We start from the raw sequence: 461,373 nt of genomic DNA, 5'->3' as shown, positions 1-461,373 counted from the left end.
GTCATGCAGGCCAACCGGGTTGTCTCGACGGACCTGCTGGTGGACACGGTCTGGGGCGACGCGCCGCCGCCCACCGCACGAAACCAGGTGCATGCCGCGATCTCCATGGTGCGCAGGACGCTCGCCCGCCACGACCAGCGGACGATCCTGCGCACCCAGTCGCCCGGATACCTGCTCGACCTCACCGCCGATCACATCGACGCGGTGCGCTTCGCCCGCCTCGCGGCCGAGGGACGCGCCCTCGCCGTCGCGGGCCGCCACGCCCAGGCAGCCGGGCAGTTGCGCGCCGCCCTGGCCCTTTGGCGAGGCCCCGCGCTGGCCGGCCTGGCCGGCGGGGCGCTGACCGAGGCGGCGGCCCGACTCGATGAGCAGCGGCTGACCGTGCTCGCCGAACGGATCCGGCTCGACCGGCACCTCGGCCGGCACCACGAACTGGTGGGCGAGTTGCAGGAGCTGACCCGCCGCTACCCGTTGCGGGAGAACCTCCATGGTGAATTGATGCTCGCGCTGTCCCGGTCCGGGCGGCAGGCCGAGGCGCTGGAGGCGTACCGCCGGGCCCGGTCCGTCCTGGTCGAGGAACTGGGCCTGGAGCCGGGGGCGGAGCTGCGGCGGATCGAGCAGAACATCCTGCGCGTGCAGCACGCGTTGCCGCCGCGCCAGCTCCCGGCCGATCTGCCGGACTTCGCCGGTCGCGCCACCGACATCGCGCAGGGCACGCGGCTGCTCACCGCCGAGACCGACGGGGTGCCGATCCTCGCGCTGACCGGGCTTCCCGGGGCCGGCAAGACCGCGCTCGCGGTCCGGGTCGCGCACCGGGTCAGCGCCAACTTTCCCGACGGCCAGTTGTACGCGAGCCTGCGCGGCGAACAGGGTCAGGCGGTGACCGCCGAGGTCTCGGAGCACTTCCTGCGGGCGCTGGGCGTGCCGCCCGGCGCCATCCCCGACGATCCGCAGCGGCGCACCGCCGTCTACCGGTCCCGACTGGCCGGCCGCCGGATCCTGGTGCTGCTCGACGACGTGACGCAGGAGTCGCAACTCACCGACCTGTTGCCTGGATCCGCCGGCTGCGCGGTCGTCGTCACGAGCCGGGCACGGCTGGGACTCCTACCCGCCCGGCACGTGGAGGTCGGGCCGCTCACGGCCGACGAGGCGCTCGCAATGCTGAGCCGGATCATCGGCGCCGAACGGGTACGCAGCCAGCCCACCGCCGCGCACAGCCTCGTCGCCCTCTCCGGGCAGATGCCGTTGGCGGTGCGGATCATCGGCGCGCGGCTCGCCATCCACCGGCACTGGCCGTTGTCTCGGATGGTGCGCCGGCTCAGCGAGGAGGGTCGGCGTCTCGACGAGCTGGAACACGGCGGAGTAAGCATCCGGGCCGGGCTCGCGCTCAGCTACCGGCGGCTGCCGGTCATCGCCCGCCGGCTCCTGCGCCGGCTGGCCCTGGTCGAGCTGCCGGACGTGACCGTGCCGCTGTGTGCCGCATTGCTCGACGTCGGACCCGACGAGGCCGAGGAGGCGGCGGAGCGGCTGACCGAGGCGGGACTGATCGAGGCTTACCTTGCCCCGGACGGGTTGGCGCGGTATCTGCTGCACGACCTGACCCGGGTTTTCGCCGGTGAGCGGCTGAGGGCCGAGGAGGAGCCGGGCGAGCGCGACGCCGCCCTGCGACGCGCGGTCGACATCACCGTCGCGCGGCGAGGGTGACCACCTGAGCCCGGTGGTCGGACAGCCCGTCGGGGGACCGCAGGTCATAGCCGCGCACCCGCAGGGGCGCGCTGGTGAACGCCCAGTCCAGCCGCCACAGCGGCAGCCGGGCCGGCCAGGAGGCCGGATACAGCTCGTCGTTGGCGTCCCGCAGTCGCCGCGGTGCGCCGTCGAGGTCGGCCATGGCCGGACTGGTGTTGAAGTCTCCGGCCAGCACCACCGGCCGGGGGTTGGCGGAGATGTCGGCCCACAACCCGGTCAACTGCCGCCGCCGCTGCGCGTCGGCCGTCCGCGGCATACGCCAGAAGTCCGCCGACAGCGGGTCGACCAACTTGAGCTGCACCGCGATGTGGACGTTGTAGAACGACACCACCGAGCCGTCCACGTGCAGATCCGTACGCAGGGTCTTCGCCTCGCCGAAAATCGTGTCGAAGTCGGTGGTGGCATCGCCGGCCGCCGCCGGATCGGGTGCCACCGGCGGTTGGGCGACCACCGGTAGGCGGGACAGCGTCACCAGTTCGCCGCGCCGCACGACGGTGTAGTTCGGGAACTCCGCGTGCAGCCGGTCCAGATCATCGATCGGCCGCTGACCGTCGAACGGCCGCGCCAGATCCCAGCCGAGATACTCCTGCAGCAGGTAGACGTCCGCGTCCTGCTCGTGCAGGTACCGGTAGAACCGGTCCGGATCCTTGTCCTGGCTCCAGAACTCGGTGTTCCACGACAGGATCCGGACGCCCCCGTGCCCGTGCTCGGCGGCGAGCACGGGACGGAGCCCGGCGTACGGGAGCCCGAGCAGCAGGCCGAGCACGGCTAGAGCGGCGGTGGAGCGCCGCCGGGGCCGGACCGCCGCCGCCGCGACGACCAGCGTCAGCGGCACCACGACGAACAGCAGCGGCGGTAACGCGGCGGGCACCAGCCACAGCCACCAGCGACCGTTCAACGCCCAGTGCGCCAGCACGAACACCACCCAGAGCGCTGCCGCGGCCCGCCACACCCGCCACCCGCGACCCGCCCGTGTCGGTGTCGGTGTCGGTGTCGGTGCTGACGCGAACGTCTCCATGCCCACCCCCGTGCCCGTCGTGCCGGCCCGCACCCGTGCGGGCCCACCGCTCACGCCACGCCGGGCCGAGGCGCCAGCGGACCATGCGAGGCTATCGGAACGGCACCGCCGCTATCGCCGGTCGGACCCGGCCGACAGCGCCTCGACATCCGCGGTCGGTCAACTTGTCGTCATGAGCCCCACCGTCTCGGTGATCATCCCGAACCACAACTACGCCCGGACCCTGCGGAGGTGCCTGGAGTCGGTCTATGCGCAGACCCACCCCCCGGACGAGGTGATCGTGGTCGACGACCGCAGCACTGACGACTCGCGCGACATCGCCCGCGGCTTTCCGTGCCGCCTGATCGAGAACCCCGTCAACGGCGGGGTCTCGGTGTCACGCAACGCCGGTGCCGCCGCCGCCACCGGCGAGGTGCTCTTCTTCCTCGACTCCGACGAGGCGCTGGCCCCGGACGCGCTCGCCAACGCGGTCGACATCCTCGATCGGCACCCCGAGATCGGCTGCGTGCACGGCCTGATCGCCCCCGAGCCGCTGATCGACGACGGGCCGGTCGAGTGGTACCGGACGCTGCACTCGTACTGGTGGCGGCGGCGGGCCGTCGGGCTCGGGCAGACCGCGTTCTTCGCCCAGGCCGCGATCCGGCGTTCCGTCTTCGAGGCTGCCGGCCCGTTCGACGAGTCGCTGCGCGACTCCGAGGACCTGGAGTACAGCGAGCGGTTGGCGCCGATCACCCGGATCCTGCTGACCGAGCGCATCGTCGCCGCGCACGACGAGGTGTCCCGGCTGGGTCCGTTGCTCACCGAGCAGTTCCGCCGATCCCAGCTTCTGGCCCGGACCGTCTTCGGCGCGCGGCGCAAGGGCCGGGCGAGTCTCACCGCGAACCGGCCGCTGGGCATCCTCGCCGTCGCCGGGGCAATCGCGTCGACGCCGTTCGCGGTGCTCCGGCCGCCGGTCGCCGCGCTGACCGCCCTGCTGCTGGCCGTCTTCGCGCTCGCCGACCCGGGGCAGCTACGCCTTGTGGCCCGCTACAAGGGCGCGCACTTCGTGCCGTTCTTCCTCGGGGTCAGCCTGCTCGTCCACCTCGCGCTGCTGGCGGGCGCCGCGGTCGGTGTGCTGCGCACCGTGCTGCGCCGGCGATGGCTCACCCCACTGGTCGTCCTCGCCGCGCTGGCCGGGCTCGGCTTCGCGCTCCGCCGGGACGGGCCGGCTGCCCTGGCCGTTCTGGCCCGGCCGGACGCGCTGCCGCTGTGCCTGGCCGCCGTCGCGGCGAACCTGGCCGGCCTGCTGATCGGCATGTTGGCGTGGCGGGCGCTGGTGCCCATCGGTGGGCTCACGGCCGGCCGCATCTTCTTCCTCGGTCAGCTCGGCAAGTATCTGCCCGGGCGGGTGTGGGGAGTGGTCACCCACGTCGACCTGGGCCGCCGGTCGGGGGTGCCGGCCGAGCAGATGGTCACCGCGTACCTGGTCAGCATCGCCCTGACGATCTTCTCCGGCGCGCTGGTGGGGCTGCTCGCCGCGCCGGGCTGGTGGATCGCCGTACCCGTCGCCGGTCTCGCCGTCTGCCTGGTCCGACCGCAGATCCTCAACCGGGTGATCGCCCGCGTCGCCCGGCTGGCGAAGCGCTCGGTCACCCCCGTGCCGCCCGGCCGGATGCGGCTCGCGGTCAGTCTCGCCCTGCTGTCCTGGCTGGTCTCCGGCCTGCACCTGTGGGCCGTGGCGGTGCTCCTCGGCGCCGATGCCCGCTCCTCGGCGACCGTGTCGATCGGGGCGTTCGCCCTGGCGACCGTCGCCGGCAGCCTCTCGATCATCGCCCCTGACGGCTGGGGCGTTCGCGAGGTCGCCATCAGTACCGCCCTCGCCACCGTGCTGCCGTGGTCGGCCGCCGGGATGGCGGCGGTGGCCAGCCGGCTGATCTGCGTACTGGTCGAGGTCACCGTCTCGCTGCTCGTCCTCACCTTGTCCCGCACCGTCCGTTCAGGAGATCCCCATGTCCAGGCTGTACACCCTTGACGAGGCCGAAGGCCTCGACACCGGCCAGGTCCACGACCTGTACCGCCGGCACGTCAACAAGAGTCAGGTCGCGCTGATGACCTCCTTCGGGTTCGGTCGCGAACTCGTCGAACGCGCCGAGGGGGCCTATCTCTGGCAGCGCGACGGCCGAAAGATCCTCGACCTGACCGGCGGGGTGGGCGTGCTCAACCACGGGCACAACCATCCGCGCATCCTCGACGTACGTCGCCGCTTCGCCGAGCGGCGCAGCATGGAGGTGCACAAGACGTACTTCTCGCCCTACCTCGCGGCGTTGTCCCACAACCTCGCCGAAGTGCTCCCCGGCGACCTGAACATGTCCTTCCTGCCCAACTCGGGCGCCGAGGCGGTCGAGGGCGCGGTGAAGCTCGCCTACAAGTACCACCGGGGCCGGCGCGGCACGGTGCTGCGGGCCGACAGCAGCTTTCACGGCAAGCTGCTCGGCTCCGGCGGCCTGACCGGGCAGAGCCACTTTCCGTTCCCCACCATCCCCGGCATCGACACCTTCCGGTACGGCGACCTCGACTCGGTGCGCGCCGCGGTGCGGCGACACCCCGACGACGTGTACGCGATCCTCATCGAGCCGTTCAGCGCCTCCACGCTGCGGAGCTGTTCCGAGGAGTTCCTGCGCGGCCTGCGCGAGCTGTGCACCCGGCACCAGATCGTGCTCATCTTCGACGAGATCTACACCGGCTGGGGCAAGACCGGCACACTCTTCCACTTCATGCGCTACCCGGACCTGATCCCCGACGTCCTCACCACGTCCAAGTCGTTCGGCGGCGGCAAGTCGTCCATCTCCGCGTTCGTGGCGCGTGAGCCCATCTACCGCCGGGCCTACGACAACCTGAACGACGCGCTGCTCCAGAGCACCAGCACCACCTACTACGGCTTCGGCGAGGAGTGCGCCACCGCCCTGGAAGCGATCAACATCGCCGTCGAGGACGACTACCCGGCGCGGGCCCGCCACCTGGAGGCGGTCCTCGCCCCCGGGCTGCGGCGGCTCGCCAAGCAACATCCGGACGCGATCAGCGAGGTGACCGGCGCCGGCGCGCTGTGGGGCGTCTTCCTCGACGGGGGCCCTCGACTGCTGGACCTGCTCGCCAAGGTGGCCCCGGTCGGCATGGCCCGCGACCCGCAGTTCAAGACCAAGGTCGTTACCTGCGCCGTCGTCAATGCGCTCTACCAGGACCACGACATCTACTCGTACTACACGCTCAACGGTCGCAACCCGCTCGTGCTCGCCCCGAGCCTGGTGACCGACCCGGCGGACGTCGAACGCGCGATCGACGCCCTCGACCAGACCCTGCACCAGGGACTCGGCCGGCTGACCGTCCGCTTCGTCAAGGAAAAGGTGAGTTCCCTGTGGTGACCCGAACCGTCGTGGTCACCGGAGCCGCCGGCATGCTCGGCTCGCATCTGGCCCGCCGGCTGCGCGCCGACGGCGACCTGGTACGTGCCGTGGACCTACGCCCGGGTCCCGACATCGCCTTCGTCGGTGACGTGCGCGACACGACCCTGATGCGTCGGGCACTGGCGGGGGCGGACGCCCTCGTGCACTGCGCCTCGGCACTGCCGAGCTATCCGGCGGCGCAGATCAGGTCCATCGTGGTGGACGGCACGAGCACGGTGCTCGGCACCGCGGTGCGGGCGGGTGTGCCGCGCGTCGTGCACATCTCCTCGACGGCCGTCTACGGACTGCCGCGGATCGTGCCGACCACCGAGGAACATCCCCGCGAGCCGGTCGACACGTACAGCGCGGCGAAGGCGGCGGCTGAGGAGATCGCCGACGAGCTGCGCGCCGCCGGGGCATGCCTGCCGATCCTGCGGCCCAAGACGTTCCTCGGTCCGGGCCGGATGGGCCTGTTCGCCATGCTGTTCGAGTGGGCCGAGGAGGGCCGGCACTTCCCGGTGCTGGGCCGTGGTGACGTACGCATCCAGATGCTCGCCCTGGCTGACCTGGTCGCGGCGGTCCGAGCGGTGCTCGACGCGCCGTCCGAGGTCGCCAACGACACCTACAACATCGCCGCCGCCGAGTTCGGCACGCTGCGGGAGGACTTTCAGGCGGTGCTCGACGCGGCCGGTCACGGCCGGCGCGTCGTCCCGCTGCCCGGACGTCCCGCGCTCGCCGCGCTGCGCACGCTGGAACGCGTGCGCCTGTCTCCGGTCTACGGCCGGCTGCTGAGCAAGCTCACCGCCGACTCGTACGTGAGCATCGACAAGGCGCGCGACCGGCTCGGCTTCCAACCCCGGCAGTCCAACCAGGACGCCATCCTCGACACGTACGCCTGGTGGCGCGAGCAGCGCCGCCTCGGCGACCGGCCGGAGCGCAAGGAGTCGCACGATGCTGCCCACCAGAACGGACCCACCACCGGACGCACCAGCCGCGATCCCTGGAAGCAGGGCGTCCTCGCCGCCGCCAAGATCTTCTTCTAGGCCGCTCGGCGGTTTCGTCCAGCTCCTGCGGCCCGGCCAGTGGCCCAAGAACCTCGTGGCGGTGCTCCCCCTGCTCGACGCCGACCTGTGGAGCTGGCCACACCTGCGCACGGTCGCCGCGGCGGTGCTCGGCTTCACGCTCGCGTCGGCCCTGGTGTACGTCCTCAACGACATCGCCGACCGCGAACGCGACCGGGCCCACGACCGCAAGCGGCTGCGCCCGATCGCCTCCGGGCGGGTTACGCCCTGGCAGGCGGGCGCGCTCGCCGCGCTCCTGCTCGCCGGGCTGGTCCTGCTGGTCGCGACGGACGTCCGGTCGTGGTGGCCGCTGCTGACCTACCTGGTCGTCAACGTCGCCTACAGCTTCTTTCTCAAGCACGTGCCGCTGCTGGACCTGTTCGCGGTCGCGGTCGGGTTCGTGCTGCGCCTCGTGCAGGGCTACACCGCGGTCGACGCGCCGCCGTCGGGCTGGCTCACGCTCTGCGTGCTGTCGGTCTGCCTGCTACTGATCTTGGGTAAACGGCGTCACGAACTGCGGGTCGCCGGCGCCGTCCACCGACCGGCCCTGGTCGGCTACACCGAACACCTGCTCGACCAGTTGCTCGGGCTCACCGCGGCCAGCGCGCTCATCACCTACCAGCTCCACGCGTCGGCGGTCAGCCGCACCGCGCTGCTCACCGCTCCGTTCGCGCTGTTCGCGCTGTTCCGCTACCTCCAGATCGTCCTGGTGCACGCCGGCGGCGGCAGCCCCGTCCGGGTGCTGCTGCGTGACGGCGTGATGCTCGCCAACGCCGGGCTCTGGCTGCTCGTCCTCGAAGGGGGAAGCCTGTATGGCTGAGACGCTTGCCGACGACCGCGTCACGGTGTCGGTCGTCGTCCCGATGTACAACGACAGCCGCACCATCGAACTCTGCCTGGCCTCGGTGCACGCCCAGTCGATGCCGGCACACGAGGTCATCGTGGTCGACGACGCCAGCACCGACGCCAGCGCCGCCCTCGCCGCCCGGCAGCCGTGCCTGCTGGTCAGCGCGGACGCCAACGGCGGTCCCGGCGCGTCCCGCAACCTCGGCGTACGGCACGCCACGGGTGAGATCATCTTCTTTCTCGACGCGGACGTGACCATGCATCCGGATGCCATCCGCAACGCGGTCCGACTGCTGCGCGGCGAGGAGGGCTACGGCGCGGTCTTCGGCGTGCCCGACAAGGAGCCGCTGTTCGCCGAAGGGCTCGTCGGGCAGTACCGCATCCTCCAGTACCACTACTGGCGAAAGAGCGCGGAAGGGCTGGTCAGCGGCGGGTTCTACGCCCTCGGCGCGGTCACCCGCGAGGCGTTCGACCGAGCCGGCTGGTTCAACCCCGCGCTGCGGCAGACCGAGGAGATCGACCACGCGGAGCGGCTGTCGCGGTCGTACCCGATGCTGTTGACCTCGAAGGTCCGCGGCCGGTTGTCCGACGAGAGTCGGATGGCGCCCATCCTGCGCAAGGCGTTCCGGCGCAGCCGGTTGCGGGTGCCGTTCTACCTGCGGCGCGGCCGTGCCATGCAGGGCATGGAGACGGGCGGCCGGGCCGCCGCGGCGGTCCTGGCGGCGGCGACGTTGCTGAGCGTGCCGGCCGCGGTCCTGTTTCCCCCGCTCGCCCTGCTGACGGTCGTCCTCCTCGGCGGCTTCGTCGGAAGCGATCTGGGCCAGTACGTCTTCGTGCGACGCGAGCGCGGCTGGGGCTTCGTCGTGTTCTTCACGGCCGCGCATCTGCTGATGAACACCGCAGTCGTCGCCGGTCTCGCCACCGGGTTGATCGAATGGCTGCTACGCCCTCGCTTCCGCAGCCTCTACCAGGAGGTCGCCCCATGACCACCACACGCGAAGCCGAGGTTGTCGGGGCGCCCCCGGCACCGGCGTCACGCGGTCGACGGGTCGCCCGCGCGCTGCGCCTCGGCTACGGCTGGGGCGTCGTCGGCGTCGGCGCGCTCTTCCTGGCCTTCACGGTGACCCGTCGGGTGGCGACCGGGCGGTGGCACTGGTCGATCCTGCTGGACTCGGCCCCGCCGGTGCTGCTGGTGCTGGCACCACTGCTGCTGGCTGCCGCTGCGGCGGCGGCCTGCGGTCGTCGCCGGCACTGGGCCGTGGCGCTCGCCGTGGCGGGCCTGCTCCCCGGTGTCGACCAGCTCGGCGTCTATCCGGCCGCGCTGCTGCGCGACGCGCGACCGGTGCCGGTTGGCGCGGTCCACCTCTTCACCTGGAACACGAACTACTGGGGGATGAGCAACCGCGACCCCGAGGCGCAGTTCGCCTTCCTCCGTCGACAGAACGCCGACGTCTACCTGCTACAGGAGCATGTGGTCTGGCTGCCGGGCAGCGCCGAGGCCGGCTACCTCCCGGTGGACGACGACGAGAAGCTACGCGCCGAATTCCCCGGCTACCACATCGCGCGCAGCAGCGAGTTGGTCACGATCTCCCGGTTTCCGATCGTGGCGAAGCCGCTGTTCGGACCGGCCGCCCGGCTGCCCGCCGGCACCCCCTTCGCCGAGGTCTTCGCGCGGGACAAGGTGCTCCGGACCGACCTGCGTGTCGGCGAGCGGACGGTCTCGGTCTACAACGTGCACGTCACCGTGCCGACCGCGATCGACCTCGACTTCCTGCACCCGCAGGTCGACCTCGACGGGTACTACCGGCGCAAGTTCACCTGGCGGCAGGAGGAGGTCGCGGCCGTCACCGAGGATGTGCGGCGCAACCCGAACCCGTCGATAGTCTCCGGCGACTTCAACGCCACCTCGGCGATGGGCACACTCGACGGGCTGCGTGCCGTCACCCGCGACGCGTCCGACGAGGGCACCCAGGTGCTGCCCCTGAGTTGGCGCTTCGACGCGCCGATGAACTTCAGTTGGGACAGCCCGCTCGCCGGCCTGCCCCTGCCGTTCTGGCGGATCGACTGGACGTTCACCCGAGGTGCGGTCGACGTGCACCGCTACCGACTGGTCTCCGCCGAGCGGCTCTCCGACCACCGCCCGCAGGACCTGTGGTTCTCGGTGCGTTGACGGCTCGTCCGGCCCGGCAGGCGCACGCCGGGCCGGACGATCGTCGTTCCGACCCGGGGAGCGGCGCGGAGCGGGTCGGCATCGCGGGTGCTGTTCAGGATCGCGTATGTCATGCGAAGGGTCATGGGCACGGGCGTCGTCGTGCTGGACACGATGCTGTCGCTGGCGTTCCTGTGCTGGCCCGTGCTCAGCCCCAACTACTTCGTCGCCGGACACCGTGGCAGCCACGCCCTGGTCGCCGTCCTCGCACTGGCGCTCGGGCAGACCGCCGGGAAGCTACTCCTGTTCGACGCCGCGCGTCGCGGAACGGGACGGCTCGCCCAGAAACCCGCACACCGGATCGCGCGGCGGCCAGGAGCGCCCGTTGGGCCGGGCGGATCCAGCGCTGGCTCTCCCGACAGATGTCGTCGAGGTGCGCGGCTGTCTCGCTGACGGCGCTTCTGCGGGTCAAGGCGGCGGCAGCAGCCCACGCGGTGGAACGCCCGCGTACTCTGACCGGTCAGGCAGCCCCGCGTGGGCGGAGGCGAAGGTCGTGGGCATGGGCGAGCGGGACGCGCTGGGAGACTTGCTGCGGCAGGCGCACCACGCCCGGTCCGAGGACCTGCCGGGGATGGCACGGCGGGCCGCCCAACAGCTCGGCGCCGACGACATGATCCTCTACGTGGTCGACCACGAGCAGCGTCAACTGCTTCCCCTGCCCGGCCCGGACGCACCGCACCGGGACGCTCTGACAGTCGAGGGCAGCCTGGCCGGCCGGGCGTTCAGCATGCTGCAGTCCTTCGGCGGACCCGTCGACGGCGGCGCACGGTTGTGGCTGCCGCTGCTCAACGGTCTGGAGCGCGTGGGCGTCGCGGAGGTGACCGCCGCAGCCGTCGTGCCTGACTCCGCCGTGGTCGCGTTCGAAGCGGTCGCTTCCCTGCTCGCCGAGCTGGTGATCACACGGTCGCACTACAGCGACACGATCGAGCAGGTCCGCCGCCAGGCGCCGATGCGCCTGCCAGCCGAAATGCTGCGCGCCCAGCTGCCACCGCTCACCTTTTCCACCGGCAACCTGATCATCAGCGGGATTCTGGAGCCCTGCTACGACGTGGGTGGCGACGCCTTCGACTACGCGGTCAACGGCGACACCGCCCACCTCGCCCTGTTCGACGCCGTCGGGCACGGCTCCAGTGGTGGGATGCGCGCCGTGATGCTCGCCAGCCTGGCCCTGGCCGCGTACCGCAACGCACGTCGGGGCGGTCTCGACCTGGTCAAGACCTACCACCACATCGACACCGCGGTACGTGACCACGACCGGCGCGGGCTGATCACCGGGGTACTGGCCGAGCTCGACCAGCGCACCGGCCGGCTGCGGGTCATCTCCGCCGGACACCCGGGCGGGCTGGTGCTCCGACGCGGCCGGGTCGCCACCGTCCTACCCACGCCCACCGCCCTGCCCGTGGCCCTCGGCGACCGGCACCCCCCGTTGGTGGTCGAGGAAGCCCTCGAACCCGGCGACGACGTGCTCTTCTACACCGACGGCATCACCGAGGCCCGTTCCGCCGACGGGGAACGGTTCGGCACCGAGCGGCTGGTCGACTTCGCCGTCCGCGCCCTGGCTGACGGGCTGCCGCTGCCAGAGACCGCCCGGCGTCTCGTCCACGCGATCCTCGCCTACCAGGATGACCGGCTCCAGGACGACGCCACCGTGCTCATGGTCCGCTTCTGTGCGCCCACGACAGGTCGCGGCTGACTATTCCCCGGCTCCCGTGTCGCGCCGGCAGCCTCGCGGGTGACACCTCAGCCCTCGCGTTCAGATCGCGGTGGACGGCAGGTCTGCCGCCCGGCCGAACAGCTTCATGATGCCGGTCATGTCGAGGACCCGGCGGACCTGCCCAGCCGCGTTGACCAGAGCGAGATCCACTCCCCGATCGGCGGCGTGGTGGTGCGCGCCGATCAGGATGCTGAGCACGGTCGAGTCGATGAAGGTCAACCCCGCCACATCCACCATCACCATCCCGGCCTGGTCGATGGTCTCGTGCAGCAGCTCGTCGAGCCGGTCGGCGCCCGAGATGTCGATCTCACCGGTCAGCGTCAGGACGCGACGATCGGCGCCGACGTCGACCCGCCAGTGCCAGGGATGCTCCGCGGCCACTGTCACCCTTCCTCGTGCCCGGTCAATCGGGGACGTAGCTGCGCTGTCACCGAGGCAATCGTTCCCTGACCGGAGTTGTCGATCATCAGCCCCTCGGTGAGCTGCTGTGCCAGCCACAGTCCCCGGTGGCCGACCTCCCCCGGTGACGGCAGGGCCACGGTCATCTCACCCAACCCCGGCCCGTCGTCGCTGACCTCGCAGGTCAGGAGGTCGTGGCGCTGCCACAGACGCACCTCGCCACTGCCCCCGCCATGGCGCACCACGTTGGTGACCAACTCGTGTACCGCCAACACGAAGTCCTCCAGCCCGTCGCCCACCAGACCCGCCGAACGGGCTGCCGCGGCGACCGCGTGACGCAGCACCGTCACCCGGGCGGCGGTGATCTCTTCCGACAACAACGTCACGTCACCGGCGCCGTGAGCGGTGTTCAACCCGGCACCCACGTCGTCCGTACCGCCGATGCCCATGATCGGAAGCTACACGTCGCCGATGCGGTACGCCCAGGCACACCTGCCGGCGTCCGGCGGCAGCGCCTGGGCCGCCGGTCACGCACAACATCCGGTCGTCGTCCGGAGAGCGGAGGAGGTACGACGAGCGGGCCCAGCGTGAGCGTGTCGGTCTTCAACTGTCGAGCGGTTCTCGGGTGAGACAGAGCAGGGCGACGTCATCACGCCGCGGCCGGGGTCCCACGTCGCTGCGGAGGATGTGATCGAGGATGTCGGCCGGGTCGAGGCGGGGTGCGCCGCGTACTGCCGCGCACAGTTCCTCCAGGCCGCGGTCAAGTGGATGGCTGCGGTCCTCCACCAGCCCGTCGGTGTACAGCACCATCGTCGCCGCCGGCGGGAAGTCGAAGCTGCTCTCGCGGTAGACGACCGAGTCCGAGACACCCAGCGGAGCCTGCGTGCGGAGGCCGAGCAGGGTGGTGGTGTGCGCGTCACGCAGGATGGGGGGCGGGTGCCCGGCGAGGACGCCGGTGGCAGTGCCCCGGGCGACGTCCAGCCGCAGGTAACAACACGTCGCCATGGCGTCCAGCCGCACGGCGCGGATGAGATGGTTGGTGTTGGTCATGACGGTGGATGGTCGCTGTCCGGCCATCGCGTACGCGCGTAGGGCGTCTCGGACCTGTCCCATCGCCGCGGCGGCGGCGGTGTTGTGTCCGGCGACGTCGCCGATCACGACCCCGACGATCCCGTCACTGATGGGAATGATGTCGTACCAGTCGCCGCCCACCTCGGCGCCCCGTGTCCACGGCAGGTACCGGGCGGCGTGCCGCAGTCCCGCGGTGGTCGGCAGCGTCGCCGGCAGCAGGGCGTGCTGGAGCTCGGAGGCGATCGACATGCTGGTCTCGAACAGCATCGCCCGCTGCAACGCCTGGGCTCCCAGCGCCGCCAGCGCCGTGAGCGTCGATCTGGTGTCCGGGTCGAAATCCCGCGGCTCCCGATAGCCGACGACGAGCGTACCCAGCACCTCACCGGCGACGGTCAGGGGGAGAAACGCCCACGCCTGCCGGTTGCCGGGCGGGACGGCCGAGTCCGCGTCGGGCTGGGCGGCGTCGAACTGCGCCGGTGAGGTCAGGTAACACGGCTGCCCGGTACGGGCGACGGTGGCCGCCGGGTAGGGATGCTCGACCGGCAGCTCACGCAGCCGAGCGACGACCTCCGGTTCGTAGCCGGCGTGATAGGCGAGGTGGAGGGACTGTTCCTGGCGCAGGAGCAACGCCAGGCCCTGCCCGCCGGCCGAGGGGCGCAGCACCGAGCCGATGGCGGCGTAGACCTGCGCTGTCGTGTTCGCCGCGACCAACGCCCCGGTCACGCACTCCAGGCTGCGGGCGCGAGCTGCCGCCTGCTCGGCGCGGGCCGCGATCTCGACCAACTGTCGCTGCCGGTCGACCTGCTCGGTGATCTCCCGGAACGACACCGCCACATGACCGCCGCCCGTGCGCCCGACCTTGATCTCCCATACCTGGCCGATCTCGGGATAGCTCAGCTCCTGCCGCCACGGCTTCCCCGTGTCGGCCGCCGCACGGTAACGGTCGAACAGGCCGCTCTCCCAGCTGTGGGCGGCGATCTCGCTGAGCGGATGGCCGATCGCGTCCTCCACGGTGCGGCCGGTCATCTTGGCCCCTTGCTGGTTGACGTACTCACAGACGAAGTCGAGGACCTCTCCGTCGGCCGCCCGTACGGGACGAAGCACCGTGAACCCGTCAAACGCGGTGTCGAGCATGTCGTACAACCGCACCGCACCGGCCGACTCCGGCGACACCCGCACCTGCCGCAAGTCGACGCAGCGCACCATGATCCCGTCGCGGTACGGGCCTACGCGGAACTCGAAGTGCCCGGCGATGGATGCCCGCTCGTAGTACACCATCCGCACAGCCGGGCTCCCGGTCTGCACCACCGACCGGTAGAACGGCAGTGTTCCGTCGTGCACGGTCTCCGGCCACAACTGCCGGTAGCGGCGGCCCACCAACTCGGCGCGATGTCGACCGACCATCCGGCAACCGGCGTCGTTGATGAAGACCAGCTCGAAATCAGCGATCACGTCACCATCGCGCACGGCCCGAGCCAGCATCCAGCCCTGCGGTTCCAGGTCCAGCATGGCGAGCACCTGAGCGTCGGGCAGCCAGTCGTCCACCTCACCACCCCCTCACGTACGCCACAGGCAATCATCGCCCGCCGTGCTGACCATCACCTAATGCCGTCATGCCCGCGAGGCAGAAGAGCCGGCGTCCCAACGACTGAAATCCCTATTCAATCTGTAGGGATTGAGGATTAATGTACAGACCGTGATCAGCCAACGGGCCCCGCTCGACGCCACCGCGGTCGCGGTGTCGCGGGGATGTTGCCGTGGCTGGACCGCCGCGTGCGGCTGCTGCCGCTGAGCGCGCACCCCCGACCTCCCTCCACCGTCGCGCCGCCCGGCGCGACGACGTCCGCCCGCGTCTCCGGGGATCGATCGACGGCCGACTCGTTGCCGCGTCGCACCCACACCTGCCCGGGCCCAGCACGCCCGGTAGCGCAATCGACAGGAAGAGCGTCATGACTGTCATCGCCGAACCGCCCACGCCGTCCGCGATCGTGGAGGGCCAGTGGATCGCCCAGCGGCGCGGCCGGGGGCGCGTCGTGAGTGAGCAGCCGCCGTACTCGATCCTCGCCCGCGAGGTCGAGCGGGAGTTGCTGCCGCTGGCCCAGCGGTACGGGTTGGCCGTGACCCCGTGGAACCCGCTCGCCGGCGGATGGCTGTCCGGGCGCTACCACGGCGGGCTCGACGCCCCGATCTCCCGCCGGGCCGACCGGTTCCCGGCCCGGTTCGACCCGAACCCGGCCGCCAAGGTGACGCTCTCCCCCGACGTGCTCGACCGCATCGACGCCATCGTCCCGCCCGGCTCCGCCCTGAACCCCGCCGACGCCGGCTACCAGCCGCTGTCGCTGGCCGACCCGCCGCGCCGCCGGCGCGGCGGGACCACGCCACCCGCCGCCGGACCGCCCCGGTGAGCGGCCGAGGCGCGCCGCCTTCCCTCCGGTTCCCTTTCTTCCCACGCAAGGAGTCACGCATCATGACCCTGTCGAGCCCCCGCGGCTGGCGCCGCGCTGTGACGGTGATCGTCGCCGCCGTCCTGGTGGCCGGCCTGCCCGCCGCGCCGGCCGCCGCCACCACGACCGACACCGTTCTGGAGTGGTACGACGCCACCGCGACCGCCGTCGCCACCGGCACCCGGCCGCAGGTCACCAACAGCCGCGCGTGGGCGATCAGCTGGCTCGCCGCCGCCCGCGCCACCCGCACCGCGCCCACCGGAAACCCCGGCCACTACCGGGACGCCGCGCTCGCGTCCGCCGTCCACACCGCGCTGAGCACCCTGATACCCGAGGGCGCCGCCGCGCTCGACACGGCGCTGCGGACCACGCTGGACCGGATCCCCGACGGGCGGGCCAAGGACCGCGGCACGGCCACCGGCCGCGCCGAGGCACGCTCGCTGCTGGCCCAGCGGACGGGCGACGGGCTCGACCCCGCCTCCGTCAATCCGGCGTATCCGAACCCCGAACCGGGGCCGGGCACCTGGCAGCCCACCCCACCGAGCTTCTCCCCCGCCCAGCAGGCCGGAACCCGCTTCGCCCGGCCGTTCCTGCTCGACCGCCCGGACCGGTACCGGCCCGGTCCACCGCCCGCGCTGGACTCGGAGCGCTACCGGGCGGACCTCGCCGAGGTCCGGGCGTACGGGGCGATGGACAGCGCGGTACGCACACCGCAGCAGACCGACACGGCGACCTTCTGGCTCGGCGCCTCACTGACCCTCTACACCGGGATCCTGCGCGCCGCGCTCGCGCAGTCCACCGGGCCGGTCGCCGGGCGGGCGAGCCTCGTGGCCATCTTCCACGTCGCGCTCGTCGACACCCAGATCGCGACCTCCGACGCCAAGTACGCCCACCTCCGCTGGCGACCGGTCACCGCCATCCGGGCCGGCGCAGACGGTGATGCGGCCTGGACGCCGCTGCACACCACGCCCGCGCACCCGGACTACCCGAGCGGGCACAACACCTACGCCGGCGCCGCCGAGCAGGTGCTCACCGCCCTGCTGGGTCCGCAGGCCCGCGAGCCGTACACCATCACCAGCCCGAGCCAACCCGGCACCACCCGGACCTACCGCGACTGGCAGCAACCCACCAGGGAGAACGTCGACGCCCGGGTGTGGTCGGGCATCCACACCCGGGCCGCGGACGAGGCCGGCGTCCGGCTCGGCCGCGATGTGGCCGCGCACACGCTGCGCAACGCGCCACGGCTGTTCCGCTGACCGGACCCACCGGGGCGGGGCGGCCACCGCCGCTCCGCCCCCCGAGCGGGGAAACCCACCGATGAGCATCGAGTTCCTCTGGTACATCCCGAACCAGGTTCAGCGCCAGACGTCGAGTTCCCGGCACGCGTCGAGGTGACGCTCGGCGTCCACCTCCACGACCTGGATCCTGTCGAGCTGGCGTCCGACGTCCGCCAGCAGCCGGCGGGTAGTCCGGCAGGGGGCGCAGAGGGCGGTGGAGAACTGCAGCAGAGTGACCACGGCGGTGTCCGCCCCGATGTCGGCGAGCAGCCGGGAGGCCGAGGCATCCCGACCGAGTTGGGTGGCGTCGTCATCCTGGGTGACCGTACGCAGCCGGCCCTCTCGCCGCCACCACCAGCCGAGCACGGTGGCGGCGGCCGGGTCCACCGCCGGGCGCCCGTCCCGGGTGCGTCCCGCCGGGATCCAGCCGCCGCCGACACGTTCCGGAACAATTGCCGTACGGCGTGAGCGAGTCTCTTCACGCGGGGCTCCTTCGAGCCGTGCCGTCACTTTCTGTCCGCAGTCGGGATGTTGGGGCATCCTTGCCCTCGCCACCCCCGGGAACGCCGCGCCTGCTCTGCTCTCCGACGCCCAGATGACCAGGATGATCGCCGAGACCGCCGCCGCCCTGCCCGCCCCGAACAGCGCCGCGCGCGGTGGGCGCACCGTAGGCGCGACCGGTTTCCCGCTCACGAAGCCGTCCCGCACCCAAGCATGGGCGCCCAGGCGCCGGGTATCCACCCGGCATGGGTAGCCAACAGCGAAACAAGCATGACAGCGGCGGCGAGTCAGCGCGGGGCCGCCGGCACCCAGGCAGCGGAGCACGGGGCCGACAGGGGGCCACGGTGGAGCACTCGCCGGATCAGCGGCACGAGCGCACCGCGACCGGATCAGCCGGCACCGAGCGCGACCACAGCCGGTCAAAGACGGCCCGGGAGGGGCGGATCAACCGCCAGGGTACGGCCTGACCCTCGGACACCGCTCCTCACGTGCTCCTCGGTCAGTTCCGCGCGACACACGGGCCAATAACCGTGCCGTGCCGATGCGGACCGTAGATCCACCGCGCCCCGCCTTTGCCGACGCGCCACAACCCGGAGGCGGTCGTCCGCGTCGGCATCCCGCTCGCCACACCAGACCACAGTGGATCCTGCCCCACGGCGGCCCGGTCTCCGTCGACGGCAGGGCCTGTCGGGTCTCCGCCGACTACCGGTAGACCCCAGGCGGGCCGGGCGGCGGCCGGCCCGCCGGCGCCATCGCCCGATTCCGGCGTACGGAATCCTGGTACGGCCGCTGGGGAACGTGCCAGGTGTGCGGGTGCGTCCTACTGCCGGACACCGCCGGCGACCGGTGTCACGAGCACTCGGCCGCCGGCTGAGCCTCCGTTACGCCAGGAACCGCGCGGATCGCGGCATTGAGCGCATCTTGTCGTGGCCCGCATAAACGCTTTGCTGGAATTAATGAGCACCCCCGTGTGCACTTTCCTTGATGCCCTACGCGCATGCCATGCAGAAGCGGGCGAACGGCCGCGCGGCGAGCCGTTCATCGCCGATCGGCTGCCCACATCGTTCGCAGACGCCGTAGGTCGCCGCGTCCACCCGACGCAGCGCGTCGTCAACGTCGACAATCCGCGCTCGCGCCCCGGCCAGCAGCGCGGTCAACTGGGCGCGTTCGAAGCCGATGGTGGCGCCCTCCGGGTCGTGCTCGTCGTCAGCATTTGAATCCCGCGATGCCAGGAACAGCACCTCCAGATCCTGGGCCAGCGTCGCCGCCTCAGCCTCCGCCCTCGCCCGTAGCCGCAACAGTTCATCCCGGACCATACGTGCAGCCTAACGGCCCTCAGCCCATGCAGGCAGGCCATGAAGGCGACGCGCACGGGTGGCGGCAGATGCGTGCACGAGGGCTGGCCCCAACACAGCGTGGGGGCGTCCGTTCCTGAGATGGCGCCTTCTACGCCGGAATGCCGGATGATCCCTGCGTGGAAATCACCCAACTGCTCCAGGCGCGAGTGACCAAACCGCACCCCGATCAGGCGGCCAGTGCCACCTGGCTGGCCATGGTGTACGCCAGCACCAGGGCAGTCGGCGGTGTGGTCACAACCTCGGTCGAGGAGCCGACGACCGGCCGAAACCACTACCGGCTCGGTGTGCGACTTCGTGATGGCAGGCCCTTGAGCATCCTCTTCAACGCTGCGGCGTTCCTGGTCGCTGGAGCTGAACGACAAGATCCCCACATGGTCAACGCGATGTTCGTTGACGTCCCCGGCGGGGAGATCTACCGCCGCGCAGCGCTGCGGCTGGCCACCACGGCGGAGCTGAATCAGCCGCTTGAAGACCGACACCTGTATCTACTTACCGAAGAGGAACGCCAGGATGTCGCCTACCACCAACCGAGCCGGCTCGGTGACCTGCTCTTCAACTGGTTCGACTGAGCTGCCCTCCGCGCTCGCCGAGCGGCATGAGCGCGTACCCACCGTCGGGCTTGGTGGCCGTTCCCCTCAGGGCAGATCGCGGCGCAGGACGTAGTTGAAGCCAAAGTCTGTCTCAGTGGAGCGGACGTCTATGTAGCCAAGCCGGCGGTAGAAGTCGTGCGCTGTGATACTCGCGCCGGTTTCCATTGTGGTCGTAGCCGTCGATCAGGGCCAGCGCCTCGATGTGGCGCATGAGGAGCCGTCCTATGCCGTGACCGGCGGCCCGGGGGTGCACGAACATGGTGTAGACCTTGTTGCCGTCACGGGAGACGGTGCCGATGATCCCACTTTCGTCGGCGACGAACATCTGCCGTTGTGTGGCGAGTTCCTTGATGCGATGTTCGGTGAAGTGTTCGCACATCCGCTCGATCACCTCGCTCGGATAGTCATGACTGTTGACCTCACGTAGGCAGCGTTCGATGAGGCCCGCCACGGCAAGGGCATCGGCGTTGTCGAACCGTCTTACGATCACCATCGGTCAATCTTGCCTGCGTCAGGTGCCAGACGGAGCACCGGCGTGACCGGACGACGTGATGGATGCCCTGCATTCGGCACGTCCGGATGCCTCACCCGGGCGTCAACTGGCTACGTTCCGTGACGCGCGGGGCGCGGCAGATCCGCGCAGCTGACCAACCGGTCGCTCCACGCTTTTCGAGCCACCTACGCACCGCGGCAAGGTCGGCGTCGGCCAGTCCGAGGCAACGTGTCACGGTACGCCTGGATGGACGGCGATCTCGTGATCGTCTTCGCGTTCTGGCGGCCGACCCATCCCTTCCCGGAAGACCTCGGGAGGGTCTTCGTCGCCAGGATCCCGCCAGACGCATTCGCAACCACACTCGAGGAAGCGGCCGACCCACTCGACGCCAAAGTCACCTGACAAGCGTGGTCGCCGAACCCAGGTTGCGCCCCATCCGCCGCTACCGTCCACGCCGGTCATCAGGCAACACACTGCCCTTCCCGACAACAAGACCAGGTGCGCTTCCATCGGCACGTGCGGACGTCGCCGGCCTGTGAAGCGGAGCCGCGACACTGACCGCTTTCGGGCGCGCCGAAGTGGTCACCGAGCAGAAGTCCTTGGTCAGGCCGTTGCCAGTGGGATCGATCTTCCGGAACTCAGGACGACGCCAGACCGACAGACAGCCGAATACATAGATGGCAATAGATCATCTCGCTCGGTCGCCGGCCGACTCCAGCCGTCGACCCCGAATCCCCAGCCGCCCATAGCCGTCGCTTCAGCAGCGCTGACCACTTCGGTCTGCTCTGGGAGGTCACACCGAACCGCCCGACCACATCACCGCTCAGATCCTTTGGACCTTGCCCGGCGCCGGCGAGCACTTCGTGCGCAGAGACCACTTCGCCGACTTCCACCCAACCTGCTCCACTTGTAAGGCCAGGCCATCCAGCGGCTTCTTACGGCCCTGACCTGCACACACTCCCCCACCAGGCGGCATAGATTACTGTCTACTGTTGTGCACAACTGCTGAGCGCTCAGGTGTGAAACAGGACGCCGCACCCACTCTGACCTGCAAAATCGCGAAGCCGCAGACAGGGGTGGGTGCAGTTGCGCGCCAGTGGGTGCCGTTCGATGCGGTTGAGTGCCGTTCAGTGCACCCCGTTGCTCCCAACCTGCTCCCCCGATGCCGGGCTCGTCACAGGGCTGCTGCCGTCGAACCGGGACAGCCGGGTCCTGCAGGTTGTCGGCAACCGATCGACAGGCTGCCGGCCCGAGCGCCCTTGGAGCTATGGCCGACGCCCGGTCAGCGACCGACGAGCTCCGGTGTTCCCGATGTGCTACCGCGACCCGGTTGTCCTCCGGGCCAACTCACAAATGCCACGCTGTGTCAGCGGCAGAAGAGGATGCGGCGCCTCTCGTGGCGGGGCTGCGCCGGCGCGGCCGGGTCATAGTCTCAGTCCATGTCTCGAGACAACGTGCGGAAGGCGGGGCGGTTCGCCGTGGCCGCCGCCGCACTCAGCCTGACCGCCCTCCTGCCCGCCACGCCGGCCGCCGCCGCGGGCACCCAGACCATCTACATGAACGCGTCCGGATCGGACTCGGCCGCGGGTGACACCCCGGCCGCCGCGGTGAGAACGCTCGAGCGCGTCGAGCAGCTCGTCGCGGCCGGCCCCTCCGACCAGGACGTCGAGGTTCGCATCCACGCCGGCACCTACGTGGCCCAGCAGACGATCTGGCAGACGTACCGGCCGGGGCACACGATCTCGTTCATGCCGGACGACTACGAGATCGGCGAGGGCGCCGACTCGATCGCCGCGCGGCCGGTGTTCCAGAACGCGCGGGCCAGCGGCTCCAATCGGTACATCGACGGCTACTGGTTCTACGCCTGCGCTGGCGGGGCGCTCAACGCCGGTGGCACCTCCGGCCTGCGGTTCTACTACCTGCAGGCGCAGTACTACTCGAGCGGCGGCATCTCGCTGGACGGATCGGCCGGGTCCTGTGGCGGCGGATACCACCCGTCCTCCGGGCCGGGCCTGCCGTCGGCGCGCGGCCTGGACGGCAACACCGTGTTCGGCATGGTCCTCACCTCGCTGGGCAATGCGTACACCGGTGGCATCTGCGGTGACGCGGACTGGCCGCGGTGCGGGTACGGCGGGATCGTGCTCACCGAGTCGTCGGGCAACCGGATAGCCAACAACCACTTCGTGAACCTGCGCAACAGTGAGAACAGCTACATCCACGCCATCTACATCACGCACAAGAGCTCGCACAACACGTTCACCGGCAACAACGTGACCGGGGTCAGCAGCGATCCAGTCAAGCTACGGGACGGCAGCGACTTCAACACCTTCGACGCCAACGTGTTCGGGGCGAACGGCTTCCCGCGCTCGTCGACGCCGCCGTCCGCGCACTACCTGGAGGAGGTCAACGTGGACGCGGGCGAATGCTCGTCGTACCACAACCGGTTCACCAACAACGACCTCGGCACGTACCTGATCGGCAGCAGCGCCAACCTGCCGACCTGGTACCTCTACCCGGCGGGCGCGACCTGGGCCGGCGCCGCGGGCTGCCCGGCGCTGCCGGCTGGCGAGACCCGGCTGACCACGGCGAACAACACCTACTGACGCTCGGGTCACAGGCCCACGGCACGGCTGGCGAGGACCTGCCTGCCGTGGGCCTCCCAGCGGCCGTGGGCTCCGAGTGGTCGTGGGCCTCCCAGCGGTCGTGGGCCTCGGCGTACTCCCGCTCCCACTCCTCGCGCTCCCGCTCGAAGCCAGCCCGCCACTCGCCGCTCTCCTGGCCGAACCCCTCGGGTCCCCTTGTTGGGCAGGTCCAGGTCGGGCACGTCGAGAGGCGATGATCCCTCCAGGCCGCACGAACCGCCAGCCGCGACTTGACAGCAATGCTCAACCGCGTCCAACGTCCGCCTTCGTTGCCACATCGATAACAGTGAGCGCCGACGCACGTGGACGATACGGCCAGGAACAGGTCGAGGTCGATGGTGTACCTACCGGCCATCGTCGCTGTCGACCTGCCCTCACGCGACCAGCGCTGCCATGATTGGCTGCGGGCCGGGTGTTGGGGCTGTCTGCTACCGTCGCCGCCATGGCTGCCGTACGGCGGATCGCGAACTATCACCAAGCCAAGGCGCCGGTGACCGAGCCGGTCACCAAGTTCGGCGGTCAGCCCGTCTGGCTCACCGGATCGCAGTGGCCGGTGAGCCAAGGCTGGGGCACCCCGATGCGGTTCGTCTGCCAGATCGCGTTGGAGCCCGAGTTCGCCGGTGCCGGCCCGGGGCGGCTGGCCTACGTGTTCGTCACCCATGGCGACCACGGCAGCGACGTGGAGGACTTCGACCCGGACGTCATCTTGCCCGACGGTGGCGAGAACGCCGTCATCATCCAGCCCGGCGGCGTCTTCGACGGGCCGACCAGCCCACTGACCAGCGGCCCAACGCTCTACCACCGCGATGGGTCGCCAGCGGAGTACACCGTCGAGCTGATCCGCGGTGAGGACCCCGAGCACCTGCCGTACGACGCCTACATGGCGCTGCCGCCAGACGAACGGGACCGCTACTTCCAGGCACTGGACCAGGACAAGATCGGCGGGACGGCGCTGATGCTCAACGAGCACGACTGGCCCACGAGCGGGCCGTGGCGACCCCTACTGCGCCTCGAGACGAACTGGAAGCCGTTTTACCTCAACCTCGGCGCCGCACCGGTGGCGTTCGCGTTCATCTCCACCGACGGCCGGCACGGGTGTTTCCTCGTTCAGGACTCGTAGCCAATCCTGCCCATAACTCGTCCTGTCAGCGCGCGCCTCGCGGCAGATCCGGACGCCGCACGGCTTGTTGCTCTAGGAGTCGCTATAGCAGGTCCAGCAGCGTCTCTATCCGTGTGGCCAGCAGCAGATCCATGGCGCCCTCGACGCGGACACTGGCCACTGCGCTACCCGGTGACTGCGCCAGCCGGATTACCAGCGTGGGCCTGCCTGCCAGCGGGTACTCGAACCAGCCGTCGCCTCCTTCGTCGTTCGTGTCACCGAACGCGCCGGTCAGTGCTGCCTCGTCCAGATCGTCATACGCGTAGCCGATGTAGGCGCTGATTCGCCGAAGCAACTGCACGACGTGTTCCTCGGTCACCCATCCCTCGACCCTCGCCACGTCGTCGCGAACTCCCCTTTTCTGTGGCAGCGACCCGGGCGACGCCAGCTTCTCCAACTGCGGGTCGTACGAGTCGAGCCCATACGCAACGGCCAGTACAGGGAGTGCGCTGGTGTCTTCCCAGCGGTAGGGCAGGGTCACTCCGACGAATCGATCGGCGAGGTCGGTGCGGCCCCATGGCTGCCGCCAACTCAGATCGTGATGCCACGGAGCGATCATGTCGGCAAGGTCCGGCCAGCGGCGTAGCAGCTCGGCGCGGAAAGCCAGGACGCGCTTATCCGGCACAAGACCGTCGGCCTTCCCGTCCGCGAGCCGATCAGCCAACCTCCGGGAATTCTCTGCTGCCCCGGACGGCCAGAAGTACAGGTCGTAGCTCACATGCAGCAGCGTAGCGACGTCCAGGTCGGCGCACTCTCCTCGACACGACCGGACGGCTCGACGCTGCGGTCCTTACCCATTGTGACGTCTGATCAGCGGCATGAGCGGATGCGGCGTCGGCTACCTCGGGATGCGTTCGACCGCAGCCGCAGGCACAGTCGCGACTATGTAATCCTCGGTCAGATCCGACTGCACGTCGACCATCAGGCCTCGGCCGGCGTAGCGCACGGTGAAGCTGATCTGCCGGAGCCACGTCTCGTCGTATTTGGAGAGAGCTTCCGGCAGTGCGCCCAGGAGTCGGACCTCGTCGCCCGGCTTGAACGGAGCGTCTGCCGGGGTCTCGGTGCGGAGGACGGCCGAGATCGCGTGTATGAGGGACTCCAGCGGTTCAGTGTCTGCGCCGTAGTGGACGAGATGGCCGGCTTGGCCGAAAATGTGCTCGGCCTCGGCTCTGCTCAGATCGGCGAGCGCCTCGGCCGCGCCGCCGGACAGAGCCTGCCCCTCCGACAGGGCAAGTTGCGCAGCCAGCGCTGAAAGCAGCCGATCGATGACACCATCTGTAACGTCGGCCTCTGCCACCTGGTGAGGATACGGCGAACAGCGGCATGTGATCAGACTGAGTCAGCCAGAAAGGGCAGGCGTTGGCCCGCCCTGGTGGCTCCAGAGGCGAGCGAGGTGATCACTTGGACGGGTTATGGTCTCAAGGTTTCGAGGCACAGGATCAGCACTTGGCCGTCCTCGAAAGTCTTCCAGAGGACGTCGTCGGCTGCCGGAGAGCCGGAGCACGTCTCATTGAGGACTTCCTCTGTCACCGGGCTCGGCCTTATCTCGCGGTACACCACTCGCCTGCGCGCAGTCGGATCGTCACAGGCGACGATGCGCGTGTCCTCTACCGCCGCCCCGGCTACGCAGTCCCCAATCTCGGCGGAGAACCGCTCTACATCCCGCAAGCTGTGAACGAAGCCGAGGATGCAGCTGATCACGCCAACGACGGCAAGAATCGCGGCCACGAACGCCCGTAGGCCCGACGCCCGAGATCCCTGTCCAGCGGGCAACGACATCAGCACTCCAGCGGAAGTATTGGGAGAGTCGATGGCATCCAAGGTAGAGCTCGCCGTCAACCGCTAACACACGACGCCTGTCAATCCGGGCGCCGACCGAGACACATTCTGGGGCGATCAATGCACATCCGGCCGCGGCGGTCGCCAAACCACAATCAGGCGAGCGGGCCGACCGAAACCCGAACGGCGCCTGGAGCCGCCGATGAAGATTGAGCCCCGCCAGCGGCCTCCTCGACCTGCCGAACGCGCCCGCACTTGCAGATCAACAACTCTCGACCAAGCATGATCAGATGCACGTATCTCGGCAAAGCCGCTAGCGCTGGCCACGTCCCGGAGGCCATGTAGGCGGCGAGGATGTAGTTGGGGTGCCGGTCGAGGTTCTTGCGGGCTCGGTCGTAGCGCATGGTGGTACGCGGGTCGGCGTGACGAGCGGCGATCTGCACGTCGAGCAGGCTGACGCCGGCGTCGAGCATGGTGGTCACCAACGTGTGGCGCAGCATGTGGGGGTGCATCCTCGGCATCCGGATCCCCGCGATGTGGGCCAGGTGCTTGAGCCGACGAGTGGCGGCGTGTCGGTCCATCCGCCCACCATGGATATTGCGCAGGAGCGGCCCGCTGGTGCGCTCATCGACGGCCCGGTCGATGGCTCGGGCGACCGCGGGTGGCAGCGGGACGAGCACGACCTTGCCGCCCTTGCCGCGCACCCGTAGGACCCGGTGGCCGTGCTCCTCGCCCAAGTCGGCGATGTTCCGGCTGCGAGTAGTGGGCGGCAACCCAAGGCCGATCGGCGTCCGTGATCTCATCATCGAGCCAGACGAACGCACGTCCGGCCGCCCACCGCGCCAGGTGCACAGTCTTCCAATGCACATCGCGCCCCAGCTCCTCGTCGTCGTCAGACCAGTCCACGACCGCAAGCACCGGAAGGCCAAGCCGCGGCGCGACGACCTCGTTCGCCTCCGCCATCCACGTGCTCGCCCAGACCAACTCGCCCGGCAGAGCGAGCAGACGCCCGCCGTCAACTGGATCAAGCCGATCCAGCAGCGGATTGCCAAAGCCATCAACAGCGTCACCTACCCCGCTGCCGAAACGGCGTGCGCCCGGCGACCGAGCCCGGAACGGAATGAGCACACCGTCAACATCGACAAAAATCAACGGTCGCGCAGCACCGACAAGCACCCTGAAACCGTACCCGTAGGCCACCGACTGGCCCGGACGCGCTCCGCCCACGGCCGACTCATGTCTCGTAGGCGAGCGCCTTCTGGAGGTGGAAGTCCGCAACGTCGAGCATCCACTCCCGGTTCGGGAAGTCGCCCTCGGCGATACGGAACGGGCCGCCGACCAGGTCTAGATGGCTGACGTACTGGTAGTACTTGACACGCTGCGGGTCGAGGTCCGGGTTGCGGAGCGCCTCGTAGTGCGGGCCGAAGCGCATCCGCATCCAGCAGTGGTCTACTTCGATGTCGGTGTACATCAGGCCCTCGATGTCGATGATGACGGGCTCCCCGTCCAGCCCGACGAGCGTGTGTTCCGCGCAGAGTTCACCGTGGACCACGCCGTGTTCTGCGCGCGGGCCGAGTGCGGCGTGCAGAGTGCGGAGCTTCCCCTCCAGCATTGCCTCACCTTCGGCCGCGCGGGCATCGCGGGGCACGGCGGTGGCAATGTTCACCAGCGCGCGTTCCAGGTAGGCCTGCTCGCAGGTCCTGTCCGGCGGTGCTCCTCCGCTGTCGATCCACGCGACCCGCCCGAACGCCGGCGCGCGGTAGGCATGCATACGCCGAAGCATGTCCGAGAGCTGCGCGAGCGTATGCCGGCCTGCGTCCGGGTCGCGTTCCAGCAGCGCCTCCAGCGTTCCGCCGCGGACGTCCTCAGCGACGGCGATGTCGGCCGGGTAGAAGTCCTTGCTTCGGTCGGCGAGCAACAGCCGCGGCGAACGAACTCCGACCGATTCCAGTCGACGGGTGGCACCCTCGAAGAAGTCGATACCCGAGGTGTGAGCGAACGGGTTCGACGGGTCGTCGTGGCCATCCGGGAGAAGCCCGTCCCAGTAGTCCTCATCGGCATTCCAGGCGTAGACGATCACGCTCGTGGCGTCGTCCAGCATGATGCGGTAGACACCCTTCTTGGTGCCATTGAGTAGGCGGTCGACGGCGGCGATGCGGCGGTCAGTGCCGAAGACCTCCCGCATCACTGGGGTCAAGGTTTTGGCGTCAGCGAATTTTCGTTCAGCAGTCATTTCCGGTCCCCGTCTGGAACGCCTGTATCGATCCTCCGCCAGTGGCCCTAGCCTCCGCAGAGTCACCCGCCGGTCGAGCCAAGCCCCGTAGCTGACGATCACCAAATCGCGCAGCCTAAAGCATCGCGCGCGTGGATGCCTCTCACGGGTCTGATGACGCGCACTGATCTCTCGGCATGAGCGGACGCCGTCGGCCCGTAAGGCGGAGTCAGGACCTCACCGCGAGTGGCTGCTGCACGGTAGGCCGCCTTCACTGCCGCCGACAGCTTATGATCCCAGCAGCGCTGCCTGACCACATCATCGGCGAGTGACTGCCAGCCCGAGTACGTATTCGACAACGCCGGCACACCCTCAGCAACGGGCAGGGGTGGAGGAGGAACCGGCTCGTTTGGCCCATTCTCGGATCGCCTTGTTCTGCTCGCGGTTGGCTGTCGTGCCGCTGCTGCCACGGCGTGGACCGAGCGGAGCGGCAGAATGCCGGCCAGCTCGTGCGCCCGCGGCGACACCACTGCAGTGGGTGTTCTGGCAGACCAGCGCCGCCATGCTGCTGCCCCGGCTACTCGCCGGCCGCGCTCGCGGACCGGTGTTCCTCGCCGACCGCAAGCCGACCCGGCCCGTGGCCACCGTCGACCGACGCGGAGCAAGTCGCACTCGGCCGGCTGGCCGGACGACTGCCGCTCGCGCTGGGCTGACCCGCCCGGCCCTGAGCCGGGTCGGCGACCACGACGCCGGTCCCGGTCACGACCGCGGGCTCGTCGGGACACCGCCCCCGGGGATCACGGCGCGATGCTGAAGGTGGCGACCACCCCGTTGTGGTCGGAATTGGTGCCGCCCACGATGGCATAGTCGGTCATCCACATCTCGCGGTATTCCTCGACACGCTTCCAGAAGTAGATGTAGTCGATGTGCCGGTTGCCGTGCGTCCCGGTCCCCTTCTCTCCGTAGAGGTTGTAGCAGGACCGCAGGTTGGGCAGTTCGTTGGCTTCGAAGACCTGCCACGGGAACTTCGCGTACCCGTAGGCGCGGTCGGCGCTGAAGTCGACGTTGAGGTCACCGCTGACGATGACCTGGCCGGCGTCCTTCTTGCTGGCCGCCAGGTCCTTGAGAGCCTGGAACTGCTGCTCGGCGCAGCGGGTACGCGGCAGGTCCTCGGGCCGCCCGCCGCTCTCGATGCTGGCGTTGGCGTGCGCGTTGAGGTGGAAGACGCTGCGCCCGGTCAGCTTGTGCCGGTAGCGGACCCAGTTGTTGTACCGGGCCGGTGGCACCTCGCCCGGTCCGTTGGTGTCGCACACGAAGTTCGACCCCTTGTCGAGCAGGTCGAACATGCTCTTGCGGGCCAGCAGCGCCTCGTTGGCCGCCTGGGTCGGCTCGGGCGCGTACAGCCACCAGCCGTTCGCGGCGGCCCAGTCCTGCAGGAACGCCCGGCGGTTGCCCACCTCGTTGAGGCCGACCAGGTCCGCCCGGGACGTGATCAGTTGCAGGTCCTGGGTGAACTGGGCCTGGTTGAGCTCGTAGAGGATGTTCAGCGTCGCCGCCCTGAAGGTGGCGTTCGCGGCGGCGGCGGGAGCCGCCGGCACCAGGCTCACCAGCAGCACGGCCGTGCCGACGAGGGCGCCCGCGCGGCGTGCCGACCACCGTCTTCTGTGTTGCATGGGGCAATCCCTTCCCGAGGGGTGCGGACCGGCGCGTCGCGGCTCGGATGGGGGGATCGCCCGGATCGCCGCCGGCCGGGCAGCTCGGCTACCGCAGCTGCACATTAGCACCACATTGGCCGAACTGAATGGCAATTGTTGACAGACGGCGGTGCTACCGGCACGCTCGGCCGTGCCCACCGACACCACCCGCCGCACCGCTGTCGCGCCGAGGAGACCCATGCGTCCACGAGGGACCCGACGCCCGTTCCTGGCCGCCGTCCTGGCGGCGATGGTCGCGGTAGGCGTCGCCGCCGCACCCGCCGCGGCCGCCACCCCGCAACCGGTGTACGCGCCGGCCGGCGGGATCGCCGATCCCGGAGTGGTCAGACAGGGCGACGCCTTCGTCGTGTTCGCCACCGGTGGCCGTGCCCCGGCGTACCGGGCTGACACCGCGTCGGGGCCGTGGAGCGACCTGGGCGCGGTGCTCGGTTCGGTGCCCGACTGGGCCGAGAGCGGCGCGGTGTGGGCGCCGGACGCGGTCCATACCGCCACCGGGTGGGTGCTCTACTACTCGGCGCCGGCCAAGGGCAAGGACGGGCAGCGGTGCATCGGCGCCGCCACCGCCGACACCGCCACCGGGTCGTACACCCCGGTCGGCGCCGCGCCCCTGATCTGCCCGGGTGGCGCGCACGACGCCGACGACGCGGTGCCCGGACGGCCGGTCGCCGCCGCCGGCGTGATCGACCCGTCGCCCTTCGAGGACGCCGACGGCCACCGGTTCGTGCTCTACAAGACGCAGCAGACACCCTCGTCGATCCGGATGCTGCGGGTCGACGACACCGGCACCCGCGGGGTCGGCACCATCAGCCGCGAACTGGTCCGCAGCGACGGGATCATCGAGAACCCGGTGCTGCGCCAACGCGGCTCCACATTCGTGCTGTTCGCCTCCCGGTACGGCTACCAGAACTGCAGCTACGCCACCGTCTATCTCACCTCCACCGACCGGTGGGACTTCCACGGCAGGACGGAGCGCCCGCTGCTCACCACCGGCGGCACCGGGATCTGCGGCCCGGGCGGCGCCGACCTCGTCCCCGCGTTGGTCGACGACGAGCAGCGGATCTTCCTGCACGGATGGATCTGCGCCGGCACCGCGCCGTGCCGACAGCAGGCAGACGGTTCGCTGCCCAGCACCGCCCGCCGCGCGCTGTACGCCGCGATCTTCCGCTGGGACGGCGCGACGCCGCGCGTCGGCGCGTTCCTGTGACAGCCCGGCTCGACACCGCGCGGGGCACGGCCTGAGTCGCCAGCCTCGCCCTCGAAGACACGTCGTTCCCGCTGATGCAGCCTGCCCGGCTGCCGGCTGCTGTCCCGGCCGGCACCGCCGCCGGCCGGCAGACTTCTCCGGTTCGGTCGAGGCCGCCGCCAGCGTCAGACTGGGCTACCGGTAACACCTCGTCGCCCATACCGCCGTTACTCCCGTTACCGACGGGGATGCGTTCGTCTACCACATCACCGACGAGGAGCTACTCGCCTCACTACCAGCGTTAATACTGCAACGGCAGTAGGCGAATCGCCTTCGGCTCGTGTTCGTTGGTCTGGCTGTGACGGACATTGATGTCGATCAGTGGCATGGCGAGTTGGACCGGTTGCATGCGCGGATCGGGCCTCGGTTTCGCCGTTCTGAGCCGCGGCGGCGTGCGCGTCAGTACCTGTGCGGGCTGGTCTCGGGTCTGGGCCGTAAGAACGGCTGGGCTCTGCTGAGCAGGCCGGTGATGGGTCGCTGGACGGGATGCAGAGGCTGTTGCGGTGGGCGGGCTGGGACGTCGATGCGGTGCGTGACGACGTGCGGGGCTACGTGGTCGAGCACCTTGGCGACCCGACTGGTGTGTTGATCGTTGACGACACCGGGTTCCTGAAGAAGGGCACCCGGTCGGCCGGGGTGCAGCGGCAGTATTCCGGCACCGCTGGCCGGACGGAGAACTGCCAGGTCGGGACGTTCCTGGCTTACCGCTCGTCGAAGTGTCACGCGCTGGTCGATCGGCAGCTCTACCTTCCGGCGTCGTGGACCGATGACCGGGACCGGTGCCGAGCCGCCGGGATCCCGGACGACGTCGAGTTCGCCACGAAGGTGCAGATGGCCCAGGCGATGCTGGCCCGAGCCTTCGACGCCGGGGTGCCGGTGGGGTGGGTGACCATGGACGAGGCCTACGGCCAGTCGAAGTCGCTGCGGCTGTGGCTGGAACACCGGGATGTGGGTTATGTGCCGGCACCAGGCGTCGTACCGACGCACCTGGTAATGATCCGGTCCGACCTCGGTCTTGGCGGTCTGGACGCACTCCTCGATCGCCCACCGGGTCCCGGCGATGCGGATCAGGTCCTCGTCGGGCGTCCCGGCCGGGCCGAAGCACAGGTAGTAGGCCAGGTCCGTGGGATCGGTGATGCTGCGTCGGTGAGCGAGTCGGGTCGCTTCCGCGGCCGGCCGACGCCGCCGGGTCGGGACACGGATCTGGTCCTGGCATCCATCGTCAACATCCCGGCATCCGTCGTCAACGTCATTGCATTGACGATATCGCTTTCTTACTGAACTGTAGATGGAGGGCGTTCACCCCAACACGGGAGGCATCACATGCTCGAACATTCCCGCACAATAGGCCGAACTGCGGCAGTTGGCGCCGGCGTGACCCTTTGACTCGGCCTGCTTGCTGTACCAGCGAGTGCGGAGCCAAACCCTTGCTCGGGGCGGAGTGACGGAGGAACAGGAGGATCGTACGGTGCTCCCGATCCAAAAACCATCTATGGCACCTGGTATAACTGCTCCGGCGGTACTGGAACTGACAGGGTCAAGATCGATGTCGCGAATGCCGGGGACGGCTCCTGCATCTCGGTTCCCTATGGCCGGGAGGGTAACGACTCATTTGTGCGGTACGCCTTCGTTACTCCCCCCGCTTGGCCCCTCGGCAGCCTTCCGCGCCTGGGTTCGCTGCTAAATTTATTATTAGCTAGTGGCGCCCGGCGCAAATTACTATAGGTGAGCGATGCGGCCACAACTAATTGGCATTGTCAACTCGTGACCGCAGATCATTCCATTGCGGACGGATCTGCCATTCCGCAACACTCGGAATGGCCGTGACCGCGGCCAGTAAATCTCCATGAGGAAATCCATACGGGGAAAGGATCTATTGCGATGAAGATCAAGATGAGGGCGGCCCTGCAGGCCGTCGTAGTTGGCGGCGCCCTGGCTCTGGCCGTCGCTACGCCCGCCCAAGCCAAGCCCTCGAACTGCCAGGGCTCGTACGACATCAACGGGTTCAACACCTGGTCGGTCGTCTGCTTCCAGGGCACTGGGCAGTATCGCGCCAAGGCGCGCTGCTACTCGGGTGACACCAACTACCGGACGACCTACGGCACGTGGAAGGACGCCAACACTGGGTTCTCCATCGCGTACTGCAGCGGAAGCGAAGACATCGCCAGCGGAACCTGGGAACTCAGGTAACACAAGACGCCGCGAAATGGCGGGGCCCCTCATAGAGCCCCGCCGTTTCGCTCACACGGCCACCGCGCTCAACCCGGCGGCGGTCCCGCGTGGCGAAGTCTCCGAAAAGTCAGAGGATGCCTTGCGGTTTGGAGCTAACCACCACGACCTTCCGGGCCTCAGACCCGGGGGTCGTGGACTTAAGTAGTTCGTGACCGTGGTGGATTCAGTCGAAGATGCGCTCGACGAGGGCGGCCTGTTCGGCGGCGCCGGCGCGGAAGTAGCGGGCGGTGGCGTCGAGGGAGGCGTGGCCGAGCAGGGCTTGAGCCTGGGGCGGGTCGGCGCCACCTTGCCGGAGACGGGTGGCGTAGGTGTGGCGCAGCCGGTGCAGGCGCAGGCTGGGCAGTCCGGCGTGGGCGCCGACGGCAAGGACGACCTGGGTGATGCCGAAGGCGGTGAGTCGGCCGCGTCAGGCCGCGTGACTACATCTGTCACCTGCTGGTGCAGCAGACCCATGGACTCCATGGACGGGTTCGCTGGTTCCTTGCCACGCCTGCTGGACGCCCACCCGCACAGCGACGACAGTCCCGGGCCGCCGCCGGCGCGGATCGTACGCCCTAGATGGCGGGAATGAGGGGGGAGTCGAGCAGGGTGCGGTCCCCGTCGACGCCGTTGTTCAGTGCGGCGGTGACGTCCTCGTGCGGGGTTCCGGGCCGAATCGCACTGACCTCGTCCAGGTGTCGGTAGTGCTGTTCGCCGAGGTCGAGATCGAGAGACGTCAGGTATTCCTCCAGCTGGGTCAGGGTGCGCGGGCCGACGATCGGGATCAGGGCGGTGGTGGCCAGTGCGGCCCGGTGACGCAACCAGGCCAGGGAGACCTGGACCGCACTGGCGTCGAGTTCCTCGGCGACCGCCAGTACGGCATCGACGATGGCGGTGCGCTGCGCGGTGCCCTCGATCGCGTCGCCTCGGGCGGTCAGCCGGCCTCGTTGGCCCTGCCGGTACTTGCCGGTGAGCAGGCCTCCGGCCAGCGGGGAGTAGAGGACCATGCCCAGACCGTGAGCCTGCGCCATCGGCAACAGCTCCCGCTCGGCGGATCGTTCGGCCAGGCTGTATTCCGTTTGGATGCCGACCAGGGGGGCCAGGCCGCGCAGGTCGGCGCGGACCGCGGCGCCGGCGACCCGCCAGGCCGGGAAGTTGGACAGGGCGCGACGGCAGCGAGCGGCAGACCGGCCGTGCTGCTCTGTTCGGGCGTGACATAGCGGCGTACCGTGAGGTCCGGTGCGCCGGGAAGCCTGGTCGGCAGTGGTGACACGTCGTCGACCGGAAGCAGCCGTGGCCGCACCCGCCATCCGCACCCAGCACCCAGCACCTGACCAAACGCTAAGGGCGGCTGCTGGACCTCGACGGGCTGGACCTCGCAGTGTCGGCCGGTGAGGTGTTCGGTTCCTCGGCCCCAACGGCGCCGGGAAGTCCACCACGATCCGGCTGCTGCTCGGCCTGGCCCGGCCCACCGCCGGGAGGGCCTGGATCTTCGACGCCGACGCGGCGGACGTCGCCGCGGCGCACCGGCTGCTGGCGTACGTGCCGGCCGACGTGGCCTTGTGGCCGCAGCTCACCGGCGCGGAAACCCTGGAACTGCTCGCCGCCACCGGGCCGGGAGTCGACCGCGCCTACCGCGACGAGCTGGTGCAACGCTTCGCCCTCGACCTGTCCACCCCGGCCCGCGCCTACTCCACCGGCAACCGGCAGAAGGTCGCCCTGGTCGCGGCGTTCGCCACCCGCGCCCCGCTGCTGGTTCTCGACGAGCCGATCAGCGGCCTGGATCCCCTGATGGAAGTCCAGTTCCGGCGCGCTGTCGCGGTCGCTCGCGACAACGGGCAGACGGTCTTCCTCTGCTCCCACCAACTCGCCGAGGTCGCCGGTCGGCGCGTTCACCGCGGTCCGTCTCGCCGCGTTCGCCTCAGCGGAGACCAGTGGACGCCTGACCCTGCTGTACGCCGGGCCGGCGACCCGCACCCGACTGCTCGGCGCCGAGCTCCTCACAACCGCGGCGGGCGCGGCGGTCCTCGTCGCCGTCGCCGGGGCGGCGGCGTGGCTGGGCACGACTCTGGTTGGCGCGGCCCTGCCGCTGCCGGTGGCGCTCGCCGGCACCTGGAACGTCCTGCCGGTCGCGCTGCTCAGTCTCGCCGCCGCGGTCCTCGCTGTCGGTCACGCGCCGCAGGGTGTGGTGGCGTGGGGCGTGGTGCCGACCGTCGGCGGGTTCCTGCTCACGGTCGTCGCCGACAGCGTCGACGCGCCGGGCTGGGTGGGCGGGCTGTCGCCGTACACCCATCTCGCGGCCGTGCCCTCGGCGGTGCCGGCCTGGCCCGCGATGGCCGCCATGATCCGCGACAGCGGCCCTTGCCGTGGTGACCGGCCTGCGCCGATACCGGCGACGCGATCTACGGCTGTAGCTCGGGCACGCGCCGGTCTAGGTGGCGGCCGGCCCCGCGGGGCCGGCGATCGGGTCGTGAGAGCATGCGGTTCATGACCCGGACCGGCCAGACGACCACGGCGAGAGCGCGCACTGCGGATGGCCGCCGTCACGGTGCGAGGGCCGCATCCTGGTACTCCAGCCGCATCTGGTGAAGTTGGTGTCTTCGCTGGTAGTGGGCTGTTCTGGCGCGGTATTGGTGTCGGCGTCGCCATCGTGACCATCGATGGATGTGGTCGAAGGGTCGGGTGGTGCCTGCGCGGCGGTGACGGCGAGGTAGGCATGGGCACACAGAACGAGAGTTACGGGCCCGACATCTCACCGACACTGCCCGGCTCGGCGACGACCCCCGGTCAGCCGTACGGCGGGGACGCGTCATACCGAGCCGGGCGGTGAAGGCGTCTCGGCCGGAGACATCTGGAGGTAACGGGCTATCGCCAGTTGCTGCACCGGTCGGTGCCAGGCCCGGCGCAGGTCCTGATCTGATAGTTGCGGACATTGAGCAGGTCGCTGTTGCCGCTAAAGTACCGCACGGCACCCTGGCCGCCGGACGTGGTGGCGAGCAGGACCGGCGCGTGCCAACGCCAGCCTTCGATGGGGTTGTTCCAGTATTGGTACTGCAGCCAGGCCCGGCCCGCCCGACCGTCCGGTGCGGTGTCATACACCGCGCCGTCGACTACGGCATGGTTACCGCTCCAACAGATGTTGAACGTGATCCTGGAACCGGACGAGCTGGCGTCACCGCTCCAGCTGCCGTCGAATCCGTCGTACCAGCATTCGCTGTAGGGCGAGGACGAGTTGCTGACCCTGATGTCGCCCTCCGCGGCGGATGCCGGGGCAGCGCCGAGCAGCAGGGTGGCGACGATCCCGGTGGCGACGAGCGCGAGCCGGGCGGCAAGACGATGTTGGTAGCGCATAGGGGTGCTCCTCCGGATGGGCTACGCGGTGAGGCTAATCCACTGGCTGCAGGTCGAACTGAGAATCTGCAGACTGCCGCCTTCGCCGGCACACACCTTGAAGCGCACCGGCGTGCCCTCGGCGAGGTAGTCGACGTATTCCACCGTGCTGTTCCCGACGCCGTCGACGTGCCACACGTTGCTGTACGCACCGGTCGACTGGTTCTGCCAGACGGCGACAACGCTGTGACCGTCCCTGTTCTGGTCCATGACCGTTATCTTCTCGATGTTGCCGGGGTCGTCGAATGTCGCGATCCCACACTGGTGCCAGCCTTTATCAGGGCCATAGGTGTCGCCGCAGTATGCCGTCCGCTGTTCCGCCGCGGCCGGCGCTGCAGCCGTGGCCACGGCTGCAGCAGCCAAAGAGAGCACCGTCGCGACGCGCGCCGTCAGACGCATGATGAGGTGACCTTCCTTCCGTACGGGGGAACGTTGCTCACGGCACGATGTAGCAGGCGTAGTTGTCGTCGCCGGACGTGGGCGACTGGAAGTCGGCCCGCAGGCACAGCTTGGACCGCGACTTGAACGTCGTGTTGACGACGAAGGTCTTGTACTCCGCCTCCGCCGCGCGGGCGTATGTGCCGTTGACGTCGCAGGCACCCGAGCCGCTCATGGCAAAGCTGGAACCGTTGCTCCGGGTCCCCCAGAGCGTAAAGTGCATGTCGGTGTCGTACCGGTCCGTCCCGTACGTGCCGCCGCATTGCCAGGAGTGGAACCTCAGGATGGCCTTGGCCCTGGACACGGTGGCACCGGAGTTGGTCGTTTGCAGGCACAGGTTGCCGCTCCAGTTGTCCACGCAGCGTTCCGCGTCGGCGTGCGCCGGTTGGACGAGTACGACCGGGCTGAGCAGGACGACCAAAGCGGTCACGAATACGCGCCGCAGCCCTGTGGTGATTCGCACGTGATCACGTTCCTCTCGAAGAGGGCGGTTCGGAGATGTGTGGTCATCGCATCAGCTGACGAGAAGCGTCACAACGGATTCTGCGTTCGGCTGTGTTCGGAACACCACCGAACGCGGCTGACCGCGCGCCCTCCGACAGTTGGCCCGCTGCTGGGCGACCACTCCCTACGCCAGATTCGCTCTCCGGTCGGGGCTCAGTCCGCGTCCGGCGGGGGCAGCAGAGTCGGTGGTGAGGCATGCTCGGCGGTGACGAGGCGGGCGGAGATCGCGCGGGCCTCGTCGAACGCCTGCTGGGCGGCTGGCGAACCAGTGCGCGCGTAGGCGTGGCCGAGGCGTTCGAGTGCCGTGGCGTGCAGCGAATGCCAGCCACGTGTCCTCCAGAGCGCGACGGACTCCTCCAGGCGGTCGATCGCCTCCGCGGGGTGGTCCTCGGTCAACTCGATCTCGCCCAGAAGGAGCAGCGCCTCGGCCAGGTGGTGGGTCATGTGGTATGCGCGGCTGAGCCTCACCGCCGCCTCGGCCGTCTCCCGTGCTGTCGACGCTCCCCGCCGCAGGTAGAGGCGGGCCAAGCCGACAAGCGTGAACACCTCGGTGTAGGTGTCGCCGTGGCGTTGGGCGATGCTCAGCGACTCGTGCAGCATCTGGTGACTGCGTACGAAGTGACCGAGATCGGCAAGCGCGGTGCCGGCGAACTGCAGTACGGTCGCGACCCAGCGCGGATTGTTCAACGCACGTGCCTCGTCGAGCATCTCGGTGAGCAACGCGGCGTCGGCGAATCGTCCCTGCTCGTAGCTGATGAGGGACAGCGCGAGGCGAGCTCGGATCCGGCCGCCTCGATGATCCGACCGTTCGGCGAGTTGCAGAGCCTCTCTGGCACGGGCAGCGGCTGCGGAATGGTCGCCGGCGGCCACGAGTGCCCACGCACACATCACCGCGGCGTCGGACATGCCCGGCTCGTGCCGCAGCTGGGTGAACATCTCCAGCAGTCGCGCCGCTTCGTCATGCTGGCGGGACATGGCGTCGCCGGACGGCCGGTCGTCGATCCACGTGGTGAGGTCGATGAGTCCGCGTAGCATGACCGCCTCACCCAGGCGGTTGCCCGCGGCCTGGCACACGGACATGACCTCGGCGTTGACGTCGGCCCAGTCGCGGTACATGCCGCGCACGTCGAAGTACTTCTCCATGCATCCGGCCAGGTCGAACGCGACGTCGTCATAACCGAGCACGCATGCTTGCCGGATGGTGGAGAGCAGCGTCGCCCGTTCGGCGTCGAACCACAGTCCTGGATCGGGAGCCGACAGGTCCGGGTGGGACCAGTCCATCAGCGGGCGCCGGGCCGGACCACTGATCGCCGCGTAGCAGGGCCCCGGCATGTGCCTGGCCATCCGCTCGGCGACGGCGAGCCACCCACCGAAACCACGACGCAGGGCCTCCACCACGGCCTCGCCGGTCTCCTCCTCAGTGGCGCGTTCCCTCGCGAACAGCCGGACCAGATCATGAATCCGGTACCGCTGCTGGCCGCAGACATCGGTGCCGATGGCATTGAGCAGTTGGGCGTCCACCAGCGCCTCGGCATGTGCGGTACCGCTCGCCAGCGTTTCCTCGAGCACGACCGCGACAAACCACGCTGGGAAGTCCGGCAGGTCGAAGACGCTCAGAAGACGCAACAGCCCACGTGCCCGCTCATCGAGCGCTTGGTAACTCAACGTCAACGAGGCGCGAACGGCCAGGTCGCCGGTTGCCAGCCAGTCCAGGCGTCGTCGCTCGTCGTCGAGCATCGTCGCCAGATGTCCGAGACGCCAGGCGGGTCGGCCGGCGAGCCGGGCCCCAGCCACGCGGATCGCGAGCGGTAGCCCGCCGCACAGGGTGACGATCTGCATCGCATCGAGGTGCTCTGCGGTGACTCGGTCGCCCCCGGCGACAGCGGCCAGCAGCCGCAGCGCGGCGGCCGGTGGAAACACATCCACGTCGACTCGCCGCGCGCCCTCGATGCCCGCCAGCCGCGATCGGCTGGTAATCAACACCGCGCATGTCGCGGTCCCTGGGATGACGGGTCGGACCTGCTCCTCGCTGGCGGCGTTGTCCAGCAACAGCAGCACCCGCCGGCCGGCGAGGTGGGTACGGAACAGTTCGGCGCGCTCAGCCTCGTCGGCGGGAATCATCCGGCTGTCCACGCCCAGCGCGCGGAGGAACTTCGCCAGTACGTCGCCGGACCGCAGCGGTGACGTCTCGACTCCACGCAGGTTCACATAGAGCTGGCCATCCGGATACGCCGCGGTCAGCCGATGCCCGACGTGCACTGCGAGAGTTGTCTTGCCCACGCCGCCCATACCGCTGATGGTCGCGACGGGCGTGGCATGGTGACGACGGGTGTCCTGATCCAGGCCCAGCAAATGCTGACACAACGCCGTGACGTGCTCTTCGCGTCCGGTGAAATCGGCGATGTCCGTGGGCAGCATGGCCGGAACGACGTCGCGTTCGGGAGCGCGCCACCGGCCTTCGTGTGGAATCGGCGGTGTGCCCCCGCCGGAGGTGGAGTTGGACGCGAGGGCACCACGGACGGCTACCCAACGAGCGGCAGCGGCTTCGTCGAGCCCGCAAGCCCGGACGAACGCCGAGACCAACTCTTCTCGGGGAAGGCTGGGGCGGCTCAGCATGGTCACCGTCGTGCTCGGGGGCAGGATGTCGCCGGCAGTCTGCGCGCGACGCGTGAGTTGCCGATAGGTCTGCCCCGACCAGTCTCTCAATCGGCGTAGGGCCGCGACGAACTCCGCGGTGCTGCTGACCTCATCGGGACTCGGCGGTGGAGTAGTCGGCACAACCAGCCGTCCTTTCACGACAGTCCTGACTCATACCTGGAGAATGCGTTGACCAGCGGGTTCAGATACCGCGTCCGAGGCTGTTCGGCACGGTTCCGCACGCATCGACGCATTGAGTTCCTTCCGCCTCCGGTGCTGCGATGAGCAGACCATCATCATCATCCACCCCTCGGAGGTCAGACTTGCTGAAGAAAATGTTGGCGCTCGTCGCGACAGCGGCACTGGCTACGGTCGTGGGAGTGGTGGGCGCCGGCGCTGCCGCGCACGCGGCGCCCGCTCGCGACGACAGCTTCAACGAACCTGTCTACTTCGTGCCCGGGTTCACCTTCGACCTGCTCGGGCGCGATCCCGGCCACCACTGCTGGGAGGGTTACTGGAAGCCGACGGCGGATGCCATGCGCTCGTGGGGCTGGAAGGGCTCGTACCACACGGTGAGCTTCTACAAGGGCGACAACGGCTGCAACACGGTCATCCGGGAGAACGGAGATCGTGATGTCTCCATCTACGAGCTGGGTCGCCTCCTGGCCTGGAACATCTACACCTCCTTCTCGAAGAACAACATCTCGGTCGACGTCATAGCTCACTCCATGGGCGGACTCATCGTCCGCTCGGCGCTGACCGGTGTGGCCGCCAAGGGCAGCGGGTGGCCCCCGTACCTTTACATCGAGGACGTCGTGACCATCGGCACGCCACACCGGGGCACGAACCGGGCGAGCGCCTGCGCGGCCACCTACGGATACCGGCAGTGCGTCGAGATGTCCCCCGGCTCCGCGTTGCTCAACGCGCTCTACCAGAGTCCGCAGTCAGCACAGGGCACCGACTGGACCCTGATCGGCTCGGACGACGACGACACCATCTCAACCGAGTCCGCGCTCGGCATGACCGCCGGCCACTATCTTCGCTACGACGCGAACCAGGGACTCGAACACAGCAACGTCCACCAGGTGGTGAGCGGCAGCTACTACCAGCGTTACAAGAACTACTACGAAACCAACTGGTCGCAGGGCTGGGGCGCCCCGCCGGCACGCTCGGCCAACAACTCCCTCTACTACTGGTGGCGCTGGTAGGGGAGGACCCGACCGGCCCGACCGACCGCGATGCTGAGGCAGCACCGGCCGGACTGTCGCACACCAACCCGCCCGAGGCGGGTGGCCGTCACCGAACGACGGCCACCCGCCTCGGGCGTACGAGCGCCAGTTGCGAGTGTGAGGGCGTGGCTCGGCCCATCCGGCCGGCTCGGCCTCCCCGCGAAGATCGATTGAAGCCCGCGATGCCTTGGTTTGAGCATCACGGCCCGGTGCCGATCGTCCAGTTCGGGCGCCATCTCCAGGGCCGCGGCGCGCAGCGCGAGCAGGCTGAGCTCGTGCCCGAGCGTGTCGTGCATGTCGTGGGCGATGCGCGCGCTCTTGAAGCCGGGCCTGCTCGGCGCTGAGCACCACGAGCTGGTTCTGCTGGCGCAGGATGCGCCCGAGCGCCCACGGCAGGGCGACGACCAGGGCGAGCATGAGCAGACCGGCCCCCCACCCGCCGCCAGGCCGTAGGCAACGTCCAGCAGTGCGGCGACGCCGAGCACGGCCAGCGCGGGCATCGGACGCGGGGCGCGGTGCCCGGCCAGCAGGCTGATCACGAACAGCGCCGCGCCGAGCGCGGCGCTCCACACCGGTACCGACTCGCGGATCGCCAGGCCCGCGGCCAGGCTGGTGGCCGCGCAGATCACCACCGACATCATCGGGTACGCCCCAAGCAGCGCCGTGGCGGCCAGCGGGCTGATCACCGCACCAGCGGTTGCCCACCATGGCAGCGTCCCGCGGCCGAGGACGACGGCCGCGAGGAGCAGTGCCAGCGCGGCCAACGCCCACGACGCGCCGCGGCCTGCGCGAACTCGGCGGGAACGTCCGGGTGACGGGCCTTGGCAAGGGCCGAGACCGGGATCAGCCGGGGTATCACCCCCGCGTGCGCGGGGAGCAGATCGCCCTCGGCATCGCCGGCGCCGCGGCGACGGGATCACCCCCCCGGTGCGCGGGGAGCAGGTCCAGCGGGCCCACTCCTTGCTGCTCCCCGCGCACGCGGGGGGTGATCCTCTAAGCCAAGATCTTTCCGGACTGTACCCGAGCTACTCCCCGCGCCGCGGGGGTGATCCGTCCATCAGGTTGTCGAACACGATGACCTCGGGCTGCTCCCCGCGGCACGTAGGGTGATCCGTCCGACAGCCGGACAAACCTGGTCCGACCACCGGACCGGATTCAAACACCAAACATCGCCCCACCGCCCGAGGATTCACCGCGCCGAGTTGTCCCGCGCTTATCGCGCCGCGCTCGACCGTCCCGTCCTCGATGGTGAGGCGGGCGAACTGCTCCTGCCGGCGCTCAGTGCCGCTTAGGAGCTCATCGCCGAGCTGACAGCCTGGGACGACGTCCTGCCCACGATCTGCTGACGTAGACAGTACTGACTTCCCAGCAACAAATTCCTGCCAAGCGCTGATGCTGACGCCGATCGTGCGATCACAGGCCCACTACATCGCAGTCGCGCAACGCGACCCGCCTACCGTAGGGACGAGGGTTCGTGTCGGTGGGGTGATCGATACCGTAACCCCACGCGAAACGACGCCGATTACGCAGATCGTCATCGCGCCATGATGGACAGAATCCGGCTTCAAGAATTGCTATGTTCAGCCCCCGAGAGCGTCTCATGCCCGACCACACGTCGGCCTCTGCGTTCTCGGGCGCGGCCGTCATTTGACGGCTCTGCCATGGGCCAGCCAGTACTCCATCGACTCGCGGATGAAGTCGAGGCTGGCGGTCAACGCCCTGCACAACGCTGTAGCCCGTCGTGGTGACGTGGCCGGCTGCGTGCTGCACACCGACCGCGGGTCGCAATTTCGCAGCCGGAAGTTCGTCCGTGCCCTCAACCAGCACCACATGATCGGGTCGATGGGCAGAGTCGGCGCCGCCGGCGACAACGCCGCCATGGAGTCGTTCTTCGGCCTGCTGCAGAACAACGTCCTCGACCGCCGGACCTGGACGACCCGGCAGCAACTGAGGGCCGCGATCGTGACCTGGATCGAACGGACCTACCACCGCCGCCGACGCCAACGATCCCTGTCCCGGTTGACCCCTATCGAGTACGAGACCATCATGACCCGACCGGCCAGTCAGGCCGCCTGACTGAAACTGTCGCCTATCGGTGCAGCAGACCCACGCGCTTCTACCGTCACGGGGCTTAGAGGGCATCTGATCCGTGTAGCGGTTATTTCACGTTCGGTCGTGGCGTGGGCCGCTGTGGGTCGTTGATTGCGGCGTGGGTGTGCAGCGGCGTGGGTATCGGTCGGACTTGTCGGATGAGCGGTGGGCGTTGATCGAGCCAGTCCTGACCGCGTGGCGGGCAGCGCGGGTGGGGTTGGGGATCAGCAGGCCGGCGCATGACCTGCGGGAGATCGTCAACGCGATCCTCTACGTGGCCAGGACGGGGATCGCGTGGGAGTACCTGCCGCATGACCTTCCGCCGGCGAAAACGGTGTACGACTACTACGCCAAGTGGGAGGCGGACGGGACCACCCAGCGCATCCACGACCTGCTGCGGGAACGCGTCCGAGTCGCGCGAGGACGTCGAGGGAGCCCGACGGCGGTGGTCCTGGACTCGCAGAGCGTGAAGACCTCCAGCAACATCGCTGAGTCCAGCCAAGGCATTGACGCCGCGAAGAAGATCAAGGGACGCAAGCGGCACATCGCCACCGACACCCTCGGTCTGCTTCTGGCGGTGATCGTCACCGCCGCGTCGGTCCAGGACTCCGCCGGCGGCCGGCATCTGCTCGACACCGTTTCGGCCGACCATCCGACCGTGGTCAAGGCGTGGGTCGACGGCGGCTCCAACACCGCGGTCCGGGCGCACGGCGCCCGGCTGGGCATCGACGTCGAGGTGGTACCCCGCCCGGCAGGCAAGGGCTTCCACGTCCAGCCACGCCGGTGGGTCGTGGAACGAACCTTCGGCTGGCTCATGCAGCATCGACGACTCGTCCGCGACTACGAGACCCTCCCGCACCGCACCCGGACGATGATCCACTGGGCCATGGCTAACACAATGAGCCGCTACCTCACCGGAGAATCCACCCCAACCTGGCGAAACGAAACCACCTAATCGGACCAACCTCGCCAACCGAGATCAGATGCCCTCTTAGGTGCCGGATGACACCAGAGCTTCCACGACAGCGCGTGGCGACGGGAGGGCGTACGCATGGCAGAGCGATGGGCAATAGAACGCGCAGTTCGAGATGCTGAGTGTCCCCTCGGCCCTTCCGGACGCCACCTCATCCTCACACTCTTGACATGGTCGGATCACTCAACCGCAGTAATCCCTGCGCAGTTCTCCCTCAGCCTGACAGACCTGGAACGGGCAACAGGCATGGCCCGCTCCACCATCGCCGTCTGGCTCAACGAACTCGAAGAGCTGGGCTGGGTCGTGCGCCACAGACCAAAAGTGGACGAAGCCCGAAGCAAGAAAGCCAAGGCCAACCTATCGACTGCGAATTCCATCACAGCCGCCGACTGGTCCGACCACAGAACCAGCGCTAGTCCGACAGCCGAACAAGCTTGGTCCGACCACCGGACTGAATTCAAACACTAAACACCGCCCCACCGCGCGAGCATCAACGAAAACCGGCCAGCGACACCCCTACACACAGGGCGCCAACGGCTATTGCGCCTTTCCTGGCTGCAGCAAGTCCGCGCCACTTCATTGACCGCCCAACCTCAACACTGCCCTTGCCCGGAAAGACGCTTAAGAAAACGAAGACGGCGAATCCCCGTCCCCGTCGAACGGGTTAAAGATCAAGTTAGTCTCCACCTGCGGATCCGGCTCGAATCCCCTGGTCACTCAGCAGCTTGGCCATCCGGCGGGCACGACCTGGCCGGGCCGGTCGACCTCAGCCTGGCTGCCTCCTCACTTGGAACGGGGAGCTCGTCCAATGGGCTAAACTCAGACGGCCCCTGCATCGTTTCGACGCAGGGGCCGCTGATCTACTCAAGCGCTGGCCCGGAATTATTATTCTGTCGGCGAAATATCAAGCCCGGAGAACAGCATCGCCACCAGTGCTTCCAACTCGCGCCGATCCATCCGCTGAAGCGTATCCAGCAGATCCGCGGAGACGTCGACTAGAGCACACATCCGTTCATTAGAGCGGGGAAGCAAGTACCACAGGTAGCATCGAAAAGAATCCGGTTTGCCTCCATTTTTTAGGAGCGGCACGATAACGTGCCTGGCAGACTGATCAATCGCATTCATCAGCCTGGCTTCGTCGCTCCACCGGGCACCCCATCCGTATTTGAATGACTCCGCATTGATGCGTCGAAGCTCCTCAGCGTCGACCAAATATGCGCCTACGCGCGGGTCGTCAAGATCGAGAATCACAGCTACTCCTCTGGGAATAGGCTACCGATCGACTGCCGCCGCTCGAAGGGGAAGCGGCGTAAGTCGCGCTCAAATACGTCAACACGCACACGAGTATCCCATGTAATTGTACTATCCGGAGCACCAGCCCGGCGCACCAACTCCGCGACGCGGTGATGCCCATCCATCAGCAGGTCTCTGGATTTAGTGATCAGTACGGCAGTCCCATCACTGGGGGTGTTGACAGCCCTCAACAGGGCAGAGTCGTCCAGTGCCTCTATCTGGATCAGCTTGTCATCACGCAGCGGGTGGGACATGTCACTTTTGGCTAAATCGCGCACCGGCATCACGTCACAGTTGTGCACAAGAACAGGCGCGCGTCCGGCCATCACATAGTACGTGTGGACGCGACGGACAGTGAGGTCGTGCATCGTTCGCTGCCCGTTGAAGTTGTCGACCTTCGCCACCGTGACGGCGACCCCGTCCGGCGACAACAACTCCTCCGTCGGTTGGAGATCGGCCGCCTCGACCCACCGGTCGCGGCTCTCGCTCCAGAAGGGGTGGTGTTGCGTGGTGTGCAGGGTGACGAACTTGCCCTCACCGTCTCGGACCGAGAGATCGGTCAGCGCCTCGTCCTCGTTGATGTGGACGGCGTCGACGGGTTCCGCGCTGGTGGTACCCGTCGCCGGATCATAGGCGAGGACCTCCTCGCCTTCGGCGACCTCGGCGATTGGTTTGCTCTCCCCGTCGGCCATGAGAACGGGGGTGTCGGGGGCGAAGCTGTGCTTGCACGACTTCTCCGGCGGCGCGTCGGTGTTCTTGGTTGCGGGCTTGCCCTTCGTGCCCGGGTCCGGTTTCTTCGCGGGAGCGGGTGGTGCCTTCGGCTTGACCTTTGCGAGATCCTTGGCCCGCGCCTCGGCCTTGAGCATGGCCATCTCGGCCATCTCCTGACGCGGGTTGATCTTGGGGGTGAGGCGTTCCAACGCCTCCTTGCTCAAGATTTTGGCGGCCTTCTTCTCCGCCTTCCTGCCGAGCTGTTCACTGACCCACTTGCAGGCCCGTTTCACGAACTTGCAGACCGGCGGTCCTGGAGCCATCGTGACGACGGCCGACTTCGTGTCGCCTTCGTGGAGATAGAGGGCGGCATCGGCAGCGTCGGCTCCCGAGCCGAGGACCGGCACCCAGGACACCACCCCCGCCGCATCGTGCAACACCTTGTTGTTGAACAGCCCGGGGTCACGACGGGTCGACTGTGGCTTGTACTTCTCGACAACGTCCTGGCAGGCGTATCCGTCGATAGTGCGCGGGCAGAGGCCCTTGGGTGTGTCGATCCCCGCGTACTCGGGGATGATCTCGCCGCTGGGGTCGGCGTAGGTGGTGGGATTGTTGGAGGCGTAGGCGTACGCCTGCATCTGCTGCGGGTTGCCGATGTCGTTGATCGGGTCGGCGGAGATGAACCGCCCGATGGACGGGTCGTACTCCCGGGCGCCCAGGTGCGTCAGACCTGTGGGGTCCTGGTAGCCGCTGAGGAATCCCTGTTGGTTCGGCCAGGTGACCGCGGCGCCGCGCGGGGCGCCGTAGGGCGTCTGGCGGCGTTGGGTGATGGTCTGGTTGGTGTCGTTGGCGATGCTGACCTGGGAGGTTCCCTGGTGGTCGCTGGCCAACCAGGTGATGCCCGTGACGGTGCGCTGGGCGATGACCTCGCCGTTGAAACCGTAGTACCGGGTGGCGCTCACCTGGCCGTTGGTGCCGTTCTTGCGCACCTCCTGGTCGCCGAGGAACAGCGTGCTGCCGGTGGGGTCGGTGGCGATGAGCCGGTTGCCGCCGGCGTCGTAGATGTAGGAGTTGGTTCCGGCGCTGTCCGTCACCGAGGCCAGGCGTCCCTCGACGTCCCAGCTCATGGTCTGTTGCCCCGATTTTCCGGGGCGGGTCTTCATGTTGCCGACTTCGTCATAGGTGTATGAGCCGGTGGTCGTGCCGGTGTTGTCGGTCCTGCTCCAACCGTCGAGTCGGTGCGGCTGCGCCGCTTTGGCCGCCGGGTAGGAGTAGGAGGTGGTGACCGTGCCGGTCGGCGTGCCGCGCTCGATCTGGGTCAGGCGGTTGCCGACGCGCCCCTGCGGGTCGTCCGGAGCGCCGAACGACCACTGCTGCCAGTACGGTGCCGGGCCACCCAACTCCGACTCGTTCTGCGGCTTCGCGCCGCAGTCGTAGGAGGCCGGGGTCCAAGCCTCGGTCAGTCGGCGTTGGTGGTCGTAGGCGAAGCACTGGGTGTCGCGGGGGCGGGCACCGGAGTTGTCGTCGACCTTCAGGACATTGCCGCTGGCGTCGTATTCGTATGAGGTGTTCGACACGGGCACCGGAGCGGTCGAACGCTGGACGGTGCCGCTGCTGACACGGCCGGTAGCCGCGTCGAAGGTGTTCTTCGTCTGGACAGACTTGGTGCCCGTCAACTGGGTGGACCGGGTGATGAGGCTGAGTTCGTGCAGGTTCGTGTACTTGGACTCGATCGCGTAGTAGCTGGCGTCACCGTAGTTGGTGGCGAGCTTGTCCAGCAGCGCGTACGTGCTGTCGTACTGGTAGTTGAGGACCTCCTCGCTGAGCCCGCCGGCCGCCGGAATGGTGAGGGTGTTGGGTGACCCGTCGGCGAGGAAGCTGGCCTTCGAGGTGAAGGTGCAGGTGACCGCGCCGATGCCACAGAAGCCGGCCTGCGAGGAGGGCAGTGTCAGCTTGGTCTGGGTGGGTCGGTCCATCTTGTCCACCGACACCAGTTCGCTGCGGTACTCCTCGATGCCGATCCAGCGCGAAGCGGACTTCGTCGCGCCCTTGATCGGCGAGTCGTAGGTGAACTCCGTCCGCTTCGGGCCGGTCAGGCTGCCCTCGCGCGTGGTCGCCAGCCGCCCCATCCGGTCGTAGGTGTACCAGACGTCCGGGGTGTCCGGGCGGGCGTCGGTGGTCCGCTCCAGCTCGCCCAGGTCGTTGTACTTGCTGGTCGACGTGCCGGTGTCCGGGTCGGTGGTGGAAGTGGGCCGGCCCTGGATGTCGTAGGAGTAGGACCAGGTGTTGCCGGACGGGTCCTTGACGGTCGCCAGCTGCCCCACCGGGTGGTACGTGTAGCTGGTTTCGTCGTAGGTCCCGGTCGCGGTGGGACCGTGGTACTGCCAGAGCTTCTCGGTCCGGCCGTACAGGTCCGTCCACACCGTGGTGGCCGCGTCACCCGTCGGCGGCGTCACGGTGGTGTGATCGCCGTGGTAGGTCGTGGAGGTCCGGGCCTTCTCCACCTGCACGCCGGCGTTGGTGCCGAGCAGGAGTGAGTGGATCGGGCGGCCGGCCGTGTCGTAGAGGGTCTTGGTCTGGCTGGGCACGTCCTTGTCGTCGCGGAACTTGATGATGGTGGTGTCGATGGCGCCGGCGTCGAAGTAGGCCGCGTTCTCCTTGTAGATACGACCGGCGGCGTCGTAGAAGGTGTCGGACAGGATCCGGCCGCTGCCGTACGCCGACTCCTGTGCCTGCCGGGGGCGGCCCAGACCGTCGAGAAGAAGGTAGGAGGTGTCGGTGCCGCCGCCGGCGTTCAACGCCTTGGTGGTGATGAACGAGGGCTGCGACTTGGACAGGGTGTAGCTGTAGCTGTTCGAGGGTGCCGACCCGTAGATGGCGCGGTCACGGTTGGGCAGCCAGACCGCGGTGGTGCGACCCATGGCATCGTAGGTGATCTCAGTCACCCGGTTGTTGGGGTCGGTGGTCTTCACCGGCACACCGAAGGCGGGGTCGAGATTGACGGTGCTCTTCCACAACAGCGGGTTCGTGGTGATGACCTGCGTGACCGGCCCGCCGGATGCCGGCACGTAGTCCGTGTCGGTCTTCTCCCCGGCGATGTCGAAGCTCGCGTCGACCCGCCCGTAGGCGTCGTAGGTGGCCGATGACACCTTCTTGTACGTCCGGGTTCCGCCGCTGAAGCCCGTGATCGTCTCCACCGCGGTCGCCAGACCGCTGGTCGGCGCCGCACCGTAAGCCTGCGAGTCGAAGCTGAAGCGGGTGTCCGCGGTGATTTGGTTCTCCGCGGTGGGAGTGGTGCCGCACCCGCCCACCCAGCCGTGCGTCCGCCGCACCGGGTCGAGCAACCACTTCGTGGCGTTACGGCCGTACTCGGTCTTCACGCATGCTTCGTCGCCGGTCTTGCTGTCGTCTCCGCCGTCCTCGACGTCGGTCGGCATGCCGAATTCGTCATAGCTGGTGGTGGTCGTGGTCCGCCGGACACCGCCGTCGGTTGCCCCGCGGGCGTGCGTTGCGCCGATCCGGGCGTACCGGGCCTCCGCGACCGGTGTGCCGGAACGCGTGGCGGTCGGTGGGTCGGAGCGCCACATGTCGTTGACAGTGGCGGCGAGGACCGTGGATCCGAGCCAGGTGATGGTCTCCCGAGGGCTGCCCGCGAAGTGCTCGTAGTCGTTGGCCGGACCACCCTCCCTGCCCTGCACCTTGGTGGTGCGGGTGCCGCCCGAGGCGAGCTTGTCGCCGTACATGCCGCGGAAGTACAGGGTCTCGGTCTTGGTGCGGTCGACGCCCTCACCGAGGTAGGTGACGACCGTCGGGTATCCCCGCCACTGCGACCAGGTACGGGTGTCGTCCGGGGTGATGCCGGTGTCGTCCTCGTAGTGCCACAGCGGTTCGTCGTTGTCGTTGAGATAGTCGTAGGCGGTGCGCACCGGCCTTGCTCCGCCGACCTCGTCGATCTGTTGCACCTCCTTCACCACGTACTTGTGGAAGAAGTCGGTGACCTTGTCGGTGTAACCGGGTGGCGTCCACTTGACCGGATAGCAGAGCAGCGTGTTGCTGTCCAGCGCGCTCTTCGAGGGCATCTTGCTGTCCTTGACGCACTCCGGGTCGCTGTAGGTGACGAAGATCTTGCCGCCGGTCTCCAGGTTGATCTGCTTGACCCGGTGCCAGTTCATGGCGAGCGCCCAGTCGCTGCCCGCCGCGTCGACCCGGTTCTGCATTTGGACTCGTTCGAAGGTCACCTCCGGCGCGGTGACCGTGCCGCCGTTAAGGCCCTTGTGCGTGATGCCCTCCAGCCACAGGCCGGCGCGGGTTCCGTCACCCGGGTCCGGGAAGGACTGCCGGAACGTCCAGGAGTCGACGTTCTGGTACGCGTTGCTCTTCCACACCTTGGTCAGGACCTCGGTGGTCCGCTTGGCCGACCAGAACGTGGGCGACCCGTTGAGGCAGGGCTTGGTGGAGGAGAGACACTCCTGGTCCCAAGGGGTGTCCGGCCAGGTGGTGTCGTTCTTCGTGGTGCAGTTGGCCAGGCAGCGGTCGATGTTCGTCAGGTCGATGCGGACCGGGACGTTCTCGACGTACGGCGAGGAGGCGGCGTACTCATTGTTGTCCCGGTTGTCGCTGCCGTAGTCGATGCGGGTCAGGTAGCCAGCCCGGTCGTAGACGACCGGAGTCGAGGTGACCTTGTTCTTGGCGTAGTAGTTGGTCTCCTTGGCCCACCAGTAGGACATGGTGTTGCCGTGGATGTCCTGGACGTAGTCCAGGTTCCAGCGCCAGGCCTGCCGCTTGCCGTTGCAGTCGGAGGCGGCGAACGTGTCGGCGTTGCAGGGCTCACCCGGGTTGTTGCCGTACACGGGGACGGTGAGCACCGAGTTCGTCGTGGGCTTCCCGGACGACCATCCCGGCAACTGGTGGCGGCCGAACCAGTACTGCGTGCCGTCGGTGGTCGTGACCTTCCAGTACTCGTTGTTGTCGTCGCCGTTGCTGTAGGCGGGCGTGGTGGCCAACTCGATCTTCGAGCCGTCCTCGTTGCGCGGATGCCAATTGCCGTCACTGCCCTTGAGCAGTTCGACCGAACTGCCGTTGAGCGACATCACGGCGTTGTCCGGCCCCCAACACAGGTCACCGGTCTTGACCGTGTTGTTGGCGTTGCCGCCCATGTCGTCGGAGCATGCCTTGTAACGGCGTTCGATGAAGCCGGGAGAATAGTCGAAGCCCTCACCGAAAGCGCCCGGCTGGTTGTTGGACGCAGCATGCCGGCCATCCACGGACTGGGACGAGTAGCCGACGGTGAGGGAGGGCGACGGCCCACCCGGCCCAGGCGGCGTGCGCATCGGGTAGGACCACTGGAAACTACCCGTGGCACCGCTGTGGCCCCACGAAGAGGACGGGCTGAGGCTGGACGCGGTGAAACTACCCGCCCCGCCGGACGGACCGCTGGTCAGGGCGACAAGTGTCCCCGCACTGGCGGCGGCTGGAGCGACGCCGAGCCGCTTGGCCTCCGCCGGTGACAATGCCCGGCTCACCGGGGCCGCCGAAATGGTCGCCGAGACCGTCCGGGTACGGACGTTGTTGCGCGAGCCCAACGCGACCGGCCCGCAGTCCCTGGTCGAGGGGGCGGTCAGCGCGCACTCGGGCAGCCGCTCAAGCCGCAGCCGCGACGACCAGTCCGCACCGTACGCGGTGGCGAAGGCGGCGTAGTCGACGCCGATCTCGACCTGCCCGGCGGAGCGGGTTCCGTCCGAGCGACCCACCCGCAGAAGCAACCCGTTCACCCCGGCCGCAGCGGTCTCCGTGCGCGACAGCACCTCCACCCGCACCTTGCCGGGAGTGGATGCGGCCGAACGAGCCGTCGACGGACCGGTGGCGGGCCGGACCGTCACCGGAAGGGTGCCGGCCCGGGCGGCGACCTTCGTCGATCGTTCGCCAGCGGCGGTCGCCGGCAACGCCACCTCGGCGGCAGACGCGCTCGGCCACACCGGCGCGGGCCGCTTCACCTGCGCGGCGCCGGCGTCCGTGGTCGGCTTGGTCCGCTTGACTTCATGCAGCGGGGCGGACGGATACCGCTGCGGCTCAAGGTGGGGAGCCCCGGCCGGGCGCTGCGCCTGGGCGGGAATCTGCCCGCCGACCGCGGCGGCGAGCAGCGCGACCAGACCGACGGTGAGGGCGCGTCGGGCAACGCTCCCCATGGTGTTGACGGCCGGCGTTCGCCCGCGATTGCGGTGCGGCCGACCAGCTCTGGCAGTTCTCATCAGGTCCCTTCGGAGGTCACGGATGTCCGACCCGCGCCGGCTCGCGCGGGAGGTTGCTGGATGGTCCGGGCGCCACGCTCATCCCTGCATGGCGCCCGGACCGTTCACGAGATCGACGATGGCCGTTCGGTGTCAGAATCCGGCGAACACGGCTTGGACCTCGGCGGCGCTAAGCGCCCCCTGCCACACCTTGACGCTGTCGATCTGCCCACCGAAGTAGTCGGCGGGAGTGCGCCACAGTCCTCGGCCGATCGCCAGCGCGCCATCGCCATGCCATGGGTCATAGGTCTGGGCACTCTGCTTAACCAAGACTCCGTTGACGTAGAGGCTCAGCGTCCTGCTCGTGACGTCTTGGACAGCAACTAGGTGGGTCCACTGGTTGGGTATGCAGTCACTTCCGATGACGTAAAACGCCGAGCTCGAGGTTGAGTCGGCAGAGCGGGTCATCACTGACCATTTCGTTCCCGTCGCGTCGCTGCGACAACTCAGGAATGAACTGGACACGTTCTTTCCGTCCTGAGCGATGACGGTTCGGGCGCCTGCTCCACCCGTGTAGCGGGCCCACGCGGACACGGTGTAGGACTGGTCGGTGCGCAGTACTGGTCCGTCGGTCTGGCTGGCCCCGGAGACACCGTCGAGGGTCAGCCCCATCGAGTCGTAGCCGTCCGCGGTCCAAGCGGCAGACGGTGACGCGGCCAAAGTCAGCGGGCGTTGATAGCCCGACGAGTCGCCAGCTTGCCGCGGTTCCTCCTGATCATCGTCCTCCATGTCCCATTGGCCCACCCGGACGGGACGAACGAGTTCCACCAGATCGATCGCCGGGTCGATGGCTCGATCCCAGACGCGGACCTCGCTGATCGCACCCCTGAACCAACCAACCGGTGATCCGTTACGCCCGGCACCGATAAGCAGGGGGGCACTAGCTGTCCAGGCAGGGGCACTGGTCGTACCCACGCCCCTGCGAACGCCATTGACGTATAGCGACAGCTGGCTGCTGGCGCCCGCATCATAGATACCGGCCAGGTGCACCCACGCCCCGACCTGGACCGGGTCAGGAGTGCACGCTGGCGAGGGAGTGACCGAGGCGTTCGCGATATCGGAGGTATAGCTGGTGAAGCACCACCGTTGCTTGGTGGGGAAGTACTGAAGTTCGAAGGGGCTCTTGTTGGCGCCAGCTTGCGCCACAACCACTCCGCCGACGGCATCGGCGCGAACCCATGCAGCGAAAGTGAAGCTGCGGGCGGTGTCAACGACTGGGCCTGCGGTGACCGCCTGGTCGTCGACGCCGTCAAGTTCGACCGCCCAGTCTTTGCCGGACTGCTTGTGGACACCCAGTACGCGGGAGTCCGCCCACTTCGGCGAAGGGGCCAGCGTCGCCGCGGCCCCACCGTCGATCTTGTTAGCGAGGGTGGTGCCGGAGCCCTCGTCCATCGCCCAGTGGGCGACCGGGGCCGAGGGGTCACCGGCGTAGAAGACGTAGTCGTAGGAGGCGGAGGGGTTGCCGGCCTGGTCGCGGCTGCGCACTGTTACCACGTTCTCCAGCCGCACGGTCGGCGTGACCCAGACCGTCGCCGGGCCGCCCAGCTGGCTTGCCCGTACCGTCATCTCCGGGCCGCCGTTGACCTGGTAGACGTAGTCGTAGACGTCCGCCGCGCCGTTGGCCGAGAACGTGAACCGCCCCGAATAGCCGGGCGATCCATGCGAATCCAGATCGGTGCCACGCGGCGGTGCCTCCGGGTACAACCCGTCCGCAGCCGTGACGGCCGGGGTCGAGGCGGGCGCCGAGTAGTCGACCGAGAACTCGCACCACGGTGACGCGGTCGACGACCCGCCGAGGGTGTCCTTGGTCAGCACCTGCCAGCGGTAGAGCTCGCCGTTGACCGTCTTTGTGGTCAACTGCAGCTCGGCCTTGGTGCCGGGTGCGACCCCGGAGTCGGTCTTCGGCCAGCCGGACACGTTCGTCCAGGTGCTGCCCACCAACTTCTGGAGCGTGAAGACGCCGGAGAGACTCCCGCCGCCACTGCCGTCCGGGTCGCTCACCGTCGCCTTGAGCCACGGGAAGTCCGAGCGCACCGCAGGGCGCGACGTGCCCGTCAGGCAGGCCTGCGCCGGTGCGGTGTAGCCGGCGTGGGTCGACAGTTGCGCCGCGGTCGGGGTGTTGGGGTTGGTGTTGTACTCGATCGTCAGCTTGGTCTGTACCGGGTCGAACTTCTTCCACCAGTTGCTCGTCGACTCGGACGATCCGTCGGACTGCCGGGTCGACAGGGCCAGCGTGTAGATGTCCTGGCCGCGGTTGGCGCTGATGTCGTCGATGACGTTCTGGCTGGAGAACTCCATCGGCTTGTCCGGCTGCGGGTCGTCGTCGCAGCCCGTGCCGCCCGAGGGCTTGTGCGCGTGCGCCGAACGTTCCTCCAGCCACTTCGAGAAGCTCGGCCCGGACCAGGCCTGCTTGCCGGTGGTCGCCATGTCGGCCGTACGCCACAGGTTCACCGGCGTGCTGTCGCAGTCCCACGAGTGCGTCATCTCGGTCAGGAACTTCGCGTCGCGGATCGTCTTGCCGGACAGCGAGGTGAGCTTGAACGAGAAGTAGGACCGGTACGTGCCGGACCCCTCAGGGTCCTTGCCGACCCGGGCCACACCGTCGTTGCGGGTCGCGTCGTTGGTGCTCGAGTAACCCCACCGGGTCTTCTCGATCGTGCTCCACGGGTCGATGACGACCGGGTACACCGTGCCCTTTCCACGCAGCAGCAACCGGTCCGGCCGGATCACCAGATCCTCTCCCTGGACCCCGGTCGGGATCTCCGCCTTACGCGCCCGGTCCGGCACCACCCGCAGCGCCTCACGACGGCCCTGCGCCGCGAACCCGTTCGCCGCCCGACCCGTGGCGCCCTGGGCGGCCGAGGCCACCCCGGCCGAGTCCCACATCAGCGCGCCCCCGGCGGACAGCACGGAACGCCCGTTGCGGTCGGCGACCTCGAACCCGCCGCCGGACCGGGACCGCTTGGTGAGAGTGCCCGTGGTGTGCAGCGCGAACCGCAACTCGTCCAACGCCGGGTTCGCCGCCGCCTGCGCCGACTTGACCACCAGAGCCCAGGTGAACCCGTCGCGCAGCGCCCGCAGCCGCAGGTCCACCTCCGGCAGCACCGATTCGTACACGGCGGTGTCACCATCGATCGTCGGCGCCGGCAGGTTTCCCGGCCAAGACAGCGACACCTGCCCCTCGGCCAGGGGCATACGGATCATCGGACCGCTCCCACCGGAGGTAAACGTCACGTCCGTCAACGTCGCCACCGGCGCCACCGACCCGTCGGCCCGCCGCTCCAGCCGGGTATCGATCTTCCGCCACGGGCCGCCGTCGCGGCCCCTGGTCCACTGCGGCTCCGCGTAGGACTCCAACATTAGGGTGCCCCGCGGGGTCGCCAGCACGCGTGAATCCTCGGTCTTGAGGCTGGTCACCTCGACCGGCGCATTGAGCTTTCCGGCCTGCGCCAGGGCGTCGACCTCGCTGAGCGCGGGTGCCTCCGGGACAGCCGCCGGCTGGGGGACCGTCGGCTCCGCCCCAGCCGGCGACGGTATCGCGGTCGGACCGGCGACGGCCACCAGGGCCAGCGCGACAGCCGACGCGGCGAAGCCGCGACGGCGCCGCTCGGGGACGATTCCAGGTCTTGTCACCAAAGCACTCCTTGCTGCGTGTGTGGGCACACCGAAGAACCCCGGCCGTGCGCGGGGAAAAGTGAGTGAGGATCAATCAGGTACAGCAGGAGCGGAGACGCTCGACACCGAGCCGACGATCAGGTCTTGTCAACGTGCATGGATCACCACAGCGGAGAGGAGGTCAGCAGCCGCACCGCGGGTTCGTCGATGAGGGCGCGGCCGTCGTTGCGGCATCGCACCAATACGTCGCTAACGCCCTGCGCAGGTTCACCCGAGCCCCCGTTCAGTACCTGTCGGCGACGTGACAGTAAGGAAAGTCAACTTCCGCTGTAAAGAGGCGTCACAACTGGTAGCCACAAACCGCCCATGTGGTACCGAGAGCGGCGGTGCCATCACCGTCCGCCACCGTGTCGACCTAGCCTCGATCGTTCACAGCTGATGTCGGGGGTTCCGGCCCCGCGCTTGTGATCGTTCATTGTCGATGCGGTTGGGTTCGGGGCGTGGTGGCGGGCCGTCTGTGGACCCCGCAGCAACGTCGCCACATCTCCCACCACGACCGCGGCCAGCGGCCGCAGACTCCGCACCGCTTGGGCATAAACCTTCAGCTTCTCGTGGTCGAGCAGTCGAAGCAGCAGCAGGGCGTCCGCCAAAGCTGGGGTCGGTCAGCGGTGGCGATCGCCCCATCGACTCGACGGCCTGGGGAAGCCTGCACGGTAACGATCCCGCGCGTCCATGCCTAGGTGGCGGACCCGGCCAGAGCCAACGGCGCGTCGTCATCCAGGTATCTGGCGACGGCAGCATCCTGGCCGGCGCGAACCAACCCGGTCAACGCCACCACCTGCACCTCGGCCCGGGCCGAGCGAGCCAGCCGGCGCAGGACGTCATGCCGGCGGGCCCAGACCGCGTCGCGGCACGAGGCCTCCGCCGCCGAGTCAGGTCGGGTCGTGGGCGACCTTGGTTGGCAGTTCATCCCGGGTCTGTTGGGAAGGTATCGAAGAGCCGCCTGGCTGCGTCGTTTCCCCTGCGTGCGTGTCGGCGGGCGGCCCGGTCCACACCTGGCAGATGTGGTCCGTCAGTTCCGCTGCCCGCGCCTCGATATCGGCATCACGCCACGCGTCGGGATGGTCCTTGATCAGGTCCTTCGACAACACCAGCAGGCTGTACTTCTCCAGGAGACTGCGCTTGCCCAAGCCGGCCTCGCCTCCGGAGATCATGCCCGCAGCCTCCGTGTCGGTCCACGGCCGATTCGACAGGGCGCCGTTGAGGCTCTTCGCCACCAGGGTGAGGTTGCCAAGGGTCTGAATGCGTCGGTCACGGTCCGCTGCTTGCTCGGGCGTGAGCCGCGGCTCAGGGTTCCAGTGGGTCTGCCACGACCGGGGCATCACGTGTTCGATCTCAAGCTTGGCCGGGAGCGCGATGTTCTCGTGAAACTTGGTGCGAAGCTTCTTCTCGATCGCCTCCAGTACGACGCGCAAACGCGATTGGCGCAGGTATCCATAGAGCTTGAGCGAGGGAAGCTCGGCCTTCATGGTGGCGTCAGTAGGCCACAGACGCGCATCCGCCCGCTGGTCCGCGAGGAAGTTCCGGACCGTGTCGCCCGCCGTGTCGATCGGTGACCGGTCGAGGAGCTTGAGGATGGAGACCATGGTCTTGTTGACGTCCTTCATCGTCATCCGGAGCAACGTCCGGCGCATGACCCAGCTCTCCAGTGCCTTGAGGGCGATCTCCAGCTGCTTCTCGGGCACCTTATGGTTGTCCGACAGCAGCCACAGCAGCAGCGGGCTTGTCGCGGCGAGTCCCATCGTCTCGATGACCCGCGAGTAGAACGACCCCTGGGCCGTGTCCTCGGGGAGATTCGCCAAGGCGCGGTAGGTGTCGGCATCCTTGCGAAATTCGCTCAGGAGCTTGTCGGCGCCGCCAGGGCTGGACATGTAAGGCGCGGCGTACTCGGTGAACACCCGGAAGACCTGCTCGGTCTTCACCTCGTCGCGCAACCGCATGGTGAGCCAGTACTGCACGAAGATGTCGATGCGGGAGCGCTGGTGGCGGCCCTGCACGATCTCGGCCCGCCACCAGTCATCGTCGAAGTCGACCCAGTGCGTCTCCGACCAGTCCTCGACGTCAGCGCCGGCCTTCACACCCCGCTGGAATACCCAGTTCTTGATCAGGTCGGCCTTGAGCAGCGGCGTCCCGCGGTCGTTCAAGGTCTCGAAGATCAGCTGGGAGTCGTCGTGGCCCGTCAGATTGATCGCGACGATGTACAGCCCATCGCGCAGCGTTGCCGACAGCGCCTCCGCACGGGCCTGCTCGGAGCCCGGCGGCGTGTTGCCATCGTCGTCAGGCGTCCCGGTCAGCCAGGCGTGAGCCTCCTTGGAGAAGAACTCGTGGGCAGAGACGATCCGGTGCTCCCCCTCCCAGCCGGGCTTGGGATCCATCGCCTGCTCGAACGCAGGTCGGTCATGCTTGGACGGCCACAGCTTGAAGCGCTCGGGCTTGCCCCTGAGGGCCGACGAGCGGTTGAGAATCAGCTCTTCGAGGTCCTCAGCGAGGAGGTCGTGCCCACGCTCGGCAACTGCCGCCTGGACAGCATCAATCATGAGCTGGATCGTGGTCATGCGCTGCTGCCCGTCGATCACCATGTGCCGAGTGACATCCCCAACCACCGGAGGCTTCGACTCGTAGACAACCGCGCCCAAGAAGTGGTGTGGCACAGTCGGCTCGGCACCGGCGGCGACGACACGGCTCTCGGCGACCCGAACCACGTCAGCCCACAGCGGCGCCCACTGATCTTCCTCGTTCCAGACATACGGCCGCTGGAACGGCGGGATCTCGTAGTGCATCTTGCCGTCGAACAACTGACGAGGACTCAGCGCGTCTGCCTTCACTGGTGCCACTCCCACTCAACCACGACGGGGACCTATGCCATCCTGCCAAAGGGCTCCGACAGCCTGACCACTGACGGACGCTCCGAAGTGTGAGCCGAGGGAGCAGCATGGCTGCGGGTCACTGAGCCATTCCCGGTAACCTGCCGCGACTGTCCGTAGGTCGGTCGGTGGGGGCGTAGATGCGTGAGGTTCCCCGGCAGCTCGGAAGGTTTCAGCGACGCCGGACAGGCCGGCGAGGCGCCCAGGCTCCTACTTCACTCCTCCTGCACGTATCGGCTACCGTGACTGTAAGATCGTTGCCTAACTCCCGCCCCACTCGTTTCCGGGCTGGGACCCAGTTCGATGCAGCAAGCTGTGGACATCCGCTGCGGTCACCGCCGCCATGAGTAGGGACTTCATTCCCTACCGGTCCACTCCAATTCGACGCTAGACCGGGTGAGCGATACCTTCACCAGCGTTAACGCTCGAGCGGCAGCGGCCCCACTCAGAGGAGGTCGTGGTTGGACTGCTGAGCCGTCCTCGGTATTTGGATGGGCAAGCCGTTCGGGAACTTGGCGGCGTTCAACCGCACGTTCTGAGGAGGGACGGGATGGACGAGGCCCGCGCGCAACTGTGGCGGGACCTGGCCTCCGCGTTCGAGGCCGTCGTCGGCTCACCCGAGTCGGCCGTCCGGCACGAGGTCCTTGCCTGGTTTGAGCGGGCGTGGCCCGACCTGCGGGAGGACCTCGAGACGATGTCTGGGGCGGAGGCGGTGGCGGCGATACACGCGATGACGCCTTTCCTAGGCGAGGGTGGAGATTGGGCGGCACTGGCGGAAGTTAGCCGTCGAGGGCGAGATCTGACCCCCAGGCTTGATCAGCTCGGGGACCACCTCGCCTTCACTCACCACCTCGGCATCGCCCTGCAGCATCTGGGTGACGCGGCGGGCGCGGAGCAGGCGTTCGAGGAAGTCGCCCGTCGCGCGGAGGCAGCGGGAAACCCCGGTCTGCGCCCGAAGGCGCTGGCCCACCATGCACAACTACGCCGCGATGAGGGCGAACCCGGCGAAGCCGTGGTCTTGTTCCACCGGGCCGCGGAGGCGTACAGCGCGGTCGGTGATCTGCTCGGCGAGGCCAGGACTCTTAGTGATCTGGCCCCGGCGGTAGCCGCTCTCGGTGACCGGGTCGGGGCAGTAAGGTACACCGAGCGTGCGCAGAGCCTGTTCCGTGATCTCGGCGCCCACCGGGCCGAGGCGAGGGCCACCCGGACGCTGGCGAGCATTAGAGCGAACGACGGAGACGCCAACGGTGCCCTGACCCTGTACGACGGCGCGATACGCCTCTTTCTCGCCAGCGGTGCGCCGGCCGACGCCGCCGGATCCGCCTACGACGCGGCCCACCTTCTCGCCAAGCGGGACGACTTGCCGGGATGTGTTCGTTACGCAGAACTGGCGGAGAAACTCGCGGATGAGCACGACGACGAACTACGCCGCTCGGTAGCCGAGATCATCGAATACGCTCGCACCAAAGCCGCTGTCCGGCAGCTCGCCGAGGCAGATTCGGACGACGCCGCTGACCGCCTCATCGAAAGCCATCCCGAGCTTCGCACCCTCATGGGGCTGGTCCTTGCAACGCGAGATCAGCCAGCCCGCATCTACCGACTCGCCGACCATCCGGAATCAGCCGCGCGGCGGGCCGTCGAGGACGAGTGGCAGACGGTGTTGGAGCTGGCTGGGGAGTCCATCCTGCCGGACGGATTGGAAACCCTGGTCCGGCGATACGTACTGGCCGGGCCAGATGGAGATGACGGCTTCCTGGAACGCATCATCGAGCTGGTTCCTGCCGCGACGTTGCCGCGCGTCCGCGGGCGATACCTGCTGTTCCTGATCCGATGCACCACCGACAATCAAATGGCGATCCGGCTGGCCACGGAGGCGGCGGCCCTGCTCGATGCGCCCGGCACCGAGAGGCTCGCAGCCGAAGCCCTCGCCGAGGCCGGTATGGCATGGCGGCGCCTGCGAACCGGTGACTCCCGGCGCAATAAGGAGGAGGCGCTGTCCTGCCTGCGCCGCGCTCTCCGGTCGTATCGCCGCCGGACCGACCCCGACGACTGGGGCCGGGTTATGATCGCCCTCGCGAACGTCTATGCCGAGTACCCGGTGGCCCGCCGCCGCAACCTGCGTCGTGCCATCCGCCGATTCACCGCCGCGCTTACGGTCCTCACCCCGGAAAGGTCACCTGTGGGGCATGCCACGGCGCTCGCCGGTCTCGGCCTGGTGCTGTCTGATCCCGATCTGGCCGACGATCCGCAGAATCTGGAGGCGGCGCGCAGGCACCTCGAACGCTCCCTGAACCTGCTGGACGACCCGGTGACCGCCGCGATCGTGCTACTTAACCTCTGCCGCTGCTATGGCAGGCGCGTGCTGGGGGACCCCGACGCCAACCACGACCTGGCGCTGTTCTATGCGAGGCAGTCCTACGAACTGTGCCGTGCCACGGATCGGCCGATCGACGCGGCGGAGGCAGCGACTGCCGTAGCCGACCTGCTGGCCATGAGCGCCCGGCACTCCGACCGGGAAACATGGCAGGAGGTGCTCGACCTGTACCGGCAGGCGCTCGAGGCGCTTCCGATCGAGGAAGCACCCGCGGCCCACGCGGCGGCCGTCGACAACCTCGCCAACGCGATATCGGCGATGCCCGGCGCGCTTGAAGCGAACTTTGACGAAATCGTCGCGGCACGGCTCACGGCGGCTGAGATCTATCACGACCTCGGCGATATGCGGGAGTGGAGCCGCGCCCTCTACAACCTCGCCGAGACGCTCTCACAGCAACAGCCGCCGGATCATGACAAGGTCATCCAGCTGCACGAGGAGAGCCTGACGGGACGGCCGATCGACGACACACCGACGGAGTGGGCAGAGTCGGCCACCGGCCTGGCACGGGCCTTGAGCCGCCGGGATCGGAACGGCGACGGAGAACGCGCCGAGGGGCTGCTCCGCCGGGTACTCGCCGTGGACATGCCCGGGAAGGCACACGAGGCTGGGGCCCTGCTAGGTCGGCTGCTAGGGAGGCGCGGTGATTGGGCCGCCGCCGCCGAGGCACTGAGCACCGCTGTTGCGGATGCCGACACCCGATACTTCGCCACGATGCTATCCGGCGGCCGGGAAGCCGTACTGACCCGGATCGCTGGCCTACCGCGCGAGGCGGCATACACCCTCGCCCGGGCCGGACGGGCTACCGAAGCCGTGGCGCTTATCGAGGGCGCGCGGGCACGAGAGCTTGGCCGGCTCCTTGAACGCGATCGCGCCGACCTGTCCACGCCCGAGGCCGTCGCGCCCTCGGCGGCTACCGCCTTCCGCAACGCCGTGGCCCGGCTAGTGGTGGCCGAGGCGAGACAGCGCGGCGCCTCCTGGCAAGACGTGGACGAACGCCGCCAGCTGAGAGGTCTCCTGGCTGACGCCCAGGCGCAACTGCATGCCGCAGTCGAGGCGATCCGGGCCGTGCCCGGGTTCGCCGGCTTCGCGAATAAGCCCGACGATGCCCCCCGCCGGGCGGCGGGGGCAGGCGTACCGATCGTCTACCTGATCACTGCCGAGTTCGGCAGCGTCGCCCTGCTGGTCGAGGGCAACAGCCCAGTGGAAGCCGTGTTCGGTCCGCTCACCGAGGACGAGCTGGTCGATCTCTTGTCCGGTGCGAAGTCGCTGATCCACGACCACGACCTGCTGCCTCGCCTCATCGGTCGGCTCGGCGAGCGGTTCCTGGGCGAGGTGGCGCGGCACCTCACCGCCGCCGGGATCGCCGAGGTGGTCATGGTGGCCACCGGGCTGCTCGGCGTGCTTCCGGTCCACGCGGCGCGGTACCGGCGAGACGGCGAGACCAGGTATCTGCTGGACGACGTAGTGATGTCGTTCGCTCCCTCGGCCCGATCGCTGCTCGCGGCCCGGCCCGCCGACCGGCCGGGAGACGCCCGGCTAGTCGGCGTCGCAGAGCCGCAGCCGAGCGGGCTCGAGAAGCTGCCCTTCGCGGTGGCTGAGGCAACTGCCGTGCGGCAACTGTTTCCCGGCACCAGCAGCGTGCTCACCGGACCGGAAGCCACCAAGCCGGCGCTTGTCCGGGAGCTGGCCGGGGCTACCCACGTCCATCTGGCCTGTCACGGCAGTTTCGACATCGACCAGCCGCTGCGGTCGGGCCTTTTCCTGGCCAACGATGACATGCTGACCTTGGGGGAACTCTTTGACGTCCGACCGCTGGCCGGTGTGCGCCTCGTTGTCGCGTCGGCCTGTCAGAGCGCCGTCAGCGACGTCGCACATGCCCCCGACGAGGCCACCGGCCTGCCGACGGGCCTGGTGTACGCCGGCGCGGACACCGTAGCCGGCACGTTGTGGAACTTGAGCGACCAGGTCGCCTCGCTGCTGGTCGGCCGCTTCTACATCTACCACTTCCAGGGTGATTCGGATGCTGGCCGAGGACCGATGTCGGCGGCGCAGGCCATGGCCAGGGCGCAGGCCTGGCTGCGCGACTCGACTATCGAGGAGATCAATCGTTTCGCCGACGAAGCCGACCTGCCTCGCCTTCAGCTTCGGTGGGTGAGAGTCCCGTTTGCGAACGAGCCGGCGCACTGGGCACCGTTCGTGGTTATCGGTCCCGGCGCCCACGACGTGTCGGACGGGCATTCCAGCTCCCGCGATGGGTGAAGGGTGCCCGGTGGCTCGGGTCGGCCAGGCAGCACTGGGCAGTGCTGCCAACGTCCTATAGCTCTTGCGGCAGCTTGGAGTCCGGATCGAGCATCCAAAGCTGGCGGCCCGTAGGGCGTCGGCGCCGCCGAGCCGCTGATCGAGGCGAGGTGGTGACAGAAACAGGCCGGGGGTCGCCTCGTCCCGTTTCCCCGGCGGGGAGCCGACCACGCCGGCCGCGTCGGCCGGCCACGTACGCGGTGCGGGGGTGAGAGCTCGTAGGCCATCGCCGAGGCCTTCAGATGGGTCACGTGCCACCCGCCTATGCTCGATGTGATGAACGAGTCACGCGTTTTGGTCGACGCCGTCGGTGCGGTGTGGCCAGAGGAGCCGGGGCCCGAGGCCGCCGCGATCGAGCCCGCTCTGATCGACGCCTTGCGGGAGTTGGACGCCGCCAGCCCGGACCAGGTCGAGAGCGCGCAGAATCGCATCCTCGCCGTGCTGAGCGAGGCGCCCGATCTGCACCGCCGCGTCGAGTCGGCGATCCTGGCGGCGATGCTCGGCCCAGGGCGCGGCGTGGAAACTCCACAGTCGCTGGCCCTGACGGAGCGGCGCAGCGAGGTCGAGATCGCATACGCCACCGACCGCGTACCCACCGACGAGCCGGCGGAGGTCTATGGCGCGGGCCGCGACCGCACGCTGCGATATGGCAGGGCGTGGGTCGCGCTTCCCGATGACCATCGGACGGGCAAGCTGCCCCGGCCGAAGCGGCGATGGCGCCTCAAGTTCCGCAAGCCGGAAGACACGGGCTTACGCATGGAGGAGTCGAAGAGCCTCACCGCCACCGTTGCCCGGATGCGTGACCGGGCACCAGGCCGTGACGTGCTGATCTTCGTGCACGGCTACAACGTATCGTTCGTCAATGCCGTCCGGCGTACCGCGCAGCTCGCCTACGACCTGGACTTCGGCGGCGTACCGGTCCTCTACAGCTGGCCATCCGCGGGCTCGCCCGCAGCCTACGTCGCCGACGGCGCGGCCGCCGATGGCACGCAGCGCCGTTTCCGCGCGTTCCTCACCTCTCTCATGGAGTCCACCGAGGGTGGTCGGGTGCACGTCATCGCGCACAGTATGGGCAACCGCATCCTCACCGAGGCGCTCAGCAGACTGGCCGGCTACAAACTGGGGCATGTGGTGTTCGCCGCACCGGACCTCGACGCGGAGCAGTTCCGGGACCGGGTCGCCGACTTCTCGGGCACTGCCGAGCGGTTCACCCTGTACGTCAACGACAGTGACCTGGCCATGGCCGCCTCCGGATCGCGCGCGCTCGCGAACGCTCCTCGGGCGGGCCGCGGCGGTATCGGCCTCGTTGTGCTCGACGGAATTGACACCATCGACGCGAGCCGGGTCGAGACCGGTCTCATGGGTCACTCTTATGCGATGGAGCGTCGCACGATCGTCGGCGACATCCACCTCATGATCCATCATGATCACCCGCCCCACGAGCGGCCCGGCCTGAGCCCAATGATGTCGACGGACGGGCCGTTCTGGGCGATCCGGCCGTGAGTAACGCGCGGCAGGAGCTGAACGAGGCCACCGACTTGCTCCGCGCGTACCGGCGGGACACGAGCCTGAGGCCCTACCTGGATGAGTCGATCCGGCGGCTCGGGAACTCGTAAACCGTCTACCGGCCGGTGACAAGGTGCTTCCGGCCACGTTGACCGATCTCACTCGTGGCGCTGCGGGAACGCTCGCCGGGCGACCTCGACGCCGGTGCCTTTCGCCCGGCGTGCCGGCGAGCGGGACCGGCTCGCCGTGATACGCCAGCGGGCGAGGATCGCGACGCGCCTCTCGCGGCCGGATCTGGCCGGGTGCCGCGCGGTGATCACGCTTGAGGATGAGGCCTCGCGCTCACCGCTCTTACTTCCGTCCACCGGTGCGGCGGCGAGGACCAGAAGCGGGTATCGCGTATCGCGGCCCGCGATACGTCGTGGGGTGTGGTCCGGTCACGCGGCGGGCTGGGTCTCCTGACGTGCGGCGCTTTACCGATGGCGAGGGCGTGCAGCGGCACAGTCGCTACGCCATTGACGGCGGCTAGCGTGAGCAGCACGCCGCGCCAGCCGAGCTGCGCGACGAGCAGGCCAGTGAGGGGCATGCGGAGGTGCTGGCGAACTCTGCGACGACGGTGACCGCGAGCAGCGCGGTGGGGCGCCGGTCGGGGGTCATTAGGCCACGTGTGCTCTCTAGGGAGATGAGTTGGTCGTCGGTGAGGGAGACCATCAGTTCTTCTGCCGCTGCGTAGGCCCGGAGGGTCACAACCTGGGGCTCCAATCCGGCCAACCAGCGCAGGGACAGCTGCTCAGCCCAGACGGTACCGGTGAGGAGCGCCTGGGCATTGCTCTGCGGGTCCTTGGCGTCCAGCCAGGTGCCGGTGACCTGCACCGGCAGAACCAAACGGTGGTTAGCGACACCGGGCGTCAGGTAGACATCGCGAAGGTGAGTTGGATCTGCCCGAGCGGCATGTGATGGAGGGAGTGCCCTTCCCCTCGTAGCGTGGAGGCCAGAGCTTGAGGGATAGAGGTTCATGGCTGAGACGAGACGCCAGTTCGATCCGGAGTTCCGGGCGGGCGCGGTGCGCATCGTGCGTGAGACGGGCAAGTCGATCGCTCAGGTCGCCCGCGACCTGGGGATCAACAGCGGGACCCTGGCCAACTGGGTGAAGAGGGACCGCGAGACTCGCGGTGAGGCCGCTGCTGGGCAGCTGGCCGAGGACGAGCGGGCGGAGCTGGCACGGTTGCGGCGGGAGAACGCGGAGCTGGCGATGGAGCGTGATGTCCTCAAGCGATCCGTGGTCCTGTGGGTCAAGGAAGCGACGGGCCGGTGAGCGTGGCCGCCTTCATCGCTTCCCAGAGGACCGAGCATGACGTGCCGCACGCGCTGGCCTGCCGGGCGTTGGGGGTGTCCGAGTCCTGGTTCTACAAGTGGCGTGACCGGCCGCCAACGCCCCGCGATGACCGGCGTGCCCGGCTGGCGGACGCCGTTCAGAAGGTGTTCGACGACTCGGGCGGCACCTACGGCAGCCCTCGCATCGGCATCGAGCTGCGCGAGTCCGGCTGGCAGGTCTCCGACAACACGATCGCGCAGCTCATGGCCGAGCTGGGCTTGGCCGCCCGGGTCAAGCGCCGCCGGCGGGGCCTGACCCGCCAAGGTAAGCGTCCGGCCGCACCGGACCTCATCAAGCGGGTGTTCACCGCGCCCGCGCCGGATGTCGCCTGGTGCGGCGACATGACCGAGATCCGCACCCACGAGGGCAAGCTCTACCTCGCCACGGTCATCGACCTGTACTCGCGTCGGATCCTCGGCTACGCGATGGGCGCCCACCACGACGCCGGGCTGGTCGTCGCGGCGCTGAACATGGCCGCCGTGACCCGCGGCGGCAGCGTCGAAGGGGTGATCTTCCACAGCGACAGAGGCAGCGAATACACCTCGGCAGACTTCACCCGAGCCTGCGCCCGCTGGAAGGTACGCCAGTCAATGGGGCGGGTCGGGTCGTGCTTCGACAACGCCGTCGCCGAGGCCACCTTCTCCACCATCAAGGTCGAGTACGTCCACCGCCGTCACTTCCGCACCCGCACAGAAGCCCGCTTGAAGATCGCGACCTGGATCACCGACTTCTACAACCGGCGCCGCCGGCACTCCGTCTGCGACTGGCGCTCGCCCATCGACTACGAACGATCAGAGACCCGCGCCCTGGAGGCCCGGGCCGCATAACGGAGCCCTCCACGATTCCAGGGGATTGACAGAGGGTGTCGGCGGTGCGGTCGGGCAGAACGTCAATCGGCCGGCGGGTGTGCATGTCGAGCAGCACCGTCGCATATCGGTGCCCTCGGCGGCGGGCGAAGTCATCGACGCCCAGCACCGACGGGGTCACCGGCGCAGGATCGGGCATACGGCGGATCATCCGGATCAACGTCGAACGGGACACCGACGCCGCCCAACCGATGCGCCAACCGGCTGCCCGGTCGACCGCCCAACGCCACCGCGACGGCCTCCAGGTCACCAGCCGCCATGACGGCGTGACGGGCATGCCTTCGGGTCAACCCCGGCACCTGCTCGACGAACGTTCGCCGCCCGCATCCGGCGTTCACGCAGGCGAATCGGCGGACCGTCAACGCGACCAACACCTCATGGCCACCCAACCTGACATCGGCCAACCGCCGCACATGGCGACCATGCACCATGGTCGACCACGCACCGCAGACCCCGCACGACGCCCGCGCCGTCTCCGTCGCTGCGTCGATCCTGACCGTCACGCCCCGAACCACCACCGCTTCCAACCGCAGGCCCGTCAGGTGCGGCAGCAACGCCGGAATGATCTCCACCTGGCACCCAACCCGAACTACCGGCGAGCGCGACTCACAAAATGTGTGCCAGAGCCCCGTTTGAAGCGGCGTTGACACAGGCACGAAGCTTTATGCCTTGCCTGGGTGGCTGCTCACATGCTGGTCGAAGCCCCACTGCCCGCATGGGCGTGCGGTCGTGAGGTTGTCGCCGTCGGCGGTCCTCCTGCACGTATCGATTACCGTGACTGTAGGGCCGTTGCCCAGGCAACCGTTGTGGGAAAGAGGAGACTTGAACCCAGAAGAACCTCTTGTCGAGCCCTTTCAGGACTTGTCATTGGTTGTCAAAACCCTTGCTACCCTCCGTGGCCGAATCTGGCTTGTCATTGACTGTCAGAAGTAGGCGCTGAGATGCGCAGACATGACCAAGCGATGATCGCTACTTGTCAATGGTTGTCAACCCACGCGCGGGGGTTTTCGGGGTAAACGGGGGCCGACAGGGCGCCGCCAGTCCACCGCTTCCGCTCCCCCATCAGCAGGACACCCGTCACCAAGGGAACGGCGCGCGCCCCCTACCCATCGCTGCCCGCTGGCCGCAGGCATGGGGGTTCGTGTCGGTTGATCGACACGAACCGACACCCACCTCGGGTTGCGCGTTGTTGGTGCCATCCCGATCGGTCGACGGTCACCCTACCCGGACTGCACGAGGGCTCCCGGGCGAAGTTGCAGGCTCTGCTCCCGTACCACGACGAGGCGGGTGCCCCTCGGAGCCGGACTCGCTGCCGAGCTCGTGGTTCCCGCCTACTGCGGCGGGAATGGGGCACGCGCACGACGCATCCTGCCGTCAGTCAGGGCAAGCCGAGCGTTGCCCGCCACCGTCAGCGGTGAAGGCGCTTGATTGAGAGTCGGGCGCATTCTGATCGAGTGGCTGTCGGGCATGCGGGATAGCAGGATGCTGCACCAGATGGAACACATGAACGCCCATGTCGCCTACCACGCAGAGCCTCCGGTCGGGGCCACACCAGGCGACATCCATGATGGGACCGGCCACCTGCATGGAAGCAATATTCACGAAATCGCCCCAAGTCCACACCCGCACGGAGCCGTCATCGCTACCCGTCAGCAAGTATTGGCCATCGCTACTGAGCGCACAGGCTCGAATAGTGTTGGCATGGGCGCGAACCGTGATTGTTGGAACTCCGGTGGGCAATAACCACACTTGAAGCTGGCCGTCGGCGCCCCCGGTGATCAACTCTCTTCCCGACGGCGTTATCGCGCAGCAATGGATCGCGCCACTGTGGCGCCTCGGCAGCTTGAAGGGGTATTGCGTGCCTGTCACAAGGCCCACCTGCACCTCGGAGTCCCAGCCGACTGAAGCGAGCCAGACACCGTCGGGACTGAAGGCGCAGTCTGCCACCCAGTTGTCGTGGCCGCCGAAGACCCTGGTAACAGTGCGCTCGGGCATGGCCCATACGGTCACTGTGCCATTTTGAGTGCCGGCCGCGATGTGACGCCCGTCAGGGGAGAACCGGCAGCACTCAATCCTGCTCTCGGCCTGCGGCAACAGCACGTGCTGCGCCCCGGTACTCACGTCCCACACGGTCAGGCCTCCGACCGAGTCGGCTGCGACCGCGTAGGCACCGTCAGGGCTCAGGTCTGCCGCCACAATCGCGGCGCCTCGCCCGAGAGTACGGTGGGTGCACTGCTCGACTGTCCATAGTTGTAGTTCGCCGTCGCGAGCGCCGGTCAGCAGCAGGTCCCCGCTCGATGTCGATGCGCAGGAGCTGGTGCGCGCGCGGGCGGCCGGTTCCGGTAGATCGGCGGCCGGGAGGCTTGTGTCCCAGAGTCGCGTTGACCGGTCCCACCCAGCCGAGAGCAGCCATCGTCCATCGTTACTGAATGCGCAATCCGTGACATACCAGCTATGACCGTAGAGCACAGTCCGTATCGCCCGCCGACTGGCCTCCCAGACTCGAACTGTGCGGTCATCTCCGCCACTGACGATGAACTCGCCGGACGGTGAAACAGCGACGGCATTGACCCGGCCCCGGTGGCCAGGCAATTCGACGAATGCGTGGGGCGTGGAGACCTTCCACACCCGAACCATCTCATCCTCCCCTGAAGTGACGAACCAGGAGCCGTCAGGAGCGATCGCACAGGAGGTCGCCATACCGACATGTCCGGTCCAGGCCCCGATCTCCGTACCGGCTTCCGTGGCCCAGCGCCGGAGTTGACCGTCCGCGCTGGTGGTCAGCACCCATTGCCCGTCAGGGGAAAAGGAACCGGAGAGCACTCTGTCCGAGTGCCCACCGTACGTCAGCAGTTCCGAATTCGTGCCGGTGTCCCAGATTCGGGCAGTTCGATCATCGCCGAAGGTCAACAGCTTTGAGCCGTCAGCCGAGAGGGCGCAGCCGTTCAATTTCGCCGTGTGCCCGTTCAAGACCGTGCGATTCCGGCGGGACAATAGGTCCCAGACCCTTACCGTCCCGTCTGAGCTGGTGGTGTACAAGGTGAGTTGGTCGGGCGAGTAGGCACAGTCGGTGACTGCATCGAGATGCCCCGACAGAATGTAAATCCGCTGTCCGGTGTCCCGACTCCAGACCGTCACATCTGGCCCCGCACCAACGGTGGCAACGTATTTCGCGTCTGGCGACAGCTCTGAACCGCTGATCTGCGTTACACCGTCAGTGACGACACGCACCAGGGCGGCGTTCTGGTCGGGTAATGGCCAAAAGTTTTCGATGGCGACCAAACCAGGAATCACGGACGCCTGATAACGGGTGATCACCTCGGAAAGTTCCGGTACACCGGCGAGCCGACTGATGATGACAGCGGGGTACGATCGGTCTTTGGTGATGGGCTGAAGGACGTGGGCGTCCCGCCCGAGGGCCGCCTTCAGACCGGCGGCCAGCGGCGTGTCTACCCGAGCTAGATCGGCCTCGACCGCAGCCACGTCATATCGGCGGCTCTTCTCGACCAGCCACCGAAGGTCGGTCAGCAGCGTGTCAAGATCCTCGGTGTCATCACTCTCGGCTAGGTGGTAGGCGAGGTGCTGCCACAGGTAGTCACAACTATCGGGCAGCGCCCACCACGGCACGGGGCCTTTCTCTTTCGTCAGGCCTGCCTCGGTCTGATAGGAGCGGAGGAAGACTGAGTTGAGCGCACGGATGCTGTCGTCTCCGGACAGATGCCGTAGGTACTGCCGAAGTACATCATGGAGACGAACCGCACGTTCGGTGAATCGATACGCGGCGAACAGCGACAACTCCACCATTTCCTCGACTGCCTTGACTACGGCGCGCTCGTCGTAGTCGGCAGTGGCGCTCCACAGCGTGGACATCTCGTGGAACGGAATGTCGACGTCTTCGGCAAAGATGGCCAACTCCCTGTAGCGTTTCCGGCTGCCGTCGCTGAGTAGATCCATACTGGCCCGGACGGTGGCGTCGACTGCTCGGCTCCTGGCTGCAGATCGGGTGACGTCGAGAGTGGCGGGTCCGTGTTCGGAGAGCCGCCGCACCGCCTCGGCGGCGGCAGCGGGCAGGTTGTCTCCGCGTTGCACGGCATGCCGCAGCTGAGCGTTGACGAGACCGAGCAGTAAGGGCCACCGTCCGGTCAGTTCAAGGAGCCGCCTTCGTTCGTGCGAAGGCATGCCAGGCAAGCCGGCGGTTAGAACCGCAACTGACTCTCGTTGCTCCATCTGATCAACGCGCACGAAGTGTGCACCGTCAGGGATGACAGTCGGGATGCGTGTGGTGATGAGCCGAGTGCAGCTCCGACCACCGATCATGAACGGTCCGAGCGCTGCTTCTTCCCACACATCGTCGAGTACCAGCAGGGTCGGTGGATGCTGATCAAGCAGATAGCCCAGACGACTGCCGGCCTGTTCAAGGGTGCCAAGCGCGCCACCGCCGAGACGATTGCAAAGGTCGTTAACGAGAGAAAGCAACTCGGCGCCACTCTTGTCCTGACCAACCGTCACCCACAACAACCCACCGGGGAATCTCTCGCGAAGCGCCTGGCCGGAGCAGACATACGTAGCGAGGGTCGTCTTGCCGAACCCGCCTGCACCATGCAGTGCTGTGGTTACCCCAACCGCTGTTCCCGAGCCCTCCATCAGGTAGCCGATCAGCTCGGCGGTCAGGTCCGGGCGGTCGACCGGGCGACGGCCCCCGAGTCCTGGGACCTCCCAGCCGACGTACCCGGACCCAGCGGCGGTCGGGCTCGGTGACTGGTTGTAGACGACCACGGAGCCACCAGGCGCGTTGTACTGGGTGGATCCGTCCCGGGTCTCGTAGGAGCCGCCCGCCGTGGTCAATGCGCCCGCCCGCCGCCCGGCTGGTACTGGTGGACGACCACGTTTCCGCCCGGCGCGTTGTATTGGGATGAGCTATCTCGGGCAATGAACGTGTTGGCGAAAGACTGCTGGGCAGTTGGAAGGTCCGCACGCACCCGCTCGGCCCACTCACGTAGGTCCTCGGCGGCTTCGGGGAACTCTTCAAGGAGGTCGGCTAGACGTTGCTGCCAGGTCTGTGCCTCTCGCTCGATGGCTGCTAGTCGGTCATCGGCTCCCTCAATCGTCAGCGCACTCTCGTCAGCCCAGCGCTGGGCTAGTGCGGCACGGCGGTCACCGCCTCGCCCGAACAGCTTCGCCAGCCCGTCGCGCGCGACGCCCCACACATCGGTCGCAACCGCTCCTACCAGCGCAGACCCGCCGGCGCCGGCAACCCCCATCAACCACTCCGCTACCATCGTCGCTCCCCATGGTCACCCTCGCCCCTAGAACAACCGTCTACAGTAGCGACGACGTGAAATGTCTGCATGAGCCAAGCAGCGATCCGTTGGTTGCTGCGCCCCGCTAGTGTGCTGCCGGATTACACCGCAGGTATCCCTCGGTCTACCGACTTGTCGGCTCCGCCTGATTCTCAATGCTGTTTGTCAAGTGGCGAGGGCGGTCAGGGGTTGCTCTTCTTCGTAGGGTCGGTCGTCGCGCAGCATCGCCCAGAGCACGTTCACGCGGCGCCGGGCGAGGGCGAGAACGGCTTGACCGTGACGTTTGCCCTGAGCTCGTTTGCGCTCGTAGAAGGACTTGGGTCTGCTGCACCGATAGGTGACATCTGAGATGGCTTGCCCTGGTGGCGGGCTGGAAGGATGTCGCTGTGCCCAAGCCCTACCCTCGTGAGTTCCGTGATGACGTCGTGCGGGTGGCCCGTGACCGGGACCCGGGCGTGACGGTCGAGCAGATCGCCAAGGACTTCGGAGTCCACCCGATGACGTTGTTCAAGTGGATGCGCCAGGCTGACGTTGACGCCGGAACCAGACCAGGTGTCAGCGGCGGCGAGTCGGCCGAGCTGCGGGAGGCACGCAAGCGGATCAAGCTGCTGGAGCAGGAGAACGAGGTCCTGCGGCGGGCCGCGGCATATCTGTCGCAGGCGCATCTGCCGGGAAAAGGCTCTACCCGCTCGTGAGCGAGCTGGCCGCCGACGGGATCCCCGTGGCGGTGACGTGCCGGGTATTGAGCATCGCTCGTCAGCCCTACTACCGGTGGCGTGCCCGCCGGGTCACCGACGCTGAACTCGCTGCGCGTACCGGGCCAACGCTCTGTTCGACGCCCACCGTGATGACCCGGAGTTCGGCTACCGGTTCCTGGCCGATGGGGCCAGCGCTGCTGGCAAGCCGATGGTCGAGCGCACCGCCTGGAGAATCTGCTCCGGCATTGGCTGGTTCAGCGTGTTCAGCAAGCGCAAGGTTGCGCAGGTAGTGGGTGCGGCACCGCTGCCAGCTCGCGCCAGGAAGGGCGGCGCCGATCGCGGCGATGAGGCCGCGGTGGGCGTCGGAGATGACCAGCTGGACGCCGGACAGCCCGCGGGCCGTCAGTGACCGCAGGAACGCTACCAGCCGGCCCCGTCCTCGTCCGAGGCGACGTCGACGCCGAGGACTTCACGTTGGCCGTCGGCGTTGACCCCGACCGCGACCAAGGCGTGGACGTTGACCGTGCGGCCGGCCTCGCGGACCTTCATCGTCAACGCGTCCATCCACACGAACGTGTAGTGGGCGGCGTCCAAGGGCCGGTTACGGAACGCCTCGATCTGTGCGTCGAGGTGGGTGGCCATCTCCGAGACCTGGGACTTCGACAGCTGCCGGATGCCGAGCTGTTCGACGAGCTTCTCCACCCGCCGGGTCGACACCCCCAGCAGATACGAGGTGGCCACCACCGACACCAGGGCCTGCTCGGCCCGCCGCCGATGGTCAGCAACCAGTCCGGGAAGTACGAGCCCTGCCGCAGTTTCGGGATCGCCAGGTCGATCGTCCCGGCGCAGGTGTCTCATTCTCGGGTCCGGTAGCCGTTGCGGGAGTTGACCCGCTCGTAGCTGCGTTGCCCGTAGCCTGCGCCGCAGATCGCGTCGGCCTCGGCGGACATCATCGCCTGCGCGAACGTTTTGATCATCGCCTGCAATACGTCCGGCGACGTGCCCTCGATCTGCTCGCGCAGCAGGTCAGCAGGGTTCACACTCTCTGAAGCGGCCATCGCGTTCTCTCTTCCTTCTCTGACTTGGTCGTCTTTGAGGATCGACGCGATGGCCGTCTCTCATCTACGCAACACGCCCATCAGGGGCAAGCCGTACACCACTCCAGTGGACGCAACCTGGGACCGGAGACCTCCTGCCTTGGCATTCCGGAAAGTAGCAGGGGCCCGCTGCGGCTCGGAGCCGCCCGAGGCTGACACCACAAACGACACGAGCAGCAACGTCAGCCTGCGTCGATGCAGCTAGGAAGCACGTCGGCTCAGTCCGCTACCCGACAGGCGCAGGAACATGTGCCGTCCTCGTGTCCACTAAGGTCGCCACATGGCCCCCTCGACCACCAAGCCAGCCCTGCCACCAGCAGCCGACATTCGTCCAGTTCCTCAGCTTGGACAGGTCGTCGAGGTGCGTGGCTCCACGTGGGCGGTAGCCCGCATACAGCAGCAGGGCCTGCCGCGTAGCCCGGCGGATGAAGCGGTGGCCTCGCTGAACCACGCGGTGACGCTTCAGGCGCTCGATGAAGACCGGCTGGGTGAGGATCTGACGGTTGTCTGGGAGCTGGAGGTCGGCCATACCGTCACGCCCGCTCAGGGACTGCCGAGGCAGATCAACCCGGACGCCTTCGATGACCCGAACACGCTCGCCGGGTTCGTCGACGCGATGCGCTGGGGCGCGGTGACCTCGGCGGACGACCGTAGCGTGCAGGCGCCGTTCCACAGCGGTGTCGCGGTGGAGGCTTACCAACTGGAGCCCCTGCGGCGGGCGCTGTCCTCGCCCCGGACGAACCTCCTGCTAGCCGACGATGTCGGCTTGGGCAAGACCATTGAGGCCGGCTTGGTGGTGCAGGAGTTGCTGCTGCGGCACCGGGCGCGTACCGCGATCGTGGTGTGCCCGCCAAGCTTGTCCCTGAAGTGGCAGGACGAGATGCGGGACAAGTTCGGTCTGGACTTCACGATCATCAACAGCGAGATGATGCGGGAGGTACGGCGCCGCTACGGCCTGCACGCGAACCCGTTTCAGCTGTATCCACGGGTGATCGTGAGTATGGCGTGGCTGCCGCAGGTGCGCGCCCAGCGGATGCTGCGTGACGTCTATGCGCAGGCGGCGAGCACGAAGACCGCCCGGCGGTACGCGTTCGACATCTTGATCGTGGACGAGGCGCACCATGTGGCGCCGGCCAGCCCGTCGGCGATCGGTGGTGGGCGCGGCTACGCCGTGGACACGCAGCGCACGATCGCGGTCCGGGATCTGGCGGACAAGTGTGAGCATCGCCTGTTCCTCAGCGCCACCCCGCACAACGGGCATCCGGAGTCGTTCACGGCGCTGTTGGAGATGATCGATTCGCGCCGGTTTAGCCGTGGTGCGCTGCTGGACGAGCGGGCGTTGCGGGAGGTGACGGTTCGGCGGTTGAAGTCGGACCTGCCGGACAAGGGTTTCCGCCCTCGGGAGCTGCGGATCATCCCGTTCACACCGCACGCCGATGAGCAGGAGATGTTCGCCCTGCTCGATCAAATTCTCACCGAGAGTGCGAAGGCGAACGGGACCGGCGAGTCCGGTGACATCACCGCCATGCTGTTCAAGAAGCGGTTCTTGTCGAGCCCGTGGGCGTTCGGCATGACCTTGCAGTCGTACCTCGCCGCACGGTCGGTGGGCCAGGCGCCGACCGACTGGGACTACGACGACATCCTCGGCGAGGGGCAGGCTGACGAGGAGGAGGGCCTGTGGGAGCAGGACGAGGCGACGGCCCTGCGGCACAGCAAGGCCACCGACCCGCTGGTCACCGCCGCGCCCGGCGAGTTACAGCGACTGGCCGAGTGGGGGCTGAGCTTCGAGAGCCGACCCGACTCTCGCCTTGATGAGCTGATCACAGCTCTTGATGCGATCTGCCGACCGGGCGGGTTCTGGTCCAACGAGCGCATCGTGGTGTTCACCGAGTACGCCCACACCCTGGAGTGGGTACACCGGGTGCTGGTGCAGCAGGGCTACGGCGACGTGCTGGAAGTCATCCAGGGCCAGACGCCGACCGACGAGCGCGAGCTGATCCGCGAGCACTTCACCACCGAGCCGTCGGCGAAGAACCCAGTGCGGGTGCTGCTGGCCACCGACGCAGCCGGTGAGGGCATCGACCTCCAGGACCACTGCCACCGGTTGATCAACCTGGACATCCCGTTCAACCCGTCACGGTTGGAGCAGCGTATCGGCCGGATCGATCGGTACGGGCAGCAGCAGACCCCGCTGGTGTTCCAGTTCGCCCCGGACCGTTCGGCGGCCATGTACGCCGCCGACATGGAGTTCATGGGCCGGATCGCCCGCAAGGTGGTGACGGTCGCGCGTGACCTCGGGTCGGTCAACCAGGTCGTCGCCGACGAGATCCAGGATCACTTCACCCGTTCCTCCGCGGGACGGCGTAAGAAGGGCGCGCTCGACGGCAACGCCGTGATCAATAAGGCGTTGGCCGGTGGGTTGGACCTGAACAGCCGGTTGACCCAGTTGGAGAAGGGCTACGCCGACAGTCGGGCGGAGCTGCACCTGGAGCCGGAGAATCTGCGGCGGGTGGTCGACACCGCGCTGCGGATCAGCCACCAGCCGCCCTTGGTGGTGGCCGGTGACGACCGGACCGACGCAGCCGTGTTCACCGTGCCGCCGCTCGGTCCGGCTTGGCAGTCGACGTTGAAGGGCCTGGATACCCGCTCCGAGCCGGGCGTATTACGGCCGATCACGTTCGACGACAAGGCCGCGGCAGGGCGGAAGGACCTCGTCTACGTCCACCTGGGTCATCCGCTGGTGAAGAAGGCTCAGCGGTTGCTGCGGCGGTCGCTGTGGAGCGCGGACGCGCCGTTGCACCGGGTCACGGCGGTCGTGGTGGATGGGCTGGAGGAGTCCTTCGTCGCGGCCGTCACCCGGATGGTGCTGGTCGGCCGGGGCGGGCTACGCCTGCACGAGGAGATCTTCCTCGCCGGCGTACGCCTGCGGGGCCGCCGGACCATCGCCGAGGAACGCGCCGAGCAACTGCTCGACCAAGCCCTCGACGCCGGCAGGCTGACGCTGGCCGCTGCGGACGTCCGCGCCGACCTGGCCAGGGAGTGGAACGAGCCGGAGTCCCCGCTGCGGTCCCGGCTGCTCAACTCGATGACGCGACGCGCCGAGTCCCGCCATCAGCGGGTCAGCGACCAGCTCGCCAAACGTGAAGAGGCAGACGTCACCCGGGCGCGGGAGATCTTCGCCGCGTTCCGCCGCAACCTGAACGAGTCACTGGACCAGCTCACCAGCGCCGAGATGCAGGACCAACTGGCGCTCTTTCCCGATGATCAGCAGCGGCAGCGCCGCCGCGACATCGACACGATGCGCCGCCGGCTGGACGAGCTCGGCGACGAGGAGCAGCGGGAGATCGCGGCGATCACCGAGCGGTACCGCGACGTCAAGCCACACACCACCGCCGCGGCGGTGGTGTTCGCGCTCACCCCGGCCGACGCCCAGCGAGGAGGTTCACGCTGATGCGGACCGCCCGTACCTTCCGCCCGAAGACGGCCACCGAGCTGCACCGGGCGTGGCTGGAACTGGTCGAGACAGACGGCCCCTTCCTGGCCATCCCGCCGCTGAAGCGGGTCTGGCCGCAGGGCATGCCCGCCCTGGACCCCGAACGCCTCGACGGCCTCCGCGAGGCCAGGCCGGCGTTCGACCACGCCTGGGAAGCCCTCGACATCGACCCGGACGACGAGACCGTTCAGGCCAAGTACGCCGAGGTCCGCGACGTCTGGGTGCAGACCGTCCTGCGGGACGTCGTCGGCTGGCGTACCTCGCTGGCCTGGAGTCCCGACTGCGCGCCCGGGGTGACCGCGCACTCACCCGACCGGCGGATCTCCGTCACCCCGCAGGCCGCGCTGCACGGGCCGGACGGCATCGGCGCGCTGGTCGGCGTGGTCGACAAGCGCGACAGCCTGCACGCCACCGGCACCGACGGCTGGGCCGCCACCGCCATCGACCGGATGGAAGCGATGCTGCGCGGCGCCGGCATCGCGATCGGCATCGTCACCGACGGCCGCTGGTGGGCGCTGGTCTGCGCCCGGCCGGACGCGATGGTCGCCTCCGGCATCGTCGACGCCCAGACCTGGGTCGAGGAACCGCTGACCCGCAACGCCTTCCTCACCGTCGTCGCCCGGCAGTACATCATCGGCGGTGACCCCAACGAGCGGCTCCCCAAGCTATTCGAGGAGTCCGTCGCCGCCGCCGAGGAGATCACCGAAGCTCTCGGCGCCCAGGTCCGCCGCGCCGTCGAGCTGCTGATCCAGGCGTTCGCCGAGACCGCCGCCGACCACCACAGGCGCGGCCTGCATGATCCGCTCCCAGACGACCCGCACGACACCTACTCCGCGGCCGTCACGGTCATGATGCGCGTCGTCTTCCTGCTCTTCGCCGAGGAGCGCGGCCTGCTGCCGCAGAGCGAGCTATTCCTGCAGGGGTACGGCATCAGCGGTGAACTCGACGACCTGGAACAGCGCCGGCTGCGCGACGGCGAGGAATCGCTGGACAGCACCTACCTGACCTGGCACCGGCTACTCGCCACCAGCCAGGCCCTCTACCGGGGCGCCTCGTTCGAGAACATGCGCATGCCAGCGTACGGCGGATCGCTGTTCGACCCGGACCAGTACCCGTTCCTGATCGCCGCGAACGACAACGACACCCTCGCCATGCCCGTCTCCGACCGGGTCATGCTGCACGTCCTGCGCTCGGTGCAGGTCGCCCAGCTCAAGGGCGGCGACGCACGCCGGATCTCGTTCCGAGACGTCGACGTGGAACAGATCGGCTACATCTACGAAGGACTGCTCGGCTACTCCTGCACCCGGGTCACCGGCGACACCCTGGTCGGCCTCGTCGGCGCGACCGGAGCCGAGCCGGAGATCCCGCTGACCGTGCTGGAGCAGCTCGCCAACGCCAATACGACTCCGGCGAAACTGGCCACCGCGATCATCGCCTGGCTCAAGGAGAACCAGCCCGCTGCCACCCCGCCGAGCGCAAACGCCTTGGCGAAGCGGCTCGCAACCACGCCCAGCGACGACGCCGACCGCATGCTGCGCGCGGTGACCGATGACGACGACCTGCGTGCACGCCTGCTCCCCTGGGCCACCATCACCCGGCCCGACCTGCGCGACCGCCCCACCGTCGTCCTGGACGGCGGTCTGGTGGTCACCGAGACGCCGTCGCGGCGCAACGCCGGCGCGCACTACACGCCGAAATCCCTCGCCGAGGAGGTCGTCCAGCACGCCCTCGAACCACTCTGCTACTCCCCCGGCCCGCACCAAACCGCCGAACGGAACGCCTGGAAACTGCGCGGCTCGGACGAGATCCTCAACCTCAAGGTGGCCGACATCGCCGCCGGCTCCGGCGCATTCCTGGTCGCCGCCGCCCGCTACCTCGCCGCCCGCCTCGTCGAGGCATGGATCGACGAGGATTCGGCCAACGCTACCCGGCCCGATCTCGGCCAGCACGCAATCCGCGAAGTCGTCGCCCGCTGCCTGTACGGCGCAGACATCAACGCGATGGCCGTCGAGATGTGCAAGCTCTCCCTCTGGCTGGTGTCGCTCGACGGGAACCTGCCCTTCTCCTTCGTCGACGACAAGATCCTGCACGGCAACTCTTTACTCGGTCTCACCCATCTGCGGCAGCTCCGCGCCCTGCACATCGATCCACCCGAGCACCAGCAGCCGAGGCTGTCGGCCCGCGACATGGACAGCACCATCCAGCGAGCCATCGGCATCCGCCGCGAACTCGCCAGCGAGGTACGTGAGAACGACCCACAGCGCAGCGCCACAGCAAAACGCCGCCAGCTCAACCGGATGCACGAGTTGACCGCCCAGCTCCGCCAGGCAGCCGATGGCGTTGTCGCTGCCGGACTCCGCGTTGGCGGCAAACCGGGCAAGGCTCTCGACGAGGCATACGAGAATCTCGCCGAAGCAATAGCCGCTGCGATGCCGGCGGATGGGCAGTCGCCCGACCCGGCTTTCCTGGAATCCATCTTGGAGGAAGGCCTTACGCCGACAGTCGCGACGGACTACAAACGCTGGCAGCCGCTACACTGGGCACTCGAAGTCCCGGACGTCGCAGTCGACCATGGCGGCTTCGACGCTATCGTCGGAAATCCACCATTCCTTGGCACGAAGATGCTCAGTGGCGCTATCGGAACCAATTGTCGGGAATGGCTCGTCAATCAAATCGCCGCGGGCGCCAAAGGAAGGGCAGACCTAGTCGCGTACTTTCTCCTACGAGCAGTCAATCTGCTTCGGCCCACCGGCGTGCTGGGCTTAATCGCTACCAACAGCGTTGCGCAGGGAGGCAGCCGTGAGGTCGGCCTCGATCGGATAGTAGCGAGCGGTTTCACATTGACTCGTGCTGTTCGCAGCGCTCCGTGGCCCTCGGGAAGCGTCCAACTGGAGTATGCCGCCATCTGGGGCACCAGGGCACCCGTCGCTGATGGCGCGCACCGTATTGCCGATGGTGTCGTAGTTCCTCGAATCTCGCCGCTACTGGAGCCCGCCGGGTGCGTCGACGGAACGCCAGTCCGACTGGCCGAGAACAGGGACGTTGCGTTCCAGGGGTGCACGGTCCTCGGCATGGGGTTCATCGTAGAACCCGACGAGGCACATCGGTGGATCGAGAGGGACAAGCACAACGCGGAAGTCCTCTTTCCTTACCTGACCGGAGATGACCTCAGCTCGCGCCCTGACTGCTCGCCATCTCGCTGGGTGATTGACTTCAAGGACCGCAGCGAGGCAGAGGCAGCACGATACTCAATACCTTTTGACCGCATATCAGACCTCGTAAGACCTGAACGCGCAAAGAACAACCGAAAAGCTCGGCGCGAGCGATGGTGGCAGTATGCCGAGAATGCTCCCGGAATGCGCCGTGCGATTGCCAACCTCGAAAATGTCTTCGTCGTCGTGTTAACCAGCAAAGCCGCAATGCCGATGCGGGTTCCGACCGGACAGGTATTCAGCAACAAGCTCGCGGTGTTTGCGACCGATTCGTTCGCCAATCAAGCGCTACTGTCGTCCTCCATCCACTGGAGTTGGGCGGTAAAGTACAGTCCAACACTCGGAACTTCGGTGAATTACGCACCGTCTGACGCCTTCGAAACATTTCCACAGCCAGAGCGGATAGACCATCTTGACAAGGTCGGATTTGTGCTGGACCGGGAGCGGCGAGAGATTATGTTGCGTCGTCAGCTCGGCCTAACGAGGCTGTACAACCTCGTCAACGATCCCGACCTGGCCGATACTAACGATCCCGATATTGCCCGGATGCGGCAAATTCATGTCGAGCTGGATCAGGCGGTGATGGCCGCGTACCGCTGGTCGGATGTGTCGCTCGACTACGGCTTCCATACGTACCGGCAGATGACCCGCTGGACGGTTAGCCCGGCGGCGCGGGTGGAGATCCTAGACCGGTTGCTGGCGGAGAATCTGCGCCGCGCGGCAGCGCAGCAGCCAAAGGCGGCGAAAAAGGCGACTGCCCGCCAGCGGAAGCCCGACGTCCATGACGGTCAGGAGGCGTTGCTGTGATCGATCCCGCGCCGGGGTTGCAGCTCGCGCACCAGCCGGACGGCACCTCGTACATAGTTCGCGAGAACCTGGTCGACATCCTGGAACGTGAGCTGCTCGGTCCATCGGGTGGTCCGGAGGAGCTGTTGGCGGTGAGCCCGCGTCAGCTGTACCTGGTGGGGCATATCGCGCCGGTGAAGCTGACCGAGCCCGATGCTGATCCGGCCGGCTCTGAGGACGGGTATGGCCTGGTAGGCATCCGATCTGATGCGGCAGGTTTTCATGCTCAACGTGGGATTCCGGCCGAGTCTGCCGATGGCACCGACGTCGAGGGCGAGGAGGATGACGCCGACGACAAGGCTCCGAGGCAAGGGCTGATGATTCCGTCGTCGATGGGGTTGCGGTTCCAGGTGCCGAACGATCTGGCGGAGTTCACGGTCACCGCGTCGTGGGGCACCTACGAGAGCGTGAAGACCGGTGAGGTCGACAAGCAGGGCCGGGCGGTGCGGCGGTATCGGCGCACGCCGGTTGGGATCGTCGAGAAGATCGCAGTGGCCGAGCTGACGCCGGGCCGGACGTACACGCGGGTACTATCCGGGCAGATCTGTTTGCGGATCGATGCCTACGACGACGCGCGTTTCGGCCGGCGGTTGATCGAGATCGCGCTGGTCAATGACCGGGAGACGCCGCCGACGATCCCAGTGCACGAGTGGCTGTTCCAGACGAAGCTGCACGTCGACGCGGGCGGTGCTGCGGTGTTCCTGCCGGTGCGCGACGTCATGGAGCAGGAGTGGCCGGAGCACGACGACGAAATGCGCCGGTTGCACTTGCAGTACCGCAACCGGCTGGAGTTCGCGGTCGGGCGGACCTGCTCGGTGGACTGGCGGGCGGAGCCGGGGGCACGGCGTGCGACGGCGGTGTGGACGACGTGGCTGCCGGTCGCGGAGACTCCGCAGACGCAGGCACGGTCGGTCACAGGCGCGATGCTGTCCATGGACGCACTGGCCAAGGCCAGCCCTGAACAGGTTCGTGACGGGCTCGCCCCGCTGGTGGACGGGTACCGGACCTGGCTCGACGGTGAGGCCCCGAAGGCGGCACAGCTCCCCGAGCATCTGCGGGACCTGGCCGAGGAGGTCGTGGAAGAGGCACGCGCGGCACAGCAGCGGCTGGCGGACGGTCTGGCGCACGTGGTGGCTGATCCGGAGGCGTTCGCATGCTTCCGGTTCATGAACGAGGTCATGCGGGACCAGCGGGTCCACTCCCGGATCGGGGCGTTGCGTAGCTCCGACCCGAGCCTGTCGTTCGACAACGCCCGCGATCAGGTCGAGGCCGACGAGCGGGAGAAGCCGTCGTCGTGGCGGCCATTCCAGCTGGCGTTCATCCTCATGCAGCTGCCAGCGTTGACCGACCCCACCGCGGCGGCGCGCAGCGGCGAGCTGTCGCGGGTGGAGTTGCTGTTCTTCCCGACCGGTGGTGGCAAGACCGAGGCCTACCTGGGCCTGGCCGCATACACGTTCGCGATCCGGCGCCGGCAGCAGATGGTGGCGTCCTCCGATGGGCCATTGGACGGGCGTGACGGGGTGGCCGTGTTGATGCGGTACACGTTGCGGCTGCTCACCGCGCAGCAGTTCCAGCGGGCCGCCACGCTGGTGTGCGCGGCGGAGCTTGTTCGCCGCCGGGACGAGGCAACCTGGGGTAGCAAGCCGTTCCGCATCGGGTTGTGGGTCGGCACCGACGTGAGCCCGAAGCGGTGGAACGAGGCGGACGAGCAGCTGCGCAAGGCCAACGCGTACGGCGGGCACCGGTTGACGGTGCTGCAGGTGCAGCGGTGCCCGTGGTGCGGCAGCCCGATCGGCGCTGGGAACGTGAAACCGGTCAAGATGACCCGGCGGGTGCTGGTCTTCTGCGGCGACGATATGGGGCAGTGCCCGTTCGCCAAGGGCGGTCAGGTGGATGAGGGCCTGCCGATGCTGACGGTGGACGAGGAGATCTATCGGATGCCGCCGGCGTTCGTGATCGCGACGGTCGACAAGTTCGCTCGGCTGGCGCGCGAGGGTGAGGCGGCGTCGCTGTTCGGCTATGTCAGCAGCTACTGCGGCTGGCACGGTTACGTGCACCCGGACTACGCCGGTTGCAGCATCACGACCCAACATCAGGCCGTGCCGGGCCTGCCCGCCGCGACCGTACGCCCGGTGGGACGACTCCGGCCGCCGGATCTGATCATTCAGGATGAGCTGCACCTGATCACCGGGGCGCTGGGCACCGCCGTGGGGCTGTTCGAGGTTGCCGTCGAGACCCTCGCGTCGTGGGAGACCGCCGACGGCAAGCCGGTCCGGCCGATGATCGTGGCATCGACGGCCACCGTGCGCCGCGCCGACGAGCAGGTACGAGGGCTGTACGGGCGCGGCGTCCAGATCTTTCCGCCGCAGGTCTTGGATGTGGCGGACACGTACTTCTCACAGGAGCTGCCGATCGGCCCGACTACCCCGGGCCGGCGCTACATCGGGGTGAGCGCGCAGGGGGTGCGGCTGTCGAGCGCGGAGATCCGGGTCGCCGAGGTGTTGCTGCTCGCCGGGCAGTTGCTGTTCGACCGCAGTGGGTCTGCCGCCGATCCGTACATGACGTTGGTGGGCTACTTCAACGCGACCCGTGAATTGGCCGGTATGGCCCGCTACATGGCCGACGACGTGCAGAACCGGGTCCGGCAGCCACGCCCTGGATCGGGTTTCCCACGGCGGCTCGGCTCGTACGGGCGCCTGGTCACCGGCGAACTGACCTCCCGCATCGCCTCGGTCGACATCGGACGCACCCTGGACAACCTTGCCCTGGAGTTCGACCCCGACTACGCCACGACCGCGGCGATGCGGCAGCGGCTCGAACAGCAGGAGGTCGGCGGGCGGATGGAGCGGCCGAAGGCCGACCCGTTCGACGTGGTGCTGGCCACCTCGATGCTGCAGGTCGGCGTCGACGTGCAGCGGCTCGGTCTGATGCTGGTGGTCGGGCAGCCGAAGAACACTGCCGAGTACATCCAGGCGTCCTCGCGGGTGGGCCGCGACGTCGGCCGTCCAGGCGAGGACTGCGGCCGGCCCGGTCTGGTCGTGGCGCTCGGGAACTGGGCGCGGCCCCGCGACCTGGCCCACTACGAGCAGTTCCGGCACTACCACGAGACGTTCTACGCACAGGTGGAGGCGCTGTCGGTTACCCCGTTCTCGCCGACGGCTCTGGACCGGGGCATCGACGGGGTGCTGGTCAGTGCGGCGCGAGTGCTACAGGCACACCGCGACGATGGGCTGTCGCCGGAGCGGGGCGCATGGCGGGTTCGTGACGAGCAGAACGCTCTCGCCGCCTTGGTCGATCGGCTCTCTGCCCGAATCCGGCCGGCTGCCCAGCTGGACGATCTGATGGCGCAGGCGCACCAGCGGTTGATCAACCGGCTGGACCAGTGGAACGCGCGGGGAAAGTACGCCGGGAAACTGAGCAAGACCTTGGTGTATGAGCGCACCGGTGACAACGACAGCTACCTGCCGTTGCTGATCAGCCCGGAGAACGCGAGGGCCCACCAGGGCCAGCAGGACCGTGCGCCGTTCGTCGTCGCGCACTCGATGCGGGAGGTCCAGCCGGAGATCAACCTGCTGGTCAGCCCCATACCCGAGCGGCTGTTCGTCGTCGAACCCGACGACGCGCCGGCGTGGGAGCTGCCCGAAGGAGAAGACGAGTGACGGACGACGACGCGGCGCAGATGATCTTCGAGTCGGCGCAGCCGTTGGACCCACTTGCCGACAGTGAGCAGTCAAACGTCAAGAACCGGGCCAAGGTGGGCTCGGCCCGCCCCTCGTCGCTGCTCTACACCTACGGTGTCGGCTCGATCATGGACCTGCCGCAGTTCTCGATCATGCCGGCTGGCCTCGACGACTGGGAGCCGATCTGGCGGCGGCGGCCCACCGTACCGACGATCGAGGAACCACGGCTGCTCAAGGTGGTCCAGCTTCACCTCGGGTCCCGCGTGCAGCAACTGCGGCCGTTCCCGTGGCAGCCGAAGGCCCGCGCAATGTCGCAGGAAGGCTCCGACCTCGGCATTCCGGCCCGGGTGTTCCCGCAGTGGCTGCGCTGCACCGGCTGCGACTACCTCGGGCCGCTGTCGCGGTTCAGCTACACCAACACCCACCCGTTCCGGCCCGACCTGGCGACCTTCGAACACGCAAGTTGTCCCGGCCGTACGTTCGCGGGGGCGGCGAAAGGAAAGGCCAAGGCTCCCGCGAAGGGAAAGGCCAGGCGCAGCCCGGCGGTGCCCGCCCGTTACCTGCTCGCCTGCGCCAACGGCCACCTCGACGAGTTCCCGTACGCGTTGTGGGTGCACCGCGGCGGAACCTGCCCCGCCGCCCCGCACCCGGACCTGAAACTGCGCGACAGCAACATCGGTCAGGGAGCCGGCGCAGTCATCACCTGCGAACGTTGCCAACAGCGGCGAGGCATGGGCGAGGCTCAGGGTGAGGCCGGCAAGCAGAAGCTGCCGACCTGCCGGGGCCGGCATCCGCACCTGAACGCCTTCGACCCCAAGTGTGGGCTGGACACCTCGCTGATGATGATGGGCGCGTCCAACCTCTGGTTCGCCTCGACCCAGTCGATCATCGTGATGCCCCGCAGTGAGGAGCAGAAGCAGACCGCGCTGGCCACGAAATTGCGGACGCAACTCACTCCGGAGGAACTGGCCGACTACGCAGCCATGCCGAACGTGCTTCGTTCGCTTCTCAACGCGCACAAGTGCGACATCGCTGGCGTCACCGACGAACAGCTGACCGCGGCGGCAGTCGAGGCAGTCGCCCCGCCCCCGTCGGAGGAGGAGCGTCGGGAGAGGCTACGCGATTGGGACCCGGTCGAGCTGCTTGTGCCGGAGTGGGACTACCTGCAAAAACCGAGCCTGTTCGCGCAGCAACTGGACTCCAGTGGGCTAATGGTCACCGAAATGCCCACCGCCGCCGACCTCCCGAAGCAAGTGCACCGGGTCATCGCTGTGAACCGGATGAAAAAGGTCAATGCGGTGATCGGTTTCACTCGCATCGACGAGATGGACCGGGTCAACGACCTCGCGAGCCGGCTCGTCAAGCTCACCCGGGACGGCCGCCCTACCTGGGTGCCAGCCACCGAGGACCGCGGCGAGGGCATCTTCCTGCAACTGGACGAGAACGCCATCGTCGCCTGGGAAGCGCAGATCCTGCCCACCGGCCTGTGGCGGGCGCACCGCGAAGCCCACCGGCACAACTTCTCCCGGCGCTTCTCCGCTACCGCCGCCCAGATCGACCCCGACACTCGCTTCCCCGCCCCGCGCTACTGGCTGATCCACAGCCTGGCGCACATCCTCATCCGCGAGATGGCGATGTCCTGCGGTTACGGCGCTGCCAGCCTTAGCGAACGCCTCTACGCCTGGCCCGCCGCCCCCGACCGGCCCGCCGCCGCTGGCCTACTCATCTGCACCACGGCGTCCGACAGCGAGGGCACCCTCGGTGGACTGGTCGCGCTCAGCCAGCCGGAACGGCTGCACGGGCTCCTGCTCGACGCGCTGCGAAGAGCAGCCCGCTGCTCTTCCGACCCCGTCTGCGGGCAACGCACACCACGACACGGCGAGGACTTCCTGCACGGCGCGGCCTGCCACTGCTGCAGCTTCGCCTCGGAGACCTCCTGCGAACGCGCCAATCGATTCCTCGACCGTAGATTCCTGCTCACCCTGCCCACGATCGACGACGAACGGGTCCCCGGCTTCTTCGGGACCATCGATGTCTACTGACCCCTACACGGCGCTCGGCGCCTTCCTGACCGCCTACGAGGCACAACGACTCGCCACCGTCCTACAAGCCGGCGGCACCTCTGGCCAGGCACTGAAAGAAGTGCACGCCGCCCGCCGCGGCGAGGCGAGGCGCCTACTTCTCGCGGCCGAACTCGGTCCGGAGCACCGGGACAACTTGGTCGCCGTACTCCGGGCCATCGCCGGAGCACGATCCGTCCGGACCGCCATCTCCCCCGTCTGGACCATGCCCGGCGTCGAAGCTACGACCGGCCGGCTCACCAGCGAAGCTCAGCGCATCATCGATGACGCGCGCATGTCGATCGTCTGCTCCAGCTTCAACTTCACGCCGCACTCAGGCATGTGGACTGCCCTCAAGAACGCCGCAGTGCGTCCCGGCCTGAGCGTCACTGTGTACCTCGACGCCCACGCCGGCTCCCCGACAACCGTCGCAGCCCACCTGCCGTACGCGACCGTACTCCGGACGCTGACCCTGCCCGGAAACCATCAGCCGGTGGTCAGCCATGCCAAGTTCATCGTCGTCGACCATGCAATCACGCTGCTGACCAGCGCGAACTTCTCCTACAGCGCCGAGAACACCAACATCGAGCTGGGGCTACTTGTGCATGACACCGGTCTCGCCGGATCGATCGAAACGCTCCTACGCAGTAAACATGGCATCTTGTATGAGCGAGTCACATGAGGGATGGCTCCACGGGATACGGGGGTTCATGCCGGCTACTGATCAGGGCTGGGAGCAGCGGCGCCCGGAATCGCACCAAGGCTAGGCTACGCGGCGTGGATGTACGAGTAGATGCACGTATCGCGGGTGTGATCTTGGTCGATCCGGTAGGTCGTCTGTTGTTGCAGCGGCGTGACGGCAACACTCGGGTGGACCCGTACCGCTGGTGCCTTCCCGGCGGCAACGTCGACCCGGGCGAAGATCCGCTGGCCGCCGCTCACCGTGAGTTGTTGGAGGAGACCGGCCTCAAGGTCGAGGAGCTGCTCCTGTTCTGGCAGGGCCTCGCTCCCTCGGCGAAGTTCCCTGGCGCGGTCGGCGAGTTCTCGATCTTCTACGCGCCGACCGACGCCACGGACGGGGATGTGGTGTGCGGGGAGGGCGCCGCGATGCGTTTCGTTGACGGCGTTGAGGTGCGCTCGCTGGAGTTCGGGCGGGCATATGGGGAGATCGTGCCGCGTTTCCTTGATGCCCCGCAGTACCAGGAACTGGTCAGCGCCTCTTGATCCACGTCAGCCGGTTGACCTCATACATCTCGGCCAGGATGGCCTCGATGTCGTAGTCGTACTTCCAGTTCGGGTAGTGGTTGGCGAACTTCGCCGTGCTACCGACCCACCAGATGTGGTCGCCGACGCGATTGTCCTCTTGGTACTCCGTGATCATCTTGTGGCCGGTGATCTTCTCGGCGAGTGTCGTCGCCTCCATCAGGCTGATGTGTGAGTGCCGTCCGCCGCCCATGTTGTAGACCTCTCCTTGCCGCGGGGCGCGGAGGAACGCCTCGAACGCGGTAACGAGGTCGTGAGAGTGAATCGCGTCGCGGACCTGCTTGCCTTTGTAGCCGAAGACCCGATAGGTGCGTTGCTCCATGGCGCAGCGCATGAGGTAGGCCAGGAACCCGTGCAGCTCGGCAGCTGCGTGCGCGGGGCCGGTCAGGGTGCCGCATCGGAATGTGGCGGTGTTGAGGCCGAAGTACCGGCCGTATTCCTGTACCGCGATGTCCGCCGCGACCTTGCCGACGCCGAAGATCGAGTGCAGGCACGAGTCGATGGGCATCGCCTCGGTGATCCCGTCGGCGTATTCGTGGCCGGGTTCGACTTCCCAGCGGGTGTCCAGCTCGATGAGTGGAAGCTGGTTGGGGCGGTCGCCGTAGACCTTGTTGGTGGAGGTGAAGATGAACGCCGCGTCGGGGCAGTGGGTGCGGGTGTGTTCGAGCATGTTGACGGTGCCGACGGCGTTGACGTCGAAGTCGGTCAGTGGTTCGCGTACCGACCAGTCGTGGCTTGGTTGTCCGGCCGCGTGCACGACGACGGCGATGTCTTTGCCGTAGCGGGCGAACACCTTGCCGAGGGTGTCGCGGTCGCGGATGTCGTGTTCCAGGTGGGTGTACCGGTCTCCGAGTTCGTTGATCAGTTTGATGGCGTTGGGCAGGGTGGTGCCGTCCTTGCCGAAGAAATACCGGCGCATGTCGTTGTCGATGCCCACGACGTCCAAGCCGAGGGTGGCGAAGTGCCGGGCGGTTTCTGAGCCGATGAGTCCGGCAGAGCCGGTCACGATGGCGACGCTCATGCAGGGATGCTCCGTTCTTGGAGAGTGGTCCATGCCCTGACCTGTTGCCGGGCGTGGTCGAGGTCTGCCGGGGTGTTGATGTTGTGCCCGGCGGGGAGTCCGATCGGGGCGACGAGCGCGCCGCGCGGGATGCTCCAGCTGATGTAGTCGGCGATGCTGGTCGAGCGGACGGCGAAGCCTGGCGCGTCGGCGAGCATGTGTCGCGTCCAGTGCCATGCGCCGAGCGGAACCAGACCGGACGGTTGGGCTGTCCAGCTCACGGCGGTCACCAGTCCGCTGTCATCGACCAGGACCGCCGGCCCGTTCGGATTCGCGCTGTGCGGTGCGACGCCCATGCACAGTTCGGCGTGTGCGCCGAGTTGGTCAGCGAGGAGGAGGAAGTTCCGTAGCGCACCTGGGTGGGTGATGGTGTCTGCCTCGATCACGGTGAACCGGTCGCCGTAGCGGGCGCAGTCCACGACGTCGGGCAGGTAGCCGGTCGGTGGGCCAATGCTGACTTCTACGGGCTGGATGTGCCGGGCCGCGAGCGCGGCGGCCTCTGCGTCGGGTTCGCGCAGGTGCAGGTACAGCTGGGAGGGTCGAACCGCCTGAAGCTCCTGCAGGATCCAGCCGAGGATTGGGCGATCTCCGACCATCTCGATGGTCTTGTGTTTGCCTCGTGCCACGTGCTGTAGCCGTGTGCCGAGGCCGCGAGCGAGGATGACGACCGGATGGTTGACCGACATCACCGGAAGCGCCATCAGGGTTGCCGCGTCTCGGTCAGGAACACCGAGCCGCCTGGCGTCAACCCAGCGTCAGCGATAACGTCCATGGCGTAGTCGTAGTCGGACACCTTCCGGTTCTTGCCGTAGATCAGATACTTGTTGCGGAAGTCGGCCGGGGTGGCGTTGAAGACGATGACGTTGGCCCCGGCGTCGAATCCGCGACGCTGGCCGCCTTCGACTCTGGCGCGCATCGCGCTGACCGAGGGAATCGTCCACGCGGGCTGCGCGAGCCGCATCGCGGCAAGCACGTTCAGCGTCAGGTCGACGTCACCGGCAGGAGCGCCAGCCAAGGGCGTGTCCGGTGCGGGCACGAATGGTGCCGCCGACATCATGTGTACGCCCATGTCGCGGCACAGCAGGATGTCATGCGCGATGCTGTCCAGGCTTTGACCGGGCAAGCCGATAATCATCCCTGAGCCGACCCGGTACCCCAGGTCCAGCAGGTCCGTTATGCACGCGAGCCGCTGGGTGAGCGCCTCATGCCGCAGCCGTAGGTACAGATCCGCGTCTGATGTCTCGTGTTTGATGATGTAGCTCGTCGCACCCTGCTCGCGCAGGCTGGCGTACTCGGCGCGGGTCTTGTTGCCCAGGTTGAGCAGCAGTTCCACCCGGCCGTCGTAGAGGTCGCAGATGGTGGGCAGCGCCGCGCCGACCGACTTGGTCGTCTGCGGGACTTCCCCGCCCTGTAGGCAGATCACATCGACGCCGAGGGTGCGCACGCCGATGGCCGTCTCGATCATCTCGGCCGGTGTCTGGTGGAAGACATCGTTGGTGCTGGTGTTGGAGCGCCGCATCGGGCAGAAGTCGCAGTCGACCCGGCACAGGTTCGTCACCTCGATGACCGCGCGTACGACGACTCGGTCGCCATACATGTCGGTGCGTGCTGCACGGGCCTGGGCGAACAGTTCTTCTCGTTCGGAGCCTTGCAGCGTGAGCAGGGTTCGGATGTCGTTTTGATCGAGCACGGGAACTCCTCTTCATCGGGCGCGCTGGGCTGCGGTGCGAGAGTGCGGAGGGCCGGGCCGGGCTGCAGGCGTGCCTGCAGCACCGGTGTGAACTAGCTCGTCTGGGTCCTCGTCGTTGAGGGCGCCGAAGTTCCTGCGATGGCTGTGCGGGTGGGCCGGCGGCAGGGGCCGGGGATGCCCGCTGCCGCCGGCCCGGGAACCGGGCCGTCCGTGGCTGTCCCCTGTCACGGACGGCCCGGTCAGGTAGCCGCCTGACGGCGGCTACTCAGTGGGGGTGGTGGAGTTCGGGTCACCACCACTCCTGATCTCGGTGGGTGCGGTCTCAGCCTTCGGCGGCCCGTGTGGCCGGGGCGGCGGGCTGTCGTGGTGTGCCCGGCTTGTGGGCGCGCACGGTGCGGCGTTCGTACGAGTTGAGGAGCACGGTGGGGTCGGCCATGAGCTTGATGAATCGGTCGAGGTCGGTGTGGCTGAGTTCGGGTTGGATTAGGTGTGGCCGGAAGTGTTCGGCCGCGTCGGCGATAAGGCGGCAGCCGGGGCTGCCGCCGGTCCAGGTTTCGACGCTGCGATGGGTGCACACGGGATTCATGCCTGCGGCGACGAGCGAAGCGGTGATGTCGTGGGGCCAGGTGGGGCGGCCGTTGCCGGTGATGAGGCTGTAGATCATCGTCGCGAGGTGTTGGATCAGGTCGGCGTCCTCGCCGCGTAGGTGGAACACCCGAGCAGGGGTGAAAGGGAGGTCGGCGAGGATCAGCCAGCTGCCGGGCCGTAGCCGGTCGATGGTCTGTCGGATTACGGCGTCCGGGTCGGGCAGGGGGCCGTGGAGCCAGCGTGCGACGGCGATGTCGACGGTGTCGGGTTCGCCGGGCAGGTCGACGGTGTCGAGAGTGCGTAGGTAGACGTCGATGACGGCGGTCGGCGCGAGGTGGCTGGTGTCCTTGTCGACTGCGATGACCCTGCCGTGAGGGCCGACGAGGCCGGCCAGATGGGTGGTCAGCTCGCCGGTGCCGGCGCCGATCTCCAGCACGCGTTGACCGGACCGGATCGGGATACGTTCCAGGGCGTGGCGGATTGCCGGGCCGAGCAGCTCCTGTAGGGGCGCGGGCGACTGCGACGCTTGGGTCCGTGTCATTGCTTCACTCCAGGTCGGTGTGGTCGGTGAGGCAGAGCGGGTATGGGTAGATCAGCCACACGCGCTGACGGCGCGGAAACAGCTGCCGTTGCGCAGGGGCGTTGGTGGTGCTCGCGGCGGGTTCCCACCAGCGGCGGGGAGCGTGGGTGCGGGTGAGCAGGAGGAGATACACCTGCGGACGCCATCCGCTCGGGGTGAGCGCCGCGGCTTCGTAGGCGAGGATCTGCCCGGTGCCGGCGTCGAGGATCAGCAGGTGCCGGGTCCGGTCCTTCTCGCTGGTCGCGGCGAGAGCGACCCCGGTGCGTCCGGCCTGGTCGAGGGTTGCTGGGTGCGCGGTCAGGCCGTTGGCGTCGGCGAGGATCTGCAGCGCGAGGCTCCGTTGCTGCCGGTTCGGGCTGTACCAGAGCGCCAGCGTCGCGAGGCCGTTCAGCAGCGCTGCGGTGTCGTCTCCGCGTCCGTTGTCTTGGGCACTGCTGATCAGCCAGGTACTCGTCGTGTAGGCGTTGGTGAGGTCCCGAATCCGCAGTTCGCCAGGTTGCCACCAGTCTTGTGTAACCTTGCGGCTCGGTGACCGTGTGGCGAGCTCCGCGCCGGAGTCGTCGGGGGCGTACCAGCGCACCGCTTGGCGTTCTCTCAGGGTGCCGGTCTCGTCGTAGGCCCAGAGCTGGTGGTGCACGACATCGAATCGTCCGGTCGTCGCGTCGCATGGCGTGACGGTGACCCGCGCGGCGAGGTCCAGCAGCACCGGACGAGCCGGGCTTCCAGGGCGCAGCCGCACCCCTGGTGTGGATCTCGACGAGCCGTGATGTGGAGACAGCCTCGGCACAGTGCAACCGGCTCCGGCGCTCACGTGAGTTCTGGCTGCGGGGAGGGGTCTGGGAAGGGTGCTCACCTGTGCCGCCGCGACGAGGAGGGTCGCGGCGGCGGTGGCGGCGACGGTGCTGGTGCTGGTGTTCATTTCGGTTTCTGGTCGTTTCTCAGGCGGACGGGACGGTCATCTGGATGCGGGACAGGAGTTCCGAGGCCTCGTAGATGACGTTGCGTTGCCGGGGGGTGAGGGGTTCGGCGGCGTAGCCGGCGACGACGGCGGCGAAAGGGTCGGTGACGTGGGTGGCGGTGCCGGCGAGTTCTTCAAGGAAGGCCAGTGCGCAGTAGGGGGTGTAGAAGGGGCTGTAGCCGCCTTCGTGGGCGGCGATGAGCCGGCCGTGGCAGAGCTGGTCGGCGACGCCGACGAGCAGGCGGGTCATCTCGCGGTAGGAGGCGGCGGTGAGCATCTGCCGGGCGAGGGGGTCGAACACGCCAGCGTCGAAGCCGTTGGCGAGCAGGATCAGGTCCGGGGAGAAGCAGTACAGGGCGGGCAGGACGACGTCGGTCATCGTGTTGAGGTAGGCGGCGTGGCCGCTGCCCGGTGGCAGGGGCACGTTGAGGGCATAGCCGACACCGTTGCCGGTGCCGTTCTCGTGGATCCAGCCGGAGTCGGGTGGGAAACACCCGGCCTGGTGGAGGCTGATCGTGAGCACGCTGGGGTCGTCGTAGAAGATGGCTTGGGTGCCGTTGCCGTGGTGGGCGTCCCAGTCCACGACCGCGACCCGCGCGAGCCCGAGTTCGGTCTGGGCATGGCGGGCGGCGACGGCGATCGAGTTGAATAGGCAGAAGCCCATTCCCTGGCTGGCGGTGGCGTGGTGGCCGGGCGGGCGCACGAGGGCGTAGCCGTTGGTGATGTCGCCCTGGGCGGCGGCGGTGACGAGTTCGATCAGCCCTCCGGCGGCCAGGCGGGCGATGTCGTAGCTGCCGTGTCCGACCGGAGAGAAGCCGTCTCCGGCATCACCTCCCCCGCCGCGTAGGTCGCTTTGGGCCTTGACGTGCTGGATGTAGGCGTCAGTGTGGACGCGCTGTAGTTCCTCGACGGTGGCCCGCCGGGGCTCGATGACCGTCAGCTCGCCCAGCAGTCCTGAGGCGTGGATCAGCTCGTGGACGCGTCGTTTCGCCTCCGGGTTCTCGACGTGCACGGCGGGCTGGACACCGGCGCGTGGGTCGGCGGGCAGCAGACCGGCGCTGGTTCCGGTGTCGTGCCACAGGTATTCGGGATGGAAGACGTAGCCGGTGGTCATGACGTTGCCCTTCGGTCGGTCGGAAAAGGCTGGTGCCGGCGTAGCTAGTGCGCGCAGGCGTCGGCGGGTGTTGCCGGCGCGGGCCGGGGTCGTGGAATCGGTCTGGATCGCAGTCGGCTAGCGGCGGCGACATCGGCGACAAAGGCGTCGATCACGCCCGGGGTGATGCCGGGCATGCAGATCAGGTGGCTGGTGTCGCCATCGGTGGCCAGGAGCCATTTGCGGCGTACCTGTTGTGGCGGGGTGGGTAGGACGACGGTGAAGGCGTGCGGGTGCCGCGAGGCGGGCCAGCCGACGGTGTTGAGGCGCTCGGTGGTGTAGGCGGCGAGCCGGCGGGCCTCGGTGGTCCGCCAGCGGTGGCCTTCTCGTCCGTGCACGGCGATGGCGTGCCACAGCAGCGCGGCCGAGAGGCCGCAGCGGGAGCCGGTGATGGTGGTGTCCGCCGTGGCGGTATAGGCCACCCGAGAGCCGGCGGGGCGAAGATGATCGCGCATGAGGACGATGCCGCACGGTGTCGGTGTACCGAAGAACTTGTGGCCACTGATCGCGATGCTGCCGATTCTGCTGGCGTTATCGAGGCGCAGTCGTCCGTCCAGGGCGAGAGGAATGCCGGACAGGGCGGCGTCGACGTGCAGGTGCCCGCCGGGGTGGTGGTCGTCGAGGATGGCGCGGATGCGGCTGGGGTCGTCGACGGCCTCGGTCATGGTGGTGCCGGCGGTCGCGACGACGATCGCCGGCCAGCGGCGCCGCCGGTGAAGCTGCTCGGCGAGGTGGGTGTAGTCCATCTCCCCATCGGCGTGGGCCCGGACCGGAACACCCTTCGCGCCGAGCAGACCGACGATTTTCGGCACGGAGTAGTGGCCTGCGGTCGAGTAGTAGATCCGCGCCGTGGCATCGCGCCGGTGTGCGGCGTGCAGGGCGGACAGGTTGCTTTCCGTGCCGCCGCTGCTGACGTAGCCCCACCGGTCGTCGGCGGGCATGGCGACCAGGTCCGCGACCCAGGTGATGACCGCGCGTTCCAGCGCTCGGGTGTGGGCCACGCCGCCGGTGTCGGCGGGATCTCCGATGTTGTTCCACAGCCTGCCGCCGAGACGCGTCATGACCTCCGTGTGGTCGAGGTCCACGGCGCCGGGGAACCCGATGCTCGTGGTCGCCGCGGCGTCGGCTTCGCGGACGAGGTGCTCCAGCACGGCCGCTACGTCGATCGGTGCGCAGCTCAGGTCCGCAGCGTCGGTGAGGTTCACGGTCTGGGTCACGCTGACCGCCCGTGCAGGTGTGTGGTCAGGGTGTGGTGCAGCACCTGAAGGTGTCGCCACACCGCTCGGGCGTCCGTGTCCTCGGGCTGGGTCAGGTTGCTGTGGGGGTTGTAGTAGGTGATGCGGTCCGGGTCGAGGGTGCGGTTGCAGCGGACTCCGTCCACGCCCAGGCGGGCGTGCGGGTCACGGTCGATGTGCAGGACGGTGCCGTCGGTCAGTAGCGCGTACGCCTGGCCTTTGAGGTCGAACGCCGACAGCCGCCGGCCGGGTAGGTCTCGCAGGGTGTGGGCGACCTGGTTCCAGCGGCCCTGGTCGGAGTCGAGGGTGCTCACGCCGATCCCGACGTAGGTCGACCCGGCGGACTGGGTCATGTCTCCGCCGTTGACCATCGAGCCGTCCGGGCCGAGGGGATGCCACCGGCGGTGAACGGACGCCGCGCGGGTGATGTTGTCCCGGGCCACATCGTCGAGGTCGGCGAGTAGCCCGGGCAGGTCATCGGCTTCCGGGGAGGCCAGCCATAACCGGTAGGCGGTGTGCAGCCGGTAGCCGTGTGGCTCGGCCGGTGCGTCGCTGACGAAGAAAAGCATCACGCCGTGCGGGCCGAGCGCGTCACGGCTGCCTAACCGCTGATCGGCCTCCACCATGTGACCGGTGTTGATCCGCCTACACCGGTACGCCACCTGCCGCCGCAAGTCAGCCCACCGACGCTCCTCCAGCGACACCCCGCCATCGCCGTACTCCTGCCCATACGGCGCCGGGGCCATGGACTGCTGAGGCGAGGACGGTGGCGGTGAGCCAGCCGGCACGCCCGGCTCGTAGCCGGGTTGCGAAACGGGGATGGCGGGCCCCGACGGGTGAGCAGCGGGGTTCGGGGTGTGGACCGGCTGGCGCGGTGCGTTGCTGGCAGGGTCCGGCCAGGCACGCCCCGGCCGCCGTGGAGTCTCGGGAGGGCCGGCGCTGTAGTGCCTGCCCGAAGCAGGAGTCGCCGCGTGAATCATCATCGTCGCCCCCTTTAGATCGAGACGCTGATCGCGTCGGGAACAGCGTTCGTCTTCGGTGTGCCTCGGCCGATGCCGGCGTAGACCTCCGGACGGGCTTGCCGTAGATGCGCCGCCCACACCGCGCCAGCAACGGCGAACGCGACGAGGATCACCGGCAGCAGCAGCGGATACAGCGACCCCGGCGCGGCACCGAGCAAGGAGCCGGCGTTGCCGACCATCACCCCAAGCAAGATCAGCCCGCCGGCCACGCCCAGCGCTGGCGCGATACGCCACTCCCACACACCGGCCCGCGGACCGCGCAAGTCCGCTGATGCGGTCAGCGCCGCCACCGACGCGGCCAACAACAAGCACAGCAGACCCATCGCGCCCAAGGCGGAGAGCCAGGTGAACACCACCGCGATGGGGTCGGCCCCGCCGAGGGCGAACGCGCCGACCACCACTGCGGCGATCACCGTCTGCACGAGCGAGCCGCCGCGTGGGGCACTGACCCGAGTCGTGCTGCCGGTGCGCGCGAGCCCGGCGGGTAGGACGCCCTCGCGGGCCATGCCGAACACGTACCGAGCCACCACGTTGTGGAAGACCAGCTTCGAGGTGACGATCGCGAGAACCAGGACCAGCTCAGCTGCCGGAACCCATCCGCCACCGAGCCGCTCCAGGATGGAGAACGGCAATCCCCCGGTCGGATCGGCGGCCACCTCACCAACGAGAGGGGGCCCAACGGCGACGCTCATGGCCCACGCGGCGAGCGCATACACACCGCCGAGGACGAGCACCGCCCCGACGGCGGCCCGGCCCACCGACCGGCGGTCTACGGCCTCCTCGACCATCGAGCCCGGCGCGTCAATGCCCATGAACGCGGCCACGCAGAACGCCACCGCCCCGCCCACGCCGCCGACCGTCAGTCCGGAGGCGTCGAAACCCGCCCAGGACAACCCGCCGTTCGCCGGTTGCCCCACCCCGGCGACGATGAACGCGGCGACGACCAGCAGCGACGCCACCAGCACGCCCGTCAGGACGCGGGTGGACAGCACGATCGCGCGCACCCCGAACGCCCCGACCACGGCCACGGCCAGACCCGCCCACACCCACCACGCCCCGCCGAACTGACCGGCGAGCGTTGCCCCCAGCAGCCCGTACAGGCTGATCTGAATGCAGTTGTAAGCAACCAGCGCGACCAAGCCGGCGGCGACACCCCAGCCACGACCGAGGCCGTGGGCGAGGATGCTGTAGTAAGCCGCCGGGTGCCCCACCTGCCGGGCCATTGCCGTGTACCCCACCGCCAGCAACGCCACCACCCCGGCGACGAGCACGAACACCAGCGGCAGAGCCGTTATCCGCGTCGTCGCGTACGTAGCCACGATGCCTCCGGCGAGCACCACCATCGGCGCCGACGCCGCCGCGCCGGACACCCACAACCCCGCCGGGCTCAACGTCCGTCGCGCGAGCGCGACCTGCACATGCGCCGCCCTCACCGCCGGCCCCGATCCGGCGAGTCCGGGCAGTTCGTACGGTCGCAGCCGCCCACCGGGTGCCGGTCTACCTCGACCGAGGTCGCCGCGACGAGGTAAACGGCCACCGGCCGCACCGGACCGGGACGCCAAAAGGCGGCCTCGTGGTCGAGCTGTCGCTTCGCGGCCTTCGCGGCGGCCGTGAAGCCGAACAGGTCGTGCAGGCCGTTGGCCCACTCGCGGCGCACCGCGTACCCCCAGGCGACCTCGTCCGACGTCACGTCTCCCGCGTCCGTGACGGCGGCCCCAGCGTGCCCGAGAGATGCCGGTGACGGTGATCGGGACAACCGTCCGGCGTTCACGAGACGGAGATGGACTAAAGCTCGTATCCGACTCAGAGCGGACACCATGAGGGGTGACTCCTTCGGTAGCAGGGTGTGAAAGGCCGGCCCGCCGCGTCGCAGCTAGCGGGATGATCAAGACAGAGGGATCTGAAGGAGGACGGCTAGGGAGAACGAGGTGAGGTCGCCGACACCGCGCTGCGGGGCGTCGGCGTCGTAAAGCGGTGCGTACGAACCCGGCACGGCAGCCCATCGGAGCGCCGGCCCGTAGACCCGGGTCGCCACATCCGCCACAGCATCGGGCCGCCGGGCTCCAACAAGACCGGCGACCGCACCTCATACCCCAGCCGAGCAAATACGCTCTCGCGCGGCTGGGCACCGCTCACCTCGGCGTACGCCGGCAACCCGTCCGCATCCAAGCGGTGGTGGTACGCCGTCAGCAGCGCTCGCGCGGCACCACGCTGGCCGGGGCGGACCGCGAGGTGGGCGAGGAGATGGTGCGGCGTATGCGGCGTCAGCGCGTCAACGTAGACATGCAGCAGCGCGAACGGGGATGCGTACGGGCCGAGCACCTTCTGCAGGTCACACCCCCAGGCGTCAACCGGCGCTGGCGGCTCTACCCGCGAGTACCAGACCGCCACCGCCTCGGCGCCGTCGAGAGTGTCGACCTGGCCCTCCAACATCGCGCGCTCAAGAACGAGACGTGCGTAGCGGCGCAGCACCGCAGCACGCGCAGCCCTGTCCGGAACCAGCCAAGCGGCCGTCGGTTGCGCCAGCAATCCGTACGCGATGATCTCGGACAAAGCGTCGGTGTCCTCGCTGGTCGCGCGACGGACCATTCCGGCGCGTGCGATCGTCCGCGCCGGCGTCATGTCGCGTCTCCGGCCATGCCGCTCGCGGCGCTACCGGCAGGCCCGTCCTCCTGCGGCCCGGTCAAGGGCGACGCACGGTGGCTCAGCATCCACCGAGCCGTTTCGAGCGCGTGATCGAAGGTCATGGCCAGGTGCAACTCGTCCGACGCCACCCCCGCCAAGGGCAGCCACTGCCGCGCCGCCTCCATCAACCGCGGCGGACCACAGACGTACACCGCCTGCCCCGGCCGGTGGTGATACATCGCGACGCTGAGCAGGTTGCCCTGCACGACCGGCTCCACATCCGGGTCGTCGGAGAACGCCAACACCACCGTCAACCAGTCACCATGCGCCTGCTGCAACTTGTCCAACGCCACCGCGTCGTACAAATCAAGCAGCGTCCGAGAACCAACCACCAACGTCACCCGACGCCGGACCGGCGAGCCAGCCACCTGCTCCACCAACGCCCGCAACGGCGCGAGACCCGTACCGCCCGCCGCCAACAACAGGTCAGCGTCACCAGCACACTTCAGCGACAACCCCACATCCAACGGCGGCCCCAACCACAGCATCTCCCCCGGAACCACCTGCTCAACCAGCACCGGCGAGACCGCACCGCCCGCAACCGCGCGTACGTGAAACTCCACCGTCCCGTCAGCGCGAGGAGCATTCGCCGGCGACAACCACCTCCACCGCCCCGCAAGGCGCGGCGTGCATACAGGAACCGCCTGACCAGACAGAAAGCGGAGACGGCGTACCGGCAACACGGTCACGACCGCTACCCCATCGGCCGCCGCCTCGCACCCCACCACCTCGGCCACCGTCACATCGGGTCCATCACCCAACGTCCCCGCCGCCCGCTCACTGAGACGAAGCGCCTGACGGCAACCCTTCTCCCACTGTCCTGCCTGTTCCGGAACCCAGCTCGCACCCGCGAACCGCCGTACCGTGTCCACCACCGCCGCAGCGATCACCGTGTCGTGATACGGCTGCAAGTCGAACCTTCGATACATCCGACCCATCACCGCCAAAGCGGCACGCCGACCCGCCGGGTCTCCCCGACCGGCCACGATCTGACCGAGAGTCGAGAAGAACATCGGCGCACTTTGTTCCGGCAGGAACCGTACGCTGCGGTCTTGCATATAAGACCAGAAGCATTCTGAGGCGCGGCCATGTGCGGCGAGCGCAGCGTCTAGCGGCGTCCTCGAATCAGCCATCATTAGCGACCGCTCCTGCACATTCGCTCACCGTCTTCAAGATCGCTTACTGCACACTCGGCTTCACATCTCATCGTTCGCCCAATCAAGCACCGGTCACTGCCTTGCGCATCCAACGCTGTGATACCGGATCTGTCCTTGGACGTAGCGTTGCCTATAAGCTGGGCCAGCAGCAGGCGTGCACCGTGTGCACACGCATCTGCACACGACGCTTGGGGGTGACGTGGAGTCTTTCGGCCACATACTCAGGCAGTACCGCACAGCAGCGGGCCTGTCGCTACGAGATCTCGCAGCGCTCGTGAAGTTCCAGTACAGCCACATCTCACAGGTGGAACGCGGGGAACGTCGTCCCACTCAGGCGATGGCAGACGCCTGCGAGCGAGCCTTGGCGGCCGGAGGCGTTCTGGTAGAGGCATATCTACGTGAGCAGGCAGGTGACACTGACGTGCGTAGACGCTCAATTCTACAAGCCATGGGCGCACTCGCCGCCACTCCCGCCGTAGATCGCGTCGTCGGCTTGGAAGCGTTACGACATGGCCTCAGCGCCGCTGTCAACGTGGAGTACGACGAGTGGACGGACATCGTGGCTGCCTACGGCCGAAGCTACTACCAGCAACCGCACGACCATGTGATGAAGCAACTGGGCCGCGACATGGCTGTGCTGCAACATCAGATTGCCGTCGACCGTGGTGATCGTCGGCCCTTGCTGCTCCGGGTTGCCGGTCAGCTGTCAGTCATCATCGCTCTCGGGCTGGTGGCGTCTGGTCAGGTGATGGCGGCCCAGCGCTGGTGGGAGACCGCGCAGCGACTCGCCGATGGATCGTGTGATCCGGAGACGCAGGTGCTCGTGCGAGCGTGGGACGTCGTGAACGGCTGTTACGACGGCCGGCCTGCTGAACAGGTTGTGTCACTGTCGAGCGAAGTGCTGCCGCTGCTCCGTGGGCAGGCGACCGCCGCGACGTGCGGCTTGCTCGCGGGACGGGCACAGTCACTCGCTTTGGCGGGCAGGCATGCAGAGGCGATCAGTACCGTCGAGCAGCTTGGCAGCATGTTCGAGCGACTCCCGGCAGAGACAGTCGCCGACGTAGAAAGTTTGTGGGGTTGGCCAGAGCATCGGCTTCGACACACCGAGTCCTGGGTTTACACACATGCGGCTGATTACCGAAGGGCCAATCTCGCACAGGACCGCGCCCTAATGCTATATCCAGCGTCGCAGACGCGACTACGAGCTCAGGTTCAGCTGCATCAGGCGGCAGCACTTATTCGCAGCGGGTGCGTGTCGGATGGGTTACGTCTCGCTGCTGATCTTCTAGATGAGCTGCCGATCGAACAGCACAATGAGATTGTTCGCAGCGTCGCCCGACAGGTCACCGCTGCCGTGCCCGAGACCGAGCGGCGTCGACCCCTGTATGACGATCTGCTCGACCGCGTACGGATCTAACCCTCGAACGAATACAAGGGCGAGCACTGCCGCATCGCAGGGATGGCCCCGTACCATCCGGCCATGCTCAGCTACACCGCCATCGCTGGCCCCGCTGCTCGCCCGCTCTTTGGCCCCGTCGGAGACCTGTATGCCCTTGTGTACGCGGAGCCGCCCTACAACGAGGGGCCGGCGCAGGTTGCCAGATTTCGCGAGAGTCTTTCGGAGGAAGCTTCTCGACCAGGGTTCTCGTTGATTGCTGCCGAGGATGGCCGGGACCTCGTCGGAGCGGCGTACGGCTGGACGATGCCAGCGGGCACCTGGTGGTCTCGCGCCGAACAAGATCCTTCCCGTGAGATGCTCGATGTGGACAAGTTCGCGTTAATGGAGTGGATTGTGCATCCCGCACGTCGCGGTGAGGGCGTTGGGTCGGAGTTGATGCGGCGACTGCTTGCGGACCGGCGAGAGCGGTGGGCAACCCTAGCGTCGGATCCCCGATCTGCCGCCCGAGCCATGTACGAACGAGCTGGATGGAAGCGTGTAGCGACGTCGGTGCTGCCATGGGGACCGTCGATGGATCTTCTTGTCCTGCCGCTGCCGATCAACGACGTGTGACGCGCCTGCGGGAAACCCATAGGGCAGCAGACCTACGCCCGCTCAGCCATCTGCCGCGTTCGTATCACTGCTGTCAATCCCCTGGAATCGTGGAGGGCTCCGTTATGCGGCCCGGGCCTCCAGGGCGCGGGTCTCTGATCGTTCGTAGTCGATGGGCGAGCGCCAGTCGCAGACGGAGTGCCGGCGGCGCCGGTTGTAGAAGTCGGTGATCCAGGTCGCGATCTTCAAGCGGGCTTCTGTGCGGGTGCGGAAGTGACGGCGGTGGACGTACTCGACCTTGATGGTGGAGAAGGTGGCCTCGGCGACGGCGTTGTCGAAGCACGACCCGACCCGCCCCATTGACTGGCGTACCTTCCAGCGGGCGCAGGCTCGGGTGAAGTCTGCCGAGGTGTATTCGCTGCCTCTGTCGCTGTGGAAGATCACCCCTTCGACGCTGCCGCCGCGGGTCACGGCGGCCATGTTCAGCGCCGCGACGACCAGCCCGGCGTCGTGGTGGGCGCCCATCGCGTAGCCGAGGATCCGACGCGAGTACAGGTCGATGACCGTGGCGAGGTAGAGCTTGCCCTCGTGGGTGCGGATCTCGGTCATGTCGCCGCACCAGGCGACATCCGGCGCGGGCGCGGTGAACACCCGCTTGATGAGGTCCGGTGCGGCCGGACGCTTACCTTGGCGGGTCAGGCCCCGCCGGCGGCGCTTGACCCGGGCGGCCAAGCCCAGCTCGGCCATGAGCTGCGCGATCGTGTTGTCGGAGACCTGCCAGCCGGACTCGCGCAGCTCGATGCCGATGCGAGGGCTGCCGTAGGTGCCGCCCGAGTCGTCGAACACCTTCTGAACGGCGTCCGCCAGCCGGGCACGCCGGTCATCGCGGGGCGTTGGCGGCCGGTCACGCCACTTGTAGAACCAGGACTCGGACACCCCCAACGCCCGGCAGGCCAGCGCGTGCGGCACGTCATGCTCGGTCCTCTGGGAAGCGATGAAGGCGGCCACGCTCACCGGCCCGTCGCTTCCTTGACCCACAGGACCACGGATCGCTTGAGGACATCACGCTCCATCGCCAGCTCCGCGTTCTCCCGCCGCAACCGTGCCAGCTCCGCCCGCTCGTCCTCGGCCAGCTGCCCAGCAGCGGCCTCACCGCGAGTCTCGCGGTCCCTCTTCACCCAGTTGGCCAGGGTCCCGCTGTTGATCCCCAGGTCGCGGGCGACCTGAGCGATCGACTTGCCCGTCTCACGCACGATGCGCACCGCGCCCGCCCGGAACTCCGGATCGAACTGGCGTCTCGTCTCAGCCATGAACCTCTATCCCTCAAGCTCTGGCCTCCACGCTACGAGGGGAAGGGCACTGCCGTCGATGGCCAAGGCCAGCGGATTAACGCCTCCGGTGAGTGACTGCTGCGTGACGTGAATGTGATCCTCATGTTTGACTACAGGCATGGGGGCGAGCGGGGTTCGGCTGTCGATTGACTGCGGAGGCGCGAGTACCGCGGCCGTGCTGGCCTGGCCTGATGGCAGATCCTCGGTGGTGATGGTCGACGGTTTGCCGTTCCTGCCGAGCGTCGGCTATGTGAACCCCGACGGCGGGGTGTGGGTGGGCCGGCAGGCTTGGCAGGCCGCCGGTGACCGGCCGAGTCGGTTGGTGCCGATTCCGCGTCGGCCCGCTGACGGCGGCCTGGTGGTCGACGGTACGGACGTTGAGGCGGTGGAGCTGGCTGCGGCGCCGCTGCGTCGGGTGGTTGCTGAGGCCGAGCTGGTTGCTGGTGGTCCGGTGGCGGATGTGCGGTTGGTGGTGCCGGCGGGGTGGGGGCCGCGTCGGCGTACCTGGATGCGGCAGGTCGCCCATCGCGCGGGCCTTGCGCAGCCGCGTCTGGTGGAGGCTCCGGTGGCGGTGGCGCAACTGCTGGTCGCTACCGGTAAACAGCTTCCGGTGGGCGCCTTCGTCGCGGTGTGCGACATCGGGGCGGGCGCGGAGGTGACGGTGCTGCGCCGAGGTTCTGCGGGCTTCGAGGTTCTCGCGACGCATGCCGACTCTGGCGCTGGTGGCATGGCCGTTGACCGGGCGTTGGCGGCTGCGTTGACGCATGGCCAGGAGGTGCCGGCCGATGGCGCGGTTGAGTGGTCGGTGGCAGAGAGCGTGCGCGTCGCGAAGGAGGCGTTGGTCTCTCACCCGGCGGTGACGGTGCCGATGGCGGGCCAGGCTCCGGTGATCGCGAGTCGGACGATGCTCGAAGAGGCGGCAACGCCGGTCGTGCGCCGGGTCGTCGACTTGGTTCAGGAGACCGTGGCCGCCGCTGAGCTGGCCGGTGATGACCTGGCGGGGATCTACTGTGTTGGGGGCAGCGCTCATCTTCCGCGCCTTGTCGCTGCCATTGCCGAGCGCTCGGGGGTCATTCCGGCCGTGGTGGTCGACCCGCAGTTTGCGGCGGCTCGGGGTGCCGCCGAGGCGGGTGCGGTGGTCTCAGGGCCGGCTCGGGTGGAGGTGGTGGTGCCGCCGGTGCGGCGGGCCGTGGCGATTGCGGTGCCGGGCTTCGCGTCGCTGTGCTTGTTCTGGCAGTGCATCGTGACGGCGGAGACGAACAACGCATTGAGCGTGCACTACTGGGTCGACTTCAACTGGGGCGGTCTGGCCATGGCCGCTGTGTCCGCCCTGTTGGCTTGCTTGGCGGCGGGCACCGTCCTCGGGTCGTTGATTGCTGCTCGCAGCCCGACCTCTGACCTGCGCACGGAGGGCGGGAGAGTAAGTGTCGGCATCCTCGCCGCGCTCTGTCTCGGGACGGCCATCGCTGGCCTGTATGCGGTCGTCGCCGCTCAGTACTTCGGCCTGCCGGTCGGCGGCAGCTTTCTCCGCTGGGCGTTGTGGCCGATCGTTCCTCTCGTGGTGATCGCGGTGGTGATGGCCGTGGTAGCCGCCCGGCAGTCGCGTAGGCCGCACGGTGGCTGGTCGGCTCTGCTGGCCGCGCCGACCGGTTCGGTGGTGGCCGCCGCGCTGGGCATGGGGTTGATCCAGTACTCGCTGACCGCCGATCGGTGGCCGCACCTGGTGGTGTGGATCGACCTCGCCGGCCGCCTTGGTGGGCTGCTCCTGGGCGTCGCGGTGGTGATGGCGCTGGTGAGGCCGCTGATGTTCCGGCTGATCGTGTCCGCTCCGGTAGCGGTCATCGGCGCGGCGATCGTGAACAGGCAAGCCACTGGGATTCTCGCCGCCGGCTACGCGGTGGCGGTGGCGGTGTGGTGGGCGGCCCGAGTGTGGACGCGCGTCATCCGTCCCGCCGCTGCGGCGCCCGCGGCTTTTGGCGGCTCTCTCGGTGGAGGTGGGTGAGGTGCGTTGGCCGCGGCAGGTGATGTCGCTGGTGGTCGTCCTCGTCCTGTTGGTCGGCCCACCGGTGGTGTTGCTGACCGTGGTCGGTCCGCCCATCTCTGGATGGCCGACCTCGGGGCAGGTGCGGGCATGGGTGCAGCAGCCGTTGACTGAGCAGACGCTCACCGCCGCGCTCACCTTCGGCGCCTGGCTGATCTGGCTGATGCTCGCCTACACCGTTGCCCTTCGAGTGTTGGTCCGTCTCCGCTCGACCTCGGCGTTGCTGCGGCGGCTGCCACTGCCCACGCCGCTGCAGGCCACGGCCAGCGGATTAGCCGGTGCGGCGGTGTTTGGCATCACCACTAACACGACTTCCGCCGCCCCAGCGCACCCACCGCAGCCAGTAGCCGCCGGCACCAGCACTGTGCATGACGAAGCCGGGCCGGACGGCGGCGCGGGTAGCTACACGATCGCGGATGCTGACGGAATCAGCGTGGCCGGTGGCTGGATACCTCGTGACGTTGCCATGGAAGTATCGGCTGCCGCCTCGCTGATCTGGCTGCGCCGCCGCCGCGACTACCGACCCGGCCTCGCCCCGGGCGATCAGCCGGGTTCGGACCTTGCTCCACTGCCTCGCACCGTTGCCAGCGTGCAGGCGAGACTCGCTGACACCCCCGCATCGACCATCGAGTCGTCGTCGTACGCCATCACCAGGCTCGGCGACGTCGTTCCCGCCGGAGGGATCGGCCTGATCGGCGAGGGCGCTCTCTCCGTCGGTCGAGGGCTGCTCGTCACCACCCTGCTGGCGAGGCAGCGCCGCCCAGCTGCCTCACTGATCATCAGCAATGCAGCGTTGATCTCCCTTCTCGGACCAGCAGCGCAAAGCCTCATCAAGCGGCTCCCGCTCACGGTCGTCGAGAGCCCTGATGAGGCAGCACGCTTCGTTCAACCGGCCGAGCACCTCCCGCAGACGAACCTCCCCCGGCAAACCCAGACCACCCCGAGCATGAACCGCCGGCCCGCCATCGTGATCCTCGACGGGAAAGACTGCGCCGGAGGCGACCTGAAGCACCTCGACGATCTCAGCGTCGAGACCGCCACCACCCTCATCGTCCTGGGGCAGTGGCCTGCCGGTCCAACCTGGCATGCCGACAGCGCGGGCCACTTGTATGACCCGCACGACACCACGATGCCGAGGCTGCGGCTGTGCGTTCTCGACCACGTGGCCGCCACCGACCTGCTCGCCGTCATCGCCCCGGTAGAGCCGACAACCGGCGCGACCTCCGTACCCGTCGCCGCGCCCGAACCGGTACGGCCGAATCCACGGCTGCCACGCCAGAGATCACACCTCTCCGCTGCTGATACACCTCGCCAGCGGCTGCACTTGCGAGTCCTCGGCGATCCTCAACTGCTCATCGACGGTGAACCCCTGACCGTCCGCCGCAGCGCCGCCCTTCAGGTCCTGGTCTACCTCGCCAGCGTTCACCCCACCGGAGCGGACGCCGCGCAACTCACCGATGCGATCTGGCCCGGACTGCCACACCACGCCCTCACCGGACGCCTCTATACCGCGCTCAGCGACCTACGCACCTCGATCCGCGATGCCTGCGGACTGCACGTCATCGACCACGCCGATGACCGCTACCGGTTCAACCCCACGCACCTCGACGTCGACCTGTGGCACCTGAACGCAGCCCTGCGCCACGCCACGACCGCCATCACACCCGGCCCCGAGGCGTGGCAGGCCGTCGTCGACGCCTACCCCGCCGACCTCGCCGAAGGACGCGCCTGGCCCTGGCTCGACCCCATCCGCGAGACGACCCGCCGACGCGTCATCGACGTGTGCGCCGCCGCTGCCGCTGCCGAACCCGACCCGGACCGGGCTCTTAGCCTGCTGCAGGCCGGTATCCGCATCGACCCCTACAACGCTGCTCTCCAGGAACGCACCCACCGCCTCCTGCACGTCTGCGATGACGACAATGCTGATTCCGGGATAGGTAGGCCCTACCGCCGCTGACGCGCCACGGTGAGCAGGTGACCCGCCCCCTCGTCCATGGTCACCCACCCTGCCGGCACCCCGGCGTCGAAGGCTCGGGCCAGCATCGTCCGGGCCATCTGTGCCTTCGTGGCGAACTCGACGTCGTCCGGGATCCCGGCGGCTCGGCACCGGTCCCGGTCATCGGTCCACGACGCCGGAAGGTTGAGCTGCCGGTCGATCAGCGCGTGACCCTTCGACGAGCGGTAAGCCAGGAACGTCCCGATCTGGCAGTTCTCCGTCCGGCCAGCGGTGCCGGAATACTGCCGCTGCACCCCGGCCGACCGGGTGCCCTTCTTCAGGAACCCGGTGTCGTCAACGATCAACACACCAGCCGGGTCGCCGAGGTGCTCGATCACGTAGTCCCGCACGTCGTCACGGACCGCGTCGACGTCCAGTCCGCCCACCGCAACAGCCTCTGCATCCCGTCCGGCGACCCATCACCGGCCTGCTCAGCCAGGGTCCAGCCGTTCTTCCGGCCCAGACCCGAGACCAGCCCGCACAGGTTGCTGTGAGACGGCAGGATGGAGTCCGGCGATCAGCAGCTCGGGATGGTCGTAGGCAGTGAGCCTGATGATGTGGGCGAACGCGGCGCTGGTGTCGGCGTCGAGGTGCACGAAAGATCACTCAGTTATCGCATCCGAGCCCCCGACTTCGAGGCGAATTTGCAATTCATGGTTTCTGCCTGAGCTGCGAAATGCTACTTCCTGCGTTACGACAAGAGACTACTTCGCCGCAAATGTCCAGTCGGGACAGTGGCCTTGCATGAGGACAGTAGGCTGAACGCAAGGCACGAGGAGCACGGATGAAGAAGCTAGCGAACGCTGTCACGTTCCTTCTAGGACTTGCGTCTTTGGTCGCCGGAGCCCATTCTGTTGTCGTCGGGCGGGAGTCGACCGGGGCTACTGCACTCATAACGGTCGGAGCCGTGCTTCTCCTGAGCCCGCTTCTCCTGCACCGAGTGGAGCGACTACGGCTCGGCGCAGAAGGCGTAGAGCTATCCCTGTCCCAGGAGTTTGTGAGCCTTGGCGCCCCCGAAGCTGCCCTGATTCTCGGACGTTCAGACGTGGCTAAGTTATCCGAATCCTACTCCTTCGTCAGCCGTGAGTTGGCGAGCGACGAGTTCAAGGCGGCGAGAACCCATCTCGAAGATGTATTAGCATCTCGTGCGTCGGCCGTCGCGGAGCGCGAGAAGTTCAATGCAGGCGAGGTTCGTGGAGCTTTTCTCAATGCACCTAAGAATTTGCGCGTTCTACTCCTTGGGTTAATGGAAGGCGACATATCGCTTGTCGATGGCCAGACGTTGATAGCTTCGTTGTCGGCGCCTCTTTCCGCCAACGAGCAGTACCATGGGCTGAAGCTCACCATTCGCTGCTGGCATAGGCTCTCCGATGCCGATAAAATGGCCATCATGGATGAGCTAAGGAAAAACAGAGATATTGCGCCGGAAACAGATCGATGGCCGTTGTTGCAGACGGTCCTGGGCCTACCTCTTGGCAGCTAATCTGAACGGCAGCAGGGACGTGTCTACAAGCTTGCCGATTTTCGCCAAATGTGTCGCGTGTCATCAGCGCCAGGTGGTGGTGGCGTCGAGGGCCTGGAGGTGACGGCGGTCTGTGGATCTAACGGTGTTCCCGGCTTGACCTCCCGGGCGTGGTGCCTGGTGAGGACGGTGCCGTGATGACCGCGACACTGAACGACCAGACCGGACGTAGGAAGCGACCCGAGCCGTCGGCGGAGGCGAGGGTCGCCGCCGAGCTGGTCCGGGCAGCCAACGAACCGAGCCTGTCGTTGATGGGCCCGGACGGGCTGCTCAAGTACTAGCCCTCGTGCGCTGGCGACACCGTGACCTGCGGTTGTGAGGTCGCGTGAGGAAGTGTGAGGTGCTGTCAGGTTCCTTTCCGGCGTAGCCGGCGTAGCCCGCTCTTACGGTCTTCTCAGCAGCCGCCACAGCACGTCGCTGAGGAGACAGACCATGAAGAAGGAGCCCTCAACCACAACCGTACGCATCGTCACCGTGGCTCTCGCCCTGGCACCGCCCGTCCTGCTCTACCGGGCCGGTTGGCTCACCCTTCAGGGTCTGTCCGCAGCCCAGGTGCGGGAATGGGTACACGAGCCACTGACCGCAGGCTTCCTCGCGATCCTCGCGCAAACCGGCCTATGGCTGCTCTGGATCTTCCTCACCGCCGCTGTCACCGATCACGTCTACCGACGTCTTGCCTCGCGGATGCGCTGGCGGTACGACCTGCGTCTGCCCCGACCTGTCCAAGCTTTCGCCGCCGCGATGCTCGGTTCCACGGCCGCCACCTCCGTCGCCCTTCCCGCACTCGCCCAAGGGCACACGGCGTCGGACTCCGGCTCCGTTCCTGCAACACCCCGCGGGACCGGCGACACCCTCACCCATGACGCACCGACTCCGGCCCCGCCAATGGACTACGCAGCCATGACAGAACCGCCGGATGCCACCACCGTCTTCCCCCGGCCCGCCGGTCCCCCCAACGAGCCCCGCAAGAACACCGGGGACATCGCCGCCGCTCGCACCAGCCCACGCGAGTCGGTCCGTGTCGTAGCCGGAGACACCCTGTGGGATCTCGCCGCGGAGCACCTCGGCGGCGGAAGCCACTGGCCGGAGATCTACAAGCTCAACCGTAAACATCGGCAACCCGATGGGCGTGCTCTCACCGACCCGAACGTGATCCGCATCGGCTGGAAACTCACCCTGCCCACCCCTCGGGCGGCTACGCCGCCCACCCCACACAAGAACCACCACCCCGACCCGGGCGCTCCAGAACCCCGCGGGTCCGAGGCGAAGCCACCTTCCGCAATGCCGGCACCGCACCCGTCACCCTCGGGAACGACAGAACCAAGCACACCCCGTGAGTCAGCCGAGGACGCGCCTTCCGGGTCCGGAACAGCTCGTGAACAGTCGGACCGCGCTGGCGGGATCGCACTGCCCACACAGGCTTGGATCAGCCTCGGCCTAGCCGCTGCCATCGCCTCCACAGCAGCTTTGGCCGGCTTGCAGCGACGCCGTCACGCCAGGCTCACCTTCGCGCTACCCGGAACCGCCGAACGGCCAGCGCCAGAGTTCCTGAGCCGCATCAGCGCCACCGCCAACCAGGCCGAGCGCAGCGACCGCACCTCGCCCGCCGTTGGCGTCGACGCGAGCGCCGCAGAGATAAGCCTGTTCGACCTGCCCGGCCCTGGCCTTGCCCTACACGGCGACGGAACCATCGCGGCGGCCCGCGCCGTCCTCGCCGCGACCCTGACCGCCGGCACGACCGACACCGCCGCCACCCGCCCCGTCGTGGTCACGACCGCCGACCTGCTCGCCCAGCTCCTGCCCCACGGTGCCCCAGCGGTCGGCCTGGACCCCGACGGCACCGCCTACGACGGCGAGCGGCTCATCGTCCTCGCTGACACCGCCGCCGCCGTCACCCACGCCGAAGAGGAAATGATCGGCCGCCGAAGGCTCCTGGACAGCTTCGACGTCGCCACCGTCGCCGATCTCAACGCCCGCACCGACCACGCCGAGCATCAACCGCCCTACGTGCTGCTCATCGACTCCATTCCTGGGTATGCCGCTCGCATCCACGCCATCGCCGCGCACCGTGCTGTTCTGGACCTGCACCCGGTCCTCCTCGGCCAACACGAAGGCATACCCACCGTCGAGATCACCGCCGACGGGACCGTCACCAACGACGCGCCGTATCCGATGGCCCGAACGTCCACCCTCAGCGCCGACGACCTGGCCGCCGTCTTGGCCCTACTCACCGAAACCCTCGCCCGGCCCGAGGCCGGCATCGACATCGACGACACGCTCACCGAGACTCCCCCAGCCGCGGCACCCCCCGAGCGGCGTGAACCCGTACCGGCCCGACCCACCGGCGCGGCAACCCTTGTCCGGCTCCAGGTGCTCGGCCCGGTCACCGTCACCACCGACGCCGGATCGGTCCGCACCGGCATGCGCAGCGGCTCCTACGCCACCCTCGCCGTCCTCGCCGCCCACCCCGCCGGCCGCACCCTCGACCAACTCGCAGCCGATCTACACCCCAACGCCGACCCAGCCGCCGCCGTGAAACGCGTCCGCACCGATATCAATACCGCCCGCAAGGTGTTGCGCATCGAGACCGGCCACCACGAGCACATGTTCATCGTCTACGACCCCGCCACCAGCCGATACCGGCTCGACCCCGAGACCATCACGGTGGACCTGTGGCAGATGCTCACCGCCATCGACCAGGCCACCACCACCGACGACGATGCGGCCATGCTCACCGCGCTACGACAGGCCACGCAGTTGTACGCGGGTGACTTCGCCGAAGGCCACGACCATCTCTGGGCTACCGACTACGCCACCAGCTACCGCCATCAAATCCTCACCGCCTACGCCCGAATCGCCGAGATCCTCGAACCCGACCACCCCGACCAGGCGGTTGCCGCCCTCGAACGCGCCGCTGACCTCGACCCCGTCAACGAGGAGCTGTACCAGCGGATCATGCGCATCCACGGCCGGCAGCAGCGACCCGACGCCGTCCGCCGCACCCTGCGCCGCCTGGAAGAACGCCTCGCCGACCTCGGCGACGCCGAACCGTCGCAGGCCACCCGCCGCGTCGCCGAACGTCAACTCCGACCCGCCGGCGCCGTGCCCGGAGGACGGCCATGACCGACAGCCGGCTCCAGCGGATGCAGTGGGCCGTGCGGGCGACACTGGCGCTGGGCGTGGCCGCCTCGGTCACCGCGAACATCCTGCACGCGCAAGCGAACCCGATCGCCCAGGCCATCGCGGCATGGCCACCCCTCGCGTTGCTGATCACCGTCGAGCTGGTCACCCGCGTACCTGTACACCGGCGCGCACTCGGCGTCATCCGAGTCGTCGCCGCCTCCGCCATCGCCGGCATCGCCGCGTGGATCAGCTACCACCACATGGTCGGAGTCGTCGCACGCTACGGCGAGACCGGCACCGTCCCCTACCTCCTGCCACTCTCGGTGGACGGGCTGATCATCGTCGCGTCGGTCTCCCTGGTCGAACTGGCCGCTCGCCGACGCGAAGCCGAACGTCAACCGCACACCGCGCCGGCTGGGGCATTAGCGAAACCTACTCCAGTGCAGCCCATCGCACCGGCGCCCGCCGAGCCCACGCGGAAGACCAGCGACACCAGGGCACCCCGCCGGCGTCCGCTGCCCGAACCTTCTGCCCGTGATGTCGACACTGACGAGTCGGCCCAGGGCTGGTCTCCTGACGGTGCCGACTCCCGGGACGACGATCAGGACGCCGACGGCAGCGGGACTGATGCTGACCTTGGCGCAGAACCTGACCACGACGATCGACCCGACGAGACCGGCGATACCAATGTCGACCTCGCTCCGGACCTGGTGCCGCTCCTGCCCGCCGCCCGCGTAGCCCGTGACGAGCTGACCCGCGAGGGTCACACCGTCAGCCGGGATGCGCTTGCCCGGCGGCTACGCCAGAACGGCTACTCGATCCGCAACAGCGGCGTCTCACCCCTCCTCGCCACGCTGCGCCAGGAGGCACAGCCGGCCAACGGCCCCCGGCCCCCGGCATCGGTTTGACGTGCCCAAGTCGGCTGACCGCAGGATCAGACACGCGAGAGCAGCCTCGAACAGAGTCGTCAGTTATAACCCCGGACCGGCGCCGGCGGGGGTCTTGATCGCGCCGTCGAGGTCAGCGTGGATAGGCACGGCTGCCCGCACGGGCACCCCGCCGAGCGCCGCCAGAAGGGACCACCGATGACCGACGAAACCCCCGGCGTCCACACGATCGTAGTCACGGACGACATGTACGACGTGCTCCAGCGCCCCGCCAACAGCCGAGACACCGACATCAACGGCGCGCTGCGCTACCTGATCGAGGTTCCGACACCTCAGACTGCCACCGAGGACGATGACTGACGGAGATGATGGTCGTGAGCACCTCCCGCCGGGGTCTGACCCAGCGAATGACTGACTTCGGGTCCTTAACCTGATCTGTCGGCCTCGGTCGGGAGGTGCTCGTGCACTCATCAGGCGTGGCGTTGTGACTTCAGAGGAGCCTGGCCAGAGGCCCCTTCTCCGTCTTGTCCGCGTTGCCCGGCTGGTGCGTGCCGAGCCTGCCGCCCAACACCCACTGGTCCAACTGGCCGGACTCGGGAAGCCTGCAGCCGGGCCGGACCAAGCCGCTCGCCTCGTCGCAGAAGAGCTATGACCTGTACCGTCTGCGCTCGTGATCCCGCCCTGCCATGGCTGCGGTGAACCCGGCCGCGCCCGGTCGGTGGCAGATGAGGATGCCGCTGAACCGGGCGAGAATGCCATACGGTGTCGCGGCACCGCTCACATGCTCGGTTCAGGATCGCCGAGTGGTCTTGCGTTGCCACTCGTTCTTCCACGCCCGTACTTGGAATTGTGGAAACCCAATGGGCTGGCCGAGGTTGGTGACGTCGTCCGGAAGTCGTCTTTGCACCTTAGCGAAGGCCGTGGGAGCGAGGGCGGAGGAAAACGCGACGTCGCTGCGGATCTGGGCACCGATGAGATTACGTTGCCATTCGTCAACATGGGCCTGGATCGGGTGCGTGAGGTCGCCGAGTGATCGTAGCCGCGTTCGGGACAGAATTGTGTCAAGATGGGTGTATATAGCCGGATACCGCCCACCCACCGCGCCGATTACCACAAGCAAGCCACCTGGGCTTAATGCAGTCGTCAGCAGTTCAATCTCCGCCGCAAATTTCTCTGTGATGCCAGTGTTGGTGAGGAAATTGCACATAACGATGAGGTCGTATGCGCTCGGTGGGTAGTTGCCGTCCTCGATGGCGAACTGCCGGGCGGCGTGCATGCTGATGTCGTCGTCGCTACGCTCGAACTCCGCACGGATGACCTCAGCGCTTCCATTGATGGCAGCCTCGTGCTCGCGGCGCACCGAGAACCCTTCCAGGTCATGGTAGGTGATCCCGAACGGTAGGACGGAGCCGTCGGCATCAGGGCGTTGTCTGGTGTAGAGCTCCTCGGAGAACTGGTGAAGCAGCCAGGACCAAGCGGGACCACGGTCGATCGCGTGCAGTATTCGTGCCGAGGCGGTGTCTACGCCTAGCTCGGAGGTGGCGATGAAGGCTCGCAGGTCGTCGTAGAAGTCCCGAACGGCGAACAGGGCCGGTGCCGGGCCGGCGCCCACCTCCATGACCGACAACCGGTTGCGGCGTAGCGGCAGGTGTCCGGCTATGAAAAGTAGGTCGAGAACCTGCAGAACCCGTCCGTACCGGTCCGACAAGTGCCAGATCAGGTAGGCCGCAGTCTCGGCATCTGAATCAAAGGCAAGCCGGTCGCAGTTGGCGAGGATCTCAGGGTAACGGGTGACGATGTCGTTCGCGGACGGGGTGAGCAAGGCGCGGCGCGCGATGGTGCTCACTGCTGCGGTCATGCTGATCAATCGTCGGTGTCGCAGGGAGTCCTTCGACGACCGCCAGGCCGCCCAAGAGTCAGCGTGGTCGCGCAACCAGCGACCCGCCCGCCATTGCGGGCTAGTGTCAGCAGACATTCACGTATAGTGACACAATCACTCGGGAAGAGTCGTGATCGATTGGACTCAACTGGCAAAGCCGCGAGCGCTCGCCACGTCCCGGAGGCCATGTAAGCGGCGAGGATGTAGCCGGGGGTGCCGGTCGAGGTTCTTGCGGGCTCGGTCGTAGCGCATGGTGGTAGGCGGGTCGACGTGACGAGCGGCGCTCTGCACGTCGCGCAGGCTGACGCCGGCGTCGAGCATGGTGGTCACGAACGTGTGGCGCAGCATGTTGGGGTGCATCATCGGCATCTGGATCCCCGCGATGTGGGCCAGGTGCTTGAGCCCTCGAGTGGCGGCGCGTCGGTCCATCCGCCCACCATGGACGTTGCGCAGGAGCGGCCCGGCGGTGCAGGTGGCCCGGTCCGAGTGTCGGTGACTCGGCCGGCACTGTGGGCCGGCGGACGTTATCGGCTGGCGCGTGCTCCAGGATCGCGTCGATTACACAGACCCGGTAGTACCCGACCACGACCGACAGCCGACGGGACACCGTCGAGGGCTGGTACCGGCGCACGTCTTGCAGCCAGCGCACGTACCAATCCACATCCACCCGAGCTGCGGAGAGCGGGTCAAGGCCGTGGTCACTACATCAGAGGTAGCCATACATCACCCTGCGTCACCAGCGCCGATGAACGCCAGCCCTCCCGGAGCGGCATGAAAGAGAACCCTTGGAAGTGGGCCGCTGGCGAGGAGATGTGCTACTTCGAGACCTTCCCGCGCCACCAGTCCCGGGATAGCCTATTTGCATGTCGAGCGACCAGGAAATCGCATCCACAGGTTCAGAATCAGGGCATAGGCAAGCCCTTTGCACCTGGGATGTACCAGGAATCCCACCGGCTAGTACGACAACGTTAACCGCTAAACCTGGTTGCGCGACAGTCATAGTCGGGTCAAACGGGGCAGGAAAATCTGCGCTCGGGTTTTGGTTGCAGAAGAATTGCGCCAATGCCAAGGTAAATCGAATTATTGCGCATCGGAAACTATGGTTTCCGCATGCCGGGCCTGCAATCAGTGCGGCGGAGCGTCAAAGCGCTGCGCCGACTATTCGTCATTGGAACAGCTTGGAAGAGTCGCGATACTTGGACCATGCAGATGCACAGCGGAGTAATATCGTACTATTTGACCTGCTCTCAAAATTGAACCACCGGAATTCCGAACTCGCGAAGCTGCACGACGCCGGCGCAGAACGCCACGAGATTGAGGGAGTCATCCCCGCCTCCCCCTTAACGAAGCTGAACAGTATGCTGAGAAGCGCTGGACTCTTTGTCGAGCTCGAGCTGACTGCCGCATCCACTTTTGATGCAATCAAGCTCGGTAGCACCACTCGGTATCCAATCTCACAGATGTCGGACGGCGAAAAGAGTGCCGTTTTGCTGGCCTCTGAAATCCTAGTTAGCGACAGGGATTCCGTCCTTATTATAGATGAACCTGAACGCCACTTGCATCGCTCAATTTCAGCGACATTGATACAATCAGTGATAGCGGCTCGCGGCGACTGTCATTTCGTCGTCTTGACCCACGATCTCGAACTGGCGGCAACTCTCGACCCAGCTAGCACTGAAGTGCACCACCTAAGTGGATGCAACTGGACGGGAAATATGGCCAACGGCTGGAACATCGACCATGTCGCGTTGGCAGAGAACCTGCCAGAGGTGGCACGTAAGGCGATACTCGGGGGGCGCCGACAAGTACTCTTTATTGAGGGCGAGCATCAAAGCCTCGACGTGGGGATTTACAGCATCCTTTTTCCGGGCTGGAACCCCATACCCTCCGGGAGCTGCGAGCAAGTCATCCGGTCCGTAGCTGGCCTGCATGCAAACACCGCTCTACATTGGCTGCAACCTCGGGGAATCGTGGACGGCGATGGCAGGTCCGCCGACGAGCGACGCAGCCTCGCCGCAAGAGGAATCTTAGTTCTTCCGGTTAGCGAAGTAGAGAGCCTCTACTATATTCAAGCGGTCCTAGCGGTTATAGCCGAGGTGCAGGGCAACATATTAGGCATATCCCCTCAACACCTCCTAGACAAAGCAGTTCAAGAGGGGCTGAAATCTCTCGCCAGCAATGGCACGCCTGAGAGGCTCGCCGCATCTATCGCCAGGAAAGAAATAGGTAGAAAACTGTTTGACGGACTGCCGGACGAGAACGCCCTAATTCACGGGGTGGATCCAATCTCAGCCAGCATGCCTTCTCCTTATCCCGAATTACTCCAGAGAATTAATGACTTAATTAGCAACCGAGATTTAGATGGATTGGTGCGGTTGGTACCCATTCGGGACACGCCGACGAGAACGGCCATAGCCCGCGCAATGCGCTTCCAAAGGCACGAAGATTTCCAGTCAGCAGTTCGCCAACGTTTGACAACTTCACTTGATCTGGCGAAAGTCTTAAGAGAGGAGGTTGGACCATTGCCGAGCATTTAACGATATCACTAACCCGAGTCACGCCAGCGGGAGATTCAAAGGTTCATTATCAAGGCGCAAGTAGAGTGCACTCTCATCGGCAGATCCGGACGCCGCCGGATCGACCTCCGCGACTGACTGTAGCCACTGTTAGGGAGCAAGTCCGGCCCCGAGCCGCAGCTGCACTCGCAGGCGTCGATAGTTGCCGTGTACTCGATGGCGTACATGGCTATGCGTTCGAAGCCGTACGCCGACAGCTTGCCGTGTGAGCGGCGGCGAGCAGCCTTTGCGCCGTACGTTCGGTGATATCGAGTTGCTGCGCCAGGGCGATACCAAGGCCGCGCCGGTCATGGCCGGCGCGGTCGGCCTCGGTCAGGAGTGCGATGGCGGCGGGAAGCCGAGGATCGTCGGCGTATGGGTGCGGCTTGCGGGCACCGGTGGTGCCGGGGGTGCGGCCGGTGGATTGGCGGCCCGTGCGGGCGTCGGCCACGGCCCACACAGTGCGCCGGAACCACAGACGACGTACCCGCCCGTCCGGGAGCGTTTCGACTCGGTCGGGATGGTCGTACAGGGTCTCGGGCAGGTTGCGATAGGAGCCGTAGCCGAGGACCCTCGCCGCAGCGCCCGAGCCGATGAGATCTTCGGAGTCGCCGCGGCGGTCGATCCTCGTCAGCTCGGCTCGCTTCGCCGTCTGGTGTGAGGCGTGGAATGCCTCGACGTCGTCGAGCCAGAACCAGTCACCGCCTTCGTGCGGGAAGCCTTCAGGGAAGTCGAACCGGGCGCGGTGGCGGTGCCAGTGGTTGACCGTGGAGTACGCCGCGCCGAGATGCGCGGCGACTCCGGCCCGGTCGAGGGCGGTCCGTCCGTCGATCGTGCGTCGTGCCACGGTCCTCATCCTCCCGGAGGCGCCTTGCTGCGGCGCCGGCGGTCGGGGCGAGCGTGCCTCCCGCCGTAGAATCGGCGGCACGCCCCTGTCGGGTAGAGGCGGTCGGTTGGTCCGCAGGCGGCCCGGATTGGGCGAGGTGGCCGGTCGGGGTTGCACGCACCCTCGGGTGTGCCCGCCGGCCACCGAACCGCCCTCTCTAGACGTGCGGGCGGAGCAGACGCCACGCCACCTGCGCCATCCGGTCGATGCGCAGCGCGGCCAGTTTGACCCGTGTAGCGGGTTTGAGGGCGTCGTAGACGGTCAGGATCGCGGCGGCGGTGGTCATGTCCACCAGCACCCCGTCGATCTTGCGGCAGTTGCCGCGCTTCGCCTCCCGCAGCAGCTCGATGACGCGGGGGTCGCCTGCGGTCGCGTCGTCGGGGAGCGCGTCGAACTCGGCCTGTCCGTCGCAGTCCGGGCAGGTAACGAGCTGCGGGTCCTCGGTGACGCGGCTCAATGGCACGTCGGCTGCACTGCACACTGGTCCGACACGATGGTGGGCCTTCGCGTGAGTGAGAGCGGGCCAGCCGTGCCGTTGTCTGTCGGTCATGGTGCCTTCCCCTCGTGGTCGGGCCAGATGCCGAGGGGGTGGCCGGGCGCGATACGGCCTCGGCCGGGGACGAGGGTGTCGAACACGGTGGAGAACCTGTCGTGGAGTTGGCCCCGGGTCCGCATGAGGTGTTTGCCTCGGGTGAGCTTCGCGGGCATCGCGTCGGCCACACGGCTGATAAGCCCGTACAGGTCGCGGGCCTCGATGAAGTGGGCGCATCCGTCGCATGCGGTCCACCGATCGCCCCATGCTTGGGTGAAGGCGTGTTCGGTGTCGGTGCGGTGGATTCGCGCCGCGTGGCGCCGCGACTGGTAGTCGCTGACGGCGAACACCTGCGCCGTGATGCGGCGGGCGTCGGTGACCTGGTTGGCGCACTGGTAGATCCACGCGGCCTCGGGCGCGGAGCAGAAGTCGCACTCGATGATCGGATCGGGGATCTCGGTGATGGGTGTGGGCTCGGGCCGGTGGTCGCTGCGCTGGCCGCGTTGCTCGGCCGCGTGCAGGTACCCGACGATGACGCCTAGGTCGTTGAAGTGGATGTTGAGTCCTCTGCGGCAGCGGCGGCAGTAGAGCGGCTCTGGGACGGGCACCGTGCTCGCGTGAAGCGCTGCTACCTTGTGGGGACGGGTGAATTCCTCGGGGTTCGGGAAGTGCGGTGGCATTACTGGTCGCCTCCGTCCTGGCCGCGGGTGGTTGGCCAGTCGGGGTTGGCCGGGTCGAGGGTCAGCCCGAGGCGCAGGCTTGCGAGGTCGACCAGTCGCCGCAGCAGACTCGTTGTTCCGCTGCTGAGGTCGGCGTCGTAGTCGTGGGCGATGCGGCAGGCGTCGCGCATGGCCACGCACGCGGAGGTGAAGGCGGCCTCCAGGGCGGCGTGGTCGTCGGTCCGGGTGGCTCGCCGGATGATCGCGGCCGGGTAGGTGCGCTCGTCGCCGTTGGGGAACTGGAGGGTGTAGCGACGGGCGTAGGTGGTTTGCGGGTTGGGGTAGTCGACATCGGTGACGGTGCCGAGGCGGTACTCGACCGGGTCGGTGGGCTTGATCACTCGGGCGGTGTCGCCGAACTCCATGGACCGGTACATCACAACTCCGTTCAGGGGTGCTAGCTGGTGGGGTGGTCGATTTCGCCGCTGCCGTTGATCTCGAAGGCGATGAGCCGGTCGTCGGTTTCGGTGGTGTCGACGTGCAGGTAGAGGTCGTGGGCGCGGCGTTGGACGCCGATGGAGATGCCGTGCACGTCGAGCACGACGTAGGCGGTGCGGTCCTCGGGCTCGCCGGGGTAGACGCGCAGGTTGAGCCGCGTCAGCACCTCGACGCAGACGGGGTCGGCTGTGCCGAGCAGGGCGAGCGCGCTGGCGAGCTGCCTGCTGTCGAGGGCACGCTGACCGTCGCCGATGCCGTCGGTGGTGTCGGCGGGGCCGTTCGAGGTCGTCATGCCGGTTCCTGGTTCTCGTTGCTCGTCTGCGGCTCCGTAGTGGGGCGGGGCGGGAAGGTGGTGAGGATGTCGCCGAGGACGCCGCCGCCGAGTTGGTCGGTCAGGGCAGCGAAGCCGATGAGCGCGGTGCCGAGGGCGACGGCTTGCGCCGGGGTGCAGCGCACTCGGATGCGGGAGCCGTCATCGGTGCAGGCACGGATCTCGACGTGGCGCCGCTGCCAGAGCGCGGCGGGCAGCTCCGTGTCCGGCTCGGCGACGACGGGTCCGCGCGGTTCCTCGCGCAGCGAGGCGCGCAGGTGCTTGCGTCGGCGGATGGCGATGGCCTGCCACTCCGAGGCCTTCTTGGTGAGGGCGGCGCGGTCCGCGCCGGTGGCGCTGGCCGCGCGAGCGTGAAAGTGTTCGGCGTTGCCGGTCGCCTGGGCGAACGCGGCTGCCACGTTGAAGAGGTGATCGGGGTTCATGGGTGCTCCGTGATCAGGTTGAGAGGGTGACGCCGGGGCCGTGCCGCGCGGCCCGGGTAGGGCCGTGGTCGCGCGGCACGTCGCGGCGGTCAGGGCTGTGGGGTCTGTTGCCCGGGGGTGGGCCACGGCTCGGTAGCGGGGTCGGCGAGGGGCGGCGCGGCCTTGATGTGGGGTAGGCCGGGGTCGAGTTTCTGGCCGCTGCGGTCGAGGCTGAGCGCCCCGTAGGCGGTCAGGTGCGCGCCCACGGCGAGGGCTTGCGCGCCGGTGAACAGCACGATGAGCCGGTGGGCGTCGGTGTCGTGCACGTGCAGCTCGACGTGGCCGTTGGTCAGCGGCCGGACCGGCAGGAACCGCTCGACCTGCGTCTCGTCCGGCACCGTCGCACAGATAGCCGCGCACAAAGTGGTCCACTGCTCGTTGACGAGGTCGTCCCAGTGCTCGGCGCGGGCGATGAGATGCGCATGTTCGGCCTCGCTGGCCGCTCGTTCGGCCATCGCGCGGGCGACCTCGGCCGCCGCGAAGTTGGCGCAAACCCGGTTCGCCAAGGCGATCATCGCCGTGGAGGTGTGTCCCGGCTCGTGCAGCGCCTCGACGGTGGGCACGCCTAATGCCGGGTGCGCCGCCTCGGTGGTGGATTCGGTGGGGACTGCGGCGGTGCCGGTGGCGGGGTGCGCGCCGGTACCGGGGCCGAGCTCGGTGGCCCGGCCCCCGTGCCGGGCCATCTCAGACCGCCAGCAGCTCGAACGCACGGGCCTTGATGTCCGCGCCGGCACCGGTCAACGCCCGCGTCGCGCGGGCGAGGTCGGTCTTGGCGGGGGCGAAGTGGTCCACGTACTCGGTGATGGCCTGGTATCCGGCCCACCGGGTGCCCGTTATCGCCTTCTGCGTGTCCGCGTCGCGGATGAGGTACCGCAACGTGGCCGTGCGCTGCTTCGCGTTGTTCTTCGCGGTGTCGGAGGCATCGTTGGCGAGGGGCCAGACCTGGGCGACGATCTTCTCGAACTCGCCCATGGTCAACGACTCGTTGATCATTTTTTCGGCTTCGGTCTCGAAGTCGCCGAACGCTTTCCACATCAGGCCGAGGGCCTGCCGGGCCTCGGCAATCTTGCTGGTGACGTTCGAGGTGTGCCGGAACGTGTACGAGCTGCGCGACCGCTGGTAGGCGAGGGCCTGCGTATTCGCGCAGACGATCCTGACCGGGGTCGCGTCGAGGCGCAGTGAGGCGGTGCCGTCGTGGGAGGTGGTGGCCGCGAGATAGAGGTCCATGTCGTCGACCTCGGCGATCTGCATCGCCGTGGGCAGCTTCATGGTCACGAACACCGACCGGCCCTTGCGCATGGAGCCGGCGGTCTCGAAGTGCGCGCCGGAGGCATCGACCAGGAGGTTGAGGGTCTCGGCGACCTGCTCGTTCTGCACCACGCTGTAGTCCTCGCCGACCACGCCGAGGTACTCGGTCTCACCGGTGGCCGGGTTGGTCCGCACGGTCATGTACTTGTCGGGGCAGTCGATTTTCGTCACGCCCCGCTCGGTGACCTCGATGCCCTGGATGGCGATCTTGCGAACCTCCCAGCCGCCCAGCCACGCCTTACTCATGACCTCCTCGGCGGTCATGCACGCGTCGGTGACGGTGCCGAGTTGGTGCCAGGCGCTCAGCCTTGCGGAGGCGAAGGCCGTCTGGCCGTTGGCGAAGGTTTCGAGTTCGTGTGCCACGGTGGCACCCCTTTCCGGTTGGGTGTTGGCGGGCGGCGGCCGGGGGTTGCAACCCCGGCAGCGCCGTCAATAACAATGTGTCCTGCCTCTATCGGTCGATCAAGACGATCGGTTCGAGTCGATGGAGGTTTCTGCGGCGAATCTGACGCCCGCCGCCGGGCGCGGCCTACCGGACGGCGGTGGCCGGGCGTAGCCGCCCGTCCGGGCCGTACAGGTACGTGCGGACGGTTCTGAACGGTGCCGGTAGGTACACGGTGAACCCGTGTTCGGCAACGAATCGGGTCCGGTACGCGCGGGTGATGCCCAACAGGTACCGGTCGGGTTTGTCGCCGTGCGACCCCGGCGGGATGATGCCCGCCCCGGCCCGGTCCGCGCAGGCGCGGCGGTGCCGGCCGATCGCGATGTGCGGACACAGCGACAGTGCGGCGGTCATGCACACGGGGTGCCCCGGCGGGTCGGCTTAGCGCATCAGCTCGGCCGCGCGAGGGCCGCCGAGGAACGCCACCCAATAGCCCATCGGCTCACCGCACAGCGAGCACCGGCGCTCAACCGTGAGGCGGGTCGAGGTGGTGGTGTTGATCGTGGTGAGTCCACGTGCGACCCGTCGCTGGTCGAGTCGGGGTGGATGTTGACCGGCGGAATGGGCAGGCCGCGCTGCGCGTCGTGGGGACGCGCGGCCAGCGCGGGCGGCAACTCTGGCATGTCGCCGGGCGAATACGTCATGACTTGCCACCCACGTGGCCGGGACGGCTGTCCCTGATGACGAGGCCCGGGTTGACCGCACGCACGAGACGGGCCACCTCATTCCACCCGGCCGCGTCGAACACATGCACCTCGGCCGGCACCTGCGCGACCCGCAACCTCGTGAGAACGTCACCGGCGCTGTCCGCGTCGTCGAACACGATCAGGAGGTCCGCGCCGAGGATCGCGTACACCCGACCGTGATCGGGCGACCAGGACAGCGACGCGGCGCACCGGTACGCGGTGAGCCACCGACCGATGAGGTCGGCCGGGTCACCGTCCGCAGTGACGGTGTCATACCCCTCGCCATCGAGCCACGCCAAGTGGTCAGTGACGGTCCAATCGGGGTGAGCGAGCCATGTCTGCCGGACGGCCTGCCACAGCGTCGGCCGGGCCGGTACGCCCACCGGTTCGGCCGGTTGCGACCCGTGCGGACCGGGCACCGGGCACAGCGGCGTGCCGTCGGTGTGTGGCGCGGCCGGGCGCGCGGCGAACCCATTCAGGGGCCAGTCACGCGGCGGCACGAGCAGGGCCGGTTGCTCGCATTCCGGGCAGCGTAGCGACCCCGGGCAGACTGTCCGCCCGTAGTCGGGGTGATCGTGTGGGGTAGCCATCGTTCGTCGTTCCTTCCGGTTGTTGGGGGCGTGCGGATGCCGGGGCCGGGCGTAGTGCCCGGCCCCGGCGGGGCGGTAGGTCAGGCCGCGACCGGCGCGGCGGCGGCCTCGTCGGTGCCGGCCTCCTCGTCGGCACTGACGGCCTCGTCGGTCTGCCCCGGGGCCATGAACGCGCGAACCTCAGCGGTCGGGGCGGGCGGGTTGTCGGCGAGGGCGTAGGTCTCCGGGGCCTCACGGGTCAGGATCAGCACCCCGAACCCGGTCAGCTTCTCCATGGCGTTGCGGACCGCGCCGGGACTGCGTCCGCCGATCTCACGGGCGACGGTGCCGGGGGTCACGTCGTGGCCGGTGCCGAGGTCACGCATGAACGCCTCGACACGGTGCCGCAACTCGTTCTTTGCCAGCTTCACCGACCCGTCACTGTTGATCTCGCCGGTCGTGCGGCCGGTGCCCGTGGTGCGCCGAGCCAAGGGGCGGCGGATCTTGCGGGTGTGACCGCACGTCGGGCACGTGGAGTGCGTCGGGGCGTTGGCCGGGTCCACCGTGGCGAGGTCCCCGTCGCCGATGACCCACAACTCGTTACCGTCGTCGTCAACCGGCAGACGACGCGCGGCCCCGGCAACCTCCATCGCGGCGAGGATCGTGTCGCCCATGACGACCGACAGACCGCTCTCGTTGATCGCATTGTCGGCGGTGATGCCGTCCGGGTGCCCACCCAACACACCGGCCATGATCAACACCTTCAGGTCAGGCTGACGCGGGGCAACCGGCGCACCGGACACGGGGGCCTCTGGGAGCGCGGACTCATCCGCCCCGCCGCCCCCGTTCGCGTCGTCGGCGGGGGTCGGCTCGTCGGTGGCGTCCGGGGTCGCGTCGTCGCCCGAGGTCGGCTCGTCCGCCGCGTCTGGTGTCGCGTCGGTGGCGTCGTCGGCCGGGGTCGGCTCGTCCGTCGCGTCCGGCGTCGCGTCGGCCGGGGTCAGCTCGTCGGTGGTGGCGAGGTGCCAGATGTCGGCGCTCTTGCGGTTGCCGTTGGTCGGGCCGGGGGTGCGGGTGGCGGTGCCGTCGGCCTCCATCGCGGCGAGTGCCTTGGAGGCGGTCGACTGTCCCACCCCGGCCTCGGCGGCCAGGTCACGAACGGTGATGCCCTCGGGGTGGTTGACGAGGGTCCGGGCGACGGTAGCGGCGGTGGTGCTCGGGGCGCTGTTGGCGTTGGCGGACATGGTGAATAAACCTCCGTGCAATAGGGGTCGGCAATAGCGATTCCGCGTGCGCGTGCTGCGCATTGTTTGCGGTTTCTCCGGGGCGGCTTTTGTTGCCCACGTCCATGGACCCTCTGCACGCGACGATTGTCAACCCCGTTGCGCAAGACTCTTTACGGGGACCATCCCGCGCCGCTTCCGTGCTCGATTCAGGAACCGCTACCGTCACCCGAAACACTATTTGACGGCCCCATGTCCGACGCTGCGGCACGTTCGGCGCAGCTCCCTGATGCTGCATAGGGTAGGCAGCACGGGGGCCGCTCACGCCGTCTTGTGGGGTAGGGGTTTCCGGGTCCGAAACGACTACGCCGCACGCCGGCGGACCCGGGCGCGCGGCGCTCACCGCAGCCCGCGCGGACTCTCCTGACTTGTGCCGAAAATCACTTCACGAACCTACAGGGCCACGCCCCTTTCGCGCATGAAAGGAACCGGGTCAACGGCATTGTTCTCGGCGGCGAGAAAGTCTTCGTGGATCTCGAAATGCAAATGCGGACCGGACGAGTTACCGGAACTCCCGACGTGGCCGATAGGCTGCCCCGCTATCACGGTCTGCCCTTTCCGCACCATCGGCTGTCGCACCATGTGGCAGTACCGCGAAACGATGTCGCCCGCGTGGCGGATCTCCGCATACCAGCCACACCCGCCGAGCCCGGGATAGCCGTCACGGTCGCATGGCATCGGGCCGCCGGTAGGTTCCCACGAGTCACCCCCGACGTTGCATCGCACGCGCACCACGACGCCGCCGGACGCGGCACGGATGACGGTGCCTTTCGCGGCCATGATGTCGACTCCGTCGTGGGCTGGCCGGTCGGCGGCGCGGTAGCCGGAACCTGCTGTGCCGGCCACAGGGCGGGTCCACCCGGACGCACTGATCGGCGCACCGTCGCACACGGGCAGCGTTCCGCCGGTGTACGCCGTCACGATCTCGGTTGCTCGCGTCTCGTGTCTGGCGTAGGCGTCCGGGTACGCCGACCGTTGCACCTTCTGTGCGGCCTCGGTGAGCGGTAGCCGTTCCCACCCGGGCACCCGTAGCAACGCCTCGTAGAACGTCACGGCGGCGTACTCGGGGTTCATGATCTGTTCCGGGGTGCCCCATCCTTGCGACGGTCGCTGTTGGAACAGCCCCAGCGAGTCATGATCGTTGTTCGGGCCGAGGTCACCGTGGTTGATCAACGAGGATTCCTGCAGAGCGGTGGCAACCGCGATCACCCACCCGCGCACCGGCACCCGCAACCGCTCACCCACGGTCACGACCACCCCAGCGTTACGGGCCTGCTCAGCCGACAACCCCGCCGGGGTCGCACCCGGCACAGTGACCGCCCCGCCGCAGCTACCCCCACCACCGAATACCGACGAGACGACTCCGGCGGTAGCAGCCGTCAGCAACAGCAGCGATCCGGCAACCCCGGCCGCGCCCCAAACGGCTATCCGTCCCACGGCGCACCACCGTCCCCGGGCGGTGCGGGTAGGTCGGCCAGGCTCACCCGGTCGCGGAGGCTCACGATGCGCCAGATCGGCCCCGCCGGGCCGCCGGACGCGGCGGGGTGGTCGGCGGCGGCGGTGGCCACGGTCAGCCCGTCCGGCACCCCGGCCCGCCGGAGGTGGGCATGGAGGTTGGTCTCACGGGCAGCGGTGGGTAGCCAGAACAGCACCGGATACGCGCGGCGGGGCGGTAGTGCGGCGTAGCCGGTCAGCTTGCCCACCACCCGGCCAAGCGTTTCGGTGCCGAGGTCGGCCTCGAACCAGAACGGCACCGCCGGGCCGTTGTCGGCCCACACGCCGTGTCCGTCCGGGCGTACCAGGTTGCCGCACGCCTCACGGCAGCGCGCCTCGTTCCACCACCGCCCCAACCGCGCCCCCGGGTAGGCACGGGCGTGTGCGGTGAGTGCGACGAAGAACCCGTTCACCGTGAGCAGGTGCGCCAGTGTCGGGGACATGGCGAGTCGGGCGGTGGCGTCGCGTACGGCGGCCGGGCGGGGGAACGTCTCGCCTCGTCCGGCCGCAATGAGTGCCGCGCCGACCGGGCCGAGGGTCCACCTCCACGCTTGCGAGCCGGGCCGCTGGTAGTGGCGGAAGCGGTCGAGGATGTCTCGATCGTGGAGGGTGTTGAGGCGGTTGCGGGCACGGCCGACGGATCCGAAGGCGAGGTCGACGAGCTGGTCGGTGGTGAAGGTTCGGTGCTGGTCGAGCAGGTCCAGGAGGTGCCGGTCTCGGGGGGTGAGTCGGCCGAGTTCGGCGGCCACGACGGACGCCGTGAGGCGGGGACTGCCGGTGGCAGATGTGCGGGTAGGAGGGATATCTCTTATCAGTCGGTTCCGGTCCACGGGCCCTCCTCACCCCCGTCCACGTGCGCGTACGACGTGTTCAAGGGGGCATGTTCACCCGGCTGTTCGTGGTCGTTGCGTTCCTCGTTGGATCGCTCGTTAGACCTCTCGTTAGAACCCTCGCCCCGAACAGCGAAGGTGTTGTGACCCACCAGTTCCACCGCCACGTCTTCGGCGGGTGCCGAGGATTCGGCCTTGGGGGCAGCGGTGGCGGTCTCACCGAGCAACCGGTGACGTTCCTTCACGCCGAGGCCGGTGTGGTCACGGGCCGCACGGCGCAGCTCGCCGGCTCGCCCCTTGACGGCCGGTGGTGGTGGCTCGGTGTCGGCGGTGACCGGTGGCACGGCCCTCCCGCCCGCGACCGGACGGAGGACGACTTCGTAGCCACCGAGGCGGATCAGGTCCCCGTCATCGAGGTACGGGCGCAGGTGCCGGGCCTGGTCGATGGCGTCGCGGGGGGCGAGGGCGAAGTACACCTTGTTGCGGGCGTTGGCGTCGATCGCCTCCACCATGTCCCCGGACAACTGCCCCAGGTACTGGTGGGCGAGGACGAACGAGGTGTGCAAGCCGCGGGCCTCGGCGAGAGCGTCATCGATCCCGATCGGAAGGTGCAGGAAGTTGTGGCACTCGTCCAACACGATCACCGCGTCCGGGCGGTCGTCCTCGGGAATGCGGGCGCGGGCAGTAGTGGCCTGCCACAACCCCGCGAGGAGCAGGGAGCCGACGAGGCGGGTGCCGTCCTCGCCGATGACACCCTTGGGTAGCCGCGCGAGCATGATGCCGCCGTCGAGGATGTCGGCGAAGGAGAACGTGGTAGCGGGCACCCCGAACAAGCTGTTCGCCATCGGGTGTGCCAGGACGAGGCGGAGCCGGGACAGCAGCGGGGCGATCAGGCCGGACCGCTGTGCGGCGGAAAGCTCGTTGAACCCTTCCCAGAACTCGCCGAGAGTGTTGCCCTCCCAGGCCTTCAGCTTGCTGGTGGCAGCGTTGACCCGTGCGGCCCTCCACTTCGCGTCGGACAGCAGCCGCGGTAGCTGCGCGAGGGTGGCACCTTCGATGTGGGCGAGGGTGAGCAGGCCGTGGTAGCAGATGTCAGCGGTGCGGTGACCCCACCACCGTGACCACACCTTCGCCATCACCGCCGTGAGGTTCGCGGCCACATCGTGCGGACTGCCGCCGTGCACGCTCGGGTCGAGCAGGTTGATCGCCGGTGGCGCGGCCCGTTCGTCCGGGTCGATCAGGACCAGCCGGTCACCGCACGACCTGGGCAGCCGGGCCAGGAGGTCGCGGATGAGGTCACCCTTGGCCGGGTCGAAAGCGACCACGCCGCGCCCGGCCTCCACGTCATCCAGGATCATCCGCATCAGCAGCGTCGTCTTACCCGTACCGGTCGGTCCGAGCGCGTGAATGTGGAACCGGCAGTCGGTCAGGGAAATGCCGACCCGCATCGCGGGGCCAGCGTTGGCGACGCCGATGACCTTGCCGCCCAGGCCGTGTCGCTGGTCGAGGGGCACCAGGTTGAGCCTGCGCCTACTCGGAGCGCTCCTGGCCCGTACAGGTTTGGTGTGGATGCGGCTCATGCCGGGCTCCAGATGGTCGGCGGGTCGTCATGTTCGTCGCGCCCCTGCGTCGGAGCTGATGGATCGGCGGGCGGCCGGTGGCGCGGACCCGGGGTGACGCGGAAGATCTCGCGGGTGGCGGGCCGGCGCCGTGATGCCGCACCGGGTAGGCCGTAGACGGCCGGTTCGGCAGGCAGCCCGGCGAGCGCGGCGGCTTCCGCGACGGAGACGAGGCTCATCCGCGCCTCGGGCACCCACCGGTCGGCCGCCGCCCGCGCGCCGGAACGGAGCCGGCGGCGGGTGAAGTGAGCCGACAGCAATCCGAACCCTGAGCTGACATCAGCCACAGCCGCGACGGCGGCGGCCTTGGTAGGACCGGCGGCAACGGCGTGCACGGCGAAGAGCAGGTGCGGTGCGTCGGCGTACTTCGCCCGCGACTGCCGTGCCAGCTCGGCCGTGTATGGGTCGCTGGAACGGGGGTGCCGCCTCGGGCTCGACGAGCCGGGGGTAACGATGTCCAGGACGCCGAGGATCAGCGCTCGTAGCCCGCCGACGAGCAGCCCGGCGCCGCAGGCGGTTTCTCGGGGGCGGTGGGCGCGTTGGGGGTTGGTCATCGCGCGGCGGAGCAGCCGTAGGCGATGGGCTGGTGCTCGGCCGAGGAGGACCTGCAGGATCGCGCCGCCGGTGCGCCCGGCCGAGGCCAGCCCGCCGTAGACCCCCCGGAGCCGGTCCTCTTCGGGGGCGCTCGCGTCCATGCCTCGGCGGTGGGTAGCCGTAGTGTCTTCGACCAGGGGTAGCCATTCCGGCTGGGTGGGCCACACCGCCAGGGCGGCCACCGCCCCGGTGGTAGGCACGATCGGTGGGCGGGTCTGTTCGGCCCTCACGCCGGGCCAGCCGCGTTGCAGCAGCCGCACCACGGCGGTCGGGTTGACCCCCGGTGGCAGCCACAGCCCGCAACGCATCCCGTCCGGGTCGGCGGCGACCTCCCACACGAGCCGGGCTGGACGCAGCGCCCACCGGCGCGGCGCGGGCAGCGCCGTGGCGAGAAGCCGCCACAGGCCGATCGTCGCGGCCGGAGTGGCGGTGACCGGCGGAGTGATCTGCAGCCACCGCGCTGCGGCGGCGTGCCGCCGCCAGACCCGCCGCCGCCACACCGCCCACCCGACCCGTACGGCGATGAGGGCGGCCAGGACGGCGAGGAGCAGCGGCCACCGGTCGCGGACGAGCGGCCACACCGCGTTGGTGGCGTCGTCGCCCCAGGAACCACACAGCAACTCACCCACCACCGAATCGGGCACGCCACCCTGGCCGGGCACGCACCCGGCGAGGGTCGCAGGAGATGGCGGCGGAGACGGGGACAGCGTGACAACCATCGGGAACTCCGATCGGTGGTGGAAGGGAGGCCGGGTCAGCGGCGGCGGACGGGCCGACCGGTAACCGGGCCGGTAACGATCAACTCGTGCTCGCTTGCGGAGGCGTGGCTGCGGAAGGCCACCCGCGCCGACCCGGCCGCGAGCAGGGCGTCTCCGCGTTGGCAGGACAGCAGGAACGCCCGTTCGCCGTCGGTCAGTCCGAACGCCTCAGTAACCGCGTCGATCGCCTGCGGCGCCTGCCTGAGCAACACCTGGGTGGCGGCGTTGGAGACGACGGCACGGCCGGTCTTGGTGGCGAGCACGTCAGCGGCGTCCTGAGTGACCACGGTCAGGCCGGTACCGTACTTGCGGGCGGACTTGGCCAGCGTCTCCAGGAACACGCCGCCGCGACCGCCCGACAGCAACTTCCACGCCTCGTCCACCAACACCATCCGCAGCGCATCGGGCCGCTGACCGGAGGCGGTCGCGCCGCGTATGGTGCGCCAGATCGTGTCCAGGGTGAGCAGCGTCCCGACCGGATGAAGCTGCTCGGGCAGGTCTTTGATGGCGAACACCACCAGGTGCCCCTGCGCGAGCGTGGTGGTGGGCCCGTCGAACAGGCCCTTCATGCTGCCGGCGACGTAGGGGTGCAGGCGGGCGGCGACTCGACGCCCGGCGTCGTCGGTGCCCTCCAGGGCCGTCGTCACGTCACCGAGGAGCGGCGCAGGTCGTCGCCAGGTGCGCGGGTCGGTGGTGATGCCCTTGACCCGATACGCCGCCAGCACCGCCACGTCGAGGGAGCGGGCCTCATCCCCGGGCAGCGGCGTACCAACAGCGGTATCGCCGCTGGCCATCACCGCGACCAAGGTTTGCATGAACCGCGCCCGATCGTTCAGGGCATCATCGTCGCCGGGTGGCAGGTCGAGAGGGTTGATCCTCACGCTCTGCGCGCCGAGCCGGAGGACCGTGCCGCCGACCGCGGCGGCCAGCCGCAGGTACTCGTCTTCGGGGTCGATGACGAACGCCTCCACCCCGAGACACAGGTTGCGCAGCAGATCGAGCTTTGCCAGGTACGACTTTCCTTCCCCGGAGCGAGCAAGGATGACGGCGTTGTAGTTGGACTGCGCCCACCGGTCCCACACGACGACCCCGGCCGAGTGCAGGTTCAACCCGAACAGCACCCCCATGCCACTGTCACCAGCGGTGTCCGGCAGGTCAGGGCTGGTGAACGGAAAGCTCGCGGCGAGGGCGTCGGTGTCGAAGACCCGCTTCATCCCGAGCGCGTCGAACGCAAGGGGTAGGCCGCTGATCCAACCCTGCAACTGCCGCCACGTCACCGGCGCGGTGTCGAGCAGCAGCGACGAAGCCAGGGACCGCACCTCGGCCTCCCGGTCGGCCAACTCGATGAGGTCGGCGCCGTGGACCGTCAGGTACAGGCCGAGGCGGAACAGCCGGGCCTCGCCTCGGGCGACACGTGCAGCCAGCTCGGCAGCGTCGGCCGCGGCGGCGTCAAGTTCGGGATCGTCGAGGCGGCCCTTGGCCGCGTCCTGTCGTCGGGAGGACTCGAACCGGCCGCGCTGCTTGCGCAGCCGCTCCGAGGCCACTGCCGGCGGGACCGGCTCGATGTGGAACGCGGCGTCGACCAGGCCCGGGTAGGACAGGATCGGCTCCGCCCACCCCGGCCCGACCTCGGCCGGGTAGCCGACGACGGCCAGGCTGGCGCTGTAGCCGTCCCCGACCCGCACGTGTCGGCCGTCGACCTCTACGGCGTCTGGGGAGCCGGGCAGGATCGTCGCCGACTCGGGCTTAGTGGGTCGCCGCCGGGTTGGTAGCAGTGCGGACAGCAGTCTCACCGCTGTTCACCTCCGTCGGATGGGGTGTAGGGAGTGAGGGTCGGGGCGGTGGGGTCGAGGCTGGCCGCGAGACGCACCGTGGCCTCCGGCCCGTCGAGCAGCCGAGCGGGAACCTCGCAGCCGGCGAGGGCACGCGCTGCCTCGGCCGCGTGATGGGCGGTGTGGTGCGCGCCGTGCCGGCTCCGCACAGCGATGGTGACCTGCCGGTGCAGCAGCTCGCGCTGTCCGGCCAGGTCATCGAGGAACGCGGCGTGGGCGTGGGCTGCCTCTTCCAAGGCGGGGTGCGGCAGCCCGGGGGCAGCGGCGAGGATCCGGTCGGCGAGGTAGGTCAGGTCGACCCGCTGTGCCCGCACCACGATCTGCGCCGGGCCGTCGAGGCTGTGTAGCCAGCGAGCGAACCCGGCCACCAGGCCGTTCTGCTCCGCGGGTGTCCGCAGGCCGAAGGCCACCGTCGAGGCGGCGACCAGGCCCGTGGTGCCGTCCGAACCGAGATCGACCAGGCCCTCCGGCGTGATGCCCTTCGCGGGCAGCCGCAACGGCGCGGGCAGTGGTAGCCGGTCACCCGGCCCGGCGGTGGTCTGCACCCACGCCGGAGCCGGGATGACCGGTCCGTCGGCCGGGACGAGGCGGCGCGGACTGCTGCGGTGCCGCAGCGCCGCGAGGACCCAGGCGTCGAGACTGATGCTGTCCCGGCGGCCGACCGCGAGCAGGAACGCCCCAGCGGCGGGCGGCATCGCACCCGCGAGGAACACCAGCGGGTGCACTAGCGTGGCCATCGCCGTCCAGGCCGAGTAGAGCAACAGGCCCGTGACGGCCAAGATCATCAACTGCCGTCCCGACATGCCGAACGCGATCCGGTCCGGCCGCTCGATGTCTGCGGGAACCCGAGCCCGCATCGGAGCCTCGTCGCTGTGGCGGCTCATCGCTGACCACCCCTCGGTTTCGACGGTGAGCGCCGCACCGGACCGGACGACCGGGACGACGGGGACGGGCCGGTACGGACGGCGGACAGACCCGCTGATGTCGCACCGCCCGACGGGGGCGGGGACGGACGTGGTGGGGCTGCCGACCGCTGACCCTCCGGGGACGGCGGGACGGACGTCGCAGTTGGACGGGACCGGGGTGTGCTGGGCATGGCCGCCCGCCGGGCGGCGGACGGGGTGCTCGGGTCGGCGACGGGTTGCCCGCTCGTGTCCCGTCGCGCCGCTGTGGGCCGTGTACCGGGGGTCGAGGCTCGTCGTGGCCCGTCGGCCGCCGGTGTGGTCGGAGCGGCGGAGAATACCGGCATGACCGGGGCAGGTGGCCGGCGCGGCGCGCTCTGCGGCGCTGCCGCGGCCGAGAACCTCACCGCTGGTGCCGGGCCGCTGGGTGCTGGCGTCGATGTCGTGGTGGTGGAAGCGCTGAAGGCGACTCGGGCCGGTGGGGTGGTCGGGGACGGCGGACTCTCGTGAGGCGGGGTTGGGTGGGAGAACTGCATCGCCGGGACACCGCCGGCCGGGGCAGAGGTCGGTGTGGACGGGGTCGCCGGGTGGCTGAAGGTGGGGGCGGCGCTGGTCCCGGACGGCGCCGACAGCGGCGTGTGGGTAATGGGGGCGTGGCTGAAGGCCGCCGGTCCCGGCGGAGGCGGCGGGACGGGAGTCGGCCCCGGACGGGGCGGGCGCGGTGGACGGGGCGGACGGGGTCCACCCGGTGATGGACGGTGGCCGGGCGGACGAAGGGCCATCCGTCCGCCGGTCCGGGACGGGCTCGCGCCGCCCAGGATGCCGGCCGCCGCACCCAACGTTTTGATCATGATGAAGGCGTGGACGAGTTGCCCGAGCAGTCCTCGCCCGCTGTGTCCGAGCGGGCCGAGGACGAACTGTCGCATCCAACCCGGCAGTTTGATCAGCAGCCACAGCATCGTCAGGCACACCATGACGCCGAGGAGCCCTTGCCCGGTCGCGGGCACGCCCAGCACGGTCGGTCCGGCGGGGGTGAGGAACACCTTGACGCTGGCCATGACGACGATGGCCTGGCCGAGTTGCAGGCCGAGGCAGGCCAGGACGCAGCGCCACCACAGATGGGCCACGCCCTCGGTGAGCGGGTTGGCGTGACAGATCAACGCTGCCGGGGCGACGCCAAGCAGGATGACCAGCGCTGCCAGACGCAGGACGAACGTGGACTCCAGGACGAGGCACATCACGATCGCGGCGATGGCCAGCAACGCCATCAGGAACCCGCCGCCTCGCAGGGCGTTGTCCACGACCTGCCGGATGGCGGTCGCGGCGGTCGGGCCGTCGATCGTGTTGCCGGCGATCGCCACGGTCAGCGCGTTGGTCAGCTCGATGGCCTTCTGCCCGATGATCAGGCTGCAATTGGCCAGCACCACGCCCGCAGCGATGCGGGGTAGCACCTGCTTAAGGCCGTATGAGGTTTGCAGGGTCTCCCGGGCGGTGACCAGGAACCCTCCGGCAACGATGAACAGCACGATCACGCCGTTGGCGACGATCAGGCTGGTTGTCCAGATCGCCTTGACGTGCTCGTTACTGGCGAGGTCGGGGGTGGACAGCCATGACGCGCCGAGGGCTTCCATCACCGGCTGGAGGGCCTGCTCAGCAGCCCAGACGACCAGGTCCACGATGGCCTTGCGGATCTGACCGCTGACGTCGTACCAGGCAGGGTCATCGTCCACGGAAGGCTGGCCGGGAGTCGAGGCCGAACCGGGCCTGGGTGCCGGCACTGAGGGAGACGGTTCCCCTGCCGATGGACGGACGCCAGGGGCAGGCACGCCGGGCGTTGGCGGCGTGCCGGGTGCGGTAGCGGGCGGGCCGGGTGCGCCGCTTGGCTCGGCGTGTGCCGGCCCGGCCCACGTCAGGGCCAGGCCGGCGAGGAGCACCGCGCCGAGCAGTAGCAACGAGCCCGGTCGAACCTGGCGGCGGGATCGGAGCGCGGGGGCGGTCATCAGGCCACCCACGCGCTGACGATGGTCACGAACAGCGGGGCGAGTAGCGCGAGGGCGTAGCCGATCGCGGCGGACCGCAGCGCGAGTTTGGCCTTCTCGACCTCACCGGGGTCGCCATTGGCGGCCAGGTAACGCAGTCCGCCGACGGTGAAGAACAGGGTGGCGGCGGCGACGAGGATGCCGACGAGCCAGGTGCGGATGTTGTAGGCGACCTGCTGGATCGACTCGGCGGCCAGCACCACCGCAGCGGGCTCAGCCGCCCACGCCACGGTCGGCACGGCAACGAGCGCTGCCGTCACCGCGGCGGCGTTGAGGAGTAGCAGCGCGGCGGGGACAGTCCGAGGACGGTATCGGGGCGGACGGCGGACGGAAGGCCGTCCGCACTTGCCGGCCCCGAGGCGGCGGTCCGCCGCCTCGGGGCGCGGGAAGGGTTGATGATTCATGGTTGGGCACCTCCGGTGCGCACGCCGACGCAGCCCTTAGCGGGGCGTGAGTGCGCGAGTGGGTAGCGAAGGCGGGACCGGACGATACGCTCGTGGGTGACCTGTAGTGCCAACCGGCGCGACCGTCCTCCTCACCAGAGATGGCGGGTGGGCCGGGGACCGTACGGGGTGTCAGCGCCGTCAGCGGTCCGGTCGGAACAAGGTCACCTACGTGGAAGAGTCCCGCACTAGGGGATTACAAATCCGAGCCCCGGATTGGAAACCCGCAGTTCAGGCAGCCTGCTTACGGTCGCTTCCGAGCGGTCGGCACGTCGAGGCCCGCCGTCGCCGTGGCCTCGTTGACCACGTCGGTGTACAGATCGGACAGCGCGCCGGACTCGATCGCGGCCTTCAACCGGGCGACGGCAGCCGTACGCCGCTTGTACAGGTTCCAGCGAGGCTGGCCGAAGCGTTCGGCGTAGGCGGTGAGGGTGACCTCTTCCAGGTACGTCGCGCCGATCAGCTCCGCCTCCTGGACGGTGATTGCCCCGGTGGTGACCGCGCGGGCCAGGACGAGATCCGGGTGGCCGTACGGGGTCGGCGGCAGCGACGTCCCTGCAGCGTGGTTCGGTGCACCGGACGACGCCGGCTCCTGCTCACGCAACTCCGCGCGGGCCTTGGAGAACGCGGCAGACAGCAGGTTCCCGACCACGCCCGGCTTCGCCGGGTCGACCGTGCCGAGAGCACGCAGAAAGTGCTCGACAATGGCGGCCTGCACGTCGGCGGTGAACAGCTTCGCCAACAGATACGCCTTGAACCGCAAGCCCGGCAACGCGACGCCGACCGCGCCGACCCTCCACGCCGGGTCACCGGTACGGGCGCGCTGCACAAGCAGCCGCCACGCCGTATCCCGGGCGGCGTAACCGCAGGACGGGTGCATCAGGATCGCGGACAGCTCGGGCAGGGCGATGGCCCGACGGGGCAGGCCGTGACCGAGGCTGCGGCCGTCCACCGACATTGGGCTCGGTCCCTGCCCCATCAGCCGGAAGCGGTACTCGATGTCGTTGAGCAGCGTCTCGCCGCGCCGGGCGACGGCCGGATCGGTAGCGGGGGTACGACGGTCCATGGTGGTGCTCCCTCGTGATGACTGTGCGCCGTCCGACGGGAGTGCCGGTTGGCGCTGTGCCACCACGCCACCAGGTCCTTTGAACAGGTCATGAACACTGCTGATCTTGTTCAAGGTGTCTCGAAACGTGTTCAACCCCGCCGTCGCCGGCACCCGCCAATGCGCCGCCCGACGTCAACCCGGCGGATGCCCCGAGCCGGGTTGTGCAACCCGTGGTCAGACTGTTCAAGGGACTGCGCGCCCACCACAGCCGCGTCGGAACGGCACCCTTGAACACCCGCCGCCAAGAGGCGGCCACGGGGTTGAGGCGGGCGACCACGAGCGGCGCTCGCCGGGCGCGCTCACACCCGTTACGATCTTGTTCAGGGTTCCGAGGCGTTCCGCGCCTCGTGTTCAGCAGATGACGATCTTGATTCAGTCAGCGCGGATCTTGTTCATGTCAGGGATCGCATCAGCGGTCCGCCCGCACGGGTCGGGTGATGCCGAACACCGATGTCGGCGTACGAATGCCACTACAGAGTCAGATACGCACTGATGTGCAAAGATCCGCATCCCCCGATGAACAGGTGCCCGCTGGCCATCGGCCCTCCGGTCTCCGTACCAACGCCTACGCCCAGCTAGGGCACGCAGGGCCGGCCGACGGCCGGATCGCGGCATGACAGTGAGCCGGGATGCGCCGTGTTGATCAACCAGCATGGCCCAACGCGTTAGCCTGTCCGGATGAGCCGCGACTTCGCATTGATCCTGCGTGGTCTCGTGGCGAACCGCCGCCTCACTCCACAAGTGATGAGCCGTGCCTCTGGCCGAGCTGAATCGACCATCCGGCAACTGCTCAGTGGCGCTATCCCGCCAAGCGTGAAAGTTCTCCAAGACATTGCGCCCGCGATGCAACTGCCGGTAGCCGACCTCCTGGTGATGGCGGGGCTGTCGGTCGACGATATCTCCCCGAGGGAAGGACCTTACGGAACGAGCCAGGAGATCGGCAGCCTGGTAGCTGTCGCCAGCTGGCTTTCACGGGATCAGGTCCAACAGCTGACCACAAGTGCGAGGGAACTCAGATCGATCCTTCTTGATCAGGATGGTGCTCGACAGCGGTAGCGTCGAGGTGACCGAACGCGCGCCCGATCAGCGGCAGATGAGTGCGCCCCCCTTCCGCCTGCAATAACTCGTCACCATTCAAGCTTTAATCGTTACCATAGTCTGGCTCATACGTGCTCATGAAGCGCTCTTGGATGCTCTCAACTTCTTGGCGAACATATTGCTGCTGTAGGCCAACGCAGCGAATCTCGGCCGTGCCGTGAAGCTCCAGATCGCAGATGAGGCAAGTTAATTCCGTTGCCACATACACAATGTCCCGGTAAATCTCATCTTCCTCGAGACGCTCGTTGGTCGATCGCACCGCCCGCAGAAACAGCGGGGCACTCTCGTTGCATGCGGAGCAATCGACCAATTCGTACACCGCGCTTGCCCACCTGTCACCTGGCTGAACTTCCGGCCATTGCCATGTAGATGAGCGCCTAGGCAGCATCGCCCTACGTGCCACGCGGTCCTGGTCAGCCAATTGCCCGTATCGAGCACGAGCGGCTTCTACACGCTTCTGGATCTCATGTGCCAGCTTCCGATCCTCACCATCCACCAGCGCGCGACCTTGCTCGATGAGCTCTTGTCCCACAAGGTCGAAAGAATCGATATCCAAGAAAACGCAAATGACCTCCACAACACGCGTGAACTGTGGGAGCCACTGCGCGACGTCGACCGTCAGAGGTGATTCACTGCTATGCAGTTCGCCGTTCCGCATGCCTATTAGGATGGTGGCATCATCCTGGCGCTCTTTTGTAAAATCCCCGATTATTACGCCAAGCCGAGTGATTACCGTCTTTGCGGCGACAGAAGTGGGCTTCGAGTTTACTCCCATCGGAAAGCCGGCAGCATGCATGATAGAATCCGGGTTCATATCTGCCAACAAAGTCTTGTTGACCTTAGCCAATGGAGCCCGGAGTAGAAACTCCAGACCGAGCAGAAGCCAGAGGGCGAAGACGTCGTCGTCGACCCGAGGATGTTTCTCAGCGCGCTGAAAGTAAAGGCGCGACTTCGCGATAAAGGAATCGTAGTCCCACATCATGCTTCCCAGATATAGGTGCGCTCTAGTACGCGGGAATTCCCGGCAGTAACGGCCGGGCGCCTGTGCAACATCTGAGCATTGTCTATGACAAGGAGCCGCCCCGGTCGCCACTCCACGACCTCGGTCGGTCCGTGACGTTCGACTTCGTCCACTGACACTCCTGTGCGTGGGTCACAAGACCGTGGATCCCAACGAAGACGCACATAGCCCTCCGCCGGGGTCCCGGCACTAAAATGGCGAGCCCGACCTACTCGGTCCCTAGCGAGGAGCACCGTGCGCCTGAAACCCTGCAATAAATCTCTATCGGGCCTTAGTAACTCAGTAGTCGTCGATCCTGAGATCTCGACTGCACGAATCGCCAACCACCGCGGCGGTGATACAGATATTGCGCCGTCGGTATGCCACGGGAACGCGTCTAGCCCGTAAACACCTGACAAGCTCCACGGATCAGCCTGAGCTGCCGTCTTTGGTCGCAGCAACGCCGGTGTTCCTACCCTGCCTAGTCGAGCCACCACAGCCAGGTGCGCCTGCCCATCTACCCACGCGAAGCCGAGATGAGTTAAGCGTTCGATGGCGTCATGCACAGATGTGAGGATCCCACGGCTCTAGCTGCGAAGGTTGGAGGAGAGGGGTTCGGCACGCCGGACCTGGCGCATACTCATCCAGACCTGAAAGCCACAGCAACGGACCGTACCTGGCTACGCACTGGCGCCTGTACGCCGACAGTCGGTTCCCCGACGGCTCGGACCTGCGCGTTCAACCCGTTGAAGATCTTGTTCAACCCGGCGGCGTCGAGCAAGGCACCCGGCTCGGCAGAGGCACGCTTTCCAATCCGAGGCCCGGATTTGTAATCCCCTAGTGTCAGCGCTCGTCGGCGGACGTGGCCCACACGCCCATGCCGAAGTCCCACTCCACTACACCCGGTGACCAGCCTCAGCCGGTACCGGTCGGGCTGCTCCTTCCCCACAGCCGCTTTCCCCGCGCACCTCGAACCGGAGTGCCGCACTGGCACGGGCTATCCCCGAGCCACCTCGCCTACCTCATTCGCCGCTACACCCACGTGGGCGATGTGGTGCTCGATCTCGACGCGCACCCCGTCGCCATCGCCGCGACCGCCTACCTGCGCCGAGTGCCGGCCCAGCTGATCACCAGTCGCCACGGCTCACGCTTACGAATCCTGCCGCATGCCTTTCAACACGGGCCACGCCGAGCGGAGCGTCAGCATGATGCAGGTGTCGACCTGATCCTGGCGAGCCTGCCCGAAGAGGCACAGCCCCTTACTTACGACAGCGCGGCCATGGCAATGACCGCCTGGCGGCCCCTGCTGCGTCCTGGTGGGTTCCTGCTCGTCGGGTTCACCACTGGCCCGGCTCGGCCGGGCGAGTTTAGCCACCGCACGACGGTCATCGCCGCAGCCCGCGCTGTCGGGCTCTTCTACCACCAGCACATCCCCGCGGTCCTCGTCCCGCTACCCGAGCACGAGCCGCGCACTGCCCCGGAGCTACCAGACGAAGCCGACAAGGACCGACGTCTGCTCGACGGCCGCCATCTCCCGGCGTTCCGGGACTTGCTCGTGTTCGGCACCACCGCCACCGGTGAGGAGAGCACCCGTGCCTGAGCCTCGTCCGCCGTTCCACAATGCCGAACCCCACGACTCGGAACCGTCGCGCTCCGTCGCGTCTGAACTGGCGGCCCTGCTCGCCGCGGGCTACCTCGGTTCGGTCTGGCTTACCGGTCAAACCGCGTCGCGTGACCTTCGGCGCGGCCGGTACACCCCGGAGTCGTTGACGCACCCCGGCAAGATGCTGCCCACCATCCCCCGGTACGCCATCCGCACCTACACCAACCCCGGCGACGTCGTGTTCGACCCCATGGCTGGTATCGGCACCACCGTCGTCGAAGCCATGCACCTCGGCCGCCACGGCGTCGGCGTCGAGTACGAAGCCGAATGGGTCGCCATGGCGGCGGACAACATCCGCCGCACGGTGCAGGCCGGGGCGCCGGGCCGGGGCGAGATCTACCATGGTGACTCGACCACCCTGCCGACCCTGCTGCCAGCGAGCCTGCACGGCCAGGTCTCCCTCGTGATCACCTCACCGCCCTACGGATCGTCCACCCACGGCCACGTCCGTACCCCTGGCCCGAGACGCGGCAGGGTCCACAAGGTCCATCACAAGTACGGCGGCGGAGACAACCTCGCCTACCGCAGCCACGGCCAACTCGCCGACGGGTTCACCGCGATCCTCGCCGGCTGCCGCACGCTGCTGCGGCCCGGCGGACACGTCGTCGTCACCGCCCGGCCCTACCGCCGCCACGGCGAACTCGTCGACATCCCCGGCATGGTCGCCGCCGCCGGCATCAACGCCGGCCTCGAACTGGTCGAGGAGTGCATCGCCCTCATGTGCGGCGTCCGCAACGGTGTGATCATCCCCCGCGCCTCGTTCTTTCAGCAGAAGAACATCCGAGACGCGATCTCCGCCGGCGATCCGCAGTGGCTCGTCCAGCACGAAGACGTGGTGATCCTGAGGGCTTCCTCATGAGTGACCGCCCGCCCGAGAAGCCGGCTCCGCCACCCGGGGCGAAACCAGCGCCGACCATCGAATTTCGTACCGAACCGGAGCTGACCGACGCCGTGGCCCGCGCGCTGCTTACGTTGCTGCAACGGTCGTCTGCCAGCAGTCGCCAGGGGCCGGTCGAGTCCACGGAAGCTTGATCTCTTCATCCCCGTATGCGTGGATCTGGTCGATGGCGCGTCCAGCGCTACCCAATGCCCGGGTGGTCAGCGGACGCGCACCCCTCAACACCGGAAGGCACGTTCTGTGACCATCGACGTACTCAGAATCGAAGAAAGGGCGGCTACCCTTCTCGCCGGCCATGCACACCGGCGGTTCGCTTTCTACGGCCGCGTCTCCACCGAGGACCAGCAGGACCCCGTAGCGTCAAGGAACTGGCAACGCTCACGCGCTACCGGCCTCATCGAACCGGCTGGCGGCATCATCGTCGCCGAGTTCTTCGACATCGGTCTGTCCCGCTCCCTGCCATGGAAGCGGCGGCCCCAAGCGGCCAGGCTGCTCGACGCCCTCGCCGACCCGAATCGGGGCTTCGATGCCGTCGTGATCGGCGAGCCCCAGCGCGCGTTCTACGGCAACCAGTACAGCCTGACCATGCCGGTCTTCTCGCACTACGGTGTCGGCCTGTGGGTGCCAGAGGTGGGTGGCGCGATCGATCCCGAGTCCGAAGCGCATGACCTGATCATGAGCGTGTTCGGCGGCATGTCCAAGGGCGAACGCACCAGGGTGAAGGTCCGCGTCCGCACGGCGATGACCTCCCAGGCCAAGATCGAAGGCCGCTTCCTCGGCGGGCGCCCACCCTACGGATACCGCCTCGCCGACGCCGGACCGCACCCCAACCCGGGCAAGGCCGCCGACGGCCGCCGCCTGCACAAGCTCGAACCCGACCCGGCCACCGCGCCCGTCGTGCGCCGAATCTTCGCCATGTACCTCGCCAACAACGGCTACTTCGCCATCGCCGAAGCCCTCACCCGCGACGGCATCCCGTCACCATCAGCCGCCGACCCCGCCCGCAACCCCCACCGCACCGGCGAAGGCTGGGCCAAGAGCGCCGTCAAGAACATCCTGTCCAACCCCCGCTACACCGGCCGGCAAGTGTGGAACAAACAGCGCAAGGACGAGGTACTCCTCGACGTCAACGACGTCGCCCTCGGCTACGAAACCCGAATGCGCTGGAACGACAAGACCGCCTGGGTGTGGTCCGACGCGATCGCGCATGCGCCGCTCGTCACCGTCAACGACTTCGAGCTTGTTCAGACGATCATGGCGGCCAGCGGTCGGGGCCGCACCGGCACCCGGCAACGAAAGACGCGCCGCCCCTACATCCTTCGTGGTCTCATGCTCTGCGGGCTGTGCGGACGCAAGATGCAAAGCCACCAGGCACATGAGACCGCGTACTACCGGTGCCGCTACCCCAACGAGTACGCCCTGGCCAACCATGTCCAGCACCCCCGCAACGTCTACGTCGCGGAACGAGACATCGTCCCCGCGCTCGACAACTGGCTACTCAAGATGTTCGCCCCGCATCGGCTGACCGATACGATCCGCCGGCTGCACGCCGCTCAACCCGACGCCGGCCCCGGCAGCATCGCACCAGAGATCACCGCCGCGAACAAGATCATTGCCGCATGCGACGCCAAGCTCACCCAGTACCGCGCCATCGCAGACGCCGGAGGCGACCCGGCCACCGTCGCCGGCTGGATGGCCGAGGTCAACGCCCAACGCGCCGCCGCCCTCACCCAACGCAACGCGGCAACGGCAGCACAAGCGCAGACTCCCCGTCGCCTCACCGAGGACGACATCCGACGCCTCGTCGGCAGCTTCGACGACCTCCGCACCACCCTGCGCGACGCCCGCAGCGAGGACAAGAGCACCGTCTACCGCGAGCTACGGCTCGCTCTCACCTACAACCCCGGTGAAAACAAAATCAGCGTCGAGGCTAAGCCTGACGCTGATTACTGTGGGGTAACTGTACGTGTCCGAGGGGGGACTTGAACCCCCACGCCCTATACGGGCACTAGCACCTCAAGCTAGCGCGTCTGCCATTCCGCCACCCGGACCTGCACGTCCAGCCTACCTGGTCGGCCGCGGCGACTTTCCCACCGGTTCGGCCGGCCCCGAGGGCCGCACGGGGCATTACTGTACACGGGTCGAAACGATCATGCACATCCCCTCCGGCGCCGCATGTCTTCGCAGGTCAGCGCCACCGATCGCCGGGCGGGTAGCGCGCAACCGGCGATTCCGGGCAGCATTGCTCACGTGTCCCACCCCTCCCCGCTGACCGCCGCGCAACACCAGGCCCTGGCGCTACGGGCCGCCGGCGACCTGACCGGTGCCCGCCACCTGCTCGCCGACGCCATCTCGGCAGCCCGACCGGCGTACGGCGAGGACCACCAGGACGTGCTGGCCACCGGGCACCTGCTGGCTCGGCTGCACCGGGAGGCCGACGACCCGGCCGCCGCCCGCCGGGTCCTCGAAGAGGCGTACGCGGCCGGTGAGCGCCGCCGCGGCGACGCCGATCCGCTGATGCTCGCCCTCAGCTTCGACCTCGCCGGAGTCGCGGAGGAACTGGGCAACCGGCACGAGGCTCGCCGCAACTACGGCCGCGTGGCCACCGCCGGGCCCGCCGTGCTCGGTCCGGACCACCCGGCGGTACGCGCGGCCCGCCACTACCTCGGCGGCTCCGCCGCCGCTCCCGCCGGTTCCGTTCCGCCCCCCGGCGGCTCCGCCGCCGCTGCCGGCGGGCACCCCGACCCGGCGCTGGCCGGGCCCACCGTGTCCCTGCCGGCGGTCGCACCAGCGCCCCCTTCCCGGTCCGCCCCGCCACCGTCCACCGCCCCCGTACCGCCGGGTGTCACGCCGGTGCCCGGCGCCGAATGGGCACCGCGGCCGGCCCCGGTTCCCCGGGCATCCGGGCCAGCGTCCGGTCCCGGGCCGCACCCCGGCCCGCCTCCGCCCCCGCCGCACCGGTCGGCGCCTGGGCCGGCCCTGCTGCCGCCACCGCCGGTGGTCCCGGCCTCGTTCCCGCCCGCCGGGGCTGAGCGTCCGGCAAGCCCTTGGGCGCCCCCGCCGCCCCGGCCGGGCCCGCCGGCTACGCCGGCCCCACCCGGCCCGGTGCCCGCACCCGTTCCGCCCCATGCCAGCGCTCCACCGGTCCCGCTGAGCCACGGAACTCCACTGGCCCACCCGAGCCAGGGAATTCCACCCACTCTGCCGAGCCCGCGCAGCGACGGGACTCCACCGGCCCCGCCGAGCCACCGGGTGACGCCGGTAGCGCCCGCTCCCGGCGTGACGCCGGTACCACCCCGAGCGCCGTTCGCGGCGCTTCCGTCTCCCGAACCGGCGGCGCCGACTGCCGGCGCCGCTCCGCTACCGCCGCCGCCGGTCATCCCCCCGCCTCGCCGGCCGTCGCCGCCGGCCCCGTGGGCGGGCCCCGGGGCCGGCGTCGCGCCGCCCGACACGGAGGCAGTCGCGATACCGGCACCCTTGTCCACCGGGGCACCCGCACCGCCGGCGCCACGCGTCCCGGCCCCGATGCCGGATACACCGGCCTCCCCCGAGATCCTGGTACGGCCCCGCCCCTCCGAGGGCGCTCCCGTACCAAGATCGGCAACACCCCTGACGGCGGCGTCCGGGTTCGGGCCGCTCGCCCCGGCTCCTGCCCCGGCGGGGACGCCCGCAACCCCGCCGCCGGCCGCGCCGGCACACCGGCCGGACGAGCCGGCCGGCACAACGGCGGGCGGGCCCGGATCCGGCCCGGTGACGCCCGGCCCGGGCTGGGACAAGCCGACCATCCAGGTGCAGCAGATCGGCCCGTTGCTGCGTGAGGAGGCGGAGCGGCAGGCCGCCGCCTCCGCACCCTCGGCCGACGCCGCCACCCCGACGAGCGGAGCGTCGGCCGTCACGCGTCCCGTCGGCGGAACGCCCGTCAGCGGACCGCCCGTGAGCGGACCGCCCGTGAGCGGACCGCCCGTGAGCGGACCGCCCGTGAGCGGACCGCCCGTGAGCGGACCGCCCGTGAGCGCGCCACCGAGCGCACCCACGACGGTCCCGCGCCCGGTGAGCGGCCCACCCGCGTCGATGGGTCCGGCCGTCGGGCCGATCGCGTCCGGGTACCCGCCGGTCCCGCCGGTGAGCGGGCCACCCGCACACGCCGGCGGCGGATCACCGACCCGACCGGTGAGCGGACCGCCCACCCCGCCGATGGGTGGGCCTCACGGCCATCCCGTGAGCGGCCCTCCGGGGTCGCCCGTCAGTCGTACGCCCGTCAGTGGTACGCCGGTCAGTGGTACGCCGGTGCCACCGTGGGGGATGACCGCGCCGCCGTGGAGCAGCGTGGCCCCGTCGCAGCCGGTCGCCGAGCCCGGCTCCGAGCCGAGGCCGGACATCGTCGACGCCACCGACGAGCAGCGGAGCGCCGCCCAGGAGCAGCGGAGCGCCGCCCAGGAGCAGCGGGGCGTCACCGAGGAGCAGCGGAGCCCGGCCGAGGCGCACCGGGACGCCGGGGAGGTGCACCAGCGCGCCGGGGAGGTGCACCGGGACGTCCACGGCGACATGCCGGGCGGAAGCCGGCCGCTGCCGGTCCACGACGAGCTGCTGGACTTCCCGGAGCCGGACCGGCCGGACCCGGCGGCGTACCCGGAGCAGGGTGTCTGGCCGCCGGTGCCGCCGGCGTTCCACCAGCCGGCCGCGTACCCGGCGGCGGTGGAGCCCGAGTCGCGCGGCCGGAACCGGACGGTGCTGGCCCTGGTGGTCGGCGGCGCGGTGCTCGCGGTGGTGGCGGCGGTCGGCGGGGGCGCGGTGTGGCTGAACCGGGACGCGGCGCCGCCCGCTGCCGCGCCCAGCGCGGTGAAGCCGAAGGTGACTGGCCCGCCCCCGGGTGACCTGCGGCTGCGGGACGACACCACCACGATCACGGTGACCTGGACCGACCCGACGAACGGCGGGGTGCCGTTCGTGGTGGCCGGCGGCCGGGCCGGGCAGAAGCTCGGGGTGATGGCCACCGTGGACGCCGGTCAGACCCGGTACACCGTGAACGGGTTGAGCGCCCGGTTGGACTACTGCTTCACCGTGCTGGCGGTCTACTCGACCGACTCGTACGCCACGTCGGGTCAGGTGTGCACGGACCGGGAGGGCGGCGCCACGCCGAACTGACCGACCACCGGGGACACGCTCGGTGTCCACAGGGGGACGGTGCGGGTTCCACCTGCCCCGGCCGGCCCCTATGATGGCTCCCGGCTCTGGGGAGGGTCTACCACGCGCGGCGCCCTCCTCCACCGACGGGAAGGCAGCCGGCTGTGACCACCATCGAGGACGTCACGAGCACCGCCGGGCCGGAGACGGCCCGCCCCCGGAAGCGGATGCGCGGCGGGCTGGTGACCATCGGCACCGTGGCCGCGCTGCTGGCCGCGATGGGGCTGACCGTGCTCGGGCTGGGCGCGGCCGACAACGCGGTGGCCAACTTCGACTCCTCGTCCTGGCTGTGGAGCACCACGCGCAGCGAGTTGGCCCGGGTCAACGGCATCACCGCCCGGGTGGACACCCGGATGGAGGTGCCCGGCGGGCGGCGGCACCAGACGCAGGTCGCCCAGACCGACCGGTTGCTGATCCTGCGGGACCTGAACACCGGTCAGGTCAGCTCGCTGGACCTGGCGACGTTGCAGATCACCGCCACCACGCCGACCGCGCCGGGGCTCGGGGTGAGCGTCGCGCTGCACGACGACGAGGCGTTCGTGGTGGACGCGGTGCAGGGCATCGTCCGGCAGCTCGACCCGCGGGCGTTGACGCCGGTGGGTGAGCCGGTCCGTTACCCGCCGGGCATCACCGGCGGAACGTTCGACGGCGAGGGCAAGCTGTGGATCGCGGTGCCGAGCGAGGGCACCGTCTCGGCGGTCACCGCCGCCGACCTGCCGGCCACGCCGGGTGACGCGCCGGCCGGCGGGCTCAGCCCGAAGCGGGTCGAGACGTACGAGGTGGCGGAGCCGGCGCACGAGCTGGTGGTGTCCACGCTGGACGAGGGCGTGGCGGTGCTGGACCGCACCTCCGCGTCGCTGGTGACGGTCAGCGGCGGCCGGACGCGGCGGGCCGGCCTGACCATGACCGCGCCGGGCAGCCTGCCGACGCGGACCAGCGGGCCGCAGGTGCCGGTCACCGTCCCGGGTGACCGGTCGGTGCACGTGGTGCGCGACGGGGCCGAGGTGAAGCGGTTCACGGTGCCCGGCGAGGGCGCCCGGCTCAGCCCGGCGGTCGCCTGGGCGGGTCGGTTCTACGTCGCCGACGAGGGCACCGGCACGGTCTACTCGTTCGACGCCGGCGGGCAGTTGGTGGAGACGATCAAGGGCGCCGGCCGGCCGGGCCCGGTGGAGCTGGAGGTCCGCGAGAACCACCTGTTCATCAACCCGCCCGACTCGTCCACCGCGCAGGTGGTCGACGACCGCAACCGGGTGCGCGAGGTGGACAAGTACGCCAACGACGTGCTCGGTGGTGACCCGCCGCCGGCTCCCCCGCCGCCGCCCCCGCCGAAGAAGCCGAAGGTGAGCAGGCCGGGCGCGCCGAAGTCGGTCACCGCCGCCGCCGGCGACGCGTCGGCGCGGGTGAGCTGGCAGGCCGCCGCGTCCAACGGCGCCGAGATCACCAGGTACGTGGTGGAGGGCGCCGGCCAGACCCACCAGGTGGGCGCGAACCAGCGCGCGCTGGAGATCACCGGCCTGACCAACGGCGAGACGTACACGTTCTCGGTGCACGCGGTGAACGCCAAGGGCGACGGTCCGGCGCGCCGCAGCAACCCGGTCGTGCCGACCGCCGAGGTGCCGGACCCACCGACCGCGGTGACCGCCGAGGCACGCCCCGACGGCACGGTCCGGGTGAGCTGGCCCGAGGCCAACGGCCAGGGCAACAAGGTCGCCAGGTACGCGGTGACCGCGACGTCGGCCGGCGCGAGCGCCCCGGCCGGTGAGTCGCCGAAGCCGGAGCTGGTGGTGCCGGCCGGGCAGTTGGAGTACGGCACCCAGTACGCGTTCACGGTGACCGCGGTCAGCGACAAGGGCGCCGGGTCGAAGGCGTCGCCGGTGAGCAACACGGTGGTGCCGTTCACCGTGCCGAAGGCGCCGACCGAGCTGCGCGCGTCCACGGTGGCCGACCAGCCCGGCACCATCGCGGTGCAGTGGTCGCCGGCGGTGGAGAACGGCCGCCCGGTGACGAAGTACGTGGTGGAGGCCGGCGGGAAGTCGGTCGAGGTGACCGACGTGCGGGCCACCGTGGGCGGGCTCGGCGACGGCCAGAACGTGACAGTGAAGGTCAAGGCCGTCAACGAGGCCGGCGCCGGCGCGGAGGCCAGCACCACGGCGCGCACCGTGGCCGCGCCCCGGATCACGGTGACCGGTTCGTCGGCCGACGCCACGTCGGTGACGGTGACGTTCACCGTGGACGCCGGTGGCGGAAAGGCCACCTGCACGGCCGCGACCGGCGGCAAGTCGGCCGGCGGGAGCTGTGCGAGCCTGCGGGTGACCGGGCTGACGCCGGGCACGGCGTACTCGGTGACGCTGACCGCGAGCAACGCCGCCGGCAAGGGCACGGCCACCCGCGCCCAGACCACCGACCCGCTCTACGGCGTCGCCACCTGCAAGAACGGCCCGGACGGCGACCAGCGGACGTATTGCGACAAGGACGTCTCGGGCCGCAACGGCAACGAGATCTTCGAGGTCACCCGGCAGGACGACGACCGCCAGGCCGGCTGGGTGCCGGACGGCCACCGGCTGCGCGCGTACTGCAAGGCGAAGGGCGAGAACGTGGACGCCTGGATCTACAACAACAACAAGCAGAGCAACTGGTGGATCCAGGTCGACTACAAGGGCCGGACCTACATCCCGTGGGCCTGGCTCAACCTGGAGGGCGGCGACGACCTCAACCTGCTGCCCGGCTGCTGACCGCGATCTCTCTCGAAGGGCACTCCGTGAACACGCACGAACCGCTCAGTCAGCCGGAGGTGCAGGGCTTCGCCGCCCTGGCCGCCCGGCTGGCCGACAACGTCAACGCGGTCGTGCTGGGCAAGCCGCAGGTGGTCCGGCTGGCGCTGACCGCGCTGTTCGCGCAGGGACATGTGCTGCTGGAGGACGTGCCGGGGGTCGGCAAGACCACGCTCGCGCGGGCGGTGGCGGCCACCGTGAAGGGCGAGTGGCGACGGATCCAGTTCACCCCGGACCTGCTTCCCTCGGACGTGTCCGGGGTGACCATCTTCAACCAGGCCAGCCGCGGTTTCGAGTTCCACCCCGGGCCGGTGTTCGCGAACATCGTGATCGCCGACGAGATCAACCGGGCGTCGCCGAAGACCCAGTCGGCGCTGCTGGAGGTGATGGAGGAGCGGACCGTCACCGTGGACGGCGTACGCCACCCGGTGCCACAGCCGTTCCTGGTGGTGGCCACGCAGAACCCGGTGGAGATGGACGGCACCTACCGGCTGCCGGAGGCGCAGCTCGACCGGTTCCTGGTGAAGCTCTCCGTCGGCTACCCCGACGAGGCGGTCGAGGTGGAGGTGCTGCGCGGCGCCACGGTCCGCTCCCCCGACTCGCTGACCGCGGTCACCGACACCGCCACGGTCGGTGAGATGGTGAAGATGGCCCGGCGGGTGCACATCGCGGAGCCGCTGTACGCGTACGCGGTGCGGCTGGCCGCGGCCACCCGGACCCATCCGCAGGTGCGGGTCGGGGTGAGTCCGCGCGGGGTGATCGCGTTGACGCGGGCGGCGTGCGCGTACGCGCTGATCGACGGCCGGGGCTGGATCATGCCGGAGGACCTGAAGGCGCTGGTCGAGCCGGTCTTCGCGCACCGGCTGCTGCTCACCCCGGACGCGCAGGTGCGGGGCGTCACGCCGGCTGAGGTGCTGCGCCAGGCGGTCGCCTCGGTGCCGGTGCCGCTGCCGTCGGGCCAGCCCGCCCCGGTGCACGGCTGAGCGTGGGGATCACCGCCCGGGGGATCGGGCTGCTCGTCGCCGCCCTGGTGCTGCTCGGCGTCGGTTTCCGGTACGCGTACCCGGAGCTGACCGTGCTCGGCACGGCGGCCGGCGTCGCGGTCGGCTACGCCGGGGTGACCGCCGCCTGGCGGCCCCGGTTGACCGTCGCGCGGCGGGCCGACCCGGACCGGGTGGCCCGGGGCGAGCCGGCGGCGATGGAGCTGACCGTGCGCAACACCGGCCGGCTGCGGGCGGCGAACCTGGTCGCCGAGGACCGCTGCGCCGGGGCGCTGGTGCCGGTGCCGCTGCTGCGGCTGCGTCCGGGGCGGGACACGGTGGTGCGCTACCCGGTGCCGACGCACCGCCGGGGGGTGGTGCCGGTCGGGCCGCTGCGGGTGGTGCGCCGGGACCCGCTCGGGCTGGTGGCGCTGGCGCGTGGCTACGGCGGCACGGTCCCGGTGTGGGTGCACCCGCGCATCCACCCGATGTCCGCGGTGCCCACCGGCGCCGGCCGCAGCCTGGACGGGCGGACCGACAGCGTGCCGCACGGGTCGATCACGTTCGACTCGCTGCGGGAGTACGTGGTCGGCGACGAGTTGCGCCGGGTGCACTGGCGGACCAGCGCGCGGGTGGGCGAGCTGATGGTGCGGGAGAACGTGGACACCAGCCTGCCGCGCATCGTGGTGGTGTTGGACAACCGGTCGGCCGCCCATCCGGGCCGGGTGGCCGGGGTGGCGGAGTCGTTCGAGGCGGCGTGCGAGGCGGCGGCGTCGGTGGTGGCCGCGGCGGTGCGGGAGGACCTCCCGGTGCACCTGCTGCTGGTCGCGCCGGCCGAGGCCGAGCCCGCCGGGGTGGCCGGGCCGTTGGATCGTCTCGCGGCGGTCGAGCTGGCCGGCGGCGGGCCGGAGGTGTTGTCGGCGGCGGCGGGCCGGCTGCGCCAGGACCGGCTCGGCGACACGCTCGTCTTCCTCACCGGGCCGGGCGCCGGTGACGAGCTGGGGCACGTCGGCGCGCTGCGCGGCGCGTACCCGTCGGTGGTGGTGGGGATGTTCGGCGCGTCGGCGCCGACGGCGGCCGGCGCGGCGGGCCTGGTGGTGCTGGACGCGGCCGACGGCGCGGCGTTCGCCGCCGAGTGGGACGGGATCCGCCGGTGGTGACCGGGGCGTCGGCGCGGGGATGGGCGGTCCGGGGGCTGCGGGCGGCGCCGGTGCCGGTGGCGTTGGTCGTGCTGGTCGCGCTGTCCGGCGTGGTGTTGGGCCGGGTGTACGCCGATCCGCTGCTGGCCCGGTTGATGGTCGGCGCGGCGGCCGGCTCGGTGTTGGTGAGCGTGGCCGCCCGGCGGCTGGCGTCGTGGCTGGTGGCGCCGCTGTCGGTGGTCGCCCTGGCCGGCTGGACGCTGCTGTCGCTGCGGCTGGCGGCGAGCCACGCGGCGCTGCCCGGCGGGCTCGGCGAGGTGGCCGCCGACGCCGCCCGCAACGCGATCCCCCGGCTGCTGACCGCGATGATCCCGGTGCAGCCGACGCCGGACACCGTGCTGGTCCCGGTGGTGGCCGCCTGGCTGGCCGGGCTGACCGCCGCCGAGGTGGCGGTGCGGGCCGGCCGGGTGCTGGCCGGGTACCTGCCGCCGGCGCTGCTCTACGCCGGCGCGCTCTACGTGGTCGGGCCGAACGCGGCGCCGGCGGTCGGCCCGACGGTGCTGTTCGCGGCCGTGGCGGCGGCCGGCCTGGCGGCGCCGGGACGCCGGTCCGACCCGGCGGCGGACGCCGACCCGGTCGCCGGGCTCACCCCGGCGGTACGCGCGGCGGTGCGGCTCCGGCTGGCCGCCGCGAGCGCGGCCGGTCTGGCCGTGGTGGTGGCGTTGGCCGCGCTGGTCGCGCCGGTGGTCGCCGGTCAGGTCGACGCGCGTCCGGTCGACCCGCGCCGCTACGTGGAGCCGCCGCAGGTGGAGTCGCTGGACGAGAACCCGCTCATCCGGATCTCGGGCTGGGCGTTGAACCCGGACCAGCGGCTGCTCGACGTGCGTACGGTCGCCGGGCCGGCCGAGGGCGGGCCGCCGCGGATCCGGTTGGCGGTGCTCAGCGACTACGACGGGGTGACCTGGCGGGTCGGGGCCACGTACCGCAACGCGGGGCGGATCCTGCCGGCGGTCGAGCCCGCGCCGGGGGCCACCACCGAGGCGGTGCGCCAGGAGATCACGGTGGGCGACCTGACCGGGCGGCTGCTGCCGGCGGTGCCGACGCCGCGCGAGGTGGGTGGCGCGCGGGTGGCGTACGACCCGGCGAGCGGGACGCTGATCCGCCCGGAGGGGCTCGCCCCGGGGCTGCGGTACGACGTGTCCTCGGTGCGGGAGCGCCCGGATGTGAACCTGGTGAGCACCGCGAACGTGCCGGCCGGCGACGCGGTGGCGCGGGTGCTGCGGGTGCCGGACGGGGCACCGGAGCAGTTGCGGCGGCTGGCCACCCAGCTCGCCGAGGCCAACGGCGCCCCGTACGCGCGGGCCGACGCGATCGCCACGTTCCTCGCCGAGCACTACCGGGTGACCGCCGACGCGCCCAGCGGGCACGCGTACCCGAATCTGACGTTCTTCCTGTTCGGGCCGCGTAACGGCGGCGGGCAGCGGGGCACCTCGGAGCAGTTCGCCGCCGCGTTCGCGGTGCTCGGCCGGCTCGCCGGGCTGCCCACCCGGGTGGTGGTCGGGTTCGCGCCGAAGGCGGACGGGCCGGTGCGGGCCGCCGACGCGTACGCCTGGCCGGAGGTGCTGTTCGACGGCGTCGGGTGGGTGCCGTTCGACCCGATGCCGCGTCCGGACTCCGCGCCCCGCCCGGTGGAGGAGGACTTCCGGCCGCAGCCGGAGGAGCCGCCGCCGTCGGAGGTCCCGGCGCCGACCGGGCAGCCCTCGGCCTCTGCCCCGGCCGCCGCGTCCGCGCCGGACCGGGTCCGCGGCGGTCCGGGTACGCCGGTGCTGGTGGGCGGCGGCGTCGGCGGCCTGCTGCTGGTGGTCGGCGCGCTGCTGGCGGCGCTGGCCATGTCGCGCCGCCGGTTGAGCCGGTCCCGGCTGGACCGGGGTGCGCCCGGCGAGCGGGTCGCCGGCGCCTGGCGGGAGCTGACCGACGCGCTGCGGCTGGCCGGCCGCCCGGCCGGGTCGGACCTGGCGGCGGCCGAGGTGGCCGAGCGGGCCCGTGGGACGCTCGCCGAGGCCCGTGCGGCGACCGGCGCATCGGCCGGCGCGGAGGCTTCCGGCGGCGGGGTCGACGAGCTGGCCGGGTTGGTCAACCAGGTGGCTTTCGCCCCGGGCAGCACCACCGGGCAGCAGGCGGACCGGGCGGCGGCGCTGGTCACCGCGTACGGCGAGTCGCTGCGCGACGCCCGGCCACGCTGGCGGCGGTTGTGGTGGCGGGTCCACCCGGGCCCGCTGCGTTGGCGGCGCTGACGCCCGCACGCACGCCGGTTGCCGACCGGGACGGCGACGCGCGGACGCGCCCGGAGCGGGAGCCGTGCGGCCGGTCAGGAGCCGGCGGCGCGTAGCTTGCGGACGAGTTTGCGGAGGCCGGCCTGCCAGCCGTCCGGGTCCTCGGCACGGCGGCGGGCGAAGTCGGCCACCTCCGGGTGGGGCAGGATGAGGAAGCGTTCCTCGGCCAGCCCGGCGACGACCGCGTCGGCGACCTGGTCCGGGGTGAGGATCGCGCCGGACGCGGCGATCACCCGCGCGCCGAGGTGTCCCTCGGCGAGCCCGTCGGCGAGCATCGGGGTGTCCACGCCCTGCGGGCAGAGCGCGCTGACCCGGATGCCGGCGTCCCGGTAGGTGATCGCCAGCCAGTCGGCGAGGCCGACCGCCGCGTGCTTGGTGGCCGTGTACGGCGCGTCCCCGACGGCGGTCAGCAGGCCCGCCGCCGAGCAGGTGAGCAGCAGGTGGCCCTGCCCCCGGCGCAGCATGCCCGGCAGCACCGCGCGGGCGCTGTGCAGGTGGCCGAGCACGTTGACCCGCCAGGCCCGGTCCCAGTCGGCGTCGGGCGCGTCGAGGCCGCCGCCGGTGGCGACCCCGGCGTTGGCGCAGAACAGGTCGATCCGGCCGTGGCGGCGTTCGGTCTCGTCGACGAGCGCGCGGACCGCCGCCTCGTCGGTGACGTCCAGCCCGACGCCGGAGGCCACCGGGCCGATCGCGTCGGCCGCCGCGCGGGCCGCGTCGGCGGCCAGGTCGGCGAGCACCACGGCGGCGGCGCCCTCGGCGGCGAAGCGGCGGCCCAGCGCCGCGCCGATGCCACCGGCCCCGCCGGTGATCACCACCACCCGGTCGGTCAGGTTCATCTCAGCTCCCGTCCTCGGCGCCGGCCCCGAGCCGGGGCAGCAGGTCGGCCCAGGCCGCCGCGCCGCCCCCGGTCGTCTCCGGGGTGGGCAGCACCGCCAACACCGGCACGTCGACGCCCTGCGCGGCGTACCGGCGGGCAGAGGCCACGCACCGCTCGGGCGAGCCGTGCAGCACCAGCGCGTCGACCACGTCGTCGGGCACCGCGGCGGCGGCGCCGCGCCGGTCCCCCGCCGCCCAGGCCCGCCACATCTCCCCGAGCGTCTCCTGCCGGCCGAGCCAGCGGTGGAAGGCGGCGTACGCGGGCACGGTGAGATAGCCGGTGATCAGGCGGCGGCCCAGCGCGCGGGCGTAGGCGGCGTCCTCGGTGGGGCAGACGAAGATCCGGGCGGCGACCTGGAAGCCGGGGCGACGCTCCCCCAGCTCGGCGAGCGCGGTCGGCACGTCGTCGGCGGCGAGCCAGTTCAGGATCACCCCGTCGGCCTCGGCGGCGGCGAGCCGCAGCATGCCGGGGCGCAGCGCGGCCAGCAGCACCGGCGGCGGCACGGCCGGCGGGCGTTCCAGCGTGAACCGCCGGACTGCGAACGTGTCGTACGCCCCGTCGACGGTCTCGCCGCGCAGCGCCGCCCGCAGGAACCGCAGCACGTCGCGGGTGCGCCGGTAGGGCTCGTCGAACGGCACCGCGTTCCAGTCCCGCACCAGCACCGGCGAGGACGCGCCGACGCCCAGCGCGAAGCGGCCCGGCGCGGCCTCGGCCAGCGCGGCGGCGCTCATCGCCAGCAGCGCCGGCCCCCGGGTGAAGACCGGGGTGATCGCGGTGCCGAGGCGCAGCCGGGGCGCCCAGGCGGCGGCGAGCGCGAGCGGGGTGAACGCGTCCGTGCCGGCCACCTCCGACGACCAGACGTCGGTGAAGCCGGCCCGGTCCAGCGTCGCGTAGACCTCGGCGTGCTCGGCGAGCGGGATGCCGTCCAGCGGCACGGTCATGCCCCATCGGTTCGTCACCCGTCGATCGTGCCCGCCCGGCACCGCCGGAGCAAGATCAGGGGGTGATCCGCACGATCCGCGCCGCGACGGCCGCGAAGAGTGTTACGACTGCCGGGTGGACGCGATCGAGGGCGGGAGTCGGCGGTGAGGACCGCCGAGCCGGCCACCCTGCGCTCGGACGACGACGACCGGGGCCGGGCCACGTTCCTGGAGCTCTTCTTCGATCTGGTCTACGTGTTCGCGCTGACCCGGATCTCCGCGCGCGCCTTCGAGGACCTGGCGTTGGAGAGAGGCAAGACCAACTGGGAGGCGGTGACCGGCGGCGGGAAGACGTTGCTGCTGCTGATCGCGCTCTGGATGCTCTGGCAGGGCACCGCGTGGACCACCAGCCGGTACGACCCGTACCACCTGTGGTTGCAGGTCATCGTGGTCACCGCGTTGGTGTCGGCGATGGTGATGGGGGTGGCGATCCCCCGCGCGTTCACCTCGACCGGGCTGCCGTTCGCCGTCGCGTACGTGGTGGCGAGCGTCGGCCGATCGGCGATCCTGCTGCTGGTGCTGCGCCGACTCCAGTACCGCCGGCTGAAGCTGCGGATGCTGATCACGTACTGCGTCTCCGCGGTGCTGTGGCTCGCCGGCGCGGTGCTGCCCACCAACCCCCGGGTGGTGCTCTGGAGCGCGGCGCTGCTGGTGGAGTATCTCGGCAACCGGTTCGGCTGGCCGGTGCCGGGCCTGGGCCGCTCGACGATCTCCCGGTGGGACATCCACGGCCGGCACCTCGCCGAGCGGTACCAGCAGTTCTATCTGGTGGCGATCGGCGAGACGATCCTGGTCGCCGGCCTGACGTTCACCCGCTCGCCGAGCGGCTGGCCCAGCATCGTCGCGTTCTCCGCCGCCCTGGCGACGTCCGTGCTGTTGTGGCGGATCTACGTGCAGCGGGCCGGGCAGATCCTCGGCGAGGCGGTGACCGGGGCCGAGCATCCGGCCACCATCGGGCGCTCCGCCGCCGACACCCACATGGTCATGGTGATCGGCGTGGTGGTCACCGCGATCGGCTACGAGCTGGCCATCGAGCACCCCACCGGGCACAACGAACTGGCGTGGCTCGCCATGGTCCTGGGCGGGCCGGCGCTGTTCCTGGCCGGCCGGGCCCGCTTCGAGTACGAGGTGTTCGGCCGGGTCTCGCCGTCCCGGCTGGTGGCGATCGTCGCGCTGGTGCTGGCCGTACCGCTGCTGGTGCGCATCCCGCTGCTGGTGGCGGCCGGGTACGCGGTCGTGGTGCTGGCGGCGGTGGCGGTGGCCGACGTCCGCCGCGCCTGGGGCCGCCCGCCGGAGGCGCCCGCGTCGCCGTTCTGACCGCGTCCGCGCCCCGTTCCGGTCGCCCGCGCCGCCGTGCCGACCGCGCCCGACGCCTCCCGCCGGTGGGGGGACGCCACGCCCGCCGCCGGGCTACGATCCGCGCGTGACGTTCTCGCTCGTCGCCCGCTCCGCCGACGGGCACCTGCACGGCGTGGCCGTGGCCAGCCGGTTCCTCGCCGCCGGGGCGCTGGTGCCGGCCGCCGAGGCGCGGGTGGGGGCGGTCGCCACCCAGGCGCACGCCAACCTCGCCTACCGGGCGCAGGCGCTGGTGCTGCTGCGTACCGGCGTCACCGCCGCCGACACGGTGGCCGGTCTGGTCGCCGCCGACCCGGGGCGCGACGACCGGCAGCTCGCCGTGGTCGGGGCCGCCGGCGCGGGGGCCACCTGGACGGGGCCGCGCTGCCATCCCTGGGCCGGTGGGCAGGCCGGTGACGGGTGGGCCGCGCAGGGCAACATCCTGACCGGCCCGCAGGTGATCGACGCGCTGCGCGACGCCTGGCTCACCGGCACCGACCTGCCGTTCCCGCAGCGACTGCTCGCCGCGCTGGCCGCCGGGGACCGGGCCGGCGGCGACCGGCGCGGCCGGCAGAGCGCCGCGCTGCTGGTGGTGCAGCGCCACGGCGGCTACGCCGGCACCGGTGACGAGCTGGTCGACCTGCGGGTGGACGACCATCCGGACCCGGTCGCCGAGCTGCGCCGCCTGCTCGGCCTGCACACCATGATCTTCGGCCGTCCCGACCCGGCCAGCCTGCGCGACCTCACCGGCCCGCTCGCCGTCGAGGTGGCGGAGCTGCTCGCCGCCGCCGGGCACCCGGTCGGCCCGGCCGGCCTGGACGACGCGCTCGCCGCCTGGTCCGGCCTGGAGAACCTGGAGGAACGCTTCGTGCCGGGCCGGATCGACCCGATCGTGCTGGACCACCTGCGGCGCGGTGCGGCCGGCCGGTCGGCGGCCGGCGGAACCGCCGGAGCGGCGCCGGCAGCCGGCTGACCCGCCCCGGCCGGATGCCGACGGAACCGGGCGACCGGCGTCGGTGGCCCGGCGGCCGGCGTCGGTGGCCCGGCGGCCGGCGTCGGTGGCCCGGCGGCCGGCGTCGGTGGCCCGGCGGCCGGCGTCGGTGGCCCGGCGGCCGGCGTCGGTGGCCCGGCGGCCGGCGTCGGTGGCCCGGCGGCCGGCGTCGGTGGCCCGGCGGCCGGCGTCGGTGGCCCGGCGGCCGGCGTCGGTGGCCCGGCGGCCGGCGTCGGTGGCCCGGCGGCCGGCGTCGGTGGCCGGGCGGCCGGCTCAGCCGCCGAAGGCGAGGCGGCGGATGCCGGCCGCCGCCAGCGCCGCCCGCTCCGCGTCGGTGCACGGCAGTCGGCCGGTGGCCTTGCGCAGCACCGTGAGCGCGTCCCAGCCGAGCCGGTCCGGCACCGGCCGGCCGGCGGTGAGCACGTCGACCACCACGGCCGCCGCGGTCGGGGCGGTCCACGGCGGCCGGTCCAGCGCGTCGGCCAGGTCGAGGCCGTGCACCGCGACCTCCACCACGCGGGTACGCAGGAACTCGGTCAGCGCCATCGCGTCACCGTGCCGGGTGCGCACCACCCGGTCCGGCGGTTCGGCGGCCACCGCCGCGTCCGTGGCCCGCCAGGCCCGCCCGAACTCCCGTGCCACCTCGGTCGCGTCGGGCAGTTCCCGGGCCGCAGTCCGGGCCGCGTCGATCCGGTCCCGGTCGACGGCGGGTGCGAACTTGGCCGCGCCGAAGTACCCGGCGGCGGTCACCTCGGCCCGTGGCGGCGCGGGCTCGGCGAGCATCCCGGCCAGCCGGCCGGCGCCGGCGCGTACGTGGGCCAGCAGGTCCCGGACCCGCCACGGCGGGCACGGGGTGGGACGGTCCAGCGCCGCCCCGTCGAGCCCGTGCAGCACCCGCTCCAGCCGCTCGCACTCGTCGCGGAACGCGGCCCGGACCGGCTCCATCGGGCGCCTCAGCCCTTCCACCGGGGCACCAGCCGGTGCACCAGGGCGAGCACCAGCGCGGCCACCACGGCGATCGTGCCGGCGATGCCGGCCGCGCTGCCCGCGTACCCGATGAACAGCGGACGGCGGCCGAGCTCCTCGACGGCGACGGTGGACCGGTCCACCAGCCAGGACAACGCCAACGCGGAGGCCAGCATCGCCACCGCGCCGCCGATTCCGAGCACGGCGGCGGCCAGCCGGTGCGCGTCGCCGGGCTCCACCACGGCCCGCTCCCGCTGGAAGACCAGCAGCACCAGCCCGGCCACCGCGGCCCAGGCGCCGACCAGCAGGTACGCGGCGACCGCGTCGCTGGGTCGGTGCCAGCCGGCGGAGAGCGTGGCCACCCCGGCGGCGGCGGCGTAGCCGGCGCCGAGGAACGCGCCCGCCACCCGCAACTGCCGGGGCAGCACCAGGATCAGGGCGACCGCCACCGAGGCCGCGATCGTGGTGTGCCCGCTGGGCAGGCTGTTGCCGGCGGCGGCCCGCTCCGGGTCGACGCCGAACTCGGGTCGGGTGAGGACGTACTTGAGCACCTGGGTGCTGGCGTTCGCGCCGGCGATCAGCAGCGTCGCGGTGACGGCGAGCGCCTTACGGCCCCGGATCAGCGCGATGAAGCCGATCACCGCGGTCGCGGCCAGCAGCGACACCACCGACATGGCGTTGAGGAGGGTGTTCACCGGCCCGTCGACCCGGTCCTGGCCGATCTGGTTGCCGGTCAGGGCGACCGTGTCGAGCCACTGCCCCAGCTCGGTGTGCACGGCGAATCGCCACACCACCAGAAACGCGGCCGTCTGGATCAAGGCCAGTACGACCAACCAGACCGCCGTCCAACCCCTCGCCGTCTCCCGCACCCGGACAACTTAGCGGTCGGGCCGGTGCGGCGCGCGGTGGAGGACCCGCAAAAAAATAGTGGAGAGGCCGCCACGGGGGGAGCGGCCTCTCCGTCAAACACGTTACTCCGTCCGCGCCACGGATGTGATCCCGTGGAGCGCTGATTTTTCGGTGCCTTTTCGCGCCATGGGTCGCCCCGGGCGGAGTGGTGGGCCGGTCCGTCCGCTGCGTCGGCCGGACGGCCGGCCCACCCGGCCTGACCGTGGGCGTCAGGCCGTCCGCCGACCCGGCCGCTCCGTTCCCCCATCGGCCGGGTCGACCTCCTCCGTGGGCAGGGCCTCACCCGCCCACGGAGGAGTCGTCATTTCATCCCTGCGGGAAGTAGGTCCCGTAGTCGGCGTACGCCATGGCGACGTCCGCCTGCGCCCAGAACCGGTGGTAGTTGAAGACCGGCTCGGCGCCGCCGTCCAGGTACGCCTGCACCTTCGGCCAGTCCGGGTCCTTCTTGTAGAAGGACCGGATGTCCAGGAAGCTCTTGCCGGCGGCGATGGCGTCGCCGTTCGGCATCTTCCCGGTCCAGCCCGGCGGGATGTAGAGGCCCTGACCGTCGGCGGCGTTGTAGACGTCGTCGAAGCGCTTGTAGTCGCCGCGCTTCTCCGGCATCGAGACGCCCTTGCTGTCGGAGGCCGCCGAGAGCGCGTCCAGCAGGCCCTTGGCGGTGGTCTTCGCCGCGGTGTTGCCGGACTTGGCCGCGTACGCGATGAGCGTGCGGGCGTAGGCGGCGGCGACGCCGACGTCCTGACCCTTGACCGTCACCTCGACGTGCAGGTTGGAGTTCGGCTGCGGGCTGCTCGGGTTCCAGTTGGCCGGCTGGCCGGTCCACTTCATGTCCGACGGGATCGACCAGTTGGTGCCCGTGGTGGTGTTGGCGATCGCCCACGGGACCCACTTGTCCAGCAGCGCCTTGGCCTTGGCGTTGCCGGTCTGGAGGTACAGCTCGGCGATGCGCTGCATCGACCAGGCCTGCATGCCGAACCACTGGTTCGACGGCGGGTCGTTGTAGACCGGGTCGACGTCGTAGAACATGCCGTAGAAGGTGGCGGTGCCGGCCGGCGGCGTGCCGTAGTTGCCTTCCCAGCTGTTGGTGGCGCCGCCGGCGATGCCGCCCTCGGCGGACTGGAGCCAGGTGTAGAACTCGAGCTGCCGGTCCATGCTCTTCTGCCAGTCGGAGACCGCGGTCGGCGACTTCGGCTTCAGCTCCGGGACGTTGGTCATCGCCCAGGCCGCGAACGGGTTCTGGTAGCCGAAGTGGCTGGTGCTGGAGCCGATCCGCCACGACCAGTTCTGCGACGTGTCGTACGCGCCACCCCAGGCGTAGTACCAGGAGAGCAGGTAGTGCGCCGAGTCACGGCCGCTGCCGGCCGGGCACGCGGACGCGCCGACGCAGTTGCCGATCTTCTTGAAGTACTTGTCGAACAGCGAGTAGCGCAGGTAGTCGCCCATTTTGGCGGCCTTCGCCACGGTGGCCGCCACGTCGGCCTCCTTGCCCTGCGCCTTGGCCCAGGTCAGCGCCCAGTAGGCGGCCTGCACGGCGCGCGCGTCGGCGTCCGGCGCGTTGGTGTACTTCCACTGCTTGGCCGGGGCGTTGGACTCCTTGACGAACAGGTCGAGGTAGCCGTACTGGCCGCCGTGCTTGAACGTGTCGCAGGACGGCTGCGGCACGGTCTCCCACACCGACTCCTGGGTGCCCCGCTGGAAGGTGTTGATGTACGCGGGCCGGGTGGTGCCGTCGCCGCACCGGCCGTAGCCGTAGGTGTTGTCGACGTCGAGCAGCCAGTGCATGCCGTAGATGTCACCGGTGCCGTAGGTGGACTGGAGCTCCGAGCGCAGCGGGTCCTGGCCGACCGGGACGCTGGCCTCCAGCGCCGACGGGTACTGGCTGGGCAGGTTGTGCTCGGCCGCGTACTGCGGGGTGCCCGGCGAGCCGGCCGTGGGCTGGTCCGCGTGGCTGGGGATGATGTACTTCTCCATCACGGTCCACGCGTTGTTGAACGGGCTCCAGTTCTGGGTGACGCGGCCGTACTGGGCCTCCAGCCAGATCCAGAAGCTGAACGCCTCGGAGGTGGTCTCGTGCCCGTGGTCGGGCGCCTCCACGATCAGCGTCTCGACCGAGTGGTACGGCACGCCCTCGGGGCTGAAGTAACCCGAGTTCTTGATCTTGCCGTACTGGTCGAGGAACTTCTTGATGTAGGCGTTGTCGCCGCCCGGGGAGTCGTTGTCGATCTCGGTGGCGACCACCGAGACCGACGCGACGCCGGTGGCCGACGCGGCGATGGTGGCGGTGCCGCCGACCGTGTCCGCGTCCTCCGCGGCCGAGACGGTGGCGGTGACGCCGGTGCTCCAGTTGCTCGGCGTGAGCGTCAGCGTGCTCGGCGACACGGTGATGTCGCTGTCACCGGTGACGGCGAGGGTCACCGGGACGTTGGCGGTGGGCGCCGAGCTGAGCGTGTACCGGACGCTGGTGCTGCCGCCCTCGTCGACGCTGACCGCCGACGGGGTGGCGACCAGCCTCGGCCCGGTGGCCGCGCCGACCGTGAAGGACTTCTCCGCGATCGCCGTGCCGCCGGCGTTGTCGTACGCCTTGGCCTGCACGGTGTAGCTGCCGGCCGGCAGGCCCAGCAGGTCGTAGCCGTACGGCGCGGTGGTGTCGGTGTTGACCAGCAGGCCGTTGCGGTAGAACTCGACCTTGCTGATGGTGCCGTCGGCGTCGCTGGCGGTCGCGGTGAGCGGGACGTCCGCCGGCGCGGTGAACGGGCCGGTCGGCACGCCGAGGGAGACCGACGGCGGCTGGTTGCTGGAGGCGCCGTTGCAGGCGACACCGTTGAGGGTGAACGCGGTGGGCTTCGGGTTGCTGCCGCTGAACGCGCCGTTGAAGCCGATGCTGGTGGACGCGCCGGTGGGCAGGCTGCCGTTCCACGACTCGTTGGTCGCGGTCACGTCGCTGCCGCTCTGGGTCCACTTGGCCGACCAGCCCTGCGTCACGCGCTGGCTGCTGTTCGGGAACGCGAACTTCAGCGACCAGTTGTTCAGCGCGTCACCCAGGTTCTTGATGGTGACGGTGGCGGTGAACCCGTTGCTCCACTCGCTGGTCGCGTAGGTCACGTCGCAGGCGGGGGCGGCCTGGGCAGCGCTCGCGGGCAGGGTCACCCCGCCGATGGCGAGGGCGGTGGCGGCGAGCATCGCCGTGCGGCGACGTCTGGCCATGAGTCTCATCTGGGCGGTGTCTCCTCGGACCGGGCCGGGGCCGGGGCCCCGGCGGGGCGCCTCCACGCGTCGACGGGCGTACGCGGGGGGACGGAGGCGTCCGGAAAGGTGGTCGTCCCGGTCGTGCCGGGAATCGGGGCGCCGCACCGGATGTCCGGGTGCCCTCGGCGGCCCGCGCTCGCGGGGGTTGGCTCCTCGTCGCGTGACGAGAGTGTGCCATGGAAGCGCTCCCACCACAATGGCCAGGGCAGATACCCACGTCCATGTTTCGATCTCGTTTAGGGTCTTTCACAAAGCCGTGACGGGCGTTACAGTCGCAGCATCGCCGATGGGAGCGCTTCCATCGACGGAGATGTAAGTACTGAATCGCCGGGGACACCCGTGCCCGGCGTACCGGCCCAGTGGCCGGCGGCGAACCAGCCCGGACGCCGCCGCCGGCCATCACCCGCCAGATGGAGGGAGGTGGAACCAGAGCCACTCGCGTGGCCCGGCTCCCGCGCGACACGCACGACGGACGCCAATTCCCAATCGTGCGTGTGTGCATCTCGGTGGGGACGGGGGTTGCCCTCCCCCGTCCCCACACTAAACCCCCGTTGTCGACGGCAAAAGAGGCCGACGGGACAGGCGTGACACGCCACCCGGACGGCCTTTCTCGCTATCCGCTCCACCCTCGCCGCTCGCCCCAGCCCCCGAGCGACACCCGCCCACCCCACTCCGGCCGCCCGCCGGCCGCGCCGCCGCCCGCGCCGCGACCGCCGGATTCGAGGCCGGCCGCCTCCGGCCTATGCTGGGAGCGCTCCCGGCCCCGGGCGGCCCGTCACTTCGAGGAGAAGCCTCATGTCGTTACTCACCCGACGGCGCCTGCTCCGCCGCGCCGCCCTGTCCGCGACCGCGGCCGGCGCGGCCCGGACCGGGCTCGCCGGCGCCACCGCGGCCGGGGTCGCCGCCGCCACCGCACTCGGCGGCTGCGACAGCCCGCCCGAGCGCCGCACCGACTCGGAGCTGGACCGCGGGCTGCGCTTCCCGCCCGACTTCGGCTGGGGCGCGGCGACTTCGGCGTACCAGATCGAGGGGGCCGCCAAGGAGGACGGGCGGGGTGAGTCCGTCTGGGACACCTTCAGCCGCACCCCGGGGCGCACCCGCAACGGCGACACCGGCGACGTCGCGGCCGACCACTACCACCGGTACGCCCAGGACCTCGACCTGATGCGCGACCTCAGGCTGCGCAGCTACCGGTTCTCCATCTCCTGGCCGCGCATCCAGGCCGACGGCTCCGGCCGCCCGAACCAGCGCGGCCTCGACTTCTACCGCCGGATCGTGGACGGCCTGCACGAGCGGGGCATCGCGCCGATGGCCACGCTGTTCCACTGGGACCTCCCCCAGGCCCTCCAGGACGACGGCGGCTGGGAGAACCGCGACACCGCCGAGCGCTTCGCCGACTACGCCGACGTCGTGTTCCGCGCGCTCGGCGAGCGGGTGCCGGTCTGGCTGACCATCAACGAACCGAAGACCGTGGTGCAGAACGGCTACCTCACCGGGCACCATGCCCCCGGCCACCAGGACCCGGCGGCGGCGTACCTGGTCGCCCACCACCTCCAACTCGCCCACGGCCTCGCCGTGCAGGCGCTGCGCGCCTCCGGCATGCCCGGCCGGATCGGCCCGGCGCTCAACCTGCACCCGTGCTACCCGGCCGACGACAGCGCCGAGGCCGCCGCCGCGACCACGCTCTACGACGGCTACGAGAACCGCCTCTACCTCGACTCCGTCTTCAAGGGCGCATACCCGCAGGACGTGCTGGCCGACCTGGGACCGGACAGCCGGATGGCCCGGGGCATCCGGGACGGCGACCTGAAGATCATCTCCAGCCCGGTGGACCTGCTCGCGGTGCAGTACTACACCCCGATCTACGTCACCGGCAGCGGCGACACGGTCCGGAAGTGGCCCACCTCCGAGGCCGACTGGCAGCAGATCTACCCCGAGGGCCTGTACGACACCCTGACCCGGGTCACCCGCGACTACGGCCGGGTGCCGATCACCATCACCGAGAACGGCCTGCCCTGCCCGGACGCCCCCGGCCCGGACGGCACCATCGACGACGCCGGCCGGATCGCCTTCCTGCGCGACCACCTCGCCGTCGCCCACCGGGCCATCCGGGACGGGGTGCCGCTGGAGAGCTACCACGTCTGGTCGCTGATGGACAACTTCGAGTGGAACGAGGGGTACGAGGAGCGCTGGGGCCTGATCTACGTGGACTACCCGACCCAGCGGCGGCTGTTCAAGCGCAGCGCCCACTGGTACCGCGACGTGATCCGCCGCAACGGACTCTAGGCGGGCGCGGCCCGGCCGGCGACGTCGCCGGCCGGGTGTCCGGTCAACGCGGCAGCGCCTGTTGCAGCTCGGCCCGCAGCGCCGGGGTGAGCATCTCGCCGGCCTGCTTGGCCAGCCGCGCCATCTCGTAGCCGACCACGCCGATGTCGGCGTCGCCGCCGGCCAGCGTCGCCAGGATCGAACCGTCCCGGATCTGCATCACCAGGAAGTAGCCGCGACCCATCTCGACCACGGTCTGCTTGACGATGTCGCCGTCGAACATCTGGGCCGCGCCCGCGGTGATGCTCATCAGCCCCGACGTCACCGCGGCGAGCTTGTCCGCGTGGTCCCGGGGCAGATGCGCGGAGATCGCCACCAGCAGCCCGTCGGAGGACACCACCACGGCGTGCGCCACGCCGGGAACCCGCTCGGCGAACGCGGTCACCAGCCAGCTCAGGTCCCGTGCCTCCTGGCTCAACGTCGTCACTGTCGTCGTCCCCCTTCGTCGCGCGGCAGGTACATCTCGGTCGTCTCCTCAGCCTCGGCCCGTCGTACCCCGCCGTAGAAGCGGGACAGCATACCGCCCACCGCGTCCGGGTCCGGCTCGTGCCGTACCGCCGCGCGGTCCGGCCCGGCGGGCGAGGACACCGCGGCGAGCTGGGCCATCGGCACGCGTACCGGCAGGCCACGCTCGTTGGTCCCCCCGGTGACCGGCGTCCGGGCCGGCGCCGGCGTCACACCGAGCACCGACGACGTCGGACCTTGCCGGGTGAACCAGCCGCCACCGGCCGCCGGACCGGCGGCCGGCGCCAGCACGTCCTCGGCCCGGCCGGGCACCGGCCGGGGCCGCGGGACGGCGGACGCCGGCGGGCCGGACGGCGCGGCCTCCGGCACGTCGCCGAGCGGCCGGCCGGTCAGCGGCGACACCGGCAGCGCCGGCTGCGGCGGCCGGCCCGGCGGCGGTGACTGGCCCGAATGCGGCGACGGACCCGGCTGCGGCCGGAGCAGCGGCGACACCGGGTGCCGACCGGCCACCGGCAGCTCGGCGGTGGCCGCGCCGAGCGCGCGGGACGCCGCGGCGACCTGGCCGCTCAACATCCGCGCCGGCACCGGCGGGTCCAGCCCCGGCGCGGGCGCCTCGGCCAGCAGGTGGGCCGGGATCCGGACGCGGGTCACCAGGCCCTCCCGGCCGGCGCGCAACTGCACCCGCACCCCGTGCCGGGCGCCCAGGTGGCTCACCACGAACAGGCCCATCCGCTCGGAGGCGGACACGTCGGCCGCCGGCGGCTCGGCCAGCACCGCGTTCGCCTCGGCCAGCGCGGCCTGGCTCATGCCGAGCCCCCGGTCCACGATCTCCACCAGCGCGCCCGGGCCGTCCGACTCGACCACGACCCGCACCGCCGTCTCCGGACGGGAGAACGCGGTGGCGTTCTCCAGCAGCTCCGCGAACAGGTGCACCAGGTCACCGACGGCGTGCCCGACCACGTGCAGGCCGGCACGGTTCTCGTGACGCACCCGCTGGTACTGCTCGATCTCCGCGCTCGCCGCCAGCAGCACCGCGCCCAGCCCCACCGGGCGGTTCCACCGCCGGGTCGACTCGGTGCCGGCGAGCACCAGCAGGCTCTCGTCGTTGCGCCGCATCCGGGCGGCGAGGTGGTCCAGCTTGAACAGGTTCTCTAACTGGTCCGGGTCGCTCTCCTCGCGCTCCAGGTCGTCGAGCAGCTCCAACTGCCGCTCGACCAGCACCTGACTGCGCCGGGCCAGGTTGACGAACATGGCGTTCACGTTGCGGCGCATCATCGCCTGCTCGACCGCGACGTCCACCGCGCTGCGGTGCACCGCCACGAACGCCTCGGCGAGCTCGCCGAGCTCGTCCTGGGAGTCGATCACCGCGGGTGGCACGTCGATCCGGTCCACCGGACGGTTCATCACGCGCAGCCGCTCCAGCGTCATCGGCAGCTCCACCTGCGCGATGCGCAACGCCTGGCCGCGCAACTGGCGCATCGCCCGGGCCACCGACCGGCCAACCAGCAGCGAGATGAGCACGGCGACCAGCAGCACCGCGACGATGCCGCCGGCCACCAGCAACGTCTCGCGTAGCTGCCGGACGCTCGCGTCGTCGGCCCGGCTCACCGCGTCGTCGACGATCTCGCTCTCGAGCTGGCGGAACAGCTCCTGCCGCTGCTCGGTGGCCGCCCACCACTGCGGCGCGGACAGCACCGCCGGCGTCGCCTCGCCGGCGGGCAGGGTCCGCTCCTCCAGCCGGGTGGCCGTGACGAAGGCCGGGTCGACCGACGTCTGGTCGTAGCGACGGATCTGCTCGGCGGTCGCCGCCACCCGGAACGCACCCAGCGCGGTGAGCTGCTGGGCCCGCAGGTCGCTGAGCGTCACCTGGTCGTCCGGCTCGTACCGGCCGGCGCGGGCGGCGGCGTACAGCTCGGCGCGGATCCGCGAGGACAGCTCCTTGACGCGGGCCAGCTGCACGTACCGCAGCACCGCCTCGGTCAGCGCCCGCTGCCCGTCCCCCGGCGACGGTTCGGCCAGCAGGTTGAGCAGCGCCGCGACGGCCCGGTGGTAGGTGCCGAGCACGGTGTCGCCGGAGAGCACCGCCGGCGGCACCGCGGCCCGGATGTTCACCACCTGGTCGTACGCCTCCAGCGCCTCCGAGTAGGAGACCTGCCAGGCGGCGTCGGCGTCGGCCAGTGGCTCGGCCGCGGTCCGCAGCTCGTCCACCGCCCGGTCGGTGGCCTCCTGCAACGGCCGCAGCGCGGCGACCGCGGCGTCCCGGTCGGCGCCGGTGCCGGACCGGCGCAACGCGGCCAGCTCACCGGCGGAACGGTCGCGCTCCTGCTGGAGCCGGTCGACCACGGCGGTGATCTGCCGGCCGATGCCGACCTGCTCGGCGAAGTCGCTCAGCGCCGTGGTCTGCCCCACCAGCCCCCGGGTCTGCACGCCGGCCAGGACCAGGAACGCCACCGAGGGGATCACCAGCACCGTGGCGAGCTTGGTGCCCAGCCGCCAGTCCCGCAGGCGGAACCCGGAACGCCGCCGGTGCGGCGGTGGGGCCGCGCCGCGAACCGGGTCGGGACCTGCGCCCACACTTGCCTCCTCGTCCGACTCCACCACGCCGGGGAGCGGGATCCATCCAACCAGGCCGACGGGCGGTGTCAACGCCCGCCCGGACGGCATGAGCAGGACGGTCAGCGCGGCGGGACGGTGCTCGGGTCGTCGGCGTCCGGCCGGCCGATACCGCCGACGCCGCCGATGCCGGCCGCCGCCGGGACCCGACCCAGAGCCACCAACGCGGCACCGGTCCCCCCGATCTCCGGGTTGCGCTGCCACCGCACCGTACGCGGGACGAGCGCCTCGGCGAAGGCCGCCCGCCACCACGGCGAGGCGGTCAACGCGCCGCCGCCGAGCACCACCTCCATCGGGTCGGCGAGACCGGCCTCCAGCAACGCGAGGTCGTCGGCGACGAGCCGGCACAGCCCACCCATCAGGCCGGCGAGGAGCTCGACAGCGGTGGTGCCGAAGCTCAACCCGCCCAGCTCGCCCGACCCGGCCGGCGCCGTGCCCGGTGGCCGGTCGCCGCCGAAGCGGGGATTGGCCCGCAGCGCCCGGCCGCCGGCCACCCGGTGCAGCGCGGCCTCCAACTCGGCGCCCTCCGGCAGGCGCAACTCGCGACTCGCCCAGGCGAACAGGTTCCCGCCGCTGGAGTACGCCGCCCCGGTCACCACGTGGTCGTGGTCGACCCGGTACCGCCAGAGCTGGTCCGGCAGCGGCGGCAGCTCCGCGCCGGCCGGCACGGCCTGGATCATGCGGACCGCCGCGGACGTGCCGACGGTGACCGCGGCGCGCGACTCGTCGACACACCCGGAACCCACGTTGGACGCCGCGCCGTCGCCGACCGGCGCCGCCCAACGCGCCTCGGCCAGCTGCGGCCAGCGCCGCGCGTGCTCCGGGTTCAACCGACCGTGCCAGCCCTCCGGCGCCAGCGGCGGCAGCCGCTCCGGGCGTACGCCGGCCAGCGCGCACGCCTCCGCGTCCCAGTCCAGGCGGCGCAGGTCGAGCAGGCCGGTGCCGGAGGCCAGCGACACCGACATCGGCGCGTCGTCGAGCAGCGCGCCGAGAACGTACTCGGCCAGGCCGGCGAACCGCGGGGACGCGTCGCCCGCGCGCTCCCGCAGCCACGGCAGTCGCACCGACCAGTAGCAGCGGTGCCACCAGGTGCCGGTACGCCGGTGGAAGTCGTCCGGGTCGGCCGGGCCGGCGGCCCCGGCGGGCGGCGTCGGTCGGGTGTCCAGCCAGGTCAGCACCGGACCCGACGGGGTGCCGTCGGCGGCCAGCGGCAGCACCGAGTGCCACTGCGCCGACGTCGCCACCAGCCCGACCTCCCGCAGGTGGCCGCCGGCGGCCAGCTCGTCGAGGCACTCCACCAGGCAGGCCAGGTAGCCGGCGCCGTCCAGCGTCCCGGCGCCGTCGTCGCCGGTGGCCAGGTGCACCTTGCGACGGGCCAGCGCGCCCGGACGCGGTACGGCGTCCGCGTCCAGCACCAGCCCGCGTACCGACGAGGTGCCCAGGTCCAGAGCGAGAATGTCCATCGCCGGTCAACCTACCCGGCGTCGGCGCGCATGCCGTGGCCGATCGGGGGTAGGCGAAGGACGACCGGTGGTCCGGACGGGTTCGAGAGCCCCCGTCCGGTCACCGGTCACCCGCGTGCCGCGACGGTCAGCCGGCCATGCCCCGCTTGAGCGCGGCCCCCGTCAGCACGGCCCGCTTCGCGGTGAGCGCGGTGGCGGCCAACGCGACGTGGTCCGGGGCGATCTCCCCGTTGTTGCTGGTGTGCGACGCGCCGTACGGGTTGCCGGCGACGAACTGGCTCTGGTCGGTGTAGCCGGGCGTCACCACGACGCCGCCCCAGTGGTAGAAGACGGTGTAGAGCGACAGCAGCGTCGCCTCCTGACCGCCGTGCGAGGTCGCGGTCGAGGTGAAGCCGGTGTAGACCTTGTCGGCCAGCAGGCCGTTGGCCCACAGCGGGCCGGTGGTGTCGATGAACTGCTTGAGCTGAGCGGCGATCATGCCGTACCGGGTGGGCGACCCCATGATCACGACGTCGGCCCAGGACAGGTCGTCCGGCTCGGCCTCCATCACGTCCTGCGTCTCCAACCGGTGCGCCTGCCAGCCCGAGTTGGAGCGGATCGCCTCGTCCGGCGCCAGCTCACGCACCTTGCGCAGGCGCACCTCGGCACCGGCCTCCCCTGCCGCCTCGACCGCCGCCTGCGCCATCTGGTAGGTGATGCCGGTCGCGCTGTAGTAGATCACCGCGACCTTGACCTGGCCATCCATCAGAGCTTCTCCTTCTCGATTCGCCGGTGAGCTCCGGCGACTACCCGTTGTTTGCCGCGTCAAACGCCGCGCGTGCCATGCTCGTCCGGTGGAGATCCGTACCGCGACGCCGGCCGACTGGCCCCTGATCTGGCCGTTCCTGCACGACATCGTGGCCGCCGGCGAGACGTACACCTGGCCCCGCGACGTCACCGAGGAGCAGGCCCGCCGGCTGTGGATGGCGACGCCGCCCGGGCGGACCCTGGTCGCGGTCGACCCGGACGGCACGGTGCTCGGCTCGGCGAAGCTGGCGCCGAACCAGGCCGGCCCGGGCGACCACGTGGCCAACGCCGGCTTCATGGTCGCCCCGGCCGCCGGGGGCCGCGGCGTCGGTCGGGCGCTCGCCGAGCACGTGCTGGACGTGGCCCGCGCGGACGGCTACCGGGCCATGCAGTTCAACGCCGTGGTGGCCAGCAACACCCGGGCGGTGCGGCTGTGGCGGTCGCTGGGCTTCGAGGTGGTCGGCCGGGTGCCGGAGGGCTTCCGGCACCCCAGCCAGGGGTACGTCGACCTGTTGGTGATGCACCGCCGGCTGGTGTGACGACGGCTCAAGATTTGCGCAAGTTCGGCGGGCAACCGCTCTCCCGGCCGCTCGTGCCGGGGATCCTGGTCAGACCGGCGCCGGCCGACCGCCGCCCCGCGCCGGGAGCCTGAACGGGGGATCGCGCTCCGTCGGCAACGGCGCCGGCGTAGCGCGATCAGGGGTGCCGGTGTTCAGCGCCGACGCAGCCGGGTGCGGCTGAGGACCAGGGCCGTCGCGGCCGTGAACGAGTCGACAGGTGACGTCACCCGGAGCTGGTAGAGAAGCGCCTCGGGCGAGTTCGTCCGGGTCTTCGCGAGATAGCCGTACTCGTCCACCACCTCGCTGTCGGCGCACTCGGCGAACGCGACGCAGGCGGCGATGCTCAGCACCTGGGAGGCGGGATCGCGCTGCGACGTCACCCAGGCGAACACCCCGGACTCCGGGTCGTCGACGCCCGGAAGGAACTCGCTGAGGCTCAGCAGCGCCCCGGCGTTCCACTCGGGAACCTCGAGGAAGAAGTCGATGTCGGCGGCGAGGCCGGCGGGTTCGGCGACGCGGTCCAGGGCGTCCGCCCGCAGCGGCACGGCGGGCCCGCCGCGGCGGCGCTCCGCGGACGCCTCGACGACGCGGACGGGCGGCGGGGCGTCCGGCTGGCCGAGCAGGTCGGCCAGCCGGACGCGCGTGAGATCGACGGCCTCGTGGAGGGTGAACCGACGGTTCACCCTGAGGTGCCACTCGATCGCCATGTCGGAAACCCTAGCTACAGGACCCGGCGATGCAATGGATCCAGCCGCTGGCGGTCTTGATGTAGACCTCCTTCACGATGCCCTGCCGGGTGATGTCCCGGATGCCGGGCCCACCTTCGATGAAGCTCTGCAACCGCGCATGGTCGAGGTTGTTCGCCCGGACGTAGCCGCGGCGCGCTGCGCGGCCTCCTCCTAAGCTGACCGTCCACCTAGTCGACGGGAGGCCGCCGTGACCGTACGCCTCACCCGCGCCGAGGCGCTCGCGCTGCGCATGACCAGCCTGTTGCTGCGCCCGCACCCGGTCGCTCGGCTGGAGCGGGTGGCCGACGTGGTCGAGTGGTTCGGCGCCATGCAGGCGCAGGACGCGGCCAGCGGGCTGTGGTCGCTGGGCGTACGCCTGCCCGCCCGTACCCGGGACGACGTCCACGCGGCGCTGGAGCGGCGCGAGGCGTTGCGCACCTGGCCGATGCGCGGCACGGTCCATCTGGTGCCGGCGCGGGACGCGCACTGGATGCTGGCGGTGACCGGCGTCCGGGCCCTGGCCGGCGCGGCGGCCAGGTGGCGGCAGCTCGGGCTGACGCTCGCCGACGGGGACCACGCCGGCGACGTGCTCGGCGCGGCGCTGAGCGGGGGTGGCCGGCTGACCCGCAGCGAGTGCCTGGCCGCGCTGCGCGCCGCCGGGCTGGACACCACCGGTCAGCGCGGCTACCACCTGCTCTGGTACGCGAGCCAGCGCGGCATCACCTGCATCGCCCCGCACGTCGGCACCGAGCAGACGTTCGCGCTGCTCGACGAGTGGGCACCCGACCCGCACCGCCCGGAGCGGGACGAGGCGCTGGCGTTGCTGGCCCACCGCTACGTGCGCGGCCACGGCCCGGTGACCCGGCACGAGCTGGCCCGGTGGAGCGGCCTGACGGTCACCGACGCGACCCGGGCGCTGGCGCTGGCCGGTGACCTCCTCGCCCCGGTCGAGGTCGACGGTGAACCGGCCGTGGTCGACGCGGCGCTGCTCGACGCCCCCCGCAGCCCGGTCGACGACCTACACACACTGCCCGGCTTCGACGAGTACCTGCTCGGCTACCGGGACCGCTCGCTGATGCTCGACCCGGGGCACGCCGCCGCCGTGGTGCCCGGCAACAACGGCATGTTCCAGTCCACGGTGGTGCGCGGCGGCCGGGTGGTCGGCACCTGGAAACGGACGCTGGGGGCGACGGCGGTGACCGTGACGGTGCGGCAGCTCACCCCGTTCGATGCCGAGCTGCGCGCCCGGGTCGACGCGGCCCTGACCCGGTACGCCCGCTTCCTCGGGCTGGCGCTGCGTCACTCCTGGTGACACTGCCGCTCGTCGTGCTGCCCACCGAACGGTCACACGGAGTGCCCGACCCGCTCCGGTACCCCGCAGCGCCGCCGCTTCCGCGTTCGGGTCGCTGACCAGCCGTCATCGGGTTCTTCCCCGGTGCCGACGGGACACCTCGGGGTGCCCTTTGCTCTGCAACCACGGACGCAGCAGGGAACGCAGCGTCAGTGCTGCGTCGGAGGCTGCAGAGCAAAGGGGCGCGGCGGTGGAAACCCACCGCCGCGCCAACGGTCACCGTGTGTAAACCGGGCGCGTCCGCCCGGAGACGGCGGAGGGGGCCGACGGCACCCGCCGCCGGCCCCTCCGCGCGGGAGCGCTCAGTCGGCGAGCGCGCCGGCCGCCCGGCCCTCGTGCAGCGTCAGGTTGCGCCCGCTGCCCGGATCGAACAGGTGGATCTTCTCCAGGTTGAACCACACCCGGCGCGACTCGCCCTCCCGCGCCGGCGACTCCGCCGACAACCGGGTGACGAGGCTGGAACCCGCGCCGGCGAAGTCGGCGGCGCCGGCGTCGGCGGCCAGCTCCTCCAACTCGGCGGCGGTGGCCCGCTCCCCCTCCACGGTGAAGTAGACGTACTTGTCCGAGCCCATCGACTCGACGATGTCGACCGGCGCCTCGAACTCCAGGCCCCGGCGGCGGGTCTCGTCGTCGATCAGCGCGGCGTCCTCGAAGTGCTCCGGCCGGATGCCGAGGATCAGCTCGCGGGGCGCGTCGCCGGCCTCCAGCTCGCGGCGCACCCGCTCGCCGATCGGCACGTCACCCAGCGCGGTCCGCAGCTTCCCGTCCTCCACCGCGGCGTGCACGAAGTTCATCGACGGCGAGCCGATGAACCCGGCGACGAAGAGGTTGCGCGGGTGGTCGTAGAGCTCCTGCGGCGGGCCGACCTGCTGCACCGCGCCACCCCGCATGATGACCACGCGGTCGCCCAACGTCATCGCCTCGGTCTGGTCGTGGGTGACGTAGACCGTGGTGGTGCCGAGCTGCTTCTGCAGCCGGGACACCACCGTGCGCATCTGCACCCGCAGCTTGGCGTCCAGGTTCGACAACGGCTCGTCCATCAGGAACGCCTTCGGCTGGCGCACGATCGCCCGCCCCATCGCCACCCGCTGCCGCTGGCCGCCGGAGAGGTTCGCCGGCTTGCGGTCCAGCAGCGCGGTCAGCTCCAGCACCTTGGCGGCCTCGTCGACCTTCTGGTTGACGGTCTCCTTGTCCATCTTCGCCAGGCGCAACGGGAAGGCCATGTTCTCCCGGACCGTCATGTTCGGGTAGAGCGCGTACGACTGGAAGACCATCGCGATGTCCCGGTCCCGGGGCGCCTTGTCGTTGACCCGCTCGCCGCCGATGCGCAGCTCACCGTCGCTGATGTCCTCCAGCCCGGCGATCATGTTGAGGGTGGTGGACTTCCCGCAGCCCGACGGGCCGACCAGGATGACGAACTCGCCGTCGGCGATCTCCAGGTCGACGTCCCGCACCGCGGTGGTCCCGTCCGGGAACCGCTTGCTCACCTTGTCCAGCACGATGTCAGCCACTGTTACCACCTATCCCTTGACTGCGCCGGAGGTCAGGCCGGAGACGATGCGGCGCTGGAAGAAGAGCACGAACAGGATGATCGGTACGGTGATCACCACGGCGGCGGCACAGATCGCCCCGGTGGGGTCCTCGAACTGCGACTCGCCGGTGAAGAACTGGAGGGCCACCGGGACCGTGCGGGACCGCTCGGTCGAGGTGAGCGTGATCGCGAACAGGAAGTCGTTCCAGCAGAAGATGAAGACCAGGATGGCCGTGGTGAACACGCCCGGCGCGGCCAGCGGGGCGATCACCCGCCGGAACGCCTGGCCCTGGGTGGCGCCGTCCATCTTCGCCGCCTTCTCCAGGTCCCACGGGATCTGCTTGAAGAACGCCGACAGCGTGTAGATCGCCAGCGGCAGCGCGAACGTGATGTACGGCAGGATCAGGCCGGGCCAGGTGTCGAAGAGGCCGAGCTGCCGCTCGATCTCGAACAGCGGCGACACCAGCGACACCTGCGGGAACATCGCGATCAGCAGGGAGACCCCGACCAGCAGCTTCTTGCCCGGGAAATCCAGCCGGGAGATCGCGTACGCGGCCATCGTGCCGAGCACCACCGCGACCGCGGTGGCGATCAGCGCGATACCGATCGAGTTGATCAGGGCCCGGACGAACTGGTCGGTGTCGAAGATCGTCCGGTAGTTGTCAAGCGTCCACTCCCGCGGCCAGAACTTGCCGTCGGTGAGCGTGGCCGGCGTCTTGAACGACAGCGATGCGATCCAGAGCACCGGGACCAGCGCGAAGACGACGACCACGACGTCCAGCACGCCCCAGCGCAGCTTCGCCCGCGTGGTGGTTTCCACGGCCATGTCAGCGCCTCTCCCCATCGTCGCTGCCGGGAGCAGCGGTGCCGAACAGCTTCACGAAGACGAACGCGATGATCGCCACGGTGATGAAGATCAGCACCGACATCGTGGAGCCGATGCCGAGGTTCAGACCCCGGATCAGGTTGTTGTAGGCCAGCATCGACACCGACGAGGTCTCGTTGCCGCCGTTGGTGAGCACGAAGATGTTGTCGAAGACCCGGAACGCGTCGAGCGTGCGGAACAGCAGCGCGACCAGGATCGCCGGCTTCATCACCGGCAGCATCACCTTGGTGAACCGCTGCCACGCCGTCGCGCCGTCGGTGGAGGCCGCCTTGAGCAGGTCCTCCGGCACCAGCGCCAGCCCGGCCATCAGCAGCAGCGCCATGAACGGGGTGGTCTTCCAGATCTCCGCCAGCATGATGATCGCCAGGGAGCTGGCCCGTTCGGTGAGCGGCGCGCTGCCGTCGAACAGGTTAGCCAGGTAACCGGTGCCCGGCGTCCAGGCGTACCGCCAGGAGAACGCCGCGACGACCGTGACGATGCCGTACGGGATCAGCGCCGCGGTGCGGACGAGGCCCCGGCCGACCAGGGTCCGGTGCATGATCATCGCCAGGCCCATGCCGAGCACCAGCTCGACCGCGACGGTCACCACCGTGATCAGCGCGGTCACCCCGAACGCGGTCCACCAGAAGTCGTTCGTCAGCACGGTGACGTAGTTCTCCAGCCCGACGAACTTCCGCTCGTCGGGGAACCGCAGGTCGAAGCGCTGCAACGACAACCAGACCGAGTACAGGATCGGGTAGGCGGTGACCAGCACCATGACCAGCGCGGCCGGCGCGCAGAGCAACCAGCCCAGGCGCCGCTCGGCCCGCTTGTTGTCGCTCAGCGGAGCGCGGGCGCCGCGGCGGGCCCGCTGGGCGGGCACCGCGGCGTGCCGGCCGGCCGGCTGCTCCGCCTCGGCGGCGGCCTCCGCGCCAGCCGGAGTGGCGTTCACGCTCATGGCAGGACACCCTTCGACTCCAGCGCGTCGGCGATCGCCTTGCGCAGCTCGTCCGCGGTCCGCTCGGGGTTGATCCCCGACGGCGGCGACAGGATCGCCGACATCACCGTGGAGATGCTCTGGTACGCCGGGGTCAGCGGTCGCACCGCCGGCTCCTTCAGCTCCTCCAGGATGGTCTCCTTCATCGGGTACGCCTCGGCCATCTCCGGGTCGTCGTAGACCGACTCGATGGTCGGCGGCACGCCGTCGTTGACCGCGGAGAACTTCTGGTGCTCCGCGTTACGCAGGCAGCGGGCCACCTCGAACGCCTCGGTCGGGTGCTTCGAGTACGTGCTGACCGCCAGGTTGACCCCGCCGATGGTGACCTTGCTCGGGGTGTTCGCGTCGATGCCGGGCACCCGCGCCCACTTCACGTCCTTGGCCAGCTCCGGGTTGGCCTCCTGCATGGCCGGGTACACGAACGGCCAGTTCACCTGGAACGCGCCGCCGCCGGACTGGAACTCCAGCCGGACCGGGTCCTCGACCGCGTTACTGAACGACGGTGAGGTCACGCCCGACGTGGCGAACGTCTTGAGCTGCTCCAGCGCGCGTACGGTGCCGGCGTCCATCACCGCCTTCTTGCCGTCGTCGCTGAGGATCTTGCCGCCGGCGCTCTCGGCCAGCGTGTTGTAGAGCACCACCAGGCCCTCGTACTGGGCGCCCATGGTGAGCACCCGGTAGGGCTTGTTCTGCTCCTTGAGCTGCTGGGCCGCCGAGATCATCTCGTCCCAGGTCTTCGGGGGCTGCGACACCAGGTCGGCGCGGTACCAGAGCAGCTGCACGTTGGTGTTCTTCGGCGCTCCGTAGAGCTTGTCCTCGTACCGGGCGGTGTCGAGCGGGCCGGCGAGCGTCCCCTGCTCCACCTCGGCCTTGTCCTGGCCGGTCCACTCCCGGATCCAGTCCGCGCTGGCGAACTCCTGGGTCCAGGTGACGTCCAGGCCGAGCACGTCCATGCCGCTGTCCTGCGCAGCGAGCCGTCGCACCATCTGCACCCGCTGCTCGTCGGCCTCGCGCGGCAGCACCCGGTAGCTGATCCGGTAGCGCCCCTGGGCCTGGGCGTTGCAGTCGTCGACCACCTTCTGCAGGTTCTGCTCCGGCGGGTAGTACAGGTTGATTGTCGGCGTGCCACCGTCGCCGCCGGACCCGCAGGCGGCCAGTGGGGCCACCAACGCGAGCGCGGCGGCTGCCGCCGCCACCCGTCCGGCCGGCCGCCGTGCGGCCGTGTCGGGGACTGTCGTCATCACCCTCCCCCTCTCTTCGGCGAGAGCCGGGGAGGTCACCCGTGCCCCGGCGCACGGCGAGACGGTCGAGGCACCGGCCCTGCGCCCGACGCCCCGGGCGTTTCGTGCGGCAGAACGTGCCCGACCTGCGACGAAGCGAAACATCACGGTCACGTGACGGTGACCGCCGTGCTGCGGGTCCGGGCAGCCGGGCCTAGGTTGGGGAGATGGACGCCACCTTCTTCTTCGACCCGGTCTGCCCGTGGACCTGGCGCACCTCCCGCTGGCTCGTCGCCGTCGCCCAGGCCCGCGGGCTGCGTGTGGAGTGGCGGGCGTTCAGTCTGGCCATCCTCAACGACGGGCGGGTCGCCCCCGAGTACGCCGAGCCGATGGCCGCCTCCGGCCGGATGCTGCGGCTGGTGGAGGCGCTGCGGGCGCAGGGCCGGCACGAGGACGCCGGCCGTCTCTACACCGAGCTGGGTGCGCGCTGCCACGACGCCGGGGACCCGCTCGGCGACCGGGCCGTCGCGGCGGCGGTGGAGGCGGCCGGCGTGACGGACGCCGCGTCCGCGCTGGACGAGGAGCGCTGGGACGCGGCGGTGCACGAGTCGCACGCGCTGGCGTACGCCTCGGCCGGGCCGGACATCGGCTCCCCGGTGCTCATGGTGCCGGACGCGGGACGGGGCATCCACGGGCCGATCCTCACCGAGGTCCCGGGCACCGGGGACGCGCTGGTCATCTGGGACTCGATGCTGCCGCTGCTGCGCCTGGAGACGTTCCACGAACTCAAGCGCGCCCGCCGCTGACCGCGTTTGACGATCGTCCGCCGGCACGCCGGTGAGGCGGTCTGAACCGCGTCCCACCAGGTGAACGGCGAGACTACCGGGCGGGACGAGACTGGACTAGCGTTTCCTTGACTCCGTGGCCCGCGCGTCGCCGCCGCTGTCGACCCGCCGCCGGCTGTCCCCCACAGCTGCCCGATCGGTGGGTTCTCCCGGGAACCGCCGCCTCCACGCGTACCGGTTGGGCAGGATTCCCCCGAGGAGGTGCCGTCGTGCAGGACACCCGCGCTCTCGCCCTGTCGTTCGAGGTGAGCGGCCTGCCCCCGGTCAAGACCGAGGCCCTGTCCATCTTCGCCGCCGGGCACCGGCAGGCGACGCGGGTCCGCACCCTGCTCCAGGCCGCCTGCACGGCGGCCCAGCGCACCGGGTGGACCCCGCTCGCCGGCCCGGTCGAGGTGGACCTGACCATGCGCTGCCCGCCCGGGCACCGGACCTCCGACGCCAGCACCCTGCTGGGCGGTGTCTGTGCGGTGCTCCAGGACAAGAAGCGGGTGTCCACCATCGGCCTCGCCCACCTCGGGGTGCTGGTCGACGTCGCGCTCTGGTCCGACGACCGGCAGATCCGCCGGCTGTCGTACGCCGAGGAGCCGGCGGAGGACTTCTCGTACCTGGTCCGGGTGGCGGCCGTACCGACGATGGTTTGACCGACGCACGCGGTGGGGTACCGCGGACGCCGATGAAGGGAGCCCCGATGTCGGAGCCACATGTCACGCTCGACCCGAGCGGGCTCGATCCGGTGCAGCAGAAGCTGCGCGGCCCGTTGGAGGATCAGCTGACCTCGGCCCTGCAGGCGGCCGCCGAACGGCTCCGCGCCGGTTACTCGGGCGAGCCCGTGGAGGAGGTCTGCCGTCGGCTGCTCGACGAGACCCGGGCCGGCCTGCACCCCGACATCGCGGCCGGGTTCCAGCCGGACATGGACGAGTTCTGCCGGGTGGCGGTGGCGATCGTCCGGGGAGAGGTCGGCTGAGCCCGACCCACGCCGGCCCGACGCGGGCGGCGCGGACGGTGGTCAGCCGCGCCGGACGTCGACGGAGACGACGTGGGCGCCGTCCGGGCGGGTGGACTCGCCCAACCGCACCGGCACCGGCCCGCCGTCCGGGGTTCGCAGGCCGAGCCCGAAGCTCAGGTGCCCCTCGAAGTCGCCGGCCGCGGCCCAGCCGAGCAGCGTCGGGAAGCCGATCGCGGCCGGCGGGACGTCGGCGGTCCGGCCGCCCCGCGCGTCGTGTGCCTGCGCCGGGGAGAACCGCACCGACAGGTAACTCGTGCCGGGCAGCTCGACCGGGGCGCCGCGCCCCTCGGTCACCACCTGCGGCACGTAGCCGACCCGGTAGGACGGGGTGGGCCCGCGGAACGCGAACGTGATCCGGCTGAACCCCTCCGCGGGATGGTCGCCGACCTGCACCGCCACCAGGACGGGCAGCGACGCGCCGGGCGCCGTGGTGACCGGTACCCGCACCGGGTGGGTGACCCGGGCGGACGTGCCGGGCACCCCCCAGCCCCAGGTCACCCGCCAGGACCCGGCGGTCCCCTCGTCGGTCGACGCCGGTCGGGTGGCGGCCGGGGGCGGTGCGGCGGCCGTCGTGGCGGCGGGCGCCGACGCGGTGGCCGGGGTGGTGGTCGGGGGCGCCGGGGGCGCGCCGTCGTGGCCGGTCGTCGTGCAGGCCGCCGCGAGCAGCACGACCAGGCCGGCGAGCAGCGGTACGCGCTGGAGAGTCATGGTTCAGTGTCGCTCCGTCACCGGCCGGGACGCCAGGGGCGTTTCCCGGAGGGCCGGACGGGTCAGGACCGGGTCCGCAACTCCCCGGCCCTGACCCCGGCCGTCCGGAAGTGGTAACGGTCCACGCCGCGGGAGCACGGCGGGCATGGCACGACGCCCACGCCGGGCTCCAGACGGCGAGCCGATCTGCCCGCACTCAGCTCCACGGTGCTCGTACCACCGGACTCCGGTGCGCCCCCGCCTCACCCCGACGAGGCGTGGACGCCGGCTCAGGTTAGGCGCGTCCGCGCAGCTCGGACAAGCTTCGGCGAGGGCGGGCGGCTGTGATTGATGTCAATGTCGAAATGCGGCATGTCGACGTAACGAGGTCAGCCGGGCCGGCGCTGTTCGTCTTCGAGGTGCCGGCCGCGATCGGCCTCCCGGGACGGCGCGGACCGGGCCGCCGCCGCGCCGGCGATGAGCGCCAGCCCGCCGAGGTGCAGCGCGCGCACGCCGGCCGGGCCGGGCACGGTGGCCGCCGGCAACCCGGGCAGCAACAACGCTCCCAGACCGGTGACCGCCAGGGCGACCCGCCAGAACACCAGCGGGTTGGCCGCCGGGGCGGGCGGCAGCTCACCGTCGAAGATCGCGCCGTCGCGGGCCGCGCGCACCGCCAGCACGATCACCAGCAGTCCGCCGCCGCCGCTGGCGAACACGTCCGCGAACTGGAACCAGTACACCCCGGTCAGACCGTGGAAGTCGGCGATCCCGACCAGCCGGGGCAGGCGCTCGCTGTGGCTCACCCGGTCCCACCCGACGTGGCTGAACGCGCCGATCAGCGCCGAACAGACGGTGACCTGCCAGGGGTGCCGTACGCCGGCCAGCCCGGCGTACCGGGGCCAGCCGAACAGCCGGGGCGCGGGCAGGTGCACGGCGATGCCGGCGACCACCCGGCGGGCGACCCAGGCGTATCCGAGGGCGACCGGCAGACACCACCAGAGCAGCCCGCCGAGCGTGTGGGTGCGCATCCCGAGGTCGAGGCGGGTGCCGCTGAACAGGTAGCCGACGTCCGGCGCGACCGCGCCGGTGGACAGCGCCACCCCGTCGAACCAGCGCGGTCGCCACAGCTTCAGCGGCAGCACCGGCGCGAGGTGCGACGGGAACGTGAGCGGCACGTTCCGGACGTTACCGGCCGGCTCAGAAGTGCCGGGCCAGGTCCGGAAACGCGGCGAGTCGAATCACCCCGGGATCGGACGGGTCCAGCTCCTCGTGCTCCAGCATCCAGGTGTTGTCGTTCGGGATGAAGACCGCGTTCATGCCGGCGGCCCGCGCGGGCAGGATGTCCGAGCGCGGGGAGTTGCCGATCATCCAGGCGACCGCCGGGTCGAACCCGTGCTCGCGGGCCAGCCACCGGTAGGTGTCCACGTCCTTCTCCGGCACGATGTGCGCCGCGCGGAAGTGGTGCAGCAGCCCACAGGCGTCGAGTTTGCGCTGCTGCTCCTCGCGCTCGCCCTTGGTGAGCAGCAGCAGCTCGTGGCGGGTGGCGAGGTCGTCCAGCGTCTCCGCCACGCCCGGCATCAGCTCGATCTGGTGCCCGGCCAGCGCGGCGGCGAGCCGCTCGATCTCGGTGCGTTCCCGGGCGGTGGCGGGACGCTCGCGCAGCTTCTCCAGGCACTCGCCGAGGCTGCGCAGGAAGACCTTGCTGCCGTAGCCGTGCGCCAGCGCGTTGGCCCGTTCCACGTCGTCGAGCACGGCCCGGAGCTGCGCCCGGTCCAGCGTCGGGTGGTCCAGCCAGGTGAGGAAGTCCTCGATCACGCGCTCGAACAGGACGTTGTTCTCCCAGAGCGTGTCGTCGGCATCGAAGACCAGCACCGATCGCATCGAACCTCCCCGTCGCGGCCCGCACACCGTACCGCTGCGGAGCGGGGGCCCGTCACCACGTTTTCCCGGGGCGGGACCCCGCCGGACGGGCCGCGCGGACCGGCCGGTCGTCGAGCGGGAAGCGGCGGCTACCCGACTGCGGAATTCCTGGTCGGGCGCGATGCTTCGGCCATGACTCCCGCACCCGCCCCATCCCCTCCGACGTGGCTGCGGCACCGGCGACGCACGGCCGTCGCCGTGGCGGCCACGCTCGCCGCCGCCGTCGGCGCGCTGCCGGCGACCCCGGCCCTCGCGGTCAACGCCGCGCACACCACCGTGGTCAGCGCGCAGCCGGCGGCCTGGACGCCGCACGCGCTCGACGGCACCGTGTACCGGATCCTCCAGATCGGTGACCGGGTCTACCTGGCCGGCTCGTTCACCAAGGTGCGCAACGCGAACACCACCGCGCAGTTGGCGATGCCCCGGCTGGTGGCGTTCGACGCCGCCACCGGGCGGATCGACACCGCGTTCAAGCCGGTGGTCAACGGCACCGTCAAGGCGCTCGCCGCCTCGGCGGACGGCCGCTCGCTCTATCTGGGCGGCGCGTTCACCACGGTCAACGGCGTGGCCGCGCCCCGGGTGGCCCGGGTCGACGCGGCCACCGGCGCACGCGTCACCGGCTTCGCCCCGGCCGCGCTCAACAACCAGGTCAACGACATGCGGCTGGTCGGCGACCGGCTGATCGTGGGCGGCGCGTTCCAGACCGTGGGCGGGGTGACCCGGCGCGGCCTGGCCGCCCTGCACGCGACCACCGGCGCCGCCGACGCCTCGGTGAACCTGCGGCTCGACGGCGCACGGGTCACCTCCTCCGGTGCCACCTCCCCGGTGAAGGTGGAGGCGCTGGACGTCTCCGCCGACGGCCGGCGGCTGGTCCTCGCCGGCAACTTCAGCACCGTGTCCGGCGCGGCGCGGCACCAGCTCGCGGTGGCCGACCTGAGCGCCACCGGCGCCACGCTCTCCGGCTGGGCCACCACGCGCTACCAGCCGCAGTGCGCCAAGACGATGCCGGCCTACCTGCGCGGGGTGGACATCTCTCCGGACGGCGCCTGGTTCGCGGTGGTCACCACCGGTGGCCCGTTCCCGGGCACGCTCTGCGACACCGCGGCGCGCTTCGAGTTCGGCGCCGCCACCGCCGGCAAGCAGCCGACCTGGGCCAACTACACCGGCGGCGACACCCTGCTGTCGGTGGCGGTCACCGGCGCGGCGGTCTACGTCGGGGGCCACCAACGCTGGCTGGACAACCCGTCGGGCCGCAACTCCGCGGGCCCCGGCGCGGTGTCCCGGCCGGGCATCGGGGCGATCCACCCGACCACCGGCAAGGCGCTGGCGTGGAACCCGACCAAGGACCGTGGGGTCGGCACCGCCGAGCTGTACGCCACCGAACGCGGCCTGTGGGTCGGCAGCGACACGGTGACGGTGGCCGGCGAGTACCACGCCCGGGTGGCGTTCCTCCCGCTGCCGTGAGCGGTGCGGGGGCGTACCGTTCGGTCGCGCCCCCGTGCCTCAGCGGCGCAGCGTGAGGATCAGGTCGGCGACCAGGGCCGTCCATCCGGTCTGGTGCCACGCGCCGAGCCCCGCGCCGTTGTCGCCGTGGAAGTACTCCGGGAAGCAGATCAGGTCCCGCCAGTCCGGGTGGGTCTGGAACAGCTGCGCCGCGCCGTAGATCGGTCGCCGCCCCCACCCGTCGCGGGTGAACAGCGAGATCAGCCGCGCGGACAGGTCGTCGGCGATCTCGTCGAGCGTCCGCTTGGCCCCGGAGCGGGTCGGGTACTCGACCTGGAGATCGTCGCCGAAGAACGCGGCGTGCTCGCGCAACGCGGTGATCAGCAGGAAGTTCGTCGGCATCCAGATCGGGCCGCGCCAGTTCGAGTTGCCGCCGAACAGGCCGCTCGTCGACTCCGCCGGCTCGTAGCCGACGCTGAACTCCTGCCCGCCCAGCGTGACCGTGAACGGCTTGTCCAGGTGGGCGCGGGACAGCGTCCGCAGGCCGTAGTCGGAGAGGAACTCGTCGGTGTCGAGCATCCGGGCCAGCAGCCGCACCACCTGCTCCGGGCCGACCATGGACAGCAGCCGCTGCTGGGTACCGTCCGGGCCGAGCCGACGGGCGCCGATCACGTCGGCGTACTCGGGGCGGTTGGTGAGGAACCAGCGCAGCCGGGCGCCCAACTCGGGCAGGCGGCGCATGGTCCGCGTGGTGATCCGGGTGACCGCGGCCAGCGGCAGCAGCCCGACCACCGAGCGGACCTTCAGCGGCACCTGGGTGCCGTCGGCCAGCCGCAGCACGTCGTAGAAGAACGCGTCCTCGGCGTCCCACAGCCCCTGGGAGTACGCCGCCGCGGCGATGTACGCGAAGTGCTCGAAGAACTTCGTCGCGGTGTCCACGTACGCGCGGTCGTGCTCGGCCAGCACGATGGCCATGTCGAGCAGGTTGAGCGCGTACATGGCCATCCAGCCGGTGCCGTCGGACTGCTCCAGCGTGCCGGCCACCGGCAGCGCGGCCGAGCGGTCGAACGGGCCGACGTTGTCCAGCCCGAGGAAGCCGCCCTCGAACACGTTGTTGCCGCCGGTGTCCTTGCGGTTGACCCACCAGGTGAAGTTGAGCAGCAGCTTCTGCATCACCCGGGCGAGGAAGTCGTGGTCGCGGGCGCCGTCGATCTCGAAGACCTTCAACGCGGCCCAGGCGTGCACCGGTGGGTTCACGTCGCCGAACGCCCACTCGTACGCCGGGATCTGCCCGTTCGGGTGCAGGTACCACTCGCGGAGCAGGAGCAGGATCTGCTCCTTGGCGAACCCGGGGTCGACCCGGGCGAGGCTGACGCAGTGGAAGGCCAGGTCCCAGGCGGCGTACCAGGGGTACTCCCACGGGTCCGGCATGGAGAACACGTCGAAGCTGGTCATGTGCCACCAGGCGCTGTTGCGTCCGTGCCGCCGGCCGGCCGGCGGCGGCGAGCCCGGATCGCCCTCCAGCCACCGCTTGACGTCGAAGTGGTAGAACTGCTTGCCCCACATCAGCCCGGCGATGGCCTGGCGGGCGACCAGCGCCTCGTCGGGGGTCGCCGCGGCCGGGATGAGGCTGTCGAAGAAGCGGTTCGCCTCGGCGCGCCGCGCCCAGAGCACGGTGTCGAACCCGTCGCCGAGGTCGGCCGCGGCGGGCGGTTCGCCCGCCGGGGGCGGCGCGGTGCGGGTCAGCCGCAGCCGGATCCGCCGCTGCCCGCCGGCCGGCACGTCGAGCACGTAGTGCAGCGCGCCCTTGGTGCCGACCCGCTCCGGGTTGACGGTGGCGGCGCCGGCCACCACGTGGTCGTTGATCCCGTCCTTCGGGTACGCCGACCGCCCGGGCAGCCCCCACAGCCGCTCGGCGTTGGTCTCGTTGTCGCACAGCAGCGGCGTCGGCGCACCGTCGCCCTCCAGCAGCAACTGGCCCAGCACCCAGTGCTCGCCGACCAGCCGGGAACCGGCGCCGTGCAGCTGGGGGACCCGGTCGGCGCCCGGCAGGCCCCACGCCCAGGTGTTGCGGAACCAGAGCGTGGGCAGCACGTGCAGGGTGGCGTCCTGATCGCCCCGGTTCGCGACCGTGACCAGGATGCACATGTCGGTCGGGGACGCCTTGGCGTAGTCGACGGTCACCGCCCAGTACCGGTCGTCGTCGAAGATGCCGGTGTCCACCAGCTCGTACTCGGTGTCCTCCCGGCCGCGCAGCGCGTTCACCGCGACCAGTTCGTCGTACGGGTAGGCGGCCTGCGGGTAGTGGTAACGCCAGCGCATCCAGGAGTGGGTCGGCGTGCTGTCGAGGTACCACCAGTACTCCTTGGCGTCCTCGCCGTGGTTGCCGCCGTCGCCGCCGAGGCCGAACATCCGTTCCTTGAGGATCGGGTCGCGTCCGTTCCACAGCGCCAGCGCGAAGCAGAACGTCTGCCGGTCGTCGCAGACGCCCGCCATGCCGTCCTCGCTCCACCGGTAGGCTCGGGACCGCGCATGATCGTGGGGAAAGTAGTCCCAGGCCGTGCCGTGCTCGCTGTAGTCCTCCCGTACCGTCCCCCACGCCCGTTCGGACAGATAGGGGCCCCATGCGCGCCAGGCCTGTTCCCCGGCATCGGCCTGGGCGAGCCGGTGCCGCTCGGGGTCGGGGGTCTCGGGGGTCGGGCGGTCGGTGATCACCCGCACATCTTCGACGCCGCAGGGGTACTTCTCCACAGCGGCCATTGTCGTCGTGGCCTGTCACACCTCGCTGCCGGTGGAGGAAAGTTGATCGACATCCGTTTCGGTCCGCAGATCTGCGGGACGCTGTCCGCCGCCGCCGAGCGGGAATGGCTGGTCACGGACGGGCGCGGCGGCTACGCCACGGGCACCGTGGCCGGGTTGCGCACCCGCCGCTACCACGGTCTGCTGGTGGTGCCCGGCGAGACGCCGGCGTCCCGCAAAGTGGGACTCGTGAGCCTCGACCCGGCGGTGACGTTGCCGTCGGGGCGACAGGTCCGGCTCGGCGCGCACGAGTGGTCCTCCGGGGTGGTCGACCCGCGCGGCTTCGAGTCGCTGGAACGCTTCGACCTCACCGACGGGGTGCCGCGCTGGCGGTGGCGGATCGGCGACGTGGTGATCGAGCGGGAGATCGCCATGACGTACGGCCGGTCCTGCGTCGCCGTGGTCCACCGGCTGGTCTCCGGCGGCCCGGTCCGGCTGGACCTGGCCGCGGCCTGCACCTGGCGGGACGCGCACGGCGAGCGACGGGCCGACGGGCCGGCGCCCCGGCTGGAGCCGGTGGCCGGCGGCGCGGTGGTCGACGGCGCGTTCCGGCTCGCCGGGCCGGACTGGACGCCGGAGGGCCAGTGGTGGCTCGGGGTCCACCACCGGGCCGAGGCCGCCCGCGGCCTGAACCCCGACGAGGACCTCTGGTACGCGGGGCGCTTCTCCGGCGCGCTCGACGAGCCCGGCGCGACGGTGACGGTGCTGGCCTGGGCGGACGACCTGGCCGAGGAGCCGCCCCCGGCGACCGCCGTGGTCGAGGCGGCCCGGCGGCGCAACCGGGCGGTGGTGGCCGCCGCGAAGCCCGACGACGCGGTCGAGGCGACGCTCGCGCTGGCCGCCGACGCGTTCGTGGTCCGCACCGCCGCCGGCCCGGACGTGGTGGCCGGTTACCCCTGGTTCGGCACCTGGTCGCGGGACACGATGATCTCCTACGAGGGGCTGTTTCTCAGCCCGAACCGGGCCGACGAGGGCCGGGAGCTGCTGCGCGCGCACGCGGGCACGCTGAGCGAGGGCATGCTGGCGAACACCGCCGACACCGGCCGGGTCGAGTACAACACGGTCGACGCCACGCTGTGGTTCCTGCACGCGGTGAGCCGGCACGTCACGGTCACCGGCGACACCGACCTCGGCGACGAGCTGCTGCCCGCGCTGCACGGCGTGGTCGAGGCGCACGTGGCCGGCACCCGCTACGGCATCGGCGTCGACCCCGCCGACGGGCTGCTCATCCAGGGCGGCCCACCGGACGTGGCGCTGACCTGGATGGACGCCCGCGTGTACGGGGTGCCGGTGACCCCGCGTACCGGCAAGCCGGTCGAGGTGAACGCGCTGTGGATCAACGGGCTGGCCGGGCTCGCCGAGCTGACCGAGCTGGCCGGCCGGGACGCCGACGCGCTGTGGGCGCTGCACTCCCGGGCCGCCGCGTCGTTCCGGGACCGCTTCCCCGCGCCGGCCGGCTGGCTGCACGACGTGGTGGACGCGCCGGCGCCCGCGTACCCGCTCGGCGGGGCCCCGTACCACGACGACGACCTGCTGCGCCCCAACCAGCTGCTCGCCTGGTCGCTGCCGTTCGCGCCGCTGGAGCCGGACGAGGCCACGCTGCGCCGGCTCACCGAGGCGTTGTTCACCCCGCTCGGGCCACGCAGCCTCGCCCCCGACTCCCCCGGTTTCACCGGCCGGCACCGGGGCGGCCCGGCCGAGCGGGACGCCGCCTACCACCAGGGCACGGTCTGGCCCTGGCTGACCGGCCCGCTGCTCGACGCGTACCGGAAGGCGGGCCTGCCCACCGCGGACCTGCTGGTCGGGCTGGACTGCCACCTGGCCGAGGACGGCCTGGGTTCGGTCAGCGAGACAGCCGACGGCGCGGCCCCGCACACCGCCACCGGATGCCCGTTCCAGGCCTGGTCGGTGGCGGAGCTGCTGCGCGCGCGGCGGATGCGCCGGTAACGCGTTACAGACCGGCAACCGGCGCGTCTCCGCCGGTTATCGCCCCCTGGGCAGGATGGGTCGCGACCCCACCGGGTGCCCGCGGCGGCGCCGACGGGTCGGGGACGTCCACAACTCAAAGGGGGCCGCGTGTCAGCTGACGCCGAAGTGATCGACATCCAGCCCGCCCGGCGCCTACGGGTGCTGCTGCTCTCCTGGGAGTACCCGCCCGTGCTCGTCGGCGGGCTGGGCCGCCACGTGCACGCGCTCTCCGTCGCCCTGGCCGCCGCCGGGCACGAGGTCACCGTGGTCACCCGGCACGCCGAGGGCGCGCCGCTGGAGGAGTACGCCGACGGCGTACGCGTCGTCCGCGCCGCCGAGGACCCGGTCACGTTCCCGCTCGCCACCGGGTCGCTGCTGGCCTGGACCATGGCGTTCAACCACACACTCACCCGGGCCGCCCTGCGCGCGACCGGGTCCGGCCGGTACGACGTGATCCACGCCCACGACTGGCTGGTCGCGCACACCGCGGTCACGCTGGCCGAGCACCTGGACGTGCCGCTGGTGACCACCATCCACGCCACCGAGGCGGGCCGGCACCAGGGCTGGCTGCCCGAGGAGATGAACCGCACCATCCACGGCGTCGAGCACTGGCTGAGCAACGCCTCCGCCCGGGTGATCGCCTGCTCCGGCTACATGCGCGACCAGGTGGCCCGGCTGTTCGACCTGTCGACCGGCCGGATCGACGTGGTGGCCAACGGCGTGGACGACCGGGCCTGGCGGGCCCGCCCGCACGCGGTCGCCGCCGCCCGCGCCCGCTTCGCCGGCGACGGGCCACTGATCGGGTACGCCGGCCGGCTGGTCTACGAGAAGGGGGTGCAGCACCTGGTGCACGCGGTGCCGCACCTGGCCGACCGGCATCCCGGCCTGCGGGTGGTGATCGCCGGGGACGGGCCGTACAAGGACGAGCTGGTCGACCAGGCGCACCGGCTGCGCCTCGGCGACACCGTGCGGTTCGCCGGCTTCCTGGACGCCACCGAGCTTCCCGCGGTGCTCGCCGCCACCGACGCCACCGTGATCCCCAGCCTCTACGAGCCGTTCGGCATGATCGCCCTGGAGGCGGCAGCGGCCGGCGCGCCGCTCGCGGTGGCCCGTACCGGCGGGCTGGCCGAGATCGTCGAGCCGGGCGTGACCGGGGTGACGTTCCCGCACGGCGACCCGGACGCGCTGGCCGGCGCCGTCGACCGGTTGCTCGACGACGAGGTCTTCGCCCGCCGGGTGGCGCGCAAGGCGCGTGCCATGGTGTCCCGGCGGTACGCCTGGTCGGCCATCGCGGCCCGGACCGCCGGCAGCTACGCCGCCGCCCGGCGGGAACACCACACGTTCCAGACCCGGCGTGCCGCCGCCCTGATGGCCGGGGGTCGGTCCGCGATCGCCATTCCGGACGGAAATCTGCTGGCCGGCGCGGCGAGCTGAGGCGACCCGCCCTGACGGGATAGGTACTGTCCGATCCGTTGGCTATTGTGGACCACGACCAGCGGTGAGGAGTGCGGTGCGGGACGTGGTGATCGCCGGACGGTACCGCCTGATCGAGCTGGTCGGCCGCGGTGGGATGGGCCAGGTCTGGCGCGCTCGGGACGAGGAGCTCCAGCGCGAGGTGGCGGTGAAGCAGGTCGTCCCCCCGAACTGGCTGGCCGAGCACGAGCGGGACGAGCTGCGCGCCCGTACGCTGCGCGAGGCGCGCACGGCCGCGCGGCTCAACCATCCCAGCGTGGTCCGGGTCTACGACGTGGTGCGGGTCCAGGGCGACCCGTGGCTGATCATGGAATACGTCCCGTCCCGGTCGTTGCAGGAGCTGATCGAGGCCGACGGCCCGCTGCCGTACCGGCGGGCCGCCGCGATCGGGGTCGCGGTGCACGCCGCGCTGCGCGCCGCGCACGAGGCCGGTGTGCTGCACCGGGACGTGAAACCCGCCAACGTGCTGCTGGCCCGGGACGGCCGGGTGCTGCTCACCGACTTCGGGCTGGCCGTGTTCGAGGGCGGTGACGGCGCCATGACCCGACCCGGGCTGGTGCTCGGCTCGCCGCAGTACGTCGCACCGGAGCGCGCCGCCGAGGGCGTGTCCAGCATCGAGGCCGACCTGTGGTCGCTCGGCGCCACCCTGCACGCCGCCGTGGAGGGCCGGTCCCCGTACGCCCGCAGCACCGCGATGGCGACGCTTGCGGCGCTGGCCAGCCAGCCCCCGGACCCGGCTCCGCACGCCGGCCCGCTGATGCCGGTGCTGGTCGGGTTGCTGCGCCGCGACCCACGCCACCGGCTCGGCCACGACGACGCCGCCGGGCTGCTCGCCGACGCCGCCGAACCGCTCGTCGACGCTCCGCCCCGGCCGGCCATCGACGCCCCGACCGTTCCCAACCAGCCGGTCCGGTCCGGCCCGCGCCCGGCCGGGGCGGGGCGCACCGCCGGGACAGCGCCGGCCGTCCCGCCGCTGAGCGGGTCCAGCATCGGAGTCCCGCCGGTCGCCCGGCCCGGCCCGCCGGTCCCGCCGCTGAGCGGCTCCAGCATCGGGGTCCCGCCGGTGCCCCGGTCCGACCCTCCCGAACCGGCGGGGAACGGAACCGTCGGCGGCGGCCCGCCGGCGAGCGGGAGCGCGCGGGCCGTCCCGCCGGAGCCGGACGCCGCCGCGCCGGGACGCCCGAACCCGCCCGCTCCGGACGACGCGGACGCGACGGCCCCGCCGACCGTGGCCTACCCGGACCTGATGCCGCCGGCCGCGGCGGCGCGCGCGTGGAGCCGGGCGGCGCTGAGCAGCGAGTGGGCACGACCGGCCGACAGCGAGCCGGAGCCGCCACCCGACCGGGAGCGCCACTCGGGCGGGCCGGAGCGGCCGGAGGGCGGCGGTCGGGCCCGGGACACCCCCGACCGGCCGGTGGGCGGGTTGGGGCCCACGGTCCTGACCAGCTTCGTGGACCCGGGCAGCCCCACCGGCCCGGACGGGCCGGCCGCCCGCGCCGACGCGGCCAGCCCGGTGCACACGCCGGGGCTCGGTGGCGTCTCCGGTGACCTGGCGCCCGGACTACCCGGCCGGACCGGGACCGATCGCACCGGCTCGCCGCTCGGCCCCGCCGGTGACGACCGGCACCGCACGACCACGAGGCGCTGGCTCCTCGCCGTGGGAGCCGCGGTTCTGGCGGTGCTGGCCGGCGTCGGCACCGCCCTCGCCGTCGACGGCGACTACCGGCCTCCGCCGGACGGCGACGACCAGGCCGCACCGCCCGGCCAGCCCTGGGAGCGACCGCCCCCACCCGGCGACGGTCCGGGCGGGGTGCCGACCCCACCGTTTCCCTGCATCCGCCCCGACGTGGCCGGCACACCGGTGCAGAAGGGTCCACCGCCGGCCGACCCGGCGGTGACCGTGCCCGCCGGCTGGGTCTGGCCCGCCGACACCGGCGGATTCCACATCGCGCTGCCCGCCGGGTGGCTCCAGCTCCGCTCCGGCGACACCACGTGTTTCCAGGACCCGACCACCCGGCGCATCCTGGGCGTGGAGCCGTACCCGGGTGGTGACCCGGTCGGCCGGCTGCGTTCAACCGAACGGGACCTCACCTCCGCCGGGCGTCTCCCCGGGTACGAGAAGGTCCGGCTCGCCGCCGACGGTGACGGCGCGGAGTGGGAGTGCCGCTGGGACGCGCCATACGGGGAACGCATGCACGCGTTGCGGGTGCTGCCCGGCGAGGAGGCCGGGTGGACGCTGGGCCTGACCACCTCGGACGCCGACTGGGCCGCCGCCGAGGACCAGTTCGCGCTGATTCGCGACAGCATCCGGCCGATCCGACCCACCCGCACGGCGGGATGACCGGTGGGGCGTCCCGCCGTCGCACCGACTGACTACAGTGGCGTAGTTTCGTCGATCAAGATCTTTGGGGAGGGCGAGCCGAGATGATGGGACCGTCCCACGCGCTGTCCGGCGCGGCGGTGTGGTTGACCGGCTCCTGGGCGCTGGACCAGTTCGCCGACTATCACCAGACACCGCTGGCGCTGGCGGTGGGCACCGCGGTCTGCGCGGGCGGGGCGCTCTTCCCCGACCTCGACCTCTCCGGAAAGGTGACCCGCAACCAGGGCGGCGCCACCGTGGCCCGGACGTTCGGCGTGTTCAGTCTCTTCGTCGCCGAGGTGATGGAGAAGATCTCGCTCGGCGTGTACTACGCCACCAAGCTCAGCAAGGATCCGCGCCGCAACAACGGGCACCGGACGCTGACCCACACCGTGCCGTTCACCGTGCTGGTCGGGTGGGGCACCACCGCGCTCTGCGCCCACTACGGCAAGTGGGCGGTGGTCAGCATCCTGTTCTTCATGATCGGCCTGGCGTTGCGCGGCCTCTTCGACGAGTGGGCCGAGCGGGCCGGCTGGGTGGTGGTCACGCTGGTGTCCGCCGCCGCGGCCTGGTTCACGTTCGCCAACCTGCCCGGCGACCGGGGCTATCCGATGATCGGCCTCGCCGTCGGCGTGGGCTGCTTCGTGCACATCCTCGGCGACATGATCACGCGGGCCGGGGTGCCGATCCTCTGGCCCATCCCGATCCGACGACGGATGTGGACGATGATCGGGCTGCCCAACAAGATCGCGCTGCGCACCGGCAGCAAGGCGGAGACGGTCGTGCTGCGGGGCGCGCTGACCGTGCTGGCCGTGCTCGCCACGCTGGGCCTGGTCGCGCCCTCGGTGCTGCAACGCTTCGACATCCAGGTGTGACGCGGGCGCGGCGCGGCGCACCGGGCGCGTCCGGACCGGATCACCGCGGCGGTGACGCCCCTGGACCTGGCCTCGGACCCCCTGCAAACCTGATGGCGTGAACGACTCAGGGCCACCGGCCGGCGGTAGCCGGGCCTGAGCCATCCACGCCATCAGGTTCGTAGGCGTTCGACATCAACGTCCCCGCCGGCCGCTGACCGGCAGCCCGGATCCGTCCGGCCGAGCTCAACGGGGCGTCAGCAGGCAGAACTCGTTGCCGTCGGGGTCGGCCAGCACCACGTCGTCGGCGGTGTGCCGGCCGACGCCGACCCGCGTCGCCCCGAGCGAGAGCAGCCGGTCGATCTCCGCCTCCCGGTCACCGTCAGCCGGCGGCGCGAGATCCAGGTGTACGCGGTCCCGGCCGTGCCTCGGCATCAGCGGCGGACCACTCCAGGTGATCTTCGCCCCGCCACGCGGCGACTGGATCGCGGTCTCCTGGTCCTGGTCCCAGACCAGCGGCCAGCCCAGCGCCGCGCTCCAGAAGTAGCCGACCGCCTGCGTACCGTCGCAGTTCACCGCGCCGACGGACCCGCAGCCGGCGAGGAAGGCGTTGCCCGCCTCGATGACGCAGAACTCGTTGCCCTCGCGGTCGGCGAGCACCACGTGCCCCTCCTCCGGGCCCTGGCCGATGTCCACGTGCCGCCCGCCCAGCCCGACCGCCCGGGCCACCGTCTCCCGCTGGCCCTCCGGCGACGCGCTGGTCAGGTCGAAGTGGATCCGGTTCTGCCCGACCTTCGGCGCATCGGTCGACAGGAACCGGATGCGCAGGCCGGCATCGCCGTCGGGTCGGAGCGCGACCCCCTCGCGTGGATCGTCGACCACCTCCCGACCGAGCAGATCCGCCCAGAAGCGCGCCAGCCGCAGCGGCGCCTCCGCGTCGACGCTGATCGCGTGGAGGTGGCTCGTCATCGCGCTGTTCATCTCCGATCCGTCGCCCGGCCCGGTCCGGCCGGTGGCTCAGACTAGGCAGGAACGCCGCCAACCACATCCGAATTCCGGCAGGCGGGGACGGCATCAGTGCTCGGGCTCACCGAGCCGCTCGATGATGTCGGCGCGGGTCTGCCGGGCGCTGGACAGGTAGTCGGCGAACATCTGCGGCGACTGCCGCGCCAAGGGCTCGTAGAAACCTATCGACTCCGTGACCGCCGCCAGCGCCCCGGCCAGGTCCGCGTCCACGTTGACGCACACCCACGCGTACGCCCACAACGCCGTCGCGAGGTCGGGCAGGTGGGCGGCGGGGTTGACCTCGGCCAACCGGCGGCGGATGGCCACGGCCTCCTTCGCCGCGGCCAGCGCCTCGTCCCGACGCCCCACCTCCGACAGCCGGTTACCGAGGTTGGTCAACGAGATGGCGAGGTGGGACAGGTAGGCGGCCGGGTTGACCTCCGCCAACCGGCGACGAATCGCCACCGCCTCCTCCGCCGAAGCCAGCGCCTCCTCCCGACGCTCGGCCCCCGACAACCGGGCGCCGAGGTTGGTCAACGACATCGCGAGGTGGGACAGGTAGGCGGCCGGGTTGACCTCGGCCAACCGGCGGTGGATGCCGGTGGCTTCCTCCGCCGCGGCCAGGGCCTGCTCCTGATGGTCCAGCTCGGACAGGAAGACGCCGAGGTTGTTCAACGAGATGGCGAGGTCGGGTAGGTAGAAGTCAGGGTTGGCCTCCGCCAGCCGCCGGTAGACGCCGGCGGCCTCCTCCCCCCGGGCCAGCGCCTCGTCCCGACGCCCCATCCCGGACAGGAGTGTGCCGAGGTTGGCCAACGAGATCGCGAGGTCGGGCAGGTAGGCGGCGGGGTTGGCCGCCGCCAACCGCCGGCGGATGGTCTCGGCTTCCTCCGCCGGGGCCAGCGCCTCCTCCCGACGCCCCACCTCCGACAACCGGGTGCCGAGGTTGGTCAACGACCCGGCGAGGTGGGGCAGGTAGGCGGCGGGGCTACCCTCCGCCAACCGACGCCAGATGGCAACGGCTTCCTCCGCCGGCGCCAACGCCTCCTCCCGACGCCCCACCTCCGACAACCGGGCACCGAGATTGTCCAACGAGGTCGCGAGGTGGGGCAGGTGAGGGGCCGTGTTGGCCGCCGTCAACCGACGCCAGATGACAACGGCTTCCTCCGCCGGCGCCAACGCCTCCTCCCGACGCCCCACCTCGGACAGCAGGACGCCGATGTTGGCCAACGAGGTCGCGAGGTCGGGCAGGTGGGCGGCCTGGTTGGCCGCCGCCAACCGGCGACGGATGGCCACGGCCTCCTCCGCCGGGGCCAGCATCTCCTCCCGACGCCCCACCTCGAACAGACGAACGCCGAGGCTGGTCAACGACATCGCGAGGTCGGGCAGGAACGCTGCCGGGTTGACCTCCGCCAACCGGCGACGAATCGCCACCGCCTCCTCGACCGGGGCCAGCGCCTCATCCCAACGCCCCACCTCCGACAGCGCGTTGCCGAGGTTGTGCAACGAGGTCGCGAGGTCGGGCAGGTGGGCGTCCGGGTCGGCCTCCGCCAGCCGCCGGTAGATGCCGGCGGCTTCCTCCGTCGGGGCCAGCGCCTCCTGTCGACGCCCCACCTCCGACAGCCGGCTGCCGAGGTTGGCCAACGCCCCCGCCAGCTCGGGCAGAGTGGTGGCGGGGTTGGCCACCGCCAACCGGCGGCGAATGGCCACCGCCTCCTCGACCGAAGCCAGCGCCTCCTCCCGACGCCCCACCCCCGACAGGTGGTTGCCGAGGTTGTGCAACGCCCCCGCGAGCTCCGGCAGGTAGGCGGTGGAGTTGACCGCCACCAACCACCGCCAGATGCCGGCGGCTTCCTCCGTGGGGGCCAGGGCATCCTCCCGACGCCCCACCCCCGACAGGTGGTTGCCGAGGTTGTTCAACGACATCGCGAGGCGGTGCAGGTAGGCCGGATTGGCCGCCGCCAACCGCCGGTAGACGCCGGTGGCTTCCTCCGCCGCGGCCAGAGCGGCGGTGTGGTGGCCGGCGTTGGCCAGCCGCCAGGCGTGGACGGCGTGCAGCCGGGCACGGTCGGCGTCATCGTCGGTGTGGTCCAGGCGCTCCCGGGTGAGATGGCCGGTGATCGCGGCGGCGGCGATGTCGAGATCGATGTGCCGCCCTTTGGGCAGCAGGGGTTCGAGGGCCGCCAGGATGGCGGTGTCGATGTCGGGGACGCCCGCCAGGCGGGTGAGGGTGGCCCCACCGGCGGCGATCACCAGATCGGGCTGGCGACGGACCAGCGGGTACAGCACGTCGGTGGCGATGTGCGGCCATCGGCGCGCGGTCTCGACGAGAGTGGTGACCGCAGCCGTGGCCCATGCCGGCGGTGGCCCATCGGCGGCGAGCAGGTCGGCGAGCGCGCCGAGCGCCCAGTCCTTCGCCAGGGTCGTGGGCCCGCCGTGGCCGGGGGTGGACAGCGCGATGAGGTCCTCACCGAGCCGGTCGGGGTGCAGCGGCTCGAACACGAGTCGGGCGTCGGTCGGCGGGTAGCAGGTCGCGTGATCGTCGATGATCCGGTCCGCGGCGGGGCTGTCGGCGGCGAAACCGGCCCGGGTGAGGGCATCTCGGGCGGCGGATCGGGGCTGGGCCCCGGTCAGGGTCGCGGTGTAGACGGCCCGGTGCATCACCGCGGGTGGGCTCGCCAGGGGGTCTCCGGGTCCGGCGCGCAGCTCGTGCCAGTACGCCTCCTCCCGCAACAGCAGATAGGCCGAGACCGCGTCCGCCCGCACCGGCGGGTCATCGCCGTGCCGGATCGCGTCGACGGTGGCCAGGGCGGCCATGTGCACGGCCAGGACCTGCGTGAAGGCGGGCCCGGTCAGATCCGGTACCGGCCAGCCGGCCGGTTCGAGATCCATGACCGCGGCGAAGCGCTCGGCCGCGGTGGTGAACAGTGCCGGCCGGTCGTCGTCGCTGTCCGCGGCCAGCGGCGGCAACGCCACCTGGCCGGTGTCGATGCCGAGGTCACTCTCGGCCCGGTTGGCCACCGCGGGCCACCAGTAGCCGTCCGAGCGCGCCAGCATCAGCACCCGTACCCGCACGCCGGTCCGCGTGTGCAGGTCCCGTAGCTGGGTGAGCAGGGCCACCAACGCCGAGGCCGGCCAGCGGTCGGCGTAGTCCACGACCGCCAGCACCGCGCCACCGGGCAACTCGACCCGGGACACCGGCACGGTTCCGGGCACCGGGGTCGGCGTGTGCACCACCGTCCACACCGCCCACCCCGCGGCTGCGCACTGCGCGGTTACCTCGGCCGCGAGACGGGTCTTGCCCTGGCCACCCGCCCCGTGCACCAGCAACGCCGCGACCGGCTCGCCGCCGCGCACCCACTCGGCCAGCGCGTCCAGGGTGCGTTCACGTCCGGTGAACGGCACCACCTGGTGGCGGGCCAGCAACAGGCAGCTTGGATGCGACCGGGCCTTGGACACGCTCACCGGCACCGGGGAACTGTTGGCCGTGCTCACCCGGTAGGGCGGCCGATCCGGGCTGACGACGGTGACCTTCCCGGCGACGTCGGAGATCTGGATGAGGTCCCCGAAGACCACGGTCCCGGTCACCACCTGACCCGCCGCCGGCTGCGCCCACCACCGACGGCTCACCTGTCGATGTCCACGTCACCGCCGGCACCGTCGACCTGCCGTACCGGCCCCGCCGTCCACGACCGCGTCACCGACTGCCCGTCCCCGGTCGGCACGCCGCCGGTCCCTGACCCGGCGGCCGGCGGCGGCGCGGTGGGTGCCGACGGCGTCCCGGTCGCCGGCGCGGCCGGCCCGATGCGAACGTCGCCGCGCACCCCGCGGACCTGAGTCACCCCGGCGCCGACGACGCTGTCGGTGACCGACTGCCCACCTGCCGCCCGCCGGGCACCGATCAGCTCGTACGCGGACAGGCCCACCCCGGCGAGCGCGAAGAACAACGCGATCACGCCGGCCAGTTTGTTCGCCCGGTCGAGGTTCTGTGCGGCCAGAAACGCCGCCAAACCGGCGCCCACCAGCCCGACGACGATCGTCACCGCCCGTCTGCGCACCCGATCACCCGCTGCCATCACCCCATTGTGGGGTGTCCCGGCCAGCGGCGGCGGTCCGTGACGCGGACGGAGCCTCGGGCCGGGCCGTGGGAGCAGCTCCCGGATCAGGCGCCGATGCGCTGCTCGGGGATGGAAAGGCCGTAGAGCGCCATCAACTCCGGGCTGTCGATCCGGCTGCCGTCGGCCACCGCGTCGCAGGCGATGTCGACGATCTGGTCCTTGTGCGCCAGCAGGTAGGGTCGGGCGCCGACGTCGGCGCTGGCCAGGGTGGCGATGCCGGGCCAGTGCCGGCGGCCGAAGAGCATCGGGTAGCCGCGCAGGCCGTCGTAGGTCGCGCAGACCAGCACGTCCGGGTAGGGCAGGGCGGTCACCCGGCGGACCGCCTCCTCGGTGAGCCCGGGCATGTCCACCGGCACCACGACGACCGCCTCGACGCCGTCGTCGGTCATCGCGGCGAGCCCGGCCCGGATCGAGGAGCCCACGCCGGTGCCCCAGGCGCGGTTGACCACGACGGTGGCGCCGGTCAGGTCGGTGGTCCGCCTGACCTGCTCGGCCGCCGCGCCCAGCACGACCACGACCTGCGCGCAGCCCGCGTCGGTCATCGTGTCGATCATCCGGCGGACCAGCGGCTTCTCGCCCTGGTGCAGCAGCGCCTCGGGGCCGCCGATGCGGCGTCCCCCACCCGCGGCGATGATCATTGCAGCGATCCGGTTCAGCGGTGCCCCCTCGACCAGGGGGACGGACCGGGCACAGCCGCGCCCGGTCCGTCCCGTCGTACGCACATCGGGCCCAACGAGCGCGGCCAGGCACGGGTAGCGGGGCAAAACGGAAAATTGTGTGACTATGCCGCATTGGCGTAGCAGTCCACCGTGGACAGGTCGAGCGGGAACCGGACCGGGGTGTCGCCGAACAACAGCCGGGTGGCCCGCGCCCCGGCGGCGGAGACCGCCTCGGTGACCGCCTCCGCCTCGTCGACCGGACAGTGCACCATCACCTCGTCGTGCTGGAAGAAGACCAGCTCGGCCGCCGTGCCGGCCAGCTCGGTGCGGAGCGTGGCCAGCAGCGTCGACGCCCACTCGGCGGCGGTGGCCTGGATGACGAAGTTGCGGGTGAACCGCCCCCGGGAACGGGCCGCGCGGGCGGACGGGCCGTGCGGGTCCACCGGCCCGTCCGGCGCCGCCTCGTCCCCGTCGACGAACCCGACCGCGCCCGGCGGGCAGGTGCGCCCGAGCCACGACCGGACCAGTCCACCCGCCTCACCGGTGCGGGCGGCGGCCTCGACGTACCCGAACGCGGTCGGGTAGTTCTTCCGCAGCACCGCCAGCGCCGGCACCGCCGCGCCGCCGGTCTGCCCGTACATGGCGCCGAGCAGCGCCACCTTGGCCCGGGCCCGGTCACCGGCGAACGCGTCCCGGGCCAACGCGGCGTAGAGGTCGCCGGCACCACCCGCGGCGGCCAGCCGCTCGTCGCCGGAGACCGCGGCGAGCACCCGCGGTTCGAGCTGGCCGGCGTCGGCCACCACGAACGTCCAGCCCGGGTCCGCCACCACGGCCCGGCGGATCACCTTCGGGATCTGCAACGCGCCGCCGCCGCGGGTCGCCCACCGGCCGGAGACCACGCCACCGGGCACGTACTCCGGGTGGAACCGGCCGTCGGAGACCCAGGCGTCGCGCCAGGCCCAGCCGTGCGCCGTCCAGATGCGGTACAGCTCCTTGTATTCCAGCACCAGCGGCACCGCCGGGTGCTCCACCCCGCGCAGCACCCAGGCCCGGGTGTTCGGCAGCTCCACCCCCGCGCGGGCGAACGCCCGCAACAGCTCCGCGGGCGAGTCGGCGTGCAGATGGCGTACGCCGAACGCGGCGGAGATCCGGGCCTGGAGCTCGGCCAGCCGGCGGGGCGGCCCGCCGACCGGGGACGCCTCGCCGAGCAGCTCGGCCAGGATCGCGTCGTGCACGTCGGCACGCCAGGGCAGGCCGGCCGCACCCATCTCGGCGGCGATCAGCGCGCCGGCCGACTCGGCGGCCACCAGAAGCCGGAACCGGCCGGGGTGGGTCGTCGCGGCGATCCGGGCGAGCTGGTCGGCGTACACCCGGGTCAACGCCGTGATGCCCGGACCGGACGGGCCGGACGGCGGGTCGAAGAGCGCGGCCTGGCCGTGGCCGGGCGGCTCCGGCGCGCGGGGCGCCGGGTCCGGTGGGACCGGTGCCCCGGTCAGCCGGGCCCAGGCGGCGGGCAGCGCGCGCGGCTCGCCCCAGCGGCCGGCGTGCCCGAGCAGCAACGTCTCGGTCAGCTCGACGTCGTGGCAGCGGTCGAGCCGGACGCCGGCGCGCAGCAGCGCCGGGTAGACCGCCGCGCCGCTGGCCCACACCCAACGGGGTCGCTCGGCCGCCTCGCGGGCGGCGACCGCGGCGGCCAGGTCGGCCGTCTCCTCCACCGGACCGGCCGCCCGCCCGTCGGCGTGCAGCGGTTGCAGCACGCCGCCGCCCCGCTCCCCCGCCACCACCGCCACCACCAGCACGGACGTGATTCTGCCTCGCCCCACCGACACCCTCCCCCGCGAATTCACGGAAAGAGTGGCCGTCCGGCGTCGGATGGCCACTCTTTCCGTGAAACTGCGGGCGGGGCGGGGCGGGGCGGGGCTACTTGCCGACGCCGGCGGTGAGGCCGGACTGGACCTGGCGCTGGAAGACGATGTACACGATCAGGACCGGCAGCATCGCCATGGTGACCCCGGCGAACAAACCGGACCAGTCGGACTTGTAGCCCTGGTTGACCGACAACTCGATCAGCCCCTGCGCGATGACCTGGTGCTTCGGCTCGCCGGCCACCGACTGCATGAGCAGCGTCGGCAGGTACCACTGGTTCCACTGGCCCAGCACGTTGAAGATGCCGATGCTGATCAGACCCGGCTTGGCCATCGGCAGCATCACGTTGAAGAACGTACGGGTGTGCGAGGCCCCGTCCACCGAGGCCGCCTCCGCGATCGAGTCGGGAAGCGTCCGGAAGAACGAGTGCATGAAGAAGATCGTGAACGACAGCGACCAGGCCACGTAGACCAGGATCAGCATGGCGTGCTTGTTCGGGCCGAGCAGCGGGAAGCTGACCCCGGTGTTGTAGACGCCCTTGAACAGCGGCACCGCCGCCAGGTAGATCGGCAGCGTCAGGCCGGACAGGAACATGTAGTAGATCAGCCGGTTGCCGCGGAACTCGAACCGCGCCAGCGCGTACGCGGCCATCGAGCCGAGCAGCATGGTCAGCGTGACGCTGCCGGCCAGCACCAGGAGGGTGTTCAGGAAGAACGACCCGAGGTGCCCCTCGGTCCAGGCCCGACCGAAGTTCTCGAAGTGCAGCTTGTCCGGGATCAGGGACAGCGGCTCGCGGATGACCTCCGAGTCGTCCTTGAGCGCGGACATCACCACCCACAGCAGCGGGTAGATGACCATCACGGCCCAGACCACCAGGAAGATGTGGGAGAAGCCGTTGAAGATCCGGGAGCCGACCCCGCCGCGGTGCCGCTCCCCCCGGCGTACGGGGGCAGCCCCGGACCCGGGGTTGGCCTGTCCGGCCCGGTCGAGATCGTGTGTCGCCGTGCTCATCGCCGCGCCTCCTTCAGTACTCGATACGGTCACGACGGGTGATCCTCAGCTGCACGGCGGCGAGCAGGATCGTGAAGATGGCCAGCGCGACACCCATCGCGCAGGCGTAGCCGAACTGGCCCTTCTGGAACGCGGTGAAGTTGAGCACCGACGCGAAGATCTCGCTGGCGTGGTTCGGCCCGCCCTGGCTCGGCGTCATGACGAAGACCAGCGCGTACATGTCCAGCGCGATGAAGCCCAGGTAGACCCAGGCGACCGAGATGCTGTCCCGCAGCAGCGGCAGCGTCACCTTGAAGAACGTGTGGAACCGGCCCGCGCCGTCGAGGATCGCGGCCTCGTAGATGTCCTTCGGGATCGACTGCATGGCGGCGGAGAAGAGCACCATGTAGAAGCCGGCGCCGCTCCACACCGCGATGAGCAGCAGCCACCACAGCACCGCCGGCACGCCGAGGAACGGCTCCGGGTCGGCGGTGAACGCGATCGGGTTGTCCGCGTCCACCAGCCCGATCTTGATCAGCAGGCCGTTGATCAGGCCCTGCCCGTCGGTCCGGTAGATCTGCTGCCACATCACGGCGATGACCACCAGCGACAGCACCTGCGGGAAGAAGAAGATGACCTTGTAGAGCGCGGAGCCGAACACCCCGCGGATGCCGGCCCTGTCCTCGCGTCCGCCCACGTTGAGCAGGAACGCGAGGAACAGGGCCAGCGCGATCGTGAACAGCGGCACGGTGACCAGGAAGAACACGTTGTGCCAGAACGCCTTCCGGATCAGCTCGTCGGAGAACAGCCGGACGTAGTTGTCCAGCCCGACGAAGCGCTGGGAATCCGAGTACCCACCCCAGTCGGTCAGCGAGTAACCCGCCGCCTGGGCGAACGGCCACACCACGTAGAACAGGTACAGCGCGACGGGCAGGGCTAGGAAGCCCGTGACGAAACGCGCGACTCCGTGCCGCATTGAACTCACTTCCTCGACAGCGTCAGGCGGTGCGGGTCTGCTTCTTGATCGACGAGTCCTTGGCGACCTTGTCGGCGGCCGACTGCATCTTGTCGACGAACTGGGCCGCGGTGAGCCGGCCGGCCATCAGCTCCTCGGAGAGGTTCTGGCTCTCCTTGTCCAGGTCGGCGTAGAAGTCCGGGAACTTCACCGAGATCAGCTCGCCGCTGCCGCCCTTGACCAGCTTGTTGGCGCTGGCCAGCGCCGTGTCCTGGACGTTGTCGCCGGAGCCCTTGGTGGAGGCCAGCGACTTGGTCAGCTCGGCGAACTTCGCCGACCCGGCCTTGGACAGGATGGCCCGCAGGAACTCCTTCGCGGCCTCCTTGTTCGGCGCCTTGCTGGGCACCACGAAGCCCTCGCCGGAGGCGGCGAAGACGTCCTTGGCGGCCTTGTCGCCGGGCTTGCTCCAGTAGTCCGACATGGTCAGCTCGAACCCGGGCGGGATGGTCGCCGCCATCTCGTTCTTCAGCCACGTGCCGACCTGGATGAACGCCGCCTTGCCGTCGAGGAACGCCTGCTGCGACTGGGTGTGGTCGAGCTTGCCCGGCAGCAGCAGCTTGTCCTTGACCAGCTTCTCCCACGGCTCCAGCGCGGCGACGATCCCGTCGGCCTTCCAGGCGCCGTCCTTCAGGTTGTCGATGTCGACGACGGCCTGCTTGCCGACCGCCTTCCAGATGCTGGCGAACAGCGCCCAGCGCGGGTAGTAGCCGTGCGCCGCGTCGTGCACGTACGGCGCCATGCCCTTGGCCTTGATCTTCGGCGCCAGGGCGAAGAACTCGTCCCAGGTCGTCGGCGCCGTCCAGCCCTCCTTGTTGAACAGCGCCGCGTTGAACCAGTTGCCCCAGACCGTGTAGGCGACGTTCACCACGTAGAACTTGCCGTTCTGGGTGCCGTCGCCGACGGTGCCGGGCAGCAGCGAGTCGCCGACCGTGCCCTCGCCGTCCCAGGCGGGTGCCGTGAGCAGGTCGTCGAGCGGCTCGATGGCGCCCTCGTTGATCAGCGTGCTGCGGTCCATCATGTCGGCGCCCGAGTTCATCACCAGGTCGCTCGGCTGGGTCGCCATCTTGGGCTGCTCTTCGGTCTTGATCTTCTGGGTGGAAGACATGTTGACCGTGACGTTCGGGTGCTTGGCGTTGAAGACGACCTTGTCCTCCTTGGCCCACTGGTCGCCCAGCCCACCGTTGAAGACGACCACCTTGACGGCGCTGCCGTCCTTGACGCCGAACGGGTTGTCCTTGCTCTTGGCCGTGCCGCCGCCGTCGGACTTGCTCGGCTCGCTGCCGGCGCAGGCGCTGAGCAGACCGGCCGCCGGGATGGCCAGCAGACCGGCCGCGCCGGCGCGCTGGAGCAGCGTCCGACGGCTCAGGTCAGACTTCTCGGGGATAACCGACATCTTTGTCTCTCCTTGTGGTGTCGGGTCAGGCGGTCCGCCGGAGGCGCCCGGCGTACCGCGACTCGAGGGCGAGGTTGTGCTCGTCCCCACCGGGGACGTTGGCGGAGAGGTAGACAGGGGGTACCTCTCCGGCCTGGTGGAACCGTCGTACGACCTCGGCGGTCAGCAGCTGCGCCAGCAGCGCCGCGGTGACCGAGGAGACCGCACAGACCGCGCCGCCGCCCTCGAGCGGCAGCAGTGCGTCGCCGTACGGCGCGCCGTTGTCCAGCACGACGTCGGCGAGGTCGGCGAGCCGGTGCCCGGAGGGGTGCCGAGAGGCGACCCGGGCGGTGTGCTCGACCGAGGTGACCGCGATCAACGGGTGGCCACCGCGCTTGACCAGCGTCGCCAGCTCGACCACCGAGCCGTTGATGCCGGACTGCGAGGCGACCACGAACACGTCCTCGGGCTGCGGCGCCGCCAGCGCGAACAGCCGGTGCGCCACCGACGGGTCGCGTTCCAGCTTGGGGTCGGCGAGCACGTCGCGGGGCGCGTCACCGTGCAGCACGAGGTCGTGCAGGGAGAGTCGGTTGCTGGCGACCAGGCCACCGGCGCGGGCCACCAGCTCGGCGGCGAACGCCTCCGAGTGGCCGGCGCCGAACGCCTGGAGGACGCCGCCGGCACGCAGTCCGCCGGCGATCAGGTCCGCCGCCCGGTCCACCGCGTCCGCCTGGCTGTCCACCAGCCGGTCGAGGACCGGGCGGACGGCGTCCGCGTACCGCTGGGCACTGATCATGAGAGGGCCCCCTTGGCGGCCTTGTGCCCGTCGACGGCCTGGGCGGTACGCCGGAAGGCCGCGTGGGCGCGGTCGTGGGTGCGCTGCGCCACCGCGATGTAGAGCAGGTCGAGCACGACGAGCTGCGGGTGCCGGGCGGAGAGGGCGTCCGGCCGGAAGGTGGTGGCCTGGCTGGCGGTGACCAGGACGATGTCGGCCAGCTCGGCCAGCGGTGAGCGGGGGAAGCCGGTCAACGCGACGGTGGTGGCCCCGCGGCTGCCCGCTTCGGCGAGCAGCTCGATGGTCTCCCGGGTCTGGCCGGTGTGCGAGATGCCGAGCGCGACGTCGCCCGCGCCCAGCAGCGCGGCGCTGGCCAGCCCCTCGTGCACGTCGCTCCAGGCCCAGGCGGCCACCCCGATGCGGTGCAGGCTGAACTGCATCTCCTCGCCGACCAGCGCGCTGCCGCTGGCGCCGAAGATGTTCACCCGGCTCGCCCCGGCGATGGCCACCGCCGCCCGTTCCACCTCGTGCAGGTCGAGCAGGGCGGCGGTGTCGTGCATGGCCCGCGTGTCGGCGGCCATGATCTGGTCGAGCACCCGGGACAGCGGGTCGCCGGGCTGGATCTCCCGGCCGATGTCGACGGTCCAGCCCGCCGAGCGGGCCCGGCCGGTCTCGGCGGCGATGCCGAGCCGCAGGTCGGCGTAGCCCTCGAAGCCCATCGCCCGGCAGAATCGGGTGATGGTCGCCGGTGACGTGCCGCTCCGCTCGGCCAGCTCGACGATGGTGGCGCGCGCCGCCGCCTCCGGGTCGCTGAGCACGTGCTCGGCGACCCGTCGCAACGCCCCGGTCAGCTCCCCCGCGCCGGCCCGGACCCGGGCCAGCACCCCGTCGACGCCCCGCCGGTCGGCATCGACCACCGCGGTCGCCGCGGAAGTCTCGACCTCGTGCTCGGCCATCGGCGAAAGCCTTTCGGAAAGGAGTGTTAACTGTTAGTGGTAAAAGTTCTTACTGAAGGCCCCTCCGTGTCAAGACCGTGGGCGAAGTTTTCAAACTGTTACCTGCCGCGCTGCCGCGATCTTGCGCGGGGAGGGCCCGGCCGGTCAGCATGATGACCATGTCGGACACCGTCGTGGTCGGCCTCGACGTCGGGGGCACGTCCACCCGCGCCACCGCCGTCAGCCTCGACGGTGTACGCCTGGGCACCGGGCGGGCCGGCGGCGGCAACCCGACCAGCCACGGCGCCGACCGGGCCGCCGCCGAGCTGCTCGCCGCCCTCCGCGCGGCGCTCGCCGGGGTCGATCCGACCCGGGTACGCGCCGGCGTGATCGGCCTCGCCGGCGCCGGCCGCCTCCGCGCCGATCCCGAGGGGCGTGCCGCCTTCGACCGGGCGTGGACCGAGGCGGGGCTGCGCTGCCCGTACGCCGTGCACGGCGACGCCCTGGTCGCCTACGCCTCCGGAACGGCCGCCCCGGACGGCACCGTGCTGATCGCCGGCACCGGCGCGATCGCCGCCCGGGTGCACGAGCTCCGCCTGGACCGCACCGCAGACGGCCACGGCTGGCTGCTCGGCGACGCGGGTTCCGGATTCTGGCTGGGACGGGAGGCGGTCCGCCGGCTCCTGACCGACCTGGACCGGGCCGAGCCGCCCGGGGAACTGGCCCGCCGCGTGCTGGCGGAACTGACCGGCACGACCGAGGTCGCCGCCCGCCCCCGGGAGACCGCCGGGGCCGTGGTGCAGGCGGTCACCCGGCGACCGCCGGTGGACCTGGCCCGACTCGCGCCACTCGTCGTCACCGCGGCCCGCCAGGGCGAGCAAGCCGCCAGGGCGATCATCGCCGAGGCCGCCGCGCTGCTGGCCGAGAGCGTCTCCCGGATCCGTCCCGCCGACGCGACCGACCCGGTGGTGCTCGGCGGCGGCCTGCTCACCGGCGACACCCCGCTGGCCGCCGTCGTCCGCGCCGAACTGGCCCGCCGCTGGCCGGCCGCCCCGCTGCACTCCGCCGGGGACGGCGCCGCCGCCGCGGCCTGGCTCGCCGCCCGGGACCTGCCCGAGGTCACCGACCCGGCGGCGCTGCACGCGCGGCTGGTGCCGGCCAGGGCCTGAGCCCCGGCCGGCCGCCGGTCCTACCCGGAAGAGCCGGTCACCTACCGCGCCGCCCCGCCGCCCGCCCCCGTCACCCGGGCGGCCGAGGCCAGTTGCAGGTCCAGCAGCCGACGTACCCGACGCAGCCGTTCCTCCTCCCGGCGGATCAACTCCGTCTGGTAACCGGCGAGCAGCGACGCCGACAGTTGTGGCAGACCCACCTCGGCGCGGCACCGCTCGTCGGCCACCGCGGTGGCGATCTCCACCGCCGACACCTCCCGCTCCGGTTCCTCGTCGGTCACCGACACCGAGGTCGCCCAGCGCCCGTCACCCTCGGCCGCCGTGGTCTCCGGATAGTGGTAACCGGACCGCGCCATGCAACCGCTCCACCGGCGCTGCGCCCGCCGGTACCGGTCGTCGGCCGCCAGCTTCGCGGCGGCGGCCTGCTCCAACTCGGCGAAGGCGGTCCACGGCACCACCCGCTCGTCCCCGATCGCCGCCCGCAGCTCGCTGCCCGCCGGCGTGTCCAGCGCCCGCCGCGTCTCGCCCTCGCAACCCCCGGCCGGCACCGCTACGCCGCGGAACTCGGCCACCGAACCGTCGAACGCGGCGACACCGGGCTCCGGGACGACGAGCGCCTTCGTCAGTCCCCGCACCGCGCCGGTGAAGAGGTCGGACTGGTAACCGACCGGGCCGCGGTAGCCGTACCGGGCGGGCTCGCGGTCGTCGAACGCGCCGACGGCCGCCGCCGCGGTCGCGCCCGGATGCCGTACCGGGCGGACCGTCGGCACCGCCAGGTCGATGCCCAGGCGGGCCATGCAACGGCGGGCCAGCAGCAGCCGGGCACGCTGAATCCGCTGGTAGTCCGCGAGGGTGGGTTCCAGGGCCGCGATCGGCAGGGACGCGCCGGGCACGGGCCCCGCGGAGGGTACGGCGCCCTCCCCGACCGCCGCGCCGGCCCGGCCGGGGACGACGGCGGTGGCGTCGTCACACCCGGTCAGCGCCGCGCCGAGCAGTGCCGTCACGAGCAGGACGCGAAGCAGACGTGGCACGGTGCCCCTCCAGGCCGGTAGGCGGACGGGAGCCGGCCGACCGGCCGGCTCCCGCTGCTCAGACGTACACCTTGGTCGTGTCGAAGTACTGGGTGGTGCCGGAGACCTTGCCGCGGGCGAAGGCCCAGTTCACCTGGCTGAAGGGCACCGCGGCGGTGAACGAGGAGTTCTTCCCCTCGGCCACGTAGGACCAGGTCGGCCACGAGCCGCCGTACGCGCCGCACCAGTAGGAGACGTCGTTACCCGTGTAGTTCCAGCCCATGCTGACCGCGTCGCCGACCTCACCGCCGTAGATGACGGCGAAGACGTGGTTGTTGTAGTAGCGGATGGCCGCCGTACGCCCCTGGTACGTCACGGACCGCTGGTTGGAGACCGCGACCTTGTAGTCACGCGCGGTTCCGCACCAGGTGTCCGCGGCCGCGGCCGGCGAGGCCGGGGCGACCAGAGCCGCGGTCGCCGCCAGTCCGGCGGCGCCCAGGCCGAGAATCCTGCGAATCATCTGTTTCCTTTCCGCACCCGTCGATAGGGGAATTGCTGTCTCAGTACTTCGGGCACAGGGCCGTCGCGCCACCGTTGTCGAGGTAGGCGTCGTACACCCAGCCGATGCTGGCGCCACCACTGGCCCGCACCCAGGTCCAGGTGTTTCCGTAGTCGTTCACGGTGTAGCAGTCGTACGTCACGTACGTGCCCGCCGGCAGGTAGGCGGTGACGCTGCATGCGCCGTACGGCCCGGTGTGCACGGCCGCCTCGGTGGTCGTGCGACCCGATCCGGTGTCCCATTTCTCGTGCGGCCAGTACGCGTTTCCGCAGGTCACCGCCGCTGCTCCGACGCCCTGCCGGGGTTTCGGGGCCGCCTGTGCCGGCGCGGCCACCGTGGTCACGGCGAGTCCGATTCCCGCCAACACGGCTGCCGACCTGAATGTGCCACCGATGGAATTCACTCCTGACCCCTTTCCTCCCGCACATCCATCCGCATGGGTTTGCGGTGTGGCATTGATGGTGGCAGTCAGTGAGGCGTGGGGACCCACATGTTGGACGTCCATGGACAACATTGGACGCCGACTGCGAAGATGCGGCGGTGAACGACAACTCCATCAATTCGTCGACGGGTGGGGAAGAACAGCATCTGTTGGCGGAGTTGAACCGGTTGCGCGTCCGCGCGGCACGTGCGCGAGGCAAGGCCCGGTTGTCGCTCCAGGATCTCGAATCCGCCACCGGCGTGCCCAAGAGCAGCCTCTCCAACTACCTCAACGGCCGCACGCCGATGCCGCTGGACGTCCTCGACCGGCTGCTGCTCGCGCTGGGCGTGTCCCCCGCCGAGGCCGGCGTCTGGGCGACCAGATGGGAGCGGATCACCGGCGACCGCCTGGTGACCGGGCCGGCGGAACCCGGCCACGCCGGCGACCGGGCCCCGGTGCGCCCCGGCCCACCCACCACGGTGCCCGCCCAACTCCCGCCCACCAGCGCCGCCTTCACCGCCCGCCGGGAGATCCTGGCGGCCCTCGACGGCCTGCTCCCCGAGGTGGACCACGAGCCGGGCGCACCGGTGATCGCGGTCGTCACGGGCACCGCCGGAGTGGGCAAGACGACGGTGGTCACCCGCTGGGCGCACGGCGTGCGCCGGCACTTCCCGGACGGGCAGCTACACGCCAACCTCAGAGGCTTCGATCCGGCCGGCACCCCGGTCGCGCCCGCCGAGGCGCTCCGCGACTTCCTGGACGCCTTCGAGGTGCCGCGCGAGCGAATCCCGGCGCACCTGGACGCCCAGGTCACGTTGTTCCGCACGCTGCTCACCGGCCGGCGGGTGCTCCTGGTGCTGGACAACGCCCGCGACGCCGACCAGGTCCGCCCGCTGCTGCCCGCCTCGGGAGGGTGCCTGGTGGTGGTGACCAGCCGTGGTCAGTTGCCCGGCCTGGTCGCCACCGAGGGCGCCCGCCCGCTCACCGTGGACCTGCTCACCGCCGCGGAGTCGAGGGCACTTCTCGCCCGCCGAATCGGCGTCCGACGGGTGGCGGACGAGCCGGCCGCGGTCGACGAGATCGTCGCGCGCTCCTCCGGGCTGCCCCTGGCCCTGGCGGTGGTCGCCGCCCGCGCCGCGACCCACCCGCGGTTCTCCCTGGCCACGGTCGCCCGGGAGTTGCGGGAGGCGCCCCGGCGGCTGGACCCGCTCGCCGGCGCCGATCCGGCCATCGACGTCCGTACGGTCTTCTCCTGGTCGTACCGGCAGGTCAGTCCGCCCGCCGCGCGGCTGTTCCGGCTGCTCGGGCTGATCGCCGGACCGGACATCGGCGTGCCGGCCGCCGCCAGCCTCACCGGCCTGCCGGAGCCCGAGGTCCGCCCGCTGCTGGCCGAACTGGTCCAGACCCACCTGGTCACCGAGCACCGCCCCGGGCGTTACACCTCCCACGACCTGCTGCACGCGTATGCCCGGGAACTGGCCGACGCGGACCCGGGGGCGCAGCGGCGCGCGGCCGTCCTGCGGGTGCTCGACCACTACCTGCACAGCGCGCACACCGCCGAACGACCGCTCCAACCACCCCGGGGGACGATCACGCTCGCGGAGCCGGCCCCGGGGGTGACACCCGAACGGCACGACGACCGGGCAGCGGCACTCGCCTGGTTCGCCGCCGAGCACACCGTGCTGGTCGCCGCGGTCGACCACGCCGCGGCCACCGGACACGACCGGCACGCCTGGCAGCTGGCCGCCGCCCTGGTGAGCTTCTTCGACCTGCGGGGGCACTGGCACGACTGGACAGCCACCCAACGCACCGCCCTGCGTTCGGCCCGCCGCCTCGCCGACCCGTCGGCCGAGGCGCACGCCCACCGGTTCCTCGGCGGCGCCGCCACCCGGCTGGGCCGGTTCCTCGACGCCCGGGTCCACCAGTTGCGGGCCCTGACGCTCTTCGAGGAGCTGGACGACACGGTGAACCAGGCGTTCACCCACCGCAGCCTGGGTTGGATCGCCGAGCGGCTCGGTGAGCACGCCACCGCGCTCCGGCACGACCTGCATGCCCTGGAGCTGTTCCGGCGGGTGGGGCATCGTGCCGGCGAGGCCATGACGCTGAACTCGGTCGGCTGGTGTCACGCCCAGTTGGGCGACCACCGCGCGGCCATCTCCCACTGCGAGCAGGCCCTGGCGCTGCTCGAACAGCTCGGCGACGTCGACGGCGTCGCCGTGACGCTGGACAGCCTGGGCTACGTGTACCGGCTGCTCGGTGCGCACGAGCGGTCCGCCGCGCTCTACCGGCGGGCCCGGGACCTGTTCCGGGAGCTGGCCGATCGGCACGGCGAGGCGGAGGCCGGCGCGAATCTCGGCGACGCCCTCCACGAGGCCGGCGACGATCAGGCAGCCGCCGAGGCGTGGCGCACCGCGCTCGGCATCTTCCACGACATCGGCGCTCCCCAGGCGGAGCAGGTGCGGGCCCGCCTGGACGAGCTGATCTGCGCCGGACTCGACCCGGACGCCCGGGGCGCGGGTCACCACTGATCCCGGTCGACCTCGGCGACCCGCACGGCCCGGACGGCGCCCGGCCGGCGCCCCGCCGACGACGCGACCCGGCGTGCCCAGCCCGACGCGGCGGAGAGCCGGCCGACGTGGCCGACCGGCTCTCCGTGCCCGCTCAGGCGGTCGGGTTGCCCGGCTGCCCGTAGGGCTGCTGCCCCGACTGGCCGACCTGGGACGGGTAGGGCGCGGACTGCGGTGGGGTCTGACCCGGGTAGCCCTGCGGTGGGGTCTGACCCGGGTAGCCCTGCGGCGCGGCCGGGTAGCCGTGCGGCGCCGGCTGGCCCTGGGCGGACGGGAAGCCGGCGGCCGGCTGGCCGTGCCCGGACGGCGGGAACATGCCCTGCTGCGGCGTGCCGGCGAACTGGTGCGCGGCGGCCTGCTCGCGGGCCTCCCGGCGGGCCTTCACCGCGCGCACGATCAGCAGGATCGGCAGGATGAAGACGTAGAAGAAGATCCGGTAGCTGCCACCGTCGAAGAGGAACAGCAGGTAGAAGCCGTACGCGAAGAACGCCAGGCCGACGATCACGTTGAGAACGCGCGACCCGGTCCCCTGCTCCTTGATGGCGACGCCGACGGCGACCATCGCGATGCCGCCGAGCAGCAACAACAGCGTGTAGATGAGAAAAAACATGGAGTTTCCTGTCAACAAGGTGAGTGTGCCGGCCCACCTTGTTGGAGCGCGATCATCCGCACTGTCCCGTTGCCTGTGGCAACCACCTCACTTGAGCTGCCCGGCGGTCAGGCCGGCCTGGATCTGCCGCTGGAAGGCCACGTAGACCACCAGCACCGGCAGCACCGCGATGGTGAGCCCGGCGAAGAGCTGGGCGTAGTCGCCGGCGTAGCCCTGGCTGACCGCCAGTGAGCTCAGCCCCTGGGCGAGCATCCGGTCCGGCCCGTCGCCGGGGATGAGCACCTGGGGCAGCAGGAACTGGTTCCAGTGGCTGAGGAAGTTGAAGATGCCGACACTGATCAGTCCCGGTCGCGCCATCGGCAGCATCACCCGGAAGAAGAGCCGGAAGTGGCCGCACCCGTCGATCATCGCGGCCTCCGCCACCGAGGTCGGCAGCGTCCGGAAGAAGGCGGTCAGGAAGAACACCGTGAACGGCAGCGAGTACGCCGTGTAGACCAGGATCAGGCCCGGCCAGGTGCCGAGCAGACCGACGCTGCGCACCACGAAGAAGAGCGGCACCAGCGCCAGGAACACCGGGAACATCATGCCGCCGACGAACAGGTAGTAGACCGCCTGACGGCCGCGGAACTCGTACCTGGCGAACACGTACGCGGCGGTGGCGCCGAGCAGCATGGTCAGGCTCAGCGAGCCGGCCACCACCACCAGGCTGTTGACGAAGAACCGGCCGATGTGGGCGGTGGTCCAGGCGCGGGCCCAGTTGTCGAACCGCAGCGCCTCCGGCAGGCCCCACGGGTCGGCGATGATCTCGCCGTTGCTCTTCAGCGAGCTGAGCAGCATCCAGGCCAGCGGCAGGATGGTCATGGCGGCCCAGAGCAGCAGGAAACCGTGCGAGAAGACGTTTGCCACGCCCGACTCGCGGCGCGGCGGACGGTCGGCCGGCACGGGCGTCTGCACTGTGGTCACGAGTACTCGATCCGATCACGCCGGGCGGTCCGCAGCGCCAGCACCGCCACCGAGAGGGTCAGGAAGAACATGGCCACACCGATCGCGGAGGCGTACCCGAACTTGTTCTCGCTGCCGAACGAGGTGTCGTACATCCGCAAACCGATCACGTCGGAGGAGAAGTTGGGCCCGCCGTTGGTCATGAGCTGCACCAGGATGAAGCCGTCCAGCGCGGCGATGGCCAGGTAGATCCAGGCCACCTGGATGGTGTCCCAGAGCAGCGGAATGGTGATCTTCCGCAGCATGGTGGCCCGGGACGCGCCGTCGAGCAGCACCGCCTCGTAGATGTCGCGCGGGATGGCCTGCATGGCGGCGCCGAACAGCACCACGTAGAACCCGACGTTGCTCCACACCATCACGGCCAGCACGCACCAGAACGCGAATCGCGGATCGCCCAGCCAGGCCGGCGTGGAGGTCAGCCCGATCGCGCGTAGCGCGCCGTTGAGCAGGCCGCTGGTCGGGCTGTAGATCTCCTTCCACAGCAACGCGATGATCACCACGGAGAGCACCTGCGGGAAGAAGTAGACCAGCCGGTAGAGCGCGGTGCCGCGTACCCCGGTGACGCCGGCGCGGCCCTTGCGACCGCCCATGGTGAGCATGCTGGCGAAGAAGAGACCCAGCGCGATAGTCACCACCGGCACCACCGCGAGCAGGATCGCGTTGTTCCGCAACGCGTTCCAGACGTACCCGTCGTGCAGCAGCGTGCGGAAGTTCGCCAGGCCGACCTGGTCGGCCTGCGCGGAGTAGCCCAGCCAGTCGGTGGTGGAGATCTGGAACGCCTGGAGGTACGGCGACAGCACGAAGATGCCGTACAGCGCCAGCGGTGGCAGCAGGAAGCTGAGGATCAGTGGGTATCGACCGTGTCGCATCCGACCGTCACGCGGCCCGCTTGTACTTCTTGACGGAGCTGTCCTGCGCGATCGAGTCGGCGCCCTTCTGGCACTGGTCGAGGAACTCCGCCGGGGAGATCCGGCCGCTGAAGAACTCGCCGCAGGCCGCGTCCACCAGGTTGCGTTCCAGCTTGCGGTAGTAGTTGTTGTAGACCCAGTTGAACCCGTTGGCGCCGGACGCGTCCAGCGCCTTGACCACGGTGGCCAGCCCGAACGGCAGCTCCACGCCGTCGGTGGCGCCGGCGACCACGGGCAGGCTGGCGACCTTCCTCGTGAAGTCCTGGGCGCCCTTGCGCGACAGCATGGTCCGGAAGTACTCCAGCCCGCCGGCCACGTTCTTCGCCTTCGCCGGCACCATGAACGGCTCGCCCGCGGTGCCCCGGATCGCCTCGAACGGCAGCTTGTCGCCGCTGCCCAGGCTCGGCGTCGGCGCGACAGTCATGTTGAAGCCGGCCGGGGTGACGTCCTTCTGCTCGCTCTCCAGCCAGGAGCCGCAGGAGATGAACGCGGCCTTGCCCTGGCACCAGGCGGTCTGCGACTGCTTGTGGTCCAGACCCGGGGAGCCGTCGAGGATGAACCTGTCCTTGACGATCTGGTGCCAGGCGTCGGCGGCGGTCCTCATCGCGTCCGACTTCCAAGCGTTGGGCTCCAGGTTGTCGATGGCGAGCGCCACGGACGGGCCACCCAGCTTGATCGCGGTGGAGATCAGCGGCCAGCTCATGTAGCGCGGGTGCAGGCCGGCGTACGTCCAGGGGGCGATGCCGGCGGCCTTGATCTGCCGGCAGAGCGCGATGTGTTCGTCCCAGGTCTTGGCGTAGCTCCAGCCGCGCTCGGCGAAGAGCTTGGTGGAGTGCCAGATGCCGTAGACCGTGTAGGTGTAGTTGAGCACCAGGAACCGGCCGTCGTAGGAGCCGACCTCGACGGTGCCGGGCAGCAGCGTGTCCTTGACCGTCTTGCCGGGCACGTCGAGGCTGGGCGCGGCGAGCAGCTCGCCGAGGTCGGCCAGCGCGTTCTGGGAGACCAGGCCGTTGAAGTCGATCTGCCCCGCGCCGGAGTTGTTCACCACGTCCGGCGGGCTGCCGTCGACGAAGCGCGGCTGGAGCGTCTTGCTGATCTCCTGGGTGGCCGAGTGCTTGACCTCCGCCTTCGGGTACTTCTCCTTGTACATCGCCTCGTGGGCCTTGGCGTACTCCTCGCCGAAGCCGCCGTTGAAGATCACCACCTCCAGCGGCGCGTCCTCGGCGACGCCGAGCGGGTTCTGCTCGCTCTTGGTGCCCTTGTACGCGCCCGCGTCGCCCTTGTCGTCGCCGCCGGAGGTGGCGCAGCCGGCGAGCAGGCCGGCGGCGGGAGTGGCCAGCAGACCGGCGGCGGCGCTGCGCCGGAGGATCTCACGCCTGTTCATCGCATCTCCTCGGTGATTCCGTCGCTTCTCTTCACGGGACACGTCTTCGTTGGAGAATTTCTACGCCCACCCGACGCGGACCACAAGACCTCATGACCGATCCGTTATCCGTCCCGGTCGGGGGCTGCTGGCATAGCCTGGTCCCATGCGCCGCCTGCGGCAGCTCGCCGAGCGCACGCCGCCGGGGCGGGAGCGCTACGTCGACCTGCTCCGGGCGCTGGCGATCACCATGGTCGTGCTCGGTCACTGGAGCGTGACCGCGATCGGGTACGACCACGGCCGCCCGGCCGGTCACTCGGCGCTGGCCGACCTGCCCTGGGCCTGGCCGCTGACCTGGCTGGCCCAGGTGATGCCGGTGTTCTTCCTGGTCGGCGGCTACGCCAACGCCGCCTCGCTGACCGCCCGCCGTGGCCGGGGCGGGACCGCGACCGGCTGGCTGGTCGACCGGAGCGCCCGGCTGGTCCGGCCGACCACCACGCTGCTGCTGGTGCTGGCCGCCGGCGCCGCGGTCGCCACGGCGCGCGGCGCCGACCCGGCGCAGGTCCGCACCGTGGTCTGGTTCGCCACCATCCCGCTCTGGTTCCTGGTCGCCTACTTCGTGGTGGTGACGCTGACCCCACCGATGGCGGCGCTGCACCGCCGGTTCGGGCTGGCCGTGCCGGTGGTGCTGGTCGCGCTCGTCGCGCTCGGCGACCTCGGGCGGCTCCTCGGCCCGGCCGGCCTGGCCGACGGCAACTACCTGTTCGGCTGGCTGGCGGTGCACCAGCTCGGCTTCGCCTGGTTCGACGCCCGGTCACCCGAGCAGCCCCGCCGGCGCCGGCTGCCGCTGTCCCGCCGGGCCGGGGCGGCTCTGCTGGTCGGTGGGCTGGTCGCGCTGGTGCTGCTGACCACCGTCGGGCCGTACCCGGTGGCGATGCTGCACGTGCCGGGCGAACGGCTGGACAACGCCGCGCCGCCGAGCCTGGCGCTGCTCGCCGCCGCCACCGCCCAGCTCGGGCTGATCCTGCTGCTGCGCCGCCCGGCCGGCCGCTGGCTGCGCCGGCCCGGCCCGTGGCGGGCGGCGATCGCGGTCAACGCGGTCGTGCTCACCGTCTTCCTGTGGCACCTGACCGCCGCGATCCTGCTGATCGGCCTGCTGGACGCGCTCGGTGTGCTGCCCACTCCCCGGGTCGGCTCGGCGGCCTGGTGGGCCTGGCGGGTGCCGTGGCTGCTCGCGCTGGCCGTGGTGCTGGCCGCGCTGGTCGCCGTGTTCGGTCCGGTCGAGGCCCGCACCCGCCGCCCGCCCCCGACCGGGCCGGCCGACGCCGGCGGCCGGCGGCTGCGCACCACGATGGCCGTCGCCGGGTACGCCGCGCTGGTCGCCGGCCTGCTGCTGAACAGCCTCGCGCCGAAGGCCGCGCCGGAGCCGCTCGGCCTGCCCGTCCCGGCGCTGGTGGCGTACCTGGCCGGGGCGGGTCTGCTGCGGCTGCTCAGGTCTGGGTGGGGAAGCCGAGGTTGACCCCGCCGTGGCGCGGGTCGAGCCAGCGGCTGGTGACCACCTTGCCCCGGGTGAAGAACGCCACCCCGTCGGCGCCGTGCGCGTGCAGGTCGCCGAAGAGCGACGCCTTCCACCCGCCGAAGGAGTAGTACGCCATCGGCACCGGGATCGGCACGTTGATGCCGACCATGCCGGCTTCCACCTCGTGCTGGTAGCGCCGCGCGGCGCCGCCGTCGTTGGTGAAGATCGCGGTGCCGTTGCCGTACGGGTTGGCGTTGACCAGCTCCACCGCGTCGTCGTACGAGCCGACCCGCAGCACGCTCAGCACCGGGCCGAAGATCTCGTCGGTGTAGACCGACATGTCCGGCGTGACGTGGTCGAACAGCGTCGGGCCGAGCCAGAAGCCGCCGGGGTCGCCGTCCGGCGTGACGTCCCGCCCGTCCACCACCGGCACCGCGCCCGCCGCGATCCCGGACTCCACGTAGCTGCGCACCCGGTCCGCGTGCGCGGCGGTGATCAGCGGCCCCATGTCGCAGCCGCGCCGGCCGTCCCCGGTGCGCAGCCGGCCGATCCGCGCGGCGATACGTTCCACCAGCGCGTCGGCCACCGGCTCCACCGCGACCAGCGCGGAGATCGCCATGCACCGCTCCCCCGCCGAGCCGAATCCGGCGTTGACCGCGGCGTCGGCGGCCAGGTCCAGGTCGGCGTCGGGAAGCACCACCATGTGGTTCTTCGCCCCGCCCAGCGCCTGCACCCGCTTGCCGGCCAGCGAGCCGCGCTGGTGCACGTACCGGGCCACCGGGGTGGAGCCGACGAACGACACGGCCCGGACGCCGGGGTGGTCCAGCAGCGCGTCGACCGCCTCCTTGTCGCCGTTGACCACGTTGAGCACGCCGTCGGGCAGGCCCGCCTCGGTGAACCACTCGGCCAGCAGCAGCGCCGCGCTCGGGTCCTTCTCGCTGGGCTTGAGCACCACCGCGTTGCCGCAGGCGATCGCCACCGGCACGAACCAGAGCGGCACCATCACCGGGAAGTTGAACGGGGAGACCACCGCGACCACGCCCAGCGGCTGCCGCAGGCTGTACGAGTCGACCTCGGTGGAGACGTTCTCGCTGAACCCGCCGCGCAGCGCCGAGGCGATGCCGCAGGCGTACTCGATCACCTCCAGGCCGCGCTGCACCTCGCCGGCGGCGTCCGCGAGCACCTTGCCGTGCTCGGCGGTGATCGCCTCGGCGAGCCGGTCCCGGCGGGCGTGCACCAGCTCCCGGACGGCGAACAGCACCGCCGTGCGCCGGGCCAGGGAGGCGTCCCGCCAGCCGCGGGCCGCGCGCTCGGCGGCCTCCACCGCGCCGGCCACGTCGGCGGCCCCGGCGAGCGCCACCCGACCGGTACGCCGGCCGGTGGCCGGGTCGAAGACGTCGGCGCGCCGCTCGGAGTCCCCGGTGGTCCGCTTGCCGTCGACGTAGTGCCCGATGAGGGTCATGCCGCCTCCTCGACGGACGAGCGGATGGCGTCGACCAGGATGGCCAGGCCCTCGCGGGCCTCGTCCTCGGTCAGCGTCAGCGGCGGGCCCATCCGCACCACGTTGCCGTACAGGCCGCCCTTGCCGACCAGCAGGCCGCCGGCACGGCACGCCTCGAAGACCCGGGCGGTCAGCTCCGGGTCCGGCTCGACGGTGCCGGGGCGGACGAACTCGACGGCCAGCATGAGGCCCTTGCCGCGGACCTCGGCGACCCGGTCCAGGCCGGCGGTGGCGGCCCGCAGGCCGTCGGCGAGGATCGCGCCGACCCGGGCCGCGTTGGCCTGGAGGTCGTGGTCGAGCAGGTAGTCGAGCACCGCGTTGCCGGCGGCGGTGGAGACCGGGTTGCCGCCGAACGTGGAGAAGCTGATCGCCGGCACCGCCTCCAGCACCTCGGCCCGACCCACCACCCCGGCCAGCGCGAAGCCGTTGCCGATGCCCTTGGCGAAGGTGAGCAGGTCCGGCGTGACGCCGTGCGCCTGGTAGCCCCAGAAGTGCTCGCCGGTGCGCCCCCAGCCGGTCTGCACCTCGTCGCTGATCAGCAGGATGCCGTGCTCGTCGAGCACCTTCCGCCAGGCCGCGAACAGCCCGTCCGGGCCGTACGTGAAGCCGCCGACGCCCTGGATCGGCTCGGCGATCAGGCAGGCCACGTCGCCGGCGGTCTGGGTGGCGAGCACCTCGCGCAGGTCCTCGACCGCGGCGTCGACCCGGTCGGCGGCGTCGAGCCGGGCCAACAGGCCACGCAGCCGCTCACCGGAGTGCAGCCAGGCCACCTGCAACGGGTTGAGCGCGCTGGCCGTCCAGCCGCGGTTGCCGGTGACGCCCATGGTCGCGTACGACCGGCCGTGGTAGCTGTTGCGCACCGCGAGGATCTGGTGTGAGCGGCGGTGGTTGGTGGCGACCAGCAGCGCCGCCTCGTTCGCCTCGGTGCCGGAGTTGGTGAAGAAGACACGGGCGTCCGGGATGCCGGAGAGCCGGGCGATCTTCTCGGCCAGTTCGACCTGCTGGCGGATCAGGTAGAGCGTGGAGCTGTGCACCAGGCCGGTGCGCAGTTGCCGGTCCACCGCGTCGCGGATCTCCGGGATGTCGTAGCCGATCATGTTGGTCAGCACGCCGCCGAAGAAGTCCAGGTAGCTGCGGCCGGCCGCGTCGGTGACCCGGCGGCCGGAGCCGGCGACCAGTTCGAGTGGTTCGGCGTAGTAGAGCGGCATCCAGGACGGGAGCACGGCCCGGTGCCGGGCCAGCAGGTCGTCGGTCATCGGCGCACCCTTCAGCGGCGGTCTGGTTCCCGCACGCTGCCACCGCGCCGGGGTCGGGACAACTGTCACTGTGTCGCGCGGCGACCCCGCCCACCTGACACCACGTACCCCATGGCGGGGGCCGGTGCGCGGCGAACCGCCGCGCACCGGCCACTTGCCGGGTGGTCAGTTGACGAAGACCGCCGGGCTGCCGGTCTTGCTGGTGTCCCGCACCGGCGAGTAGGTCGCGGTGAAGTACGCGGTGCCGAAGCAGAGCGACGGGCCGGAGAACTTGGTCAGGGTCTGGTTGGTGAACGCGATCGAGTTGGTGGCGTTGGCCGCCACGCCGGTGAGCGTGTTGGTGCTGGTCCGGTAGACGCAGGTGATCGGGCCGAGCAGCGAGTTCAGCACCACGGTGCTCTGGATCGGCGCGGCCGAGGTGCCGGAGATGGTCACCACGCCGCCGCTGGTGACCGACGTGGTGTACGGCAGGTTGTTGACGGTCACGCTCTGCACGCCGGTGGTGCCGATGATGTTGCTGGTGCAGCTCGTGAACGACTGCGCGGTGAGGCTCTCGGTGGCGGTGCCGGGAGCGGTCGGGTTGCTCAGCACCTTGGCGCTGAACGTGGACGCGGCGCACTTGACGCCGGTGGTGCCGCTGGCCGAGGAGTAGAACGTCGCGCTGGTGCCGGTCTTCAGGCTGGCCTGGATGACGTCGTTGACCGACACGGCGGTGCCGGCCGCGGTCGGGTAGGTCAGCACGGCGCTGGCCAGCGAGGTGGAGGGGGCGGCGGTGGCGGGGGTGGCGCCGACCAGACCGGTCAGCAGCGCCAGGGCGGCGAGGCCCGCGCCGATGCGTCCGTACCTGGGCATGGTGGTTCCTTCCGGCGGTGGGACGGGGGTGGTGGTGGAGCCGGACGGCGATAATGACGGCCGTTCGAGCCCTTCCGTGGTGATCACCAATGGTGACGGGCTGTGAACTGAGCGTGTCGAAAGTTATAAACCTCAGAGGGTCGTAAAGTCAACGCATCACGGAAGGCCGATATCTTGACCATGCAGAGCCCGCCCCCGCCGGCGCCGCTGCCCGGCGCCCGGCACGGCCGCGACCCGGACCGCGCCATCAAGCGCGGACCCCGGCGGGTACCGGCCGAGGAGGTGGCGGCGACCCAGCGCGACCGCCTCTTCGACGGGCTGGTCCGCGAGGTCGCCACCCGGGGGTACGACAACGCCCGGGTCACCGACATCTGCCATGCGGCAGGCGTCACCCGGCCGGCCTTCTACGCCCTGTTCAGCGGCAAGCAGGACGCGTTCCTCGCCACCTACCGGCACGGCATCGCGGTGGTCTCACAACTCATGGAGGCCGCCTACGCCGGGGCCGGACCGGCCTGGCCGGACGCCGCCCGGGCCGCGTTGCGCACCCTGCTCGACGTGCTGGCCAGCGTGCCCGCGTTCGCCCGGATGGCACTGGTCGAGGTGGACGCCGCCGGCCCGGACGCCCGCCGGGAACGCGACGCGCTGCTGCACAGCTTCCGCCGGTTCTTCGCCGACGCCGGGCCGGGGCCGGCGCTCACCGGGGTGGACCGCGACGTGCTGGTGTCCACCGTGGTCGGCGGCATCCACGCCACCATCCGCGCCCGGGTGGCGCAGGGGCGGGCCGAGGAGCTGCCGCTGCTGCTGCCGGTGCTCACGTACGCGGCCACCGCGCCGTTCCTCGGCCCCGAGGGCGCGCGCCGGGCCACCCGGCACGCCGGGCCGGACGACGGGCCGAGCACGACCGCGCCGTGCGCGGCCGACTGACGGTCCAGTGAAAAACCGCTGCGGTTTTTCACTTTGGCCACAATTGGCACATGCCGCCGAACTCCCTGTTGACCGCCACTTTACCCAGCGGTAACTTCGGCCTGCGCCCCTGGCGCGAAATCCTGCGAATCCAATTCAGATCGTCGCACATGAATTGATCTCGAAAGGAAGCCGCCATGTCGGAGCAGACCGCACCGATCGAGCCCGCCCCGCCGAGCAGCGGCGTACGCTGGCGCCGCTTCGCCGTCACGCTCGGCGCCGTCGCGGCCGGCGCCGCCGGCATGGTCGTGCTGACCGCGCAGGGCGTGCTCGGCGCGCAGTTCGCCATCTCCGGCATGCCGTTCACCGTCACCGCCGACAAACTCGAAGGCACCGGCTTCGAGCAGTTCGCCACGCTCGACCAGATGATCCCGGACAGCCCCAACCAGGGCGACACCGGCGGCCAGGTGGTGGTGATCGTGTCGGCCATCGACAAGGCCGAGCTGACCAACCTCTGCCAGAACATCAGCCTGGGCGGGATCAACCTGCGGATCACCGCGGGCGGCTCCGGCAAGCCGGTCACCGCCCGCACGCTGGTCGTCGACGGCGACGAGGTCGCCGGCAACGCCTCGTTCCGCAACATCAACGTCGGGCAGGACGCCAGCACCGTCGACCAGGTTCCCGGCGTGAAGGGCAACCCCGGCGTCTTCGCCCAGCAGGCCGACTCGGTGACCATCACCAACCTGCGGCAGAACAACTACGCCACCACCGCCGCGGTCTTCACGCTGCCCAACCTGCACATGGGCTTCAGCTCCGACGGGTGCTGACGATGACCGTCGGACAGCACGCGGCGCCGGACGCCCGCCCCGGCGGGCGCTGGCGCCGCTGGCGGCGGGCCCGGCCGTTCGTCGCCGGCCTACTCATCGCGCTCGGCGGCGTCGAGATGCTGGTGACGCTGCGCGCGCCGCTCGGGGTGCTGCTGCACGTCGGGCCGCAGGGACTGGCCGCCTACCTGGTCCCGGCGATCCTCGTGCTCTGCGGCGCGCTGCTGATCGCCACCCCGCAGCAACGCGTCTTCTACGCGCTGCTGTCGCTGCTGCTCGGGCTGGTCTCCTGGCTCACCTCGAACCTCGGCGGGTTCGTCATCGGCATGCTGCTGGCGCTGGTCGGTGGCGCACTCGCGTTCGCCTGGACCCCGGACAAACAGCGGGCCGGCAGCGTCGCGCCGACACCGCCCGCGCCACGGGAGCCGGCCGACGACACCCCGGAACCGACGGAGGTCATCCCGCTGGACCGGGGCTGACCGTGCCGCGCGACGGTCGAGACGGGCCGGGCCACGCTCAGGCGACCGCCTGGTACAACACCCGCATGGACCGGATGGCGGACCGGACCTCCTGGAGGATCGCGGAGGTCGCCGGCGGCGGCACCCAGGGATCGGCGCCGCTGTCGAAGCCCACCGTCTCCACCCGGCAGCCGTACCGCAGGCCGAGCAGCCGGACGGCGTCGCAGTGCTGGAACGGTACGAAGATGTCGGTCGTGACCACCAGCAGTCGCGCGCCGACCGACGCCGGCCGCACCAGCTCCGCCCAGCCGACCAACGTGTCCGCCGTGTTGGCCCGCTCGCCCGCCCGGGTCGACGGTGCGGCCAGCACGTGCACCGGCGGATCCACGTCCCGATGGGACCGGACCCACCAGGGCTGACCGGCCCCGGTCGTGCCGGAGCGCCGCTCGGTGGCGGGCGCCGCGCCGAAGGCGTGCCGCAGCGCCTCGTCGACCGCGTCGCCCTCGGTCGCGACGGCGCCCAGCCCGAGCCCGGCGGCGATCACGTTCTGCTCCGGAATCGGCCGCAGGCTGCCCAGCCCCGCGACCGAGCCGGCGCGCACCCCCCGGCGCAGGATCGCGGCGGCCAGATGCGCACGGGCCATCATGGTGCGGACGCCGCCGCCGAGCACCAGGACGTGGTCGAACCACAGGCTCCTCGGCATCACGCGGCCGGCCAGCCCCAACGACCTCGCCGCCGACCGGATGCGCGCGTCGGTGCCAGCGGCGAAGCTCTCCCCCACCGCCTGGTGGCGCTCCAGCCCCTTCCGGTAGTCCCACCGGGCGGAGAACTCCGCCAGCGCGTCCAGACGGTCGCCGAGCGGACCGACCGGCCGGGGCCCACCGCCGAACTCGGCCAGCAGTGCGGTCATCGCCGGCGAGTCCACCCAGGAGGCGATCCCCTCGGCGATGCCGGCCCGGTCCGCTGGCGCCGGCCCGGCGACGGACCCGTCCGCGCGGCCGGCCGGCGGCCCGGTGGTGGGCAACGGCACCGCGGCGAAGACCGCCGCCGTCACGCGGCCAGGCTCCCGGCCAACGCCCGGTGCAACCGCTGCATCGACAGGATCCCGGAGCGGATCTCCTGGAGGTAGCGGTCGGGATTGGTGGCACCCGGCGCGAGCGGCACCGAGGACCGCGCCGGGTCGAAGCCGATCGTGTCGATCCCGCAGCCGTGGCGCGCCGCCAGCATGCGGATCGCGTCGCTGTGCTGGAACGGCACGTAGATCGGGGAGGTGACGACGAGAATCCGGTCCGTCGGCCGGAGACTGGAGCGCCGGGCCCAGAAATCGTACGTGTCGGGGGTGTTGGCGCGACGCAGCTCGGGCTCGCTGGACGGCGCGGCGAGCACCTGCACCGGCGGGCCGCCGACCGGCCGGTACGTGCGCACCTGCCAGGACCGGTGCGTCACCGCCCCCTCGGAGGACTCACACCGCGCCGGCTCGGCGAGCCCGAACGCGTGGCGCGCACCGACGTCCATCGCGTCCATCTCGAACCGACCGTCGGCCAGGCCGGGCAGCGTGGTCTCCGGCTCGGTCAGCGGTCGGAAGCTGCCGAGCGCCGCCACCTCGCCGACCGAGACGACGCCCTCGCGGACGAGCCGGGCGGCGTACTCGGTGCGTTGCAGGCAGGCCCGCCCGAGGCCACCCAGGACGAGCAGGTGGTCGTACGCCGCGCGGGGCGGTTCGGCCGGCTCGACGAGACGCAGTGCGGTCGCCGCGGCGAGCACGAGCGCGGCCCGGGCCGGCTCGAACGTCGGCGCCGTCACCTGGTCCCGCTCGACGTTGCCCCGCTTGCGGAAGTTCCAGTGCCGGTCGGAGAACGCGTCGAGCCACTCCAGCAGCTCGCCGACGCCGGCCGAGGGCAGGACGCCGTCGTACTCCTCGACCAGCGCACGCATCGGCGGCGACGAGACCCAGGCGAGGATCTCCTCGGCCGCCGCCTGCGGACGGAAGTTCGGCTCGCAAGTCGGAAGGGCGACAGCGTCGAAACTGACCATGTTTCTCCTTCGCGGAACTCGTGACGGACGGGCCGAGGAGTCGCGACCGCGTCTCGCACTCTAGACGACAATGACGTCCGTCGGTCGATGGCACTCCCCGCGCCGCACCTTGCATCATGGCCGGTCAACGCGGATTCGACGGCTCCACGGATCGCACGTGACCGGTCCGGCGCGACCGTTTCCACGACACTCGCCGGGATCGGTCGGTGGCGGCCCGGCCGGTCCTCTCCGCACTCGTGGCGGCCCGCCCGCTCGGTCGATCAGTAAGGCGGATCACCCGTTCATAGGATCGACAGGCGTACGGCCCCGGGCCGAATCTCGACCGATGCCGAACGCTTCCTTTTCCACGCCGGAACGGATCGCGGAGGAACTCGCGAGGTTGAACTACCTGGCCGCTCCCGGGCTCGCCGCGGCGGTCTTCCTCGCGATGAAACTCAGGTTGCCGCTGTTCCTCGAGGGCGACCCGGGCGTGGGAAAGACGGTGCTGGCCAGAAAGATCGGCGAGATGCTCGGCGTCGCACCGATCCGGTTGCAGTGCCACAGCGGCATCGACCGTTCCCAGGCGCTATACGAGTGGGACTTCACCCGTCAACTGCTGCATCTGCGCGGCACGCCGGACGGTGAATCGATCTACCGCCGGGAGTTCCTGATCGCCCGGCCGATTCTGCGGGCCGTGGAGGAACGTCCGTCGGTGTTGCTCATCGACGAGATCGACCGGGCCGACGACGAGTTCGAGGCATTCCTGCTGGAGGTCCTCGAAGGCGACACCCTCAGCATTCCCGACTATCAGACGATCACCATCGACGAGCCGCCGTTCGTGGTCCTCACCTCCAACGGCACCCGCGAGGTGCACGGCGCGCTCAAACGGCGGTGCGTCTACCACTGGGTCGACCATCCGACCGAACAGGACGAGGCGGAGATCATCCGGCGCAACGTGCCGGAGGTGGCCGGCACGCCGTTGGCCGCGCAGATCGCGACCGCCATGACCAGACTGCGGCAACTGTCGCTGGTCCGTCCGCCCGGAGTCGCCGAGTCGATCGCCTTCGCCCGCGCCGCCGCGGCACTCGGCCGTCACACCGTCGCCGAGGCCGCCGACGACGCGCTCGGGGTGCTGGTGAAGCAGCGCGAGGACCAGGAGGCCGTTCGCGACGTCCTGCGCGCGGGAGCCCCGTGACGTCGGACGACGACCCGGTCCGCGACCTGGTCGGGTTCGCCCGGCGGCTCCGCGCCGACGGACTCCGCGTCGAGGTGACGCGGGTGGCCACCGCGATGCGCGCGCTCGGCGCGTACGAGCGGCTCGACCGGGACGCCGTCTACTGGGCGACCCGGCTGACGTTGTGCTCGCGCCACGAGGACCTGCCCGTCTTCGACGCCGCGTTCGCCGCCTGGTTCGGGCCGGCCGCGTCCACCGGGGCAGGTGACTCCGCGCTGCCCGGCCCCGCGCCGGTGCGCGCGGCGACGGTCGAGGAGCCGGGTCGGGACGACACCGCCGAGCCGGGATCGGCCCGTTCCCGGGCCGGTTCCACCGAACGGTTGGCGACCGCCCCACCGTGGACGTCGAGCGCCGCCGACCGCACCGAACTGGAGTCCTTCGTCGAGGCGTTCACCAGGGCGGTCCCGCTGCGCCGCACGATGCGCCACACGTCCGGCGGCCGGCGGCACGTCGACGTGTCCCGCACCGCGCGGACGATGATGCGCACCGCGGGTGAGCCGACCCGGCTGTGGTACCGCCGTCGTCTCCACGCGCGACGTCGCCTGGTCCTGCTGCTCGACCTCAGCTACTCGATGCGGGCGTACCGGGGTCTGCTGCTGCGGTTCGGGTACGCGGCGGTCGCCGCCGCACCGCTGACGACCGAGGTGTTCACCATCGGCACCCGGCTCGACCGGATCACCCGGGAGCTGCGGTCCCGCGACCCGCAGACGGCGATGCGCGCGCTGGCCGCCCGCCGCACGGACTGGGACGCCGGGACCCGGCTCGGGAGCGCCGTCACCGCCTTCGGCCGGGTCTGGGGCGGCCACCGCGTCGTGCGGTCGGCGCATCTGGTGATCGTCTCCGACGGGTGGGAGCTGGCCGATCCGGCGCCCCTGGTGGCACAGGTCAGCCGGCTGTCCCGGCTGGCCCACGCGGTGATCTGGGGACACCCGAAGGCCGGCGGGCCCGGGTTCACCCCGTACGCGCCGGCGCTGGTGGGCAGCCTGCCGTACGTCCAACTGGTCGCCACGCCCGACGCGGCGGCCCTGCGCACCCTCGCCGGCGTGCTGGCCTGTCCGACCTGCGGGCCGCGCTGCCGCCGTCATCGCGACCACCGGAAGTGGGGTGTCCCGACGTGACCCAGGCCCTCGCCGACGCGGTACGCCGCGCCCTGGCCCGCGACACCATGCTGCGGCTCGCCCACGACGCCGAGCAGGCGTTGGTCATCGTGCGGAAGGACGATCACAAGGCCCGGGTGTTCGACAACGAGGAGGCGTTGCTCCGGATCGCGGTCGAGCGGTACCTGGTCGAGGCGACCACCCGCCGCGAATGGGCGGGACAGGTCGACCACGACTGGTCCTTCCGCAGCGACGGCAACGCCAACGCCGCCACCATCCTGCGGTTCTGCGCCTACCTGGGCCATCCGCTGCGCTCGACGCCCGCCGTCGAGGAGCTGTACGAGACGGCGCTCGCCGAGATCCGTCCGGACGACGGGCCGGTACGCGACAGGTGGACCGAGGTCACGGTGACCTACCGGCTGATCCGCAGCCTCCGGGCGTCGGGGCGGCCCGCGGACGCGCTGGCCCTGGCGGCGACCCTGGACCGCGAGTTCTTCTTCGCCAGTGGCGCGGAGCCACGCGCCGGCGACGTCGACTTCGAGACCGGCGCGTGCCTGCTGGAGCTGGGCCAGGCCGCCGAGGTGCACAGCGCGCTCGGCGAGTTGGCCCAGACCTACTGGGAGTCGACCGAGGCCAGCTCCTACTCGACCCGGCACCGCTACGGCTTCGTCCTGGCGCTGGCCGACCAGGCGGCCGGCCACACCGGGGAGGCCGTCACGCGGATGACGGCGGCGCTGGCGCATCTGGCGGAGTTCCGGATCGCCGACCCCCAGCACGACGTCTACGAGTTGTCGCTGACGCTCACGCTGGCCGAGCTGCTCGCGCTGACCGAGCCCGGGAACGACCGCGCGGTCCTGCTCGCGGCGCGGGCCCTGGCGGTCGCCGAGGGGATCCGGAGCCGGTGGGGGGTGATCTCCCGGGCGCGTACGCCGTTGTCGACGGCGTTCCGCCGGGTCTACGGCGACATCGCGCTGCTGGCCGCGGCCCTGCGGGGTCCCGGAGCCGCCGAGCTGGGACTGCGCATGTGTCTGGCGGCCAAGCAGACCGGGCTGGCCGCGCAGATGCGGGCCGAGGTGTCGTTGCTGCCCAACCAGCTCCAAGGCCTGATCGACGACGTGCTCAAGGTCGAACGGGATGATCCGCTCGACCACGGGACGGATGCCCGTGCGGCGGAGGACCAACGGGAGGAGCAGAACCGGGAGATCAGCACCCTGCACCGGCGGATCGAGAAGCGGGTGAACCCGATCTTCGCGGAGATGACGCTGCCCACCCCGACGGACCTGACCACCCTGCGCCACGCGTTGGGCGACAGGTACGCGCTCGACTTCGCCGCCCTGCCGGACAGCCTCGCCACGGGGACGAACTGGTTCCGCGCGCTCGTCACACCGGGCGGCGGTGTCCTCTTCGAACGGTTCACCCCGGGTGAGCAGCTCGCCGCCTACGTCGCCGGTCGGCGGGTCCGGAACCCGGAGGGGTCGATCGACCTCGACCTGGGTGACCCGGACTGGCACCGGCTGGCCCTCGACCTGCTTCCCGCCGAGCTGCGCGGCCGGCTCGACGCGGCGACCGGGGACCCGCTGGAGCTGGTGATCTCGGCGCACCAGGAGCTGTGCCTGGTGCCCTGGGCGGCGCTGGTGCTCGACACCGGGGGCACCCGGCTGGTGGGCCGGGCCGTGCTCACCCACACGCCGGTGCTGACCTGTCTGTCCGACTCGCCGCCCCCGGTGGTCACCGGCCCGGCGCTGGTCCGGCTGGTGCCGTTGGCCCACGGCGGCCCGTCGGACGAACTGGAACGGAGAGCCTGGACCCTGAGCCGGGGAGACGTCCCGCTGAGCCGCTGCCCGTTCGACGAACAGGAACCCACGGTGCACCCGTCCCCGCGGATCAGCGTGGCCCTTCGGCAGGAAACCGAGTGTGGACTGCTCCACGTCAAGGCGCACGGCACCGGCCACGGCCTCGGGCAGCACCTCGTTCTCCCGGAGGAGACCGACACCGACGCGCAGTTGTCCGCCGCGTACGCGTTGGCCCTGCGCTGGCCGGCGTCGACGCTGATGGTGTCCTGTCAGGTCGGCGCGGTGACGAACGTGGCGGACATCGAGCCGGTCGGCCTCGTGGTGGCGGTGCTGACGGGTGGGGGACGGTCCGTCGCGGCTGCGATCGAGGAGGTGGCGAAACTCCCGGCCAGCCGGATGGCCGCGCATCTCGTGGGGCTCGTCCGGCGGTCCGGGATCCGCCTCGACCACGCGCTCCGGCTCGCCCAACTGCACTACCTGCGGTCGGGCGAGCCGGTGGCCAACTGGGCGTTGTTCAACGCCTACGTCAGATAGGGCGGGTCCGGTTCACCGGCCGGCCCAGCACGGCCGACACCCGCTCGGCCCGGCCCGGCTCGTCGGCGTACTTGTCGAGGATGAACCAGCGCGCGCGCCACGCGCGGTAGCCGGGCCGGCCGCCGAACGCGACGCGACACTCCTCGACGCCGTCGAAGAAGTTGGGCATGATCGAGCCGCCGAACCCGCGCAGGTTGCTGCGCTGCGTCTCCCGGCCCTTCGAGTCGGTGATCGTCTCCGTCAACCAGGCGGACAGGGCTTCCACGGCGTCGTCGTCGAGCACCTCGTGCGCCAGGCACGGCGCGAAGGACAGCGTGCTGGGCAGCCGGTGGCCCGGCATCAGCAGCCCGGCGGCCAACCGGATCTGCACCACGGCGAGCCGGAGGCCGCGCCGCAGCTCCTGCGGCTGACCCCCGCTGGTGAGGATCGGCTTCTCGATCTTGGAGTAGGCGTGGTCGAAGCGCGCCGCCAGGGCCTTCCGGCTGTCGTCCCAGGAGTCGTCGTCGCCGAGCGGGAAGTAGCCGAGCCGCTGCATCTCCGGGTACAACCCCAGCATCAGCAGGATGGCCCGGGCGGTCATGATCCCCGGGTTGACGAAGCTGGTGGGCATCGCCAGCCGCTCCTTCGTCGGCTCGTCGACGAAGCCGTGCTCCGCGACGCGCTCGGCCGCCGTGAGCGCCTCCTCGCCCCGGACGGCGCCCTTCGACAGATCACTGAAGATCATCTGAATGCGTTCCTCGCGGCGCTGCCGATCCGCGTCGTCACCCTCGACCGCGAACTCCTCCGCCCACCGGTCGATGACCCGCTCCGCGATCCGGCACGCGGTCCCGGTCTCGGCCAGCACCAACTGGAGCAGCATCTCGTCGTAGTGCAGCTCGAAACCGCCGAACGGAGAGGGGACGTTCTTCGGATCCCGGTGGTAGGAGAGATGGCTGGCGTGGCGCTCGCGTGCCTTCTGGTGGGCGTCCTGCGCACGGTCGTAGGACGCCTGCGTGTCCTCCTTCGACTCGGCGAGCGCCAGCGAACGGAACGCGCCCAACGCCCGCGGGGCGAACTCCGGCCACGGCAGGTCACGGGCGGCGTTCGCGATCCGCAGGATCCACTCGTGATTACCGTCCCGGTCGCCGTCGCTCCCGCGCCGGTTCGGAATCCGCTCCAGGGCCGACCAGGTCGCCTCGTACATCAGCCAGCCCATCAGCGGCAACAGTTCGGCGACGTCGTCGGGCGGCAACTGGGTGCGCGGGTCACGGTCGTAGGCCACCACGTCGGCCTCGATGGCGGCCACCAGGTCGTCGTCGCAGGTGATCTCGCCTCGGCGCAGGGCCAGGCAGAGTTCCTCGAGGCGCTCGGCGCTCATCACGGTCATGGATCCTCCTGCGGTCGTCGCACACGGTCGGGGTGGGTCATCGCAGTTCCCGTCGGGACCTGATCGCCCGTCGGCCCAGCCAGCCGGCGAGCGCCGCCGCCGCGGCGGCGGCCGACCAGCCGCGGGTGACCGACGCTTCGGGCGGACGGGCGGTCTGCCACCGGACCAGCCAGGTCACCACGAACCAGGTCAGCGAGGCGGCGAAGCCGGCGGTGGCCAGTCCCACCCAGAACCGGCGGGTCGACCGGAGCGTCGTGGCGAGCAGCAGGAGCAGCCCGCCGGCGGCCACCGAGACGATGAACGGCGCCCGCAGCGACGCGTACATCGGCCAGTCGTAGCTGAGGGACTGGGACGCGGCCAGCAGCAGACCGACGGCGGCGAGGACCGAGGTGTGCAGCGCGGTGAGGAATTCGTTGCGTTCGGCGAGGGCGCGCAGCCGCCGTTCCAGGTCGGCGGCGCCGATCTGCGCCATCGGCTCCGCGTAGGCCACGGTGTACCGCGCCGTGTCCGCCGCGTCGTCGATCTCGGTCAGCAACCAGGCCACGTACTCCAGGTCGGCGGCCACCGGCCCGGCCAGGCCCTCGACCCAGGCGTGGCGGTCCGGCACCGCGAGCGTGCCCGCCCAGTCGCGCAGCCAGATCCGGGCGTTGTGCTCCTCGGCCGTGACCGTCCGGGACATGATGCGCAGGTCGGCCTCGTCGGCGGCGCCCAACGCCGTCTCCCGCCGGAGTTTCCGGAGCCGCTCCTCCCGGGCCTCGGTCGGTTCGGGGTCGGTCCGCTCGCTGTCCTCGACGTGTGACGCGAGGTCGTACAACCGGGCCTGTCGGTCCTGCGAGCGGCGCTCCGCGAACCGGCGGGCCTCGTGGCGGACCTTGGCCATCTCCCAGAGGTAGCCGGGCAGCGGCCGGAGTCGCGCGTCGCCGTCCGGCCACACCCAGGAGTCGCTCAGCGTCTCGCCGGCGGTGGGCGCCAGCAGCACCAGGACGCGTTCCGGGCGGTCCGGGTCGGGGGACGGGACCTCCCACAGATAGGTGCCGGGCACCGGCTCGGTCGGTTCCTCCCCACGGATGTTCGCTCCGGCCGGCAGCGCGGCCTCCGCCGCGACGGCGAGCTGGTCGGCGTCACCGGCGCCGTCGTACAGCGCGTAGAACAGCCGCACCCGGCCGGTGCAGTCCTCGTCGGCCGCCGCGCCCACCGCCTCCCGCCACGTCCGGTCGAGTTCGCGCCAGTCCGCGGCGCCGTCCACCGGCGCCAGGCAGACCAGGAACGCATCCAGGCGGGTGGTGGCGTACCGCAACGCCTGCCACGTGCCGTCGCCCGGGGCGGTGAGGAGCTGCCGGGCCCGCAGGCCGTCGGCGTGCACGAGCGGCACGCGGTCGGGCTCCGCCATGCCGAGGGCGCGGCAGGCCGCGACGATCCGCGTCGCGACCCCGGTGTCCCGGAGGCCGTCGAAGAAGGTGTACGCGTTGAGCGCGTACGCGTGCAGCCTCATCGGCCCCGGCCGTCGTCCGGCCCCGAGCCGTCCCCCTTCTCCCGGCGAAGCCGGTCGCGTAGACGATCGGCCTGCTCCCGCAGCGGCACCGACTGCCGGACATCCGTGGCGAGGTCCGCCTTGGCACCCAGCAGATTCTCGAGCGCCTCGATCTGTTGCCGGTACCGATTGACGGCGGCCAGGTCGTGGTGATCGAGTGCCTCATTCATCAGCACCAGACAGCCGCCGAACCGTTCCCACTTCTCCGGCGGGAGCGTCGCCTCGCGGATGTCGTCCAACGCGTCGATGGCGTATTGCAGAATGTCGGCGGGGTGGGGAGCACCGGTCTCGTTCATCGACAGTCACCATAGGCGAGGACACCTACGGTGAAGTCGCCCGTCAGCGGCGTACCGACACCGGAACGGTTGCCCGGCGGTCATCCGATCCGGTCGCGAATTGGCGGACGTTCAGGCCTTCGACCAGCTCGACCGCAATCACTTCGACCACTCCGCGCCGGTGCCGGCACATTGTCGGCTAACCGACACGCCGAGAAAAGCCGATCAGAAGGAACAGTTGACGAGATCGCATTCGGGCCCCAGCCGGATACCGAAACGCGCCTCGACGCCCGCGCGGATGTGCGCCGCGAACTTCATGACCTCGGACGTGGTGGCGCCACCCCGATTGGTCACCGCGAGCGCGTGCCGGCTGGACAGCGCCACCGTGCCGTTTCCCCAGTCGTGACCGTAGCCCCGGGGAAAGCCGGCCCGCTCGATCAACCAGGCCGCCGGCAGCTTGGTGCCCTTGACGTCCGGATAGCGGGGGCACTCCCGGGCCGACTCCGGCACCTCGGCGAGCACCGGGTTGATGAAGAACGACCCGACGCTCCAGGTGTCGTGGTCATCCGGGTCGAGGACCATGGCGCGGCTGCGCCGCAGCGCGAGCACGACCTCGCGGACGTCCGCCGGCGCGGCGGTGCCGCCCACCTCGATGCCCAGCCGCTTCGCGAGCTCCGCGTACTCGATCGGCCGCGACTGACCGCTGCGGCGCAGGCGGTACGTCACCTCCACCACGACCCAGCGGTCGCTGTGCTTGAAGACGGACTGCCGGTGGCTGCCGAAGCCGCACCGCTCCGGCGTCCACCGTTCCAGGCTGCCGGTCTGCCGGTCGTAGACGGCCAGCGAGTCGAGCACGTCCGAGGTCACCGTGCCGAACGCGCCGACGTTCTGCACCGGCGTGCCGCCCACCAGACCGGGGATGCCGGACAGCGCCTCCAGGCCGGCGAGCCCCGCGTCGACGGTGGCCGCCACCAGGCGGTCCCACTCGACGCCGGCGGCGGCGGTCACCCGCTCACCGTCGATGCGGAACTCCGAGGTCGCCATCCGGACGACCGTGCCGTCCCAGCCGACGTCGCCCACCACCAGGTTCGACCCGCCGCCCATGACCAGCAGCGGGTCACCGGCGGCGGTGGCCCGGCGCAACAGGTCGAGCAGATCGGGGGTGGTCTCCGGAACGTACAGGCGACCGATCGGACCACCGACCCGCATCGTGGTCAGATCAGCAAACGTGGTTGTCACCGTGCCAGCCTACTGACCGGGCCAGCGACGCCCGCGGCTTCCTCGACGCGACCCGTCGGTCAGGCGCCGGACGACGACCGGAGCCGCCGGGCCGCGATCTGCACCGCGCGCTCGCAGATCGCGTGCCGGTCGGCGGCCGGGGTCCGGCGGAGGACGAGGCCGGCCAGGATGTTCACCGGCCAGGCGGTGACGTCCTCCGGCGGCCGGCCGTTGACCTCGAGGAACAACTCCACGTCGTGCTCGTCCGAGGTCTGCGCCAGGTGGTCCTGCACCACGGCGAGGAGGGCGTCGGCGAGGGCCTGCGCGGGCGCGTGCCCGTCACTGACGTCGACGCCGGGACCGGCCGCCGTGAGGATGCGGTCCTGCAACGTCTTGGCGTCCATGGCCGCCGTCCGGTACAGGTCCTCGGAGGACATCGGACCGCCCGTCTCCTCGATCACGGCTGGCACCCTCCCGTCGAACCGGCCGCCCGTTCGTGGAATCGGTGCGGGTGACGCCCGGCGATGGTCCTCGGCGTGGGCGAGAACGGCAGTATTGAACCGTCGCCCACATCGGAGGGCAAGAGCACCGTCGGAATTCCGTCACCACACGACGCCCCGCTCAGGTGGCCTGGTCAGGCGCGGGGAAGCAGCACGGCGAGCGTCGCGTCGTCGTGCTGCTTGACCGGGCCCCGACCCGGCCGCGCCAACAGTTCCGGGCGGCTGCTCTCGTACCGGCGGACGGCGTCGATGACGGCGCCGGGACCGGACCGCTCGGCGATCCCGAACACCTCCGCCCAACCGAGCCCGAAGAACTCGGTCAGCCGGGAGACGCCGTCGGTGCAGAGCAGCAACCGGCGCAGCCCGGAGCGGGCCACCCGGCCGGTCACCGCCTCGGCCGCCGCCGCCGGATCGGTCGACGCCACCCAGAAGCCCCCCGGCCGGTTGCGGAGCCGGGCCACCGTGTGCCGGTCGTACGCCGGCAGGGTGTCGGCCCGGTCGTCATGGACGACCGTGACGCCGTCCGCGTTCTCGAACACCACCGACGAGTCGCACAGCACCAGATAGTCCACGTGGTCACCGGCGGCCCGGACGACGGCGACGGTCGACGACGGACTGTGCGGATCGGACAGATCACAGCGGTCCCCGTGGCGGCCCCGCAACCGGTCGATGGCGGTGGCGAGGATCTGGTCGAGCGGCGCCGCCGGGCCGGCCGTCAACGCGCCCACCAGGCAGTCGCCCAGCTCCCGCACCAGCCATGCCGGACCGTGCACGCAGCCGGTGTCCAGATCGGGCGGCCGGGTGACGCCGTCCAGCACGATCGCCCAGTCGGGCGACACGACGACGTGGTCCTCGTTGGGCCGCTCCGATCCGGGCGCGGTGGCGAAGGTGAAGTCCACTGCCGCGCGGCCCGGTCAGCCGGCCATGGTGTCCGCGATGGCCTCGCGGAACGCCTCCGAGCGGTGCTCGTAGTTGCGGAACCGGCCGTAGCTGGGCGCGGCCGGCGACAACAGCACGACGCCACCGGTCGGGGTGACCTTGCGGGCCCGGCGCACCGCGTCGGACAGGTCCTCGACGATCTCGCACCGTACGCCCGGCAGCCCGGCCAGCGCCTCGACGATGCGCGGTCCGCTGTCCGGGATGCCGATCACGGTGATCTCCCGCTCGGCGAGGTGGTCGCGGAGCGGGGCGTAGTCCACCCCCCGGTCGGTGCCGCCGAGGATGACCGTCAACGGCCGTCCGTCGTACGCGTCGATGGCGTGCATGGCCGCGTACGGGCTGGTGGCGAGCGTGTCGTCGACGAAGGTGAGCCCGGACGGGTCGGGGATCTCGGTGAGGCGGTGGGCCAGCCCCTGGAACTCCGCGACCGCGATCGCCAGCGTGTCCTTGTGCGCCGCCACGTCCACGCCGAGCACGTCGAGCACCGCGAGCGCGACGCAGAGGTTGCCCTCGTTGTGCCGGCCGACCAGGGGCAGCACCGCGCGCGGGAAGAGCGGTGTGTCCCGCAGGTGGAACCAGGGCGTGCCGTCCGGGCCGGTCGCCACGTGGGTGGTGTCCGGCGAGCCGGCGCGGATCGCCGCCCGGTCGCCGAGTTCCACGGCCAGCCGGGGATCCGCGCCGTTGACCACCACCGCGTGCGGGCCGTGTGCCAGCAGGTTCAGCTTGTCCCGGTAGTACTCGCGCTCCCCGCCGTGCGCGTCCAGGTGCTCCGGGAACAACGCGGTGACCACGGAGATCCGCGGTGAGTCGGTCAAGTCGCTGCACTGGTAGCTGGAGAGCTCCAGCACGTACAGCTCCGCCTCGGGCAGTTGCAGCGTCGGCACGCCGATGTTGCCGCCGAACACGTTCGGGCGGCCGACGGCGACCAGCAGATGGCTGATCAGGCTGGAGGTGGTGCTCTTGCCCTTGCTGCCGGTCACCCCGATGGTCCGGTCGGCGTGGTCGGCCATCCACAGCGCGGTGCCCTGCGTCACCGGGATGCCGCGCCGCCGCAGCTCGATCATCCACGGGTGGGTCTGCGGCACGCCGGGAGAACGGACCACCACGTCGGCGGCGGTGAGCGCGTGCAGGCCCTGCTCGCCGGTGACCAGCGGGGCGGACTCCGCCAACGGCCCGTCCCAGGGCAGCGACAGGAAGTTCGCCCGGTCGTCCACCGCGACGAGACCGGCCGGACCGTGCGCGGCGACCGCTCGGGCGGCGGCCATGCCCTCACGCCCCGTACCCCAGATCGCCACAGAGCGTCCGCGCAGGTCAGACAGGCGCACGTTGAATCTCCTTGCTCGCGTCCCGGTGGGTCCGGACTAGTATGACCTGTGCTTAACGGACAGCTCGGACGGATGGACGCCTTCACCTTCCCGTCGTACTCGGTCGACTTCGCCACCGGTGAGGTCCTGTTCGACTACGCCCTGACCGGCCCCGACGGCGACCAGCGGTTCACCGAGGTGATCACCCTCCCGCTGCCCGCCGAGCCGGTTTCCGACGCCACCGCGACGCGGCTGGCCCGGGTCCTGGAGCTGCTGCACGTGGTCGCCGGCGTCAGCTACTACAAGGCCGCCGCGCCGTCCCGGCTGGTGCTGCCGGCGCCGCTGGGGGCCGCCGCCGTCGAGCTGGTCACCGCCGTCTACACCAAGGGACTCGCCGAGTACGCCTACCGCAACGCGTTGCCGCACGTGTTGGCGCTGCGCCCGGAGGTCCCGGCCGGTTCCGTCGAGGCGGCGGCGCCGTGGGACAACTCCGACCGGCGTCCGCTGTCGGCGGTCGGCGGCGGCAAGGACTCCATCGTCACGCTGGAGGCGCTGCGTCGGGCCGGTCTCGACCCGGTGCCGTTCTCGGTCAACCCGAACCACGTGATCGTCTCGGTCAACGAGGCGTCCGACCTGGTGCCGCTCGCCGCCCGGCGGCGGCTCGACCCGGTGCTGTTCGAGCTGAACCGGGCCGGGGCCCGCAACGGGCACATCCCGGTCACCGCGATCAACTCGCTGATCGCGGTCGCCACCGCCGTGCTGCACGAACTCGGGCCGGTGGTGATGTCCAACGAGCGCTCCGCGTCCGACCCGAACCTGGTCTGGCAGGGCCACGAGATCAACCACCAGTGGTCCAAGGGCGTCGAGGCGGAAGGGCTGCTGCGGGCCGCGCTGGCCGAGCACGCCGGGCTCACCGAGCCGTACTTCTCGCTCCTGCGCTCGCTGTCCGAGCTGCACATCGCCCGGCTGTTCGCCGAGATCGACAGGTACGACGCGGTGGTGACGAGCTGCAACGCCGCGTTCAAGCTGCACGACCCGAGCGAACGCTGGTGCCGGGACTGCCCGAAGTGCCGCTTCGTCTTCCTGGCCATGGCCCCGTTCATGCCCCGCGAGCGGCTCACCGGCGTCTTCGGCGGTGACCTGCTGGCCGACGAGTCCCAGGTGCCCGGCTACCGGGAGCTGCTCGGCGTGGACGGGCACAAGCCGTTCGAGTGCGTCGGCGAGGTGGAGGAGTCGGTGGTGGCGCTGAGCCTGCTCGCGCAGCAGGACCGGTGGCGGGACGCCCCGGTGGTCCGAGCCCTGGTGGCGGCGCTGCCGGACGCCGCCTGGCAGGCCGCCGCGACCTCCGACGTCTTCACCCCCGCCGGCCCGAACCACGTCCCCGCCCCCTACGCCAAGGCCCTCACCGCCCTCACCTGAGCGCGTCGGCGTGTCGGCCTCGGCGTGTCGTCGTGGAGCAGGGATGCCATCGAGCGCTGGTATACCTCTGAGGCATAAATGCCTCAGAGGTATACCGCCAAAAAGCGCACCGCCTCACCGGCGAGAACCACGCTCTGTGGCCAGCACGCCCGGAGACGGCCGAGGCGGAGATCAGCGCCTCGCGTCAGGACCGTGAGACGGTGGCGGGCGCGCGGACCTCGTCAGGGGGTGCGGACGGCGTCCAGGGCCAGCAGGGCCACGTGCAGGGAGAGGCACTGCTCGACCGAGTCGAGGTCGGCGTCGAGGATCCGGCCGATGCGGGCCAGCCGCTCGTAGAAGGCCGGCCGGGACAGGTGCGCCGCCACGGCGCCCGCTGACTTGTTGCGACCCTGCTCCAGGTAGGCCCGCAACGTGCCGAGCAGTTGCTCCCGGGGATGCTGGGCGTCGTACGCCAGCAGCGGGCCGAGTTCCCGCTCGACGAACGTCTGCAACCGGGGCTCGTCCCGCAGCAGGTGCAGCAGACCGGCCAGCCCGACGTGCGGCAGCCGGAAGCACGGCAGGTCCCGTGGGTCCCGCCGGGCCGCCTCGGCGATCTGCCGCGCCTCGACCAGCGACCGGCGCGCCTCGCGCAGGCTGCTCACCCCGGAGCCGGCCGCCACGACGACCGCCGGGCGCGACGGCGGCCCGTCGACCGGCCGCGCGACCCCAGGGGCCCCGCCCCGGCCGGCCCCGTCGACCGGCCGGCCCGGACGGGGGGTCGGTGGGCGGGGTGGGGCGGCGTCCAGGCGTACCCGACGCAACGCGGCGGCGAACGCGGCGAGCGCCCTCTCCTCGGCGCCCGGGTCGGGCAGGGCCAGCAGCGCGCCCACCGCGTGGTCGTCGACGGCGCTGGTCAGCGCCGTCAGCTTGGCCTCGCGCACGGCCTGGCCGACCGCCTCGGCGAGATCGCGGAGCCGGGCCGGGCCGGCCCCGGGGTCGACCGGGTCGCGGCGGGGGCCCGCGCGGGAGTCGTCGGGAAGGTCGGTGGCGTCGCCGGCCGGGTCGTCGCCACGATGCCGGACCACCACGCCGACCAGGTGCCGGCGGTCCAGGGTGACGCCGAGCGCCTTGGCCCGCAGCGCCACCTCGTCCACCGGGCGGGAGTGGTCGATGAGCGCGGTCAGCAGCGTACGGTGGATCTGCCGTTCCAGGCCCTCGGCGTCGCGGCGGATCAGCCGGCCCAGGGCGAGCGTGGAGGCGGCCCGCTCGATCAGGATGGTGAGCCGGGTGGGCGGCGCGGCCTCGGCCGCGGGCCAGCGCAGCAGCAGCCGGCCCCAGTCCTGTCCCCGCGCGCCGACGGTGGTGACCAGCCAGCCGCTGTCCGGGTCGTACGCGGTCCGCCCGGCCGGCCGGATCCGGCGGGAGTGCTGCTCCCAGCCGTCCAGCAGCAGTTCCGCGTTCTCCCCCGCCGGGTCGTACGCGAGCACCTGCCGGGACAGGTTCTCCAGGACCACCGGGCAGCCGGCCAGCTCGGCGGCCTGCCGCAGCACCTCGGCCGGCTCGGCGCCCTCCACGGACAGCTCGGTGAACCGCTGGTGGATCTCCTCGGTGGCCCGCAGTTCGGTGAGCTGGGCGTCCACGATCAGCGCGTGCACCGCCTCGGTGATCCGCACGAACGGGGTGGCCCGGCGCAGCTCGACCAGCGGCAGTCCGCGCCGTTCGGCGGCGGCGGCCATCACCCGGGGCACGCCGCCGACGTAGCGGCGACCCAGCTCGACGACGAGCCCGGAGACCCCGACGTCGGCCAGGTCGCCGACGAACGCGCGCAGCCCGGTGTCGTCGGCGGGCAGTCCGATGCCGGTGGTCAGCACCAGCTCGCCGCCGCCGAGCAGGGTGGCGATGTCCGGCACCTCGGTCACGTGCACCCACCGCACCGGGCGGTCCAGCCCGGCGTCGCCGGCGACCAGGCGCGGCGCGCCGTGGCGCACCGGCACCAGGGCGAGCACCTCACGCACGGTAGGGAACACGGGCGACACGCTACCCTGCGTCACCACCGAAACCGAAGCCCCGCCCGTGCGCAAACGGCCCGCTCAGTCGACGCCGAACTCCATCGCGGCGCGGTCGAGCCACTCGTCCTCCGCCGAGGGGACGCCCCGGGAGGCGATGGCCTCCGCGCCGCCCTCGGGCATCGCGCCGATCAGGCCGGTCGAGGCCGCCTGCGCGGCGCCGACCATCCGCTGCGGGGCGGTGCCGCCGACGATGCCGAGCGAGGCGTACTGCTCCAGCTTGGCCCGCGAGTCGGCGATGTCCAGGTTGCGCATGGTGAGCTGGCCGATCCGGTCCGACGGGCCGAACGCCGAGTCCTCGGTACGCTCCATCGACAGCTTGTCCGGGTGGTAGCTGAACGCCGGACCGGTGGTGTCCAGGATCGAGTAGTCCTCGCCCCGGCGCAGCCGCAACGTCACCTCGCCGGTGACCGCCGTGCCGACCCAGCGCTGCAACGACTCGCGCAGCATCAGCGCCTGCGGGTCCAGCCAGCGCCCCTCGTACATCAGCCGGCCGAGGCGGCGGCCCTCGGTGTGGTAGTTCGCCAGCGTGTCCTCGTTGTGGATGGCGTTGACCAGCCGCTCGTACGCGGCGTGCAGCAGCGCCATGCCCGGCGCCTCGTAGATGCCCCGGCTCTTCGCCTCGATGATCCGGTTCTCGATCTGGTCGGACATGCCCAGGCCGTGCCGGCCGCCGATGGCGTTGGCCTCCAGCACCAGGTCGACCGAGCTGCCGAACTCCTTGCCGTTGATGGTCACCGGGCGGCCCTGGTCGAAGCCGATCGTGACGTCCTCGGTGGGGATCTCCACCGCCGGGTCCCAGAACCGGACCCCCATGATCGGGCTGACCGTCTCGATGCCGGTGTCCAGGTGTTCGAGCGTCTTCGCCTCGTGGGTGGCGCCCCAGATGTTGGCGTCGGTGGAGTACGCCTTCTCGGTGCTGTCCCGGTAGGGCAGGCCGCGGTCGAGCAGCCACTCCGACATCTCCTTGCGCCCACCCAGTTCGGTGACGAAGTCGGTGTCCAGCCACGGCTTGTAGATGCGGAGCTGCGGGTTGGCCAGCAGGCCGTACCGGTAGAACCGCTCGATGTCGTTGCCCTTGAACGTCGAGCCGTCGCCCCAGATCTGGACGTCGTCGGCGACCATCGCCCGCACCAGCAGCGTGCCGGTGACGGCCCGGCCGAGCGGGGTGGTGTTGAAGTAGGCCCGCCCGCCCGAGCGGATGTGGAAGGCCCCGCAGGTCAGCGCCGCAAGACCCTCCTCGACCAGGGCGGCACGGCAGTCGACCAGCCGGGCGATCTCGGCGCCGTAGCTCAGCGCGCGGCCGGGCACCGAGGCGATGTCGGGCTCGTCGTACTGGCCGATGTCGGCGGTGTAGGCGCAGGGCACGGCGCCCTTGTCGCGCATCCACGCGACCGCGACGGAGGTGTCGAGGCCGCCGGAGAAGGCGATGCCGACGCGTTCGCCGGTGGGCAGGGAGGTGAGAACCTTGGACACAGGAAGATTATGCACCAAGCCGCATGGTCATGCAAGCGAGCGTTACATCGGGTCGTCGCGACCGAGTTCCCAGCAGGCCACCGCCGTGGCGGCGGCGACGTTCAGCGAATCCACCCCCCGGCGCATCGGGATCACCACGCGCACGTCGCTGGCGGCCATCGCCGCCGCCGTCAGCCCGGCACCCTCCGCGCCCAGCAGCAGCGCCGCACGGACCCGCTGGCCGTCGGTGAGCCGCTGGATCGCCACCGCGTCCGGCGCCGGGGTCAGGGCCAGCACGCTGAAACCCGCCGCCCGCACCTCGTCCAGGCCCGCCGGCCAGCGCTCCAGCTTCGCGTACGGCACCGCGAACACCTCGCCCATGCTGACCCGGACGCTGCGCCGGTAGAGCGGGTCGGCGCAGGTCGGCGACAGCAGCACGGCGTCCACCCCGAGCGCCGCCACGGCCCGGAAGATCGCGCCCAGGTTGGTGTGGTTGTTGACGTCCTCCAGCACCACCACCCGCCGGGCGGCGGCCAGCAGCACCTCGGCGGCCGACGGCAACGGCCGGCGGTGGAACGACGCGAGCACCCCCCGGTGCACGTGGAAGCCGGTGGTCCGCTGGAGCACCTCGGCGGTGGCGGCGTACACCGGGACGTCGCCGGTGTCGAGGTCGGCGAGCTGGTCCGCCCGCTTCAACTCGACCAGGTACGACCGGGCCGGGTAGCCGGCCCGCAGCGCCCGGCGCAGCACCAGCTCCCCCTCGGCGATGAACAACCCGTGCGGGGGCTCCCAGCGGGTCCGCAGCTCCACGTCGGTCAACGCGCGGTAGTCGGCGATCCGGTCGTCGTCGGGGTCGGTGATCTCGTGGACGGGCACCGCACGATTCTGCCTGGTGTCCCGGCCCGTCCCGGCGCGGGCCGGGTTTCCGCCGCCCGAGGCGGGGAACGGAGCCGGGGAAGCGGACACCGACGGAGGGACCACCACGATGGGCGCGGACCACCACGACGACGGCCGGCTGCCCCGCGGCGCCACCGTGGCCGACCAGATCGTGGCCCGGCTCGCCGAGTGGGGCGTGCACCGGTACTACGGCTATCCCGGGGACGGGATCAACGGCCTGACGTCGGCGCTGCAACGCGCCGAGGGGCGCGCGCGGTTCATCCAGGTACGCCACGAGGAGACCGCCGGCTTCGCCGCCGGCGCGCACGTCAAGTACGGCGGCGGCCCGCTCGGGTGCGTGGTGGTGACCAGCGGTCCGGGCGCGATCCACGCGCTCAACGGCCTCTACGACGCCAAGCTCGACCACCAGCCGGTGGTGGCGCTGCTCGGGCACACCGCGCTGCCCGCCGAGGGCGGCGGCTACTACCAGGAGGTGGACCTGCTCTCCCTCTACAAGGACGTGGCCGGCGGCTTCCTGGCCCAGCTCGACGACCCGTCCCAGGTCCGGCACCTGGTGGACCGGGCCTGCCGCACGGCGCTGGCCCGGCGTACCGTGACCGCCCTGGTCCTCCCCTCGGACGTGCAGGATGAGCCGGCGGTGCCGCACCCGCCGCACGCGCACGGCTACTACCACACCAGCGCGGTGCCGAGCAGCCCACCGACCGTGCCACCGGAGGCCGACGTGCGTCGCGCGGCCGAGGTGCTGCGCGGCGGCGAGCGGGTGGCGATGCTGGTCGGGCAGGGCGCCCTCGGCGCGGAGAACGAGGTACGCCGGATCGCCGACCGGCTCGGCGCCGGGGTGACCGCCGCGCTGCTCGGCTTCGCCGCCGTGGACCACCGGCAGCCCTGGGTCACCGGCGCGATCGGCCTGCTCGGCACGCGCCCGAGCTGGCAGCTCATGCAGGAGTGCGACCGGCTGCTGATCGTCGGCAGCCAGATGCCGTACTCGGAGTTCTACCCGCCGGAGGGCCAGGCCCGGGCGGTGCAGATCGACCTCGACGGCACCCGGATGGGGTTGCGCTACCCGACCGAGGTGAACCTGACCGGCGACGCCGGCCCGACGCTGCGGGCCCTCCTGGACGAGCTGGGCCCCGGCCCGGCGCCGACCGCCTGGCGGGCCACCATCGCCGACGCCACCGGCAAGTGGCGGGCGGCCCAGCGGGAGGTGGCCGCGCAGCCCGCCGACCCGGTGAACCCGCAGTCGCTGTTCGTCGCGCTCGACGACGCGTTGCCCGACGACGCCATGCTCGCCGTGGACTGCGGCACCGCCACCGCCTGGTACGCCCGGCACCTGCGGGTCCGGCCCGGGATGCTGGCCAGCCTCTCCGGCACGCTGCTGTCCATGGGCGGCGGCCTGCCGTACGCGTTGGCGGCGAAGTTCGCCCACCCGGACCGCCCGGTGATCGCGCTGCTCGGCGACGGGGCGATGCAGATGAACGGCGTCAACGAGCTGATCACGGTGGCGAGGTACTGGCGGGAGTGGGCGGACCCCCGGTTCGTGGTGCTGGTGCTCAACAACCGGGACCTGTCGTTCGTGAGCTGGGAGCAGCGCTCCGGCGAGGGCACGCCGAGGTTCCCGGACAGCCAGGACCTGCCGGACGTGGCGTACCACAGGTGGGCGGAGGTGCTGGGGCTCGGCGGCGAGCTGGTCGACGCGCCCGGGCAGGTGCCCGACCTGTGGCCGCGGGTGCTCGGCGCGGACCGGCCGGTGGTGGTCAACGCGGTGGTCGACCCGGCGGAGCTGATGCTGCCGCCGCACTTCACCGCCGAGCAGGCCCGCAAGACGGCCGCCGCGCTGCTGCGCGGCGACAGCGACCGGGCGGGCATCCTCCGGCGCGGCCTGCCCGCCACGGTGGCCACCTACCGGCCGCGCCGCCGGGGCCGCTGACCGCGCACGCCGCCGCCCGGTCGGGGTGCTCGCCGCCGGCCGGTCACGCCCGTTCGTAGCGCAGCAGCACCGACCGGCCGTCGAAGCCGCGCGTGGAGACGAGCCGCAGGTCCTGCCGGTCGAGGCCGGGCAGCAACCGCTTCCCGCCACCGAGCAGCACCGGGTGCACGATCACCTGGTACTCGTCGACCAGCCCGAGCGCGGCCAGCGCCGCCGCCGCGCCGGTGCCGCCGGTGACCAGCAGGTCACCGTCGAGCCCGGCCCGCACCCCGGCCAGCTCCGCCGCCAGGTCGCCGCCGCCGATCACCCGGGCGCCGTGGTCGGCCGCGGCGAGCGTGCGGGACACGACCACCTTCGGGGTACGCCGCCAGATCGGCGCGAACGCCAGGTCGTGCGGATGGTCGGAGATCGACTCGACCTGCGGCCAGTAGCCGGCCATCAGCTCCCACACCCGCCGTCCGTACCCGAACGCGCCGGCCCGCCCGGCCAGCTCCAGGGAGTACGCGGACAGCTCGTCCCCCATCGCCGGCCAGTCGAACTCGCCGTTCGGTCCCTCGACGAAGCCGTCGACCGACTGGTGCACCCAGTAGATGACCTTGCCCATGGTGCGCTCCTCCACGTCACGGGGACACCCAAGCCGCCCCCTCCCCATCGGGTCGGAGCCGCCCACCCGAATCCGACACCCCCGTGCGCGCTGCACACCCGTGCGCGCTGTTTCACGGAAAGCGTGGCAATCGGGGCGCGGATGACCCCGCTTTCCGTGAAACAGCGGGTGGGGGTGGGGTGGGCGTGGGGGTGGCTAGTTGCGGTTCTGGAGCCAGCGGAGGATGTCTGCGGGGAGGTCGGCCCGGGTGTCGGGGCGGGGTTGGGTGGGCTGCTGGGGCTGCGGGCGCGGCTGCGGGCGCTGCGGGTCGCCGGCCAGCTCGCGGCTCGGCGCGGTGAAGTCCCGCACCGGCTTGCCGGCGACCGCCGCCCTGATGGTCCGGGCCACCGCGTCGATGACCTTCGACTGCACGGCGGAGCCGACCAGGTCGGTCGCGTCGTCCGGGTTGGCCGCGATGCCGGCCACGGCCACCTGCGGGGTGAACCCGACGAACGTCTCGGTGGCGTTCCGCTCCGAGCTGCCCGTCTTGCCGGCCACCGGCCGCCCGACGATCCCGTCGACGCCGGTGGCGGTGCCGCCGTTGCACTGCCCGTACGCCGACTGCTGACCCACCGGGCAGCGGGCCGCGTCGGTGGCCGCCCGCGCCACGTCCGGTTCGAGCACCCGCTTGCAGTCCGGCTGCCCCACGTCGACCGTCCCGCCGTCCGGCGCGGTCACCGAGACCACCGGCAGCGGCGTGCAGTACGTGCCCTCGGCGGCCACCGTCGCGTACGCGTTGGCCAGGTCGAGCGGGGTGGTGGCGGCCACGCCGAGCGTGAACGCGCCCCAGTTGGCGGCGTCGTCGCGGGCGAACGCGGCGTCGGAGTCGGCCCGGAACGTGATGCCCAGGCGCTGCGCCATCTCCACCACCTTGTCCTCGCCGACCTGCTCGGCCAGCCAGACGAAGTACGTGTTGACGGAGCGACCGAATCCGTCCCACATCATCCGGTAGCCGTCCATCCACTCCGGGTTGGCGTTGGCCGGGCACCATTTGCCGGCGCAGTTGCCCTCGGCGTCGGAGGCGTACCGGGTGGGCAGCTTGGCCGGCGCGTCGAAGCCGGTGGCGAGCGGCTTGCCGGCCTCCAACGCGGCCAGCATGGTGAACAGCTTGAACGTCGAGCCGGCCTGGTAGCCGTCCACGCTCGCGCCGCCGGAGATCAGCGGGTTGACCGTGTTCGGGTGGTTGGCCTGCCCGCCCGGGTTGTCGGCGAGGCTGTAGTGCCGGTTGACCGCCATGGCGAGCACCCGGCCGGTGCCGGGCTCGACCGCGGCGATCGGCAACGCGCGCCTGTCGTCGTACCCGTAGACCTTGGTGGCCTGCGCCTGCGCGGTCTGCTGGATCTTCGGGTCGAGCGTGGTGACGACCCGGTAGCCGCCGCGGCGCAGCGCCTGCTCGCGCTCGTCGGCGGTGTCGCCGAACGCCGGCTGGGTGAGCCACCACTGGCGCAGGTAGTCGCAGAAGAAGCCCCAGTCGTCGTGGCCCCGCGCGGTCGCGGTGCAGCCGTTGGGCTGGGCGGTCGGACGCAGCGTGAGCCGCTCGGCCTTGGCCGTCGCCGCCTGCGCGGTGGTGATCGCGCCGGTCTCGGCCATCGAGTCGAGCACGTACGCCCGGCGGGCCAGCGCCGCGTCCTTGTCGCCGTCGATCGGGCTGTACTCGTCCGGCGACTGGACCAGGCCGGCGAGCAGCGCCGCCTCGCCGAGCGTCAGGTCGGCCGGCGCCTTGCCGAAGTAGCGCTCGCTCGCGGCGGCGACGCCGTACGCGCCGGAGCCGAAGTACGCGATGTTGAGGTAGCGGTTGAGGATCTCGTCCTTGGACAGCGACTGCTCCAGCGCGTTCGCGTACCGGATCTCCTGGAGCTTGCGCCCGACGGTCTGCTCGGTGGCGGCCTGCCGCTCCTGCGCGGTGCGGGTCGGGTCGGTCTTGAGCACGTTGCGGACGTACTGCATGGTCAGCGTGGAGCCGCCCTGCTCGGTGCCGCCGCCCTTCACGTTGGCCACCAGCGCGCGGGCGATCCCGCGCAGGTCGGCGCCGCCGTGCGAGTAGAACCGCCGGTCCTCGGCCGAGATGATCGCCTGGCGCATCACCGGCGCGATCTCGGCCAGTGGCACGTCGGTGCGGTTCACGTCGTAGAACGTGGTGATCAGCGTCTTGCCGTCGTTGGCGTAGAGGTAGGAGCGCTGCGGCTGGGCGGGGGTGCGCAGCGCGTCGGGCAGCTCCGCGTACGCCCCGAGGCTCGCCTTGGCGACGAACCCGCCGAGCAGTCCGGTCGGGAGCGCGGCGAGCGCCAGGACCAGCCCGGCGAGCAGGCCGGCGAGCAGCACGGTGAGCAGCCGCGACAGCGGCGACCGGGGAGACGGCATGGAGCCAAGGATGGCCACGAAAGCCGCCAACCGGCCACCTCGTCAGGCAACTGTCAGTTACCTCACGGCGACTTTCCAGCTTCGGCGGCGCCCGGGAACCGGTCATCCGGCGGCAAGCGGGCCGTCCGGTGACGCCGGTGGGGCGGCGACGCTGGCGGTGGCGGCGTCGCGGGCGATGGTCTCCGGCACCAGACGGCCGCTGCGGTAGCCGATACCGATGCCGGCGACCAGCACGAAGATCGCGCCGAACGTCTGCAACGAGCCGATCAGCGCGCCGCCGAGGCCGAGCAGCGGCGCGGCGATCATCAGCATGATCCCGTCGCCGTAGGAGAACATCCCGGACCGGGCCACCGACCAGCCGGTGAGGAACCAGCCCACGCTGTAGCAGGTGGCCCCGAACAGCACGATGCCGCGCGCGGTCAGGCCGAACACCGGCGTCTGCTCGGCCAGCCCGGCGAACGGGAGCATCAGCACCATGCCGCCGATGCTGGCCAACAGCCCGGCCAGCGCGACCCGGCGGCAGCGGGTGGCGGCGAGCAGCCCGGTGAGCGCGAGCAGGGCCAGCAGCCCCAGCCAGACCGACGCCACCCAGCCGACCAGGTAGAGCGGCCGGCCGTCGGCCGGGTAGGGGTCGTTGCCCACCCCGCCGTCGCTGGCCATCGCCACCACGCCGTAGAGAACCGCGTACGCCGGGAGCAGCCAGACCGCCGCGCGGGCGAACCGCCGGACGGACCAGGCCCAGCTCGCGTCCGTGGCCGGGGCCCCCGGCCCCGGTTCGGAGACGAACGGCAGGACCCCGAAACCTCCTCCGGTACGCCGGGAGCCGAGCGGTCCGCCGGGGTCGTGCGCGCCGGGGACCGGGGTACGGGAGAAGAGCCGGTTCGCCGGTTCCGTCATGCGTCACCTCGTTCGCGCCACGGGTGGCCCGGGACGCGCAACGGCGCCCCGGCCCTGGTCACCACCCGTCCTTCAGACCGATGGTGGCAGGCGCCGGGGCGCCGGATGAGCGATTCTCGGATTTGCCGGTCAGCCCCGTTCGCGCTGGTCCGCCGGGTCGTTGAGCAGGGATTCCGGGGCCACCGGCTCCGGGGCCGGCAGGCCCTTCGCCGTGGTGCCGCCGGTGGCCTGCGCCTCCGCCACGCGTACCTCGTCGTGGATCTCCCGGGCGGCGACGGCCGCGGCCTGGGCCGCCTCGGCGGCCTCCCGCTCGACCTCGCTGGCGGTCCTGGCGGCCTCCGGCGACGGCTGGTCGCCGACCATGTTCGCCAGCCCGCCCAACGCGCCGCCCATGCCCTCCAGCGCCCGGGTCAGCTCGGTCGGGACGATCCACACCTTGTTGGCCGTGCCGTTGGCGATCTGCGGCAGCGCCTGGAGGTACTGGTAGGCCAGCACCTTCTGGCTCGGGTTGGCGGTGTGGATCGCGTCGAAGACGGTGCGGATCGCCTTGGCCTGGCCCTCCGCCTGGAGGATCCGGGCCTGCCGGTCACCGTCGGCGCGCAGCACCGCGGCCTGCTTCTCACCCTCGGCGGTGAGGATCTGGGACTGCTTGTGCCCCTCGGCGTTGAGGATGGCGGCGCGGCGGTCCCGCTCGGCGCGCATCTGCTTCTCCATCGAGTCGCGGATGCTCGGCGGCGGCTCGATCGCCTTGATCTCCACCCGGGTCACCTTGATGCCCCAGCGGCCGGTGGTCTCGTCCAGCACGCCGGACAGGTGCCTGTTGATCTCCTCGCGGCTGGTGAGCGCGCGCTCCAGGTCCAGCGAGCCGATCACGTTACGCAGCGTGGTGACGGTGAGCTGCTCGATCGCCTGGAGGAAGTTGGAGATCTCGTAGGTGGCCCGGACCGAGTCGACCACCTTGAAGTAGAGCACCGTGTCGATCGAGACGACCAGGTTGTCCGAGGTGATCACCGGCTGCGGCGGGAAGCTGACCACCTGCTCGCGCATGTCGACCTTGGTGCGCACCGCGTCGACGAACGGCACCAGCAGGTTGAGGCCCGGGCTCAGGGTGCGCTTGTACCGACCGAGCCGCTCCACCACGTCCTGGCGCTGCTGCGGCACGATCCGCACCGCCTTCGCCAGGGTCACCACGACGATCACCGCCACGGCGATCAACAGGACCGCTGCAAACTCCATATCTTCACCCTCTCGCTTCGGGCAGCCCGCCCGGGGCGGAAATGTCGTCCTGCCAGACCAGGGCGGTCGCGCCCCGGACCTTTATCACCTGCACCCGCTCGCCGACGGCGTACGCCCGCGTCGCGTCGAACGAACGGGCCGTCCACAGCTCACCATCGATCTTGACCATGCCCCGGTCGGCGTCCACCGCCTCCAGGACCACCGCACTGGCCCCCTCGATGGCCTCGACGCCGAACGGTTGCTCACCGGTCTCCAGCGCCGACCGGGCGTTCCGGCGGATCACCGGCCGGGCCAGCGCCAGGGACAGCGCCGAGACCACCGCGAAGATCACCGCCTGGAGCGCCACCGGCGCGCCGAGCGCGGCGGCGCCGGCCGCGGCGAACGCCCCGACCCCGAACATGATCAGGAAGAGCGTCGTCGTGAAGATCTCGGCGACCGCCAATACCACACCCAGAACGATCCAGAACACGGCGTCCACGTGGTCAATCGTGACACGTCAAGGCACGTGTCATCGAACTGTCATGATCGCTAGGCTGGGCCGGCCGTACGGCGACGAGGAGGACGAGATGGCTCTGCTGCCCGAGACCGCACGCCAGGTGGACCTGCTGGTCGCCCGCGCCCAGGCGGACGGACGCGGGCCGTCGGTCGCCCTGGGCGTGGTCCGCGACGGCGAACTGGCACACGTGGCGGTCGCCGGCGAGCATCCCCGCCCCCACGTCGACATGCAGTACCGGATCGGCTCGATCACCAAGACCATGACCGCGGCGCTGGTGATGCAGCAGCGCGACGCCGGGCGGCTGGCCCTGGACGACCCGCTCGACGAGCACCTGCCCGGCACCCCGGTCGGCACGCTCACCGTGCGCCAGTTGCTCGGGCACGCCAGCGGGCTGCAACGGGAGCCGGACGGCGGCTGGTGGGAACGCGCCGAGGGCACCGACCTGGACACGCTGCTCGCCGGGCTGACGCCGGACAAGATCGCCTACCCGCCGCACCGGGTCTACCACTACTCCAATCTGGCGTACGGGCTGCTCGGCGGCGCGCTGGAGCGGATCACCGGCACCCCGTGGCCCGCGTTGCTGACCGAACGGCTGCTGGAGCCGCTCGGGATGCGCCGCACCACCGTGCTCCCGACCGGGCCGTACGCCCGGGGCTACGTCGTGCACCCCTGGCACCAGACGCTGCGGGAGGAGCCGCTCACCGACACCGGGGCGATGGCGCCGGCCGGGCAGCTCTGGTCGACCGTCGCGGACCTGGCCCGCTGGGCGGCGTTCCTCGCCGACCCGGACCCGGCGGTGCTCGACCCGGCGACGCTGACCGAGATGTGCGTCCCGGTGGCGATCAGCGACCTGGACTCGTGGACCGGCGGCCACGGCCTCGGCGTGGAGCTCTACCGGGTCGGCGACCGGGTGTACGTGGGCCACGGCGGCTCGATGCCCGGCTTCGTCGCCGGCCTGGTGGTGCACCGCCCCACCCGGACCGCGGTGGTGGACTTCGCCAACGCGTACGGGCTGCGCGGGCACCACGTCGTGGGGATGGCCCGCGACGTGCTGACCCGGGTGCTCGACGCCGAGCCGCCCGCGCCGGCCCCGTGGCGCCCGGCCGCTCCCCCCGCCGCCGAAGCGGCCGAGCTGACCGGCCGCTGGTGGTGGATGGGCCTGGAATACGAGTTCCGCGTCGACCCGGCCGGTGACCTGGTGGGCGGGCCGGTGGGCGGCTCGTCGCTCCGCTTCACGCCGGAGGGGCCGGACCGCTGGCGGGGCCGGTCCGGCCCGCAGGACGGCGAGATCCTCACCGTCGTCCGCGACTCCGCCGGCGGGGTGGTCGCGCTGGACATCGCCACGTTCGTCCTCACCCGCTCCCCCGACCAGACCCCCTGACTCCCGCCCTCCGACCACCGCCCCCGCGGCCTCCGGCCGCAGCCGTGTGGCGTGAGGCAAGCGCCGCCCACCTCCCCGGAGAACGACCGGGCCGCCGCATGGCCGCCGACCCACGCCTGGGGCGCCTACCAACTTGAGGGCGTGGACGACTCACCCCTGACTCGTCCACGCCCTCAAGTTCGTAGCGCCCCGGCATACCCCACCCCACCGACCGCGGGACCGAGCCGCGAACCCGGCGCACGACGGGGCCGGGGGCGACCGTGACCGGCGCAGGGATCAAGCCTGACCGCCCGGAGCCGGGCGCGGTCGCCCCCGGCCCCGGGCGCAACCACTACCCAGGCGAGGTGACGAAATCGATCAACCGCTCCATCGCGTTGATCAGCGGCGTCTCCACGTCCGCGAAACTGTCCACCCGGGACAGGATGTGCCGCCACATGTCGGCCGGCTCGGCCACGCCGAGCGCGGCGCAGACGCCCTCCTTCCAGGGCTGCCCGGGCGGCACCACCGGCCACGCCGCGATGCCCAGCGCCGCCGGTCGCACCGCCTGCCACACGTCCACGTAGGGGTGACCGGTGACCAGCACGTGGGGCGAGGTCACCCGGGCCACGATCCGGCTCTCCTTGGAGCCCGGGACGAGGTGGTCGACCAGCACACCGAGCCGCCGGCCCGGGCCGGGCGCGAACGCGCGCACCTCGTCGGCGAGCGCGTCGATGCCGTCGAGCGGCTCCACCACCACGCCCTCGATCCGCAGGTCGTCGCCCCAGATCCGCTCGACGAGCGCGGCGTCGTGCACGCCCTCCACCCAGATCCGGCTGGCCTTGGCGACCTGCGCCCGTACCCCGTCCACGGCGACCGAGCCGGAGGCGGTCCGACGCCGGGCGGCCGGGACCGGGGCGCGGGCCGGGCGGCGCAGCGTGACCGGCCGGCCGTCGAGCAGGAACGCGGCGGGCAACAGCGGGAAGTTGCGCCGCCGACCGTGCCGGTCCTCCAGCACCACGGCGCCGGAGTCGAAGCCGACCACCGCGCCGCAGAACCCGGAGTCGGCGTCCTCGACCACCAGGTCGGGCTCGGCGTCGACCTCGGGGGTCACCTTCCGCCTCCGCCAGTCGCCCGCCAGCACATCCCCGTCGTATCGCCCCGCCATGCTGATCACGCTAGCCACCGGGCCGGCGGGCCGCCCGCCGACGCGCCGGTCCGGGCACCGCCCGACGGCACGAAACGGTGCGAACGGGGTAGTTGGGGGCAGGCCACACCACCGGAGCGGCAGCCGAGACAGCGGCGGCGGCTAGCACGTACCCTTTCCGCATGTCCTCCCCCGCAACGGGCGCGGCCACGCTGGCTGCGCGCCGGTCGAGCCGGTTCGTCGCATGGGTACGCGCCTGGCGCGCCGGCCTGGTGCCGTTCGACGAGGTCGCCGACGCCATCGCCGGCGACGAGGAGCACCTCGTCGCGGACGCGCCCGGCACCTGGACCGACGTGTCCCTGCGGGAGGCGCTGCCGAGCCTGGCCAAGCACTCCCCGGACGAGATCCGCCTGGTCCTGCCCGCTCCGGGCGACCCGCGCGGGCTGCCCGGCCCCGGCGCGTTCGCCGGGGCGGCGCTGCTCGCCGGCGAGGCGGTGGTGGCCAGCGGGCTCGGGCTGGTGCCCGAGGTGCGCACGCACACCTCCGGCTCCGGGATGACCTGGGAGACGGTGCTCTGGCGGGTCCACGCGCTGCCGGCGGACGCGCCGAAGGCGTCGCTGACCGCGCCGGGCGCGGCGGAGGCCGAGGCCGAACTGGCCACCGCGCTGGCCGAGACGACCGCGGCACTGACCCGACTGGACGTCGCCCAGTGGCGGCCCGAGCTGGCCGGCGCGCTCGCGGCACTGCGCCGCCCCGACGGCACCACCGACCTGCCACCCGGCTTCGATCCGCGGTCCCGCCGCCTGTTCGCCCGCGCCGCCGTGCTGGACCGGGTGCTCGCCCTGGCCGGCGAGAGCGCCCCGGGCGGGGCGGTCAACACCTACGAGGCGCAGCAGCGGGACGCGGCGCTCCGACCGCTGACCACCGCCTGCCGGCAGGCACTGGTGGCCGCCTGCAACGCCCCGCTGCGACTCTGACGCGGCACGGGGCCCCGACTCAGACCTCGTCGATCAGGTCGGCCACCGAGTCGACGATCCGGGACGGCCGGTACGGGTACCGCTCGGCCTCGGCCCGGGTGCTGATGCCGGTGAGCACCAGGATCGTCTCCAGCCCGGCCTCCAGCCCGCACAGGATGTCGGTGTCCATCCGGTCGCCGATCATCGCGGTGGACTCCGAGTGCGCGTCGATGGTGTTCAATGCCGACCGCATCATCATCGGATTGGGCTTGCCGACGAAGTAGGGGTCCACCCCGGTCGCCTTGGAGATCATCGCGGCCACCGAGCCGGCCGCCGGCAGCGCGCCCTCGACCGACGGGCCGGTGGCGTCCGGGTTGGTGCAGATGAACCGCGCGCCGTCGTCGATCAGCCGGATCGCCTTGGTTATCGCCTCGAAGCTGTAGGTGCGGGTCTCCCCCAGCACCACGTAGTCCGGCGCGAAGTCGCTGAGCACGTACCCCACCGCGTGCAGCGCCGTGGTCAGGCCGGCCTCACCGATCACGTACGCGGTCCCGCCCGGCCGCTGGTCGGCCAGGAACTGGGCGGTCGCCAGCGCGGACGACCAGATCGCCTCCTCCGGCACGTCCAGCCCCATCCGGGCCAGCCGGGCCTGGAGATCGCGCGGGGTGTAGATGGAGTTGTTCGTCAGCACCAGGAACGGCTTGCCGGAGACGCGCAGCTTCTTGACGAACTCCGGAGCGCCGGGCACCGGCTGCCCCTCGTGCACCAGCACGCCGTCCATGTCGGTGAGCCAGCTCTGCACCGGCTTGCGGTCATGCATCGTGTCCGTCCCAGGGGGTGTCGATGGTCGGTCGGGCTCAGGGCCGGCGGGCCGCGGGCACGCAGCACAGCGCCGGGCAGGTGTCCCAGGCCGGCAACTCGCCCAGCCGGCGGCGCGACCGCTCCCCGTCCGGGGCGGTGCGCTCCAGGACCAGCTCGCGGACCATCGCCACGAACCGCGGGTCGGTGCCCGGGGTGCCGGCCCGGACGAAGTCCAGCCCGAGCTGCTTGGCCGTCTCCAGCGCCTCGGTGTCCAGGTCCCAGACCACCTCCAGGTGGTCCGAGACGAAACCGATCGGGCTCACCACCACACCTGTCACGCCCTGCTCGGCCAGGCTGGTCAGGTGGTCGTTGACGTCCGGCTCCAGCCACGGCACCTGCGGCGGGCCGGACCGGCTCTGCCAGACCAGGTCGTACGGCAGGTCGGGCGCGGCGGCGGCGTGCACCAGCCGGGCGGTCTCCTCCAACTGGGCGGTGTACCGGCCGCCGTGCGGGCCGGCGGTGGCGGCGGCCGAGGCCGGGATCGAGTGCGCGGTGAACACCAGCCGGGTGCTGTCCCGCCGGGCCGGGTCGAGCTGGGCCAGCGCGGCGCGGACCGCGTCGGCGTGCGGCTCGACGAAGCCGGGGTGGTCCCAGAACTGACGCAGCTTCTCGATCAGCGGCGCGTCCGGGCCGACCGCGGCCCGCGCGGTCGCGATGTCCTCCTGGTACTGCCGGCAGGAGGAGTAGCCGCCGTACGCGCTGGTGACGAACGCCAGCGCGCGGGTGACCCCGTCGTCGCGCATCTGCGCCACCGTGTCGGCGAGCATCGGGTCCCAGTTGCGGTTGCCCCAGTAGACCGGCAGGTCGACGCCGTTGGCGGCGAAGTCCGCCCGGATCGCCGCCAGCAGGTCCCGGCACTGCTGGTTGATCGGGGACACGCCGCCGAAGTGCAGGTAGTGCTCGGCGACCTCGGCCAGCCGCTCCGGCGGCACGCCCCGGCCCCGGGTCACGTTCTGGAGGAAGGGGAGCACGTCCTCGGGCCGCTCCGGGCCACCGAAGGAGACCAGCACCAACGCGTCGTACGCCATGGTCCTATTCTTCCCCGCCCGCCGTGACGCCCGCGCGACGCCCCCTGGTCAGCGCGGTAACGGCCGGTTGCAGTGGGCCCCGCCGGGGCCCACCGCGGCGCTCAGGCGCCGAGGGCGTGGTAGCCGCCGTCGACGTGCACGATCTCGCCGGTGGTGGCCGGGAACCAGTCGGACAGCAGCGCCAGGCAGGCCCGGGCGGCCGGCTCCTGGTCGGCGAGGTCCCAGCCCAGCGGCGCGCGCTCGGACCAGGCGTCCTCGAACTGGGTGAACCCGGGGATCGACTTGGCGGCCATGGTGCGCAGCGGGCCGGCGGCGACCAGGTTGCTGCGGATGCCCTGCTTGCCCAGGTGCAACGCCAGGTAGCGGGAGGCGGACTCCAGCCCGGCCTTGGCCACGCCCATCCAGTCGTAGACCGGCCAGGCCTTGGTGGCGTCGAAGGTGAGGCCCACCACGGCGCCGCCGGAGGACATCAGCGGCAGCGCCGCCATGGCGAGGGACTTGTAGGAGAACGTGGAAACCTGCAACGCGGTCGCCACGTCGGCCCACGGCGCGTCGAGGAACCCGCCGCCGAGGCAGCTCTGCGGCGCGAACCCGATCGAGTGCACCACCCCGTCCAGGCCGTCGACGTGCTCGCGCACCTTGTCCGCCAGCCCGGCCAGGTGCTCGTCGTTGCTGACGTCCAGCTCGATCACCGGCGCCGGCTCGGGCAGCCGCTTGGCGATCCGCTCGACCAGGGAGAGGCGGCCGTAGCCGGTGAGCACGACCTGGGCGCCGTTCTCCTGGGCGAGCTTCGCCACGGAGAACGCGATCGAGGCGTCGGTGATGACGCCGGTGACCAGCAGCCGCTTACCGGCCAGGAGTCCGGACATTGCGCAGTTCCTCCGTGCTCTCGTTAGTCAGTGACCCATGCCCAGGCCGCCGTCGACCGGGATGACGGCGCCGGAGATGTAACCGGCCGCGTCCGAGGCCAGCCAGGTGACCACCCCGGCCACCTCCTCCGGCTGGGCGAACCGGCCGGCCGGGATGGCCTTGCGGTATTCGGTGCGGCGTTCCTCGGGGAGCGCCGCGGTCATGTCGGTGTCGATGAAGCCGGGCGCCACCACGTTCGCGGTGATGTTCCGGCCGCCCAGCTCACGGGTGATCGAGCGGGCCACCCCGACCAGGCCGGCCTTGCTCGCGGCGTAGTTGACCTGGCCGGCGCCGCCGTAGAGGCCGACCACCGAGGAGATGAAGATCATCCGGCCCCACTTGGCCCGGAGCATCTTCGTCGAGGCCCGCTTGGCGACCCGGAACGAACCGCTCAGGTTGGTGTCGAGGACGCGGGTGAACTGCTCGTCGGACATCCGCATGATCAGCGTGTCGTCGGTGATGCCGGCGTTGGCGACCAGCACCTCGACCGGGCCCAGCTCGGCCTCCACCGCGGCGAACGCGGCGTCCACCGACCCGGCGTCGGTCACGTCGCACCGCACCCCGAAGAAGCCCTCGGGGGCCTCGCCGCCGCGGTGGGTCACCGCCACCCGGTCGCCCTGCTTGGCGAAGGCCTGCGCGATGGCCAGACCGATGCCGCGGTTTCCGCCGGTCACCAGCACGGTACGGGCCACGGGTCCCCCTGAAGCTCAGTCTGATCTCTCGGTCGGTGGCGAGCCTAGGGGTTACCGACAGGTAAGCGCTAACCCGCGCAGGTCACGGGCGATGCTGCCGCATCGGGGCGTCCACCGCTCGACCGAACGCGCGGTCCACGCACCCCCGGTGTACGATGATCGCTGTCTGCGGGCCGGTCTGCGCCCGCGCTCCGGGCTCCGCCGACCGCAGGAGGTGATCGCTGTGCGAGATAGCGATCCTCCCAGTCGTGGCCGGGCCCACCGTCAGCCCCGCTGAGCCACGGCTCGGTCGACGCGGCTGACCCGCTTCCCGCCCTCCGCACCGCACCCGCTCCCCGGCAACCGCCGGGGGTGGCCCTGCCGCGCGGCGGAGCACCCGGTCACGACTTCGTGTGCATCCTTCCCGGTCCCCCTCACGGCCCGCCTCACCGGGCCGAAGTCGCCACGGAGCACAACCATGAGCCGTTACGCCGCACCGCTGGGTTTCACCCTCGCCGCCGTCTGGGTGGCGGTCCTGTTCGTGCTGGCCGGCGGCGGTCACTGACCACCGCCGGCCCGGCCCGGCTCAGATCAGGCGGGACGTCCAGAGCAGACTCAGCGCCCCGGCGCAGAGCGCCAGCAGCAACGCGATCCCCGCGTACCACTGGGTGATCTCGCGCGGCTCCGTGCGGTAGCCGATCGAGCTGCCCATGTCCTGGTAGACCTGCTTCAGCTCGCTCACCGAGGCGGCCTCGTAGAAGAAGCCCTGGGTGGTCTCCGCGAGCTGGGACAGTGCGGTGCGGTCCACCGGCACCCGCTGGAGCTGACCGCCGATGTCCACCTGGCCCGAGTCGGTGCCGAACGCGATGGTGGAGACCGGCACGTTCGCCGCCTGCGCCGCGGCGGCTGCCTCCTCCACCGAGCGGCCCGACGTGCGGTAGCCGTCCGAGAGCAGCACGATCCGGGCCGGCGGGATGCCGGCGGCGCCGTCGGCCGGCACCGACCGGATCGCCTCCAGGCAGGTGAACACCGCCTCCCCGGTGGCGGTCGCCTCGGCCAGCACCAGCCCGTCGATGGCGGTGGTCACCGCACCCCGGTCCTTGGTGGGCGGCACCAGCACGTTCGCCGACTTGGCGAACGAAACCAGCCCCAGGTTGTAGCTCTCCGGCAGCTCGCCGACGAACTGCTTGGCCGCCTCCTGCGCGGCCTCCAGCCGGTTCGGCGCCACGTCGTCGGCCTGCATGGACAGCGACACGTCGATGGCGAGCATCACGGTCGCCCGTTCCAGCGGCTCCCGGGTGTCCACCGCCGGCCGGGCCAGCCCGGTGGCCAGCACCAGCAGGCAGAGCAGGAACGCGGTCGCCGCCGCGTGCCGCCGCCAGCCGAGCCCCTTGGGCGCGACGGTACGCAGCAGGTCGACGTTGGTGAAGCGCAGCGCGTACTGCCGGCGGTGCAGTTGCCGCCAGACGTACACGGCGGCGAGCGCCAGCACCGGCAGCACGGCCAGCAGCCACCACGGTTGCAGAAAACGGATCATCGGGTCGTCCCTCGGGTACGGGCGTGCCGTTGCGCGGCGACGAAACGCACCATGTCCAGCAGCCAGTCTCGGTCGGTACGCAGGCGCAGGTGGGCCGCGCCGGCGGCGCGCATCTCGGCGGCGATCGCCCCGCGCTGGGCCGCCGCCGCCTCGGCGTACCGGCGGCGCAGCCCCGGGTCGGCGGTCTGCACCTCGTGCAGCTCCCCGGTCTCCGGATCGACCACCGGCAGCACCCCCACGTCGGGCAGTTCGAGTTCCCTCGGGTCGACCACCTCGACGGCCAGCACGTCGTGGCGGACCCGCAGCTTACGCAGCGGCCGGCCCCACTGCGCCGGCGGCGAGAGGAAGTCCGAGATCACCACCGCCACGCCGCGTCGCCGGGGCGGGCGGTTGAGCGCGTCCACCAGCGCGCCGAGGTCACTGCGACCGGGCCGGATCTCGGTGCCGGCGACGGCGCGCAGCAGCCCCTGCGCCTCCTTGCGTCCGCCCCGGGCGGGCAGCCGCAGCAGCGTCCCCGGCTCACCGGTGGTCGCGCCGGTGCCGACCACCGCGCCGATCCGGTTGCCGCCGCGCACGGTCAGGTGGGCCAGCGCGGCCACCGCGGCGACCGCCACGTCCCGCTTGAGCCACCGCCCGGTGCCGAAGTCCAGGCTGGCGGACAGGTCGACCGCCAGCCAGGTTTCCAGCTCGCGGTCGGCCACCGTACGCCGCACGTGCGGCATGGTGGTGCGGGCCGTCACCGGCCAGTCCATCCGGCGCACGTCGTCGCCGGGCCGGTACTCCCGGGACTCCCCCGCCTCGCTGCCCGGGCCGGGCAGCAGGCCGGCGTAGTCGCCCTGGAGGAGCCCGTCCAGCTTGCGGGTGACCATGAGCTGGAGCCGGGCCAGCGCGGCGCCCGAGCGCTCGCCGGCGGCCGGCAGCCGGGTGGGCGGGGTCACGGGCGCTGCCCGGGCCACCCGTTGTGCGGCACGGCCGGCGGCGGTGGGGTGGCCTGCTGGCGGGGTGCGACCGCGGGCAGCGGGATGGTCGACATCACCCGGTGCACCACGTGGTCGGCGGGCACGTCGTCGGCGAGCGCGTCGTAGCTGAGCACCAGCCGGTGGCGCAGGATGTCCGGCGCGATGTCCTGCACGTCCTGCGGCAGCGCGTAGTCCCGGCCGCGCAGCAGCGCCAGCGCGCGGGTGGCCCGGACCAGGCCGAGCGAGGCGCGCGGGCTGGCGCCGTACTGGATGAGCTGGGCCACGTCGGGCATCCCGTGCTCGGCCGGGGCGCGGGTGGCGAGCACCAGCCGGACCGCGTAGTCGACGAGCGCGTTGTGCACGAAGACCTGGTCGGCCTTGCGCTGGAGCGCGATCAGGTCGGGGGTGTCGAACACCCGGGTCGGCTCGGGCGGGGCCACGCCCATCCGGTAGACGATCTCCCGCTCCTCGGCGTCGGTCGGGTAACCCACCACGATCTTCATGAGGAAGCGGTCCCGCTGCGCCTCCGGCAGCGGATAGACGCCCTCCTGCTCGATCGGGTTCTGGGTGGCCATCACCAGGAACGGGTCGGGCACCCGGTGCGACTCGCCACCGATGGAGACCTGCCGCTCGCTCATCACCTCGAGCAGCGCCGACTGCACCTTGGCCGGCGCCCGGTTGATCTCGTCGGCGAGCAGGAAGTTGACGAAGACCGGGCCCAGCTCGACGTCGAACTTCTCGCTGGACTGGCGGTAGATCCGGGTGCCCATGATGTCGGCGGGCACCAGGTCGGGGGTGAACTGGACGCGGGCGAAGGACCCGCCGACGACCCGGGCGAGCGTCTCCACGGCGAGCGTCTTGGCCACGCCGGGCACCCCCTCCAGCAGGCAGTGCCCCCGGGCCAGCAGCGCGACGAACATTCGCTCGACCATCCGGTCCTGACCGACGATCACCCGTTTGATCTCGAACAGCGCGCGTTCCAGCAGTGTGGCGTCCTGCGCCGGGGTGGTGGCCGGGGGCGGCGGGTCCGGCGGCGCCTCGGTCGGGTTCGGCACGTCGGGCGTGGTCGGCTGGGCCACCGGTCCTCCACAGCTGGGTCGTCGTCGCGGTGTGGTGCGTGTCAAGACTGTCATGCCTCGCTGAGAGCCGAAGGTGGGAGAGGCACGATTTTCGCCACGCCGTCGGGGTCCGGTGGAAAACGCTGAACACGGGTGGACAACAAGGGGTCGGGCGCGTGTACGATTCACCCCGTCGCCGGGCGGCTCCCCCCGTGGCCGCCCGGCGCTAAACTTCCCCGGCGCGCGGCCCTAGACTCCCCCCGGTGACCACTCCCCACCCTGACCAGACGCCGATCTGCTCGGCGCGGGGATGTCGCGCCCCCGCGGTGTTCCAGTTGCGCTGGCGTAATCCCCGCCTGCACGCGCCCGACCGGCGCAAGACCTGGCTGGCCTGCCCGGCGCACCGCGCGTCCCTGGGCGACTTCCTCGACGCGCGCGGCTTCCTGCGCGAGGTGGTGCCGCTGCCCGGATCGCCTACGCTCGGATCGTGAGCGAGCAGACGATCGGATTCCGCACCGCCGGCGGACGCGGCGGTTCCCCCCGGTGAGCGCGGACGGTCTCGCCGATCGGCCGGCGTCCCCACCCGGCCCGTTGGAGCCCTGGCCGGACACGGTCCGCTGGCAGCCGATCTCCCACGACCTGATCTGGGTGGAGCTGATCCGGCTCGGCATCGGCCTGGCCGTGGCGCTGGTGGTGCTGGGCACGGCCTGGGCGCTCTCCGGGCACTGGCTGCTCGGCGTCGCCGTCGGCGTGGCGCTGCTGCTGTCCGCCTGGCGGGTGGTCACCATCGTGCGCGCGGTGCGCGCCTGGGGGTACGCCGAGCGCGCCGACGACCTGCTGGTGCGCCACGGTCTGCTGGTGCGGCGGCTCTCCATCGTTCCGTATTCGCGGATGCAGTTCGTCGACGTGAGCGCCGGTCCGCTGGAGCGCGCCTTCGACCTGGCCACCGTGCAACTGCACACCGCGGCGGCGGCCAGCGACGCCCGGGTGCCCGGCCTGCGGCCGGCCGAGGCGTCGCGTCTGCGCGACCGGCTCACCGCCCTGGGCGAAGACCGCGCGGAGGGCCTGTGAGCGCGAGGAGCGAGCCGGTCCTGCGAGCCCCGCAGCCGCGAGCGAAGGACGGCACCGCGAGCGCGAGGAGCGAGCCGGTCCCGCGAGCCCCGCAGCCGCGAACGAAGGACGGCACCGCGAGCGCGAGGAGCGAGCCGGTCCCGCGAGCCCCGCAGCCGCGAACGAAGGTGGTCCCGTGACGGAGCGGGACGCCCGGCCGCCGTGGGAGGAGCGGCCGGCGGCCGGCCCGGCGCCGGTGACGAACGGGCAGCAGTGGCCGCCACCGCCGGTCCACGGCCCGCCGCCTCCCGGCGCGTGGGTGCCGGCGCCGTGGGGACCGTCGGGCGGGGCGGAGCCACGGCAGCGGCTGCACCCGTTGAGTCCCGCGCTGCACGGCGCGAAGTCGCTGGTCGTGGTGATCGCCGGGCTCTCCTGGTCGACCCTGTCCCGGGTCGGGTTCGGCTGGTTCGCCGTACTGGTCGCGGTCTTCGTCCTCGGGGCCACCGTGCTGTCCGTGGTCAGCTGGTGGAACACCGGTTACCACGTGGTCGGGCGGGAGCTGCGGGTGTACGAGGGGCTGCTGTGGCGGCGTACCCGGGCCATCCCGCTGGAGCGGTTGCAGACGGTGGAGGTGGTCCGGCCGCTGTTGGCCCAGCTCACCGGGCTGGCGGAGCTGCGGCTGGAGGTGGTCGGCGGCGGCAAGACCGAGGCGCCGCTGGCGTACCTCGGGGTGGCCGAGGCCGCCGCGCTGCGACAGCGGCTGCTCGCCGTGGCCGGCCGCGCCCCGGCGGCCACGCCGGCGACGGTGGGCGCGCCCCCCGCGCCCGCCCCGGCGGGCCGGCGGCTGCACGCCGTACGCAATCAGGATCTGCTGGTCAGCCAGTTGCTCACGCCTCAGGCGTTCCTGCTGCCGTTCGGCCTGGCGTTCGTGGTGGGGCAGTTCCTGTCCGAGGGTTCGTGGTCGTTCATCGCGGTGGCCAGCACGCTGACCGCGATGGCCGGTGTGCTGCTGCAACCGGTCCGCCGGGTGCTCGACGACTGGAGCTTCCGGCTGGACGCCGACGGCGACACGCTCCGGGTGCACAACGGGCTGCTGGAGACGCGGGTGCAGACCGTGCCGCTGCACCGGGTGCAGACCGTCGGGGTGACCTGGCCGCTGCTCTGGCGGGTCAAGGGCTGGTTGCGGCTGCGGCTGGAGGTGGCCGGCTACTCGTCCGGCGAGCCGGACGACCGGAACCGCCCGGACCGGCTGCTGCCGGTCGGCGACGCCGGCACCGGCGGGCGGGTGGTGGCGGAGGTGCTGCCCGGCGTGCGGCTGGACGCGCTGCCCGGCACGCCGCCGCCCCGCCGGGCCCGCTGGCTGCGCCCGCTGAGTCGGGCGGTGGTCGGCGCCGGCCTCGACGAGCGGGTCTTCGTGGCCCGTTCCGGGTTGCTGACGCGCTCGGTGACGCTGGTGCCGTACGCCCGGATCCAGAGCGTGCGGGTCACCCAGGGGCCGGCGCAGCGACGGCTGCGGCTGGCCACCGTGCACGCCGACACCGCCGGCGGGGCCGGCGCGGCGGCGGTCGACCGGGACCTGGCCGACGCGTGGGAGCTGGCTGCGGAGCTGACCGCGCGGGCGCGGGCCGCGCGGCGCGCGGACCGCATCCGCTGACCGGGGGCCGCCCGGCCACCGGCCGGTCAGCGGCGTTCGGCGGGCACCGCGTCCTGGTCGGCGGCGAGCGGGGTGTCCGGGCCGGCGGCCGGCGCGGTGACGCCGGTCACGGCGGCCGGTGTCCCGTCCCGGCGGGCCCGCCGGGCCCGCCACCAGCGCTCGGCCAGGCCGACCACCAGGAACGTCATCCCCACGTACGCCCAGCCGACCAGCACGTCGATCAGGTAGTGCTCGCCGCTGTACATCAGCGTGAACGTCATGGCCAGCGGGTACGCCAGCAGCAGCGGCCACCAGCGCTTGCGCACCGAGCGCAGGAAGAACAGCACCACGAACAGCGCGAACGCGGTGTGCAGCGACGGCATGGCGGCCACCGGGTTGGAGGCGATCTGCCCGGCGTTGAGCAGGTTGCCCGCGCCGTGCATGCCGATCTCCTTCCAGCCCCGGGTGGAGATCCGGGCCACCTCGGTGAGCAGCCCGTTCTGGGCCGCCCACCACGGCGGCGCGGCCGGGTAGACGAAGTAGGTGACCAGCCCGGCGGCGCACAGGTAACCCCACCGGGCCATGTACCCGATCCAGCGCTGCCGGTTGCGCATCCAGAGCACCGCGGCGGCGGCCAGCGTGGCCACGAAGTGCGAGAAGTAGATCCAGCTCACCAGCACGTCCCACCAGCGCACCTGGCTCGGGTCGTAGAGGTGCTGCTGGAGCCAGACGGTCGGCACCTCGCCGCCGGTGGCCCATCCGGTCAGGAACCGGTCGGTGACGATCAGCTCCATGGCGTGCGGGGTCGCGCCGTTGTCGGCGAACCCGCGGGACAGGTTGTACGCGGCGAGCAGCAGCACCACCGGGATCCAGTCCCGGGCGAAGCGCAGGTGGCTGCGCCACGGCCGGTTCGAGTTCCACGCGACGGTGCCGGCCCAGATCCACAGGAACGCGTACGCCGGGTCGGTCGGCAGGCCGATGGCGAGCCAGGCGGCCACGAAGGCGACGCCCCAGACGGCCATCGCGATCACGCGACGGCGCCCGCCGTCGGGGGACGCGGTCGGTCCGGCGGGGGCGGGGGGCGGGGGATCTGTCAGCACGGCCATCGCCGACAAGGTTAACGGCGGGCGACGGAGCGGCCGACGCCGACCGTCCGGGGAACGGCCCGGGCGGCCACCCGGACGCGGTACGGCCCCGACCGCGCTGCACTAGGCTCGGCCGCATGCAGGAGCAGCCGGAGTCGCCCTTCGCACCGGGCCTGACCGCACGCGTCGAGCTGACCGTGACCGACGCGGACACCGCCGAGGCGGTGGGTTCGGGGGACGTGCCGGTGCTCGGCACGCCCCGGGTGGTGGCGCTCGCCGAGGCGGCGACCGTGGCTGCCGTCGCGGCCCGGCTGCCGGCCGGGTCCACCACGGTCGGCGTCCGGGTCGAGCTGGAGCACCGGACGGCCACCCCGGTCGGGCGGACCGTGTCCGCGCACGCCGAGCTGGTGAAGGTGGACGGTCGCCGGCTGGTCTTCGAGGTGACGGTCACGGACGGGCCCGCGGTGGCCGCGCAGGGTCGGGTGGAGCGGGCGCTCGTCGACCGGCAGCGCTTCGTCGAGCGGGCCGGTCGCGCGTCATGACCGTCCGTTTCACCGAGATCGCCGCCGGCGTGCACCTGCTGCGCGAGCCGCTGCTGCGCGTCAACGTGGTGCTGGTGGTCGGCGACGGCGCGGCGCTGCTGGTGGACACGCTCTCCACCGCCGGCCAGGCGCGGGAGCTGGCGTCGGCCGCCCGGGCGGTGACGCCGCACCCGTGGACGATCGTCAACACCCATCACCACTTCGACCACTGCTTCGGCAACGCCACGCTGGCCGCCGAGCCGGGCACCGAGGTCTACGCGCACGCCCAGGCCGTGGCGGTGCTGCGTGACCAGCCCGACGAGCTGCGCCGGGCGGCGTACGAGGAGATGCGCGACGGGCAGCCGGCGCTGGCCGGGGAGCTGGCGCGCACCGGGCTGCGGGTGCCGACGCACGAGGTCCACGAGGAGACGGTGCTGGACGTCGGCGGGCGGCGGGTGGTGCTGCGCCATCCCGGGCACGGGCACACCGACGCCGACCTGGTGGTGCACGTGCCGGACGCGGACGTGCTGGTGGCGGGCGACCTGGTGGAGCAGAGCGGGCCGCCGGCGTTCGAGGAGTCGTACCCGTTGCGGTGGCCGGACGCGGTGGCGGACCTGCTGCGGCTGACCACACCGGCCACCGTGGTGGTGCCGGGCCACGGCGAGCCGGTCGACGTGGGCTTCGTGCGCGAGCAGCACGCCCAGCTCGCCCGGCAGGCGTGGCTGATCCGCGCCGGTCACACCGGCGGCGCCCCGCCGGAGCGGGTGGCGGCGGAGTCGCCGTTCGGCGCCCGGCCCGGCTTGATCGCGGCCCGGCGGGGCTACGCCGAGCTCGACGGCACGGCCTGAGCTGATCCGCCGGCCCGGGTCAGGGGCGGGCGCGCAGCGCGGTGAGCAGCGCGTCGAGGTGCGGGGCGGCGGCCAGGACGGCCGATCGGGCCGCCGGGTCCAGCTCGGCGAGCGCCGCGGTGAGCAGCGCGGCGCGGTGGACCTCGTGGTCGGCGATCCGCCGGCGGGCGGCCTCGGTGAGGCGCAGCCGGACCACCCGGCGGTCGGCGGGGTCGCGGTCGCGGACCAGCAGCCCGGCGTCGGTGAGGTCGCGGACCAGCGTGCTGACGGTGTTCGGCGCGGTGCCGAGCCGCCGGGCCACCTCCTTGCCGCTGATCCCCGGCGTGGCCCGGACCAGCAGGAGCACCTCCACCTGCGCCTCGGGCAGCGGCTCGCGGTCGACGCGGGCGACGGTCCGGCGGCGCAGCAGCCGGTGCAGCTCCCCCAGTCCCGCGCCGAGCCGCGCGATCTCCTCGTCGCTCACCACGGAGTCACCTGCTTCACATCGCAACAGTTCTGACTACAGAGATAAGGTAACCCGGACCACCGGATCCAGGGGGACCTCTCGTGCGCCAGACCGTGCGGACCGCCGCGCGCCCACCCGTCGACCGACCCGCCGGGCGGGGCGGTGGCGTGAGCCTGCTGGTGCTGCTCGGCACGCTCACCGCGATCGGCCCCCTCTCGCTGGACATGTACCTGCCGGCGTTCCCGGCGATGACCCGCGAGCTGGACGCCGACCAGGCCGGCATCCAGCTCTCGTTGACCACCTGCCTGATCGGCCTGGCGCTGGGGCAGTTGGTCACCGGCCCGCTCAGCGACCGCTGGGGGCGACGCCGGCCGGTCCTGGTCGGCGTCGTCGCGTACGCCGTGCTGGCGCTGGCCTGCGCCGCGGCGCCGAGCGCCCCGCTGCTGGCCGCCGCGCGGTTCGCCCAGGGGCTGGCCGGTGGCATGGGCATCGTGGTGGCCCGCGCGGTCGTCCGTGACCTCTACTCCGGTCGGGACGCCGCGAAATACTTCTCCCGGCTCACCCTGGTCTTCGGGGTGGCGCCGGTGGCCGCGCCGAGCGTCGGCAGCCTGGTGCTCCGGTTCGGTTCCTGGCGGGTGGTCTTCCTCACCCTGGCCGTCATCGGGGCGGTGCTCGCCGTCGCGGTCGCGCTGCGCCTGCCGGAGACGCTGCCGCCCGAGCGCCGCAGCACCGGCGGCCTCGCCGCCACCGTGCGGACCATGCGGTCGCTGGCCGCCGACCGGGTCTACCTCGGGTACGCGCTGACCCAGGGTTTCGCGTTCGCCGGCCTGTTCGCGTACATCTCCGGGTCGTCGTTCGTGTTCCAGGACGTCTTCGGTGTCTCGGCGGTCGTGTTCGGCGTGGTCTTCGGCGTCAACGCGCTCGCGCTGATGGCCACCGGTCAGGCGAACGCCCGGCTGCTCGACCGGTTCAGCCCGCGCCGGCTGCTGGTCACCACGCTCGTGGTCAGCCTGGTCGCCGCGCTCGGCGTGCTGACCGGCGCGCTCGCCGGCAGCCTCGCCGTCACCGCGGTGGCGCTGTTCGCGTTCGTCGGTTCGCTGGGCATGGTGATGCCGAACAGCACCGCGCTGGCGCTGGACGCGCACGCCCGGCACGCCGGCACCGCCGCCGCGCTGATGGGCGGCATCCAGTCGGTGGTCGGCGCGCTCGCCGCGCCCCTGGTCGGTCTCGGCGACGAGGGCAGCGCCCTCCCGATGGCCACCGTCCTGGCCGGTGCCGCCGCCCTCTCCCTGCTGGCCGTCCTGACGCTCACCCGCCCCACCACGGCGCGGTGATCAAGGAGTTCGCGTCGGTGTGGATCTCCCCGGCCGCGCGAACTCCTTGATCACGGTGGTGGGGGGTCAGGTGGGGAAGCGGGACTGGATGGCGGCGCGGGTGGGCATGGCGGTGGCGCCGCCGGGGGACTCGCAGACCAGCGCGGCGACCCGCAGGGCGAACGCGACGCGGTCCTGCCAGCCGCGCGCGTCGGCCGGCTCGCCGGCGGCGAGCAGCTCCGCCACCAGCGCGCCCATCACCGAGTCGCCGGCGCCCGTGGCGTCCACCGCGTCGACCTTCGGCGCCGGCACGCGTACCACGTCGTCGGCGGCGGCGACCAGCGCGCCGTCCGCGCCGAGCGTGACCACGACGGTGGTCGCGCCCAGTTCCCGCAGGTACGCGGCGACGCCCTCGACCGGCTCGTCCGGGTAGAGCACCCGGGCGTCCGCACCGCTCAGCTTGACCAGGTGCGCCGCCGCGGCGAACTCGGCGACCACCCCGCGCAGCCCGTCCAGCGCACCGGGCGCGGTGAGCAGGCTCGGGCGCACGTTCGGGTCGAACACGCGCAGCCCGCCGGCGATCGACCAGGCCCGGCGCGCGGCGGCCAGCACCGGCGGGTCGAGCAGCACGATCGAGCCGCAGTAGAGCACGTCCGCGCCCTCGACCAGCGCCACGTCGAGGTCGTCCGGGCCGAGCAGGGCGTACGAGCGCGGCTCGCCGTAGAAGCGGAACTCCGGCTCGGGGCCGGCGAAGGTGGCCACGGCCAGCGCGGTCGGGGCGGGCACGGTCACCGCCCCGGCCACGCCCACGCCGGCGTCGGTGAGGAAGGCACGGACCCGGCCGGCGAGCGCGTCGTCGCCCAGCGACCCGACGAACTGCACGTCCCCGCCGAGCCGGGCGATCGCCACCGAGACGTTGAGCGGCCCACCGCCGACTGCCTGCCGGTAGACGGGTTCCCCGTCGTGCTCGGCGTCGAGCAGGTCGACGAGCGCCTCGCCGAGCACCACCGCGTACCCCATCCTGGCTCCTCCCGGTTGTCCTCCCCCGATCCTGGCGCATGCCGGGACGCGGCGCGACCAAACCCCGAGGCATCGACCGGCGGCTATTGCGTGCGACGGCCGGACGTGATGGGATTGCGCTGACGGGAGGGCGCGGGGGCTGCCGCGCCGCCGGGTCGAGCCGACGCGAGGGGCATCCGCGGTCCGTGGCACGGACCGCAGGCAGTGCGCGTCCCCCGACGGCCCCGGCCGCACGCCGACCGCCGGGCGCGGGCACCGCGATCGTCGCATCCGCTCGTCGCAGCGGGGCGGACCGAAGGTGGGCCGCTCCGCGAGTCAGGAGATCCCCGTGCACCGATCCCGTACGGCCGCGCTCGTCACCGCGGCCCTCACCCTGGCCGTGGGCGCGTTCGCCCTGGCCAGCGGCCCCGACCCGGCCGCCGCGCACGGCGCGGCGATGACGCCGGGCGCCCGCACCTACCTGTGCTGGAAGGACGGCCTCACCGGCACCGGTGAGATCCGGCCGAACAACCCCGCCTGCGCGTCGGCGGTCGCCCAGAACGGGGCGAACTCGCTCTACAACTGGTTCAGCGTGCTGCGCTCCGACGCCGGCGGCCGGACCACCGGGTTCATCCCCGACGGCAAGCTGTGCAGCGGCGGCAACCCGAACTTCAGCGGCTACGACGCGGCCCGCACCGACTGGCCGGTCACGCACCTGACGGCCGGGCGGTCGATGGAGTTCCGCTACAGCAACTGGGCGCACCACCCGGGCACGTTCTACTTCTACGTCACCAAGGACAGCTGGAGCCCGACCCGGCCGCTGGCCTGGAGCGACCTGGAGGAGCAGCCGTTCCTCCAGGTGACCAACCCGCCGCAGAGCGGCGCGGTCGGCACCAACGACGGGCACTACTACTTCAACGGCACGCTGCCGAGCAACAAGAGCGGCCGGCACATCATCTACTCGCGCTGGGTGCGCTCGGACAGCCAGGAGAACTTCTTCGGCTGCTCGGACGTGACGTTCGACGGCGGCAACGGCGAGGTGACCGGCATCGGCTCGGGCGGCAACCCCACGCCGACGCCGACGCCGACGAACCCGACCCCGACCCCCACCAACCCCACGCCGACGCCCACCACCCCGACGCCGACGCCGACCGGCCCCACGCCGACGCCGACCATGCCGGCCGGGAACTGCATGGCGGTCTACAAGGTGGTCAGCGCCTGGGGCGGCGGTTTCCAGGGCGAGGTCATGATCATGAACCACAGCACCCGGACGTACAGCGGGTGGACCGCGAGCTGGACGTGGCCCAGCGGCCAGACCATCAACCAGGTGTGGAACGGCACGTTGAGCGGCAGCGGGGCGTCGGTGACGGTCACCAACGCCGCCTACAACGGCAGTGTCGCGCCGGAGGGCACCACCACGTTCGGCTTCACCGCGAACTTCTCGGGCCAGAACACCCTGCCCACGGTCACCTGCACCGGCCGGTGACACCGCACTGAGAAGGGCCCCCGGCAGCGCGCCGGGGGCCCTTCGTCACGCCCGCCTCAGCGGACCATGCTGCCGACGACCGGCTTGGTGAGCAGCGCCGACTGGTTGCGCTGGATGCCCGGGTCGAGCGTCTTCGCCACGAAGATCGCGTGCCAGATGCAGAAGATCAGCACGGTCCACACCTTGCGGGAGTGGTCGGCCTCCTCCCGCTTGTGCTCGTCGAGCAGCCGCATCGCGTACGACAGGTCGACCAGGTCGCCGGCGCCGGAGGTGGCCAGCACGTGCCGGGCCCACTCGTACATCTCGCCGCGCAGCCAGACCCGGGTCGGGGTGGGGAAGCCCAGCTTCTTGCGGTTGACGATGGCCGGCGGAACGACGCCCTGCAACGCCTGGCGCATGGCGTACTTGGTGGCCTCGGAGCGGGGCGGCAGCTTCAGGTCGACCGGGATCCCGGCGGCGACGTTGAACACCTCCCGGTCCAGGAACGGCACCCGGACCTCCAGCGAGTGCGCCATCGAGATCCGGTCCGCCTTGACCAGGATGTCGCCGCGCAGCCAGGTGTAGAGGTCGACGTACTGCATCTTGGTGACGTCGTCCAGCTCGGTGCACTCGGCGTAGATCGGCGCGGTCACGTCGGTGTAGCGCACCGAGGGGTCGTAGCGGCGCAGCAGGTGCTGCTTCTCCTCCTCGGTGAACATCCGGGCGTTGCCGTAGTAGCGCTGCTCGATCGGCGTGGTGCCGCGCTCCAGGAAGCTCTTGCCCTTGACCCCCTGCGGGATGGCCTTGGAGACGGCCCGCAGGCCCTTCTGCACGCCGTCCGGGAGACCGTTGACCGAGCTGAGCGAGAGCGGTTCCCGGTAGATCGTGTAGCCGCCGAAGAACTCGTCCGCGCCCTCACCGGAGAGCACCACCGTGACGTGCTCGGCGGCCTTCTTCGCCACGAAGTAGAGCGGCACCAGGGCCGGGTCGGCGACCGGGTCGTCCAGGTGCCAGACGATCTTCGGCAGCGCGTCGATCATGTCCTGCGGCCCGATCTTGGTCGGGATGGTGGTCACGTCGAGGTGCCGCGCCGAGTCCTGGGCCACGTCGATCTCGGAGTAACCGGGCACGTCGTACCCGACCGTGAAGGTGAGGATGTTCGGGTTGAACTCGCGGGCCAAAGCCACCACGGCGGTGGAGTCGATGCCGCTGGACAGGAACGAGCCGACCGGCACGTCCGAGCGCATGTGCATCCGGACGCTCTCCCGCAGCGTCTCCCGGATCTCGTGGTAGAGCTTCTGCTCGTCGGCGACCGGGGCCGGGCGGAACACCGGCCGGTACCAGCGGCGCACGTCGATCCGGCCGTCCGGGGTCCAGGTGAGGTACTCCCCCGAGCCGATCCGGCTGATCCCCTTGTGCAGCGTGCCCGGCTCCGGGACGTACTGGAGGGTCAGGTAGTGGCTCAGGTTCGCGGTGTCGATCCCGGCGTCGCCCTGGTAGGCGGAGTGCGCGAACGGCAGCAGCGCCTTCTTCTCCGAGGCGAGGTAGAGGCCGTCCTGGGTCTGGAGGTAGTGCAGCGGCTTGATGCCGAAGTAGTCGCGGGCGCCGAAGGCCCGCCGCTCCTGCCGGTCCCAGATCACGAACGCGAACATGCCGCGCAGCTTGGTGAGCACCCGCTCACCCCAGTAGTGGTAGCCGGCGACGATCACCTCGCCGTCGCCGTTGGTGGCGAACTGGGCGCCGTGGTCCCGGATCAGCTCGTCGCGCAGCTCGATGTAGTTGTAGATCTCGCCGTTGAAGGTGAGCAGGTACCGGCCGCCCGCGTAGGGCAGGGGCTCGTGGCTGAGCGCCACGTCGATGATCGCCAGCCGCTTGTGCGCGAACACACCGTCCGCGTACCGGCCGGAGGCGTCGCCGACCACCTCGACCCCGGTCTCGTCCGGGCCACGGTGGTGCAGGCACTCCAGTGCGCCGGCGATGTGGTCGCGGTGGGCGGCGGCGTCGCCGCGCGCGCTGAAGAAGGCCAGGAGTCCGCACATGACGGCCATCTTTCCACGCGCCGGAAGCCGCCGTCGCGGCACCGCAGGCACTCCCCGCCGACGTGTGCGCGGTACCGTCGGGACCAGCGATGGGGCTCAGGGAGGGACGGATCATGACCGAGGAGCAGACGCAACAGGGCAAGCCGGCGGACGGCACGGAGTCGCACGACCCCGACTTCCCGGAGGCCTTCCTGTCGTTCATGCGGCAGGGCTGGCGGGACACCGAGCTGCCGGTCGCGCCCCGCCCGGAGGTGCCCAACCACGCCAAACGACGGGCCGCGCTGGCCGAGGCGTTCCCGGGCGAGACGCTTGTCATCCCCACCGGCAACGAGAAGGTACGCGCCAACGACACCGACCACCGGTTCCGGCCGGGCAGCGACTTCGCGTACCTGACCGGCGACCTGGAGCCCGACAGCGTCCTCGTGCTGCGGCCGGGCGGCGAGGCCACGCTCTACATGCGGCCCCGGTCGTCCCGGGCCACCGACGAGTTCTTCCGCAGCCGCCACGGCGAGCTGTGGGTGGGCCGCCGGCCGACGCTGCGCGAGAAGTCGACCGAGCTGGGCCTGCCGACGGCCGACCTCAGCGAGCTGGACGCGGCCCTGGCCGAGCTGGCCCCCGGGCGCACCCGGGTGCTGCGCGGCTTCGACGCCCGAGTGGACGCCGCCGTGCGCCGCTACGACGGGACGCGGGCCGAGGGCCAGCCGGGCCGCGACCGGGAGCTGGCCATCGCGATCTCCGAGCTGAAGCTGGTCAAGGACGAGTGGGAGATCGCACAGCTCCAGGAGGCGTGCGACGCCACGGTGCGCGGTTTCGAGGACGTGGCCCGCGCGCTGCCGGCCGACCGGCCGATCTCCGAGCGGCTGCTGGAGGGGCTGTTCGCGCTGCGGGCCCGGCACGACGGCAACGACGTGGGCTACGGCTCGATCGTCGGGGCCGGCGAGCACGCCACGATCCTGCACTGGGTGCACAACCACGGCGCCACCCGCCCGGGTGACCTGCTGCTGATGGACATGGGCGTGGAGAACCGCAACCTCTACACCGCCGACGTCACCCGGGTGCTGCCGGTCGACGGCCGGTTCACGCCGCTGCAACGGCAGGTCTACGACGCGGTCCACGCCGCCCAGCAGGCCGGCATCGACATGTGCAAGCCGGGGGTGGGGTTCCGCGACGTCCACCTGGCGTCGATGCGGGTGCTCGCCGAGGCGCTCAAGGACCTCGGACTGCTGCCGGTGAGCGTGGACGAGGCGATGGATCCGGCCTCGACGGTCTACCGCCGCTGGACGCTGCACGGCACCAGCCACATGCTCGGCCTCGACGTGCACGACTGCGCGAACGCACGCAAGGAGACCTACCGCGACGGTCCGCTCGGCGAGGGGTACGTGCTCACCGTCGAGCCCGGCCTCTACTTCCAGCCGGAGGACGAACTGGTCCCCGAGGAGCTGCGCGGCATCGGCGTCCGGATCGAGGACGACATCCTGGTCACCGCGGACGGCCCGGTGAACCTCTCGGCCGGGCTGCCGCGTCGTTCGGACGAGGTGGAAACCTGGCTGGCCGAGCAGCGCGAGGCGGGTCCGCGCCTGCCCGGCTGACCCTCTTCGACCGTCCCATCGCTCATCGACCCCGTGGCGCCACCGCGTCGCGGGGTCGCTGGCGTCGGGCGGCCCGGCGCGGGGCGGCGCGGCCCGGCGCGGGGCGGCGCGGCCCGGCGCGGGGCGGCGCGGCGCGGCTCGCACGACGCGGCCCAAAAGTCCCTTCCCGGCGCGCTACGAACTTGATGGCGTGGATGAGTCGGATGAGCCCTGGGGCGCGGGCGATGCCGCCTCGGTCCTCGTCGACGGCCGCGACTCATCCGCGCCATCAAGTTCGTAGGGGGCCGATCGCCGACGGCCCGCCACCATCCGCCCGCTGCGCCCCTTACGTGGATTTTGTTCGGAAAGATCCCCTTCGCGAGAATCCTTCCCCTACGGTGTCGAACAGAAGCGGCGACCCTCTTGCGACCTTTCGTGCGGTCGGTAGCGATACGACCGGTCGAGGAGACACCGAAGGACGGAGGGCGCGCATGTCCGACGACGTAACTACACCCGATGGCGGGGCACCCCGGGTGACCCCCGCGGCGGCCAACTTCGGCCGGACGCGGCTCACCGACAGCACGGCCCGGCGCAACCACGGGCAGGGCGACGGCGGCGGCATCGCCGACGGCGGCGTCGTGGAGGTCGCCGGGGCGCGGAAGGGCAAGCACGGCGAGCGGCCCTCACTGTCGGACGACCACGCCGGCCGCAACGGCGGCGGCATCTTCAACAACAAGGCCGCCATCACCCTGACCGGACCCACGTCGCCACGAACGCCGCCACCGACGCCGCCAAGCTGCACCGCGTCAGCGGCGGCATCCTCAGCAACGAAGGGCGGGTCACGCTCGACGACGGCTCCCTCGTCAGCGACAACGACCCCACCAACTGCGCCAACACCCACGCCGCGAGCGTTTGTGGGCAGCATGGGCCCTCCCGTCCCCGCTGCGTCAGCCCGGCCTACCCGCACCCTTATGCGGGTTTTTTTCGTATCCGCCCCCGAGGCGAACAAAGCTCTCATAAGTTCGTCTTCAGCAGCTACAACCGATTTGTAGCGAAGGCCGCCTCGCCGTGGCGAAGCGACCTTGTCAGGTACAAGGAGAGGGCAGAGAGCTCCGATGTCCAACTACCTTCGCAATAACGATGACGCCACCACCCGCGAGACCATCTCCCCGCTCCGGCGCCGCCGGCTCTGGCTCGCCACCGGCGTTGTGGGCCTGACCGGAGCGGTCAGCCTCGCCGGCGTTGCCTACGCGACCACCGGGGTGACCGGTTCGCACCGGCTCGCCGACGTGAAGTGGTCGACCGCGCAGCAGCTCCGCGACGGCGACCACGGCGGCGAGGCCACCGAGGGCGAGCACGGCAAGGACAGCAAGGACGGCAAGGACAGCAAGGACAGCAAGGACGAACACGGCGAGGAGGGCCGGGACCGGGGTGAGTGGGGCCAGGACCGCGGCGAGTGGGGCGGCGAGGAAGGCCAGGACAAGGCCCGCGAGGTCCCCTGCGACGACGAGGCCCTGGTCGACGCGCTCGAACTGACCAACCGCGACCACGGCGGCACCCTCAAGCTCGCCGAGAACTGCACCTACGAGCTCGGCGTCAAGGACCGCAAGGTCGGCGGCGGCCTGCCTGAGATCACCCAGGACGTCACCATCAAGGGCAACGGCTCCACCATCAAGCGTGACGCCGAGGACACCTTCCGTATCTTCCGCGTCGCCGACGGCGGCCACCTCACCCTGAAGGACCTGACCGTCAAGGGTGGGAACGCGTCCGAGTTCAAGTACCCGGGCGGACCCACGGCGGCGAACGGCACGGCGGCTGCGCCGGCCCAGGTCGCCCCGGCGCAGCCGGCGGTCGCGGGCGCTTCGGCCGCCACCGCACCGGCGCAGGCCGCCCCGGTCGCGGCCCAGGCCGCCACCGCGGCCCAGACCGCCACCGCGGCCAAGAGCGCCACCGCACCGGCGCAGGCCGCTCCGGTCGCGGCGCAGGTCGTCGCGGCACCGGCGCAGGCCACGGCCACCGCGCCGGCACAGGTCACCACCACGGCGCAGGCCGCTACCGTGGCGGCTGGCGCGACCACGGGCTCGGGCCCGGTCGACGAGGACGAGAAGCGGGGCGAGGGTGACGGCGGCGCGCTGCTGGTCGAGCGCGGCGGCAGCGCCCACCTGTCCAACGTCAAGCTCACCGACAACAACGCCGAGCACAACGGCGGCGCGGTGGCCAACTTCGGCCGCGTGTGGCTGGAGGAGAGCAAGGTCGTCAACAACCACGCCCAGGGCGACGGCGGCGGCATCTTCAACCGCGGCATCCTCAAGGTCGAGGAGACCAAGGTCGACGACAACACCGCGGGCGGCAACGGTGGCGGTATCGCCAACGGCAACGGCCTCTCCGGCAAGCACGGCGCGGACGCGAACGAGCTGAAGGGCTACGTCCCGTCGGGCAAGCACGACGAGGCCGGCACGGTCGAGATCATCGGTTCCGACCACGGCAAGGACGGTGGCAAGGAGGGCGAGAACTCCTCGCTTTCGGACAACCACGCCGGGAAGAACGGCGGCGGCCTGTTCAGCAGCGGCGGCTTCGTCACCGTCTCGTTCACCCACATCACCGGCAACACCGCCTGCGAGAACGGCGGCGGCGTCTACGCCGAGAACACCGACCTCGACCTCGACAAGGTCGTCATCGCGAACAACCACGCCGACGGCGACGGCGGCGGCGTGGTCACCACCGGTGGCAAGCACTGGGGCTACCCCAGCACCAAGGACGAGGGCAGCGCCACGATCGCGGACAGCGTCATCGTCGACAACACCGCCAACCGCTTCGGCGGCGGCATCTACAACGGCGAGTGGCTTGTCAAGATCGAAGACGGCTTCCTCTCCCGCGACCACGACGAGGACGACAACGCCGCCCTCACCCTGCGCAACACCGTCATCAAGGGCAACACCGCCCTCAACGGCGGCGGCATCTTCAACAACAAGGCCACCATCACCCTGACCAGGACCCACGTCACCAAGAACACCGCCACCGACACCAGCAAGCTGCACCGCGTCGCCGGCGGCATCCTCAACAACGAAGGACGCGTCAAGCTCGACGACGACTCCCTCATCAGCGACAACGACCCCACCAACTGCGCCAACACCGTCAAGGACTGCTTCAACTGACCTGACGGACCCGGGGTACGGACCGGCCCCCCAGCCACTCATGGCTGGGGGGCCGGTCCGCTGGCGCGATCAGCTCTGGACGAACACCGCCACGCTGCGCGCCGGCACGGTGAACGTGCCGCCGGAGCTGTCGAACGAGGCCGTCCGCAGCGCCGGGTCGGCCGAGTTGCGCAGCACCGGGTGCAGCGCCACGTTCGCCCCGCGCAGGCCGGTCACGGTCTGCTCCGCCGTCTCCGGGGTGGTGTTGAAGACCACGGTCACCGACTTCCACGTCCCGCCCAGCCCGCGGGCGTCCAGCGTCATGGTGAGCACGCCCGGGGTCTCCGTCGCCCCGGACAGCGGGAACGCGACCCGCTTCTGCACCTGCTCGGCGCTGGGCAGCCCGAACACCGGCGAGGACCGGCGGATCCGCAGCAGCTCGGCGTACCGGGCGTCGGCCAGGTCGACCGCCGTGCAGTCCGGCACCAGCTTCCCATCGGCCAGCAAGGGCTTGGCGTACGGCCACTTGTCCTTGTTGTCCGCCTCCGGCGGCAGGCCGGCGCCGAACCCGTTGCCCTGCGCGCAGTCCCAGCGGATCTGGTTGAACCAGTCACCGGAGTTGAACGAGTTGCGGTCCAGCGACTTCGAGCGCAGCCGCTCCGAGCCGGCCGTGACGAACCCGGTGCCCTGTCCGAGCGCGGTGGTCGCCAGCGCGAGCACCTGCATCCGGGCGCGGTCCTGCGCCGAGGTGCCCTGCGGCAGCTTGTACGCCAACGCGTCGTACAGGATCTCGTTGTCGTGCGCGTCGACGTACGTGACCGCCTCGCCCGGCGCGGCGGTGTAGCCGGCCGGTGAGCCGTTGTAGTCGACCTGCGCGCCGGTGACCCGCCTGCCGGCGGAGTCGGTGAACCGGTAGTCGCGCAGGTTCCCGGTCAGCCCCACCTTGATCAGGTCGTGGGCGTGCAGCAGGCGGGCCCTCTGCTCGGCCGCCGAGCCGTTGACCTCGTCGCCGTTCGGGTCGGTGTAGAGACCGGAGGCGAAGCCCTGCACCCGCGGGTTGGCGTCGAACGGGCCGCCGCCACGCACCGCGTCGCGGAGCCGGTCGTTGAACGTGCCGATCCCGGTGCCGGCCATGTTGGCCTGGGTGGCCTGCGTGAACCGGGCGTCGTTGGCGACCTCGCCGAAGTTCCAGCCCTCGCCGTACAGCATGATCTTCTTGCCGTCCACGCCGTCGCGGGCGGGCGTGAGCTTGTCCAGCGCGGCCCGGACGGCCAGGATGTTCGCCTTCGGGTGGTGGCCCATCAGGTCGAACCGGAAACCGTCCACCTTGTACGCCTTGGCCCAGGTGACCAGCGAGTCCACCACGAGCTTGCCCATCATGGCGTGTTCCGGGGCGGTGTTGGCGCAGCAGGTCGAGTTGGCGACGCTGCCGTCGTCCAGCAGCCGGTGGTAGTAGCCGGGCACCACCTGGTCGAGCACCGACTTCGGGTCGGTCCCGGCGGCCGAGGTGTGGTTGTAGACCACGTCCATGACCACCCGCAGGCCGGCCTGGTTCACCCCGGCGACCATCTGCCGGAACTCGGTGGTGCGCTTGGCGCCGTTCGGGTCGACCGCGTAGCCGCCCTCCGGCACGGTGTAGTGCAGCGGGTCGTACCCCCAGTTGTAGCCGTCCTTGTCGGCCACCGCCGCGACGCACTTCTGCTGCTGGTCCGAGTCCGGCGGCAGCTTCGCCAGGTCGCAGGCCGGCTGGGCCTGGTCGGCCCGCTTCTCCGGAATGGTGGCGAAGTCGAACGCCGGCAGCAGGTGCAGGTAGTTGACGCCGGCGTCGCCGAGCGACCGCAGGTGCTTCATTCCGGCCGTGTCCGGGTCGGTGAACGCGAGGTAGGTGCCCCGCTTCCCGGCCGGCACGGTGCTGTCGGCGATGGAGAAGTCGCGTACCGACAGCTCGGAGATCTGCGCCTTCGACGCGGGCACGGCCGCCGGCTTGCGCAGCTTCGCCCAGCCGGCCGGCGCCAGCGCCGGGTCGGTCAGGTCGACGATCTGGCTGTGCGTGGAGTCCGGCGCGAGCGCCACCGAGTACGGGTCGGTCACCGACGCGGTGACCACCTTCTGCGCCGCCGGCTGCCACGCCTCCACCTGGTAGCGGTAGTAGCGGCCGGTCCACGCCTTGGTGCCGCGTACCGACCAGACGCCGGTGCGGTCGTTGCGGCTCATCGCCACCGTGCTCGGCTGCGCCGTCGGCGAGTCGAACAGTTGCAACGACACCGTGCGCGCGGTCGGCGCCCAGACGGCGAGCGTGGGCACCCGGCCGGCGAACGTGGGGCCGAGCTTCGCCCCGGTGGCCGCCGCGTAGACGTCGTCCAGCACCCCGGGGATCTGCACGCCGGTGGCGCTGAGCAGCGCGCCCTCGGCGTCCCGCTCGGTGACGACGAGCTGCCCGCGCAGCGCCGCCGGCACCTTGGCCAGGTCGGCGCGGTCCAGCGTGAACGCGTGATGGGCCCAGAGCTGCGGGTACGTCTGCCGTTGCGCCTCGGTCAGCCCGTTGCGCTGCGCCCGCAGCGGCAGCGTGGTGTACGTGCCGGTCAGCTCGCCGTCGGCGACGCCGATCCCGCCGGCCGGGGCGGCGACCAGCGCGTACTTCTTGCCGTCGGTCGGGCCGGTGGCCCAGGCGACGGTGGACCGGTCGATCCACTGCGCCTTCTGCTTGGTGAGGTCGACGTCCGTGGCCGTGCCGGAGCTGCTCGCCGGCAGCAGCCGGCCCTTCACGCCGGCCAGCAGCCACACCTCGTGCCCGACGCCGGTCAGGTCGAGCCGCTGGTCGTCCGGCTGATCCTTCTCGTCGCCGTTGTGGATGATGTAGCTCAGCCCGGTCGCACCGGCGGCCAGGGGCACCCGGAACACCGCGCCGTACGCGTCGATCTTCTCCGGCTTGAGCGGGGCCGCCCAGTCGGTCGGGTTGGCCGCGCCGTCCCACAGGTGCAGGCCCCAGCCGTCGTAGTTGCCGTCGGCCTTGCGCCAGTGGATGACCGCGGTGCCCTGGTCGACGGCCGGGTCCGGCTCGCCGGTGGCGGCCTGCCGGGTCGGGTAGAGCGTCGGGTCGCCCTGCTTGACCCAGACCTCGCCGGTCTGCGTCACGTCGATGGTGCGGTCGTTCGCCACGTCCTTGTTGCCGTCTTTGTCGACCACGAGGAAGCCGACGGACTTCGCGCCGGGCTTGAGCTTCACCCAGGCGAACCGGCCGTACGAGTCCTCACCGGCGAACGGCTGTCCCTTGGGCCACTCGGTGACGTACGCCGGGTCGATGTCGCCCCAGGCGTAGAGCCCCCAGTCGGCGTACCCGCCGGCCGGGCGCTGGTAGTGCACGATCGCCCAGTCCCGGGACGCGCCCTGGGCCGGGGTGCCGACCGTGCCGGTGGTGCGGGCGGTGGCGGTGCGCCCCTTGCCGTCGCGGACCACCGCCTTGTATTCGACGGTCGCGCCGCCGGGCAGGCCGGTCAGGTCGTGGTGGACCGTGTACGGCGCGCGGTTGGCGGTGCCCAGCAGCGTCCACTTGCCGCCGGGGACGCGGGCGGCGAACGTGACGGTGGCGAGCGGGTCGCCGCCGACCTGGGCGGTGACCGCGGTCCTGCCGGCGACCGGGGCGTCGCCCGGCTCGGTCAGCGTGATCGTGGGGGCCGCGCCGGCCGGCGGGATGGCCCGGTCGGCCTTGAGCACCACGGCCGACATGGCCGGGACGGTGAGGCTCAGCTTGCCGTCGGCGCCGGCCGTCGCGGTCGCGGCGTCGCCGTACACGCCGGTGAATCGGGTGCCGGCCGACCAGGTGTCCACGGTGACAGTCTGCGGGGTCGGGGCGTTGTTCACCGCCGCGACGTGTTCCACCCGCTCGGCGGGCAGCACACGGGAGAACGCGAACACGCCGGGGCCGTCGGCCGCGTACCGGGTGACCTGGACGCCGTCGCGCAGCGCCGGGTGCGCCGCCCGCAGGCTGCCCAACTCGGCGATGGTCCGGTAGAGCGGGTGGGTCTTGTCGTACTGGTCGACGGCGTGGGTGCGGGTGGTGCCGATCAGGTCGTCGTCCAGGTAGTCCGCGGTGCGCGAGGCGAACATGTCCTGGCGGGCGTCCTTGTCCCCGCCGGGGCCGGTGAAGCCCTGCTCGTCGCCGGAGTACACCACCGGCTGGCCGCGGGTGAGGAACATCAGTTGGTGGGCGAGCTGGTCGCGGCGGAGCTGGGTGGCGTCGTCACCGCCGGCCGCGGCGATGAACGAGCCGATCCGGCCCAGGTCGTGGTTGCCGAGGAAGGTGGGCAGCCGGTCGGCGTCGGTGTCGCGCGCCGCGTACAGGTCGTCCTTGGCGTAGACGTCGGCGAGCGCCTTGGCGGAGCCACCGGCGGCGGTGTAGCCGCGCGCCGCCTCCTGGAACGAGAAGTCGAGCGTGGCCGGCAGGCCGCCCCGCCGCACGTAGGTCGACTCGACCTCCTGGTCGGCGCTGTAGACCTCGCCGAACATGAAGAAGTCCTTCTTGCCGGCCTTCGCGGCGGCGGCGTCGATGCCCCTGGTGAACTGCGGCCAGAAGTCGAGGTTGCTGTGCTTGACGGTGTCCAGGCGGAAGCCGTCGACACCGGCCTTGCCGATCCACTGGCCGTAGATGTCGGTCATGCCGCGGACCACCTCGGGACGCTCGGTCCACAGGTCGTCGAGGCCGAAGAAGTCGCCGTACTCGCTGTTCTCCCCGGCGAATGTGGAGTCACCGCGGTTGTGGTACATGGTCGGGTCGTTGAGCCACGCCGGGACCTTGGCCTTCGCGTCGGCCGGGCTGGCGAACGTCGGGGTGTACGGGAACGACTTCTCGTTCACCGCGGGGAACTTCCGCGTGCCGTCGGCGTAGTTGCGGTCCTCGAAGGCCCGTCCCTGCGCGTCCCGGTAGGGCGCGGTCTTCTTGTCGACGTAGCCGTACTTGTCCTCCGCGTAGCGGATGATGTCGGCGGTGTGGTTGACGATGATGTCGAGGTAGACCTTGATCCCGCGCCGGTGCGCGAGGTCGACCAGCTTCTTCAGCTCGGCGTTGGTGCCGAAGTGCGGGTCGACCTGGGTGAAGTCGGTGATCCAGTAGCCGTGGTACCCGGCCGAGACGTCGGCCCCGGTGCCCTGCACGGGCCGGTTCTTGAAGACCGGGGCGAGCCAGATGGCGGTGGTGCCCATCCCCTGGATGTAGTCCATCCTGTCGATGACGCCCTTGAGGTCGCCGCCGTGGTAGAAGCCCTTGTCCGCCGGGTCCAGGCCGGTGGCGAGCCGGTCGCCGGTCAGGCCGCCGGTGTCGTTGCGCTTGTCGCCGTTGGCGAAGCGGTCCGGCAGCACGAAGTAGAACTGCTCCGCCTTCGCGGCGGTGGCGCCGGCCTTCAGCAGCGCCTCGGCGGAGGGTTCCCGGGTCCACTGGGGGGCGTTGCCGGCGGCCGGCACGTCGGGGGTGGCGGCGCGGGCGGCGCCGTCGGCGCCCACCTGGTGGAGGGCCACCGGCACGCCGACGAGGGTGAGTACGAGGGAGGAGACCAGGGCGAGCAACGCCTTGGGGGATATCGGCGTCGGTTTCATCGACGGCCTTTCTCTGGTCGCTGATTCGCCCGCACGCTAGCCCTTGCCGAAACATTCTGCAATAGCTTGCAAACAAAGTCGAAACACGACAGGTATCTTGCAAAACTGTCCGGACAACGTGCGGTCGTCCGGACGGTGGGGATCAGCGCCCCGCGCAGGCCACCCCGTCGACCGTGCAGCTCTGCGGGCTGGTGGTGCCGGCCCCCTCGAAGTGGAACCGCACCGGCACCGACGCGCCCGCCGCCAGGTCCACGCCGCTGCGATACGTGAAGACGCCGCCGTCGAAGCCGAACGTGCCCTGTTCGACGCCTTCCACCCAGGCGGTGACCAGCCGACCCTGCGGGAACGTCAGCCGCACCGTCCAGCCGTGCGCCGCGCCCCCGGTGTTGACCAGTCGCACCTCGCCGATGAAGCCACCGTCGAAGCTGCTCACCACCGCGTAGCGGCCGGTCACCGCGGACGGCGGCGCCGGGGGCTGCGGTGGCGGCGTCGACGGCGCCGGACGGGCGTCGGCCCGCGGGCTGCCGGTCGACACCGCCGGCGTGGGCCTGGCGGGCAGCACCGTCGACCGGGGCGACAGCCCCGGGACCACCTGTCGCCCGGCCGTGCTCGGCGGGCCTCCCGTCGCGGTCGGCGAGGTCGCCGCAGCGGTCGGCAGGCCCGGCAGCGACATCGCCGGATCGGTCGGCGACGCCGGGAACGTCCGCCGGCCCCGCACCGACCCGAGCGCCACCACCAGCAGCACCACCATCACGATCACCCCGATCGCGACGACCACCCAGGGCGACGAGGTGATCGCGGACCCGGGCGACGGGGTGGGGCGACGCGTGCGGGACATGTTCCTCCTGTGGCGGGCGGGACCGCCCCGGCTGGCCTCCCCCGTCGGCGGACTGCGCCAGCCTAGCCAGCGGGATCGGTTCGCGGCGAGTGTCCGGTCCGGGGCCTGCCGCACGACGGGGCCACCTGATACGTTGCACGCCGATCGATGACCACGATGGCTCGTACAGCGGCAGGACGGGTGGCCAGTGACAGAGTGGCAGGGCAACATCCGGCGCGCGTCCACGGAGGACGCCGCCGCCGTGACCGGGATCCTCGCCGAGGCCTTCATGCGGGACCCGGTGAGCGGTTGGATCTTCCCGGCGGACGACCACCGGGCGCGGGTGCACCCCGCCTTCTTCGGACCGTTCGTCGCGTTGGCGCTGCGCACCGGTGAGGTCCACGTGGCCGGCGACGGGCTGGGCGCCACGCTCTGGCTGCCGGTCGGCGACGACCACGGCGCCGACGAGGGCGACGAGTTCGCCGAGCTGGAGGCCACCATCGGGCCGGACGCGATGAAGCGGTTCGGCATGCTCGACGAGCAGATGACCGCCAACCACCCGGCCGAGCCGCACTGGTACCTGCCGTTCATCGCGGTGCACCCGGCGCACCACGGCAAGGGCGTGGGTGCGGCGCTGCTGCGCGACAAGCTGACCGAGTTGGACCGGGCCGGCGCCGCCGCGTACCTGGAGGCCAGTTCGCTCCGCAACGCGGCGCTCTACGAGCGGCTCGGCTTCCGACGCCGGCCGACCACGCTGGACCTGCCGGACGGGCCCAGCCTCTACCCGATGTGGCGCGAACCCGCCTGACCGGGCCCGTCCCGTCCCGGTGCACCGGGACGGGACGTCACCGGCGGACCGTCGTGGTGCTGGCGTCCAACGCACCCACCACCGCGGCGAGCAGGCCGTCGAGCTGCGCCGGCAGGAAGCGACGGCAGTCCCGCATCCGGCCGCCGACCTGCGGGTCGAAGATGTGCGCGGCGAGCCCGACCGCCTCGGCGAGGCTCGCCAGCAGCAGCGTGCCCGGGTCCAGCTCGGCCGGGGACGAGTGCATCAGCATGGCGGTCAGGCGTACCCGCGGCGAGGCCGCCTGGTTCGGGTCGGTGGCCGGCCAGCGCACCTGACGGCCGATCAGCTTGCCCTGTTCCCGACGGAGGACGCCGGCGGTGACCAGCCGCGTCCCGACCCGCTCGTTGATGTTGAGCTGGGTCCGCAGGTAGCGGATCCACAACCGGGCCGGATGAGCGCCCTCGCGGCGCAGGATCTCGGTGATCAGCAGGTCGGTCAGCGGTTCCTGCCAGAGCCGCGGGTCGACCGCGGCGATGCCGCCACCGTCGAGCGCGATCCGGCCCTCGAACATCAGCTCGGCGAGCGCGGCGCCGGCCAGCCCGCACTCCAGCCGGTCGACGGCGACATGCGGCTTACCGGTGAACTCGTCATGTCCGATGAGGAACAGCGCATCGGCTAGCCGGTACGTGGCTTGTGCCCCGGGGTAGGTCATGGTCCATCCTCGAACGGTGGCCGTGATCGTCGACACGGGACGGTACGGCATGACCACGCACAGCTCAATTCCGGTCGTAGACGCGCGTCCTAATCGATATCGAAGCGGGGTTGTGACGATCCGTGATCACCAATACCCTGCCTGAGGCTGTTCCGAAGTAGACACCTCAACCCCCTTCCCCTCCCCTGGAGAAGCCTTGTCCTCCGATCCGTTCTTCTCCGACGGTGGGCTACGCCGTGGCCGTCTCGGCACCGCCCATCTCGTCTTCTTCACCGTCGCCGCGTCGGCCCCGCTGACCGTTCTCGGCGGTGGCGTCACCACCATGTACGCGGTCAGCGGCAACATCGGCGCCGCGCTGGGCTACGTGTTGCTCGCGGCCGTGCTCGCGGTCTTCGCCACCGGCTACGCCGCGATGAGCCGGTACGTCGCCAACGCGGGCGCGTTCTACGCGTACATCGCCAACGGCCTCGGCCGGGCCGGCGGGGTGGCCGGCTCGGCGGTCGCGCTGGCCGCGTACAACGCCATCCAGATCGGCCTCTACGGGCTGTTCGGCGCGATCATGTCGGACTTCATGTCGGCCAAGGCCGGGCTGGACCTGGACTGGTGGGTCTGGGCGCTGCTGGCCTGGGTCTTCATCGGCGTGCTCGGCGTGCTGCGCATCGACCTGAACGCCAGCGTCCTCGCGGTGCTGCTCGTCCTGGAGTGCGTGGCTGTGCTGATCTTCGACCTGGTGGCGTTCGCCCACCCGGCCGGCGGCGCCGTCTCCACCGCCGGCATCGACCCCGGCCACCTGTTCGGCGCCGGGTTCGGCGCCGTGCTGGCGTTCACCATCGCCTCCTTCACCGGCTTCGAGAGCGGCGCCATCTACAGCGAGGAGGTCAAGGACCCGCGGCGCACCGTGGCCCGGGCCACCTACATCGCGGTCGCGTTCACCGGCCTGTTCTACGCCTTCTCCGCCTGGGCGCTGACCGTGCTGACCGGGCCGGAGAACGCGCCGCAGGCCAGCGCCGAGGCCGGTCCCGGCGTGATCTTCGGCGCCCTCGACCAGTACTCCGGCGCCGTGGTCGCGGACATCGCCAACGTCCTGTTCATCACCAGCGTGCTGGCCGCCCTGCTGTCGTTCCACAACGGTGTGGCCCGCTACCTGTTCGCCCTCGGCCGGGAGAACGTCCTGCCCCGCTTCCTCGGCCAGACGTCCAGCCGCAGCGGCGCCCCGGTGGCCGGTTCGGTGGTGCAGAGCATCCTGGCCGTGGTGGTCTTCGTGGGGTTCGCGATGTCCGGGCGGGACCCGGTCATCGACCTGTTCACCTGGCTGTCCGGCTCGGCCGCGGTCGGCGTCGTGCTGCTCATGACGCTCACCTCGGCCTCCGTCGTCGGCTTCTTCCGGGGCCGTGGCGGCCCCGAGTCGGCCTGGCAGCGGGCGATCGCCCCGGCGCTCGGCACCGTCCTGCTCACCGCCGTGCTGCTGGTGCTGCTGTTCAACTTCGACGCGCTGCTCGCGCCGGACACCGCCGGCTACCTCAAGTGGCTGCTGCCGGCGATCCCGGTGGTGGCCGGCGTGCTCGGCCTGATCTGGGGCGGCGTGCTGCGCACCAGTCGACCGGACACCTACCGGCGGATCGGCCAGCTCGACGAGGAGGGCCTGCACGAGCCCGGCCTGCACTCGGCTCCCGAGCCCGACCGGTGGGCCGGCAGCCGCCGCTGAGCACGTGAGGCGGGGCCCCTTCTCGACGTCTCCGGTCGAGGAGGGGCCCCGTTCGACATCCGGGCGGGCGGCTCAGGCGGTGCGGATGACGGTGCAGATGGCCGGGCCCTCGTCGGTGGCCCGCAACAGGTAGCGGTAGTGCTCGCCGGGCACCGCGCCGCCCTGGCTGTCCAGGAACTCCCACCGCACCGCGACCTCGGTGAGCAACGCCGAGACCTGCTGCACGTCTTCGATCTGCGCGTTCGCCGCGACCAGCTCCCGCTCCTGGTAGTCGGGCGCGGCGCCGACGAAGCTCAGCGCCACCGCGGCCGGCGAGGTGAACGAGAAGCTGTAGGTGTCGGCGACCACCAGCCCGGGCAGGGCGTAGCAGGCGGCGATGGCCGGCACGTCGGCGGTGGTCAGCGCCACGCCGTACCTGTCGAAGAAGTCGGAGAGCGTGTCGAGGTCGGTGGAAGCCGTCACGACGCTCTCCATTACCGGCCCGCCGGCCCGGCAAACCTGGTCAGCGCGGCGGGATGCGTACCTCGATCTCCGCGCCGAGCTGCGCGCCGCCGGTCAGGTCCAGGTCGTCGCCGCTCCAGAACCGTCCCGGGTCGTACCAGTTGGGCCGGCGGCCGGCCGGCAGCAACCCCATCGCCTCGTAGGTCACCGCCACCACCTCCGCGCAGTACGCGGTCTCCAGCGCCCGGTCACGCCCCGACGTCCCGCCGGCTCCCGGCGTGCCGGCGCCGTCCGGCCAGCCGCCGGCCTCCGGCGTCGCGGCGCCGTCCGGGGTGGACGGTCGCCGGCGCGGCAGCGGCACCCGCCCCCGGGCCCAGCGCCAGGCGAGCTGCGCGGTGGAGGGGAACGGGGTGCCGTCCAGCCGCGCCACGGTACGCAGCACCGCCTCCTCCATGGCGCCGTCGGCGGGCGGTTCGAGCTGACGCAGCCAGCCCCGCTGGCCGTACCGGTTGGCCCACACGCAGACCGCGTCGCGCAGGTCGTGCAACTGCACGCCGCGCTGGCGGGTGCCGGTCCACATGTCCGGCAGCGAACGGCCCAGCTCCGCGTGCCACATCAACGGCGGCATGTCGTCCAGCACCACCGCCATCCCGACGTGGTTGACCGGGCTGTTGGTGGTGAGCTGGATGGCGCGATCGGGCACGCTGCGCCCACGGAACACCCACAGGTCTCCGGTACGGGTCAGCTCCACGGCCTCGTCCAGGCTGATGCTCATGGAGGACTACCCTAAGCCGATGCGGCAACGGATGCGGTGGTGGAAGGTGCTCGGCCTGGCCGGCCTGGCGGGCGTCGCGGCGACCGGCGTGGTGGTGGCCCGGGCGGAACGGCAGCGCCGGGCGTACACGCCGGAGGAGATCCGGGACCGGCTGCGTGAACGGCACGCCAAGGCGTCGTCCTCCTGACCTCCGGAAAAACCGGGGCGGCGCGTGACGACGCGCTGCCCTAGCATCGCCGTCATGGGAAACAGTTTCTGGGAGACACAGTTTGTCCTCGACCCGCCGCCCGCCCCCGTCGAGCGACACGGCGAGGTCGACCTGCACCTGCCGGCCGGCGGCGGTCCCCACCCCGCGGTCGTGGTGGTGCACGGCGTTCCCGGGCCACCCGACGCGCCCGACGCGCGGGACTGGCCGCTCTACCGGGGCTACGGCGCGCTGCTCGCCGACCGGGGCGTGGTGGCCGCGCTCCCCCGGCTCTCCGTGGCCGCCCCCGACGACCTGATCACGGTCGCCGCCCGCGTTTCCGACGCGGCCGACCTGCTCCGCGCGGACCCCCGCGTCGACCCGGAGCGGTTGGCGCTCTGGTTCTTCTCCGGCGCCGGGCTGCTGCTCGGCGACTGGCTCCGCGACCCGCCCCGCTGGCTGCGCGGCCTCGCCGCGACGTACCCGCTGCTGGCCCCACTCCCCGACTGGCCCCCGGTCGACCCACGCTTCCACCCGCTCGACGCGTTGGCGACGGACGACGTCGGCCGGCCGCCGCTCGTGCTGACCCGGGTCGGCCGGGACCGGCCCGAGGTCGCGTCCACCATCGCGGCGTTCACGGCTGCCGCAACCCGGCGCGGGCTGCCGCTGCACGTGGTCGACGTGCCGGACGGGCGGCACGGGTTCGACGCCCTGGACCACACCGAGGAGTCGCGCGCCGCCGTACGCGCCGCCCGCGACGCACTGCTCGACCTGCTCACCGCCTGACCACTCACCCACCACCACCCGGCCACGCCCGGTCGGTCCGTCCGTGCCCGCCGATCATGAGGTTGGCGGCCCGTCACCCTCATGATCGGCGCGTGGTGGGCGGGTGGGGCGGACGACGCCTCGGGGTTCTCGGGTGACGGGATGCGGGTTTCGCGTGTCGGGGACGGTGGAGATCTTGGTGCGTTTCGGCCCCCGGAGGGGCCGTTCGGTACCAAGATCTCCCAGCGTTCGCCTCGGGCAGGCTCCCCCGGGGGTTGTCTGGGGTGGGTGTCGGGTTTGGGTTGGTGTGGGGTGGTCCGGGTCACCGGCTCGGGGGAATCGGGGCCGGGGGCGGGGCGTTATACCTGGCAGACCGCGTGGAGCCCGGCCCCCGGGCCGTTGGCAGCCCCGGTCGGAATACGCGGCCACCGGCCGTCGTTACATCCCCCGAGCCGCCGACCCGGCCACCCCCGTGGCCCCGGCCGCGCCGGGCCCCCGTGCAGGCCACCTGATCGGCCGCCGGGCCCACCCCTCAGACTTTCCCCCTTCCGTGGCCCCTGGCTGCGGCATCCCCCACCCCCTGGGAGGCACCATCATGGCTACCACCCTGCTGCGTAAGACTGTGCTGACCGCTGCCGGTATCGCCGCGACCGCCGGTGGGATCGCCGGCCCCGCGATCGCCGCGCACGCCGCCCCCGCCGAGAAGGCCACCGTGGTGGCCGACCGTAAGAGCGGCGAACGTGAGTTGGACGTGCGCTACGAAGCCCAGCCCAACTTCTACTACTGCGGCCCCGCCGCCGCCCGCAACGCCATCAGCGTGCTCGGCAAGAACATCGACGTGCACGCCATGGCCCGCGAGATGGGCACCACCGAGAACGGCACCAACAGCATCAACGACATCACCCCCGTCCTGAACAAGGAAACCGGCAAGACCTACCGGTCGGTCGAGATCAAGGACCCCAAGGCCGACGACACGCAGACCGACAAGCTGCGCGCCGACATCGTCCGCACCGTCGACGACGGCCGCGCCGTGGTCGCCAACATCGCCGGCACCACCACCGACACCGACGGCAGCACCCACTCCTTCGAAGGCGGCCACTACATCAGCGTCGTCGGCTACCAGAACAACGGCACCACCGTCACCATCGCCGACAGCGCCAACCCGAACACCGCCTCCTACCGCATCAGCGTCGACAACCTCGCCGACTGGATCGCCACCCGCGGCTACAGCACCAGCTGACACCAACGCGCAAGGGCCCGACCCCGACAACGGGGTCGGGCCCTTGTCAGCGCTCGGTCGCGCCGACCGGCTCGCTCCGCTCGGGCGTCTCGGCCTCGGCCAACCGCTTCCCGCGCCGGCGCAGCCACCATGTGCTGACCAGGCCGGCCAGCACGGCGAGCACCAGCCCGGCCCAGGAGATGTCCTTGAGCCAGTGCTCGGCCGCCCGGCCGACGTAGAACAGCAGGTACGTCGTGCCGAAGGCCCAGACCAGGCCGCCGGCCGCGTTCGCCACCAGGAACCGGCGGTACGGCACGTGCAGCGCGCCGGCCAGCGGGCCGGCGAGGATGCGCAGCAGCGCGACGAACCGGCCGAAGAAGACCGCCCACACACCGTGCCGGGCGAAGCTCTGCTCGGCGCGGGCCAGATGCGCCGGGCCGAGATGCTTCGGGAAACGCCGGCCCAGCCGTTCCAGCAGCGGCCGGCCGCCACGGCGGCCCACGGCGTACCCGATGGAGTCGCCGACGATCGCGCCGGTCGCCGCCGCGACGGCCACCCACTCGGGCTGGACCACCCCGGTGGCGGCGAGCAGGGCGGAGCTGACCAGCACGATCTCGCCGGGCAGCGGGACGCCCATGCTCTCGACGCCGATCACCCCGGCGACGATCAGGTAGATCACGCCGGGGGGTAACGCGGAGAGCCAGTGCTGCACGTCGACCACGCTCCGACACTACCCGGGTGGAACTCAGCCCGTGGGGGCCAGAAACTCCAGCCGGTTGCCGTGCGGGTCGTACGTGTGGAACCGCCGCATGCCGGGGATCTCGTCGTCGCCCCAGGTCAGGGCGTGGCCGGCGGCGGACAGCCGAGCGGCCAGCACGTCCAGGTCGACGCGGACCAGCGCCGGGTGGGCCTTGCGGGCGGGCACGAAATCGTCCTCCACGCCGAGGTGCAGTTCGGCGTCGTACCCGGTGAACCAGCAACCGCCGCGGGCGGCGAGGGCCGGGGGTTTGGGTTTCTCGGTGAGGCCGAGCAGACCGACGTAGAACGCGCGGGAGCGGTCCTCGGAGCCGCGTGGGCAGGCGAGCAGCACGTGGTGGATCATGGAGCCACCTCCTCGTCCCGCAGCGTGGCACGAGGTTGCGTGAATAGCAAGACGGACGTACGGTTTTGTAGAGACCGACGCAGGTAAGTGTCGCCTAAGCACGGCGGCGCCCCGGTCGGTGCGACAAACTGCTCAGGACTACTCACGGTCGCTGGTGTGAAGGAGTACGACGTGGCGAGCCTCGACACCTTCGGTGCGAAGACCCAGCTACGCGTCGGAGACGCGAGCTACGAGATTTTCAGGATCGGCAAGGTGGAGGGGCACGACCGACTGCCCTACAGCCTCAAGATCCTGCTGGAGAACCTGCTGCGGACCGAGGACGGCGCGAACATCACCGCCGACCACATCCGGCAGCTCGGCGCGTGGGACCCCACCGCCGACCCGAGCGTGGAGATCCAGTTCACCCCGGCCCGGGTGCTGATGCAGGACTTCACCGGCGTGCCCTGCGTGGTCGACCTGGCCACCATGCGCGAGGCGGTCCGCGACCTCGGCGGCGACGCCACCAAGGTCAACCCGCTGGCCCCGGCCGAGCTGGTCATCGACCACTCGGTCATCGCCGACCTGTTCGGCCGCGAGGACGCGTTCGAGCGCAACGTCGAGCTGGAGTACGAGCGCAACAAGGAGCGCTACCAGTTCCTGCGCTGGGGCCAGACCGCGTTCAACGAGTTCAAGGTCGTCCCGCCGGGCACCGGCATCGTGCACCAGGTCAACATCGAGTACCTGGCCCGCACGGTCATGGAGCGCAACGGCCAGGCGTACCCGGACACGGTGGTCGGCACCGACTCGCACACCACCATGGTCAACGGCCTGGGCGTGCTGGGCTGGGGCGTCGGCGGCATCGAGGCCGAGGCCGCGATGCTCGGCCAGCCGGTCAGCATGCTGATCCCCCGCGTCGTCGGCTTCAAGCTCTCCGGTGAGATGCCGGCCGGCACCACCGCCACCGACCTGGTGCTGACCATCACCGAGATGCTGCGCAAGCACGGCGTGGTCGGCAAGTTCGTCGAGTTCTACGGCCCGGGCGTGAGCGCCGTGCCGCTGGCCAACCGCGCCACCATCGGCAACATGTCGCCGGAGTACGGCTCCACCGTGGCGATCTTCCCGATCGACGGCGAGACCGTCCGCTACCTGGAGCTGACCGGCCGCGACCCGCAGCAGGTCGCGCTCGTCGAGGCGTACGCCAAGGAGCAGGGCCTCTGGCACGACCCGGACCACGAGCCGGCGTACTCGGAGCGTCTGGAGCTGGACCTCGGCACCATCGAGCCGTCCCTGGCCGGCCCGAAGCGCCCGCAGGACCGGGTGCCGCTGGGCAGCGCGAAGACGCTGTTCCGCGCCGCGCTGACCGACTACGTGGCGGCCGACGAGACCGGCGGCGACCCGGGCCGCAAGCCAGGCGTGCCGCAGCAGCAGAAGCCGTTCGGCACCGACGGCCCCGCCGACGAGGCCAGCGCCGAGTCCTTCCCGGCCAGCGACGCCCCGGCCAACGGCGTCAACGACCCGGCGGACGCGCCGCGTGACCTGGAGACCGCCGCCGTGGGCGCGGGCGGCCGGGCCACCAACCCGGTCCGCGTGACCGGCGCCGACGGCGTCGAGTACGAGCTGGACCACGGCGCGGTGGTGATCGCCGCGATCACGTCCTGCACCAACACCTCGAACCCGCAGGTGATGATCGGCGCCGCGCTGCTGGCCCGCAACGCGGTGGAGAAGGGCCTGGCCCGCAAGCCGTGGGTGAAGACCACCCTCGCGCCGGGCTCCAAGGTCGTGATGGACTACTACGACCGCGCCGGCCTCACGCCGTACCTGGAGAAGCTCGGCTTCAACCTGGTCGGCTACGGCTGCACCACCTGCATCGGCAACTCCGGCCCGCTGCCGGAGGAGGTCTCCGCCGCCGTCAACGAGGGCGACCTGGCCGCCGTCTCGGTGCTCTCCGGCAACCGCAACTTCGAGGGCCGGATCAACCCGGACGTCAAGATGAACTACCTGGCGTCCCCGCCGCTGGTGGTCGCGTACGCGCTCGCCGGCACCATGGACATCGACCTGGCCAACGAGCCGATCGGTTCCGACGCCCAGGGCAACCCGGTGTTCCTGCGGGAGATCTGGCCGAACACCGCCGAGATCCAGGACGTCATCGCCTCGGCGATCGGCGCCAGCGGCTTCAGCGCCGCGTACGCGGACGTGTTCGCCGGAGACGAGCGCTGGCAGTCGCTGCCGACCCCGACCGGTGACACGTTCTCCTGGGACGGCGAGTCGACCTACGTGCGCAAGCCCCCGTACTTCGAGGGCATGCAGCAGGAGCCGACCCCGGTGCGGGACATCGCCGGCGCGCGGGTGCTGGCGAAGCTGGGCGACTCGGTGACCACCGACCACATTTCCCCGGCCGGTTCGATCAAGGCGGACTCCCCCGCCGGCACGTACCTGGCCGAGCACGGCGTGGCCCGGCACGAGTTCAACTCGTACGGCTCCCGCCGGGGCAACCACGAGGTGATGATCCGGGGCACGTTCGCCAACATCCGGCTGCGCAACCAGCTCGTCCCGGGTGTCGAGGGCGGTTTCACGGTCAACCACCTGACCGGCGAGCAGTCCTCGATCTACGACGCCTCGATGGCCTACCAGGAGGCGGGCATCCCGCTGGTCATCCTGGCCGGCAAGGAGTACGGCTCGGGCTCGTCGCGCGACTGGGCGGCCAAGGGCACCATGCTGCTGGGCGTGAAGGCGGTCGTCGCCGAGTCGTACGAGCGGATCCACCGCTCGAACCTGATCGGCATGGGCGTCCTGCCGCTCCAGTTCCCGGTGGACACCACCGCGGAGTCGCTGGGCCTGACCGGCACCGAGACGTTCTCGATCAGCGGTGTCACCGCGCTCAACGACGGCGACACCCCGCGCACGGTGAAGGTCACCACCGACACCGGTGTGGAGTTCGACGCGGTGGTCCGCATCGACACCCCCGGTGAGGCGGACTACTACCGGCACGGCGGCATCCTCCAGTACGTGCTGCGCCGCATGATCGCCAGCTGACCGCCGCTCAGGGAGGGGCCCCTCTCGTCACCAGACGTCTGGTGACGAGAGGGGCCCTCTCTGCGTCCTGGCGGAGGCGCACATCGTGGTGCGAAGAAACAGCTCGCGGTTCCGATCGCCCATCCGACATGGCAATTTATCGACGCACATGACTCGTTGACTCTCCGCTACCCCGTCGATACGTTTCCGCTATCGCGATGCACCACGGGGGCGCTCCAGCTTTCGATCCGGAAATCGAACGCTGGGAAGGAACTCATGAAAACGTCGACAAGATTTCTGGCCCTACCAGCCCTGATCCTGCCGGTGATTCTCGCCGGCGTGCCGGCGCAGGCCGCCACCGGCGCCACCACGGGCACGGCCGCACCGACCGCGGTCACCTCGATCGAGCGCAAGGCGGGGTCGTCCGCGCCGGCCAGGGCCTACTGGACGGCCGAACGGATGGCCGCGGCCACGCCGGCCGACGAGGTGGAGAAGCCCGCCGGCCCGGTCACCCAGAGCCCCACCCCGGAACGGGTGCGGCGCTTCGCGGAAGCGGTGGCGCCGAAGGACGGCAGCGGCTTCGGCGTCCAACTGAACGAGTCGATCACGGTGGGGAAGATCTTCTACACCAGCTCCACCGACGGCCTGGGCCACTACTGCTCGGCGAGCGTGGTGAACAGCCCGGCACGCAACATGGTCTTCACGGCCGCGCACTGCGTGCACGACGGGCCGGGTCGGACCTGGCACACCGCGAACTGGATGTTCGTGCCGTCGTACCGCAACGGCGCACAGCCGTACGGCACCTGGGACTGGTCCACGCTCGCGGTGCCGACCGGCTGGATCAACACCCGCGAGCGGCAGTACGACGTCGCGGTCGCACTCGTCTACGGGAGCCGTTCGATCGTGGACGCGGTGGGCGCCAACGGGCTGCTCACCGGCGGCGGCCGGGAGTACCACTACGACATCTTCGGTTACCCGAGCAACAAGGACAGCGGTGAGGTGCAGTGGGTCTGCTCGGGCACGTCGCGGGACGCGGGCAGCAACCGGATCGAGATGGACTGCGGCTTCGGCGGCGGATCGAGCGGTGGTCCGTGGTACTACAGCTATGACAACACCAACAGGCGTGGTGACGTGCACGGGGTGATGAGCTACTCCAGCGGGTCGAACACGAACGGCTCGCCGTACTTCTCCGCCGCGGTGGTGGGGACGCTCTACAACACGTACGCGAACGACACCTGGTGAACGACGGGTCCGCCTGGGGCACCGACCGGCGCACCAGGCGGACCGACACGCTAACCACCCGCTTCAGGGAGGCACAATGTCACACCCCGTACTGCTCGGCGCGGCCGGCGCCGCGGCGCTGGCGGTGGCCGCGGCCATCGTCATCATCGTGACGCGTGACGCCGGGGCGGCATCCCCCGCGCCCGGCCCGGTGGTCGCGACACACAATCCGAGCCCCGGCGCCACCGATCCGTCCGCGTACTGGACGAGAGAACGCATGCGGGACGCGATCGGCGACTGATCCCCGGCCGGACCGATCGGTCACCAGGGCACCACACCGGCGTCCTCGAAGAACCCGCCGGTCGGCCCGTCGTCGGGCAGCGTCGCCAGCCTGATCCCGATCGCCGCGCCCTGCTGCGGCGTACGCACGCCGCGGAAGCCGTTCAGGTCGGTCGCGGTGAAGCCGGGGCAGCCGGCGTTGATCAGGATGTTCGTGTCGCCCAACGCGCGCGCGTACTGGATGGTCACCGCGTTGAGCATCGACTTCGACGGCGCGTAGGCCACGGACAGCGGGCCGGTCTGCTCCTCCCCGGTGGAGGCGCTCTGCCGGGCGAGCGAGCCGACGCCGCTGGACATGTTGACGATCCGGGGCGAGGCCGAGCGGCGCAGCAGCGGCAGCATCGCCTCGGTGACCCGGATGACGCCGATCACGTTGACCTCGACCGCGGCCCGCACGGTCGCGACGTCCACGCCGCCGGGCCGCTGCGGCATGCCGCCGGTGACGCCCGCGTTGTTGACCAGCACGTCGAGACCGCCGGCCTGCTCGGTCAGCAGGCGGGCGGCGGCGGTCACGCTCGCGTCGTCGGTCACGTCCAGCGGTACGCCGAACGCGTCCACGCCGTCCGCGCGCAGCTTCGCCACCGCGGCCTCCCGGCGCTGCCCGTCCCGCGCGCCGACGCCCACCCGCCAGCCGAGCGCGCCCAGGCCGGCCGCGATCTCGTACCCGATTCCCTTGTTCGCGCCGGTCACCAGCGCGATCGTGCGTTCGCTCATGCGATTGATCCTGGTCGCGCCGGCACCGGGCGACCAACACCGTCTCGGTAGCGCGCGATACCCGCCGGGTATCACCCGGAGGTACGGTGGCCGGGTGGAGACCCGGGAGTTGCGCTACTTCGTCGCGGTCGCCGAGGAGCTGCACTTCGGCCGCGCCGCGCGCCGCCTCGGCATCGCCCAACCGCCGCTGTCGCGGGCGATCGCGCAGCTCGAACGGCGGCTCGGGGCGACGCTGCTGGCTCGGGACAGCCGGGCCGTCACGCTGACCCCGGCCGGCGCGGTGCTGCTGCGCGAGGGCCGGGCCGCGCTGGACGCGGTGGCCGCCGCCGACCGCCGCACCCGCCGCGCCGCGTCCGCCGCGGACGGCGAGCCCGGCCTGGTGCTGGCCACGAAGGCCGGCGCGTCCAGCGAGCTGCTGCCGAAACTGCTCGACGCGTACGCCGCCGAACCGGACGCGGTCGCCGTGGACGTGTTGCTGTGCGGCATCGGCGAACAGGAGCGGCTGCTGCGCGACGGTCGGGCCGACGTGGCGCTGCTGCACCTGCCGTTCGACTCGACCGCCGGGCTCGACACCGAGGAACTGGTGACGGAGCAGCAGGTCGCGGTCCTGCCGGCCGCGCATCCCGCCGCCGGCGCGCGCGAGCTGCGGCTGGCCGACGTCGAGGCGCTGCCCGGCCTGCCGATGCCGCGCTGGCCCCGGTCGGACGGCACGTATCCGGACGGTCCGGGCCCGGAGGTCCGGGACCATGCCCAGCTCCTCCAACTGATCGCGCTCGGCCGGGCCGCGACGGTGCTGCCCGAGTCGTGCCGGACGCTTCTGGGTCCCGGCCTCGCCGCGGTGCCGGTGCCGGACGCGCCCGCGGTGACCACGGTGATCGCGTGGCCGCCGCACAGCCGGTCGCGGGCCCTGGCCGGCCTGGTCCGGGCCGCCACCCGCCGCTAGCGCTAGCTGTAATGCCCATGAGGGTTGTTGACGGCGTGGCGGCTTGAGACGAGGCGAGACCTCCGGCGAGGTGTGAGGTGCTGACGCCCACACCGAAACCGGAGGTCTCATGGCCCACCGTAATGCCCGGCTGACCGTTCACGGCCGGCGGCTGCTCATCATGCGTGTCGTCGACCAGGGCCGGCCGGTCGCCCACGTCGTCAAGGAACTGGGCTGCTCCCGGGCCACCGGCTACAAATGGCTGCAGCGGTGGCGGGCCGAGGGCGACGCCGGTCTGACCGACCGGTCCAGCCGGGCTCACCACCAGCCTCACAAGACGCCCGCAGAGCTGGAGGCGCGGGTCTGCCAGCTGCGCCAGGAACGCAAACTCGGCGCGCAGCGGCTCGGACCGTTGCTCGGGTTACCCGCCTCGACCGTGCACGCGATCCTGACCCGGCACGGTCTGCACCGTCTAGCCTGGCTCGATCGGCCCACCGGTCAGGTCATCCGCCGCTACGAGCGTGACCGTCCCGGTGAGCTGATCCACGTCGACGTCAAGAAACTCGGCCGGGTCCGTGACGGCGGCGGCTGGCGGATCCTGGGTCGCGACAGCCTCGAACACCGCCGAGCCCGCAACACCGCCCGCGTCGGCTTCGACTACGTGCACTGCGCCATCGACGACCACACCCGCATCGCCTACGCCGAGATCCACCCCGACGAGAAGACCCACACCTGCGCCGGCTTCCTCCGCCGCGCCGCCGAACACTTCGCCACCCACGGCATCACCCACGTCGAACGCGTCATGACCGACAACGCCCTGGCCTACCGCCGAGGCCGAGCCTGGCACCAAGCCCTGACCGACCTCGGCGCCACCGCCCGCTTCACCCGCCGCTACCGACCACAGACCAACGGCAAAGCCGAACGCTTCAACCGCACCCTGCTCGAAGAATGGGCCTACCAACAGCCCTACATCAGCAACCAACAACGCGCCGACGCCCTACCCACCTGGCTACACACCTACAACCACCACCGCAACCACACCTCACTCGGCGGCAAACCACCCATCAGCCGCGTCAACAACGCAGCTGGGCATTACAGCTAGCGCTAGCGCCACCGCGCCACGCGTGCGTTCGACGCGGTATACCGCTTAGTCATAATTGTGGGTCTTGTGACGTGTTTGTGGGTGGTTGGGCGCGTCGTTGATGGCGCACGCCGTTGTCCTGCCTAGGTTCTGGCTTGTCGAAGGTCAGAACTGAGTGGGCGGGGCAACGGCGTGCGTTCGGTAAGGGTATGGGCTCGGTTGTTCGGGGTCGAGCAGGCGGTGGTGGAGGGTGTCGAGTTCGATGCGGTCGAGCAGGTGGTGGTGGCTCGGGTGCGGGTGGCTCGGGGTGCTCGGCGGCGGTGTCCGTTTTGCCGGCGGCGGTGTCCTGGTTATGACGCGGGGGTGCGTCGGCGGTGGCGGGCGTTGGATCTGGGGGTGGTGCGGGCGGTGATCGAGGCCGATGCGCCGCGGGTGTCGTGTCGGGTGCATGGGGTGGTGGTCGCGGCGGTGCCGTGGGCCAGGCATGGGGCGGGGCATACCCGGGCGTTCGATCAGGCGGTGGCGTGGTTGGCGGTGCACGCGGCGAAGTCGGTGGTGTCGCGGTTGATGCGGATCAGTTGGCGCACGGTGGGTGCGATCATCGCGCGGGTGTGGGCTGATAGCGGCGCAGCGGTGGATCGCCTCGACGGGTTACGTCGTATCGGTATCGACGAGGTCAGCTACAAGAAAGGCCACCGGTATCTGAGCGTGGTGGTGGATCACGACACCGGCCGGCTGGTGTGGGCCGCTGCGGGCAAGAGCGCGGCTACGTTGCACGAGTTCTTCGACCTGCTCGGACCCGAGCGGGCAGCCGCGATCACCCACGTGTCGGCTGACGGCGCGGACTGGATCACCACCGTGGTGCGCCGTCGTTGCCCGAACGCGGTGCGCTGCGCCGACCCGTTCCACGTCGTGGCCTGGGCCAGCGACGCCGTGGACCGAGTCCGCCGGCAGGTATGGAACGCCGCCGCCGGTCGGGGAACAGGCCGTCGCGGTGTCGCCGTCGGCGAAGCGCGGCTGGTGAAGAACACCCGCTGGGCGTTGTGGAAGAACCCGGACAACCTCACCGGCGCACAACGGGCCACCCTCGACTGGATCGCCAAGAACCACCCCCGCCTACACCGAGCCTGGGCCCTCAAAGAAGGCCTGCGCTACGTGTTCACCCTGGCCAAAACCAGCCCCACCACAGCGGTCCAAGCCCTCGACCAATGGATCGGCTGGGCCCGCCGCAGCCGCATCGACATCTTCGTCGACCTGCAACGCCGCGTGGTCCGCCACCGCGACGCCATCATCGCCTCGCTCGAACACGGCCTGTCCAACGGCCGCATCGAATCCGTCAATGCCAAGATCCGCCTCATCACCCGGATGGCCTTCGGCTTCCACTCACCCCACGCCCTCATCGCCCTAGCCCTACTCAGCCTCGGCGGCCACCGCCCCCAACTCCCCAACCGATGACCCACACATCCAGCACAAAATCCATAATTGTGACCCAGCGGTATACCGCTCAGAGCGATCCGGTTTCCCGTCGCGGTGACGCTGGGTCACCGGACGGGTGGCGGAGTGCCGGCGGTCAGACCCGCAGATCCTCGCGCAGCTCAGTCACCGGCGGCCCGCCGACGCGCCTCACGCAGCTTCATGGCGTGCTCCAGCAGCGTGATCAGCACCTCCTTGGCCGACTCGCGCTGACGTGCGTCGCAGAGCACCACCGGCACGCCCGGATCCAGGTCGAGCGCCGCCTGCACCTCGTCGAGCCGGAACTGCCGGGCCCCCTCGAAGCAGTTCACCGCCACCACGAACGGCGTGCCGCGCCCCTCGAAGTAGTCGATCGACGGGAAGCAGTCGGCCAGCCGGCGGGTGTCGGCGAGCACCACCGCGCCGAGCGCGCCGAGCGCCAGCTCGTCCCAGACGAACCAGAACCGGTCCTGCCCGGGTGTGCCGAACAGATAGAGCACCAGATCGTCGCTGAGCGTGATCCGGCCGAAGTCCATCGCCACGGTGGTGGTCGACTTCGCCTCCACGCCGGACAGGTCGTCGATGCCGATCCCGGTCTCGGTCAGCACCTCTTCGGTACGCAGCGGCCGGGTCTCGCTGACCGCGCCGACCATGGTGGTCTTGCCCACGCCGAAACCACCGGCGATCAGGATCTTGATCGCGGTGGGCAGCGGCGCCGCTCCCGCCGGCCGCTCAGAGCGCCCGTAGTCCATTGATTACCGCCTCGAAAACATGCTCGTCGGGAAGGCCGGCGGGGGTGGCGCGCGGCTCGCGTACCTGCACCAGACTGCGGGCCGCCAGGTCTCCGAGGAGGACCCGGACGGTGCCCACCGGCAGGTCGAGATGGGCGGCGATCTCGGCCACGGAAAGGATCCGCTGACAGAGGCCGACTATCGCCACGTGCTCCGGGCCCAGCCCGGACTCCGACCCGACCTCGGTACGGGTCGCGGTCACCAGGGAGATCAGGTCGAACGTGCCGGTCACCGGGCGGGCCCGGCCACCGGTCACCGCGTACGGGCGGACCACCGGACCCGCGTGGTCGTCGACCCACTCCTGCTCGGTGGGCTCCCCCCGGCCGGTCATCGCGCCGCGTTCTCGCCGAGGGGCTGTTCCCGGGTGGGTGATGCGACGAACCGGCCGACCCGGGTGACCAGCATGGCCATCTCGTACGCGATCAGGCCGACGTCCGCGTCCTCCGAGGCCAGCACCGCCAGGCAGGCGTTGCGGCCGGCCGCGGTGACGAACAGGAAGGAGGACTGCATCTCGATGATGGTCTGCTGCACCTGACCACCGCCGAACCGCTTGCCCGCGCCCCGGGCCAGGCTCTGGATGCCCGCCGCCATCGCCGCCAGGTGCTCGCCGTCGTCCCTGCTCAATCCGCGGGACGAGGCCATCAGCAGTCCGTCGGTGGAGAGCGCCACGGCGTGTTCCGCCTGCTTGACCCGGCCGACCAGGTCATCCAGCAGCCACGCAAGATCCGCGCTCGAAGCCGTCTTCTGCGCCACTCGTCGTCCTCTTCTCCCCGGCTGGTGTGCCGTTCTCGTCCCGGATGCGTCGGCGTCGACGCCCGGTCAGGTGACCTGCTCGTTTCCGTCGGCCGGCCCGTCACCGGCCCCGTGCGCCCCGCCGAGCAGCCGCGCCGCGTCGGTGCGGCCACGTCGGGTTCCACTCTGGTAGGAGCTCATCATCCGGCGTACCTGCTCCGGTGCGCGCGCCGTGTCGTCCGCCCCGTCGTCGTCCGCCTCGGACCGCTCGTGCCGCAGCTCCGGGACGAGGCTGGCCTGGCGTACCCGGACGGGCAGCCCGACGTCGGTCCTCGGTGGCGTCGTCTCCTCGGCCACCGCCGGCGCGGCGCGGTTCTCGACCACGGCCAGCTCCGCGGTCGGCCCGGCCACCGCCGGCTGCCGTTTGCGGGTACGCGCCGGCAGCCCGGACGGCGTCAGCCGGGGCACCGGTGGTGCCGGCTCGGTGTCGGGCGTACCGGCGTCGACCGGCCCGGCCCCGACGGCGGTGCCGTCCTCGCCCGTCCGGACCGGGACCGTCTCCGGGCCGGGCCGGGCCGGGGCGTCCTGCGGCGCGACAGCCGGCGCCGGCACCGGCGCGGCGGTGCCGGCACGCGTCTCGGCGGTCCCGTCCGGCTCGCCGGCGTCCGTGCTGATCAGTTCCCGCGGGATCAGCACCACCGCGGTCGTGCCGCCGTACGCCGACTCCCGGAGCTGCACCCGCACGCCGTGCCGCTCGGTGAGCCGGCTGACCACGAACAGGCCGAGCCGGGCGGCGTCGGCGAGGTTCAGCTCGGACCGGTCCACGATGCGCGCGTTGGCGGCGGCCAGGTCGTCGCCGCTCATGCCGAGGCCCCGGTCCTCGATCTCGATCGCGAAACCGTTGGCGACCAGTTGGCCGCGCACCTCCACGGTGGTCTGCGGCGGCGAGAAGGAGAGGCCGTTCTCGATCAGCTCGGCCAGCAGGTGGATCACGTCACCGACGGCGCGGCCGGTCAGCGACACCGCGCCCAGCGACCGGACGGTCACCCGGGTGTAGTCCTCGACCTCGGCGACCGCGCCGCGCACCACGTCGACCATCGGCACGCTGCGCCGCCAGGCGCGACCCGGCGTCGACCCGGAGAGCACGATCAGGTTCTCCGCGTTACGCCGCATCCGGGTGGCCAGGTGGTCGACCCGGAACAGGTCCTCCAGCTCCTCGGCGTCGTGTTCCCGGCGTTCCATGGCGTCGAGCAGCGTGAGCTGGCGGTGCACCAGCGCCTGGGTGCGCCGGGCCAGGCTGAGGAACACGTCGCGGACGCTGCGGCGCAGCTCGGCCTGCTCGACGGCGGTGCGGACGGCGGTCTCCTGGACCAGGTTGAAGGCCTTGCCGACCTGGCCGATCTCGTCGTCGCCGAACTGCAACGGTGGCGCCTCCCGGGCGACGTCCACCTCCTCACCGTGGCCCAGCCGCTCCACCACGCTGGGCAGCCGCTCGTTGGCCAGCCGGAAGGCGGCCTCGCGCAGCCGTTCGAGCTGCCGGACCAGCGCGCGGGCCGTGGTGATCGAGACGATGACGGACGCGACGACGGCGATCAGGCCGAGACCGGCGGCGAGCACCAGCCGGACGATGACGCCGACGGCGACCGGGGTGGCCCGGGACACGATGTCCTCACCACCGGCGAGGATCACCCCGCGCAGGTCGGCCATCGCCCGGTCGGCGGCGGCCCGCCAGGCCGCGGCGGTGACCGGCGGGCGCACATCCTCGCCCTTGGCCGCGAGCACCCGGTCCTGGAGCGTCCGCAACTGCCCGAACGCCTCCCCCTCGACCATCTGCTGGTAGCGGGACCGGTCGGTCGGGGCGAGTTCCCGGGCGGTGCGGTCGGCGAGGAACCACTGGGCGCCGACCAACCGGGCGAACGCGGTCTGCTCGGCGACGGTCAGCCGGTTGGCCGAGACCGCGCCGGTGAGCAGCGCGTCCTGTTGGGACAGCAGTTCGCGGGAACGGTTCAGGTCGATCAGCGCGGCGGTGTCCCGGGCGATCTGGTCGTCGTCGAGACCGCCGAGCGCGTCGAAGACGGCGAAGATGCCGTCGACCGCCTCGTCGTACGCGGCAAGCGTCGCGGTCCGGTCGATGGTCTTGCGGCCCACCTCGTCGCGGACCTGGACGAGCTGGCCGAGCTCGGCCTTCAACTCGGCGAGCCGTTGCTCCAGCTCCTCGCTGGCCGGGACCTCGGTGCGCCAGTCCTGCACCGAGGCCCACAGCGCGGTGGCGGCGGTGTCGGTGCGTCCGCGCTGGGCCTGGAGCTCCTGCAACTGCGCGGGGTCGGACTCACCCAGGTAGCGCAGCGAGAGCCGGCGCTCGTTCTGCAACTCCAGCAGCAGCGGGTCACTCGGCTCGAAGACCCGCGCGTTGAGCGCCTGCACGCCGAGCAGGTTGAACCCGTCCCGCACGGTCACCCAGGCCGCGAACGCCCAGAGCGCGGTCAGCGACGCCAGCAGGGCGATGATCTTCGTACGGAGATTCGTACTGCGGGAACCCATCACACCGTCCTGGCCCGGTCTTCGGTCGGTCCGGAATCCGATCGACTCCGGCGCACGCTAGCAGCCGTCGTGAACTCCGTTCAAGCGATCCTGATCATGGTGGGTGCCGGACGCGCCGACGCCCAGCCGGCGCGCCCCGACGCGGCCAGCACCGCCGCGCGCACGATCCGGGTCGGCCGGTAGAGGTCCTTGTCGTGCCAGAGCGCCGGCCCGCCGTCGCATCCGTCCAGCTCGGACAGTCGGGCCCGACCCCGGGCCAGCGCCGCGGCGATCCGGGCGTCCCCGGCACGGCCGGCGCGGGCCAGGGCGAGCACCGCGTACGCGGTCTCCTCGGCGGTGCCGTCCCAGCGGCCCCAGGAACCGTCCGACCGCTGGGTGTCCAGCAGCCAGCCGACGCCCCGCTCGACGGGGGTCCGGGCCGCGCCGTCGGGCGCGTGGTCGGCCAGCGCGAGCAGCACCGCGTACGTCGCGTAGTACGCCGAGGCGTGCCAGCGGTCGTCCCACCGCCCGTCCGGTTCCTGCCGCTCGACCAGCCAGTCGGTGACCCGGCGACGGGCCGCTGTCACGCCGGGTCGGCTGGCGTGCTCGCCGAGCGCGTCGAGCACGTGCGCGTTGGTGGTCAGCGAGGCGCCGTCCTCCCCCGGCCAGGTGCAGAAGTGACGCCCGGTGTCGTACCCGGCGAGCGCGGTGACGCCGAGCGGCCGACCCAGTCGGGCCAGCACGTAGAGCACGACGGAGGTGGTGTCGGCGTCGGCCGGCAACCCGGGCGCGGTGGCCGCGCCGGACGCGCCGACGGCGGCGCTCAACTCGGACAGCACCGGCGCCGCCACGCGCACCGGGACGCCGGCCCGGAGCAGGACGGCGATCACCCAGGCCCGTTCGAAGACGGTGATCGGGCTGGCGCAGGGCACCGGCCCGGACCGGCCGACGCCGCGCAGGTAGTCCAGGGCGGGGCCGGGCTCGGGCCGGCCGAGCCAGGCGGCCGTGGCGGCCGGGGAGGCGCCCACCGACCCGCTCGCCGAGGGGCGGACACCGGCCGCCCCGGGCGCCAGTTCGCCGGTCACCTCCAGCGCGTGCGCCAGCTTCTCCGGGACCGGACGGCCGGTGGCCAGCAGTCCGCGTACCCGGGTCAGCCGGGTCGGGTCGAGACCGGCCGGCAACGGCAGGCGGGGCCGGTCCGCCCAGCCGGCCAGCCCGGGCGGCGGACCCGCCGGCCCGGCGAGACGCCGGTCCACGGCGGTCAGCAACGCCGGCACGATCAGGTCGGTGGCCGGCAGGTCGGGCGGGGTGTCCCCGGGCAGCGCGGCGGCCAGGAACGCCAGGCCGCGGTGCGCGGCGGCGGCCGGCGCCGCGGCCGGTCCGGCCCGGTGCAGTTCGGCCAGCAGCGCTTCGACGGCGCTCAGCGTCGGCACCAACGCGTAACCACCGGGGCCGCCCCAACCGCCGTCCGGGCGCTGCCGGTCGAGCAGCCAGGCCAGGCGCGCGTCGTGGCCGGGCAGCCAGGGCGCCAGCGCGGCCAGCCGGCCGGTCTCGTAGACCGACGGCGAGGTCTGCCCCGCCGGATCGTCCGCGAGCGCGTCGACAAGCTCCCGCGCGGGCCCGGTCCGGGTCGCGGGCTGGGCGGTGAGACTCACCGCACGCCCCAGAAGTCGGTGTGCCGGTAGAACCCGGTGGTGAACCCGAGCTGGCGGGACAGGAAGTCGGCCTCCCGGGGCACCTCGCCGGCCAGCTTCGCCAGCAGCACCCGGCAGTGGTCGACCTGCTCGGCGAACCGCCGCTCGACCTCCGCCGGGTCGTCCACCAGCAGCAGCGCGTTGAGGTCACCCGACTCCGCGTCCCGGCGGTGGGTGCCGAGGTCGTTGACCAGGCGCAGCGCCCGCTGCACCTCGTCGCCGACCTCGATCAGCCGGTCCAGCGCGGCGGCGTCGGCGACCGATCCGGTGTGGATCCAGTGGGCCACGTTGACCACCGTGGCGGCGAGGTTGTCCGCGTTGGCCAGGTACTCGGCGAGCGTGGGACGGCCGGTGCGCCGCCACGTCCACTCGCGGGCCATCGCGTCCAGCGTGCGTTCCATCGTGGTACGCCAGCGCCCGCGCAACGCGTGGTAGCCGGGTGCGGTGGCGACGTCGTCGCGCAGCTCGGCGAGGAACCGGCCGAGCGGGTCGGTGGTCGCCGCGCCGTCGAGCACGTCCAGGCAGGTACGGGTGATCCGGTCCACCTCGGCGCGGCTGGTCGCCCGGTGGTCGACCAGCCAGTCGACCGCGAAACCCCAGAGCACCGCGCGGTTGGTGACCGCCAGCTCGGCGGCCGTGTGCCAGGGGGCGCTGAACGCCATCGCCGAGGCGATGCTGCCGAACAGGGTGGCGTCGAACGGGTCACCGGGGAACAGGTCGGGGTGCGCGGCGGCGACCCGCCGCAGGCCGCGTTGGCCGTGCGCGACGAGCGCGCAGATCCGGCCCTGTTCCGCCGCGGCGGCGATCGGGTCCGGCGTCGGTCCGCCGGTCACGTCGGCTCCGCCCGGCCGGCCGCGAGCAGCGTCAGCTCGACCCGCTCGCGGGGTCGCAGCGCCGCCGCCAGGCGCAACCCGGGCACGTCGGTGCGGTGCAGCCGGAAGCGGTAGCGGCTGAGCATCGTGGCGAGGATGAGCTGGGCCTCCAGATAGAACAGGTACATGCCGAGACACTGGTGCGGGCCGCCGCCGAACGGGAAGTGGGCGTAGCGGTGGCGGTTGCGGACCTGCTCCGGCCGGAACCGCTCCGGGTCGAACTCGTCCGGCCGGTCCCAGAACTGCCGCATCCGCTGGGTGATCAGCGGGCTGACCGCCATGGTGGCGCCGGGCTCGATCGGCACGCCGTCGATGACGTCCTCGGCGACCGCGCGGCGCGGGATGATCCAGCCGATCGGGTAGAGCCGCAGCAGCTCGTCCAGCACCATCCGGGTGTAGGTGAGCCGGGTCAGGTGTTCCCGGCGTACCGGCCCGTCGCCGACCACGTCGTCGATCTCGGCGTAGAGCCGCTCGGCCACCTCGGGGTGCTGGTGCAGGTGCGGCCAGGCCCAGGTGAGCACGTTGATGGTGGTCTCGGTGGTGGCGGCGAACATGGCCACGGTGTCGTTGCGGACCTGCCGCTCGTCGAGCTGCCGGCCGTCGTCGGTGCGGGCCCGCCACAGCGTGGAGATGATGTCGTCGCCGGAGTCGGCGTCGTCGCGGGTCTGCCGGACGATCGGCACCAGCACGTCGTCCACCACGCGCACCGCGCGGCGGAACGCCCGGTCGCCCGGCATCGGCAGCGACAGCGGCGCGAACGGCACGACGATGCGGGGGATGACCGCGGTGGCGATGCGATCCTGGGCGTCGATCACGCGCATCGCGTCCGGCACCGAGATGCGGTCGGCGAAGAGCACCTTCATGATCGCCCGGCTGACGATGCGGGCCTGCTCGACGCCGATGTCGACCGGCCGCCCGGCGCGGTACGGCTCGTCCAGCTCGTCGACGGCGTCGGAGATGGCGTCGGCCATGCCGTCGATGAGCGCCTCCACCCGCTTGGCGGTGAACATCGGCTGCAACATCCGGCGGCTGGCCGACCAGATCTGCCCCTCGCCGAGGATGCCCTCGCCGAACAGCCGCTTGACCGGGCGCCAGAACAGTCCGTCGCCGGCCCGCTCGTAGTTGTCCGCCCGGTCGCGCAGCACGTGCTGCACGTGCCGGGGATGGGTGACCAGGTACGGGCGGAACGAGCCGAGGTTGAGCCGGACCAGGTCGCCGCCGGTGCGGTTGCCGATGTCGATCAGCGCGCGGGCCGGGTCCCGCAGGACGGCGGGCAGGATCTGCCGCAGCGGCACGGCGTGAGGCCGGCCGGTGGGCCGGGACAGGCCGGGCGAATCGACCACCTGAACGCTCCCTCGGGTAGCTGAGGGTCGTTACCCCGTCTCGACCCGTGAACGTTGCTCGCGAGCATGCCATCCTGAGCGATGAATCAAAAGGCAGCCCGGAGGATATTTCACTGAGCAACAATCTCTTTGTCGAGAATGGAGCCGGTGGGATATGCGTCACGCCGCGGATCTTCCGGTGCGGGGCGAGGGCTCCCGCTCACCGCATTCGCTAACGGCCGGCCCCCCTTTTCGACACCTGGCGCGTGGCGTGGGAACGCGGGCGCGGGCGCGTCGGCTGTGCCAAGCTTCGGGAATGGACGACAAGACCATCCTGAGCCGGATCTCCGAACTCGTCGACGAGGAGCACCGGCTGCGCGCCGGCGCGCAGCAGCACGAGGCCGGCACCGACGACGAGGCCCGTGAACGGCTCCGGCACCTGGAGGAGTCCCTGGACCAGTGCTGGGACCTGCTCCGCCGTCGCCGGGCGGCCCGGCAGGCGCACGGCGACCCGGACGCCCAGGGTGAGCGCCCGGTGCCGGAGGTCGAGCGCTACCTCCAGTGACCCGTGCTGCGGGTGGCGTCGCCGAGCCGGCGTTCCGGGCGGGACGCATCCCGCCCGGAACGCTCGCGGTTCAGCCGATCCCCGCCTCCCGCAACAGCGTCTCGGTCAGCGCCACCGGGTCGGTGTCGGCGGCGGGCAGCCCCCGGGCGGTGAACCAGGCGGCCACCACGCGCACGTCCCGGGCCAGGAACTCGGCCCCCTGCGGGTTGGCCACCACGTCCACCACCTGCGGCAGGTCGATCATGACCAGCCGACCGGCGTCGACCAGAAGGTTGTACGGCGACAGGTCGCCGTGGGCGTACCCGGCCCGCGCCAGCACCACCAGGGCGTCGACCAACTGGTCCCACAGGTCGCGCAGCGCGTCGTCGTCGGGCCGGGCCTGGGCCAGCCGGGGCGCGGCCTCGCCCGCCTCGGCGTCGCCCACGAACTCCAGCATCAACTCGGTGCCGAGCAGCTGCACCGGGTAGGGCACGGCGATCCGCCCGGAGGCGGCGCCGATCTCCCAGAGCCGGGACAGCGCGGCGAACTCGGCCGCCGCCCACTGCCCGGCGATCATCTGCCGGCCGAACGCGGTGCGCCCGGCCATCGCCCGCATCTCCCGTGACCGGCGTACCCGGCGACCCTCCAGGTAGCCGGCGTCGCGGTGGAAGAGCCGGTGCTGGGCGTCCCGGTAGCGCTTGACCGCCAGCAGGCAGCCCCGGTCGGTGTCCGGCACCGCGCGGCGGACCAGGTGGACGTCCGCCTCCTTGCCGGTCTTGAGCATTCCCAGCTCGGTGTCCCGGGCCGCCAGCTCGGTGACCAGCCAGGCCGGATGCGGCTCCGGGCCGTGGACAGCCCGGTCCCAGGAGGACCAGCGGTCCTCCGCGTCGGGCTCCGCGTCCGGGTCGGCGAGGGCCGGGGCCGGCCGGCCCCGCTTCAGGTAGTCGGGTTCGTCGTCGTCGAAGCGGCTCTTGCCGCGGCCACGGCGCGGCGGCGCCGGAAAGTCGTGATCGCGCACGGGTGGATCTGTCCTTCGGTCGAGTCTGGTGGAGGCAGGCGGAACGACCCTGCAAAGACGGCCATGACCGACCTCCCCTCCTCGACCGGGCGACCCCGGTTGCGCCCTCGCGCGGCACCCATGCTCGCGGGCCGGCCCGGGCGGGTCAACCGATTTTCCCCGCTCAGCCCGCCAGCACGGCGGCCACGGCCGGGATCAGGCCGTCCTCCACCCGGGTCGGCGCGAACCGGGGGTCCGACCAGCGGCGGCCCCGGTGCAACCAGACGCTGGGCAGGCCCACCGCGGTCGCGCCGCCGATGTCGGCCTCCGGGCTGTCCCCGATCACCCACGCGCCGCGCAGCGGCAACCGGGCCCGCTGGGCGGCGAGCGCGAAGATCCGCGGGTTGGGTTTGCTGACGCCGGCCTCCTCGGAGATCACCCAGTCGGCGACGTACCGGTCCAGGCCGGTCCTGCGGATCTTGGCGTCCTGCTGGCGCGCCGCGCCGTTCGTGACCACGACCGGCACCCAGCCGACGTCGGCGGCGATCCGCAGCGCGCAGGCCACCAGCGGGTCCAGCCGCATGTGCCCGACCACCCCGTCGTGCAGCTCCTCGACCAGGTCGATCGAGGGGATGCGCAGGTCGTAGCGGTCGCGGATGGCGTCGGCCACGTCCCAGCGGTTGGTCAACCCGTCGGCGTCGACGGAGACCAGCCAGTCGAGGTCGGTGGGCGGCGCGCCGATGCTCTCCAGGAAGCGTGCTCCCCAGGCGCGGAACGGCCCGTCGCGGTCCAGCAGGGTGTCGTCCAGAGCGAGCAGGAGCAACGGCACCCGAGCACCCTACGGGAACGATCGGAGCACCGGCAGGGCCGAGGGGCCGGTCGCGGTCAGGCGACGAGCGTCGCGCGGGCGGCCCCGGCGTCGGGCAACCGGTCGAGCAGCATGGTGTGCGCCGCGCGGGTCTCCGCCAGGACGGCCGGGTCCAGCGTCGCCACCAGCACGTCCTCCCCGGTGTCCGCGCCCCGGGCCAGCGGCCGGCCCTCCGGGTCGTAGACCGCCGCGCCGCCGTTGAAACGCCAGGGGGCCGCGCCACCGACCGCGTTGGCGAAGACCACGAACATGGTGTTGTCCAACGCGCGGGCCGCGTAGTAGAGATCCCGACGGTGCGCCGAACCGGCCAGGTAGCCGCTCGGGCAGAGGTAGCCGTGCGCGCCGTCGCCCGCCGCGGCCCGACCGTGCTCCGGGAAGCAGCCGTCGTAACAGATGCCGAGGCCGAACCGCCACTGGTCGACCACCAGCGTGGCGCCGCGCCGGCCGGCGTCGAACAGCTCGCGCTCGCCGCTCCAGAGCTGCTGCTTGTCGTACGCCGCGGTGACCGTGCCGGTCGGGTCCACCACCAGCGACGAGATGGTGCGCCGCCGGTCGGGGTGGCGGACCGCCGCGCCGATCACCACGGCGTTCCCGCCGTCCCGGGCGGCGGCGCGCAGCGGGTCCAGCCGGGCGTCGTCGACCCGCCCGTCCGGGTCGGCGGCCACGTCCGTCCCGTCCGGGTCGGCGCCCAGCGTCGGCGGGTGGTACGCGGGCAGGAACAGCTCGGGCAGCACGACGACGCGGGCCCCGGCGGCCCGGCCGACCAGGCGGGCGGCGGCGCGGGCGTTGCCGGCGACGTCGCCGGGCACCGGTTGCGCCTGCACGGCGGCGACGGTCAGCGGGGTCATCACCGGATGGTAGCCAACCCGCTCTCAAGCCGTACGTACGGTTTGCGTCGGCCCCTGCCACCTGCGACGATCGTGACGTGCCCAGAGTAAGTCAGGACCAGCTCGACGCGCGCCGGCAGGAGATCCTCGCCGCGGCGCGGGCGTGTTTCGCCCGCCACGGCTACGAGGGCGCCACCGTGCGGCGGCTGGAGGAGGCCACCGGTCTCTCCCGGGGCGCGATCTTCCACCACTTCCGGGACAAGGACTCGCTCTTCCTCGCGGTGGCCGAGGACGACGCCGCCGCCATGGTGGAGACCGTGGCCCGCAACGGCCTGGTCCAGGTGATGCGGGACCTGCTCGCCCGGGCGGTCTCCCCGGACACCACCGGCTGGCTCGGCAGCCAGCTCGAGGTCTCCCGCCGGCTGCGGACCGACCCGGCGTTCGCCAAGCGCTGGTCCGAGCGTTCGGCGGCCATCGCCGAGGCGACCCGGGAACGGCTGCTCCGCCAACGCGAGGCCGGCGTGCTCCGCGACGACGTGCCGATCGACGTGCTGGCCCAGTTCCTGGAGCTGGCCTACGACGGGCTGGTGCTGCACCTGGCGATGGGACGACCCGCCGGCGACCTGACCCGGGTGCTGGACCTGGTCGAGGAGGCCGTCCGCCGGCACTGACGTCTCGGTCCGGTAACTGGCCGCTCCGCGGAGATCGACACTGGCGTACCTGCTCCACAATGAGCCGCGACCCCCTCGCGACAGGAGCACAGCATGACCGTCCTCGCGGCCGACACCTGGGGCATCCCCGGCCCCGTCTTCCTGCGCTGGTATCTCGTCGCCGCCGTCGTCCTGGTGGTCGGCGCGGCGGTGTACCGGTTCCGCGCGCTGGCCGGCACCCCGGTTTCCGACCACGGCTCACTCGGGCCGCAGCAGGTCGCGTACCTCAACGGAGGCGACCAGCTCGCGGTCTGGGCGTCGCTCGGCGGGCTGCGCCGGGCCGGCGCGGTGGGCGTGCACCCGGACCGGCGGCTCGCCACCGGCGGGCCGCTGCCGGCCGGGCTCACCCCGCTGGACCAGGCCGTCCACCACGCCGCCGGCCAGGGCCTGCGCGCCCGGGAGCTGCCCCGCGACGAGTGGGTCCGGCGTGCCCTCGACGAGCTGCGCGACGGCCTGGTCCGCCGCGGCCTGGCCCTGGACCCGGAGCGGCGCCGCACGCTGCGACGCGGGTCCATACTGCTCGGCCTGCTGCTGGTGCTCGGCGTCGCACGGGCCTTCGTCGGGCTGACGAACGGCCGGCCCGCCGGCTTCCTGATCCTCACCCTGATCCCGCTCATCGTCGCGTTCGTGCTGCTCAACCGCGTGCCCTGGCGCACCCGGGCGGCCACCACCGCGCTGCGCGACCTGCGCCGCCGGCACACCGCGCTGCGCCCCGCCGCCGCCCCGGCGTTCGCCACCTACGGCCCGTCGGCCACGGCGATGGCGGTGGCGCTGTTCGGCACCGCCACGCTCTGGACCATGGACCCGGGCTTCGCGGAGCAGGCCGAGATCCAGCGTCAGGCGATGGGGACGGCGGGCAGCTCCGGCAGCTCGTGCGGCGGTTCCTCCTCCTCCTGCTCCGGCGGCTCGTCCTCGTGCGGCGGCGGGGGCGGCGGCTGCGGGGGTGGCGGCGGGTGCGGCGGATGAGCGGCCCGTCCGGCGTCGGCATCGGCTGGCGGCCCGAGATCGCCGGCTTCGTCGCCGCGCTGCCCGGGCTGCGCTTCGTCGAGGTGGTCGCCGAGGCGGTCGCCCCGGCCGGGCCGCTGCCCGACGGCCTGGCCGAGCTGCGCGCCCGCGACGTCACCGTCGTACCGCACGGGGTGCGGCTCTCGCTCGGCGGCGCGGAACCGGTCGACCCGGCCCGGGTGGCGCACCTGGCCGGGGTGGCCACGGCACTGGACGCGCCGCTGGTCAGCGAACACATCGCGTTCGTGCGGGCCGGTGGGCTGGAGGCCGGCCACCTGCTGCCGCTGCCCCGCAGCCGGGAGGCGGTGGCCGCGGTGGTGGCCAACGTCCGGCGCGCGCAGGCGGAGCTGCCGGTGCCGCTGGCGCTGGAGCCGATCGCCGCGCTCTTCGACTGGCCCGACGACGAGCTGGACGAGGCCGACTTCCTCACCGAGATCCTCGACGCCACCGACGCGCTGCTGCTGCTCGACGTCGCCAACGTGCACGCCAACGCACGCAACCGGGGTGGCGACCCGACCGCGCTGCTGGACCGGCTGCCGCTGGAGCGGATCGCCTACGTCCACGTGGCCGGCGGCGCCGAGGCCGGCGGTTTCTACCACGACACACACACCGATCCGGTCCCCGCCGCGGTGTTCGACCTGGTCCGGGCGCTCTGCGACCGGCGCCGGCCGCCGGCGCTGCTGCTGGAGCGCGACGGCCACTACCCGCCCGCCGCCGAGCTGCGCGGCGAGCTGGACGCGCTGGCCGCCGCAGCCGGGCTTCCGGTGGTCACGTGAGCGGCGACCTCGCGGCCCGGCAGGCCGAGCTGGTCGCGGCGCTGGTGGCCGGCGGGCCGCTGCCGCCCGGCTTCGCCCCGGCGCCGGTCGAGGCCGCCCGCCGGGCGCTGCTGCGCAAACGCGCCGGCGACGTGGCCCGGCACTGGCCGCTGCTCGCCGCCGGCCTCGGCGCCGACTGGCCGGTGGTGTTCGTCGACTGGGCGGCCGGTCGCCCCACCAACGGCTCGCTGCGCGACGGCTGGGACCTGGCCCGCGAGCTGCGCGGCCGGGGCGCGCTGCCGCCGCTGGGCGCCGACGAGCTGGCCGGCCGCGAGGCCGCCAGCCGCTACGACGGTCGCGGCACGCCCCGACGCCGCCGCCTCCCGGCGCTGGCCCGGACCGGCGGCGCCGTCGCGGTCCAGTTCGCCGGCCGCGTACGCCTGCTGCGGCCCGCCCCGCGCTGACACGTCCGGCCCGATGCGGCAGGATCGGGCCCATGGATCTCGGACTCGCCGACCGGGTGTACGTGCTGACCGGCGCCTCCGGTGGCCTCGGTCTGGCCACCGCCCGGCAGCTCGTGGCGGACGGCGCCCGCGTGGTGGTCGCCGCCCGGGCCCCGGAACGGGTCGCCGCCGCCGTCGAGGCGCTCGGCGGTCCGGCGTGGGCCATCGGGCTGACCGCCGACCTCGCCGACCCCGGCACCCCGGACCGCCTCGTGGCGGCGGCCCGCGAACACTTCGGCCGGCTCGACGGCGCACTGGTCTCGGTCGGCGGGCCGCCCCGGGGCACCGCTGCCGAGGTCACCGACGCGCAGTGGCGGGAGTCGTTCGAGACGGTCTTCCTGGGCAGCGTCCGGCTCGCGCGCACGGTGGCCGGCGCGCTCACCGACGGCGGCGCGATCGCGCTCGTGCTGTCCACCTCGGTGCGTGGGCCGCTGGCCGGGCTGGGCATCTCCAACGGGCTGCGGCCCGGCTTGGCCGGCGTGGCGAAGGACATGGCCGACGAGTACGGTCCGCGCGGCGTACGGGTGGTGAGCCTGCTGCCCGGCCGGATCATGACCGACCGCAACCGGGAGTTGCTGGCCGCCTCCGGCGACGCCGACCGGGCCCGCGCCGAGGCGGAGGCGGCGATCCCGTTGGGCCGCATCGCCGATCCCGCCGAGTTCGGCCGGGTGGCGGCGTTCCTGCTCTCCCCCGCCGCGAGCTACGTCACCGGGGTCGCCGTGCCGGTCGACGGCGGTGCGCTGCGTGGCCTGTGACGGCACGTCGATGACCTCGCGGCCCGGTAGGGCGACGCGCTCGCGACCCGAGGCGGCACGTCGATGACCTCGCGGCCCGGCGGGGCGACGCGCTCGCGACCCGGGACGGCACGTCGATGAACGACCGGCGCCGCCCCGCCGGCGGGCGGCCCGAACCCGCGACCGGTCCCGGCGCGCCCGCCCGCCGTTACCCGCGACCCAGCCGGGAGCAGCTCGCCGCGGCGGCCGACCGGCTGCTGCCCGACGTGATCGCGCCCGGCCTGGACGTGCTCTTCGTCGGCATCAACCCGGGCCTCTGGTCGGCGGCCACCGGCTGGCACTTCGCCCGCCCGGGCAACCGGTTCTGGCCGGCGCTGCACCGTGGCGGGTTCACGCCGCGCCTGTGGCACCCCAGCGAGCAGGACGACCTGCCCGCGCTGGGGCTGGGCATCACGAACATGGTGGCCCGGGCCAGCGCCCGCGCCGACGAGTTGACCGCCACGGAGCTGGTCGACGGAGCGCGCGTGCTCACCGACAAGGTGGAGCGCCACCGACCGCGCTGGGTGGCGGTGGTCGGGGTGACCGCGTACCGGATCGGTTTCGCCCGGCCGAAGGCCGGCTTCGGGCCGCAGCCGGAGCCGCTCGGGCCGGCGCGGCTCTGGGTGCTGCCCAACCCGAGCGGGCTGAACGCGCACTTCACGCCGGAGACGCTCGGCGTCGCGTTCGGTGAGCTGCGCGCGGCGGTCACCGGCGAGTAGCGTTCCCGGGCGGGCCGCCCGCCGCCCCCGTCCGCGAGGGGGTGACGCACCGCGACGCCGGGACCGCGCGTCGTAGGCGGTTCCTGCAATAATCGCGGCCATGCATGGGTTGGCCGCGTTCGGGCCGTGGGATGTCCTCGAGCGGAGCATCGCCAACGGGGTCGCGCCCTTCATGTTGGGCGTGGTCACGGCGCTCGTCGGGCTGGCCTCGTTCGTGTCCGGGCGCTGGTTCCCGCGCAGGTCGGCCCGATCGCTCGACGACCTGGCCGACGACCTGGCGGCGGCGATGCGAAAGCGGAGCGGCCAGGAGATCGTCGAACGGGACCTGACGGCACCCCTGCCGATCACCTGGCACCGCGCCGCCGCGCCGATCGGCGCCCCGGCGCGAAACGCCCTGACCGGCCCGTTCGAGCCGCTTCCCGGGGCGGAGCGCGTCACCGAGCACGACCTGGCCGCGGGCACGCAGAAGGACCTCCACGCGCTCTACGCCGGCCTGCCCTCCGGCCGGCTGATCATCGCCGGCCCACCCGGCGCCGGCAAGAGCGCCGCGGCTGTCCTCCTGTTCCGGGACGCGCTGGCGGCGCGCGAGCAGGCCAGCCCGGAGCACCGGTCCCGCATGCCGGTGCCGATCATGGCCAGCCTTCGCGGCTGGGACGCGGACACCACGCCGCTCGCGACCTGGATCACCGACCAGGTCGCCGAGATTCCCGGCTTCACCGCCAAGGACGCGGCGAGGCTCGTCGCGGGCCACAAGGTCGCCGTGCTCCTCGACGGTCTGGACGAGATCGGCGAGGGCCTGCGTCCCGTCGTCCTGCGGGAGCTGAGCCGACAGGGCGACCTCCGGCTGGTGCTGCTCAGCCGGGTCGACGAGCTGACCAGCGCCGTCCGGCGGCATCCACTGGTCGGGGCGGCGGGCATCGAGCTGCGGCCCGTCGACGAGGACGTCGCGGTCGACTACCTCCTCAGCCGGCTGTCCTCACCGCCGCCACCCGCCTGGCAGAAGGTCACCGACCGGCTCCGGCAGGGGCCGGCCGGCCCGCTCACCGGCCCGCTCAAGAACCCGTTCCTGCTCACCCTGCTCCGGGACGCGTACGACCCGCTCGATCCGGTGGACGAACTCCTGGACCGTCGACGGTTCCGCAAGGCCCGGCAGGTCGAGCGTCACCTGCTCGACCGCGCGCTGGCCACGGCGTACGCCGCCGGCCCGCAGCGGCCACCGCCGCGTTACTCGCTCCGCACCGCCCGACGGACGCTCGGCTTCCTCGCCCATCACCTCGGTCGCACCGGAGACAGCGGCCTGAAGTGGTGGGACATGCCGCCGACGGGTCCTTCGCCGCCGCTCCCGGCGCTGCTGTCCGCCTTGGCGGTCTGGTACTCGACCGCGCTCCTCATCGGACTGCTTCTCGGCCTGTCGTACCAGCTCGCCGAGGGGCGGGAGATCACCAGCGGGCTGCCGGTGGCGCTGGTGATGGCTTTCATGTCCGCGTTCGCCGTGATCCGGGGGCGGGAACCGGTACGCAGGCGGGTGCCCCGACGCTGGTGGCGGACGATGTTCGTCCCGCCCCGGATGCTGGTCACCCTCCCCCTCGCATTCGGGTTGATCGTGCCGCTGAGGCTGCTCGGCTCCGCCCTTCCCGGCGTCGGCGGGTGGCTGCTCACCGGGCTGGCGGTCTGGCTCACGCTCGAACTCGGCGGGTCCCTGTTCGCCTCGGCGCAGCCCGAGGACTACGCGCTCGATCCCCGCCGGTCGTGGCGGGACGACGCGGCGGCGAGCATGATGCTGGCGGCCACCGCGGCGACGGCCGCGTTCGTCGGCGGCACCGGCTTCGGCATGCACTTCGACGTGAGCCTGCCCCGGGTGCTGGCGATCGGTGGGCTGGGGGCGCTCGCCAGCGCCGTCTGGCTCTGGTCGTTCTCCACCACCTGGCGCACGCTCTGCCGGCAGGTCGAGATGGCCGTACGCTTCCAGACCCCGCTGCGGATGCGGCGGTTCCTGGAGGACGCGCGGGAACGACAGGTCCTGCGCAGCTCGGGACCGGTCTACCAGTTCCGGCACGACCTGCTCCAGCAACACCTGGCCGACACGTGGGCCGGGGCCCCGCGGTCGGCGCCGCGCCAGCAGACCCCGTCACCCGGGCGAGGGGCGGCCGGGCGGGTGACCGGCGCCCGGGGGCGGAGCGCCTAGGGGCCCGAGCAGGCCGCTAGTTCGCGGTCGCCGGCGGCATGGCCTCCTGCGCGACGTACGTGCCCATCGGCACCGTGGTCACCACCGGCTCGGGCTGCTCCGGCTCCGCGTACGGGGCCGGCGAGTCGGTGACCGCGAACTGGGTCCGGTACAGCTCGGCGTAGAGGCCGCCGACCGCCACCAGCTCCTCGTGCCGGCCGCGCTCGACGATGCGACCCTCGTCGAGGACCAGGATCTGGTCGGCGTCGCGCACGGTGGACAGCCGGTGCGCGATGACCAGCGCGGTGCGCCCGGTCAACGCCACCGACAGCGCCCGCTGCACCGCCGCCTCGCTCTCCGAGTCGAGGTGTGCGGTGGCCTCGTCGAGGATCACGATCGACGGGGCCTTGAGCAGCAGCCGGGCGATGGCGATGCGCTGCTTCTCGCCGCCGGAGAAGCGGTAGCCCCGCTCGCCGACGGTGGTGTCGAGCCCGTCGGGCGTGGCCCGGACCAGGTCGGCGACCTGCGCGCCGGCCAGCGCCGCCCAGATCTCGTCGTCGGTGGCGTCGGGCTTGGCGTAGCGGAGGTTCTCCCGGATCGTCTCGTGGAACAGGTGCGAATCCTGGGTGACCACGCCGATCTCGTCGCGCAGCGAGGCGAGCGTCGCGTCGCGCACGTCGACGCCGCCGACCAGCACCTGGCCGTCGCTGACGTCGTAGATCCGGGAGATCAGCATGGACAGCGTCGACTTGCCGGCGCCGGACGGGCCGACCAGCGCGACCATCTGCCCCGGCTCGACGGCGAACGAGACACCCTTGAGCACCGGCTCGTTGACCGTCCGGTCCAGCGTGGCGACCTCCTCCAGCGAGGCCAGCGACACCTCGGCGGCGCTCGGGTAGCGGAAGCGGACGTCACGGAACTCGACCCGGCCGTTGCGGGGCGGGACCGGCACGGCGTCGGGCTTCTCCGCGATGGCCGGACGCAGGTCGAGCACCTCGAAGACGCGGTCGAAGGAAACCAGCGCGCTCATCACGTCGACCCGGACGTTGGACAGCGCGGTGAGCGGACCGTAGAGGCGGGTCAGCAGCAGCGCCAGCTTGACGACGGTGCCCGCGCTGACCGCACCGGTGACCGCGAGCCAGCCGCCCATGCCGTAGGTCAACGCCTGGGCCAGCGAGGCGACCAGCAGCATCGCCACGAAGAACGTGCGGGAGTACATCGCGGACTGGATGCCGATGTCGCGCACCCGCTCGGCCCGGCGGGCGAACCGGTCGGCCTCCACCTCGGGCGTGCCGAACAGCTTGACCAGCAGCGCGCCGGAGACGCCGAACCGCTCGGTCATGGTGGCGTTCATCTTGGCGTCGAGGTCGTAGGACTCACGGGTGATCTCGGCCAGCCGGCGGCCGACCCGGCGGGCCGGGATGATGAAGATCGGCAGCAGCACCAGCGCCAGCACGGTGATCTGCCAGGACAGCACCAGCATCGCCCCGGCGGTGAGCACGAGCTGGATGACGTTGCTGACCACCCCGGACAGCGTCGAGGTGAACGCGCGCTGGGCGCCGAGCACGTCGTTGTTGAGCCGGCTGACCAGCGCGCCGGTCTGGGTGCGGGTGAAGAACTGGAGCGGCATCCGCTGGACGTGGTCGTAGACCCGGGTGCGCAGGTCGAGGATGATGCCCTCGCCGATGCGGGCCGAGTACCACCGCTGGGCCAGCGAGAACAGCGCGTCGGCCACGGCCAGCACGGCGATGACCAGCGCGAGCCGGACCACGGTGCCGCGGGCGTCGGAGCCGCCGCCGGCGATCGCGTCGATGACGTCACCGGCGAGCAGCGGGGTGGCCACGCCGATCACCGCGGCGACGATCACGGTGAGCAGGAAGACGACGATGTCGCGCCGGTAGGGCTGGGCGAACGCGACGATCCGCCGGGCGGTGCCCCGCTTGAGCCGGTGGGCGGAGACCTCGTCGCGGTTGCGCAGCGACCGGAGCATGCTCCAGCCGCCCATGCCGCCGCCGGCCATGGGGTTGGACACTCGTCACCTCCGGGTCGTCGGGCAGCGTGAACCGCCGGGGTCAATTCTCCCGACGCCTGTGACAACCTCGCGAGTAACCCAGATCTTCCCGTGCGGTCCTTACCGCTATTCGCCGCGTCCGGCCAGGTCCCGGATCCGGCGGGTCTGGGCCTCCCGCTCGGCCCGCTGCTGCTCGGCGTGCGAGCGCCCGGCCGCGCCGGCGAGCAGCGCCTTGATCTCCACGACGGCGTCCCGGCTGTTGGCCAGCAGCCCGGCGGCCAGGTCGCGCACCGCGGCGTCCAGCTCGTCGTTGGGCACCACGAGCGTGGCCAGGCCGATCCGGTCCGCCTCGGCGGCGTCCATCCGGCGGCCGGTGGCACAGATCTCCAGGGCCCGGGAGTAGCCGACCAGCTCGACCAGCCGGCGCGTGCCGGCCAGGTCGGGGACCAGCCCGAGCGTCACCTCGGCCATCGAGAGCCGGGCGTCGGCGGCGAGCACGCGAAGGTCGCAGGCGAGAGCGAGCTGGAAGCCGGCACCGATCGCATGGCCCTGCACGGCGGCGATCGAGACGACGTCCGGCCGGTGCAGCCAGGTGAAGCCGCCCTGATAGGCGGCGATCCGGTCGGCGCACTCGGACTCGGAGAGCGTGGCGAGCTCGGCGAAGGAGCCCGGCCCGGAGGCACCGGCGACCGCCAGGTCCAGGCCCGCGGAGAAGGCGCGCCCCTCGCCGCGTACGACGACGACCCGGACGTCACCGGGCAGGTCCCGGGAGAAGTCGCTCATGGCGCGCCACATCGCCGGGGTCTGGGCGTTGAGCACGTCGGGCCGGCACAACGTCACCGTCGCGACCGGCCCGTCGCAGTCGAGTCGAACTCCGGTCGTCTCGGTGGTCACCGGACCACCCGGAGCGCGACGCTGATGGACGACGCTGGGGGGCGGGTCACGCCTTCTTGCGGCGCCGGGCACCGCCGCGCTGCCGCAGCTGCACCCCGGACTCGGTGAGCACCCGGTGGATGAATCCGTAGGAGCGGCCGGTCGAGGCCGCCAGCGCACGGATGCTCTCACCCCCGGTGTACCGCTTTACCAGGTCTTTGGCGAGCGTCTGACGCTCGGCCCCGACGATCCGGCGACCCTTCTCAGTGCTGGTGGCTGTGCCGGTGGCTGCCATGCTGATTCCTCACGTCCCAGACTGTGCGGTTCGGATACGGTCCCACCTATTAGACCGCCTCGGACGATCATGCGCCAGATATCAACTATTCGCCAACCGACACGCTACGCATTGTCAGCTTCCCGATAGAGTGATCCTCCCGGCCGTCCGATGCGTACGCGGTCGCGTACACCGCGCTTTCTCCCCCGCCCGATCCGCAGCGCGCCGAGCGGGCCGGGGCGCCCGGGTCCGTCGCGACCGATCCGCCCGGCGGGCCGTACCCTGCCCGGGTGACCGACCTGATCGCCGTCGCGGCCGGTGCCGCGGGAGTGTTCGCCGCCACCAACCTCGACGACATCGTGGTGCTCACCGTGCTCTTCGTGGCGTCGCGGACCGACGGCCGGCCGCGGCCCTGGCAGATCGTCGCCGGCCAGTACGCGGGCATCGGCGCGCTGGTCGCCGTCGCGGTGGTGGCCGCCGCCGGGCTGCTGGTGGTGCCCGACCCGTGGCCGGGGCTGCTCGGGCTGCTGCCGATCGCGCTCGGCGTCCGCGCGCTGCTGCACCGGGCCGAGGACGACGACCCGCCGGTGGTCGTCGGCACCCTGCTCGGCGTCGCCGGGATCACGGTGGCCAACGGCGCCGACAACATCGCGGTCTACGTGCCGGTCTTCCGCGCCCTCGACCCGCTCACCGGCCTGGTCTGGCTGCTGGTCTTCGCCGTGCTGGTCGCCGTGTGGTGCGCCGTCGCCGCCGTGCTCGGCGGCCATCCCCGGGTGGTGTCGCTGGTCGGCCGGGCCGGCCACTGGCTGGTGCCGGCGATCTTCATCGCCATCGGCGCGACAATCCTGCTCACCTCCGGCGTCCTCCCCCGGCTCGCCGACCTCCTCACCTGACCACCCCACCGACCGCCGACCACCGACCGCCCCGCCGACCGCCGACCGCCGATCTCGCAGAGGGCCGCCAACTTCATGATCGACGGCGGAAACGGTGGGTCAGGCCAGCTCGACCAGTTCCAGCAGGTCGTCGGACCAGGCGTCCTCGTCGCCGTCGGGCAGCAGGATGGCGCGGTCCGGCTTGAGCGCGGTGACCGCCCCCGGGTCGTGGGTGACCAGCACGATCGCGCCGGGGTAGCGGGCGATCGCGTCGAGCACCTGCTCCCGGCTGACCGGGTCGAGGTTGTTCGTCGGCTCGTCCAGCAGCAGCACGTTGGCCCCGGAGCAGACCAGCGTGGCCAGTGCCAGCCGGGTCTTCTCACCGCCGGAGAGCACGCCGGCCGGCTTGTCGACGTCCTCGCCGGAGAACAGGAACGCGCCGAGGATCTTGCGCAGGTCGGTGTCGGTCTGGTCGGACGCGGCGCTGCGCATGTGCTCCAGGATCGTCCGGTCCACGTCCAGCGTCTCGTGCTCCTGGGCGTAGTAGCCGAGCCGCAGGCCGTGCCCGGGGCGCACCTCGCCGGTGTCCGGCTCCAGCAGGCCGCCGAGCATCCGCAGCAGCGTGGTCTTGCCGGCGCCGTTGAGGCCGAGGATGGCCACCCGGGAGCCCCGGTCCACCGCGACGTTCACGTCGGTGAAGATCTCCAACGACCCGTACGACTTGGACAGGCCGTTGGCGGTCAGCGGCGTCTTGCCGCACGGCGCCGGGCTGGGGAAGCGCACCTTGGCCACCTTGTCGGCGACCCGGACCTCGTCCAGGCCGGAGAGCAGCCGCTCCGCGCGGCGGGCCATGTTCTGCGCGGCCACCGTCTTGGTGGCCTTGGCCCGCATCTTGTCCGCCTGCGCCATCAGCGCGCCGGCCTTCTTCTCCGCGTTGGCCCGCTCCCGGCGGCGGCGGCGCTCGTCGGTCTCCCGCGCCTCCTGGTACGCCTTCCAACCCAGGTTGTACGTGTCGACCACGGACCGGGTGGCGTCCAGGAACCAGACCTTGTTGACCACGGCCTCCAGCAGCGAGGCGTCGTGGGAGATCACGATCAGGCCGCCCTTGTGGTTGGCGAGGAAGCCGCGCAGCCAGGTGATCGAGTCCGCGTCGAGGTGGTTGGTGGGCTCGTCGAGCAGCAGGATGCCGCCGCCGTTCTCCCCGGCGTCCCGGAACAGGATCCGGGCCAGCTCGATGCGGCGGCGCTGGCCGCCGGAGAGCGTGCCGATGGTCTGCGCCAGGGCGCGGTCGGGCAGGCCGAGGTTGGCGCAGATCCGGGCCGCCTCGGCCTCGGCCGCGTAGCCGCCCAGCGAGGCGAACTGGTCCTCCAGCGCCCCGTAGCGGCGGACCAGCCGCTCGTCGTCGGCGCCCTCGGCGAGCTTGTCCTCCAGCTCCTTCATCTGCGCCATCAGCACGTCCAGGCCGCGCGCGGAGAGCACCCGGTCCCGGCCGGTGACCTCCAGGTCGCCGGTGCGCGGGTCCTGCGGCAGGTAGCCGATGGCGCTGCGCCGGTCGATCTGCCCGGCGTACGGCTGACCCTCCCCGGCGAGCACCTTCAGCGTGGTGGTCTTGCCGGCGCCGTTGCGTCCGACCAGGCCGATCCGGTCGCCCGGCTGCACCCGCAGGGTGGTGTCGGACAGCAGGATCCGGGAACCGGCGCGCAGTTCCAGGCCGGTGGCAGTGATCATTTCGGAGTACTCGCTCTCGGGTCCGGAAGGGCTGACTCAGGGCACGCGAAAGCGCCGGCGGGTCGTTTCTCCCGTCGGCGCGGGGCCGTTCAGCCTTCGCAGCGCAGCACGGCTCCAGTGTACCGGGCGCGCCGCGGCGGTCCCGTCGGATTACCGCACAAGATCATCGGGTACCCAAACCGCCGTCCGGACCCGGTCCGGTACCGCAACCACCACACACGGACACATCGGTGATCGGGGTCAACATGGAGCTGAATGAGAACGCGCGGGTCGACACCAGCCAGGTGGACGACCGGCGAGGGTCCGGCGGCGGAGGCGGGATGGGCATCCCGATCCCGGGCGGCGGCGGTCGCGGCGGGATCGTGGGCATCATCATCGCCGTGCTGGTCGCCCTGGTGGGCGGCGGCTTCGGCCTCAACGCGGCCACCAACGGCGGCGACTCGCCTCAGGGCGACAACACCTCGCTGGAGCAGAAGTGCTCGGCGGACGACGCGTTGAAACAGCTCGACTGCCGCAACGCGCTCTACGTCAACTCGATCCAGGCGTACTGGCGCACCGCCATGCCGGAGGTCTTCGGCGAGCAGTACAAGCCGTCCAAGACGGTCTTCTTCAGCCAGAACGTCAGCACCGGCTGCGGCGCGGCCGACTCCGGCGTCGGCCCGTTCTACTGCCCGGCCGACGACCTGGTCTACATCGACCTCACGTTCTACCGGCTGCTCGCCGACCAGCTCGGCGCCGAGGGCGAGTTCGCCCAGCCGTACGTGCTCGCCCACGAGTACGGCCACCACGTGCAGGACCTGCTCGGCACCGAGGCGCAGATGCGCCGCCAGCAGCAGCGCGACCCGCAGAACACCAACGCGCTCTCGGTGAAGCTCGAGCTGCAGGCCGACTGCTACGCCGGCGCCTGGGCGAAGAACGCCACCGGCACCGCCGACGAGCAGGGCCAGAAGATCTTCAAGAGCATCACCGATCAGGACATCCAGCAGGCGATCGACACCGCCGAGAAGATCGGTGACGACGCCATCCAGCAGCGCTCCGGCCGGCCGGTGAACCCGGACGAGTTCACCCACGGCAGCTCCGAGCAGCGCAAGCAGTGGTTCACCAAGGGCTTCTCCACCGGCGACCCGAAGGCCTGCGACACCTTCGGCGCCGGGCAGTAGACCGCACCGCCGTCGCCGGGCCGTCGGCCTGCCCGCTGAACGTCCAGCGGCGCAGGCCGACGGCCCGACGTCGTGAGGCCCGGCGGATCAGGCCGGCAGGATCACCTCGGCCGGGCTGGACCGCCCGACGGTGGTGCCGTCGCCCAACTGCCCCCCGCTGTTGTCACCCCAGCACCACAGGCTGCCGTCGGTACGGACGGCGCAGCTGTGGTCGGTGACGGCGAGGCCGCCCGTCCAGGTGGTGGCGGTGCCGACGCGGGTCGGCGTGGACCGGTGGGTGGTGGTGCCGTCGCCCACCTGCCCGGTCGCGTTCTTGCCCCAGCACCAGAGACTGCCGTCGGTGCGGGACGCGCACGTCGCGTCGCTGCTGGCGGCGACGCGGCTCCAGGTGGTGGCCGCGCCGACCTGGACCGGCGCGGTCTGGTAGGTGCCGCTCAGGCCCAGCTGACCGTAGCCGTTCTCCCCCCAGCACCACAGCGTGCCGGACCGGATCCCGCAGGTGTGCGCGTACCCGGCCGTGACACCGCTCCAGGTGGTGGCGGTGCCGACCTGGGCCGGCGTCGTCTGGGAGCCGAGCGTGCCGAGACCGAGCTGCCCGTCCGAACTGAGACCCCAGCACCACAGCGTGCCGTCGGTACGGACGCCGCAGGTATGCGCGAAGCCGGTCGACACGCTCGCCCAGTTGGTCGCGGTGCCGACCTGGAGCGGCGTGGTCGCGGTGTAGGGCGAGCTGCCGACGCCCAACTGCGAGGTGCGGTTGAACCCCCAGCACCAGAGCGTGCCGTCGGTGCGCACGGCGCAGGTGTGCGCCGGGCCCGCGTCGACCCGGGCCCAGGTGGTGGCGGTGCCGACCTGCACCGGAGCGCTGCGGCTCGTGGTCGTGCCGTCGCCGAGCTGGCCCCGGAAGTTCGAGCCCCAGCACCACAGTGTCCCGTCCGTCCGGACCGCACAGGTGTGTCCGGAGCCGGCGTCGACACCGGCCCAGGTGGCGGTGCCGACCCGCGCCGGGGCGCTCCGGTTCGTGGTGGTCCCGTCGCCGAGCTGGCCGCCGTAGTTGGAGCCCCAGCACCACAGCCCGCCGTCGGCGCGGATCGCGCACGTGTGCGCACCGCCCGCGGTGACACTGGTGACCGCCGGGGCGGCCAGCGCGACGCGTTCGGCGGGACCGGCGGTCGCCGCGCCCGCGGTGAGTGCGGCGGTGAGCACGACGCTTCCGGCGCACATCGCCGCCGCGGCGGCGAGGAGTCTTGTCGCGCGGCGCCACCGGGTCCGCAGCCGGCCGCCCTGATATCCGTTCATGAAATGCCTTCTCCCAACGATGTCCGTGCGTGAACGGCGGAGGCGAAGCTGCCCTGTGGGTCGCCCGGTGACCCACCACTTCGTGACACCGACTGTAAGCATCGAGTCGATTCGATGCACTAGGTGCGCGCGGGATTGACCGGCTTGATGTGATCTTTCCCGTTCAGCGGACCAGGATGTGGACCGCGCGGGCGGCGGCGACGGCCGCGACCAGGACCGCGTGCCGAGGTTCGGGCACGTCGAGGAGGCGGTCGGCGCGCAGCGCCGCGAGCGGGGCCAGCCGCCGGTCGGCCAGCACCGTGTCCACCGCGCGCCGGTCACCGCCGCAGACCAGCGCCGCGAGCGTGCCGGCGGCCGGCAACAGCAGGCGTACGGCGAGATCCGCCGCGTCACCCAGCGCCGCCTTCGCCTGGTTGTCGCGCCGCCTGGCGAACCGCTGCTGGGACCAGCCACCCGCGGCGGTGCGACCCTGCACGTACCGGGTGTCGACCTTGGAGGTCACCAACTCGGTCCCGTCGGCCACCCCGACCGCCACCGCGCCCTTGCGGGCCAGCAGCAGGCCGATCCGGCGGGGCGCGGCGGCGACACCGGCGAACGCGGTCAGCTCCGGCGTGGGACGCGCGCCGGGCGGCGTGTGCAGCTCGGCGGTGGCGCCGTCCGGGGCGGTGAGCAACAGCCCGTACCCCTGGACGGTGGTGGTGGGCGGACCGTGCCGCTCGGCGAAGCCCTCGACCCAGCGGGGGACGCGGCCGGGGTCGACCTCGACCCACCGGCCTCCCCCGGCTGCGGGTCGGCTGCTCATGCCACGACGGTACGACACGCCCGGCCCGGGCACGCCGGCCGGCGCGGTCGAACGGCGCGACGGCACGGCTCAGCGGCCCCACCGGACGGCTGGCCGGCGCGGGTCAGCCGGACCACAGGGTGGCCGCCGCCAGGCCGGCGATCAGGACGCTGGACACCACACCGGTGACCAGGCGACCACGCGGGCCGGCCAGCGCGCGACCGACCATCGACCCGCCGCCGGCCACCAGCAGTTGCCAGCTCGCCGACGCCAGGAACGCGCCGGCCACGAACAACGCGGCGGCGGTCGGGTCCGGGTCGGCGGCGTCCCGGCGGCCGAGCACCAGCGCGGCGAAGTAGAGCACCGTGGCCGGGTTCAGCAGCGTCAACCCGAGCAGCGCCGCGTACGCCCGGACCGGGGTGTGCAGGCCGCGTCCGGCCGGCGCCTCGGTGACCACCCGGGCCCGCCGGCCGGACCAGGCCCGCCACAGGCCATGGCCGGCGATGCCGAGCAGCACCAGCGCGGCCACCACCCGCAGCGGCCCGGCCACCGGGGCCAGCACCCCGGCCAGCCCGGCGCCACCCAGTGCGGCCAGCGCGGCGTAGAGCCCGTCGGCGGTGGCCACCGCGAGCGCCGCGGCAGCACCGACGCGGAAACCGGCACGGGCGCTCAGGCCGAGAATGAGGATCGCGATCGCGCCGACCGGCACGGCGACGCCGTAGCCGGCCAGCAGACCGGCGAGGAACGCCCCGGTCACGACGGCGGACGGTGACGTGGGGCGACCCGCGGCGCGGTGCGCTGTCGACGCGCGGCGGTCGCCATGCGGACAGGAACCTGCTTCGGGTACGCCTCGATCACCCGCTCATCCTCCGCCCCGCCCCGCCCTCTCCACCACCCATTTCCCCGCACCCCCAGCCGCCCGCCCCACCACCCCGCCGCCCGCCCACCACGCCCCGACCCACCCCGCCACCGACCCACCCCACCCACGACCCACCCCGCCCCACCTCGCCCACCGACCCACTCCACCCAGCGCCCGCAGATTCACGGAAAGAGGCCCTATCAGGGGCGGGAAAGGGCCTCTTTCCGTGAATCTGCGGCGCGGAGGGGGCGGGGCGGAGGGGGCGGGGCGGAGGGCGGAGGGGCACGGCGGAGCGGCACGGCGGAGCGGGCGGGGCGGAGCGGGCGGGGCGGGCGGGGCGGGCGGGGCGGAGCGGGCGGGGCGGAGCGGGCGGGGCGGAGCGGGCGGGGCGGAGCGGGCGGGGCGGAGGGGGTGGGGCGGAGGGGGTGGGGCGGAGGGGGTGGGGCGGGTGGGGTGGGTGGGGTGGGGTGGCGGACGCGGGGCGCGGCGCCCCGGGAAGGGGGCCGCGCCCTCGCATGGTGACCCGCGGAACGGGTCAGACGTTGAAGCCGAGCGAGCGGAGCTGGTCCCGCCCCTCGTCGGTGATCTTGTCGGGGCCCCACGGCGGCAGCCACACCCAGTTGATCCGGATGTCGTTCACCAGACCGCCGCCCGGGCCGGTGGTCAGCGCCTGCCGGGTCTGGTCCTCGATCACGTCGGTCAACGGGCACGCCGCCGAGGTCAGCGTCATGTCCAGCGTGGCCACGTTCTCGTCGTCCACGTGCACGCCGTACACCAGACCCAGGTCGACCACGTTGATGCCCAGCTCGGGGTCGACGACGTCCTTCATCGCCTCCTCGATGTCGCCGACGGCGGCCTTGCCGTTGGCCGGCGTCACCGGGCTGTCGGTCGCCACCGCGCCGGTCTCCGGCGTCGTGGTGGTCTCGTCCTCGCTCATGCCGCCCCCTCGTTCCGCCCGGCACCGGCCTGGGACGCCGCCGCGCTGTATTGATGATTCGCCTTCGCCTCGGGGCCCACGCCCACCCCGGCGCGTGCCGCGGCGTCCTTGAACGCCATCCACGACAGCAGCGCGCACTTCACCCGGGCCGGGTAGCGCGCCACACCCGCGAACGCCACCCCGTCGCCGAGCACGTCCTCGTCCGGCGTGACCTGGCCCCGTCCGGACATCAACTCGACGAACGCCTCGTGCACCACCGCGGCGTCGTCCGCGGCCCGGCCGCGCAGCAGCTCGTGCAGGATGCTCGCGGACGCCTGGCTGATCGAGCAGCCCATCCCGTCGTAGGAGATGTCGGTGAGCACCGCGCCGTCGGTCGCCACCCGTACGGTGATCTCGTCGCCACAGGTCGGGTTGACGTGGTGCGCCTCGCCGACGCGGGAGGCCGGGTCCGCCGCCGCCCGCAGGCCGCGGCCGTGCGGGTGCTTGTAGTGGTCCAGGATGATCTCCTGGTAGAGAGATTCGAGCTGCATCACGCGAACACCTTCCGCACCTGCTCCAGACCCGCCACCAGGGCGTCGATCTCCGCCGGGGTGGTGTAGAGGTAGAACGACGCCCGCGTCATCGCCGGCACCCCGAAGCGGGTGCAGACCGGCTTGGCGCAGTGGTGACCCACCCGCACCTGCACGCCGAGCGAGTCGAGCACCTGCCCGACGTCGTGCGGGTGCACGTCACCGAGCGCGAAGGAGATCGTCCCGCCCCGGCCGACCGGCACGGACGGGCCGAAGATCCGCAACCCGGGCACGGTCGCGAGCGCGTCCAGCGCGTACGCCGTCAGCTCCTTCTCGTGCCACTGGATCGCCCGCATGCCGACGCCGGTGAGGTAGTCCACCGCCGCGCCGAGCGCGACCGCCTCGGCGATCGGCGGCGTGCCCGCCTCGAACCGGGCCGGCGGCGCGGCGAACGTCGACCGCGCCATCGTCACCGTCTCGATCATCGAACCGCCGCCCATCACCGGGGGCATCGCGGCGAGCAGCTCGCCCCGGCCCCAGAGCACGCCGATGCCGGTCGGGCCGCACATCTTGTGGCCGGTGAAGACGATGAAATCCGCGTCCAGGTCGACCACGTCGATCGGCAGGTGCGGCACCGACTGGGAGCAGTCGAGCAGCAGCAGCGCGCCGACCTGGCGGACCCGCTCGGTGATCCGCGCGGTGGCGTTGACCGTGCCGAGGATGTTCGACACGTGCACCAGCGAGACGATCTTCGTCCGCTCGGTGACCAGGTCGTCCAGGCCCGACTCGTCCAGCCGGCCGCCGTCGGTGACCGGGAACCAGCGCAGCGTCGCGCCGGTGCGCTGGGCGAGGAGCTGCCACGGCACGATGTTCGAGTGATGCTCCATCTCGGAGATCACGATCTCGTCGCCGGGGCCGAGCCGGAACCGCTCGTCACCGTCCGCGCGCAGCGAGGCGTTCGAGAACGCGTACGCCACCAGGTTGATCGCCTCGGTGGAGTTCTTGGTGAACACCACCTCGTCCACGCTGGGCGCGTTGACGAACGCGGCGATCTTCGCCCGCGCGCCCTCGTACGCCTCGGTCGCCTCGGTGCCCAGCGTGTGCACCGAACGCGACACGTTGGCGTTGTGCCGCGCGTAGTGCTCGGCGAGCACGTCGAGCACCACGCGCGGCTTGTGCGAGGTGTTGGCGCTGTCCAGGTAGACCAGCGGGTGGCCGTTGACCTCCCGACCCAGGATCGGGAAGTCGGCCCGCACCGTCGCCACGTCGAAGCGCGGCACGTCGTCGTACTGCGGCATACCCGCCGGGATCGCGATGGAGGTCATGTCAGATCTCAGGCCCGCGCCGCGCCGGCCCCGGCGACGTACCGCTCGTAGCCCTCTTCCTCGAGCTTGTCGGCCAGCTCGCGACCGCCCTGCTCGACGATCCGCCCGGCGACGAAGACGTGCACGAAGTCCGGCTTGATGTAGCGCAGGATCCGGGTGTAGTGGGTGATCAGCAGCATCCCGGTGTCGCCGGTGTCGCGGACCCGGTTCACGCCCTCGCTGACCACGCGCAGCGCGTCGACGTCGAGGCCGGAGTCGGTCTCGTCGAGGATGGCGATCTTCGGCTTGAGCAGTTCGAGCTGCACGATCTCGTGCCGCTTCTTCTCGCCGCCGGAGAAGCCCTCGTTGACGTTGCGCTGGGCGAACGCCGGGTCCATCTGGAGCTTCTCCATGGCGCCGCGCAGCTCGCCGGCCCAGGTGCGCAGCTTCGGCGCCTCGCCGTCGATGGCGGTCTTGGCGGTACGCAGGAAGTTGGCCACCGACACGCCGGGCACCTCGACCGGGTACTGCATGGCCAGGAACAGGCCGGCGCGGGCCCGCTCGTCGACGGACATGGCGAGCACGTCCTCGCCGTCGAGCGTCACCTCACCGCCGGTGATCTCGTACTTCGGGTGGCCGGCGATCGAGTAGGCCAGCGTCGACTTGCCGGAGCCGTTCGGGCCCATGATCGCGTGCGTCTCACCGGAGCGCACGGTCAGGTCGACCCCGTGCAGGATCGGCTTGAGCTCACCCTCGGGCAGCTTGACCGACACCTTCAGGTCGCGGATCTCCAGGGTGCTCATTATCGCGTCACTCCATTGCTCGGCGTCATGCTGACGTAGATCTCGCCGTCGCGGACCTCGACGGGGTAGACGGGTACGGGTTCGGTCGCGGGCAACCCGGTGGGCTCACCGGTACGCAGGTCGAAACGGGATCCGTGCAGCCAGCATTCCAGCGTGCATCCCTCGACCTCACCCTCGGAGAGGGCGACGGCGGCGTGCGAGCACTCGTCGCGTACGGCGTAGAACCGGTCGTCCTCGCCGTGCACCACGGCCAGCGTCGTGCCGTCCACGTCGGCGCTGATCACGGTGCCCTTCGGCACGTCCTCGGTCGAACAGATCCTGATCATCAGGCGCCGGCCTTGGCGAGGCGGGCCTCGATCGCGTCACCGAGCCGCTCGCGCAGGTCCTCGACCGGGATCTTGTTGATCAGCTCGGCGAAGAAGCCCCGGACCACCAGGCGCCGCGCCTCGGACTCCGGGATGCCGCGGGCCATCAGGTAGAACAGCTGCTCGTCGTCGAACCGGCCGGTCGCGCTGGCGTGCCCGGCGCCGGTGATCTCGCCGGTCTCGATCTCCAGGTTGGGCACCGAGTCGGCCCGGGCACCGTCGCTGAGCAGCAGGTTCCGGTTGATCTCGTACGTGTCGGTGCCGGTCGCCTCGGCCCGGATCAGCACGTCGCCGACCCAGACGGTGTGCGCGTCGTCGCCCTGGAGCGCGCCCCGGTAGCCGACGTTGCTGCGGCAGTCCGGCACGGTGTGGTCGACGAGCTGCCGGTGCTCCAGGTGCTGGCCGGAGTCGGCGAAGTAGAGGCCGTACAGCTCGGCCTCGCCGCCGCGCTGGGTGTACTCCACGGTGGTGTGCTGCCGGACCAGGTCGCCGCCGAGACTCACCTGCACGTGCACGACCCGGGCGTCGCGGCCCAGCCGGACCTTCAGGTGCTGCGCCTGGACCGCGTCGTCGGCCCAGTCGGCGAGCGTGACGAGCGTCAGCTTCGCCCCGTCCGCCACCGTCACCTCGACGTTGTCGGCGAGCGTGGCGGAGCCGACGTGCTCCAGCACCACCGTCACCTCGGCGAAGCGGCCCACCTCGACGAACGTGTGCCCGAACGCGAGCGCCTCGGCGCCCTCGCCGACCACCCGCAGGCGCACCGGCGCGTCCACCACGGCGTCCCGGGCGACGGCCACCAGCAGGGCGTCCTCGGCCGCGCCGTAGGCCAGCGCGCTGACCCGGTCGAACGGCGTGAGCACGCTGCCCACCCGCGGGTCGTCGGAGCCGATCCGGTCGACGGTGACGCCCTCGGGCAGGTCGCCGTACTCGTGCCGGACCGCGCCGCGCGCCGCCCCGGAACCGTCACCCGCGAGGCCGCGGAGGCGCTTGAGCGGGGTGAAGCGCCACTCCTCCTCCAGGCCGGTCAGGGCCGGGAAGTCGGCGACGTCGTACGAGCGGAGCGCCTGCGACTTGGTCGTGGGCGGTGCGGAAGCCTCGGTAGTCATCTCTTCCTTGGTCTGTTCAGCGACGACGGTGTCAGTGGAACCGGAGACGGGCCGGGCGCGAGGCCCGGCCCGACGCGGGCGGCGTCAGCCGACCGCGCCCTCCATCTGCAGCTCGATCAGGCGGTTCAGCTCCAGCGCGTACTCCATCGGGAGCTCCTTGGCGATCGGCTCGATGAAGCCGCGCACGATCATCGCCATCGCCTCGTCCTCGCTCAGACCGCGGCTCATCAGGTAGAAGAGCTGGTCGTCGCTGATCTTGGAGACGGTCGCCTCGTGCCCCATCGACACGTCGTCCTCGCGGATGTCGACGTAGGGGTAGGTGTCGGAGCGGGAGATGGTGTCGACCAGCAGCGCGTCGCACTTGACCGTGCTGCGGCTGCTGTGCGAGCCCTCCAGCACCTGCACCAGGCCCCGGTAGGAGGTGCGACCGCCGCCCCGGGCGATCGACTTCGACACGATGGTCGAGGAGGTGTGCGGCGCGGCGTGCACCATCTTGGCGCCCGCGTCCTGGTGCTGGCCCTCGCCGGCCATGGCCACCGAGAGCACCTCGCCCTTGGCGTGCTCGCCGGTCATGTAGACCGCCGGGTACTTCATGGTGACCTTGGAGCCGATGTTGCCGTCGACCCACTCCATGGTCGCGCCCTCGTGGCAGACCGCGCGCTTGGTGACCAGGTTGTAGACGTTGTTCGACCAGTTCTGGATGGTCGTGTAACGGCACCGGGCGTTCTTCTTGACGATGATCTCCACGACCGCGCTGTGCAGCGAGTCGGAGGAGTAGAGCGGCGCGGTGCAGCCCTCGACGTAGTGCACGTACGCGCCCTCGTCGACGATGATCAGCGTCCGCTCGAACTGGCCCATGTTCTCCGTGTTGATCCGGAAGTAGGCCTGCAACGGGATCTCCACGTGCACGCCCTTCGGCACGTAGATGAACGAGCCACCGGACCAGACGGAGGTGTTCAGCGCGGCGAACTTGTTGTCGCCGACCGGGATCACCGTGCCGAAGTACTCCTTGAAGATGTCCTCGTGCTCACGCAGCGCGGTGTCGGTGTCGAGGAAGACGACGCCCTGCTCCTCGAGATCCTCACGGATCTTGTGGTAGACGACCTCGGACTCGTACTGCGCCGCGACGCCGGCGACCAGCCGCTGCTTCTCCGCCTCCGGGATGCCCAGCCGGTCGTAGGTGTTCTTGATGTCCTCCGGCAGGTCCTCCCAACTGGTGGCCTGCTTCTCGGTGGACCGGACGAAGTACTTGATGTTGTCGAAGTCGATCCCGGTGAGGTCCGCGCCCCAGGCCGGCATCGGCTTGCGGCCGAACAGCCGCAGGCCCTTGAGCCGCAGGTCGAGCATCCAGGCCGGCTCGTTCTTCTTGGCCGAGATGTCCCGCACCACCGCCTCGTTCAGACCACGCTGGGCGGCGGCCCCGGCGACGTCGGGGTCGGCCCACCCGTACTCGTAGCGACCGAGGGCGGCGAGCTGCTCCTCCTGGGTCAGGGGCTGGACGATCTGCTCGGTCATCTATCTGTCCTCACAGTGGTGACGGTGGAACCGGACTGGGCGGGAATGTGTGTGGTGCAGACGCCGTCGCCGTGCGCGATGGTGGCCAGGCGCTGCACGTGGGTGCCGACCAGGCGGGAGATCACCGCGGTCTCGGCCTCGCACAGTTGGGGGAACTCGGCGGCCACGTGCGCCACCGGGCAGTGGTGCTGGCAGAGCTGGCCGCCGGAGGCGATCGTGGACGCGTTGGCAGCGTAGCCCTCGGAGGTCAGCGCCCCGGCGAGTGCCTCGGCCCGCGCGAGCGGAGCGTCGCCGGCGTTCTCCATGGCCGACCGGCAGCGCGCCTCCAGCGCGGCGACCTGGTCGGCGGCGAACTCGGCGACCGCCTCGGCGCCGCCGGTGCGGGCGATCCAGCGCAGCGCGGCGGTGGCCATGTTGTCGTAGTGGTGGGTGCCGCAGCGCACCCGGGCCGCCTCGGTCAGCACGAAGACCTTGGCCGGCCGGCCCCGCCCCCGGCTGCCGCGCACGGTCTGCTCCCGGGCGACCACGTCCCCGTCGGCGAGCATCGCGTCGAGGTGCCGGCGGATCGCGGCCGGGCTGAGGCCGAGCGCCGAACCGAGCTGCGCGGCGGTGGTCGCGCCCCGCTCCAGCAGGAGCTGGGTGACCCGGTCCCGGGTCGGCGGGTCGGCAACGGCCGGGGCGCCGACGACCGTACCGGTCACCGACCCCTCGGACAGCGCTGCCGCGTTTTTCACAACAGCAACGTTACGTAATTCGGCCGGGGCCCGCAAACCCGGGGTCCGGTGATTCCGCCCACCGGGGTGACGGAGTCGCCCGATCGGGATCCACTACGGTGCGTAGGATTCGCTCCGTGAAGCGTTCCGTCCGGTTCCCGGTCTCCCCCACCCTGCTGCGCCGGCTCGCGTACACCTCGATCATCGCGAACGTGGCGATCGTGGTCACCGGCGGGGCGGTCCGGCTCACCGCGTCCGGCCTCGGCTGCCCCACCTGGCCCCGGTGCACCGACGAGTCCTACACCACCACGTCCGAGATGGGCGTGCACGGGGTGATCGAGTTCGGCAACCGGCTGTTGACGTTCGCGGTGGGGATCATCGCGCTCGCCGTGGTGCTGGGCGTGCTGGCCCAGCGCCCACGCCGCCGGGGGCTGCTGCCACTGGCCCTGGGCGTGCTGTTCGGCATCCCGGCCCAGGCGATCCTCGGCGGGATCACCGTGCTCACCAACCTCAACCCCTGGGTGGTCGGGCTGCACTTCCTGGCGTCGATGGTGGTGATCGCCGCCGCGTACGCGCTCTGGCGGCGCATCGGCGAGCCGGACGGGCCGGTGACGCCGACCGTGCCGGCGCCGCTGCGTACCCTCGCCCGGATCACCACCCTGGTCAGCGCGGCCGTGCTGGTGGTCGGTACCTGGGTGACCGGCAGCGGGCCGCACGCCGGCGACCAGGGCGCGGCCCGCAACGGGTTGGACCCGGCGGCGATCTCCCAGGTGCACGCGGACGGCGTCTTCCTGCTGATCGGCCTCTCGGTGGCGCTGCTGTTCGCGTTCCGGGCGGTGGGCGCGGGGCGGGCCGCGCGGGCCGCCGGGATGCTGCTCGCGGTCGAGGCGGGCCAGGGCCTGATCGGCTTCGTGCAGTACTTCACCCACCTGCCCGCGGTGCTGGTCGCCGCGCACATGCTCGGCTCCTGCCTGGTGCTGCTGGCCACGCTGGGCGTGCTCTGGGCCACCCGGGAGCGGCTCCCGGCCGCGCCGCCGGCACCGGCCGAGCCCGCCGCCGAGCCGGTGGGCGCCGCCGCCTGAGGCCGCACCGGGCGTTACCGCCCGGCGGGAGCGGGAATGCGGTCCGGACCACCACGGACCGCACGCCCGAGGGGAGCTCCCGGTGTCGCGCAAGGGCCTTGCCACGTCCACCCCGCAGCGGCTGACGCCGGTGGCCGGCGCGCCGCTGTGGTGCGATGCCCGCGAGCACGGCCTGGCCGGGGACGGGGTCACCAACGACCAGCCGGCCCTGGCCGCCCTGGTGGACCGCCTCGGCGCCGGCTACGACGCCGACGGCCGGGCCCGGGTCATCCACTGCCCGCCGGGCCTCTACTCGATCCGCGACGCCGGCACGGTCTGGCGCAGCGGGGTCTCCCTGATCGGCGCCGGCCCGGCGGCGACCCGGTTCCTGCTCAGCAACGAGGGCAACCGCGCCGACCCGGTGCCGCTCGCCTACTGGACGACCGTGCAGCACGGCGCGGACCGGGACCGGCACATCGCCGACTGCACGTTCGCCGACTTCGAGATCGACGGCTCGGGCGTGGGCCTGGCCGAGTACGACTACCTGGCCAAGGGCCTGGGCCTGCAATACGTGGTGCGGGGCGTGTTCCGCAACCTCTACATCCACCACACCGGCGCCACCGGCCTCGGCTGCGACTTCCTCCAGGACAGCCTGATCGACGGCGTGGTCGTGGTGGGCTGCGGCCGGCTGGACAACGGCCAGCAGATGGGCGGCGCCGGCATCGGGGTCGGCATCGGCGGCTGGGGCGCCGTGGAGCGCCTCACCATCGCCAACTGCACCACTGTCGGCAACGGCACCAACGGGATCTTCCTGGAACTCCAGAAGGACTACTGGCCCCCGCCGCGCGGCATCCGCATCATCGGCTGCCACAGCCAGGCCAACCGGTTCGGCATCTCGGACTGGGGCGCGGACGGGCTGATCGTCTCCGGCTGCACCATGACCAACAACCTGGAGGCCGGCTTCGACGTCTCGGCCAACGGCACCGCCGGGGTCGCCGGGCGCGGTGGGCTGCTCACCGGCAACGTGATCGACTGCAACGTCGGCGACGGCATCAGCATGGGCAACACCCCCGGCCCGTACGCGGTGCAGGGCAACCGGATCAGCAACAACGGCGGTTACGGCTACCACGAGCACGACCTCGGCCACGGTTACCGGGGCGCGGCGGCGGACGTGGTGATCGAGAACAACGACATCCGGGAGAACGCGCTGGACGGGATCCGGATCGACCGGCCGATGCTGGACGCGTTCATCGTCGGCAACCGGATCCGGGACAACGGGCAGCGGTCCGCGCCGGCCCACCGGGGCTCGGGCGACGCGGTGCGGTACGGCCCGCGCGAGGTCACCGACGCCCGCGCGGACTGGCCGCCCGGCGGGCACCGGGGGAAGGTCGTCCGGGTCGGCACCCGGGACGCGGTGGTCGCCGACAACAGCGCCGACCGGCTCTCCCTGGCCGAGGTGCGCCCGGACGGCACCACCGCCTGGAACGAGGCCACCCCGGCGCCGGGCTCCGCGTACGAGCTGCCCGACGGGCCGCCGGCCTGCGCCGGGATCACCGTCGCCGCCCCGTTCGACTCGGCCACGGTGCGCGACAACCGGATCTGGCACCGGGACGCCGACACCCAGGCGTACGGGCTGTGGATCACCGAGGCGGGTAGCTGCGTGTCGTGCGCGGTCGAGGACAACGACCTCGCCGGGTCGGTGGCCGCGCTGCGGCTGGACACCCCGCCGATCGGCGGACGCTGGGACCGCAACCACACGGACCGCGACTGACGTTCCCGCTCAGCCCGCGGCGGTGGCGCGGTCAGGGGCGGCGGCTCAGGTGGGACGTGACCGCGTCGGCGAGCCGGTCGGGAGCGCCCTCGGCGTACCCGACGAACAGGCTCGGCTCGGTCAGCTCCAACTCGACCAGCACGGGCGCGCCGTCCGGGCCGGGGATCAGGTCGACCCGGGCGTAGAGCAGCCGGTCGACGCCGCCCGGGACGGCGGCCAGCACCTGCTCCGCGACGGCCCGCTGCGCCGGTGTCGCGGTGCGGGCGTCGATGCGCTCCTCCTTGTAGAGCGCGGCCTCGCCCCGGTCCGGGCCGGTCAGCATCGGGCCCTTGCGGATCGCGTGGCTGAAGGCCAGGCCGTCGCGGCCGGCCAGGAACAGCAGCGCGGTCTCCCCGTCGGTGTCCACCGCGTCCAGGTACGGCTGGACCATGGTGACCCGCCCGGCGGCACCGAGCCGCCGCACGTGCGCCGACGCCAGCTCGCGGTGCTCCGGGTCGGCCAGGTCGTAACGGCCGGTGTCCTGACTGCCGGCGCTGACCGCCGGCTTGAGCACGAACACCCCGTCGGCGGGCGCCGGCCAGCTCTCCCCCGGCGCGATCCAGGTGGTCGGCACGGTGGGCACCCCGGCGGCGGAGAGCTCGGCCAGGTAACGCTTGTCGGTGTTCCAGACGACCACGTCGGCTGGGTTGACCAGGGCCGGGACGGTGCCCGCCCAGGTGACGAACTCGTCCCGGCGCAACGCGTAGTCCCAGGGTGAGCGGAGCAGCACCAGGTCGTACCGGGACCAGTCCACGGCCGGGTCGTCCCAGATCGCGATCTCGACGGCGACGCCGCGGGCGGCGAGCGGACCGAGCACGAGCCGGTCGTCCGGGTCGAGGTCGGGCAGGGCGGCGCAGGTGACGATAGCGACCCGGGGTTTCCCCCGGGTCGACTGGTGGTGGTCGGTCATGCGGTTATGTATGTCAACGGGCCATCGTGCGCCGGGCCATCGACCGCCAGAGGTCGTTGCTTGGACGCATCTGGTCCATCAGCTCACGCTCCCAGGCGTTCTCGACGTCGACCCCGGCCTGCGCGCACGCCTGCCGCGCGACGTCCGTGCCGTCGGCGAACTGGTCGGCCCACACCCCGTCGGAACCCACGAGGACGATGCGTGCGCCGCGCTTGCCGACGTACTCGATGACCGCCTTCGCGCCGCCGTGCCCGGCGGCGAACGACTTGATGCCCGCGACCAGGCCGTCGGGGGCCTGCTCGGCGGTCTGATCAACCGTCAGCGTCGTATCGGAACCATCTGCCATGACGCGAAGCCTAAGCAGACTTCCACCCGGATGTGCGAGAACCATGAACTGAATGTGATGCCAATTACCCGCGCGTTTAAGAAGATGCACAGGAAATTTGTCGGGATTCGCCCGCCTATTAACGGACAGAATGACCGCCGGGGATCGTCACGGTCTGTCCAGGTTGCTCCCCTCCGGGGGCACGCGGGAAGAAATTCTGATGAACCCGTCCCGCGGCGGAACACCGCAATATCGCGGACGGGCGAGCCCTGGCCCAGGGGCGGGGCCGGCTCAGATCAGCGCGTCCAGGGCGACGGCGGCGAAGAGGATCGTGAGGTACGTGGTGGACCAGTGGAACAGCCGCATCGGCTTGACCGCCTCGCCGCGCGCCGCCCGCCGGCACAGCTTGTGCGCCTCGACCACGAAGATCCCGCCGACCACCAACGCGGTCACGCCGTAGATCGGGCTCATCCCCAGCGGCCAGACCGCCAGCGACGACAGCAGCGTCAGCCAGGAGAACGCGATGATCTCCACGTTGACCCGCCGGACCGAGGCCACCACCGGCAGCATCGGGATGCCGGCCCGCGCATAGTCGTCCTTGTACTTGATGGCCAGCGCGTAGAAGTGCGGCATCTGCCAGAAGAAGACCACCGCGAACAGGCCCCAGGCGGCCGGGGACAACGAACCGGTGACCGCGGCCCAGCCGATCAGCACCGGCGCGGCCCCGCAGACGCCGCCCCAGAACGTGTTGGCGGCCGTGGTCCGCTTCAGCCACAGCGTGTAGACCAGGTCGTAGTAGGCGATCGCGGCGAGCGTCAGGCCGGCCGCCAGCCAGTTGGTCGTCGCCGCCATCAGCGCCACCGACACCACCGCCAGCACCAGCCCGAAGACCAGCGCGTTGCGCGGCGACACGGTGTGCGCCGGCAGCGGCCGGCGCTTGGTGCGCCGCATCAACTGGTCGATGTCGCGGTCGATGTAGCAGTTGAGGACGCTCGCCGCGCCGGCGGCGAGCGAGCCGCCGATCAGCACCACCGCCACCAGCCACAGCGACGGCATGCCGCCGTCCGCGAGCATCATCGCCGGCACGGTGGTGACCAGCAGCAACTCGACGATCCGCGGCTTGGTCAGCGCCACGTACGCGGCCACCACGCCGCGCACGTCCCGCCGGTCGGTCGCCGACGCCTCCGTCACCGTGCCCACCGGCGACTTCCCGGCAGGGTTGCTGACGGGGCGCTCGGTGATCATGCTCACGGATTGCCACCTTCCGGCTTCGGCAAGGGAGATCGATCGGCCCGGACCCGAGGCCGGGTCCACACACCGCCCCACACACTACGCGTCGTCGTTTTGGCTGCCCCGCAGACCCGGCAACGGTGCGGGCCGTCACACCCGGGGTTGAACGACCGGGCCGGCCGCACCCGTAGAGAAGGGCATGCCGAGATCCCCGGGCGGACGTTTAGCACCGCTCGATAGGGTCATCAGTGAGGGTTCCGCCCATCTGCCGAGGAGCACAACCATCGTGGCTGCGAAACGACCCGAGCTTCCCGCTCTCAACTGGTCCGACCTCGACCGCAGGGCCGTCGACACGGTCCGCGTGCTGGCCATGGACGCCGTGGAGAAATCCGGCAACGGCCACCCGGGCACGGCGATGAGCCTCGCCCCGGCGGCGTACCTGCTCTTCAACCGCGTCATGCGGCACAACCCGGCCGACCCAAACTGGCCCGGCCGCGACCGGTTCGTGCTGTCCGCCGGGCACTCCAGCCTGACGCTCTACATCCAGCTCTTCCTCTCCGGCTACCCGCTGGCCCTGGACGACCTCAAGGCGCTGCGCCAGTGGGGCTCGCTGACCCCGGGCCACCCGGAGCACGGGCACACCCCCGGCGTGGAGACCACCACCGGGCCGCTGGGCCAGGGGCTCGGCAACGCGGTCGGCATGGCCATGGCGGCCCGCCGCGAGCGGGGCCTGTTCGACCCGGAGCCGGACCGCGCCGACTCGCCGTTCCGGCACGACATCTGGTGCATCGCCTCCGACGGCGACATCGAGGAGGGCATCACCCACGAGGTGAGCGCGCTCGCCGGCCACCAGCAGCTCGGCAACCTCTGCGTGATCTACGACGACAACGAGATCTCGATCGAGGACGACACCCGGATCGCCAAGAGCGAGGACGTGGCGGCCCGCTACGAGGCGTACGGGTGGCACGTGCAGACCGTCGACTGGCGCACCGGCGACGCCGACCAGGGCGACTACCACGAGGACGTGGAGGCGCTCTACCAGGCGCTGCTGGCCGCCAAGGCGGAAACCGGACGGCCCTCGTTCGTCGCGCTGCGCACCATCATCGGCTGGCCCGCGCCGAACAAGCAGAACACCGGCAAGATCCACGGCTCGGCGCTCGGCGCCGACGAGGTCAAGGCCACCAAGGAGATCCTCGGCTTCGACCCGCAGCAGACGTTCCAGGTCGACGAGGAGGTGCTCAAGCACGCCCGCCAGGTGCTGGAGCGCGGCACCGAGGCACAGGCCGAGTGGGACACCCGGTTCGACGCCTGGGCGGAGGCGAACCCGGAGCGCAAGGCGCTGTGGGAGCGGATGGCGACCCGTACCCTGCCGACCGGCTGGACCGACGCGCTGCCCACCTTCCCGGCGGACGCCAAGGGCGTCGCCACCCGGGCCGCCTCCGGCAAGGTCCTGGAGGCGCTCGCCCCGGTGCTGCCGGAGCTGTGGGGCGGCTCGGCCGACCTGGCCGAGAGCAACAACACCACCATGAAGGGCGAGCCGTCGTTCGTCCCGGCCGGGCACGCCACCAAGGACTTCCCGGGCGACGAGTACGGCCGCACGCTGCACTTCGGCATCCGTGAGCACGGCATGGGCTCGATCCTCAACGGCATCGCGCTGCACGGCGGCACCCGCCCCTACGGCGGCACGTTCCTGGTGTTCAGCGACTACATGCGCCCGTCGGTGCGGCTCGCCGCGCTGATGAAGCTGCCGGTGACCTACGTCTGGACGCACGACTCGATCGGCCTCGGCGAGGACGGCCCGACCCACCAGCCGATCGAGCACCTGAGCGCGCTGCGGGCCATCCCCGGCCTGGACGTGGTCCGCCCGGCCGACGCCAACGAGACGGCGTGGGCGTGGCGGCAGGCGCTGGAGCACACCGACCGGCCGACCGCGCTGGCGCTGAGCCGGCAGGCGCTGCCCACGATCGACCGCGCCGGGTTCGGCTCCGCCGAGGGCACCGCCAAGGGCGGGTACGTGCTGGCCGAGGCGTCCAACGGCAAGCCGCAGGTGATCCTCGTCGGCACCGGCTCCGAGGTGCAGCTCTGCCTCACCGCCCGGGAGCGGCTGGAGGCCGACGGCACCCCCACCCGGGTGGTGTCCATGCCGTGCCAGGAATGGTTCTTCGCGCAGGACGAGGCGTACCGGGAGTCGGTGCTGCCGCGCGGGGTAAAGGCACGGGTGAGCGTGGAGGCGGGCATCGCGATGTCCTGGCGGGCGATCGTCGGGGACAGCGGCGAGTGCGTGAGCATCGAGCACTACGGCGCCAGCGCGCCCCACACCGTGCTCTTCGAGCAGTTCGGGTTCACCCCCGACCGGATCGTGGCCGCCGCGCACGCGGCGCTCACCCGGGTGGGCGACATCACCGGTTTCACGACCGGCAACTGAGGGGAGCGTGGACGGCATGACGGACAGGCTGAGCGAACTCCAGAACGCCGGGGTGGCGATCTGGCTCGACGATCTTTCCCGGGTACGACTGAGCTCCGGCGGGCTGGACAAGCTCCGCCGGGAGAGCCACGTGGCCGGGGTGACCACCAACCCGACGATCTTCGCCAAGGCGCTGAGCGACGCCGACGAGTACGACTGGCAGCTCCGTGACCTCGCCACCCGCGACGTGGACGTCGAGGAGGCGGTCCGCATGCTCACCACGTACGACGTGCGGTGGGCCTGCGACGTGATGCGCCCCTCGTACGACGCGAGCGCCGGGGTGGACGGCCGGGTCTCGATCGAGGTGGACCCGCGCTCGGCGCACGACGCGGACAAGACCGCGGCCGAGGCCAAGGCGCTGTGGTGGCTGGTCGACCGGCCGAACCTCTTCATCAAGATCCCGGCCACCGAGGAGGGCCTGCCGGCGATCACCAGGACGCTGGCGGAGGGGATCAGCGTGAACGTCACGCTGATCTTCGGCCTGGACCGCTACTCGGAGGTCATGGACGCGTTCCTGGCCGGCCTGGAGCAGGCGCAGGCCAACGGGCACGACCTGTCGAAGATCGGCTCGGTCGCCTCGTTCTTCGTCTCCCGGGTCGACAGCGAGGTCGACAAGCGGCTGGAGAAGATCGGCTCCGACCAGGCCAAGTCGCTGCGTGGCAAGGCCGCGGTGGCCAATGCCCGGCTGGCGTACGAGCGGTACGGCAAGGTGTTCTCCTCCGCGCGCTGGCAGAAGCTGGCCGACGCGGGCGCCCACCCGCAGCGCCCGCTGTGGGCCTCCACCTCGACGAAGAACCCGGACTACCGGGACGTCATCTACGTCGAGGAGCTGATCGCCCCCGGCACCGTCAACACCATGCCGGAGCCGGTCGTGCACGCCTACGCCGACCACGGCGAGACCCGGGCCGACACGATCACCGGAGCGTACGACGACGCGCGGCAGGTCTTCGCCGACCTGGAGTCCGTCGGCGTGGACCTGGCCGACGTGATCGCCACGCTGGAGCGGGAGGGCGTGGAGAAGTTCGAGGCGAGCTGGCTGGAGCTGCTGGAGGGCGTCAAGAAGTCCCTCGCCGAGGCGGCCAAGGGCGCCGGCAGCCCGCACCGGGCCGCGGAGGGCAACGCGCGCAACGCCCAGCAGGCCGGCGGGAACGCGTGACCGACGGCGTCCGACGCGTCCCGGGGTCCCGCCCCGGGACGCGTCCCGCCGTACCGTGGAACGGGTGAGGTGATCACGTGGACGACCTGCTCGCCGGGCCGGCGGACATCGCCGCCGGCCTGGCCGTGCACGGCGCGGACGCGGTGGACCGCGCCCCGCGCGCCGCGTTGGTCGCCCGCGACGTCCCCACCCGGCTGACCACCCGGGACCCGACCCTCTGGGGGCCCGGGGCCGAGGCGTCGGCCCGCACCCGGCTGGGCTGGCTGGACACCCACTGCCGCAGCCGGGAGCTGCTCCCCCAGCTCGCCGAGCTGACCGCCGAGCTCGGCGACCTGGACCACGTGGTGCTCGCCGGCCCCGCTGGCGTCACGCTGGCCGCCGAGGTGATCGCCGACTGCCTGGGCCGGCCGCTGACCGTGCTCGACACGGCCGATCCGGGGCCGGTCCGGGCGGCGCTGGCCGACCGGCCGGCGCGTACCGTGCTGGTGCTGGTCGGCCGGGACCTGGACCGGACCACTGACGCCCACCTGCGGGCCTTCCGGCGGTCCTGGCACGACGCCGGGCCGGAGGCGGCCCGGCACGTGGTGGTGGTCACCCCGCCCGGCTCGGCGCTGGAGGCGCTCGCCGACGAGCTGGGCGCGGTGGTGATCCCGGCCGACCCGCAGGTGGGCGGGCACTGGTCCGCGCTCACCGCGTCCGGCCTGGTCCCGGCCGCGCTCGCCGGAGCGCCGGTGACCGAGCTGCTGGACGAGGCGGCGGCGCTGGCCGGCGCGCTCGACCGGGAGCGGGACAATCCCGGTCTCGCGCTCGGCGCGGCGCTGGCCGGGGCCGCGGAGCACGGGCGGGCCACCGTCGCGCTGACGCCCGACGGCACCGGGCTCGACGGGCTGCGCCACTGGGCCGGCGCGCTGCTCGCCGCCGCGACCGGCGGGCGGTTGCTGCCGGTCCCGGTGGAGTCCCCGGACGCGCCCGGCGTGGGCGGCCCGGGCGTCCTGACGGTCGGCCTGGGCGGTGCGCTCGGCGCGGGCGTCGGGCCCGGCCCGGCCGCCGACGTGGCGGTCAACGGGCCGCTCGGCGCCCAGTTCCTCACCTGGGAGTACGCCGCCGCGACCGCCGCGGTGGCGCTGCGGGTCGACCCGTTCGCGGAGCCGGTGGGCGCCGCGGACGACGACGAGCCGGCGCCGGCGGACGGGCCACCGTCGTCGGTCGACGGCGCGATCGAGGTGTACGCCCCGGCCGGCGCCCCCACCGACCTGTCCGGCGCGCTGCGCTGGCTGACCGACGGGTTGGCCTCCGACGAGCACCTCGCGGTGACCGCCTGTCTCGACCGGCGGGTCGACGCGGCGGTGGCCGGGCTACGCCCGCTGCTGGCCCGGGTCACCGGACGGCCGGTGACCTTCGGATGGGGCCCCCGCCACCCGAACCACCCCGACGGGCGCGCCCGGCACCTCCAGATCACCGGTGCGGTCACCGATGATCTGGACGTGCCCGGTCGCCCGTACACCTTCGCGGAACTCCAGGCGGCCCAGGCCGCCGGCGACCGGCGGGCCCTGGCCGGCCGGGAGCGACCGGTGCTGCGACTGCACCTGACCGAGCGGGCGGCCGGTGTCGCCCAGCTGCTGGATACGGCCGGACGGACACGTACGTGACGATCAATGACCTGAAATCAGTGGACCGAGATGCAGGAGGAGGTGGCCCGGTGAACCCGCTGCGCGACCCCCAGGACCGGCGGCTGCCGCGGATCCCCGAGCCGTGCGCCTTGGTGATCTTCGGGGTCACCGGGGACCTGGCCCGCAAGAAGTTGTTGCCGGCGGTCTACGACCTGGCCAACCGGGGGCTGCTGCCGCCCGGCTTCGTGGTGCTGGGCTTCGCCCGACGCGACTGGGGCGACGGCGACTTCGAGTCGCTGGCCCACGAGGCGGCCAAGAAGCACGCCCGCACCCCGTGGCGCGAGGAGGTCTGGGCCCGGCTGGCCGGCAACATCAAGTTCGTCGGCGGCTCGTTCGACGACGACGCCGCGTTCGACCAGCTCGCGGCCACGCTGGACGAGCTGCGCGACACGCACGGCATCCACGGCAACGCCGCGTTCTACTTCTCCATCCCCCCGGCGGCGTTCCCGGTGGTGCTCAAGCAGCTCGCCCGCACCGGCATGGCCGACAACGAGAAGTCCGGCGGCTGGCGGCGGGTCGTGGTGGAGAAGCCGTTCGGCAACGACCTGCCCTCGGCCAAGGCGCTCAACGACCTGGTCGACGACGTCTTCACCAGCCAGGACGTCTTCCGGATCGACCACTACCTGGGCAAGGAGACGGTCCAGAACATCCTGGCGCTGCGGTTCGCCAACAACCTGTTCGAGCCGCTGTGGAACTCCAAGTACGTCGACTCGGTGCAGATCACCATGGCCGAGGACGTCGGCATCGGCACCCGGGCCGCGTTCTACGACTCGGTCGGCACCGCCCGCGACGTGCTCCAGAACCACCTGCTCCAACTGCTCGCCCTGGTCGCGATGGAGGAACCGACCAGCTTCGACGCCGACGAGATCCGGGCCGAGAAGCTGAAGGTGCTCAAGGCCATCGCCGTGCCCCGGGACGTCTCCCGGGACACCGTGCGCGGGCAGTACCTGCCCGGCTGGGTGGGCGGCGAGCGCGCCAAGGGCTACCTGGAGGAGGAGGACGTCCCGGAGAACTCCACCACCGAGACGTACGTGGCGGTGAAGCTGGCCATCCAGAACCGGCGCTGGGCCGGCGTGCCGTTCTACATCCGCGCCGGCAAGCGGCTGCCCCGGCGGGTCACCGAGGTGGCCATCATGTTCAAGAAGGCGCCGCACCTGCCGTTCAACCCGGCCGACATGGAGTCCCTCGGCGCCAACCAACTCGTCATCCGGGTGCAGCCCGACGAGGGCGTGGTGCTGAAGTTCGGCTCCAAGGTGCCGGGCACCACCATGGAGGTCCGCGACATCGCGATGGACTTCCAGTACGGCGAGGCGTTCACCGAGTCCAGCCCCGAGGCGTACGAGCGGCTGGTGCTGGACGTGCTCATCGGCGACCGGACGCTGTTCCCGGACGCCGCCGAGGTGGAGCAGAGCTGGCAGGTGGTCGACCCGCTGGAGCACGCCTGGGAGGGCACCACGCCGGAGCCGTACCGGGCCGGCGAGTGGGGCCCCCGGGCCGCCGACGAGATGCTGGCCCGCGAGGGCCGGGCGTGGCGAAGAGCGTGAGCGAGCAGAGCGAGCGAACCAGGAGGCTCCAGTGATCGGGCTGTGGGACACCACCGGCAACGAGGTGGTCAAGGCGCTGGCCGCCGAGCGGCGCAGTGCGGGCGGGGTGGCCAGCGGCATGGCGCTCACGCTGATCGTCGTGGTGGACGAGAAGCGGGTCCGGGAGGCCGAGGCGGCGGCCACCATCGCCGCCGCCGCGCACCCCTGCCGGCTGCTCGTGGTGGTCCGCTCCGACATCGAGCGGGACCGCAACCGGCTGGACGCGGAGATCGTGGTGGGCGGCCGGCTCGGCCCGTGCGAGGCGGTGGTGACCCGGATGTACGGCCGGCTCGCGCTGCACGCCGAGTCCGTGGTGATGCCGCTGCTGGTGCCGGACGTGCCGGTGGTGACCTGGTGGCACGGCGAGCCGCCGGACGAGATCGCCACCGACTTCCTCGGTGTGGTGGCCGACCGGCGGATCACCGACTCGGCGCAGGCCGCCGACCCGATCGCCGCGCTGCGGCAGCGGGCCCGCGACTACGCGCCGGGCGACACCGACCTGGCCTGGACCCGGATCACCCCGTGGCGCACGCTGGTCGCCGGCGCGTTCGACACCACCCAGGCCCGGGTCACCGAGGCGACGGTGGTGGCGCCGCGCACCGACCCGACCGCGGCGCTGATGCGCGGATGGCTGACCGCCCGGCTCGGCATCGAGCCGGCCTGGGAGCCCACCGACCAGTACCCGCGGATGCGCGAGGTGCAGCTGCGCTGCGCCAACGGCGACGAGCTGACGCTCACCCGGGACGACAGCGTGGCCCGGTTCCGGCGTACCGGGCAGGACGATCGGACGCTGCCGCTGGTCCGCCGGCCGCTCGGCGACGAGCTGGCCGAGGAGTTGCGCCGGCTCGACGCCGACCAGGTGTACGCCGAGGCGCTCGGCGCGACGGCCGGGCTGACCGGGCTGGACCAGCGGGCGACCCAACGGGTGCACGTGTGGAAGGACCCGGCGACCGCCCGGCGGGCCGAGGCCGGCGTGACCGCGCACGCGGGCGCGACCGCGAACGAGTGACCGCCCGGTCGGGCGGCCGGACGCACAGAGACACGAGGGCACGACGGATGACTGAGGCGAGTGTCGCCGTACACGCCGACCCCGACCTGCTGGCGCAGGCGGTGGCGGCCCGGCTGGTGGTGAAGCTGCTCGACGCGCAGGCCGAGCGCGGTCAGGCGTCGGTGGTGCTGACCGGCGGGCGGATCGCCGCGGCGGTGCACCGGGCGGTCGGCCAGTTGCCGGCCCGGGACGCCGTGGACTGGTCGCGGGTCGACGTCTGGTGGGGCGACGAGCGGTTCCTGCCGTCCGGCGACCCGGAACGCAACGAGACCCAGGCCCGGGCGACGCTGCTGGACGCGGTGCCGCTGGACCCGGCCCGGGTGCACCCGATGCCGGCGTCGGACGGTCCGGCCGGTGACGACCCGGAGGCCGCTGCCGCCGCGTACGCGCGTGAGCTGGCCGCCGCCGCCCGGCCGGGGCACGCCACGCTCCCCCACTTCGACGTGCTGATGCTGGGCGTCGGTGAGGACGGCCATGTGGCGTCCGTGTTCCCGGAGCACCCGGTGCACCACGACAACCGTCCGGTCAGCGCCGTGCGCGGCAGCCCGAAGCCGCCGCCGGTGCGCACCACGCTGACCCTGCCGACGATCAACACGGCCGAGGAGGTGTGGCTGGTCGCCGCCGGGGCGGACAAGGCCCGGGCGGTCGGCATGGCGTTGGCCGGGGCGGGATCGGTGCAACTGCCGGCGGCCGGCGTGCGCGGGGTCTCCCGTACCCTCTGGCTGCTGGACCGGGCCGCGGCGGCCGACGTCCCACCCCGCGCCCGCAGCCTCCGCTGACCCGTCCGTCCGCGCTGATGCACGGAAAGAGTGGCCATGGCCGACGGCATGGCCACTCTTTCCGTGAAAAAGGCCGGACCGGGGTGGGTGTCAGGCGCGGCCCCGGCGGTGGCGCAGCGCGGCCAGCGCCTCGGCGAGCAACGCCTCGCCCTCCTCCGGGGTACGCCGCTCCTGCACGTACGCCAGATGGGTCTTGTAGGGCTCGGCGCGGCTGCGGCCCGGCGGGTTGCCCGGGTCGGGGCCGGCGGGCTCGCCGCAGCGGGGGCAGTCCCACGACGCCGGGGTCTCCGCCTCGGCGGCGATCAGGAACTCGACGCGGTGCCGCTGGCGGCACCAGTAGACGACCGGCCGGCGCGGCGCCGGCGCGGCCCGCTGGTCGAAACGCTCAGGGGCGGACCCGATCCGGGTGCCGCGGATGACGTTGTTGCTGTGCACGATTGCGCGCTCCCTGTCGTCGGAGGGGACCGTCGCCGGAAGGGGTCGGCGACGGGCGACGGGCGGAGGAACAAAACTGCGCGCGGTCCGTGACGGACCGCGCGCAGATTGTACGCGTAGAGCGCTCGCTCAGGTGCCGCTGCTCATCTGGAGGCGCAGCCAGAGGCCGAGCCCGACGATGCACGCGAACCAGACGATCCCCACCAGAACGGTGTAGCGGTCGAGGTTCTTCTCGGCCACGGAGGAACCGGCCAGGCTGGAGCTGACGCCGCCGCCGAACATGCTCGACAAGCCGCCGCCCTTACCGCGGTGCAGGAGGATCAGCAGGGTGAGCAGCACGCTGGTGATGACCAGCAATGTGATCATCGTATAGGCGAACCAGATCGGCATGGCGGGGGTCAGTCCTCTCGTTGCGATCACTGCCCGGACCTGTCGGGCACTGCGGCACCGACCGGTGGACGGGCAGCGTCAAGGATAGCGAGCGATCAGCGGGCCGTGTGCTCCGGGAACCGACAGATCCGCGCGAACTCCTCCGCGTCGAGGCTGGCGCCCCCGACCAGGGCCCCGTCCACGTCCGGCTGAGCCATGATCGCGGCGACGTTCGACGCCTTGACCGACCCGCCGTACAGGATCCGGACCTGCTGGGCGGTGGGCTCGTCGTAGCTCTCCACGAGCCGCTTACGCACCTCGCCGCAGACCTCCTGCGCGTCCTCCGGCGTCGCCGTCTTGCCGGTGCCGATCGCCCAGACCGGCTCGTACGCGACGACGACCCGGGTGACCTGCTCGGCGGTGAGCCCCTTCAGCGCGCCGTCGAGCTGGTCGCAGCAGTGCGGGACCTGCCGGAGCTGCTCCCGCACCTCCAGGCCCTCGCCGATGCAGAGGATCGGCGTCAGCCCGTTCGCCAGCGCCGCCGCCACCTTCGCGTTGACCAGCGCGTCGTCCTCGCCGTGGTACTGCCGCCGCTCGGAGTGGCCGACCACCACGTAACCGCAGCCCAGCTTCGACAGCATCGGCCCGGCGATGTCGCCGGTGTACGCCCCGGACGGGAACGGCGACAGGTCCTGCGCGCCGTAACCGATCAGCAGCTTGTCGCCGTCCACCGCGGTCTGCACGGTACGCAGGTCGGTGAAGGGCGGCAGCACCACGCACTCGACGTCGGTGAGCTGCTTCTCGTTGAGGCTCGCGGCCAACTTCTGCACCAGCAGGTTCGCCTCGAGGTGGTTGAGGTTCATCTTCCAGTTGCCGGCCATCAGCGGCCGGCGGGTGGTGCTCGCCATTCAGTTCTCCAGAGCCGCGATGCCGGGGAGGGTCTTGCCCTCCAGGTATTCCAGGGAGGCGCCGCCACCGGTGGAGATGTGCCCGAACGACGACTCGTCCAGGCCCAGCGCGCGCACCGCCGCGGCGGAGTCGCCGCCACCCACCACGCTGAACGCGTCCGCCTTGGTGATCGCCTCGGCCACCCCGCGGGTGCCGTTGGCGAACGCCGCCATCTCGAACACGCCCATCGGGCCGTTCCAGAAGATCGTCTTCGCCTGGGACAGCGCGGCGGCGAAGCCGCCGACCGTCTCCGGACCGATGTCCAGCCCGAGCCGGTGACTCGGGATGCCGTCGGCGGGCACCGTGTCGTGCGCGGCGTCCGGGGCGAAGGCGTCCGCGGCCACCACGTCGACCGGGAGCATGATCTTCCCGCCGGACCGCTCCAGGAGGTTCCGGCAGGTCTCCACCATCTCCTCCTCCAGCAGCGAGGAGCCCACCTCGTGGCCCTGGGCCTTGAGGAACGTGAAGCACATCCCGCCGCCGATGAGCAGCCGGTCGACGGTGGGCAGCAGCGCCTCGATCACGGCCAGCTTGTCGGAGACCTTCGAGCCGCCCAGCACCACCACGTACGGCCGCTCGGGCTCGCCGGTCAGCTTGCTGAGCACCTCGACCTCGCGCAGCACCAGCCGGCCGGCCACGTGCGGCAGCCGGGCCGGCACGTCGTGCACGCTGGCGTGCCTGCGGTGCACCGCGCCGAACGCGTCGTCGACGTACGCGTCACCGAGCGCCGCGAGCTGGTCGGCGAACGCGCCCCGCTCGGTGTCGTCCTTGCTGGTCTCACCGGCGTTGAACCGCAGGTTCTCCAGCAGCGCGACCTGACCGTCGGCCAGCTCGGCCACGGTCGAGCGGGCCGAGTCGCCGACGGTGTCCTCGGCGAAGCGCACCGGTGCGCCGAGCAGCTCACCGAGCCGCCCGGCCACCGGGCGGAGGCTGAACTTCGGGTCCGGCGCGCCCTTCGGGCGGCCCAGGTGCGAGCAGACGACCACCTTCGCGCCGGCCTGCACCAACGCGCTCAGCGTCGGCAGCACGGCCCGGATCCGGCCGTCGTCGGTGATGTCACCGGTCTGCTTGTCGAGCGGGACGTTCAGGTCGGCGCGCACCAGCACGCGCCGACCCGACACCCCCTCGGCGAGCAGGTCGTCGAGGTTACGAATCGTCACAGCGAGGAACCCACCAGCTTGACCAGGTCGACCAGGCGGTTGGAGTAGCCCCACTCGTTGTCGTACCAGCCGACGACCTTGACCTGGTTGCCGATCACCTTGGTCAGCGGCGCGTCGAAGATGCACGACGCCGGGTCGGTGACGATGTCGGCGGAGACGATCGGGTCCTCGTTGTAGACCAGGATGCCCTTGAGCGGGCCCTCCGCGGCGGCCTTGATCGCGGCGTTGACCTCGTCCACGGTGGTCTCCCGGCCGACCTCGACGGTCAGGTCGGTGGCCGAACCGGTCGGGATCGGCACCCGCAGCGCGTAACCGTCGAGCTTGCCCTTCAGCTCCGGCAGCACCAGGCCGATGGCCTTCGCGGCGCCGGTCGAGGTCGGCACGATGTTGAGCGCGGCGGCCCGGGCCCGGCGCAGGTCCTTGTGCGGCGCGTCCTGCAGGTTCTGGTCCTGCGTGTACGCGTGGATGGTGGTCATCAGACCCTTGTTGATGCCGAACGTGTCCTGAAGGACCTTCGCCATCGGGGCGAGGCAGTTGGTGGTGCAGGAGGCGTTCGAGATGATGTTGTGCTTGGCCGGGTCGTACTGGTCCTGGTTGACGCCCATGACCACGGTGACGTCCTCGTTCTTCGCCGGCGCGGAGATGATGACCTTCTTGGCCCCGCCGTCGATGTGCGCCTTCGCCTTGGTGGCGTCGGTGAAGAACCCGGTGGACTCGATGACGACGTCGACGCCGACCTCGCTCCACGGCAGCTTGCCGGGGTCCTTCTCCTCGAACACCTTGATGGCCTTGCCGCCCACGGTGATCTCGTCGGCGCTGGCCTTCACCTCGTGCGGGAGGCGACCCAGGATGCTGTCGTACTTGACAAGGTGGGCGAGCGTCGCGTTGTCGGTCAGGTCGTTGACCGCGACGATTTCGATGTCGGCGCCGGACGCCAGCACTGCCCGGAAGAAGTTACGGCCGATCCGGCCGAAGCCGTTGATGCCAACCCGGATGGTCACAGGTCCCATCTCCTCGCGTTCTGGTCCGCCGGCGTCAGACCACGGCCGGCGGAAGTGTGTGCGCCGACCGTTGGAGCCGGCCGTTGACGATGTCATCTCGGCCACCCCGCCGCGGTCCGTACCAGACCTGACCGCCCGAGGCGGTGAGTACGGCGAGGAGTGCCTGTGCCGGCCCCCTTGCCGTACGCAGCGACCCTATCCGAGCGCGCGGCGGCGTGCTGCGCCGGGTGGTGATCCCGATCGCGCGACGTCGCCCCTCCGTCCCTATCAGACCACGAGCATGTCCGGCGTGACTGCCGCTTCCGTATCCGGGATGCCGAGGTCGCGGGCCCGCTTGTCGGCCAGCGCGAGCAGCCGGCGGATCCGGCCGGCGATGGCGTCCTTGGTCAGCGGCGGCTCGGCGAGCGCGCCCAGCTCCTCCAGCGAGGCCTGGCGGTGCTCCAGCCGCAGCCGGCCCGCCGAGGTCAGGTGGTTGGGGGCGTCGTCGGCGAGGATCTCCAGCGCCCGGGTCACCCGGGCGGCGGCGGCCACCGCGGCGCGCGCCGAACGGCGCAGGTTCGCGTCGTCGAAGTTGGCCAGCCGGTTGGCGGTGGCACGCACCTCCCGGCGGACCCGGCGCTCCTCCCAGGCCAGCACGCTGGAGTGCGCACCGATGCGGGTGAGCAGCGCGGCGATCGCGTCGCCGTCCTTCACCACCACCCGGTCCACGCCGCGCACCTCGCGGTTCTTGGCGGTGATGCCGAGCCGGCGGGCGGCGCCGACCAGCGCGAGCGCCGACTCCGGCCCCGGGCAGGTGATCTCCAACGCGCTGGAGCGGCCCGGCTCGGTCAGCGAGCCGTGCGCCATGAACGCGCCACGCCAGGCGGAGACCGCACAGCAGACGTTGGCGGCCACCACGTGCGGCGGCAGGCCCCGCACCGGCCGGCCCCGCACGTCCAGCAGGCCGGTCTGCCGGGCCAGCGCCTCGCCGTCCTTGACCACCCGCACGATGAAGTGGCTGCCCTTGCGCAGGCCGCCCGACGCCAGCACGTGGATCTCACTCGGGTAGCCGTAGACCTCGGCGATCTCCCGCCGCAGCCGGCGGGCCACCGCGCCGGTGTCCAGCTCCGCCTCCACCACCACGCGCCCCGACACGATGTGCAGGCCACCGGCGAAGCGCAGCAGGGCGGCCATCTCCGCCCGGCGGCAGCAGGGCTTGGGCACGTCGACCCGACTCAGCTCGTCCTTGACCGCAGCCGTCATCGCCATTTCAGCGCCCCCTCACGGACCGGTTCCGGCGTGTCGCCGGTGATTACGTACGTGTCTAACGATCGGCGCCCAGGACCGGCACCAGTGCGGCGCCCAGGGCGGCCGGATCATGACGGGGTGTGCCGTCGACGACGGCGACGGGGGCGAGGACCAGCCGGGCACCAAGCGATTCTGCCGCACGTTCGACCGCCACGGGGTCACCCACCGCCGTGGAGTCGGCGAGCACCATGTCCACCTTCAGCTCGGGCAGATAGCGCCGCAGGGTGTCCAGATGGTCGGGCAGGGAGAGCCCGGAGGTCTCCTTCTCGGCCACCAGGTTCAGCGTCACCAGCCGCCGCGCCGGGCTGGACACGATCGCGTCGGCCAGGCCGGGCACCAGCAGGTGCGGCAACACGCTGGTGTACCAGCTCCCCGGCCCGAAGATCAACCAGTCGGCTGCGCGTACCGCGGTCACCGCCTCGGCGCACGCGGCCGGCGCGGCCGGGGTGAGCCGCAGCGACTCCACCGTGCCGGAGGTGACCGCCACCTGGTGCTGGCCGCACACCGTGCGGACCTCGTCCGGGTGGTCCGGGTCGACGCCGCGGACCCGGGCCTCGATACCCACCGGCTGGCGCGACATCGGCAGCACCCGGCCCACCGCGCCGAGCATCGCCCCGGCGTGGTCCAGCGCGGCCACCGGATCGCCGAGCAGCTCGGTCAGCCCGTGCAGCAGCAGGTTGCCGACCGCGTGGCCGGCGAGCGGGTCACCCACCGCCGGGGCCGGCGCACCGAGCGCCGGCGCGGGCGCGGCGGCGGCGAAGCGGTGCTGGAACAACGCCGCGCTACGCCGGGTCGCGGGGTGGTCACCGGAGAGCGCGACGAGCGCCTGCCGCAGGTCACCCGGGGGCAGGCCGCCGCGCTCGGCGCGCAGCCGGCCGCTGGAGCCGCCGTCGTCGCCGACCGTGACCACCGCGGTGATGTCCAGGTCCAGTCCGGGTACGCAGTGCCGTAGCGCCCGCAGCGACGCGGACAACCCGTGCCCGCCGCCGAACGCGACCACCCTGGTCGGGGTCATTCCCGCCCCAGGTCCCGGTGCTGCGGGTTGGCGGCGATGCCGGACGCGCGCAGCCGCACGGCCAGCTCCTCGGCGATCGCCACGCTGCGGTGCTTGCCGCCGGTGCAGCCCACGGCCACGGTCAGGTAGCGCTTGCCCTCCCGCTCGAAGCCGGCCGTGGTGGCGTTGACCAGGTCGGCGTAACCGGCGACGAACGCGTCGGCACCCTCCTGACCCAGCACGTACGCGCTGACCGCCTCCTCCCGGCCGGTGTGCTCGCGCAGCTCCGGCACCCAGTACGGGTTGGGCAGGAACCGGGCGTCCATCACGAAGTCGGCGTCCGGCGGGAGGCCGTACTTGAAGCCGAACGACAGCACGGTGATCCGCAGCCGGCGGGCGTCCTCGCCGCCGAACAACTCCTCGACGCGGCGGCGGAGCTGGTTGACGTTCAGGTGGCTGGTGTCGATGATCACGTCGGCCTGGTCGCGGGCCTCCTCCAGCAGCGCCCGCTCCACCGCGATGCCGTCGGCCAGCCGCCCGTCGCCCTGCAACGGGTGCGACCGGCGCACGCTCTCGAACCGGCGGATCAACACCTCGTCGTCCGCGTCGACGAAGACCACCCGGGGGGAGAAGCCGCGCTCGCGCAGCTCCCGGATCGCGCCGACCAGGTCCGTGGAGAAGGCGCGCGACCGCACGTCCAGCACCATCGCCGTACGCCGGGCCGCGCCGCCGGCCTTGAACGCCAGCTCGGCCATGTCCAGCAGGAGCGCCTGGGGCAGGTTGTCGACCACGTAGTAGCCGACGTTCTCCAGCGCCCGGGCCACCGTGCTGCGCCCACCACCGGAGAGGCCGGTCACCACCACCAGGGACGTCTCCGCCTCGGTCGGCGCCGGCCGCCCCACCGCTGTCTCCGCCGTCCGCGCCTCGCTCACCCGCGTACCCCCAAGCCGTGGCGCCGCGGCCGGTCGGCCGCACATGGTCAGTCGACGACTCTAACGGCTGCGACCCCGGGCGGGATTCCACGGGGTGACCACCGGAACACCTGCTCGTCGCTTTCCCGCCCCGTCTCCCCCGTCCTCCCCCCGCCCGCTCCCCGCCCTCTCTTTCCCGCTGTTTCACGGAAACAGTGGCTGTCGCCGACGGAACAGCCACTGTTTCCGTGAAACAGGCGGGTGGGGCGGCGGTGGGGCGGGGTTCGGCGCGGCGGCGCGGGCGGCGGCGTCCGTGGCGGTGTCGGCGGGCGCTCGTAGACTGCGCGGATGGTCTCCCCCACCGAGCAACGGGTCGAGGGCGCGCTGGACGTGTTGCGCCGGGTCTTCGGCTACGACGCGTTCCGCGGTGTCCAGCAGGACATCATCGAGCACGTGGTGGCCGGCGGCGACGCGCTGGTGCTGATGCCCACCGGGGGCGGCAAGTCGCTCTGCTACCAGATCCCCGCGCTGGTCCGCGACGGCGTGGCGGTGGTCGTCTCGCCGCTGATCGCGCTCATGCAGGACCAGGTCGACGCGCTCACCGCCGTCGGCGTGCGGGCCGGGTTCCTCAACTCGACCCAGGACGCGGCACAGCGCCGCCGGGTCGAGGCGGCCTACCTCGCCGGCGAGCTGGACCTGCTCTACCTCGCCCCGGAAGGGCTGGCCGTGCGCTCCACCCTCGGCCTGCTGGAACGCGGCAAGATCGCGCTGTTCGCGATCGACGAGGCACACTGCGTCTCCCAGTGGGGGCACGACTTCCGCCCCGACTACCTCAACCTGTCGATGCTGCACGAGCGCTGGCCGCAGGTGCCGCGCATCGCGCTGACCGCCACCGCGACGCAGGCCACCCGCACCGAGATCGCCACCCGGCTCCAGCTCACCGACGCCCGGCACTTCGTGGCCAGCTTCGACCGGCCCAACATCCAGTACCGCATCGTGCCGAAGCGGGAGCCGCGCCGGCAGTTGCTGAGCCTGCTGCGCGACGAGCACCCCGGCGACGCCGGCATCGTCTACTGCCTGTCCCGCGCCTCGGTGGACAAGACCGCCGAGTTCCTGGTCGCCAACGGCATCCCGGCGCTGCCGTACCACGCCGGCCTGGACGCGGTGACCCGCGCCGGCAACCAGCAGCGCTTCCTGCGCGAGGACGGGCTGGTCATGGTGGCCACCATCGCGTTCGGCATGGGCATCGACAAGCCCGACGTACGCTTCGTCGCCCACCTCGACCTGCCCAAGTCGGTGGAGGGCTACTACCAGGAGACCGGTCGCGCCGGCCGCGACGGGCTGCCGTCCACGGCCTGGCTGGCGTACGGGCTCCAGGACGTGGTGCAGCAACGCAAGATGATCGAGACGTCGGAGGGCGACCTGGCGCACCGGCGCAACCTCGCCGCCCACCTCGACGCGATGCTGGCGCTCTGCGAGACGGTCCGCTGCCGCCGGGCCCAACTGCTCGACTACTTCGGCGAGAGCGGGACCCCGAACTGCGGCAACTGCGACACCTGCCTCGACCCGCCGGAGTCCTGGGACGGCACGGTCGCCGCGCAGAAGCTGCTCTCCACCGTCTACCGGCTCGACCGGGAGCGCAACCAGCGGTTCGGTGCCGGGCACAGCATCGACATCCTGCTCGGCAAGCACACCGACAAGATCGACCAGCACCGGCACGACGCGCTGAGCACGTTCGGCATCGGCACCGAGCTGCGCGACGCCGAGTGGCGCGGCGTGGTCCGGCAACTGCTCGCCGAGGGCCTGCTCGCGGTCGAGGGCGACTACGGCACGCTGGCGTTGACCGAGGCCAGCGCCGACGTGCTCGGCCGGCGGCGTACGGTCACCCTGCGCAAGGAGCCGGAACGGCCACTGTCCGGCCGGGCCGCGAAGCCACGAGGGGCGGCCACCGTCGTCGCCGACCTCTCCCCCGCCGCCGCGCCGGTCTTCGAGCGGCTCCGCGCGTGGCGGGCCGCCACCGCCAAGGAGCAGGGCGTCCCCGCGTACGTGATCTTCCACGACGCCACGCTGCGCCAGATCGCCGCCGAGCCGCCGAGTTCCCTGGCCGAGCTGTCCCGGTTCAACGGGGTCGGCGAGAACAAGCTCGCCAAGTACGGCGAGGCCATCCTCGCCGTACTCGCCGAGGGGTGACGAAAGGGCCGGCCCCGTTGTCGGGGCCGGCCCTTTCCGCTGGTGTCAGCTGGTGCTGTAGCCGCGGGTGGCGATCCAGTCGGCGAGGTTGTCGACGGTGATCCGGTAGGAGGCGGTGTCGGGGTTGGCGCTGTCGGCGATGGTGACGGTGGTGCCGTTGTTCTGGTAGCCGACGACGCTGATGTAGTGGCCGCCTTCGAAGGAGTGGGTGCTGCCGTCGGTGTCGGTGGTGGTGCCGGCGATGTTGGCGACCACGGCGCGGCCGTCGTCGACGGTGCGGACGATGTCGGCGCGCAGCTTGTCGGTCTGCGTGTCGTTGGCCTTGGGGTCCTTGATCTCGACCGACCGGTAGGTCTTGCCGGTTTCCTTGTTCAGGACGGGGGTGATGTCGTTGATGCTGTTGGTGCCGTTCTCGGTGGTGCCCATCTCGCGGGCCATGGCGTGCACGTCGATGTTCTTGCCGAGCACGCTGATGGCGTTGCGGGCGGCGGCGGGGCCGCAGTAGTAGAAGTTGGGCTGGGCTTCGTAGCGCACGTCCAACTCACGTTCGCCGCTCGTGCGGTCGGCGACCACGGCGGTCTTCTCGGCGGGGGCGGCGTGCGCGGCGATCGCGGGGCCGGCGATCCCACCGGCGGTCGCGGCGATACCGGCAGCGGTCAGCACAGTGGTACGCAGCAGAGTGGTAGCCATGACAGTGCCTCCCAAAGGGGGGTGGGGGATGACGCGGCCGGGGAGCCGCGCAGGGGGAAAGTCTGAAGGGGTGGGCCCGGCGGCCAAGGGGGTTGGCCTGCTCGGGGGCCCGGAGAGGGCCGGTGCGACCGGGGGCCACGCGGGGTGGCCGGGGTCGGCGGCTCAGGGGGTGTAACGACGGCCGGTGGCCGCGCATTCCGCCGACGCGGGCCGGGCCACGCGGGGTGGCCGGGGTCGGCGGCTCGGGGGGTGTAACGACGGCCGGTGGCCGGTCATTCCGACCGGGCTGCCAGCGGCCCAGGGGCCGGGCTCCACGCGGTCTGCCAGGTATAACGCCCCGCCCCCGGCCCCGATTCCCCCGAGCCGGTGACCCCGACCACCGCATAGCCGACGAAACCGGGCACCCGCCCCGGGACGCCCCGCATCACGGGAACCCGCCCTGAGACGAGCGCTGGGAGCTTCTGGTACCGGACGGCCCCTCCGGGAACCGATACGCACCAAGATCCCCACCGTTCCCGATGGGGTGAAACGCCCATCCCGTCACCCGAGAACCCCCGGGCAGGTTTCCGTATCCCGCCCGGTGCACCACGCGTCGATCATGAGGTTGGCGGGCCGACACGCCGACAGCGAAGCGGCCAGCCTCATGATCACCAGACACGGGCGGGACACCCCGGGGCGCAGGCCGGACACCCGGGCGCGGGCCGGACACCCGGGGTGCGGGGCGGACACCCGGGGTGCGGGGCGGACACCCGGGCGCGGGCGGGCCGCCCCGCCCCACTCAGGGCAATCTCCGGGCAGGAGGAGGCGGTGATCAAGGGGTTTGTGTCTCAGGGGCTCGCCGCGGTGACGTCAACTCCTTGATCAACGAGCTGTGTGGGGACGGGGGCGGTCGGGGACGGTCAGGAGGGGGTTGTGGCGGGGTCGCTGTCGAGGGCGGCGAGGATGGCCTCGGCGGTACGTCGGCCGACGCCCGGCACCTCGGTGATCTCCTCGACCGTGGCCGCGGACAGCCGCTTCAGCGAGCCGAAGTGCCGCAGCAGCGCCTTGCGACGGACCTCGCCCAGGCCGGGCACGTTGTCGAGCGCCGACTCGGTCATCCGCTTGGAGCGCCGCTGGCGGTGGAACGTGATGGCGAAGCGGTGGGCCTCGTCGCGGACCCGTTGCAGCAGGTAGAGCGCCTCCGAGGTGCGCGGCAGGATGACCGGGAACTCGTCGTCGGGCAGCCAGACCTCCTCCAGCCGCTTGGCCAGCCCGCACAGCGCCACGTCGTCGATGCCCAGCTCGGCCAGCGCCTTCGCGGCGGCGGCCACCTGTGGCGGGCCACCGTCGACCACCACCAGCTGCGGCGGGTACGCGAACCGGCGCGGCCGGCCGGTGGTCGGGTCGATGCCGGGGCGGTCGGGGTCGGCGGCCGTCTCCTCGCCCAGCTCCCCGGTTTCGGCGCGGGCGTCGAGGTAGCGGGCGAAGCGCCGGCGCAGCACCTCGGACATGGCGGACAGGTCGTCGGTGGCGCCGCGCACGATGAACCGGCGGTATTCGCTCTTGCGGGGCAGCCCGTCCTCGAAGACCACCATGCTGGCGACCACGTCGGTGCCCTGGATCTGGGAGACGTCGAAGCACTCGATGCGCAGCGGCGACGTCCGCATGTCGAGCGCGTCGGCGATCTCGTCGAGGGCCTGGCTGCGGGTGGTCAGGTCACCCGCGCGCTTGAGCTTGTGCCGGGTCAACGCGTCCTTCGCGTTGCGCTCCACGGTCTCCAGCAACGACCGTTTGTCGCCGCGCTGAGGCACCCGCAGCGAGACGTGGCTGCCCCGGCGGGTGGAGAGCCAGTCGGCGAGCGCGTCGGCGTCGCCGGGCAACTCGGGGACGAGCAGTTCCCGTGGGACGTCGGCCTCGCCCTGCTCGCCGCCGTAGACCTGGGTGCAGAAGTGGTGCACGAGGTCGCCGGTGGTCAGCTCCTCGGTCTTCTCCACCACCCAGCCGCGCTGGCCGCGCACCCGGCCGCCGCGGACGTGGAAGACCTGCACCGCGGCTTCGAGGGGGTCGTCGGCGAACGCCACCACGTCGGCGTCGGTGCCGTCGCCGAGCACCACTGTCTGCTTCTCCATGGCCCGGCGCAGCGCGGCCACGTCGTCGCGCAGCCGGGCGGCGCGCTCGAACTCCAACTGCTCGCTGGCGTCGAGCATCTCCTTTTCCAGCCGGCGCACCATGGTGTCGGTGCGGCCGGCCATGAAGTCGCAGAAGCCGGTGACGATCTCCCGGTGCCGCTCGGCGGTGACGGTGCCGACGCACGGCGCCGAGCACTTGCCGATGTAGCCCAGCAGGCAGGGCCGGCCGACCTGGCCGGCCCGCTTGAACACGCCGGAGGAGCAGGTGCGGGCCGGGAAGACGCGCAGCAGCAGGTCGAGCGTCTCGCGGATGGCCCAGGCGTGCGAGTACGGCCCGAAGTAGCGCACCCCCTTGCGCTTCGCTCCGCGCATCACCTGCAACCGCGGGTATTCCTCGTCGAGCGTGACCGCGAGGTAGGGGTAGGACTTGTCGTCGCGGTAGCGGACGTTGAACCTCGGGTCGTACTGCTTGATCCAGGTGTATTCCTGCTGGAGCGCCTCCACCTCGGTGGCGACGGTGATCCAGTCGACCGACTCGGCGGTGAAGACCATCTGCCGGGTGCGCTGGTGCAGGTTGACCGGGTCGGCGAAGTAGGAGTTGAGCCGGCTGCGCAGGTTGCGCGCCTTGCCGACGTAGATCACCCGGCCGGTGCCGTCGCGGAAACGGTAGACCCCTGGTGACTCCGGGATGGTGCCGGTCGCGGGACGGTAGGTCGAGGGGTCAGCCACGTGCCAAGCGTAGTCCGCACCCCCGACACCCCACCCCCGCCCGGCCGGGCGGGGGTGGCACGCGCGGTCAGGCCAGCGTGATCTGGTCGCCGCTGACCTTGATCTCCTTGGCCGCGAGCGGCTTCGTGGCGGGGCCCTGCTTCACCGACCCGTCGGTGATCGAGAACCGGCTGTTGTGACACGTGCAGTTGATGGTGCCGCCGTCGACGTTCGACACCGGGCAGCCCTGGTGCGTGCAGATCGGGTCGAAGCCCTTGAACTGGCCCGCCTCGGGCTGGGTGATCACCACGCCCTTGCTGGCGTACACCGTGCCGCCGCCGACCGGGATGTCGGTGGTGCGGGCCAGCGGGCCGCTGCTGTCCCGGTTGCCGCCGCCGGCGTCGCCGGTGGCGCTGGCGCCGGGCGGCCCGCCGCTGGTCGGGGCCGCCCCGGGGGTGGCGTCGCCCTCGCCGCAGCCCGCGAGCACCACGGCCGCCCCGACCGCGCCGGCGCCCGCGAGCAGGGCCCGTCGGCTCTGGGTGACCGCTCCGGTCAGCACCTGATCGTCACTCATCTCCGGCCTCTCTCTCGGCTGTCGCCACCGGTCATGATCCGTGGCCACACTGCGGTACACGCACCAGGGTGACGCACGGTTCATACCGGCGCGTCACGAAACGGGTATCCGCGCGGACGGGCCGGTGGTGCGGCCCGCCCCGCGCGGACGCGTCGGTCAGCGCGCCCCCGCCGGCACCTTGCGGGCCCGCGACTTGGTGCCGCCGTTGGCCTTGGCCGCCCGGGTGGTGGCCGCCTTGGCGCCCTTGGCCTCGCCGGCCAGCTTGAGGATCGGCCGCAGGAACTCGCCGGTGTGGCTCTCGGGCACCTCGGCGACCTCCTCCGGGGTGCCGGTGGCGAGCACCGTGCCGCCGCGGTGACCGCCCTCGGGTCCCATGTCGATGAGCCAGTCGGCCGTCTTGATCACGTCGAGGTTGTGCTCGATGGTGATCACCGTGTTGCCCTTGTCGACCAGGCCCTCCAGCACCATGAGCAGCTTGCGGATGTCCTCGAAGTGCAGGCCGGTGGTGGGCTCGTCGAGCACGTAGACCGTCCGCCCGGTGGAGCGCTTCTGGAGCTCGGAGGCGAGCTTGACGCGCTGCGCCTCGCCCCCGGAGAGCGTCGGCGCGGGCTGGCCGAGCCGCACGTAGCCCAGGCCGACGTCGACGAGCGTCTTCAGGTGCCGGTGGATGGCCGGGATGGCGGAGAAGAACTCGGCCGCCTCCTCGATCGGCATGTCCAGCACCTCGGCGACCGTCCGGCCCTTGTAGTGCACCTCGAGCGTCTCGCGGTTGTAGCGCGCGCCCTTGCACACCTCGCAGGGGACGTAGACATCCGGCAGGAAGTTCATCTCGATCTTGATGGTGCCGTCGCCGGAGCACGCCTCGCAGCGCCCGCCCTTGACGTTGAACGAGAACCGGCCCGGGCCGTACCCCCGGACCTTGGCCTCGGTGGTCTCGGCGAAGAGCTTGCGGACGTGGTCCCAGACGCCGGTGTAGGTGGCCGGGTTGGAGCGTGGGGTCCGCCCGATCGGCGACTGGTCCACGCCGACGACCTTGTCCACGTGCTCCAGGCCGGTGATCCGGGTGTGCCGGCCGGGCACCAGCCGGGCGCCGTTGATCTGGTTGGCGAGCACCGTGTAGAGGATGTCGTTGACGAGCGTCGACTTGCCCGAGCCGCTGACGCCGGTGACCGCGATGAGCTGGCCGAGCGGGAAGCTGACGGTGAGGTTGCGCAGGTTGTGCTCGCGCGCGCCGTGCACCACCAGCTCGCGTCCCGGCGTCTGCGGACGGCGGGTGGCCGGCGTCGGGATGGCCTTGCGCCCGGCCAGGTACGCGCCGGTGACCGACTCGTCGTTGTCGAGCAGCGCCGACACCGAGCCGCTGTGCACGATCTTGCCGCCGTGCTCGCCCGCGCCCGGCCCGATGTCGACGATCCAGTCGGCCACCCGGATGGTGTCCTCGTCGTGCTCGACCACGATCAGCGTGTTGCCGAGGCCGCGCAGCCGCAGCAGCGTCTCGATGAGCCGGTGGTTGTCCCGCTGGTGCAGGCCGATCGACGGCTCGTCGAGCACGTAGAGCACGCCGACCAGACCGGAGCCGATCTGGGTGGCGAGCCGGATGCGCTGCGCCTCGCCGCCGGAGAGCGTGCCGGCCGGCCGGTCCAGGGAGAGGTAGTCGAGGCCGACGTCGAGCAGGAACGTCAGCCGGGCGTTGATCTCCTTGAGCACGCGCTCGGCGATCATCTTCTGCCGGTCGGTCAGCTCGATGCCGGCGAGCAGGTCGGCCGCCTCGCCCACGGAGAGGTTGCAGACCTCGGCGATGCTCTTGCCGGCCAGCGTGACGGCGAGCACCTCCGGCTTGAGCCGGGCGCCACCGCAGGCCGCGCACGGCACGTCCCGCATGTAGCCCTCGTACTTGTCGCGGGACCAGTCGGACTCGGTGTCGGTGTGCCGGCGCTCGATCCACTGCACCACGCCCTCGAAGCCGGTGTAGTAGGAGCGCTCGCGACCGTACTTGTTGCGGTAGCGGACGTGCACCTGGTCGTCGGAGCCGTGCAGGATCGTCTTCTGCGCCCGCGACGGCAGCGCGCGCCACGGCGTGTCGACGTCGAAGTGCTGGCTCTCGCCGAGCGCCTCCAGCAGGCGCAGGAAGTATTCCAGGTTGTGCCCGGTGGACCAGGGCTGGATCGCGCCCTCGCGCAGCGTGCGCTCCGGGTCCGGGATGATCAGCTCGGGGTCGACCTCCTTCTTGGTGCCCAGGCCGGTGCACTCCGGGCAGGCGCCGTAGGGCGCGTTGAAGGAGAAGACCCGGGGTTCCAGGTCCTCGATCGCGAGGGGGTGGTCGTTCGGGCAGGCGAGGTGCTCGGAGTAGCGGCGCTCGCGGGCCGGGTCGTCCTCGGCCAGGTCGACGAAGTCGAGCAGCACCAGGCCGCCGGAGAGGCCGAGCGCGGCCTCGACCGAGTCGGTCAGCCGCTGCTTGGCGCTCGCCTTGACGCTGAGCCGGTCGATGACCACCTCGATGGTGTGCTTCTCCTGCTTCTTGAGCTTGGGCGGCTCGGTCAGCGGGTGCACCACGCCGTCGACCCGGGCCCGGGCGTAGCCCTTGGCCTGGAGCTCGGCGAAGAGGTCGACGTACTCGCCCTTGCGACCGCGCACCACCGGCGCGAGCACCATGAACCGGGTGCCCTCGGCCATCGCGAGCACCCGGTCGACGATCTGCTGCGGGCTCTGCTTGGAGATCCGCTCGCCGCAAATCGGGCAGTGCGGCTCGCCGATGCGGGCGAAGAGCAGCCGGAGGTAGTCGTAGACCTCGGTGATGGTGCCGACGGTGGAGCGCGGGTTGCGCGAGGTCGACTTCTGGTCGATGGAGACCGCCGGGCTGAGACCCTCGATGAAGTCGACGTCGGGCTTGTCCATCTGACCGAGGAACTGCCGGGCGTACGACGACAGCGACTCGACGTAGCGGCGCTGCCCCTCGGCGAAGATGGTGTCGAACGCCAGGCTCGACTTGCCCGAACCGGAGAGCCCGGTGAAGACGATCAGGGCGTCCCGGGGCAGGTCGAGACTGACGTCACGCAGGTTGTGCTCGCGCGCGCCACGGATGATCAGACGGTCGGCCACGGTGCGTGTGCTCCCGGAAGAAGAATGTGAGGCGGATCTGTCCACCAGACGCCGGGTCTGGGTGGTTTTCAGAGACTGTCGAGGCGCAGGGAAAGCGCCTCGGCAACTCTAGCCCCGAGGTGTGACAACTTCCGGCGCGCGAACATTCCCCCAGCTCAGAGTGCACCGGGGGCGGGCGGCGCCGCCGGACGCCCGGTGCGTCGCCGCCCACCGCGCCAGCCGCCCCGCCGCTCGGCGGCCAGCCGGACCGCGCGACGCCCGCTCTCGTACGCCAGCTCCCGCTGCAACCGGCGCCAGCTCTCCCAGCGGCGGGCCGGCAGCTCGCCGCTGTCCAGCGCGTCCCGCACCGCGCAGGACGGTTCGGCGTCGTGCGCGCAGTCGGCGTACCGGCAGCCGGTGGCCAGCTCGGCGATGTCGGCGAACGCCCGGTCCAGGCCGACGGCGCCGTCCAGCAGGCCGACCGCCCGTACGCCGGGGGTGTCCAGCACCGCGCCCCCACCCGGCAGCGGCACCAGCGCCCGCCAGGTGGTGGTGTGCCGGCCCTTGCCGTCGACGCGGCGGATCGCCTGGGTGGGCATCACCTCCGCGCCGGCCAACGCGTTGACCAGGCTCGACTTGCCGGCCCCGGAGGGCCCGAGCAGGCCCAGCGTGCGGCCCGGCGCGACGTGCCGGCGCAGCGGCGCCAGGCCGGTGCCGCGCTCGGCGCTGACCGGCAGCACCGGCACCCCGGGGGCCAGCTCGGCGAGCTGGCGGGCCACCGCGGCCGGGTCGGCGGCCAGGTCGGCCTTGGTGAGCACCACCAGCGGCTCCGCGCCGGAGGAGTGGACGAGGGAGAGCAGGCGCTCGATCCGGGCGGCGTCCGGCGCCGGGTGCACCGGCTCGACCACCGCGGCGGTGTCGAGGTTGGCGGCCAGCACCTGCCCGCTGGCGTCCTTGCCGGCGGTGCGGCGCACCAGCGCGGTGCGGCGCGGCAGCACCGCCTCCACGGTGACCGGCCCGTCCGGCCAGGTGGTCAGCAGCACCCAGTCGCCGGCGCAGGGCAACGTGGTCAGGTCGCGGGCCGCGGCGGCGAGCACGCCGCCGCCGAGGCTCGCCCGCACCGGCCCCTCCGGGCGCAGCACGGTGCACACGCCGCGGTCGACCCGGGCCACCCGCCCGGGTCGGTGGTCGAAGCGTCGGTCGAGGTGGGTCGCCCAGTCGGCGTCCCAGCCGAGGGCGGTCAGGTCGAGGGTCATGGCGTCCTCATCGGGGTCGTGGGGTCAGGGCGGACACACGCGCGGGGACCGGCATGCGCACCACCTCCCTCCGACTCCCGGCGTCACGGCGCGAAGCCGTCGGCCCCGACGGTAGGACGCGCGGCGACGCGCCGAAAGCGATTTCCCCGGCGGCGCGGCGCGTGCCGGGCCGCTACTGTCGAACCCGATGACGACTGATCCCCTGCTGCTGACCGGCGACCTGGCCGAGGCGAACGACCGGATGCTGCGTACCGTGACCGGCCTGGCCGCCGCGGACGTCGCGGCGCCGTCGCTGCTGCCGGGCTGGACCCGCGCGCACGTGCTCACCCACCTGGCCCGCAACGCCGACGGGTTCGTCAACCTGCTCACCGCCGCGCGCACCGGCGAGCCGATCCCGATGTACGCCTCGGTCGAGGCGCGTAACGCCGACATCGACGCGGGCGCCGGCCGTGGCCCGGCCGACCTGCTGGACGACCTGCGTCGCAGCGGCCAGCGCTTCGACGTGGCGGTGGCGGAGATGCCGCCCGGGGCGTGGGGCGCGATGGTGCAGACCCGGCGCGGCCCGTGGCCGGCCGCGCTGCTGGTCTGGGCCCGGCTGCGCGAGGTCGAGGTGCACCACGTCGACCTGGCCGCCGGCTACCGGCCGACGGACTGGCCGGAGGCGTTCGCCCAGCGGCTGCTGCACGAGGTGGCGACCGGGCTGGCCGACGATCCGGCCGCGCCGGCCATGGTGCTGCGTCCCGACGGCCCCGCACGCGAACTCACCGTGGGCGACCCCGAGGGCGCGCCCACGATCACCGGCCCCGCGCCGGAACTCGCCGCCTGGCTGACCGGCCGGGGCACGGGCGAGCTGCTCACCGTCGATCCCGACGGCCCCCTGCCGAACCCACCGGAATGGATCTGAACCCCGTCATGACCTACACCGGAGACGTCACGCCCGGCGGCCCGCCGGCCGTGCGCGAACTCGACCGGCTCACCGTGACCAAACTGTCGGTGGGCCCGATGGACAACAACGCCTACCTGTTGCGCTGCCGCGGCACCGGCGAGCAGGTGCTCATCGACGCCGCCAACGAGGCGCCCCGGCTGCTGGAGCTGGTCGGCGACGGTGGCCTGGCGACGGTGGTGACCACCCACCGGCACATGGACCACTGGGTCGCGCTGGAGGAGGTGGTCGCGAAGACCGGCGCCCGCGCGCTGGTGCACGCCGACGACGCCGAGGGCCTGCCGATCGACGCCGCGCCGCTGGGCGAGGGCGACACCGTCGCGGTCGGCGACTGCGCGCTGGAGGTGATCCACCTGCGCGGGCACACCCCGGGTTCGATCGCGCTGCTCTACCGCGACCCGGCCGGCACCCCGCATCTTTGGACCGGGGACTCACTTTTCCCCGGCGGGGTGGGCAACACCGACCAGGACCCGGAGCGGTTCGGCCAGCTCATCGACGACGTCGAGGCCAAGCTCTTCGACCGGCTGCCGGACGACACCTGGTTCTACCCGGGTCACGGCAAGGACAGCACGCTCGGCGCCGAGCGGCCGGCCGTGCCGCAGTGGCGGGCCCGCGGCTGGTGACCGCGCCGGGTCCGGCCTCCCCCGTGGCGGCCGGACCCGGCCCGGTCAGCCGGTCACCGCGCGCAGCCGGCGCCGGGTGCCGAGCAGCACCGGGCCGGCGAGCAGCAGCCCGACCGTCATGGTGAGCACCGTCGGGTCCGGCGCGCCGGGCAGCAGGGCGGTCAGCGTCCGCGCGGCCAGCCCGAGCGCCACGTAGAGGCCGGCCCACGCGGTCGCGCCGATCGCCGCGCAGGTGACGAACCGCCGGTACGGCATGCGCAGCCCGCCGGCGGCCAGCGGCAGCAACGCGTTGAACACCGGCAGGAACGGCGCCACCAGCACGATCCGGCCGCCGCCACGAAGCAGCAGCGTCTCGGCGGCGGCCCAGCGGGACTCGCCGATCCAGGCGCCCAGCCGGCCGTGCCGCAGCCGTCCGCCCCAGCGCCGCCCGGCGAGGAAACTCAACGACCAGCCGGCCAGGCAACCGGCCACCACCGCCGCGACGGTCGCCGCGCCGCCGGCCGGCCGCCCCGCGCCGACCGCCGCCAGGACCGCGGCGTCGCCGGGCACCAGCACCCCGAGCAGGGGTACGGCGTCGGCGAGCATCACCACGCCCAGCAGGCCCATCAGCAGGGTGGTGGGCAGCTGCCCGAACTGGGCGAGCAGGTCCGTCATGCCTGGCACGCTATGCCCGGCCGGGCACCCGGCGCATCGGGCGTGACCCCCAGCCGCCCCGGAGATCGTCTCCGGATGATCCCCGAGGGTCAGCGGGGGCGCAGCACCTGGACCCGGCGTACCGGGGAGTCGACCGAGGGCTCGGTGGTGGGCACCGGGTAGCTGGCCACCAGTTCCAGCTCGGCCGGCGGCAGGTGGCCCCGGTCCGGGTCGCCGACCAGCACCTCGACGCCCCGGTCCGCGCAGCGCCGCAGGTAGGGCAGCACCCGCGCGGCCAGCCCGGCGTCGTAGAGGGCGTCGCCGGCCACCAGCAGGTCGACGCCGGCCACGCCGTCGAGCAGGTCGTCGCTGTCGACGGCCACCCGGACCCGGTTCGCCCGCGCGTTGACGGTGACGGCGGCCACCGCGTACGGGTCGACGTCGTTGGCGACCACCTGGTCGGCGCCGGCGAGCGCGGCGGCGATGGCGACCAGCCCGGACCCGGCGCCCAGGTCGAGCACGCGCCGCCCGGCGGCGAGTTCGGGATGGTCGAGCAGGTGCCGGGCCAGCGCCTGCCCACCGGCCCAGACCGAGGCCCAGTACGGCGGCGGGAGCGACCGCCCGGCGGCGGCCTCCATCCGCGCCCACCACAGGATGGCGTCCTCGGCCAGGTGCAGCCGCACCTCGGGCACGAACGGCGTGGGCACCAGACGCAGGCGGTCGGGGCCCTTTCCGGGCGCCGTGATCTCCCGTTCCAGGTCGGCCAACGCCGTCGTCGTACTCATCCGGGCAAGCATGCCGTGCCCCGGGTCGGGTCGGGGAGGATTTCCGGTTCGCAGGTATTCGCGAGCCACGCCGGCACTTCCGCCAGCGGATCCGGGTTCGGGCGGTTACTGTCGAGGAGGTACAGGGGGGATCACCGACCGCGGGTCGGTGCTCACCCGCATTGAACAGGGAGAGACGCATGGCAACCGGCACGGTCAAGTGGTTCAACTCGGAAAAGGGCTTCGGCTTCATCGAGCAGGACGGCGGAGGCCCGGACGTGTTCGTCCACTACTCGGCCATCCAGAGCGGTGGCTACCGCGAGCTGAACGAGGGCCAGAAGGTCGAGTTCGAGGTGACGCAGGGCCAGAAGGGCCCGCAGGCGGACAACGTCCGTCCGATGTGACGTAGTGCCGGTGGCGGCGGTCGGGCTCCGACCGCCGCCGCAGCGCGTCGTCAGGCGGGTGCCGCCGGCAGCTCACGGTGCCGGCGTAGCGGCCCGATCAGCAGGATCACCGGGGTGAGCGCCAGCCAGGCGGTCATCAGCCGGATCCCGCCGCCCGGTCCCCAGGTGGCGCCCAGCACGCCGGCCAGCAGCGCGGCGAGCGGGATGGTGCCGTAGTTGAGCAGGTGCATGCTCACGGTGACGCGGCCGAGCAGCCGGTGCGGCGTGTACGTCTGCCGGAAGCTGCCCTTGACCACGTTGCCGATCGCGACGCCCAGGCTCACCAGCACGCCGCCGAGCACCAGCCAGGCCACCCGCGCGCCGGGGCCGGCGAGCGGGATCAGCAGCGCGGGCGGTCCGGTGAGCGCGCCGGCGAGCAGCAGTGCGCGGGCGGTGCCGAGCCGCCGGGCCAGCCGGGCGGCCAGCGCCGCGCCGACGACCCCGCCGAGGCTGGCCAGGCCGATCAGGAGGCCGACCAGGCCGGCCGGCAGGCCGGCCGAACGGACCAGGAAGACCACCAGCAGCGCCTGGTAGCCGGTGAGCCCGATGTTGCTCGCCGCGCCGAAGACGGTCAGCACCCGCAGGTACGGATCCCGGGCGACGAAGCGCAGCCCGTCGGCCACCTCCCGGCGCATGGACACCGGTCCGGCGGCCCGGCGCGGGCGGGGCTCGACCGCGCGGATGCGGTGCAGGCACAGTGCGGACGCCAGGAAGCTCACCGCGTCCAGCGCCACCGCGGTCACCGCGCCGGCGAGCTGGGCGATCAGCCCGGCCAGCCCCGGTCCGAGCAGGTAGCTCGCGGTCTGGGTGGCGTGCAGCCGGGCGTTTGCCGGCGGCACCTGCTCGGGCGGCAGCAGGGTGGGCAGGTAGACCTGGTCGGCGGTCTCGAAGAAGACCCGGGCCAGGCCGGCGCCGAGCGCCACCACCACCAGTTGCCCGACGGTGAGCAGGTCGAGCAGCGCGGCGACCGGGACGCCGGCGAACAACGCGGCGGCGACCAGGTCGGCGGCGATCATCACGGGGCGGCGGCGGACCCGGTCGACCCACGCCCCGACCGGCAGGCCGGCCAGCAGCCAGGGCAGCCAGGCCGCGGCGGTCAGCACCGCCACCTGGAACGTGCTGGCGTCGAGCACCGCCACGGCGACCAGCGGCAACGCCACGGCGGTCATGTTGCTGCCCACGGCGCTGATGGTGTGGCCGGTCCAGAGCAGCCGGAAGTCGCGGTGCCGGAACAGGCCGCCGGGCGGCGCGACCACGGGCGGCGCGGGGACGCCGGTCGGGGCGGTCACGGCCGGGCCGGGACGCCGTGGGTGAACACGAAGACCGGCTCGCGGCGCTGCCCGTCGTCGGGGACGGGACGGTCGGCCCAGCGGGTGAACAGCGCGATCACCTCGCGGCTCAGCTCGGCCAGCTCGTCCGGGGTCAGGTGCAGCCAGTGGTCGGTGCTGAACGGCGCGTCGCCCCAGGCGGCGTGCGTCTCGTCGGCGGCGGCGTGCCAGGCGCGCACCAGGGCGGTGTGCCGCTCCAGGTTGAGCGAGCCGGCCGCGTCGGCCACGACCCGGGTGGACGGGTCGTCGTCGAAGTCGGCATCGGACCACCGCACGCCTCTGCTCCGCAGCTTCCACCAGCGTTCCCGCCGGTCGCGGGCCAGCTCGGGCGCCTCGACCAGCAGGTCGGCGGCGGCCAGCACCTTCAGGTGGTGACTGACGTTCGCCGGCGCCTGGTCGGTGCGCTCGGCGAGCAGGCCCACGGTGCACGGGCCGTACACCTTGAGCACGTCCATGAGGCGGCGGCGCAGCGGATGGGCGAGTGCGGCGAGCACGCGCGAGTCGGTGACCTGGCGCACGGTGGGTTGTTCCATGCGGCCGAGTCTGACATTAGCAAGAGTTATTGCGCAACACCTGTTGTTGAATGCCCCGGCGCCGCGACGCGGCAGTCGTCGCGGCGCGGACGGGTCAGGCGGTGAGCCGCCGGGACAGCTCGTCGGCGACGTCCTTGGCGACCTGCTGCGGGATGGCCGCGGCAATCGTCTCCGCCGGCAGACCGGCGAGCACGTCGCTGACGGCCTGCGGCGTGGCGGAGCCGCCGTCGACACCCTGGGCGTTCGTCGGTGCGGCCGCCCCGTGCCAGTTCCGTGCCATGGTCAGCAGCAACTGCAGCGGCGAGTTCGCCATCGGCGGGGTGACCAGACCGGTCGTACCGACCGGCGAGATGAGCCAGTTGCGAAGGTTCTGCAGGTCGGCCAACACGTTGCCGACCGTGCGAGAGGGGGAGCCGGTGTTCTCCACGAGCCTGTCGTTCTGTTCCATGCCGTTCTCCTGATGCGGTGGAGTGATCAAGCCGATCGCGGTGAGGTAGCGGCGAAACAGGGGGGTCTGGTCCCGCTCCGCCTTGGTCGAGTCACGGAAGAAGCTGAAGTGGGTGTGTGTCAGATGGCTGATGTCGCCGGTGGTACGCCGACCCAGCCGGTCCCAACGCCTGACGGCGATGCCGTCCGGGGAATAGATGATCTCCCTGACGTCCCGGGTGTCGGGCGCGTCGGCGACGCATTGCGCCACGAACCAGGTGGAGAAGCTCCGCAGGTTGTGGGTCATGCCTCCGGAGCGGACCGAGAACAAGCCGACGTCCATCCCGGACGCATTGAGGGTGAGCCCGGAGGAGTCACGGACGGACTCCACCACCGAGTAGTCGCCGGGCACCACCCGATCGGAGCCGCAGTGATAGCCGCCGATGTGGTGCGAATCGCCGACGATGCCGACCTCGGACGGGCCGAGGCCGGTGAGGTAGGTGAGCAACAGGTCGCGGACGGCCAACAGGTTCGCGGGTGCGACCGTCATGGCCAGCCTCCTTTCCGCCAAGGGCCGACCAGGCACAGCCATCACCGACAGTGAAGGACGGCGTCCCGGAACAGCCTCGGGTCACGGCAGCAACAAGGCGCCTTCCCCGTTCAGAGATTAGCCCCCTTGAGGCAATAATCCCAGGTCAGACGCTTCATCTGAAACTATCGGTCCGTGATGGACGGTGCTGACACGAGCGGCGGCACGAGAGCCGAGGAATGCTCGGGAGCCAGCAGACCATTCGCCAGCAAGCACGGAGCGTAACAGAAGTGCCGGATGGCGGACCCGCACCGGGACCTCCCGGGTGACGGCGATCCGGCCGGCCCGGGCGGCGGGCAGCCGCAGCGCCGCCGCGGCGAGCCGGGTGACGAGCCGCACGGTCAGCGGTCGCCGGGCGGTTCGGTGGCGGCGCGGGCGGCGCGCACCTCGTCGCGGTGCGCCCGCATGCTGTGCACCATCTCGCCCATGAACCGGTGCACCACCGCCAGCTCGTCGTCGGTGAACCGGTCCATCACCTCGTCGGTGCGCCGGCCCAGCGGGCCGAAGAAGCTCTGCGCCAGCGTCGCGCCGCGATCGGCGTAGTGCAGCAGGATCTTGCGGCGGTCGGTGGTGTCCCGGTCGCGCCGGATGTGGCCCGCGCGCTCCAGGCGGTCGACCAGCGCGGTCACCGAACCGGAGGAGAGGTTGAGCACCTCGCCGAGCCGGCCGGGGGTGATCGGCTCGCCCACCAGCTCGGCCTCCATCACCGCGATCAGCGCCTGGAGATCGGTGGGGTTCAACCCGTGCAGCCCGGCGAACGCATGCCCGACGTGCTGCGCGTCCATCGAGTAACGACGCAGGTCGTTGGTGATCTCCGCGGCCATGCGTCCACGTGGGTCGTTCCGTCGCCGGTACATGCCGTGCCCCGTCACCGCTCGCCGCCATCCCCTTCGGTCCGGCTTGCAGCATAGAGCCTCGCCGGATAATCTCGCTCATCAAGATACTCGGCTGGCGAGAATCACCCAGCAGGATCATGAGGGCATCCGATGTCACTGTTCACCCGTGTCGCCCGGGGCCGGCTGGCCGCCTGGCTCACCGTGGCCGCCGCACTCGTCGTCGGCGCGGTGATCTTCGGGCTACCCCGACCGGACAACCCCGAACCGGTCTCCGCCACCGGCCTGTCCGTCGAGTGGCAGTCGACCCAGGTCGAGCGGCTCCAGGACCAGTTGCCGTCGCGGGACACCCAACCCGCGCTGGTCGTGGTCAGCCGCGCCGACCGGGCTCCGCTCAGCGCGTCCGACCGGTCCGCGCTGGACGCCGCCGCCGGCGAACTGGGCCCGCTCGCCGTCAGCGGCCGGGTCGCCCCCGCCCAGCTCTCCCCCGACGGCACCGTGGCGCTGGTCGCCGTGCCGCTGTCCACCGCTGGCGACCAGCAGGCCGTGGTCGACGAGGTGGGCAAGGTACGGGACGCCGTGGCAGACCTGCCCGACGACCTGACCGTCGAGGTCACCGGCGGCCCCGCCTTCACCGCCGACCTGAGCAAGGTCTTCCAGGGCGCCGACACCACGCTGCTGCTGGTCACCGCCGCCGTCGTGGCACTGCTGCTGCTGATCACCTACCGCAGCCCGTTCCTGTGGCTCGTGCCGCTGCTCGTGGTGGCCGCCACCGAACAGCTCACCCTGCGCACGGTCGAGACCGTCGTACCCGCGCTGGGGATCTACCTGCCCAGCGGCCAGGTCACCGGCATCGCCAGCGTGCTGGTCTTCGGCGCCGCGACCGACTACGCCCTGCTGCTCATCGCCCGCTACCGGGAGGAGCTGCGCCGCGAGGAGAACCGGTTCACCGCCATGCGGGCCGCGCTGCGCCGCACCGCCGAGCCGATCCTGGCCAGCGGCGGCACCGTCGTCCTCGGCGTGCTCACGCTGCTGCTGTCCGAGCAGGAGACCAACCGGGCGCTCGCGGTGGCGTGCGCGATCGGTGTGGTGTTCGCCATGTTCTCCGCCCTGTTCGTGCTCCCCGCCGCGCTGGTGCTGTTCGGCCGGGGCCTGTTCTGGCCGTTCGTCCCGCGCGTCGGCAGCGCCGCCCGGGAGGGCCGGCTCTGGGGCCGCCTCGGCGAGCTGGTCGTCCGCCGGCCACTGCCGGTCGCGGTGCTGGCCACCCTGCTGCTCGTCGGCCTCGCGCTCGGCGGGCTGGGCATCCGCACCGGCCTGTCCGAGACCGAGCAGTTCCGGGAGCGGCCCGAGGCGGTCGCCGGCGCGGAGACGCTCGCACGCGCCTTCCCGGCCGGCAGCACCCAGCCCGTCGCGGTGCTCACCAACCCGCAGGCGGCACCCGCGGTGCTCGCCGCCGCCGGCGCGGTCGACGGCGTGGCCTCGGCCCGGCCCGGCCTCGCCGGGGACCGGGTCGCCCAGGTCGACGTGGTGCTCACCGCCGAGCCCGGCACCGCCGACTCCGACCGGGCCGTGACGGCGCTGCGCGACGCGGTCGCCGCCGTGCCCGACTCCGCGCCACCCACCGTCGCCGGGGCGGACGCCCCCGACGGCGCGCTGGTCGGCGGCACGGTCGCCGCCACCTACGACTCCGACCAGGCCAACACGCGGGACCTGCGGCTGATCCTGCCGATCATCCTGCTGCTGGTCGGCGCCGTGCTGGTGCTGCTGCTGCGTGGCCTGCTGGCCCCGCTGCTGCTGGTGCTGACCGTGATCGCGTCGTTCTTCGCCAGCCTCGGCGCCGCCTGGCTGCTCTTCGACCACGTGCTGGGCTTCCCGGCGCTGGACAGCGGCGTGCTGCTGCTGGCGTTCGTGTTCCTGGTCGCGCTCGGCGTGGACTACAACATCTTCCTGGTCACCCGGGCCCGGGAGGACGCCCGCCGGGCCGGGACCCGCGACGGGATGCTGTCCGCGCTGCGGGTCACCGGCGGCGTCATCACCAGCGCCGGAGTGCTGCTGGCCGCGGTCTTCGCGGTGCTCGGCGTGCTCCCGCTGATCACGCTCACCCAGATCGGGATCATCGTCTGCATCGGCGTGCTGCTGGACACGCTGCTGGTCCGTACCGTGCTGGTGCCGGCGCTGGCGTTCCTGCTCGGCGACCGGTTCTGGTGGCCCGGGCGGATCACCCGCGACCCCGACGCGCCCACCGAGGCGGCCGACGCACCGGCCGAGCCGGTCACCGCGCGGGACTGACCCGTCGGCCGGGCGTCAGCGGCACGCCGACGCCCGGCCGGAGCGGGCCGGTCAGAAGCCGAGGCACTCGCAGCTGGTCATCAGCTCGCGGACGTTGTAGACGTACTGCGGGTTGGGGATCGCCAGCGGCTTCCCCTCCCGGGCCACCGCGGCGTGCCCGTAGTTGTACGCCGAGATCACGGCGTTGAGCAGGCAGGAATTCAGCTCGGTGGTGCACAGCGAGGCGTCGAGGCGGTAGTCCGACTCGAAGTACATGTCGCCGATGTACTTGGTCAGCCAGGCCAGGTAGGTGCCGCCCAGGTAGGCGTTGTCCCGGTAGTCGTCGATGTCGTACGACTGCTCGAACCGCTGGTTCATCCACTCCGCGGTGGCCGGCATGACCTGCATCAGCCCGACGCCGGTGTCACAGGCGTAGATGTTGGACTGCCAGCCGCTCTCCTGCCAGGCGGTGGCCTTCATCAGCGCCGACGGGACGCGGATGTCCGGCGCGGAGGTGGGCCAGTAGGTGCGCGCGGCGGCGTCGGCGAGCGCCTTCTTGACCTCGCTGCGGCTCGCCTGGGTGCCCCGGTAGGTCGCCTTGCAGCCGCTGGCCGGCGGCTTCGGCGGGGCCGGCGGGACCCGGGTCTCGGTCGGCGGCTTCGGCCGGGCCAGCGGCGCCGTGGACGTGCGGGTCGGCTTCGGCCGCGGCTTCACGCTCGCCTTCGCGCTGGGGCTGGGCCTGCCGCCGATCGCCTCGACCGCCGGCGGCGCCTCGCTCGGCGCGTCGGCCGGCGCCTCCGCCGGCTCCTCGGCCGGAGCCGCCGCCGTGGGCAGCTCCGCCGCCACCTCACGGACCGGGCGTTCCTCGCCGCCGCATCCGCTCACCGTGCCGGCCGCCAGCAGTGCCACCACCGCAGCCGCGGCCCACCGGCCGACTCCTCGCCGCATCGAACCTCCCCGTGGTCCCCCGTTCGGCGCACCCTAGCAGGGATCGACGGGGGTCCGGGGCCCCCGCGACGCCGGCCGGGGCGCTGGGGGCCGGGGCGGCCCCTCCCCCGGTTCCGGTCCGGGCGGGCCGCCGTCCGCCGCGCCCGGCCGGCCGGCCCCGCTCGCCGCCCGGTTCCGGGTCGACCAGGCGATCACGAAGACGGCGGTCCAGGCGGCGCCCAGCAGCACCGACGAGGCGGTGCCACTGGCCGTGCTCCACCCCAGGTAGAGCCGCGCGCCGGTGACCGCGACCACACCGGCCGAGGCGGCCGTCCAGACCGCCGCCCCGACCGGCCAGCGCGCCCCGCGCGCCAGCAGCCAGGCCAGCGTGCCGAAACTCGCCGTCACCACCGCGTTCTGGCCGGGGAACAGGTCACGGACCCGGTCCGGAACGCCCGGACCGGTCAGGTCGACCACCCCCACCAGCAACACCAGCGGAACCGCCGCACCGACCGTGCCGACCACCCCGAGCAGGTCCGCCCGCCACGGCCGGTGCCGCCGGGCCACCACCGCCGCCACCAGGGCCACCGCGGTGATCAGCACCCAGCCGCGCAGCACCGAGACGACGGCCAGCGCCGCGTCCGCCACCCCCCGGGTACGCCGGGCGGCGAACCAGTCGCCGACCAGCCCGTCGAGGACCCCGAGCCCGCTGTGCCGGACCACCGCCGTCAGCAGGGCGGCCACCGCCAGGCCGGCGGCGAACAGCAGCGCCAGCCCGAACGCCAGGTTGACCAGCAGCGCGCCGACCGGGCCCACGCGCATGCCGAGCAGGAAGAACAACACCCCGTACCGGGACCGGAGCCAGCGCAGCGGCGGCAGCGCGGCGGCGCGGGCCGCCAACGCCCGGGCCGGGTCCGGGTTACGCCCGAGCCAGCGACCGGCCAGCACCACGCCGAGCAGGCACAGCAGCAACACCAGCACCGCGCCGGTGGCGCGACCGAGCAGGTCCGACACCCGCTGGTACGACTCACCGGCCAGGTAACCGGCCAGCACCGAGGCGCCGACCCAGCTCACCACCCCGGCCAGGTTCCACGGCGCGAACCGCCGGTACGACATCCCGGCGCCGCCGGCCAGCCGGGGCGCCAGCGTGCGGGCGAACGCGACCCAGCGCGCGGCCATCATGCCGCGCCCGCCCAGCCGGTCCGACAGCTCCTCGGCGCGCCGCCACCGGTGCGGTCCGATCCGGGCACCGAGCCCGGAGGCGCGCAACCGCGGCCCGTGACGCCGGCCGGCACGGTAGGCGAGTGTGTCTCCGATCACGGCGGCGGCCGTCATCGCCGCCAGCGCGGGGGCGAGCCGTAGCGTCCCCGCGTACGCTAGGAAGCCGACCAGCAGCAGGGTCGCCTCGCCCGGCACCAGCAGCCCGAAGATCACCGCGGTCTCCCCCGCGACGATCAGCGCGGCGACCAGGTAGATGAGCAGGGGCGGCAGCCCTTGCAGCCAGTTCAGCAGATCAGGCATTCGGCACCCCGCACGGAGCCAGCATGCCAGTGGCTGGAACGGTCGGCCCAGCACTTTCGACACAGATCCGGGCCATCTCGGGGTGACCCCGAGGCGTGCCCCGGCAACCGCAGACAGGAGTATGGAGGGTATGCAGCTTCGCACCGACCTCCGCAACGTCGCCATCATCGCCCACGTCGACCACGGCAAGACGACCCTGGTCGACGCCATGTTGCGGCAGGCCGGCGCCTACGGCGCCCGCGGCGAGGACACCGAGCGGGTCATGGACTCGGGGGACCTCGAGCGGGAAAAGGGCATCACCATCCTCGCCAAGAACACCGGCGTGCGGTACCTGCCGGCGGACGGCTCCGACCCGGTGACGATCAACATCATCGACACCCCCGGCCACGCCGACTTCGGTGGTGAGGTCGAGCGCGGCCTGACCATGGTCGACGGCGTGGTGCTCCTGGTGGACGCCAGTGAGGGCCCGCTGCCGCAGACCCGGTTCGTGCTCCGCAAGGCGCTGCGTGCCCGGCTGCCGATCATCCTGGTGATCAACAAGGTGGACCGGCCGGACTCCCGGATCAAGGAGGTCGTGGACGACACCTACGAGCTCTTCCTGGATCTGGACGCCGACGAGGAGCAGATCGACTTCCCGATCGTCTACGCCTGCGCCCGCGACGGCATCGCCTCGCTGACCCAGCCGGCCGACGGCGCGATCCCGAACGACAGCACCAGCCTGGAGCCGCTGTTCCGCACCCTGCTGGACACCATCCCGCCGCCCGCGTTCGACGAGGACGCACCGCTCCAGGCGCACGTCACCAACCTCGACGCCTCGCCGTTCCTGGGCCGGCTCGCGCTGTGCCGGGTCCGCCAGGGCACGATCAGCAAGGGTCAGACCGTGGCCTGGTGCCGCACCGACGGCAGCACCCAGCGGGTCCGCATCTCCGAGCTGCTGATGACCGAGGGCCTGGAGCGCAAGCCGGCCGAGTCCGCCGGGCCCGGCGACATCATCGCGGTCGCCGGCATCCCGGAGATCATGATCGGTGAGACGCTGGCCGACGCCGAGAACCCGATTCCGCTGCCGCTGATCACGGTGGACGAGCCGGCCATCTCGATGACCATCGGCACCAACACCTCGCCGCTGGTCGGTCGGGTCAAGGGTGCCAAGGTCACCGCGCGGATGGTCAAGGACCGGCTCGACAAGGAGCTGGTCGGCAACGTGTCGCTGCGGGTGCTGCCCACCGAGCGGCCGGACGCCTGGGAGGTGCAGGGCCGTGGCGAGCTGGCCCTGGCGATCCTGGTCGAGCAGATGCGCCGCGAGTCCTACGAGCTGACCGTCGGCAAGCCGCAGGTGGTCACCAAGGAGATCGACGGCAAGACCTGCGAGCCGGTCGAGCGGCTGACCATCGACGCCCCGGAGGAGTACCTCGGCGCGATCACCCAGCTCCTCGCGACCCGCAAGGGCCGGATGGAGCAGCTGGTCAACCACGGCACCGGCTGGATCCGGATGGAGTGGCTGGTCCCGGCGCGCGGCCTGATCGGCTTCCGCACCGAGTTCCTCACCGACACCCGGGGCACCGGCATCCTGCACCACGTCTTCGAGTCGTACGAGCCGTGGTTCGGCGAGCTGCGTACCCGCAACAACGGCTCGCTGGTGGCCGACCGGGCGGGCGCGGTCACCTCGTTCGCCATGATCAACCTTCAGGAGCGGGGCCAGCTCTTCGTCGAGCCGACCACCGAGGTGTACGAGGGCATGATCGTCGGGGAGAACTCCCGCTCCGACGACATGGACGTCAACATCACCAAGGAGAAGAAGCTCACCAACATGCGGGCGTCGACCTCCGACGAGACCGAGAAGCTGATCCCGCCGCGCAAGCTGTCGCTGGAGCAGGCGCTCGAGTTCTGCCGCGAGGACGAGTGCGTCGAGGTCACCCCGACCGCGGTGCGCATCCGCAAGGTGGTGCTGGACCAGCAGCAGCGCGGCCGGGCAGCGGCCCGCCGCAAGCACGCCGGCTGACCCCCGCACATTCACGGAAAGAGTGGCCATTCCCCGGGGGATGGCCACTCTTTCCGTGAATCAGCGCGCCCGGGTGGATGGTCAGTCACGACGCGCTCCGGCTCGGACCGGTCGGCGAACGCGCCGACGAAGCACGGGTGCACGCCGACGTGCACCAGCCGGCCGCCCGGCGGCAGCACCCGGGCCGCCTCGGTGAGCGCCGCCAGCACAGGTCCAGGCACCGCCCGGGGCCCCGGCCCAGCAGCTCCGCGAGCACCGACCGGACCCGGTCCATGTACGGGCCGGAGGTGTCCCTGGCGTACTCCTCGTACCAGTCCGCGATGTCGTCGTACAGAGCGGTCGCCATCTCGGCACGTTAACGCCGTGCCGGCCGCACCGCAGCCCCGCGCGCCGGGAAGATCCGCTACGGTCGGCCCCATGATCTGGGACGAGCTCGACACGCACCTGGACCGGGTCCCCGGCACCGTCTCCGCGTACGTGGGGCGGCCTGGCGCCCGCCCCATCTGGACGCGGCGGGCCGACGCCACCCACTACGCGGCGAGCACCATGAAGGTGGCCGTGCTGGTGGCGCTGCACCGGGCCGCCGAGGCCGGCCGGCTCGACCTGGACGCGCCGGTGCCGGTGCACAACTCGTTCGACTCCGCCCACCCCGACGCGCCCCGCTTCGCCAACGCCCGCGACTACGACAACGACGAGGCGGTCTGGGACGCCGTCGGCGGCACCGCGCCGCTGCGCTGGCTCGCCGAACGCATGATCATCCGCTCCAGCAACCTGGCCACCAACCTCTGCATCGGCCAGGTCGGGCTGGCCGCCGTGGCGGAGGCGTGGGGGCTGGCCGGCGCGCGGCACAGCGTCACCGGCCGCGGCATCGAGGACTTCGCCGCCCGCGACGCCGGCATCGACAACCTGGTCACCGCCGCCGACCTGGCCGCCCTCCTCGGCGAGCTGGCGCTGGGCGCGAGCCGGCCCGGCCCGCTCGCCTCACCGGCCGGCTGCGCCGCCATGCTCGACGTGCTCGTCGCTCAGGAGCACCGCGAGGACCTGGCCGCCGGGCTGCCCGACGGCACCCGCATCGCGCACAAGAACGGCTGGGTACGCGGCGTCCGCCACGGCGCCGGGGTGGTCTTCCCGGACGACGCGCCGCCGTACGCGATCGTGGTGTGCACGACCACCGCCCTGGCCGACGGTGGCGCGGACGGCGAGCAGATCGAGGACGACGCGTGCCGGCTGATCGCGCACGTCTCCGCGCGGGTGTGGGACGCCCGGCACGAGTTGGCCGGCTGAGGCCGGCTACGCCAGCAGCCCCGCCCGCAGCTCCGCCCGGACCTCGTCGGTCACGCCCAGACCGTCGCGCAGGTACGCCTCGAACGAGCCGTGCACCCGGCGCACCTCGTCGTACGCGGCGTCCAGGTACTCCGGGCGCACCTCCAGCAGCGGCCGGGCCACCGCCGGGTCGAGTTCCGGCCGACGCCGCGTCATCGCCGACAGCAGCACCTCGCGCAGGCTCTCGGTCAACTCGTTGTGCCGCAGGTAGTCGGCCCTGATCGCCGGCTCCGGCACGCCCAGCGCGGTCAGCAGCACCACCGACAGCCAACCGGTGCGGTCCTTGCCGGCGGAGCAGTGGAACAGCAGCGGCAGGTTCGCGGCCTCCGCGGCCAGCCGCACCGCCGCGCCGAACCCCGCCCGCGCCGGTTCCCCGGTGACGAACCAGCGGTAGATCGCCGTCATCGCCCCCGGCATGCCCTCGCGGGCCAGCTCCGCGTACGCGTCCAGGTCGTGCCCCTGCAACACGGCCGAGACGTAGGTGAACACCGGGTGGGCCGCGTCGTACACCGGCAGGTGCACCATGCGGGGCGCACCCACCAGCCGGTCCGGCGGGGCGACCTCCTGCTCCTGCGCGGCGCGCAGGTCCACCACGCAGGCCACGCCGAGCTTGCCCAGCACCGGCAGGTCTTCGTCGGTCAGCCGGCCCAGCGCCGCGGTCCGGACCAACCGCCCGGCGCGGACCCGCCGCCCGTCGGTCGTCGGCAACCCACCCAGGTCACGGGCGTTCGGCGCGCCCACCAGCTCCCAGTCCCGCCCGGTCATCGGCCCTCCCCTGCTCGCCGTCAGTGCCTATAGGGTGCCCCACATGACGATCGCGGCGGTACGCACCTACCGGCTCTCGGCCCCCTTACACACCCCGTTCGTCACCGCGCTGCGCAGCACCACCACCGTGGAGACCCTGATCGTCGAGGTGATCGACAGCGACGGCCGGTCCGGGTTCGGCGAGGCCCCGCAGGTCTGGCAGGTCACCGGCGCGTCGATCGGCGGCGCCGAGGCGTGCGTCCGCGAACTGCTCGCCCCGCTGCTGACCGGACGCGACGCGGACGACCTCCAGGCCCGCTGCGGGCAGGTGCGCCGGGCCGTGGTGGGCAACGAGTCGGCGAAGGCGGCCGTCGACGTGGCGCTGCACGACCTGGCCGCGCGGCGGCTCGGCGTACCCCTGGTGCGGCTGCTCGGCGGCACCGCGCTGCGCGTCCCGACGGATGTCACGCTGGCCGCCGGCGACGCGGTCGACCTGGCCGCGGCGGCCGGCCGGCGGCGGGCCGAGGGTTTCACGGTGCTGAAGCTCAAGGTCGGCACCGACGCCCGGGGCGATCTGGACCGGGTCCGCGCGGTGCGTTCCGCCGTCGGCCCGGACGCGCGGATCCGGCTGGACGCCAACCAGGGCTGGACGCCGCGCGAGGCGGTCCGGGTGATCCGTGGCATCGAGGACGCCGGGCTCGACGTCGAGCTGGTCGAACAGCCGGTGCACCGCCGGGACCTGGACGGGCTGGCCTGGGTCAGCGACCGGGTGGCGGTGCCGATCCTCGCCGACGAGTCGGTCTTCGACGTACGCGACCTGGTCGAGGTGATCCGGCGTCGGGCGGCCGACATGGTCAACGTGAAGCTGGCCAAGTGCGGGGGCCTGCAACCGGCCCGCACGCTGCTCGACCTGGCCGCCGCGCACGGCATGGGCACGATCGTCGGCTCGATGATGGAGGGTCCGGTCGGCGTGGGCGCGGCGGCCAGCCTGGCCGCCGCCCACGGCACCACGGCCGTGTCGGATCTCGATGCCGCCTGGTGGCTCGCCTGGTCGCCGGTGACCGGCGGGCTCCGGTACGAGGGCGCGGACGTGCTGCTGCCGGACGCTCCGGGGCTCGGCATCGCCGACGTGAATGAAGCTAAGGTTCAGCGCCGCGGTTGAGTGACGGTGGATTTTTTCATAGGGTCGCCCACAGGAGCGTGGGAGGAGGGGTGCGGATGGCGCCTCAACCGGGCCACCGGGCCGTCGTACGAGTCCCGGTGGCGACCCTGTGGACAGACCCCGACGCGGTCCGTCCGACCGACGAGCCCGCCCTGCGCGACTGCCCCGACGTCGCCGCCTGGGTCGCCGGGATGGATCGCGACCAGTGGGTCGGCGACTGCGTCCTGACGCAGTTGCTGCTCGGCGAACCGGTGCTGGTCACCGGCGCCGGGCCGGACGGCTGGGTCCGGGTGGTCGCCCTCGGGCAGCCCGCCGCCAAGCTGGACCCCCGCGGCTACCCGGGCTGGATGCGGGCGGCCCACCTCGCCGCGCCCGCCGACGCCGGGCCGACCGCGCCCGCGCTGGTGGTCGACGTCCGCCGGACCACGCTGCACGAGGCCACCGGTGGGCCGCCGGCGCTCGCCGGGGTGGTCCTGGGCACCCGCCTCATCTCCGCCGGGCGGCCGACGGACGGCTGGCGGCCGGTCCGGGGGCCCGGGCGGGCCGATCCGCTCTGGGCCCCGGAGGGCGACCTGGTGCCGCTGCCCGCCGAGCGGCCCGAGGCCAAGGAGGTGCTGGCGGTTGCCGAGCGGCTGCGGGACCTGGTCTACGTCTGGGGCGGCCTGTCCACCGACGGCATCGACTGCTCCGGGCTGGTGCACCTGGCCTGGCGGCGGTACGGCGTCACGCTGCCCCGCGACGCGGACGACCAGGCCGAGGCGACCACGCCGCTGGCGCTGGACGACGAGCGCCCCGGGGACCTCTACTTCTTCGCCCGCCCCGGCCGGCGCATCCACCACGTCGGGATCGTCACGGCCGAGCCGCACGACGGCCGACGCCGGATGCTGCACGCCTGCTACCTCACCCGCCGGGTGGTCGAGGAGGAACTGCCCCCGGACCGGGTCGCCACCCTGGTCGGCGCGCACCGCGTCTGACCCGGGTGTCCGGGGCGGAGACCGCCCCGGACACCCGGTGAGGTCAGCGACGCGCCTCGGCCAGTTCGTGACGCCGGTCCCGCGACGACTTGGCCAGGCTGGCCACCGTGGCCACGGCCAGGGTGCCGAGGATGACGGTCAGCGAGAGCCAGATCGGGATGTGCGGCGCCCAACCCACGTGCTCGCCGCCGTTGATGAACGGCAGGTTGTTGTCGGCCAACGCCTCCAGGACCAGCTTCACGCCGATGAAGCCGAGCACCACGGCCAGCCCGTAGCTGAGATAGATGAGCCGGTCCAGCAGACCGCCCAGCAGGAAGTAGAGCTGCCGCAGCCCCATCAGCGCGAAGACGTTCGCGGTGAACACCAGGTACGGCTCCTGGGTGATGCCGAAGATCGCCGGGATCGAGTCGAGCGCGAAGATGAGGTCGGTGGTGCCGATCGCGATCATCACGATCAGCATCGGGGTGAACAGTCGCCGCCCGCTCTCCCGGGTGGTCATCTTCGCACCGTCGAAGTCGCGGGACAGCGGCAGCGCCTTGCGGCTCCACCGGATCAGCAGGTTCTCGCTGAACTCGTCCTCGTCCGGCTCGCCCTGCCGGGCCAGGTTCACCGCGGTGTAGATCAGGAACGCGCCGAAGATGTAGAACACCCAGGAGAACTGGGAGATCAACGCCGCGCCGGCCGCGATGAACCCACCACGCATGACCAGCGCCAGCAGGATGCCGACGAGCAGCACCTTCTGCTGGTACTGCCGGGGCACCCCGAAGCGGGCCATGATGATCACGAAGACGAAGAGGTTGTCCACCGAGAGGCTGTACTCGGTGAGCCAGCCGGTGTAGAACTGGCCGGCCACGCTCGGGCCGGCCGTCACCCAGAGCACCACGCCGAAGAGCAACGCCAGCACCACGTAGAAGCCGACCCACAGGCTGGACTCGCGGACGCTGGGCTCGTGCGGGCGGCGGCCGATGATGAACAGGTCGGCGAGCAGGACCGCGATCATCGCGGTCAGGGTTACCGCCCACACCAATGCGGACACGTTCAAATCCATCCTCCGGCAGACACGCAGCGTCGGGCACACCGTACGCCGGGTGTGGGGCCGGGGTGCGTCGACGCTGACTGTGGTGACTGTCGGAGGTCTCTTCCGCCGGGGCCCGGGTGGACTCCGACCGACGGAGCCGGGTCGAGCGACCGGGAAATGCTGGCGCTCTTCCGTGCTGACGACTCCGTCGCGGGGGAATACTCCCCTCCTCGGCCGCCATTGTTCACCATCCCGCCCCGGTAGCGCATCTCCGGGCGCCGATCTGCCGTCATCACGTGCCGCGCCTCACGCCTTCGCGCCCCGTCCTAGGAGGCTAGCCTTGCGTCTCGGTCGGCGGCGGCCGGTGCCCAGGGCTGCCTGCGGCTGCCCTTCCAAGCTGAGAGCAGAGACGACTCACCTCGTCCGATGGCCCCGGCACTCACCCCTCAGGGGGCGGCAGCACCGGGTCGGCGAACGCCCACCCGGCAGCGAGCAGATCCTCGCCGGCGGCGACCGCGGCGGCCAGCCGCTCCTCGTGCGTTCCGCGCAACTCGACCACCGGCACCCCGCTCCCGGCCAGCTCCGCACGGAACCGGCCGGTCATCCACGCCCGCAGGTGCTCCCCGTCGCGCAGGCCGTCGTCGGCGAAGGGCACCCCCTCGTGGGTGGTGAGCAGATAGAGCGCCGGCCGGCGGGCGGCGGCGCGGACCTCCGCCGACGACGACCCCAGGTAGCGCTCCTCCCAGATCGCGGTGGCCCGGGCGTCGGTGTCGCAGAACAGCAGCGGGCCGCTGACCCGCGCCGCGGCGTCCTCGGCGGCCTGCTGCTCGCGCACCACCTCGACGAAGTCGTCCCGGTCCCACGTGACGTCGAAGACGGTCGCGTCCGGCCGGGAGCGGCGCAGCGCGGCGAGTTTGCGCGCGGTCAGCTCGCGGCCGTACTCGGGCACCCAGGCGGTGCGGAAGCGCTCGGCGAGCGCCCGCGCCATGGTCGTGGTGCCGGTGGACTCCGCGCCGACCACCACCACGCGGCGGACCAGCCACGCCCGCAGCGGCGCGCTCAACCACCGCCAGTGCGCCGCCGGGTCCGCGCGCACCGCCGTGCCGGAGACCGGCACCGCCCGCCGCTGCGGATCCACGCCGACCGCGACCGCGCCGAACCGGCGGGCCAGTTCCTCGCCGTACGCCTCGGAGGAGAAGACGGCGTCCACCCGCTCGCCGCCCAGCGCGTCGGCGAACACCGCGCAGTGCAGATCCCAGACCGCCGGGTCGGCGTAGTCGACCGGGTGGTCGTCGTGGCGGCCGACGAACCGCACCCACGGGGTGCCGGCGTGGACCTCACGCAGCCAGGCCAGCCGCAGGTCCAGCGGGATCGACTCGCGCCGGGACGGCGCCACCACCACGGTCACCGCCGCGCAGCGGGCCGCGGCGGCCTCGACGAGCGCGTGGTGCCCGGCGTGCGGCGGGTAGAACTTGCCGACCACCAGGCCGTGCCGGAACCGTCGCGGGCCCGGCCCGGTCGCGCTCACGCCGCCACCAGAATTCGCGACTGCGGGGCTCGCAAACCCGACTCACTCCTCGCGCTCACGCCGCCACCAGAGTTCGCGACTGCGGGGCTCGCAAACCCGACTCACTCCTCGCGCTCACGCCGCCACCGGCGCCGGACCGGGTGGCACCGGCGTGGTCGCCGCCCGCCGGCGCAGGTCCGCCCGCCAGGCCCGCAACCCCACCACGCAGAGGGCCAGGAAGATCAGGTACAGGCCGCCGGTCAGCCACAGCCCCTTGTACGCGTAGAGCGGGATGTAGACCAGGTCGGCGGCGATCCACAGCCACCAGCTCTCCACCAGCTTGCGGGTCTGGCCGTAGGTGGCCAGCAGCGACAACGCGGTGGTGACCGCGTCGGCCAGCGGGACGGTCGAGTCGGTGGCCCGGTCCAGCAACGCCCACAGCCCGGCGGTGAGCAGCAGCCCGGCCAGGCCCAGCGCCCACCACTCCCGCCGACCGGTACGGGCCACCGTGAGCCGGCTGCGCCGGGCGCCGCCGAACAGCCAGTGCCACCAGCCGTAGACCCCGAGTGCCACGTAGACCAGTTGCAGGCCGGCGTCGGCGTACAGGCCGGCGGTCCAGAACAGCACCATCAGCAGCAGCACGTTGGCGATGCCGACGGCCCAGTTCGCGATGTGCTGGCGGGCGACCAGCCAGACGTTGACCACGCCCGTGACGAAGCCGAGCAGCTCGGCCCAGGTGGTGCCGACGCCGAACGCGGTGAACGCGGTGCCGGTGAGCCAGTCGAGCATGTGGGTGTTCCTCCCCCGCCGCCGGTGCCACGTGGAGGCCGGTGCCTCGGTGGAGAGACGTGGCCCGCCCGAGCGCCCCCGGAGCGTACCGGGGGCGCTCGGGCATGGGAGGCTTCGGGCATGGTTCTTGAGGTCGCGCTGATCGACGTGACGCCCGGACACGAGGACGACTTCGCCGCCGCCTACGCGCAGGCGCGACCGGTCCTCGCCGAGGCGCAGGGTTGCCGCTCGGTACGGATGACCCGCGGGGTGGAGTCGCCCACCCGGTTCGTGCTGCTGGTCGAGTGGGACTCGGTGGAGGCGCACGACGTGAACTTCCGGCAGACCGAGCGCTTCGGGCGGTGGCGCGGGCTGATCGGCCCGTACTTCGCCGGCCCGCCGCTGGTCGAGCACTTCGTCGACGTGCCGGCCTGAACTGTCGTACCCCACGCGTAGCCTGCGCGCGACGCGCGGTCACCGGTCCCGACGGGCAACGGGGGCGCCGGGCCCGGTGGGCGCGCGGCGCTCACCCCTGCTCGGGTGCGTGGCGCGGCCGGGGCACCGGCGCGCTGCCGAGCCGCCGGGCCAACAGCTCGGCCGTCGCGTCCTCGGGCAGCGCCGCCACGAGCAGCCGCTCGATCACCTGCTCGTACCGGGCCACATCCGCCTCGGCGACCAGGCGCAGGTCGGTGGTGAGCGTCTCCACCAGCACGGTGCGCGGGTCGTCCGGGTCGGGATAGGCGTAGTAGGAGAACGGCGCCAGCGGGTGCAGGTCGTCGCGGGACGAGGCGTCACGCGGCAGCACCCGGACGGTGACGTGCGACCGCTCGGCCAGCGTCAGCAGATGCCGCAGCTGCTCCCGCCACACCTCGGTCGGCAGGCCGCCCGGCTCGCAGGCCCGCTCGTCGATCAGCGCGGTGTAGTGCGGCGGGTCCGGCCGGGCCAGCAGCTCCTGGCGCACCGCCCGGGCGCGGACGTCGGCCTCCACGTCCACCTCGTCGGCGACCGACGCGCCGGCCGACACCCGCAGCCGGACGTACGCCGGGATCTGCAACAGGCCCGGCACGAGCGCCGACTGGTATTCCACGATGCGCTCGGCGCCGGCCTCCAACTCCGCGTACGCCCGCTGCCGCTCGCCCATCTCGCCCAGCGCCTTGGACCAGCCACGCCCGGTGGCGGCGTCGCGGGCGATGACGATCAGATCGTCGCGCTGGTGCGGCGGCACCGCGTAGACGTCGAGCAGGTCGAGCACGTCGGCCAGGTCGGGCCGGCTCTGCCCCAGCTCGATGCGGGACAGCTTCGACGTGGACGCCCAGCCGAGCCGGGCGCAGACCTGCTCGAGCGTCAGTGACTCACGGCGACGCAGCCGGCGCAGCTCGACGCCGAGCCGCACCCGCCGGACGACCGGACTTGCTGGCATCGGCATGCGCTCCTCCCAGGGTGGGAGCGTACGCATGACCATCACACACGGCAATACCTCGCTCGCGCAGAGCAACAGACGCCGGGTCGGTCAGGGACCGTACGTGCCGAACGACCAGACCATGCCGACCAGGTCACGGGCGGCGTAGTCGCGGGAGCCGTAGTCGGTGTCGAACGGCGACCGGACAATCTCCGCGCCGGCCGCGCGGGCCTGCCGGTGGTGCGCGTCCACGTCGTCGACCGCCAGGTAGACGCGGTAGTCGTCGTCGGCCGGGCGGCTCGCCGGCGCGGGCCCCGGCCCGATCATGACCAGGCCGTCGCCGTGACCGAGCTGGGCGTGGCGCACCGCGCCGTCGGGCCCGGAGTGCAGTTCGTGGACCGTGAGGCCGAACGCCGACCGGAGGAAGTCGACGGCGGCGTGGACGTCGGGGTACCGGAGAACCGGGTAGATGCTTCGCATGCCACCAGCCTGCCGCCCACCGGTCAACCCGGATAGGACGGATGTGATCCGGGTCGGGCCAGCACCGCCGGCGTGGCGCCGGCGAACGTCTGGAACTCCCGGATCAGGTGTGACTGGTCGTAGTAGCCCCAGCGGGCCGCCCGCTCCGCCCAGCCCTCCTCCGCACCGGCGGCCGGCGCGGTGAGCACCGTGCGCCCGAGACTGGCGTACGCCCGCTCGAAGCGCAGCAGCCGGGCCACGGTCCTCGGCGGCAGCCCGAACTCCCGGCGGAACCGGACCGCCAGGTGGCGACGGGACCAGCCGACCTCGTCGGCCAGCGCGGCGACGCCGACCGCTCCCCCGCTGGCGTCGAGCCGCCGCCACGCGGCCCGCAGCCGACCGTCCATCGGGTCGGTGGCCGTCAGCCGGGCGGTGAGGGCGGCGTCGAGCCGGGCGAAGCGTTCCGGCCAGCCGCCCGCGCCGGCCAGCGCGTCCCGCAGGTCGGCCAGCCAGCCGGCGACCCGGTCCACCGGGACCACCTGGTTGGCCAGCTCGCCGAGCGGCAGCCCGAGCACCCGCCGAGCCGCCGGCGCGGTCAGGATCACCTGCACGCCGACGCCCGTCCCGGCGGTGCGGGTGGCGCACCAACCGTCGAACGGGCCGGCCAGGAACGCGTTGCCGGACGTGCCACGGCCGGTAACCCGCGGATCGCGGACGTCGAGCGGGGCGCCCCAGCCCAGGATCAGCACCACGAACGCGCCGGCCACCTCGCGGCGTACCAGCGGAGCCGGCGCGTCCTCCCGGTAGCCGAGGTAGCGGTCCACCCAGGGACGCAGCCGCGCGTCGGGGCGCCCGACGACCGCCTCGGTCAGCATCCCGCCCTCCCGGCCGGCGCGCCGGTCACCGCACCCCGGCGGCGTCCATCCCGCGCAACTCCTTCTTGAGGTCGGCGACCTCGTCGCGGATCCGCGCCGCCAGCTCGAACTGGAGCTCCCGCGCGGCGGCCAGCATCTGGTCGTTGAGCTCCTGGATGAGGTTGGCCAGGTCGGCCCGGGCCATCCCCTCCCGGGACGGGGTCGCCGTGCCGCCGCGGCCACCCCGGCTGCGGGTCTCCTTGACCGGCGCCTTGCCCCGGGACAGTTGCCGGGCGGCGCCGCCGACCGTGGTGGCTTCGGTGTCCTCCGCCTCGCGGTAGATGTCGTCGAGGATGTCGTAGATCTTCTTGCGCAGCGGCTCGGGGCTGATCCCGTGGGCCTCGTTGTGCGCGATCTGCTTGGCCCGACGCCGATCCGTCTCGTCGATCGCCGCCGCCATCGACGGGGTGATCTTGTCGGCGTACATGTGGACCTGGCCGGAGACGTTCCGGGCCGCGCGGCCGATGGTCTGGATCAGCGACCGGCCGCTGCGCAGGAAGCCCTCCTTGTCGGCGTCGAGGATCGCCACCAGCGAGACCTCGGGCAGGTCGAGGCCCTCCCGGAGCAGGTTGATGCCGACCAGCACGTCGTAGTCGCCCTTGCGCAGCTCGCTCAGCAGCTCGACCCGGCGCAGCGTGTCGACCTCGGAGTGCAGGTAGCGCACCCGGATGCCGTTCTCCAGCAGGTAGTCGGAGAGGTCCTCGGCCATCTTCTTGGTCAGCGTGGTGACCAGCACCCGCTCGTCGCGCTCGGTGCGCAGCTTGATCTCGTGCATGAGGTCGTCGATCTGCCCCTTGGTCGGCTTCACCACCACCTCGGGATCGACCAGGCCGGTCGGCCGGATCACCTGCTCGACGAACTCGCCCTGGGCCTGCTCCAGCTCCCACGGGCCCGGGGTGGCGGAGAGGAAGACCATCTGCCCCACCCGCTCCAGGTACTCGTCGAAACGCAGCGGACGGTTGTCGGCGGCGCTGGGCAGCCGGAAGCCGTGGTCGATGAGCATCCGCTTGCGGGAGGCGTCGCCCTCGTACATGCCGCCGATCTGCGGGATGGTCACGTGCGACTCGTCGACCACGGTGAGGAAGTCGTCGGGGAAGTAGTCGAGCAGGCAGTGCGGCGGGCTGCCGGGCAGCCGGCCGTCCATGTGCATGGAGTAGTTCTCGATGCCGGAGCAGAAGCCGACCTGCCGCATCATCTCGATGTCGTAGGTGGTGCGCATGCGCAGCCGCTGCGCCTCCAGCAGCTTGCCCTGCCGCTCCAGCTCGGCCAGCCGCTCGGCCAGCTCGGCCTCGATGTCGCGGATCGCCCGTTCCATCCGCTCCGGGCCGGCGGCGTAGTGCGTCGCCGGGAAGATCACCAGGCTGTCCACCTCACGGACCACGTCCCCGGTCAACGGGTTGAGGTAGTAGAGCTTCTCGATCTCGTCACCGAACAGCTCGATCCGGACCGCCAACTCCTCGTAGGCCGGGATGATCTCCAGCGTGTCGCCGCGGACCCGGAACGTGCCGCGCTGGAAGGCCATGTCGTTGCGGGTGTACTGGATGTCGACCAGCCGACGCAGCAGCTGGTCGCGGTCGAGTTCCTGCCCCACCCTGGCCCGCACCGCGCGGTCGAGGTATTCCTCCGGCGTGCCCAGGCCGTAGATCGCCGACACGGTCGCCACCACGATGACGTCGCGCCGGGTGAGCAACGACATGGTCGCCGAGTGCCGCAGCCGCTCCACCTCCTCGTTGATCGAGGAGTCCTTCTCGATGTAGGTGTCGGTCTGCGGGATGTAGGCCTCGGGCTGGTAGTAGTCGTAGTAGGAGACGAAGTATTCCACCGCGTTGTGCGGCAGCAGCTCGCCGAACTCCTTGGCGAGCTGGGCGGCGAGCGTCTTGTTGGGCGCGAGCACCAGGGTGGGCCGCTGGAGCCGCTCGACCAGCCACGCCGTGGTGGCGCTCTTGCCGGTGCCGGTCGCGCCCAGCAGCACCGTGTTGCGGTCGCCGCGCCGGACCCGACGCTCAAGGTCGTCGATGGCTGCCGGCTGGTCGCCGGCCGGCTGGAAGTCACTGACGACCTGGAAGCGGCCGTCGAGCCGGGGAATGTCGAGCGCCATGCCACCAACGGTACGCCCGCGGTCCGACACTTCCCCGAGGACCAGGGCCCCGCCTGACCGGCTTCGATATTCCCATTGTGTGGCTCATCTCACCGGACTACCCTCGTACCGTAGGCCGCTCGCGGCGGCCGACCGGGCCGGTGGCCGCCCCCTCGCGGGGGCCCGGCCGCCCCCGGCGCCGAAGGCCGCAGCACCCGGGACGACCGGCGTGCGCGCCCATGGTGGTCGCGCCGAGAGGCGCTCACCGGCCGCCGCGAGCGCCCCTGCGTCGTCACCCGTGACCCGCAGCCGCGTTGTCCACTCGTGGAGCCCTCTCCCGACCGCCGGACGCGCCGAGATCGTGCGCCCGGCACCGGTGCGTCCACCCCGCCGCAGGAGGGCGCGTCCACCCCGCCGCAGGAGCCGGGCCGGCCACACTCGCCGAGGCGTCCACTCCGGGTCGCCGCGCGTGGCGACGCCGACCAGCACGTGCCGCGCGAGCCCGGCCGAGGTCATCGCCGGGCCCGCACCAGTGTCCCGGCCCGGCCCGGCGCCACGGCCGGTCGCCGCCGGCGGACCGGCCCGAAACCGGCCGTCACCGTGCGACCGGACGGCGACCCCGCGCTGGACGGGGTGGACGACCCGCCGGAACGGCCGACCCGCCGACGCGCCGCGCTGGCCGCGCTCGTGCTGGCCGCCGCCGCCTCGGCGGCCGTCCTGGTCGCCGGGCTGCCCGGCGGGTCACCGCCGTGGTCGGGGCCGGCGGAACGGCCGCTCACCGCCGCCGAGGCCGAGCGGGTGGCCGCGCTGCGGGTGACCAACGTGCGTGACCTGCGCGCCGGTGTCCGGGTCACGGCCGGAGCCGGCCGGGACCGGATCGAACTGCTCGGCTGGGTCGACTGGGCCCGGCCGCTGCTCTACGCGCACGTCGGCGGTCCCGGCGCGGGCGCCGACCGGGGGCTCGTCCAGGCCACCGCGGCGACGCTGCTGGTCCGGCCGGACCCGGTCGCGCTGCCCCCGCCCACGCGACCACCGCTGGTGCCACCGCCCGACCGGTGGCGGCTGCGCGAACCGCCGGCCGGCCGAGGGTTGGCCGCCGTCCGCGACCTGCTGCTCGGGCTGGGCTCGGACCGGCTCGACCCGATCGGGCGCGACGGCCGTTGGCTGCGCGGGGACAGCCTCGCCGGCATTGCGGTGGACGTGCTCCGGGCGCCGCTGGCCGCCCCGTCGGGCGACCGGCGGCCGACGCTCTGGCTGGATCGGGACGCCCGGCTGCACCGGCTGACCGGCCGGCTGCCCGACGGCACGCCCGTCACCGTCGACCTGGAGCGTGCCGACCGACCCGCCCCGCAGCCGGTGGACGCACTCGGCGGCCGGGCCGGGCAGCCCCGGGCGCTGACCGACGAGGAGACCGACCGGTTGGCCGGGCTGCCCGGCCGGCTGCGGCACGCCGGTGGCGCGGCGGTGACCGTGGCCGCTCCCCTCGACCCGTCCACCACGCTGCACGGTGCGGGCACGCTGAGCTGGTCGACGCCGTCGGCGTACCTCGCGGTGACCGAGGACGACACCGGCCAACGTACGCTGCGGCGTGCCGGACCGGGCGGGGTGACCCGCACGGAGGCCGCCCCGGACGGGGCCGGCGCGCTTCTGCTGCCGACGCCCGGCGGGCTGCTCACGGCCGCCGCCCGGCCGCCCGCCGACGACCTGGACCGGCTCATCGAGGCCGCGCTGCGGGCCGGCACCCGGCCACCGGACCGACCGGCGCTGCGGATCAGGGCGGACCGGGCCGCCGACCGCGCGGTGGACGTCGTCGAGGTGCCGGGCGGCCTGCGCTGGTGGCTCGACCGGGGCGGGCTGCCGCACCGCCTGGAGCTGCGCACCGGGCGGGGCGTCTGGATCCACCTCGACCTCACCCCCGCGCCGCCGAAACCCGCGGAGGCACGGAAAGTGTGGTCATCCGGCGCGGGATGAGCACACTTTCCGTGCCTCCGCGCGTCGCAGGGTGGGTCGGCGGAGCGGGCAGGCGGTCAGGGGCGCCAGCCGGTCTGCGCCGCCCATTCCTCGGCGCGCAGGGGCTCCTCGTCGAACCAGGGGTCGGTGAGCGTGCCGTGCTCCGCGCTGTCCGGCGCGGCGGCCACCAGGTCCCGCTTGACCTGGAGGTACGCGGCCCGTCGCGCCGGGTCCGCGCGGAGGTGGTCGCGCATCAGCAGCGCGTACCGCCAGCCGGCCGAGCCGGCCACCCGCAGGTGCAGCAGCACCGGGCGGCCCGGGTCCGCGCCGCCGTGCAGCCGCTTCGCCCCGTGCACCCGATCGGGGCGGCGCGGCGCGTCCCGCCACTCGCCGGGCAGCCGGGGGAAGCCCGCCTCGGCCAGCCGGTCGGCGAGCGGACCATCCGCCTCGGCCAGCGAGGAGACGGTCAGCTGGATGTCGATGACGTCCGGCGCGGTCAGCCCCGGCACCGCGGTGGAGCCGACGTGGTCGACCCGGACGTCGGCACCGGCCGCGTGGTGGATCCGCGCGGCCAGTCGGGCGTACTGCGCGGGCCAGGTCGGGTCCGGCTCGGTCAGCGTCGACGGCTCGGCCTGGACGGCGCGCCGCTCGCGGACGTTGCGCTCGTAGGGCAGCAACCGGTCCCGCCAGAGGTCGTCCACCGCGTCGTGCAGGTCGGTCAACGCGCCGTCGTTGGTGAGCAGCACGTCCGCCACCGCCGCCCGACGGGCGTCGTCGGCCTGCGCGGCGATGCGCCGCTCGGCCTCGGCCGGAGCCATGCCCCGGTCCCGGGACAACCGCGCCAGCCGGGTCGGCACCGCCGTCTGCACCACCACCACCAGGTGGTACGTGGGCGCGAGCCCGACCTCGACCAGCAGTGGCACGTCGTTGACCACCACCGCGTCGGCGGGCGCGGCGGCGACCAGCGCGGCGGCACGCGCCCGGACCCGGGGGTGGGTGATCGCCTCCAGCCGGCGGCGGGCGGTCTCGTCGCCGAAGACCAGCGCGCCCAGGGCGGCCCGGTCCAGCGCGCCGTCCGGGCCGAGGACCCGGTCGGAGAACGCGGCGACCACCTCGGCCAGCCCTTCGGTGCCCGGCGCGACCACCTCGCGGGCGAGCCGGTCCGAGTCGACGACCACCGCGCCGAGCGCGGCGAGGCGGGCCGCCACCGCGCTCTTGCCGGATCCGATCCCGCCCGTCAGCCCCACCTTCAGCATCCGGACAGTCAACCGGATCACCGGACGCATGCCAAACAGGCCGACGGTCCCGCGGCCGGCGGCGACGGCCCGGCGAGCCGACGCGCCGCCGCACGGCAGTGTCCACGACGCGGGCCCCGCCCCCGGCGCTCCGCTGGTGCGGAACGCGGGGACGGGGCCCGTCGTCAGAGGCAGCCGCTGGTGCGTCCGGGTGGACGAACCGGCGTCAGCGACCGGTCACTTGCCGCCGGCGAGCTTCTCCCGCAGCGCGGCGAGCGCCTCGTCGGTGGCCAGCGTGCCGGCCGGCTCCTCGGCCTGACGGCTCGGGGCCGACGAGGTCGAGGTGGTGGTGGCGCTGGCGGGCGGGGCCGGGTTGGCCGCGGCCTCGGCGTCGGCGGCGCGGGAGGTCTGCACCTGCTTGGTGTGGGCCTCCCAACGCTGACGCGCCTCGGCGTACTGGTTCTCCCAGGTCTCGCGCTGCTTGTCGTAGCCCTCGAGCCACTCGCCCGTCTCCGGGTCGAAGCCCTCCGGGTAGATGTAGTTGCCCTCGTTGTCGTACGTCGCGGCCATGCCGTAGAGGGTCGGGTCGAAGTGCTCCTCGCCCTCGACGAAGCCCTCGTTGGCCTGCTTGAGCGACAGCGAGATCCGGCGGCGCTCCAGGTCGATGTCGATGACCTTGACCATGACCTCGGAGCCGACCTGCACGACCTGCTCCGGGATCTCCACGTGGCGCTCGGCCAGCTCGGAGATGTGGACCAGGCCCTCGATGCCGTCGTCCACCCGGACGAACGCGCCGAACGGCACCAGCTTGGTGACCTTACCCGGCACGATCTGCTGGATCGCGTGGGTGCGGGCGAACTGACGCCACGGGTCCTCCTGGGTCGCCTTCAGCGACAGCGAGACCCGCTCGCGGTCCAGGTCGACGTCCAGGACCTCGACCTCGACCTCCTGGCCAACCTCGACGACCTCGGACGGGTGGTCGATGTGCTTCCAGGACAGCTCGGAGACGTGCACGAGGCCGTCCACGCCGCCCAGGTCGACGAACGCGCCGAAGTTGACGATCGAGGAGACGACGCCCTTGCGGACCTGCCCCTTCTGGAGCTTGTTGAGGAACTCGGTGCGCACCTCGGACTGCGTCTGCTCCAGCCAGGCCCGGCGGGACAGGACCACGTTGTTGCGGTTCTTGTCCAGCTCGATGATCTTGGCTTCGAGCTCGCGGCCGACGTACGGCTGGAGGTCACGCACCCGCCGCATCTCGACCAGCGACGCGGGCAGGAAGCCACGCAGGCCGATGTCGAGGATGAGACCACCCTTGACGACCTCGATGACCGAGCCGCGGACGACACCGTCCTCGTCCTTGATCTTCTCGATCGTGCCCCAGGCCCGCTCGTACTGCGCCCGCTTCTTGGAGAGGATCAGCCGACCCTCCTTGTCCTCCTTCTGGAGGACGAGGGCCTCGATGTGGTCGCCGACCGAAACAACCTCGGCCGGGTCCACGTCGTGCTTGATCGACAACTCCCGAGAGGGGATCACGCCCTCGGTCTTGTAGCCGATGTCGAGCAGGACCTCGTCCCGATCGACCTTGACGACGGTGCCTTCGACAATGTCGCCGTCGTTGAAGTACTTGATGGTCTCGTCGATAGCGGCGAGGAATGCTTCCTCAGAGCCGAGATCGTCGTGCGTGACCTTGTTGGCGCTCGAGGTGGCCTCGATGCTGCTCGTCATGTGGGCGGTTGCTCCGGTCGGATGGGTTGTCACAGCGGGCATGGGTGTCGCGGTGACTCTTCCGCGCCAACGGATCCGCCGCCGGGCACACCGAACGATCGACGCGAGAAGATCATTAGTGGCTCCGGTGACCGCACACCTGCTCCCTGCCGAGGCACACGATCCGCGAGCGCATCGTCTAGCCTACCCGCTGCATTACCACAGCGTGCAAGCCCTCCCGGGTCCGTGCGACCTCATCGGCTGCGAAAGCGGAGATTTCGCGCGGTAAGGGGCCACTCCTGTCTCGTCCGTCACACCCGCCCCACCCGCGACACACCGACCCGCCCGCGACGCGGCGCCCCGCCGGCCCTAGCGTGGACGCCGTGGACGACGACAGGGTGACCCGCCGGCGGGTCGGGGCCGCCGAGATCCGCCGCGCCAACCGCGGCTGGTGGGACACCGACGCCGACGCCTACCAGGCCGAGCACGGCAGGTTCCTCGGCGACGTCGACTTCGTCTGGTGCCCGGAGGGGCTGCGCGAGGCCGACGCGCGGCTGCTCGGCGACGTCACCGGCCGCCGGGTCCTCGAACTGGGCGCCGGCGCTGCCGCCGCCGCCCGCTGGCTCGCCGCCCAGGGCGCCCGGCCGGTCGCGCTGGACCTCTCCGCCGGCATGTTGCGGCACGCCGCCGACGCCGCCGACCGCAGCGGGGTACGCGTGCCGCTGGTCCAGGCCGACGCGCTGGCGCTGCCCTTCGGCGACGCCGCCTTCGACACGGTCTGCACCGCGTTCGGCGCGATCCCGTTCGTGGACGACTCGGCGGCGGCGATGCGCGAGGTGGCCCGGGTGCTGCGCCCCGGCGGCCGGTGGGTCTTCGCGGTCACCCACCCGATGCGCTGGATCTTCCTCGACGACCCGGGCCAGGGCGGGCTGACCGCCGTGCACTCGTACTTCGACCGGTCCCCCTACGTCGAACAGGACGCGCGCGGCGTCGCCACGTACGTGGAGCAGCACCGCACGCTCGGCGACCGCATCCGGGAACTGGTCGGCGCCGGCTTCCGCCTGCTCGACCTGGTGGAGCCGGAGTGGCCGGCGGGGCACGAGGGGATCTGGGGCCAGTGGAGCCCGCTGCGCGGCCGGCTCTTCCCCGGCACCGCCATCTTCGTCGCGGAGAAGCCGGCCCGCTGAGCGCGCCAGTACGAGCTGGTGACCGACGGCAGCGAGGTGGTCGATCTGACCGAGCCGTTCGACATCAAACTGCCGATCGCCGAGATCCGGCCCTGACCACGTCGTTACTCGGCCATGCCGGCGGGTAACCGGCCGGCATGGCCGAGAAGGAGTTCCGCGCCGGCGACCACGTCTCCTGGGCCAGCCACAGCGGCCGGGCGTACGGCGTGGTCAAGGAGAGGTTGACCGAACGCACCCACGTCCGCGGGCATCCGGTGAACGCCTCGCCGGAGCAGCCGCAGTACCGGATCACCAACGACGACTCCGGCCGGGACGTCGCCCACCGACCGGAGGTGCTGCGCGATGAGTCGCAGTGAGGACCCGCAGCAGACGTACCGGGAGTTCACCGACGCGGTGAACATGAAGCCCGCCGAGCTGAGCCGCTGGTTGGAGACCGACGAGTCCAAGCACGTCGGCTGGCACAAGCCGGGCACCCAGGGCGGCGAATCGGTCGGGCACGACTCCGGCCGCAGGATCGTGGACCTGCTGCGCCGCAAGCGCGACCAGCTCACCGCCGCCGACTACAAGCACATGCGCAAGGTGGTCGGCTACGTGCACCGGCACCTGGCACAACGCCCGTCCGGCGACGTCCGCGACACCAGGTGGCGCTGGTCGCTGATGAACTGGGGACACGACCCGCTCAAGGGCTGAGCGCCGACCGCCCGTCCCGCCGTGATCAAGGAGTTCGTGTCGCACAGCCGTCGCCCCACGACGCGAACTCCTTGATCACCGTTGCGGCGCGGGTCTGCGCGGGTGGCACGGGCCGACGGGTCGGTCAGTGGTCGGCGCTGTTCCAGTCGCGTCCCTCGCCGACCGACACCTCCAGCGGCACCGACAGCGGGTACGCCTCGCCCATCTCCTTGCGCACCAACGCCTCCAGCGCCTCCCGCTCCCCCGGGGCGACCTCGAACACCAGCTCGTCGTGCACCTGGAGCAGCATCCGGGAGCGCAGCCCGGCGTCGCGCAGCGCGCCGTCGACGTGCAGCATGGCGACCTTGATGATGTCGGCAGCCGAGCCCTGGATCGGGGCGTTGAGCGCCATCCGTTCGGCCATCTCCCGGCGCTGCCGGTTGTCGCTGACCAGGTCGGGAAGGTAGCGGCGGCGACCCAGGATGGTGGAGGTGTAGCCGTCCTGCCGGGCCCGGGCCACCACCTCGTGGAGGTAGTCGCGGACCCCGCCGAAACCGGCGAAGTAGTTCTCCATCAGCCCACGCGCCTCCTCGGCGGAGATGGTGAGCTGCTGGGAGAGGCCGAACGCGCTCAGCCCGTACGCCAGGCCGTAGTTCATTGCCTTGATCTTGCGACGCTGGTCGGCGGTGACGTCGCCGACCTCGACGGTGAAGACCGAGGAGGCGGTCGCGGCGTGGAAGTCGTGCCCGGAGTTGAACGCCTCGACAAGTGCCTCGTCGGCGGACAGATGCGCCATGATCCGCATCTCGATCTGGCTGTAGTCGGCGGTGAGCAGGCATTCGTAGCCCTCGCCGACCACGAACGCGCGCCGGATCCGCCGCCCCTCCTCGGTGCGGATGGGGATGTTCTGGAGGTTCGGCTCGGTGGACGACAGCCGCCCGGTCGCGGCCACCGTCTGGTTGAACGTGGTGTGGATCCGACCGTCGTCGGAGACGGACTTGAGCAGCCCGTCGACCGTCGACTTGAGCTTGGCGACGTCGCGGTGGCGCAGCAGGTGGTGCAGCAGCGGGTGCTCGGTCTGGGCGTAGAGCCACTGGAGGGCGTCGGCGTCGGTGGTGTAGCCGGTCTTGATCCGCTTCGTCTTGGGCAGTGCCAGCTCGGTGAAGAGGATCTCCTGCAACTGCTTCGGCGAGCCCAGGTTGAACTCCCGGCCGACCACGCCGTACGCGCTCTGCGCGGCGGCCTTCACCTCGGCGGCGAAGTGCGCCTCCAGCTCGGAGAGGTAGTCGGTGTCGGCGGCGATGCCGGTGCGTTCCATGGCGGCGAGCACCCGCATCAGCGGCAGCTCCACCTCGGCCATCAGCCGGGCGGACTGCTCACCGTCGCGGGACAGCTCGGCGTCGATCGCGTCGGCCAGGTCGAGCGTGGCCCGGGCCTGGAGCATCAGGTTCTGCTCGGCCGCGTCCTCGTCGCCGAACCCGTCCAGCGTGAGCTGGCCGGTCTCCGGCGCGTCGACGCGCAGCTCCCGGTGCAGGTAGCGCAGCGCCAGGTCGGTGAGGTCGTAGGAACGCTGGTCGGGACGGGCCAGGTAGGCGGCGATCTGGGTGTCGCGGGCGATGCCCCGCAGCTCCCAGCCGTGCGCGGCGAACGCCAGCACCGCCGGCTTGCTGTCGTGCAGCACCTTCGGCCGCCCGGCGTCGGCCAGCCAGCCGGCCAGCGCGGCCTCGTCGTCGGCGACCAGCGTGCTCGGGTCGAACCAGGCCGCCGCGCCACCGGCGGTGGCCAGCGCCATCCCCGTCACGGTCGCGGTGTGCCGGCGGTTGGGCCCGGTGTCGAGCGTGGCGGCCAGGCCGACCGGCGTGCCGGCCGGGGCGTGCGTGTCCAGCCAGCCGGCGAGCGCGCCCGGCTCGGTCAGCACCTCGCCGGCCAGCTCGAAGCCGGCCTCGGCCTCCGGCTCGACCGCTTCCAGGTACTGGTAGAGCCGGTCGCGCAGGATGCGGAACTGGAGCGTGTCGAAGACCTGGTGCACGGCCTCGCGGTCCCAGCCCTGCCAGCGGGCGTCCTCGGGACGCACCGGCAGCTCCAGGTCGGTGACCAGGCGGTTGATCTCGTAGTTGCGGATCACGTCGGCGAGCCGCTCGCGCAGGCTGTCGCCCGCCTTGCCCTTGATCTCGTCGGCGCGCGCCACCACGCCCTCGACCCCGTCGTACAGATTGATCCACTTGGCCGCGGTCTTCGGGCCGACACCCGGGACACCGGGCAGGTTGTCGCTGGTCTCGCCGACCAGCGCGGCCAGGTCGCGGTAGCGGTCGGGGGTGACGCCGTACTTCGCCTCGACCGCCGCCGGGTCCATCCGGGCCAGGTCCGAGACGCCCTTGCGCGGGTAGAGCACGGTGACCCGGTCGCCGACGAGCTGGAACGCGTCCCGGTCGCCGGTGGTGATCAACACGTCCATGCCCTGGTCGCGGGCCTGGCAGGCGAGCGTGGCGATGACGTCGTCGGCCTCGTAGCCCTCCTTCTCGACCACCGGCACCCGCAGCGCGGCGAGAACCTCCTTGACCAGGCTGACCTGCCCCTTGAAGTCGGTCGGGGTCTCGCTGCGGCCGGCCTTGTACTCCGCGTACCGGTCGGTGCGGAAGGAGCGGCGGGAGACGTCGAACGCGACCACGATGTGGGTCGGCTGCTCGTCGCGCAGCACGTTGATCAGCATCGAGGTGAAGCCGTAGACGGCGTTGGTCGGCTGCCCCGTGGTGGTGGAGAAGTTCTCCACCGGCAGGGCGAAGAACGCCCGGTAGGCCAGGGAGTGTCCGTCGACGAGGAGCAGGCGCGGCGTCGTAGCTGTCACGGCAGGGACTCTAGTCCGTGACCCCGACATCCCCGGCACCAGCGGCCCCCACGGATCGCGACCGGACCGCTACGGTATGGAGATCAGTCGATGGCATCCCAAGGAGGACCCGATGCGACGATGGAGTGTCCGAATCCTGGCACCGATGCTCGCCACGGCCGGCATGGTGGCCGCGTTCAGCGCGCCGGCTTTCGCCGTGTGGGTCAACGGTGGGGTCTACTCGACCCAGTCGAAGTGCATCTCGGTCGGGCAGTCCCGGGTCAGCAGTGGCACCTATCAGACGTACGTCTGCGAGTCGCAGAGCCCCGGCTGGCTGCTGCGGGGCTACGTGAACTGACCGGAGGGGTCCGGTGCGGCCCACGCCGCACCGGACCCGTCAGAGCACCTTCGCCAGGAACGCCTGGGTGCGCTCGTGCTTCGGCGCGGCGATCACCTCGCGCGGGTCGCCCTGCTCGACGACCACCCCGCCGTCCATGAAGACCAGGTGGTCGCCGACCTCCCGGGCGAAGCCGATCTCGTGGGTCACCACGATCATCGTCATGCCGTCGCGGGCCAGGTCCTTCATCGTGTCCAGCACCTCGCCCACCAGCTCCGGGTCGAGCGCGCTGGTCGGCTCGTCGAAGAGCATCAGCTTCGGCCGCATGGCCAGCGCCCGGGCGATCGCCACCCGCTGCTGCTGGCCGCCGGAGAGCTGACCCGGGTACGCGCCGAGCTTGTCGCCCAGCCCCACCCGCTCCAGCAACTGCGCGGCGTGTTCCCGGGCCTGCGCCCTCTTCTGCTGCCGCAGCAGCAGCGGCGCCTCGACGACGTTCTGCAACACGGTCATGTGCGGGAAGAGGTTGAACCGCTGGAACACCATGCCGATCGCCCGGCGCTGCGCGGCCACCTCCTTGTCCCGCATCTCGTGCAGCTTCCCGCCGCGCTCCCGGTAGCCGATCAGGTCGCCGTCGACCCAGATCCGGCCGGCGTCGATCTTCTCCAGGTGGTTGATGCAGCGCAGGAACGTCGACTTGCCGGAGCCGGAGGGCCCGAGCAGGCAGCACACCTCGCCGGCGCGGACCTCCAGGTCGATGCCCTTGAGCACCTCCAGCGGCCCGAACGACTTGTGCACCTGCTCGGCGCGCACCATCAGGTCGGACCCGGCCGTCGGCGCGGTGGCCTGCGTGGGCACGATCAGCTCGGTCATGGTGTCCCCGCCCCTCCGGCGCCGCCTCCACCGGTCTCCGCGGCCAGCGTGCGCAGCCGCGCCCGGGCCCGTTGCGTGGTCCCGTAGCCCTTGCCGAAGTGCCGTTCCAGGAAATACTGCCCGACCAGCAGGATGCTGGTCAGGAACAGGTACCACAGGCAGGCGGCGACGTACATCGGGAAGATCTGGAACGTCCGCTTGCCGACGGCGTCGAGCTGGAAGAACAGTTCTATGCTGACCGGCACGTAGAGCAGCAACGACGTGTCCTTGAGCATGGCGATGGTCTCGTTGCCGGTCGGCGGGATGATCACCCGCATCGCCTGCGGCAGCACCACCCGGCGCAGCAACTGGCCCCGGCTCAGGCCGAGCGCCTGGGCCGCCTCGGTCTGCCCCGGGTCCACCGACTGGATGCCGGCCCGGACGATCTCCGCCATGTACGCGGCCTCGGAGAGCGCCAACCCGAGCAGGCCGGCCATGAAGCCGGTGAGGATGTCGCGGGAGGAGAACCCGAACAACCGCAGTTGCAGGTTGTCGATGCCGAAGAGCTGGCCGAGCTGGGTGTCGAACGGGACGCCGAACTCGACCCGGCTCCACAGGATGCCGATGTTGCCGAAGACGGCCAGCAGCACCAGCCGGGGCACGGCCCGGAAGAACCAGGTGTACAGCCAGGCCACGCCGCGCAGGATCGGGTTGTCGGAGAGCCGCATCACCGCGATCACCACGCCGAGCGTGACGCCGATCAGCATCGCGCTGACCGTCATCAGCACGGTGCCGCGCAGCAGCCCCTCGATGATCGGCGGCCGGAACATCTTGTCGACCATGAAGGACCAGTTGAAGGCCTTGTTGGTCACCAGCAGGTGGACGAACATCGCGGTCAGCACGGCGAGCACCGCCACCGCGATCCAGCGTCCCGGGTGCCGCACGGGCACGGCCTTGATCGGTTCCGGCCGTGCCCGCGCGGTTGTCGCTTCCTCGGTGGTCATGTCGTCACGGGTTGATCGCGGGATCCGTGATCGCGCCGTCCCCCACCTTCCACTTGTCGAGCACCTGCTTGTACGAGCCGTCGGTGATCAGTGCCTTGGTGGCGTCGCGCACCGCCTCCGCGAACTGCGCCTGCTCCTTGGCCACCACGTAGCCGTACGGGGCCGCCTCGTACTGCTTGTCCAGCAGCTCCAGGGCGTCCTTGGACTGGGTCACCGCGTACACCCCGACCGGGTAGTCGGCGAGCATCGCGTCGTCCTTGCCGGAGACGACCGCGGCGGTGGCGGCGTCCTGACCCGGGAACTGGTCGATCGTGATGGCCGGCTTGCCGGCGTCGGTGCAGGTCTTGGACCGCTTCTGGATGTCCTCGACCTGGACCGTGTCCTTCTGCACCGCGATCTTCTTGCCGCAGGCGTTGTCCAGCGCCACCCCGGCCGGGTTGCCCTTCTTGGTCACCCACTGGGTGCCGACCTGGAAGTAGCTGACCATGTTGGCCTGGCCCTTGCGCTCGTCGTTGACGGTGAACGACGAGACGCCGACCTCGTACTTGCCCGAGTTGACGCCGTTGATGATGTCGCCGAACGGCGCCGAGACGAACTCCGCCTTCAGGCCGAGCTTGGCCGCCACGGCGGTGAACAGCTCGACGTCGAAGCCGATGACGGTCTTGCCGTCGGAGTCGAGGAACTCGGCCGGGGCGTACGTGGAGTCGGTGCCGACCACGATCTTGCCGTCGGACTTGATGGCGTCGGGCACCTTGGCGGCCAGCGAGGAATCCGCCGTGGCGGTCACGCTCGCGCCGCCACCGGGCTGCTCGGTCTGCTCCTCCTCACCGCAGGCGGCGAGGGAGAGCAGGAGGACGGCCGCGCCGGCGACGCCGAGCGCCGCCCGACGGCCGGGGCTGGGGTGGAACATGGGGTACTCCTTTTGCGAGGGGGGCGTCGGTCAGGCCACGCCGAGGTAGGCCTCTTTGACCGAGGGGTCGTGCAGCAGGTCCGCGCCGGTGCCGCTCTTGACGATCCGGCCGGTCTCCAGCACGTACGCCCGGTGCGCGCGGGCCAGGGCCTGCTGGGCGTTCTGCTCGACCAGCAGGATGGTGGTGCCCTGCTGGTTGATCTCCGTGATGATGGTGAAGATCTGCTGGATGAGCATCGGCGCGAGACCCATCGACGGCTCGTCGAGCAGCAGCAGCTTCGGCCGGCTCATCAGCGCCCGGCCGACCGCGAGCATCTGCTGCTCGCCGCCGGAGAGCGTGCCGCCGGCCTGCTTGCGCCGCTCGGCCAGCCGGGGGAACAGGTCCAGCACCCGCGCGAGGTCCTTCGCGATGCCGGCCTTGTCCCGCCGGGTGTACGCGCCCATGTCGAGGTTCTCCAGCACCGTCATGCCGGGGAAGATGCCCCGGCCCTCGGGGGCCTGGCACAGCCCGCGCCGGACCCGCAGGTCGGCCCGGAGCTTGGAGATGTCCTCACCGGCGAATCTGATGCTGCCGGTGGCGATCGGCCGGATGCCGGAGATCGCCCGCATGGTGGTGGACTTGCCGGCGCCGTTCGCGCCGATCAGCGCGACGATCTCCCCCTCGTCCACGGTCAGGCTGATGCCGTGCAGCGCCTGGATCCGCCCGTAGAGCAGGCTCACGTCCTCGATCTCAAGCAGCATCGTCCGGCACCCCCAGGTACGCCGCGATCACCTTCGGGTTGTCCCGCACCTCGGCGGGCAGTCCCTCGGCGATCTTCTTTCCGAACTCCAGCACCACGATCCGGTCGGTCACGCCCATCACCAGGCGCATGTCGTGCTCGATCAGCAGCACCGTCACGCCGGTGTCGCGGATCTGCCGGATGAGCTGGAGCAGTTCCTCCTTCTCCGCCGGGTTGAAGCCGGCGGCCGGCTCGTCCAGGCAGAGCAGCACCGGGTCGGTGGCCAGCGCCCGGGCGATCTCCAGGCGCCGCTGCTCCCCGTAGGACAGGTTGCGGGCGAACTCGTGCATCCGGGGCAGGATGCCGACGAACTCCAGCAGGCGCTCGGCCTTCTCCCGGCCCTCGCGCTCCTCCTTCCAGTGCCGCGGCAGCCGCAGCAGCGCGGAGATCACGCTGGTCTTGTGGTGCGCGTCGGCACCGACCTGGACGTTCTCCAGCGCCGTCATCTCCGGGAAGAGCCGGATGTTCTGGAACGTGCGGGCCATGCCCATCCGGGTGATCTGGTGGCGCTTCTTGCCGCTGATCTTCTCGCCCCGGAACCGGATCTGCCCCTCGGTGGGCTGGTAGATGCCGGTCATCGCGTTGAAGCAGGTGGTCTTGCCCGCGCCGTTGGGCCCGATCAGCCCGAGGATCTCGCCCTTGTAGAGGGTGAAGTCCACGTCGTTGAGGGCCACCACGCCGCCGAAGCGCAGCGTGACGTGGTCGACCTCCAGCAACGGCTCGCGCTTGTCCACCGTCTCGACGGCGGGCGCCGCCGCCTGGGCCGGAACGGCCGGGGTCTGCTCGGTGTCACTCACCGACGATCACCTCCTTGCGACGGTCCTTGAACTCCGCCGCTCGTCGCCGGTTCGGGATGAGGCCCTGCGGCCGGAAGATCATCATCACCACGAGCACCAGGCCGAAGAAGAGGAACCGGTACTCGTACAGCTCGACGCCGAACAGCTCGATGCCGCGGAACCGCTCGATCATGTACGCCACCAGGCCGCCGCCGACGATCGCGCCGACGATGTTGCCGGAGCCGCCGAAGATGACCGCGGCCAGGATGATGATCGAGTTGAGCAGCTCGAAGTTCTGCGAGTTGACGAAGTTCTGCTTGCCGGCGAACAACGCGCCGGCCAGGCCGGCGATCGCCGCGCCGGAGGCGAACGCCCACAGCTTGAACTTGAACGTCGGCACACCCATGAGCTGGGCCGCGTCCTCGTCCTCCCGGATCGAGATCCAGGCCCGGCCGACCCGGCTGTGGGTCAGGTTCCGCACCCCGATCACCACCAGGATGATCAGCGTGAGCACCAGCCAGTAGTAGGGGCGGGCGTCGAGCACACCGAAGAACGGCTTGCCGTCGGCGTACTTGCCGGGCGGGTGCGGGATCTGGTTGAAGCCGCGCTGCCCCTTGAGGAACTCGGAGCTGACCGCCGCGATCCGGATCATCTCGGCGAAGCCGAGCGTCACCAGCGCCAGGTAGTCGCCGCGCAACCGCAGCGTCGGCGTACCCAGCATGACGCCGGAGACCATGGTCAGGGCGATCGCGATCGGCACCACCAGCAGCCACGGCCACAGCGTCTTGATGTTGCTGCTCGGCGACGTCAGCACCGCGACGGTGTACGCACCGACCGCGAAGAAGCCGAAGTAGCCCAGGTCGAGCAGGCCGGCGAAGCCGACCACGATGTTCAGCCCGACCGCCAGCAACACGTAGATCGAGACGGTGAAGAGCACCTGGGTGAAGTTCGCCCCGGGCGTCGGGATCGGCCCGAGGTACTGGTAGAACTCCTTGTTCGGCAACGCGTAGAAGAACACGATGACCGCGGCCAGCAGCACCCAGCGCACCCAGCGCGGGGCGTGGTGCCAACGATCCGAGATCGCCGCCCGGCCCTGCCGCAGCTTGTCCACCGCCGTCTCCCGCCGCTCCGGCGGGTCAATGGTGGTCGTCATGCGCGTGCCCTCCCCAGTGATTCGCCCAGCAGACCGGTCGGCCGGAACATCAGCAGCACGACCAGCACCGCGAACGCGGCGAAGTCCTTCCACTGACTGCCGAACAGTCCCGAGGCGTAGTTCTCCACGACGCCCAGCAGCAGGCCGCCGATCAGCGCGCCGCGGAGGTTGCCGATGCCGCCGAGCACCGCCGCGGTGAACGCCTTGAGGCCCAGCAGGAAGCCGACGCTGTAGGTGAGCGTCTGGATCCGGACGTCGTAGAGCAGGCCCGCGACACCGGCCATGGTGCCGCCGGCGATGAAGACCATCAGGATGATCCGGTCCTTGTTGACGCCCATCAGCGCCGCCGTGTTGGCGTCCTGGGCCACCGCCCGGATACCGCGGCCGGTGCGGCTGCGGTTGATGAACTGGTCCAGCGCGAACATCATCACCAGCGCGGCGCCGATGGTGAGCAACTGGATGCTGTCGATCGGCACGCCGGCGACGTGGAACAGCGGCTTGGAGCTGACCAGCGACGGCGCGCCCTGCGGCAGGCGTCGGGTGTAGACGCCGAACGCCTCGGAGATCGCGATCGAGGCGCCGATCGCGGTGATGAGGAACGCCAGCGGCGGCGCGTTGCGCTTGCGCAGCGGCCGGTACGCCACCCGCTCGATCACCGTCGCGGTGCCGGCCGAGGCGATGGCCGCCACGATCATCGCCACCAGCAGGTAGAACAGGATCGAGCCGACGCCGCTGACCTGCGAGTCCTGGTCGAGGCCGAAGCCGTTCCAGGTCCAGATCGCGGCGAACGCGCCGGCGATGAAGACCTCGGAGTGGGCGAAGTTGATGAGCCTGAGCACGCCGTAGACCAGCGTGTAGCCGAGCGCGACCAGGGCGTAGATCGCGCCCTGCGTCAGGCCGGTCGTGGTGAGTTCCCCGAAGTTGGAGAACAGTCCGTCGAAGTTCAAGGAGGGACGCTCCGTCGCTGAAGAGAAAAAGGGGGTGCGGCCGGGAGCCAGCTCCCGGCCGCACCCGCGATTCACAACTCAATCGCCAGTCGCAGCGATCGACCGATCAGGACTTGGGGATCTCCTGGTCCGGGACGACCTTGCCGCCCTGCACCTTGAACGCCCAGACCTTGACCTGCGCCGGGTCCAGCTCGCCGCCCTCGACGAACTTGTAGCTGGCCGCCACGCCCTCGCCGCTGTAGCCCTTCACGAACTCCAGCAGGTCGGCGCGGGACGACTTGCCGGCCTTGATGCCCGCCAGCAGGATGTTCGCCGCGTCGAACGCGGTGTCGCTGTAGGTGCCCGGGTCGGCGCCGTTGAGCGCCTTGTAGTCGGCGGCGAAGGTGCCGCGCGCCTCGGTGGACGGCTGGCAGGGGCAGGTGAGGATGGTGCCCTCGGCAGCCGCCGCGCCGGCGGAGGTGATGTACGCGCCGTCGTTGACGCCGTCACCGGCGACCAGCGGGGCGGTGACGCCGGCAGCGGTGAGCTGCTTGCGGATCAGGCCGGCCTCCTGGTAGTAGCCGCCGTAGAAGACCGCCTTGACGTTCGCGGCCTTGACCTTGGTGACCACGCCGGAGAACTCGGTCTGCTTGCCCTCGCCCTGGACCTTGTCGCTGCCCACGACCGCCGGGCCGAGCACCTTCTTGACCTCGTCGGCCAGGCCCGCGCCGTACGCCGACTGGTCGTCGATGACGTAGACCCGGTCGGCCTTCATCACGTTCTTCATGTAGTTGCCGGCGGCCGGGCCCTGGCTGAAGTCGTTGCCGACCGCGCGGAAGAACGTCTTCCAGCCCTGCTCGGCGAGGCTGGGGCGGGTCGCGGAGGGGGTGATGGTGACCAGGCCGGCCTCGCTGAACAGCGGACCGGCGGCCTCCGACTCGCCCGAGTAGGCCGGACCCACCACACCGAGGATCTTGGTGTCGTCGATCGCCTTCTGGGCCAGACCGGGCGCCTGGTCCGGGCTGCCCTGCGAGTCGAGCTCGGCGAGCTCCACCTTGCAGTCGGCGTTCTCCTTGTTGTACTTGTCGACCGCCAGCTTGACGCCGTTCTTCTCGTTGATGCCCAGCGCGGCCGAGCTACCGGTCAGCGCGCCGAAGAAGGCGATCTTGCTACCGCAGGCGCTGCCCCCGGACGCCTCATCGTCGCTGCCGCTGGAACAAGCGGTACCACCGGCGACGAGCGCCAGCATGGCGACCCCGCCGATCACGCGTGCGAGCTTCTGCCTCAAGGCCCGAACCCTCCTCCGTCCATGGTCCGAACCACCCGCTGCTGATTGGCACTTGCGGGGGGCGGACGAACCAGACCGTCGTCGCCGGTCTGGGCCGGGACGTTATCCCACCGGCCAGCGGTGGCGTAAGACCCGGAAAGCGGGGTTGACCGAACCGTTACACGCCGTGGCGGATTCCCGACGCTTCCCGTAAGAACCGAAGGCGGCACAAGGCGTTCACCGAGGTTTCATCGGTAACGGGTCAACTCGTCAGCACCCGCTACTCATCGACGGCCGGCAACGCCGCCCACCAGGCACGGGAGCTTTTCCCGTCGTCGGCGACCACCAGCAAGCCGGCCTCGTCGGCGGCCACCGCCAGCGCGGCGTCACCCCGGTCCGGCACCGACGCCGGGACGATCACCGGCCGCCACGACGCGCCACCGTCACCCGAAATCCACAGCTGCCGATCCGCGCCGTCCCCGGTCACCGCGAGCAGCCGGCCGTCGACACCCACCAGGCCCGCCACCGACAGCACCCCGGGACCCGCCGCGCCGAACCCGCCCACCCGCCGCCAACCGTCCGACGACCCCGCCGGCGCGCGCCACACCGCGAAGCCGTCCCGGACCGGACCCACCACCGTCGGCGCGCCGTCGCGCGCCACCACCCGCTCCGCCGCCCCGCCGCCCGCCGACACCGGCAACGCCGACCGCCGCCACGACCGGCCGTCCACCGACGACCAGGTCAGCGGCATCAGGGCGGTGCCGCCGGCCGGCAGCAACGACCCCACCACCAGCCAGCCGGAACCCACCGCCACCGCGTCGTACGCCGTCGTCCGGCCCCGGCCGTCGCCGGCCAACTCCGGCACCCCGTCGCGCAACACGAACCCGCCGGCGTCCGGCGACGTCCACACCGCCGCCCCGTCGACGCGCGCCCCGGCGATCAACCAGCCGCCCGGCCCGGCCGCCAGCCGCGCCGCGCTCACCGCGCGCGGCCCGCCGAACAACTCGAACGCCGCCGGCACCTCCCGCACCGGCCCGCCCGGACGCCACACCCACGTGCCGGTACGCGGATTGCCGTGCACGCCGCCCGTCTTCGCGCCGAGCGCCGCCATTCCGTCGTCGCGGCAGGCCACCGCGTAGAGCACGTGCTGCCGGCCGTAGAACGTCTGCGCCCGCACCGGCAACGCCGACCAGCTCAGCCCGTCCGCGCTGGACCAGGCCGCCGGCCGGGTCTCCCCCGCGCCGTCGATGAGCCCGCCGACCGCGTACCAGCGGCTCCCGCAGTGCGCCGCATCGCGCAGCAACGGCCGACCCGCGACGCCGGCCGGCACGGGCAACTCGACCGCCCGCCAGGCCGGGCGCACCGGGGCCGGATCAGCGGGCCGCTCCGGCGTCGACCGGCAGGCGGCCAGCAGCACCGCCATGCCGGCGACCACGGCGAACACCGACCTGAGGCGCGGAGAGGACATGGATCCGATCCTATCGATCGGTCGCCTCCCCGGCCGGCCGCGAACCGTGGCGGGGGCTCAGGACGCGGGCTGCGCCACCTCACCGCCGGCGGTTTCCGCGAGGATCCGCTCGGCGACCTCCTTCATGGTCATCCGGTGGTCCATCGCGGTGCGCTGGATCCACTTGAACGCCTGCGGCTCGGTCATGCCGTACGTCGTCATCAGCGCGCCCTTGGCCCGCTCGACGGTCTTGCGGATCTCCAGCCGGTCGGTCAGGCCGGCCACCTCCGCCTCCAGGGCGGAGATCTCCGAGTACCGGGACAGCGCGATCTCCACGGCCGGCACCAGGTCGCTCTTCTGGAACGGCTTGACCAGGTACGCCATCGCGCCGGCCGCCCGGGCCCGCTCGACCAGGTCACGCTGGCTGAACGCGGTCAGGATGATCACGGGGGCGATGCGAGCGCCGGCGATCCGCTCGGCGGCGGCCAGCCCGTCCATGATCGGCATCTTGATGTCGAGGATGACCAGATCGGGCTTGAGCTCCTCGGCGAGCTTGACGGCGGTCTCCCCGTCGCCGGCCTCGCCGACCACCTCGTAGCCCTCCTCGACCAGCATCTCGGCCAGGTCCAGCCGGATCAGCGCCTCGTCCTCGGCGATCAGAACGCGCTTGCGCTCGGCATCCGTCTGCATCTCGCCCACGAGCCACTCCCACCGGTTCGAACCCGACACCCGCCGTGCCGGGTGTCGCCGCCCCTAGCGTAGTGGGTAGTCTGTGAAGGTCGAATGACGCAAGGCCCCCGTAGCCCAACCGGCAGCAGGCAATGCACTCAAACTGCATACAGTGTGGGTTCGAATCCCACCGGGGGCACCAAAATTGTCATACAGGTGTTCGACCATCAGGCTGTGCATCCTCCCGAAATACGCGCCAAGGCGCGGCGTCTCTACCTCAGTGGCGCGACCGTCGCCGAGGTGGCGCGGACCGTGGGGCTCGCCTACCCGACGGTCCGACACTGGTGCAAGGATCGACCGGAGCCGAAGCAGCGGGGCACTGAACTGCGATGTTTTCGCTGTCGTGACGGTGTCCGCGTTCCGACAGATCCGGCTTCCTACACCTACCTTCTCGGTCTCTACCTCGGGGACGGGCATCTCGTCACCCGGGCCCGGGTGCCGGTGCTCCGGATCTCCTGCAGCGACTGCTGGCCGGGGCTTATCGAGGCGTGTGACGACGCCATGCGAGCGGTGCTGGCCGAAAAGGTGCAGCGCGTTCAGCAACAGGGCTGTGTCAACGTGCAGAGCTACGGCAAGCACTGGCCGTGCCTCCTGCCGCAGCACGGACCCGGCAAGAAGCACGAGCGTCCGATCGTCCTGACCGACTGGCAGCGAACCATCGTCGAAGCCCACCCAGGTCACTTCTTGCGCGGCCTCTTCCACTCCGACGGCTGTCGGGTCAGCAACCGGGTGACCGTGCGCGGCAAGAAGTACGTCTACCCCCGCTACATGTTCGTCAACGAGTCCACCGACATCATGGGCCTCTGTCAGTGGGCGCTCGACCTGCTCGGCATCGCCTGGCGGATGAACCGCCGCAACTCGCTGTCCGTGGCGCGCCGGGAGGCGGTCGCCGCGCTGGACCGGCACGTCGGCCCGAAGTCCTGACCGGACGCCCGCACGGGCGCGCGAGCGGCGCGCGTCAGATTGACGCCAGCGCCCGCGCCAGATCGGCCCGCAGGTCCTCCGGGTCCTCCAGCCCGACCGAGACGCGCAGCAGCGCGCCGCCCGGCTTGGCGTCGCCCTCGACCGGCCGGTGCGTCAGCGACGCCGGGTGCTGGATGAGTGTGTCGACGCCGCCGAGCGAGACGGCGTGGGTGATCAGTTCGCAGGCGCCGGCGACCGTGGCCGCGGCGGGCGCGCCGCCGCGTACCTCGAAGGCGAGCAGGCTGCCGCCGCCGGACATCTGGCGGCCGACCAGCCCGGCCGGGTCGTGCCGGGACGGGTGGTGGACCCGCTCGACGGCGGGGTGACCGGCGAGCCAGGCGGCCAGCTTCTCGGCGCCGGCCTGCTGGGCGCGGACGCGCAGCGGGAGCGTCTGGAGACCGCGGTGCAGCAGGTACGCGCCGAGCGGGTGCAGGACGGCGCCGGTGACGGCGCGTACCTGGCGCAGCCGGGCGGCCCACTCGGGCGCGCAGGCGACGACGCCGGCGAGGACGTCGCCGTGGCCGCCGATGCTCTTGGTGGCGCTGTGCAGGACGAGCGCGGCGCCGTGCCGGGCGGGCTGCTGGAGCACCGGCGTGGCCACGGTGTTGTCGACGAGCAGCGGGACGTCGCCGGCGGCGGTGGCGAGCGCGGCGATGTCGACCAGGTCGAGCGTCGGGTTGGCCGGGGTCTCCACGACGACCAGCGCGGTGTCGGGGCGGATCGCGGCGGCGACGTCGCCCGCGCGGGCCCAGGTGACCTCGGTGCCGAGCAGGCCGCTGGCGAGGACGTGATCGGTGCCGCCGTAGAGCGGGCGGACGGCGACGACGTGGCGTTTCCCGTCGCGGGTGGCGGCGAGCAGGGTGGCGGTGAGCGCGGCCATGCCGCTGGCGAAGGCGACCGCCTCGGCGGTGCCTTCGAGTTGGGCGAGCGCGGTCTCGAAACGCGCCACGGTGGGGTTCCAGAGCCGCTGGTAGACGGCGCTGCCGCCGGCCGGCAGCGGGCCGCCGGTGGCGAGCGTCTCGTAGTCGTCGCCGCCGCCGGCTACCGAGGGCAGCGGGTTGGTGGTGGAGAGGTCGATGGGCGGGACGTGGACGCCGAGCCCGGCGAGGTCGTCACGCCCGGCGTGCACGGCTGCGGTGTCCACGGCGGTCATGCCGGGAAGCGTCGAACATGACGACGTGTCAGGGCAAGAGGAGCGAAGAAGATTCTGATGATCTCGCTTCCGTCCGGAGCTTATTCGGTGGAGGATGACGGGATGCCTCTCGCGCCGAATGATGTACGGCCCTTCTCCGCCCTCGACGACGTCGACCGCGCGATCCTCACCGAGCTGACCGCCGACGGTCGACTGCCGAACAACGCGCTCGCCGAGCGGGTGGGGGTGGCGCCGTCGACATGCCTGACGCGTACCCGGGCGCTGCGGGAGTGCGGGGCGATCCGCGGCTTCCACGCCGAGGTGGACCCGGCGGCGGTGGGCCTGCCGTTGCAGGCGTTGGTGTCGGTGCGGTTGACCGCGCACGAGCGGGCCGCGGTGGACGCGTTCCGGGCCCGGTCGGTGCGGCTGCCCGGGGTGGTGTCGGTGTTCCACGTGGCCGGCGCGGAGGACTACGTGCTGCACGTGCGGGCCGCGTCCGGGGACGCGTTGCGGGACTTCGTGCTCGATCACCTGGCCGTCGATCCGGCGGTGCAGCACACCCAGACCAGCCTGATCTTCGAGCAGGCCCGGGGCCTGGGGTGACGGCCGGCCGCCGTGGTGGGCCGGCACCGGGGCGGTCCCGCGCGGGGCGTCGGGATGTGACCTGGCCGGCGGCTGGAACAGGCGGGCGGGCACCGGCGTTGGAACTCCGTGTGATCGACGTACCGATGTCTGTCCTTGACCTTGCCCCGGTGGCCGCGACCGGCAATGCCGGTGAGGCGCTGCGGCACACCACCGAGCTGGCCCGCCGCACCGAGGAGCTGGGCTACCGCCGGTTCTGGGTGGCCGAGCACCACAACATGCCGGCGATCGCCAGTTCGGCGCCGGCGGTGCTGCTCGCGCACCTGGCCGCGAACACCAGCACGATCCGGCTGGGCTCGGGCGGGGTGATGCTGCCCAACCACGCGCCGCTGGTGGTGGCCGAGCAGTTCGGCACCCTGGAGGCGCTGCACCCGGGCCGGATCGACCTGGGCATCGGGCGGGCGCCCGGCACCGACCAGGGGACCGCGCTGGCGCTGCGCCGCACCATGGAGGGCCTGTCCGCCGAGCACTTCCCGCGCGAGCTGGCCGACCTGATGAACTACTTCAGTGGCGCCGAGCCGGGGCCGATCACCGCGACGCCGGGGCGCGGGCAGTCGCCGCAGGTGTGGCTGCTCGGGTCGAGCGGCTTCAGCGCCCAGCTCGCCGGCCTGCTCGGGTTGCCGTTCTCGTTCGCGCACCACTTCAGCGCGCAGAACACCGTCCCGGCGTTGCAGCTCTACCGGCAGCACTTCCGGCCGTCGCAGTGGCTGGACCGGCCGTACGCGATGGTGGCGGTCAACGCGGTCTGCGCGGAGACCGACGAGCGGGCGGAGTGGCTGGCCGGACCGGCCGGGCTGTCGTTTTTGAAGCTGCGGTCGGGGCGACCGGAGCCGCTGGTCACGCCGGAGGAGGCGGCGGCCTACCCGTACTCCGCGCTGGAGCGGGAGTTCGTGGCGCAGCGCCGCGACGGGCAGGCGACCGGTTCGCCGGAGACGGTGGCCCGGCAGCTCGGGACGCTGTTGGAGCGCACCGGCGCGGACGAGCTGATGCTGACCGCGATGGTCTACGACGTGGACGACCGGGTCCGCTCGTTCGAGCTGATCGCCGAGAAGGTGGCCGGTGGCCTGCGCCGGGAAGGCTGAAACACGCTCTTCATAGCCACGTCACCGCAGCGTCGCGTGGGACGCATAACTTTGTCCCCGGTGGTGGTACGGCATTCCCGGTCGGGACGGGTCGGGAATGCTGCGGTGTGGTGCACCGGGTCGCCGGCTGAGCGGATTCCGCGGCCGGCGACCCGGTGCCTGCTTCTGAGGCCTCAGCGCAGGTAGATGTTCGGCGCGGCCGGCGTGCTCATGCCGTCCCCGAGGTGGAAGCCCGGGTGCGGCGGCTGGTTGTAGGCGGTGTTCTGCCAGGCGACGGCGACCCGGTACTGCGGGTCGTGCATCAGGGTCGGCAGGCGCAGGCCGGTGGTGACCGGCGTGCTGTAGATCCGCAGCGCGGAGCTGTCGGCGGTGCGCCAGACCACCTCTTCGCGCCAGTCACCGAGGATGTCGGCGGAGAGCGCCGGGGTGGACTTGGTGCTGTTGTTCGACGCGATGTTGCTGCCGGTGAGCAGCCGCGTCTCGCCGCCGGTGCCGTACTTGTCGATCTTCGTGCCGTCGAGCAGCTCGCGGACCGGGTCGCCGTCCCACCAGATCAGGAAGTTCGCCGAGGACGGCTTACGGCCGACGTTCTGCCCGCGCGTGTTGAGCAGGCCGTCGACCGCCGAGGACCAGGACTCCGCACCCGGGCTGCCGGCCCAGATGTCGTCGGAGACGCCGCGACCGTTGTCGCCGTTCGGCGCGGTCTGCCAGAGGATCTGACCGGTACGCGCGTCGGACATCCACGAGCTGGGCTTGCTGGCGTCCTCGTCGACCTTGAAGACCTCCAGGCCGGCGCGGGACGGGTCGAGGTCGCCGACGTGCAGCGCGTCGCCGTGCCCGTTGCCGGTCGAGTAGAGCAGCCGGCCGTTGTCGTCGATGGTGGCGGCCCCGTAGACGATCTCCTGGCGGCCGTCGTTGTCCACGTCGGCGACCGAGAGCTGGTGGTTGCCCTGGCCGGCGGCGGCGCCGTTGCCGGAGGCGTTGGAGTCGAACGTCCACCGCTTGCGCAGCGTGCCGTCGCGGAAGTCCCAGGCGGCGATCACCGCCCGGGTGTAGTAACCGCGCGCCATGATCAGCGACGGGCGCTGCCCGTCCAGGTAGGCGGTGCCGGCGAGGAACCGGTCGACCCGGTTGCCGTACGAGTCGCCCCAGGACGAGACCGTGCCGCGCGGCGGGTCGTAGTCGACGGTGGACAGCGCCGCGCCGGTGCGACCGTCGAACATGGTCAGGTACTCGGGGCCGGCGAGCACGTAGCCGCTGGAGTTGCGGTGGTCGGCCGAGGAGGAGCCGATCACCTGGCCGGTGCCGGAGCGGCTGCCGTCGGCGGTCTTCATGGCCACCTCGGCGTCCCCGTCGCCGTCGTAGTCGTACACCTGGAACTGGGTGTAGTGGGCGCCGGCACGGATGTTGCGGCCCAGGTCGATCCGCCACAGCCGGGTCCCGCTGAGGGTGTAGGCGTCCACGTAGACGTTGCCGGTGTAGCCGGACTGCGAGTTGTCCTTGCTGTTCGACGGGTCCCACTTGAGCACGAACTCGTAGCGGCCGTCGCCGTCGAGGTCGCCCACGCTGGCGTCGTTGGCCGAGTAGCTGTACGCCTCGCCGCTCGGCGTGGTGCCCCCGGGCGGGGCCTGGATCGGCACGTCCAGGTAGCCGTTGGCGAACTGGAGCGCCGGGGCGGACGCCGCCTGCTCGGCGCCGTTCACCACGGCCCGCACGGTGTACGCGGACCCGGCGGCGGCGCCGGCGTCCAGGTAGGTGGTGGCGCCGGTGATCGGGCTGCCGTTGACCTTGGTGCCGCCCCGGTAGAGGTTGAACGACACGCCCGAGGTCTCGGTGCCGAGCAGCCGCCAGGAGACCAGGTTCCCGCTGCCGGAGCGGACGCTGACCAGTCCCCGGTCGAGCTTCTCCATCTGCTTGGCGCCGGCCGGCGGGGTGGTCGGCGGTGGGGTGGTCGGGGGCGGCGTGGTCGGGCCGGACGTCGTCGGCGTCGCGGTCGGGGATGCGCCGGTGCACGCGGTGCCGTTCAGGGTGAACGCGGTGGGTGCCGGGTTGGCGGCGTCGTTCCAGGAGGCGTTGAAGCCGAAGCTGGCGGTGCCACCGGTGCCGATGGCGGCGTTGTAGCCGGCGTCGCGGGCGGTGACCTGGACTCCGGACTGGCTGACCGTGGCGTTCCACGCCTGGGTGACCTGCTGACCGGCGGCGAAGCTCCAGCCGAGCGTCCAGCCGTTGACCGGGTCGCCGAGGTTGGTCACGGTGACGTCGGCGCCGAAGCCGCCGCCCCACTGGTTGGTGATCCGGTAGTCGACCCGGCAGGCGGTCGCCGCCGCCGCGGCGGTGACGGTGGTGAGTACGCCGGCCGTCAGGGTGGCGGCCGAGGCGGCGGCGAGCAGGGCGAGCCGGCGTGAGGTGGTGTGGTGCACGGGGTTGCCTTTCGCGAAGGTCGGGGCACGCGGCGACGCCGGCCTGCCCGGACCGGCGGGAGTGTGCACGTGCGCTGACGCGACGGGACGTCGACGTATCGACGTCGATGATTAGGCTCCGCGCCCCGTCAGCGTAGCCACCGCCGCAGGCCCCCACAAGCGCGCCTCCGCGCGGCGGAGCGTCGCCCGCCGCCCGGCGACTCCGCGTAACGCCCCGAGGCAGGAACTTCCGGGAAGGCGATATACCGCTGAGGCATAAATATGACGGAGAGGTATATCGCGCGCAAGCGCATCCCCTCCGGCGGGCGACACACCGGGAAAAGCCGCGCGGGCGGACGACGCCGGGCAGGCAGACGCCGGAGGCTCAGCCCTCGACGGCGGCGGCGAGCCGCCGGGACTCCCCCGACTCGGCCGACGGAGCCGGAACACCGGTCGGAACCGGAGCCTCGGCCGACTCGACCGACGGGGCAGGAGCATCTGCGGCGGCGGGCGCCGAGGCGAGCGCCGCCTCGGCCGTGGCCCGGGCCCGCCGGGCGCGACGCAGCGCTCGCACCGCCAGCACCACGGCGACCAGCCAGCCGGCGCCGAGCAGGGCGTAGACCAGGGCCGGCACCGGGCCGCCCAGCTCGCCGGCGCGCAGCAGGGTGCGGGCGTTGGTCAACACGATCACGCCGCCGATCACGGCGCCGAGCACCTGGGCGGGCACGATGCGGACCAGCCAGGCCGCGATCGGCGCGGCGATCAGGCCACCGATGAGGAGTGCGGCGACGGTGGGCAGCAGGAAGCCCTCGGAGCCGAGGCCGATCAGGAAGCCGACGCTGGCCGCGCCGGCCACCACGAACTCGGAGGTGTCCACCGAGCCGATGACCTTGCGCGGCTCCATCCGGCCGGAGACCAGCAGCGCCGGGGTGGCGACCGGACCCCAGCCGCCACCGCCGGTGGCGTCGACGAAGCCGGCGACCAGCCCGAGCGGGGCCAGGAAGCGGCTGCGCAGCCGGCCGGCGGCGCGGTTGGCGCGCAGCGGCCGGGAGAAGCGGATCAGCAGGTACGCGCCGAGGGTGAACAGGATGGCGGCCATCCACGGGGCGGCCGACTCGGTGGAGATGGAGCTCAGGAACGTGGCACCGGCGAACGCGCCGACCGCGCCGGGCAGCGCGATCCGGCCGACCACCTTCCAGTCGACGTTACCGAAGCGCCAGTGCGACAGGCCGGCGGCGAGCGTGGTGCCGATCTCGGCGAGGTGCACCGACGCGGAGGCCGCGGCCGGCGCGACGCCGGCGACGAGCAGCAGCGTCGACGACGTCAGCCCGTACGCCATGCCGAGCGCGCCGTCGACCAGTTGCGCGAGAAGCCCGACGAGGGCGAGGACCAGCAGCTTGCGCACGAGCGCCCCCTGACTTTTCGGCATCTCCTATCAACTTGGTCGACAATGCGGTACGGAGGCGCTCCGGGTCAAGTCCCCCATCCGGTTGGTGGGACACGCCGGACGGCCCCCCGGCACGCGGGACGGCCTCGGCGGTGCGCCGCGGTGGGCGAGCCGTCAGCTCCAGGCGCGCGGGTCGGCGGCCAGCTCGTTGACCCGGTCGGGCAACGCTCCGGTGGCCACGTCGGCGATCGTGACCAGCTCCAGGATCTCGCGCTCGCTGGCCCGCAGCGCGATCCACACGTCCTGCAACGCGCGGGCCGCGCCCTGGTAGCCGAGCTGCTCCGGGCGTTGGCCGCGGACGTGCGCCAGCGGCCCGTCGATCACCCGGATCACCTCGGCCAGGGAGATCTCCCCGGCCGGGCGGGCCAGCCAGTAACCTCCCTCGGGACCCCGCTGGGCGTGCACGATGCCGCCCCGGCGGAGCTGGAGCAGGATGCTCTCCAGGAACTTCGGCGGGATGTCCTGCGAGCGGGCGATCTGCTCGGCGGTCACCGGTCGGCTCCGACCGACGGTCGTGCCCTCGGCGACCGAGGCCAGCTCGGCAGCCGCACGGAGGGCATAGTCGACCCGGGCGGAGAGACGCATGCCGGCAAGGTTAGTCGCCTGTTCAGCCGCCCGGTCTCCCGACCCTCGGCCGAACGGTCACGGTCGCCGGTCAGCCACCCACCCGGCGCAGCAGCCCCTCCTGCACGGCGCTGGCGATGTGCCGGCCGTCCGTGGTGAACATCCGGCCGGTGGCCAAGCCCCGGGCACCCGACGCGGACGGGCTCCAGCAGTCGTAGAGGAACCACTCGTCGGCCCGGAACGAACGGTGGAACCAGAGCGCGTGGTCGAGGCTCGCGCCGACCACACCGCCCGGCCCCCACACCTCGCCGTGCACCGACAACACCGAGTCGAGCAGCGTCAGGTCGGAGGCGTACGTCAACGCGCAGGCGTGCAGCAGCGGATCGTCCGGCAGCTTGCCGTCGATGCGCATCCAGACCCGTTGGTGCGGCTCGGCCGGGCGGTCGCCGGGGCGTACCCAGCCGGGCTCGCCGACGTACCGGACGTCGATCGGGCGCGGGATCTGACCCCAGATGCCGAGCCGTTCCGGGTAGCGGGACAGCCGGTCGGTCATGGTGGGCACGTCGTCCGGGCCGGGCACGTCCGGCGGGAGCGGGGCGTGGTGGTCCAGCCCCTCCTCCTGCCGCTGGAACGACGCCGACATGAAGAAGATCGGCTTGTCGTGCTGGAGCGCCACCGAGCGGCGCACCGAGAAGGAGCGGCCGTCGCGGACGTTCTCCACCTGGTAGTCGATCGGCTCGGCCGGGTCGCCGGGCCGCACGAAGTAGCCGTGCAGCGAGTGCACGGCCCGCTCCGGACCGACCGTGCGGCCGGCCGCCACCAGCGCCTGACCGGCGACCTGGCCTCCGTAGACCCGCTGCGGGCCCACCTGCGGGCTCATCCCGCGGAAGGCCATCTCGCCGGTCTGCGCGAGGTCCAGCACCTCCAGGAGCTGGTCGACGGCGGCCTGCCCGGTCGCCACCGGAGCGTCACTCACTGGAGCGCCCGGGCCGCCGCGGCGTCGACGAGCGAGCCGAGCTGGTGCACGCGCAGCGTGTTGGTGGAGCCGGGGGTGCCGGGCGGACTGCCGGCCACGATCACCACGTAGTCACCCGGATTGGCCCGGTTCAGGCCGAGCAGCGCCTGGTCGACCTGGCGGAACATGTCGTCGGTGTGCTGCACGAACGGCATCAGGAACGTCTCCACGCCCCAGCAGAGCGCGAGCTGGTTGCGCACCTCCGGCACCGGCGTGAACGCCAGCAGCGGCAGGTCGCAGTGCAGCCGGCTGAGCCGCTTGACGGTGTCGCCGGTCTGCGAGAACGCCACCATCGCCTTGGCGCCGATGGCGCGGGCGATCGACGACGCGGCGACGGTGAGCGCGCCGCCGTGCGTACGCGGGTCGTGCTGGAGCCGGGGCACCGCGATCGAGCCGGCCTCGGTGGTGGTGATGATCTTCGCCATGGTGCTGACGGTGAGCACCGGGTACTTGCCGACGCTGGTCTCGCCGGAGAGCATCACCGCGTCCGCGCCGTCGAGCACCGCGTTGGCCACGTCGGAGGCCTCGGCGCGGGTCGGGCGCGAGTTCTCGATCATGGAGTCGAGCATCTGGGTGGCCACGATGACCGGCTTGGCGTTCTCCCGGCAGAGCTGCACGGCGCGCTTCTGCACCAGCGGGACCTGGTCCAGCGGCAGCTCGACGCCGAGGTCGCCGCGGGCGACCATGACGCCGTCGAAGGCGAGCACGATCGCCTCCAGGTGGTCGACCGCCTCCGGCTTCTCGACCTTGGCCAGGACCGGGCGGCGGACACCCTCCTCGTCCATGATCGAGTGGACGAGCTTGATGTCCTCCGGCGAGCGGACGAAGGAGAGCGCCACCAGGTCGACGCCGAGGCCGAGGGCGAAGCGCAGGTCCTCGGCGTCCTTGTCGGACATGGCCGGGACGCTGACCGCCACGTTCGGCAGCGAGACGCCCTTGTTGTTGGAGACCGGACCGCCCTCGGTGACCAGGCAGCGGATGTCGTTGCCGGTGACGTCGCTGACCTCGACCGCGACCCGGCCGTCGTCGATCAGCAGCCGGTCGCCCGGCTTCACCTCCTGCGGCAGCTTGCGGTAGGTGCAGGAAACCCGCTCCTTGGTGCCGACGATCTCGTCGCTGGTGATCACCACGGAGTCGCCGGTGCGCCACTCGTGCGGCCCGTCGGCGAAACGGCCGAGCCGGATCTTGGGGCCCTGGAGGTCGGCGAGCACGGCGACCGGCTGCCCGGCGGCCTCGGCCGCCTCCCGGACCAGCCGGCAGACCGCCTCGTGGTCGGCGTGAGCGCCGTGGCTGAAGTTGAGCCTCGCCACGTTCATGCCGGCCTCGACGAGCCCCCGGATGCGCTCCGGGGACGAGGTGGCGGGGCCGAGAGTGCAGACGATCTTCGCGCGGCGTGTCACGCCCATCAGGCTAGTCTCTCCTCCGGGTCGGCTCACCAGCCGACCCCTTGCGGACTTGCGGAACAGTTGTCCAACGACGCGCGAAGAAACGCGCGGGCGGGCGGTAGGCGTACCGCACCGGAACGTCGTGTGGCGGGCATCGGCGACCGCGCGGCGGAAATCGTACCGCCCGCCGTCACCGCTCGACGCGGGGTACGGGCGGGCCGGCCGGCGGCAGCGTGGGCACGGCCGAGAACAGGCCGGGCGGGTCGTACCGGCGCTCGGTCCGGCGCAGCCGGTCCCCGCTCGGGCCGTGGGCGAGCCGGACCCGGCCGGTCTCCTCCGGCGCGAGCAGGCCGGTGGCGCGCGGGACATCCGGGGCGGCGGTCATGGCGCACTCCCCGGCCGACCCCGGGCCGGCGGCGCCGGACAAGCCGGGGGCGCTGCGTGGGCCGGACCCTGGCACCGACCCGGGGCGGTCCGCCGTCGTCCGCCCGACAGCGCCTCAGCTCTCGGTCTTGACCAGCGGGAACTCCAGCGAGCCGGCCGGGCAGAGGAAGGTCAGCACCTCCACCCGGTAGAGCCCGGCCTGCACCGCCGGGTCGGCCTCCATGACGCTGCGCACGTCGTCCACCGAGCCGGTCCGGGCCAGACCGAAGCCGATCGGCGGGTCGGGTTCGCGGGCCGGGCCGTCCACCGAGCCGTCGACCAGCACGATGCCGCGCCGCTGCAACGCCTGCATGTGCCGGAGATGCTCGGACTGCAACCGCTGCACGGTCTCCTCCGGCAGCGCCCGGCCGGACGGTCCCGGGTAGAGCACGATGCACTCGTAGGTGTCCAACGCGAAGTCGAGCCGGGGCGTGGCGCCCATGCGCACCTCCTGACCGCCGTCCCACCCAGCCTCGCACGGTGCCCCCGGACCCCGGGCGGGCTCGGCGCAACTGACCGGACCGGATCGGTGATCGCCCACCCCGGCGACCCGCTGGTAGGTTTCCGGAAACAGCCGACGCCTGTGCCCGAGCGGAGGTCCCGGGTGAGCCGCACCCCGTCCGACGGCGTCCGGTGGCCGGACGTCGTCGTCGCCACCGGCGGGGAGGTGGGTGCGGCGATCACGGCGCGGGACTGGTCCGCCACCCCGCTCGGCCCGGTCGACGGCTGGCCGCAGAGCCTGCGTACCGCGCTGGCGCTCTGTCTGCACTCCCCCGCCCCGACCGTGCTGTGGTGGGGCGACCCGCCGACGCCGCTGCCCAACGACGCGTACCTGCGGTTGCTCGACCCGGAGCGGCCCGCCGAGGTGTGGCCGGGCGACCGGGACGCGCTCGGCCCGCTGCTGGCCGACGTGCGCGCCGGCCGGAGCGCCGGGCCCACCGACGTACCGGTGCGGCGCGGGCGGGACGACGCCGGCGAGGACCGCTGGTTCACCTTCACCCACCTCCCGGTGCCGGACGAGTCGGGCCGGATCGCCGGCGTGCTCACGGTCGGCGCGGAGACCACCGCCCGGGTGGTCGCCGAACGGCGCGGCGGGTCGCCGGCCGCCCGGCCGCAGCGGTCCGACCGCCGCCGGTCCACCGACCGCGGCGAACTGGACGCCGCCCGCGCCGAGCTGCGGCTGCTCCGCGCCCGGTCGGAGCAGGCGCTGCGGCGGTCGGAGGCGCTCGCCCGGCTGGCCGGGGCGCTCAGCTCGGCCCGGAGCCGGGACGCCATCGTCGAGGTGATGACCACGGTGGCCCCGGCCGTGATGGACGCCGCCGCGCTGCGGGTGGCGATCGCCCTGCCCGGCCGTACCGTGCTCGACGTGGCCGGCGCCGGCGCGTCGCCGGAGCGGCTGCCGGTCGACGCCGACGTCCCGCTGGCCCGGGCGGTACGCGACAACGCGGTGCTGCCGCTGCCCGACGACCGGGACACCGGGGTCTGCCTGCCGTTGCGCGACGGCGACGGCGGCGCGCTCGGCGCCCTGGAGGTGCGCTGGACCGGCCGGACCGACGACGAGGCGCGGGGCAGCCTGCTCGACGCGGTGACCGCGCTGTGCAGTCAGGCGCTGCAACGGGCCGAACTGACCGGGTCGGCGCAGGCGATGGCCGGGTTCGCGGCCCGGTTGAGCGTGACCCGTTCCACCGCCGAGGCGATCGAGGTGATCCTGGACGCCGCCACCACCGCGTTCGGCGCGGAGCTGCCCGGCCTGGCCATGCGGGACGAGGGCCGCCGGGTCCGGCTCTGGTACCACGACGACGTGCCGGGCACGCTGGCCGCCACGTTCCACGACCTGACCATCGACGACCCGCGTCCGATCGTGCGCGCGCTGCACCACGGGGAACGCATTCTGGTGCGCGACCGCGCCGACTTCGCCACCCGGTTCCCGGGTCTGCCCGACCCGGTCGGCCGGCACGGCATGGTGACCACCGTGGCGCTGCCGCTGTTCGGCGCCGACCGCCGCCCGATCGCCGCGCTCGGTTTCGGCTGGCGGCGCGAGCGTCCGCTGCGGGACAGCGACCTGGCGCTGCTGGACACCGTCGCCGACCTGTGCGAGCAGACGCTGGAGCGGGTCCGGTTGGCCGCCGCCGAGCACAACCTGGTGACCCGGCTGGCCGGCCGGCTGCGCAGTTCGTCGCTGATCATGCCGGAGAGCCTGGAGGTGGCCACCCGCTACCGGCCGGCGATGAGCGGCCTGCACCTGGGCGGCGACTGGTACGACCTGGTCCGGCAGGACGGCGACCGGGTGGCCGTGGTGGTCGGCGACGTGGTCGGGCACCAGGTCGAGGCCGCCGCCGACATGGCCCAGCTACGCACCGTGCTGAACACGCTGATCCGGTTGGGCGTGCCGTTGGAGGAGGTGTTCCTCCGGCTCACCGAGCTGCTCGGGGTCGGGTTCCTGGGCACCTGCCTGATCGTGGTGGTCGATCCGGCGGCCCGGGTGGCGCACGTAGCCCGGGCCGGGCACCCGCACCCGGTGGTGCTGTCGGCCGGGCAGCCGCCACGCACCGTGCAGACCGCCAACGCGATGCCGCTGGGCATGGTCGACCGGCCGATGACCGTCACCACCGTCGCGTTCCGTCCCCGGGACGTGCTGGTCGCGTACACCGACGGGCTGGTGGAGCGGCGCGGCCGGCCGTACGACGAGGGCGTCGCGGCGCTGCACCGGTCGCTGACCGCGGTGCGGGACGAGCCGGTCGAGGCGATCGCGGACGCGCTCCTGCACGACCTGGCCGGCTCCGAGGACGACCAGGCGCTGGTGGTGCTGCGCCACCTCGGCTGAGCAGGCTTCGGCCGCCCGGTTCGGGGAATGTCCTCCGGTCGGGAGCCGAACTGACGACCACGCAACCAGGAGGACCGTGATGGCCACCAGCAACCAGCCCGCCAAGGCGTCGGGCAGCTACCGGATCGGTGGCGACCTGCGGGTCGACCGCCTCGGCTACGGGGCGATGCAGCTCACCGGTCCGGGCGTCTGGGGCGACCCGAAGGACCCGGCGGAGGCGGTGCGGGTGCTGCGTCGCGCGTACGAGCTGGGGGTCACGTTCATCGACACCGCCGACTCGTACGGGCCGTTCGTGAGCGAGCTGCTGATCAAGGAGGCCCTGCACCCGTACGCCGACGACCTGGTGATCGCCACCAAGGCCGGGCTGACCCGTTCCGGCCCGGGTGACTGGCGACCGGTGGGCCGGCCGGAGTACCTGCGCCAGCAGTGCGAGCTGAGCCTGCGCCACCTGGGGCTGGAGTCGATCCCGCTCTACCAGCTGCACCGGATCGACGAGCAGGTGCCGCTCGCCGACCAGCTCGGCGAGCTGGCGCTGCTCAAGCAGGAGGGCAAGATCCGGCACATCGGGCTCTCCGAGGTGACGGTGGCGCAGATCGAGGCGGCGCGGGCGGTCACGCCGATCGTGTCCGTGCAGAACCTCTACAACCTGGCCGACCGCAGCGCCGAGGACGTGCTGACCCACTGCGAGCGCAACGACCTGGCGTTCATCCCCTGGTTCCCGATCGCCACCGGCAACCTGGCCCGGACCGGCGGGCCGCTGGACGCGATCTCGACCGGGCACGGCGCCAGCCCCGCGCAGCTCGCCCTGGCGTGGCTGTTGCGCCGGTCGCCGGTGATGCTGCCGATCCCGGGTACGTCGTCGGTGGCGCACCTGGAGGAGAACGTCGCGGCGGCCGGGGTGGAGCTGACCGACGACGAGTTCGAGGCGCTGGCGAAGGCCGCCTGAAACCCGACACTTGCCATCCGTGATCGGGAAACTACTGTCAGAAGGATTCTCGCGAGTGGGGGTCCTCAGTGGTGGAATTCGATTACGTCGTGGTCGGCGCCGGCGCGGCCGGATGCGTGCTGGCCGACCGGCTGACCGAGGACCCGGGCACCCGGGTGCTGCTGGTCGAGGCGGGCGGCTGGGACCGCAGCCCGTTCGTCCGGGTGCCGAAGGCGTTCTCCCGGCTGATGGACGACCCGCGCACCGCCTGGCACTACCCGGCGGCGACCGGAGCGGGCCGGCGGGAGACCTGGCAGCGGGGCCGGATGATCGGCGGCTCGACGTCCGTCAACGGCATGATCTGGAGCCGCGGCGCGGCCCGGGACTGGGACGCGCTGGCGCCGCTGGGGTGGGGCTGGTCGACCGTGCGGCCGGTGTTCCAGCGGCTGGAGGACCATCCGCTGGGGCCGGCGCCGCACCGGGGCGTCGGTGGGCCGGTGCGGCTCTCCGTCGCCACCGGCACCGACCCGCTCGCCGAGGAGATGGTGGCGACCGGCGTCGAGCTGGGCTGGCGCCGGGTGGACGACCTGGACGCCGACGACGACGAGCGGATCGGCTATCCGACCGCGACCATCCACGGTGGCCGTCGGGTCAGCGCCGCCGACGCGTTCCTGCACCCGGCGCGGCGCCGCCCCAACCTCACCGTCGTGGTCGACGCCGTGGTGCTGCGCGTGCTGGTCGAGGGCGGCCGGGCGGTCGGCGTACGGGTGGCGCACCGGGGTCGGGAGGTCGAGCACCGGGCGGCCGGCGCGGTGGTCCTCGCCGCGGGCGCGCTGGCCACCCCGGCGCTGTTGCAGGTCTCCGGCATCGGGCCGGCCGACACGCTGCGCGCCGCCGGCGTGCCGGTGCTGCTCGACCGGCCCCGGGTGGGCGCCGGCCTGCGGGAGCACCGGTCGATCGCGGTGCAGTACCGGCTCGCCGAGCCGGGCGGTTACAACGCCCGGCTCGCGAGCCCGCTCGGGCAGGCCGGCGCGACGCTGCGCTGGCTGTTCACCCGGGGCGGCCCGCTGGCGCTGCCGGTGCTCGACGTCGCGGCGCACGTGAAGTCCCGGCCCGATCTGGACCGCCCGGACGGCCACCTGCTGATGGCGCCGTTCTCGGCCGCCCCGGCCCGGCCCGGCCGGGCGCTGGAGCTGGAACGGGAGCCGGGCGTGATGTGCCTGGGCACGGTGACCCGACCGGACAGCGAGGGCCACCTCACCGTCACCGACGCCGACCCGCGTACCCCGCCGGCGATCGTGGCGAACTACCTGGCCACCGACCAGGACCGGCGGACGGCGGTGGACCTGTTCCGCCGGATGCGGGAGTTCTTCGCCACCGGGCCGATCGCCAAGCGGCTCCAGGCCGAGACGGTGCCCGGCCTGACGACGCGGACCGACGAGGAGATCGTCGAGGCGGCGGTGACGCACGGCTACTGCGGCTACCACGCGGTCGGCACCTGCGCCATGGGCGCGGACGACGATCACGTGGTCGACCCCGAGCTGCGGGTACGCGGCGTCGACGGGTTGCGGGTGGTGGACGCGTCGGTGCTGCCGACGATGGTGGCGGGCTGGACCAGCGCCCCGGTGACGGCGCTGGCCTGGCGGGCCGCCGACCTGATCCGGGGCGGCGCGCAGGGGTGAGCGCGGTCGGTCCGGGCCCACCCGGGGGCGGGCCCGGACGGGCTCAGACCGCGAAACAGTTGGGTCGGATCGCGACGCCGGCCAACGTCTGCCGCACCGCCGTGTAGGTGGTGCCGTCGAGCACCAGGCCGAGGTGGCCGACCACCCGCAGCGGGCACCACGCCTGCACCAGCACGTTCGTCGCGCCGTCGGCGAGCACCGCGTTGTCGACCGGGCGCACCAGCTCGTCCTGCCAGGTGCGCAGCGTGGTCCAGCGGACCGGCCCGGGGGTGTCGTCACCGGCGTTCAGGTCGGCCAGGAAGCTCGACCCGATGGTCATCTGCTGGCAGGCCACGATGCCGGCGCAACTGCCCAGGCCGACGACGGCGAGGATGTTGGCGACGTACGTGCCGTACTGCGGGCTGCCGAGGCTGACGTACTGGTCGACCGCGGCGGCGCCGCCGAGGAACTTCACGTACCAGCGGCTGACCAGCCCGCCCTCGGAGTGGGTGACGAGGTCCACCCGGCTCGCGCCGGTGGCGGCGCGGACCTGGTCCACGTGGGACGACAGTGCCCGGGCGGACTCGCGGATGTCGCCGAAGCCGAGGTTCGGCAGTTGGTAGATGGAAACCCGGTAGCCGTCGGCGCGCAGCCGGGCGGCGATCGGCTCGTACGCGATGGAGACGCCGATCAGGCCGCCGACCACGATCACCGGGTCGGCGGCTGCGGCGGCGGCCCGTTCGGCGGCGGTGACGGTGCTGGCGGGGGCGGCGGGGGCCGGGGCGGTGACCGCGCCGGGCGCGGCGGTGGGTGCGGCGGCGTGGGCGGCGGTGGCCGGGACGAGCAGCGCGGTGGCGGCGGCGGTGGCGGCCAGGATCGTTCGGAGCAGCATGGGCTGCACCTCCGATGGGAGGGGCACCCGGCGGGAACCGGGCGGGGCGGGTGGGGTCCGATCGATCGTGGGAACGATGATGCGTGTCTGATTTCACACACGTCAATGGAAAGTTACGCGTCGGTAACCAGTTGTTCCACCTGGCGCACGAACCGGCATTCGGGACGACGCCGGCGCCCCCCACCGACCGGGACCGCGGTGGCATGCTGGGCGCCGTGTCCACCCCACCCCCGCCGGAGAAGCCGCTCAAGGTGATGCCCTGGTGGTCGGCGCTGCTCGGACTCCTCCTGGCCGTGCTGCTCGGCTGGCTGGTGCTGGACTGGCTGCTCGCCGAGGCCGACCGGGCCGGCCAACCCGACACCCGGGCCACGCTGCGCGTCGACGCCATCCGTACCGGCCTCACCGTGGTCGCCGGCACCGGCGGCGGGGTGGCACTGCTGTTCGCCGCCCGTCGACAGTGGATCAGCGAACGCGGCCAGCGGCACCAGGAGGCGGTCGCCGCCCGCGACCAGACGCACCGCGACCGGGTGCAGGCGCACGCCGAGGCGGTCGCCGAGGCCGCCGCCCGGCACCAGGAGCGCCAGGCCACCGCCGCCGAGCACGACGCCGCCGAACGACGGCTCACCGAGCTGTACGTGCGGGCCATCGAGCTGATCGGCAGCGACCAGCCGGCGGTCCGCCTCGGCGGCCTGCACGCGCTGGAACGGCTCGGTCAGGACAACCCGGGACAGCGGCCGACCACCGTGGCGGTGCTCTGCGCGTACCTCCGGATGCCGGCGCCCGACGACCGGCGCGAGACCGAGGTGCGGCGTACCGCGCAGCGGATGCTCACCCGGCACCTGCGGGCGGACCAGGACGGCTGGTGGCCGGGCATCGCGCTGGACCTGACCGGCGCCCGGCTGGACAACTTCGACGCCGCCGGCTGCACGCTCGTGGACCTCGACCTCACCGGCGCGGTCTGCACCGGCACCACCAGCTTCGCCGGCGCGGTCGCCCACGGCCGGCTGCGGCTGACCGCCGAGTTCGCCGACGTCGTCCTCGACGACCTCACCGGCGACGCCGAGATCGTCCTGGACGGCGCGCGCCTCGGCGGCCGGGTGAGCTTCGACCGGGCCGACCTCGGCGGCGCGCTGTCCTGCCGGGACGCGAGCTTCGGGCCGACCTCCTTCCACGGCGCCACGCTGCGGCAGCCCAGCAGCTTCGACCGGGCCACGTTCACCGACAACGCCAGCTTCCGGGAGGCGGTGTTTTTGGGTGGACTGTCCATGGAGCACACCACGTTCGCGGCGTACGCGGGCTTCCACCGGGCGCGCTTCGCCGACCTGGCGCTGTTCCGGTGGACCGAGTTCGGCGCGGAGGCCTGGTTCGAGGGGGCCCGTTTCGAGGGCGCGGCCAACTTCGGCCGGGCCGTGTTCCACGGGCGGGCCCGCTTCGAGGGGGCGACACTGGCCCGGCGACCGCTTGTCGACCAGGCCCGCGCGTCGACGGCCGTCACCCACGCCTGGCCGCCCGACACCACTGTCACCCGCCGCGACGACGACTGGCTGCTCCTCACCGACCCGTGACGCCCGCCCGGTCGGTCAGTTGCCCAGCGCCTGGACCTTCGCGATGGTCTCCTGCACGTGCTGGCGGGCCGGCTCGCCGCCCTGCGCGGCCTGGGCGAGCGCCTGCCGGTAGGCGTCGATCACCCCGATCAGCGGCCCCGCCGTCGCGCCTTCGAGCGCGCCGGCGACAAGCGCCCGCGCCTCGGCCGCGTCCTGCGCGGCAGCGGCCGTGCGGGCCTTCGCCTCGTCCAGCTTCCGTGCCGCCGCCGCCAGCCTGGCAATGACCTCCGCCGCGCTCACGAGCCCTCCCCGGATCGCCCACCCACGCCCCGCCCACCCTACCGGCCCACCCCACCCGTCCCCGCCCCACCTTTTCGGCGATCTTGCACTTACCGCCCCGACAAAAGCCGCGCAAGCCGCGTCACGTGGGCCACAACTGCAAGATCGACGAGGGTCGGGTGGGGACGGGTCAGCGGAGGAGGCGGAAGAGGATCAGGTAGAGGCAGAACAGGGACGGGGAGACCAGGGCGCAGATCACGAAGCCCAGCGGGACGTACCGGCCGGCCGGGGTCTCGGGGTCGGGCAGCGCGGGGCGGCCCCAGCGGGCGAGCACGACCTGACCGGCCACGAACGACAGCAGCGGCACGCCGGCGCAGGACAGCGCCGCCACCAGGTCCATCCCGGAGACCGGCAGCGGTGAACCCAGCAGCGCGATCAACATGAGCACGGAACCGACAAGCGCGCACCCGGCGTACACCACGACCGCCCGGGCCGGCGCGGACCAGGCGGGCAGCAGCACCGGCCGCCGCGCCAGCGCGTCCGCCTCCTGCCCGTGCCGGTCGGCCTCGTCGGCCAGCCGCCCGGCCGTCGCCAGCTCCGCCGCCGGGTCGCCGGACGGCGCACTCCCCGGCCCGCCGGCCGGACCGGCCGGGCCGCCGCCGTCCGGCGCCGTCGCCTCCGGAACCGACCGCATCGGTACGCCGACCGCCTGCCCGAGCCGGTCCAGGCGCTCCCCCTGCGCGGCCAGCCGTCGCCCGACCTCGTCCACCCCGGACTGGAGGCCACGCCGGCGCTCCGCCTCGGCGGCGATGGCCCGCTCCCCACCCCGCTGCCGGGTGGACAGCTCCCGGATCAGGGCCGCGTAGTCGTCGAATCCACTCATGAGTCATCGCTCTCGGACGCGAACGGCACGATCAGGGCGGTCCGGTGCTCGTGCCGGTCGACGAGCAGCGCGCGGCCGTCGCGCGGATGGTAGGCGAGGTCGTGCACGCCGAGGTGCAGGCCGAGGTCGGCGGCCGGCACGTTCAACGCGACCAGCCCGGTCACGTCGTCGCGGTGCCCGCTGCCGCCGAGGTCGTCGGCGAGCCGGCGCAGCCCCCGCCACCAGCCGAGCACGTGCACGCCGCGCGCCGGGCCGTGCCGCAGCACCGCGCGCAGGTCGTCGTGCCCGGAGCGGAACGTGCCCGGGTCGGCGGCGGCCAGCGTGCCGGCGGCGGCGTCCATCCCGAACACCGTCAGGTAGGTGCGGCCCGACCCGGGGGCGTCGCCGGCCAGCTCGGCGAGGAGCGCGCGCAGCGCGTCGGCGTCCAGCCGGCGGACCGGGTGGCCGGCGGCGGCCAGCGTCATCGCCAGGTCGTCGGCGAGGTCGGTGGTGCCCGGCGCCAACGGCGCGAACAGGAACCGGGCGGAGCCCGGCGTGTGCTGCCGGGCCAGCGCCAGCACGGCCGAGCGGAGCACCTCCGCGCCGGTCGCGGCGGTGCCCACCACGGCCAGGTGCCGGCCCGGGCTCGCGTCGAGCGCGAAGCCGGCCGGGCTGCCGGCGACGTCGACCACGCGGCCGAGGAGCGCGTACGGCGGGTCGGTGCCGGGTGTCAGCGCCGCCCAGGCCGGATCGTCGGCGAGCCGGGGCGTCTCGTGGCCGCGGAACACCACCGGCGGCGCGGCGCCCTCCGGGCGGGCCGCGTGCAGCTCGTGGCGCAGCGCCGCGAGGTCGGCCGCGGCGGCGTGCGCGTCCGGGAAGTGCACCTCGGTGTCCGCACCCGGTGCGCCGGCGGCGGTGTTCACCACCGCGACGCCGACCGTGAGGCCGCGCGCCGCGTCGTTGCGCGGATCCAGCACGGCGTCCCCGCCCGGCAACGCGATGCGCAGCGGGAACTGGCCGAAGATGGCCTCGGCCCGGCCGTACAGCGCCTCGATGCCGGTGGTGCTCTGGCTGGCCAGCACCAGGTGCAGGCCGTACGAGCGGCCCTTGCGGGCCAGCTCCTCGATCAGGTCGACGGCCTGCCGGGCCAGCGCGTCGTTGCCGGCGAACAACACGTGGAACTCGTCGACGACGGTCACGATCCGGGGCGGCCGGGCGTTCGGCGGCAGGTCGGCGAGGCGGCTGACGCCGTGCCGCTTCAGCAGCTCGGCGCGCCGGGTCAGCTCGGCGCGCAGCTCCCGGAGCACGGCCACGCCGTACTCGCGGTCGGACTCGATGCCGACCGCGCTCGCGTGCGGCAGCCAGGACGGGTCGCGCGGGGTCGGCACGAACTCGGTGAAGCTGACGCCCTCCTTGAAGTCGAGCAGCATCAGCCGCAGCTCGGCCGGGGAGTAGCGGGCGGCCAGCCCGTAGAGCACGTCGAGCAGCAGCACCGTCTTGCCGGCGCCGGTGCGGCCCCCGACCAGCCAGTGCGGCGTGGCGTCGTCGAACGCGACGGCCAGCGGCTTCTTCCCGGCCCGGCCGAGCACCGTCCGCAGGCCGGCGCCGGCCGACTCGGCCCACCGCCGCGCCGGGAGCAGGTCGGCGAACGTGACGCCGGAGCTGTCGTCGGCGGCCTCGGCGAGCCGGCGGGCCAGCGCGGTCACCACGGCGTGCGACGGGTCGCCGTCGAGCACCACCGGCGCGGCCAGCCCGCTGCCGTCGACGCTGAACGGGCGACCCGGCGGGTCACCGACCAGGGTGTAGCGCTCGGTGACCCGGAGCTGGGTGGTGGCCCCCAACGGGGGCGGCCCGCCCACGCCGACCGGCGGGTGGCCGCCCGGTGGCACCGGCGCCGCGCCGAACCCGGCCGGTCGCCGCCCGGCCGACGGTGCGGACGGTCCGCCCGGGGCGTACCCGGCCGACGGCCCGCCCGGGGCGTACCCGGCCAGCAGCACGCAGACCGCCGCGGCCGGGCCGGCGTGGGTGAGCGCGGCCAGCCGGGCCAGCTCCCGGGCCGGCAGCGTCGAGGCGGTGACCACCACCAGCAGCTCCCGGTCCTCCGGGTCGGCCCGCTGGGCGGTACGCGCGTGCCGTTCCGCGGCGTCCAGCAGCGCGGCCGTCTCCGCCTCGGTGGTCGCCGCCGCGCCGAGCACCCCGGCGTCGTGCAGCGGGCGCAGCGGCAGGAACGCCGCGCCGAACGCGGCCTGGTCGATGCCGACCACCCGGACCGCGCCGGCCGGGGCGGCGGTGAGCAGCCGGACCACCACGGCACGCAGCAGCTCGCCGACGCGCGGGTCGCGGGCGTCCACGTCGACCGCCAGGTGGGCGCCGGCCCCCACCGGCACCAGCACCGGGAACACGCCGTCGACGGTGGTCGCCTCGCCGAGGCGTACCGGAACGGGGTGGGTCGCGACGCGGGCGGTGCCGGGCACCGCGGCGGCCAGCTCCCCGCCCAGGCGGGCCAGCCGGGCGACCAGCTCGGGGCTGCCGACCGGGGCCGGGCCGGCCGCGCCCAGCATCCGCCGGGCGGCCTCCCAGTGGCGCAGCGCCGCCCGGTGCCGCTCGACCGCCTGCCGGTACGCCGCCGCGAACCTGTTCACCGTCCGCCCCCCGACGCCGCCGTCTGCGATCGAGGGAACCCTAACGGACGCCCGCCACGGTGGCACGAGGCGCTCGGCACCCGGGATTCGTCCACTGTTCACCCGACGGCGGACGATCCCGCCGCCCACCGTTCCCGCGTCCCGGCTTGCCTGCCAGTGCACCCTCGAATGCACAGGAAGGCGACGACGTGACCTCCAACTCACCCCTCTCCCGGCGGTCGCTGCTGGGCGGCGCCGCCGGGGGCCTCGGCATCGTGGTGGCCGGCAACCTGGACGCCATCGCCGGTCCGGCGGCGGCCCGCGCCGCGTGCCGGCCCGCGGTCGGCTACGGCGACCTGGTGCCGGACCCGGCCGGCCTGCTGGCGCTGCCGCCCGGCTTCTCGTACACCGTCGTCGCCCAGGCGGGCGCGACCACGCTGGAATCGGGACAGCCGACCCCGAGCGACGCCGACGGCACCGGCTGCTTCCGCAGCCCGCGCGGCTCGGTGCTGGTGAACAACCACGAGATCGGCGGCAGCGAGCCCTACCCGGTGCCGGCGCTGCCGGGCCTCACCTACGACCCGGGCGCGCGCGGCGGCACCACCACCATCGAGGTGGACAAGCACGGCCGGCGGCTGCGCGAGTACGTCAGCGTGGCCGGCACGCACAACAACTGCGCCGGCGGCATCACGCCGTGGGGCACGTGGCTGACCTGCGAGGAAACCGAGCAGCGGGCCGGCGGTCAGTTCCAGAAGGACCACGGGTACGTCTTCGAGGTCGACCCGCACGACCGGTCCGCCAACACCGACCCGGTGGCGTTGACGTTCCTCGGCCGCTACTCCCACGAGGCGGTGGCGGTCGACCCGTACACCCACTCGATCTACCTGACCGAGGACGCCAGCGGCCCGAACGGGCTCTACTTCCGGTGGACGCCGCCGCCCGGCTTCCGGGCCGGCAAGGGCGCGCTGCGGGCGCTCGCCCAGCGGCCGGACGGCGCCACCGCCGGCACGCTGGAGGCGATGCGCTGCCGGCGCGGCGACGGGCACGTGGCCGACCTGTCCGAGGCCACCACGCCGGGCACCCGCTACCAGGTCGACTGGGTGGAGGTGCCGGACCGGGACGCCCGCACCGTGTCGGTACGCAAGCAGTTCACCGACGACGAGGTGACCCGCAGCCGCAAGCTGGAGGGCGCCTGGTGGGGCGACGGCGGCGCGTACTTCGTGGCCAGCTACGCCCGGCACGACGACGGCAGCGTCAACGAGCACGACGGTCAGGTCTGGTTCTACGACCCGCGCCGGCAGACCGTCACGCTGAAGACCATCTTCGGCGTGAACACCGACCCGGAGGCCGACCACGGCAACTACGACGGGCCGGACAACATCACCGTGTCCCCGTACGGCGGGGTGATCCTGGCCGAGGACGGCGAGGGCGTGTCGCACCTGGTCGGCGTCACCGAGCAGGGCAAGGCGTACGCGCTGGCCCGCAACGAGCTGAACGACAGCGAGTTCACCGGGCCGACGTTCAGCGCGGACGGGAAGATCCTGTTCGCCAACATCCAGACGCCGGGGTACGTGTTCGCGATCACCGGCCCGTGGGGCCGGCCGAGCAACGCCCACCGCTGACCCGGCTGTCGGCCGGCGGTTCCCGCACGGGGAGCCGCCGGCCGGCACGTCATGGTCAGCCCGGAAGGCGATGACGGGTAGATCTCCCCCGTCGCCGTATGCCTACCCCTCGCTGGTCAGCACGCTGGCATCATGATCGAGAACGGCCATCGCCGCCGCGATCGACCGGAGCGCGGCGGCGTCCACCACCTCCGGGTCCCCCAGCACGTTCACGGCGACTCCGGGTCCGGCGAGCCAGAACGCCTGGTCCGCACCGATCAGGCCCGGTCCGTCGGGGTGGGTGAAGTCGGCAAGCTCCCAGGTCGCGGCGTCGCGTTCCTGGTATTCGGCGAGGAACTCGCGGACCGCGTCCAGGTCGGTGAGACGCTCGCCCCGGAGCACGTGCACCCGCAGGTCGACGCGGTAGCCGTCCTCGACCTGGCGCTCCCAGACGCGGGTGGCGAAGTTGACGTCCGCCCACTCGGTGGCGAAGTCCGACACCTCCGCACCGATGCCGGCCGGTAGATGTCCGATGTGGAAGCCGTCCAGCTCCCCGCCGTCGCGTGCCGACAGGTCCCGCTCGTTCGTCATCCGCGCCTCGACCTTCCGGAAACTGATCAGCGTCATTGCCAGCACGGAGAGTACGCGCTCGCCCCACCGGACATGACCCGCGATGGATATGACCCAGCGGCATGATTATGACTGTGCGGTATGAGGCCCAGAAGCCACCTCACCACCGGAGTCGTCACGCACAGTCACCCGCCTCATGAGCCGAGCCGCCGGGGTCCGGGCCGGGCCGGACCGCCGTGGCCGGACCCGGCCGGCCCGTCACCTCGCGGTACGGCAGCCCGGGTCGGGGCCGGCGTCGGCGATGCCGCAGTGGAAGACCTCGACCGGGGCGGCCTCGACGTCGGGCACCTTCGCCACGGTGAGCAGCGCCAGCCGCTTGGCGACCGGCTCGCCGGCGTCCGGGGCGTACCGGATCAGGCCGCTGACCCCCGGATAGCCGCCGGCGGCGTTCTGTCGCAGCACCTCGGCGTGCACGCCGACCGGGTTGACCGCGCGCGGCTCCCAGCGGCGGCCGGTGTCGGCGTGCCGTAGCCGGGCGGCGAGACTCTCCAGCGCGCGCACCATCATCATGGCGGCGTCGTAGGCGAGGCTGACCCGCTCGCCGACCGCCGGGCCGGTGCCGGCGCGGCAGCGTGGCGGGTCGAGCAGGTCGTCCGCGCCGATCCAGGTGAGGAAGCTGCCCCGGGCGTCGTCCCGGGCGGCCTGCGCGGCCCGCAGCGCGGCGCAGGTGGCCAGCGACGCCTTCGACACGTACGTGACCGGCAGGTTGCCGGGCGCGCTGGCGCGCAGCCCCGGATTGGCCATGTAGCGGTTCACCGAGTCGTCGGTGACCAGGTGCCGGGGCGGGTCCGCGCCGCACTCCTTCAACGCGCGCAGGAAGCCGTCGAACTCCGACCAGCGGCCGGCGAAGAAGAGCATGCCGGAGTAGCCGCACTCCTGGGTCAGTCGTCGGCCGCTGCGCCACTCGTCGAGGCGGGTCAGGCGGGTGCCGAACCGCTCCCGCAGGCCGTCGACGAGCGTGGCGACGTAGAGGTCGTCGGTGAGCGAGCTGCCCTCGCCGGTGGTCCAGTAGACGTGCACCTCCCCGACCTTCAGCACCTGCCGGGCGTACGCCTCGACCATCCGGGCCTGCTCCCGGTTGGGCGCGGACATGGCCAGGTAGAGGCTGGAGTTCTCGTCCATCCGGTCGGCGGACAGCGTGGGCGCGAGCACCGGCAGGCCGACCCGGTTGAGTTCACGCAGCGCCGCCGCGGTGCTGGCGCGGCTGTCCACCAACCCGACCACGCCGAGCACGGTCGGGTCGTCGCGGGCCAGCCCCTCCAGCATGCGTACCGCGTCGTCGGCGTGCCGCATCTGCCGGCCGGCGTTGGCCACCACGATGTGCAGCAGCGCCGCGTCGTCGGCCGCCGCCGACTCCTTCAGCAGCGCGTACTGGGCGGTGGCCATGCCCTCCAGTTCCTCCCGCTCGGAGACGTAGGACTCCTCGTCCGCACGCGTCCGGTTGCCGGTGAGGCTGCCCAGGTAGACGAGCGTCAGGTAGGGGCGGCGGTGGTCGCTGCGCCGCCACACCTCCTCGGTGGCCCGGTTCTGCGCGAAGATGCGCCGCTGCACCGCGCGCAGCCGGTCCTGGCCGGGTTCACTGTTGAAGACCTGCCCGGCGGTGTCGCTGTAGCCGACGCACTCGCCGCCCACCAGGCGCACGCTCACCCGGTCGGTGGGCCAGGGCCGGCAGTCCGACGCCCACCGCCCGTGCGCCCAGACGCCCACGCCGGCGACCAGCACCAGGGCCACCGCCGCCGGCAGGAAGCGCCGCGCCCACCAGGGCGGGTCCGGCGCCACCAGCGCCGGCGGGGCAACCCCCGGGGGTACGCCGGCAGCGTTGCCGTCCGCCGCCAGCACCAGCAGCCAGGCGCCGGTACGCCGCAGCCGGCGACGTTCCGGCAGCGCCTCGGCCCAGTCCTCGTACGCCTCCTCGGCCTGGGCCACCGGCCGGGGCGCGGCCGGTTCCGGCGGCGGGTCGGTGGCGACGGCGACCACCAGCAGCGGGTCGTTGCGGCCGGTCTCGTTGCGGACCTCGCCGAAGATCCGGACCAGGGTGTGCCCGACGTTGTCCGGGCGGACGCCGTCGAGCAGCACCACCGGGTAGGCGGTGCGCCGCCAGTCCCCCGGTCGCCAGAACCGCCGCCGGTAGGCCAGCCGCAGGTCCTCCAGGAACGCGTGCAGCAGCAGCTTCTCCACCTGGGCGGGGTGTTCGCCGTCGCGCCAGCCGGCGGTGAGCCGCTCGGCGAAGCCGAGGAACGTCACCGACTGCCGGGGCGCGAGATACTGCTGGCGCATGAACCAGCGGTACTGCCGGCCGACCACCGGCACCCGGCCGGAGACGGCGATCCGGAACACCACGCTGGGCACCGCCCGGCGCAGCAGCCAGAGCAGCAGTTGCAGCGCGGTGCCGAGCCCCGAGTCGCCGCCCACCTGCGGGTCCTCGCCGCCGCGTCGCCCCCGCCAGTCGCGCAGCCGGCGCACCAGCGAGGCCCGGCCGCTGTCCGCGGCGTCCACGTCGACCGCGAGCGTCTGGTGCATCAGCCAGTCGGCGAGCGGATAGTGCCGGAACCGCAGCCGGGGCGCGCCGAACGCCTCCAGGGAGAGCTGCCGGTGCAACTCGCGCAGCACGGTCGCGACGTCGTCGGTGGGCGGCCGGTCGGTCAGGTCCAGGACCGCGTGCGGCACCCGGCGTCCGGCGCCCCGGCCCGCGAAGCGGCGCAGCAGGTCGGCCACCGCGCCGTCGTCGGCCGGCCGGAGCAGCCAGAGCAGCGGCAGCCGCCGGTCCCCGCGCCGCGGACGGCGCAGCAGCCGGGCCAGCAGGGTGAGCAGTTCCAGACCACCGGCCGGGAGCTGCTCGCGGGTGGGCCGGGGCCGGGTCGCCGGTTCGCGCATGGTCACCTCCGGGTGACTGCGGGTGTCGCACCATTGTCGACACCGCGCGCAAGGGCGCAAGGAGGGGCCCCTGTCAACGCCTCAGGTACAGGAGGGGGCCGCTCGACACCGCAGCTAGCGCGGCGGCGGGCGGAGGCCGTCCAGCGCGATGGCCAGCACGCGGTCACGCTGCGCCGGATCCGGGAACTGGTACGCGGCGATGCCGCTGATCAGGCGCACCACGTCGTCGAAGTCGGCGTCCGACCGGGCCGCCCCGGCGGTCTGCGCGCGGCGCAGCAACGGCTCACCGGCCGCGTAGATCTCGGTGCGGCAGCTCCGGAACACGTCGGAGTCGTGCACCAACTCCTCGGCCAGCGCCCGCTTCGCGCCGACGTACGCGACGAACCGGTGCAGCCAGCCGACCAGGGCGTCCCACGGGTCCAGGTCGGCCAGGTCGGCGGCGGAGGCGCTGAGCGCGCGCACCTCCTCCACGTAGACCGCCTCGAACAGGTCGCGCCGCTGCGGGAAGTTGCGGTAGAGCGTGCCGATGCCCACGCCGGCCCGCCGGGCGATCTGCTCCAGCGACGCGCCGGCGCCGTACTCGCCGAACACGTCGCGGGCGGCGGCGATCAGCGCGTCGTAGTTGCGCCGGGCGTCGGCCCGCTTCGGGCGGCGCGCGAAGACCTCGGTCGACTGGTCGGCGCTGGGCATGACGCCTGTCACTCCTTCCGTCTTGCAAACGGAGGCACCCCTCCACTACGTTGGTGGAGGCACCCCTCCGGATAGCGTACTCCGGCGGGTCCCGGCCCGACGCGCCGCCACCGCCGCCCCACGCGCGAGCGGCCACCGACTCGTACCGAACGGGAGTTCTCCCACATGATCGACACCTTCCGGCGCGGCTCGCGCCGGATGACGTTCCTCGTCCTCGCGGCCGGCACCGGCTTCTTCGCGATGCTCCAGTCGCTGATCACCCCGGTGCTGCCCACCATCCAGCACGACCTGCACACGTCGCCGAACACGGTGACCTGGGTGCTGACCGCCTACCTGCTCTCCGCCTCGATCTTCACGCCGATCCTCGGCCGGGTCGGCGACATGGTCGGCAAGGAGCGGATGCTCGTCGTCTCGCTCGCCGCGCTCGCGCTGGGCTGCCTGCTGGCCGCCGTCGCGCCGAGCATCGGCGTGCTGATCGCCGCCCGGGTGGTCCAGGGCATCGGCGGCGCCGTCTTCCCGCTGTCGTTCGGCATCATCCGCGACGAGTTCCCCGCCGCCCGGGTGAGCGCGGCGGTCGCGTCGATCTCGGCGGTGGTGGCCGTCGGCGGCGGCCTGGGCGTCGTGCTCGCCGGCCCGATCGTGGCCACCCTGGGCTACCGCTGGCTGTTCTGGATCCCGCTGGTCGTGGTCGGCCTGACCGCGCTGGCCGCGCACCGGTTCGTGCCCCGCTCGCCGGTCCGCACCCCGGGCCGGATCAACTGGGCCAGCGCCGTCCTGCTCTCCGGCTGGCTGGTGGCGCTGCTGCTGCCGGTGAGCAAGGGCGCCGCCTGGGGCTGGACCTCCGGCCGGGTGACCGGGCTGCTGACCGTGGCCGCGGTGCTGCTGGCCGTCTGGCTGGCGGTCGAGGCCCGGGCCGCGAACCCGCTGATCGACCTGCGGATGATGCGGCTGCCGGCGGTCTGGACCACCAACCTGGTCGCGCTGCTCTACGGCGCCTCGATGTTCGCCGTCTACGCCTTCCTGCCGCAGTTCGCGCAGATCCCGACCAGCGCCGGCTACGGCTTCGGCGCCAGCATCACCCAGGCCGGGCTGCTCATGCTGCCCATGCTGGTCGGCATGTTCGCCGCCGGGCTGCTGGCCGGGCGGTTGGAGTCCCGGTTCAGCCCCAAGGCGCAACTGAGCACCGGCGCGGTGTTCAACGTGGCCGCCGCCGCGATGCTCACCGCCGCGCACGACACCCGCTGGCAGGTCGGCCTCGCCGGCGGCCTGGTCGGGCTCGGCATCGGGCTGGCGTTCGCCTCGATGGCCAACCTGATCGTGGGCAACGTGCCGGCCTCGCAGACCGGCGCGGCGACCGGCATGAACGCCAACATCCGTACCATCGGCGGCGCGATCGGCGCGGCGCTGGCCAGCACCGTGATCACCGCCAACCCGCAGCCGAGCGGCCTGCCCCGGGAGGCCGGTTTCACCGCCGGCTTCCTGCTGCTCACCGGCATCTCCCTCGCTGCCGCGCTGGCCGCGCTCGCCGTGCCCTCCGGGCGCCGCGCCCGGCCTCGGCGGCACACCGGGCCGACCCCGGAGGTCGCGCCGACCGCGCTGCCGCAGGTGACGCCGGGCGCTCCCGCCGCTGCGACCGCGCTGCCGGAGACGGTCGGCGGGCTGGCGCCGGTGGGCCGCTGACCCGACGGCCGGTGAGTTGTTAGGAGGGGGCCCCTGCTATGCGGAATGCGTCAACCGGGGCCCCTCCTTACCCCTCAGCCGATCGTGGCGGTGAGCGCGGCGAGGTAGCCGTAGCGGTAGCCGTCCGCGTTCGGGTGGTACGCCTCGATCACGCCACTGACGTCCCGGATCCACGGGTCGGCGGCGCACACCCCGTGCCCGGTGAAGAACGGCCGCGCGTCGACGAACGTGGCCCCGGCCGCGCCGGCCCGGCCGGCCGTGACGCCGTTGAGGACGTCCGCGGCCTGGTTGAGAATGGTGCGCTTGTAGCTGCTCATGGCCAGCAGCCCGCAGGAACCGGTCTCGAACAGCCGCGGGTAGCCGAGCACCACGAGCCGGGCGTTCGGGGCCCGCTCGCGGATCGCGGCGTAGGTGGCGTCCAGCCGGCCGGGCAGCGTGCCGGTGGCGAACGTCTTCGCCCCGGCCACCGCGCTCTCGCAGCTCGACGTGCTGCCGAAGCGGCAACTGGTCATCACGTCGGCGAAGCCGGCGTCGTTGCCGCCGATGGTGATGGTGACCAGCGTGGTGCTGGCGCTGAGCTGGCCGACCTGGTTGTTCAGCACGTCCGCGGTGACCGCGCCGCCGCAGGCCGGGAAGCGGAAGCTGGCGACCGCGTGCGCCGCGGCCCAGAGCGGGGCGTACGACTTCTGGCTGCGCAGGCAGGTGGAGAGGTCGTACGGCCCGGCGCCGACGCCGGAGGAGTAGGAGTCGCCGAGAGCGACGTAGTTTGTCGCCGGCGGCACGGGCGGCGCCGGGCAGCAGCACGGCGCCGAGGACGGCCGCCAGGACCGCGGCGAAGGCGGTACGGACGCGACGGGACATCAGGGGACCTCCACGGGACAGGGGTGGTGGAGCCCGTTGACCGCGCGCGTGGCCGAGGGGGACGGTGCTTGTTACTAGTCGGTAATGCTATCGAAACATCGACAGGAATTGAATAGCCCCGGCGACCGGCTCGGGGCCGATCCGTTTACATGCGTCGATTAGGTTGGCGGTGCGTACACCCGACGGAGGGAGTCCCACCCGTGCGACGCGCACTCACGGCGGCGATCGCCGCCCTCACCCTCACCACCGCCGGCACCACCATGACCGGCGCCCCCGGCCAGGCCGCCCCGACCGGATGGGGCCGGCCGCACGTCTCGGCGGCCACCCCCACGCCGGGCAGCCCCGGGCTGGGCGACAGCTACTTCCCCGACTACGGCAACGGCGGCTACGACGTCGGCCACTACGACATCCGGCTGCGCTACGAGCCGGCCACCGACCGGCTCAGCGGCACCACCACGATCCTGGCCACCGCCACCAAGGACCTGTCCCGGTTCAACCTCGACTTCGCGCTGGCCGTCGAGTCGGTCCGGGTCAACGGCTGGGCCGCCCGGTTCGCCCGCGCCGGCGACCACGAACTGGTCGTCACGCCGGCCCGCCCGCTGGCCAGGGGCCAACAGCTCACCGTCGTGGTGAAGTACGCCGGCGTGCCGTCGGAAACCACCGTCTACGGCTACACCGGCTGGACCCGCACCGCCGACGGCGCGCTCGCCGTGAACGAACCCGAGTCGGCCTGGTGGTGGTACCCGAGCAACGACCACCCGAAGGACAAGGCCACCTGGGACATCTCCGTCTCGGTGCCGACCGGCCTCGAAGTGGTCAGCAACGGCGTGCAGCCGCGCGAACCGCTGCCCGAGGCCGGCAACCGCACCCGGTGGAGCTGGCGCAGCGTCAAGCCCGGCGCCACCTACCAGGCGTTCCTGGCCATCGGGCAGTACGACATCGTCACCGACACCGCGCCGAACGGGCAGCCGGTGGTCAACGCGTACAGCACCACGCTGGGCGAGCGCGGGCCGGCCGCCCGGGCCAGCATCGAGCGCACCGCCGAGATCGTCGACTGGGAGAGCGGGGTGTTCGGCCCGTACCCGTTCGAGGCGCAGGGCGGCGTGGCCGGCCCGATCGACGGCCTCGGCTTCGCGCTGGAGACGCAGACCCGGCCGGTCTACGGCCCGGGCTTCTGGCGGCGCGGCGCCAACCCGTACGTGGTGGTGCACGAGAACGCCCACCAGTGGTTCGGCGACTCGGTGTCGGTGGCGGCCTGGCGCAACATCTGGCTGAACGAGGGCTTCGCCTCGTACGCCGAGTGGCTCTGGTCCGAGGAGCAGGACGAGGGCACCGCGCAGGAGCTGTTCGACTTCACCTACGACAGCTACCCGGCCGACTCTGAGTTCTGGCAGGTGCTGCCCGGTGACCCGGGCGCCGGCCGGGTCTTCGACGACGCGGTCTACGACAGGGGGGCGATGGCGCTGCACCAGATCCGGCTGGCCGTCGGCGACCCGGCGTTCTACCGGATCCTGCGCACCTGGACGGCCCAGCGGCAGTACGGCAACGGCACCATCGAGCAGTTCCAGGCGCTCGCCGAGCGGATCTCCGGCCGGGACCTGGACGCGGTGTTCACCACCTGGCTGTTCACCGCCGGCCGACCCGAGCTGGGCGCCACCGCGCGCACCTCGGCGGCCCCGGCGCAGCCGGCCTCCTGGACGAAGATCCGGTCGGCGCACGAGCTGCTCGCCCGCTGACCGGCGACGGCCGAGCGGAACACCACCACCGAGAGCGTCAACGGCGCCCTGACGCCGAAAGTGTCAAGCGGGGCCCCCGCCTGTCAAGCGGGGGCCCCGCCTTACCTCTCAGCGGGCGGCGAGCGGCTGCCGCGCCGGGTCGACCGGGGCGGGCAGCTCGCCCGCCCCGCCCAGGTACGCGTGCACGGCCGCGGCGGCGGCCCGCCCCTCGGCGATCGCCCAGACGATCAGCGAGGCGCCCCGGTGCATGTCACCGGCGACGAACACGCCGTCGGCGGCCTGCCAGTCGGGGCGGGCGTCGACCGCGCCGCGCCCGTTGCGGGCCACCCCGAACTGGGCCAGCAGCGGCTGCTCCTCGGTGCCCTCGAAGCCGATCGCGAGCAGCACCAGGTCGGCCGGGATCTCCCGCTCCGAGCCGGGCAGCGGCGTGACGACCCGCCGGCCGTCGACCTTCTCCACCGTCACCTCGGCGATCCGGACGGCCCGGACCTGCCCGGTGCCGTCGTCCACGAACTCCTGCACCGCCACCGCGAAGACCCGCTCGCCGCCCTCCTCGTGCGCCGGGTAGGAGCGCAGCACCCACGGCCAGGTCGGCCACGGGTCCCGGGCGCCGTCCCGTTCGGCCGGTGGCTGCGGGTAGAGATCGAGCTGGTGCACGCCGGCCGCGCCCTGGCGGTGCGCCACGCCGAGGCAGTCGGCGGCGGTGTCGCCACCGCCGATGATCACCACGTGCTTGCCGGCCGCGTCGATCGGCGTGCCGTCCGGCAGCGTGGCGAGCGCGGGCCGCCCGTCGCCGGCGGCGGCCACCACCCGGTTCGCGGCCACCAGGTGCGCCATCGCCTGGTGCACGCCGCGCAGCGCCCGACCCGGCGTCTGGAGGGTGTCCCGGCCCTGGAGCGCGCCGCAGGCCAGCACCACCGCGTCGTGCTCGGCGCGGAGCTGCTCGGCGGTCACGTCGACGCCGACGTCGACCCCGGTGCGGAAACGCACCCCCTCGGCGGTGAGCTGGGCGACCCGGCGGTCGACGTGCTGCTTCTCCAGCTTGAAGTCGGGGATGCCGTAGCGGAGCAGGCCGCCGACGGCGTCGTCGCGCTCGTACACGGTGACCGTGTGGCCGGCGCGGGCGAGCTGCTGCGCGGCGGCCAGGCCGGCCGGGCCGGAGCCGACCACCGCCACCGATCGGCCGGTCGACACGGACGCCGGCCGGGGGCGCAGCCCGTCCCGGGCCACCGCCGCGTCGGCGATCTCCACCTCGACCTGCTTGATGGTGACCGGCTGCTGGCCGCCCAGGCCGAGCACGCAGGCCGCCTCGCACGGCGCGGGGCAGAGCCGGCCGGTGAACTCGGGGAAGTTGTTGGTGGCGTGCAGCGACTCCACCGCGGCGTCCCAGTTGCCGGTGCGGACCAGGTCGTTCCAGTCCGGGATGCGGTTGCCCAGCGGGCAGCCGTCGTGACAGAACGGGATGCCGCAGTCCATGCACCGGGTGGCCTGCTCGCGGACCAGCGCCTCACCGGCCGGCGGGTAGACCTCCCGCCAGTCCGCGATCCGCACCGGGACCGGACGGCGGGCGGGCAGCCGCCGGTCGTAGCGCAGGAAACCGTTCGGGTCAGGCACGAGCCACCTCCTGGGCGACCACCCGCGGCGCGGGCGGCACCGGCGCGGGAGAGAGGGCGCTCATCACCGCGTCGTCGACGTCGCGGCCGGCGGCTTCGGCGGCCCGCATGATCTCCATGACCCGGCGGTAGTCCCGGGGCACCACGGCGGTGAACTCCTCCACCGCCTCCGGCCAGCGCTTGAGCAGCGCCTCGGCCACCGCCGAGTCGGTCTCGGCGAAGTGCCGCTGGACCAGCTCGTGCAACCGGTCCCGTTCCTCGTCGCGCAGCGGCGACAGGTCGACCAGCTCGGCGTTGACCCGTCGCCGGTCCAGCCGGTGCACGAACGCGGTGCCGCCGGACATGCCGGCGGCGAAGTTGCGCCCGGTCGGCCCGAGCACCACCACCGTGCCGCCGGTCATGTACTCGCAACCGTGGTCGCCGAGGCCCTCGACCACGGCCACCGCGCCGGAGTTGCGCACCGCGAACCGCTCCCCGACCCGGCCGCGCAGGAACACCTCGCCGCCGGTGGCGCCGTAGAGGATGGTGTTGCCGGCGATGATCTGGTCCTCGGCGCGGTGTCCGGGCTCGGCGTCGTCGCCGACGAACGGCGCGGCGGCGTCCGGCCGGACCACGATCCGGCCGCCGGACAGGCCCTTGCCGACGTAGTCGTTGGCGTCGCCGTGCAGGCGCAGCGTCACCCCGCGCGGCAGGAACGCGCCGAGCGACTGGCCGGCGGTGCCGCGCAGCAGGAACTCGACGGTGTCGTCGGGCAGCCCGGCGCCGCCGAACCGGCGGGTCACCTCGCCACCGAGCATCGCGCCCACACTGCGGTGCTCGTTGCGCACCTCGACCTCGACCCGGACCGGGGTGCCGTCGCGCAGCGCCGGACCGGCCAGCTCGATGAGCCGGTTGTCCAGGGCGACGTCCAGGCCGTGGTCCTGGGGCCGGACGCCGCGCCGGGCCGCGCCCTCGGGCAGCTCGGGCAGGTGCAGGACCCGCCCCAGGTCGAGGCCGTGACCCTTCCAGTGGTCGATCGCGCCGGCCACGTCGAGCAGCTCGGTGTGCCCGATCGCCTCGTCGATGCTGCGGAAGCCCAGCTCGGCCAGGTAGCCGCGGACCTCCTCGGCGAGGAAGAGGAAGAAGTTCTCCACGAACTCCGGCCGGCCGGTGAACCGCTCCCGCAGCACCGGGTTCTGGGTGGCGATGCCGACCGGGCAGGTGTCCAGGTGACAGACCCGCATCATCACGCAGCCCTCGACGATCAACGGGGCGGTGGCGAAGCCGAACTCCTCCGCGCCGAGCAGCGCCGCGACCAGCACGTCCCGCCCGGTCTTGAGCTGGCCGTCGACCTGCACGGTGACCCGGTCGCGCAGCTTGTTGAGCAGTAGCGTCTGCTGCGCCTCGGCCAGGCCCAGCTCCCACGGGGTGCCGGCGTGCTTGAGCGAGTTGAGCGGGGACGCGCCGGTGCCGCCGTCGTGCCCGGAGATCAGGATGACGTCGGCCTTGAGCTTCGCCACGCCGGCCGCCACGGTGCCCACGCCCACCTCGCTGACCAGCTTGACGTGCACCCGGGCGGCCGGGTTGACGCACTTCAGGTCGTGGACGAGCTGGGCCAGGTCCTCGATGGAGTAGATGTCGTGGTGCGGCGGCGGGGAGATCAGGCCGACGCCCGGGGTGGCGTGCCGGGTCCGGGCGATCCACGGCCAGACCTTGTTGCCGGGCAACTGCCCGCCCTCGCCGGGCTTCGCGCCCTGCGCCATCTTGATCTGAAGGTCGTCCGCGTTGACCAGGTATTCGCTCGTCACGCCGAACCGGCCGCTGGCGATCTGCTTGACCGCCGAACGACGCGCCGGGTCGTGCAGCCGCTCGACGTCCTCGCCGCCCTCGCCGGTGTTGGACTTGCCGCCGAGCCGGTTCATCGCGATGGCGAGCGTCTCGTGCGCCTCCGCCGAGATCGACCCGTACGACATGGCGCCGGTGGCGAAGCGCCTGACGATCTCGGTGGCCGGCTCGACCTCGTCCAGCGGCACCGCCGGGCGGACGCCGGTGCGCAGCGTGAACAGCCCGCGCAGCGAGCCCGCCTTCGCGGCCAGCTCGTCGACCTTGGCGGTGTACTGCCGGAACACGTCGTACTGGCGGCTGCGGGTGGCGTGCTGGAGCAGGAAGACCGTTTCCGGGTTGAACAGGTGCAGCTCGCCCTCGCGACGCCACTGGTACTCGCCGCCGACCTCCAGCCGGTCGGTGGCGGACACGCCGGGCGGCGGCCAGGCCAGCGCGTGGCGGGCGGCCACCTCGGCGTGGATCTCGGTCAGGCCGATGCCGCCGATGGTGCTCGGCGTGCCGCGGAAGTAGCGGTCGACCAGGCGGGTGTCCAGGCCGACCGCCTCGAACACCTGCGCGCCGCAGTACGACGACACGGTCGAGATGCCCATCTTGGACATGATCTTCAAAACGCCCTTGCCGAGCGCCTTGACGTAGTTGCGGACCGCCTTCACCCGGTCCACCCCGGCCAGGATGCCCGTGGAGATCATGTCCTCCACCGACTCGAAGGCGAGGTACGGGTTGACCGCCGCCGCGCCGTACCCGATCAGCACGGCCGCGTGGTGCACCTCGCGGCAGTCGCCGGACTCGACGACCAGCGCCACCTGCGTGCGGGTCTGCTCGCGCACCAGGTGCTGGTGCACCGCGGCGGTGAGCAGCAGCGACGGGATCGGGGCCAGGTCGGCGTTGGAGTCCCGGTCGGAGAGCACCAGGATGCGGACGCCGTCCTCGATCGCCTCGGAGACGTGCCGGCAGATCTCGGTCAGCCGGGCCTTGATGCCGGCGCCGCCGTCCCGGATCCGGTAGAGACCGGAGACCCGGACCGCCTTGAAGCCGGGCAGGTCGCCGTCCTCGTCGATGGAGAGGATCTTCGCCAGCTCGTCGTTGTCGATCACCGGGTAGGGCAGCACGATCTGCCGGCAGCTCGCCGGGCCCGGGTCGAGCAGGTTGCCCTCCGGCCCGATGGTGGACGCCAGGCTGGTCACCAGCTCCTCCCGGATGGCGTCCAGCGGCGGGTTGGTGACCTGGGCGAAGAGCTGGTGGAAGTAGTCGTAGAGCAGCCGCGGCCGGGTGGACAGCGGCGCGATCGGCGTGTCGGTGCCCATCGAGCCGATCGGCTCCGCACCGCTGCGGGCCATCGGGCCGAGCAGGATCTTCAGCTCCTCCTCGGTGTAGCCGAACGTCTGCTGCCGGCGGCGCACCGAGTCGTGGGTGTAGACCGTGTGCTCGCGTGCGGGCAGGTCGTCCAGCTCGATCAGGCCGGCGTGCAGCCACTCCTGGTACGGCTGCGCGGCGGCCAGCTCGGTCTTGATCTCGTCGTCGGAGACGATCCGGCCGTTGACGGTGTCGACCAGGAACATCCGGCCCGGCTGGAGCCGGCCCTTGGCCACCACGGTGGCCGGGTCGAGGTCGAGCACACCCGCCTCGCTGCCCAGCACCACCAGCCCGTCGCTGGTGTGCCACCAACGGCCCGGCCGCAGGCCGTTGCGGTCCAGCACCGCGCCGACGACCTCGCCGTCGGTGAACGCGACCGAGGCCGGGCCGTCCCACGGCTCCATCAGGCTGGCGTGGAAGCGGTAGAACGCGCGCTTGTCGGCACGCATGTCCGGGTCGTTCTCCCACGCCTCGGGGATCATCATGAGCACCGCGTGCGGCAGGCTCCGCCCGGCCAGGTGCAGCAACTCCAGGACCTCGTCGAAGTTGGCCGAGTCGGACGCCGCCGGCGTGCAGACCGGGAAGACGCGGCGGATGTTGCCGGACAGGTTGGGGCTGCGCAGCAGCGCCTCCCGGGCCTGCATCCAGTTCCGGTTGCCACGGATCGTGTTGATCTCGCCGTTGTGCGCGATGAACCGGTACGGGTGCGCCAGCGGCCAGGACGGGAACGTGTTGGTGGAGAAGCGCGAGTGCACCAGCGCGATGGCGCTGACCACCCGCTCGTCGGTCAGCTCCGGGTAGAACGCCGGGAGCTGGTCGGGGGTGAGCATCCCCTTCCACACCATCGTCCGGCCGGACAGCGACGGGAAGTAGGCGGGCACGCCCCGCTCGGCGGTCTCCCGCTCGACCTGCTTACGCAGGCAGAACGCCACCCGGTCCAGGTCGAGCCCGGTCAGCGGGGAGCCGGCCGGGCCGGCGGGCGCGTCGGTCAGCCGGTGCGCGGCGACGAAGAGCTGCCGCACCCGGGGCATCGCCGCGAGCGCGGTCTCCCCCAGACCGGACGGGTCGGTCGGCACCTCCCGCCAGCCGAGCACGTCGGCGCCCTCGACCAGCGCGTACTTGTCCACCACCCGGCGGGCGCGGGCCTCGGCGGCGTCGTCGTCGGGCAGGAAGACCAGGCCGGTCGCGTACTGGCCGGGCGGGGGCAGCGGGAAGTCGACGGTCGCGCGCAGGAACGCGTCCGGCACCTGGATCATGATGCCGGCGCCGTCACCGGTGTTGTGCTCCGCGCCCCGGGCGCCCCGGTGATCCAGCCGGCAGAGCGCCCCGAGACCGTTCGCGACGACCTGATGCGAACGCCGCCCGTACAGGTCGGCCACGAAGGCCACGCCACAGGCGTCATGCTCGTACGCGGGGTCGTACAGCCCCGTCGTCGGCGGGGCCGGCCGCGGGCTGAGAGGGTACGGAAAGGCCACCGGGCCTCCTGTCGTCACTCAGGTTGGATCATGGAGGGGACGACGTCGGCCCGCTGGGGTTTATTGAGTCTACGTTAGGGCGTGCCGCGCAAGGCCAGTTCAGATTGATCACACTTCCAGATGCTGGGACGTGTAGTCTCGCGCGGTGGATCTCGTGCGAGCTGACGTACTCGACCGGTTGGAGCGGTTCTACGACGCCGTGCCCCGCGACGCGGCCCGGACGGAGGAGTTCGACGCCCTGGTGCTGTTCGTCCGGGATGGGACCGGTTGGCCGTTCTACGCCCGGCCCCGGCCGGGCGCCACCGAGGCGGCCACGCTCGCCGAGGTGACCGCGGTGCGGCAACGGCAACGCGAGCTGGGCCTGCCGGAGGCGTTCGAGTGGGTGCACGAGCACCAGCCGGGCCTGCTGGCGGTGGCCCGCTCGGCGGGGCTGACCGTGCTGGAGGCGCCGCTCATGCTGCTGGAGGCGGAGCGGCTGCCCGACCCGGGCACGCTCAGCGACGTACCGGTGCGGGTGCTGGACCCCGGCGACCCCGGCTTCGCGGCGGACATCGCGGTGCGGCGGGCCGTCGCGGCGGTCGGGTTCGCCCACGGCGGCACCGCCCGGGGCGACGCCGGGCCGGCCGAACGGGACGCCGCGCTCGCCCGGCTGGACGTCGACGCGCTGGAGGAGGAGGCGGCCCGGGTGGCCGACGGCCGGCGCGTCTCCGTGCTCGCCGGCACCCCGTCCGACGGCGCGCTGGCCAGCGGCATGGCGATGCGGGTCGGCGACGTGGCGGAGATCGCCGGGGTGGCCACCCTGCCGTCCGCCCGACGGCGCGGGCTGGGCGCCGCGGTGACCGCCACGCTGGCCCGGGAGCTGCGCGCCGCCGGCACCGACCTGGTCTTCCTGAGCGCGGGCAGCGAGGACATCGCCCGGGTCTACCTGCGGGTCGGCTTCCGCCGGGTCGGCACCGCCTGCATCGCCGAGCCGGCCGCGGTCATCTGAGCGACCCCGCCGGCACCGGCTCGCGGGCCCGCGCCGAGCCGGTCAGGACGGTGGTTGCCAGGCGGCTGCCGCCGCGGCGGCGGTGTTGCGCAGCCGTGGACTGATCGTGCCCAGCGCGGCGTCCCGGGCGCGCAGCGCCAACCGGCCCCGGGTCTGCAACACGGCCGACATCCGGCGGGTCTGCCGGACCATGGTCGCCGCGCGGGGACGGCGCAGCCGGTCGTACGCGGTCACCGCGTCCGGCAGCCGCGACTCGCGCAGCAGCCCGGCGAGCGTGGCCGCGTCCTCGAACGCCAGGCAGGCGCCCTGCCCGAGGTGTGGCGGCATGGCGTGCGCGGCGTCGCCGAGCAGGACCACGCCGCCCGGACCGGCCGGGAAGCCGTACGACCGGGGCAACGGTCGCAGCTCCCGGATCTCCTGCTGCACCACGTCGGCCGGATCGGTGGCCTCCAGCAGCGTGGCGATCGGCGCCGGCCACCCCGCGAACCAGCGCTTGAGCAGGGCGAGCTGGATCTCCGGCGGCTCGGGCCGGGGCGCGCCGGCGGCGGTCGCCACCCAGTAGATGCCGCCCCGACGCGACGCCCCGGCGGTCCCCCGCTCACCGAGCGAGGCGGCCACGAACCGGTAGCCGGCGCCGAGCGTCTCGCCGTGCACCGGCTGGTCGTCGGGAAGCTGCGGAGCGCGGTACCAGGGGATGACCGCGCGCCAGGCGGCGCACCCGGAACTCACCACGGTGGCCTCCGGGGCGAGCTGCCGCCGGATCTCGCTGTCCGTGCCGTCGGCGGCCACCACCAGGTCGGCGGAGAACGTGTGCCGGCCGTCGTCCACCGCCGGCCGCTCGCCGGCGACCGCGCGCACGCTCCGCACGGTCGCCCCGGTCCGCAGCTCCACGCGCTCGCCCAGCCCGGCGATGAGCGCGTCGTGCAGGTCCTCCCGGTGCACCACCACCGGCATCCGCTCGGCCGGGGTGGGGCGGGGCTGCACCAGCCACTGCCCGTCCGGGCGACGGATCCCGCCGTCGGGCAGCGGCGTGGCGATCGCGTCCAGCCCGGCGCCGAGGCCGAGGGCGCGCAGCGCGCGTACCCCGTTCGGCCAGAGCACCACGGCGGTCGCCTCCGGCCGGACACGGTCGGCCCGTTCCAGCAGCGTGACCCGCCATCCGGAGCGGGCCAGCGCGCCGGCCACCGCGAGTCCGCCGAGGCCGGCGCCGACCACCACCGCGCTGCGCATGACTTCCCCCGCTCAGTTGTCCCGGTCCGCCGGGCGCCCGGCAGCGTCGTCGACGCGGTCCGGCACGGCGTGCCCGGTCCCGTCGTCGTCGTCGGGGTCGGCCACGTCGGTCGCCGTCGGCTCCGTCGGGGGTAGCGCGCCGGTCTCCCGGTACGCGCGGAACTGTTCCTCGGTCACCACCCGGTAGCCGTCGGGCGCCACCGTCGCCGCCCCGGCCTCTCCGGCGGAGAGGTCGACCTGGGACACGTCGCCGGCCGGCGTCGCCGGCGCGGCCGGCTCACCGATCGGGACGAGGTACTCCCGCGGGCCACGGACCCGGACGAAGTAGGCGAGCGCGCCGAGGAAGACCAGCGCCGCGGTCCAGACGTTGAGGCGTACGCCGAGGATGTGGTTGGCCTCGTCGGTGCGCATCAGCTCGATCCAGAACCGGCCCGCCGTGTAGCCCATCACGTAGAGCGCGAACGCCCGGCCCCGGCCCAGCCGCAGCTTGCGGTCGAGCACCAGCACCAGCGCGGCGACGCCGACGTTCCAGAGCGCCTCGTAGAGGAACGTCGGATGGTAGAGCCCGGGTTGCAGGACCGGGTTCCCGGCGTCGTCGCGGAGCGCGCGACCCGGATTGTCCGGGTCCATCACGTGCACCTCGAGGCCCCACGGCAGGGTGGTCCGCCCGCCGTAGAGCTCGTTGTTGAACCAGTTGCCCAGCCGACCCACGGCCTGCGCCAGGGGCAGCCCGGGGGCCAGCGCGTCGGCGACGACGGAGAACGGGATGCCGAGCTGGCGGGCGGCGACCCAGGCGCCGACCGCGCCGCCGGCCACCGCGCCCCAGATGCCGAGCCCGCCCTCCCAGATGGCGAACGCCTTGAGCGGCTGGCCGTCGGCGCCGAAGTACTTCTCCGGCGAGGTGATCACGTGGTAGAGCCGGGCGCCGATGATGCCCGCCGGCACCGCCCAGACGGCGATGTCGAGCACGGCGCCCGGGGCGACGCCGCGGCGGCGCAGCCGGTACTCGGTGACCACGCAGGCCACCACGATGCCGACGATGATGCAGAGCGCGTACGCCCGGATCGGAACCGGACCGAGCTGCCAGACGGCGGTGCTGGGGCTGGGCATGGCCGCCAGGGGAGTCATCGGGGCGAGGGTCACGGGTGCACACGGTACCGGTGCGGACCGTGTGCGCGGCACCCCGGTCCCAGCATCACGCCCGCCAGCGCGGCGGGATTCGACGACGAGGTCAGCGGGCCGGGTTGCGGACGCCCTCGGCGAGTTCGGCGCTGAGCTTGCGCAGCGCGGTCAGGCCGGCGGCCTGGTCCGGCGCGTCGAGCACACAGCGGACCAGCGCGCTGCCCACGATCACCGCGTCGGCGTACCCGGCGACGGTGGCGGCCTGCGCGCCGGTGCCCACGCCCAGCCCGACACCGACCGGCAGCTCGGTGACCTCACGCAGCCGGGAGACCAGGACCGGCGCCGCCTCGGAGGTCTGGGCGCGGGCGCCGGTCACCCCCATGATCGCGGTGGCGTAGACGAAACCGCGGCAGTGCTCGGCGGTCATCCGCAGGCGCGCGTCGGTGGAGGACGGCGACACCAGGAACGTCCGGTCCAGGCCGTGCGCCTCGGAGGCGGCCAGCCACTCGGCGGCCTCGTCGGGGATCAGGTCCGGCGTGATGAGTCCGGTGCCACCGGCGGCGGCCAGGTCCCGGGCGAACGCGTCGACGCCGTACTGCTCGATCGGGTTCCAGTAGGTCATGGTGACCACCGGCGCGCCGGTCGCGGCCACCGCCTCGATGACACGCAGCGCGTCGGCGGTGCGCACGCCGCCGGCCAGCGCGATGTCGCTGGCCTTCTGGATGACCGGCCCGTCCATCACCGGGTCGGAGTAGGGGATCTCCACCTCGATGACGTCGACGCCCGCCTCGACCATGGCGGTCATGGCGGCGATGCTGCCGTCGACGGTGGGGAACCCGGCCGGCATGCAGCCGACCAGCACGGCCCGCCCGTCGGCCCGGGCCTTGTCGAAGGCGACCCCGATGCGACTCACGCTCTCACTCCTTGTCGAGGATGCCGAAGTACGCGCCGGCGGTGTGCACGTCCTTGTCGCCACGGCCGGAGAGGTTGACCACGATCACCGGCTCCCGGCCCAACTCGGCGGCGAGTTCCGGGGCGATCTTGCGGGCGCCGGCCAGTGCGTGCGCGCTCTCGATCGCCGGGATCACGCCCTCGGTGCGGCAGAGCAGCTCGAACGCGGCCATCGCCTCGGCGTCGTCGACCGGCAGGTAGGTGGCCCGGCCCGTGTCGTGCAGCCAGGCGTGCTCCGGCCCGACGCCCGGGTAGTCCAGACCGGCCGAGATCGAGTGCGACTCGATGGTCTGGCCGTCGGCGTCCTGGAGGACGTACGTGCGGGTGCCGTGCAGCACGCCCGACGAGCCGCCGGTGATGCTGGCCGCGTGCCGGCCGGACGCGACGCCCTCGCCACCGGCCTCGAAGCCGTAGAGCCGCACCCCGGCGTCGGGCACGAAGGCGTGGAAGATGCCCAGCGCGTTGGAGCCGCCGCCGACGCAGGCCGCCACCGCGTCCGGCAGCGCGCCGGTCAGGTCCAGGCACTGCTGGCGGGCCTCCACGCCGATGCCGCGCACGAAGTCCCGGACCATCTCCGGGAACGGGTGCGGCCCGGCCGCGGTGCCGATCAGGTAGTGGGTGTCCTCGACGTTGGCGACCCAGTCGCGCATCGCCTCGTTCATCGCGTCCTTGAGCGTGCGCGAGCCGGCCGTCACCGGGATCACGGTGGCGCCGAGCATCCGCATCCGGGCCACGTTGAGCGCCTGCCGCTCGGTGTCCACCGCGCCCATGTAGACCACGCACTCGAGGTCGAACAGGGCGGCGGCGGTCGCGGTGGCCACGCCGTGCTGGCCGGCGCCGGTCTCCGCGATCACCCGCCGCTTGCCCATCCGCCGGGTGAGCAGCGCCTGACCGAGCACGTTGCGGACCTTGTGGGCGCCGGTGTGGTTGAGGTCCTCCCGCTTGAGCAGGACGCGCGCCCCGAGCTGGGCGGAGAGCCGCCGGGCCTCGTACAGCATCGAGGGGGTGCCGGCGTAGTCGCGCAGCAGCGCGTCGAACTCGGCGAGGAACTCCTCGTCCCCCATCGCCTTCCGGTACGCCGCGTCCAGCTCGTCGAGCGCGGCGACCAGCGCCTCGGGGACGAACCGGCCGCCGAACCGGCCGAAGTGGCCGGCGGCGTCGGGAACCTGGCCGGCAGCGGGTGCGGCGCTCATCGCGGGCGTCCTCTCGGTTCGGGTGGCCCGGCGCGGGTCAGCGCACCGGGCGGGGCGTCGCCGGGTGGTTCCCGGCGTTGACCAGCTCGGCGACCGCCTCACGGGGGCTCTTCTGGGTCACCAGGCCCTCGCCCACCAGGACGGCGTCGGCGCCGGCCGAGGCGTACCGGATCAGGTCGTGCGGACCGCGCACGCCCGACTCGGCGATCTTGACGACGCTGCTCGGCAGCCCGGGCGCGATCCGCTCGAACACCGAGCGGTCGACCTCCAGGGTACGCAGGTCGCGGGCGTTGACGCCGATCACCTGCGCGCCGGCCTCCAGGGCCCGGTCCGCCTCTTCCTCGGTGTGCACCTCGACCAGCGCGGTCATGCCCAGCGACTCGATCCGCTCCAGCAGCCCGACCAGCGCGTTCTGCTCCAACGCGGCGACGATCAGCAGCACCAGGTCGGCACCGTGCGCGCGGGCCTCGTGCACCTGGTAGCTGGAAACCACGAAGTCCTTGCGCAGCACCGGCACGTTCACCGCGGCCCGGACCGCGGCCAGGTCGTCGAGCGACCCGCCGAACCAGCGGCCCTCGGTCAGCACGCTGATCGCCCGCGCTCCGCCGGCCGCGTAGTCGCTGGCCAGGTCGGCCGGGTTCGCGATCTCGGCCAGCCGCCCCTTGGACGGCGACGAGCGCTTCACCTCGGCGATCACGGCCACGCCCGGTCGGCGCAGCGCCGCGTACGCGTCGATCGGCGGCGGTGCGGCGGCGGCCAACTCGCGGATCCGCTCCAGCGGGAGCTGCTCCTGCCGCCGGGCCACGTCCTCGCGCACGCCGGCCAGGATCTCGTCGAGCACGCCTGCGGACGGCGCCGCTCCGGCGTCGTCCCCCTCCGCGTGCGCATGCTCAGCAGTCACCAACGGACTCCCCTCTCCGGGTGTCATGGGCCGATGCTAGGTGGCGCCACCTGGCGACACGTGCCGGGGGGTATGGCGCACCTCACGAAATGGGCTGTGGCATGATGGCCGACTTCGGGTGAACGCGGTGTCACGCAGCGCCACCGCATGCATCGACCACCGCCCATGCCCTATCTCACCACGGCCGGCCCGGCCCCGCAGCCCGAGATCCGGCCCGCTGTGACCAAGGTCAAGGACTTCCGCCCCTGCCCAGGTCGCCCCGCGTGCGGGAGCGTTGACCTGCGCTTCACGGTGGCGAAACCTCAGCCCGGCAGCATCGTCGCAGGGCAGACTCGACGAGGCGGCTGCCGACCGACGCAAAACGATCTCGTGTGGGGTGAACCATGAGCGCCAACGGGCCGAACCAGAACATCGGGTTGACCACCATCTCCCGGACCGTCGCCTCACTCGCCGTCGGCGTGGTGCACACGCTCGAACGCGCCGTGGCGGGTGACGGGCGGACGCGCACCGCCCGGGGCAACGCCTGGGAGGCGGTCTGCGCCGACCGGGCCCGGGCCGCGCAACGTCGCGAACTGGAGCGGCTGGTGGCGGAGCTGGCCGCCGCCCGGGCCGCGGCCCGGGACCGCCGTGAGGCGCGCGAGGCCCAGCCGGTCAGCTGACCGTCGGGTCCTCGCCCCGGTCCAGCGCGTCCCACGCGTCCCGGGTGCCCCGCTCGACCGCCGGCCGGTCCGTGCCGGCGGTCCCGGTCGACCCCGCCCGCCGCTCGTACCGGGCGCCCATCGCCGGCCACCGCTCGCCGCGCCACGCGGTGCCCGCCCCGCCGATCGCCGACGCCAGGCCACCGGCCAGCACCAGGGCCGGCCAGAGCCGGCTCACCCCGGTCTCGCCGAGGCCGACCCCGCCGCCGACCGCGACGGCCAGCCCGACGACCGCCAGCAGCACGCCGAGCAGCCGGCGCAGCCGCCCCCGGGTGGCCAGCACCGCGCCGCCGCCGGCCAACCCGACGTAGGCCAGCGCGGACACCCACGGCAGCAGGTCCGCGCCGGTGCGGCCGGACCGCCCGGGCGCGAGGGAGGCACGGGCGGTCGGGTCGACCGACCAGCTCCGGGTCACCGCCCAGGCGGCCAGGCCCGCGCCGGCCAGGCAGAGCAGCACCGCGTACGCCAGCTCGCGCCGGCCCCGGACGGCGGGCGGGCCGGCCGCGCCGTCGGTCACGGGGTCGTCCCCGGGGAGCTGACCGGCAGGTCGGTGAAGAAGCAGGTGCGGTGACCGGTGTGGCAGGCGGCGCCGACCTGCTCCACGCTGACCAGCAGCGCGTCACCGTCGCAGTCCAGCGCGACCGAGTGGACGTACTGGTGGTGGCCGGAGGTCGCGCCCTTGACCCAGTACTCCCCCCGGCTGCGCGACCAGTAGGTGGCCCGGCCGCTGGTGAGCGTGCGGTGCAGCGCCTCGTCGTCCATCCAGGCGACCATCAGCACCTCGCCCGAGTCGTGGGCGCGGACCACGGCGGCGACCAGGCCGTCCGGGGTGCGGCGGAGCTTGGCCGCGATGGCCGGGTCGAGCCGGGACGGGCGGGCGGGGCCGGGGGCCGCGGCACGGGCGGAGGCGCCGGTCAGGGGCGGGTCAGAGGCGGGCACGGTTGACCATTCTCCCGCACGCGGCGCCGGCACCGTCGACGTGTCCCGGGTGGCGGGTGGCGCCACGTGCAGCGCCCGGCTCAGCTGACCGAGGTAGCGGTCCACCCGGCCGTCGGCGAGCGCCTCGGCCAGTTCCGCGCCGGCCACCGCGGCGACCTCCCCCGCGTACGGGCGGACCAGCGGGACGATGCCGGTGACCAGGCGGCCGGCGGCGGCCCCGACCTCGGCCGGGGCACCGGCGCGCAGCCCGAGGCAGAGCAGCATGTCGGCGCGGTAGCGGGGCGGGGCCACCGGGAGGTCCAGCGCGGCGGTCAGGGCGGCCCGCCGGGACACCACCCGGACCGACGGGTTGGCCAGCCGGAGCACCGAGGGGCAGAGCCGGGCCAGGTCGGCCGCCGCGAGCCGGAGCCCGGTGGCGTCGCCGGCCCAGTGCGCGCCGGCCACCTTGCCCAGCGTGGCGATCAGGTCCTCCAGGCGCGGCTCGTCGGCGGGCTGGCAGAGCACCGGCAGGTCGATCCGGCGACGCCACTCGGGCACCGCCCAGAGCAGCCGGGCGGGCGCGGTGACCGGCAGCCCGAACGCCCAGTCGGCGGGCTGCCCGAGCCGGTGCACCCAGGAGCGGACGTCCCGGGAGGCCACCGAGACGTGCACCAGCCGGCCGTCGAACTCGGCCAGGTAGGCGTGCCGGGTCGCGTACGGGCCGGCGGGGCGGGGCGGGGCCGCCGAGGCGGGGCGCTCCTCGTCGGTGGCGACGAGCACGTCCACGTCGACGTCGCTGTGCTCGGTGGCGGCCCGTCGTGCGTGGCTGCCGCGCAGCATGATCCCGACGACCGGTCGGTCCGCGGCCCGGCGCAGGCGGGTGGCCCAGTCGTCGAGGAATCCGGACTCGGGCAACGAAGCGGGACCCACCGCGACATGGTGCCGGAAGTCCG

378 protein-coding genes, 2 tRNA genes and 12 pseudogenes (1 of these 392 running past the window's edge) are annotated in these 461,373 nt (G+C 71.8%); 148 read left to right on the top strand and 244 right to left on the bottom strand.

From position 1 onward, the window contains the following. On the top strand, positions 1-1,704 hold the 3' portion of the coding sequence (locus tag VKK44_RS08745) for an AfsR/SARP family transcriptional regulator (protein WP_343446339.1). Its footprint begins 96 nt before the window's first position; 1,704 of the gene's 1,800 nt are visible here — the last part of the coding sequence; its start codon lies beyond the left edge, outside the window; it ends in the stop codon at positions 1,702-1,704. Here VKK44_RS08745 and VKK44_RS08740 read toward each other — a convergent pair. Then, a complete protein-coding gene (locus VKK44_RS08740) occupies positions 1,682-2,698 on the bottom strand; it encodes an endonuclease/exonuclease/phosphatase family protein (RefSeq protein ID WP_343446338.1) in 1,017 nt (338 codons plus the stop codon). The two genes, VKK44_RS08745 and VKK44_RS08740, sit on opposite strands and share 23 nt — an antisense overlap. A 238-nt stretch (positions 2,699-2,936) precedes the next feature. Here VKK44_RS08740 and VKK44_RS08735 point away from each other — a divergent pair, with 238 nt between their 5' ends. The 8 genes from VKK44_RS08735 (at position 2,937) to VKK44_RS08700 (ending at position 11,992) form a co-directional block, all read left to right on the top strand. Next, a complete protein-coding gene (locus VKK44_RS08735; RefSeq protein ID WP_343446337.1) occupies positions 2,937-4,775 on the top strand; it encodes a glycosyltransferase in 1,839 nt (612 codons plus the stop codon). A 76-nt stretch (positions 4,776-4,851) separates the two neighbouring features. Then, entirely contained in the window at positions 4,852-6,162 is a 1,311-nt protein-coding gene (locus VKK44_RS08730; RefSeq protein WP_343447721.1) for an aspartate aminotransferase family protein, read from the top strand. Positions 6,163-6,194: 32 nt separating this feature from the next. Beyond that, positions 6,195-7,226 carry an NAD-dependent epimerase/dehydratase family protein gene (locus VKK44_RS08725; protein ID WP_343447720.1) on the top strand — a complete coding sequence of 344 codons (1,032 nt, stop codon included), beginning with the start codon at positions 6,195-6,197 and terminating at the stop codon, positions 7,224-7,226. 61 nt (positions 7,227-7,287) lie between these two features. Next, positions 7,288-8,064 carry a UbiA prenyltransferase family protein gene (locus VKK44_RS08720; protein WP_343446336.1) on the top strand — a complete coding sequence of 259 codons (777 nt, stop codon included), beginning with the start codon at positions 7,288-7,290 and terminating at the stop codon, positions 8,062-8,064. Continuing rightward, entirely contained in the window at positions 8,057-9,076 is a 1,020-nt protein-coding gene (locus tag VKK44_RS08715; protein ID WP_343446335.1) for a glycosyltransferase family 2 protein, read from the top strand. The genes VKK44_RS08720 and VKK44_RS08715 overlap by 8 nt, the downstream gene beginning before the upstream one ends. Next, entirely contained in the window at positions 9,073-10,260 is a 1,188-nt protein-coding gene (locus VKK44_RS08710) for an endonuclease/exonuclease/phosphatase family protein (protein ID WP_343446334.1), read from the top strand. Before VKK44_RS08715 ends, VKK44_RS08710 begins: the two co-directional genes overlap by 4 nt. A gap of 87 nt (positions 10,261-10,347) precedes the next feature. After that, the gene (locus VKK44_RS08705; RefSeq protein WP_343446333.1) at positions 10,348-10,692 is read left to right on the top strand and encodes a hypothetical protein; all 345 of its coding nucleotides are present in this window, start codon (positions 10,348-10,350) and stop codon (positions 10,690-10,692) included. Between the two features lie 106 nt (positions 10,693-10,798). Next, entirely contained in the window at positions 10,799-11,992 is a 1,194-nt protein-coding gene (locus VKK44_RS08700) for a PP2C family protein-serine/threonine phosphatase (protein WP_343446332.1), read from the top strand. A 60-nt stretch (positions 11,993-12,052) separates the two neighbouring features. Here VKK44_RS08700 and VKK44_RS08695 read toward each other — a convergent pair whose 3' ends face one another. The 3 genes from VKK44_RS08695 to VKK44_RS08685 all read right to left on the bottom strand — a co-directional run bounded on the left by VKK44_RS08695 (position 12,053) and on the right by VKK44_RS08685 (position 15,028). Next, positions 12,053-12,394, bottom strand: coding sequence for an STAS domain-containing protein (locus VKK44_RS08695; protein WP_343446331.1), 342 nt, complete (start codon positions 12,392-12,394; stop codon positions 12,053-12,055). 2 nt (positions 12,395-12,396) lie between these two features. After that, positions 12,397-12,861 (bottom strand): ATP-binding protein, encoded by a 465-nt coding sequence (locus VKK44_RS08690; protein WP_343446330.1) that lies wholly within the window; start codon positions 12,859-12,861, stop codon positions 12,397-12,399. A 154-nt stretch (positions 12,862-13,015) separates the two neighbouring features. Beyond that, positions 13,016-15,028, bottom strand: a complete 2,013-nt coding sequence (locus VKK44_RS08685; RefSeq protein ID WP_343446328.1) for a SpoIIE family protein phosphatase — start codon at positions 15,026-15,028, stop codon at positions 13,016-13,018. A gap of 404 nt (positions 15,029-15,432) precedes the next feature. Here VKK44_RS08685 and VKK44_RS08680 point away from each other — a divergent pair, with 404 nt between their 5' ends. Continuing rightward, positions 15,433-15,888 carry an aldo/keto reductase gene (locus VKK44_RS08680; RefSeq protein WP_343446327.1) on the top strand — a complete coding sequence of 152 codons (456 nt, stop codon included), beginning with the start codon at positions 15,433-15,435 and terminating at the stop codon, positions 15,886-15,888. Between the two features lie 62 nt (positions 15,889-15,950). Beyond that, positions 15,951-17,183 carry a vanadium-dependent haloperoxidase gene (locus VKK44_RS08675; RefSeq protein ID WP_343446326.1) on the top strand — a complete coding sequence of 411 codons (1,233 nt, stop codon included), beginning with the start codon at positions 15,951-15,953 and terminating at the stop codon, positions 17,181-17,183. Between the two features lie 99 nt (positions 17,184-17,282). On the opposite strand, the gene VKK44_RS08670 is transcribed toward VKK44_RS08675, so the two are convergent. After that, positions 17,283-17,591, bottom strand: coding sequence for a thioredoxin family protein (locus tag VKK44_RS08670; RefSeq protein WP_343446325.1), 309 nt, complete (start codon positions 17,589-17,591; stop codon positions 17,283-17,285). Between the two features lie 692 nt (positions 17,592-18,283). Between VKK44_RS08670 and VKK44_RS08665 the strand changes: the two are divergent. After that, positions 18,284-18,417 (top strand): annotated as a pseudogene (locus tag VKK44_RS08665) (LD-carboxypeptidase); the annotation flags it as partial. Between the two features lie 277 nt (positions 18,418-18,694). Here VKK44_RS08665 and VKK44_RS08660 read toward each other — a convergent pair. Continuing rightward, positions 18,695-19,021, bottom strand: coding sequence for a TraR/DksA family transcriptional regulator (locus VKK44_RS08660; RefSeq protein WP_343446324.1), 327 nt, complete (start codon positions 19,019-19,021; stop codon positions 18,695-18,697). Positions 19,022-19,179: 158 nt separating this feature from the next. On the opposite strand from VKK44_RS08660, the gene VKK44_RS08655 reads away from it, so the two are divergent. Further along, on the top strand, positions 19,180-19,632 hold the full coding sequence (locus VKK44_RS08655) for a hypothetical protein (protein WP_343446323.1): 453 nt from the start codon (positions 19,180-19,182) through the stop codon (positions 19,630-19,632). 112 nt (positions 19,633-19,744) lie between these two features. Here the strand turns inward: VKK44_RS08655 and VKK44_RS08650 are convergent, their stop codons facing one another. Continuing rightward, on the bottom strand, positions 19,745-20,146 hold the full coding sequence (locus VKK44_RS08650; protein ID WP_343446322.1) for a GNAT family N-acetyltransferase: 402 nt from the start codon (positions 20,144-20,146) through the stop codon (positions 19,745-19,747). A 246-nt stretch (positions 20,147-20,392) separates the two neighbouring features. On the opposite strand from VKK44_RS08650, the gene VKK44_RS08645 reads away from it, so the two are divergent. The 3 genes from VKK44_RS08645 (at position 20,393) to VKK44_RS08635 (ending at position 23,908) form a co-directional block, all read left to right on the top strand. Next, positions 20,393-20,548 (top strand): hypothetical protein, encoded by a 156-nt coding sequence (locus tag VKK44_RS08645; protein WP_343446321.1) that lies wholly within the window; start codon positions 20,393-20,395, stop codon positions 20,546-20,548. A gap of 1,037 nt (positions 20,549-21,585) precedes the next feature. Next, complete coding sequence (locus VKK44_RS08640; RefSeq protein WP_343446320.1) at positions 21,586-22,749, top strand: right-handed parallel beta-helix repeat-containing protein; 1,164 nt, start codon at positions 21,586-21,588, stop codon at positions 22,747-22,749. 481 nt (positions 22,750-23,230) lie between these two features. Continuing rightward, positions 23,231-23,908, top strand: coding sequence for a YwqG family protein (locus VKK44_RS08635; RefSeq protein ID WP_343446319.1), 678 nt, complete (start codon positions 23,231-23,233; stop codon positions 23,906-23,908). An 82-nt stretch (positions 23,909-23,990) separates the two neighbouring features. Here the strand turns inward: VKK44_RS08635 and VKK44_RS08630 are convergent, their stop codons facing one another. The 7 genes and pseudogenes from VKK44_RS08630 to VKK44_RS08600 form a co-directional block, all read right to left on the bottom strand. Further along, positions 23,991-24,665, bottom strand: a complete 675-nt coding sequence (locus VKK44_RS08630; protein WP_343446318.1) for a hypothetical protein — start codon at positions 24,663-24,665, stop codon at positions 23,991-23,993. A gap of 120 nt (positions 24,666-24,785) precedes the next feature. After that, positions 24,786-25,244, bottom strand: coding sequence for a hypothetical protein (locus VKK44_RS08625; protein ID WP_343446317.1), 459 nt, complete (start codon positions 25,242-25,244; stop codon positions 24,786-24,788). 113 nt (positions 25,245-25,357) lie between these two features. Continuing rightward, on the bottom strand, positions 25,358-25,648 hold the full coding sequence (locus VKK44_RS08620; RefSeq protein ID WP_343446316.1) for an LppU/SCO3897 family protein: 291 nt from the start codon (positions 25,646-25,648) through the stop codon (positions 25,358-25,360). A 233-nt stretch (positions 25,649-25,881) separates the two neighbouring features. Next, positions 25,882-26,463: a tyrosine-type recombinase/integrase gene (locus tag VKK44_RS08615; RefSeq protein WP_343446315.1), complete on the bottom strand. Its 582-nt coding sequence runs from the start codon at positions 26,461-26,463 to the stop codon at positions 25,882-25,884. 22 nt (positions 26,464-26,485) lie between these two features. Next, positions 26,486-26,878, bottom strand: a pseudogene (locus VKK44_RS08610) (HAD domain-containing protein); the annotation flags it as partial. Positions 26,879-26,960: 82 nt separating this feature from the next. Beyond that, complete coding sequence (locus VKK44_RS08605) at positions 26,961-27,959, bottom strand: phosphotransferase (RefSeq protein ID WP_343446314.1); 999 nt, start codon at positions 27,957-27,959, stop codon at positions 26,961-26,963. A 776-nt stretch (positions 27,960-28,735) separates the two neighbouring features. After that, positions 28,736-29,611, bottom strand: a complete 876-nt coding sequence (locus VKK44_RS08600; RefSeq protein WP_343446313.1) for an endonuclease/exonuclease/phosphatase family protein — start codon at positions 29,609-29,611, stop codon at positions 28,736-28,738. A gap of 220 nt (positions 29,612-29,831) precedes the next feature. Here VKK44_RS08600 and VKK44_RS08595 point away from each other — a divergent pair, with 220 nt between their 5' ends. The 4 genes and pseudogenes from VKK44_RS08595 (at position 29,832) to VKK44_RS30955 (ending at position 33,699) form a co-directional block, all read left to right on the top strand. Further along, complete coding sequence (locus tag VKK44_RS08595) at positions 29,832-30,857, top strand: family 43 glycosylhydrolase (protein WP_343446312.1); 1,026 nt, start codon at positions 29,832-29,834, stop codon at positions 30,855-30,857. 346 nt (positions 30,858-31,203) lie between these two features. Next, positions 31,204-31,862, top strand: a pseudogene (locus tag VKK44_RS08590) (IS701 family transposase); the annotation flags it as partial. A 915-nt stretch (positions 31,863-32,777) separates the two neighbouring features. Then, positions 32,778-33,086, top strand: a complete 309-nt coding sequence (locus VKK44_RS08580; RefSeq protein ID WP_343446311.1) for a hypothetical protein — start codon at positions 32,778-32,780, stop codon at positions 33,084-33,086. 190 nt (positions 33,087-33,276) lie between these two features. After that, complete coding sequence (locus VKK44_RS30955; protein WP_458351625.1) at positions 33,277-33,699, top strand: hypothetical protein; 423 nt, start codon at positions 33,277-33,279, stop codon at positions 33,697-33,699. On the opposite strand, the gene VKK44_RS08570 is transcribed toward VKK44_RS30955, so the two are convergent. Then, positions 33,683-34,417: an aldo/keto reductase gene (locus VKK44_RS08570; protein ID WP_343446310.1), complete on the bottom strand. Its 735-nt coding sequence runs from the start codon at positions 34,415-34,417 to the stop codon at positions 33,683-33,685. The two genes, VKK44_RS30955 and VKK44_RS08570, sit on opposite strands and share 17 nt — an antisense overlap. Before the next feature lie 130 nt (positions 34,418-34,547). Here VKK44_RS08570 and VKK44_RS08565 point away from each other — a divergent pair. Continuing rightward, positions 34,548-34,922 (top strand): annotated as a pseudogene (locus VKK44_RS08565) (ATP-binding cassette domain-containing protein); the annotation flags it as partial. Between the two features lie 106 nt (positions 34,923-35,028). Here the strand turns inward: VKK44_RS08565 and VKK44_RS08560 are convergent. The 6 genes from VKK44_RS08560 to VKK44_RS08535 all read right to left on the bottom strand — a co-directional run bounded on the left by VKK44_RS08560 (position 35,029) and on the right by VKK44_RS08535 (position 40,235). Further along, positions 35,029-35,280: a hypothetical protein gene (locus tag VKK44_RS08560; protein WP_343446309.1), complete on the bottom strand. Its 252-nt coding sequence runs from the start codon at positions 35,278-35,280 to the stop codon at positions 35,029-35,031. Beyond that, positions 35,277-35,450: a hypothetical protein gene (locus VKK44_RS08555; protein WP_343446308.1), complete on the bottom strand. Its 174-nt coding sequence runs from the start codon at positions 35,448-35,450 to the stop codon at positions 35,277-35,279. Before VKK44_RS08555 ends, VKK44_RS08560 begins: the two co-directional genes overlap by 4 nt. Before the next feature lie 522 nt (positions 35,451-35,972). Further along, complete coding sequence (locus VKK44_RS08550; protein ID WP_343446307.1) at positions 35,973-36,458, bottom strand: hypothetical protein; 486 nt, start codon at positions 36,456-36,458, stop codon at positions 35,973-35,975. A gap of 21 nt (positions 36,459-36,479) precedes the next feature. After that, entirely contained in the window at positions 36,480-36,896 is a 417-nt protein-coding gene (locus VKK44_RS08545; RefSeq protein WP_343446306.1) for a hypothetical protein, read from the bottom strand. 37 nt (positions 36,897-36,933) lie between these two features. Continuing rightward, positions 36,934-37,398 (bottom strand): hypothetical protein, encoded by a 465-nt coding sequence (locus VKK44_RS08540; protein WP_343446305.1) that lies wholly within the window; start codon positions 37,396-37,398, stop codon positions 36,934-36,936. Between the two features lie 194 nt (positions 37,399-37,592). Further along, entirely contained in the window at positions 37,593-40,235 is a 2,643-nt protein-coding gene (locus tag VKK44_RS08535; protein WP_343446304.1) for an ATP-binding protein, read from the bottom strand. Positions 40,236-40,456: 221 nt separating this feature from the next. Between VKK44_RS08535 and VKK44_RS08530 the strand changes: the two genes are divergently transcribed. Continuing rightward, entirely contained in the window at positions 40,457-41,284 is an 828-nt protein-coding gene (locus VKK44_RS08530) for an esterase/lipase family protein (protein WP_343446303.1), read from the top strand. Here VKK44_RS08530 and VKK44_RS08525 read toward each other — a convergent pair. Then, positions 41,266-42,069, bottom strand: coding sequence for a histidine kinase (locus VKK44_RS08525; RefSeq protein WP_343446302.1), 804 nt, complete (start codon positions 42,067-42,069; stop codon positions 41,266-41,268). The genes VKK44_RS08530 and VKK44_RS08525 overlap by 19 nt on opposite strands. A gap of 910 nt (positions 42,070-42,979) precedes the next feature. Between VKK44_RS08525 and VKK44_RS08520 the strand changes: the two are divergent. The 3 genes and pseudogenes from VKK44_RS08520 to VKK44_RS30950 all read left to right on the top strand — a co-directional run. Beyond that, positions 42,980-43,381 (top strand): annotated as a pseudogene (locus VKK44_RS08520) (transposase); the annotation flags it as partial. 139 nt (positions 43,382-43,520) lie between these two features. Next, positions 43,521-44,351, top strand: a complete 831-nt coding sequence (locus tag VKK44_RS08515) for an IS5 family transposase (RefSeq protein WP_343447718.1) — start codon at positions 43,521-43,523, stop codon at positions 44,349-44,351. A gap of 96 nt (positions 44,352-44,447) precedes the next feature. After that, positions 44,448-44,837: a helix-turn-helix domain-containing protein gene (locus tag VKK44_RS30950; RefSeq protein WP_458351624.1), complete on the top strand. Its 390-nt coding sequence runs from the start codon at positions 44,448-44,450 to the stop codon at positions 44,835-44,837. 417 nt (positions 44,838-45,254) lie between these two features. Here VKK44_RS30950 and VKK44_RS08510 read toward each other — a convergent pair whose 3' ends face one another. From VKK44_RS08510 to VKK44_RS08495, 4 genes are all read right to left on the bottom strand, one after another. Further along, positions 45,255-45,620 carry a hypothetical protein gene (locus VKK44_RS08510; RefSeq protein WP_343446301.1) on the bottom strand — a complete coding sequence of 122 codons (366 nt, stop codon included), beginning with the start codon at positions 45,618-45,620 and terminating at the stop codon, positions 45,255-45,257. 2 nt (positions 45,621-45,622) lie between these two features. After that, positions 45,623-52,558 (bottom strand): polymorphic toxin-type HINT domain-containing protein, encoded by a 6,936-nt coding sequence (locus tag VKK44_RS08505; protein ID WP_343446300.1) that lies wholly within the window; start codon positions 52,556-52,558, stop codon positions 45,623-45,625. A gap of 195 nt (positions 52,559-52,753) precedes the next feature. Next, positions 52,754-56,293, bottom strand: a complete 3,540-nt coding sequence (locus VKK44_RS08500) for a LamG domain-containing protein (protein ID WP_343446299.1) — start codon at positions 56,291-56,293, stop codon at positions 52,754-52,756. Between the two features lie 914 nt (positions 56,294-57,207). Continuing rightward, a complete protein-coding gene (locus VKK44_RS08495) occupies positions 57,208-59,160 on the bottom strand; it encodes a DUF262 domain-containing protein (RefSeq protein ID WP_343446298.1) in 1,953 nt (650 codons plus the stop codon). Between the two features lie 589 nt (positions 59,161-59,749). On the opposite strand from VKK44_RS08495, the gene VKK44_RS08490 reads away from it, so the two are divergent. Both VKK44_RS08490 and VKK44_RS08485 read left to right on the top strand, forming a co-directional pair. Further along, positions 59,750-63,832: a CHAT domain-containing protein gene (locus VKK44_RS08490; protein ID WP_343446297.1), complete on the top strand. Its 4,083-nt coding sequence runs from the start codon at positions 59,750-59,752 to the stop codon at positions 63,830-63,832. Positions 63,833-64,147: 315 nt separating this feature from the next. Beyond that, complete coding sequence (locus VKK44_RS08485; RefSeq protein WP_343446296.1) at positions 64,148-65,374, top strand: alpha/beta hydrolase; 1,227 nt, start codon at positions 64,148-64,150, stop codon at positions 65,372-65,374. A 528-nt stretch (positions 65,375-65,902) separates the two neighbouring features. Here the strand turns inward: VKK44_RS08485 and VKK44_RS08480 are convergent. Next, positions 65,903-66,250 (bottom strand): hypothetical protein, encoded by a 348-nt coding sequence (locus VKK44_RS08480; protein WP_343446295.1) that lies wholly within the window; start codon positions 66,248-66,250, stop codon positions 65,903-65,905. A 142-nt stretch (positions 66,251-66,392) separates the two neighbouring features. Here VKK44_RS08480 and VKK44_RS08475 point away from each other — a divergent pair, with 142 nt between their 5' ends. Beyond that, on the top strand, positions 66,393-66,692 hold the full coding sequence (locus VKK44_RS08475; protein WP_088981155.1) for a transposase: 300 nt from the start codon (positions 66,393-66,395) through the stop codon (positions 66,690-66,692). Next, entirely contained in the window at positions 66,689-67,579 is an 891-nt protein-coding gene (locus tag VKK44_RS08470) for an IS3 family transposase (RefSeq protein WP_343446268.1), read from the top strand. The genes VKK44_RS08475 and VKK44_RS08470 overlap by 4 nt, the downstream gene beginning before the upstream one ends. Here VKK44_RS08470 and VKK44_RS08465 read toward each other — a convergent pair. From VKK44_RS08465 to VKK44_RS08450, 4 genes are all read right to left on the bottom strand, one after another. Further along, on the bottom strand, positions 67,473-67,757 hold the full coding sequence (locus VKK44_RS08465) for a transposase (protein WP_343446294.1): 285 nt from the start codon (positions 67,755-67,757) through the stop codon (positions 67,473-67,475). The two genes, VKK44_RS08470 and VKK44_RS08465, sit on opposite strands and share 107 nt — an antisense overlap. Beyond that, positions 67,711-68,190, bottom strand: a complete 480-nt coding sequence (locus tag VKK44_RS08460; protein ID WP_343446293.1) for a transposase family protein — start codon at positions 68,188-68,190, stop codon at positions 67,711-67,713. Before VKK44_RS08460 ends, VKK44_RS08465 begins: the two co-directional genes overlap by 47 nt. Before the next feature lie 802 nt (positions 68,191-68,992). Continuing rightward, positions 68,993-72,394, bottom strand: a complete 3,402-nt coding sequence (locus VKK44_RS08455) for an NB-ARC domain-containing protein (protein WP_343446292.1) — start codon at positions 72,392-72,394, stop codon at positions 68,993-68,995. A gap of 65 nt (positions 72,395-72,459) precedes the next feature. After that, positions 72,460-72,897 carry a hypothetical protein gene (locus VKK44_RS08450; protein ID WP_343446291.1) on the bottom strand — a complete coding sequence of 146 codons (438 nt, stop codon included), beginning with the start codon at positions 72,895-72,897 and terminating at the stop codon, positions 72,460-72,462. 407 nt (positions 72,898-73,304) lie between these two features. Here VKK44_RS08450 and VKK44_RS08440 point away from each other — a divergent pair, with 407 nt between their 5' ends. Then, positions 73,305-73,613, top strand: a complete 309-nt coding sequence (locus VKK44_RS08440; RefSeq protein ID WP_216928307.1) for a transposase — start codon at positions 73,305-73,307, stop codon at positions 73,611-73,613. A 277-nt stretch (positions 73,614-73,890) separates the two neighbouring features. Here the strand turns inward: VKK44_RS08440 and VKK44_RS08435 are convergent. After that, a pseudogene (locus VKK44_RS08435) lies at positions 73,891-74,674 on the bottom strand (IS256 family transposase); the annotation flags it as partial. Between the two features lie 319 nt (positions 74,675-74,993). On the opposite strand from VKK44_RS08435, the gene drmD reads away from it, so the two are divergent. The 6 genes from drmD (at position 74,994) to VKK44_RS08405 (ending at position 89,228) form a co-directional block, all read left to right on the top strand. After that, entirely contained in the window at positions 74,994-78,164 is a 3,171-nt protein-coding gene (gene drmD / locus VKK44_RS08430) for a DISARM system SNF2-like helicase DrmD (protein WP_343446290.1), read from the top strand. Next, a complete protein-coding gene (locus VKK44_RS08425; protein ID WP_343446289.1) occupies positions 78,164-82,225 on the top strand; it encodes an Eco57I restriction-modification methylase domain-containing protein in 4,062 nt (1,353 codons plus the stop codon). Before drmD ends, VKK44_RS08425 begins: the two co-directional genes overlap by 1 nt. Then, positions 82,222-85,923 carry a DISARM system helicase DrmA gene (drmA, locus tag VKK44_RS08420; protein ID WP_343446288.1) on the top strand — a complete coding sequence of 1,234 codons (3,702 nt, stop codon included), beginning with the start codon at positions 82,222-82,224 and terminating at the stop codon, positions 85,921-85,923. Before VKK44_RS08425 ends, drmA begins: the two co-directional genes overlap by 4 nt. Beyond that, entirely contained in the window at positions 85,920-87,986 is a 2,067-nt protein-coding gene (locus VKK44_RS08415) for a DUF1998 domain-containing protein (protein WP_343446287.1), read from the top strand. Before drmA ends, VKK44_RS08415 begins: the two co-directional genes overlap by 4 nt. Next, the gene (gene drmC / locus VKK44_RS08410; protein ID WP_343446286.1) at positions 87,976-88,686 is read left to right on the top strand and encodes a DISARM system phospholipase D-like protein DrmC; all 711 of its coding nucleotides are present in this window, start codon (positions 87,976-87,978) and stop codon (positions 88,684-88,686) included. The genes VKK44_RS08415 and drmC overlap by 11 nt, the downstream gene beginning before the upstream one ends. A gap of 95 nt (positions 88,687-88,781) precedes the next feature. Next, complete coding sequence (locus VKK44_RS08405; protein ID WP_343446285.1) at positions 88,782-89,228, top strand: NUDIX domain-containing protein; 447 nt, start codon at positions 88,782-88,784, stop codon at positions 89,226-89,228. Here the strand turns inward: VKK44_RS08405 and VKK44_RS08400 are convergent. The 12 genes from VKK44_RS08400 to VKK44_RS08345 form a co-directional block, all read right to left on the bottom strand. After that, the gene (locus tag VKK44_RS08400) at positions 89,215-90,288 is read right to left on the bottom strand and encodes an SDR family NAD(P)-dependent oxidoreductase (RefSeq protein WP_343446284.1); all 1,074 of its coding nucleotides are present in this window, start codon (positions 90,286-90,288) and stop codon (positions 89,215-89,217) included. The genes VKK44_RS08405 and VKK44_RS08400 overlap by 14 nt on opposite strands. Beyond that, positions 90,285-91,028: a hypothetical protein gene (locus VKK44_RS08395; protein ID WP_343446283.1), complete on the bottom strand. Its 744-nt coding sequence runs from the start codon at positions 91,026-91,028 to the stop codon at positions 90,285-90,287. The genes VKK44_RS08400 and VKK44_RS08395 overlap by 4 nt, the downstream gene beginning before the upstream one ends. Beyond that, entirely contained in the window at positions 91,028-92,017 is a 990-nt protein-coding gene (locus VKK44_RS08390) for a biotin synthase BioB (protein ID WP_343446282.1), read from the bottom strand. Before VKK44_RS08390 ends, VKK44_RS08395 begins: the two co-directional genes overlap by 1 nt. Positions 92,018-92,339: 322 nt before the next feature. Continuing rightward, positions 92,340-93,146 (bottom strand): class I SAM-dependent methyltransferase, encoded by an 807-nt coding sequence (locus VKK44_RS08385; protein ID WP_343446281.1) that lies wholly within the window; start codon positions 93,144-93,146, stop codon positions 92,340-92,342. Positions 93,147-93,150: 4 nt separating this feature from the next. Then, on the bottom strand, positions 93,151-93,891 hold the full coding sequence (locus tag VKK44_RS08380; protein ID WP_343446279.1) for a hypothetical protein: 741 nt from the start codon (positions 93,889-93,891) through the stop codon (positions 93,151-93,153). 232 nt (positions 93,892-94,123) lie between these two features. Next, a complete protein-coding gene (locus tag VKK44_RS08375; RefSeq protein ID WP_343446278.1) occupies positions 94,124-95,257 on the bottom strand; it encodes a class II histone deacetylase in 1,134 nt (377 codons plus the stop codon). 44 nt (positions 95,258-95,301) lie between these two features. After that, a complete protein-coding gene (locus VKK44_RS08370; RefSeq protein ID WP_343446277.1) occupies positions 95,302-96,513 on the bottom strand; it encodes a histidine decarboxylase in 1,212 nt (403 codons plus the stop codon). Beyond that, positions 96,510-97,235: a hypothetical protein gene (locus tag VKK44_RS08365; RefSeq protein WP_343446276.1), complete on the bottom strand. Its 726-nt coding sequence runs from the start codon at positions 97,233-97,235 to the stop codon at positions 96,510-96,512. Before VKK44_RS08365 ends, VKK44_RS08370 begins: the two co-directional genes overlap by 4 nt. Before the next feature lie 290 nt (positions 97,236-97,525). Beyond that, positions 97,526-98,971 carry an APC family permease gene (locus VKK44_RS08360; RefSeq protein WP_343446275.1) on the bottom strand — a complete coding sequence of 482 codons (1,446 nt, stop codon included), beginning with the start codon at positions 98,969-98,971 and terminating at the stop codon, positions 97,526-97,528. Positions 98,972-98,982: 11 nt separating this feature from the next. Beyond that, positions 98,983-99,243: a hypothetical protein gene (locus VKK44_RS08355; protein WP_343446274.1), complete on the bottom strand. Its 261-nt coding sequence runs from the start codon at positions 99,241-99,243 to the stop codon at positions 98,983-98,985. A 224-nt stretch (positions 99,244-99,467) separates the two neighbouring features. Further along, entirely contained in the window at positions 99,468-100,175 is a 708-nt protein-coding gene (locus tag VKK44_RS08350; RefSeq protein ID WP_343446272.1) for an N-acetyltransferase, read from the bottom strand. After that, positions 100,172-101,251, bottom strand: coding sequence for an FAD-binding oxidoreductase (locus tag VKK44_RS08345; RefSeq protein ID WP_343446271.1), 1,080 nt, complete (start codon positions 101,249-101,251; stop codon positions 100,172-100,174). The genes VKK44_RS08350 and VKK44_RS08345 overlap by 4 nt, the downstream gene beginning before the upstream one ends. Positions 101,252-101,549: 298 nt before the next feature. On the opposite strand from VKK44_RS08345, the gene VKK44_RS08340 reads away from it, so the two are divergent. Together VKK44_RS08340 and VKK44_RS08335 are read left to right on the top strand one after the other, a co-directional pair. Beyond that, positions 101,550-102,812, top strand: coding sequence for a helix-turn-helix domain-containing protein (locus VKK44_RS08340; protein WP_343446270.1), 1,263 nt, complete (start codon positions 101,550-101,552; stop codon positions 102,810-102,812). A 63-nt stretch (positions 102,813-102,875) separates the two neighbouring features. Next, complete coding sequence (locus VKK44_RS08335) at positions 102,876-103,406, top strand: GNAT family N-acetyltransferase (RefSeq protein WP_343446269.1); 531 nt, start codon at positions 102,876-102,878, stop codon at positions 103,404-103,406. 102 nt (positions 103,407-103,508) lie between these two features. Here VKK44_RS08335 and VKK44_RS08330 read toward each other — a convergent pair whose 3' ends face one another. Then, positions 103,509-104,399, bottom strand: a complete 891-nt coding sequence (locus VKK44_RS08330) for an IS3 family transposase (RefSeq protein WP_343446268.1) — start codon at positions 104,397-104,399, stop codon at positions 103,509-103,511. Beyond that, complete coding sequence (locus VKK44_RS08325) at positions 104,396-104,695, bottom strand: transposase (RefSeq protein ID WP_088981155.1); 300 nt, start codon at positions 104,693-104,695, stop codon at positions 104,396-104,398. Before VKK44_RS08325 ends, VKK44_RS08330 begins: the two co-directional genes overlap by 4 nt. Before the next feature lie 232 nt (positions 104,696-104,927). Here VKK44_RS08325 and VKK44_RS08320 point away from each other — a divergent pair, with 232 nt between their 5' ends. Further along, a complete protein-coding gene (locus tag VKK44_RS08320) occupies positions 104,928-106,718 on the top strand; it encodes an Hsp70 family protein (RefSeq protein ID WP_343447717.1) in 1,791 nt (596 codons plus the stop codon). A 1-nt stretch (position 106,719) separates the two neighbouring features. Continuing rightward, positions 106,720-108,714, top strand: coding sequence for a hypothetical protein (locus VKK44_RS08315; RefSeq protein ID WP_343446267.1), 1,995 nt, complete (start codon positions 106,720-106,722; stop codon positions 108,712-108,714). A 14-nt stretch (positions 108,715-108,728) separates the two neighbouring features. Here the strand turns inward: VKK44_RS08315 and VKK44_RS08310 are convergent. Further along, positions 108,729-109,258 (bottom strand): annotated as a pseudogene (locus VKK44_RS08310) (IS701 family transposase); the annotation flags it as partial. 279 nt (positions 109,259-109,537) lie between these two features. Here VKK44_RS08310 and VKK44_RS08305 point away from each other — a divergent pair. The 5 genes from VKK44_RS08305 (at position 109,538) to VKK44_RS08285 (ending at position 114,645) form a co-directional block, all read left to right on the top strand. Beyond that, complete coding sequence (locus VKK44_RS08305) at positions 109,538-110,236, top strand: hypothetical protein (protein WP_343446266.1); 699 nt, start codon at positions 109,538-109,540, stop codon at positions 110,234-110,236. 176 nt (positions 110,237-110,412) lie between these two features. Beyond that, positions 110,413-110,556 (top strand): hypothetical protein, encoded by a 144-nt coding sequence (locus VKK44_RS08300; protein WP_343446265.1) that lies wholly within the window; start codon positions 110,413-110,415, stop codon positions 110,554-110,556. Between the two features lie 151 nt (positions 110,557-110,707). After that, entirely contained in the window at positions 110,708-113,398 is a 2,691-nt protein-coding gene (locus tag VKK44_RS08295; RefSeq protein WP_343446264.1) for a BTAD domain-containing putative transcriptional regulator, read from the top strand. Further along, positions 113,395-114,306: a DUF2637 domain-containing protein gene (locus tag VKK44_RS08290; protein ID WP_343446262.1), complete on the top strand. Its 912-nt coding sequence runs from the start codon at positions 113,395-113,397 to the stop codon at positions 114,304-114,306. The genes VKK44_RS08295 and VKK44_RS08290 overlap by 4 nt, the downstream gene beginning before the upstream one ends. 177 nt (positions 114,307-114,483) lie before the next feature. After that, positions 114,484-114,645 carry a hypothetical protein gene (locus VKK44_RS08285; protein ID WP_343446261.1) on the top strand — a complete coding sequence of 54 codons (162 nt, stop codon included), beginning with the start codon at positions 114,484-114,486 and terminating at the stop codon, positions 114,643-114,645. A gap of 430 nt (positions 114,646-115,075) precedes the next feature. On the opposite strand, the gene VKK44_RS08280 is transcribed toward VKK44_RS08285, so the two are convergent. Further along, positions 115,076-116,143, bottom strand: coding sequence for a hypothetical protein (locus tag VKK44_RS08280; protein WP_343446260.1), 1,068 nt, complete (start codon positions 116,141-116,143; stop codon positions 115,076-115,078). Between the two features lie 165 nt (positions 116,144-116,308). Next, positions 116,309-116,593: a tyrosine-type recombinase/integrase gene (locus VKK44_RS08275; protein WP_343446258.1), complete on the bottom strand. Its 285-nt coding sequence runs from the start codon at positions 116,591-116,593 to the stop codon at positions 116,309-116,311. Positions 116,594-117,027: 434 nt separating this feature from the next. Between VKK44_RS08275 and VKK44_RS08270 the strand changes: the two genes are divergently transcribed. Beyond that, the gene (locus tag VKK44_RS08270) at positions 117,028-118,701 is read left to right on the top strand and encodes an AAA family ATPase (RefSeq protein ID WP_343446256.1); all 1,674 of its coding nucleotides are present in this window, start codon (positions 117,028-117,030) and stop codon (positions 118,699-118,701) included. Positions 118,702-118,909: 208 nt separating this feature from the next. On the opposite strand, the gene VKK44_RS08265 is transcribed toward VKK44_RS08270, so the two are convergent. The 20 genes from VKK44_RS08265 to VKK44_RS08170 form a co-directional block, all read right to left on the bottom strand. Next, a complete protein-coding gene (locus tag VKK44_RS08265; RefSeq protein WP_343446255.1) occupies positions 118,910-119,575 on the bottom strand; it encodes a hypothetical protein in 666 nt (221 codons plus the stop codon). A gap of 187 nt (positions 119,576-119,762) precedes the next feature. Further along, positions 119,763-120,155, bottom strand: coding sequence for a hypothetical protein (locus VKK44_RS08260; protein WP_343446254.1), 393 nt, complete (start codon positions 120,153-120,155; stop codon positions 119,763-119,765). Then, entirely contained in the window at positions 120,152-120,817 is a 666-nt protein-coding gene (locus VKK44_RS08255; protein WP_343446253.1) for a hypothetical protein, read from the bottom strand. The genes VKK44_RS08260 and VKK44_RS08255 overlap by 4 nt, the downstream gene beginning before the upstream one ends. Then, the gene (locus tag VKK44_RS08250) at positions 120,817-121,233 is read right to left on the bottom strand and encodes a hypothetical protein (RefSeq protein ID WP_343446252.1); all 417 of its coding nucleotides are present in this window, start codon (positions 121,231-121,233) and stop codon (positions 120,817-120,819) included. Before VKK44_RS08250 ends, VKK44_RS08255 begins: the two co-directional genes overlap by 1 nt. Positions 121,234-121,253: 20 nt before the next feature. After that, on the bottom strand, positions 121,254-121,586 hold the full coding sequence (locus VKK44_RS08245) for a hypothetical protein (RefSeq protein WP_343446251.1): 333 nt from the start codon (positions 121,584-121,586) through the stop codon (positions 121,254-121,256). After that, entirely contained in the window at positions 121,583-122,047 is a 465-nt protein-coding gene (locus VKK44_RS08240; RefSeq protein ID WP_343446250.1) for a hypothetical protein, read from the bottom strand. The genes VKK44_RS08245 and VKK44_RS08240 overlap by 4 nt, the downstream gene beginning before the upstream one ends. 89 nt (positions 122,048-122,136) lie before the next feature. Next, positions 122,137-122,649, bottom strand: coding sequence for a hypothetical protein (locus VKK44_RS08235; RefSeq protein WP_343446249.1), 513 nt, complete (start codon positions 122,647-122,649; stop codon positions 122,137-122,139). 121 nt (positions 122,650-122,770) lie between these two features. Then, positions 122,771-123,757: a DUF932 domain-containing protein gene (locus VKK44_RS08230; RefSeq protein ID WP_343446248.1), complete on the bottom strand. Its 987-nt coding sequence runs from the start codon at positions 123,755-123,757 to the stop codon at positions 122,771-122,773. Positions 123,758-123,923: 166 nt separating this feature from the next. After that, positions 123,924-124,190 carry a hypothetical protein gene (locus tag VKK44_RS08225; protein ID WP_343446247.1) on the bottom strand — a complete coding sequence of 89 codons (267 nt, stop codon included), beginning with the start codon at positions 124,188-124,190 and terminating at the stop codon, positions 123,924-123,926. A gap of 286 nt (positions 124,191-124,476) precedes the next feature. Beyond that, positions 124,477-125,112, bottom strand: coding sequence for a hypothetical protein (locus VKK44_RS08220; RefSeq protein ID WP_343446246.1), 636 nt, complete (start codon positions 125,110-125,112; stop codon positions 124,477-124,479). A gap of 80 nt (positions 125,113-125,192) precedes the next feature. Then, positions 125,193-126,332 (bottom strand): MarR family transcriptional regulator, encoded by a 1,140-nt coding sequence (locus VKK44_RS08215; protein WP_458351657.1) that lies wholly within the window; start codon positions 126,330-126,332, stop codon positions 125,193-125,195. A 432-nt stretch (positions 126,333-126,764) separates the two neighbouring features. Continuing rightward, a complete protein-coding gene (locus tag VKK44_RS08210) occupies positions 126,765-127,808 on the bottom strand; it encodes a M23 family metallopeptidase (protein ID WP_343446244.1) in 1,044 nt (347 codons plus the stop codon). Then, the gene (locus VKK44_RS08205) at positions 127,796-128,614 is read right to left on the bottom strand and encodes a replication-relaxation family protein (RefSeq protein WP_343446243.1); all 819 of its coding nucleotides are present in this window, start codon (positions 128,612-128,614) and stop codon (positions 127,796-127,798) included. The genes VKK44_RS08210 and VKK44_RS08205 overlap by 13 nt, the downstream gene beginning before the upstream one ends. 62 nt (positions 128,615-128,676) lie before the next feature. Further along, positions 128,677-130,209, bottom strand: coding sequence for a type IV secretory system conjugative DNA transfer family protein (locus VKK44_RS08200; RefSeq protein WP_343446242.1), 1,533 nt, complete (start codon positions 130,207-130,209; stop codon positions 128,677-128,679). Positions 130,210-130,271: 62 nt separating this feature from the next. Further along, complete coding sequence (locus tag VKK44_RS08195; RefSeq protein WP_343446241.1) at positions 130,272-131,552, bottom strand: hypothetical protein; 1,281 nt, start codon at positions 131,550-131,552, stop codon at positions 130,272-130,274. A 110-nt stretch (positions 131,553-131,662) separates the two neighbouring features. Further along, entirely contained in the window at positions 131,663-133,459 is a 1,797-nt protein-coding gene (locus VKK44_RS08190) for a VirB4 family type IV secretion system protein (RefSeq protein WP_343446240.1), read from the bottom strand. Beyond that, positions 133,456-134,382 (bottom strand): PrgI family protein, encoded by a 927-nt coding sequence (locus VKK44_RS08185; RefSeq protein ID WP_343446239.1) that lies wholly within the window; start codon positions 134,380-134,382, stop codon positions 133,456-133,458. The genes VKK44_RS08190 and VKK44_RS08185 overlap by 4 nt, the downstream gene beginning before the upstream one ends. Beyond that, on the bottom strand, positions 134,379-136,076 hold the full coding sequence (locus VKK44_RS08180) for a hypothetical protein (RefSeq protein ID WP_343447716.1): 1,698 nt from the start codon (positions 136,074-136,076) through the stop codon (positions 134,379-134,381). The genes VKK44_RS08185 and VKK44_RS08180 overlap by 4 nt, the downstream gene beginning before the upstream one ends. 323 nt (positions 136,077-136,399) lie before the next feature. Beyond that, positions 136,400-136,843 carry a pilin gene (locus VKK44_RS08175; protein ID WP_343446238.1) on the bottom strand — a complete coding sequence of 148 codons (444 nt, stop codon included), beginning with the start codon at positions 136,841-136,843 and terminating at the stop codon, positions 136,400-136,402. Positions 136,844-137,126: 283 nt separating this feature from the next. Further along, on the bottom strand, positions 137,127-137,948 hold the full coding sequence (locus tag VKK44_RS08170) for a hypothetical protein (protein WP_343446237.1): 822 nt from the start codon (positions 137,946-137,948) through the stop codon (positions 137,127-137,129). 720 nt (positions 137,949-138,668) lie between these two features. On the opposite strand from VKK44_RS08170, the gene VKK44_RS08165 reads away from it, so the two are divergent. Further along, a complete protein-coding gene (locus tag VKK44_RS08165; protein WP_343446236.1) occupies positions 138,669-139,046 on the top strand; it encodes a hypothetical protein in 378 nt (125 codons plus the stop codon). An 85-nt stretch (positions 139,047-139,131) separates the two neighbouring features. Here the strand turns inward: VKK44_RS08165 and VKK44_RS08160 are convergent, their stop codons facing one another. Then, positions 139,132-140,070, bottom strand: a complete 939-nt coding sequence (locus VKK44_RS08160; protein ID WP_343446235.1) for a hypothetical protein — start codon at positions 140,068-140,070, stop codon at positions 139,132-139,134. Positions 140,071-140,965: 895 nt separating this feature from the next. Between VKK44_RS08160 and VKK44_RS08155 the strand changes: the two genes are divergently transcribed. From VKK44_RS08155 to VKK44_RS08145, 3 genes are all read left to right on the top strand, one after another. Continuing rightward, positions 140,966-141,688, top strand: coding sequence for a class I SAM-dependent methyltransferase (locus VKK44_RS08155; RefSeq protein WP_343446234.1), 723 nt, complete (start codon positions 140,966-140,968; stop codon positions 141,686-141,688). After that, the gene (locus VKK44_RS08150; protein WP_343446232.1) at positions 141,681-142,610 is read left to right on the top strand and encodes a TRM11 family SAM-dependent methyltransferase; all 930 of its coding nucleotides are present in this window, start codon (positions 141,681-141,683) and stop codon (positions 142,608-142,610) included. The genes VKK44_RS08155 and VKK44_RS08150 overlap by 8 nt, the downstream gene beginning before the upstream one ends. A 279-nt stretch (positions 142,611-142,889) precedes the next feature. Continuing rightward, positions 142,890-144,635, top strand: coding sequence for a recombinase family protein (locus VKK44_RS08145; protein WP_343446231.1), 1,746 nt, complete (start codon positions 142,890-142,892; stop codon positions 144,633-144,635). On the opposite strand, the gene VKK44_RS08140 is transcribed toward VKK44_RS08145, so the two are convergent. Continuing rightward, positions 144,617-144,700, bottom strand: a tRNA-Leu gene (locus tag VKK44_RS08140). The two genes, VKK44_RS08145 and VKK44_RS08140, sit on opposite strands and share 19 nt — an antisense overlap. A 124-nt stretch (positions 144,701-144,824) precedes the next feature. Between VKK44_RS08140 and VKK44_RS08135 the strand changes: the two are divergent. The 6 genes and pseudogenes from VKK44_RS08135 to VKK44_RS08110 all read left to right on the top strand — a co-directional run. After that, positions 144,825-145,073: pseudogene (locus VKK44_RS08135) on the top strand (hypothetical protein); the annotation flags it as partial. A gap of 1,878 nt (positions 145,074-146,951) precedes the next feature. Then, positions 146,952-147,794 carry a fibronectin type III domain-containing protein gene (locus VKK44_RS08130; RefSeq protein ID WP_343447715.1) on the top strand — a complete coding sequence of 281 codons (843 nt, stop codon included), beginning with the start codon at positions 146,952-146,954 and terminating at the stop codon, positions 147,792-147,794. A gap of 143 nt (positions 147,795-147,937) precedes the next feature. Further along, positions 147,938-150,565 carry a fibronectin type III domain-containing protein gene (locus VKK44_RS08125; protein ID WP_458351623.1) on the top strand — a complete coding sequence of 876 codons (2,628 nt, stop codon included), beginning with the start codon at positions 147,938-147,940 and terminating at the stop codon, positions 150,563-150,565. Between the two features lie 26 nt (positions 150,566-150,591). Next, positions 150,592-151,587 carry an AAA family ATPase gene (locus VKK44_RS08120; RefSeq protein ID WP_181569257.1) on the top strand — a complete coding sequence of 332 codons (996 nt, stop codon included), beginning with the start codon at positions 150,592-150,594 and terminating at the stop codon, positions 151,585-151,587. Positions 151,588-151,589: 2 nt separating this feature from the next. Next, positions 151,590-152,744, top strand: a complete 1,155-nt coding sequence (locus tag VKK44_RS08115; protein WP_343446230.1) for a DUF58 domain-containing protein — start codon at positions 151,590-151,592, stop codon at positions 152,742-152,744. Beyond that, positions 152,741-155,017 carry a DUF3488 and transglutaminase-like domain-containing protein gene (locus tag VKK44_RS08110; RefSeq protein WP_343447713.1) on the top strand — a complete coding sequence of 759 codons (2,277 nt, stop codon included), beginning with the start codon at positions 152,741-152,743 and terminating at the stop codon, positions 155,015-155,017. Before VKK44_RS08115 ends, VKK44_RS08110 begins: the two co-directional genes overlap by 4 nt. Positions 155,018-155,091: 74 nt before the next feature. On the opposite strand, the gene VKK44_RS08105 is transcribed toward VKK44_RS08110, so the two are convergent. Next, the gene (locus VKK44_RS08105) at positions 155,092-155,892 is read right to left on the bottom strand and encodes an SDR family oxidoreductase (protein ID WP_343446229.1); all 801 of its coding nucleotides are present in this window, start codon (positions 155,890-155,892) and stop codon (positions 155,092-155,094) included. A 1-nt stretch (position 155,893) separates the two neighbouring features. Beyond that, positions 155,894-156,874, bottom strand: a complete 981-nt coding sequence (locus VKK44_RS08100) for an LLM class F420-dependent oxidoreductase (protein WP_343447712.1) — start codon at positions 156,872-156,874, stop codon at positions 155,894-155,896. A gap of 144 nt (positions 156,875-157,018) precedes the next feature. Here VKK44_RS08100 and VKK44_RS08095 point away from each other — a divergent pair, with 144 nt between their 5' ends. Then, positions 157,019-158,230: a low temperature requirement protein A gene (locus tag VKK44_RS08095; protein ID WP_343446228.1), complete on the top strand. Its 1,212-nt coding sequence runs from the start codon at positions 157,019-157,021 to the stop codon at positions 158,228-158,230. A gap of 106 nt (positions 158,231-158,336) precedes the next feature. Beyond that, positions 158,337-159,221 (top strand): DUF1028 domain-containing protein, encoded by an 885-nt coding sequence (locus tag VKK44_RS08090; protein WP_343446226.1) that lies wholly within the window; start codon positions 158,337-158,339, stop codon positions 159,219-159,221. A 291-nt stretch (positions 159,222-159,512) separates the two neighbouring features. On the opposite strand, the gene VKK44_RS08085 is transcribed toward VKK44_RS08090, so the two are convergent. The 3 genes from VKK44_RS08085 to VKK44_RS08075 form a co-directional block, all read right to left on the bottom strand. Beyond that, complete coding sequence (locus VKK44_RS08085) at positions 159,513-160,184, bottom strand: maleylpyruvate isomerase N-terminal domain-containing protein (protein ID WP_343447711.1); 672 nt, start codon at positions 160,182-160,184, stop codon at positions 159,513-159,515. A gap of 8 nt (positions 160,185-160,192) precedes the next feature. Then, complete coding sequence (locus VKK44_RS08080; protein ID WP_343446225.1) at positions 160,193-161,074, bottom strand: phosphatase PAP2 family protein; 882 nt, start codon at positions 161,072-161,074, stop codon at positions 160,193-160,195. Positions 161,075-161,420: 346 nt separating this feature from the next. Beyond that, positions 161,421-164,318, bottom strand: a complete 2,898-nt coding sequence (locus tag VKK44_RS08075; protein WP_343446224.1) for a glycoside hydrolase family 48 protein — start codon at positions 164,316-164,318, stop codon at positions 161,421-161,423. Between the two features lie 837 nt (positions 164,319-165,155). On the opposite strand from VKK44_RS08075, the gene VKK44_RS08070 reads away from it, so the two are divergent. Beyond that, positions 165,156-166,646, top strand: coding sequence for a GH1 family beta-glucosidase (locus VKK44_RS08070; protein ID WP_343446223.1), 1,491 nt, complete (start codon positions 165,156-165,158; stop codon positions 166,644-166,646). A 43-nt stretch (positions 166,647-166,689) separates the two neighbouring features. Here VKK44_RS08070 and VKK44_RS08065 read toward each other — a convergent pair whose 3' ends face one another. The 4 genes from VKK44_RS08065 to wrbA all read right to left on the bottom strand — a co-directional run bounded on the left by VKK44_RS08065 (position 166,690) and on the right by wrbA (position 171,971). Beyond that, positions 166,690-167,112, bottom strand: a complete 423-nt coding sequence (locus VKK44_RS08065) for a roadblock/LC7 domain-containing protein (RefSeq protein ID WP_458351622.1) — start codon at positions 167,110-167,112, stop codon at positions 166,690-166,692. Continuing rightward, positions 167,109-169,724 (bottom strand): nitrate- and nitrite sensing domain-containing protein, encoded by a 2,616-nt coding sequence (locus VKK44_RS08060; RefSeq protein WP_343446221.1) that lies wholly within the window; start codon positions 169,722-169,724, stop codon positions 167,109-167,111. Before VKK44_RS08060 ends, VKK44_RS08065 begins: the two co-directional genes overlap by 4 nt. A gap of 101 nt (positions 169,725-169,825) precedes the next feature. After that, entirely contained in the window at positions 169,826-171,226 is a 1,401-nt protein-coding gene (locus VKK44_RS08055) for an FGGY family carbohydrate kinase (RefSeq protein ID WP_343446220.1), read from the bottom strand. Positions 171,227-171,353: 127 nt separating this feature from the next. Next, positions 171,354-171,971, bottom strand: a complete 618-nt coding sequence (wrbA, locus tag VKK44_RS08050; protein WP_343446219.1) for an NAD(P)H:quinone oxidoreductase — start codon at positions 171,969-171,971, stop codon at positions 171,354-171,356. An 88-nt stretch (positions 171,972-172,059) separates the two neighbouring features. Here wrbA and VKK44_RS08045 point away from each other — a divergent pair, with 88 nt between their 5' ends. Continuing rightward, positions 172,060-172,551 carry a GNAT family N-acetyltransferase gene (locus tag VKK44_RS08045; protein ID WP_343446218.1) on the top strand — a complete coding sequence of 164 codons (492 nt, stop codon included), beginning with the start codon at positions 172,060-172,062 and terminating at the stop codon, positions 172,549-172,551. A 173-nt stretch (positions 172,552-172,724) separates the two neighbouring features. Here the strand turns inward: VKK44_RS08045 and VKK44_RS08040 are convergent, their stop codons facing one another. Together VKK44_RS08040 and VKK44_RS08035 are read right to left on the bottom strand one after the other, a co-directional pair. Further along, positions 172,725-173,279 carry a hypothetical protein gene (locus VKK44_RS08040; RefSeq protein WP_343446217.1) on the bottom strand — a complete coding sequence of 185 codons (555 nt, stop codon included), beginning with the start codon at positions 173,277-173,279 and terminating at the stop codon, positions 172,725-172,727. Between the two features lie 10 nt (positions 173,280-173,289). After that, positions 173,290-173,412, bottom strand: coding sequence for a hypothetical protein (locus VKK44_RS08035; RefSeq protein ID WP_343446216.1), 123 nt, complete (start codon positions 173,410-173,412; stop codon positions 173,290-173,292). A 96-nt stretch (positions 173,413-173,508) separates the two neighbouring features. On the opposite strand from VKK44_RS08035, the gene VKK44_RS08030 reads away from it, so the two are divergent. Beyond that, positions 173,509-174,612: a winged helix DNA-binding domain-containing protein gene (locus tag VKK44_RS08030; RefSeq protein ID WP_343446215.1), complete on the top strand. Its 1,104-nt coding sequence runs from the start codon at positions 173,509-173,511 to the stop codon at positions 174,610-174,612. A gap of 341 nt (positions 174,613-174,953) precedes the next feature. Here the strand turns inward: VKK44_RS08030 and VKK44_RS08025 are convergent, their stop codons facing one another. From VKK44_RS08025 to VKK44_RS08010, 4 genes are read right to left on the bottom strand one after another with little or no spacing between them, the layout of a single operon-like run. Further along, positions 174,954-176,162 carry an ABC transporter ATP-binding protein gene (locus VKK44_RS08025; RefSeq protein ID WP_343446214.1) on the bottom strand — a complete coding sequence of 403 codons (1,209 nt, stop codon included), beginning with the start codon at positions 176,160-176,162 and terminating at the stop codon, positions 174,954-174,956. Between the two features lie 9 nt (positions 176,163-176,171). Then, on the bottom strand, positions 176,172-177,008 hold the full coding sequence (locus VKK44_RS08020) for a carbohydrate ABC transporter permease (protein ID WP_343446212.1): 837 nt from the start codon (positions 177,006-177,008) through the stop codon (positions 176,172-176,174). Between the two features lies 1 nt (position 177,009). Then, entirely contained in the window at positions 177,010-178,005 is a 996-nt protein-coding gene (locus VKK44_RS08015) for a carbohydrate ABC transporter permease (RefSeq protein WP_343446210.1), read from the bottom strand. Further along, a complete protein-coding gene (locus VKK44_RS08010; RefSeq protein ID WP_343446208.1) occupies positions 178,002-179,285 on the bottom strand; it encodes an ABC transporter substrate-binding protein in 1,284 nt (427 codons plus the stop codon). Before VKK44_RS08010 ends, VKK44_RS08015 begins: the two co-directional genes overlap by 4 nt. Positions 179,286-179,491: 206 nt before the next feature. On the opposite strand from VKK44_RS08010, the gene VKK44_RS08005 reads away from it, so the two are divergent. From VKK44_RS08005 to VKK44_RS07995, 3 genes are all read left to right on the top strand, one after another. Further along, positions 179,492-180,070, top strand: a complete 579-nt coding sequence (locus VKK44_RS08005) for a DsbA family protein (protein ID WP_343446207.1) — start codon at positions 179,492-179,494, stop codon at positions 180,068-180,070. Between the two features lie 248 nt (positions 180,071-180,318). Further along, positions 180,319-180,750, top strand: coding sequence for a RusA family crossover junction endodeoxyribonuclease (locus VKK44_RS08000; RefSeq protein WP_343446206.1), 432 nt, complete (start codon positions 180,319-180,321; stop codon positions 180,748-180,750). Between the two features lie 47 nt (positions 180,751-180,797). Then, positions 180,798-181,073: a hypothetical protein gene (locus VKK44_RS07995; RefSeq protein ID WP_343446205.1), complete on the top strand. Its 276-nt coding sequence runs from the start codon at positions 180,798-180,800 to the stop codon at positions 181,071-181,073. 42 nt (positions 181,074-181,115) lie between these two features. Here VKK44_RS07995 and VKK44_RS07990 read toward each other — a convergent pair whose 3' ends face one another. From VKK44_RS07990 to VKK44_RS07980, 3 genes are all read right to left on the bottom strand, one after another. Then, positions 181,116-181,823, bottom strand: a complete 708-nt coding sequence (locus tag VKK44_RS07990; protein WP_343446204.1) for an AMIN-like domain-containing (lipo)protein — start codon at positions 181,821-181,823, stop codon at positions 181,116-181,118. Positions 181,824-182,191: 368 nt separating this feature from the next. Then, entirely contained in the window at positions 182,192-182,977 is a 786-nt protein-coding gene (locus VKK44_RS07985) for a DUF4184 family protein (RefSeq protein WP_343446203.1), read from the bottom strand. Positions 182,978-182,999: 22 nt separating this feature from the next. Next, positions 183,000-183,710 (bottom strand): HAD family hydrolase, encoded by a 711-nt coding sequence (locus VKK44_RS07980; protein WP_458351621.1) that lies wholly within the window; start codon positions 183,708-183,710, stop codon positions 183,000-183,002. 144 nt (positions 183,711-183,854) lie between these two features. On the opposite strand from VKK44_RS07980, the gene VKK44_RS07975 reads away from it, so the two are divergent. After that, on the top strand, positions 183,855-185,186 hold the full coding sequence (locus VKK44_RS07975; protein WP_343446201.1) for a hypothetical protein: 1,332 nt from the start codon (positions 183,855-183,857) through the stop codon (positions 185,184-185,186). Between the two features lie 39 nt (positions 185,187-185,225). On the opposite strand, the gene VKK44_RS07970 is transcribed toward VKK44_RS07975, so the two are convergent. Then, a complete protein-coding gene (locus tag VKK44_RS07970; protein ID WP_343446199.1) occupies positions 185,226-187,925 on the bottom strand; it encodes an MGH1-like glycoside hydrolase domain-containing protein in 2,700 nt (899 codons plus the stop codon). A 42-nt stretch (positions 187,926-187,967) separates the two neighbouring features. Between VKK44_RS07970 and VKK44_RS07965 the strand changes: the two genes are divergently transcribed. The 4 genes from VKK44_RS07965 (at position 187,968) to VKK44_RS07950 (ending at position 194,639) form a co-directional block, all read left to right on the top strand. Further along, positions 187,968-189,911, top strand: coding sequence for an amylo-alpha-1,6-glucosidase (locus tag VKK44_RS07965; protein WP_343446198.1), 1,944 nt, complete (start codon positions 187,968-187,970; stop codon positions 189,909-189,911). A gap of 129 nt (positions 189,912-190,040) precedes the next feature. Further along, positions 190,041-191,366, top strand: coding sequence for a glycosyltransferase family 4 protein (locus tag VKK44_RS07960; RefSeq protein ID WP_343446197.1), 1,326 nt, complete (start codon positions 190,041-190,043; stop codon positions 191,364-191,366). Between the two features lie 76 nt (positions 191,367-191,442). Further along, entirely contained in the window at positions 191,443-193,746 is a 2,304-nt protein-coding gene (locus VKK44_RS07955) for a serine/threonine-protein kinase (RefSeq protein WP_343446196.1), read from the top strand. 83 nt (positions 193,747-193,829) lie between these two features. After that, on the top strand, positions 193,830-194,639 hold the full coding sequence (locus VKK44_RS07950) for a metal-dependent hydrolase (protein ID WP_343446195.1): 810 nt from the start codon (positions 193,830-193,832) through the stop codon (positions 194,637-194,639). A 225-nt stretch (positions 194,640-194,864) separates the two neighbouring features. On the opposite strand, the gene VKK44_RS07945 is transcribed toward VKK44_RS07950, so the two are convergent. From VKK44_RS07945 to VKK44_RS07900, 10 genes are all read right to left on the bottom strand, one after another. Further along, complete coding sequence (locus VKK44_RS07945; protein WP_343446194.1) at positions 194,865-195,587, bottom strand: VOC family protein; 723 nt, start codon at positions 195,585-195,587, stop codon at positions 194,865-194,867. A gap of 105 nt (positions 195,588-195,692) precedes the next feature. After that, the gene (locus VKK44_RS07940; RefSeq protein ID WP_343446193.1) at positions 195,693-199,250 is read right to left on the bottom strand and encodes a tetratricopeptide repeat protein; all 3,558 of its coding nucleotides are present in this window, start codon (positions 199,248-199,250) and stop codon (positions 195,693-195,695) included. Continuing rightward, on the bottom strand, positions 199,247-199,696 hold the full coding sequence (locus VKK44_RS07935; RefSeq protein ID WP_343446192.1) for a hypothetical protein: 450 nt from the start codon (positions 199,694-199,696) through the stop codon (positions 199,247-199,249). The genes VKK44_RS07940 and VKK44_RS07935 overlap by 4 nt, the downstream gene beginning before the upstream one ends. Before the next feature lie 86 nt (positions 199,697-199,782). Further along, a complete protein-coding gene (locus VKK44_RS07930) occupies positions 199,783-200,376 on the bottom strand; it encodes a nucleotidyltransferase family protein (protein ID WP_343446191.1) in 594 nt (197 codons plus the stop codon). 143 nt (positions 200,377-200,519) lie between these two features. Continuing rightward, positions 200,520-202,226, bottom strand: coding sequence for a bifunctional 3'-5' exonuclease/DNA polymerase (locus tag VKK44_RS07925; RefSeq protein WP_458351620.1), 1,707 nt, complete (start codon positions 202,224-202,226; stop codon positions 200,520-200,522). 91 nt (positions 202,227-202,317) lie between these two features. Then, positions 202,318-203,274, bottom strand: coding sequence for a carbohydrate ABC transporter permease (locus tag VKK44_RS07920; RefSeq protein WP_458351619.1), 957 nt, complete (start codon positions 203,272-203,274; stop codon positions 202,318-202,320). 13 nt (positions 203,275-203,287) lie between these two features. Beyond that, a complete protein-coding gene (locus VKK44_RS07915; protein WP_107156895.1) occupies positions 203,288-204,229 on the bottom strand; it encodes a carbohydrate ABC transporter permease in 942 nt (313 codons plus the stop codon). Between the two features lie 22 nt (positions 204,230-204,251). Continuing rightward, the gene (gene ngcE / locus VKK44_RS07910) at positions 204,252-205,661 is read right to left on the bottom strand and encodes an N-acetylglucosamine/diacetylchitobiose ABC transporter substrate-binding protein (protein WP_343446189.1); all 1,410 of its coding nucleotides are present in this window, start codon (positions 205,659-205,661) and stop codon (positions 204,252-204,254) included. 25 nt (positions 205,662-205,686) lie between these two features. After that, positions 205,687-206,436, bottom strand: coding sequence for an SIS domain-containing protein (locus tag VKK44_RS07905; RefSeq protein ID WP_343446188.1), 750 nt, complete (start codon positions 206,434-206,436; stop codon positions 205,687-205,689). After that, on the bottom strand, positions 206,433-207,371 hold the full coding sequence (locus tag VKK44_RS07900) for a MurR/RpiR family transcriptional regulator (protein WP_343446187.1): 939 nt from the start codon (positions 207,369-207,371) through the stop codon (positions 206,433-206,435). The genes VKK44_RS07905 and VKK44_RS07900 overlap by 4 nt, the downstream gene beginning before the upstream one ends. 158 nt (positions 207,372-207,529) lie before the next feature. On the opposite strand from VKK44_RS07900, the gene VKK44_RS07895 reads away from it, so the two are divergent. Continuing rightward, entirely contained in the window at positions 207,530-208,519 is a 990-nt protein-coding gene (locus tag VKK44_RS07895; RefSeq protein WP_343446186.1) for an N-acetylglucosamine kinase, read from the top strand. A 41-nt stretch (positions 208,520-208,560) separates the two neighbouring features. Here the strand turns inward: VKK44_RS07895 and VKK44_RS07890 are convergent, their stop codons facing one another. From VKK44_RS07890 to VKK44_RS07880, 3 genes are read right to left on the bottom strand one after another with little or no spacing between them, the layout of a single operon-like run. After that, positions 208,561-209,550 (bottom strand): hypothetical protein, encoded by a 990-nt coding sequence (locus tag VKK44_RS07890; RefSeq protein ID WP_343446184.1) that lies wholly within the window; start codon positions 209,548-209,550, stop codon positions 208,561-208,563. A gap of 58 nt (positions 209,551-209,608) precedes the next feature. Continuing rightward, entirely contained in the window at positions 209,609-210,049 is a 441-nt protein-coding gene (locus tag VKK44_RS07885; RefSeq protein ID WP_343446183.1) for a hypothetical protein, read from the bottom strand. A 40-nt stretch (positions 210,050-210,089) separates the two neighbouring features. After that, complete coding sequence (locus VKK44_RS07880) at positions 210,090-210,365, bottom strand: SH3 domain-containing protein (protein ID WP_343446182.1); 276 nt, start codon at positions 210,363-210,365, stop codon at positions 210,090-210,092. Between the two features lie 263 nt (positions 210,366-210,628). On the opposite strand from VKK44_RS07880, the gene VKK44_RS07875 reads away from it, so the two are divergent. Next, positions 210,629-213,037 (top strand): tetratricopeptide repeat protein, encoded by a 2,409-nt coding sequence (locus tag VKK44_RS07875; RefSeq protein ID WP_343446181.1) that lies wholly within the window; start codon positions 210,629-210,631, stop codon positions 213,035-213,037. A gap of 133 nt (positions 213,038-213,170) precedes the next feature. On the opposite strand, the gene VKK44_RS07870 is transcribed toward VKK44_RS07875, so the two are convergent. From VKK44_RS07870 to ngcE (VKK44_RS07855), 4 genes are all read right to left on the bottom strand, one after another. Beyond that, positions 213,171-213,686 (bottom strand): hypothetical protein, encoded by a 516-nt coding sequence (locus VKK44_RS07870; RefSeq protein ID WP_343446180.1) that lies wholly within the window; start codon positions 213,684-213,686, stop codon positions 213,171-213,173. A gap of 87 nt (positions 213,687-213,773) precedes the next feature. After that, positions 213,774-214,649, bottom strand: coding sequence for a carbohydrate ABC transporter permease (locus VKK44_RS07865; RefSeq protein ID WP_458351618.1), 876 nt, complete (start codon positions 214,647-214,649; stop codon positions 213,774-213,776). Beyond that, complete coding sequence (locus VKK44_RS07860; protein ID WP_343446179.1) at positions 214,646-215,557, bottom strand: carbohydrate ABC transporter permease; 912 nt, start codon at positions 215,555-215,557, stop codon at positions 214,646-214,648. Before VKK44_RS07860 ends, VKK44_RS07865 begins: the two co-directional genes overlap by 4 nt. Positions 215,558-215,564: 7 nt before the next feature. Next, a complete protein-coding gene (gene ngcE, locus VKK44_RS07855; protein WP_343446178.1) occupies positions 215,565-216,980 on the bottom strand; it encodes an N-acetylglucosamine/diacetylchitobiose ABC transporter substrate-binding protein in 1,416 nt (471 codons plus the stop codon). Between the two features lie 145 nt (positions 216,981-217,125). Here ngcE (VKK44_RS07855) and VKK44_RS07850 point away from each other — a divergent pair, with 145 nt between their 5' ends. After that, positions 217,126-218,478, top strand: coding sequence for an acyltransferase family protein (locus VKK44_RS07850; protein WP_343446177.1), 1,353 nt, complete (start codon positions 217,126-217,128; stop codon positions 218,476-218,478). Here VKK44_RS07850 and VKK44_RS07845 read toward each other — a convergent pair. The 3 genes from VKK44_RS07845 to VKK44_RS07835 form a co-directional block, all read right to left on the bottom strand. Next, positions 218,450-219,940: a CoA-acylating methylmalonate-semialdehyde dehydrogenase gene (locus tag VKK44_RS07845; protein WP_343446176.1), complete on the bottom strand. Its 1,491-nt coding sequence runs from the start codon at positions 219,938-219,940 to the stop codon at positions 218,450-218,452. The two genes, VKK44_RS07850 and VKK44_RS07845, sit on opposite strands and share 29 nt — an antisense overlap. Beyond that, positions 219,937-221,235 (bottom strand): aspartate aminotransferase family protein, encoded by a 1,299-nt coding sequence (locus VKK44_RS07840; RefSeq protein WP_343446175.1) that lies wholly within the window; start codon positions 221,233-221,235, stop codon positions 219,937-219,939. The genes VKK44_RS07845 and VKK44_RS07840 overlap by 4 nt, the downstream gene beginning before the upstream one ends. Before the next feature lie 165 nt (positions 221,236-221,400). Continuing rightward, positions 221,401-222,087 (bottom strand): Tat pathway signal sequence domain protein, encoded by a 687-nt coding sequence (locus VKK44_RS07835; protein WP_343446174.1) that lies wholly within the window; start codon positions 222,085-222,087, stop codon positions 221,401-221,403. A gap of 180 nt (positions 222,088-222,267) precedes the next feature. Here VKK44_RS07835 and VKK44_RS07830 point away from each other — a divergent pair, with 180 nt between their 5' ends. From VKK44_RS07830 to VKK44_RS07820, 3 genes are all read left to right on the top strand, one after another. Continuing rightward, positions 222,268-223,011 (top strand): TetR/AcrR family transcriptional regulator, encoded by a 744-nt coding sequence (locus VKK44_RS07830; protein WP_343446173.1) that lies wholly within the window; start codon positions 222,268-222,270, stop codon positions 223,009-223,011. Positions 223,012-223,187: 176 nt separating this feature from the next. Continuing rightward, on the top strand, positions 223,188-223,817 hold the full coding sequence (locus VKK44_RS07825) for a DUF6230 family protein (RefSeq protein ID WP_343446172.1): 630 nt from the start codon (positions 223,188-223,190) through the stop codon (positions 223,815-223,817). A gap of 2 nt (positions 223,818-223,819) precedes the next feature. Further along, a complete protein-coding gene (locus VKK44_RS07820) occupies positions 223,820-224,293 on the top strand; it encodes a DUF6114 domain-containing protein (protein WP_343446171.1) in 474 nt (157 codons plus the stop codon). A gap of 37 nt (positions 224,294-224,330) precedes the next feature. Here the strand turns inward: VKK44_RS07820 and VKK44_RS07815 are convergent, their stop codons facing one another. After that, on the bottom strand, positions 224,331-225,326 hold the full coding sequence (locus VKK44_RS07815) for a hypothetical protein (RefSeq protein WP_343446170.1): 996 nt from the start codon (positions 225,324-225,326) through the stop codon (positions 224,331-224,333). Next, entirely contained in the window at positions 225,323-226,306 is a 984-nt protein-coding gene (locus tag VKK44_RS07810; RefSeq protein WP_343446168.1) for a hypothetical protein, read from the bottom strand. Before VKK44_RS07810 ends, VKK44_RS07815 begins: the two co-directional genes overlap by 4 nt. A gap of 157 nt (positions 226,307-226,463) precedes the next feature. Between VKK44_RS07810 and VKK44_RS07805 the strand changes: the two genes are divergently transcribed. Genes VKK44_RS07805 through VKK44_RS07795 form a run of 3 tightly spaced genes read left to right on the top strand, consistent with a single transcriptional unit; the run spans position 226,464 to position 230,943 of the window. Then, complete coding sequence (locus VKK44_RS07805; protein ID WP_343446167.1) at positions 226,464-227,480, top strand: AAA family ATPase; 1,017 nt, start codon at positions 226,464-226,466, stop codon at positions 227,478-227,480. Further along, a complete protein-coding gene (locus VKK44_RS07800; protein ID WP_343446166.1) occupies positions 227,477-228,637 on the top strand; it encodes a vWA domain-containing protein in 1,161 nt (386 codons plus the stop codon). Before VKK44_RS07805 ends, VKK44_RS07800 begins: the two co-directional genes overlap by 4 nt. After that, positions 228,634-230,943: a hypothetical protein gene (locus tag VKK44_RS07795; protein ID WP_343446165.1), complete on the top strand. Its 2,310-nt coding sequence runs from the start codon at positions 228,634-228,636 to the stop codon at positions 230,941-230,943. Before VKK44_RS07800 ends, VKK44_RS07795 begins: the two co-directional genes overlap by 4 nt. Here the strand turns inward: VKK44_RS07795 and VKK44_RS07790 are convergent. The 7 genes from VKK44_RS07790 to murD all read right to left on the bottom strand — a co-directional run bounded on the left by VKK44_RS07790 (position 230,936) and on the right by murD (position 238,097). Beyond that, entirely contained in the window at positions 230,936-232,309 is a 1,374-nt protein-coding gene (locus VKK44_RS07790) for a hypothetical protein (RefSeq protein WP_343446164.1), read from the bottom strand. The genes VKK44_RS07795 and VKK44_RS07790 overlap by 8 nt on opposite strands. Positions 232,310-232,346: 37 nt before the next feature. Further along, the gene (locus tag VKK44_RS07785; RefSeq protein WP_343446162.1) at positions 232,347-233,801 is read right to left on the bottom strand and encodes a CATRA conflict system CASPASE/TPR repeat-associated protein; all 1,455 of its coding nucleotides are present in this window, start codon (positions 233,799-233,801) and stop codon (positions 232,347-232,349) included. Further along, entirely contained in the window at positions 233,798-234,136 is a 339-nt protein-coding gene (locus VKK44_RS07780; RefSeq protein ID WP_343446161.1) for a CATRA system-associated protein, read from the bottom strand. The genes VKK44_RS07785 and VKK44_RS07780 overlap by 4 nt, the downstream gene beginning before the upstream one ends. Before the next feature lie 204 nt (positions 234,137-234,340). After that, complete coding sequence (locus tag VKK44_RS07775; protein ID WP_343446160.1) at positions 234,341-235,354, bottom strand: UDP-N-acetylmuramate dehydrogenase; 1,014 nt, start codon at positions 235,352-235,354, stop codon at positions 234,341-234,343. A gap of 59 nt (positions 235,355-235,413) precedes the next feature. Then, complete coding sequence (locus VKK44_RS07770; protein WP_343446159.1) at positions 235,414-235,794, bottom strand: hypothetical protein; 381 nt, start codon at positions 235,792-235,794, stop codon at positions 235,414-235,416. A gap of 173 nt (positions 235,795-235,967) precedes the next feature. Continuing rightward, positions 235,968-236,732 (bottom strand): protein phosphatase 2C domain-containing protein, encoded by a 765-nt coding sequence (locus tag VKK44_RS07765; RefSeq protein ID WP_343446158.1) that lies wholly within the window; start codon positions 236,730-236,732, stop codon positions 235,968-235,970. 15 nt (positions 236,733-236,747) lie between these two features. After that, entirely contained in the window at positions 236,748-238,097 is a 1,350-nt protein-coding gene (gene murD / locus VKK44_RS07760) for a UDP-N-acetylmuramoyl-L-alanine--D-glutamate ligase (protein WP_343446157.1), read from the bottom strand. A 48-nt stretch (positions 238,098-238,145) separates the two neighbouring features. Between murD and VKK44_RS07755 the strand changes: the two genes are divergently transcribed. Beyond that, the gene (locus VKK44_RS07755; RefSeq protein WP_343446156.1) at positions 238,146-239,495 is read left to right on the top strand and encodes a hypothetical protein; all 1,350 of its coding nucleotides are present in this window, start codon (positions 238,146-238,148) and stop codon (positions 239,493-239,495) included. A 221-nt stretch (positions 239,496-239,716) separates the two neighbouring features. On the opposite strand, the gene VKK44_RS07750 is transcribed toward VKK44_RS07755, so the two are convergent. The 3 genes from VKK44_RS07750 to VKK44_RS07740 all read right to left on the bottom strand — a co-directional run bounded on the left by VKK44_RS07750 (position 239,717) and on the right by VKK44_RS07740 (position 243,961). Beyond that, on the bottom strand, positions 239,717-241,501 hold the full coding sequence (locus VKK44_RS07750) for a PucR family transcriptional regulator (protein WP_458351617.1): 1,785 nt from the start codon (positions 241,499-241,501) through the stop codon (positions 239,717-239,719). Positions 241,502-241,564: 63 nt separating this feature from the next. Continuing rightward, positions 241,565-243,016 (bottom strand): argininosuccinate synthase, encoded by a 1,452-nt coding sequence (gene argG / locus VKK44_RS07745; RefSeq protein WP_343446154.1) that lies wholly within the window; start codon positions 243,014-243,016, stop codon positions 241,565-241,567. A gap of 42 nt (positions 243,017-243,058) precedes the next feature. Further along, complete coding sequence (locus VKK44_RS07740; RefSeq protein ID WP_458351616.1) at positions 243,059-243,961, bottom strand: TrmH family RNA methyltransferase; 903 nt, start codon at positions 243,959-243,961, stop codon at positions 243,059-243,061. Between the two features lie 19 nt (positions 243,962-243,980). On the opposite strand from VKK44_RS07740, the gene VKK44_RS07735 reads away from it, so the two are divergent. Continuing rightward, positions 243,981-245,819 carry a thiamine pyrophosphate-requiring protein gene (locus VKK44_RS07735; RefSeq protein WP_343446152.1) on the top strand — a complete coding sequence of 613 codons (1,839 nt, stop codon included), beginning with the start codon at positions 243,981-243,983 and terminating at the stop codon, positions 245,817-245,819. 43 nt (positions 245,820-245,862) lie between these two features. Here VKK44_RS07735 and VKK44_RS07730 read toward each other — a convergent pair whose 3' ends face one another. The 5 genes from VKK44_RS07730 to VKK44_RS07710 form a co-directional block, all read right to left on the bottom strand. Next, a complete protein-coding gene (locus tag VKK44_RS07730) occupies positions 245,863-246,423 on the bottom strand; it encodes a dihydrofolate reductase family protein (protein ID WP_343446151.1) in 561 nt (186 codons plus the stop codon). Between the two features lie 195 nt (positions 246,424-246,618). Then, positions 246,619-248,823: a transglycosylase domain-containing protein gene (locus VKK44_RS07725; protein ID WP_343446150.1), complete on the bottom strand. Its 2,205-nt coding sequence runs from the start codon at positions 248,821-248,823 to the stop codon at positions 246,619-246,621. Positions 248,824-248,925: 102 nt separating this feature from the next. Next, positions 248,926-249,720, bottom strand: a complete 795-nt coding sequence (locus tag VKK44_RS07720; RefSeq protein WP_343446149.1) for a hypothetical protein — start codon at positions 249,718-249,720, stop codon at positions 248,926-248,928. Positions 249,721-249,849: 129 nt separating this feature from the next. Next, positions 249,850-250,956 (bottom strand): SPFH domain-containing protein, encoded by a 1,107-nt coding sequence (locus VKK44_RS07715; RefSeq protein ID WP_343446148.1) that lies wholly within the window; start codon positions 250,954-250,956, stop codon positions 249,850-249,852. 4 nt (positions 250,957-250,960) lie between these two features. After that, positions 250,961-251,434 carry an NfeD family protein gene (locus VKK44_RS07710; protein ID WP_343446147.1) on the bottom strand — a complete coding sequence of 158 codons (474 nt, stop codon included), beginning with the start codon at positions 251,432-251,434 and terminating at the stop codon, positions 250,961-250,963. Positions 251,435-251,522: 88 nt separating this feature from the next. Between VKK44_RS07710 and VKK44_RS07705 the strand changes: the two genes are divergently transcribed. Next, positions 251,523-252,833, top strand: coding sequence for a serine hydrolase domain-containing protein (locus VKK44_RS07705; protein WP_343447708.1), 1,311 nt, complete (start codon positions 251,523-251,525; stop codon positions 252,831-252,833). Between the two features lie 331 nt (positions 252,834-253,164). On the opposite strand, the gene VKK44_RS07700 is transcribed toward VKK44_RS07705, so the two are convergent. Beyond that, positions 253,165-253,977, bottom strand: coding sequence for a DUF3097 domain-containing protein (locus tag VKK44_RS07700; protein ID WP_343446146.1), 813 nt, complete (start codon positions 253,975-253,977; stop codon positions 253,165-253,167). Between the two features lie 161 nt (positions 253,978-254,138). Here VKK44_RS07700 and VKK44_RS07695 point away from each other — a divergent pair, with 161 nt between their 5' ends. Further along, a complete protein-coding gene (locus VKK44_RS07695; RefSeq protein WP_343446145.1) occupies positions 254,139-254,933 on the top strand; it encodes a hypothetical protein in 795 nt (264 codons plus the stop codon). Between the two features lie 19 nt (positions 254,934-254,952). Here VKK44_RS07695 and VKK44_RS07690 read toward each other — a convergent pair whose 3' ends face one another. The 7 genes from VKK44_RS07690 to VKK44_RS07660 all read right to left on the bottom strand — a co-directional run bounded on the left by VKK44_RS07690 (position 254,953) and on the right by VKK44_RS07660 (position 261,956). After that, complete coding sequence (locus tag VKK44_RS07690) at positions 254,953-255,732, bottom strand: HAD-IIA family hydrolase (protein WP_343446144.1); 780 nt, start codon at positions 255,730-255,732, stop codon at positions 254,953-254,955. A gap of 37 nt (positions 255,733-255,769) precedes the next feature. Beyond that, the gene (locus VKK44_RS07685; RefSeq protein ID WP_343446143.1) at positions 255,770-256,801 is read right to left on the bottom strand and encodes a ferrochelatase; all 1,032 of its coding nucleotides are present in this window, start codon (positions 256,799-256,801) and stop codon (positions 255,770-255,772) included. Between the two features lie 101 nt (positions 256,802-256,902). Further along, complete coding sequence (gene fabI, locus VKK44_RS07680) at positions 256,903-257,670, bottom strand: enoyl-ACP reductase FabI (protein WP_343446142.1); 768 nt, start codon at positions 257,668-257,670, stop codon at positions 256,903-256,905. 27 nt (positions 257,671-257,697) lie between these two features. Beyond that, the gene (locus VKK44_RS07675) at positions 257,698-258,402 is read right to left on the bottom strand and encodes a beta-ketoacyl-ACP reductase (RefSeq protein WP_343446141.1); all 705 of its coding nucleotides are present in this window, start codon (positions 258,400-258,402) and stop codon (positions 257,698-257,700) included. A gap of 565 nt (positions 258,403-258,967) precedes the next feature. After that, entirely contained in the window at positions 258,968-259,918 is a 951-nt protein-coding gene (locus tag VKK44_RS07670; RefSeq protein WP_343446139.1) for a VWA domain-containing protein, read from the bottom strand. Beyond that, positions 259,915-260,874 (bottom strand): DUF58 domain-containing protein, encoded by a 960-nt coding sequence (locus tag VKK44_RS07665; RefSeq protein ID WP_343446138.1) that lies wholly within the window; start codon positions 260,872-260,874, stop codon positions 259,915-259,917. Before VKK44_RS07665 ends, VKK44_RS07670 begins: the two co-directional genes overlap by 4 nt. Continuing rightward, positions 260,853-261,956 carry an AAA family ATPase gene (locus tag VKK44_RS07660; RefSeq protein WP_343446137.1) on the bottom strand — a complete coding sequence of 368 codons (1,104 nt, stop codon included), beginning with the start codon at positions 261,954-261,956 and terminating at the stop codon, positions 260,853-260,855. The genes VKK44_RS07665 and VKK44_RS07660 overlap by 22 nt, the downstream gene beginning before the upstream one ends. A 242-nt stretch (positions 261,957-262,198) precedes the next feature. Between VKK44_RS07660 and VKK44_RS07655 the strand changes: the two genes are divergently transcribed. From VKK44_RS07655 to VKK44_RS07645, 3 genes are all read left to right on the top strand, one after another. Then, entirely contained in the window at positions 262,199-262,426 is a 228-nt protein-coding gene (locus VKK44_RS07655; protein WP_343446136.1) for a hypothetical protein, read from the top strand. 52 nt (positions 262,427-262,478) lie between these two features. After that, on the top strand, positions 262,479-263,006 hold the full coding sequence (locus tag VKK44_RS07650) for a PH domain-containing protein (protein WP_343446135.1): 528 nt from the start codon (positions 262,479-262,481) through the stop codon (positions 263,004-263,006). Positions 263,007-263,181: 175 nt separating this feature from the next. Further along, the gene (locus VKK44_RS07645) at positions 263,182-264,639 is read left to right on the top strand and encodes a PH domain-containing protein (RefSeq protein ID WP_458351615.1); all 1,458 of its coding nucleotides are present in this window, start codon (positions 263,182-263,184) and stop codon (positions 264,637-264,639) included. A 26-nt stretch (positions 264,640-264,665) separates the two neighbouring features. Here VKK44_RS07645 and VKK44_RS07640 read toward each other — a convergent pair whose 3' ends face one another. Further along, on the bottom strand, positions 264,666-265,724 hold the full coding sequence (locus VKK44_RS07640; protein ID WP_343446134.1) for a phosphatase PAP2 family protein: 1,059 nt from the start codon (positions 265,722-265,724) through the stop codon (positions 264,666-264,668). 116 nt (positions 265,725-265,840) lie between these two features. Here VKK44_RS07640 and VKK44_RS07635 point away from each other — a divergent pair, with 116 nt between their 5' ends. Next, complete coding sequence (locus VKK44_RS07635) at positions 265,841-266,245, top strand: thioesterase family protein (protein WP_343446133.1); 405 nt, start codon at positions 265,841-265,843, stop codon at positions 266,243-266,245. Next, positions 266,242-267,072, top strand: coding sequence for an MBL fold metallo-hydrolase (locus VKK44_RS07630; RefSeq protein ID WP_343446132.1), 831 nt, complete (start codon positions 266,242-266,244; stop codon positions 267,070-267,072). The genes VKK44_RS07635 and VKK44_RS07630 overlap by 4 nt, the downstream gene beginning before the upstream one ends. Before the next feature lie 19 nt (positions 267,073-267,091). On the opposite strand, the gene VKK44_RS07625 is transcribed toward VKK44_RS07630, so the two are convergent. Further along, entirely contained in the window at positions 267,092-267,538 is a 447-nt protein-coding gene (locus VKK44_RS07625) for a MarR family winged helix-turn-helix transcriptional regulator (protein WP_343446131.1), read from the bottom strand. A gap of 80 nt (positions 267,539-267,618) precedes the next feature. On the opposite strand from VKK44_RS07625, the gene VKK44_RS07620 reads away from it, so the two are divergent. Continuing rightward, the gene (locus VKK44_RS07620) at positions 267,619-268,851 is read left to right on the top strand and encodes a multidrug effflux MFS transporter (RefSeq protein ID WP_343446130.1); all 1,233 of its coding nucleotides are present in this window, start codon (positions 267,619-267,621) and stop codon (positions 268,849-268,851) included. A gap of 66 nt (positions 268,852-268,917) precedes the next feature. On the opposite strand, the gene VKK44_RS07615 is transcribed toward VKK44_RS07620, so the two are convergent. Then, complete coding sequence (locus VKK44_RS07615) at positions 268,918-269,850, bottom strand: carbohydrate kinase family protein (RefSeq protein ID WP_343446129.1); 933 nt, start codon at positions 269,848-269,850, stop codon at positions 268,918-268,920. Between the two features lie 328 nt (positions 269,851-270,178). Here VKK44_RS07615 and VKK44_RS07610 point away from each other — a divergent pair, with 328 nt between their 5' ends. After that, a complete protein-coding gene (locus VKK44_RS07610; RefSeq protein ID WP_458351614.1) occupies positions 270,179-271,315 on the top strand; it encodes a lytic polysaccharide monooxygenase auxiliary activity family 9 protein in 1,137 nt (378 codons plus the stop codon). A gap of 56 nt (positions 271,316-271,371) precedes the next feature. Here the strand turns inward: VKK44_RS07610 and asnB are convergent, their stop codons facing one another. Further along, positions 271,372-273,333 carry an asparagine synthase (glutamine-hydrolyzing) gene (gene asnB, locus VKK44_RS07605; RefSeq protein ID WP_343446127.1) on the bottom strand — a complete coding sequence of 654 codons (1,962 nt, stop codon included), beginning with the start codon at positions 273,331-273,333 and terminating at the stop codon, positions 271,372-271,374. A gap of 113 nt (positions 273,334-273,446) precedes the next feature. Between asnB and VKK44_RS07600 the strand changes: the two genes are divergently transcribed. Both VKK44_RS07600 and VKK44_RS07595 read left to right on the top strand, forming a co-directional pair. Continuing rightward, positions 273,447-274,922, top strand: coding sequence for an aminopeptidase P family protein (locus tag VKK44_RS07600; RefSeq protein WP_343446126.1), 1,476 nt, complete (start codon positions 273,447-273,449; stop codon positions 274,920-274,922). A gap of 1,094 nt (positions 274,923-276,016) precedes the next feature. After that, positions 276,017-278,056 carry a hypothetical protein gene (locus tag VKK44_RS07595; protein WP_343446125.1) on the top strand — a complete coding sequence of 680 codons (2,040 nt, stop codon included), beginning with the start codon at positions 276,017-276,019 and terminating at the stop codon, positions 278,054-278,056. A 69-nt stretch (positions 278,057-278,125) separates the two neighbouring features. On the opposite strand, the gene pulA is transcribed toward VKK44_RS07595, so the two are convergent. Together pulA and VKK44_RS07585 are read right to left on the bottom strand one after the other, a co-directional pair. Then, the gene (gene pulA, locus VKK44_RS07590; RefSeq protein ID WP_343446124.1) at positions 278,126-283,624 is read right to left on the bottom strand and encodes a pullulanase-type alpha-1,6-glucosidase; all 5,499 of its coding nucleotides are present in this window, start codon (positions 283,622-283,624) and stop codon (positions 278,126-278,128) included. 142 nt (positions 283,625-283,766) lie between these two features. Then, positions 283,767-284,462, bottom strand: a complete 696-nt coding sequence (locus VKK44_RS07585) for a cellulose binding domain-containing protein (protein WP_343446123.1) — start codon at positions 284,460-284,462, stop codon at positions 283,767-283,769. A gap of 187 nt (positions 284,463-284,649) precedes the next feature. Between VKK44_RS07585 and VKK44_RS07580 the strand changes: the two genes are divergently transcribed. Beyond that, complete coding sequence (locus VKK44_RS07580) at positions 284,650-285,249, top strand: GNAT family N-acetyltransferase (protein WP_343446122.1); 600 nt, start codon at positions 284,650-284,652, stop codon at positions 285,247-285,249. A gap of 37 nt (positions 285,250-285,286) precedes the next feature. Here VKK44_RS07580 and VKK44_RS07575 read toward each other — a convergent pair whose 3' ends face one another. Continuing rightward, positions 285,287-285,940 carry a GOLPH3/VPS74 family protein gene (locus VKK44_RS07575; RefSeq protein WP_281938684.1) on the bottom strand — a complete coding sequence of 218 codons (654 nt, stop codon included), beginning with the start codon at positions 285,938-285,940 and terminating at the stop codon, positions 285,287-285,289. A 196-nt stretch (positions 285,941-286,136) separates the two neighbouring features. On the opposite strand from VKK44_RS07575, the gene VKK44_RS07570 reads away from it, so the two are divergent. Further along, entirely contained in the window at positions 286,137-287,645 is a 1,509-nt protein-coding gene (locus tag VKK44_RS07570) for an APC family permease (protein ID WP_343446121.1), read from the top strand. Positions 287,646-287,717: 72 nt separating this feature from the next. On the opposite strand, the gene VKK44_RS07565 is transcribed toward VKK44_RS07570, so the two are convergent. Both VKK44_RS07565 and VKK44_RS07560 read right to left on the bottom strand, forming a co-directional pair. After that, positions 287,718-288,107, bottom strand: a complete 390-nt coding sequence (locus VKK44_RS07565) for a hypothetical protein (RefSeq protein WP_343446120.1) — start codon at positions 288,105-288,107, stop codon at positions 287,718-287,720. A gap of 40 nt (positions 288,108-288,147) precedes the next feature. After that, positions 288,148-288,861, bottom strand: coding sequence for a hypothetical protein (locus VKK44_RS07560; RefSeq protein WP_343446119.1), 714 nt, complete (start codon positions 288,859-288,861; stop codon positions 288,148-288,150). Between VKK44_RS07560 and VKK44_RS07555 the strand changes: the two genes are divergently transcribed. From VKK44_RS07555 to VKK44_RS07545, 3 genes are all read left to right on the top strand, one after another. After that, complete coding sequence (locus tag VKK44_RS07555; RefSeq protein WP_146180017.1) at positions 288,860-289,048, top strand: hypothetical protein; 189 nt, start codon at positions 288,860-288,862, stop codon at positions 289,046-289,048. The genes VKK44_RS07560 and VKK44_RS07555 overlap by 2 nt on opposite strands. A gap of 54 nt (positions 289,049-289,102) precedes the next feature. Further along, the gene (locus VKK44_RS07550; RefSeq protein ID WP_343446118.1) at positions 289,103-289,831 is read left to right on the top strand and encodes a hypothetical protein; all 729 of its coding nucleotides are present in this window, start codon (positions 289,103-289,105) and stop codon (positions 289,829-289,831) included. A 574-nt stretch (positions 289,832-290,405) separates the two neighbouring features. Next, positions 290,406-291,050 (top strand): C39 family peptidase, encoded by a 645-nt coding sequence (locus VKK44_RS07545; protein ID WP_343446117.1) that lies wholly within the window; start codon positions 290,406-290,408, stop codon positions 291,048-291,050. 46 nt (positions 291,051-291,096) lie between these two features. On the opposite strand, the gene VKK44_RS07540 is transcribed toward VKK44_RS07545, so the two are convergent. Both VKK44_RS07540 and VKK44_RS07535 read right to left on the bottom strand, forming a co-directional pair. Continuing rightward, on the bottom strand, positions 291,097-291,750 hold the full coding sequence (locus VKK44_RS07540; protein WP_343446116.1) for a DedA family protein: 654 nt from the start codon (positions 291,748-291,750) through the stop codon (positions 291,097-291,099). A 24-nt stretch (positions 291,751-291,774) separates the two neighbouring features. Continuing rightward, the gene (locus tag VKK44_RS07535) at positions 291,775-292,131 is read right to left on the bottom strand and encodes a VOC family protein (protein ID WP_343446115.1); all 357 of its coding nucleotides are present in this window, start codon (positions 292,129-292,131) and stop codon (positions 291,775-291,777) included. A 156-nt stretch (positions 292,132-292,287) separates the two neighbouring features. On the opposite strand from VKK44_RS07535, the gene VKK44_RS07530 reads away from it, so the two are divergent. The 3 genes from VKK44_RS07530 to VKK44_RS07520 all read left to right on the top strand — a co-directional run bounded on the left by VKK44_RS07530 (position 292,288) and on the right by VKK44_RS07520 (position 296,644). Then, positions 292,288-295,143, top strand: coding sequence for an aconitate hydratase (locus tag VKK44_RS07530; RefSeq protein WP_343446114.1), 2,856 nt, complete (start codon positions 292,288-292,290; stop codon positions 295,141-295,143). Between the two features lie 255 nt (positions 295,144-295,398). Then, positions 295,399-296,364, top strand: a complete 966-nt coding sequence (locus tag VKK44_RS07525; RefSeq protein WP_343446112.1) for a trypsin-like serine peptidase — start codon at positions 295,399-295,401, stop codon at positions 296,362-296,364. 76 nt (positions 296,365-296,440) lie between these two features. Then, positions 296,441-296,644, top strand: coding sequence for a hypothetical protein (locus VKK44_RS07520; protein WP_343446110.1), 204 nt, complete (start codon positions 296,441-296,443; stop codon positions 296,642-296,644). Positions 296,645-296,664: 20 nt separating this feature from the next. Here VKK44_RS07520 and VKK44_RS07515 read toward each other — a convergent pair whose 3' ends face one another. Further along, complete coding sequence (locus tag VKK44_RS07515; RefSeq protein WP_343446109.1) at positions 296,665-297,396, bottom strand: SDR family oxidoreductase; 732 nt, start codon at positions 297,394-297,396, stop codon at positions 296,665-296,667. A gap of 94 nt (positions 297,397-297,490) precedes the next feature. Between VKK44_RS07515 and VKK44_RS07510 the strand changes: the two genes are divergently transcribed. The 3 genes from VKK44_RS07510 to VKK44_RS07500 all read left to right on the top strand — a co-directional run bounded on the left by VKK44_RS07510 (position 297,491) and on the right by VKK44_RS07500 (position 300,854). After that, positions 297,491-298,339 carry a LysR family transcriptional regulator gene (locus tag VKK44_RS07510; RefSeq protein ID WP_343446108.1) on the top strand — a complete coding sequence of 283 codons (849 nt, stop codon included), beginning with the start codon at positions 297,491-297,493 and terminating at the stop codon, positions 298,337-298,339. 109 nt (positions 298,340-298,448) lie between these two features. Then, positions 298,449-299,420 (top strand): IS481 family transposase, encoded by a 972-nt coding sequence (locus tag VKK44_RS07505; protein ID WP_343446107.1) that lies wholly within the window; start codon positions 298,449-298,451, stop codon positions 299,418-299,420. Between the two features lie 171 nt (positions 299,421-299,591). Further along, positions 299,592-300,854: an ISL3 family transposase gene (locus VKK44_RS07500; RefSeq protein ID WP_343442779.1), complete on the top strand. Its 1,263-nt coding sequence runs from the start codon at positions 299,592-299,594 to the stop codon at positions 300,852-300,854. A 140-nt stretch (positions 300,855-300,994) separates the two neighbouring features. On the opposite strand, the gene VKK44_RS07495 is transcribed toward VKK44_RS07500, so the two are convergent. The 7 genes from VKK44_RS07495 to VKK44_RS07465 all read right to left on the bottom strand — a co-directional run bounded on the left by VKK44_RS07495 (position 300,995) and on the right by VKK44_RS07465 (position 308,755). Next, positions 300,995-301,603 (bottom strand): GTP-binding protein, encoded by a 609-nt coding sequence (locus VKK44_RS07495; protein ID WP_107162530.1) that lies wholly within the window; start codon positions 301,601-301,603, stop codon positions 300,995-300,997. After that, complete coding sequence (locus VKK44_RS07490) at positions 301,584-301,973, bottom strand: DUF742 domain-containing protein (RefSeq protein ID WP_281938657.1); 390 nt, start codon at positions 301,971-301,973, stop codon at positions 301,584-301,586. Before VKK44_RS07490 ends, VKK44_RS07495 begins: the two co-directional genes overlap by 20 nt. Beyond that, a complete protein-coding gene (locus tag VKK44_RS07485) occupies positions 301,970-302,395 on the bottom strand; it encodes a roadblock/LC7 domain-containing protein (protein ID WP_181569355.1) in 426 nt (141 codons plus the stop codon). Before VKK44_RS07485 ends, VKK44_RS07490 begins: the two co-directional genes overlap by 4 nt. A 66-nt stretch (positions 302,396-302,461) precedes the next feature. Next, entirely contained in the window at positions 302,462-304,915 is a 2,454-nt protein-coding gene (locus tag VKK44_RS07480) for a sensor histidine kinase (RefSeq protein WP_343446106.1), read from the bottom strand. 80 nt (positions 304,916-304,995) lie between these two features. Then, on the bottom strand, positions 304,996-306,549 hold the full coding sequence (locus VKK44_RS07475) for a prenyltransferase/squalene oxidase repeat-containing protein (protein WP_343446104.1): 1,554 nt from the start codon (positions 306,547-306,549) through the stop codon (positions 304,996-304,998). After that, positions 306,546-307,421 carry a terpene synthase family protein gene (locus VKK44_RS07470; RefSeq protein ID WP_343446103.1) on the bottom strand — a complete coding sequence of 292 codons (876 nt, stop codon included), beginning with the start codon at positions 307,419-307,421 and terminating at the stop codon, positions 306,546-306,548. Before VKK44_RS07470 ends, VKK44_RS07475 begins: the two co-directional genes overlap by 4 nt. Then, positions 307,418-308,755 carry a cytochrome P450 gene (locus tag VKK44_RS07465; RefSeq protein WP_343447705.1) on the bottom strand — a complete coding sequence of 446 codons (1,338 nt, stop codon included), beginning with the start codon at positions 308,753-308,755 and terminating at the stop codon, positions 307,418-307,420. The genes VKK44_RS07470 and VKK44_RS07465 overlap by 4 nt, the downstream gene beginning before the upstream one ends. Positions 308,756-309,098: 343 nt before the next feature. Between VKK44_RS07465 and VKK44_RS07460 the strand changes: the two genes are divergently transcribed. Further along, the gene (locus tag VKK44_RS07460) at positions 309,099-309,347 is read left to right on the top strand and encodes a DUF2630 family protein (RefSeq protein ID WP_107162524.1); all 249 of its coding nucleotides are present in this window, start codon (positions 309,099-309,101) and stop codon (positions 309,345-309,347) included. A 70-nt stretch (positions 309,348-309,417) separates the two neighbouring features. On the opposite strand, the gene VKK44_RS07455 is transcribed toward VKK44_RS07460, so the two are convergent. From VKK44_RS07455 to VKK44_RS07445, 3 genes are all read right to left on the bottom strand, one after another. After that, positions 309,418-310,344 carry a serine protein kinase RIO gene (locus VKK44_RS07455; RefSeq protein WP_343446102.1) on the bottom strand — a complete coding sequence of 309 codons (927 nt, stop codon included), beginning with the start codon at positions 310,342-310,344 and terminating at the stop codon, positions 309,418-309,420. Positions 310,345-310,507: 163 nt separating this feature from the next. Continuing rightward, complete coding sequence (locus VKK44_RS07450; protein ID WP_343446100.1) at positions 310,508-311,152, bottom strand: HAD family hydrolase; 645 nt, start codon at positions 311,150-311,152, stop codon at positions 310,508-310,510. A gap of 56 nt (positions 311,153-311,208) precedes the next feature. Continuing rightward, entirely contained in the window at positions 311,209-312,039 is an 831-nt protein-coding gene (locus VKK44_RS07445) for a carbon-nitrogen hydrolase family protein (protein WP_343446099.1), read from the bottom strand. Positions 312,040-312,116: 77 nt separating this feature from the next. Between VKK44_RS07445 and VKK44_RS07440 the strand changes: the two genes are divergently transcribed. The 7 genes from VKK44_RS07440 (at position 312,117) to VKK44_RS07410 (ending at position 318,668) form a co-directional block, all read left to right on the top strand. Then, positions 312,117-312,689 carry a TetR/AcrR family transcriptional regulator gene (locus VKK44_RS07440; protein WP_107162520.1) on the top strand — a complete coding sequence of 191 codons (573 nt, stop codon included), beginning with the start codon at positions 312,117-312,119 and terminating at the stop codon, positions 312,687-312,689. Positions 312,690-312,782: 93 nt separating this feature from the next. Next, the gene (locus VKK44_RS07435; RefSeq protein ID WP_343446098.1) at positions 312,783-313,694 is read left to right on the top strand and encodes a TIGR04222 domain-containing membrane protein; all 912 of its coding nucleotides are present in this window, start codon (positions 312,783-312,785) and stop codon (positions 313,692-313,694) included. Next, positions 313,691-314,509 (top strand): multinuclear nonheme iron-dependent oxidase, encoded by an 819-nt coding sequence (locus VKK44_RS07430; RefSeq protein WP_343446097.1) that lies wholly within the window; start codon positions 313,691-313,693, stop codon positions 314,507-314,509. Before VKK44_RS07435 ends, VKK44_RS07430 begins: the two co-directional genes overlap by 4 nt. Further along, a complete protein-coding gene (locus VKK44_RS07425) occupies positions 314,506-314,952 on the top strand; it encodes a hypothetical protein (RefSeq protein WP_343446096.1) in 447 nt (148 codons plus the stop codon). The genes VKK44_RS07430 and VKK44_RS07425 overlap by 4 nt, the downstream gene beginning before the upstream one ends. Before the next feature lie 32 nt (positions 314,953-314,984). Next, a complete protein-coding gene (locus VKK44_RS07420) occupies positions 314,985-315,746 on the top strand; it encodes an SDR family oxidoreductase (protein WP_343446095.1) in 762 nt (253 codons plus the stop codon). Between the two features lie 116 nt (positions 315,747-315,862). Continuing rightward, the gene (gene mug / locus VKK44_RS07415) at positions 315,863-316,483 is read left to right on the top strand and encodes a G/U mismatch-specific DNA glycosylase (RefSeq protein WP_343446094.1); all 621 of its coding nucleotides are present in this window, start codon (positions 315,863-315,865) and stop codon (positions 316,481-316,483) included. 100 nt (positions 316,484-316,583) lie between these two features. Further along, a complete protein-coding gene (locus VKK44_RS07410) occupies positions 316,584-318,668 on the top strand; it encodes a hypothetical protein (RefSeq protein WP_343446093.1) in 2,085 nt (694 codons plus the stop codon). A gap of 16 nt (positions 318,669-318,684) precedes the next feature. On the opposite strand, the gene VKK44_RS07405 is transcribed toward VKK44_RS07410, so the two are convergent. The 3 genes from VKK44_RS07405 to VKK44_RS07395 form a co-directional block, all read right to left on the bottom strand. After that, on the bottom strand, positions 318,685-320,667 hold the full coding sequence (locus VKK44_RS07405) for an ABC transporter ATP-binding protein (protein ID WP_343447704.1): 1,983 nt from the start codon (positions 320,665-320,667) through the stop codon (positions 318,685-318,687). A gap of 117 nt (positions 320,668-320,784) precedes the next feature. Continuing rightward, positions 320,785-321,552, bottom strand: a complete 768-nt coding sequence (locus VKK44_RS07400; protein ID WP_343446092.1) for an enoyl-CoA hydratase/isomerase family protein — start codon at positions 321,550-321,552, stop codon at positions 320,785-320,787. A gap of 46 nt (positions 321,553-321,598) precedes the next feature. After that, complete coding sequence (locus VKK44_RS07395) at positions 321,599-321,826, bottom strand: helix-turn-helix domain-containing protein (protein ID WP_007072022.1); 228 nt, start codon at positions 321,824-321,826, stop codon at positions 321,599-321,601. Positions 321,827-322,095: 269 nt separating this feature from the next. Between VKK44_RS07395 and VKK44_RS07390 the strand changes: the two genes are divergently transcribed. Beyond that, complete coding sequence (locus VKK44_RS07390) at positions 322,096-322,698, top strand: cadmium resistance transporter (protein ID WP_343446091.1); 603 nt, start codon at positions 322,096-322,098, stop codon at positions 322,696-322,698. A 99-nt stretch (positions 322,699-322,797) separates the two neighbouring features. Here VKK44_RS07390 and VKK44_RS07385 read toward each other — a convergent pair whose 3' ends face one another. Next, positions 322,798-324,405, bottom strand: coding sequence for an ABC-F family ATP-binding cassette domain-containing protein (locus tag VKK44_RS07385; RefSeq protein WP_343446090.1), 1,608 nt, complete (start codon positions 324,403-324,405; stop codon positions 322,798-322,800). Between the two features lie 245 nt (positions 324,406-324,650). Here VKK44_RS07385 and ypfJ point away from each other — a divergent pair, with 245 nt between their 5' ends. After that, positions 324,651-325,565 (top strand): KPN_02809 family neutral zinc metallopeptidase, encoded by a 915-nt coding sequence (gene ypfJ / locus VKK44_RS07380; protein WP_343446089.1) that lies wholly within the window; start codon positions 324,651-324,653, stop codon positions 325,563-325,565. 87 nt (positions 325,566-325,652) lie between these two features. On the opposite strand, the gene VKK44_RS07375 is transcribed toward ypfJ, so the two are convergent. From VKK44_RS07375 to VKK44_RS07325, 11 genes and pseudogenes are all read right to left on the bottom strand, one after another. Beyond that, positions 325,653-326,864 (bottom strand): RCC1 domain-containing protein, encoded by a 1,212-nt coding sequence (locus tag VKK44_RS07375; RefSeq protein WP_343446088.1) that lies wholly within the window; start codon positions 326,862-326,864, stop codon positions 325,653-325,655. Between the two features lie 163 nt (positions 326,865-327,027). Continuing rightward, entirely contained in the window at positions 327,028-327,666 is a 639-nt protein-coding gene (locus VKK44_RS07370) for an acVLRF1 family peptidyl-tRNA hydrolase (protein ID WP_343446087.1), read from the bottom strand. Between the two features lie 103 nt (positions 327,667-327,769). After that, positions 327,770-328,402, bottom strand: coding sequence for a LysE family transporter (locus VKK44_RS07365; RefSeq protein WP_343446086.1), 633 nt, complete (start codon positions 328,400-328,402; stop codon positions 327,770-327,772). A gap of 637 nt (positions 328,403-329,039) precedes the next feature. Continuing rightward, positions 329,040-329,441 (bottom strand): metal-sulfur cluster assembly factor, encoded by a 402-nt coding sequence (locus VKK44_RS07360; RefSeq protein ID WP_281936323.1) that lies wholly within the window; start codon positions 329,439-329,441, stop codon positions 329,040-329,042. A gap of 71 nt (positions 329,442-329,512) precedes the next feature. After that, positions 329,513-329,971: pseudogene (gene sufU / locus VKK44_RS07355) on the bottom strand (Fe-S cluster assembly sulfur transfer protein SufU); the annotation flags it as partial. After that, positions 329,971-331,275 carry a cysteine desulfurase gene (locus tag VKK44_RS07350; protein WP_343446085.1) on the bottom strand — a complete coding sequence of 435 codons (1,305 nt, stop codon included), beginning with the start codon at positions 331,273-331,275 and terminating at the stop codon, positions 329,971-329,973. The gene VKK44_RS07350 and the pseudogene sufU, both read right to left, overlap by 1 nt. An 8-nt stretch (positions 331,276-331,283) precedes the next feature. After that, entirely contained in the window at positions 331,284-332,057 is a 774-nt protein-coding gene (gene sufC / locus VKK44_RS07345; RefSeq protein WP_181569378.1) for a Fe-S cluster assembly ATPase SufC, read from the bottom strand. Continuing rightward, entirely contained in the window at positions 332,057-332,383 is a 327-nt protein-coding gene (locus tag VKK44_RS07340; RefSeq protein WP_343446084.1) for a non-heme iron oxygenase ferredoxin subunit, read from the bottom strand. Before VKK44_RS07340 ends, sufC begins: the two co-directional genes overlap by 1 nt. Then, positions 332,383-333,528: a Fe-S cluster assembly protein SufD gene (sufD, locus tag VKK44_RS07335; RefSeq protein WP_343446083.1), complete on the bottom strand. Its 1,146-nt coding sequence runs from the start codon at positions 333,526-333,528 to the stop codon at positions 332,383-332,385. Before sufD ends, VKK44_RS07340 begins: the two co-directional genes overlap by 1 nt. Positions 333,529-333,612: 84 nt before the next feature. Beyond that, positions 333,613-335,043 (bottom strand): Fe-S cluster assembly protein SufB, encoded by a 1,431-nt coding sequence (gene sufB, locus VKK44_RS07330; RefSeq protein ID WP_181569380.1) that lies wholly within the window; start codon positions 335,041-335,043, stop codon positions 333,613-333,615. Next, a complete protein-coding gene (locus VKK44_RS07325; RefSeq protein WP_343446082.1) occupies positions 335,040-335,777 on the bottom strand; it encodes a helix-turn-helix transcriptional regulator in 738 nt (245 codons plus the stop codon). The genes sufB and VKK44_RS07325 overlap by 4 nt, the downstream gene beginning before the upstream one ends. 98 nt (positions 335,778-335,875) lie before the next feature. Here VKK44_RS07325 and VKK44_RS07320 point away from each other — a divergent pair, with 98 nt between their 5' ends. Further along, on the top strand, positions 335,876-336,838 hold the full coding sequence (locus VKK44_RS07320; protein ID WP_458351613.1) for a COX15/CtaA family protein: 963 nt from the start codon (positions 335,876-335,878) through the stop codon (positions 336,836-336,838). An 82-nt stretch (positions 336,839-336,920) separates the two neighbouring features. Beyond that, positions 336,921-338,588: a right-handed parallel beta-helix repeat-containing protein gene (locus VKK44_RS07315; RefSeq protein ID WP_343446080.1), complete on the top strand. Its 1,668-nt coding sequence runs from the start codon at positions 336,921-336,923 to the stop codon at positions 338,586-338,588. 31 nt (positions 338,589-338,619) lie between these two features. On the opposite strand, the gene VKK44_RS07310 is transcribed toward VKK44_RS07315, so the two are convergent. The 3 genes from VKK44_RS07310 to VKK44_RS07300 form a co-directional block, all read right to left on the bottom strand. After that, positions 338,620-339,537 carry an ATP-grasp domain-containing protein gene (locus VKK44_RS07310; RefSeq protein WP_343446079.1) on the bottom strand — a complete coding sequence of 306 codons (918 nt, stop codon included), beginning with the start codon at positions 339,535-339,537 and terminating at the stop codon, positions 338,620-338,622. 13 nt (positions 339,538-339,550) lie between these two features. Beyond that, a complete protein-coding gene (locus VKK44_RS07305) occupies positions 339,551-339,883 on the bottom strand; it encodes a hypothetical protein (protein ID WP_343446078.1) in 333 nt (110 codons plus the stop codon). 270 nt (positions 339,884-340,153) lie between these two features. Beyond that, positions 340,154-341,113: a heme o synthase gene (locus tag VKK44_RS07300; protein WP_343446077.1), complete on the bottom strand. Its 960-nt coding sequence runs from the start codon at positions 341,111-341,113 to the stop codon at positions 340,154-340,156. 265 nt (positions 341,114-341,378) lie between these two features. On the opposite strand from VKK44_RS07300, the gene tkt reads away from it, so the two are divergent. The 6 genes from tkt to pgl all read left to right on the top strand — a co-directional run bounded on the left by tkt (position 341,379) and on the right by pgl (position 349,792). Beyond that, positions 341,379-343,517: a transketolase gene (tkt, locus tag VKK44_RS07295; RefSeq protein WP_343446076.1), complete on the top strand. Its 2,139-nt coding sequence runs from the start codon at positions 341,379-341,381 to the stop codon at positions 343,515-343,517. Between the two features lie 16 nt (positions 343,518-343,533). Continuing rightward, positions 343,534-344,712 carry a transaldolase gene (gene tal, locus VKK44_RS07290; RefSeq protein ID WP_343446075.1) on the top strand — a complete coding sequence of 393 codons (1,179 nt, stop codon included), beginning with the start codon at positions 343,534-343,536 and terminating at the stop codon, positions 344,710-344,712. A gap of 77 nt (positions 344,713-344,789) precedes the next feature. Then, a complete protein-coding gene (locus tag VKK44_RS07285; RefSeq protein WP_343446074.1) occupies positions 344,790-346,361 on the top strand; it encodes a glucose-6-phosphate isomerase in 1,572 nt (523 codons plus the stop codon). Between the two features lie 50 nt (positions 346,362-346,411). Then, the gene (gene zwf, locus VKK44_RS07280; RefSeq protein WP_343446073.1) at positions 346,412-347,926 is read left to right on the top strand and encodes a glucose-6-phosphate dehydrogenase; all 1,515 of its coding nucleotides are present in this window, start codon (positions 346,412-346,414) and stop codon (positions 347,924-347,926) included. Between the two features lie 31 nt (positions 347,927-347,957). Continuing rightward, positions 347,958-348,974: a glucose-6-phosphate dehydrogenase assembly protein OpcA gene (locus tag VKK44_RS07275; protein ID WP_343446072.1), complete on the top strand. Its 1,017-nt coding sequence runs from the start codon at positions 347,958-347,960 to the stop codon at positions 348,972-348,974. A gap of 47 nt (positions 348,975-349,021) precedes the next feature. Beyond that, positions 349,022-349,792 carry a 6-phosphogluconolactonase gene (gene pgl / locus VKK44_RS07270; protein ID WP_343446071.1) on the top strand — a complete coding sequence of 257 codons (771 nt, stop codon included), beginning with the start codon at positions 349,022-349,024 and terminating at the stop codon, positions 349,790-349,792. A 90-nt stretch (positions 349,793-349,882) separates the two neighbouring features. On the opposite strand, the gene VKK44_RS07265 is transcribed toward pgl, so the two are convergent. The 8 genes from VKK44_RS07265 to rapZ all read right to left on the bottom strand — a co-directional run bounded on the left by VKK44_RS07265 (position 349,883) and on the right by rapZ (position 356,918). Next, positions 349,883-350,227, bottom strand: coding sequence for an RNA polymerase-binding protein RbpA (locus VKK44_RS07265; protein WP_343446070.1), 345 nt, complete (start codon positions 350,225-350,227; stop codon positions 349,883-349,885). 129 nt (positions 350,228-350,356) lie between these two features. Then, a complete protein-coding gene (gene secG, locus VKK44_RS07260) occupies positions 350,357-350,617 on the bottom strand; it encodes a preprotein translocase subunit SecG (RefSeq protein ID WP_343446069.1) in 261 nt (86 codons plus the stop codon). Positions 350,618-350,712: 95 nt separating this feature from the next. Next, positions 350,713-351,504, bottom strand: coding sequence for a triose-phosphate isomerase (tpiA, locus tag VKK44_RS07255; protein ID WP_343446068.1), 792 nt, complete (start codon positions 351,502-351,504; stop codon positions 350,713-350,715). Further along, the gene (locus VKK44_RS07250; RefSeq protein WP_343446067.1) at positions 351,505-352,704 is read right to left on the bottom strand and encodes a phosphoglycerate kinase; all 1,200 of its coding nucleotides are present in this window, start codon (positions 352,702-352,704) and stop codon (positions 351,505-351,507) included. It lies immediately after the preceding gene. Further along, positions 352,701-353,705, bottom strand: a complete 1,005-nt coding sequence (gap, locus tag VKK44_RS07245; RefSeq protein WP_343446066.1) for a type I glyceraldehyde-3-phosphate dehydrogenase — start codon at positions 353,703-353,705, stop codon at positions 352,701-352,703. Before gap ends, VKK44_RS07250 begins: the two co-directional genes overlap by 4 nt. 267 nt (positions 353,706-353,972) lie before the next feature. Then, complete coding sequence (gene whiA, locus VKK44_RS07240; RefSeq protein WP_343446065.1) at positions 353,973-354,953, bottom strand: DNA-binding protein WhiA; 981 nt, start codon at positions 354,951-354,953, stop codon at positions 353,973-353,975. A gap of 55 nt (positions 354,954-355,008) precedes the next feature. Beyond that, positions 355,009-356,007, bottom strand: a complete 999-nt coding sequence (locus VKK44_RS07235) for a gluconeogenesis factor YvcK family protein (protein ID WP_343446064.1) — start codon at positions 356,005-356,007, stop codon at positions 355,009-355,011. Then, entirely contained in the window at positions 356,004-356,918 is a 915-nt protein-coding gene (gene rapZ / locus VKK44_RS07230) for an RNase adapter RapZ (protein WP_343446063.1), read from the bottom strand. Before rapZ ends, VKK44_RS07235 begins: the two co-directional genes overlap by 4 nt. A gap of 327 nt (positions 356,919-357,245) precedes the next feature. Here rapZ and recQ point away from each other — a divergent pair, with 327 nt between their 5' ends. Beyond that, entirely contained in the window at positions 357,246-359,087 is a 1,842-nt protein-coding gene (recQ, locus tag VKK44_RS07225) for a DNA helicase RecQ (protein WP_343446062.1), read from the top strand. 45 nt (positions 359,088-359,132) lie between these two features. Here recQ and VKK44_RS07220 read toward each other — a convergent pair whose 3' ends face one another. The 5 genes from VKK44_RS07220 to rsgA form a co-directional block, all read right to left on the bottom strand. Further along, positions 359,133-359,777 carry a C39 family peptidase gene (locus VKK44_RS07220; RefSeq protein ID WP_343446061.1) on the bottom strand — a complete coding sequence of 215 codons (645 nt, stop codon included), beginning with the start codon at positions 359,775-359,777 and terminating at the stop codon, positions 359,133-359,135. An 899-nt stretch (positions 359,778-360,676) separates the two neighbouring features. After that, on the bottom strand, positions 360,677-362,614 hold the full coding sequence (gene uvrC, locus VKK44_RS07215) for an excinuclease ABC subunit UvrC (RefSeq protein ID WP_343446060.1): 1,938 nt from the start codon (positions 362,612-362,614) through the stop codon (positions 360,677-360,679). A gap of 67 nt (positions 362,615-362,681) precedes the next feature. Further along, complete coding sequence (locus VKK44_RS07210) at positions 362,682-363,167, bottom strand: Rieske (2Fe-2S) protein (RefSeq protein ID WP_343446059.1); 486 nt, start codon at positions 363,165-363,167, stop codon at positions 362,682-362,684. A 156-nt stretch (positions 363,168-363,323) separates the two neighbouring features. Beyond that, on the bottom strand, positions 363,324-366,266 hold the full coding sequence (gene uvrA / locus VKK44_RS07205; RefSeq protein WP_343446058.1) for an excinuclease ABC subunit UvrA: 2,943 nt from the start codon (positions 366,264-366,266) through the stop codon (positions 363,324-363,326). Between the two features lie 155 nt (positions 366,267-366,421). Further along, positions 366,422-367,501 (bottom strand): ribosome small subunit-dependent GTPase A, encoded by a 1,080-nt coding sequence (rsgA, locus tag VKK44_RS07200; RefSeq protein ID WP_343446057.1) that lies wholly within the window; start codon positions 367,499-367,501, stop codon positions 366,422-366,424. Positions 367,502-367,688: 187 nt separating this feature from the next. On the opposite strand from rsgA, the gene VKK44_RS07195 reads away from it, so the two are divergent. Both VKK44_RS07195 and VKK44_RS07190 read left to right on the top strand, forming a co-directional pair. Beyond that, complete coding sequence (locus tag VKK44_RS07195) at positions 367,689-368,405, top strand: maleylpyruvate isomerase family mycothiol-dependent enzyme (RefSeq protein ID WP_343446056.1); 717 nt, start codon at positions 367,689-367,691, stop codon at positions 368,403-368,405. Positions 368,406-368,413: 8 nt separating this feature from the next. Then, the gene (locus tag VKK44_RS07190) at positions 368,414-369,067 is read left to right on the top strand and encodes an MBL fold metallo-hydrolase (protein WP_343446055.1); all 654 of its coding nucleotides are present in this window, start codon (positions 368,414-368,416) and stop codon (positions 369,065-369,067) included. Positions 369,068-369,112: 45 nt separating this feature from the next. Here the strand turns inward: VKK44_RS07190 and VKK44_RS07185 are convergent, their stop codons facing one another. After that, the gene (locus VKK44_RS07185; protein ID WP_343446054.1) at positions 369,113-369,721 is read right to left on the bottom strand and encodes a DedA family protein; all 609 of its coding nucleotides are present in this window, start codon (positions 369,719-369,721) and stop codon (positions 369,113-369,115) included. 89 nt (positions 369,722-369,810) lie between these two features. Beyond that, complete coding sequence (locus VKK44_RS07180; RefSeq protein WP_343446053.1) at positions 369,811-370,485, bottom strand: class I SAM-dependent methyltransferase; 675 nt, start codon at positions 370,483-370,485, stop codon at positions 369,811-369,813. 179 nt (positions 370,486-370,664) lie between these two features. Here VKK44_RS07180 and VKK44_RS07175 point away from each other — a divergent pair, with 179 nt between their 5' ends. Further along, the gene (locus VKK44_RS07175) at positions 370,665-370,868 is read left to right on the top strand and encodes a cold-shock protein (RefSeq protein ID WP_091059998.1); all 204 of its coding nucleotides are present in this window, start codon (positions 370,665-370,667) and stop codon (positions 370,866-370,868) included. Between the two features lie 50 nt (positions 370,869-370,918). On the opposite strand, the gene VKK44_RS07170 is transcribed toward VKK44_RS07175, so the two are convergent. The 4 genes from VKK44_RS07170 to VKK44_RS07155 form a co-directional block, all read right to left on the bottom strand. Then, positions 370,919-372,196 (bottom strand): MFS transporter, encoded by a 1,278-nt coding sequence (locus VKK44_RS07170; protein ID WP_343446052.1) that lies wholly within the window; start codon positions 372,194-372,196, stop codon positions 370,919-370,921. Next, on the bottom strand, positions 372,193-372,768 hold the full coding sequence (locus VKK44_RS07165) for an ArsR/SmtB family transcription factor (RefSeq protein ID WP_343446051.1): 576 nt from the start codon (positions 372,766-372,768) through the stop codon (positions 372,193-372,195). The genes VKK44_RS07170 and VKK44_RS07165 overlap by 4 nt, the downstream gene beginning before the upstream one ends. A 94-nt stretch (positions 372,769-372,862) precedes the next feature. Further along, positions 372,863-373,786, bottom strand: coding sequence for a hypothetical protein (locus VKK44_RS07160; protein ID WP_343446050.1), 924 nt, complete (start codon positions 373,784-373,786; stop codon positions 372,863-372,865). Between the two features lie 338 nt (positions 373,787-374,124). Continuing rightward, positions 374,125-374,640, bottom strand: coding sequence for a MarR family winged helix-turn-helix transcriptional regulator (locus VKK44_RS07155; protein WP_343446049.1), 516 nt, complete (start codon positions 374,638-374,640; stop codon positions 374,125-374,127). Positions 374,641-374,769: 129 nt separating this feature from the next. Between VKK44_RS07155 and VKK44_RS07150 the strand changes: the two genes are divergently transcribed. Further along, positions 374,770-376,905 (top strand): MMPL family transporter, encoded by a 2,136-nt coding sequence (locus VKK44_RS07150; RefSeq protein ID WP_343446048.1) that lies wholly within the window; start codon positions 374,770-374,772, stop codon positions 376,903-376,905. A 51-nt stretch (positions 376,906-376,956) separates the two neighbouring features. On the opposite strand, the gene VKK44_RS07145 is transcribed toward VKK44_RS07150, so the two are convergent. Both VKK44_RS07145 and VKK44_RS07140 read right to left on the bottom strand, forming a co-directional pair. Continuing rightward, positions 376,957-377,832, bottom strand: a complete 876-nt coding sequence (locus VKK44_RS07145; RefSeq protein WP_343446047.1) for a transglycosylase SLT domain-containing protein — start codon at positions 377,830-377,832, stop codon at positions 376,957-376,959. 33 nt (positions 377,833-377,865) lie between these two features. Then, positions 377,866-379,332 (bottom strand): DedA family protein, encoded by a 1,467-nt coding sequence (locus VKK44_RS07140; protein ID WP_343446046.1) that lies wholly within the window; start codon positions 379,330-379,332, stop codon positions 377,866-377,868. 130 nt (positions 379,333-379,462) lie between these two features. On the opposite strand from VKK44_RS07140, the gene typA reads away from it, so the two are divergent. Then, positions 379,463-381,331, top strand: coding sequence for a translational GTPase TypA (gene typA, locus VKK44_RS07135; protein WP_343446045.1), 1,869 nt, complete (start codon positions 379,463-379,465; stop codon positions 381,329-381,331). Positions 381,332-381,416: 85 nt separating this feature from the next. Here typA and VKK44_RS07130 read toward each other — a convergent pair whose 3' ends face one another. Then, positions 381,417-381,677: a hypothetical protein gene (locus tag VKK44_RS07130; protein ID WP_343446044.1), complete on the bottom strand. Its 261-nt coding sequence runs from the start codon at positions 381,675-381,677 to the stop codon at positions 381,417-381,419. 71 nt (positions 381,678-381,748) lie between these two features. Between VKK44_RS07130 and VKK44_RS07125 the strand changes: the two genes are divergently transcribed. Continuing rightward, complete coding sequence (locus tag VKK44_RS07125; protein WP_343446042.1) at positions 381,749-382,615, top strand: serine hydrolase; 867 nt, start codon at positions 381,749-381,751, stop codon at positions 382,613-382,615. 6 nt (positions 382,616-382,621) lie between these two features. Here the strand turns inward: VKK44_RS07125 and VKK44_RS07120 are convergent, their stop codons facing one another. Then, on the bottom strand, positions 382,622-383,419 hold the full coding sequence (locus tag VKK44_RS07120) for a tyrosine-protein phosphatase (RefSeq protein ID WP_343446041.1): 798 nt from the start codon (positions 383,417-383,419) through the stop codon (positions 382,622-382,624). A gap of 43 nt (positions 383,420-383,462) precedes the next feature. Here VKK44_RS07120 and VKK44_RS07115 point away from each other — a divergent pair, with 43 nt between their 5' ends. Both VKK44_RS07115 and VKK44_RS07110 read left to right on the top strand, forming a co-directional pair. Continuing rightward, a complete protein-coding gene (locus VKK44_RS07115; protein WP_343446040.1) occupies positions 383,463-384,560 on the top strand; it encodes a mandelate racemase/muconate lactonizing enzyme family protein in 1,098 nt (365 codons plus the stop codon). Between the two features lie 98 nt (positions 384,561-384,658). Beyond that, positions 384,659-385,534, top strand: coding sequence for a C40 family peptidase (locus VKK44_RS07110; RefSeq protein WP_343446038.1), 876 nt, complete (start codon positions 384,659-384,661; stop codon positions 385,532-385,534). A gap of 43 nt (positions 385,535-385,577) precedes the next feature. Here VKK44_RS07110 and VKK44_RS07105 read toward each other — a convergent pair whose 3' ends face one another. The 3 genes from VKK44_RS07105 to pnuC form a co-directional block, all read right to left on the bottom strand. After that, positions 385,578-386,576, bottom strand: a complete 999-nt coding sequence (locus VKK44_RS07105) for a TerC family protein (protein WP_343446037.1) — start codon at positions 386,574-386,576, stop codon at positions 385,578-385,580. Positions 386,577-386,991: 415 nt separating this feature from the next. After that, on the bottom strand, positions 386,992-388,080 hold the full coding sequence (locus VKK44_RS07100; protein WP_343446036.1) for an AAA family ATPase: 1,089 nt from the start codon (positions 388,078-388,080) through the stop codon (positions 386,992-386,994). Positions 388,081-388,194: 114 nt separating this feature from the next. Continuing rightward, on the bottom strand, positions 388,195-388,848 hold the full coding sequence (gene pnuC, locus VKK44_RS07095; RefSeq protein ID WP_343446035.1) for a nicotinamide riboside transporter PnuC: 654 nt from the start codon (positions 388,846-388,848) through the stop codon (positions 388,195-388,197). Positions 388,849-388,968: 120 nt separating this feature from the next. On the opposite strand from pnuC, the gene VKK44_RS07090 reads away from it, so the two are divergent. Then, the gene (locus VKK44_RS07090) at positions 388,969-389,262 is read left to right on the top strand and encodes an antibiotic biosynthesis monooxygenase family protein (protein ID WP_343446034.1); all 294 of its coding nucleotides are present in this window, start codon (positions 388,969-388,971) and stop codon (positions 389,260-389,262) included. A 91-nt stretch (positions 389,263-389,353) separates the two neighbouring features. On the opposite strand, the gene VKK44_RS07085 is transcribed toward VKK44_RS07090, so the two are convergent. The 4 genes from VKK44_RS07085 to uvrB form a co-directional block, all read right to left on the bottom strand. Then, the gene (locus tag VKK44_RS07085; protein ID WP_343446033.1) at positions 389,354-390,253 is read right to left on the bottom strand and encodes a DUF5753 domain-containing protein; all 900 of its coding nucleotides are present in this window, start codon (positions 390,251-390,253) and stop codon (positions 389,354-389,356) included. A gap of 84 nt (positions 390,254-390,337) precedes the next feature. Next, positions 390,338-390,706 carry a VOC family protein gene (locus VKK44_RS07080; protein ID WP_343446032.1) on the bottom strand — a complete coding sequence of 123 codons (369 nt, stop codon included), beginning with the start codon at positions 390,704-390,706 and terminating at the stop codon, positions 390,338-390,340. Between the two features lie 23 nt (positions 390,707-390,729). Further along, positions 390,730-391,560: an AraC family transcriptional regulator gene (locus tag VKK44_RS07075; protein ID WP_343446031.1), complete on the bottom strand. Its 831-nt coding sequence runs from the start codon at positions 391,558-391,560 to the stop codon at positions 390,730-390,732. A 25-nt stretch (positions 391,561-391,585) separates the two neighbouring features. Then, positions 391,586-393,697, bottom strand: a complete 2,112-nt coding sequence (gene uvrB / locus VKK44_RS07070; RefSeq protein ID WP_343446030.1) for an excinuclease ABC subunit UvrB — start codon at positions 393,695-393,697, stop codon at positions 391,586-391,588. A gap of 579 nt (positions 393,698-394,276) precedes the next feature. Here uvrB and VKK44_RS07065 point away from each other — a divergent pair. Next, positions 394,277-395,647, top strand: coding sequence for a hypothetical protein (locus VKK44_RS07065; protein WP_343446029.1), 1,371 nt, complete (start codon positions 394,277-394,279; stop codon positions 395,645-395,647). Between the two features lie 56 nt (positions 395,648-395,703). Here VKK44_RS07065 and coaE read toward each other — a convergent pair whose 3' ends face one another. Together coaE and rpsA are read right to left on the bottom strand one after the other, a co-directional pair. After that, positions 395,704-396,882: a dephospho-CoA kinase gene (gene coaE, locus VKK44_RS07060; protein WP_343447703.1), complete on the bottom strand. Its 1,179-nt coding sequence runs from the start codon at positions 396,880-396,882 to the stop codon at positions 395,704-395,706. Positions 396,883-397,098: 216 nt separating this feature from the next. Continuing rightward, a complete protein-coding gene (rpsA, locus tag VKK44_RS07055; RefSeq protein WP_343446028.1) occupies positions 397,099-398,628 on the bottom strand; it encodes a 30S ribosomal protein S1 in 1,530 nt (509 codons plus the stop codon). Positions 398,629-398,948: 320 nt separating this feature from the next. Here rpsA and VKK44_RS07050 point away from each other — a divergent pair, with 320 nt between their 5' ends. The 3 genes and pseudogenes from VKK44_RS07050 to VKK44_RS07040 all read left to right on the top strand — a co-directional run. Continuing rightward, entirely contained in the window at positions 398,949-399,752 is an 804-nt protein-coding gene (locus VKK44_RS07050) for a class I SAM-dependent methyltransferase (protein ID WP_343446027.1), read from the top strand. A 137-nt stretch (positions 399,753-399,889) separates the two neighbouring features. Beyond that, the gene (locus tag VKK44_RS07045) at positions 399,890-400,108 is read left to right on the top strand and encodes a hypervirulence associated TUDOR domain-containing protein (protein ID WP_343446026.1); all 219 of its coding nucleotides are present in this window, start codon (positions 399,890-399,892) and stop codon (positions 400,106-400,108) included. After that, a pseudogene (locus VKK44_RS07040) lies at positions 400,095-400,439 on the top strand (DUF3140 domain-containing protein); the annotation flags it as partial. The gene VKK44_RS07045 and the pseudogene VKK44_RS07040, both read left to right, overlap by 14 nt. Before the next feature lie 127 nt (positions 400,440-400,566). On the opposite strand, the gene polA reads toward VKK44_RS07040, so the two are convergent. Further along, entirely contained in the window at positions 400,567-403,266 is a 2,700-nt protein-coding gene (gene polA, locus VKK44_RS07035) for a DNA polymerase I (RefSeq protein WP_343446025.1), read from the bottom strand. Positions 403,267-403,378: 112 nt separating this feature from the next. Between polA and VKK44_RS07030 the strand changes: the two genes are divergently transcribed. After that, positions 403,379-403,603 (top strand): hypothetical protein, encoded by a 225-nt coding sequence (locus tag VKK44_RS07030; RefSeq protein ID WP_343446024.1) that lies wholly within the window; start codon positions 403,379-403,381, stop codon positions 403,601-403,603. Positions 403,604-403,642: 39 nt separating this feature from the next. Here VKK44_RS07030 and VKK44_RS07025 read toward each other — a convergent pair whose 3' ends face one another. The 10 genes from VKK44_RS07025 to VKK44_RS06980 form a co-directional block, all read right to left on the bottom strand. Then, entirely contained in the window at positions 403,643-404,452 is an 810-nt protein-coding gene (locus tag VKK44_RS07025; protein ID WP_343446023.1) for an amino acid ABC transporter ATP-binding protein, read from the bottom strand. After that, on the bottom strand, positions 404,449-405,435 hold the full coding sequence (locus VKK44_RS07020; RefSeq protein WP_343446022.1) for an amino acid ABC transporter permease: 987 nt from the start codon (positions 405,433-405,435) through the stop codon (positions 404,449-404,451). The genes VKK44_RS07025 and VKK44_RS07020 overlap by 4 nt, the downstream gene beginning before the upstream one ends. Positions 405,436-405,439: 4 nt before the next feature. After that, positions 405,440-406,345 (bottom strand): ABC transporter substrate-binding protein, encoded by a 906-nt coding sequence (locus tag VKK44_RS07015; protein ID WP_281936421.1) that lies wholly within the window; start codon positions 406,343-406,345, stop codon positions 405,440-405,442. Between the two features lie 30 nt (positions 406,346-406,375). Continuing rightward, positions 406,376-407,086, bottom strand: a complete 711-nt coding sequence (locus tag VKK44_RS07010) for an ABC transporter ATP-binding protein (RefSeq protein WP_343446021.1) — start codon at positions 407,084-407,086, stop codon at positions 406,376-406,378. Further along, positions 407,076-407,921: an ABC transporter ATP-binding protein gene (locus VKK44_RS07005; protein WP_396859346.1), complete on the bottom strand. Its 846-nt coding sequence runs from the start codon at positions 407,919-407,921 to the stop codon at positions 407,076-407,078. Before VKK44_RS07005 ends, VKK44_RS07010 begins: the two co-directional genes overlap by 11 nt. Next, complete coding sequence (locus VKK44_RS07000) at positions 407,914-409,053, bottom strand: branched-chain amino acid ABC transporter permease (RefSeq protein WP_343446020.1); 1,140 nt, start codon at positions 409,051-409,053, stop codon at positions 407,914-407,916. The genes VKK44_RS07005 and VKK44_RS07000 overlap by 8 nt, the downstream gene beginning before the upstream one ends. Next, the gene (locus VKK44_RS06995) at positions 409,050-410,000 is read right to left on the bottom strand and encodes a branched-chain amino acid ABC transporter permease (protein WP_107157517.1); all 951 of its coding nucleotides are present in this window, start codon (positions 409,998-410,000) and stop codon (positions 409,050-409,052) included. Before VKK44_RS06995 ends, VKK44_RS07000 begins: the two co-directional genes overlap by 4 nt. 106 nt (positions 410,001-410,106) lie before the next feature. After that, positions 410,107-411,267: a branched-chain amino acid ABC transporter substrate-binding protein gene (locus tag VKK44_RS06990; protein WP_343446019.1), complete on the bottom strand. Its 1,161-nt coding sequence runs from the start codon at positions 411,265-411,267 to the stop codon at positions 410,107-410,109. Between the two features lie 259 nt (positions 411,268-411,526). Beyond that, positions 411,527-412,714, bottom strand: a complete 1,188-nt coding sequence (locus tag VKK44_RS06985) for a hypothetical protein (protein ID WP_343446018.1) — start codon at positions 412,712-412,714, stop codon at positions 411,527-411,529. Between the two features lie 57 nt (positions 412,715-412,771). Continuing rightward, positions 412,772-413,392: an ANTAR domain-containing response regulator gene (locus tag VKK44_RS06980; protein WP_281936432.1), complete on the bottom strand. Its 621-nt coding sequence runs from the start codon at positions 413,390-413,392 to the stop codon at positions 412,772-412,774. A 94-nt stretch (positions 413,393-413,486) separates the two neighbouring features. On the opposite strand from VKK44_RS06980, the gene VKK44_RS06975 reads away from it, so the two are divergent. Both VKK44_RS06975 and VKK44_RS06970 read left to right on the top strand, forming a co-directional pair. Continuing rightward, positions 413,487-413,564 (top strand) — tRNA-Leu (locus tag VKK44_RS06975). Positions 413,565-413,578: 14 nt separating this feature from the next. Next, on the top strand, positions 413,579-414,346 hold the full coding sequence (locus VKK44_RS06970) for a terminase gpP N-terminus-related DNA-binding protein (protein ID WP_343446017.1): 768 nt from the start codon (positions 413,579-413,581) through the stop codon (positions 414,344-414,346). A 34-nt stretch (positions 414,347-414,380) separates the two neighbouring features. On the opposite strand, the gene VKK44_RS06965 is transcribed toward VKK44_RS06970, so the two are convergent. Continuing rightward, complete coding sequence (locus tag VKK44_RS06965; RefSeq protein ID WP_343446016.1) at positions 414,381-415,538, bottom strand: trans-sulfuration enzyme family protein; 1,158 nt, start codon at positions 415,536-415,538, stop codon at positions 414,381-414,383. A gap of 102 nt (positions 415,539-415,640) precedes the next feature. Between VKK44_RS06965 and VKK44_RS06960 the strand changes: the two genes are divergently transcribed. Beyond that, on the top strand, positions 415,641-416,120 hold the full coding sequence (locus tag VKK44_RS06960; protein WP_343446015.1) for an Lrp/AsnC family transcriptional regulator: 480 nt from the start codon (positions 415,641-415,643) through the stop codon (positions 416,118-416,120). Positions 416,121-416,245: 125 nt separating this feature from the next. Beyond that, positions 416,246-417,241 carry an LLM class flavin-dependent oxidoreductase gene (locus VKK44_RS06955; protein ID WP_343446014.1) on the top strand — a complete coding sequence of 332 codons (996 nt, stop codon included), beginning with the start codon at positions 416,246-416,248 and terminating at the stop codon, positions 417,239-417,241. Positions 417,242-417,414: 173 nt separating this feature from the next. Here VKK44_RS06955 and VKK44_RS06950 read toward each other — a convergent pair whose 3' ends face one another. From VKK44_RS06950 to VKK44_RS06920, 7 genes are all read right to left on the bottom strand, one after another. Further along, the gene (locus VKK44_RS06950; protein WP_343446012.1) at positions 417,415-419,661 is read right to left on the bottom strand and encodes a rhamnogalacturonan lyase family protein; all 2,247 of its coding nucleotides are present in this window, start codon (positions 419,659-419,661) and stop codon (positions 417,415-417,417) included. Positions 419,662-420,025: 364 nt separating this feature from the next. Beyond that, entirely contained in the window at positions 420,026-421,045 is a 1,020-nt protein-coding gene (locus VKK44_RS06945) for a sulfite exporter TauE/SafE family protein (RefSeq protein WP_343447701.1), read from the bottom strand. A gap of 156 nt (positions 421,046-421,201) precedes the next feature. Further along, a complete protein-coding gene (locus VKK44_RS06940; protein ID WP_343446011.1) occupies positions 421,202-421,672 on the bottom strand; it encodes an RrF2 family transcriptional regulator in 471 nt (156 codons plus the stop codon). 70 nt (positions 421,673-421,742) lie between these two features. Beyond that, a complete protein-coding gene (locus VKK44_RS06935; protein ID WP_374709214.1) occupies positions 421,743-422,612 on the bottom strand; it encodes an acyl-CoA thioesterase in 870 nt (289 codons plus the stop codon). Positions 422,613-422,623: 11 nt separating this feature from the next. Continuing rightward, positions 422,624-424,072, bottom strand: a complete 1,449-nt coding sequence (gene pyk, locus VKK44_RS06930; protein ID WP_343446010.1) for a pyruvate kinase — start codon at positions 424,070-424,072, stop codon at positions 422,624-422,626. A 169-nt stretch (positions 424,073-424,241) separates the two neighbouring features. After that, positions 424,242-424,436: a hypothetical protein gene (locus tag VKK44_RS06925; protein ID WP_343446009.1), complete on the bottom strand. Its 195-nt coding sequence runs from the start codon at positions 424,434-424,436 to the stop codon at positions 424,242-424,244. Positions 424,437-424,550: 114 nt separating this feature from the next. Beyond that, on the bottom strand, positions 424,551-424,916 hold the full coding sequence (locus VKK44_RS06920; protein WP_091060178.1) for a YciI family protein: 366 nt from the start codon (positions 424,914-424,916) through the stop codon (positions 424,551-424,553). Positions 424,917-425,078: 162 nt separating this feature from the next. Between VKK44_RS06920 and VKK44_RS06915 the strand changes: the two genes are divergently transcribed. From VKK44_RS06915 to VKK44_RS06905, 3 genes are all read left to right on the top strand, one after another. Continuing rightward, positions 425,079-427,298, top strand: coding sequence for a GAF domain-containing SpoIIE family protein phosphatase (locus VKK44_RS06915; RefSeq protein WP_343446008.1), 2,220 nt, complete (start codon positions 425,079-425,081; stop codon positions 427,296-427,298). Between the two features lie 79 nt (positions 427,299-427,377). Beyond that, positions 427,378-428,244 (top strand): aldo/keto reductase, encoded by an 867-nt coding sequence (locus VKK44_RS06910; RefSeq protein WP_343446007.1) that lies wholly within the window; start codon positions 427,378-427,380, stop codon positions 428,242-428,244. Between the two features lie 68 nt (positions 428,245-428,312). Beyond that, entirely contained in the window at positions 428,313-429,905 is a 1,593-nt protein-coding gene (locus tag VKK44_RS06905; protein WP_458351612.1) for a GMC family oxidoreductase, read from the top strand. Between the two features lie 43 nt (positions 429,906-429,948). On the opposite strand, the gene VKK44_RS06900 is transcribed toward VKK44_RS06905, so the two are convergent. Beyond that, positions 429,949-430,776 (bottom strand): lipase family alpha/beta hydrolase, encoded by an 828-nt coding sequence (locus VKK44_RS06900; RefSeq protein ID WP_343446005.1) that lies wholly within the window; start codon positions 430,774-430,776, stop codon positions 429,949-429,951. A 215-nt stretch (positions 430,777-430,991) separates the two neighbouring features. Here VKK44_RS06900 and VKK44_RS06895 point away from each other — a divergent pair, with 215 nt between their 5' ends. Continuing rightward, positions 430,992-432,341 carry a pentapeptide repeat-containing protein gene (locus VKK44_RS06895; protein ID WP_343446004.1) on the top strand — a complete coding sequence of 450 codons (1,350 nt, stop codon included), beginning with the start codon at positions 430,992-430,994 and terminating at the stop codon, positions 432,339-432,341. A 15-nt stretch (positions 432,342-432,356) separates the two neighbouring features. Here the strand turns inward: VKK44_RS06895 and VKK44_RS06890 are convergent, their stop codons facing one another. From VKK44_RS06890 to VKK44_RS06880, 3 genes are all read right to left on the bottom strand, one after another. After that, positions 432,357-432,620, bottom strand: a complete 264-nt coding sequence (locus VKK44_RS06890) for a DUF6244 family protein (protein ID WP_107157547.1) — start codon at positions 432,618-432,620, stop codon at positions 432,357-432,359. A gap of 169 nt (positions 432,621-432,789) precedes the next feature. Further along, a complete protein-coding gene (locus tag VKK44_RS06885; RefSeq protein ID WP_343446002.1) occupies positions 432,790-433,482 on the bottom strand; it encodes a hypothetical protein in 693 nt (230 codons plus the stop codon). Next, positions 433,479-436,103: an FtsK/SpoIIIE domain-containing protein gene (locus tag VKK44_RS06880; protein WP_343446001.1), complete on the bottom strand. Its 2,625-nt coding sequence runs from the start codon at positions 436,101-436,103 to the stop codon at positions 433,479-433,481. The genes VKK44_RS06885 and VKK44_RS06880 overlap by 4 nt, the downstream gene beginning before the upstream one ends. Positions 436,104-436,291: 188 nt before the next feature. Between VKK44_RS06880 and VKK44_RS06875 the strand changes: the two genes are divergently transcribed. Continuing rightward, positions 436,292-437,704, top strand: a complete 1,413-nt coding sequence (locus VKK44_RS06875) for an alkaline phosphatase PhoX (protein ID WP_343446000.1) — start codon at positions 436,292-436,294, stop codon at positions 437,702-437,704. Positions 437,705-437,806: 102 nt separating this feature from the next. On the opposite strand, the gene VKK44_RS06870 is transcribed toward VKK44_RS06875, so the two are convergent. The 3 genes from VKK44_RS06870 to VKK44_RS06860 all read right to left on the bottom strand — a co-directional run bounded on the left by VKK44_RS06870 (position 437,807) and on the right by VKK44_RS06860 (position 441,877). Next, the gene (locus VKK44_RS06870; protein ID WP_343445999.1) at positions 437,807-438,310 is read right to left on the bottom strand and encodes a hypothetical protein; all 504 of its coding nucleotides are present in this window, start codon (positions 438,308-438,310) and stop codon (positions 437,807-437,809) included. A 201-nt stretch (positions 438,311-438,511) separates the two neighbouring features. Then, on the bottom strand, positions 438,512-441,187 hold the full coding sequence (locus VKK44_RS06865) for a type 1 periplasmic-binding domain-containing protein (protein WP_343445998.1): 2,676 nt from the start codon (positions 441,185-441,187) through the stop codon (positions 438,512-438,514). A 114-nt stretch (positions 441,188-441,301) separates the two neighbouring features. After that, entirely contained in the window at positions 441,302-441,877 is a 576-nt protein-coding gene (locus VKK44_RS06860; protein ID WP_343445997.1) for a TetR/AcrR family transcriptional regulator, read from the bottom strand. A gap of 165 nt (positions 441,878-442,042) precedes the next feature. Between VKK44_RS06860 and VKK44_RS06855 the strand changes: the two genes are divergently transcribed. Next, positions 442,043-443,557, top strand: a complete 1,515-nt coding sequence (locus VKK44_RS06855) for an MFS transporter (RefSeq protein ID WP_343445996.1) — start codon at positions 442,043-442,045, stop codon at positions 443,555-443,557. Positions 443,558-443,631: 74 nt separating this feature from the next. Here the strand turns inward: VKK44_RS06855 and VKK44_RS06850 are convergent. Next, positions 443,632-444,418: pseudogene (locus tag VKK44_RS06850) on the bottom strand (SGNH/GDSL hydrolase family protein). 200 nt (positions 444,419-444,618) lie between these two features. Here VKK44_RS06850 and VKK44_RS06845 point away from each other — a divergent pair. Continuing rightward, the gene (locus VKK44_RS06845; protein WP_343445995.1) at positions 444,619-446,154 is read left to right on the top strand and encodes a M1 family metallopeptidase; all 1,536 of its coding nucleotides are present in this window, start codon (positions 444,619-444,621) and stop codon (positions 446,152-446,154) included. Positions 446,155-446,262: 108 nt separating this feature from the next. On the opposite strand, the gene VKK44_RS06840 is transcribed toward VKK44_RS06845, so the two are convergent. Together VKK44_RS06840 and gltB are read right to left on the bottom strand one after the other, a co-directional pair. Continuing rightward, entirely contained in the window at positions 446,263-447,768 is a 1,506-nt protein-coding gene (locus VKK44_RS06840; RefSeq protein WP_343445994.1) for a glutamate synthase subunit beta, read from the bottom strand. Continuing rightward, positions 447,761-452,419, bottom strand: a complete 4,659-nt coding sequence (gltB, locus tag VKK44_RS06835) for a glutamate synthase large subunit (protein WP_343445993.1) — start codon at positions 452,417-452,419, stop codon at positions 447,761-447,763. Before gltB ends, VKK44_RS06840 begins: the two co-directional genes overlap by 8 nt. Positions 452,420-452,564: 145 nt before the next feature. Here gltB and VKK44_RS06830 point away from each other — a divergent pair, with 145 nt between their 5' ends. Beyond that, positions 452,565-453,407 carry a GNAT family N-acetyltransferase gene (locus VKK44_RS06830; RefSeq protein WP_343445992.1) on the top strand — a complete coding sequence of 281 codons (843 nt, stop codon included), beginning with the start codon at positions 452,565-452,567 and terminating at the stop codon, positions 453,405-453,407. Positions 453,408-453,449: 42 nt separating this feature from the next. On the opposite strand, the gene VKK44_RS06825 is transcribed toward VKK44_RS06830, so the two are convergent. From VKK44_RS06825 to trpC, 5 genes are all read right to left on the bottom strand, one after another. Beyond that, the gene (locus VKK44_RS06825; RefSeq protein WP_343445991.1) at positions 453,450-454,637 is read right to left on the bottom strand and encodes an FAD-dependent oxidoreductase; all 1,188 of its coding nucleotides are present in this window, start codon (positions 454,635-454,637) and stop codon (positions 453,450-453,452) included. A gap of 12 nt (positions 454,638-454,649) precedes the next feature. Beyond that, positions 454,650-455,780, bottom strand: a complete 1,131-nt coding sequence (gene lgt, locus VKK44_RS06820) for a prolipoprotein diacylglyceryl transferase (RefSeq protein ID WP_343445990.1) — start codon at positions 455,778-455,780, stop codon at positions 454,650-454,652. Positions 455,781-455,868: 88 nt separating this feature from the next. Then, a complete protein-coding gene (trpA, locus tag VKK44_RS06815) occupies positions 455,869-456,672 on the bottom strand; it encodes a tryptophan synthase subunit alpha (protein WP_343445989.1) in 804 nt (267 codons plus the stop codon). 4 nt (positions 456,673-456,676) lie between these two features. Next, the gene (trpB, locus tag VKK44_RS06810) at positions 456,677-457,903 is read right to left on the bottom strand and encodes a tryptophan synthase subunit beta (RefSeq protein WP_343445988.1); all 1,227 of its coding nucleotides are present in this window, start codon (positions 457,901-457,903) and stop codon (positions 456,677-456,679) included. Between the two features lie 37 nt (positions 457,904-457,940). Beyond that, on the bottom strand, positions 457,941-458,744 hold the full coding sequence (gene trpC / locus VKK44_RS06805) for an indole-3-glycerol phosphate synthase TrpC (RefSeq protein WP_343447700.1): 804 nt from the start codon (positions 458,742-458,744) through the stop codon (positions 457,941-457,943). Between the two features lie 443 nt (positions 458,745-459,187). On the opposite strand from trpC, the gene VKK44_RS06800 reads away from it, so the two are divergent. Beyond that, entirely contained in the window at positions 459,188-459,463 is a 276-nt protein-coding gene (locus tag VKK44_RS06800; RefSeq protein WP_343445987.1) for a hypothetical protein, read from the top strand. On the opposite strand, the gene VKK44_RS06795 is transcribed toward VKK44_RS06800, so the two are convergent. The 3 genes and pseudogenes from VKK44_RS06795 to VKK44_RS06785 all read right to left on the bottom strand — a co-directional run. Continuing rightward, positions 459,456-460,019, bottom strand: coding sequence for a Trp biosynthesis-associated membrane protein (locus tag VKK44_RS06795; RefSeq protein ID WP_343445985.1), 564 nt, complete (start codon positions 460,017-460,019; stop codon positions 459,456-459,458). The genes VKK44_RS06800 and VKK44_RS06795 overlap by 8 nt on opposite strands. Beyond that, on the bottom strand, positions 460,016-460,441 hold the full coding sequence (hisI, locus tag VKK44_RS06790; RefSeq protein WP_343447699.1) for a phosphoribosyl-AMP cyclohydrolase: 426 nt from the start codon (positions 460,439-460,441) through the stop codon (positions 460,016-460,018). Before hisI ends, VKK44_RS06795 begins: the two co-directional genes overlap by 4 nt. A 228-nt stretch (positions 460,442-460,669) precedes the next feature. Then, positions 460,670-461,260 (bottom strand): annotated as a pseudogene (locus tag VKK44_RS06785) (phosphoribosyl-AMP cyclohydrolase); the annotation flags it as partial. Positions 461,261-461,373 lie beyond the last annotated feature (113 nt).

Source organism: Micromonospora sp. DSM 45708 (assembly GCF_039566955.1).
Classification (GTDB): Bacteria; Actinomycetota; Actinomycetes; order Mycobacteriales; family Micromonosporaceae; genus Micromonospora.
This window is presented reverse-complemented; position numbering and strand designations above follow the sequence as displayed.

What these genes read in the sequence shown, in the direction of transcription:
- VKK44_RS08735 (WP_343446337.1), top strand. Translation starts at nt 2,937, where the DNA reads ATGAGCCCCACCGTCTCGGTGATCATCCCGAACCACAACTACGCCCGG.
- VKK44_RS08730 (WP_343447721.1), top strand. Translation starts at nt 4,852, where the DNA reads ATGACCTCCTTCGGGTTCGGTCGCGAACTCGTCGAACGCGCCGAGGGG.
- VKK44_RS08725 (WP_343447720.1), top strand. Translation starts at nt 6,195, where the DNA reads ATGCTCGGCTCGCATCTGGCCCGCCGGCTGCGCGCCGACGGCGACCTG.
- VKK44_RS08715 (WP_343446335.1), top strand. Translation starts at nt 8,057, where the DNA reads ATGGCTGAGACGCTTGCCGACGACCGCGTCACGGTGTCGGTCGTCGTC.
- VKK44_RS08710 (WP_343446334.1), top strand. Translation starts at nt 9,073, where the DNA reads ATGACCACCACACGCGAAGCCGAGGTTGTCGGGGCGCCCCCGGCACCG.
- VKK44_RS08700 (WP_343446332.1), top strand. Translation starts at nt 10,799, where the DNA reads ATGGGCGAGCGGGACGCGCTGGGAGACTTGCTGCGGCAGGCGCACCAC.
- VKK44_RS08690 (WP_343446330.1), bottom strand. Translation starts at nt 12,861, where the DNA reads ATGGGCATCGGCGGTACGGACGACGTGGGTGCCGGGTTGAACACCGCT.
- VKK44_RS08680 (WP_343446327.1), top strand. Translation starts at nt 15,433, where the DNA reads ATGACTGTCATCGCCGAACCGCCCACGCCGTCCGCGATCGTGGAGGGC.
- VKK44_RS08675 (WP_343446326.1), top strand. Translation starts at nt 15,951, where the DNA reads ATGACCCTGTCGAGCCCCCGCGGCTGGCGCCGCGCTGTGACGGTGATC.
- VKK44_RS08660 (WP_343446324.1), bottom strand. Translation starts at nt 19,021, where the DNA reads ATGGTCCGGGATGAACTGTTGCGGCTACGGGCGAGGGCGGAGGCTGAG.
- VKK44_RS08650 (WP_343446322.1), bottom strand. Translation starts at nt 20,146, where the DNA reads ATGGTGATCGTAAGACGGTTCGACAACGCCGATGCCCTTGCCGTGGCG.
- VKK44_RS08645 (WP_343446321.1), top strand. Translation starts at nt 20,393, where the DNA reads ATGGACGGCGATCTCGTGATCGTCTTCGCGTTCTGGCGGCCGACCCAT.
- VKK44_RS08640 (WP_343446320.1), top strand. Translation starts at nt 21,586, where the DNA reads ATGTCTCGAGACAACGTGCGGAAGGCGGGGCGGTTCGCCGTGGCCGCC.
- VKK44_RS08635 (WP_343446319.1), top strand. Translation starts at nt 23,231, where the DNA reads ATGGCTGCCGTACGGCGGATCGCGAACTATCACCAAGCCAAGGCGCCG.
- VKK44_RS08605 (WP_343446314.1), bottom strand. Translation starts at nt 27,959, where the DNA reads ATGACTGCTGAACGAAAATTCGCTGACGCCAAAACCTTGACCCCAGTG.
- VKK44_RS08600 (WP_343446313.1), bottom strand. Translation starts at nt 29,611, where the DNA reads ATGCAACACAGAAGACGGTGGTCGGCACGCCGCGCGGGCGCCCTCGTC.
- VKK44_RS08595 (WP_343446312.1), top strand. Translation starts at nt 29,832, where the DNA reads ATGCGTCCACGAGGGACCCGACGCCCGTTCCTGGCCGCCGTCCTGGCG.
- VKK44_RS08580 (WP_343446311.1), top strand. Translation starts at nt 32,778, where the DNA reads ATGAAGATCAAGATGAGGGCGGCCCTGCAGGCCGTCGTAGTTGGCGGC.
- VKK44_RS08570 (WP_343446310.1), bottom strand. Translation starts at nt 34,417, where the DNA reads ATGGCGGGTGCGGCCACGGCTGCTTCCGGTCGACGACGTGTCACCACT.
- VKK44_RS08555 (WP_343446308.1), bottom strand. Translation starts at nt 35,450, where the DNA reads ATGGCGGCCATCGCGGGCCAGGCCGGCACCGCCGAGGGCACGGCCGCG.
- VKK44_RS08550 (WP_343446307.1), bottom strand. Translation starts at nt 36,458, where the DNA reads ATGCGCTACCAACATCGTCTTGCCGCCCGGCTCGCGCTCGTCGCCACC.
- VKK44_RS08545 (WP_343446306.1), bottom strand. Translation starts at nt 36,896, where the DNA reads ATGCGTCTGACGGCGCGCGTCGCGACGGTGCTCTCTTTGGCTGCTGCA.
- VKK44_RS30950 (WP_458351624.1), top strand. Translation starts at nt 44,448, where the DNA reads ATGGCAGAGCGATGGGCAATAGAACGCGCAGTTCGAGATGCTGAGTGT.
- VKK44_RS08505 (WP_343446300.1), bottom strand. Translation starts at nt 52,558, where the DNA reads ATGGGGAGCGTTGCCCGACGCGCCCTCACCGTCGGTCTGGTCGCGCTG.
- VKK44_RS08490 (WP_343446297.1), top strand. Translation starts at nt 59,750, where the DNA reads ATGGACGAGGCCCGCGCGCAACTGTGGCGGGACCTGGCCTCCGCGTTC.
- VKK44_RS08485 (WP_343446296.1), top strand. Translation starts at nt 64,148, where the DNA reads ATGAACGAGTCACGCGTTTTGGTCGACGCCGTCGGTGCGGTGTGGCCA.
- VKK44_RS08475 (WP_088981155.1), top strand. Translation starts at nt 66,393, where the DNA reads ATGGCTGAGACGAGACGCCAGTTCGATCCGGAGTTCCGGGCGGGCGCG.
- VKK44_RS08465 (WP_343446294.1), bottom strand. Translation starts at nt 67,757, where the DNA reads ATGCCCGATCCTGCGCCGGTGACCCCGTCGGTGCTGGGCGTCGATGAC.
- VKK44_RS08450 (WP_343446291.1), bottom strand. Translation starts at nt 72,897, where the DNA reads ATGGTAGCGGAGTGGTTGATGGGGGTTGCCGGCGCCGGCGGGTCTGCG.
- drmD (WP_343446290.1), top strand. Translation starts at nt 74,994, where the DNA reads ATGGCCCCCTCGACCACCAAGCCAGCCCTGCCACCAGCAGCCGACATT.
- VKK44_RS08425 (WP_343446289.1), top strand. Translation starts at nt 78,164, where the DNA reads ATGCGGACCGCCCGTACCTTCCGCCCGAAGACGGCCACCGAGCTGCAC.
- drmC (WP_343446286.1), top strand. Translation starts at nt 87,976, where the DNA reads ATGTCTACTGACCCCTACACGGCGCTCGGCGCCTTCCTGACCGCCTAC.
- VKK44_RS08400 (WP_343446284.1), bottom strand. Translation starts at nt 90,288, where the DNA reads ATGAGCGTCGCCATCGTGACCGGCTCTGCCGGACTCATCGGCTCAGAA.
- VKK44_RS08395 (WP_343446283.1), bottom strand. Translation starts at nt 91,028, where the DNA reads ATGGCGCTTCCGGTGATGTCGGTCAACCATCCGGTCGTCATCCTCGCT.
- VKK44_RS08385 (WP_343446281.1), bottom strand. Translation starts at nt 93,146, where the DNA reads ATGACACGGACCCAAGCGTCGCAGTCGCCCGCGCCCCTACAGGAGCTG.
- VKK44_RS08375 (WP_343446278.1), bottom strand. Translation starts at nt 95,257, where the DNA reads ATGACCACCGGCTACGTCTTCCATCCCGAATACCTGTGGCACGACACC.
- VKK44_RS08350 (WP_343446272.1), bottom strand. Translation starts at nt 100,175, where the DNA reads ATGACGCCGGCGCGGACGATCGCACGCGCCGGAATGGTCCGTCGCGCG.
- VKK44_RS08345 (WP_343446271.1), bottom strand. Translation starts at nt 101,251, where the DNA reads ATGTTCTTCTCGACTCTCGGTCAGATCGTGGCCGGTCGGGGAGACCCG.
- VKK44_RS08335 (WP_343446269.1), top strand. Translation starts at nt 102,876, where the DNA reads ATGCTCAGCTACACCGCCATCGCTGGCCCCGCTGCTCGCCCGCTCTTT.
- VKK44_RS08325 (WP_088981155.1), bottom strand. Translation starts at nt 104,695, where the DNA reads ATGGCTGAGACGAGACGCCAGTTCGATCCGGAGTTCCGGGCGGGCGCG.
- VKK44_RS08320 (WP_343447717.1), top strand. Translation starts at nt 104,928, where the DNA reads ATGGTCGACGGTTTGCCGTTCCTGCCGAGCGTCGGCTATGTGAACCCC.
- VKK44_RS08305 (WP_343446266.1), top strand. Translation starts at nt 109,538, where the DNA reads ATGAAGAAGCTAGCGAACGCTGTCACGTTCCTTCTAGGACTTGCGTCT.
- VKK44_RS08300 (WP_343446265.1), top strand. Translation starts at nt 110,413, where the DNA reads ATGACCGCGACACTGAACGACCAGACCGGACGTAGGAAGCGACCCGAG.
- VKK44_RS08295 (WP_343446264.1), top strand. Translation starts at nt 110,708, where the DNA reads ATGAAGAAGGAGCCCTCAACCACAACCGTACGCATCGTCACCGTGGCT.
- VKK44_RS08290 (WP_343446262.1), top strand. Translation starts at nt 113,395, where the DNA reads ATGACCGACAGCCGGCTCCAGCGGATGCAGTGGGCCGTGCGGGCGACA.
- VKK44_RS08285 (WP_343446261.1), top strand. Translation starts at nt 114,484, where the DNA reads ATGACCGACGAAACCCCCGGCGTCCACACGATCGTAGTCACGGACGAC.
- VKK44_RS08280 (WP_343446260.1), bottom strand. Translation starts at nt 116,143, where the DNA reads ATGACCGCAGCAGTGAGCACCATCGCGCGCCGCGCCTTGCTCACCCCG.
- VKK44_RS08275 (WP_343446258.1), bottom strand. Translation starts at nt 116,593, where the DNA reads ATGGACCGACGCGCCGCCACTCGAGGGCTCAAGCACCTGGCCCACATC.
- VKK44_RS08270 (WP_343446256.1), top strand. Translation starts at nt 117,028, where the DNA reads ATGTCGAGCGACCAGGAAATCGCATCCACAGGTTCAGAATCAGGGCAT.
- VKK44_RS08265 (WP_343446255.1), bottom strand. Translation starts at nt 119,575, where the DNA reads ATGAGGACCGTGGCACGACGCACGATCGACGGACGGACCGCCCTCGAC.
- VKK44_RS08260 (WP_343446254.1), bottom strand. Translation starts at nt 120,155, where the DNA reads ATGACCGACAGACAACGGCACGGCTGGCCCGCTCTCACTCACGCGAAG.
- VKK44_RS08255 (WP_343446253.1), bottom strand. Translation starts at nt 120,817, where the DNA reads ATGCCACCGCACTTCCCGAACCCCGAGGAATTCACCCGTCCCCACAAG.
- VKK44_RS08250 (WP_343446252.1), bottom strand. Translation starts at nt 121,233, where the DNA reads ATGTACCGGTCCATGGAGTTCGGCGACACCGCCCGAGTGATCAAGCCC.
- VKK44_RS08245 (WP_343446251.1), bottom strand. Translation starts at nt 121,586, where the DNA reads ATGACGACCTCGAACGGCCCCGCCGACACCACCGACGGCATCGGCGAC.
- VKK44_RS08240 (WP_343446250.1), bottom strand. Translation starts at nt 122,047, where the DNA reads ATGAACCCCGATCACCTCTTCAACGTGGCAGCCGCGTTCGCCCAGGCG.
- VKK44_RS08225 (WP_343446247.1), bottom strand. Translation starts at nt 124,190, where the DNA reads ATGACCGCCGCACTGTCGCTGTGTCCGCACATCGCGATCGGCCGGCAC.
- VKK44_RS08220 (WP_343446246.1), bottom strand. Translation starts at nt 125,112, where the DNA reads ATGGCTACCCCACACGATCACCCCGACTACGGGCGGACAGTCTGCCCG.
- VKK44_RS08215 (WP_458351657.1), bottom strand. Translation starts at nt 126,332, where the DNA reads ATGTCCGCCAACGCCAACAGCGCCCCGAGCACCACCGCCGCTACCGTC.
- VKK44_RS08185 (WP_343446239.1), bottom strand. Translation starts at nt 134,382, where the DNA reads ATGAGCCGCCACAGCGACGAGGCTCCGATGCGGGCTCGGGTTCCCGCA.
- VKK44_RS08175 (WP_343446238.1), bottom strand. Translation starts at nt 136,843, where the DNA reads ATGAATCATCAACCCTTCCCGCGCCCCGAGGCGGCGGACCGCCGCCTC.
- VKK44_RS08170 (WP_343446237.1), bottom strand. Translation starts at nt 137,948, where the DNA reads ATGGACCGTCGTACCCCCGCTACCGATCCGGCCGTCGCCCGGCGCGGC.
- VKK44_RS08165 (WP_343446236.1), top strand. Translation starts at nt 138,669, where the DNA reads ATGAGCCGCGACTTCGCATTGATCCTGCGTGGTCTCGTGGCGAACCGC.
- VKK44_RS08160 (WP_343446235.1), bottom strand. Translation starts at nt 140,070, where the DNA reads ATGATGTGGGACTACGATTCCTTTATCGCGAAGTCGCGCCTTTACTTT.
- VKK44_RS08155 (WP_343446234.1), top strand. Translation starts at nt 140,966, where the DNA reads ATGCCGAAGTCCCACTCCACTACACCCGGTGACCAGCCTCAGCCGGTA.
- VKK44_RS08130 (WP_343447715.1), top strand. Translation starts at nt 146,952, where the DNA reads ATGACCGCGCCGCCGTGGAGCAGCGTGGCCCCGTCGCAGCCGGTCGCC.
- VKK44_RS08105 (WP_343446229.1), bottom strand. Translation starts at nt 155,892, where the DNA reads ATGAACCTGACCGACCGGGTGGTGGTGATCACCGGCGGGGCCGGTGGC.
- VKK44_RS08100 (WP_343447712.1), bottom strand. Translation starts at nt 156,874, where the DNA reads ATGACCGTGCCGCTGGACGGCATCCCGCTCGCCGAGCACGCCGAGGTC.
- VKK44_RS08085 (WP_343447711.1), bottom strand. Translation starts at nt 160,184, where the DNA reads ATGGAGCCGGTCCGGGCCGCGTTCCGCGACGAGTGCGAGCGGCTGGAG.
- VKK44_RS08075 (WP_343446224.1), bottom strand. Translation starts at nt 164,318, where the DNA reads ATGGCCAGACGTCGCCGCACGGCGATGCTCGCCGCCACCGCCCTCGCC.
- VKK44_RS08070 (WP_343446223.1), top strand. Translation starts at nt 165,156, where the DNA reads ATGTCGTTACTCACCCGACGGCGCCTGCTCCGCCGCGCCGCCCTGTCC.
- VKK44_RS08055 (WP_343446220.1), bottom strand. Translation starts at nt 171,226, where the DNA reads ATGGACATTCTCGCTCTGGACCTGGGCACCTCGTCGGTACGCGGGCTG.
- wrbA (WP_343446219.1), bottom strand. Translation starts at nt 171,971, where the DNA reads ATGGATGGCCAGGTCAAGGTCGCGGTGATCTACTACAGCGCGACCGGC.
- VKK44_RS08040 (WP_343446217.1), bottom strand. Translation starts at nt 173,279, where the DNA reads ATGGCGATCGAGTGGCACCTCAGGGTGAACCGTCGGTTCACCCTCCAC.
- VKK44_RS08020 (WP_343446212.1), bottom strand. Translation starts at nt 177,008, where the DNA reads ATGGCCGTGGAAACCACCACGCGGGCGAAGCTGCGCTGGGGCGTGCTG.
- VKK44_RS08015 (WP_343446210.1), bottom strand. Translation starts at nt 178,005, where the DNA reads ATGAGCGTGAACGCCACTCCGGCTGGCGCGGAGGCCGCCGCCGAGGCG.
- VKK44_RS08010 (WP_343446208.1), bottom strand. Translation starts at nt 179,285, where the DNA reads ATGACGACAGTCCCCGACACGGCCGCACGGCGGCCGGCCGGACGGGTG.
- VKK44_RS08005 (WP_343446207.1), top strand. Translation starts at nt 179,492, where the DNA reads ATGGACGCCACCTTCTTCTTCGACCCGGTCTGCCCGTGGACCTGGCGC.
- VKK44_RS07995 (WP_343446205.1), top strand. Translation starts at nt 180,798, where the DNA reads ATGTCGGAGCCACATGTCACGCTCGACCCGAGCGGGCTCGATCCGGTG.
- VKK44_RS07990 (WP_343446204.1), bottom strand. Translation starts at nt 181,823, where the DNA reads ATGACTCTCCAGCGCGTACCGCTGCTCGCCGGCCTGGTCGTGCTGCTC.
- VKK44_RS07975 (WP_343446201.1), top strand. Translation starts at nt 183,855, where the DNA reads ATGACTCCCGCACCCGCCCCATCCCCTCCGACGTGGCTGCGGCACCGG.
- VKK44_RS07970 (WP_343446199.1), bottom strand. Translation starts at nt 187,925, where the DNA reads ATGGCCGCTGTGGAGAAGTACCCCTGCGGCGTCGAAGATGTGCGGGTG.
- VKK44_RS07950 (WP_343446195.1), top strand. Translation starts at nt 193,830, where the DNA reads ATGATGGGACCGTCCCACGCGCTGTCCGGCGCGGCGGTGTGGTTGACC.
- VKK44_RS07945 (WP_343446194.1), bottom strand. Translation starts at nt 195,587, where the DNA reads ATGACGAGCCACCTCCACGCGATCAGCGTCGACGCGGAGGCGCCGCTG.
- VKK44_RS07935 (WP_343446192.1), bottom strand. Translation starts at nt 199,696, where the DNA reads ATGGCAGCGGGTGATCGGGTGCGCAGACGGGCGGTGACGATCGTCGTC.
- VKK44_RS07930 (WP_343446191.1), bottom strand. Translation starts at nt 200,376, where the DNA reads ATGATCATCGCCGCGGGTGGGGGACGCCGCATCGGCGGCCCCGAGGCG.
- VKK44_RS07920 (WP_458351619.1), bottom strand. Translation starts at nt 203,274, where the DNA reads ATGAGCACGGCGACACACGATCTCGACCGGGCCGGACAGGCCAACCCC.
- VKK44_RS07915 (WP_107156895.1), bottom strand. Translation starts at nt 204,229, where the DNA reads ATGCGGCACGGAGTCGCGCGTTTCGTCACGGGCTTCCTAGCCCTGCCC.
- ngcE (WP_343446189.1), bottom strand. Translation starts at nt 205,661, where the DNA reads ATGTCGGTTATCCCCGAGAAGTCTGACCTGAGCCGTCGGACGCTGCTC.
- VKK44_RS07905 (WP_343446188.1), bottom strand. Translation starts at nt 206,436, where the DNA reads ATGATCAGTGCCCAGCGGTACGCGGACGCCGTCCGCCCGGTCCTCGAC.
- VKK44_RS07900 (WP_343446187.1), bottom strand. Translation starts at nt 207,371, where the DNA reads ATGGCCGAGCACGAGGTCGAGACTTCCGCGGCGACCGCGGTGGTCGAT.
- VKK44_RS07895 (WP_343446186.1), top strand. Translation starts at nt 207,530, where the DNA reads ATGTCGGACACCGTCGTGGTCGGCCTCGACGTCGGGGGCACGTCCACC.
- VKK44_RS07885 (WP_343446183.1), bottom strand. Translation starts at nt 210,049, where the DNA reads ATGATTCGCAGGATTCTCGGCCTGGGCGCCGCCGGACTGGCGGCGACC.
- VKK44_RS07870 (WP_343446180.1), bottom strand. Translation starts at nt 213,686, where the DNA reads ATGTTTTTTCTCATCTACACGCTGTTGTTGCTGCTCGGCGGCATCGCG.
- VKK44_RS07860 (WP_343446179.1), bottom strand. Translation starts at nt 215,557, where the DNA reads ATGCGACACGGTCGATACCCACTGATCCTCAGCTTCCTGCTGCCACCG.
- ngcE (WP_343446178.1), bottom strand. Translation starts at nt 216,980, where the DNA reads ATGAACAGGCGTGAGATCCTCCGGCGCAGCGCCGCCGCCGGTCTGCTG.
- VKK44_RS07850 (WP_343446177.1), top strand. Translation starts at nt 217,126, where the DNA reads ATGCGCCGCCTGCGGCAGCTCGCCGAGCGCACGCCGCCGGGGCGGGAG.
- VKK44_RS07845 (WP_343446176.1), bottom strand. Translation starts at nt 219,940, where the DNA reads ATGACCCTCATCGGGCACTACGTCGACGGCAAGCGGACCACCGGGGAC.
- VKK44_RS07840 (WP_343446175.1), bottom strand. Translation starts at nt 221,235, where the DNA reads ATGACCGACGACCTGCTGGCCCGGCACCGGGCCGTGCTCCCGTCCTGG.
- VKK44_RS07835 (WP_343446174.1), bottom strand. Translation starts at nt 222,087, where the DNA reads ATGCCCAGGTACGGACGCATCGGCGCGGGCCTCGCCGCCCTGGCGCTG.
- VKK44_RS07830 (WP_343446173.1), top strand. Translation starts at nt 222,268, where the DNA reads ATGCAGAGCCCGCCCCCGCCGGCGCCGCTGCCCGGCGCCCGGCACGGC.
- VKK44_RS07825 (WP_343446172.1), top strand. Translation starts at nt 223,188, where the DNA reads ATGTCGGAGCAGACCGCACCGATCGAGCCCGCCCCGCCGAGCAGCGGC.
- VKK44_RS07820 (WP_343446171.1), top strand. Translation starts at nt 223,820, where the DNA reads ATGACCGTCGGACAGCACGCGGCGCCGGACGCCCGCCCCGGCGGGCGC.
- VKK44_RS07810 (WP_343446168.1), bottom strand. Translation starts at nt 226,306, where the DNA reads ATGGTCAGTTTCGACGCTGTCGCCCTTCCGACTTGCGAGCCGAACTTC.
- VKK44_RS07790 (WP_343446164.1), bottom strand. Translation starts at nt 232,309, where the DNA reads ATGACCGTGATGAGCGCCGAGCGCCTCGAGGAACTCTGCCTGGCCCTG.
- VKK44_RS07785 (WP_343446162.1), bottom strand. Translation starts at nt 233,801, where the DNA reads ATGAGGCTGCACGCGTACGCGCTCAACGCGTACACCTTCTTCGACGGC.
- VKK44_RS07780 (WP_343446161.1), bottom strand. Translation starts at nt 234,136, where the DNA reads ATGAACGAGACCGGTGCTCCCCACCCCGCCGACATTCTGCAATACGCC.
- VKK44_RS07735 (WP_343446152.1), top strand. Translation starts at nt 243,981, where the DNA reads ATGGGCGCGGACCACCACGACGACGGCCGGCTGCCCCGCGGCGCCACC.
- VKK44_RS07730 (WP_343446151.1), bottom strand. Translation starts at nt 246,423, where the DNA reads ATGGGCAAGGTCATCTACTGGGTGCACCAGTCGGTCGACGGCTTCGTC.
- VKK44_RS07725 (WP_343446150.1), bottom strand. Translation starts at nt 248,823, where the DNA reads ATGCCGTCTCCCCGGTCGCCGCTGTCGCGGCTGCTCACCGTGCTGCTC.
- VKK44_RS07720 (WP_343446149.1), bottom strand. Translation starts at nt 249,720, where the DNA reads ATGACGGAACCGGCGAACCGGCTCTTCTCCCGTACCCCGGTCCCCGGC.
- VKK44_RS07715 (WP_343446148.1), bottom strand. Translation starts at nt 250,956, where the DNA reads ATGGAGTTTGCAGCGGTCCTGTTGATCGCCGTGGCGGTGATCGTCGTG.
- VKK44_RS07705 (WP_343447708.1), top strand. Translation starts at nt 251,523, where the DNA reads ATGGCTCTGCTGCCCGAGACCGCACGCCAGGTGGACCTGCTGGTCGCC.
- VKK44_RS07700 (WP_343446146.1), bottom strand. Translation starts at nt 253,977, where the DNA reads ATGGCGGGGCGATACGACGGGGATGTGCTGGCGGGCGACTGGCGGAGG.
- VKK44_RS07695 (WP_343446145.1), top strand. Translation starts at nt 254,139, where the DNA reads ATGTCCTCCCCCGCAACGGGCGCGGCCACGCTGGCTGCGCGCCGGTCG.
- VKK44_RS07690 (WP_343446144.1), bottom strand. Translation starts at nt 255,732, where the DNA reads ATGCATGACCGCAAGCCGGTGCAGAGCTGGCTCACCGACATGGACGGC.
- VKK44_RS07685 (WP_343446143.1), bottom strand. Translation starts at nt 256,801, where the DNA reads ATGGCGTACGACGCGTTGGTGCTGGTCTCCTTCGGTGGCCCGGAGCGG.
- fabI (WP_343446142.1), bottom strand. Translation starts at nt 257,670, where the DNA reads ATGTCCGGACTCCTGGCCGGTAAGCGGCTGCTGGTCACCGGCGTCATC.
- VKK44_RS07670 (WP_343446139.1), bottom strand. Translation starts at nt 259,918, where the DNA reads ATGATCCGTTTTCTGCAACCGTGGTGGCTGCTGGCCGTGCTGCCGGTG.
- VKK44_RS07640 (WP_343446134.1), bottom strand. Translation starts at nt 265,724, where the DNA reads ATGGCCGTGCTGACAGATCCCCCGCCCCCCGCCCCCGCCGGACCGACC.
- VKK44_RS07635 (WP_343446133.1), top strand. Translation starts at nt 265,841, where the DNA reads ATGCAGGAGCAGCCGGAGTCGCCCTTCGCACCGGGCCTGACCGCACGC.
- VKK44_RS07630 (WP_343446132.1), top strand. Translation starts at nt 266,242, where the DNA reads ATGACCGTCCGTTTCACCGAGATCGCCGCCGGCGTGCACCTGCTGCGC.
- VKK44_RS07615 (WP_343446129.1), bottom strand. Translation starts at nt 269,850, where the DNA reads ATGGGGTACGCGGTGGTGCTCGGCGAGGCGCTCGTCGACCTGCTCGAC.
- asnB (WP_343446127.1), bottom strand. Translation starts at nt 273,333, where the DNA reads ATGTGCGGACTCCTGGCCTTCTTCAGCGCGCGCGGCGACGCCGCCGCC.
- VKK44_RS07600 (WP_343446126.1), top strand. Translation starts at nt 273,447, where the DNA reads ATGACCGAGGAGCAGACGCAACAGGGCAAGCCGGCGGACGGCACGGAG.
- VKK44_RS07595 (WP_343446125.1), top strand. Translation starts at nt 276,017, where the DNA reads ATGTCCAACTACCTTCGCAATAACGATGACGCCACCACCCGCGAGACC.
- pulA (WP_343446124.1), bottom strand. Translation starts at nt 283,624, where the DNA reads ATGAAACCGACGCCGATATCCCCCAAGGCGTTGCTCGCCCTGGTCTCC.
- VKK44_RS07585 (WP_343446123.1), bottom strand. Translation starts at nt 284,462, where the DNA reads ATGTCCCGCACGCGTCGCCCCACCCCGTCGCCCGGGTCCGCGATCACC.
- VKK44_RS07575 (WP_281938684.1), bottom strand. Translation starts at nt 285,940, where the DNA reads ATGACCTACCCCGGGGCACAAGCCACGTACCGGCTAGCCGATGCGCTG.
- VKK44_RS07555 (WP_146180017.1), top strand. Translation starts at nt 288,860, where the DNA reads ATGGAGGACTACCCTAAGCCGATGCGGCAACGGATGCGGTGGTGGAAG.
- VKK44_RS07560 (WP_343446119.1), bottom strand. Translation starts at nt 288,861, where the DNA reads ATGAGCATCAGCCTGGACGAGGCCGTGGAGCTGACCCGTACCGGAGAC.
- VKK44_RS07550 (WP_343446118.1), top strand. Translation starts at nt 289,103, where the DNA reads ATGGGAAACAGTTTCTGGGAGACACAGTTTGTCCTCGACCCGCCGCCC.
- VKK44_RS07545 (WP_343446117.1), top strand. Translation starts at nt 290,406, where the DNA reads ATGGCTACCACCCTGCTGCGTAAGACTGTGCTGACCGCTGCCGGTATC.
- VKK44_RS07535 (WP_343446115.1), bottom strand. Translation starts at nt 292,131, where the DNA reads ATGATCCACCACGTGCTGCTCGCCTGCCCACGCGGCTCCGAGGACCGC.
- VKK44_RS07525 (WP_343446112.1), top strand. Translation starts at nt 295,399, where the DNA reads ATGAAAACGTCGACAAGATTTCTGGCCCTACCAGCCCTGATCCTGCCG.
- VKK44_RS07520 (WP_343446110.1), top strand. Translation starts at nt 296,441, where the DNA reads ATGTCACACCCCGTACTGCTCGGCGCGGCCGGCGCCGCGGCGCTGGCG.
- VKK44_RS07515 (WP_343446109.1), bottom strand. Translation starts at nt 297,396, where the DNA reads ATGAGCGAACGCACGATCGCGCTGGTGACCGGCGCGAACAAGGGAATC.
- VKK44_RS07505 (WP_343446107.1), top strand. Translation starts at nt 298,449, where the DNA reads ATGGCCCACCGTAATGCCCGGCTGACCGTTCACGGCCGGCGGCTGCTC.
- VKK44_RS07495 (WP_107162530.1), bottom strand. Translation starts at nt 301,603, where the DNA reads ATGGACTACGGGCGCTCTGAGCGGCCGGCGGGAGCGGCGCCGCTGCCC.
- VKK44_RS07490 (WP_281938657.1), bottom strand. Translation starts at nt 301,973, where the DNA reads ATGACCGGCCGGGGGGAGCCCACCGAGCAGGAGTGGGTCGACGACCAC.
- VKK44_RS07480 (WP_343446106.1), bottom strand. Translation starts at nt 304,915, where the DNA reads ATGGGTTCCCGCAGTACGAATCTCCGTACGAAGATCATCGCCCTGCTG.
- VKK44_RS07460 (WP_107162524.1), top strand. Translation starts at nt 309,099, where the DNA reads ATGGACGACAAGACCATCCTGAGCCGGATCTCCGAACTCGTCGACGAG.
- VKK44_RS07445 (WP_343446099.1), bottom strand. Translation starts at nt 312,039, where the DNA reads ATGACCCCGCTGACCGTCGCCGCCGTGCAGGCGCAACCGGTGCCCGGC.
- VKK44_RS07435 (WP_343446098.1), top strand. Translation starts at nt 312,783, where the DNA reads ATGACCGTCCTCGCGGCCGACACCTGGGGCATCCCCGGCCCCGTCTTC.
- VKK44_RS07430 (WP_343446097.1), top strand. Translation starts at nt 313,691, where the DNA reads ATGAGCGGCCCGTCCGGCGTCGGCATCGGCTGGCGGCCCGAGATCGCC.
- VKK44_RS07420 (WP_343446095.1), top strand. Translation starts at nt 314,985, where the DNA reads ATGGATCTCGGACTCGCCGACCGGGTGTACGTGCTGACCGGCGCCTCC.
- mug (WP_343446094.1), top strand. Translation starts at nt 315,863, where the DNA reads ATGAACGACCGGCGCCGCCCCGCCGGCGGGCGGCCCGAACCCGCGACC.
- VKK44_RS07410 (WP_343446093.1), top strand. Translation starts at nt 316,584, where the DNA reads ATGCATGGGTTGGCCGCGTTCGGGCCGTGGGATGTCCTCGAGCGGAGC.
- VKK44_RS07405 (WP_343447704.1), bottom strand. Translation starts at nt 320,667, where the DNA reads ATGGCCGGCGGCGGCATGGGCGGCTGGAGCATGCTCCGGTCGCTGCGC.
- VKK44_RS07395 (WP_007072022.1), bottom strand. Translation starts at nt 321,826, where the DNA reads ATGGCAGCCACCGGCACAGCCACCAGCACTGAGAAGGGTCGCCGGATC.
- VKK44_RS07385 (WP_343446090.1), bottom strand. Translation starts at nt 324,405, where the DNA reads ATGATCACTGCCACCGGCCTGGAACTGCGCGCCGGTTCCCGGATCCTG.
- ypfJ (WP_343446089.1), top strand. Translation starts at nt 324,651, where the DNA reads ATGGAGCTGAATGAGAACGCGCGGGTCGACACCAGCCAGGTGGACGAC.
- VKK44_RS07375 (WP_343446088.1), bottom strand. Translation starts at nt 326,864, where the DNA reads ATGAACGGATATCAGGGCGGCCGGCTGCGGACCCGGTGGCGCCGCGCG.
- VKK44_RS07370 (WP_343446087.1), bottom strand. Translation starts at nt 327,666, where the DNA reads ATGAGCAGCCGACCCGCAGCCGGGGGAGGCCGGTGGGTCGAGGTCGAC.
- VKK44_RS07360 (WP_281936323.1), bottom strand. Translation starts at nt 329,441, where the DNA reads ATGAGCGAGGACGAGACCACCACGACGCCGGAGACCGGCGCGGTGGCG.
- VKK44_RS07350 (WP_343446085.1), bottom strand. Translation starts at nt 331,275, where the DNA reads ATGACCTCCATCGCGATCCCGGCGGGTATGCCGCAGTACGACGACGTG.
- sufC (WP_181569378.1), bottom strand. Translation starts at nt 332,057, where the DNA reads ATGAGCACCCTGGAGATCCGCGACCTGAAGGTGTCGGTCAAGCTGCCC.
- VKK44_RS07340 (WP_343446084.1), bottom strand. Translation starts at nt 332,383, where the DNA reads ATGATCAGGATCTGTTCGACCGAGGACGTGCCGAAGGGCACCGTGATC.
- sufD (WP_343446083.1), bottom strand. Translation starts at nt 333,528, where the DNA reads ATGACTACCGAGGCTTCCGCACCGCCCACGACCAAGTCGCAGGCGCTC.
- sufB (WP_181569380.1), bottom strand. Translation starts at nt 335,043, where the DNA reads ATGACCGAGCAGATCGTCCAGCCCCTGACCCAGGAGGAGCAGCTCGCC.
- VKK44_RS07310 (WP_343446079.1), bottom strand. Translation starts at nt 339,537, where the DNA reads ATGACCGACCACCACCAGTCGACCCGGGGGAAACCCCGGGTCGCTATC.
- VKK44_RS07305 (WP_343446078.1), bottom strand. Translation starts at nt 339,883, where the DNA reads ATGGCAGATGGTTCCGATACGACGCTGACGGTTGATCAGACCGCCGAG.
- tal (WP_343446075.1), top strand. Translation starts at nt 343,534, where the DNA reads ATGACGGACAGGCTGAGCGAACTCCAGAACGCCGGGGTGGCGATCTGG.
- pgl (WP_343446071.1), top strand. Translation starts at nt 349,022, where the DNA reads ATGACTGAGGCGAGTGTCGCCGTACACGCCGACCCCGACCTGCTGGCG.
- secG (WP_343446069.1), bottom strand. Translation starts at nt 350,617, where the DNA reads ATGCCGATCTGGTTCGCCTATACGATGATCACATTGCTGGTCATCACC.
- tpiA (WP_343446068.1), bottom strand. Translation starts at nt 351,504, where the DNA reads ATGGCGAGCACCACCCGCCGGCCGCTGATGGCCGGCAACTGGAAGATG.
- whiA (WP_343446065.1), bottom strand. Translation starts at nt 354,953, where the DNA reads ATGGCGATGACGGCTGCGGTCAAGGACGAGCTGAGTCGGGTCGACGTG.
- VKK44_RS07235 (WP_343446064.1), bottom strand. Translation starts at nt 356,007, where the DNA reads ATGACCCCGACCAGGGTGGTCGCGTTCGGCGGCGGGCACGGGTTGTCC.
- recQ (WP_343446062.1), top strand. Translation starts at nt 357,246, where the DNA reads ATGGTCTCCCCCACCGAGCAACGGGTCGAGGGCGCGCTGGACGTGTTG.
- VKK44_RS07220 (WP_343446061.1), bottom strand. Translation starts at nt 359,777, where the DNA reads ATGGCTACCACTCTGCTGCGTACCACTGTGCTGACCGCTGCCGGTATC.
- VKK44_RS07210 (WP_343446059.1), bottom strand. Translation starts at nt 363,167, where the DNA reads ATGAGTGACGATCAGGTGCTGACCGGAGCGGTCACCCAGAGCCGACGG.
- rsgA (WP_343446057.1), bottom strand. Translation starts at nt 367,501, where the DNA reads ATGACCCTCGACCTGACCGCCCTCGGCTGGGACGCCGACTGGGCGACC.
- VKK44_RS07195 (WP_343446056.1), top strand. Translation starts at nt 367,689, where the DNA reads ATGACGACTGATCCCCTGCTGCTGACCGGCGACCTGGCCGAGGCGAAC.
- VKK44_RS07190 (WP_343446055.1), top strand. Translation starts at nt 368,414, where the DNA reads ATGACCTACACCGGAGACGTCACGCCCGGCGGCCCGCCGGCCGTGCGC.
- VKK44_RS07185 (WP_343446054.1), bottom strand. Translation starts at nt 369,721, where the DNA reads ATGACGGACCTGCTCGCCCAGTTCGGGCAGCTGCCCACCACCCTGCTG.
- VKK44_RS07180 (WP_343446053.1), bottom strand. Translation starts at nt 370,485, where the DNA reads ATGAGTACGACGACGGCGTTGGCCGACCTGGAACGGGAGATCACGGCG.
- VKK44_RS07175 (WP_091059998.1), top strand. Translation starts at nt 370,665, where the DNA reads ATGGCAACCGGCACGGTCAAGTGGTTCAACTCGGAAAAGGGCTTCGGC.
- VKK44_RS07165 (WP_343446051.1), bottom strand. Translation starts at nt 372,768, where the DNA reads ATGGAACAACCCACCGTGCGCCAGGTCACCGACTCGCGCGTGCTCGCC.
- VKK44_RS07160 (WP_343446050.1), bottom strand. Translation starts at nt 373,786, where the DNA reads ATGGCTGTGCCTGGTCGGCCCTTGGCGGAAAGGAGGCTGGCCATGACG.
- VKK44_RS07155 (WP_343446049.1), bottom strand. Translation starts at nt 374,640, where the DNA reads ATGTACCGGCGACGGAACGACCCACGTGGACGCATGGCCGCGGAGATC.
- VKK44_RS07150 (WP_343446048.1), top strand. Translation starts at nt 374,770, where the DNA reads ATGTCACTGTTCACCCGTGTCGCCCGGGGCCGGCTGGCCGCCTGGCTC.
- VKK44_RS07145 (WP_343446047.1), bottom strand. Translation starts at nt 377,832, where the DNA reads ATGCGGCGAGGAGTCGGCCGGTGGGCCGCGGCTGCGGTGGTGGCACTG.
- VKK44_RS07140 (WP_343446046.1), bottom strand. Translation starts at nt 379,332, where the DNA reads ATGCCTGATCTGCTGAACTGGCTGCAAGGGCTGCCGCCCCTGCTCATC.
- typA (WP_343446045.1), top strand. Translation starts at nt 379,463, where the DNA reads ATGCAGCTTCGCACCGACCTCCGCAACGTCGCCATCATCGCCCACGTC.
- VKK44_RS07130 (WP_343446044.1), bottom strand. Translation starts at nt 381,677, where the DNA reads ATGGCGACCGCTCTGTACGACGACATCGCGGACTGGTACGAGGAGTAC.
- VKK44_RS07125 (WP_343446042.1), top strand. Translation starts at nt 381,749, where the DNA reads ATGATCTGGGACGAGCTCGACACGCACCTGGACCGGGTCCCCGGCACC.
- VKK44_RS07120 (WP_343446041.1), bottom strand. Translation starts at nt 383,419, where the DNA reads ATGACCGGGCGGGACTGGGAGCTGGTGGGCGCGCCGAACGCCCGTGAC.
- VKK44_RS07115 (WP_343446040.1), top strand. Translation starts at nt 383,463, where the DNA reads ATGACGATCGCGGCGGTACGCACCTACCGGCTCTCGGCCCCCTTACAC.
- pnuC (WP_343446035.1), bottom strand. Translation starts at nt 388,848, where the DNA reads ATGCTCGACTGGCTCACCGGCACCGCGTTCACCGCGTTCGGCGTCGGC.
- VKK44_RS07090 (WP_343446034.1), top strand. Translation starts at nt 388,969, where the DNA reads ATGGTTCTTGAGGTCGCGCTGATCGACGTGACGCCCGGACACGAGGAC.
- VKK44_RS07085 (WP_343446033.1), bottom strand. Translation starts at nt 390,253, where the DNA reads ATGCCGATGCCAGCAAGTCCGGTCGTCCGGCGGGTGCGGCTCGGCGTC.
- VKK44_RS07080 (WP_343446032.1), bottom strand. Translation starts at nt 390,706, where the DNA reads ATGCGAAGCATCTACCCGGTTCTCCGGTACCCCGACGTCCACGCCGCC.
- VKK44_RS07075 (WP_343446031.1), bottom strand. Translation starts at nt 391,560, where the DNA reads ATGCTGACCGAGGCGGTCGTCGGGCGCCCCGACGCGCGGCTGCGTCCC.
- uvrB (WP_343446030.1), bottom strand. Translation starts at nt 393,697, where the DNA reads ATGGCGCTCGACATTCCCCGGCTCGACGGCCGCTTCCAGGTCGTCAGT.
- coaE (WP_343447703.1), bottom strand. Translation starts at nt 396,882, where the DNA reads ATGCTGAAGGTGGGGCTGACGGGCGGGATCGGATCCGGCAAGAGCGCG.
- rpsA (WP_343446028.1), bottom strand. Translation starts at nt 398,628, where the DNA reads ATGCCCGCTGTGACAACCCATCCGACCGGAGCAACCGCCCACATGACG.
- VKK44_RS07045 (WP_343446026.1), top strand. Translation starts at nt 399,890, where the DNA reads ATGGCCGAGAAGGAGTTCCGCGCCGGCGACCACGTCTCCTGGGCCAGC.
- VKK44_RS07030 (WP_343446024.1), top strand. Translation starts at nt 403,379, where the DNA reads ATGCGACGATGGAGTGTCCGAATCCTGGCACCGATGCTCGCCACGGCC.
- VKK44_RS07025 (WP_343446023.1), bottom strand. Translation starts at nt 404,452, where the DNA reads ATGACCGAGCTGATCGTGCCCACGCAGGCCACCGCGCCGACGGCCGGG.
- VKK44_RS07020 (WP_343446022.1), bottom strand. Translation starts at nt 405,435, where the DNA reads ATGACCACCGAGGAAGCGACAACCGCGCGGGCACGGCCGGAACCGATC.
- VKK44_RS07015 (WP_281936421.1), bottom strand. Translation starts at nt 406,345, where the DNA reads ATGTTCCACCCCAGCCCCGGCCGTCGGGCGGCGCTCGGCGTCGCCGGC.
- VKK44_RS07010 (WP_343446021.1), bottom strand. Translation starts at nt 407,086, where the DNA reads ATGCTGCTTGAGATCGAGGACGTGAGCCTGCTCTACGGGCGGATCCAG.
- VKK44_RS07000 (WP_343446020.1), bottom strand. Translation starts at nt 409,053, where the DNA reads ATGACGACCACCATTGACCCGCCGGAGCGGCGGGAGACGGCGGTGGAC.
- VKK44_RS06985 (WP_343446018.1), bottom strand. Translation starts at nt 412,714, where the DNA reads ATGTCCTCTCCGCGCCTCAGGTCGGTGTTCGCCGTGGTCGCCGGCATG.
- VKK44_RS06965 (WP_343446016.1), bottom strand. Translation starts at nt 415,538, where the DNA reads ATGACCGCCGTGGACACCGCAGCCGTGCACGCCGGGCGTGACGACCTC.
- VKK44_RS06960 (WP_343446015.1), top strand. Translation starts at nt 415,641, where the DNA reads ATGCCTCTCGCGCCGAATGATGTACGGCCCTTCTCCGCCCTCGACGAC.
- VKK44_RS06955 (WP_343446014.1), top strand. Translation starts at nt 416,246, where the DNA reads ATGTCTGTCCTTGACCTTGCCCCGGTGGCCGCGACCGGCAATGCCGGT.
- VKK44_RS06940 (WP_343446011.1), bottom strand. Translation starts at nt 421,672, where the DNA reads ATGCGTCTCTCCGCCCGGGTCGACTATGCCCTCCGTGCGGCTGCCGAG.
- pyk (WP_343446010.1), bottom strand. Translation starts at nt 424,072, where the DNA reads ATGGGCGTGACACGCCGCGCGAAGATCGTCTGCACTCTCGGCCCCGCC.
- VKK44_RS06925 (WP_343446009.1), bottom strand. Translation starts at nt 424,436, where the DNA reads ATGACCGCCGCCCCGGATGTCCCGCGCGCCACCGGCCTGCTCGCGCCG.
- VKK44_RS06920 (WP_091060178.1), bottom strand. Translation starts at nt 424,916, where the DNA reads ATGGGCGCCACGCCCCGGCTCGACTTCGCGTTGGACACCTACGAGTGC.
- VKK44_RS06910 (WP_343446007.1), top strand. Translation starts at nt 427,378, where the DNA reads ATGGCCACCAGCAACCAGCCCGCCAAGGCGTCGGGCAGCTACCGGATC.
- VKK44_RS06900 (WP_343446005.1), bottom strand. Translation starts at nt 430,776, where the DNA reads ATGCTGCTCCGAACGATCCTGGCCGCCACCGCCGCCGCCACCGCGCTG.
- VKK44_RS06885 (WP_343446002.1), bottom strand. Translation starts at nt 433,482, where the DNA reads ATGAGTGGATTCGACGACTACGCGGCCCTGATCCGGGAGCTGTCCACC.
- VKK44_RS06870 (WP_343445999.1), bottom strand. Translation starts at nt 438,310, where the DNA reads ATGACGCTGATCAGTTTCCGGAAGGTCGAGGCGCGGATGACGAACGAG.
- VKK44_RS06865 (WP_343445998.1), bottom strand. Translation starts at nt 441,187, where the DNA reads ATGCGCGAACCGGCGACCCGGCCCCGGCCCACCCGCGAGCAGCTCCCG.
- VKK44_RS06860 (WP_343445997.1), bottom strand. Translation starts at nt 441,877, where the DNA reads ATGCCCAGCGCCGACCAGTCGACCGAGGTCTTCGCGCGCCGCCCGAAG.
- VKK44_RS06855 (WP_343445996.1), top strand. Translation starts at nt 442,043, where the DNA reads ATGATCGACACCTTCCGGCGCGGCTCGCGCCGGATGACGTTCCTCGTC.
- VKK44_RS06825 (WP_343445991.1), bottom strand. Translation starts at nt 454,637, where the DNA reads ATGCGCAGCGCGGTGGTGGTCGGCGCCGGCCTCGGCGGACTCGCGGTG.
- trpB (WP_343445988.1), bottom strand. Translation starts at nt 457,903, where the DNA reads ATGAGCGCCGCACCCGCTGCCGGCCAGGTTCCCGACGCCGCCGGCCAC.
- VKK44_RS06800 (WP_343445987.1), top strand. Translation starts at nt 459,188, where the DNA reads ATGAGCGCCAACGGGCCGAACCAGAACATCGGGTTGACCACCATCTCC.